This is a genomic window from Mucilaginibacter sediminis, assembly GCF_051903035.1.
Taxonomy (GTDB): domain Bacteria; phylum Bacteroidota; class Bacteroidia; order Sphingobacteriales; family Sphingobacteriaceae; genus Mucilaginibacter.
Map to the genome: position 1 here is coordinate 5,072,164 of NZ_CP170602.1, position 461,373 is coordinate 5,533,536.

The 461,373-nt window shown below is 43.4% G+C and carries 416 protein-coding genes and 3 tRNA genes (1 of these 419 only partly in view); 230 read left to right on the forward strand and 189 right to left on the reverse strand.

Annotated elements, in window-relative coordinates; translation table 11 throughout:
- Together ACFGVS_RS20845 and ACFGVS_RS20850 are read left to right on the forward strand one after the other, a co-directional pair.
- Positions 1–88 carry the 3' portion of a hypothetical protein gene (locus tag ACFGVS_RS20845; RefSeq protein ID WP_090651455.1) on the forward strand. It extends 134 nt beyond the left edge of the window, so 88 of the gene's 222 nt are visible here — the last part of the coding sequence; its start codon lies off the left edge, out of view; its stop codon occupies positions 86–88.
- A gap of 165 nt (positions 89–253) precedes the next feature.
- Positions 254–598, forward strand: a complete 345-nt coding sequence (locus tag ACFGVS_RS20850; protein ID WP_439695451.1) for a hypothetical protein — start codon at positions 254–256, stop codon at positions 596–598.
- Between the two features lie 39 nt (positions 599–637).
- Here the strand turns inward: ACFGVS_RS20850 and ACFGVS_RS20855 are convergent, their stop codons facing one another.
- The gene (locus ACFGVS_RS20855) at positions 638–1,552 is read right to left on the reverse strand and encodes an AraC family transcriptional regulator (RefSeq protein ID WP_439695452.1); all 915 of its coding nucleotides are present in this window, start codon (positions 1,550–1,552) and stop codon (positions 638–640) included.
- A gap of 93 nt (positions 1,553–1,645) precedes the next feature.
- On the opposite strand from ACFGVS_RS20855, the gene ACFGVS_RS20860 reads away from it, so the two are divergent.
- Positions 1,646–2,011 (forward strand): SnoaL-like domain-containing protein, encoded by a 366-nt coding sequence (locus ACFGVS_RS20860; protein ID WP_439695453.1) that lies wholly within the window; start codon positions 1,646–1,648, stop codon positions 2,009–2,011.
- A 189-nt stretch (positions 2,012–2,200) separates the two neighbouring features.
- Here the strand turns inward: ACFGVS_RS20860 and ACFGVS_RS20865 are convergent, their stop codons facing one another.
- Positions 2,201–2,953 carry a hypothetical protein gene (locus ACFGVS_RS20865; protein ID WP_439695454.1) on the reverse strand — a complete coding sequence of 251 codons (753 nt, stop codon included), beginning with the start codon at positions 2,951–2,953 and terminating at the stop codon, positions 2,201–2,203.
- Positions 2,954–3,282: 329 nt separating this feature from the next.
- Between ACFGVS_RS20865 and ACFGVS_RS20870 the strand changes: the two genes are divergently transcribed.
- The 5 genes from ACFGVS_RS20870 to ACFGVS_RS20890 all read left to right on the forward strand — a co-directional run bounded on the left by ACFGVS_RS20870 (position 3,283) and on the right by ACFGVS_RS20890 (position 10,193).
- Positions 3,283–5,400, forward strand: coding sequence for a prolyl oligopeptidase family serine peptidase (locus ACFGVS_RS20870; RefSeq protein ID WP_439695455.1), 2,118 nt, complete (start codon positions 3,283–3,285; stop codon positions 5,398–5,400).
- 65 nt (positions 5,401–5,465) lie between these two features.
- On the forward strand, positions 5,466–6,242 hold the full coding sequence (locus tag ACFGVS_RS20875) for a GDSL-type esterase/lipase family protein (RefSeq protein ID WP_439695456.1): 777 nt from the start codon (positions 5,466–5,468) through the stop codon (positions 6,240–6,242).
- A gap of 2 nt (positions 6,243–6,244) precedes the next feature.
- Positions 6,245–6,838, forward strand: a complete 594-nt coding sequence (locus tag ACFGVS_RS20880) for a hypothetical protein (RefSeq protein ID WP_439695457.1) — start codon at positions 6,245–6,247, stop codon at positions 6,836–6,838.
- A gap of 42 nt (positions 6,839–6,880) precedes the next feature.
- Entirely contained in the window at positions 6,881–7,726 is an 846-nt protein-coding gene (locus ACFGVS_RS20885) for a hypothetical protein (protein WP_439695458.1), read from the forward strand.
- A gap of 181 nt (positions 7,727–7,907) precedes the next feature.
- The gene (locus ACFGVS_RS20890; RefSeq protein WP_439695459.1) at positions 7,908–10,193 is read left to right on the forward strand and encodes a Tex family protein; all 2,286 of its coding nucleotides are present in this window, start codon (positions 7,908–7,910) and stop codon (positions 10,191–10,193) included.
- Between the two features lie 142 nt (positions 10,194–10,335).
- Here the strand turns inward: ACFGVS_RS20890 and ACFGVS_RS20895 are convergent, their stop codons facing one another.
- Both ACFGVS_RS20895 and ACFGVS_RS20900 read right to left on the reverse strand, forming a co-directional pair.
- Positions 10,336–12,426, reverse strand: coding sequence for a PAS domain S-box protein (locus ACFGVS_RS20895; protein ID WP_439695460.1), 2,091 nt, complete (start codon positions 12,424–12,426; stop codon positions 10,336–10,338).
- 58 nt (positions 12,427–12,484) lie between these two features.
- The gene (locus ACFGVS_RS20900; protein WP_274210936.1) at positions 12,485–13,027 is read right to left on the reverse strand and encodes a 5' nucleotidase, NT5C type; all 543 of its coding nucleotides are present in this window, start codon (positions 13,025–13,027) and stop codon (positions 12,485–12,487) included.
- A gap of 222 nt (positions 13,028–13,249) precedes the next feature.
- Here ACFGVS_RS20900 and ACFGVS_RS20905 point away from each other — a divergent pair, with 222 nt between their 5' ends.
- From ACFGVS_RS20905 to rplS, 12 genes are all read left to right on the forward strand, one after another.
- Positions 13,250–13,759 carry a 30S ribosomal protein S16 gene (locus ACFGVS_RS20905; protein WP_090651464.1) on the forward strand — a complete coding sequence of 170 codons (510 nt, stop codon included), beginning with the start codon at positions 13,250–13,252 and terminating at the stop codon, positions 13,757–13,759.
- Between the two features lie 131 nt (positions 13,760–13,890).
- The gene (gene rimM, locus ACFGVS_RS20910) at positions 13,891–14,418 is read left to right on the forward strand and encodes a ribosome maturation factor RimM (RefSeq protein WP_274210938.1); all 528 of its coding nucleotides are present in this window, start codon (positions 13,891–13,893) and stop codon (positions 14,416–14,418) included.
- Positions 14,419–14,959: 541 nt separating this feature from the next.
- Complete coding sequence (locus tag ACFGVS_RS20915) at positions 14,960–15,379, forward strand: hypothetical protein (RefSeq protein ID WP_090651465.1); 420 nt, start codon at positions 14,960–14,962, stop codon at positions 15,377–15,379.
- A gap of 2 nt (positions 15,380–15,381) precedes the next feature.
- Positions 15,382–15,582 carry a helix-turn-helix transcriptional regulator gene (locus ACFGVS_RS20920; RefSeq protein WP_439695461.1) on the forward strand — a complete coding sequence of 67 codons (201 nt, stop codon included), beginning with the start codon at positions 15,382–15,384 and terminating at the stop codon, positions 15,580–15,582.
- A 12-nt stretch (positions 15,583–15,594) separates the two neighbouring features.
- The gene (locus tag ACFGVS_RS20925; protein WP_274210941.1) at positions 15,595–15,981 is read left to right on the forward strand and encodes a VOC family protein; all 387 of its coding nucleotides are present in this window, start codon (positions 15,595–15,597) and stop codon (positions 15,979–15,981) included.
- A gap of 65 nt (positions 15,982–16,046) precedes the next feature.
- Positions 16,047–16,418: a VOC family protein gene (locus ACFGVS_RS20930; protein ID WP_439695462.1), complete on the forward strand. Its 372-nt coding sequence runs from the start codon at positions 16,047–16,049 to the stop codon at positions 16,416–16,418.
- 104 nt (positions 16,419–16,522) lie between these two features.
- Positions 16,523–17,383, forward strand: a complete 861-nt coding sequence (locus tag ACFGVS_RS20935; protein WP_439695463.1) for a hypothetical protein — start codon at positions 16,523–16,525, stop codon at positions 17,381–17,383.
- Between the two features lie 65 nt (positions 17,384–17,448).
- Positions 17,449–18,123 carry a tRNA (guanosine(37)-N1)-methyltransferase TrmD gene (gene trmD / locus ACFGVS_RS20940; RefSeq protein ID WP_090651470.1) on the forward strand — a complete coding sequence of 225 codons (675 nt, stop codon included), beginning with the start codon at positions 17,449–17,451 and terminating at the stop codon, positions 18,121–18,123.
- Positions 18,124–18,313: 190 nt separating this feature from the next.
- The gene (locus tag ACFGVS_RS20945) at positions 18,314–18,877 is read left to right on the forward strand and encodes an RNA polymerase sigma factor (protein ID WP_439695464.1); all 564 of its coding nucleotides are present in this window, start codon (positions 18,314–18,316) and stop codon (positions 18,875–18,877) included.
- Positions 18,878–18,920: 43 nt separating this feature from the next.
- The gene (locus ACFGVS_RS20950) at positions 18,921–19,412 is read left to right on the forward strand and encodes a hypothetical protein (protein ID WP_439695465.1); all 492 of its coding nucleotides are present in this window, start codon (positions 18,921–18,923) and stop codon (positions 19,410–19,412) included.
- 4 nt (positions 19,413–19,416) lie between these two features.
- The gene (locus tag ACFGVS_RS20955) at positions 19,417–19,656 is read left to right on the forward strand and encodes a hypothetical protein (protein ID WP_439695466.1); all 240 of its coding nucleotides are present in this window, start codon (positions 19,417–19,419) and stop codon (positions 19,654–19,656) included.
- Positions 19,657–19,854: 198 nt separating this feature from the next.
- Positions 19,855–20,202 carry a 50S ribosomal protein L19 gene (gene rplS / locus ACFGVS_RS20960; RefSeq protein ID WP_090651474.1) on the forward strand — a complete coding sequence of 116 codons (348 nt, stop codon included), beginning with the start codon at positions 19,855–19,857 and terminating at the stop codon, positions 20,200–20,202.
- Between the two features lie 261 nt (positions 20,203–20,463).
- Here rplS and ACFGVS_RS20965 read toward each other — a convergent pair whose 3' ends face one another.
- The 7 genes from ACFGVS_RS20965 to ACFGVS_RS20995 form a co-directional block, all read right to left on the reverse strand.
- Positions 20,464–21,201, reverse strand: coding sequence for a metallophosphoesterase family protein (locus ACFGVS_RS20965; RefSeq protein WP_439695467.1), 738 nt, complete (start codon positions 21,199–21,201; stop codon positions 20,464–20,466).
- On the reverse strand, positions 21,201–22,286 hold the full coding sequence (gene arsB, locus ACFGVS_RS20970) for an ACR3 family arsenite efflux transporter (RefSeq protein ID WP_439695468.1): 1,086 nt from the start codon (positions 22,284–22,286) through the stop codon (positions 21,201–21,203). The genes ACFGVS_RS20965 and arsB overlap by 1 nt, the downstream gene beginning before the upstream one ends.
- Before the next feature lie 46 nt (positions 22,287–22,332).
- Complete coding sequence (locus tag ACFGVS_RS20975; RefSeq protein ID WP_439695469.1) at positions 22,333–22,749, reverse strand: arsenate reductase ArsC; 417 nt, start codon at positions 22,747–22,749, stop codon at positions 22,333–22,335.
- The gene (gene arsN2 / locus ACFGVS_RS20980; RefSeq protein ID WP_439695470.1) at positions 22,746–23,180 is read right to left on the reverse strand and encodes an arsenic resistance N-acetyltransferase ArsN2; all 435 of its coding nucleotides are present in this window, start codon (positions 23,178–23,180) and stop codon (positions 22,746–22,748) included. The genes ACFGVS_RS20975 and arsN2 overlap by 4 nt, the downstream gene beginning before the upstream one ends.
- Before the next feature lie 74 nt (positions 23,181–23,254).
- On the reverse strand, positions 23,255–23,824 hold the full coding sequence (locus ACFGVS_RS20985) for a DUF6428 family protein (RefSeq protein WP_439695471.1): 570 nt from the start codon (positions 23,822–23,824) through the stop codon (positions 23,255–23,257).
- A 50-nt stretch (positions 23,825–23,874) separates the two neighbouring features.
- Positions 23,875–24,201, reverse strand: a complete 327-nt coding sequence (locus ACFGVS_RS20990) for an ArsR/SmtB family transcription factor (RefSeq protein WP_090651479.1) — start codon at positions 24,199–24,201, stop codon at positions 23,875–23,877.
- A 163-nt stretch (positions 24,202–24,364) separates the two neighbouring features.
- On the reverse strand, positions 24,365–26,899 hold the full coding sequence (locus tag ACFGVS_RS20995) for an OstA-like protein (protein WP_439695472.1): 2,535 nt from the start codon (positions 26,897–26,899) through the stop codon (positions 24,365–24,367).
- Positions 26,900–26,950: 51 nt separating this feature from the next.
- Here ACFGVS_RS20995 and tilS point away from each other — a divergent pair, with 51 nt between their 5' ends.
- Both tilS and ACFGVS_RS21005 read left to right on the forward strand, forming a co-directional pair.
- On the forward strand, positions 26,951–28,288 hold the full coding sequence (gene tilS / locus ACFGVS_RS21000; RefSeq protein WP_439695473.1) for a tRNA lysidine(34) synthetase TilS: 1,338 nt from the start codon (positions 26,951–26,953) through the stop codon (positions 28,286–28,288).
- The gene (locus ACFGVS_RS21005) at positions 28,285–28,767 is read left to right on the forward strand and encodes a hypothetical protein (RefSeq protein WP_090651482.1); all 483 of its coding nucleotides are present in this window, start codon (positions 28,285–28,287) and stop codon (positions 28,765–28,767) included. The genes tilS and ACFGVS_RS21005 overlap by 4 nt, the downstream gene beginning before the upstream one ends.
- A gap of 121 nt (positions 28,768–28,888) precedes the next feature.
- Here ACFGVS_RS21005 and ACFGVS_RS21010 read toward each other — a convergent pair whose 3' ends face one another.
- Complete coding sequence (locus ACFGVS_RS21010; RefSeq protein WP_439695474.1) at positions 28,889–29,578, reverse strand: CPBP family intramembrane glutamic endopeptidase; 690 nt, start codon at positions 29,576–29,578, stop codon at positions 28,889–28,891.
- Between the two features lie 125 nt (positions 29,579–29,703).
- Between ACFGVS_RS21010 and ACFGVS_RS21015 the strand changes: the two genes are divergently transcribed.
- The 3 genes from ACFGVS_RS21015 to ACFGVS_RS21025 are packed head-to-tail and all read left to right on the forward strand — an operon-like array spanning position 29,704 to position 31,315.
- Positions 29,704–30,258: a hypothetical protein gene (locus ACFGVS_RS21015; RefSeq protein ID WP_439695475.1), complete on the forward strand. Its 555-nt coding sequence runs from the start codon at positions 29,704–29,706 to the stop codon at positions 30,256–30,258.
- A 2-nt stretch (positions 30,259–30,260) separates the two neighbouring features.
- The gene (locus ACFGVS_RS21020; RefSeq protein ID WP_439695476.1) at positions 30,261–31,175 is read left to right on the forward strand and encodes an IS3 family transposase; all 915 of its coding nucleotides are present in this window, start codon (positions 30,261–30,263) and stop codon (positions 31,173–31,175) included.
- Complete coding sequence (locus ACFGVS_RS21025; protein WP_439695477.1) at positions 31,139–31,315, forward strand: hypothetical protein; 177 nt, start codon at positions 31,139–31,141, stop codon at positions 31,313–31,315. The genes ACFGVS_RS21020 and ACFGVS_RS21025 overlap by 37 nt, the downstream gene beginning before the upstream one ends.
- 189 nt (positions 31,316–31,504) lie before the next feature.
- Here ACFGVS_RS21025 and ACFGVS_RS21030 read toward each other — a convergent pair whose 3' ends face one another.
- Positions 31,505–32,389 carry a LysR substrate-binding domain-containing protein gene (locus ACFGVS_RS21030; protein ID WP_090651484.1) on the reverse strand — a complete coding sequence of 295 codons (885 nt, stop codon included), beginning with the start codon at positions 32,387–32,389 and terminating at the stop codon, positions 31,505–31,507.
- Between the two features lie 143 nt (positions 32,390–32,532).
- On the opposite strand from ACFGVS_RS21030, the gene ACFGVS_RS21035 reads away from it, so the two are divergent.
- The gene (locus ACFGVS_RS21035; protein WP_439695478.1) at positions 32,533–33,771 is read left to right on the forward strand and encodes an MFS transporter; all 1,239 of its coding nucleotides are present in this window, start codon (positions 32,533–32,535) and stop codon (positions 33,769–33,771) included.
- Here the strand turns inward: ACFGVS_RS21035 and ACFGVS_RS21040 are convergent, their stop codons facing one another.
- The 3 genes from ACFGVS_RS21040 to ACFGVS_RS21050 form a co-directional block, all read right to left on the reverse strand.
- Entirely contained in the window at positions 33,772–34,149 is a 378-nt protein-coding gene (locus tag ACFGVS_RS21040) for a hypothetical protein (protein ID WP_439695479.1), read from the reverse strand.
- An 85-nt stretch (positions 34,150–34,234) separates the two neighbouring features.
- Positions 34,235–34,738 carry a hypothetical protein gene (locus tag ACFGVS_RS21045; RefSeq protein WP_439695480.1) on the reverse strand — a complete coding sequence of 168 codons (504 nt, stop codon included), beginning with the start codon at positions 34,736–34,738 and terminating at the stop codon, positions 34,235–34,237.
- Between the two features lie 171 nt (positions 34,739–34,909).
- Positions 34,910–35,872 carry an isopenicillin N synthase family dioxygenase gene (locus ACFGVS_RS21050; RefSeq protein WP_439695481.1) on the reverse strand — a complete coding sequence of 321 codons (963 nt, stop codon included), beginning with the start codon at positions 35,870–35,872 and terminating at the stop codon, positions 34,910–34,912.
- 484 nt (positions 35,873–36,356) lie between these two features.
- On the opposite strand from ACFGVS_RS21050, the gene ACFGVS_RS21055 reads away from it, so the two are divergent.
- From ACFGVS_RS21055 to ACFGVS_RS21075, 5 genes are all read left to right on the forward strand, one after another.
- Entirely contained in the window at positions 36,357–38,180 is a 1,824-nt protein-coding gene (locus tag ACFGVS_RS21055) for a DUF6600 domain-containing protein (RefSeq protein ID WP_439695482.1), read from the forward strand.
- A gap of 95 nt (positions 38,181–38,275) precedes the next feature.
- A complete protein-coding gene (locus tag ACFGVS_RS21060; RefSeq protein WP_439695483.1) occupies positions 38,276–38,734 on the forward strand; it encodes a thioredoxin family protein in 459 nt (152 codons plus the stop codon).
- A gap of 546 nt (positions 38,735–39,280) precedes the next feature.
- Positions 39,281–39,604: a hypothetical protein gene (locus tag ACFGVS_RS21065; RefSeq protein ID WP_439695484.1), complete on the forward strand. Its 324-nt coding sequence runs from the start codon at positions 39,281–39,283 to the stop codon at positions 39,602–39,604.
- A gap of 135 nt (positions 39,605–39,739) precedes the next feature.
- Positions 39,740–39,814, forward strand: a tRNA-Val gene (locus ACFGVS_RS21070).
- Positions 39,815–39,929: 115 nt separating this feature from the next.
- A complete protein-coding gene (locus ACFGVS_RS21075) occupies positions 39,930–40,388 on the forward strand; it encodes a hypothetical protein (RefSeq protein ID WP_439695485.1) in 459 nt (152 codons plus the stop codon).
- A gap of 399 nt (positions 40,389–40,787) precedes the next feature.
- On the opposite strand, the gene ACFGVS_RS21080 is transcribed toward ACFGVS_RS21075, so the two are convergent.
- On the reverse strand, positions 40,788–41,402 hold the full coding sequence (locus ACFGVS_RS21080; protein ID WP_274210963.1) for a hypothetical protein: 615 nt from the start codon (positions 41,400–41,402) through the stop codon (positions 40,788–40,790).
- A 112-nt stretch (positions 41,403–41,514) separates the two neighbouring features.
- Between ACFGVS_RS21080 and ACFGVS_RS21085 the strand changes: the two genes are divergently transcribed.
- The 3 genes from ACFGVS_RS21085 (at position 41,515) to ACFGVS_RS21095 (ending at position 43,461) form a co-directional block, all read left to right on the forward strand.
- Positions 41,515–42,102: a Crp/Fnr family transcriptional regulator gene (locus tag ACFGVS_RS21085; protein WP_090638334.1), complete on the forward strand. Its 588-nt coding sequence runs from the start codon at positions 41,515–41,517 to the stop codon at positions 42,100–42,102.
- A gap of 67 nt (positions 42,103–42,169) precedes the next feature.
- A complete protein-coding gene (locus ACFGVS_RS21090) occupies positions 42,170–42,865 on the forward strand; it encodes an alpha/beta fold hydrolase (RefSeq protein ID WP_274210964.1) in 696 nt (231 codons plus the stop codon).
- Positions 42,862–43,461 (forward strand): Crp/Fnr family transcriptional regulator, encoded by a 600-nt coding sequence (locus ACFGVS_RS21095; RefSeq protein WP_439695486.1) that lies wholly within the window; start codon positions 42,862–42,864, stop codon positions 43,459–43,461. The genes ACFGVS_RS21090 and ACFGVS_RS21095 overlap by 4 nt, the downstream gene beginning before the upstream one ends.
- Before the next feature lie 342 nt (positions 43,462–43,803).
- Here ACFGVS_RS21095 and ACFGVS_RS21100 read toward each other — a convergent pair.
- A tRNA-Asp gene (locus tag ACFGVS_RS21100) sits at positions 43,804–43,915 on the reverse strand.
- A gap of 151 nt (positions 43,916–44,066) precedes the next feature.
- Between ACFGVS_RS21100 and ACFGVS_RS21105 the strand changes: the two genes are divergently transcribed.
- Entirely contained in the window at positions 44,067–44,543 is a 477-nt protein-coding gene (locus ACFGVS_RS21105; protein ID WP_076373882.1) for an Lrp/AsnC ligand binding domain-containing protein, read from the forward strand.
- Positions 44,544–44,714: 171 nt separating this feature from the next.
- Here the strand turns inward: ACFGVS_RS21105 and ACFGVS_RS21110 are convergent, their stop codons facing one another.
- A complete protein-coding gene (locus ACFGVS_RS21110) occupies positions 44,715–45,431 on the reverse strand; it encodes a hypothetical protein (RefSeq protein ID WP_439695487.1) in 717 nt (238 codons plus the stop codon).
- Between the two features lie 56 nt (positions 45,432–45,487).
- Between ACFGVS_RS21110 and ACFGVS_RS21115 the strand changes: the two genes are divergently transcribed.
- Positions 45,488–46,198 carry an SAM-dependent methyltransferase gene (locus tag ACFGVS_RS21115; protein ID WP_090638345.1) on the forward strand — a complete coding sequence of 237 codons (711 nt, stop codon included), beginning with the start codon at positions 45,488–45,490 and terminating at the stop codon, positions 46,196–46,198.
- A 3-nt stretch (positions 46,199–46,201) separates the two neighbouring features.
- Complete coding sequence (locus tag ACFGVS_RS21120) at positions 46,202–47,803, forward strand: FAD-dependent monooxygenase (protein ID WP_439695488.1); 1,602 nt, start codon at positions 46,202–46,204, stop codon at positions 47,801–47,803.
- Positions 47,804–48,121: 318 nt separating this feature from the next.
- Here the strand turns inward: ACFGVS_RS21120 and ACFGVS_RS21125 are convergent, their stop codons facing one another.
- The 8 genes from ACFGVS_RS21125 to ACFGVS_RS21160 form a co-directional block, all read right to left on the reverse strand.
- Entirely contained in the window at positions 48,122–48,823 is a 702-nt protein-coding gene (locus ACFGVS_RS21125) for a LytR/AlgR family response regulator transcription factor (RefSeq protein ID WP_274210967.1), read from the reverse strand.
- Between the two features lie 22 nt (positions 48,824–48,845).
- Positions 48,846–49,445, reverse strand: coding sequence for a tRNA-(ms[2]io[6]A)-hydroxylase (locus ACFGVS_RS21130; RefSeq protein ID WP_274210968.1), 600 nt, complete (start codon positions 49,443–49,445; stop codon positions 48,846–48,848).
- A 31-nt stretch (positions 49,446–49,476) separates the two neighbouring features.
- Positions 49,477–49,788: a type II toxin-antitoxin system RelE/ParE family toxin gene (locus ACFGVS_RS21135; RefSeq protein ID WP_439695489.1), complete on the reverse strand. Its 312-nt coding sequence runs from the start codon at positions 49,786–49,788 to the stop codon at positions 49,477–49,479.
- Positions 49,776–49,958 (reverse strand): hypothetical protein, encoded by a 183-nt coding sequence (locus ACFGVS_RS21140; RefSeq protein WP_090638363.1) that lies wholly within the window; start codon positions 49,956–49,958, stop codon positions 49,776–49,778. Before ACFGVS_RS21140 ends, ACFGVS_RS21135 begins: the two co-directional genes overlap by 13 nt.
- A gap of 31 nt (positions 49,959–49,989) precedes the next feature.
- Entirely contained in the window at positions 49,990–50,562 is a 573-nt protein-coding gene (gene nadD, locus ACFGVS_RS21145) for a nicotinate (nicotinamide) nucleotide adenylyltransferase (protein ID WP_090638367.1), read from the reverse strand.
- Positions 50,563–50,592: 30 nt separating this feature from the next.
- Positions 50,593–51,054, reverse strand: coding sequence for a four helix bundle protein (locus ACFGVS_RS21150; RefSeq protein ID WP_439695490.1), 462 nt, complete (start codon positions 51,052–51,054; stop codon positions 50,593–50,595).
- The gene (gene gmk / locus ACFGVS_RS21155) at positions 51,012–51,581 is read right to left on the reverse strand and encodes a guanylate kinase (protein ID WP_439695491.1); all 570 of its coding nucleotides are present in this window, start codon (positions 51,579–51,581) and stop codon (positions 51,012–51,014) included. Before gmk ends, ACFGVS_RS21150 begins: the two co-directional genes overlap by 43 nt.
- 83 nt (positions 51,582–51,664) lie before the next feature.
- Positions 51,665–52,540, reverse strand: coding sequence for a YicC/YloC family endoribonuclease (locus ACFGVS_RS21160; RefSeq protein ID WP_255369739.1), 876 nt, complete (start codon positions 52,538–52,540; stop codon positions 51,665–51,667).
- Between the two features lie 196 nt (positions 52,541–52,736).
- Here ACFGVS_RS21160 and ACFGVS_RS21165 point away from each other — a divergent pair, with 196 nt between their 5' ends.
- Positions 52,737–53,513 (forward strand): hypothetical protein, encoded by a 777-nt coding sequence (locus tag ACFGVS_RS21165; protein ID WP_090638381.1) that lies wholly within the window; start codon positions 52,737–52,739, stop codon positions 53,511–53,513.
- A 130-nt stretch (positions 53,514–53,643) separates the two neighbouring features.
- Here the strand turns inward: ACFGVS_RS21165 and rnc are convergent, their stop codons facing one another.
- The 3 genes from rnc to ACFGVS_RS21180 are packed head-to-tail and all read right to left on the reverse strand — an operon-like array spanning position 53,644 to position 55,889.
- Positions 53,644–54,369 carry a ribonuclease III gene (gene rnc / locus ACFGVS_RS21170; RefSeq protein ID WP_090638385.1) on the reverse strand — a complete coding sequence of 242 codons (726 nt, stop codon included), beginning with the start codon at positions 54,367–54,369 and terminating at the stop codon, positions 53,644–53,646.
- A 10-nt stretch (positions 54,370–54,379) separates the two neighbouring features.
- Entirely contained in the window at positions 54,380–55,633 is a 1,254-nt protein-coding gene (fabF, locus tag ACFGVS_RS21175; protein WP_090638389.1) for a beta-ketoacyl-ACP synthase II, read from the reverse strand.
- A 19-nt stretch (positions 55,634–55,652) separates the two neighbouring features.
- Positions 55,653–55,889, reverse strand: a complete 237-nt coding sequence (locus ACFGVS_RS21180) for an acyl carrier protein (RefSeq protein ID WP_031266521.1) — start codon at positions 55,887–55,889, stop codon at positions 55,653–55,655.
- 147 nt (positions 55,890–56,036) lie between these two features.
- Between ACFGVS_RS21180 and ACFGVS_RS21185 the strand changes: the two genes are divergently transcribed.
- Both ACFGVS_RS21185 and pyk read left to right on the forward strand, forming a co-directional pair.
- Positions 56,037–56,462 (forward strand): IPExxxVDY family protein, encoded by a 426-nt coding sequence (locus ACFGVS_RS21185; protein WP_255369740.1) that lies wholly within the window; start codon positions 56,037–56,039, stop codon positions 56,460–56,462.
- A 66-nt stretch (positions 56,463–56,528) separates the two neighbouring features.
- Positions 56,529–57,965 (forward strand): pyruvate kinase, encoded by a 1,437-nt coding sequence (gene pyk, locus ACFGVS_RS21190; protein ID WP_439695492.1) that lies wholly within the window; start codon positions 56,529–56,531, stop codon positions 57,963–57,965.
- Positions 57,966–58,047: 82 nt separating this feature from the next.
- Here the strand turns inward: pyk and ACFGVS_RS21195 are convergent, their stop codons facing one another.
- Both ACFGVS_RS21195 and ACFGVS_RS21200 read right to left on the reverse strand, forming a co-directional pair.
- Positions 58,048–58,281: a hypothetical protein gene (locus tag ACFGVS_RS21195; protein WP_439695493.1), complete on the reverse strand. Its 234-nt coding sequence runs from the start codon at positions 58,279–58,281 to the stop codon at positions 58,048–58,050.
- A gap of 159 nt (positions 58,282–58,440) precedes the next feature.
- Positions 58,441–59,844, reverse strand: coding sequence for an MBL fold metallo-hydrolase RNA specificity domain-containing protein (locus tag ACFGVS_RS21200; protein ID WP_439695494.1), 1,404 nt, complete (start codon positions 59,842–59,844; stop codon positions 58,441–58,443).
- Positions 59,845–60,010: 166 nt separating this feature from the next.
- Here ACFGVS_RS21200 and ACFGVS_RS21205 point away from each other — a divergent pair, with 166 nt between their 5' ends.
- The 4 genes from ACFGVS_RS21205 (at position 60,011) to ACFGVS_RS21220 (ending at position 63,940) form a co-directional block, all read left to right on the forward strand.
- Positions 60,011–60,382: a BlaI/MecI/CopY family transcriptional regulator gene (locus ACFGVS_RS21205; protein ID WP_090638409.1), complete on the forward strand. Its 372-nt coding sequence runs from the start codon at positions 60,011–60,013 to the stop codon at positions 60,380–60,382.
- Positions 60,383–60,384: 2 nt separating this feature from the next.
- Entirely contained in the window at positions 60,385–62,346 is a 1,962-nt protein-coding gene (locus ACFGVS_RS21210; protein ID WP_439695495.1) for a TonB family protein, read from the forward strand.
- 222 nt (positions 62,347–62,568) lie between these two features.
- Positions 62,569–62,991, forward strand: a complete 423-nt coding sequence (locus tag ACFGVS_RS21215; RefSeq protein WP_439695496.1) for a VOC family protein — start codon at positions 62,569–62,571, stop codon at positions 62,989–62,991.
- A gap of 121 nt (positions 62,992–63,112) precedes the next feature.
- A complete protein-coding gene (locus tag ACFGVS_RS21220; protein WP_439695497.1) occupies positions 63,113–63,940 on the forward strand; it encodes an N-acetylmuramoyl-L-alanine amidase in 828 nt (275 codons plus the stop codon).
- A 104-nt stretch (positions 63,941–64,044) separates the two neighbouring features.
- Here the strand turns inward: ACFGVS_RS21220 and ACFGVS_RS21225 are convergent, their stop codons facing one another.
- From ACFGVS_RS21225 to ACFGVS_RS21250, 6 genes are all read right to left on the reverse strand, one after another.
- Positions 64,045–65,073, reverse strand: a complete 1,029-nt coding sequence (locus ACFGVS_RS21225) for a 2Fe-2S iron-sulfur cluster-binding protein (protein ID WP_439695498.1) — start codon at positions 65,071–65,073, stop codon at positions 64,045–64,047.
- Positions 65,074–65,138: 65 nt separating this feature from the next.
- Positions 65,139–65,750: a superoxide dismutase gene (locus tag ACFGVS_RS21230; protein ID WP_090641554.1), complete on the reverse strand. Its 612-nt coding sequence runs from the start codon at positions 65,748–65,750 to the stop codon at positions 65,139–65,141.
- A gap of 178 nt (positions 65,751–65,928) precedes the next feature.
- A complete protein-coding gene (locus ACFGVS_RS21235) occupies positions 65,929–66,399 on the reverse strand; it encodes a nucleoside deaminase (protein WP_439695499.1) in 471 nt (156 codons plus the stop codon).
- Entirely contained in the window at positions 66,400–66,735 is a 336-nt protein-coding gene (locus ACFGVS_RS21240) for a tRNA-binding protein (protein WP_439695500.1), read from the reverse strand. It lies immediately after the preceding gene.
- A gap of 143 nt (positions 66,736–66,878) precedes the next feature.
- Entirely contained in the window at positions 66,879–67,469 is a 591-nt protein-coding gene (locus tag ACFGVS_RS21245; RefSeq protein WP_090638435.1) for a porin family protein, read from the reverse strand.
- 204 nt (positions 67,470–67,673) lie between these two features.
- Positions 67,674–69,125: a PLP-dependent aminotransferase family protein gene (locus ACFGVS_RS21250; protein ID WP_439695501.1), complete on the reverse strand. Its 1,452-nt coding sequence runs from the start codon at positions 69,123–69,125 to the stop codon at positions 67,674–67,676.
- An 80-nt stretch (positions 69,126–69,205) separates the two neighbouring features.
- Between ACFGVS_RS21250 and ACFGVS_RS21255 the strand changes: the two genes are divergently transcribed.
- The 12 genes from ACFGVS_RS21255 (at position 69,206) to ACFGVS_RS21310 (ending at position 79,833) form a co-directional block, all read left to right on the forward strand.
- Entirely contained in the window at positions 69,206–69,841 is a 636-nt protein-coding gene (locus tag ACFGVS_RS21255) for a pyridoxamine 5'-phosphate oxidase family protein (RefSeq protein WP_439695502.1), read from the forward strand.
- 78 nt (positions 69,842–69,919) lie between these two features.
- Complete coding sequence (locus ACFGVS_RS21260) at positions 69,920–70,135, forward strand: hypothetical protein (protein ID WP_090638442.1); 216 nt, start codon at positions 69,920–69,922, stop codon at positions 70,133–70,135.
- 67 nt (positions 70,136–70,202) lie between these two features.
- The gene (locus ACFGVS_RS21265; RefSeq protein ID WP_439695503.1) at positions 70,203–71,948 is read left to right on the forward strand and encodes a S41 family peptidase; all 1,746 of its coding nucleotides are present in this window, start codon (positions 70,203–70,205) and stop codon (positions 71,946–71,948) included.
- A 125-nt stretch (positions 71,949–72,073) separates the two neighbouring features.
- Complete coding sequence (locus ACFGVS_RS21270; RefSeq protein WP_439695504.1) at positions 72,074–72,571, forward strand: hypothetical protein; 498 nt, start codon at positions 72,074–72,076, stop codon at positions 72,569–72,571.
- A gap of 201 nt (positions 72,572–72,772) precedes the next feature.
- Positions 72,773–73,381, forward strand: coding sequence for a hypothetical protein (locus tag ACFGVS_RS21275; protein WP_090638453.1), 609 nt, complete (start codon positions 72,773–72,775; stop codon positions 73,379–73,381).
- A 144-nt stretch (positions 73,382–73,525) separates the two neighbouring features.
- Positions 73,526–74,179, forward strand: a complete 654-nt coding sequence (locus tag ACFGVS_RS21280) for a metal-dependent transcriptional regulator (protein ID WP_274210987.1) — start codon at positions 73,526–73,528, stop codon at positions 74,177–74,179.
- A 333-nt stretch (positions 74,180–74,512) separates the two neighbouring features.
- Complete coding sequence (locus ACFGVS_RS21285) at positions 74,513–75,454, forward strand: FAD:protein FMN transferase (RefSeq protein ID WP_090638462.1); 942 nt, start codon at positions 74,513–74,515, stop codon at positions 75,452–75,454.
- Between the two features lie 189 nt (positions 75,455–75,643).
- Positions 75,644–75,982, forward strand: a complete 339-nt coding sequence (locus ACFGVS_RS21290; RefSeq protein ID WP_090638468.1) for a hypothetical protein — start codon at positions 75,644–75,646, stop codon at positions 75,980–75,982.
- 33 nt (positions 75,983–76,015) lie between these two features.
- Positions 76,016–76,888, forward strand: a complete 873-nt coding sequence (locus tag ACFGVS_RS21295; protein WP_439695505.1) for a hypothetical protein — start codon at positions 76,016–76,018, stop codon at positions 76,886–76,888.
- Positions 76,889–76,897: 9 nt separating this feature from the next.
- On the forward strand, positions 76,898–77,581 hold the full coding sequence (locus ACFGVS_RS21300; RefSeq protein WP_439695506.1) for a response regulator transcription factor: 684 nt from the start codon (positions 76,898–76,900) through the stop codon (positions 77,579–77,581).
- Between the two features lie 4 nt (positions 77,582–77,585).
- Positions 77,586–78,920: a sensor histidine kinase gene (locus tag ACFGVS_RS21305; protein WP_090638484.1), complete on the forward strand. Its 1,335-nt coding sequence runs from the start codon at positions 77,586–77,588 to the stop codon at positions 78,918–78,920.
- 232 nt (positions 78,921–79,152) lie between these two features.
- Positions 79,153–79,833: an OmpA family protein gene (locus tag ACFGVS_RS21310; protein WP_090638488.1), complete on the forward strand. Its 681-nt coding sequence runs from the start codon at positions 79,153–79,155 to the stop codon at positions 79,831–79,833.
- Positions 79,834–79,984: 151 nt separating this feature from the next.
- Here ACFGVS_RS21310 and ACFGVS_RS21315 read toward each other — a convergent pair whose 3' ends face one another.
- Positions 79,985–81,538, reverse strand: coding sequence for a bifunctional response regulator/alkaline phosphatase family protein (locus ACFGVS_RS21315; RefSeq protein ID WP_147054524.1), 1,554 nt, complete (start codon positions 81,536–81,538; stop codon positions 79,985–79,987).
- Positions 81,539–81,809: 271 nt separating this feature from the next.
- Here ACFGVS_RS21315 and ACFGVS_RS21320 point away from each other — a divergent pair, with 271 nt between their 5' ends.
- The 9 genes from ACFGVS_RS21320 (at position 81,810) to ypfJ (ending at position 91,225) form a co-directional block, all read left to right on the forward strand.
- Positions 81,810–83,036, forward strand: a complete 1,227-nt coding sequence (locus ACFGVS_RS21320; protein WP_439695507.1) for an HD domain-containing protein — start codon at positions 81,810–81,812, stop codon at positions 83,034–83,036.
- Positions 83,037–83,154: 118 nt separating this feature from the next.
- Positions 83,155–84,198: a UDP-3-O-(3-hydroxymyristoyl)glucosamine N-acyltransferase gene (lpxD, locus tag ACFGVS_RS21325; RefSeq protein ID WP_274210993.1), complete on the forward strand. Its 1,044-nt coding sequence runs from the start codon at positions 83,155–83,157 to the stop codon at positions 84,196–84,198.
- 128 nt (positions 84,199–84,326) lie between these two features.
- The gene (locus tag ACFGVS_RS21330; protein ID WP_090641564.1) at positions 84,327–85,733 is read left to right on the forward strand and encodes a bifunctional UDP-3-O-[3-hydroxymyristoyl] N-acetylglucosamine deacetylase/3-hydroxyacyl-ACP dehydratase; all 1,407 of its coding nucleotides are present in this window, start codon (positions 84,327–84,329) and stop codon (positions 85,731–85,733) included.
- Positions 85,730–86,515: an acyl-ACP--UDP-N-acetylglucosamine O-acyltransferase gene (gene lpxA, locus ACFGVS_RS21335; RefSeq protein WP_090638506.1), complete on the forward strand. Its 786-nt coding sequence runs from the start codon at positions 85,730–85,732 to the stop codon at positions 86,513–86,515. The genes ACFGVS_RS21330 and lpxA overlap by 4 nt, the downstream gene beginning before the upstream one ends.
- Before the next feature lie 106 nt (positions 86,516–86,621).
- Positions 86,622–87,242 (forward strand): ABC transporter ATP-binding protein, encoded by a 621-nt coding sequence (locus tag ACFGVS_RS21340; RefSeq protein ID WP_090638511.1) that lies wholly within the window; start codon positions 86,622–86,624, stop codon positions 87,240–87,242.
- A 196-nt stretch (positions 87,243–87,438) separates the two neighbouring features.
- On the forward strand, positions 87,439–88,482 hold the full coding sequence (locus tag ACFGVS_RS21345; protein ID WP_090638514.1) for an NAD(P)-dependent alcohol dehydrogenase: 1,044 nt from the start codon (positions 87,439–87,441) through the stop codon (positions 88,480–88,482).
- A 212-nt stretch (positions 88,483–88,694) separates the two neighbouring features.
- Positions 88,695–89,258, forward strand: a complete 564-nt coding sequence (gene efp, locus ACFGVS_RS21350; RefSeq protein WP_090638517.1) for an elongation factor P — start codon at positions 88,695–88,697, stop codon at positions 89,256–89,258.
- 205 nt (positions 89,259–89,463) lie between these two features.
- Positions 89,464–90,150, forward strand: a complete 687-nt coding sequence (locus ACFGVS_RS21355; RefSeq protein ID WP_439695508.1) for an SIMPL domain-containing protein — start codon at positions 89,464–89,466, stop codon at positions 90,148–90,150.
- 205 nt (positions 90,151–90,355) lie between these two features.
- The gene (ypfJ, locus tag ACFGVS_RS21360; RefSeq protein ID WP_439695509.1) at positions 90,356–91,225 is read left to right on the forward strand and encodes a KPN_02809 family neutral zinc metallopeptidase; all 870 of its coding nucleotides are present in this window, start codon (positions 90,356–90,358) and stop codon (positions 91,223–91,225) included.
- 88 nt (positions 91,226–91,313) lie between these two features.
- Here ypfJ and ACFGVS_RS21365 read toward each other — a convergent pair whose 3' ends face one another.
- On the reverse strand, positions 91,314–92,447 hold the full coding sequence (locus ACFGVS_RS21365; RefSeq protein ID WP_439695510.1) for an NAD(P)/FAD-dependent oxidoreductase: 1,134 nt from the start codon (positions 92,445–92,447) through the stop codon (positions 91,314–91,316).
- Between the two features lie 253 nt (positions 92,448–92,700).
- On the opposite strand from ACFGVS_RS21365, the gene ACFGVS_RS21370 reads away from it, so the two are divergent.
- The 5 genes from ACFGVS_RS21370 (at position 92,701) to ACFGVS_RS21390 (ending at position 97,382) form a co-directional block, all read left to right on the forward strand.
- On the forward strand, positions 92,701–93,429 hold the full coding sequence (locus ACFGVS_RS21370; RefSeq protein ID WP_090638537.1) for a zinc metallopeptidase: 729 nt from the start codon (positions 92,701–92,703) through the stop codon (positions 93,427–93,429).
- 202 nt (positions 93,430–93,631) lie between these two features.
- The gene (locus ACFGVS_RS21375; protein WP_090638544.1) at positions 93,632–94,213 is read left to right on the forward strand and encodes an RNA polymerase sigma factor; all 582 of its coding nucleotides are present in this window, start codon (positions 93,632–93,634) and stop codon (positions 94,211–94,213) included.
- Entirely contained in the window at positions 94,210–94,713 is a 504-nt protein-coding gene (locus ACFGVS_RS21380) for a hypothetical protein (RefSeq protein WP_439695511.1), read from the forward strand. The genes ACFGVS_RS21375 and ACFGVS_RS21380 overlap by 4 nt, the downstream gene beginning before the upstream one ends.
- A gap of 403 nt (positions 94,714–95,116) precedes the next feature.
- Positions 95,117–96,205, forward strand: a complete 1,089-nt coding sequence (locus tag ACFGVS_RS21385; protein ID WP_439695512.1) for a PAS domain-containing sensor histidine kinase — start codon at positions 95,117–95,119, stop codon at positions 96,203–96,205.
- Between the two features lie 289 nt (positions 96,206–96,494).
- Entirely contained in the window at positions 96,495–97,382 is an 888-nt protein-coding gene (locus ACFGVS_RS21390; protein WP_439695513.1) for a PfkB family carbohydrate kinase, read from the forward strand.
- 78 nt (positions 97,383–97,460) lie between these two features.
- On the opposite strand, the gene ruvX is transcribed toward ACFGVS_RS21390, so the two are convergent.
- A complete protein-coding gene (gene ruvX / locus ACFGVS_RS21395; RefSeq protein WP_090638562.1) occupies positions 97,461–97,871 on the reverse strand; it encodes a Holliday junction resolvase RuvX in 411 nt (136 codons plus the stop codon).
- Positions 97,872–98,111: 240 nt separating this feature from the next.
- The gene (locus ACFGVS_RS21400; RefSeq protein WP_439695514.1) at positions 98,112–99,647 is read right to left on the reverse strand and encodes an IS1182 family transposase; all 1,536 of its coding nucleotides are present in this window, start codon (positions 99,645–99,647) and stop codon (positions 98,112–98,114) included.
- A gap of 214 nt (positions 99,648–99,861) precedes the next feature.
- Between ACFGVS_RS21400 and ACFGVS_RS21405 the strand changes: the two genes are divergently transcribed.
- The 4 genes from ACFGVS_RS21405 (at position 99,862) to ACFGVS_RS21420 (ending at position 104,050) form a co-directional block, all read left to right on the forward strand.
- Entirely contained in the window at positions 99,862–100,743 is an 882-nt protein-coding gene (locus tag ACFGVS_RS21405) for a DUF2971 domain-containing protein (RefSeq protein ID WP_439695515.1), read from the forward strand.
- 124 nt (positions 100,744–100,867) lie between these two features.
- Positions 100,868–102,013: a DNA polymerase III subunit gene (locus ACFGVS_RS21410; RefSeq protein WP_274210999.1), complete on the forward strand. Its 1,146-nt coding sequence runs from the start codon at positions 100,868–100,870 to the stop codon at positions 102,011–102,013.
- Positions 102,014–102,138: 125 nt separating this feature from the next.
- Entirely contained in the window at positions 102,139–103,566 is a 1,428-nt protein-coding gene (gene ricT, locus ACFGVS_RS21415) for a regulatory iron-sulfur-containing complex subunit RicT (protein WP_439695516.1), read from the forward strand.
- Between the two features lies 1 nt (position 103,567).
- The gene (locus ACFGVS_RS21420) at positions 103,568–104,050 is read left to right on the forward strand and encodes a gliding motility lipoprotein GldH (RefSeq protein ID WP_090638577.1); all 483 of its coding nucleotides are present in this window, start codon (positions 103,568–103,570) and stop codon (positions 104,048–104,050) included.
- Between the two features lie 433 nt (positions 104,051–104,483).
- On the opposite strand, the gene ACFGVS_RS21425 is transcribed toward ACFGVS_RS21420, so the two are convergent.
- Positions 104,484–107,906 (reverse strand): ThuA domain-containing protein, encoded by a 3,423-nt coding sequence (locus tag ACFGVS_RS21425; RefSeq protein WP_439695517.1) that lies wholly within the window; start codon positions 107,904–107,906, stop codon positions 104,484–104,486.
- Between the two features lie 573 nt (positions 107,907–108,479).
- On the opposite strand from ACFGVS_RS21425, the gene ACFGVS_RS21430 reads away from it, so the two are divergent.
- The 4 genes from ACFGVS_RS21430 to ACFGVS_RS21445 all read left to right on the forward strand — a co-directional run bounded on the left by ACFGVS_RS21430 (position 108,480) and on the right by ACFGVS_RS21445 (position 112,945).
- Complete coding sequence (locus ACFGVS_RS21430; RefSeq protein WP_090652130.1) at positions 108,480–108,722, forward strand: helix-turn-helix domain-containing protein; 243 nt, start codon at positions 108,480–108,482, stop codon at positions 108,720–108,722.
- 87 nt (positions 108,723–108,809) lie between these two features.
- Positions 108,810–110,861: a M13 family metallopeptidase gene (locus tag ACFGVS_RS21435; RefSeq protein WP_439695518.1), complete on the forward strand. Its 2,052-nt coding sequence runs from the start codon at positions 108,810–108,812 to the stop codon at positions 110,859–110,861.
- Positions 110,862–111,299: 438 nt separating this feature from the next.
- Positions 111,300–112,043 carry a dioxygenase family protein gene (locus tag ACFGVS_RS21440; RefSeq protein WP_274211206.1) on the forward strand — a complete coding sequence of 248 codons (744 nt, stop codon included), beginning with the start codon at positions 111,300–111,302 and terminating at the stop codon, positions 112,041–112,043.
- Positions 112,044–112,255: 212 nt separating this feature from the next.
- A complete protein-coding gene (locus ACFGVS_RS21445) occupies positions 112,256–112,945 on the forward strand; it encodes a pirin family protein (protein WP_439695519.1) in 690 nt (229 codons plus the stop codon).
- 58 nt (positions 112,946–113,003) lie between these two features.
- Here the strand turns inward: ACFGVS_RS21445 and ACFGVS_RS21450 are convergent, their stop codons facing one another.
- The 5 genes from ACFGVS_RS21450 to ACFGVS_RS21470 all read right to left on the reverse strand — a co-directional run bounded on the left by ACFGVS_RS21450 (position 113,004) and on the right by ACFGVS_RS21470 (position 117,041).
- Entirely contained in the window at positions 113,004–113,435 is a 432-nt protein-coding gene (locus ACFGVS_RS21450) for a response regulator (protein ID WP_090652134.1), read from the reverse strand.
- A gap of 143 nt (positions 113,436–113,578) precedes the next feature.
- Positions 113,579–114,697 carry a Gfo/Idh/MocA family protein gene (locus ACFGVS_RS21455; RefSeq protein WP_439695520.1) on the reverse strand — a complete coding sequence of 373 codons (1,119 nt, stop codon included), beginning with the start codon at positions 114,695–114,697 and terminating at the stop codon, positions 113,579–113,581.
- A 158-nt stretch (positions 114,698–114,855) separates the two neighbouring features.
- Positions 114,856–115,500: a Crp/Fnr family transcriptional regulator gene (locus tag ACFGVS_RS21460; protein ID WP_439695521.1), complete on the reverse strand. Its 645-nt coding sequence runs from the start codon at positions 115,498–115,500 to the stop codon at positions 114,856–114,858.
- Between the two features lie 44 nt (positions 115,501–115,544).
- Entirely contained in the window at positions 115,545–116,000 is a 456-nt protein-coding gene (locus ACFGVS_RS21465; protein WP_439695522.1) for a DsrE family protein, read from the reverse strand.
- A 24-nt stretch (positions 116,001–116,024) separates the two neighbouring features.
- Entirely contained in the window at positions 116,025–117,041 is a 1,017-nt protein-coding gene (locus ACFGVS_RS21470; protein WP_439695523.1) for a c-type cytochrome, read from the reverse strand.
- 195 nt (positions 117,042–117,236) lie between these two features.
- Between ACFGVS_RS21470 and ACFGVS_RS21475 the strand changes: the two genes are divergently transcribed.
- Positions 117,237–117,575, forward strand: a complete 339-nt coding sequence (locus tag ACFGVS_RS21475; protein ID WP_439695524.1) for a hypothetical protein — start codon at positions 117,237–117,239, stop codon at positions 117,573–117,575.
- A 20-nt stretch (positions 117,576–117,595) separates the two neighbouring features.
- The gene (locus ACFGVS_RS21480) at positions 117,596–117,982 is read left to right on the forward strand and encodes a DUF4272 domain-containing protein (protein WP_439699257.1); all 387 of its coding nucleotides are present in this window, start codon (positions 117,596–117,598) and stop codon (positions 117,980–117,982) included.
- 70 nt (positions 117,983–118,052) lie between these two features.
- Here the strand turns inward: ACFGVS_RS21480 and ACFGVS_RS21485 are convergent, their stop codons facing one another.
- The gene (locus ACFGVS_RS21485; RefSeq protein ID WP_274211200.1) at positions 118,053–118,898 is read right to left on the reverse strand and encodes an N-acyl homoserine lactonase family protein; all 846 of its coding nucleotides are present in this window, start codon (positions 118,896–118,898) and stop codon (positions 118,053–118,055) included.
- A 248-nt stretch (positions 118,899–119,146) separates the two neighbouring features.
- Here ACFGVS_RS21485 and ACFGVS_RS21490 point away from each other — a divergent pair, with 248 nt between their 5' ends.
- The 4 genes from ACFGVS_RS21490 to ACFGVS_RS21505 all read left to right on the forward strand — a co-directional run bounded on the left by ACFGVS_RS21490 (position 119,147) and on the right by ACFGVS_RS21505 (position 121,622).
- Complete coding sequence (locus ACFGVS_RS21490; RefSeq protein ID WP_439695525.1) at positions 119,147–119,566, forward strand: hypothetical protein; 420 nt, start codon at positions 119,147–119,149, stop codon at positions 119,564–119,566.
- Between the two features lie 332 nt (positions 119,567–119,898).
- Positions 119,899–120,459, forward strand: a complete 561-nt coding sequence (locus ACFGVS_RS21495) for a helix-turn-helix domain-containing protein (RefSeq protein WP_439695526.1) — start codon at positions 119,899–119,901, stop codon at positions 120,457–120,459.
- Positions 120,460–120,545: 86 nt separating this feature from the next.
- Entirely contained in the window at positions 120,546–121,283 is a 738-nt protein-coding gene (locus ACFGVS_RS21500; RefSeq protein WP_439695527.1) for a heavy-metal-associated domain-containing protein, read from the forward strand.
- A 48-nt stretch (positions 121,284–121,331) separates the two neighbouring features.
- A complete protein-coding gene (locus ACFGVS_RS21505; protein ID WP_439695528.1) occupies positions 121,332–121,622 on the forward strand; it encodes a hypothetical protein in 291 nt (96 codons plus the stop codon).
- Between the two features lie 6 nt (positions 121,623–121,628).
- On the opposite strand, the gene ACFGVS_RS21510 is transcribed toward ACFGVS_RS21505, so the two are convergent.
- A complete protein-coding gene (locus ACFGVS_RS21510) occupies positions 121,629–121,898 on the reverse strand; it encodes a hypothetical protein (protein WP_255369906.1) in 270 nt (89 codons plus the stop codon).
- A gap of 91 nt (positions 121,899–121,989) precedes the next feature.
- Positions 121,990–122,367 carry a response regulator gene (locus ACFGVS_RS21515; RefSeq protein WP_090652237.1) on the reverse strand — a complete coding sequence of 126 codons (378 nt, stop codon included), beginning with the start codon at positions 122,365–122,367 and terminating at the stop codon, positions 121,990–121,992.
- A gap of 190 nt (positions 122,368–122,557) precedes the next feature.
- On the opposite strand from ACFGVS_RS21515, the gene ACFGVS_RS21520 reads away from it, so the two are divergent.
- Positions 122,558–123,571, forward strand: a complete 1,014-nt coding sequence (locus ACFGVS_RS21520; RefSeq protein ID WP_090652236.1) for a LacI family DNA-binding transcriptional regulator — start codon at positions 122,558–122,560, stop codon at positions 123,569–123,571.
- A gap of 126 nt (positions 123,572–123,697) precedes the next feature.
- Here ACFGVS_RS21520 and ACFGVS_RS21525 read toward each other — a convergent pair whose 3' ends face one another.
- Together ACFGVS_RS21525 and ACFGVS_RS21530 are read right to left on the reverse strand one after the other, a co-directional pair.
- A complete protein-coding gene (locus tag ACFGVS_RS21525) occupies positions 123,698–124,327 on the reverse strand; it encodes a nitroreductase family protein (protein WP_439695529.1) in 630 nt (209 codons plus the stop codon).
- 68 nt (positions 124,328–124,395) lie between these two features.
- The gene (locus tag ACFGVS_RS21530; protein ID WP_439695530.1) at positions 124,396–126,645 is read right to left on the reverse strand and encodes a transglycosylase domain-containing protein; all 2,250 of its coding nucleotides are present in this window, start codon (positions 126,643–126,645) and stop codon (positions 124,396–124,398) included.
- Between the two features lie 117 nt (positions 126,646–126,762).
- Here ACFGVS_RS21530 and ACFGVS_RS21535 point away from each other — a divergent pair, with 117 nt between their 5' ends.
- From ACFGVS_RS21535 to ACFGVS_RS21545, 3 genes are all read left to right on the forward strand, one after another.
- Positions 126,763–127,851: an Mrp/NBP35 family ATP-binding protein gene (locus tag ACFGVS_RS21535; RefSeq protein WP_439695531.1), complete on the forward strand. Its 1,089-nt coding sequence runs from the start codon at positions 126,763–126,765 to the stop codon at positions 127,849–127,851.
- 114 nt (positions 127,852–127,965) lie between these two features.
- The gene (locus ACFGVS_RS21540) at positions 127,966–128,244 is read left to right on the forward strand and encodes a NifU family protein (protein WP_090652233.1); all 279 of its coding nucleotides are present in this window, start codon (positions 127,966–127,968) and stop codon (positions 128,242–128,244) included.
- Between the two features lie 113 nt (positions 128,245–128,357).
- Entirely contained in the window at positions 128,358–128,984 is a 627-nt protein-coding gene (locus ACFGVS_RS21545) for a hypothetical protein (RefSeq protein ID WP_090652232.1), read from the forward strand.
- 155 nt (positions 128,985–129,139) lie between these two features.
- Here ACFGVS_RS21545 and def read toward each other — a convergent pair whose 3' ends face one another.
- Positions 129,140–129,712, reverse strand: a complete 573-nt coding sequence (gene def, locus ACFGVS_RS21550) for a peptide deformylase (RefSeq protein ID WP_439695532.1) — start codon at positions 129,710–129,712, stop codon at positions 129,140–129,142.
- 20 nt (positions 129,713–129,732) lie between these two features.
- Positions 129,733–130,959, reverse strand: coding sequence for a M16 family metallopeptidase (locus ACFGVS_RS21555; protein ID WP_439699258.1), 1,227 nt, complete (start codon positions 130,957–130,959; stop codon positions 129,733–129,735).
- A 154-nt stretch (positions 130,960–131,113) separates the two neighbouring features.
- On the opposite strand from ACFGVS_RS21555, the gene hpt reads away from it, so the two are divergent.
- A complete protein-coding gene (gene hpt / locus ACFGVS_RS21560; RefSeq protein ID WP_090652258.1) occupies positions 131,114–131,650 on the forward strand; it encodes a hypoxanthine phosphoribosyltransferase in 537 nt (178 codons plus the stop codon).
- A gap of 191 nt (positions 131,651–131,841) precedes the next feature.
- Here hpt and ACFGVS_RS21565 read toward each other — a convergent pair whose 3' ends face one another.
- From ACFGVS_RS21565 to ACFGVS_RS21575, 3 genes are all read right to left on the reverse strand, one after another.
- Positions 131,842–132,783 (reverse strand): glycoside hydrolase family 43 protein, encoded by a 942-nt coding sequence (locus ACFGVS_RS21565; RefSeq protein WP_439695533.1) that lies wholly within the window; start codon positions 132,781–132,783, stop codon positions 131,842–131,844.
- Between the two features lie 93 nt (positions 132,784–132,876).
- Complete coding sequence (locus ACFGVS_RS21570; protein WP_439695534.1) at positions 132,877–134,646, reverse strand: family 43 glycosylhydrolase; 1,770 nt, start codon at positions 134,644–134,646, stop codon at positions 132,877–132,879.
- 18 nt (positions 134,647–134,664) lie between these two features.
- Positions 134,665–136,173 carry a family 43 glycosylhydrolase gene (locus ACFGVS_RS21575; protein ID WP_439695535.1) on the reverse strand — a complete coding sequence of 503 codons (1,509 nt, stop codon included), beginning with the start codon at positions 136,171–136,173 and terminating at the stop codon, positions 134,665–134,667.
- Between the two features lie 410 nt (positions 136,174–136,583).
- Here ACFGVS_RS21575 and ACFGVS_RS21580 point away from each other — a divergent pair, with 410 nt between their 5' ends.
- The 3 genes from ACFGVS_RS21580 (at position 136,584) to ACFGVS_RS21590 (ending at position 139,031) form a co-directional block, all read left to right on the forward strand.
- On the forward strand, positions 136,584–137,153 hold the full coding sequence (locus ACFGVS_RS21580; protein ID WP_439695536.1) for a Crp/Fnr family transcriptional regulator: 570 nt from the start codon (positions 136,584–136,586) through the stop codon (positions 137,151–137,153).
- 62 nt (positions 137,154–137,215) lie between these two features.
- A complete protein-coding gene (locus ACFGVS_RS21585) occupies positions 137,216–138,397 on the forward strand; it encodes a serine hydrolase domain-containing protein (protein WP_439695537.1) in 1,182 nt (393 codons plus the stop codon).
- 217 nt (positions 138,398–138,614) lie between these two features.
- Positions 138,615–139,031, forward strand: coding sequence for an acyl-CoA thioesterase (locus ACFGVS_RS21590; RefSeq protein WP_439695538.1), 417 nt, complete (start codon positions 138,615–138,617; stop codon positions 139,029–139,031).
- A gap of 159 nt (positions 139,032–139,190) precedes the next feature.
- On the opposite strand, the gene ACFGVS_RS21595 is transcribed toward ACFGVS_RS21590, so the two are convergent.
- Complete coding sequence (locus ACFGVS_RS21595; protein WP_439695539.1) at positions 139,191–141,686, reverse strand: M14 metallopeptidase family protein; 2,496 nt, start codon at positions 141,684–141,686, stop codon at positions 139,191–139,193.
- A 333-nt stretch (positions 141,687–142,019) separates the two neighbouring features.
- Here ACFGVS_RS21595 and recQ point away from each other — a divergent pair, with 333 nt between their 5' ends.
- The 4 genes from recQ (at position 142,020) to ACFGVS_RS21615 (ending at position 148,338) form a co-directional block, all read left to right on the forward strand.
- Complete coding sequence (recQ, locus tag ACFGVS_RS21600) at positions 142,020–144,194, forward strand: DNA helicase RecQ (protein WP_439695540.1); 2,175 nt, start codon at positions 142,020–142,022, stop codon at positions 144,192–144,194.
- 844 nt (positions 144,195–145,038) lie between these two features.
- Complete coding sequence (locus ACFGVS_RS21605; protein ID WP_439695541.1) at positions 145,039–145,458, forward strand: putative quinol monooxygenase; 420 nt, start codon at positions 145,039–145,041, stop codon at positions 145,456–145,458.
- A 156-nt stretch (positions 145,459–145,614) separates the two neighbouring features.
- Entirely contained in the window at positions 145,615–146,997 is a 1,383-nt protein-coding gene (locus ACFGVS_RS21610) for a UDP-N-acetylmuramoyl-tripeptide--D-alanyl-D-alanine ligase (RefSeq protein ID WP_439695542.1), read from the forward strand.
- 1,182 nt (positions 146,998–148,179) lie between these two features.
- Positions 148,180–148,338: a hypothetical protein gene (locus ACFGVS_RS21615; RefSeq protein ID WP_439695543.1), complete on the forward strand. Its 159-nt coding sequence runs from the start codon at positions 148,180–148,182 to the stop codon at positions 148,336–148,338.
- On the opposite strand, the gene ACFGVS_RS21620 is transcribed toward ACFGVS_RS21615, so the two are convergent.
- The 3 genes from ACFGVS_RS21620 to ACFGVS_RS21630 form a co-directional block, all read right to left on the reverse strand.
- Positions 148,328–148,801 (reverse strand): hypothetical protein, encoded by a 474-nt coding sequence (locus ACFGVS_RS21620; RefSeq protein ID WP_439695544.1) that lies wholly within the window; start codon positions 148,799–148,801, stop codon positions 148,328–148,330. The genes ACFGVS_RS21615 and ACFGVS_RS21620 overlap by 11 nt on opposite strands.
- A gap of 362 nt (positions 148,802–149,163) precedes the next feature.
- On the reverse strand, positions 149,164–149,445 hold the full coding sequence (locus ACFGVS_RS21625; RefSeq protein ID WP_439695545.1) for a hypothetical protein: 282 nt from the start codon (positions 149,443–149,445) through the stop codon (positions 149,164–149,166).
- A gap of 6 nt (positions 149,446–149,451) precedes the next feature.
- A complete protein-coding gene (locus ACFGVS_RS21630; RefSeq protein ID WP_439695546.1) occupies positions 149,452–150,339 on the reverse strand; it encodes a hypothetical protein in 888 nt (295 codons plus the stop codon).
- Positions 150,340–150,568: 229 nt separating this feature from the next.
- Here ACFGVS_RS21630 and ACFGVS_RS21635 point away from each other — a divergent pair, with 229 nt between their 5' ends.
- Entirely contained in the window at positions 150,569–150,952 is a 384-nt protein-coding gene (locus ACFGVS_RS21635; RefSeq protein ID WP_439695547.1) for a (deoxy)nucleoside triphosphate pyrophosphohydrolase, read from the forward strand.
- A gap of 1 nt (position 150,953) precedes the next feature.
- Positions 150,954–154,100 carry a DUF3427 domain-containing protein gene (locus ACFGVS_RS21640; RefSeq protein WP_439695548.1) on the forward strand — a complete coding sequence of 1,049 codons (3,147 nt, stop codon included), beginning with the start codon at positions 150,954–150,956 and terminating at the stop codon, positions 154,098–154,100.
- A gap of 74 nt (positions 154,101–154,174) precedes the next feature.
- Here ACFGVS_RS21640 and ACFGVS_RS21645 read toward each other — a convergent pair whose 3' ends face one another.
- Entirely contained in the window at positions 154,175–154,417 is a 243-nt protein-coding gene (locus ACFGVS_RS21645; protein ID WP_439695549.1) for a hypothetical protein, read from the reverse strand.
- A 202-nt stretch (positions 154,418–154,619) separates the two neighbouring features.
- Here ACFGVS_RS21645 and ACFGVS_RS21650 point away from each other — a divergent pair, with 202 nt between their 5' ends.
- From ACFGVS_RS21650 to ACFGVS_RS21660, 3 genes are all read left to right on the forward strand, one after another.
- A complete protein-coding gene (locus tag ACFGVS_RS21650) occupies positions 154,620–154,919 on the forward strand; it encodes a hypothetical protein (RefSeq protein WP_439695550.1) in 300 nt (99 codons plus the stop codon).
- A gap of 794 nt (positions 154,920–155,713) precedes the next feature.
- Positions 155,714–156,319, forward strand: a complete 606-nt coding sequence (dinD, locus tag ACFGVS_RS21655; RefSeq protein ID WP_439695551.1) for a DNA damage-inducible protein D — start codon at positions 155,714–155,716, stop codon at positions 156,317–156,319.
- Between the two features lie 103 nt (positions 156,320–156,422).
- Entirely contained in the window at positions 156,423–156,881 is a 459-nt protein-coding gene (locus tag ACFGVS_RS21660) for a hypothetical protein (protein ID WP_439695552.1), read from the forward strand.
- Between the two features lie 490 nt (positions 156,882–157,371).
- On the opposite strand, the gene ACFGVS_RS21665 is transcribed toward ACFGVS_RS21660, so the two are convergent.
- Entirely contained in the window at positions 157,372–157,725 is a 354-nt protein-coding gene (locus ACFGVS_RS21665; protein ID WP_439695553.1) for a hypothetical protein, read from the reverse strand.
- A gap of 552 nt (positions 157,726–158,277) precedes the next feature.
- On the opposite strand from ACFGVS_RS21665, the gene ACFGVS_RS21670 reads away from it, so the two are divergent.
- The gene (locus ACFGVS_RS21670) at positions 158,278–158,517 is read left to right on the forward strand and encodes a YtxH domain-containing protein (protein ID WP_439695554.1); all 240 of its coding nucleotides are present in this window, start codon (positions 158,278–158,280) and stop codon (positions 158,515–158,517) included.
- Between the two features lie 226 nt (positions 158,518–158,743).
- On the opposite strand, the gene ACFGVS_RS21675 is transcribed toward ACFGVS_RS21670, so the two are convergent.
- Positions 158,744–160,312, reverse strand: a complete 1,569-nt coding sequence (locus ACFGVS_RS21675) for a M28 family metallopeptidase (RefSeq protein ID WP_439695555.1) — start codon at positions 160,310–160,312, stop codon at positions 158,744–158,746.
- Positions 160,313–160,427: 115 nt separating this feature from the next.
- On the opposite strand from ACFGVS_RS21675, the gene ACFGVS_RS21680 reads away from it, so the two are divergent.
- The 3 genes from ACFGVS_RS21680 to ACFGVS_RS21690 are packed head-to-tail and all read left to right on the forward strand — an operon-like array spanning position 160,428 to position 161,465.
- A complete protein-coding gene (locus ACFGVS_RS21680; RefSeq protein ID WP_439695556.1) occupies positions 160,428–160,640 on the forward strand; it encodes a hypothetical protein in 213 nt (70 codons plus the stop codon).
- Positions 160,633–161,085, forward strand: coding sequence for a DUF6036 family nucleotidyltransferase (locus tag ACFGVS_RS21685; protein WP_439695557.1), 453 nt, complete (start codon positions 160,633–160,635; stop codon positions 161,083–161,085). The genes ACFGVS_RS21680 and ACFGVS_RS21685 overlap by 8 nt, the downstream gene beginning before the upstream one ends.
- A gap of 23 nt (positions 161,086–161,108) precedes the next feature.
- Complete coding sequence (locus ACFGVS_RS21690; RefSeq protein WP_439695558.1) at positions 161,109–161,465, forward strand: bleomycin resistance protein; 357 nt, start codon at positions 161,109–161,111, stop codon at positions 161,463–161,465.
- Positions 161,466–161,478: 13 nt separating this feature from the next.
- Here the strand turns inward: ACFGVS_RS21690 and ACFGVS_RS21695 are convergent, their stop codons facing one another.
- Positions 161,479–162,321 (reverse strand): isoaspartyl peptidase/L-asparaginase, encoded by an 843-nt coding sequence (locus tag ACFGVS_RS21695; protein ID WP_439695559.1) that lies wholly within the window; start codon positions 162,319–162,321, stop codon positions 161,479–161,481.
- Positions 162,322–162,432: 111 nt separating this feature from the next.
- Positions 162,433–163,353, reverse strand: coding sequence for a cyanophycinase (locus ACFGVS_RS21700; protein ID WP_090652208.1), 921 nt, complete (start codon positions 163,351–163,353; stop codon positions 162,433–162,435).
- A gap of 255 nt (positions 163,354–163,608) precedes the next feature.
- On the opposite strand from ACFGVS_RS21700, the gene cphA reads away from it, so the two are divergent.
- Both cphA and ACFGVS_RS21710 read left to right on the forward strand, forming a co-directional pair.
- Positions 163,609–166,236 (forward strand): cyanophycin synthetase, encoded by a 2,628-nt coding sequence (gene cphA, locus ACFGVS_RS21705; protein ID WP_090652207.1) that lies wholly within the window; start codon positions 163,609–163,611, stop codon positions 166,234–166,236.
- A gap of 141 nt (positions 166,237–166,377) precedes the next feature.
- Positions 166,378–167,145 carry a Ku protein gene (locus ACFGVS_RS21710; RefSeq protein ID WP_439695560.1) on the forward strand — a complete coding sequence of 256 codons (768 nt, stop codon included), beginning with the start codon at positions 166,378–166,380 and terminating at the stop codon, positions 167,143–167,145.
- A 124-nt stretch (positions 167,146–167,269) separates the two neighbouring features.
- Here the strand turns inward: ACFGVS_RS21710 and pfkA are convergent, their stop codons facing one another.
- The 4 genes from pfkA to ACFGVS_RS21730 form a co-directional block, all read right to left on the reverse strand.
- A complete protein-coding gene (gene pfkA / locus ACFGVS_RS21715) occupies positions 167,270–168,247 on the reverse strand; it encodes a 6-phosphofructokinase (protein WP_274211162.1) in 978 nt (325 codons plus the stop codon).
- A gap of 143 nt (positions 168,248–168,390) precedes the next feature.
- Entirely contained in the window at positions 168,391–170,154 is a 1,764-nt protein-coding gene (locus ACFGVS_RS21720) for a protein-disulfide reductase DsbD family protein (protein ID WP_439695561.1), read from the reverse strand.
- A gap of 18 nt (positions 170,155–170,172) precedes the next feature.
- Complete coding sequence (locus ACFGVS_RS21725; protein WP_439695562.1) at positions 170,173–170,625, reverse strand: protein-disulfide reductase DsbD domain-containing protein; 453 nt, start codon at positions 170,623–170,625, stop codon at positions 170,173–170,175.
- 3 nt (positions 170,626–170,628) lie between these two features.
- Positions 170,629–171,402: a biotin--[acetyl-CoA-carboxylase] ligase gene (locus ACFGVS_RS21730; protein WP_439695563.1), complete on the reverse strand. Its 774-nt coding sequence runs from the start codon at positions 171,400–171,402 to the stop codon at positions 170,629–170,631.
- 47 nt (positions 171,403–171,449) lie between these two features.
- Between ACFGVS_RS21730 and rsfS the strand changes: the two genes are divergently transcribed.
- From rsfS to ACFGVS_RS21765, 7 genes are all read left to right on the forward strand, one after another.
- Positions 171,450–171,824: a ribosome silencing factor gene (rsfS, locus tag ACFGVS_RS21735; protein ID WP_147054016.1), complete on the forward strand. Its 375-nt coding sequence runs from the start codon at positions 171,450–171,452 to the stop codon at positions 171,822–171,824.
- Positions 171,825–171,914: 90 nt separating this feature from the next.
- Positions 171,915–174,011 carry an ATP-dependent zinc metalloprotease FtsH gene (ftsH, locus tag ACFGVS_RS21740; protein ID WP_439695564.1) on the forward strand — a complete coding sequence of 699 codons (2,097 nt, stop codon included), beginning with the start codon at positions 171,915–171,917 and terminating at the stop codon, positions 174,009–174,011.
- Positions 174,012–174,067: 56 nt separating this feature from the next.
- Positions 174,068–174,718, forward strand: coding sequence for a LutC/YkgG family protein (locus ACFGVS_RS21745; protein WP_090652200.1), 651 nt, complete (start codon positions 174,068–174,070; stop codon positions 174,716–174,718).
- 238 nt (positions 174,719–174,956) lie between these two features.
- On the forward strand, positions 174,957–175,313 hold the full coding sequence (locus tag ACFGVS_RS21750) for a hypothetical protein (RefSeq protein ID WP_439695565.1): 357 nt from the start codon (positions 174,957–174,959) through the stop codon (positions 175,311–175,313).
- 961 nt (positions 175,314–176,274) lie between these two features.
- Positions 176,275–177,108: a sensor histidine kinase gene (locus tag ACFGVS_RS21755; RefSeq protein ID WP_090652197.1), complete on the forward strand. Its 834-nt coding sequence runs from the start codon at positions 176,275–176,277 to the stop codon at positions 177,106–177,108.
- Positions 177,071–177,715 (forward strand): response regulator, encoded by a 645-nt coding sequence (locus ACFGVS_RS21760; RefSeq protein WP_090652196.1) that lies wholly within the window; start codon positions 177,071–177,073, stop codon positions 177,713–177,715. The genes ACFGVS_RS21755 and ACFGVS_RS21760 overlap by 38 nt, the downstream gene beginning before the upstream one ends.
- A gap of 29 nt (positions 177,716–177,744) precedes the next feature.
- Positions 177,745–178,815, forward strand: coding sequence for a PA0069 family radical SAM protein (locus tag ACFGVS_RS21765; RefSeq protein WP_090652195.1), 1,071 nt, complete (start codon positions 177,745–177,747; stop codon positions 178,813–178,815).
- 1 nt (position 178,816) lies between these two features.
- Here the strand turns inward: ACFGVS_RS21765 and ACFGVS_RS21770 are convergent, their stop codons facing one another.
- From ACFGVS_RS21770 to ACFGVS_RS21780, 3 genes are all read right to left on the reverse strand, one after another.
- Entirely contained in the window at positions 178,817–179,191 is a 375-nt protein-coding gene (locus ACFGVS_RS21770; RefSeq protein WP_439695566.1) for a DUF2809 domain-containing protein, read from the reverse strand.
- A gap of 67 nt (positions 179,192–179,258) precedes the next feature.
- Complete coding sequence (locus ACFGVS_RS21775; RefSeq protein WP_090652193.1) at positions 179,259–180,002, reverse strand: zinc ribbon domain-containing protein; 744 nt, start codon at positions 180,000–180,002, stop codon at positions 179,259–179,261.
- The gene (locus tag ACFGVS_RS21780) at positions 180,002–181,099 is read right to left on the reverse strand and encodes a Nif3-like dinuclear metal center hexameric protein (RefSeq protein ID WP_090652192.1); all 1,098 of its coding nucleotides are present in this window, start codon (positions 181,097–181,099) and stop codon (positions 180,002–180,004) included. Before ACFGVS_RS21780 ends, ACFGVS_RS21775 begins: the two co-directional genes overlap by 1 nt.
- 60 nt (positions 181,100–181,159) lie before the next feature.
- Between ACFGVS_RS21780 and ACFGVS_RS21785 the strand changes: the two genes are divergently transcribed.
- Positions 181,160–181,357, forward strand: a complete 198-nt coding sequence (locus ACFGVS_RS21785; protein WP_090652191.1) for a DUF2683 family protein — start codon at positions 181,160–181,162, stop codon at positions 181,355–181,357.
- Between the two features lie 23 nt (positions 181,358–181,380).
- Here ACFGVS_RS21785 and ACFGVS_RS21790 read toward each other — a convergent pair whose 3' ends face one another.
- Complete coding sequence (locus ACFGVS_RS21790; RefSeq protein ID WP_090652190.1) at positions 181,381–181,743, reverse strand: TM2 domain-containing protein; 363 nt, start codon at positions 181,741–181,743, stop codon at positions 181,381–181,383.
- A gap of 244 nt (positions 181,744–181,987) precedes the next feature.
- Here ACFGVS_RS21790 and ACFGVS_RS21795 point away from each other — a divergent pair, with 244 nt between their 5' ends.
- From ACFGVS_RS21795 to ACFGVS_RS21820, 6 genes are all read left to right on the forward strand, one after another.
- A complete protein-coding gene (locus ACFGVS_RS21795) occupies positions 181,988–183,646 on the forward strand; it encodes a glutamine--tRNA ligase/YqeY domain fusion protein (RefSeq protein WP_439695567.1) in 1,659 nt (552 codons plus the stop codon).
- Between the two features lie 130 nt (positions 183,647–183,776).
- A complete protein-coding gene (locus ACFGVS_RS21800) occupies positions 183,777–184,490 on the forward strand; it encodes a DUF4397 domain-containing protein (protein WP_274211150.1) in 714 nt (237 codons plus the stop codon).
- A gap of 516 nt (positions 184,491–185,006) precedes the next feature.
- Positions 185,007–185,492 (forward strand): YbhB/YbcL family Raf kinase inhibitor-like protein, encoded by a 486-nt coding sequence (locus tag ACFGVS_RS21805; protein WP_439695568.1) that lies wholly within the window; start codon positions 185,007–185,009, stop codon positions 185,490–185,492.
- Positions 185,493–185,503: 11 nt separating this feature from the next.
- Complete coding sequence (locus ACFGVS_RS21810) at positions 185,504–186,325, forward strand: helix-turn-helix domain-containing protein (RefSeq protein ID WP_090652186.1); 822 nt, start codon at positions 185,504–185,506, stop codon at positions 186,323–186,325.
- A gap of 5 nt (positions 186,326–186,330) precedes the next feature.
- A complete protein-coding gene (locus ACFGVS_RS21815) occupies positions 186,331–186,834 on the forward strand; it encodes a DinB family protein (RefSeq protein ID WP_439695569.1) in 504 nt (167 codons plus the stop codon).
- A gap of 447 nt (positions 186,835–187,281) precedes the next feature.
- Positions 187,282–188,385 (forward strand): WD40/YVTN/BNR-like repeat-containing protein, encoded by a 1,104-nt coding sequence (locus ACFGVS_RS21820; protein ID WP_439695570.1) that lies wholly within the window; start codon positions 187,282–187,284, stop codon positions 188,383–188,385.
- A gap of 156 nt (positions 188,386–188,541) precedes the next feature.
- Here the strand turns inward: ACFGVS_RS21820 and ACFGVS_RS21825 are convergent, their stop codons facing one another.
- Positions 188,542–190,944: an ABC transporter permease gene (locus ACFGVS_RS21825; RefSeq protein ID WP_439695571.1), complete on the reverse strand. Its 2,403-nt coding sequence runs from the start codon at positions 190,942–190,944 to the stop codon at positions 188,542–188,544.
- A gap of 386 nt (positions 190,945–191,330) precedes the next feature.
- Here ACFGVS_RS21825 and ACFGVS_RS21830 point away from each other — a divergent pair, with 386 nt between their 5' ends.
- Positions 191,331–191,777 carry a hypothetical protein gene (locus tag ACFGVS_RS21830; protein WP_439695572.1) on the forward strand — a complete coding sequence of 149 codons (447 nt, stop codon included), beginning with the start codon at positions 191,331–191,333 and terminating at the stop codon, positions 191,775–191,777.
- The gene (locus ACFGVS_RS21835; RefSeq protein WP_439695573.1) at positions 191,767–192,540 is read left to right on the forward strand and encodes a tRNA(His) guanylyltransferase Thg1 family protein; all 774 of its coding nucleotides are present in this window, start codon (positions 191,767–191,769) and stop codon (positions 192,538–192,540) included. The genes ACFGVS_RS21830 and ACFGVS_RS21835 overlap by 11 nt, the downstream gene beginning before the upstream one ends.
- Before the next feature lie 217 nt (positions 192,541–192,757).
- Here ACFGVS_RS21835 and ACFGVS_RS21840 read toward each other — a convergent pair whose 3' ends face one another.
- Positions 192,758–193,870 carry a DUF2911 domain-containing protein gene (locus ACFGVS_RS21840; protein ID WP_439695574.1) on the reverse strand — a complete coding sequence of 371 codons (1,113 nt, stop codon included), beginning with the start codon at positions 193,868–193,870 and terminating at the stop codon, positions 192,758–192,760.
- A gap of 217 nt (positions 193,871–194,087) precedes the next feature.
- On the opposite strand from ACFGVS_RS21840, the gene ACFGVS_RS21845 reads away from it, so the two are divergent.
- The 3 genes from ACFGVS_RS21845 to ACFGVS_RS21855 all read left to right on the forward strand — a co-directional run bounded on the left by ACFGVS_RS21845 (position 194,088) and on the right by ACFGVS_RS21855 (position 196,657).
- Positions 194,088–195,104, forward strand: a complete 1,017-nt coding sequence (locus ACFGVS_RS21845; RefSeq protein ID WP_439695575.1) for a sensor histidine kinase — start codon at positions 194,088–194,090, stop codon at positions 195,102–195,104.
- On the forward strand, positions 195,101–195,811 hold the full coding sequence (locus tag ACFGVS_RS21850) for a LytR/AlgR family response regulator transcription factor (RefSeq protein WP_090652178.1): 711 nt from the start codon (positions 195,101–195,103) through the stop codon (positions 195,809–195,811). The genes ACFGVS_RS21845 and ACFGVS_RS21850 overlap by 4 nt, the downstream gene beginning before the upstream one ends.
- Positions 195,812–195,877: 66 nt before the next feature.
- On the forward strand, positions 195,878–196,657 hold the full coding sequence (locus ACFGVS_RS21855) for an alpha/beta fold hydrolase (protein WP_439695576.1): 780 nt from the start codon (positions 195,878–195,880) through the stop codon (positions 196,655–196,657).
- Positions 196,658–196,907: 250 nt separating this feature from the next.
- Here ACFGVS_RS21855 and ACFGVS_RS21860 read toward each other — a convergent pair whose 3' ends face one another.
- Entirely contained in the window at positions 196,908–197,255 is a 348-nt protein-coding gene (locus tag ACFGVS_RS21860; RefSeq protein WP_090638594.1) for a hypothetical protein, read from the reverse strand.
- 210 nt (positions 197,256–197,465) lie between these two features.
- On the opposite strand from ACFGVS_RS21860, the gene ACFGVS_RS21865 reads away from it, so the two are divergent.
- Both ACFGVS_RS21865 and ACFGVS_RS21870 read left to right on the forward strand, forming a co-directional pair.
- A complete protein-coding gene (locus ACFGVS_RS21865; protein ID WP_439695577.1) occupies positions 197,466–197,831 on the forward strand; it encodes a hypothetical protein in 366 nt (121 codons plus the stop codon).
- 79 nt (positions 197,832–197,910) lie between these two features.
- On the forward strand, positions 197,911–200,421 hold the full coding sequence (locus ACFGVS_RS21870) for a TonB-dependent receptor (RefSeq protein ID WP_439695578.1): 2,511 nt from the start codon (positions 197,911–197,913) through the stop codon (positions 200,419–200,421).
- 106 nt (positions 200,422–200,527) lie between these two features.
- Here ACFGVS_RS21870 and ACFGVS_RS21875 read toward each other — a convergent pair whose 3' ends face one another.
- The 8 genes from ACFGVS_RS21875 to ACFGVS_RS21910 all read right to left on the reverse strand — a co-directional run bounded on the left by ACFGVS_RS21875 (position 200,528) and on the right by ACFGVS_RS21910 (position 208,217).
- Entirely contained in the window at positions 200,528–200,872 is a 345-nt protein-coding gene (locus ACFGVS_RS21875) for a four-helix bundle copper-binding protein (protein ID WP_274211136.1), read from the reverse strand.
- Positions 200,873–201,038: 166 nt separating this feature from the next.
- A complete protein-coding gene (locus ACFGVS_RS21880; protein ID WP_274211135.1) occupies positions 201,039–202,154 on the reverse strand; it encodes a DUF6515 family protein in 1,116 nt (371 codons plus the stop codon).
- 182 nt (positions 202,155–202,336) lie between these two features.
- A complete protein-coding gene (locus tag ACFGVS_RS21885; RefSeq protein WP_439695579.1) occupies positions 202,337–202,912 on the reverse strand; it encodes a thiamine diphosphokinase in 576 nt (191 codons plus the stop codon).
- Positions 202,913–203,009: 97 nt separating this feature from the next.
- The gene (msrB, locus tag ACFGVS_RS21890; protein WP_090638619.1) at positions 203,010–203,531 is read right to left on the reverse strand and encodes a peptide-methionine (R)-S-oxide reductase MsrB; all 522 of its coding nucleotides are present in this window, start codon (positions 203,529–203,531) and stop codon (positions 203,010–203,012) included.
- Positions 203,528–204,157 (reverse strand): peptide-methionine (S)-S-oxide reductase MsrA, encoded by a 630-nt coding sequence (gene msrA / locus ACFGVS_RS21895; RefSeq protein ID WP_090638623.1) that lies wholly within the window; start codon positions 204,155–204,157, stop codon positions 203,528–203,530. The genes msrB and msrA overlap by 4 nt, the downstream gene beginning before the upstream one ends.
- 339 nt (positions 204,158–204,496) lie before the next feature.
- Positions 204,497–205,795, reverse strand: coding sequence for a leucine-rich repeat-containing protein kinase family protein (locus tag ACFGVS_RS21900; RefSeq protein WP_439695580.1), 1,299 nt, complete (start codon positions 205,793–205,795; stop codon positions 204,497–204,499).
- Positions 205,796–205,807: 12 nt separating this feature from the next.
- Positions 205,808–206,770, reverse strand: a complete 963-nt coding sequence (locus ACFGVS_RS21905) for an AAA family ATPase (RefSeq protein WP_090638634.1) — start codon at positions 206,768–206,770, stop codon at positions 205,808–205,810.
- A 10-nt stretch (positions 206,771–206,780) separates the two neighbouring features.
- Positions 206,781–208,217 carry a peptidylprolyl isomerase gene (locus ACFGVS_RS21910; RefSeq protein ID WP_274211129.1) on the reverse strand — a complete coding sequence of 479 codons (1,437 nt, stop codon included), beginning with the start codon at positions 208,215–208,217 and terminating at the stop codon, positions 206,781–206,783.
- 274 nt (positions 208,218–208,491) lie between these two features.
- Between ACFGVS_RS21910 and ACFGVS_RS21915 the strand changes: the two genes are divergently transcribed.
- The 4 genes from ACFGVS_RS21915 to ACFGVS_RS21930 all read left to right on the forward strand — a co-directional run bounded on the left by ACFGVS_RS21915 (position 208,492) and on the right by ACFGVS_RS21930 (position 210,509).
- The gene (locus ACFGVS_RS21915) at positions 208,492–209,088 is read left to right on the forward strand and encodes a hypothetical protein (protein WP_439695581.1); all 597 of its coding nucleotides are present in this window, start codon (positions 208,492–208,494) and stop codon (positions 209,086–209,088) included.
- Between the two features lie 71 nt (positions 209,089–209,159).
- Positions 209,160–209,738 (forward strand): non-canonical purine NTP diphosphatase, encoded by a 579-nt coding sequence (locus ACFGVS_RS21920; RefSeq protein ID WP_439695582.1) that lies wholly within the window; start codon positions 209,160–209,162, stop codon positions 209,736–209,738.
- 75 nt (positions 209,739–209,813) lie between these two features.
- The gene (locus ACFGVS_RS21925) at positions 209,814–209,984 is read left to right on the forward strand and encodes a hypothetical protein (protein WP_274211126.1); all 171 of its coding nucleotides are present in this window, start codon (positions 209,814–209,816) and stop codon (positions 209,982–209,984) included.
- Between the two features lie 45 nt (positions 209,985–210,029).
- The gene (locus ACFGVS_RS21930; RefSeq protein WP_274211125.1) at positions 210,030–210,509 is read left to right on the forward strand and encodes a hypothetical protein; all 480 of its coding nucleotides are present in this window, start codon (positions 210,030–210,032) and stop codon (positions 210,507–210,509) included.
- A 139-nt stretch (positions 210,510–210,648) separates the two neighbouring features.
- On the opposite strand, the gene ACFGVS_RS21935 is transcribed toward ACFGVS_RS21930, so the two are convergent.
- The gene (locus ACFGVS_RS21935) at positions 210,649–211,779 is read right to left on the reverse strand and encodes a lactonase family protein (protein WP_274211124.1); all 1,131 of its coding nucleotides are present in this window, start codon (positions 211,777–211,779) and stop codon (positions 210,649–210,651) included.
- An 81-nt stretch (positions 211,780–211,860) separates the two neighbouring features.
- Positions 211,861–213,390: a pseudouridine synthase gene (locus tag ACFGVS_RS21940; protein ID WP_439695583.1), complete on the reverse strand. Its 1,530-nt coding sequence runs from the start codon at positions 213,388–213,390 to the stop codon at positions 211,861–211,863.
- A 230-nt stretch (positions 213,391–213,620) separates the two neighbouring features.
- Between ACFGVS_RS21940 and ACFGVS_RS21945 the strand changes: the two genes are divergently transcribed.
- From ACFGVS_RS21945 to ACFGVS_RS21955, 3 genes are all read left to right on the forward strand, one after another.
- Positions 213,621–214,403 carry a lytic transglycosylase domain-containing protein gene (locus ACFGVS_RS21945; RefSeq protein ID WP_255369742.1) on the forward strand — a complete coding sequence of 261 codons (783 nt, stop codon included), beginning with the start codon at positions 213,621–213,623 and terminating at the stop codon, positions 214,401–214,403.
- 404 nt (positions 214,404–214,807) lie between these two features.
- Positions 214,808–217,654 carry an excinuclease ABC subunit UvrA gene (gene uvrA, locus ACFGVS_RS21950; RefSeq protein WP_439695584.1) on the forward strand — a complete coding sequence of 949 codons (2,847 nt, stop codon included), beginning with the start codon at positions 214,808–214,810 and terminating at the stop codon, positions 217,652–217,654.
- A 36-nt stretch (positions 217,655–217,690) separates the two neighbouring features.
- Entirely contained in the window at positions 217,691–219,103 is a 1,413-nt protein-coding gene (locus ACFGVS_RS21955) for a Fic family protein (RefSeq protein WP_439695585.1), read from the forward strand.
- Between the two features lie 70 nt (positions 219,104–219,173).
- On the opposite strand, the gene ACFGVS_RS21960 is transcribed toward ACFGVS_RS21955, so the two are convergent.
- Positions 219,174–219,740: an RNA polymerase sigma-70 factor gene (locus ACFGVS_RS21960; protein WP_439695586.1), complete on the reverse strand. Its 567-nt coding sequence runs from the start codon at positions 219,738–219,740 to the stop codon at positions 219,174–219,176.
- Between the two features lie 246 nt (positions 219,741–219,986).
- Between ACFGVS_RS21960 and ACFGVS_RS21965 the strand changes: the two genes are divergently transcribed.
- The 4 genes from ACFGVS_RS21965 (at position 219,987) to ACFGVS_RS21980 (ending at position 227,813) form a co-directional block, all read left to right on the forward strand.
- Entirely contained in the window at positions 219,987–221,048 is a 1,062-nt protein-coding gene (locus tag ACFGVS_RS21965) for a FecR family protein (protein WP_439695587.1), read from the forward strand.
- A gap of 263 nt (positions 221,049–221,311) precedes the next feature.
- A complete protein-coding gene (locus ACFGVS_RS21970; RefSeq protein WP_439695588.1) occupies positions 221,312–224,773 on the forward strand; it encodes a TonB-dependent receptor in 3,462 nt (1,153 codons plus the stop codon).
- A 22-nt stretch (positions 224,774–224,795) separates the two neighbouring features.
- Entirely contained in the window at positions 224,796–226,577 is a 1,782-nt protein-coding gene (locus ACFGVS_RS21975; RefSeq protein WP_439695589.1) for a RagB/SusD family nutrient uptake outer membrane protein, read from the forward strand.
- Between the two features lie 105 nt (positions 226,578–226,682).
- Positions 226,683–227,813: an acyltransferase family protein gene (locus ACFGVS_RS21980; protein WP_439695590.1), complete on the forward strand. Its 1,131-nt coding sequence runs from the start codon at positions 226,683–226,685 to the stop codon at positions 227,811–227,813.
- A gap of 74 nt (positions 227,814–227,887) precedes the next feature.
- On the opposite strand, the gene ACFGVS_RS21985 is transcribed toward ACFGVS_RS21980, so the two are convergent.
- The 9 genes from ACFGVS_RS21985 to ACFGVS_RS22025 all read right to left on the reverse strand — a co-directional run bounded on the left by ACFGVS_RS21985 (position 227,888) and on the right by ACFGVS_RS22025 (position 235,680).
- The gene (locus tag ACFGVS_RS21985; RefSeq protein ID WP_090638689.1) at positions 227,888–228,388 is read right to left on the reverse strand and encodes a heavy-metal-associated domain-containing protein; all 501 of its coding nucleotides are present in this window, start codon (positions 228,386–228,388) and stop codon (positions 227,888–227,890) included.
- A gap of 140 nt (positions 228,389–228,528) precedes the next feature.
- Entirely contained in the window at positions 228,529–229,263 is a 735-nt protein-coding gene (locus ACFGVS_RS21990; protein ID WP_439695591.1) for a DUF4197 domain-containing protein, read from the reverse strand.
- 42 nt (positions 229,264–229,305) lie between these two features.
- The gene (locus tag ACFGVS_RS21995) at positions 229,306–230,316 is read right to left on the reverse strand and encodes an inorganic phosphate transporter (protein WP_090638699.1); all 1,011 of its coding nucleotides are present in this window, start codon (positions 230,314–230,316) and stop codon (positions 229,306–229,308) included.
- A gap of 20 nt (positions 230,317–230,336) precedes the next feature.
- Positions 230,337–230,987, reverse strand: coding sequence for a DUF47 domain-containing protein (locus ACFGVS_RS22000; protein WP_439695592.1), 651 nt, complete (start codon positions 230,985–230,987; stop codon positions 230,337–230,339).
- A 47-nt stretch (positions 230,988–231,034) separates the two neighbouring features.
- Positions 231,035–232,099 carry a sensor histidine kinase gene (locus tag ACFGVS_RS22005; protein ID WP_090638707.1) on the reverse strand — a complete coding sequence of 355 codons (1,065 nt, stop codon included), beginning with the start codon at positions 232,097–232,099 and terminating at the stop codon, positions 231,035–231,037.
- Positions 232,100–232,108: 9 nt separating this feature from the next.
- Complete coding sequence (locus tag ACFGVS_RS22010) at positions 232,109–232,807, reverse strand: methyltransferase domain-containing protein (protein WP_439695593.1); 699 nt, start codon at positions 232,805–232,807, stop codon at positions 232,109–232,111.
- 18 nt (positions 232,808–232,825) lie between these two features.
- Positions 232,826–233,950 carry an NAD(P)/FAD-dependent oxidoreductase gene (locus ACFGVS_RS22015; RefSeq protein WP_439695594.1) on the reverse strand — a complete coding sequence of 375 codons (1,125 nt, stop codon included), beginning with the start codon at positions 233,948–233,950 and terminating at the stop codon, positions 232,826–232,828.
- A gap of 7 nt (positions 233,951–233,957) precedes the next feature.
- Positions 233,958–235,067, reverse strand: a complete 1,110-nt coding sequence (locus ACFGVS_RS22020; RefSeq protein WP_439695595.1) for a type III polyketide synthase — start codon at positions 235,065–235,067, stop codon at positions 233,958–233,960.
- A gap of 82 nt (positions 235,068–235,149) precedes the next feature.
- Positions 235,150–235,680, reverse strand: coding sequence for a YceI family protein (locus ACFGVS_RS22025; protein WP_439695596.1), 531 nt, complete (start codon positions 235,678–235,680; stop codon positions 235,150–235,152).
- A gap of 142 nt (positions 235,681–235,822) precedes the next feature.
- Between ACFGVS_RS22025 and ACFGVS_RS22030 the strand changes: the two genes are divergently transcribed.
- Both ACFGVS_RS22030 and ACFGVS_RS22035 read left to right on the forward strand, forming a co-directional pair.
- Positions 235,823–236,707, forward strand: a complete 885-nt coding sequence (locus ACFGVS_RS22030) for a UbiA family prenyltransferase (RefSeq protein ID WP_439695597.1) — start codon at positions 235,823–235,825, stop codon at positions 236,705–236,707.
- Between the two features lie 11 nt (positions 236,708–236,718).
- Complete coding sequence (locus ACFGVS_RS22035; protein WP_439695598.1) at positions 236,719–237,201, forward strand: hypothetical protein; 483 nt, start codon at positions 236,719–236,721, stop codon at positions 237,199–237,201.
- On the opposite strand, the gene ACFGVS_RS22040 is transcribed toward ACFGVS_RS22035, so the two are convergent.
- The 3 genes from ACFGVS_RS22040 to ACFGVS_RS22050 are packed head-to-tail and all read right to left on the reverse strand — an operon-like array spanning position 237,198 to position 239,481.
- A complete protein-coding gene (locus tag ACFGVS_RS22040; RefSeq protein WP_439695599.1) occupies positions 237,198–238,508 on the reverse strand; it encodes a carbohydrate porin in 1,311 nt (436 codons plus the stop codon). The genes ACFGVS_RS22035 and ACFGVS_RS22040 overlap by 4 nt on opposite strands.
- 34 nt (positions 238,509–238,542) lie before the next feature.
- Positions 238,543–239,190 carry an HD domain-containing protein gene (locus ACFGVS_RS22045; protein WP_439695600.1) on the reverse strand — a complete coding sequence of 216 codons (648 nt, stop codon included), beginning with the start codon at positions 239,188–239,190 and terminating at the stop codon, positions 238,543–238,545.
- A gap of 51 nt (positions 239,191–239,241) precedes the next feature.
- Positions 239,242–239,481, reverse strand: a complete 240-nt coding sequence (locus tag ACFGVS_RS22050) for a helix-turn-helix domain-containing protein (protein ID WP_439695601.1) — start codon at positions 239,479–239,481, stop codon at positions 239,242–239,244.
- A 457-nt stretch (positions 239,482–239,938) separates the two neighbouring features.
- Between ACFGVS_RS22050 and ACFGVS_RS22055 the strand changes: the two genes are divergently transcribed.
- Positions 239,939–240,535 (forward strand): flavodoxin family protein, encoded by a 597-nt coding sequence (locus ACFGVS_RS22055; RefSeq protein ID WP_439695602.1) that lies wholly within the window; start codon positions 239,939–239,941, stop codon positions 240,533–240,535.
- A gap of 33 nt (positions 240,536–240,568) precedes the next feature.
- Here ACFGVS_RS22055 and ACFGVS_RS22060 read toward each other — a convergent pair whose 3' ends face one another.
- A complete protein-coding gene (locus ACFGVS_RS22060; protein ID WP_439695603.1) occupies positions 240,569–240,997 on the reverse strand; it encodes a PepSY-like domain-containing protein in 429 nt (142 codons plus the stop codon).
- A 98-nt stretch (positions 240,998–241,095) separates the two neighbouring features.
- Positions 241,096–242,196, reverse strand: coding sequence for a DUF4407 domain-containing protein (locus tag ACFGVS_RS22065; protein WP_439695604.1), 1,101 nt, complete (start codon positions 242,194–242,196; stop codon positions 241,096–241,098).
- Positions 242,197–242,405: 209 nt separating this feature from the next.
- Here ACFGVS_RS22065 and ACFGVS_RS22070 point away from each other — a divergent pair, with 209 nt between their 5' ends.
- The 3 genes from ACFGVS_RS22070 to ACFGVS_RS22080 are packed head-to-tail and all read left to right on the forward strand — an operon-like array spanning position 242,406 to position 243,826.
- Positions 242,406–242,720, forward strand: a complete 315-nt coding sequence (locus ACFGVS_RS22070; protein WP_090641589.1) for a rhodanese-like domain-containing protein — start codon at positions 242,406–242,408, stop codon at positions 242,718–242,720.
- 2 nt (positions 242,721–242,722) lie between these two features.
- Positions 242,723–242,911, forward strand: coding sequence for a DUF6358 family protein (locus tag ACFGVS_RS22075; RefSeq protein ID WP_439695605.1), 189 nt, complete (start codon positions 242,723–242,725; stop codon positions 242,909–242,911).
- Between the two features lie 9 nt (positions 242,912–242,920).
- Positions 242,921–243,826, forward strand: coding sequence for a prohibitin family protein (locus ACFGVS_RS22080; protein WP_439695606.1), 906 nt, complete (start codon positions 242,921–242,923; stop codon positions 243,824–243,826).
- Positions 243,827–244,047: 221 nt separating this feature from the next.
- Here the strand turns inward: ACFGVS_RS22080 and ACFGVS_RS22085 are convergent, their stop codons facing one another.
- From ACFGVS_RS22085 to ACFGVS_RS22135, 11 genes are all read right to left on the reverse strand, one after another.
- Positions 244,048–244,560, reverse strand: coding sequence for a lipocalin family protein (locus ACFGVS_RS22085; protein WP_439695607.1), 513 nt, complete (start codon positions 244,558–244,560; stop codon positions 244,048–244,050).
- A gap of 211 nt (positions 244,561–244,771) precedes the next feature.
- A complete protein-coding gene (gene pyrH, locus ACFGVS_RS22090; RefSeq protein ID WP_090638821.1) occupies positions 244,772–245,476 on the reverse strand; it encodes a UMP kinase in 705 nt (234 codons plus the stop codon).
- Positions 245,477–245,602: 126 nt separating this feature from the next.
- Complete coding sequence (gene nagA / locus ACFGVS_RS22095; RefSeq protein WP_439695608.1) at positions 245,603–246,724, reverse strand: N-acetylglucosamine-6-phosphate deacetylase; 1,122 nt, start codon at positions 246,722–246,724, stop codon at positions 245,603–245,605.
- Between the two features lie 255 nt (positions 246,725–246,979).
- The gene (gene tsf / locus ACFGVS_RS22100; protein WP_439695609.1) at positions 246,980–247,831 is read right to left on the reverse strand and encodes a translation elongation factor Ts; all 852 of its coding nucleotides are present in this window, start codon (positions 247,829–247,831) and stop codon (positions 246,980–246,982) included.
- A 222-nt stretch (positions 247,832–248,053) separates the two neighbouring features.
- Positions 248,054–248,917: a 30S ribosomal protein S2 gene (gene rpsB, locus ACFGVS_RS22105; RefSeq protein ID WP_147054487.1), complete on the reverse strand. Its 864-nt coding sequence runs from the start codon at positions 248,915–248,917 to the stop codon at positions 248,054–248,056.
- A gap of 18 nt (positions 248,918–248,935) precedes the next feature.
- Positions 248,936–249,322, reverse strand: coding sequence for a 30S ribosomal protein S9 (rpsI, locus tag ACFGVS_RS22110; RefSeq protein WP_090638861.1), 387 nt, complete (start codon positions 249,320–249,322; stop codon positions 248,936–248,938).
- A 26-nt stretch (positions 249,323–249,348) separates the two neighbouring features.
- A complete protein-coding gene (gene rplM / locus ACFGVS_RS22115; RefSeq protein ID WP_090638869.1) occupies positions 249,349–249,786 on the reverse strand; it encodes a 50S ribosomal protein L13 in 438 nt (145 codons plus the stop codon).
- 495 nt (positions 249,787–250,281) lie between these two features.
- A complete protein-coding gene (locus tag ACFGVS_RS22120) occupies positions 250,282–250,779 on the reverse strand; it encodes a hypothetical protein (protein ID WP_439695610.1) in 498 nt (165 codons plus the stop codon).
- A gap of 800 nt (positions 250,780–251,579) precedes the next feature.
- Positions 251,580–252,374: a DUF1295 domain-containing protein gene (locus ACFGVS_RS22125; protein WP_439695611.1), complete on the reverse strand. Its 795-nt coding sequence runs from the start codon at positions 252,372–252,374 to the stop codon at positions 251,580–251,582.
- A complete protein-coding gene (locus ACFGVS_RS22130; protein WP_439695612.1) occupies positions 252,367–252,702 on the reverse strand; it encodes a DUF1475 family protein in 336 nt (111 codons plus the stop codon). The genes ACFGVS_RS22125 and ACFGVS_RS22130 overlap by 8 nt, the downstream gene beginning before the upstream one ends.
- A gap of 9 nt (positions 252,703–252,711) precedes the next feature.
- Positions 252,712–253,260: a peroxiredoxin gene (locus ACFGVS_RS22135; RefSeq protein ID WP_439695613.1), complete on the reverse strand. Its 549-nt coding sequence runs from the start codon at positions 253,258–253,260 to the stop codon at positions 252,712–252,714.
- Between the two features lie 233 nt (positions 253,261–253,493).
- Between ACFGVS_RS22135 and ACFGVS_RS22140 the strand changes: the two genes are divergently transcribed.
- Together ACFGVS_RS22140 and ACFGVS_RS22145 are read left to right on the forward strand one after the other, a co-directional pair.
- Positions 253,494–253,736, forward strand: a complete 243-nt coding sequence (locus ACFGVS_RS22140) for a hypothetical protein (protein WP_439695614.1) — start codon at positions 253,494–253,496, stop codon at positions 253,734–253,736.
- Positions 253,736–254,377 (forward strand): zeta toxin family protein, encoded by a 642-nt coding sequence (locus ACFGVS_RS22145; RefSeq protein WP_439695615.1) that lies wholly within the window; start codon positions 253,736–253,738, stop codon positions 254,375–254,377. The genes ACFGVS_RS22140 and ACFGVS_RS22145 overlap by 1 nt, the downstream gene beginning before the upstream one ends.
- Before the next feature lie 48 nt (positions 254,378–254,425).
- Here the strand turns inward: ACFGVS_RS22145 and ACFGVS_RS22150 are convergent, their stop codons facing one another.
- A complete protein-coding gene (locus ACFGVS_RS22150; RefSeq protein ID WP_439695616.1) occupies positions 254,426–255,310 on the reverse strand; it encodes a sugar phosphate isomerase/epimerase family protein in 885 nt (294 codons plus the stop codon).
- A 185-nt stretch (positions 255,311–255,495) separates the two neighbouring features.
- Between ACFGVS_RS22150 and ACFGVS_RS22155 the strand changes: the two genes are divergently transcribed.
- From ACFGVS_RS22155 to cysM, 4 genes are all read left to right on the forward strand, one after another.
- Complete coding sequence (locus tag ACFGVS_RS22155; RefSeq protein ID WP_439695617.1) at positions 255,496–256,143, forward strand: hypothetical protein; 648 nt, start codon at positions 255,496–255,498, stop codon at positions 256,141–256,143.
- 127 nt (positions 256,144–256,270) lie between these two features.
- On the forward strand, positions 256,271–257,101 hold the full coding sequence (gene epsC / locus ACFGVS_RS22160) for a serine O-acetyltransferase EpsC (protein ID WP_439695618.1): 831 nt from the start codon (positions 256,271–256,273) through the stop codon (positions 257,099–257,101).
- A 203-nt stretch (positions 257,102–257,304) separates the two neighbouring features.
- On the forward strand, positions 257,305–258,363 hold the full coding sequence (locus ACFGVS_RS22165; protein ID WP_439695619.1) for a serine hydrolase domain-containing protein: 1,059 nt from the start codon (positions 257,305–257,307) through the stop codon (positions 258,361–258,363).
- 131 nt (positions 258,364–258,494) lie between these two features.
- The gene (gene cysM / locus ACFGVS_RS22170; RefSeq protein WP_090638993.1) at positions 258,495–259,367 is read left to right on the forward strand and encodes a cysteine synthase CysM; all 873 of its coding nucleotides are present in this window, start codon (positions 258,495–258,497) and stop codon (positions 259,365–259,367) included.
- 10 nt (positions 259,368–259,377) lie between these two features.
- Here cysM and ACFGVS_RS22175 read toward each other — a convergent pair whose 3' ends face one another.
- Both ACFGVS_RS22175 and ACFGVS_RS22180 read right to left on the reverse strand, forming a co-directional pair.
- Complete coding sequence (locus tag ACFGVS_RS22175; protein ID WP_143065340.1) at positions 259,378–259,875, reverse strand: hypothetical protein; 498 nt, start codon at positions 259,873–259,875, stop codon at positions 259,378–259,380.
- Positions 259,876–259,898: 23 nt separating this feature from the next.
- Positions 259,899–261,083, reverse strand: coding sequence for a THUMP domain-containing class I SAM-dependent RNA methyltransferase (locus tag ACFGVS_RS22180; RefSeq protein WP_439695620.1), 1,185 nt, complete (start codon positions 261,081–261,083; stop codon positions 259,899–259,901).
- 83 nt (positions 261,084–261,166) lie between these two features.
- Here ACFGVS_RS22180 and ACFGVS_RS22185 point away from each other — a divergent pair, with 83 nt between their 5' ends.
- The 5 genes from ACFGVS_RS22185 to ACFGVS_RS22205 all read left to right on the forward strand — a co-directional run bounded on the left by ACFGVS_RS22185 (position 261,167) and on the right by ACFGVS_RS22205 (position 267,707).
- On the forward strand, positions 261,167–261,532 hold the full coding sequence (locus ACFGVS_RS22185) for a DUF3127 domain-containing protein (RefSeq protein WP_090638972.1): 366 nt from the start codon (positions 261,167–261,169) through the stop codon (positions 261,530–261,532).
- Between the two features lie 187 nt (positions 261,533–261,719).
- Positions 261,720–263,540 (forward strand): sensor histidine kinase, encoded by a 1,821-nt coding sequence (locus ACFGVS_RS22190; RefSeq protein ID WP_439695621.1) that lies wholly within the window; start codon positions 261,720–261,722, stop codon positions 263,538–263,540.
- 209 nt (positions 263,541–263,749) lie between these two features.
- A complete protein-coding gene (locus ACFGVS_RS22195) occupies positions 263,750–264,442 on the forward strand; it encodes a response regulator transcription factor (RefSeq protein ID WP_090638958.1) in 693 nt (230 codons plus the stop codon).
- Between the two features lie 293 nt (positions 264,443–264,735).
- The gene (locus tag ACFGVS_RS22200) at positions 264,736–265,377 is read left to right on the forward strand and encodes a tetratricopeptide repeat protein (RefSeq protein WP_439695622.1); all 642 of its coding nucleotides are present in this window, start codon (positions 264,736–264,738) and stop codon (positions 265,375–265,377) included.
- 188 nt (positions 265,378–265,565) lie between these two features.
- Positions 265,566–267,707 carry a carboxy terminal-processing peptidase gene (locus ACFGVS_RS22205; protein ID WP_439695623.1) on the forward strand — a complete coding sequence of 714 codons (2,142 nt, stop codon included), beginning with the start codon at positions 265,566–265,568 and terminating at the stop codon, positions 267,705–267,707.
- A gap of 160 nt (positions 267,708–267,867) precedes the next feature.
- Here ACFGVS_RS22205 and ACFGVS_RS22210 read toward each other — a convergent pair whose 3' ends face one another.
- Positions 267,868–270,771, reverse strand: coding sequence for a DEAD/DEAH box helicase (locus ACFGVS_RS22210; RefSeq protein ID WP_439695624.1), 2,904 nt, complete (start codon positions 270,769–270,771; stop codon positions 267,868–267,870).
- A 544-nt stretch (positions 270,772–271,315) separates the two neighbouring features.
- Between ACFGVS_RS22210 and ACFGVS_RS22215 the strand changes: the two genes are divergently transcribed.
- The 4 genes from ACFGVS_RS22215 to ACFGVS_RS22230 all read left to right on the forward strand — a co-directional run bounded on the left by ACFGVS_RS22215 (position 271,316) and on the right by ACFGVS_RS22230 (position 276,080).
- Positions 271,316–273,304: a glycoside hydrolase family 97 protein gene (locus ACFGVS_RS22215; protein ID WP_439695625.1), complete on the forward strand. Its 1,989-nt coding sequence runs from the start codon at positions 271,316–271,318 to the stop codon at positions 273,302–273,304.
- Between the two features lie 128 nt (positions 273,305–273,432).
- The gene (locus tag ACFGVS_RS22220; protein WP_439695626.1) at positions 273,433–273,804 is read left to right on the forward strand and encodes a BlaI/MecI/CopY family transcriptional regulator; all 372 of its coding nucleotides are present in this window, start codon (positions 273,433–273,435) and stop codon (positions 273,802–273,804) included.
- On the forward strand, positions 273,801–275,366 hold the full coding sequence (locus ACFGVS_RS22225; RefSeq protein ID WP_439695627.1) for a M56 family metallopeptidase: 1,566 nt from the start codon (positions 273,801–273,803) through the stop codon (positions 275,364–275,366). The genes ACFGVS_RS22220 and ACFGVS_RS22225 overlap by 4 nt, the downstream gene beginning before the upstream one ends.
- Before the next feature lie 132 nt (positions 275,367–275,498).
- Positions 275,499–276,080, forward strand: a complete 582-nt coding sequence (locus ACFGVS_RS22230; protein ID WP_274211046.1) for an HPP family protein — start codon at positions 275,499–275,501, stop codon at positions 276,078–276,080.
- Positions 276,081–276,088: 8 nt separating this feature from the next.
- Here the strand turns inward: ACFGVS_RS22230 and ACFGVS_RS22235 are convergent, their stop codons facing one another.
- Together ACFGVS_RS22235 and ACFGVS_RS22240 are read right to left on the reverse strand one after the other, a co-directional pair.
- Positions 276,089–276,736 (reverse strand): Crp/Fnr family transcriptional regulator, encoded by a 648-nt coding sequence (locus ACFGVS_RS22235; RefSeq protein ID WP_274211045.1) that lies wholly within the window; start codon positions 276,734–276,736, stop codon positions 276,089–276,091.
- A 93-nt stretch (positions 276,737–276,829) separates the two neighbouring features.
- Positions 276,830–277,063, reverse strand: a complete 234-nt coding sequence (locus ACFGVS_RS22240; protein ID WP_090638907.1) for a hypothetical protein — start codon at positions 277,061–277,063, stop codon at positions 276,830–276,832.
- A gap of 166 nt (positions 277,064–277,229) precedes the next feature.
- Here ACFGVS_RS22240 and ACFGVS_RS22245 point away from each other — a divergent pair, with 166 nt between their 5' ends.
- On the forward strand, positions 277,230–279,107 hold the full coding sequence (locus ACFGVS_RS22245) for a chloride channel protein (protein WP_439695628.1): 1,878 nt from the start codon (positions 277,230–277,232) through the stop codon (positions 279,105–279,107).
- A gap of 52 nt (positions 279,108–279,159) precedes the next feature.
- Here the strand turns inward: ACFGVS_RS22245 and ACFGVS_RS22250 are convergent, their stop codons facing one another.
- The 6 genes from ACFGVS_RS22250 to ACFGVS_RS22275 form a co-directional block, all read right to left on the reverse strand.
- On the reverse strand, positions 279,160–281,952 hold the full coding sequence (locus tag ACFGVS_RS22250) for a bifunctional fucokinase/fucose-1-phosphate guanylyltransferase (RefSeq protein ID WP_439695629.1): 2,793 nt from the start codon (positions 281,950–281,952) through the stop codon (positions 279,160–279,162).
- Between the two features lie 364 nt (positions 281,953–282,316).
- Positions 282,317–283,366 carry a DUF4097 family beta strand repeat-containing protein gene (locus ACFGVS_RS22255; RefSeq protein WP_439695630.1) on the reverse strand — a complete coding sequence of 350 codons (1,050 nt, stop codon included), beginning with the start codon at positions 283,364–283,366 and terminating at the stop codon, positions 282,317–282,319.
- Between the two features lie 103 nt (positions 283,367–283,469).
- The gene (locus tag ACFGVS_RS22260) at positions 283,470–284,162 is read right to left on the reverse strand and encodes an SIMPL domain-containing protein (RefSeq protein ID WP_439695631.1); all 693 of its coding nucleotides are present in this window, start codon (positions 284,160–284,162) and stop codon (positions 283,470–283,472) included.
- Positions 284,163–284,606: 444 nt separating this feature from the next.
- Positions 284,607–285,698, reverse strand: coding sequence for a phosphatidylinositol-specific phospholipase C1-like protein (locus tag ACFGVS_RS22265; RefSeq protein ID WP_439695632.1), 1,092 nt, complete (start codon positions 285,696–285,698; stop codon positions 284,607–284,609).
- A gap of 82 nt (positions 285,699–285,780) precedes the next feature.
- Entirely contained in the window at positions 285,781–287,409 is a 1,629-nt protein-coding gene (locus ACFGVS_RS22270; protein ID WP_439695633.1) for a RagB/SusD family nutrient uptake outer membrane protein, read from the reverse strand.
- 22 nt (positions 287,410–287,431) lie between these two features.
- The gene (locus tag ACFGVS_RS22275) at positions 287,432–290,428 is read right to left on the reverse strand and encodes a SusC/RagA family TonB-linked outer membrane protein (protein ID WP_439695634.1); all 2,997 of its coding nucleotides are present in this window, start codon (positions 290,426–290,428) and stop codon (positions 287,432–287,434) included.
- 468 nt (positions 290,429–290,896) lie between these two features.
- On the opposite strand from ACFGVS_RS22275, the gene ACFGVS_RS22280 reads away from it, so the two are divergent.
- The gene (locus ACFGVS_RS22280) at positions 290,897–292,384 is read left to right on the forward strand and encodes a sensor histidine kinase (RefSeq protein ID WP_439695635.1); all 1,488 of its coding nucleotides are present in this window, start codon (positions 290,897–290,899) and stop codon (positions 292,382–292,384) included.
- Between the two features lie 113 nt (positions 292,385–292,497).
- Positions 292,498–293,184 carry a LytR/AlgR family response regulator transcription factor gene (locus tag ACFGVS_RS22285; protein ID WP_439695636.1) on the forward strand — a complete coding sequence of 229 codons (687 nt, stop codon included), beginning with the start codon at positions 292,498–292,500 and terminating at the stop codon, positions 293,182–293,184.
- 25 nt (positions 293,185–293,209) lie between these two features.
- On the opposite strand, the gene ACFGVS_RS22290 is transcribed toward ACFGVS_RS22285, so the two are convergent.
- From ACFGVS_RS22290 to ACFGVS_RS22315, 6 genes are all read right to left on the reverse strand, one after another.
- Positions 293,210–294,418 carry an acyltransferase family protein gene (locus ACFGVS_RS22290; RefSeq protein ID WP_218152477.1) on the reverse strand — a complete coding sequence of 403 codons (1,209 nt, stop codon included), beginning with the start codon at positions 294,416–294,418 and terminating at the stop codon, positions 293,210–293,212.
- 412 nt (positions 294,419–294,830) lie between these two features.
- Complete coding sequence (locus ACFGVS_RS22295) at positions 294,831–295,001, reverse strand: DUF1059 domain-containing protein (RefSeq protein ID WP_274211035.1); 171 nt, start codon at positions 294,999–295,001, stop codon at positions 294,831–294,833.
- A gap of 102 nt (positions 295,002–295,103) precedes the next feature.
- Positions 295,104–295,733, reverse strand: coding sequence for a Crp/Fnr family transcriptional regulator (locus ACFGVS_RS22300; protein WP_439695637.1), 630 nt, complete (start codon positions 295,731–295,733; stop codon positions 295,104–295,106).
- 65 nt (positions 295,734–295,798) lie between these two features.
- A complete protein-coding gene (locus tag ACFGVS_RS22305) occupies positions 295,799–296,767 on the reverse strand; it encodes a zinc-binding alcohol dehydrogenase family protein (RefSeq protein WP_439695638.1) in 969 nt (322 codons plus the stop codon).
- Between the two features lie 133 nt (positions 296,768–296,900).
- Positions 296,901–297,494, reverse strand: coding sequence for a Crp/Fnr family transcriptional regulator (locus ACFGVS_RS22310; RefSeq protein WP_439695639.1), 594 nt, complete (start codon positions 297,492–297,494; stop codon positions 296,901–296,903).
- 194 nt (positions 297,495–297,688) lie between these two features.
- Entirely contained in the window at positions 297,689–298,078 is a 390-nt protein-coding gene (locus ACFGVS_RS22315) for a hypothetical protein (protein ID WP_274211031.1), read from the reverse strand.
- Between the two features lie 256 nt (positions 298,079–298,334).
- Between ACFGVS_RS22315 and ACFGVS_RS22320 the strand changes: the two genes are divergently transcribed.
- The 5 genes from ACFGVS_RS22320 to ACFGVS_RS22340 all read left to right on the forward strand — a co-directional run bounded on the left by ACFGVS_RS22320 (position 298,335) and on the right by ACFGVS_RS22340 (position 307,460).
- Positions 298,335–299,522 carry a DUF2062 domain-containing protein gene (locus ACFGVS_RS22320; protein WP_274211030.1) on the forward strand — a complete coding sequence of 396 codons (1,188 nt, stop codon included), beginning with the start codon at positions 298,335–298,337 and terminating at the stop codon, positions 299,520–299,522.
- Positions 299,523–299,534: 12 nt separating this feature from the next.
- Positions 299,535–303,392, forward strand: a complete 3,858-nt coding sequence (locus ACFGVS_RS22325; protein ID WP_439695640.1) for a 1-acyl-sn-glycerol-3-phosphate acyltransferase — start codon at positions 299,535–299,537, stop codon at positions 303,390–303,392.
- Between the two features lie 4 nt (positions 303,393–303,396).
- Positions 303,397–304,905, forward strand: a complete 1,509-nt coding sequence (locus ACFGVS_RS22330; RefSeq protein WP_439695641.1) for a phytoene desaturase family protein — start codon at positions 303,397–303,399, stop codon at positions 304,903–304,905.
- Positions 304,906–305,109: 204 nt separating this feature from the next.
- Positions 305,110–305,577: an IS200/IS605 family transposase gene (tnpA, locus tag ACFGVS_RS22335; protein ID WP_439695642.1), complete on the forward strand. Its 468-nt coding sequence runs from the start codon at positions 305,110–305,112 to the stop codon at positions 305,575–305,577.
- Between the two features lie 284 nt (positions 305,578–305,861).
- On the forward strand, positions 305,862–307,460 hold the full coding sequence (locus ACFGVS_RS22340; RefSeq protein WP_439695643.1) for a C45 family autoproteolytic acyltransferase/hydolase: 1,599 nt from the start codon (positions 305,862–305,864) through the stop codon (positions 307,458–307,460).
- 96 nt (positions 307,461–307,556) lie between these two features.
- On the opposite strand, the gene ACFGVS_RS22345 is transcribed toward ACFGVS_RS22340, so the two are convergent.
- A complete protein-coding gene (locus ACFGVS_RS22345; protein ID WP_439695644.1) occupies positions 307,557–308,429 on the reverse strand; it encodes a hypothetical protein in 873 nt (290 codons plus the stop codon).
- Between the two features lie 321 nt (positions 308,430–308,750).
- On the opposite strand from ACFGVS_RS22345, the gene ACFGVS_RS22350 reads away from it, so the two are divergent.
- Entirely contained in the window at positions 308,751–309,437 is a 687-nt protein-coding gene (locus ACFGVS_RS22350; RefSeq protein WP_439695645.1) for a hypothetical protein, read from the forward strand.
- Between the two features lie 95 nt (positions 309,438–309,532).
- Here ACFGVS_RS22350 and cysS read toward each other — a convergent pair whose 3' ends face one another.
- From cysS to mutL, 6 genes are all read right to left on the reverse strand, one after another.
- Complete coding sequence (cysS, locus tag ACFGVS_RS22355; RefSeq protein WP_439695646.1) at positions 309,533–310,996, reverse strand: cysteine--tRNA ligase; 1,464 nt, start codon at positions 310,994–310,996, stop codon at positions 309,533–309,535.
- Between the two features lie 82 nt (positions 310,997–311,078).
- The gene (locus tag ACFGVS_RS22360; RefSeq protein ID WP_439695647.1) at positions 311,079–311,921 is read right to left on the reverse strand and encodes an NAD-dependent epimerase/dehydratase family protein; all 843 of its coding nucleotides are present in this window, start codon (positions 311,919–311,921) and stop codon (positions 311,079–311,081) included.
- 9 nt (positions 311,922–311,930) lie between these two features.
- Positions 311,931–313,046 carry an endonuclease/exonuclease/phosphatase family protein gene (locus tag ACFGVS_RS22365; protein ID WP_439695648.1) on the reverse strand — a complete coding sequence of 372 codons (1,116 nt, stop codon included), beginning with the start codon at positions 313,044–313,046 and terminating at the stop codon, positions 311,931–311,933.
- On the reverse strand, positions 313,036–313,914 hold the full coding sequence (locus ACFGVS_RS22370) for a rhomboid family intramembrane serine protease (protein ID WP_439695649.1): 879 nt from the start codon (positions 313,912–313,914) through the stop codon (positions 313,036–313,038). Before ACFGVS_RS22370 ends, ACFGVS_RS22365 begins: the two co-directional genes overlap by 11 nt.
- A 48-nt stretch (positions 313,915–313,962) precedes the next feature.
- Positions 313,963–314,553, reverse strand: a complete 591-nt coding sequence (locus ACFGVS_RS22375) for a rhomboid family intramembrane serine protease (RefSeq protein WP_255369905.1) — start codon at positions 314,551–314,553, stop codon at positions 313,963–313,965.
- 142 nt (positions 314,554–314,695) lie between these two features.
- The gene (gene mutL, locus ACFGVS_RS22380) at positions 314,696–316,561 is read right to left on the reverse strand and encodes a DNA mismatch repair endonuclease MutL (protein WP_090652159.1); all 1,866 of its coding nucleotides are present in this window, start codon (positions 316,559–316,561) and stop codon (positions 314,696–314,698) included.
- Between the two features lie 215 nt (positions 316,562–316,776).
- Between mutL and ACFGVS_RS22385 the strand changes: the two genes are divergently transcribed.
- The 4 genes from ACFGVS_RS22385 to ACFGVS_RS22400 all read left to right on the forward strand — a co-directional run bounded on the left by ACFGVS_RS22385 (position 316,777) and on the right by ACFGVS_RS22400 (position 322,250).
- Positions 316,777–318,411, forward strand: coding sequence for an amidohydrolase (locus ACFGVS_RS22385; protein WP_439695650.1), 1,635 nt, complete (start codon positions 316,777–316,779; stop codon positions 318,409–318,411).
- On the forward strand, positions 318,398–320,203 hold the full coding sequence (locus ACFGVS_RS22390; protein ID WP_439695651.1) for a serine hydrolase domain-containing protein: 1,806 nt from the start codon (positions 318,398–318,400) through the stop codon (positions 320,201–320,203). The genes ACFGVS_RS22385 and ACFGVS_RS22390 overlap by 14 nt, the downstream gene beginning before the upstream one ends.
- Positions 320,204–320,553: 350 nt before the next feature.
- Positions 320,554–320,937: a hypothetical protein gene (locus ACFGVS_RS22395; RefSeq protein WP_439695652.1), complete on the forward strand. Its 384-nt coding sequence runs from the start codon at positions 320,554–320,556 to the stop codon at positions 320,935–320,937.
- The gene (locus tag ACFGVS_RS22400; protein WP_439695653.1) at positions 320,934–322,250 is read left to right on the forward strand and encodes a hypothetical protein; all 1,317 of its coding nucleotides are present in this window, start codon (positions 320,934–320,936) and stop codon (positions 322,248–322,250) included. The genes ACFGVS_RS22395 and ACFGVS_RS22400 overlap by 4 nt, the downstream gene beginning before the upstream one ends.
- Before the next feature lie 126 nt (positions 322,251–322,376).
- Here the strand turns inward: ACFGVS_RS22400 and ACFGVS_RS22405 are convergent, their stop codons facing one another.
- A complete protein-coding gene (locus ACFGVS_RS22405; RefSeq protein ID WP_439695654.1) occupies positions 322,377–324,053 on the reverse strand; it encodes a hypothetical protein in 1,677 nt (558 codons plus the stop codon).
- Positions 324,054–324,664: 611 nt separating this feature from the next.
- Positions 324,665–325,663 carry a polysaccharide deacetylase family protein gene (locus ACFGVS_RS22410; protein WP_439695655.1) on the reverse strand — a complete coding sequence of 333 codons (999 nt, stop codon included), beginning with the start codon at positions 325,661–325,663 and terminating at the stop codon, positions 324,665–324,667.
- 333 nt (positions 325,664–325,996) lie between these two features.
- Here ACFGVS_RS22410 and ACFGVS_RS22415 point away from each other — a divergent pair, with 333 nt between their 5' ends.
- Positions 325,997–326,188, forward strand: a complete 192-nt coding sequence (locus ACFGVS_RS22415) for a hypothetical protein (protein WP_439695656.1) — start codon at positions 325,997–325,999, stop codon at positions 326,186–326,188.
- A 108-nt stretch (positions 326,189–326,296) separates the two neighbouring features.
- Positions 326,297–328,003 (forward strand): sodium:solute symporter, encoded by a 1,707-nt coding sequence (locus ACFGVS_RS22420; protein ID WP_439695657.1) that lies wholly within the window; start codon positions 326,297–326,299, stop codon positions 328,001–328,003.
- Positions 328,004–328,404: 401 nt separating this feature from the next.
- On the opposite strand, the gene ACFGVS_RS22425 is transcribed toward ACFGVS_RS22420, so the two are convergent.
- Positions 328,405–329,253, reverse strand: a complete 849-nt coding sequence (locus ACFGVS_RS22425; RefSeq protein WP_090652165.1) for a DUF2911 domain-containing protein — start codon at positions 329,251–329,253, stop codon at positions 328,405–328,407.
- Positions 329,254–329,549: 296 nt separating this feature from the next.
- Here ACFGVS_RS22425 and ACFGVS_RS22430 point away from each other — a divergent pair, with 296 nt between their 5' ends.
- Entirely contained in the window at positions 329,550–330,737 is a 1,188-nt protein-coding gene (locus ACFGVS_RS22430) for a class I SAM-dependent rRNA methyltransferase (protein WP_439695658.1), read from the forward strand.
- Between the two features lie 77 nt (positions 330,738–330,814).
- Here ACFGVS_RS22430 and ACFGVS_RS22435 read toward each other — a convergent pair whose 3' ends face one another.
- The 4 genes from ACFGVS_RS22435 to ACFGVS_RS22450 all read right to left on the reverse strand — a co-directional run bounded on the left by ACFGVS_RS22435 (position 330,815) and on the right by ACFGVS_RS22450 (position 334,216).
- On the reverse strand, positions 330,815–331,591 hold the full coding sequence (locus ACFGVS_RS22435; protein ID WP_090652167.1) for a TerC family protein: 777 nt from the start codon (positions 331,589–331,591) through the stop codon (positions 330,815–330,817).
- A gap of 84 nt (positions 331,592–331,675) precedes the next feature.
- Complete coding sequence (locus ACFGVS_RS22440) at positions 331,676–333,115, reverse strand: hypothetical protein (protein ID WP_439695659.1); 1,440 nt, start codon at positions 333,113–333,115, stop codon at positions 331,676–331,678.
- Entirely contained in the window at positions 333,096–333,659 is a 564-nt protein-coding gene (locus ACFGVS_RS22445) for a hypothetical protein (RefSeq protein WP_274211010.1), read from the reverse strand. Before ACFGVS_RS22445 ends, ACFGVS_RS22440 begins: the two co-directional genes overlap by 20 nt.
- Complete coding sequence (locus ACFGVS_RS22450) at positions 333,656–334,216, reverse strand: RNA polymerase sigma factor (RefSeq protein WP_090652170.1); 561 nt, start codon at positions 334,214–334,216, stop codon at positions 333,656–333,658. Before ACFGVS_RS22450 ends, ACFGVS_RS22445 begins: the two co-directional genes overlap by 4 nt.
- Before the next feature lie 801 nt (positions 334,217–335,017).
- Between ACFGVS_RS22450 and ACFGVS_RS22455 the strand changes: the two genes are divergently transcribed.
- From ACFGVS_RS22455 to ACFGVS_RS22485, 7 genes are all read left to right on the forward strand, one after another.
- Entirely contained in the window at positions 335,018–336,595 is a 1,578-nt protein-coding gene (locus ACFGVS_RS22455) for an alpha-amylase family glycosyl hydrolase (RefSeq protein ID WP_439695660.1), read from the forward strand.
- A gap of 78 nt (positions 336,596–336,673) precedes the next feature.
- Positions 336,674–337,798, forward strand: a complete 1,125-nt coding sequence (locus ACFGVS_RS22460) for a ligase-associated DNA damage response exonuclease (protein WP_439695661.1) — start codon at positions 336,674–336,676, stop codon at positions 337,796–337,798.
- The gene (locus ACFGVS_RS22465) at positions 337,795–339,411 is read left to right on the forward strand and encodes an ATP-dependent DNA ligase (protein WP_439695662.1); all 1,617 of its coding nucleotides are present in this window, start codon (positions 337,795–337,797) and stop codon (positions 339,409–339,411) included. The genes ACFGVS_RS22460 and ACFGVS_RS22465 overlap by 4 nt, the downstream gene beginning before the upstream one ends.
- 373 nt (positions 339,412–339,784) lie before the next feature.
- Complete coding sequence (locus ACFGVS_RS22470) at positions 339,785–340,246, forward strand: MaoC family dehydratase (RefSeq protein WP_439695663.1); 462 nt, start codon at positions 339,785–339,787, stop codon at positions 340,244–340,246.
- 279 nt (positions 340,247–340,525) lie between these two features.
- On the forward strand, positions 340,526–341,233 hold the full coding sequence (locus ACFGVS_RS22475) for a peptidylprolyl isomerase (RefSeq protein ID WP_274211004.1): 708 nt from the start codon (positions 340,526–340,528) through the stop codon (positions 341,231–341,233).
- A 142-nt stretch (positions 341,234–341,375) separates the two neighbouring features.
- Complete coding sequence (locus ACFGVS_RS22480; RefSeq protein ID WP_090638585.1) at positions 341,376–342,143, forward strand: exodeoxyribonuclease III; 768 nt, start codon at positions 341,376–341,378, stop codon at positions 342,141–342,143.
- Positions 342,144–342,391: 248 nt separating this feature from the next.
- Entirely contained in the window at positions 342,392–343,141 is a 750-nt protein-coding gene (locus ACFGVS_RS22485) for a UDP-2,3-diacylglucosamine diphosphatase (protein ID WP_439695664.1), read from the forward strand.
- Positions 343,142–343,292: 151 nt separating this feature from the next.
- On the opposite strand, the gene ACFGVS_RS22490 is transcribed toward ACFGVS_RS22485, so the two are convergent.
- On the reverse strand, positions 343,293–346,058 hold the full coding sequence (locus ACFGVS_RS22490) for a substrate-binding domain-containing protein (protein ID WP_439695665.1): 2,766 nt from the start codon (positions 346,056–346,058) through the stop codon (positions 343,293–343,295).
- Positions 346,059–346,401: 343 nt separating this feature from the next.
- Between ACFGVS_RS22490 and ACFGVS_RS22495 the strand changes: the two genes are divergently transcribed.
- The 5 genes from ACFGVS_RS22495 to ACFGVS_RS22515 all read left to right on the forward strand — a co-directional run bounded on the left by ACFGVS_RS22495 (position 346,402) and on the right by ACFGVS_RS22515 (position 355,178).
- Positions 346,402–347,727, forward strand: a complete 1,326-nt coding sequence (locus ACFGVS_RS22495; RefSeq protein WP_090652127.1) for a sugar porter family MFS transporter — start codon at positions 346,402–346,404, stop codon at positions 347,725–347,727.
- A gap of 14 nt (positions 347,728–347,741) precedes the next feature.
- Positions 347,742–348,650 (forward strand): carbohydrate kinase family protein, encoded by a 909-nt coding sequence (locus ACFGVS_RS22500; protein ID WP_439695666.1) that lies wholly within the window; start codon positions 347,742–347,744, stop codon positions 348,648–348,650.
- Between the two features lie 34 nt (positions 348,651–348,684).
- Entirely contained in the window at positions 348,685–351,825 is a 3,141-nt protein-coding gene (locus ACFGVS_RS22505) for a SusC/RagA family TonB-linked outer membrane protein (RefSeq protein WP_090652125.1), read from the forward strand.
- A gap of 18 nt (positions 351,826–351,843) precedes the next feature.
- Positions 351,844–353,550, forward strand: a complete 1,707-nt coding sequence (locus tag ACFGVS_RS22510; RefSeq protein ID WP_439695667.1) for a RagB/SusD family nutrient uptake outer membrane protein — start codon at positions 351,844–351,846, stop codon at positions 353,548–353,550.
- A gap of 98 nt (positions 353,551–353,648) precedes the next feature.
- Complete coding sequence (locus ACFGVS_RS22515; protein ID WP_439695668.1) at positions 353,649–355,178, forward strand: glycoside hydrolase family 32 protein; 1,530 nt, start codon at positions 353,649–353,651, stop codon at positions 355,176–355,178.
- Positions 355,179–355,267: 89 nt separating this feature from the next.
- Here the strand turns inward: ACFGVS_RS22515 and gcvP are convergent, their stop codons facing one another.
- Positions 355,268–358,177 carry an aminomethyl-transferring glycine dehydrogenase gene (gene gcvP / locus ACFGVS_RS22520; RefSeq protein ID WP_439695669.1) on the reverse strand — a complete coding sequence of 970 codons (2,910 nt, stop codon included), beginning with the start codon at positions 358,175–358,177 and terminating at the stop codon, positions 355,268–355,270.
- A gap of 126 nt (positions 358,178–358,303) precedes the next feature.
- Here gcvP and ACFGVS_RS22525 point away from each other — a divergent pair, with 126 nt between their 5' ends.
- Positions 358,304–361,792: a gliding motility-associated C-terminal domain-containing protein gene (locus ACFGVS_RS22525; protein WP_439695670.1), complete on the forward strand. Its 3,489-nt coding sequence runs from the start codon at positions 358,304–358,306 to the stop codon at positions 361,790–361,792.
- 49 nt (positions 361,793–361,841) lie between these two features.
- Positions 361,842–365,270 (forward strand): gliding motility-associated C-terminal domain-containing protein, encoded by a 3,429-nt coding sequence (locus tag ACFGVS_RS22530; protein WP_439695671.1) that lies wholly within the window; start codon positions 361,842–361,844, stop codon positions 365,268–365,270.
- Between the two features lie 97 nt (positions 365,271–365,367).
- Here ACFGVS_RS22530 and ACFGVS_RS22535 read toward each other — a convergent pair whose 3' ends face one another.
- Together ACFGVS_RS22535 and ACFGVS_RS22540 are read right to left on the reverse strand one after the other, a co-directional pair.
- Positions 365,368–366,084, reverse strand: coding sequence for a pyridoxine 5'-phosphate synthase (locus ACFGVS_RS22535; RefSeq protein WP_439695672.1), 717 nt, complete (start codon positions 366,082–366,084; stop codon positions 365,368–365,370).
- 148 nt (positions 366,085–366,232) lie between these two features.
- Positions 366,233–366,305, reverse strand: a tRNA-Met gene (locus ACFGVS_RS22540).
- Between the two features lie 144 nt (positions 366,306–366,449).
- Between ACFGVS_RS22540 and era the strand changes: the two genes are divergently transcribed.
- Together era and der are read left to right on the forward strand one after the other, a co-directional pair.
- Positions 366,450–367,328, forward strand: coding sequence for a GTPase Era (gene era, locus ACFGVS_RS22545; RefSeq protein ID WP_090652119.1), 879 nt, complete (start codon positions 366,450–366,452; stop codon positions 367,326–367,328).
- A 146-nt stretch (positions 367,329–367,474) separates the two neighbouring features.
- Complete coding sequence (gene der, locus ACFGVS_RS22550) at positions 367,475–368,776, forward strand: ribosome biogenesis GTPase Der (RefSeq protein WP_147054794.1); 1,302 nt, start codon at positions 367,475–367,477, stop codon at positions 368,774–368,776.
- A 115-nt stretch (positions 368,777–368,891) separates the two neighbouring features.
- Here der and ACFGVS_RS22555 read toward each other — a convergent pair whose 3' ends face one another.
- On the reverse strand, positions 368,892–370,475 hold the full coding sequence (locus ACFGVS_RS22555) for a S41 family peptidase (protein ID WP_439695673.1): 1,584 nt from the start codon (positions 370,473–370,475) through the stop codon (positions 368,892–368,894).
- Positions 370,476–370,576: 101 nt separating this feature from the next.
- Between ACFGVS_RS22555 and murQ the strand changes: the two genes are divergently transcribed.
- Positions 370,577–371,386 carry an N-acetylmuramic acid 6-phosphate etherase gene (gene murQ / locus ACFGVS_RS22560; RefSeq protein WP_439695674.1) on the forward strand — a complete coding sequence of 270 codons (810 nt, stop codon included), beginning with the start codon at positions 370,577–370,579 and terminating at the stop codon, positions 371,384–371,386.
- 96 nt (positions 371,387–371,482) lie between these two features.
- The gene (locus tag ACFGVS_RS22565) at positions 371,483–372,049 is read left to right on the forward strand and encodes a hypothetical protein (protein ID WP_090652114.1); all 567 of its coding nucleotides are present in this window, start codon (positions 371,483–371,485) and stop codon (positions 372,047–372,049) included.
- A 212-nt stretch (positions 372,050–372,261) separates the two neighbouring features.
- Here the strand turns inward: ACFGVS_RS22565 and ACFGVS_RS22570 are convergent, their stop codons facing one another.
- Complete coding sequence (locus tag ACFGVS_RS22570; RefSeq protein WP_439695675.1) at positions 372,262–373,587, reverse strand: D-alanyl-D-alanine carboxypeptidase; 1,326 nt, start codon at positions 373,585–373,587, stop codon at positions 372,262–372,264.
- Positions 373,588–373,646: 59 nt separating this feature from the next.
- On the opposite strand from ACFGVS_RS22570, the gene ACFGVS_RS22575 reads away from it, so the two are divergent.
- Together ACFGVS_RS22575 and ACFGVS_RS22580 are read left to right on the forward strand one after the other, a co-directional pair.
- Positions 373,647–374,894: an aspartyl protease family protein gene (locus ACFGVS_RS22575; protein ID WP_439695676.1), complete on the forward strand. Its 1,248-nt coding sequence runs from the start codon at positions 373,647–373,649 to the stop codon at positions 374,892–374,894.
- Between the two features lie 83 nt (positions 374,895–374,977).
- A complete protein-coding gene (locus ACFGVS_RS22580; protein ID WP_439695677.1) occupies positions 374,978–377,620 on the forward strand; it encodes a zinc-dependent metalloprotease in 2,643 nt (880 codons plus the stop codon).
- Between the two features lie 142 nt (positions 377,621–377,762).
- Here the strand turns inward: ACFGVS_RS22580 and ACFGVS_RS22585 are convergent, their stop codons facing one another.
- On the reverse strand, positions 377,763–378,035 hold the full coding sequence (locus tag ACFGVS_RS22585; RefSeq protein WP_274211114.1) for a hypothetical protein: 273 nt from the start codon (positions 378,033–378,035) through the stop codon (positions 377,763–377,765).
- A 205-nt stretch (positions 378,036–378,240) separates the two neighbouring features.
- Here ACFGVS_RS22585 and ACFGVS_RS22590 point away from each other — a divergent pair, with 205 nt between their 5' ends.
- Together ACFGVS_RS22590 and ACFGVS_RS22595 are read left to right on the forward strand one after the other, a co-directional pair.
- Entirely contained in the window at positions 378,241–379,146 is a 906-nt protein-coding gene (locus ACFGVS_RS22590; RefSeq protein ID WP_439695678.1) for a hypothetical protein, read from the forward strand.
- A gap of 215 nt (positions 379,147–379,361) precedes the next feature.
- Positions 379,362–382,301, forward strand: coding sequence for a TonB-dependent receptor (locus ACFGVS_RS22595; protein WP_439695679.1), 2,940 nt, complete (start codon positions 379,362–379,364; stop codon positions 382,299–382,301).
- Positions 382,302–382,378: 77 nt separating this feature from the next.
- On the opposite strand, the gene ACFGVS_RS22600 is transcribed toward ACFGVS_RS22595, so the two are convergent.
- Positions 382,379–382,750: a response regulator gene (locus tag ACFGVS_RS22600; protein WP_090652108.1), complete on the reverse strand. Its 372-nt coding sequence runs from the start codon at positions 382,748–382,750 to the stop codon at positions 382,379–382,381.
- A gap of 306 nt (positions 382,751–383,056) precedes the next feature.
- Between ACFGVS_RS22600 and ACFGVS_RS22605 the strand changes: the two genes are divergently transcribed.
- Together ACFGVS_RS22605 and ACFGVS_RS22610 are read left to right on the forward strand one after the other, a co-directional pair.
- Positions 383,057–384,469: a glycoside hydrolase family 30 protein gene (locus ACFGVS_RS22605; RefSeq protein ID WP_439695680.1), complete on the forward strand. Its 1,413-nt coding sequence runs from the start codon at positions 383,057–383,059 to the stop codon at positions 384,467–384,469.
- Positions 384,470–384,588: 119 nt separating this feature from the next.
- Complete coding sequence (locus ACFGVS_RS22610; RefSeq protein WP_439695681.1) at positions 384,589–386,367, forward strand: cellulase family glycosylhydrolase; 1,779 nt, start codon at positions 384,589–384,591, stop codon at positions 386,365–386,367.
- 144 nt (positions 386,368–386,511) lie between these two features.
- Here ACFGVS_RS22610 and ACFGVS_RS22615 read toward each other — a convergent pair whose 3' ends face one another.
- Positions 386,512–387,300, reverse strand: coding sequence for a hypothetical protein (locus tag ACFGVS_RS22615; protein ID WP_090652106.1), 789 nt, complete (start codon positions 387,298–387,300; stop codon positions 386,512–386,514).
- A 35-nt stretch (positions 387,301–387,335) separates the two neighbouring features.
- Positions 387,336–388,076 (reverse strand): hypothetical protein, encoded by a 741-nt coding sequence (locus ACFGVS_RS22620; RefSeq protein WP_439695682.1) that lies wholly within the window; start codon positions 388,074–388,076, stop codon positions 387,336–387,338.
- A gap of 409 nt (positions 388,077–388,485) precedes the next feature.
- On the opposite strand from ACFGVS_RS22620, the gene ACFGVS_RS22625 reads away from it, so the two are divergent.
- A complete protein-coding gene (locus ACFGVS_RS22625) occupies positions 388,486–388,701 on the forward strand; it encodes a hypothetical protein (protein WP_439695683.1) in 216 nt (71 codons plus the stop codon).
- A 142-nt stretch (positions 388,702–388,843) separates the two neighbouring features.
- The gene (locus ACFGVS_RS22630; RefSeq protein ID WP_439695684.1) at positions 388,844–390,517 is read left to right on the forward strand and encodes a tetratricopeptide repeat-containing sensor histidine kinase; all 1,674 of its coding nucleotides are present in this window, start codon (positions 388,844–388,846) and stop codon (positions 390,515–390,517) included.
- A gap of 110 nt (positions 390,518–390,627) precedes the next feature.
- On the opposite strand, the gene hemH is transcribed toward ACFGVS_RS22630, so the two are convergent.
- From hemH to ACFGVS_RS22645, 3 genes are all read right to left on the reverse strand, one after another.
- On the reverse strand, positions 390,628–391,659 hold the full coding sequence (gene hemH, locus ACFGVS_RS22635; protein ID WP_274211107.1) for a ferrochelatase: 1,032 nt from the start codon (positions 391,657–391,659) through the stop codon (positions 390,628–390,630).
- A 265-nt stretch (positions 391,660–391,924) separates the two neighbouring features.
- The gene (locus tag ACFGVS_RS22640) at positions 391,925–392,623 is read right to left on the reverse strand and encodes a fatty acid desaturase (protein WP_439695685.1); all 699 of its coding nucleotides are present in this window, start codon (positions 392,621–392,623) and stop codon (positions 391,925–391,927) included.
- A 30-nt stretch (positions 392,624–392,653) separates the two neighbouring features.
- Complete coding sequence (locus ACFGVS_RS22645; protein WP_439695686.1) at positions 392,654–393,505, reverse strand: 4-hydroxy-3-methylbut-2-enyl diphosphate reductase; 852 nt, start codon at positions 393,503–393,505, stop codon at positions 392,654–392,656.
- A 166-nt stretch (positions 393,506–393,671) separates the two neighbouring features.
- Between ACFGVS_RS22645 and ACFGVS_RS22650 the strand changes: the two genes are divergently transcribed.
- The gene (locus ACFGVS_RS22650; RefSeq protein WP_439695687.1) at positions 393,672–394,811 is read left to right on the forward strand and encodes an acyl-CoA dehydrogenase; all 1,140 of its coding nucleotides are present in this window, start codon (positions 393,672–393,674) and stop codon (positions 394,809–394,811) included.
- Between the two features lie 58 nt (positions 394,812–394,869).
- Positions 394,870–396,123, forward strand: coding sequence for a peroxiredoxin family protein (locus ACFGVS_RS22655; RefSeq protein ID WP_439695688.1), 1,254 nt, complete (start codon positions 394,870–394,872; stop codon positions 396,121–396,123).
- Between the two features lie 200 nt (positions 396,124–396,323).
- Here the strand turns inward: ACFGVS_RS22655 and ACFGVS_RS22660 are convergent, their stop codons facing one another.
- The 17 genes from ACFGVS_RS22660 to ACFGVS_RS22740 form a co-directional block, all read right to left on the reverse strand.
- Complete coding sequence (locus ACFGVS_RS22660; protein ID WP_439695689.1) at positions 396,324–397,079, reverse strand: ABC transporter ATP-binding protein; 756 nt, start codon at positions 397,077–397,079, stop codon at positions 396,324–396,326.
- A gap of 2 nt (positions 397,080–397,081) precedes the next feature.
- Entirely contained in the window at positions 397,082–398,557 is a 1,476-nt protein-coding gene (locus tag ACFGVS_RS22665; RefSeq protein ID WP_274211101.1) for a DUF5687 family protein, read from the reverse strand.
- Positions 398,558–398,650: 93 nt separating this feature from the next.
- A complete protein-coding gene (locus tag ACFGVS_RS22670; protein WP_439695690.1) occupies positions 398,651–399,931 on the reverse strand; it encodes a replication-associated recombination protein A in 1,281 nt (426 codons plus the stop codon).
- Positions 399,932–399,950: 19 nt separating this feature from the next.
- Positions 399,951–400,094, reverse strand: coding sequence for a hypothetical protein (locus ACFGVS_RS22675; protein WP_439695691.1), 144 nt, complete (start codon positions 400,092–400,094; stop codon positions 399,951–399,953).
- A gap of 171 nt (positions 400,095–400,265) precedes the next feature.
- Complete coding sequence (tatC, locus tag ACFGVS_RS22680; protein WP_090652094.1) at positions 400,266–401,132, reverse strand: twin-arginine translocase subunit TatC; 867 nt, start codon at positions 401,130–401,132, stop codon at positions 400,266–400,268.
- A 75-nt stretch (positions 401,133–401,207) separates the two neighbouring features.
- Positions 401,208–402,542 (reverse strand): acetyl-CoA carboxylase biotin carboxylase subunit, encoded by a 1,335-nt coding sequence (gene accC / locus ACFGVS_RS22685; RefSeq protein ID WP_274211099.1) that lies wholly within the window; start codon positions 402,540–402,542, stop codon positions 401,208–401,210.
- Between the two features lie 141 nt (positions 402,543–402,683).
- Complete coding sequence (accB, locus tag ACFGVS_RS22690; protein ID WP_439695692.1) at positions 402,684–403,157, reverse strand: acetyl-CoA carboxylase biotin carboxyl carrier protein; 474 nt, start codon at positions 403,155–403,157, stop codon at positions 402,684–402,686.
- Positions 403,158–403,444: 287 nt separating this feature from the next.
- Positions 403,445–404,434 (reverse strand): beta-ketoacyl-ACP synthase III, encoded by a 990-nt coding sequence (locus tag ACFGVS_RS22695; RefSeq protein ID WP_439695693.1) that lies wholly within the window; start codon positions 404,432–404,434, stop codon positions 403,445–403,447.
- A gap of 10 nt (positions 404,435–404,444) precedes the next feature.
- Positions 404,445–405,383 (reverse strand): phosphate acyltransferase PlsX, encoded by a 939-nt coding sequence (plsX, locus tag ACFGVS_RS22700; protein WP_274211097.1) that lies wholly within the window; start codon positions 405,381–405,383, stop codon positions 404,445–404,447.
- A gap of 15 nt (positions 405,384–405,398) precedes the next feature.
- Complete coding sequence (gene rpmF / locus ACFGVS_RS22705) at positions 405,399–405,590, reverse strand: 50S ribosomal protein L32 (protein ID WP_090652090.1); 192 nt, start codon at positions 405,588–405,590, stop codon at positions 405,399–405,401.
- Between the two features lie 15 nt (positions 405,591–405,605).
- On the reverse strand, positions 405,606–406,130 hold the full coding sequence (locus tag ACFGVS_RS22710; protein WP_274211096.1) for a YceD family protein: 525 nt from the start codon (positions 406,128–406,130) through the stop codon (positions 405,606–405,608).
- A 581-nt stretch (positions 406,131–406,711) separates the two neighbouring features.
- A complete protein-coding gene (locus tag ACFGVS_RS22715; protein ID WP_274211095.1) occupies positions 406,712–408,070 on the reverse strand; it encodes a glucoamylase family protein in 1,359 nt (452 codons plus the stop codon).
- 21 nt (positions 408,071–408,091) lie between these two features.
- Positions 408,092–409,765 carry a glucoamylase family protein gene (locus ACFGVS_RS22720; protein ID WP_439695694.1) on the reverse strand — a complete coding sequence of 558 codons (1,674 nt, stop codon included), beginning with the start codon at positions 409,763–409,765 and terminating at the stop codon, positions 408,092–408,094.
- A 70-nt stretch (positions 409,766–409,835) separates the two neighbouring features.
- Positions 409,836–410,711, reverse strand: coding sequence for a LamG-like jellyroll fold domain-containing protein (locus ACFGVS_RS22725; RefSeq protein ID WP_274211093.1), 876 nt, complete (start codon positions 410,709–410,711; stop codon positions 409,836–409,838).
- 18 nt (positions 410,712–410,729) lie between these two features.
- Positions 410,730–412,214, reverse strand: coding sequence for a RagB/SusD family nutrient uptake outer membrane protein (locus ACFGVS_RS22730; RefSeq protein ID WP_439695695.1), 1,485 nt, complete (start codon positions 412,212–412,214; stop codon positions 410,730–410,732).
- 11 nt (positions 412,215–412,225) lie between these two features.
- Entirely contained in the window at positions 412,226–415,252 is a 3,027-nt protein-coding gene (locus tag ACFGVS_RS22735; protein WP_439695696.1) for a SusC/RagA family TonB-linked outer membrane protein, read from the reverse strand.
- Between the two features lie 259 nt (positions 415,253–415,511).
- Positions 415,512–418,406 carry a ligand-binding sensor domain-containing protein gene (locus tag ACFGVS_RS22740; RefSeq protein ID WP_439695697.1) on the reverse strand — a complete coding sequence of 965 codons (2,895 nt, stop codon included), beginning with the start codon at positions 418,404–418,406 and terminating at the stop codon, positions 415,512–415,514.
- A gap of 185 nt (positions 418,407–418,591) precedes the next feature.
- On the opposite strand from ACFGVS_RS22740, the gene ACFGVS_RS22745 reads away from it, so the two are divergent.
- Positions 418,592–419,494 (forward strand): hypothetical protein, encoded by a 903-nt coding sequence (locus tag ACFGVS_RS22745; RefSeq protein ID WP_439695698.1) that lies wholly within the window; start codon positions 418,592–418,594, stop codon positions 419,492–419,494.
- 57 nt (positions 419,495–419,551) lie between these two features.
- Here ACFGVS_RS22745 and trhO read toward each other — a convergent pair whose 3' ends face one another.
- Positions 419,552–420,511: an oxygen-dependent tRNA uridine(34) hydroxylase TrhO gene (gene trhO, locus ACFGVS_RS22750; protein ID WP_439695699.1), complete on the reverse strand. Its 960-nt coding sequence runs from the start codon at positions 420,509–420,511 to the stop codon at positions 419,552–419,554.
- Positions 420,512–420,712: 201 nt separating this feature from the next.
- Positions 420,713–423,193 (reverse strand): DUF5686 family protein, encoded by a 2,481-nt coding sequence (locus ACFGVS_RS22755; protein ID WP_439695700.1) that lies wholly within the window; start codon positions 423,191–423,193, stop codon positions 420,713–420,715.
- Positions 423,194–423,325: 132 nt separating this feature from the next.
- Between ACFGVS_RS22755 and kbl the strand changes: the two genes are divergently transcribed.
- Genes kbl through ACFGVS_RS22785 form a run of 6 tightly spaced genes read left to right on the forward strand, consistent with a single transcriptional unit; the run spans position 423,326 to position 427,278 of the window.
- Positions 423,326–424,516 carry a glycine C-acetyltransferase gene (kbl, locus tag ACFGVS_RS22760; RefSeq protein ID WP_439695701.1) on the forward strand — a complete coding sequence of 397 codons (1,191 nt, stop codon included), beginning with the start codon at positions 423,326–423,328 and terminating at the stop codon, positions 424,514–424,516.
- A gap of 42 nt (positions 424,517–424,558) precedes the next feature.
- Positions 424,559–424,843 carry a DUF6364 family protein gene (locus tag ACFGVS_RS22765; RefSeq protein ID WP_274211085.1) on the forward strand — a complete coding sequence of 95 codons (285 nt, stop codon included), beginning with the start codon at positions 424,559–424,561 and terminating at the stop codon, positions 424,841–424,843.
- Positions 424,833–425,249 (forward strand): type II toxin-antitoxin system VapC family toxin, encoded by a 417-nt coding sequence (locus ACFGVS_RS22770; protein WP_274211084.1) that lies wholly within the window; start codon positions 424,833–424,835, stop codon positions 425,247–425,249. The genes ACFGVS_RS22765 and ACFGVS_RS22770 overlap by 11 nt, the downstream gene beginning before the upstream one ends.
- A complete protein-coding gene (gene pheS / locus ACFGVS_RS22775) occupies positions 425,249–426,283 on the forward strand; it encodes a phenylalanine--tRNA ligase subunit alpha (protein WP_439695702.1) in 1,035 nt (344 codons plus the stop codon). The genes ACFGVS_RS22770 and pheS overlap by 1 nt, the downstream gene beginning before the upstream one ends.
- A complete protein-coding gene (locus ACFGVS_RS22780) occupies positions 426,280–426,693 on the forward strand; it encodes a Rieske (2Fe-2S) protein (protein ID WP_274211082.1) in 414 nt (137 codons plus the stop codon). Before pheS ends, ACFGVS_RS22780 begins: the two co-directional genes overlap by 4 nt.
- Before the next feature lie 3 nt (positions 426,694–426,696).
- Complete coding sequence (locus tag ACFGVS_RS22785) at positions 426,697–427,278, forward strand: TetR/AcrR family transcriptional regulator (protein ID WP_090652075.1); 582 nt, start codon at positions 426,697–426,699, stop codon at positions 427,276–427,278.
- A gap of 6 nt (positions 427,279–427,284) precedes the next feature.
- On the opposite strand, the gene ACFGVS_RS22790 is transcribed toward ACFGVS_RS22785, so the two are convergent.
- Positions 427,285–427,671: a hypothetical protein gene (locus tag ACFGVS_RS22790; RefSeq protein WP_439695703.1), complete on the reverse strand. Its 387-nt coding sequence runs from the start codon at positions 427,669–427,671 to the stop codon at positions 427,285–427,287.
- Positions 427,672–427,864: 193 nt separating this feature from the next.
- On the opposite strand from ACFGVS_RS22790, the gene creD reads away from it, so the two are divergent.
- The 4 genes from creD to ACFGVS_RS22810 all read left to right on the forward strand — a co-directional run bounded on the left by creD (position 427,865) and on the right by ACFGVS_RS22810 (position 432,001).
- A complete protein-coding gene (creD, locus tag ACFGVS_RS22795; RefSeq protein ID WP_439695704.1) occupies positions 427,865–429,214 on the forward strand; it encodes a cell envelope integrity protein CreD in 1,350 nt (449 codons plus the stop codon).
- A 283-nt stretch (positions 429,215–429,497) separates the two neighbouring features.
- Positions 429,498–430,907 carry a 23S rRNA (uracil(1939)-C(5))-methyltransferase RlmD gene (gene rlmD, locus ACFGVS_RS22800; protein ID WP_439695705.1) on the forward strand — a complete coding sequence of 470 codons (1,410 nt, stop codon included), beginning with the start codon at positions 429,498–429,500 and terminating at the stop codon, positions 430,905–430,907.
- Positions 430,908–430,985: 78 nt separating this feature from the next.
- Positions 430,986–431,384, forward strand: coding sequence for a hypothetical protein (locus ACFGVS_RS22805; protein WP_439695706.1), 399 nt, complete (start codon positions 430,986–430,988; stop codon positions 431,382–431,384).
- 107 nt (positions 431,385–431,491) lie between these two features.
- Complete coding sequence (locus tag ACFGVS_RS22810) at positions 431,492–432,001, forward strand: phosphoribosyltransferase family protein (protein WP_090652071.1); 510 nt, start codon at positions 431,492–431,494, stop codon at positions 431,999–432,001.
- Between the two features lie 36 nt (positions 432,002–432,037).
- On the opposite strand, the gene ACFGVS_RS22815 is transcribed toward ACFGVS_RS22810, so the two are convergent.
- Both ACFGVS_RS22815 and ACFGVS_RS22820 read right to left on the reverse strand, forming a co-directional pair.
- The gene (locus ACFGVS_RS22815) at positions 432,038–433,201 is read right to left on the reverse strand and encodes a CapA family protein (protein ID WP_439695707.1); all 1,164 of its coding nucleotides are present in this window, start codon (positions 433,199–433,201) and stop codon (positions 432,038–432,040) included.
- A gap of 40 nt (positions 433,202–433,241) precedes the next feature.
- Positions 433,242–433,832, reverse strand: coding sequence for a C40 family peptidase (locus tag ACFGVS_RS22820; protein ID WP_090652069.1), 591 nt, complete (start codon positions 433,830–433,832; stop codon positions 433,242–433,244).
- Between the two features lie 504 nt (positions 433,833–434,336).
- Here ACFGVS_RS22820 and pdhA point away from each other — a divergent pair.
- Complete coding sequence (gene pdhA, locus ACFGVS_RS22825; RefSeq protein WP_090652067.1) at positions 434,337–435,332, forward strand: pyruvate dehydrogenase (acetyl-transferring) E1 component subunit alpha; 996 nt, start codon at positions 434,337–434,339, stop codon at positions 435,330–435,332.
- A gap of 112 nt (positions 435,333–435,444) precedes the next feature.
- Positions 435,445–437,100, forward strand: coding sequence for a pyruvate dehydrogenase complex dihydrolipoamide acetyltransferase (locus tag ACFGVS_RS22830; RefSeq protein WP_274211076.1), 1,656 nt, complete (start codon positions 435,445–435,447; stop codon positions 437,098–437,100).
- 145 nt (positions 437,101–437,245) lie between these two features.
- Here the strand turns inward: ACFGVS_RS22830 and ACFGVS_RS22835 are convergent, their stop codons facing one another.
- The 3 genes from ACFGVS_RS22835 to pepT all read right to left on the reverse strand — a co-directional run bounded on the left by ACFGVS_RS22835 (position 437,246) and on the right by pepT (position 439,764).
- Complete coding sequence (locus tag ACFGVS_RS22835) at positions 437,246–437,800, reverse strand: DinB family protein (RefSeq protein ID WP_274211075.1); 555 nt, start codon at positions 437,798–437,800, stop codon at positions 437,246–437,248.
- A gap of 127 nt (positions 437,801–437,927) precedes the next feature.
- Positions 437,928–438,422, reverse strand: a complete 495-nt coding sequence (locus ACFGVS_RS22840) for a GNAT family N-acetyltransferase (RefSeq protein ID WP_274211074.1) — start codon at positions 438,420–438,422, stop codon at positions 437,928–437,930.
- A gap of 91 nt (positions 438,423–438,513) precedes the next feature.
- Complete coding sequence (gene pepT / locus ACFGVS_RS22845) at positions 438,514–439,764, reverse strand: peptidase T (protein WP_439695708.1); 1,251 nt, start codon at positions 439,762–439,764, stop codon at positions 438,514–438,516.
- Positions 439,765–439,841: 77 nt separating this feature from the next.
- Between pepT and ACFGVS_RS22850 the strand changes: the two genes are divergently transcribed.
- From ACFGVS_RS22850 to ACFGVS_RS22865, 4 genes are all read left to right on the forward strand, one after another.
- Complete coding sequence (locus ACFGVS_RS22850) at positions 439,842–440,585, forward strand: hypothetical protein (RefSeq protein WP_274211072.1); 744 nt, start codon at positions 439,842–439,844, stop codon at positions 440,583–440,585.
- Between the two features lies 1 nt (position 440,586).
- Positions 440,587–440,943, forward strand: a complete 357-nt coding sequence (locus ACFGVS_RS22855; RefSeq protein WP_274211071.1) for an MmcQ/YjbR family DNA-binding protein — start codon at positions 440,587–440,589, stop codon at positions 440,941–440,943.
- Between the two features lie 124 nt (positions 440,944–441,067).
- Positions 441,068–442,813, forward strand: coding sequence for a M14 family zinc carboxypeptidase (locus tag ACFGVS_RS22860; protein WP_439695709.1), 1,746 nt, complete (start codon positions 441,068–441,070; stop codon positions 442,811–442,813).
- Complete coding sequence (locus ACFGVS_RS22865; protein ID WP_439695710.1) at positions 442,814–443,443, forward strand: rhomboid family intramembrane serine protease; 630 nt, start codon at positions 442,814–442,816, stop codon at positions 443,441–443,443.
- On the opposite strand, the gene ACFGVS_RS22870 is transcribed toward ACFGVS_RS22865, so the two are convergent.
- The gene (locus ACFGVS_RS22870) at positions 443,412–444,428 is read right to left on the reverse strand and encodes a hypothetical protein (RefSeq protein WP_439695711.1); all 1,017 of its coding nucleotides are present in this window, start codon (positions 444,426–444,428) and stop codon (positions 443,412–443,414) included. The two genes, ACFGVS_RS22865 and ACFGVS_RS22870, sit on opposite strands and share 32 nt — an antisense overlap.
- Positions 444,429–444,455: 27 nt before the next feature.
- Between ACFGVS_RS22870 and ACFGVS_RS22875 the strand changes: the two genes are divergently transcribed.
- From ACFGVS_RS22875 to ACFGVS_RS22910, 8 genes are all read left to right on the forward strand, one after another.
- Positions 444,456–445,475 (forward strand): dipeptide epimerase, encoded by a 1,020-nt coding sequence (locus tag ACFGVS_RS22875; RefSeq protein ID WP_439695712.1) that lies wholly within the window; start codon positions 444,456–444,458, stop codon positions 445,473–445,475.
- 178 nt (positions 445,476–445,653) lie between these two features.
- Positions 445,654–447,138 carry a 1-hydroxycarotenoid 3,4-desaturase CrtD gene (crtD, locus tag ACFGVS_RS22880; RefSeq protein WP_439695713.1) on the forward strand — a complete coding sequence of 495 codons (1,485 nt, stop codon included), beginning with the start codon at positions 445,654–445,656 and terminating at the stop codon, positions 447,136–447,138.
- Between the two features lie 185 nt (positions 447,139–447,323).
- Positions 447,324–448,727 (forward strand): aminopeptidase P family protein, encoded by a 1,404-nt coding sequence (locus ACFGVS_RS22885; RefSeq protein ID WP_439695714.1) that lies wholly within the window; start codon positions 447,324–447,326, stop codon positions 448,725–448,727.
- Between the two features lie 298 nt (positions 448,728–449,025).
- Positions 449,026–451,044 carry a M13 family metallopeptidase gene (locus ACFGVS_RS22890; protein WP_439695715.1) on the forward strand — a complete coding sequence of 673 codons (2,019 nt, stop codon included), beginning with the start codon at positions 449,026–449,028 and terminating at the stop codon, positions 451,042–451,044.
- Positions 451,045–451,893: 849 nt separating this feature from the next.
- Complete coding sequence (locus tag ACFGVS_RS22895; RefSeq protein ID WP_439695716.1) at positions 451,894–452,934, forward strand: hypothetical protein; 1,041 nt, start codon at positions 451,894–451,896, stop codon at positions 452,932–452,934.
- Between the two features lie 287 nt (positions 452,935–453,221).
- A complete protein-coding gene (locus ACFGVS_RS22900; protein ID WP_439695717.1) occupies positions 453,222–455,075 on the forward strand; it encodes an NACHT domain-containing protein in 1,854 nt (617 codons plus the stop codon).
- Positions 455,065–455,712, forward strand: coding sequence for a hypothetical protein (locus ACFGVS_RS22905; protein ID WP_439695718.1), 648 nt, complete (start codon positions 455,065–455,067; stop codon positions 455,710–455,712). Before ACFGVS_RS22900 ends, ACFGVS_RS22905 begins: the two co-directional genes overlap by 11 nt.
- Before the next feature lie 355 nt (positions 455,713–456,067).
- Positions 456,068–456,583 (forward strand): DUF2199 domain-containing protein, encoded by a 516-nt coding sequence (locus tag ACFGVS_RS22910; RefSeq protein WP_439695719.1) that lies wholly within the window; start codon positions 456,068–456,070, stop codon positions 456,581–456,583.
- A gap of 518 nt (positions 456,584–457,101) precedes the next feature.
- Here the strand turns inward: ACFGVS_RS22910 and ACFGVS_RS22915 are convergent.
- The 4 genes from ACFGVS_RS22915 to ACFGVS_RS22930 form a co-directional block, all read right to left on the reverse strand.
- Entirely contained in the window at positions 457,102–457,719 is a 618-nt protein-coding gene (locus ACFGVS_RS22915) for a DUF1579 family protein (RefSeq protein WP_439695720.1), read from the reverse strand.
- Between the two features lie 305 nt (positions 457,720–458,024).
- Positions 458,025–459,734 (reverse strand): FISUMP domain-containing protein, encoded by a 1,710-nt coding sequence (locus tag ACFGVS_RS22920; protein ID WP_439695721.1) that lies wholly within the window; start codon positions 459,732–459,734, stop codon positions 458,025–458,027.
- A 324-nt stretch (positions 459,735–460,058) separates the two neighbouring features.
- A complete protein-coding gene (locus ACFGVS_RS22925; protein ID WP_274211056.1) occupies positions 460,059–460,394 on the reverse strand; it encodes a type II toxin-antitoxin system VapC family toxin in 336 nt (111 codons plus the stop codon).
- Between the two features lie 38 nt (positions 460,395–460,432).
- A complete protein-coding gene (locus tag ACFGVS_RS22930) occupies positions 460,433–460,633 on the reverse strand; it encodes a hypothetical protein (RefSeq protein WP_274211055.1) in 201 nt (66 codons plus the stop codon).
- 271 nt (positions 460,634–460,904) lie between these two features.
- Here ACFGVS_RS22930 and ACFGVS_RS22935 point away from each other — a divergent pair, with 271 nt between their 5' ends.
- On the forward strand, positions 460,905–461,312 hold the full coding sequence (locus ACFGVS_RS22935) for an EthD family reductase (protein ID WP_439695722.1): 408 nt from the start codon (positions 460,905–460,907) through the stop codon (positions 461,310–461,312).
- Positions 461,313–461,373 lie beyond the last annotated feature (61 nt).

Below are 461,373 nucleotides of genomic sequence, written 5' to 3' on the forward strand. Positions count from 1 at the left end.
AGAAGCCGCCACCCGTGCATCCGAATCGGCATTTACCTTAAATGTAGAAGATGGCTTAACGCCCGACGTTGATGAGGACGAAGATTAGACACGAATATTAATACACACGAATACTTGCAGGGTGTTTAGCAATTGTATCGAATTTCACAAATTTTGATTTGGCCCTGTTTGTGAAATTAGTGTCCTTATAATTTTTTAAGTCGCCAGGCCGGTATTCGTGCTATTTCGAAACATTCGTGAAATTAGTGTCTATATGAAAAAACTGATATTAACCGCTTTGATGGCAACTGCTTTAGCAGGTTCGGCAAAGGCCCAAAATAAATTCAACGCTGCTGATTTTAAGGCAGGTCTGGGCAAAACCGGCACGTTATGCGATACCGTTTACTCGCTCAAAATAGTAAGCGATACACTTACCCTGCTTAACATGGGCGGTATCTATCCGCATCAAAAATACACCATCGCCATAAAGGGGAATAAGGTGACCTTAGACCTCCCTAATATTAAACGCAAAGCGATTTGTGTTACCGGCGTTTTCGAAATGTTTAAAGATCAACCCGAAGTAGTAGTTAGCCGCGCGGAACAATTTGAAGTGCATTAGTGCAAGAATCAAGAGTTAAAAAAAAGCATGCGGAAAAAATTACCGGTTAAGCTTATTTCTTCGGTAGGCTGCAGGCGTTTGCCCGGTTTTTAATTTAAATATACGGTTAAAGGGCGCTTCTGATTGATAACCCACGTTTGCCGCTATTTGGGCCACATTGTTCTTATCCATCAGTAACAACTTTTGAGCTTGCCTTATGCGCCAGTTGGTAAGGTAGCTTAGCGGCGTTTCGTACACTAATTTTTTAAATTGGTTAAAGAAAACGGACCGCGACATCCCCACCTCCTGTGCAAGAGAATCCAGCGTCCAATTGTTTTGAGGCGAGTCCTGCATTAGTGTCAGCGCCTTGCTGATCCTCGGGTTGTTTAATGCCGAAAGAAAACCACTTTGGGGCGCGTCCTGTTCTAAATACGCCCTGATGATATTCACGAACATAATTTCGGATAAGCACTTTAGCATTACCCTGCTCCCCGGTTTTTCGTTATTGAGTTCGTTCAGCATTAACTGTGCAACCTGCTTTACCAGCAGTTGATTTTCGGTTACATATTGCCTGATATGGATAACCGCCGGCAAATCTTTTAAAAAGGGATGTAGGGCCCGGTAATCAAATTCAAAATGGCCCGCTATTAGGGTGGTTACATCGCCCCCTGTATTAAAAACAGGTATACCCGCTCTGCGGGCCTTCACAAATTCCGGCGACGGGATACGCAAACTTGTAGGTTTATCGGCTATCCAATGGGCGCTGCCATGAGGCACAAATACAAGGTCGCCTTCGTCCATTTCTATGATACGGCCGTCGGGTGTGCCAATGCTGCAACTGCCGCTCACCAACCGCCAGAATTGCGAATTATCGTCTTTAACAATATCCAGCCCCCACGGGGCCGAAAGCGGGATTTTGCTGTAAACAACACTCCGCAGGCTCGTTGCATCTAATATTGTACTTAAAGCGTCCATTGTAAATTGATACGATTAAGCAAATATATAGCACCATTCAATGCTTTTAGTATGATGTGGCGGATTAATTTTGTATTATCAAAATCAAAAAAAATGACAACACAGGAATTAGCTGATAGCTACAATGAACTTTTTCAACAACGGAAAGTAACAGAGATTTACGAACAATTGTATAGTGCCGACATAGTTTGTACCGAACCGGAACATGCCCTGGCCATGGGCGTGCCCACCGTTACAAAGGGTATTGAGGCTGTTTTGGCAAAATCGAAAGCCAGGCAGGAACTTATAGCCGAAGTGCACAGCTTTTTTTGCAGCCAGCCGGTGGTAGGCGGCAACTATTTTAGTGTAGCCATGGGCCGGGATGTGACGCTGAAAAATGGCCAAAGGCTACAATTAGCAGAGATAGCCGTTTTTGGTGTAAAAGACGATAAGATAATAACCGAAACGTTTTTCTATTAACGCTTAGTTTCATCGCGCAAAGACGCCAGGCGCAAAGAAAAATTAAGAATTACTTCGCGTCCCGATGTCTTTGTATTGAAGCCGTAAATATCACGCTAAATAAAAAAGGGACGTTTCAAATTAATGAAACATCCCTTTTTTATTTTTTATTCTGTCTTGGTTCTTGACTCTTAATTCTTGGCTCTGTTTTTAAAACTCTTTATATAAACCAAAAATGGCCTGTCCCTCGGTCATAGCCTGGTTAGTAACCGTACGGCCAAGTACCAGCGTACGGTCGGTATAAGTGATTTTTGGCCCGGCGGAGTTAACATAATTAGCTTTCAGGAACAGGCCCCATCCTGCGCCGGTATTTAAGCGGATAGCCGCGCTGCCTCCGTAGGCAAAAGCAAATTTTGTTGAACTGTGTTGCAAAAACTCGCCGCTTTGCGCGTCAACACCCTGTATCTGCACAGCAACGGTAGGTGTGGCAAAGCTTTTGATGGCACCGGCTGATGCCCTGAAGTCGAACGAAAATGCATGCCATACAACGGTGTATTGTGGGCCTAATAATATGTTAAGGCTGCGGTAGCGTTTGTTGGCAGTAACTATCGATCCATCGGCTACGTAGCTATCTGTATAACCCTGCGAAATCTTTTGATCGTCATCATAAACAAGGTTACCCTGGTCCTGGTAAGTTACGGTATATCCCAATGCTGCGCGCTTGAAAAAGTAATGTGCACCATCTAAAGAATATACTAAACCCTTTTTTGCAAAACCCGATTTGTTGTTGCTGTAATCAGTTGATTTAAAATCGCCATAAGGCCTCGACTGGCCAAATCCCAGGCTTAAATAACTTTTAGATTTTTCGGAAACCGTTTCGTCATCCTGCACATCCTGCGCCTTTGATTTAAATGCCATCAGCATAAAAAAAGCTGCAGCCAATAATGTAAAAGTTTGTTTCATGTTGTAATAGTCCTAATAAAATAAATCTGGTTTGCCAAAACCCTGCTTATTTGGTTTAGCAAACGCCTAAAAAAATGCATTATTATCGCTAACGGCGCTTATGTTAAAAAAACAGGCCTCAGCAGATAATATACACGCCGTATCCGCGCAAACGCAGTTAAGGCAACAGCTACAGCCGCTTTTAGTTACAGGGCGCTAATATAGCTTGCCCCGGTCAATTAAACAGCAGCAAAGGGTAAAATTAACAACTTTTAACCTTTAATGGCCTAAATCATTTGTGCCCGTGTTGTGCAAATTACTATCTTTAGTTCCCTGTAATTTAAATGGAGATGAAAAGAACACCCTGCTTACTTGCATTAGCTGTTTTATTTTACAGCTATTCCCACGCGCAACAAATGACTATTAAAACACTGCCATACCCCAAAACAAAAAAGGTTGATACCGTTGATACATACTTTGGTACCCCGGTGCCCGACCCCTACCGCTGGCTGGAAAACGACCAGGCTCCGGATACAAAGGCCTGGGTAAAAGAAGAAAATAAAGTTACACAGGATTACCTGAAACAGATACCCTATCGTGAAGACATCCGCAAACGCCTCGAAACATTATGGAATTACGAGAAATACAGCGCTCCATTTAAAGAGGGACAGTACACTTATTTTTATAAAAACGACGGCCTGCAAAGCCAGGCGGTTTTATACAGGCAAATTGGCGATAGCGGCAAGCCCGAGGTGTTTTTAGATCCCAATAAATTTTCGGCCGATGGAACTACATCTTTACAGGGTATCGATTTTACCAAAGACGGCGACCTGGCGGCCTACCAGATCTCGGAAGGCGGATCAGACTGGCGCAAGGTTATTGTGATAAAAACCAGCGACAAAAGTGTGGTTGGCGATACCCTTATCGATGTAAAATTTAGCGGCCTTGCCTGGAAAGGTACCGATGGCTTTTATTACAGCAGCTATGATAAGCCTAAAGCCGGCAGCCAGCTGTCGGGCTTAACGCAGTACCATAAATTATTTTACCACAAACTGGGCACGCCGCAAAGTACCGATAAGCTGATATTTGGAGGCGAAAAAACCAAACGCCGTTACATTGGCGCTTACCTTACCGAAGACGAACGCTTTTTGGTGATAACCGCAGCCACATCAACCACCGGCAATGAGTTGTACATCCAGGATTTGAGTAAGGCCGGTAGCCCTATAGTTACCGTTGTTGATAATTTTGACAACCAGCACAGTGTATTGGACAATGTGGGCAGCAAGCTGTATATCCTAACCAACATTTATTCGCCAAATTTTAAAATAGTTACCGTTGATGCCGCAACGCCCGGCATAACCCATTGGAAAGATTTGATACCCGAAACCAAAAATGTGTTATCAGCCAGTACCGCCGGGGGCAAAATTTTTGCCGAATACCTTAAAGATGCCACCTCTTTTGTGCAACAGTACAGCATGGATGGCAAGCTGGAACGAACCATCACCCTCCCATCAGTTGGAACTGCGGGTGGCTTTGCCGCCAAAAAAGAAGAAAAGGAAACCTATTATACTTTTACCAGCTACATATACCCGCCAACTATTTTTAAGCTGGATATAGCCACCGGGCAATCAAGTATTTACAAAAAATCGGGCGTGCAGTTTGATCCCGAACAGTACGAATCGAAACAGGTGTTTTACGCGTCGAAGGATAAAACCAAAATCCCGATGATTATCACCTATAAAAAAGGTATGGTGCTAAATGGCCAGAACCCTTTAATGTTATATGCCTACGGCGGTTTCGGAGTGAGTTTAACACCGGCATTCAGCACATCGAACATTATACTTTTAGAACATGGCGGCATTTACGCTGTGCCAAATTTGCGCGGCGGCGGCGAGTACGGCGAAACCTGGCATAAAAAGGGTATCAAAATAAAAAAACAAAACGTTTTTGACGATTTTATTGCCGCTGCCGAATACCTTATAAAAAACAAATACACGTCTAAAGAGCACCTGGCGGTATCCGGCGGTTCAAATGGAGGCCTGCTCATCGGCGCAATGCTTACCCAGCGGCCTGATTTGTTTAAGGTAGCATTCCCGGCCGTAGGCGTTATGGATATGCTGCGTTACAATAAGTTTACAGCCGGAGCGGGCTGGAGCTATGATTATGGCACAGCAGAAGATTCGAAGGAAATGTTTGAATACCTGTACAAATACTCGCCATACCATGCCCTTACACCGCGTGAATACCCGGCAACAATGGTTACCACAGCCGACCATGACGACCGCGTTGTACCTGCTCATTCCTTTAAGTTTGGTTCGCGGCTACAGGAGTACCAAAAAGGCGCCGAGCCGGTACTTATTCGCATTGAAACCAACGCCGGTCATGGCGCAGGCCAATCCACCGCCCAGGTAATAAGCGGCCAGGTTGATAAATGGGCCTTTATGTTTTGGAATATGGGGGTTCATTAGTTCACTTGTTCATTGGTTTATTGGTGAAGAGTTTGATATGAAAAGCATTTTAGTTGTTGGGTAACATGAATAGATTTGGTTTAGCTTTTGTATTAATTTTAACAGGCATTACATGCGCGTTTGCGCAGGATAAAAAGCCCAACCTTAACATTATATTTATTGGTAACAGTATAACACAGGGCGTTCAGCTGGCTACGCCTGAAGATGCCCCGCCGGCAACAACTATTGCGTATCTGCGCCAACAAAAAAACTTTGGCACCGTTGAGTTTAGCAACCAGGGCCATAGCGGCTACACCACCCTTGATTTTTTACCTGGTACCAACACCTTCACCAAAGTGGAAGAAGCAGCCGGTGCATTTACTGATAAAAACGCGTTACTGATATTTTCGGTTAAGCTGGGTACTAATGATAGCGCCATCCAGGGGCCGCATGGTGCGCCTGTATCTGCGGGCGATTACATTCAGAATGTAAAAACCATTATCGATAAATTGCTTGCAGATTTCCCGGCAGCTGTTGTCATATTGCAACACCCTATCTGGTACAGCCCCAACACCCAAAACGGGGCAAAATACCTGCAGGAGGGCTTATCCCGATTGCAAAGTTATGCGCCTAAATTAGATAGCCTTACCCAAAGCCACGCCGCTATTAACCCTAAACACGTTTTTACCGGCGATAAAAAAGCATTCAAATATTTTAAAAAACATCACCTTACGTTGCTGATCCCCGAAAATGGGAAGCAAGGTATATTTTACCTGCATCCCAATAAAGCGGGAGCCATTGTTTTGGGCGAATTTTGGGGCAAGGCGATTGAAAAAGTAGTACGGAAAAACTTTGAGGAATAGGTATGATAAAAAAGGTTTCGCGGAAACGCTTTTTGAAAAACTATCCAAACTTTGCGGTGGCGAGCCCGTACCGCAATAAATATTTCTTCCCCGAAACGTACAACAGCTATATACTGTATGCTGAGAGCCGGTCGACCATAGGGGTATGCAAAAATATATCAGCAGGTGCTACTGCCTTAATCAAAGGCATGGGCTTTAATGAAATGTTTTTTTTAGGCGATACCACATCGCCATGGCTGCTCCGGGAGCATGACTATAAGCCGGTAAAACAAGCGCTTGAATATTTGGAGCAACACAAAATAAGCAAGAGTTTTAATGGCGCTATTGAGGTTGATGAACTTCACTTGCCCGTTTTTTTGATGTACCTGTTTTGGTTAGTGCGGTGCAATGGTGTAGTATTTACCCCGCATTTTAGCGATGCCGGATTCAATGTGATGATTAGCCTGTGTCAATATGGTAATATTCACTTTAGTACTTTAAACAAGCAAGCGGATGAATCCTTTAATGCTGCGGTTTTAAATACAGGGTTGAAATTTTTAAACGAAGAAAGGTGTAGCGGCTATAAAATTCCACGCCGGATGGCGGCTAATGTGTAACTTGCTGAAAATCTAATTAAATGGCTTTAAACCTATACGGCAATGAGGTGTTGTAAAAATGTCTTTTATATTGTTGCGATATGTTTGCCGGTTTTTGGGTGTAAGGCAAACCCGGCAGATAAAGCATTGTCGCCGGCCTTAAAGTCATCGGTTCCACAATCTAAAAACATCGCTTATACAAATCAGTCCTGCAAAGTAATTCATGTTTTTGTTGCGTTATGTGATAATAAATACCAAGGCATAGTACCCGTACCACCCAAAATAGGCAACGGGCAGGATCCTGAAACCAATTTATACTGGGGCTGCGATAACGGAGTACGCACCTATTTTAAACGAAGCAAAGATTGGCGGCTGGTTAAAAAACAAAAGGGCAAAAAGATGATCATGGAACGGCTGATATTTAAACACCGCACTCAGAACGTTTTCCTGGTTGCTGATGCCTGGGACGGGCAGGCCATTGAAAAAACAACAGAGGACTTTTTGTTTAGTTGTGCTGGGCAGTTAAAGGATACCATTCATTATAAAAAACAGGTGATAGGTATTGATGGCAACGCCCAATTACTGGCTTATATAGGGCACGATGGGCTGATGGATTTCGGGCTGCCCAATAAGTTTAAAAACGCCGATGGCAAAACCCGGGATTGTATTATATTGGCTTGCATCAGCAAAAAATACTTTAGCGGCTTTATTACGCAGGCCAAAGCTAACCCCCTGGTTTGGACAACCGGCCTGATGTGCCCCGAGGCATACACTTTACATGATGCTATTGCCGGTTACATTAAAAATGAACCAAATGAAGCAATCAGGACACGGGCGGTATCTGCCTACGTAAAATATCAAAAATGCAGCGTGAATGCCGCAACCAATTTATTGGTATCGGGCTGGTGATATTTTTGTTATTTCACAAGCCAGATCGCTATTTCAACACGAAGCTCTTTGCCGGGTTTATACTTTGAAGTTGTTGCATGCTGCCTTTTACCTTTCACCCTTAACCTTTCCCCTATTTGTTAACAATCTTTTTTTGAATTGTAAGGCTATTCTCTCAACTTCGCAGTCCGAAATTTGATGTATGATATCGCATTCTAAAAAAATAGCTTCAGAGCTTTCCATATCCGAAAAACAGGTAAGTGCAACAATGGCATTACTTGATGAAGGAGCAACAGTACCATTTATTTCCCGTTACCGCAAAGAGGTTACCGGCACGCTGGATGAAGTTCAGGTGGCCGAGATACGCGACCGCGCCCAACAACTGCGCGACCTGGATAAACGCCGCGAAGCGATCCTGAAATCGCTTACCGATATGGGCAAACTAACGCCCGAATTGGAAAAACAAATAAACGAAGCCGAAACCATGGTTTCGCTGGAGGATATTTACCTGCCCTATCGCCCCAAACGCAAAACCCGCGCTACCGCGGCCCGCGAGAAAGGTTTACAGCCCCTGGCCGGTTTGCTGCTGGAACAACGCAAAGCCGATGTGCAAACAGAGGCCGCTATTTTTATTGATGCCGAAAGAGGCGTTAGCAGCATTGAGGAAGCATTGGCGGGCGCAAGGGACATTATTGCCGAAACCATTAGCGAAAATGCTGAAGTACGTACCCGCATCCGCGAGCTTTTTATAGAGAAAGGCACTTTTCAATCAAAAGTGATTGATGGTAAAGAGGCGGAAGGCATTAAGTATAAAGATTATTTTGACTGGACAGAACCGGTAAAGTCGGCCCCATCGCACCGCATTTTGGCCATGCGTCGCGGCGAGAAGGAGGAAATTCTTTGGTTGGATATAAAACCGGCTGAAGAGGAAGCCATTGCCGCGCTGGAAGATAGCTTTGTGAAGGCTAACAATCCGTCTGCCGACCAGGTAAAGCAGGCCATTGCCGATGGCTACAAACGCCTGCTGAAGCCATCGATGGAAACAGAGGTACGCCTGTTTACTAAAAAGAAAGCCGATGAGGAGGCTATCCGCGTATTTGCTGAAAATGCCCGTCAGCTGCTTTTAAGCGCTCCGCTTGGCCAAAAGCGGGTTATGGCTATTGACCCTGGTTTCCGTACCGGCTGTAAGCTGGTTTGTTTGGATGAACAGGGTAAGTTATTGGAGAATACCGCCATTTACCCCCACACCGGGGCGGGGCAGGCGCGCGAGGCGGAAAAAACTGTTCAGCATTTATTTGATAGGTATAAAATTGAGGCCATTGCTATAGGCAACGGTACCGCCGGCCGCGAAACGGAGCTTTTTGTACGTAACCTTAACCTGCCCGGCGTAGCTATTGTAATGGTGAACGAAAGCGGAGCGTCTATCTACTCTGCATCTGATGTAGCCAGGGAAGAGTTTCCGGATAAAGATATTACCGTAAGGGGCGCCGTATCTATCGGACGACGTTTGATGGATCCATTGGCCGAGTTGGTGAAAATCGACCCAAAATCAATCGGTGTAGGCCAATACCAGCATGATGTGGACCAGAACAAGCTGCAAACCTCGTTAGACGATACCGTAATGAGTTGCGTAAACGCGGTGGGCGTGGAACTGAACACAGCATCAAAACAAATTTTAGCTTATGTATCGGGCCTTGGTCCGCAACTGGCGCAAAACATTGTAGATTACCGCGACCAGAACGGGGCTTTTAAACGCCGCGATCAGCTTAAAAAAGTGCCCCGCCTGGGCGAAAAAGCATTTGAACAAGCGGCCGGTTTCCTGCGCATCCACCATGCCGAGAATCCGCTGGATTCGAGCGCCGTGCACCCCGAGCGTTATAGCTTATTGGAGCAAATTGCTAAGGACATGAAGTGCACGGTGAAAGATTTGATGGGCGATGCCGCTATCCGCAGAAGCATTCCGCTGCAAAAGTACACATCAGAAACAGTAGGATTACCTACGCTGAACGATATCATGGCCGAGCTGGCCAAACCGGGCCGCGACCCGCGCGAACAGTTTGAAGCTTTTAGCTTTACCGATGGTGTAAATGCAATTGGTGACCTTAAAGTAGGGATGAAGCTGCCCGGCATTGTCACTAACATAACCAACTTTGGAGCCTTTGTTGATATCGGCGTTCACCAGGACGGGTTGGTACACCTGAGCCAGATTACCAACCGCTTTATTAAAGACCCTAACGAAGTATTGAAAGTTCACCAGAAGGTTGAGGTAACCGTAACCGAGGTTGATGTTAACCGCAGGCGGATTGCCTTGTCGATGAAAGAAAACGATAAAAGCGAGCCGACTACAGGTAGAAATAGTGACAGGAGGAATGATGACAGAAGGCCGGCCGGCGGCAACAACAAGCCCAATTTCAACAGGAAACCACAGGAAGCACCCGAGACAGACATCGCCATAAAACTGGCGGCGTTAAAAAACAAGTTTAAGTAAAGCAGTCCTCCCCCTTTTTGCTATTTCGCGACGGCAAAAAGGGTTGGTAAAGTAAAAGCCAGGAGAGGGGCTACCGCGAGTAACCATAAGGGAATTTGCCGCGTTTTATACAACCGGGGCCATTGTCCTTCAATTTAAGAACTTAGCCGTGGCTTGTAAAAGTACTATCCACAATTAGGCGGATAACATCATCAATTTCGGCGCTTACAGTGAATAGGTGCTGGATAATCTGTTCGTTTTCGGGGTTAAAAAAGTTTTCTTTATCCATGATGCTGATCAGGCCCATCATGCTGGCCACGGGCCGCCTTATTTCATGCGAGCTGAGCGAGGCGATATTCCGTAAGCGTTCGTTTTGATCAATCAGTTCCTGTTCAATTTTAAGGCGCCGGGTAATATCGCGGGCAAAACAACCAACGCCAATGATATCGCCCTGCTGCGTATAAATGGGGTTAAAGCTTACCTCAAAATATAGCGGCATTGTAGTTTCCCGGTCTATGCTTTCATTAGTGATGGTGTATTGTTCGCCAAGTAAGGCCCGCGAGTAATAATCAATCCACTTCTTGTGTATCTCTTCGCTATATCCTTTATTGAGGTATGAATGCTCCCCGGCCATAGGCTCAACGCCGGTTAAATGTGTTGTCTCCCTAATGTAGGCATCATTCATATATACATAGCGCATTTCCCTATCAACCGACCAAATGTGGTCATGCGTGTTGTTTATCAGGGCCTCCAGGCTTGTTTTTGTCCAATGGGCTTCTTCCTGGGCCCGGCGCTCATCACTAATATCTTTAATGTATATGGTAATGCCTTCAGCAGATGGGTAGGCCGATGTGCTTAGCCATCTGTCAATCGGTTCAAAATATTCGGTAAACTTTACGCTCTCGCGCTTTTCAATCATCTCATAATATGCCTTACCAAAGCCCGAATCCATAATTTCGGGATATACGTCCCAAATTACATTGCCCAACATTTCCTCCCGCGGGGTATTGGTCATTTTTTCAAATGCCGAGTTTACCTTAACAAACCGCCATTCATTATCAATAATAAAAAAAGAATCGGTTATACTTTCAATAAAAGCATCCAGCTTTTCAGCGGCTTCCTTTATTTCCTGTTCAATTTTAAGTTTGGAGGTAATATCCTGGCCTATTCCCTGCACTTCGCACACCTGGCCGCTATCGTTGGTAATAGATATAAACTCCCAATCGGTATCATGAACCCCGCCCCATACATCAGGTTTTTTGTGCAGTAATTTTACAATTTTGCCGGGGTTGCTCACACAGGTAACAAAGGCCTCTTCGCACAAGTGCAGTTCCTGGGGTATAGTGGTAATTGCAAAATGCTGCCCTATCAGTTCGTTTGCTTTGTAGCCAAAGGTTTTTAAAAACTGTTTGTTAACAAAACTAAAACGCCCTTTAATATCTATCCGTATCAAAAAATTAGTTTGCGAATCAATTAGCGAGCTTAAAAACTGCTCGCGGCGCCTGGCTTCATCCTGGTATTGCAGCTTGGAGGTAACATCGGTAGCAATTGATAAAATACAATTGCGCCCATTATATTTTATACCAAACCAGTTAACGTCGGCATAAATAATTTCGCCTTGTTTATTTGAATGCTTCCATATACCTGCGGGGTTGAAATCCCCGGCGCTTATCTCAAAATTCTCATTGTTACTTAAATATGTTTTTAAGCTCCCGATTTCGTCCGCCGGGCGGATATCACTTAGTGTCAATAATAAAAACTCATCTTCGGTGTAGCCGTAATGCACCGTAGCAGCATGGTTAACTTTTACAAAGCGTAGTGTTTGTATATCAACAATCCACACCGGGTTGGAGTTTTTGTAAAACAAATCGCTAAAAAGGCTATCTTCTGTGGCATCGCTGGTGGTAAGCTGCGTTTTTACGCTAATTGTGCTTACTAAAAATTTATGATTGGTAGCCTCGTCAACTACCAGGCTCTTTTTATCAATAATGGCCCTGGTTGTGTTTTGCGGTGTGTTTATAAGGTAATTTAGTTCAACATATTCATTTATACCCAGGCTGGCAACCGCAGTTTCCATGTCTTCTCGCTGCGTTTCGCTTATCATGTCCGGCCATACCCTGTTGTTGCCAAGCAGTTGGGAAGCGGTAATTCCTAAAATATTAATTATAGCGGGGCTAATGAAAAGGTATCTCTCTTCATCGGTATCAAAAATAATTATACAATCGGTTGTGGGAGCGGTGATGTTAATTGGCATGCTTGATTTGGTCCCGGCTTATTGTATAAAGTTAAAACATTTATATTAAAGTAATTAACTATCCATTCAATAATTTATCGGCAACATCCTGCCAGTTGTTTACCCTTTCAAAACCATCAACCAATACATTATGCGGCGATGTATACAACAGTTTGCGCCCTTTAAAAGTTACAAAGTTTTTAATGCGGTCGTCAATCATAATATCAACATCCAGTATTTTGTGTCCGCAAAAAATAATGTTCGTCCATGATATAAAAGGGAAGTGCTCCTCAAGCCAGGCCTGTTTATCCTCCAGCGAATACTTAAACTCCATAGCCGCCGATGCTATGTATACATCGTAATGTTCCATAAGTGCTTTTACTACCTGCTGGCTGCCGGGCATTACTTTAATGTCCCTGAAAAATCCGCGCTCGTTAACATATGCCCTTACCGTACTGCTCAGGTGCTGAGGTAAAGCCTGCCCAATTTCCATGCCGTGCATATCGGCCAATATTACTTCATGCTGGTGGCGTTGTTTATAAAGTTCAATAAATTTATCAATGGTATCTGCCAATACCTCGTCCATATCAATGGCGATGCGTGGTTTCCGGGTGATGCTCATGCCGGTAATTTGCAAATTTTAAAGTGTAAAATCAATTGTGCAATAATAATATTCTGCAGCCTAATGCCGCTGCCTGCATGTTGCTGATTGGCAGTAATTTGCCCTCATTCGTGTCATTCGAAATAATTCGTGCAATTCGTGTTTTTTTCTTCATAATAATTTATACCTTTGCATCCCCGCAGAAAGTACTCCGGGGACATGTTGAATACATAAAATAAAGAAATGGCAACTAAAATCAGACTGCAAAGACACGGTAAAAAAGGAAAACCTTTTTACTACATCGTAGTAGCAGATGCCCGCGCACCACGCGACGGTCGTTTTATTGAGCGTTTAGGTTCATACAACCCAAACACCAACCCTGCAACTATAGAAATTAATTTCGACAAAACTTTAGAGTGGGTTAACACAGGTGCCCAGCCTACCGATACTTGTCGTGCTATCCTTTCATACAAAGGTGTGCTGTACAAAAAACACTTAGAAGGTGGCGTTAAAAAAGGCGCTTTAACTGAAGAACAAGCTGCAGAAAAATTTGCGGCCTGGACTGATGCTAAAGAAGGAAAAATCACCGGTAAAAAAACCAGCTTAGTAGTTGCAAAAGACGAAGCCCGTAAATTGGCTTTGGCTGCAGAGGCTAAAAAGAAGGAAGAAAAAGCTGCTGCAATAGCTGCTAAAAATGCTCCTGTTGCCGAAGAAGTTGCTGCTGAAGAAGCTCCGGCTGAAGACGCAGAATAATTTTTTAAGCGAGAATCAAGAATTAAGAGTCAGGAATCAAGACAGCTGCAAAAGCTTCGATAATGATTTTGACCCGATGATCAACAATGGCGAAGCGAAAACTTCGCCATTGTTATTTAACACCGTTTTTTATGAAAACCGAAGATTGTTTTAGGGTTGGCAGTATACTGAAAACCAAAGGCCTTAAGGGCGAAATGCAGATATATGTAGATTTTGATAGCCTGGATGGTATTAAATTCGACGCCCTTTTTATTGATATGGCTGGCAAAATGATCCCTTATTTCGTACAATCTATCAAGTACCTGCAAAAAAGCAATGCCTATTTGTTTTTGGAGGATGTGGATACCATTGAAAAAGCAAGCCTACTTGTAAAACGCGACCTGTACCTACCCAACAAACTGAAGCCTAAAAAGAAAAAAGCCGAATTTACTCTGAACGATGTAGAAGGTTTTATGGCCATCGACGAAACCCACGGCGAGCTTGGCGAAATAATCCAGGTACAAGAGTATCCGCAGCAACTGATAGCCACCGTTATGTTTAAAGGTAAAGAGGTGCTTTTCCCGCTGAATGTGGAGATTATTAAAGGTATTGATATAGATGCCAGCGAAATTTATATCGATTTGCCCGAGGGATTGCTTGATGTTTATCTGGAGGGATAGGTTTTAAGTATCAAACTAAGGAATATAACGTTAAGCCTGCTTTATGCGGGCTTTTTTATTGAAATAAAATACCAGTTTTATTAGTGCCTATTTCGGGTGAGGTACATTTATTTGTCATTTTTAATGAATTTCACAACTGAAGCTCCAAAAGCAAAGCCGCCCATACTATAAAAGAAAGCCCTAAAGTGTACAGTCTTCACAATGAAGTCTAAATATAAAGCTATTGATGTAAAGAGTATACTTAATAATAGTAAAATCCATTTTGATTTGTTCATTGTGAGCGGTTTATGACACTAATATACAAAAACATTGTCTCCCAAATTCTTGAATCTCCGGACGTTTTCCACAATTATTCGATAAGAATATGTAAAAACGCAGACTTAAAAAGTTTTTCGAACAACCTGTCACTCCTCTTTTCAGCATTTCGCGAATTTTTGCGGCATAACTTTTCTCATGTATGTTCCGCATTCTTAAAAAAATGTCAAATTTATTTGACATTTGTAAAGTTTGTTTTACATTTGGTAAATCAAGCTTTACTACAATGAAACCTTTATTCTTATTTCCTTATTGGGGGCGCTACCTGGGCTATTTCCTGGTGGTTGTACATGTTCCTATTGTGTTATATAAAAAACAATTAATGGGAATGCATGGGGATGGCATGGCTGATGGTATTTTTAACGGCCGGCACCTGTTTTTTATGTCGACAACTTTACTGATGGCCATTGGCTTATTTATCGCGGCTTTCTCTAAAGAGAAAATTGAGGACGAGCAGATAGTGCGGCTCCGGCTCGATTCGTTACAATGGTCGGTTTATGTTAACTTTTTGTTTTTGATCGTCAGCCTTGTTTTTTCTACAGATACCGAGCATATTTTGTTTTTAAATTTACTGGTGCCCCTTGTATTCTTTATTATTCGTTTCAGGTGGAAAATTTTCCAGAATAACCGTTTAATTAAGGAATAGCTATGAAAAACAACATACGGGTGGAGCGCGCCATCAAAAATATAACCCAGGCCGATTTGGCCCAGGCTATCGGGGTATCGCGCCAAACTATTAATACCATCGAGAGCAACCGCTATGTGCCATCAACGGTGCTGGCCTTAAAAATAGCCCGCGTATTTGGCAAACCGGTTGAAGAGATTTTTACATTGGATGAAGAAGATTAAATAAGTCTAATTATGAAAGATAAACCCACTTTCGCCCCCGAACTGGCCATACCCAATGGTGTAAAAGACATTAGCTTTTATATTGAAGCTTTTGGTGCAGAAGAACTCCGGCGTTTCAGCAACGATGATGGAACTATACATGTGTCCGAATTATCCATTAACGGAGCCATGTTTCATCTCCACGAACAAACGCCACACTCAGGTTTGCACAGCCTGAATGGTGGCAGGCATTCTGTGGTTGTTGGATTATTTGTTGAGGATGTGCATGCCGTTATTGAGCAGGCCGTTACTGCCGGCGCAAAAATTACCTCGCCAGTGCAGGATTATGAGTATGGTTACAGGCAGGGCAGTATTGAAGATCCATTTGGGCACCGGTGGCAGATACAGAAGTCGATATAGCGTCTGGAAGTTAAAATCAAGAGTTAAGGCGAAAAACATAATCAGGATCTTAAAATTAAATAACCATGGCAAACCACCCAACTTTTGGTAATGGCAAAATCTGTTACATCGAGATCCCTGCGGATGATATCGCGGTATCAGCGGCTTTTTTTCAAAAGACATTTGGCTGGCACATCCGGCAGGACAACCGGGGGAATGCCTCTTTTGATGACGGTGTTGGCCAGGTAAGCGGCATGTGGGTAACCGGCCGCAAGCCCCAGGCAGAACCAGGCCTCATTATATCTATTATGGTTGATGATGCCGAAGGTACGGTGGCAACGATTGCAGCCAATGGCGGCAATATAGTACAACCAATAGGTAAAGACTTTCCGGAGATAACGGCCCTATTTACAGATCCGGCCGGTAATTTATGGAGCATTTATCAGCATAGGGGATAGAAAAGAGGCAAGAGATTAGAGTCAGGAATCAAGACAGAAAATGGTTGCTAATAAGATTTTTAAGTTTACATCGTTATTGTGATATCAGATTAAACCTAATCATCATGAAACCAACCTTATTGCTTCCACACTATTTTAAAATAATCGGGTTCATAACAGCGGCTACCGGGATTATTATAGGGGCATTGTTTGAATTTGATGACCGCTACCTGCCATTTTTAGATTACAATAGCGGGCATCAATCTCACACCGTGGTTGGCTTAGGCGGTGGCAACAACTTTACCGACGAGGTTGCAACCACATTGGCCATATTAGGTTTGATGTTGATCGGGTTTTCAAAATTCAAGTTAGAAAACCAGCAAACCGCAATACTTCGTCTCAAGGCATTGTATTGGGCTGTTTTGGTTAATGTCGGCTTAATTGCTATTTTAATGCTTAACGTAATTAACTTTTCCCACAGCACCGGTTTTGCTGTCGATGACAATTTGATTTCGCTTTTGTTAATATTTATTGGGCGTCTTTATTATCTAAGGTTGAAAAGAAAAAAACAAACCAGTGTTTTTTACCTGTCATACCTGCCATTTAACCTGGTTGGTAAAATAACAGCCATTATTTTCATAATAGGGCTATCTATAATAATAGGGTTTGATTTAAAAATTGGTCCGGAATACTTGCTTTATTTTATATTGCCCTGTATGTTACTTTGGATATGGTCAAAAGAAAAAAACGAAGATGCAGATGTTGAACTCATCAGGCTTAAGACCATGCGGTTAAGTGTTCTTATCAATTGCGTTATATTTGTCGTGCTAACGTGGACCATCTATGGGGTTGCCTATTTAACGGTTCAATTTGTAGCGTTAATTTCAGTTCAACTTGTGTTCGTCATCATTTTCTATGCCCTGATATATAAAGCATCCAAATCGGATGATAAGGGACCACCGATCACAGCCCCGGTTATGTCCTGACCTTCATCTGCACATTTGAAATCTGAAATCTGCACATCTGAAATCAATAATCCGCATATTTGCACATGCGTTTTGATATTATTTCTGTTTTGCCCGGTTTACTGGAAAGCCCTTTTGCACATTCTATTTTACAGCGTGCCCAAAAAAAGGGCATTGCCGAAATTCATGTGCATAACCTGCGCGATTACTCCACCCAAAAACAAAAAAGTGTCGATGACTATCCCTACGGCGGTGGCAGCGGTATGGTAATGACCATCGCTCCCTTCGCAGCCTGTATCGAAAAGCTGAAAGCCGAAAGAGAGTATGACGAGATTATCTTCATGTCGCCCGATGGCGAGCGGCTTAACCAGGCTATCGCCAACCAGCTATCTATTAAGGGCAACATCATTATTTTATGCGGACATTATAAAGGAATTGATCAGCGCATCCGCGATATTTATGTTACCCGCGAAATTAGCATAGGCGATTATGTACTATCAGGCGGCGAGTTACCTGCAGCAGTTTTGGTTGATGCCATTGTGCGCCTTATCCCTGGCGTACTCAGTGACGAAACCTCGGCCCTAAGCGACTCGTTCCAGGACGATATGCTGGATGCCCCTGTATACACCCGCCCCGCCGACTGGAATGGACACAAGGTGCCCGATATCCTCTTAAGCGGCAATACCCCCGAAATTGAAAAATGGCGGTTTGAGCAGGCGCTTGAACGTACAAAGCAGAGGAGGCCGGATTTGTTGGAGTGATGGGGTGGTGAGTGGTTGGATTGGGTTGATTAGGAGAGTAGTTAGATTACAAATCAATCGGCGTATCTACTCCCCTAAGCTTGTTTTCTTTCTAACCAATTCAACAACTCACCTAATCAACCACTCACTAAATTCCCTAAATTAGATTGCAACCAAACCATGCCTTTTGCATTACAGGTATGTTGTAATCATGAACCCCAGCCAGGAAGCCCAGCTTATTGAACAATGCCGAACGGATGCGGCTGCTTTTGGACAGGTGTTTGACGCGTGGTACAAACCTGTATTTGGCTATATTATGCGCCGCACAGGCGACTATGATTTATCGAAGGATATTGCAGCCGAGACTTTTTTAAAAGCTTTTTTAAAAATTGGCGGCTTTCAATGGCGAGGCATCCGCCTATCGTCATGGCTGTACCGCATAGCCACTAACGAGCTTAACCAATATTACCGAAGCAGTAAATACAAACCGCAATCGCTACAGCAACTGATGGAAAACCCACAGATGGAGAAGCTACTGCATGAAAACGCCGACGACGAACGGGAGGTGATGGAGCAGGAACTTAAAGCTTATGACGATTATAACCGGATACGCCAGAACCTACTGAAACTGGACATAAAATACCAGGAGATAATCTCGTTGCGCTATTTTGAGCAAAAAAGCAATGCCGAGATTAGCGAGATATTGGGTAAAAACGAAGGAACGATTAAGTCGCTGCTATCGCGCGGATTGGAGAAATTAAGAAACATGTTGTAGCAGTGCAACCAAAATGAGTTAACGCATTATAAGGGTAAGTAACATGAAAAATAACGATGAATTTTTAAAGCAAATGGAAAATTTAAAAGTACCGGATATAAACCCTTCGCAGCATCAGGATACGGTAAAAATGGCCATCATGAATGCCAGCCGCTCGGCCGCTCTTGGGGTTTGGCTTATAGCAGTGCCCTGCTATTTTTTATTATGTGTATTTATGTTTTATTTCTTCCATGCCCGTATGGGCTGGTTCGCCGCTATGTTTAGCTTATTGTCGGGCTTAGCAAAAGTTCCCTTTATTGATTTCCTGGGGCCGATAGTGTTGTTTGTGTTGCCTATTGTATGCATCGTCATTAATGTGCTTTCCATACTGCACGTAGGGGTAAAAAACATCGATCCCGACAGGCGTAAGGTGAAGGAGGTGAGCATCACCATTAAAGTAAAATTTTGGAACATTGTGCTCATCCTGGTCAGCCTGGCTATAGTGTTTGTTTTTATAAGTTATGTAATGACCGAAAGTATCTCCATTAAAAGTTAAGCTCATGAAATTAAACTGGTTTATCCGCAAAGGAATTATTTATTACCCGGTAGCCATAGCCGGGTGGCTGATATTCGCCCTGGCATTTGCCTATGCCGTTTACACATTTATCGATATCGACAAACGCTCGCACTCGATAAGCGATACGCTCATCAACTTTGTTTTTAATCTGCTCATCATCGGCCTGTTTTATACAGTGATAGCATATTTTACCGAGAAAAGGCCGGCGACAACAAACGATTAATTTCGGGGTACTTAAAGATTTGCAAAAAAGATAGCAACCACTCACATAATCAACCAAATCAACCATTCGCCACCCCCGGATTGTTAACAAATTACAAATTGTGGAAATTTTTAAAATAGGTTTTTATTTATCAAAAAAAAGCCCTATAATTGCAATCCGATTTTTACGGGCTAAAAATCGCTTTAAGAGCTAAAAATCATGGATTTAGTAAAATTTGTTGAAGAGCAATCAATAGAAAAAAGACAGTTTCCTTCCTTCAAGGCCGGTGATACTGTAAGTGTGCATTATAAAATCAGAGAAGGAAACAAAGAACGTATCCAGCTTTACCAGGGTGTTGTTATACAACGTAACAGCGCAGGTAACTCGGAAACATTCACTGTTCGTAAAGTTTCTAACGGTATAGGTGTTGAGCGTATCTTCCCTATTAACTCTCCAAACATTGATAAAATAGAGGTGAACAGCGTTGGTAAAGTGCGTCGCTCTAAATTATACTATCTGCGTGCCCTTACCGGTAAAGCAGCTCGTATCAAATCAAAAAGAGTTTAATTACCCAACCTCTTTTTTAAGAGGCATACACCAAAGCTTTCAAAAAAGGCCTTTTCTGATTCGTCGGGAAAGGCCTTTTTTATGGAAAAAATTAAGGGCGAAAATAAGTAAATTGTTGTCGCTGAATGTAATGACCGGTTTATCCGCCACGCATAGCCGGTAAAATTCGCCGGTCTTCCGGTTCCTTCCATGTGAGGACTGGCCTGTTTCTATAAGGCAGGTACTGAACGTTCTCCGGTCATAGTCCAGCGGTTGATTGCTTTAATAGGCTCTCCTCAACCTATCAGCAAATTCATCTGGCAGGGGGCTCTTTTCTATTGCAGCAGCCGCTTTTTCAACATCATACGGAACGCGGATAAATGCAGCCTCTATGCTGTTTTTATCCAACACGGTGCTTGCTTCATTCAGGGTTAATATCACATAGCAAGCATCAGGGTTTCCGTCTTTTGGTTTGCCTGCCGAGCCAATGTTAATAACGTGCTTGAATTTTTGATTACTGGTTGTTATAACGCGATGATACGGCTTATGCGAATGGCCTACGCAGAGTATATCTGCATTGGCTTCTTCCATCATTTCCAACACATAGTCTTCATCCAAATCTTCTAAAACATATTCGTCAACGCTGCGGGTGCTGCCATGGGCCAGTACCATATTTAACGGCCCGCCGGGCGGGTTAAATTCAAGGCGGATGTGTGCCGGAAGCGCTGCAAGGTATTTGCGGTTTTCATCATCAATCAAATGGTAGGCGTGGCTTTTTCCCGGTTCGGTTAGGCTTTGGGGAGTAGTAATTATTTTTTTAGGTTTCAGATCGTGGTTGCCTGCAAGCGTTGCAATACCCCGTTTGCGTATTTGCGCAATTACTTCATTTGGCCAAACGTTGTAGCCAACCAAATCGCCCAGGCAGTAAACCGCATCGGCCTGGCGTTTGTCTAAATCGGCCAGCAGGGCTTCAAACGCAGGCAGGTTGGCGTGTATATCTGAAAAAAGAGCAATCCTCATTACCGTACCGGTGCTATTATTTTTGCGGCATAATACTTTTTGCGGAAATAAAAGGCCAGGTTAACCAGGGCAATGAGTGCCGGCACTTCAACCAGCGGGCCTATAACCCCCGCAAACGCCTCGCCCGAATTGATGCCGAAAACACCAATGGCAACAGCTATGGCCAATTCAAAATTATTGCCGGTAGCGGTAAAGGCTATAGAGGTGCTGCGCGAGTAATCGGCGCCAAATGATTTGCCGATAAAAAAACTCAACACAAACATGATGGTAAAGTAAATAACCAATGGTATAGCTATACGGATAACATCAAAAGGAATTTGAACGATGAGGTTCCCTTTAAGGCTAAACATTACAACGATAGTAAACAACAAGGCTACCAGTGTTATTGGCGATATAAAGGGTACATATTTGGTTTGAAACCAGGCTTCGCCCTTAATTTTGATGAGCGTATAACGGCTGATGATGCCCGCTGCAAAGGGAATACCAAGATAAATACCCACGCTTTTAGCAATTTCGGGAATAGTAATATTTACAGCCAATCCTTTTAAGCCAAATAACGGCGGCAGTATGGTAATAAAAATATAAGCATATACGCTATAGAGCAATACCTGGAAAATACTGTTCAGTGCTATGAGTCCGGCCGCGTATTCGCGGTTGCCTTCAGCCAGTTCGTTCCAAACCACTACCATGGCAATGCAACGGGCCAGGCCTATCAGTATCAGCCCAACCATATAAGCCGGATGGTCGCGCAGCAAAGTTATAGCCAAAACAAACATCAGTATTGGCCCAATTATCCAGTTTAAAATTAGCGACGCGCTTAACACTTTAGCATCTTTAAATACTTCGCCCATGTTTTCGTACTTTACTTTGGCAAGGGGTGGGTACATCATCAGTATCAAACCTATAGCCAAAGGAATATTAGTAGTGCCGCTGGAAAATGAATTGATAAACCCAGAGGAGGAGGGAATAAAATAACCAGCCGCAACCCCAACGGCCATCGCCAGGAAGATCCACAGGGTAAGGTAACGGTCAAGGAAGCCTAATTTTTTACGTTCGGCCACAGGGGCGCAGTTATTTGCTGACATATTGATTTTATGGGATGACGGCGTTAAAAGAGGTTGTGTAAAGGGTTTATCCTATATGCTGTTTTACAAAATTGGCTGAGTAAGCTTTGATGATATCCCTTACGTTCCTAAACTCATTCAAAATTTCTTCGGGCGTTCCCTTTGCTTTTGCCGGATCGGGAAAGTTATGGTGAAAACGCTGCACATTGCCCGGGAAAAACGGGCAGGCCTCATTGGCATTATCGCAAACGGTTATTACATAATCAAACGGAATATTGACGTACTCATCCACATGGTTTGATGTGTGTTTTGAAATGTCTATATGGTCTTCGGCCATTACCTGTATGGCTTTAGGGTTAACGCCGTGGGTTTCTATCCCGGCGCTGTAAATGTTGGCTTTATCGCCTGCGAAAAAGCGCAGGTAACCTTCGGCCAATTGGCTGCGGCAGCTGTTGCCGGTACATAGTACTAAAATATTTTTCATGCTGTTTTTAGTGTTTTCTTCATTACAATAGCCGATTGCGGACAAACATGGCTAAACTCCGTTGATTGCTGAACCTCGGCCGGAACCTGGGCCCGGGTGATTTTTTGATATTCTTTTTTACTGAAATATTCCGGTGCTGTTTCTGTAAGCAAATAAATTTCCCGTAGCTGCCTGGCAGCTGCAAGCTTTTCTATGGTATCAAGCAGCCGGCTTGCTATACCCTTGCCGCGATAAGCAGCCGATACAGCTACAGAACGCAGCAAACAATAGCTGTCATAAATTTCGAGACCCGCTACACCTATTACATCTTCATCCTGTAAAGCAATTACAAAATTTTCGAGGGTTTGCGGCAAATCATCCGTAGGGAGTTTTTCAGCTGCCAGCAAGGCAATCACGTTTGCCCTGTAGGTTTCTGCTTTTTCTATTTGCATGGCTTATTAAATAAGTAATTATATCCAAACAGCGTTTTTGCTTTGCGCTTTATGCCTTCGTGCCTTTAGCTCAATTAGCAACAGCCGGAGCCTGGTGTACAGCATGCTGCAGCGTCAGCAACAAGGTTTTTTAATTGAATTTTTGGCTTTACTGTAGCAACAGGCTCGCAGCACTCTTTGCCTTTATCGTTGGTGCCGCAACTGCCGCCTCTTTCTATCGCTTTGCATTGCACCGCATCGGGCCTTAAGTCAACAACCAGGTTATCGCCATCTATCAATATTTCTTTAGGCAGCATTTGGCGGGTATCAAATTCCGAATTGCCAAATTCAATTTTCACCGTTCCGTTGGGGTTTAAAGGCAGCGCTTTTTCAACCAGGTTAACAATTGAAAGCGCTTTGCCAACTATCATGGCCTTGTCCTGTTGCCGGCCTTCGGGTTCCCATAGTTGTACAATAATTTCCGTCCAGGAATTCATTACGCCGCCACAATCTACTGATGTAATGGGCGCTTGTTTTATTTCGGTAATATGGTAGGCAGCATCTACCCATTGGTTTTCTGCATATTGAAACTGCAACGTTAAACCAGGGTGTTGTTCCAATGTGTCTTTGAATGTTTTCCAGGTTATAGCTTCTGTCTTGTTCATAACTTTTAATTTTATTATTGCAATATTGCGATTGATCCAGCCAAATTTTTTTAACAGCACTTCGGCGCTTCGTAAGCTGCAAAAAAGCCGCTTAGTTCCTTGCTCAGCATATCCCACACTATCGGATTAATGCAATAGCAAACGCTAACACCTTCAATAGTACCTTGTATCAACCCAGCCGTTTTTAATTCCTTTAAATGCTGCGAAATGGTAGGCTGGGCCAGGCCCAACTCGTCGGCCAGGTCGCCGCAGATACAGGCATTCGTTTTGATGATCTGCTGTAAAATAGCTATACGTGCCGGATGCGCCATTGCCTTTAACATAACAGCCAGCTTGTTTTGCTCATCAGTAAATATTTCGGTTTTTGTTAAGCCCATAATTTATATTGCAATATTACGATTAATGTAATTAAATACAAACATTAAATGAAAATAATCTGGCTCCACCAAAAGCTAATAAGAATTTTTAAAGACTGCCGGAAGGTGTCATGCTGAACAATGACAAACGGTTTCACGATATTATCGCTGGATTAATGTTAAACTAATTCGCTGCTGGAGTTTTGACAGTATCTTTAACCGGCGTAACCGGCTTAATTACCGTAGGCATTTTAATGCTATCTTTGCCTCTTGCCCTTGAGGTATCCGCCTTCAATAAGGTGTCCTTCCCTGTTGTCAATTGCCTTTTTAAGCTATCTGCAGGCGCGCCTTTAACAGGGGCCGCAGGCTTACCTTTTGTATTTGGCTTGCTCCCGCCCGGTTTTGCCGGTGTTTTACGGCGAGATGGAATAATGGACTCTTTAGATACCGGCCTGTCCTTCGGTTTCCAAATAAAGCCCTTCAATATTTTATCATCATCAACCACCTTTTTAAGTGGCAGGTATTTGTTTTCTGGCTTGGTAAGCAGGCGTATATTGGCAACCTTGCTGTTTTTAAATGATATCACCATGCGGCTGCTTAATGATCGTTCTATCCCTTCAACGGTATTGGTGGCGCTGTCGCGTTTAAAGTAAATACTTTCGGCATTTCCAACCGTGTATAATCTATCCAGCTTGTCGTTTTTAAAGAAACCACGCATTTTTTTGCCGCCCATCTGGTTAAAATGTAACGAATCGTCTTTTTCCAGGTTTACCACAAATGCCGAAGGGAACAGTTCCATATTATCCATCTTTTTGTTCCGCATCTGCACGTAAATGGTATCGCCCGATAGCTGCGAGCCTTGCGTCCAAAACATAGGCTGTACATAACAACGGATGGTTGAATCGGCATTGCTATAAAAAATCGAATCGGCCTTGCCCTGTAAATCCGATTTGAACAATTTGGCGTGGTGGTGGGCAATAACCATCCTCACGCGGGCGGTATCCTTCAAATTAATTTCGCGCTGGGCAAACACGGGGTCTCTCTTCAATTCCTCCCGGCGCACACTATCCTGTCTGGCTTTGCGAATGGCCGATAGCTTATCTTTTTTTATCTGTGCCGAATCGACCTTTATTTTAGGATGGCCGAAGAAATCGCTATGACGATAGGTAGTATCGCGCGGAATGGATAGCCGGCGGGCAACCAGTTTTTTATCATTTTTTTTATTTTCAATGATCTGTTTACGGGCAGCCGCTGATGTATCCCGAACATAGGAATAAGCCAGGCGTTGCTTTTCCTGGTATATCTTCATGTCTTTATAGGTCAATATCTGGGTTTCCAGCGTATCCGCAGTCATGAAAACCGAATCTACCTTCACCTTACCGGCTTTTGCAGTGTCTTTAGGCAACGTTAAGCCCTTTACGGCTTTACTGCCGGGTTTAATGGCAGCAGCTACCTGCGCAAGGTTGTTCAGCTGTTTTTTGGCATCGCCGGGATTAATATTTTTAACCTGTGCCGAGGCTTTCTTTATCACCGAATCTGCTTTAGCCGAATCTTTTTTTGTCAGGTTGGGTTTTATTTGCCCTGCCATGTTTACCAGGTCGCTAACATTCTTTATCTGATCTGGCGTAACCGTTTTATTGGGCACCGCCATTTTACGTACAGCGGAATCTAACCGGGCCGAGTCTTTTTTTGAAATCAAACCATTAGGTTTAATACTGCCGGCCAGGTTTTCCATGTTGGTTATCTTCATGGTGTTTGGCGGGGCCTTCATCACCTTGGCTTTGTTTTTGGCAACAGGCGCCGGCTGCGGCACCGAATCTGTTTTGGTGGTGTCCTTTTGTTCGGTAACCAAAACCATGTAAGCATTTTGGGTAACAATGGTACGTTCATCGGCCTTAAAATAAGTAGCCAAATCGCCCTTCATGGTTATTTTTTGCTCCCTATCGGTAAAGGTGATGTTTTTAACCGCGCGGCCATATCCTTTTAGCTTGTCATAAAATAAACTATCGCCCTTTAATGATTTGGTACCCTGTTTATAATGATTTTTTTTACCGAAAAAAGCCTGCTCGGTAACGGTATTATACAAGCCGTTTTCGGTGTACAAAGTATCTTTATCTTTTTTACCGTAAATATTGGTTGGCCCGTAAAAAAAAGCTGTACGGGTGCCCGTATTATATTTCATGGTATCGGTTTTAATAATGGCATCAACCGTAGTTAAAACCACATCATACCTGAAGTACGAATCGCGCGAGAGCGCAAAGTAATACCCGTTTTTACTGGTAAGTACGTTATCTTTATTAATCAGCTTGCCTCCATTGGTGTAGGTGCCAATGCGGGTTGCCGTATTGTATGTTAAATAATTGGTGGTAAGGGTAGCGTCCTTATCAACCATTTTAACATTATTGGTTAGGATGGCCAGTTTGGTGTTACCATTATAATTTAACTTATCTGAAAATATGTTGAGTGTATCGCCCTGGTTTATGTTAACATTATTAAAGGCGTCAAAGGCGTTATCCTGCGGGTAAAAATAAGCGCTATCTGATTTTAAGATAGAGTAATCTTGTTTAAAAACTCCTTTATAAACCCGGATAACATCGCGCCCGTTTATTTTTGTAAACGTGCTGCTTTCTGATTGTATCAGGTTTACAATTGATTTTTTTTGGCCCATAACGGTAGCCGCCATCATCAATAACAAAAAGCTTAAAACGTATTTTCTCACTGGGGCAAAATTAGTTTTTTGTTGGGGTTATTAAATTAATAATTTTGATGAATGCTTCCAGTTGCCCGGTTTGTTAATTTTATTGAACAAAATGCCCTGTTTGCGCCCGGCAATAAGGTTTTGGCTGCTGTAAGCGGTGGCACCGATTCTGTTTTAATGAGCCACCTGTTAAAGGCTGCCGGCATAAATTTCGGAATAGCCCATTGTAATTTCCAGTTACGGGGCAATGAAGCCCTGCGCGACCAGGAGTTTTGCCAAAACCTGGCACTAAAATTAAGGGTACCATTTCATACCATCAATTTTGATACCACGGTCTATGCCGCCGCCAACAAAATATCTATCCAGATGGCCGCCCGCGATTTACGTTACCAATGGTTTGATACCTTAAGCCGGCAGCATGGTTACCAGTCCATTGCGTTGGCACATCACCAAAACGATACTATCGAAACTATATTGTTAAACCTTACCCGCGGCACCGGCATTGCCGGCTTGCATGGTATACTGCCCAAAAACGGCATGCTGGCACGCCCGCTGTTGTTTTTAACCCGCGATGAAATAAATAAAACAGTAAGCGATGATAAACTTGATTTTGTTGAAGACAGTTCAAACGCATCGGCAAAATATGCGCGTAATAAAATCAGGCTCGAGGTAATACCACGGTTAAAAGAACTTAACCCATCGCTCGAAAAAACGTTTGAAAATAACCTGAAACATTTTCGCGACCTGGAACTGCTATTGGAAAACCAGGTTGCAGGGTTAAAAGAAACTATTCTACACCATGGCGCCGGTGAAATATTTTTGCTGGTTGCCGACGTTAAAAAATTAAACCCCGCACGTTTGCTGCTGTTTAAGTTATTGCAGGAATACGGATTTAACGAAACTACCGTTGATGATGTGCTATCGGTTTTGGATAAACACCCGGGCAGGGTATTTGAATCGACGGGGTATTTACTGGTGCTTGATCGCGATAAGCTGATCATCAAACAAAAAAAAGCAGGCGGGCCGCAAACGGCAACTATAACCAGCAATGAGCATGAAGCTTATTTTGGCGCGTACAAGCTGAATTTGCTGCATGACGATAGCCCGCTGATTGTAAAGGATAACGCTATGGCTGCATCGGTTGATGCTGGCTTGCTGGTTTATCCGCTTACGATACGCAACTGGCACCAGGGTGATTACTTTTTTCCGATGGGGATGAAAGGCCGTAAAAAGCTGAGCGATTATTTCATTAACCAGAAATTATCGCTGCATCAAAAACAGGATATACCCCTATTGGTGAACGGCAATGGCGACATTATTTGGGTGGGCGGATACCGCTTAGATGAAAGGTATAAAGTGAACAATAACACTAAAAAAGTTACTATCTTCGAATTGTACAAACTATCATGAACGAGAAAACTGTATTTGTAGAAAAGCAATACCTGGGCAGGGAGTTTATCCCCATTACTATACGCCTTGTTTTGGCCATGTTTTGCTTTGCCGCATACTTTTTTACCGACGAAAGCGAACATAACGGTAACCTGCTGGTGCTGGTAGGTTTTGCTATCATTATCATCTCTATCATTATGGGGTTTTTACTCCACTACAGTACAACCGTTGAAAATAAAAGCATCCGGCTGGCCGGTTTGTGGACTGCCCGCGTGGTAAAAATTGACCTTAATAGCATTGTAAAGGCCGAAAAGGGTTCATATAGCCGCTACCTGTTTAATAACCCCGTGTACAACCTGCACACCAAGGGTACTATTCGCTTTTACGCCGCCGGCAACGATGCGGTGCATTTAACCGATAGGGATGGTATGGTATACATCATAGGATCGCAGCATGTAAATGAATTTTTGCGGGCTATAAGGGAAGAGATGAAAAAATAGGCACACGAACAGGAACGAATTTATTCGAATTCCACGAATTTTAGTCAACCGAATTGACACAGATTGTATCGAATTTCACGAATTTTTTTAACGAATGATTCAGGATTGTTTTCTGCCTGTGCTAATGTTTGATAAAATCGGGTGTAAACATGGCGTTTAAATCTATCAGCAAATGGCAAATAATAAGGATGTTAATGTTGCGGTATTTGTAATAGTGATAGCCAAAAACCAAACCTATAAACAGGGGCACCAATATATTTATTGCAGTGCCATACCCCCAATGCCCTAACGCAAATATTGCCGATGATATAATTACAGGCCAGTGCCCACTTTTAAAAAACAGTTTTAAGCGGGGTATCATATAGCCCCTGAATATCAATTCTTCTAAAACGCCCGCGGTAATAATGCCCAACAACTTCACCGGGGCGCTCATATTTCGCATCAATGTAATAGCCGGGCTGAGTTTCAACAGGTCGAGTCGTTTTAGCGTGAGGCCTATAATGGCCGATCCAAATACGATAATTAGTAGTATTACAATTACAGATAAAATGTAATAACCGACCGGATAGGATTCATCGTCCCATAACAGGAGCCGCTGCCGCTCGGCTTTGCTAACATATACCAGGATAATTACAAAACACAGCCAAAAAAATAAGCGGGATATAACAAACCGGGTATCTAACGGCAAGCCAGGCCCGGCTAAAATTGAAAATACTTTTGACCCTACCGAGAAGCACAGAAATAAAACAGCTGTTAATATAAGACCATACATTATGGTAACACGCGGATTTTTCGTGGCGGGCTGTGTCATTTGGGGCGTTAGGCTTGTTGTACCAATTATACTAAAAATAATTGATAATTGGGGGGGCGGAATAGGCTTAAGATCAGGGCAAACGCTGACTCGTCCTGAAATAACTATACACTAAAAGAAAGTGTATGAAAGAAGAATCGGAACAAAAAGGGAGTCAGATTCGCGTTACTAAGCGATGTCACTTTGAAAGCAGCCTACGGGATGAGATCATAAAATCGATAGAATCAGGGACCCCGCGGAGCGTGATAGCCTATCAGTATGGCATGTCGCGGGCATCTCTGAGTAAATGGATGCGCGACCGCGGCTCGAAAGAGTACCAGGAAAAACAGCGGGGATATCATTTAAGCGACATAGAAAAAAGATCCGTCGTCCGCCAGGTTGAGCAAGGCATTCTGAAACCTTATGCAGCGAGGAAGTCATACGGACTAAGTGGAGAAACGTTAAATAAATGGCTTAAGGCCTCGTTGAAAGAAAATGCCGAACTTGCGGTTCATGAAAAGTTTGAGATGAAGGATAAAGCTGAAGGGCAGTCTGGTGTGCCGGACCCGGAAACGGAAGCTTTAAAAAAGGCTTTGGAATATGCACAGCTAAAGATCAGTGCCTTAAATACCCTTATTGATGTAGCAGAGGATCAGTTTAAGATCAAGATCAGAAAAAAAGCTGGGGCCAGGCAGTCATGATAATGAAGCAGGATTACGCGCATTTAAGCTGGGCGTTTCTATGCGGACTGTTTGGCAAAACCCGCCATGCGCACTATGATCACTTATGGAGAAACCAGGATGACTCTATCAAAGAGGAAATTATCCTGCAGCTTGTTCATGAAATAAGGAAGCCTTTACCCCGGTTAGGGACAAGAAAGATGCTTTATCTGCTTAAGCCGCAACTGGCTTCTCATCATATAGAAATCGGCAGGGACTACCTGTTTGACTTGCTTGACGCTCATAAGCTGCTGATCAGGCAGTGTAAACGAAAAGCAATCACCACCGATTCCCGGCACTGGATGCATAAGTACGCCAACCTGGTAAAGGAAATGCATATTATACGGCCGGAGGAACTTTGGGTAAGCGATATAACTTACATTCGGGTGCAAAACCAATGGGGCTACCTGTCACTGATAACAGATGCATTTTCACGTAAGATCATGGGTTATTGTTTCCGCCTGGATATGCTGGCGCTGGGGCCTATAGCGGCCTTACAGATGGCCCTGGATGTCCGCAGTTACAGCGGGCAAACCCTTACCCATCACTCTGACAGAGGGTCCCAATACTGCTCTAAGGATTATGTGGAATTGCTTGGGAACGAAACTATTTCCATCAGTATGACTGAACGGGGTGACCCGTATGAGAATGCACTGGCCGAACGAATGAATGGCATCATCAAGGGGGAGTTCGACCTGTACATCAGCCCGGTTAACTTTGAGCAGACTTATAAAAAGATCGATAGCAGTATTAAGGCATACAACGAATTGAGGCCCCATGGAAGCTGTGACTACCTGACGCCTTGCCAGGCGCATGAACAAGGTGATGTACTGAAAAAACGCTGGAAGGAATACCCGGGCAAATGGGAGAAGGAAAAGCCGCTGGCCATACCCGCCTGACAGATGAGTTATCAACAAAAAGAGGAGGTTCAGCAAAAAGAAAAAAAGAAGCAAAAAAAGAAAAACGTGTTGAAATATGGAAAACTGAAGGAGTTTCCCACATTCCAACACAACAAACAAACAAACAACAAGTTATTTAACTTTATCTTTAAAAAAAGAACCTGTATAGTGTTTACAGGATTAACTCACAAATCTGTATAGTTATTTCAGGACGGGTCACGCATCTAAATTGGGTTAACATAACTTAACACATTTCAGGAATTTAATTTATAATTAATTGATAATGAATGATTTGTGTTTTTGCATGGTCAACATCAATCAATGTACGGCTATCCCTCATTCCCCATAACCTCAACCAATTGCTCAATGAATAGTATTGCGGCTTTTTTGCGGTAAACGCCTTTTTGCCACAGGATGTATGATTGCCTTTTGATGCCTTTGGCGATGATAGGCACAGCGGCCACTTTATGCCAGCCTATTAAAGCTTTTTCGTTAAGTACCGTTGCCCAGTGGCCGTCCTGTATCAGCGATAGCAGCGAGTGTACGTCGTTCAGCTCGATCCTGATATTGGGAACTATCTTATTTTTGTAAAACAGGGCGTTGATAAAGTCGCGCGAGCTAAAGCCTTTGCCAGGCAATATCAATTCCTGCCGGGCCAGTTCTTCCAGGCTTATTTGTTCCAGTTTGGCCAGCGGGTTATTTTTGGCAACCACCATCACAATACTGCTGCTAAAAAGTACCTGCATCTCCAGATCTTCATCGTCAGATTGATTGTGGAAGGCCAGGATCATATCCAGCTCGGCCAGCCGCAGCTTTTTTTCCAGTTCCTCTGGGCTTCCATAGGTTATAAATATTTTGATGCCGGGATATTTATTGGAGAATGGAGCCAGGGCGGGCAGCAGCAACGATGTAAAGGCGTAAGAAACGCCCAGGTTAAGTTCGCCGGTGGCGGCATTATTGAGCTCGGTAATGGCCTGTTTCCCTTTTTGTACCTCGTTTAATATTTTGCTGGCGTGGGTTAAAAATATATGGCCGGCTTCGGTAATGCGCACGTGGCGGCCAATCCTGTCAAATAGCAGCATGCCCAACTCATCTTCCAGTTGCTTTATTTGTTGCGACAGCGTGCTCTGGGTAATAAATACGGCGGCGGCAGCTTCGGTAAAGTTCATCGTCTCGGCCGCTTTAACAAAATACTGTAATTGCCTAATCTCCATAATCAATCGTTTTTATCTATCAGATTCATTAAAACAATCTATTTTACAAATATATCATTAAGGCCGATATTTGCATCAGAAACAATTTCAATAGTCTTGCATTAAGATCTCCCCTGAACTTGCTTTGTTTTATGATTGAATAAATGAACATTTTCCGCTCCTTAAAATACCGTAATTTCAAGTTGTTTTTTTACGGTCAGTCCGTCTCCCTCATTGGTACCTGGATGCAAAAAACAGCCGTTAGCTGGCTGGTTTACAGGCTCACCGGGTCGGCATTGTTACTCGGGATAGTTAGTTTTGTTAGCCTTATCCCCTCATTAATATTGGCACCTTATGCCGGCAGTATTGTAGATAGGCATAACCGCTACCGCATATTGGTTATTACGCAGGTTGTATCCATGCTGCAGGCGGGCGCACTGGCATTTTTAATATTATTTAAGTTTTATAATATCCCGGCCATCATCGGCTTAAGCCTGGTGCAGGGTATTATTAATGCCTTTGATGTAACCTGCCGCCAATCTATCATGGTTGAGATGGTTGACAATAAGGCCGACCTGCCCAACGCCATTGCCTTAAACTCCACCATGACCAATTTTGCCCGCATAGCAGGACCGGCCATAGCGGGTATCATTTTAAGCACATTTGGCGAAGATGTTTGTTTCTTCGGTAACTTTTTAAGTTATATACCGGTGCTGGCCTGTTTGTTTATGATGAAGCTGAACACCGCCGTAATTGGCAAGCCACAAAAAGGTATCTGGCAGGAGTTGCAGGATGGGTTCAAATACGTATCCGGCGACCGCGACCTGAGCAGCCTGATATTGATGCTTACCGTAAGCAGCCTGTTTGTGATACCCTTTAATACCCTGATGCCTATTTTTGCCAAAGACATTTTTAACGGCGATGCTAAAACGTTTAGCTGGTTTGAGAGCGCGGCGGGCATAGGGTCGGTTATCAGCGCTGTTTACCTGGCCAATTTAAAAACAGATAAAAACCTGGTCAGGATAATTATAATAGCCGGCCTTATTTTTGGCGCAAGTGTACTAATGGTGGCCTATGCCGGCAAATTGCCCTTTGCATTAATATTCATGAGTTTTACCGGTTTGGGGATGATGGCACAAACATCGGCCATTAACACTTACATTCAAACACATGCTATACCTGCCATGCGTGCCAGGGCCATCAGCTATTATGTAATGGCATACCAGGGAATGATCCCCGTGGGCAGCCTGATGGTGGGCTGGCTGGCTAATGGACTTGGCCCAAGGCAAGCCGTTTTCATTGAAGGCGCTATCGGCCTGTTGGCAACCGGTGTTTTTGTGTTGTATAAAAGAAGGCAGGGAATTGAAGGGAATATTGGCGGAAAGGCTATGTTGGCGAAGTAACTATTTCAATTGCAGCAGGATGGTCATCAAATCAACATCGATGGTAACCCATTCAAAAGAATGCTCATCGGGCAAGCATCCTTTTAAGCTTTGGCCTTCGGCGCACCTGGAAAGTGACTCGAGGTCAAGCTTTATCGTCATATTATAAACGTCCTGGCCCGTAGCTCCTATCCAGGCCTTTGTTTCAATTTTTCTGCTTTGATTGATAAGTTCCCAGGTGAGTTCCCCTTCGTTCGATGGTTGCTCGACACCATCACACCAAAACCAACGTAGTTTACTATCACACGAATTGTTAAACGCGCGGCTCAGATGATATTCGAGCGACGAGCAAAAATCATCATTAAAAGATTCCCCACCGGAGCTTTTACGCGTACTCATTGTGATAACGCCTGTTTTAATTATTAAAGCCGCTCAATTTTTGGAGAGGCTTTGTTGATGAATTAAATGAATGATAAAGGGTTGCTTAAAGAATTTGATCTTCCACCATTTTATCATATAATTTCTTTACGCCGGTATCAACAGCTTCTGATAATCCAAATTGCGAGTATATTTCAAATACGCTTTTCCAGACAGTCTTCTTTGTTTCGCCATCGATGAGGCTAATTTCAAAAGTTCCACCGTCTACGTAGTTGTTGGTGATGTGTGATACGGTTTGCCTCATTACCAACAAAGCTTCCGGATTAAATTCAGTTATTTTTTTGTTGATATCGCCTTCGCTATCCAATGAAAGTTCGTCCCGGATGTACATTGTAGATTCTATTTTCTTTTCGGTAAGCTTAAGCTGTAAACTGCGGGTAAATTCTACAAAAAAATATTTAGAGGCTTTTGCTCCATTCAGCAGAATAAATATTTTCTTAGGCTTTTTGGTGTAGTCCGCCTGTTTGTTCGATGCTATCTTTGCAGTTACGCATGCCTGCAACAAAAACATTCCCGTAACTACCAGTGCTAATAGTAATTTTTTCTTCATACAATAATTGTGATTCGATTTAGTGTGTTGTAAATATATATAGAATTGATAATTAAAACAAAAGGGTAAGCCCGCTAAGTGCTTCCGATAAAAACTATCTAATGTATTCGATTGTGAAAAACAGCTTAGGTTGTTGAAACCCTTTCCGGGGCGGAAAGGGCTTTTCGTATTTTACATCTTCAATCCAATCTCTCTCAACCGCTCGTCCAGGTACTCCCCGGCAGTGATATCGGTATATAACTTGGGGTGATTGGCATCAATACACGATTCCAGGCTGGTTAAATCCATACCCGATTTTGGGTGAAGGAAAAAGGGCACCGAAAACCGGGAATACTTCATCAGTTCGCGCGGCGGGTTTACTACCCTATGCGTGGTAGATTTAAGCTTGTTATTGGTTAAGCGTTGCAGCATATCGCCTACATTTACCACTAAATCTTCGCCATGAGCCTTAACCGGGAACCAGGCGCCTTCGCGGGTAAGCAGTTCAAGGCCATCGGCACTGGCGCCTATTAAAAGGGTAATCAGGTTAATATCCTCATGCGCCCCGGCGCGTACCGCGTCGTCGGGAACAGAATCGGGGTCAGTTATCGGGAAATAATGCAGGGTACGCAATATCGAGTTGCCGTTGTGCACCTTATCGTCAAAATAATTTTCGGGCAGGTTTAAATACACCGCAATAGCCTGCAGCAGGTGCTTGCCGGCATCTTCCAGCTTTTTATATACTTCCAGGGTAGTAACGTTAAATGAGGGCAGCTCATCAACCGCTACGTTATCGGGGTAAATATCTTTGATAGGGTCCCCGTCTGTCACCGTTTGGCCTATCTGCCAAAACTCCTTTAAATCGGGAGTTTTAAAACCTTTGGCGGTTTCTTTACCCTTGCCGGTGTATCCGCGCTGGCCTGCCAGGCCAGGTATCTCGTATTTTTGTTTTATATCATCAGGTAGCGCAAAAAGAGCCTTAACCTGGGTATAAAGTTCATCTATCAACTGCTTGCTCAGGCCATGGTTGGTTATGGTAACAAAGCCTGTTTGGTTAAAAGCCTTGCCAATATTATCCGAAAATTGCTTGCGGTCGGCAGCCGTGCCGTTTATATAATCGTTAAGATCAAGTCGTGGAATGTTTACTGTGCTCATAGCTGTAGCGTAATGATAATAAAAGGTAAAACTATTTAATTTTTAACAGAGCATTTGCAATGTGTTGATAAAAAGTTGTTTGGAGCTGGCAGGTAGGCATAATCGTAAAATTTGTGAAATTTTGAAGGGGGGTGACGTATATCGCATGGTGGCGAAGACTCACCCGGCGAGGCTACGCCCGCCACCCTCTCTCTTTGGCTTCGCCGGAAAGAGGGGCTTGGAAATTCATTATTGGTTTTTTTATAAGATTTTGATATTCAACGTTCAACCCTCTCTTTCCACCGCAGGTGAAGAGAGGGTGGCCCAGCGCAGCGTTGGCCGGGTGAGTCTTAGCCGGCGTTCAACCGAATATTTGTGTAACCCCAAACACGTAGTGCTAAACAATCTAAACTGCTTAAAACAATTTTTATTTTAAACGTTTTATACTCTGCATTGTCATACATGTGTACATCAATGATAAATTGACTATCAAAACCTGATGAAAATGAAATATATCAATAGAATATGCGGAATAAGCTTAATAGCATTTTTGATGATGCTTGCCGCACCAAATATAAGCAAGGCCCAGGAGGGAGGCTATGTATCTGACCAGGAGTTTTACGACAATCTTGATCCTTACGGCACCTGGGTTGATGACCCGCAATACGGCAACGTTTGGATACCAGACGCCGAAGATGGTTTTAGGCCCTACGCAACACGCGGGCACTGGGTAGTTACCGATTATGGAAATACCTGGGTATCCGATTACCCATGGGGTTGGGCAACGTTTCACTACGGCCGCTGGCGCTATGATGATTATTATGGCTGGGAATGGATTCCGGGCCATGAATGGGCACCGGCATGGGTAAGTTGGCGCAGGGGTGGTGGCTATTATGGCTGGGCTCCGCTAACGCCGGGCATAAGCATTAGCCTCTCATTTGGAAATAGCTACAGAGTGCCGGATTCGTATTGGGTATGCGCGCCACAGGAATATATTAACAGCCCTAACGTTTATAATTATTATGCGCCACATACCCGGGTAGTAAATATTATAAACCGTACCACGGTTATTAACAATACCTACGTATATAACAACCGTACGTATGTAACTGGCCCAAGGGTTACCGAGATAAGGCGTGTTACGCACAATAACAATGTGCCGGTATACAGGGTGGGCAATGATAGCAGGCCAAATGGCGGCGGCCGGATTGTAAACAATACGGTGAACATTTACAGGCCCCAGATAAAAAAAGCACCTGATGCCAGGCCGGCAAGGGTTGTAAACGCAGCCGAATACCGCAGAGCAAACCCCAACCAGGGCATTGCCAACCGTGCCGGCGGCCAGGCAACGGTAAATCGCAACAACGCCGCAAGATTGGCTCAGGTTGCAAAAAGCAATGATGCCAAGTTTGTTAGGGTTAATAACAGTCGCCCTGCTGCACAACCAGGCCAACAACCAAACAACAGGCCTGCACAACAACCAAATGCAAGACCAAACGACCAGCAAAATAAACAGCAGGCAGCCGAACAGGCAAAACAGCAACGCACACGGCAGCAAAGCCAAGCTGGTCAGCAACGTGACGAGGCAGTTCAGCAACGGGAGCAGCAAGCTAAGCAGCAGCAGGTACAACAGCAACAACGCCAGCAGCGGGCAGTACAGGAGCGTCAGCAACAGCCGCAGGCTCAACAACAACGTGACCAGGCGGTTCAGCAACGAGAGCAGCAAACTAAGCAGCAGCAAGCACAACAGCAACAACGCCAGGATCGGGCAGTACAGGAGCGTCAGCAACAGCCACAGGCTCAACAACAACGAGACCAGGCGGTTCAGCAACGAGACCAGCAAGCTAAGCAACAGCAAGCGGCACAGGAACGTCAACAACAACAACAGGCCCAGCAGCAGCAACGCCAGCAGCAAGCGGCACAAGAGCGTCAGCAACAACAACAGGCCCAGCAACAGCAACGCCAGCAGCAGGCGGCACAGGAACGTCAGCAACAACAACAGGCCCAGCAACAGCAACGCCAGCAGCAGGCGGCACAAGAGCGTCAGCAACAACAGCAGGCCCAGCAACAACAACGCCAGCAGCAGGCAGCACAGGAACGTCAGCAACAACAACAGGCCCAGCAACAGCAACGCCAGCAGCAGGCAGCACAGGAACGTCAGCAACAACAACAGGCCCAGCAACAGCAACGCCAGCAGCAGGCAGCACAGGAACGTCAGCAACAACAGCAGGCCCAGCAACAACAACGCCAGCAACAAGCGGCGCAGCAGCGTCAGCAACAACAGCAGCAACGTCAGCAACAGCAACGCGACAAAAAGCCGGCAAATTAAACATCGGCTTTAACCATATTTTTAATAGCACATATAAACACCTTTTTTGGTTATATATGTGCTATTTTTATTGCAGCAACAACCCGTTATAAATTATGAAACACCTATCCAATCTGCCCCGTTTTATCGCCTCTTTACTCGTACTTGCCTTTTTTGGCTTTTCAGATGCCAAAGCACAGGGCTCCAAAAACTCCAGCAACTCCAGCCAGATAAATTTTATCGAAAACTCCCTGGGCGAGGCTATTAAACAGGCCTCCGCTAAAAATAAATATATTTTTGTTGATGCCTACGCCAGCTGGTGTGGCCCCTGCAAAATGTTGAAGGCAACCACTTTTAAAAACAACAAAGTAGCTGAGTTTTATAACAATAATTTTATTAATGTAGCCATTGATATGGAAAAAGGCGATGGCCCGCAACTCGCCGCAGCCTGGGGGTTGCGGGCTTATCCCACCCTTATTATACTCAATTCAAAAGGGAAAGCCGTTTATGGTACAGTAGGTTTCATAAAACCCGATGACCTGATTAAATTTGGTGTACAAGGCCTCAATAAATAACGAGAGATAAAAAAGCCGGACAGCTTTCTTGGTTGTCCGGCTTTTTACAATCCATATTTATCAACTTTATTTTACAATAAACAAGCCCGCCAACAGCACCAGGCCCACGCTTAATAGCTCATCGAATGATGCGGTTGCAACAGCATATTTGTAGAAAAAAGACGTTAAAATTTGTAGGGTGGTATAATCAATTGCGATTAAAATAACAGTAATAAGTTTGTTTTAAATAAAAAAGACCGAAAGAACTCTCGCAGTTTTTTCGGCCCTACATCTACCTATGAAAAACAACCCTTTGAGAAGGGTATTATATTGAATTCAAATGCAATGCCAAAACAAAAACGGCCCCCAAAACCAATAGAATATCGCTTTTTGTTTGACCACTTTCGCGCATTGTAGAAATACTTCCCCCAACTATGTAGACTTTTTACTCAACCAACTGGTAAATAAGCCGGTACCGTAAGTTAAAAACATAAAAGCCGGAATACCGCTTTTTAATATAAATGAACATTCCAGAAACCATAAACCTTAAACATTGTTAACCTTTTTATGGATCATAACGTTTACTTATTGGCAACCGACCCTAAAAACCCTTGCCGGGATATCATTCATTCGCGGGATACCCGTTTGAAAGTGAGGGTATTTTGCCTTGATGAAGAAAGCTTTAGTCCGGATGATAATGAAATTCAATTGTACGGGTATGCCAACAATAAACTATATGCTTTTGAAACCATAAATATAGCAGCAGATGACGCTCTTGACCTGATGGATGCCATACAATGGTATGCCGGATATATAGAATACCCAGATATGGAAATCTTGCCAGAAGACCCCAGGCCCGGGGCAACATACAGCGATGCAAAGTCAAATTAAGCACGTCTGAAAATATAACCACCTAAAGCATAGTATCTTAAAATAAAATGTAAAATATTTTTTGAAGAATAGATCAAAGCTTCTATATTTGCAGACCCAAACGCAAGGGGGTTAATCGAAAGATTAATACAAAAAGGGAGTTTAGCTCAGCTGGTTCAGAGCATCTGCCTTACAAGCAGAGGGTCACTGGTTCGAACCCAGTAACTCCCACATAGAAATCACACTGTGTTATAATAGTGTAAGAATTAATTAAAATGCAAAAAGCCTTCAGATTGTTCCCTGGAGGCTTTTTGCATTTTAGTTATATTTAGTATTTTTCATTTATATGAACGGTTTCATCACGTTAGAAAATGGCGGGAACTTTTCCATCAGATGGACCGGCTATGACGAAATTATTAGAATTGCGATAAAAGAACTGTCGCTTTTAGACAATAGTAATGAACTGTCGGTATGGCTGGATGCGCAAGTTCCAAATGAGAATGAAGATGACAGAAATTCCGTCCCCTTTTACAAGGAAAATGGCGAAATGATATCGAGAATTATTGATGTGAGGGGATTAACAGCAGCCAATAGGCGACTTTTTTGGACGGCACTTGAAAATGGAGAGGAAAAACTGTTAAGGTTGGGGAATGTCTATTCTGATTTAAATCCAATTGTGATAACCGACCTAATGAAAATGCATCTGACAATCCCTGATAATATTGAAATTTTTGAGGAAGACGCAGAATACATCGTAACGAATAATGACATTATAAAAAAAATTGGGCCTGGGTGGGCAAACTAATGTTTGATAGTTCGATAAATTATTCTGATGTAATAATCCTTGTACCTGTATAACCTCTACTTTTTGAACCTGAAAATTTATTGGTTCAAATCCGCGATTAAACGCAAATCAGAAAGGAAATGGTTCGATATATGTACAGGAGGGACCACCAAAACAAAAGCCTCTTAGGTATTCTCTAAGAGGCTTTTGTTGTCTTTAACTTTCTGTTAATCAGGGCGATATTCAACGCAATTTCATTGGCTCCGGCGGTTCGAACTTTCGAACCGTCAAAGGTCAACTTTTCCGGAAAAACTCTTTTTTTTCGTTGTGTTATTGTTTTTGTACCCATATAAGCCTTATGCAGGTTCGATAGATTCCGTCGAATTACTCATCCCGATACCGGTTTAGTAAATTAATTATTTAGTTCGCAGTAGGATTGGCCGTCCTTGACAGCCGATATGCCGCCAGCAGATAATAAAAAGCGCCAAAGGCGGCATAGCCAGCCAGGCTACCGATTCCTTTTGACGTGTCGTGCGCCAATAGGATAAACGAGACGCCACCGATCATGGACTGTCCGCCGCTGATAATCATCGGCCACTGACCGCCCAGCAGTTTCCTGCGGCGTAGGCCTAAGATCAACTGGATCAGGCCGGTACAGATCGCCCAGGCACCAAACACAACTAACGCTTCCGGAACTCCTTTTTGAATAGCAACAGCTACTGCAAAAGTGGTGATACCACTGATCACCAGATTTATATATTGCGGTATTTTTGACGGAACTGCCCTATTGGCACGAATATCTAAGATGGTGCCGATTACGTCCCAGGCAGGGTAAATGAGCAGCAAAATGGTAGCGAATATTGGTGATGTTTTAGCAAAAAGAGCGACTATGATCACCCAGGTAATAGAAAAGCCGGCCCGGATAAAATAAAGCTTACACAAGGAGCGGGCAATTGAAGGAGCTGTTTTCATGGTTTTGATTTTTAAATATTTGTTGTCGCAAAATTGCCCTGCATCATTTGGATAATTTTTCACTTAAGTGAAAATGCATTTAAAACTGACGCTGTTATTACATTGCCGGATTTTAACTTAAGTTAAAATCATGGGTTAAATTTTCACTTATATTTGATCAGCAAAACTGTTCGAGATGAAACATGATCTACCATATTGGTACGAGCCGCTTAAAAAGAAATACCCGGTAGTAACCGATGCGGAGTGGGCTTTGCTTAATCGCATCGCCTCCGTTAAACACATCCGGAAAGGCGATCCTTTTTTAAAATACGGCAAAGTAGCCCGTTACTCGGCTTTTGTCATCTCGGGTTTGTTTAAATTTTCAATCCAGGATGAAGAGAGCGATGAAAAGATCATCAGGTTCGGCTTCCCGACGGATTTTCTGGCCAACTGTGAGAGTTATAACAAGAAAGCACCTTCGGCGGTGAGTATTACCGCGCTGGAGGATGCTGTAATTTTAAAACTGAACATCAAAAAACTGCAGCCGCTTTACGACCTGCACATGAACCTGCTGCATGTTAACCTGGATCTATATCGGGAAATATCAGAACAGCAATCAGAACACCAGCATATCCTTTCGCTGAAAAGCCCGCTGGGACGTTACCGCTATTTGCTGGAGCGCCGGCCGGTGATCATTCAAAAAATTACGCTGACCAATATTGCGCGTTACTTGTACGTTAGCCGGGAGGCACTGAGCCGGGCCAGGTTATTGATTTCCAAATAGCCTGGCGTGTTTTGTGACCGAGATCACAAAATCGGAAATGCTGGAAAGATAGCTTTGTCAAAAAACGATGAAGCAAAGCATGATCCTGCTGCATGGCCTATTCGGCGGCTTAAGCAACTGGGCCGGTGTGGTCAAATATTTTGAGAACCGTTATGATATGTATATTCCCGAACTGCCTTTATACGAAAAACATGAGGGGGATACTGTAAGATACCTGGTTGATTTTTTGGCTACTATGATCGATGCTGCGAAATTAACTAAAGTGATATTAGTTGGCAATTCGCTGGGCGGCCATATCGCGATACGTTACAGCTACCAATATCCGCATAAGGTTGATAGATTAGTCCTGACCGGCAGTTCCGGCCTGTATGAAAACACCCAGGTGGGCAGTTACTTTAAGCGCGGTAATTACGGCTACATCCGGGAACGGGTGGCGGCAACATTTTATGATCCGGCGGTTGCTACCGATGATCTGGTTGCTGAAGTGCTGGAGGTTACCACTAATGCTTATAAATGCTTAAGCATTATTAAATGCGCTAAATCTACCCAAAGAGACCAGGTGCTCACGCTGCTTCCGGAAATCAGCAAACCGGTATTATTGATATGGGGTGAGGAAGATCGCATCACCCCTCCCGCAGTTGCACGGCAATTCCGGGAGAACCTGCCAGATGCAGCGTTAGTGATGCTACCGGAATGCGGGCATGCCCCCATGATGGAAAAACCAGCGGCGTTTAATGCCGCTTTACAAGAATTTATAAAATGACAGATAAAAACGATAAACTATCTGAACAGCTAAGGAATTTCGCGCAGCTGAGCGACAAAGATATTACCGACAGTCAGCTGTTTTGGAAAGCGCGAAAAATGCGCAAAGGGGATTTTTTTAATATGCAACAGATGGTGTGCAATGACCTCGGTTTGATCGCCAAAGGTATCTTCCGCATCTATTTTCGTCACCCGGATACCTCGGAAGATAAGAACAGTTTCTTTTTTTCGGAGGGTCAGTTCGTCGTTTCCTTCCGAAGTTTCGTCACCCGCAACCCTTGCTGGTACTTTATTGAAGCGATGGAGGATTCGGAAATTTTTTTTATCTCCCATAAGGATCTTCATGGTTTATATGAAAGCCATCCAAACTGGGGGAAATTCGGCAGGCTGCTTGCCGAATTGTTTTTTACCATTGCGCAAACGCGCACTGAAGAACTGCTCTTTTTTTCGCCCGAAGAGCGCTATACCAGGTTACTAAAGGCGCATCCGGCAATTATTGAACGCATCCCGGCCTATCATATCTCGTCGTACCTGGGTATTACCAACCCTTCGCTGAGCAGGATCCGAAAACGCATTGAGAATAAAAAACTAAAATAGCCAACTGAATATTTAGGATCAGGCAAAAATCTCGTGGGGCAATAAAAGTGCTTGATTTGTATTAGCAAGTCAAATACGTACGCTCTTGTCATCCTAATCTTTTTTATCCGAACGCCGAAAAAACCTATAAAAACAGCAAAGCCCCTGATGGGCAGGGGCCTTTACTAACCAATTATAAACCTAAATTATGAGAAGAGCTGTAGGAGAAGGAGTCGAACCTCCACGGAGTGGTTATTTTTATTGCTAAAAGTTTCCCAATTTCTCCGCCACCGCGACAAGGAGGTGTGTCTGCCAAAAATTTCACCATCCTACAGTATATAAATCCCGTCTTTCATGGATTTGCTGTTGGGGAAGGATTCGAACCTCCACAGAGTAGTTAGCCCGCTTCGGGTTTTCTATGATCTCCGCCACCGGGACAAGGAGGTGTGTCTGCCAAAAATTTCACCACCCAACATTGTTTTTTGTTTAAAGAACGATAGGCAATTGTCATTTGCTTGATACAAATTTAAGAGACCTGTCAATTCCTTGCAAATATTTCAACAAAAATATTTTATTTTTATTCAAATTTTAATTAAACTTGTATTTCAATATAGATATTCAAATTTATGTCCCACAGAAAAGCTCAAAATTTAGAAATTGATAATCTCGATATCCAGATTTTATCAATATTAATGAAAAATGCTACCACGCCATACACCGAGATAGCTAAAGAGTTAATAGTTTCTGGCGGAACCATACACGTGCGGATGAAAAAGCTGGAGGAGATGGGTGTAATTAAGGGTGCCAGTCTGGAGGTAGATCCGCAAAAATTAGGGTATGATATTACCGCTTTTTTGGGCATTTACCTGGAAAAGGGATCGCAATATAACGAAGCTGTAAAACAGTTAAAAACTATAAAAGAGATAGTTGAGCTGCATTATACTACCGGCGAATGGAGTATTTTTGCAAAAATTGTATGCCACGATACCACCCACCTGCGCGAGGTTTTAAACGAGCAGATACAGGGCGTAAAAGGCATTCAACGTACCGAAACCTTCATTTCGCTTGAAGAAAGCATAAGAAGGCAGATTACCTTAGAATAACCATTACCAAACGATTCGCGATTTTTTAAGAGAGGCTGTTATCTGGGCTTTGGCCCGGGGTAACGGTCTTTTTTATGATCAGAATTTGCAGGATTTAAGAATTAACAGAATAAAAAATGTACATTAACTGGCATTCTGAACATTCTAAAATTCCGTAAATTATGATTCAGATTACGCCGCATTCGATATATACTTCACCAAACTCCTTTTTGCCACCGGCAACAGCGTTTGCTCCAATGGGAACGTGATGTCGCTGTGTACATAATATACCGCCGGATTGGGCATAAATTTATTGCGGTTGATGAGCTTTAGCTTCATGGCCTCTGGGGTGTTCACGATGCTGTATTCGTAGTTTTCAAGAAAATTAATGTTAATGCCCCGGTATTTATCATCCTTGCCCTCAAAAATGGTGATCTGGTACTCGTAAATAAAGCAGGTATGTTCTTTGCCGTTACGTAGCGAGAAATAACCATGATAGGGCATCAGGGGCATAATGCCTATCGGGTTTATATTCAATCGACTCTCTACAAAGTCATAAATCTCCTTGCCTATTTGTATCGCGGGATTCATTTGGGCCATGGCATAGGCGATAATCTGCTCTATCTCCTGCATACTTTGATCGTCCTGGATGATTTTCTGATAGGTGAGCTTTACGGCATCAATATCGGCCTGGGTAAGGCGCAGCGGAAAGGCTTGCTGCATAAGCGATTTATTCTTCTTAAAATCTACCAGGTTATTGTAATGGAATATCAAATCGGCAAGGTTGGGATATAGCCGGCTTTTATCAAAGTGCCGGTTAATTTCCTGCAGATAACTTAATAATAGGTACTTTTTTTGTTCAAAGTCAATGTGTCCTTCAATAAACCAGTTAACGCTAAGTGGTTTCATCTTTTTCGGGCTCCTTTCAATAGCTTAAATTAAACAAAAAACACCAACTTTGCAATATGCCCTATGGAACCCTTTATTTAATACCCGTGCCCCTTGCCGAAGAAGCGGCCGCAAAATCATTCACCCCCTACCTGGTTAATACAATTAATAGTATTAAGGAATATATTGTTGAGAATGAAAAAACTGCCCGCAAGTTTTTAAAAGAAGCCGGTTTAAAAACCCCGCAAAGCGAGCTTACCATTCACGATTACAGCAAGCATAATCGCGATATGGGCAAAGCCGATTTTTTTAAGGGCTTACAAGCAGGTAACGATGTTGGCCTGATGAGCGAAGCCGGTTGCCCCGGCATAGCCGATCCTGGCGCCGAAATAGTGGACAAAGCCCACCGCATGGGGATTAAAGTGGTGCCCCTGGTTGGGCCAAGTTCTATTTTACTGGCGCTGATGGCATCCGGCTTTAACGGCCAAAGCTTTACCTTCAACGGCTACCTGCCTATTGATAAGCTGCTGCGCAGTAAAAAGATAAAAGAGCTGGAAGGCCTGGCAACCCGGCTTGACCAGACACAGATTTTTATTGAAACTCCTTTCCGCAATAACTCTTTATTAGAAGAGGTGCTAAAAACGGCATCGCCAAAAACAAAACTTTGTATAGCTACAGACCTTACCGCAGCTACCGAATTTGTGCAAACCAAAACCATTATGGATTGGCAAAAGAAAGTGCCTGAACTGCATAAACGCCCCACCATATTTTTACTCTTCCACGGATAAAGTATGCAGATTACGCAGCAACATACCCAGGTGTTGATAGTAGGCGCCGGTCCATCGGGATTAATGATGGCCGCCCAGCTATTACGTTATGGTGTGCAGCCCGTAATTATTGATAGTAAGCAAGGGCCTACCGATAAGTCGAAAGCGCTGGCTGTACAGGCGCGATCGATGGAAATTTTCAGGCAGATGGGCGTTATTGACCGGGTGATTGCCGGTAGCAGAGCAGTTGCCGGGGCTGTTATTAACCAGGAGGGCCTTGAAGTAGCATCCTTAGCCCTTGAAGGCATTGGCGCTGGGCAAACAGCCTTCCCATACATTTATATGTATCAGCAAAGCAAAACCGAGCGCATGCTGCTTGATTATTTAACACTTAACTGCTGCCCGGTTTATTGGAATACTACTTTACTAAGTGCGGAGCAGGATGCCTCAAAGGTCACCGTGCAACTGCAAACCGGTGCGGATACGCAAACACTTACCTGCGATTGGTTGATAGCCGCAGATGGTGCACGCAGCCCTATCCGCAAACACTTACAGCTAACTTTTAACGGCGATACTTACCAACACCAGTTTTATGTAGCCGATGTTAAAATAGAGGATGCTTTGGGCGATAAAGTGAGCCTATATCTATCAAAAAAGGGATTCGCGGCTTTTTTCCTGATGCCCGAGGAGCATTATTGCCGTATTGTTGGCAACCTGCCCAATGAGTTTGACAACCGCGAAGGGCTACAAATGGACGACGTAATACCTTACCTGGATACCATAACCGGAGCGGGCATTAAAATAGTCCATACCAACTGGTTTACTACCTATAAACTACACCACCGCATGGCTGGTAAATTCAGGGACCAGCGTTGTTTTTTAATAGGCGATGCCGCGCATATCCACTCGCCGGTTGGCGGGCAGGGTATGAATACGGGTTTGCAGGATGCCTATAACCTGGCCTGGAAATTAGCAGGTGTGGTTAATAACCAATTAAAAGAATCTATTTTAGATAGTTATGCCGCCGAACGTATGCCTGTGGCGCGTGAACTGCTAAACACTACCGACCGGATTTTTAAAATGATCCTGTTGCGTAACTGGTTTGTTGGGCTATTTAAAAAATGGCTGATGCCGGTATTGCTAAAAAGGGCATGGAGCAAACCCGCATCACGGCAGGCGTTTTTTAAGCGGGTATCTCAAACGGGCATCAGTTATCGCGATAGCCAGATTAGCCTGAACCTGAGCCATGCTACTCAAATAAAGGCCGGCGACAGATTACCCTATCTCAAAGTTTTCGATGAGAAGAAACAACAAGAAACCGACCTGCACGAATGGTGCAGCAAGCCAGGTTTTACCATCATAGCGCTTGGCAAGCTACAGGAAATAGACCTGTTTACCCTTGCCAAATGGATAACCCAGAAATACCCGGCCAACCTCAACTTTTTTTATCTGCCCCCATCAGCCAAAAACCAGCCTGTATTTGATGCTTTCGAGATCAAAGAAAGTCAAAAAAAGGCCATCATTGTTCGTCCGGATATGCACATTGGCTTTTTAAATGATGTGGTGGATATAGATATGATGGATAATTATTTACAGAATGTAGTGGGGTTTGTTGGTGGGCAGTAAGCGGTTTGTAGCGGGTAGTTTGCACTAATTGGAAACACGAGAATAAACCCTGTGGGTCCGGCCTTGTCCTAAAGTCGTGTAAAAAAGAAAGCGCCTGTGTGTCATAAACACAGACGCCTTATCGAAACTATTATGAAAAAAGGGTATGTTAAACCCAACTTTGCCCTGCAACGCCGTTGGGATAACGATGTAAAGATGCGATGGAATTGCTCCTTAACCAACCGTGTATCGGCGAATGGGCATTTTGTATAGATGAATAAATAAAATCCGGATTATTGAAGCGAAAAAACGGACTACAAGTATCCTTAGCGGGATCTCTTAACGTGATTTCATCCAGTTTCTGACAAAATCAAGATAACTCTCGCTCACAGGCAGTTCAATATCGGTGAGTTTAACTTTACGGTTTTGGATAGACCTGATCTTGTTCACCGGAACAATATAACTGCGGTGAATCCGCTGAAATTTATCTGCGGGCAGCTTTTCCAGTACTTTTTTTAATGGCATCAGTGTAAGCACCGTTTTGGCGTTGGTAACATGAATTTTGATATAATCTTCCATGCTTTCAATATATTCGATGGTGTTTAAGTCAACCTTCACCATCCGGTATTCCGAGTATACGTAAAGGCTTTCGTCGGCCTGTTCGGTGGCAGGCCTGGTTTTGTACTGGTGATAATCAACCGCTTTTTCAACGGCCTTTTCAAAACGTTTAAAATCGATAGGTTTCAGGATATAATCAATGGCCTCCAGTTCAAAGCCTTCAAATGCAAAGTTTTTATAGGCGGTGGTAAATATCACCATGGGCTTAACCTTGAGCGCGCGCACCAGGTCAATCCCTGTAATATCGGGCATATTGATGTCGATAAAAAGCAGGTCGATAGGTGTGTTTTTTAAAAACTCCGCGCCCGTAATGGCATCCTCAAAAGTATTCAGCAACTGCAAAAACGGAAAACGTGCAACATAGCCGGCAATGAGTTTTAATGCCAGGGGTTCGTCGTCAATTGCGATACATTTAAGCAGCATAGTTTTTATTTATAAAGAGGGGTTAACCGTGTATTGTCTCGCTTTTACCGTAGTTCTGAATCACTTTAGCTTCATAAGCCAAAAACTCCTTCCAGCGCATTTCCACATCTATCTCCACCGCATATTTTTTGGCCAGACGTATAAACATCGAATAGTGTGTGGCCTCGCTTATCATCAATTCATGGTAAAATTCAGATAGTTCCGCATCGTTAATGTTTTCAGATAGTACCTTAAAACGTTCGCAACTGCGTGCCTCAATCATGGCCGAAAACAATAAGCGATCTATCAATTGTGCCTCGCGGCCGCCGCCAATGATAATAAACTTACGCAGCTCATTCACATAATTGTCTTTACGTTCGCGGCCCAATAAAAAACCACGTGCTACAATTATATCATGTACCCGTTTAAAGTGGTCCATTTCTTCCTGTACCAACAGGGCCATTTCCTGCACCAGGTCGGATAAGTTTGGGTTTTGTACAATGAGGGTAATGGCATTACTGGCCGCCTTTTGTTCGCAAAAAGCGTGGTCGGTCAACAATTCTTCAATATTGCTTTCCACCACATTTTTAACCCAAAGCGGATCAGTAGGTAGTTGTAATTTAAGTATGGTTTTCTCGCTCACGAGGACAAATATAGTGGAAGTCGGTGAAAAGTTATTCTCCTGGCCCGAATGCCGGATTATTAGATATTAACCGGGAATGATGGTGGATGGAAAGAATATAAATTTTTTCGGAAGATACTATCTTATAAATTATCCTGTAATTTTGAAAAATTAGCTCTCTGTAATTCGGATCTTCCAATTCAGGAACAACCCGGCCAATTAATGGGTGCAAAACCAATCTGTTTATGGTGCCCTCAATTTTTATTCTTTCCAGCCGCGCATATTTTATAGAATCGCGCTTTATGTAATCTATAATGTCTTTTAAGTCTAATCTGACTGTTTTGGATAGTATTATTTTAACCACAGGTCCATCTCTTTTTTCATGTCCTCCCAGTCTATCCCCTCACCATCTTCAATTTCCTTTTCGCCATTTTCAATTTTCTGCAGTAAGATCACTTTATCCACCAGATCATCAACCGAAAAGGTTTCTGGCATGTGATCTATCAATTCCTTTACTTTATCTTTAGTAAGCATATCGAGCCCTCCTTTTTATAAATATACGGTTTTACTTATACAAACTCTTACTTTCGATAAATTTCAAAACAGGATCGGGCACAAAATATTGTACGTTCTTTTTTTCGGAGATGGATTTGCGGATGAAGGTTGCCGATAATTCCATCTGCGGTGTCATGGTAATGGTTACGGATGGATGGTCGGCCAATTCGGCGTTCTCATAGCCTGGGCGGGGGTACACGTAAATGCGGTAATCGCGCAGGATAAGTTTATAATTCTTCCACTTATGCAAGGTGCCCAGGTTATCTGAGCCCATGATAAGGGCAAATTCATGCTCAGGATATTTTTCTTTAAGGTGGGTTAGCGTATCTATAGTATAGGATGGTTGCGGTAGCCTCAACTCAACATCGCTTACAGCAATATTGGTAGCATTGTCGGTTGCCAGGCGGGCCATCTCCAACCTGTCATAGGTATTAATCAGGTCGCCGTATTTTTTGAGCGGATTTTGGGGCGATACTACCAGCCAAACCTTATCTAATGTGGTATGGTTGGCCATGTAGTTGGCAATAATAAGGTGCCCTATATGTATTGGATTAAATGAACCGAACAGTAAGCCTATTTTCATAGTTGGCAGTTTTCAGTTAGCAGGTTGCAGTTATTTGTTTGCATTTTCTCCGACCCCAAACTTTTCGGGGTTATTGATCATGTATTGCGTGATTCGCCCAATTTCGTCTGTTTGTGAAAGTAAGTTGTCATAAGTTTCTTTAGTAATATAGTTGCAGGCTAAAGAAAATTCAAGCCATCCTTGTGTTTCACTGTTCTCCATATCCACATCAGTTAGCTTACTCACAAAATAATTCGGAAACCTTCGCTTGCGGTAGGCTTCTATAGTGCAGATATTTACAGATCGAGACGATCTGGGGATTTGATCTGTTAATGAATAAGTCTCTTCTTTCGGAAACTGCTTTGTGACGGCATATATTTCCATGGCAAGGGAGAAGCTCTTTTTATATAATAACAGATCTTTATAACTCCCCATGTTAATCCTGCTAACTGCAAACAGAAAACTGCTAACTATTTGATAAAGTTCCTCACCAACTCCTGCGCTTCTTTGCAAGCCGTTTCAAGATCGTAATTTTTAAGGATAATATCAAACTGGGGCGCGTATTTTAGTTCTTTTTCTGCTTTGGCAAAGCGTTCTTTCAATTTCTCTTCACTATCAGTGCCGCGGCCGGTTAATCGCTCAATTAAAACCTCTAATGATGGGGGCTGAACGAAGATAGCCAACGCCTGGCCATCATATTTACGCTTCAGGTGTAGGCCGCCTTCTACATCGATATCAAAAATTACAGTTTTGCCTTTTGCCCAGATGCGCTCAATTTCGGCGCGTAATGTGCCGTAAAATGTGCCGGTGTAAACTTCTTCAAACTCAACAAATTGCTTTTTGGCAATACGGTGCGTAAACTCGGCCAGGCTAATAAAGTAATAGTCCTTGCCGTCTTGCTCATCGCCGCGCGCCTGGCGGGTAGTTGCCGAAATGGAAAACTCCAGCTCGGGCATTACACTCAACAGGTGATGTACTATTGTGGTTTTACCAGCGCCGGATGGGGCCGAAAATATGATGAGTTTACCGTTTTGGTTCATAGTTCATAGTTCATGGTTCATAGCAAGGTTGGTTATAGTTATGATACCTATGTTACCATGAACTATGAACCATCAACTATGAACTATAATACATTTAAAAGTTGTTCTTTAATTTTTTCTAATTCTTCTTTCATACCTACAACCAGTTTTTGGATGTTAGCATCGTTGGCTTTTGAGCCAAGGGTATTGATTTCCCGGCCTATCTCCTGCGAAATAAAACCAAGCTTTTTGCCATTGGCGTCAGCATTTTTAAGGGTTTCGATAAAGTATTCGCAGTGGGTTTTAAGGCGAATCTTTTCTTCGGTGATATCCAGCTTATCTATGTAATAAATAAGCTCCTGCTCAAACCGATTTTGATCAATGGCTTCACGATTGGTGGCTTCGGCCAGGAAAGTATTCAACCTTTCGCGAATCAGCGGTATCCGTTTAGGGTCTTCCAGTTCAACCAGTTCAAGGTTTTTAAGAATGATGCCAATGCGGTATTTTACATCATTCTCCAGCACATTGCCTTCATCGGCCCTGAATTGCTGAAAAGCAGCCATAGCCTGCTGAAAGGTTTTTTCAACCTGCTTCCACTCATCTTCAGATACCGTCTCCTCGTCGTATTTAACAACTTCGGGCAAGCCCAAGGCAAGTTGCATCAGGTTGGCGGCAGGTTCGTTAAGCTCGTCGCTTACATCCTTAAGCTGCTGATAATAGTGCTTAAGCAACACTTTGTCAATACCAGCAGCTTTTACAGAGGCATTAACCTGCTCTACATTGATAGATAAGTTTACCTTACCACGTTCAATCAGTTTACTGCAATCGTTACGCAGCTGAAATTCCTTTTCAGAGAAAATTTTAGGCAAACGAAGCGAAAGTTCAAGAAATTTACTGTTCAGGGATTTAATTTCAACGGTGTATTTAGTATTACCCGAATCAAAACTGGCAATTCCATACCCTGTCATGGATTTTATCATGTGCAAAGATAGGGTTTTAGTCGGAAAGTCCGAAAGCCGGGAAAGTCAGGAAGGCCAAAAGGTAAAAAATGCCTCACATGGCTCCTTCTTTCCGACTTTCCCGACTTTCGGACTTTCCGACTTCCCCACAACCTTTAACACTTTTTCACACTTGGTGTAAAATACTCTGTATATATTTACGTTCTTATTTGTACTAATGCGCATTCGTTTTACCCTGCAGTTACTCGTTTGCTTTTGCTTTGTTTTAAATGCATCAGCACAGGAATTTACCCTAAAAGGGGTGATATCTAAAAAAAGCACACCCGAGCGTGTTGGCCAGGTAATGATCAAGGATTTAAAATCCAACGTCACTATCATGAGCGACGACCTGGGTTGGTTTTCTATCAAGGTTTCTGTTGGAGATACGCTGCTTTTCTCGAAAGAAAAATTTACGCCGCAAAAAATAGAGGTACTAAATAACAGCGATATGCCTGTTTACCTGCAGCCCCAAATTGTATTGGCCGAAGTAAAAATTACCGGCCAAACCAAGCGGCAGGAGGTTAACGAAATTATGGGCGATTACCGCAAACAAGGCACTTTTTACGCCGGCAAACCACCTGTAACATCATTTATAACCAACCCGTTAACAGGAATTTATGAACTTTTTGGCCAAACGCCAAACAGGGCCAAACGCTTTGCGCAGTTCTCTAAAGGCGAAATTGAGCAGGCCGAGGTAAACAGGCGATATAATATCAATTTTGTAAAACAAGTTACCAAAGTAAAATCAGATACCGAGGCGCAGCGTTTCATGAATTATTATACGCCGACATTCGACGAATTGAAAGGCTGGAATGATTACGACCTGATAAGCCACATCCAAAAATCGTACGATTATTACAAAAACAGCGGGGAAAAAGAGAAACTGGAATTGCTGAATTCGCCAACGTTTATTAAGCCAGATTCTACCAAGCTATCAAAACCGGGGCAACACTAAAGAAAGATGTATTGTTAAGTCAACAGTATTAAGTCGCAAGCCTAAAGTTAAATTTTTTCTTTTTCGACTTAGAACCTAAGACTTTGGGCTAACGACAATCCGTCAATTTATCGTTGACACGACAGTATTGTTAAATGCCCAACGTTTCGCAGGCTTTTTCGGCGGCAAGCTTCTCGGCATTTTTTTTGCTGAATTCCTTGCCCGAGCCTGTTATTTCGCCATCAACCAGTGCCTGTACAGTAAACAGTTTTGTGTTTTCGCCATCCTGGTTGGTTACCAGTTCAAAAGTAATATCGCGGCCGTGACGCTGGCACCACTCAATTAATTTACTTTTAAAGTTGGTTTCGGTTTGCTCCAGTTTATGAATATCTATGTGCGATTTGATGATGTGGTTTATCAAAAAGCTTTTGGTAAAATCATATCCCTTATCCAAATAAACGGCGCCAATGAGCGCTTCAAAGGCATCGCCAAGTAATGAGCCTTGCCTGCTGGAGTTTAGCATGCGGCTATCGTATTCAATCAACTTATCAAAGCCAAGCTTACGGCCAAGGGCATTAAGGTTGTTACGGCTTACAATTTTTGACCGCAACTCAGTTAAGAAACCTTCGTCCTCATAGGGATATAGTTTAAAAAGCACTTCGGCCACAACGCTGCCTAAAACGGCATCGCCCAGGAACTCCAGGCGTTCATTACTATTCTTTACCCCCTTTTTTACGTTTTGGGCAACAGACTTATGCCTGAATGCTAACCGGTATAAAGACAAATTGCCCGGCACGAAACCGAGCAAATTATTTAAAACCTTAACATATTTTCTATTGGGCGATATATAAAGCTTGTATAACCGGCTGATAGGCATTAAACCACAATTAGTCTACGTATTTTTTAAATATCACAGAAGCATTATGGCCGCCGAAACCAAACCCATTGCTTTGAACTATATTAATATCTCTTTTTTGCGCGGCATTAAAGGTGAAATTAATTTTAGGGTCAAAAGAAGGATCATCGGTAAAATGGTTAATAGTAGGGGGTATTATACCATTCTGTAAAGCCAATATAGAGGCAATAGCTTCAACCGCACCGGCAGCACCTAAAAGGTGACCTGTCATTGATTTGGTTGAGCTGATATTTATACGGTAAATATCATCGCCAAACACATCCTGTATCGCTTTAATTTCCTGCGGATCGCCTATTGGGGTGGATGTTCCGTGAACATTCACATAGTCGATATCTGCAGGGGTTAAGTTCGCGTCTTCCAATGCCGACCGCATTACCAGTGCGGCTCCAAGCCCATCAGGGTGTGGGGCCGTCATGTGATAAGCATCGGCGCTCATGCCGCCGCCCATCATTTCGGCATAAATTTTAGCGCCGCGGGCCTTTGCATGCTCCAGCTCTTCTAAAATTATAGTACCTGCGCCTTCGCCGGCCACAAAACCATCCCTGTCCAAATCAAACGGGCGCGATGCCGTTGCCGGATCATCGTTACGGGTTGATAATGCGTGCATAGCGTTAAAGCCACCGATACCAGCTTCGTTAATGATTGCTTCAGAACCGCCGCTGATGAACATATTAGCTTTACCCAAACGGATATAGTTAAAAGAATCAATAAGCGAATTGTTTGATGAAGCGCAGGCGGAAACTGTTGAAAAGTTTGGACCGCGCAAACCATATTTGATCGAGATATGGCCGGGGGCTATATCCGCTATCATTTTAGGAATAAAAAATGGGTTAAAGCGTGGGGTGCCATCGCCTTTGGCAAAGTTTACAACTTCATCCAAAAACGTTTTTAAACCGCCAATGCCCGAACCCCAGATAACGCCTATACGGCTGGTATCCAGTTTCGAGAAATCTAAACCCGCATCCTTCACTGCCTCTTCTGTTGAGAAAAGCGCGTATTGAACAAACGGATCTAATTTACGGGCATCTTTACGACCCAAAAAACCATCCGCATCAAAGCCCTTTACTTCACATGCGAACTTAGTTTTGAAATGTGTGGTATCAAAACTTTTAATAAAGGCAGCGCCACTTACCCCATTGATTAAGCCATTCCAATACTCAGAAACGGTATTACCAATTGGAGTAAGTGCTCCAAGCCCGGTTACTACAACTCTTTTGAACTCCATTTAATCCAGTTAGGGAGTCTTATTTAACGTTTTTTTCAAGGTAAGCAACAGCCTGACCTACAGTACCGATAGTTTCAGCCTGATCGTCAGGAATAGCCACGTTAAATTCTTTTTCAAACTCCATGATTAATTCCACGGTGTCTAACGAGTCGGCACCAAGGTCATTGGTGAAACTCGCTTCTGGTGTAACTTCACTTTCGTCAACACCCAGTTTTTCTACGATAATAGCTTTTACTCTTGAAGCGATATCAGACATAGTCTTTATAGTTTAATGATTAATAAAAATTCAGTGCAAAGAAAAATAAATTCTGTCAATAATCAAATCTAAAACTTTTACAATATATTTCGATAACAAAATTTTATTGGAGCGGTTTGTATTTGTATTTTTGATGCGGTAAAAGTAATGATTTTGAACAGGAAATTTTTAAAGTTTGAGATCGATTTTGATTTTGTACTTATTGCGGTAACTTCTTCTTTAAAAGATTACCGCGTATGTTATCTTATCAACAAATTTTTAAATTTTAATTTTATTAAAACTGAGGATTTGTCTGTTGATATCCACCCCGGAAGCGAACCCGTTTTATTCTCGAAGTACTATTATAGCTGGGAAACCACCGAAACAGATTTTTATTTTATAGGTAATAAAGGCTCTGAAGGCTATTTAGTGCCCGAAATGAAGAGCGCCGATTATTTTTTGATGGTACGTAATTACATTGATGATACCGACCTTGATAACCTGATATCAACCCTAAATAAAATACCTGAAATTGTTGCCGCAGTAAAGATTGATCCGAAAAAAATAAAATCACGGGAAAATCTGTTATTTTAGCGCAAAATTTTAAAAGTGTTGGTATCACACCTAATGTGAATACAGTGCCAGTTTAACCCGATTAATATGAAATTATACTATAACCGTACTAAGATTGTTGCCACCATGGGCCCGGCATCAGCTAAAAAAGAAGTTTTATTAGCGATGATAAAGGCTGGTGTAAACGTTTGCCGCCTTAACTTTTCGCATGGACGCCCGGAAGATCATAAAGGCGTTATTGATACCATTAGAGAAATTAATGCCGAATACAAAACCAATGTTGGCATCCTTGCCGATTTGCAAGGCCCAAAAATCCGAATTGGTTTGGTAAAAGATGGCGGTATCCACTTAGTAAACGGTACCCAAATAAAAATTACTACGCAGGAATGTATTGGTAATGATGAGCAGATTTATATCACTTACGATACCTTCCCTCAGGATGTACAGGCTGATGAGATTATTTTATTAGACGATGGCAAGCTGCAATTAAGGGTAATTGAAACAAACAGACTTGATACTGTTATGTGCGAGGTAGTACACGGTGGTATATTAACATCACGTAAAGGCGTTAACCTGCCAAATACCAAAGTATCTATCCCCAGCTTAACCGAGGAGGATTTGATTAACCTGCAATTCGCGTTAAAATATGATGTAGAGTGGATTGGCTTATCATTTGTACGCACCGGACAGGATATTATTGAACTTAAAGAAATTATAGCCAAAAGCGGTAAAGCCGCTAAGGTTATTGCTAAAGTTGAGAAACCGGAAGCAATTGATAATATAGACGAAATTATTGCCGCTACCGATGGCGTAATGGTTGCCCGTGGCGATTTAGGTGTTGAAATGCCTTTAGAAGAAGTGCCACTGCTGCAAAAAATGATTGCCCGCAAATGCCGCGCGGCTTCAAAACCGGTAATTGTTGCTACCCAGATGCTGGAATCAATGATTACCACCCCGCGCCCAACACGCGCCGAAGTTAATGACGTAGCCAACTCGGTACTTGATGGTGCCGACGCGGTAATGCTAAGCGGCGAAACATCTGTTGGTGAGTTCCCGATTATTGTTATTGAAACCATGGCCAAAATTGTGCGTAATGTGGAAGAACTGGGCTATCCTTATAATACATCAAAACAAGGAAAAGTTGACCCTGCCGCTGTAAATTACCTGAGCAACGCGCTTTGCGAATCGGCAGTGCACCTGGCGCAACGTACCGATGCGGTAGGTATTGTATCCATGACAACATCTGGCTATACCGCGTTTGAAATATCAAGCCACCGGCCTAAGGCAAGCACCTACATATTTACGTCGAACAAGCAATTGCTTAATGCGCTTAGCCTGGTTTGGGGCGTACGCTCTTTTTACTACGATAAATTGGAAAGTACAGATGATACCATTAGCGATGTAAATAATATACTTAAAACTGCAGACCTTATACAAGCTGGAGATGTGGTAATAAACACTGCAGCAGTACCAATTATTAAACAAGGCAAAACCAATATGCTTAAAGTAAGCGTTATTGAATAGATAATTAAGGCTCAGCCTAATATGAACGGCGGGTAATGTTTATGCATTACCCGCTTTTGTTTTTAACGCAGTGTAAATGCTATCAATTGGCCATGTCAATCTGTTGCCCTATGGCTTCCAGTTCGTGTTGGCAGAAGGCTCTGGTATATGAAAGCGTTTTATATTGCTTCATACTTGTTTTATAAATATTGGCCACCCAAACTCCATGCATATAAAGCGAATAATAAACACCTTTGATGACGGCATCGGTTTTGGTGCGGATATTTAAATTAAACTGTTTGTCTTTTACGGCGTACTGTATGTCGAATTTTTTCATAGATGTAAGTGATTGATGATTTAAACATTCAAAGCTGGTACTTTGTTTGTTTAAGTCATTGGTTTGTAGGCGACTTTAAAAACTAAATTAAGGAAAAAAAAATAAAAAAGCAACCACCGTGCACAATTGCAAGTGGTTGCATGATTTTAATGCATGAACTTACCTCAATTCTATCCGCTGATGCTGATAAGGAATTTCAACCCGGTCAAAACCTTTTTCCTTTAACTTCACGCTAAAATGTTGCTGAACATCATATTCGCCGTGAACCAAAAAAATCTCCTTTACCTTTGCCGGATCCTGACAAGCCAAAAAATGTAGCAGGTCTTCATAGTCGCCATGGGCGCTCATTGATCTTATCGAGCGCACTTCGGCATTAACCTGGTACGTTTCGCCAAAAATATGTACTTCACTGTCGCCGGCAAGCAAGTGGCCGCCAAGGGAATTGGGTTCGCAATAACCTACCATTAAAATGGTATTTTTATTATTGTTAATGTTGTTCTTAATATGATGTTTCACCCGTCCAGCCTCGGCCATGCCCGATGAGGAGATGATAACACATGGCCGCGGATCGTTATTCAGCGCCTTTGATTCCTCGGTTGATTGGATAAAACGCAATCCTTTAAAACCAAAAGGATTGGCATCGGTTTTTAATACTTGCTTTACCTGTTTATTATAAACCTCCGGGTGGTTCATTAAAACTTCGGTGGCTTTTTCAGATAACGGGCTATCTACGTAATAACGCAAATCAGGAAGTGTCCCTTTCAGCTCCAAAGCATTTAATGCGTATAGCAGTTCCTGTGTACGCCCGACACTAAAAGCCGGAATAATTACCTTGCCCCCTTTTACCTCGCAGGTTTGTTTAATAATTTCCAGTAAAGCTTCCTCTATCGGGCCCTGGTCTTTGTGCAATGAATCGCCATAGGTAGATTCCAGCAAAATATAGTCGGCCTGGGCAAACGGTTGCGGGTCGTTCAGCAGCATGTCGTCATAACGGCCAACATCGCCGCTAAAAGTGATGTTGGTAAGTTTGGCATCCTCGGTAATTGCCAGATGTACCGATGCACTGCCTAAAATATGGCCGGCATCTGTGAACTTTAACTTCACCTGGGGGGTTATTTCAAATTCTTCATTGTATTCCACAATCTTAAATAACCTTAGCGCATCCATGGCCTCTTTATCCGTGTAAAGTGGCTCAATCAAGGGTAACCCTTTGCGTGCGCGGTGTTTGTTGCTATACTCCGCGTCCTGCATCTGGATATGTGCCGAATCCATCAGGAGAATGCGGGTAAGATCCATAGTGGCCGGTGTGCAATAGATCGGGCCATTATAACCCTCGGCAACCAACCGGGGTATCAATCCGCAATGATCTATATGCGCGTGCGACAGTACCATATAATCAACCTTTTCAGGATTGAAACCGAAATGCTCGTTCAGGTTGTCAGACTGATCGCCCATACCCTGGAACATGCCGCAATCTAATAAAATTGCGGTTTCGTCTTTTAAGCGGATAAGGTGTTTGCTGCCGGTAACGTTACGTGCAGCGCCATGAAAGGTTATATTCATTTATAATAGGGTATAAAGTATACATAACGAAGATGGCGATTTAATGTTTAATAAAACAAAACTAAGTTTTTAGTTGTTATTTTGGTTTATAGTTTATAACTTAGATTAACCAATTGGACAAGCCACTGCGATTTTAAATAAGCATTGGCATTTTTACACAAAGCACATGGAAATTAAAGAGTTAACCCGCGCCGAAGAACAATTAATGCAGGTATTATGGCAACTGGAAAAAGCATATGTAAAAGATGTGATTGACATGTTGCCCGAACCTAAGCCTGCATATAACACGGTATCAACCATTATCAGGATACTGGAAACAAAGGGCTTTGTAGGGCATACGGCGTTTGGCAAAAGCCACCAATACCACCCGATAGTAAGTAAAGATCAATACCAGGATTTTGCATCTGATAAATTATTGAGCGGATATTTTGATAATTCGGTTAACCGCATGCTTTCCTTTTTTGTAAAAAAAGAGAAGATTGACCTTAAAGAGGCTGACGAGATCATGAAACTGATTGAAAAACTTAAAGACAAATAGCGATGAGCTGGTGGCAATATTTATTACTGGTAAACATTTACCTGGTTTTGTTTTACGTGTTTTATGTTTTGTTGCTGCGTAAGGAAACCTTTTTTCAGTTAAACAGAATTTATCTTGTCACGGCGGCATTGCTGTCATTTTTTATACCCGTTATACAGGCCGATTGGGTGCAAAACCTTTTTATAACCCAACAGGTAAAATATACTATATATAGCATTCCCGTAATTCAATACCAGTTTAGTGCAACAGAAAACAGCCATCTTAAAATGGGCGAAATTTTGGCATTTTTGTATTTAACGGGCATTTTAATTTTATCGGCCAGGCTTACCTGGCAGTTGTTTAAACTACGCCGCGTTATGCGGATGCCCAAAGCCGAAGTGCCTTATTCTTTTTTTAAAACGGTAAAGCTAAGTGAAGATAGCCCGGATAATGCCGTTATTGAAGCGCATGAGCAAGTGCATGCGCAGCAATGGCATTCGGCCGATGTGCTGCTTGTAGAAATGGTGATGATCATTAACTGGTTTAACCCGGTAGTTTACCTGTACCGTATTGCTATTAAACATATTCACGAGTATATTGCCGACAGGCAGGCCGTACAAGCCGGCGCCAGCAAAGCCGACTATGCATTGCTACTGTTGAGCCAAACATTTAACAGCCCGGTACACTGGCTGGTAAATCCTTTTTTTAATCATAGTTTGTTGAAACAACGCATTATGATGCTGCAAAAAAACAAATCGCAACGCATTTCGCTCATAAAATATGGCCTTTCGGCGCCCCTGTTTATATTAATGCTGGTTTTATCTTCGGCCACCATTAATAACAGCAAAACAGTTACTGCAATCAACAATAAGGCCAGGGAAATATTTATAATGCCGGCATCGCAGGTAGGCCTGGCCTCCATGATGCCTGATGACAGGCAGCCGTTTGCAAACGCCCGAAAAAGCACCGAAGCAGATACGAGTAAAGTATTTTCGTCGGTTGAGCAATTGCCCGAGTTTCCGGGCGGCGTTCCCGGATTTATGAAATTCATAAGTATGAATATCAGGTATCCGCAAGATGCAAGGGAGAAAAAAATACAGGGCAGAGAGTTTTGTTCATTTATTATCGAAGAAGATGGATCACTATCGCACATAAAAACGTTACGTGGAATTGATCCTTCGTTAGATGCCGAGTCTATCCGGGTGCTTACACTCTCGCCCAGGTGGAAGCCCGGGATGCAAAACGGAAAACCTGTACGAACTCAATACTCCGTTCCGATAAGTTTTGCACTGGAACATGATAACCAAGTTAATAAAGCAGAAGCTCAACCAGTAGCCGCCCCTGCCGACGTTTACAATACGGTATCTGATTTGCCTGCTTTTCCGGGCGGCTTTGAGGCATTAAGCAAATTTTTGGCCACCAATATAAAGTATCCAAAAGATGCCCGGGAAAAAGGAATAGAAGGGCGGGTAATATGTACGTTTGTGATAGAAACCGATGGTACATTATCAAACATCAAGGTTTCCAGGAGCGTTAGTCCTGATGTGGATGAGGAAGCAATGAGGGTACTTAAACTATCGCCCAATTGGATACCAGGCAAGCAAGCCGGTAAAACGGTGCGCGTACAATACAGCATACCTATCAGCTTTAAACTGAACGATGATAAGCACCCTATTAAATCTACCGGAACTAAAACGGGCAAAGTAATATCAGTAAATGATAACACGCCGTTTTACACAGGCGTTGAAACTCCAGGCGATACAATTAAAGATAATGCATCGCACCAATTACGCTTAACCGGGAAGGCCGATTATAAATATCAACCGCTTTATGTAGTGAATGGAGAAATATCCTCTGCAACGGCAGTTAACCTGCTTGACGTTGATAAAATAGAATCAATAACCGTTTTGAAAGACAAAAGCGCGATAACCCTCTGGGGCGACAAGGGAAAAAATGGCGTTGTGGTGGTAAAAATCAAGAAATAGGTGTGGATGGTTATGAATGTGCAAATTTCAAGTATGCTGATGGGTGGATTATACGCTCAGGTTATACTATTCAAAAAACACTATCATCGATTAATACCAGCAATATTTTAGTTTAATGCCCCCGGCAATTTGAATTGCACCTGGTTAGAGTTATTTACCGGTTAAATCTTTTTAATTTAGCTTAGCACCGTTATAAACCCTGAAAGCAAAATACCTCTTGCCATGAACAACGCCGTCAATTTAACAATCAACGCTATACAACACATTGGTATTCCTGTTACCGATGTAACTGCCTCCCAATTATTTTACAGCCGGCTTGGGTTTAACAAGGTAATGGAGGCACCTTTTACCGACAATGGCGGCACCGGTACCTGCGTAATGATGCAACGAGGCAATATGATAATGGAACTGTACCAGCTACCCGGGGCAGGCTTGTCAGAAATCCGGGCAAGAGGTAACGGCCATATCGACCATGTGGCCTTTGACGTGTCCGATATCGATGAAGCTTTCAACGTAATATCTGAAGCCGGGTTTAATGTGATAGAGCCCGAACCGGTGTTTCTTCAGTTTTGGAAAAATGGGTGTAAATATTTTAATATTACCGGGCCAGACGGCGAACGACTGGAGTTTAACCAGAGACTTTAATGGCTATATGGTGCTCCACATAGGAAACTTTCTTGAAACATGTTTGGCAATTGTGGGCCACAACTGAACATCTTAGGGGCTTAAGCGTTATTTGCTTACTTTAGCATTAAGCTTACCGTACATGAAAAATACCACATACTTTTTACTGGCCCTGGCTGCAGCAGCCAGCCTTGCATCCTGCTCACCTAAGGGCCCCTACGCCCTTACCAACAAGGTATACAAACACCAAACAGACTCAGTACTTGAAGTGATATCCCGTGAACAGCCGGCCATGCTACAGGATAGCCTGGGTGTCCAGATCCCCAGCGAATGGATTGGTACCGTGAACTTTAACGCCCGGAAGCCTAATTATGTGATCATCCATTTTACAGCCCAGGATTCGGCCAAACAAACCCTCAAAACCTTTACACTGGTAAAGCCGCAGGTGAGCGCCCATTACGTGGTAGCCAAGGATGGCAAGGTATACCACATGCTAAACGATTACCTGCGTGCCTGGCAGGCCGGCATCAGCAAGTGGGGCAGCATTACCGATATGAACAGCTGCTCGATAGGTATCGAAATTGATAACAACGGACACGAGCCTTTTAATGATGTACAGGTGAAAAGCCTGCTGGCGCTGCTGGCACAGCTTAAAAAAACTTATAACATTCCAACAGCCAACTTCATTGGCCACCAGGATATTGCGCCGGCCCGCAAGCCCGATCCGGGGCCACTGTTCCCCTGGAAGTTACTGGCAACCAAAGGCTTCGGATTCTGGAGCGATGAGCTGCTTGAACTTCCGCCCGACAACTTTGACTATGCTACCGCGCTGCGCCTGATAGGTTACGATACCAGTAACCTGTCCGCCGCCATAACCGCCTTTAAACGCCACTTTGTACAGGTAGAGGACAGCCCGGTTATGAGTCAGCTTGATTTGAATGTATTATACAATGTTTACAGGAAATATTAAAAGAAAGACAAGGCCTGGGAGCTCGATCCGGAGAATGAGATTTCTTATCTAACTTTATTTATTATCCCTGCTCTTTTGTTTTTCCACTTTTGCCCTTCAATAAACTACTCATCAAAGAATATCTCCACATTGTTGCTTACCGGATGGCCGGTGCAGGTGAGTACCAGGCCAGCGGCTATATCGGTATCGGTGAGCACATCGTTTTTGGCCATCTCCACCTCGCCGCTAACGCGTCTGGCGATGCAAGTAGAGCATACACCATTACGGCAGCTATAGGGCAGGGGCAAATTGTTTTGCAGGGCGGCCTGTAAAATAGATTGGTTTTCGCCCACGGGCAAATCATGCAACTCGCCTTTGAATCTGATCCTGATGTTACGGGGAGGGAAATTGGTGGTGGAACCGGTTACCGCTACGGTCTCTAAAACAAAATTTTCCTTCCGGATCTGGCCGGGTTCAATCCCCATATATATCAACGCAAAGCGGATCATCCGCATGTACGGGAATGGGCCGCAGAGGTAAAATTCGGCATTTTTAAGTTTTGCAGGTACTATTTGCCGGGTTAAGGTTTCAACCCTATCGGCATTTAGCCGATTGGCTTCGCTGCTTAGAAGGTGGATAACAGCAAACCTATTGGCATACCGTATGGCCAGTTGATTAAGCTCGTTTTTAAACAGTATGGCGCTGGCATCCTGACTGCTGTAAATAATTGTAAGCCGGCTTTTGCCTGCCCGGTTCAGGATATATTTTACCTGCGAAAATATAGGGGCAATGCCACTGCCGCCTGCAAAAAATAATATAGATTTATCTTGTTCATAACCACTCACTATAAACCTGCCCGCCGGCGCCAGGGCATTGAGCATATCGCCAACCTTTATTTTAGTAAGCATAAAGCGCGAAATTTCGCCGTTGCTGATACGCTTTACGGTGATGGAAAGCAGTGGCTCGTCTGGCGATGAACTTAGGGAATACGACCTGCGGATTTCCTCGCTCCGGTGGTTAAATATCAGTGTCAGAAATTGCCCGGCTTTATAACGCAAAGGCGGGCCCGACGAATTGGACAGGTAAAAGGTGGCCGTATCCGGAGTTTCCCACTTAATTTGCTCAACTTTAAGTTTTAGTATATCGATGGTCATATGTTAAAAAAACGGCCCCGTTGCGTTGTACGGGGCCGTTTCTGTTTTTAAATACCTGCTTACAATTAAGCTATTGCTTTTGCATAAAGCTCGGCAACATGTGCCCAGTTGATTACGCTCCAGATGCCCGCCAGATAATCAGGACGGCGATTTTGATATTTAAGGTAATAAGCATGTTCCCAAACATCGATACCTAAAATAGGGGTGCCTTTTACTTCGGCAATATCCATTAAAGGGTTATCCTGGTTTGGAGTTGAGCAAACGGCCAGTTTTTTATCAGCAGTAACAATTAACCATGCCCAGCCCGAGCCAAAACGGGTTGCACCGGCTTCGTTAACTTTAGTTTTTAAATCGGCAATTGAACCAAAAGTGCTGGTAATTGCAGCAGCTAAGGCACCTGTAGGTTCGCCGCCGCCATTTGGTGAAAGCAAAGTCCAGAACAGGGTGTGGTTGTAATGACCACCGCCATTGTTGCGTACAGCAGGCGCGAATTTTGAAATGTTTTTGATGATATCCTCAATGCTGCTATCAGCTTCTGGCTTACCTTCAAGGGCTTTATTTAAATTAGTAACGTAAGCCTGGTGATGTTTACCATGGTGAATTTCCATAGTAAGTTTATCAATGTGCGGTTCCAATGCATCGGTAGCGTAGGATAACGCCGGTAGTGTAAATGCCATAATTACAATTTTAAAGTTTAATGATTGTTGTGTAACAAATATAAGAGTAGATTTTACTTTTTGTTCTAATTTATTGTCATGTTTTCTTTAAGTCCATGGTCAATAGACCATAGTCCATAGCAACGCTGATATAATTATTTTGGCCATGGATTATGGTCTATTGACCATGAACTGCTTCCTACTTCCTCTTCCCCCTGAAAAAATTCTTCACCAGCTCCGAGCATTCGTTTTCGCGGATGCCGCCGGTGATTACGGTTTTAGGGTGCGTTATTTTTTGGTTAAGCCTGCCAAAACCCAGTTTAACATCGTAGGCCCCAAAAACTATCCGCGCCACCTGGAACCAGTAGGATGCCCCGGCACACATTACACAGGGCTCCATAGTAACATACAAGGTGCATCCTTGTAAATATTTACCCCCCATTGAATTTGCAGCTGCGGTAAGCGCCTGCATTTCGGCATGGGCCGATACATCGTTAAGGCGTTCGGTAAGGTTATGGCCGCGGCCAATGATTTTGCCGCCATATGTTACTATAGCGCCAATCGGTATCTCATCTTCCTCAAGTGCGTAGCGTGCCTCTTTTAAAGCCTCGCCCATAAAAAAATCGTCGGGAGATACGGCGGGTTCGTCTTCGAAATTTATATACCTCATTTAAATCAGTTTACTGCCGTTGGGCACGGCTTTATCAACGGCTGCCAGCACAATGTCGCCATTTTCATCGGCAAAGCCGGTCACCAAAAATTCCGACATGAATTTGCCAATTTGCTTTTTAGGGAAATTGATCACCCCCAAAATCTGCCTGCCAATAAGGGTGTCCTTTGTATAGTGTTTAGTAATTTGTGCGCTCGACCATTTGATGCCAAATTCGCCAAAATCAACCCTCACCTTGTAGGCAGGCCTGCGTGCCTCCGGGAAATCAAGGACCTCTAATATGGTTCCTGTCCGCAGTTCCACTTGCTCAAAATTTTGCCAGGTGATGGTTTCCATAGGGGCAAAGGTAAAAACATGTGGAATAGAATCAAGGGGCATTTGCTAACTTGTAACAGCTATAACACAACAAACCCCGATATGCCATTGGTTCAGCATATCGGGGTTTGTTTATTATTTGTTATTGTTGGTTGGCTGTCGGCCTATAAAATCTTAAAACCAACGCTTAAAGCCCAAAGGTTTTGGCGCTGACCATAGTTAGAGTTTACTTTGGATAAGCCACCCTCGTAACGCAGATCGGCAGTTATTGCGCCGATATCAACGCCGGCACCAGCCTGGAAACCTAATGTGCTTTTGTTGTAGTTACCAAAATCCTGGTAAGCGCCGTTTACGTTATCGCTAAAACTTTGATTTTTATCAAGAGCATAGCTATAAACAGGGCCTGCCATAACTCTGAAATTCAGGTTTTTGGCCCCAAATGACTTGCCCAAAAGCAATGGTACATTCAACGTAGTAAATTTAACTTTACCCTCTGTTGTTACAGTGGTACCATCAGTTGCCTGAAAATCAAACTTTCCTCCCTTACTGGCTAAATAAAGTTCTGGTTGTAAATACAAGCCGCTACCAACCCGGGCAAATAAGCCGGCCTGGTAACCAGTTACAGAAGACTCGCCAACGGCGGAAGTATTGATTTTAGAAAAATTGACACCACCTTTAACACCTAAAGAAAACTGTGCCTGCGCGCTGATGCTCACTGCTATCAGTAATGCGGCACTTAATAAATACTTTTTCATAAATTTTAATTTTTAGCGGGGCGAAGCTATAATTTTTTCGAATAATTATAACCAAACCCCTTGTTTACATAGTTAGTTTACAAACTGGCTGTGTTGATAGCCTGTTTTATTGCCTATCAATTGACGCGCCAAAGTTTTAAACGTTGCTTTCGCCCGTTTTTTATAATCCGGCCAAAATAATTTTAACAGGGCTAACGCTTGAGGCTATTTTGCCAGTAATTTTTCCAGTATATCTACACATTGCTCCAGCTCTGCCGGGGTCGAGGAGGCAAAGCCCAGCCTGGTAAAATTTGGTGTCAGCAGGCTATTCCCGCCCTGGAAATACAGTCCTTTTTTTAAGGCATTTTGGGCAAGCCTGTTCAAATCTATCGACGAATCAAAATAAGTCCACACGGCCATCCCCCCTTCGGGCACTTTAAATTGTACGTGATTTTTTAGGCGATTATTCAATAATCCGCAAAAAACATCACGCCGCTGTTGGTATACCCGTAATGATTTACGGAGATGGCGTTGTATTACACCATTTTGCAATAGCTCGGCCATGGCATTCTCCAGCATAGTATCGCCCTGGCGGTCAATGGTGCGCCGTAATTGGGCCAAATGTTCAATCACGTTTTCGGGGCCAACCAAATACCCCACCCTTATGGCCGGCGAAATACTTTTGGAAAAAGCGCCACAATACAACACCATCCCCGCATCATCGGCGCTGGCCAATGGCATCAGCGGTTTGTTTTGGTAATGAAAATCGTAATCATAATCATCTTCAAAAATTATGAAGCCATGCTTTCGGGCCAGCTCAAGCAAGTGCACCCTCCTATCGGGCCGCAAGGCTACCGTTGTGGGGTAATGATGGTGCGACGTTACGTACACCAGGCGCACGGTTTGCCTGCTGCAAAGTTCATCAAGCCTATCTACATCCAATCCATGTTCATCAACCGGCACTTTTAACAGGTTTGCCCCGGCCTGTAAAAAATTGGCTTCGGCACCCGCCCAGCCCGGTTCGGCGGTAACTACGGTGTCGTCGGCTTGCAGCAGTCCGGTGCAGGCTAAATAAAGCCCCATAACAGTGCCCCGTACTATCAGGATATTGGCCGGCGTAACCCGCAGGCCGCGGGTAATATTTAAATAAGTAGCCAACTCCGTACGCAACCACGCTGACCCTTTCGGGTCGGCGTAACCCAAACGGGTATAAGGGTTGCCTGTTAAAAGCTGTGTGCGGTAAGCTCTCGAAAGTTCGGTTACCGGTGCCATGCGGGTGTCTGGGAAACCATCGTCAAGGTGCAGATCAATGTTTAAATCGACGATCCCGCGCTGCAGGTGCGGCGCTTCCTTTATGCTAAAGCCGGCTACTTTAGCTACATCGGGACTATTATTTAACAACTGCCGGGGCTTTGTTACCGGTAAATGGCCGGCCACAAAAGTTCCGCTGCCCGCATGGCTTTGCAGCCAGCCCTGGGCCAGCAATTCGTCATAAGCCCTTATCACTGTTTTACGGTGCAGGTTTAGTAAAGTGGCCAGCTGCCGGGTACTGGGCAACCGGTGGCCGGGCTGTAACGTACCCCCTTTTACCATCGCCATAAGTTGGTTGGCCAGCTGAATATAAACCGGCAACGGTACCTTTTTATCAATTATTAAGCTTGATGAATATATCTGCATGAAATTGGACTACCTGTTTTGTGTTATCTGGAGCATTGTCGCCATCCAATAAACGCATAATTTTATCAAAAAACAAAATCATGGCAAATCCACCGGCACATCTTATCCCCAGCAGGGCAGCAAAAAGGGCAAATTACGAGCCCGAAACTATCAACAGTATCCTGGATGAAGCGTTATATTGCACCATCAGCTATTCGGCAGATAACAAACCTTACGCTATCCCCACCGCGTTTGTGCGGTACGGCAGCCGCATTTATGTACATGGCTCGGTAGGCAGCCATTTGATGCGCGAACTGGAAAAAGGCATCCCGGTTTGCATTACCGTTGCCCTGATGGATGAATTGGTGGTAGCCAAATCGGCATTTCACCACTCGGTAAATTACCGGTCGGTAGTGATATTTGCGCAGGCAGAAAAAATTGAAAGCGTAGCCGATAAAACCGAGGCTTTTAAATGGCTTACCGAAAAGATTGTACCCGGCAGCTGGGATTATCTGCGCCCTATAACCGACAGGGAAGTGCTTAAAACCACCGCCCTTGCATTTAAAATTGATGAGGCATCGGCTAAGTTGCGCACAGGCATGCCGGTTGATGACGACGACGACCTGGAACTGCCCATTTGGTCGGGCCTTATCCCCCTGCAAACCAAACGACTGACGCCCATTCCCGATAAACTGAGTGAAGGATTGCCAGTGCCGCCTCATCTTGCTGTAATTTAATGTTAAAAAGGGCGTGCAACCTCATTTTTAATTCAGCCAACGTGTATTTTTTATATTTTTGCTTAAAATAATTTAACAATGGCCGAAATCAGTATCTCTAATAAAGATTGGGAACGTGTAAAAATTAAAGTTCAACGCAAATACAACAACCTGAGCGATGAGCAATTAAAATATACCGAAGGACAGGAGGAAGCCCTGATAACCAAACTTATGGAGCTTGTAAACCGTAACAGGGAATATGTGGTGTTCACCCTGAAAAAAGCTTTGGTGAATATTGACAATAACAGGCTGTAAATAAGCGTTCAATTGTAAAAATCGATAAGCTTTTCGTATTTTTATATGCTTTAATGTTGTACCGGGTATGGTGATCTCAAAAAAATACAAAAAGATAGGCTTGTTTGCTGGCATTGTAACGCTGGCTGTTGGTGTTGCGGCTTTTGACGATGACCTTTTCCAGATCTCGAAAAACCTGGATGTTTTTGCATCAGTTTATAAAGAAGTTAATATTAACTACGTTGATAACGTTAACTCGGCCAAACTGGTAAAAACCGGCGTAGATGCTATGCTGGATGGTTTGGATCCCTATACCGAATTTGTACCCGAGTCGGAAATTGAAGATTATAAGCTGCACTATGTAAGTACCCAATACGGCGGCATTGGCGCAAGCATTTTTACCCGCAACGGCAAAGTATACGTATCTGATGTATTTGAAGGTTTCCCGGCGCAAAAGGGCGATATACACCCTGGCGACCAGGTGCTAAAAATAAACGACATTGATCTTAACGGAAAAAACAACGACCAGGTAAGCCTTTTACTTAAAGGATCAAAAGGGGCGGCCATCAAGCTCTTTATTAAACGCGATAATGTTCCTCAGCCTTTTGAAAAAAACCTGTTGCGCGATGAAATAAAACAGCCAAACGTATCCTACTTTGGTATGGTGCAGGGTAATATGGGCTATATTAAGCTGGATAAGTTTTTAGAAAACTCGGCAGCCGAAGTAACCAACGCCCTGGTAACCCTAAAAAAGAATAACCCTAATGGCATTATCCTCGATCTTCGTTCAAACGGCGGCGGTATTTTGCAGGAGGCTGTAAAAATCGTAAACCTTTTTGTACAGAAGGATGTAGAAGTGGTATCGCAAAAAGGAAAAATAAAAGAAAAGAATTTTACTTACAGTACCGTAAGCGCGCCGCTTGAGCCAAACCTGCCGTTGGTAGTATTGGTTAACAGTCATTCGGCATCAGCGTCAGAAATTGTTGCCGGCTCGTTACAAGACCTTGACCGGGCTATTATTATTGGGCAACGCAGCTATGGCAAAGGCCTGGTACAGCAAACTTTTAACCTGCCGTATAACAGCCTGGTTAAAATTACCATAGCCAAATACTATATCCCATCGGGCCGTTGCATCCAGGAGTTGGACTACACACATCGTAAGGACGATGGCAGCGTGGTTAAAGTTGCCGATTCATTAATCCACGAGTTTAAAACTAAAAATGGCCGCTCGGTTTATGACGGGAGCGCCATTTACCCCGATATTTTTATTAAACAGGAAAAATTTGCCAATGTAACCCAGGCGCTGGTGGGTAAGCTGCTGATATTTGATTACGCCACCGTTTACCGCGATAAGCATGCTAAAATAGCCGATACAAAATCGTTCGTGTTATCTGATGGCGAATACGGTGATTTTGTGAAATACCTGGCCGATAAAAACTACAACTACACCACCTCATCAGAAAAGGTACTGAACAGCCTGAAGACCGAAGCCACCAAAGAAAAACAGTTTACCGACATACAGGCGGAGTACGATGTGTTGAAAGCCAAGCTGATGGCTACCAAAAAGAACGACCTTCAGCTACATAAGGACGAGATTAAGCAGATACTTGAAAACGAAATAGCCTCCCGCTATTACTACGAAAAGGGCCGCTACGAAGTAAACTTTAAATACGATAAAGAACTGGCCCAGGCCGTAAAAACCATGCAGGACAAAACCCAGCTGGCATCCATCCTTAAAGGCGAAGGCAATTACAAAGTAATTGGTAAACCGATGCTGGCCATGGCAGGTAAAAAGGTTGCGGCCGAGAAAGACACCGACGACGACAATAACTAAACTCCGCAACTGACAATTAGCCCCTCTGAAATTATTGTAACTGATTAGTTACTCCTCCGGCCTATGCTTTAAACTAAACTTTTTCTGTCGGTTATTGTCATACATCGAAACAAAACAATAACACTATGAAAAAGATAATTTTAACAGCCGCTATTTTTTTAGGCTGTTTAGCAATAAAGCCCGCAAGCGCCCAGATTAGTTTAAGTATTAATATTGGCAGCCAGCCCGAATGGGGGCCAACCGGTTATGACAGGGCCGATTATTACTATATGCCCGACATTGATTCATATTATGATGTAAACGCGCATCAGTATGTTTATTTTAACAATAATGTATGGGTGCACTCGGTTGCGTTACCGCCCCGTTACAGCAATTACGATGTTTACCATAGCTACAAAGTGGTAGTTAATGAGCGTGCACCATGGGTGCATAACACGGTTTACCGTACCAAATACGCAAACTATAGGGGTAGACATGATCAAACTATTATCCGCGACAGCCGCGAGGTTAAATACAAAAACCATTGGACAGGTAATGGCCGGGGCAACTCGCGCAAGGTAATTATACACAAAGAAGTACGCAAAACCAGCCATGGCAATAAAGGGCATGGTCACAAAGATTAATTTTTGATTGCTAATTTTTAAATACAAAACAGGTTTCCGATAAAATGGGGGGCTGTTTTTTGTGTATTGAACATGCGTCTCGCATGGAGGTTTGATTTATATTAAACTTTTTTGATTTAATATTGTCATACATCCAAACAATGCTACCGGTTGGCAATCTATTGATGGTTAACAAGGGGCACTACTTAAAAAACAAAACAAATGAAAAAGATCATCCTGTCGGCAGCTATATTATTAAGCTGCTTCGTTATTAAAACAGCCAGTGCCCAGGTAAGCGTAAGTTTAGGGGTAAACATAGGCAGCCAACCGGCCTGGGGTCCCGTTGGATATGATTACGCCAACTATTATTACATGCCCGATATTGATACTTACTATGATGTGCCAACACATCAATATGTATACTTTGATAATAATGTGTGGGTGCACCGCGCCTATTTACCGGTACGTTATCGTAACTATGACTTATACCACAGTTATAAAGTGGTAATTAATGAGCGCTCCCCATGGGTAAGAAACGATGTTTACAGAACAAGGTATGCCAGCTACAGGGGCCGTCATGACCAGGTTGTTATACGCAACAGCCGCGATGTCAGGTATGCCAATTACTGGAGAGGCAATCATGACCGTAGGGTAGCGTACACCCGTGGTAATGGCCACTTCGATAATGGAAACCATGGTGGCCGCGGGCCGCAGTTTCATGGCAACGGCGGCGGTCATTTTGGTGGCGATCATGGCAACCATGGTGGCGGCGGTGGTCGTGGCAATCATGGTGGAGGTGGAGAACATGGCGGTGGTCATGGTCATCACTAATAACCAAATAAAAACAGCAAAACAGGCCTCCGGTAACATGGGGGCCTGTTTTGTTTAAAACGGGTTGGCAATATTTAGGCATCCCTAACTATTACAAACCGGCTGGTTTTTATTTATGTTTGTACGTTCCCAGTTCAACAACGGATGTATACATTATCAGAAGAAAATTATCTAAAGGCCATTTACCGTATCGCACAGCAAAAGGATGTTAAAATAACGCCAACTGCTATAGCCGAAGCGCTGGGTAATAATCCCGCCTCGGTAGTTGATATGATCAGGAAGCTTACCGAAAAGGAGCTGATTGCCTATGATAAAAAGGTGGGCGTAAAGCTTACCCCACAAGGTTTAAAAGATGCCATACTAATTGTACGCAGGCACCGCCTTTGGGAGGTGTTTCTGTTAGAAAAACTGGGCTATCATTGGGACGAGATCCACGATATTGCCGAAGAACTTGAGCATATAAGTGATGCAACTTTGGCCGATAGGCTTGACAAGTTCCTGGGCTTCCCTGAATATGATCCTCACGGCGATCCCATTCCAAAAGCCAACGGAAAGGTGCCTAAATCATTTTCGGTAACGTTAACCGATCTTAAACCTGGTGCGGCATGTCGCGTGGCTGCCGTGCGCGATACCAGCAATTCGTTTTTGCAATACCTTATCAAGCTTAATATTGGTATAGGTACCCACATCCTGCTAATTGAAAAAATACCTTTTGACGACTCGCTGGTAATCAGTATCAATGGTAAGGAAAACACTACCGTGTCGCAAAAATTTGGCGAGAATATTTTGATTGATTGAGAGGCGGATTTTTTTCAAGCGAAGGCACTAAGGAGCAAAGAAAGACAAACAAATACTTTGCGCCTTGACTTCTTTGCGTATTTGCGCGAAATAAATAGCCCTTCTGACTATTTGAAAAAAGTGTCATTTTTTTGTCTTTATTCCTTGCTATTTGCTCCAATTTATAGCCAAATCCCTGATTTACGTTATTCGCAATCTTGTTTTCATCTTATTTTCATATAAGCAATCTACCTTAGTTGTTGTAGAGGTGAGAGGTAACATTTTTGTTATAAACAAAATCATCCTACGGCGGGATTAGAGTAGTTTGATTTTTGACGATAAAAAATTTATTTTATGCTGGCAGTAAAAACTTTAGGTAACAATTTAACCACCTACAAACGTAATGTACACGCTATGGGTGATAAATTTGAGATTAGTGTGGTTGGAAGTGATCCTTTATTGGCCAATGAACAAATAGAAATCGCTATCGACGAGATCAACCGGGTCGAAAAACTGCTTTCGGCTTTTGGCGACCACAGCAATATTAAACAAATTAACCGCGAAGCCGGTGTGGCCCCGGTAAAAGCCAATGGCGAAATTTTCAGGTTAATTAGCCGTGCTTTACAGATATCTGAACTTACACACGGTGCTTTTGATATTACCTATTTCACCGGTAATACCGGCAACGATACAACTTCGGTTGAAAACGTGACTGTTAAAACGGCCCCATACTCGGTAATGCAAACCAACTATCAAAATGTTGTACTTGATGCCGGCAAACAAACTATTTTTTTAAAGGAAAAAGGTATGCGCATTGGCTTTGGAGCCAACAGTAAGGGATACGCCGCCGACAGGGCAAAATTTATTTTGCAAATGAATGGCGTAAGCAGCGGCGTTATTAATTCAGGTGGCGATTTGCTAACCTGGGGCACACAGCCTAATAACAAACCATGGACGGTAGGCACTGCTGATCCGGAACAACGGAAACAACCATTTGCCCACCTTAACATTAGCAATATGGCGTTTGCCACATCGGTAAATGCCGAAAAATATGCAAGCATCAGCAAGAAAAAATTTCAAAGTATTGCCAGTGCCAATAAAGGTTTCCCGGTAAGCGAAATTAAAAGCGTAAGCGTGCTTAGCCCAACCGCCGAATTGGCCGATGCCATGGCATCTCCTATGATTAGCATTGGCATTAACGCCGGCATGTATTTAATTAACCAGCTAAATCAAATTGCCTGTGTTATTATTGACGACCAGGACCGCGTTTATATGTCAAAAGGCATCAGCATATAACACCTTTAATCTTATTTATTTTAAACCAATCATAATTATTCCGGCAAGCGTGTAATCACTTGTTTGTCTAAGCATTTTCCCTTGCTTAAATAAACAGGTGATAATTGTTATCAACAGTACCCCCAATTTGGGTATTACTGTTTATATTGACCGATATTTGAATATAATTTTAAGTTTTTCTTCCTCTCAATGGTAAAGTGGTTTGCGTATATTGTACTGTTATTGATATTTACGCCACATTTATCTGATGCCGGTACTACAAACAGCCCATCAAATCCTGTTGAATACCATTATACGGTTACGTTGCAGCATCATAATTTACCGGCCGATACTACGTTATCAAAAAGTAAAAAAGAGCAGGAAGAAAAAAATAAAATTAAAGAGGTAGCTAAAGCAAAACGGCAGGCCAAGCCCGCAAAGGTGAATGAAAACACTCTACCTGTGGCGCCCAAACCTAAGCCGAAAAGACAGCGCCGGCCCGAAGGGCTGGAGCGTCCGCCGGAAATACCTCGACGAAATGGCGATTAAACAGGTGGTTAACAAACAATTTACCAATTTTTGATGAAGTACCTTTGCTTATTTTTTTTTATTGCCGGCAGTAATGCCTTATATGCCACAGGTATTAACAACCGGTTTTTGACCGGTGGCAACATCCATATTGTGGCCGATACAGATACCATCATCAGGAAAAAATCTGTTTCGGTGGGGGTGAATTATGGCAGCGACGCCCTCTTTTTCGGACGTACCAGCCCTGTTAAATATCCCTTTGTTACCGGCGATGTTATTTATAACAGCAAACAAGGTTTTTTTGCGTATGGTTCGGTATTAAAGGTTTTGGGGTATGCGCCGGTTGATGAAGTTGATGTTGGCGGCGGATACTTTTACAAACTGTCTAAAAAGTTTTCGGGCACGGTAAGCTATACCCGGTTTATTTTTAATAAGCAAGCCAACGTAATCAAATCGGCTTCGTCAAATGATATTAACCTGAAAAACGCATATGATTGGAAGTTTTTGAAAACCAGCGTTATTGCGGACTACCTTTTTGGCAAATCAAACGATTTTTTTGTTACCGTTACAAACTCCAAATACATTGAAACAAGCTGGAGCATTTTTGATGATCAGGATTACCTTTCATTTAATCCATCATTCAATTTTATAACGGGAACCCAAAATTTTGTGCAGCGATACTCTGTAGACCATCGTTTTAAACAGGATATTGACAACATATATGTGTACGATGATGCAAACTCCGCACGGTATAACCGCAAGTTTAAAATGCTTAACTACAGCTTTAAGGTGCCCATTGCTTATAACAGGCCCCATTACACCCTTGAGGCTTCATGGCGTTATTCTATTCCGGTTAACGTAGAGGGGATGCTCGAAAACCATAAAGAATCGTTTTTTAACTTTACATTCTTCTACTTGTTTTATTAATACCAGCGCATGAATGTTTTAATTATTGAAGACGAAAAAGCGCTTGCACATGAGCTGGAAATATTCCTGACCAATTATAATTACATCTGTGAGGTTTGTTATAATGGTACTTCGGCGTCAGAAAAAATTGCCACCAATTTATATGATTTTATACTGATAGATTTGGGTTTGCCTGATTACGATGGGCTCGATTTGTTAAAAGAGGTAAAAAAACAGGGTTTGGATGCGGCCTGTATCATATTAACCGCCCGCGCCGAAATCAACGACCGCATTAAAGGGCTTGACCTGGGTGCCGATGATTACCTGCCCAAACCATTTTCATTGCTTGAGCTGCAAAGCCGGATGCAAGCTATTATTCGCCGCAAGTTTGGGGTTAAAAATAATATTATAGACCTGGATGGTTTCCTGATTGATTTAACCAACCGCACCATATCATACGGTACAAGCATGGTTAATACCATCACCAAAAAAGAATTCGACCTGATTGCTTACCTCATCCTGCATAAAAACCGCACACTTACCAGGATGCAGTTAAGTGAACATATTTGGGGCAGTGTGGTTAACAACGATTACGACTCCAATTATATAGATGCGCACATTAAAAACATCAGGAAAAAATTAAATGCATTTGCATCGCCCGATTGGTTGGAAACTGTGCGGGGGCTTGGATATAAAATAAAGATAAACGCTTAATTATTTGAAATTAAGAACAAAACTTACACTTTTTAATGCCATATCAAAACTGGTGATTGTGATACTTTTTGTATTGCTTGTGCCCGTATTGATTAAAAATATAAGTAGCAGTTACGTTGATAGTAAGCTGATAAAACAAAAAAACAAACTGCTGCAAATTGTTAAAAGCCAGGGCATTGAAACTTATATAGTAAACGGCGAAGGCTATGGAAGTTACCTCCCGCTTAAAGATGAATACATAAGCCTTGATGAGGTTGACCCAAAGTATTTTTTAGATACCATTCAACGTGGTAAACGTCTTTTTAGCGAGGGCGACACGCTTGAGTACCGGATATTGAGCCATACTTTTAAGGTAAAAAACAAAAATTACCTCCTGGAAATTGGCAAAAGCGTTGATACTCTTGATGAAACCAGCATCCCCCTGCAAAACCTGGCTTTCCAGGTATTATTAGGCATGATATTGCTCACCGTACTTGCCGACCAGGTTTACTCCAATTATGTGCTTAAACCATTACGCATCATTATTAAAACCAAGCTTGTAGGCCAAAGGTTCCCAAATTTCCAGTCGTACCGAAAGGTGCGCACCACTACATCGGATTTTGAGCATCTTGACCTGAGCATCCACAATATGATTGAGACTATTGCCGATAAATTTCATAAAGAACGCGAATTTATCTCCAACGCATCGCATGAACTGATGACCCCGATATCTATCCTTCAGTCGAAAATTGAAAACATGTTTGAGGAGGAAGATATAAATGACGAGTTAAAAGTACGTTTGCTGGAGATGCAAAAAATTCTTAACCGGCTCAAAAGCATCACTAAAACCCTGCTCCTGATATCGCAAATTGAGAATGAGCAATTTTTAAAAGAAGATAGAGTTTCAGTAAGTGAGTTGTTGCAGGATGTTTATGACGAAATCTCCATTCGCCTGCAGGATAAAAACATAAGCTATGAAGTTTCGGTGCCCGATAACTGGTATATGGTAAACATTAATAAGTTCCTGCTTTTTAACCTGTTTTTTAACCTGATTAACAATGCTATAAAATATAACCGCGAGGATGGCAGCATCAGGGTTGCGGCAGTGGCCGTACATGATAAATTTATAATAAGCATAACCGATACCGGGATAGGAATAGATGCCGAAGCGCTGCCTCTGATATTTAACCGCTTTAAAAAATTCCGCCAATCGCTGCAGCAGGATAGCTTTGGCCTGGGCCTGCCCATAGTAAAATCTATAGCCGGCTTCCACAATATCGAAGTTGACGTAGTATCCGAAAAAGATGTAGGTAGTACTTTTAAGCTCATTTTTCCGGCTACATTGATAATTGTTGGTTGATCTGCTCTTCGCATTCCTCTTGTTGTATCGGGAATTTTACATTTATGTACTAAAAATTAGTCAGCCTATTAGATTAAGGCTAAACAATAATCATTTTTCAAATCGCTACTTTCGTAATTGTTAATAAAATAAAGCAGTAGTGTGTATTTGTCTTTATTGGCAGCCAATTTATGCCAATTTTGCTTTTGGCACCTGCTTTGCAAACGGAAGTATATATATACATATTATTATTATGAAATCTCTAAAAATTAAGGTAGCAACTTTCAGTTTAGCATTAGCTACGGTTGGAATATTAGGCTCGGGCTGTAATTCATTAACCAAAACACAAAAAGGGGCTGCTATTGGCGCTGGTGCCGGTGGTACTGTAGGCGCTTTTATTGGTAAGGCTGCGGGTAACACTGCTTTAGGTGCTATTATTGGTGGCGCCGTTGGTGGTACCGCAGGCGCATTTATTGGCCGAAATATGGATAGGCAAGCTGCAGAAATTAAACAAACAGTTCCCGGCGCTACCGTAACCCGCGAAGGCGAAGGTATCCTGGTGAAATTTGACTCGGGCATTTTATTTGATACCGACAAATCGGCTTTAAAAGCCGAAGCGCAAAGCAATTTGCAAAAACTGGCTGTATCGCTTCAAAATAACCCCGAAACTAATATTTTAATTGTTGGCCATACAGATAATACAGGAAGCGACGCGCATAATATGGATTTATCCATTCAAAGGGCTCAAGCTGTAAAATCGTACATCGCGGCCCAAAATGTTCCTGCATCACGCTTACAAACTTCGGGCAAAGGTGAAACAGAGCCAATTGCCGATAACACAACAGTTGATGGACGTTCAAAAAACCGCAGGGTGGAAATTGTAATTGTTGCCAACTCAACAATGAAAAACCAAGCCAAACAATCGGCTCAATAATATAATAGTTAAGATAGAGTTAAAAAGAAAAACCTGGCCTTTGCGACCAGGTTTTTCTTTTTTGGTACGCCCGGCACGGGCGCAAACTATAGGGTGAATACCTCTCCAATGCAAGGGTTAACCAAAGGCACTGGGGGGAGTAGCTGACTTCCTACTTCGGCCCGTAAGTTACTATCGGAATGATCATCTCTTCCAACGAAATTCCCCCGTGCTGGAAGGTTTCGTTATAAAAGTTAACAAAATGATTGTAGTTGTTCGGGTACACAAAATAACTATCCTCCTTGGCAAATACAAAGCTCGAGCTTAAGTGCAGCTTGGGCAACATAGCATCGTGCGGATTGCGGATGTGGAACACTTCTTTGGCGTTATAGTTCAGGTTTTTGCCTTGTTTGTAACGTAAATTGGTATTGGTATTCCTGTCGCCAACAATTTTGCTTGGGTTTTTTACGCGGATGGTACCGTGGTCTGTAGTAATAATCACCCTAACCTGTTTCTGGGCCAAAAACTTCAACAGATCAAACAGGGGCGAATGCTCAAACCACGAGAGTGTTAATGACCGGTAGGCCGCATCATCACTTGCCAGCTCGCGTATCATCTGCATATCGGTACGGGCGTGCGATAGCATATCAACAAAGTTGTAAACAACCACATTCAGTTCGTTGTTCATCAGGTTGCTAACCGACTCATTCAGCGCACGGCCTTCGTCGATATTCAAAATTTTATGGTACGAGTATTTGCAGTCGCGGCGTAACACACGTTTCAAATGATCGGCAACAAATTCCGATTCGTAAAGGTTTTTGCCCCCTTCGTCCTCGTCGTTTTGCCACATTTGCGGGTAACGTTTTTCCATATCTAAAGGCATAAGGCCGCTAAAAATAGAATTACGGGCGTATTGGGTTGCTGTAGGTAAAATACTGTAGTAAGTATCCTCTTCCTCCATCCTGAAATATTCGGAGATGATAGGGTTGATGATCTTAAACTGATCGTAACGAAGGTTATCTATCAATATAAAAAACAGCGGCCCTTTGCCATCCATTTTGGGGAACACTTTCTTTTTAAACAACTGCGGCGAACTTGTAGGTGCCGAATCGGGGTTTTTTATCCAGTTTAAATAATTACGCTCAATAAACTTGCAAAACTGCATGTTGGCTTCGGCCTTTTGCATGGTCAAAATCTCGTGCATGCCTGCATCTTCCAGTTTTTCCAGTTCCAGCTCCCAATAAATGAGTTTTTTATAAACGTCAACCCATTCCTGATGGCTCAGGTTATCGTTCAGCGTCATGCCCAGCGTGCGGAAGTCCATTTGATAGGCCATAGTAGTTTTTTCGGTTACCAGGCGTTTATTTTCCGTTAGCTTTTTAATGGTAAGCAGTATTTGTTTGGGGTGAACCGGCTTAATCAGGTAATCATCTATTTTTGAGCCGATGGCATCTTCCATCAAATATTCTTCTTCGTTTTTGGTTATCAGTACAATAGGCACATCATTATTGATGTTTTTTATTTGCTGCAGTGTTTCCAGCCCGGTAAGGCCCGGCATATTCTCGTCTAAAAAAACAAGGTCGAAATAGCCGCTTTTGAAAGTATCAACAGCATCGTTGCCATTGGTTACGGTGGTAACTTTATAGCCTTTTTCGCTTAAGAACAATATGTGTGGTCGTAACAGGTCAATTTCGTCATCAGCCCATAAAATGGTGGTATCTTGCATAGTATCTGGATTAAAATATTCTGAATCAGAATTTTCAGGCTTTGAGAATTTTCAGAATTATTGAATTTGGCGAATAAGATTAAGTTAAGCCAAATATCCTGTTTTTAATCAGTTATATTCTGTTACTTCTTAAATTCTGGCAATTCTGATTCAGACAGTAAACCCCAAAGAGACGCTTTTGTTGTTGATTAGTAAAGGTATTAACAAAATTTAACAAACATCACCGGCTTATTTTACCTTTGTTTTACATTTTTGCACTTTACTTAATCCATTGAACAAAAAGAAAATAATAAACGATCCGGTTTACGGTTTTATCAGCATTCCAACCGAACTGATATTCGACCTGATTGAACACCCTTACTTTCAGCGGTTAAGGTACATTAAGCAATTGGGGATGACGCATCTGGTTTATCCCGGCGCGCTGCACACCCGTTTTCATCATGCCTTGGGCGCCATGTACCTGATGGACACCGCTATAGAAACCCTGCGCAACAAAGGCCACAATATAAGCGACGAAGAAGAAGAGGCGGTTACCATTGCTATATTGCTGCACGATATTGGCCATGGTCCATTCTCGCACGCCCTGGAGCGTACCATTATTGAGGGGATTGATCATGAGGATATCTCATCTATGCTGATGAACAAACTCAACCAGCAGTTTAATGGCCGTTTAACCATGGCTATAAGTATATTTAACAATACTTTCCCCCGTAAATTTCTGCATCAGCTGGTATCAAGCCAGTTGGATATGGACAGGTTGGATTATCTTAACCGCGATAGCTTTTTTACCGGTGTATCCGAAGGGGTGATCAGCTCCGAACGGATCATCAAAATGTTGAATGTTAAGGACGATCATATTGTAGTTGATGCGAAGGGCATTTACTCGATAGAAAAATTTTTAATTGCCCGCAGGTTGATGTACTGGCAGGTTTACCTGCACAAAACCGTAATTGCCGGCGAAGAGTTGTTGGTGAAGATATTTAAACGCTGCCGCGAGCTTACCCTGAAAGGCGACGACCTGTTTGCAACACCCGCGTTAAAACATTTTATAAAAGGAGGTATCAGCAGAGATACTTTCATGAACCAGGACCATCACCTGGAAACTTTTGCCTGTTTGGATGATACCGATATTATGGCAGCAGTAAAAGTTTGGGCGGGGCATAACGATTTTATACTATCAACCCTGGCGCAAAACCTGGTGCAGCGTAAGTTGTATCATGTAGATATAAGCAATAAGCGCCCCGATAAGGAGTTTGTAAACTCCCTTATAAAAAAGGCGATGAAAAAATACAGCATAAGCGAGCAGGATGCCGGATACTTTGTTTTTACTACATCCATACGTAATAATGCCTATACCGCCGGCGATGGCAACATAGGCATATTGATGAAAGATGGCCATGTACATGACATTACAACGGCCAGCGACAACTCTAATTTAGAGGCATTAGCAAAAACCGTAAAAAAATACATACTTTGCTATAGTAAGGAACTGATTTAGTGAGTGGAGAGCGGTGAGTAGTGAATGGTTGACAATGATTTTCCTAACCATTCACTACTCACCGCTCACCACTCACAATTAATATTTGCTGCTTTAATTATAACATTTAAATTTGTCGATGCAATTTACTGCCCAGGATATAAGTTTTCTGCTTAACGGAACGGTGGAAGGTGACCCTTCGGTTACCGTTAGTCAGTTAGCTAAAATAGAAGAAGGGGCCGCCGGCAGCCTTTCTTTTTTGGCCAACCCCAAATATGAGCAGTATTTATATACTACCAATGCCTCTGTAGTTATTGTCAATAACGATTTACAACTTACCGGCCCGGTAACGGCCACGCTTATCCGGGTTGAGAATGCCTACAGCGCGTTTTCGGTATTGTTGGAGAAGTACAACACGTTTAAGCTTAACAAAAAAGGTATCGAGCAACCTTGCTTTATACATCCAACAGCCCAGATTGGCGCCGAGCCTTACATAGGGGCATTTGCCTACATCGGCCTTAACGCAAAAATTGGCGATAACTGCAAAATTTATCCCAATGTTAACATATCTGATAATGTAACCATTGGTAACAACGTTACCTTATTTTCGGGCGTTACGGTTTATTTTGATTGTGTGATAGGCGATAATGTTATTGTACACTCCGGTGCCGTTATTGGAAGCGATGGTTTTGGTTTTGCCCCTAATCCTGATGGCACTTATACTAAAGTAGCCCAGATAGGTAACGTTATCCTGGAAGACGATGTTGAGGTTGGTTCAAATACCACTATCGACAGAGCAACCATGGGATCGACAGTGATACGCAAAGGCGTAAAATTGGATAACCTGATACAGATAGCCCATAATGTAGAGATAGGTGCAAATACCGTAATTGCCGCGCAAGCGGGCATTTCGGGAAGCACTAAAATCGGCGAGAATGTGATTATGGGCGGCCAGGTTGGTTTGGTTGGTCACATCAGCATTGCAAACCGTTCGCAGTTCCAGGCACAGTCGGGTGTTAGCAGAACTATTGCCGAGGAAGGAAAAAAATGGGCCGGTACGCCGGCTACGCTATACAGCGCAAACATGCGTTCAAACGTGGTCATAAGCCGCCTTCCCGAATTGGAGAAAAGAATAAACGAATTAGAAAAAATAATAGCAGAATTAAAGAGGGACAGTCATTAGTTCAGTAACCGTTCATTGGTTCATTAGTTCACTGGTTCATTGGTCTTTTGTGCAGGCAAATAATGAACTTAACTAATAAACTATTCACCAATGAACAAATGAACCAGTGAACCAATGAACTAAAAGAAATGAATGTAAAACAAAGAACCATTAAATCACCTGTATCGGTTTCGGGTACCGGCCTGCATACCGGCCAAAGGGTAACCATGACCTTTAACCCGGCACCAGAGAACCACGGCTATAAATTCAGGAGGATTGATATACCAGGCTCGCCAATAATTGATGCCGACGTTGATAATGTAACTGACACATCGCGTGGCACTACCATTTCTCAAAATGGGGCTACCGTGAATACTGTCGAGCACGTATTGGCTGCTTTGGTAGGTATGGAGATAGATAATGTGCTGATTGATATGGATGGCCCGGAAACGCCTATAATGGATGGCAGTTCTATCCAGTTTGTCGACATCATAACCGAAACAGGTTTTACCGAGCAGGAAGCAGACCGCGAATATTACCACATACCTTACAATATCCATTACTCCGAGCCTGATCGTAAGGTAGAAATGGTTGCCATGCCTTTAGACGATTACCGCTTTACCTGTATGGTTGATTACAACTCACAGGTATTGGGTAGCCAGCATGCCAGTATCTCGAGCATTACCGAGTTTAAAAAAGAAATTGCATCGTGCCGTACCTTTTGCTTTTTGCACGAGCTTGAAATGCTGTTAAAGCATGACCTGATAAAAGGCGGCGATTTAAACAACGCTATCGTGGTTGTTGATAAAGAAGTTGACGAAGAAGAACTTGCCCACCTGGCCAAGCTGTTTAACCGTAAAGATATCAGCGTAGCCCCGCAAGGTATTTTAAACAATGCCGAATTACGCCACCAAAACGAACCTGCAAGGCACAAACTGCTGGATATGATTGGTGATTTGGCCTTGGTTGGCGTGCCGCTTAAAGGCCATATTATGGCTGCCCGCCCCGGTCATGCTGCTAACGTAGCCTTTGCTAAAAAAATTAAGACCCTGATTAAAAAAGAAAAAAGCCGTAAACAGGTTAAAGTTTACGATGCCAATGCTAAACCGGTGTATGATACCGTTGAGATTATGGGCTTGTTGCCGCATAGGCAGCCTTTTTTAATGATTGATAAAATATTGGAACTGACCAAAAACCATGTGGTAGGGGCTAAAAACGTAACCATTAACGAGGAGTTTTTTAAAGGTCACTTCCCGGGCGCACCAATATTCCCAGGCGTATTGCAAATTGAAGGTATGGTACAAACGGGCGGTATATTGGTGTTAAACACCGTACCCGACCCGGAAAATTACCTGACCCTGTTTTTAAAGATCGAGAACGCGCGCTTTAAAAGTAAAGTAGTGCCGGGCGACACCATTATTTACATTTGCGATCTGCTGGCGCCAATCCGCCGTGGTATTGCAACCATGAAGGGTGTTGGTATGGTAGGTAACCGGGTTGTTGTTGAGGCCGAGTTAATGGCACAAATTGTAAAAGTAAAAGGAAACGAAGCATGATCCAGCCTTTAGCATATATACACCCACAGGCAAAAATTGCCGATAACGTGGTGATTGAACCCTTTGTTACCATCCACAAGGATGTTGAAATTGGCGAGGGTACCTGGATCGGTTCCAACTCCGTAATCATGGATGGAGCCCGGATAGGCAAAAACTGCCGTATTTTTCCCGGTGCCGTAGTCTCTGCACCGCCACAGGATTTAAAGTACAAGGGCGAGCAAAGTACGGTATCTATTGGTGATAATACCACTATCCGCGAATGCGTAACCCTTAATCGTGGTACCGCTTTAGATAAAAATACCACCACCATAGGCAGCAATTGCCTGCTGATGGCGTATGTACACGTAGCACACGATTGTGTTATTGGCGATAACGTAATTATTGCCAATGCGGTGCAGCTGGCAGGCCACATTAATGTGTATGATTATGCTTTCATCGGCGGTTCATCGGCCGTTCACCAGTTTGTAGAGATTGGCGCACATAGCATGATCTCGGGCGGATCGTTGGTACGTAAGGATGTACCCCCGTTCACCAAGGCAGGCCGCGAGCCATTATCTTATGTGGGTATTAACTCCGTAGGCTTACGCCGCAGGGGATTTTCGGCTGCTACCATAGCCGAAATCCAGGAGATTTACCGTATCCTGTTCCTTAAAAAATATAACGTAAGCAAAGCCCTTGACATCATTGAAGCAGAGTTTACACCAAGTGTTGAACGCGATGAGATCATCAACTTCCTGCAAAACTCGCAAAGAGGTATCATGAAGGGGTTTGGGAATTCTTAAGAAAGTCCATGGTCTATAGTCGATAGTCTATGGTTCTTTTTTCTTTTCTACATATGATAATTCAACTATCGACCATCGACTATGGTCTATGGACAAAACCTTCCAAATGACCATCACCCTCAACAACATTGGCCGCCGCTTTAACCGCGACTGGATTTTCAGGGGGGTTGATCATACGTTCACTCCCGGCGAATCATACGCTATTCTTGGTCCTAATGGGTCGGGTAAATCTACCTTGCTACAGGTTTTAAACGGGAGCCTGTCGCCGTCCATCGGCACAATAAATTATACTTTCCAGGATAAACCTATCGAGATTTCGCAGGTGTTTAACTACCTGAGCCTGGCCGCACCATATTTGGAGGTTATTGAGGAGTTTACGCTGAGTGAAATGGTCGATTTCCATTTCAAATTTAAAAACTACAAAAACGGGCTTGATAAAAAGCAGCTGATCGAATTATTGAATCTGCCAAAAAGTGAGCATAAGCTTATTCGTTACTTTTCATCGGGCATGAAACAACGCCTTAAACTGATCCTTGCCTTTTGCTCCGATACGCCAATGCTGATGCTTGATGAACCCACATCAAATCTGGATGCCCAGGGCGTTGACTGGTATTTAAGCCTGGTTGAGCGTTTTGCAACTGGCCGGCTCACCATCATTTGCTCCAACCAGGAGCACGAGTATGGCTTTTGCAAGCATAGGCTGAGTATATCGGATTATAAAAATTAGATTTGAGATGTTTGATATGAGATTTTAGAAAGAGGCGGAATCGTTCTTGTCGAAAATCTCTCTTAGGAATACATCGATTTTTGTCTCGACACATTATTGTCATAATTCGGTTCTTCCGCGGCAAAATCTCAAATCTCATATCAAACATCTCAATTCTATTCCCGTACCTTTAGGTAATCAAAAATAACAACTACTTATGATACCAGTTAAAGGATACGCGGCGCAATCGCCAACTACCAATCTTGCCCCATGGGATTTTGAGCGCCGGGAGGTTGGGCCTCATGATGTGCAATTTGATATTTTATTTTGCGGTGTTTGCCACAGCGACCTGCACCAGATTAAGAATGATTGGTTCCCGGGTATTTTCCCGATGGTACCAGGTCATGAAATTGTTGGCAGGGTTGTCAAAGTTGGCGACCATGTAAAAAAATTCAAAGTTGGCGATTTAGCCGGAACAGGTTGCATGGTTGACTCATGCCGGGTTTGCGAAAATTGTAAACAGGATTTGGAGCAATATTGCTTAAACGGCAGCTCGCAAACTTATAACGGCCTGGAGCAAGACCATAAAACACCAACTTACGGCGGTTATTCCAACAGTATTGTGGTTAACGAAGATTTTGTGCTGCATATTTCTGACAAACTTGACCTTGCCGCCACAGCGCCGCTACTGTGCGCCGGCATAACTACTTACTCGCCGTTAAGGCATTGGAAAGTTGGTAAAGGCCATAAACTTGCTGTTTTAGGTTTGGGCGGCTTGGGCCATATGGGCGTTAAATTTGGTGTTGCTTTTGGTGCCGAAGTTACTGTTTTGAGCACATCACCAGGCAAAGAGGCTGATGCAAAAGCATTAGGTGCGCATCATTTTGTGGTAACCAGCGACCCAAAACAAATTGAAGCTGCCAAAAACTCTTTTGATTTTATTTTGGATACCGTATCGGCACCGCATGATTTTAACATGTACCTGTCGTTGCTGCGCACCAATGGCGTACATATTTGCGTAGGTGTACCACCAGAGCCTGCCAGTGTGCAGGCGTTTAGCCTGTTGGGTGGCCGTAAAAGCCTTGCCGGATCGGGCATTGGCGGAATTGCCGAAACCCAGGAAATGCTTGATTTTTGTGCCGAACACGGAATTGTTTCAGATATTGAAATGATAGACATCAAAGATATTGATACTGCGTACGCCCGCATGGAAAAGGGTGATGTGAGGTATCGTTTCGTGATTGATATAGCTACGTTGTAAGATTTGAGCTATTAGATGTGAGATTTGAGACAGCTGCGGGTTTGGCAGTTATTTCAAATCTCATTTTTTAGGATTGCAAGGTGGGACCTTCGTCCAAAAAGTGCCTAAATTTTTCGCATGCTCCAAAAATCTCAAATCTCACGTCTAATATCTCACATCTACTTTTCCACATCTCAAATCAAATTTCTAATTTTGCGCCTCAATATTATTTTATGGCCAAAGCATCAGATGTTAAAAATGGAAATGTGCTTCGCTTTAACGGCGAGTTAGTGCAGGTAGAAGAGTTTTTGCACCGTACACCAGGTAACTTGCGCGCATTTTACCAGGCCCGTATGCGTAACGTAAAATCCGGAAAATTAGTTGAATACCGTTTTCGTACCGACGAGGAGGTTGATATAGCCCGTGTTGAAACCAACGATTATCAATATTTATATGAGGATGGCGATTCATTAGTAGTAATGGATAACGCCACTTACGATCAGCATAACGTGCCCAAAGCTTTATTTGGCCCGGCGGTTAAGTTCTTAAAAGAGGGAATGAACGTTATTGTTGCCTTTGAAAGCGATGAGCCAATCATGGGTTCAATCCCGGGATCAGCCGAGTTGGAAATTACCTATACCGAGCCTGCCGTTAAAGGTGATACCTCGAGTGGTGCCCAAAAGAATGCCACGGTAGAAACCGGTGCCGAGATTCGTGTGCCTCTTTTCATTAACATTGGCGATAAGGTAAAAGTTGATACCGCTACCGGAACGTATGTGGAGCGCGTGAAAGCGTAGCCCACCCGTCCCATGAATGGGATCTTTCTATTTTGTATCTTATTATAAAATATATTTTTAACAACAAAGCCCGTATCGAAAGACCGGGCTTTGTTGTTTTTTAACCGGGCGTGCTAACATTTAAATAGCCCGGGCTGTTACATATTAAACTATTTGCCCGTCATTACAGTCATACAAACAAAAATAACCATATACACATTACACCATGAAGAAGCTATTCATCATTGCTACCCTGCTAACATTTACTTACGGAGCCTTTGCGCAGGCTGTTGATTTGCGCCGAAAAATTGAAGTTACCGGCCTGGCCGAGCAGGAAGTTACCCCTGATATTATCAACGTTACGATATCGCTGCAGGAATATATGGATGGTAAAAAACACATCCAGATCTCGGACCTTGAAGATCAGCTTGAAAAAGCGGTTAAGGATGCGGGCATACCGGCGGCCGATTTTACCGTCAACAATGTTTCGGCCTGGAATAACGCCGTCCAAAAAAAGAGACAGCCCGATTTTTTAGCCGGCAAACAATATGGACTGCGGATAAAAGACCTGAACAAGTTTAACCAGATTGTATCTAAAATAGATCCCAAAGGAATTCAATCAACCAACATCGATAGCTACGATTATTCAAAAATAAACGGGCTGAAAAACGAGCTGAAGCTTAAAGCCCTGCTCTCCGCCCGGGATAAGGCGTCCTTTTTACTCAGCGGACTCGGCAACAAACTGGGCGACGTGCTCAATATTATCGAAACCGATAACAGCAGTTTCCCTCAGCCACGCCAATACAACACTATGATGTATAAAGCTGCCGTTGCCGATGCCCCCCAATCCGACATCGACTTTAAAAAGATCAAGATCAGCCTGCAGATAAATGCGGTGTTTGAGATAAAGTAAGCCCCCGGTGCCCCTGAAAGGGAGTTTTTTGAACAAATAAAAGGTCGTCCTAAGTTTTAAGGATGGCCTTTTATTTTGAAACTGGTTTCACGAAAATGAAGCCATTAAAGGGATGGGGTCAGAAGATTAATGATTTGTTGTAAATACAACGCACGCAAACATTATCCCGCAATAAAATGTTACCCCTAAAAAAAATCACAAAATTATGCAATGGTTTGGCAGGGGCGAAAGCGATAATGTAGAAGATCAGCGTGGCAGCGGCGGCGGTCGCGGTATAGCAATTGGCGGCGGGATCCTGGGCCTGATAGGGGCTGTAATTTATATGTTTACCGGGATTAACCCATCGCAGCTGCTTAACCAGAGCGGCGGCGACCAGCAACAGCAAACCGAACAATCGCAAAACCCAAATGCACCTGAAGACAACGGTAAAAAATTTGTACGCGTGGTACTTAAGGATACTGAAGATATCTGGGGCAAACTATTTAACGATATGGGCCGGCAGTACCAGGATCCTAAACTGGTTTTATTTACCGATTATGTGCAATCGGCCTGCGGTAACGCCAGCTCGGCAACAGGGCCGTTTTACTGCCCCGGCGATGCCAAAGTATATATCGATTTAAGTTTTTACGATGAACTTAAAACGCGTTTTGGCGCCGGTGGCGACTTTGCCAATGCCTACGTGATAGCGCACGAAGTGGGGCACCATGTGCAAAACCTGCTGGGTGTAAGTGCAAAAATGGACCAGGCCCGCAGCCGGATGAGCCAACGTGAATACAATAAACTGTCGGTAAAGCTGGAGCTGCAGGCCGATTTTTATGCGGGTGTTTGGGCCCATTATGAGCAAAGCATCAACAAAGTAATTAACGAAAAAGATATAGAAGATGCCCTGAACGCCGCTAACGCCATTGGCGACGACCGCTTGCAAAAACAAAGCCAGGGACATGTGGAACCCGATAGCTTTACCCACGGAACCAGCGCCCAGCGTGTGTACTGGTTTAAAAAAGGCTATGAAACAGGCGATGTAAAACAAGGCAACACATTTGCCGATGACAGGTACGCTTTTCTGGCTAATTAGTCACTTCGCTGCGCGGTCATTTGCTGCGCGTCATTGGTCATTGGTGCAGATCCCAATTTGATTGAATTTGAACTTGTGGTTACAAGCCTTAAATATCGCGTAACACCAGTTCTGCTACTTCCTCGCCTACCAAACTTCCCATAGCTACGCCCATACCGTTACAACGTACGGCGCAGAAAACATGGGGTTGTATCGCTTTCACTATAGGGCTTAATTGCTCGCCGAAGCCCATGATGCCGCTCCACCAGTAATCAACCTCGGTTTTTTGATCGGGGAGGATAACTTCGGCCAAATAGGAAAAGAGTTTTTCCTTAACCTCATCTGTATGCCCAAACTCCCAGGTTTCTTCGGCCTTATAATTCAGGTTGCGGCCACCGCCAAACAGCACACGGTTATCAATGTTCCTGAAATAATAGTACCCTTCATTAAAATGATAAGTGCCCTTCAGTTTTAATCCATCTACAGGTTTTGTAACCAATACCTGGCCCCTGCCGGGCACTACATCCAATTCCGGATACAGTTGGCTGGCAAATGCATTTGTTGCCAGTATTACCTTGCCTGCTTTAAAGCTACCCTGTGTAGTTTGCAGCCTAACGCAAGCGGCCTCGTGCTCAATTGCCAATACCTGTACGTTATTTAAAACCAGCACTCCCAACTCATACACTTTATACAATAACGTCCGCATCATTTTACCGGTGTCAATCTGGCCTTCAAAGTGGTTATAAATTATGTTGGCCACATTATTGAAGCCAAAATCTGCAATTTTTTCATTCGCAACTGCATAAATGTCAGTTGTTCCGATAATTGGCTGCAATAATTTATTGAGATGATCAACCTTATCCAAAGCTATGTTTGCGGCCTGGGGTTCATCAACCATAAACAGCTCGTGCCCGCCGTGTTGATGGTAGTCGATATTCTTATCGCCAAGGTTTTGCCGCAGGCGCTGCAGGCCTCGCCATTTGTAATCAACCAAATGCATAGCTTCTGCTTCTGACGAGCGGTTTATTACCTCAATTTGCTCGCTAACTGTACCAAAACAGGCAAAGCCAGCGTTTTTAGTACTGGCCCCGCTTGGTAAAAAGCCGCGCTCAAGCACCAGTACTTTAAGCAATGGCTGTTGTTTTTTTAAATGCAGGGCGGCACTTAAACCCACCAGGCCGCTGCCGATAATAATTATATCGGCGTTATCAATAAAAGAAGTTCGCTCCCAGTAGGAAAACATTTTTTTTAATTCAAAAGTAAAAATTGCGCAGCACTCTTGAACACCATAAAAAAAATAAACACATTGTGAAAAATTCAAAAATCAAAACCTATCTCTGTGGGCATTACTTTTTAACATGCGTATTTGGTACGGAATGGTTTTTGAATGTGATAAGTTATAAATGCATGTGAAAGTACGTATACACATTAAGCTTAAGCGGCCTACCGCATGCCAATCATTTTTGAATTTTGACTTTTTAATTTTGACTTAACAAATGAATCACTTATCGTTTATAACAGCCTATATTGGATATAACTCTGCCTGGTTCCTGATGATCCTGGTTGCCATTGTTAGCTTTATAGTACAGTGGCGTTTTAAGAGTAAATTTAAACACTACTCAGAAGTTGGTTTGCTATCCGGCCTGTCGGGCCAAGAGGTAGCGGTTAAAATGCTGCGCGCCCACGGCATATTTGATGTACAGGTAATATGCGTTGAAGGCCAGCTTACCGATCATTATAACCCCGAAACCAAAACCGTTAACCTGAGCCAGGATGTTTTTTACAGCCGCAGCGTTGCCGCGGCTGCCGTTGCCGCCCACGAGTGTGGCCACGCGGTACAACATGCCCAGGCTTATGCGTGGCTTAGTTTCCGGTCGGCTATGGTACCGGTTATTAACATTGCATCAACGCTAACACAATGGACACTGCTTATTGGTGTAATGCTGCTCATTTTTTCGCACAATCCATTTGTATTGGCCATAGGTGTGGCCGCACTGGCATTGGTTACTTTTTTTAGCTTTATAACCCTGCCGGTAGAGTTTGATGCCAGCCGCCGCGCACTGGCCTGGCTTAACAATAACTATAGTATTGTACAAACTACAGAGGAGCATGAACAGGCTAAAGACGCCCTTTGGTGGGCGGCCATGACCTACGTTGTAGCCGCGCTTAGCTCGCTGGCAACATTGCTTTATTACGCTTCGTTTTTGTTTAACAGGCGGAATTAAAGGCCCGAAGGGCCTTGATGTGCAGATATGCAGATTTCAGATATGCAGATGATGAAAGCAAAAGAGGCCTTCCATACATGGAGGGCCTTTTGCTTGGCGCCCTTTTTAGCGAATCTGAAATCTGCACATCTGGAATCTGCACATTTTTTCCTACCTTACTGTAACCTAAGTAAAAGTCTTGTTGTCAGAGAGGTTGTAACACATGCAAAGCAAGCTTTCAGATATCGATCTTATTGAACAAACACTGGCGGGTAACCAATCGGCATATGCCGACCTGGTGAAGCGGCACCAGCGGTTTGTTTTTACACTTGCTTTGCGTTTTTCAAAAAATCGCGAGGATGCTGAAGAGATTGCGCAGGACTGTTTTATAAAGGCGTACCGCGCGCTGGCAACATACGGCGGCCAATCAAAATTCAGTACATGGCTGTACACTATTGTGTATAATACAGCTATGACATTTTTACGAAAGAAAAGAGTAGCAACCGATTCGATAGATGATGAGGCTACCTTTATACAGGTTGAAAACAACGAGTCGGCTTATGATGTATACAACGTAGAGAATAAATCGAGATCGTTTTACCTTAATCAGGCCATAGCGCAGTTACTGCCCGATGATGCTACCATTATAACCTTGTTTTATAAAGGCGAGCAATCACTGGAAGAAATAGCCCAAACTTTGGGTATGGAAGCCAATACGGTTAAGGTAAAACTATTCAGGGCGCGCCAGCGTTTGAAAGATAAGCTGGAGCGTAATTTAAAACATGAGGTTAAAGAACTGATATGAATACCATAGAAGAAGAACTCTGGAACTACATTGACGGCAACTGCACGCCGGCCGGGCAGGATGCCATTGCCCGCCTTATTGAGCAGGATGAGGCCTATAACAAAAAATACCAGGAACTGATGCAGCTAAACCTGGAATTTGCAGCCATGGAGCTTGACGAACCATCAATGGCATTTACGTATAACGTGATGGAAACCATCCGTACCGAAAACGCGCGACAGCCACTTAAAGCGGCTATTGATAAACGTATTATTATGGGCATAGCTGTTTTCTTTATTTTTACCATATTGGCTTTGCTGGTGTTCGCTTTTGCCAACACTCATTCGCAGCTTTCGGCTTTTGATGTTAAAGTTAAACTGCCGGCTGCTATAAAACTGCCAAATGCCGCCAATATTTTTACCAGCCCGGTATTTAAATGGTTTATCATGTTTGACGTTGTATTGGCCTTATTTTTATCAGACAGTTATTTGCGTAGAAAAAAACCGACAAAACAGGCCTAAAGTGTTTACCATGTAGTACGCAAAAGTTTACAATTAACTAATACCGGCTTTTTTTTAATTGATATTTATTTTTTAACCACCGTTTTTAACTCGTATAGGCATATAATGCCAACTTGCTAAAAAAATTTACGAAGTTTTAATTTTTGGTATAGTAATTGTACAGGTATATATGAACTGGTAATCCTTACCGGTTTAATTGTGATAAGGTTTAGGTTGAAAGTCGCCCGACGCAAGGTCTGGGCGGCTTTTATTTTTTTAAGAGATTTCTCAATCTTGAAATATCAGCCTGAAAACCAACTGAAAATTCTTCATATTCCAAAACAAACTATTTCATTCTCCTTACCGTATAACCAAAACACAATAATAGCTGCCCCCCTTGACAGCTATGCCAATTGTATACTACATGATAAATCGTTTTGAGATAAATACCGGGGCCGATTTTAATTTTGAACGTTTTTTCGAGTTGTCGGCTGATCTTTTCTGCATTGCCGGTTATGATGGCTACTTTAAAAGAATTAATGCGGCGGTTTCAAAAACATTGGGGTATACCAATGAGGAGCTTTTGTCAAGACCTATAAACTTTTTTGTTCATCCTGACGATCAAACTATAACTGAAAAAAAGCGCGATAACATCAGGCATGACATCCCACTTTTAAATTTCGAAAACCGCTACATAACCAAAAGCGGAGAGGTTGTCTGGCTCGCCTGGACGTCGATGCCTGTTGACAGCGAACAACTTGTTTTTGCTATAGCCAAAAACATTACCGAAAAGAAAAGACAGGAGGCTGAACGCAACAATTTGATAACCAGCCTGACTCAAATAAACGATGACCTTAAACAGCTTACCTACACTACATCGCATGATCTCCGGTCACCGGTAAGTAACCTGTTATCTGTTTTTAATTTTATTGATGTTTCAAAAATACATGACGCAGAGACCGTTGAACTTATTGGCATGCTCAGATCGGCTTCAGAAAGCCTGAAAGAGACGCTTAATAATTATGTAGACGTTTTGAGCCAGAAAGACAGCCTGAATGTTCACCTGGAGAATATCAATGTTAACAACTCGTTAAATACCGTTCTGCGTTCGGTTAGTTCGTTGATACAAGATTCTGGCGTTACCATCAACTATAGCATTGCCGGCGATTGTACTATCAATTTCAACAAGGCTTACCTCGAAAGTGTTTTTTTAAACCTGATTACCAATTCCATTAAATACGCGCGCCCTGAAGTTGCCCCGGTTATCGATATCAGCTTTAGAATTTATAAGGGTTTAAAGCAAATAATATTTGCCGATAATGGTTTAGGATTCGACATGGATCGCGTGAAGGATAAAATATTTGGATTTCACCAAACGTTTCATCACCATCATGATAGCAAGGGTATAGGGCTATATTTGGTTTATAACCATATTACCAGCCTTGGCGGACAAATTACCATCGAAAGCAAACCTAACGAAGGGGCTACCTTTATCATATCGTTTAAAGATTAACATGGCCAGTTGGGAACCGCTGATGCCGTATTAAGTCGAAAGTTCTAAGTCTTGAGTCAAAAGTTGAATTCATTTTGACTTAGACCTCTGACTAACGACTATCCGTCATTACCTGACTAATATAATGTAGTTATTTCTGTCAAAACCATTCATAGCACACAAACAAATGGGCAATTACAGGCTTTATATCCAAGGGTAATGAAAACCTTACATTAATTAAACATTGATATTACATACCTTTGCGGCTCAATCCTGACTGGTGGGGTATTGACAATAATAAATTAACAGCATGTACGATATTTGTTGCGTTGGGCATATAACGTTGGATAAGGTGGTAACACCGCGTGTAACTGCCCACATGGCCGGTGGCACTTCTTTTTACTTTTCAAATGCCATCCGCAATATGGATGTTAGCTATACGCTGGTAACAACACTTGCCGAAAGCGAAATGGTTGTTGTTGAAAAACTGCGCGCCAAGGGTATTACCGTAAATGCCTGCGCCTGCGGCCTCTCCGTTTATTTTGAAAATATATACTCCGAAAACCAAGACCACCGTACCCAGCGTGTATTGCAAAAAGCCAATCCTTTTACTGTTGAGCAATTACAGGAAATTGATGCTCAAATTTTCCATTTAGGCCCGCTGCTTGCCGATGACATGCCGGTTGAGCTGATTAAGGAGCTAAATAGCCGCGGCAAAGTATCGCTGGATGTGCAGGGCTACCTGCGTAAGGTTGAAGATAAAAACGTTGTGCCAATAGATTGGGCCGATAAGCGCGAAGCCTTGCAATACATCGATATACTGAAAGCCAACGAACACGAGACTGAAGTGCTCACCGGGAGTAAAGACATTCACGAGGGTGCCCGCATTTTGGCCGACTGGGGTGTTAAAGAAGTTGTACTTACCCTGGGCAGTATGGGATCTGTAATTTACACGGGTGGCGTTTTTTACAATATCCCTGCCTACAAACCATCTGCCGTTGTAGATGCTACAGGCTGTGGCGATACCTATATGGCCGGTTACCTATACCAGCGCATAAAAGGCGCATCTTTTCAACAAGCCGGTGAGTTTGCCGCAGCAATGGCAAGTTTTAAAATTGAATCATCCGGTCCGTTTACCGGCACCGAGGATGATGTTTTAAACCTGATTGCCCGTGGCGAAAAAACTTACGCTTACTAACAATGTGTCTGTAACACTATGTTTGCCAAAAAAGGTGCAGCGGTCTTGATACTAAATACTTACTACTTGATACTGTTTCTAATAAGCCTTTGACATCCAGCTTTGTAATAATATTACGGCCGATATGGTATCTACCAGCTCCTTATTTTGGCGGCCTTTTTTATTCATACCGCTTTGGGCGATGGTAGCCGATGCCATTTTGGAGGTAAAACGCTCATCCAGCATTTCGATAGGGATGTCGGGAAAAGTTTTTTTAAGCAACCCCACAAAACCTTTAACATGTATGGCCGACTGCGATGGTGTATTATCCATCTGCTTGGGCTCACCCACAATAAAACGCTCCACCTGCTCGGTTTTTAAATACGTTTTCAGGTAATCAACAATATACATCGGGTGCACGGTATCCAGCCCGGTGGCTATAATCTGCAAAGGATCAGTAACCGCTATACCAATGCGCTTGGTACCATAATCGAAAGCCATTACTCTCATTATAGATGTGAGATATGAGATGTGAGATATGAGATATGCATTGGATGTAAAGATGTAAGATTTTGAGAGAAAATATAGTTACAATTTTTTATATTTACTTGTGCCAAGCCAAGAGGCCGTATCATAAATCAAATGATGCGGCCTCTGTATTTAATGCCTAATACGCCACTGCTGGATTTTGTATTGATTTGAGATTTTAACAAACGCTTTTTTATGAGGATTTGGTCAAAAAGAAGCCTTTTAGGCAGCTTTTTTTCTTAGGTTTTGTGCAATTGCGATTAAACCCCATTCTATCTCGACTTTTGCTATACCACGAAGCATAAACCTCCTGAACCCGTGGTTTTGTTTAATGTTTCCAAAAGTTGGCTCTACATCAAAACAGCGTTTTTTTCGCCGCTCTATGCCTTCTTCACTGTTCAGGAGCCCGTGTGCTTTTTGTTTCTGCCGGTTCAGGTTTTCATTGACCTCAATGATGCGGTTTACTTTTGATTTATGGCAGGCACCGTTCAGCGGGCAATTGACACAATTCCCCGCCTGGTACTTTTTAACCGTTTGTTCAAACCCGTTGCTGGTTTTCCTGGTACTTGTACCGATGTAGTTCATCTGCTGGCCCATCGGGCAGATATAACAATCTTTCTCCTGGTAATAAAAAAGCTTGTTTGGAGCAAAAGGGTGCTTGCTGTTGTAGTTTTCGTTTTGTTCCTTATCAAACATGCCATACTTTACAAAGGCAACGGTCCCCTTTTGTTCGAGCAGGGTGTAGTTTTCTTCGGAGCCGTACCCCGCATCGGCAACAAGCACTTCAGGCGCTTTGCCAAAGCTGGCTTCGTGCTGCGCTAAATGAGCACTTAATGTATTCGTGTCTGTAGTATTAGAATGAATGGTATAATTGACGATGAACTGCTTGGAAGTAGATATCTGGACATTATAACCCGGCTTTAGCTGCCCGTTTTTCATATGGTCGTCTTTCATGCGCATGAAAGTAGCATCCGGGTCTGTTTTACTATAACTGTTCCTTTCTTTCAAAATGGCTTCCTGCTGTTCATATTTAGCGATGTTTACCGGATAGTGCTTGGTGACGTACTTCAGCTTGTCTTTGATCTTCTTGTCGATGTTCTCTTTACCGGCCAGCTTTTCATTAAGCTGCTCTACGGTTGCTTTTACCTTACCGCTATCGATAGAAGTGAAATCAGGCGGATCGGGCATCTTATCCTCATCTGCGGCTAACCGCTGGGCATATTGCCAGATCTCGGACAACTGCCTGGCCATTTTCTCTTTATTAGTTGCAATAGCTTTCTTCCAGACAAAGGTGTATTTGTTCGCATTGGCTTCGATCTTAGTGCCATCGGTATTGACCTCTTCGATACTAAGCAGCCCTTCCTCTGCCAAAAGCTTAACCACATCTTCAAATACACTGCGAAGCGCACTTTTAAGGCGCACGCCCCTAAAACGGTTGATCGTATTATGGTCAGGGTAACTCATCGAACTCAACCACATGAAATAAACGCTTTCCTTACAGGCAGCCGCCAGTTTACGGCTGGAGTAAGTATTGGTGACATAGCCGTAAACTACCACTTTAAGCAGCATCTGCGGATGGTAACTTGAGCTGCCCCTGATGTTATATGCTTCTAATAAAGGTTCGATATTGAGCTTGTCAATCACCTCATTTACAACACGGACAGGATGTGCCGTTGGAATGAGCTCTTCCAGCGTAGGGGGGATTGCCAGTACTTGCTGTTGGTTATAGGGCTTGAAAACAGGTCGCTTTAGTGCCATCTTTCATCTTTTTATAATATAAATATATGAAAATCAGATGATTAAACAAAATTACTCACAAGTAAATTCGCGCCGCTTTGTCAAAAATAAAAGAGGCTGCACCATGATTTATGATACAGCCTCTTTTTATCAATTTTTCTCGCTAAAAGTTTAGGACATCTTTTGGTCAAACTTTTTGTTCAAACAAAATACTTTAACCTTTAAACATAGAACTATGCTTTTATATAAATATAAGCCGTGGAACAAGTTTACTGAAGATATAATTGTTAATAATCGAATATTTCTGCCAAACAAGAGACAGTTAAATGATCCAGCAGAATTAACACATCCAATTAGTTTTGCGAATAATTTCTGGGATAGCTCGATTCAGGATGCTAAAGATAGGCTTGGAACAAAGTATTACCCATACCTGTTTAAATTTGGAGGTATTTGTCGCAGCGAAGAATTTCGAAGGAATTATAACCTGCACCCCGGAGAAATAAACGAAGTATATAAAAAATACATGCATTTAGGCGACCATGCCGTTATGGGCTATGAGTACGTTTATGACGAAATGGAAGACACTTTTGAAGCACTAGTTACTTATGCTATGTGCCAGGCTGAAGATTACTCTTTACTATACGCAAGAGAGAAAACAATTGGACGATTAAATAATAAATTAGAAAATTTAGGGGTTTTGTCTCTATCCCAAAATAACAAATCATTGGTTATGTGGGCAAACTATGCAGATAATCACAAAGGTGTGATGTTGATCTTTGACTGTTCCGTCGACCCGTTGTTATCCAAGTTTAAAAAGGTTGTATATGTTGAGGAACGTCCGAAAATAATTGTGAATAATATCGATAGCGCCATTTTAACAAAACATGAGGACTGGCAATATGAAAAAGAATATCGGGTTGTTACAAAAATAGGCTCAAGACTATTTAATATACAGCCATCAGCGTTAAAAGGTATTATCTTAGGTGAAAGAATGACAATGCGAGCCCGGAAGTATATTATTAAATTACTACAGAATCAAAAAAAGGAAATTAAATTATATCAAGCGAAAACATCTCTTTCCTCATACGTTGCCGACTATTTTGAAATTCAGTTTTAACGTTATTGCCTCATAAAAATTTCGAAGTGCTTTTTTATTCGCTCCCCTGTCACTTTTAACGTCACATCTAAAATCTGATCCCGTCACATCTCATATCTCAAATCTAATTCTTATTTTGCACCAAATGCAGTTTAAGGAAATAGTTGGACAAGCGGCAACAAAGCAAAGGTTGCTTAACTCGGTGGCAGAGAACCGGGTAAGTCATGCGCAATTGTTTTTAGGCCCCGAAGGATCGGGCAGCCTGGCGCTTGCCGTGGCCTATGCCCAATACCTGAGTTGCGAAGATAAGCAGCCCGATGATTCCTGCGGCATATGCTCGTCATGCCGCAAGTACAATAAACTGATGCACCCCGACCTCCATTTTTCGTATCCATTCTTCGCTAAACATAAAGACGATACTGCCCTTACGTTTATTGAGCAGTGGCGCGAGGCTTTTGGTGCTAACCCCTATTTAAACCTGGATGCCTGGCGTGGCTACCTGGATGCCGAAAACAAACAGGCTAATATTAATATAGCCGAGTGCCACCAGATTATTAAAAAGCTCAGCTTTAAACCGTTTGAATCGGCCTATAAGATCCTGATCCTTTGGCTGCCCGAATATTTGGACAAAGAGGGCAACGCCTTGCTTAAAATCATCGAAGAGCCGCAGCCCAATACGCTGTTTATATTGGTGGCCCAAAACCAGGACCAGATATTGAATACCATCCTGAGCCGCACGCAGCTCATCAAAATACCCTGCCTGCATTCGGCAGAAGTAAAAGAATACCTTATAGCCGAGCACCACCAAACCGAAGATGCCGCCGGCGAAATTGCATACCTAACTAATGGCAACTTAACCGAGGCGCTTACCATGCTGCAGCAGGATACCAAGAGCTATCACGAACTTTTTGTACAATGGCTGCGCCTGTGTTTCAGCAACAAGGGGCTGGAGGTTTTAACTTTTGTAGATAGCTTTGCCAAGATGGGGCGCGAAAACCAGAAGAATTTTTTACGCTACGGCATAAGTTTTATCCGCGAGTGCTGCCTGTTGATGGCCGGTGCCGGCAACCTGGTGCACCTGCCGGCAAAAGAGCTGGAAACCGCCCAAAAAATGACCAACGTCCTTGATATTAACAAGGCTCAATATATAAGTACCGAGCTTGAAAAAGCACACTACCACGTAGAGAGAAATGCAAACCCTAAAATTTTATTTTTAGATGTATCTTTACAGATTATAAAAATATTAAATTTAAAAACCATCCCCTCGGGGAGTCAATATATACCAAGTTAATTATGGGATGTGGAAGTTGCTCAACAGGGGGCGGATGCTCACCTGCGGGCTGCAAAAGTAATGGCTCATGCCTTACCAACGGTTGCAGCAAATTAGATGTTTACGATTGGCTATCCCACATGGATATGCCAACAAATTATAAACCTTTTCCTGTTATCGAAGTAAAATTTAAAGGTTCGCGCAAGGAATTTTACCTCAATAACGATAATATTTACCTGGAAGCAGGTGATTTGGTTGCCGTGGAAGCTACCACCGGCGGCTATGATATTGGCCACGTATCTATCACCGGCGAACTGGTGCGCATGCAAATGACCAAGCGCCATGTAAAAGAGGCTGATGTGGTTAAAAAAATCTATCGCCGTGCTACCGTTGCGGATGTGGATAAATGGAAAATGGCCAAGGATCTGGAGTGGGAAACCATGCACAAATCGCGCAAGCTGGCCCTTGATTTAAACCTGAACATGAAGCTGAGCGACGTGGATTACCAGGGCGATAAAACCAAAGCTACTTTTTATTACACTGCCGAAGGTCGTGTGGATTTCAGGGAGCTGATCAAGAAAATGGCCGAAACCTTTCGCATCCGTATCGAGATGCGCCAGATAGGTATGCGCCAGGAAGCAAGCCGTTTAGGCGGTATTGGCTCCTGCGGCCGCGAACTTTGCTGCTCAACCTGGTTAACCGATTTTAAAACGGTATCAACCTCGGCAGCCCGTTACCAAAACCTGTCGTTAAATACCCTGAAACTGGCAGGCCAGTGCGGTAAGCTTAAGTGCTGTTTAAATTACGAGCTGGATACCTATATGGATGCGCTAAAGCACATCCCCGATAATGTAAACGTGCTTAAAACCGAAAAAGGCGATGCCCGTTTGCAAAAAACCGACATATTTAAAAAGATCATGTGGTTTAGCTACCCGCGCGAGGAAGCGTGGATACCGATGCCCATAGCCAAGGTTAAAGAAATTCAGCAGCAAAACCGTGAAGGTATTATACCTGCCGACCTGGGCGAGCTGGAGATGGAAGAAACGGAGGTAATAAAAGCCCTTGACTACGAAAACGTAGTTGGGCAAGACAGCCTTACCCGTTTAGACGACCGTAACCGCGCTAAAAACCAAAAGAAAAACAACAACAGTAAAAACCGTAACCAGCAGCAAAAACCTGGTGGTGCCGATGGCAGGCCTGCAAACCAGCCACGCCCGCAAGGCGCAACGCCGGTAGCCGAGCGCCCAGCGGGTGCTCCTGAAGGTAACCGCCCGCCAAAGGGAAACCGGCCTCCGCAGCAAGGCAACAAACCGCCTCAAAGCCAGGGCAACCGTACACCACAGCAACAGGGGCAAAAACCCCAACAACAGCATGGCCCGCAGCAAGGGCCCAGGCCACAGCAGCAACACGGCCCGCAGCAAGGGCCAAAGCCACAGCAACAAGGTAATCGCCCGCCGCAGGAAGGCGGCAGCAGGCCCGAAGGTGGCGGCAACAACAGGCGCCACAGGCCAAACCGCCCCAATAATCAAAGCCGGAATAACAATAACCCGCCACAGGATAATACGCCCCAATAAAATGAAACGGTTTATCAAAATACTTTACCCGGCAACATGTGTACTAATCACCATGCTGTTGGGTAGTTGTACCGATCCCGGCGCAATTGTTGACACTAATACCCAAATTGCCGATCATAACTGGTCGTACGTAAACCGGGCTAAGTTTGATTGTAAGATAGATGACGAAAAAGCGGCCTACAACCTGTACTTTAACCTGCGGGTAACCGATGCCTACAAATACTCCAACCTGTTTGTACTTATCCATCAAAAAAATCCAAACGGCTACATTAAAACCACCCGTTACGAATTGAAGCTGGCCAGTAAAGATGGCCAGTGGCTGGGCAAAGGGTCGGGCAATTTATATAGCTACCAGGTTCCTTTTCAAAGCGGTTTCAAATTTCCGGTTAAGGGCACATACCATTTTGAGATTGAGCAAAACATGCGCGACAACCCCCTGCACGAGGTGAGCGATGTTGGGATACGGGTGGAGAAGGTGAAGTAATTGCTTCATTACCTGCAAGGTCTGCAACGGACAGGCTGCACAATCGGTCGGTTACGTTCAAAATCTATTCTACGCTATGTATGACAGCTTGCAAGGTTTGCGAGCATATGCCTTGTACCATTACATATCCAATTTTCCTGTCATTCTTAGGTACGAAGGATCTACCAGTTGTGCAGACCGATAGAAAAGTCCGCGAATAGATCCTTCGTAACTCCTCATGACAGAAAATGAAACTTGTCATGGGTAACGGAGTGAAGAATCTGTTAACCGACATGCATAGCCGACGGAAAAGTTCGTGAATAGATCCTTCACTACGTTGGATGACAGTGTCGCGAAATTTCAAACCTCGAACGATTAAACAAGAAATCTCGGCAAGTTTAACTACCGGGATTTCTTGTTTTTTAGCCTCTGTCAAAAGCTGGCAGCGTAGCTGTTATTTCGCGCTAAATATCAAGCCCGTAACACCGGCCGTTAAGGCACCCGGTTTTACCGGTTTATAAATAAAGAACAGCTTGTGCATTTTACCATCAGTTACAGGGGTAACCGTTACATGCGCCATGCCCCCCTTTTGGTCTTTTGCCGGCGTTGGCATGCCGCCTTTGCCAATAAGTTTACCATCCGGCGCATCGGCATGAAGTTCAAAATTGAAACCGTATGTTGGTGCAGCCTGCCAGAATGTAGTGAGGTTTACTGATTTTACACCGGTAAGATCAATATCGTCAACCTCAAACCAACCTTCACCTGGCGGAATGATCATCAAATTCATGCCGTTGTACTTAAACCCGGTGAAGCCGTTTGTCTTTTCGGCACCCGTGAACAGGTAGTTACTGCTATTTAATGTAGCTATGCCCGTACCTGTTAAGGCTTTAATAGCATCGGTGCCATCGTCGGTATACTTAGCTGTTAATACCAAAGTGGCCGATGGTGTTTTGCCAGGATCAGGCATGATAGTGCCCGTTGGTGGCAAGGATTTCTTTTGACTATCTTTTCCTAACGACATTACCCAACCAATAATCTGCTCCAGATCGCCCTTTTTGATACTTGGATGGGCCGACATGGCCGTTTCGCCCCAAACGCCAGCGCCGCCTTTAATAACCTTCTGGCTTAGCTTATTCATAGCATCAGGATCTTTCTGGTACTTGTTGCTTACATCAATAAACGCAGGGCCTATTGATTTGCCAACCTCTTTATGACAGCTTTTACAATCCATACTTAGCATAAGCGTTTTACCGGTATTTTCGGGCGCTGTTTGCTCCAACTGGGATGCTTCAACAGGCTTTTTATAGCCATCAATATAATCAACGTTAACTATAATACGTTTTGCATCAACCTTACTGGTTGCCGCGCCATCGGTAACGGTAACCGCATAGCTAAGCGGAACACCAGGCAGGTAGAATGATTTATTGCCACCAGTTAGTTTTACCAAAACAACGGGCTGCTCGTTACCGGCATAAACATTAACAGGGCTGCCCTTGCTTGCCGCGCCTTCTGCATCTTTGGCTTCAACACTTATTTTATAATCGCCGGCCTTGGTGTAAGTATAGCTAAGTTGCGGGGCATCGGTTTCTTTGGTAGTACCGTCGCCCATTTTCCAGCTATAGGTTATTTTATCTCCTTCGGGGTCTTTGGCCTGGGCCGTTAATTTTACGGTGAAAGGCAACAAACCTGTTGTTTTATCAACCTTTACACTGCTTATTACCGGTGGCCTGTTCCCTTTAATATAATCTATCCGGAATAAACCCGCATCGGGGTTATGCGTAAACCAACCGCTGCCATATTCCAGGCCATACAGCCTGCCATCGGGGCCGACTTCCATATCAATCATCGAGTTTGATTTAAGGCTCGGGAAAAATGGCTCCATTTTATCAAAATCACCTTCAGGAGTAAGGCTTACGGCTTTTATCCAGCCGCGCATCCATTCATAAGCCAAAAACTTTCCGTTATAATAATCGGGCAAACGGGTTTCTGCCGGGAACATATCGGTATAATAAACCGGGCCTGCCATGGCGTTACGCCCGCCCGTGCCGACCTGCGGAAAATCGGCCGATGCACCATAAGGGTACCATATAAATGCCGGCTGAGCCGGTGGCAAATCGGTTAACCCTGTATTGTTACGCGAATTATTTACCGGGTGCTTAGGGTCAAATAGCGGGCCCGATTTGCCTGTGGCGTAATCATAAATATGATATGGTTTGTTATCGCCCACAAAGTATGGCCAGCCAAAATTACCCGCGTGGCGTGCCTGGTTTATTTCGTCATATCCCATTGGACCGCGGGTGTCCAGGCTATCGTTATGCGCATCCGGGCCAACTTCGCCCCAATATAAATTACCGTTTTTTTGATCGACAGAGATCCTGTAGGGGTTCCTGTCGCCCATTACATAAATTTCGGGGCGGGTTTTTGGCGTGCCTTTAGGGAAAAGGTTGCCTTCGGGGATATCGTAAGTACCATCGTCCTTAATTTTGATACGCATAATTTTACCGCGTAAATCGTTGGTATTCCCTGCCGACCGGCGGGCATCAAATTGCAGGTGACCAGGCCTGTCATCCAAAGGCGCATATCCGCTGGTCACATATTTTTGTCCTTTTTCATCAAAAGGGGTTGAGTTATCACCTGCCGAGAAGAACAGGATTTTATCAGGCCCCGGCCCAAAGGCTATTGAACCACCGGTATGACAGCAAATTTCGCGCTGGGCTTTTACTTCCAATATCACTTTCTCCGTCTTTTTATCCAGCGTATCGTTCTTAAACGTAAAACGCGACAAGCGGTTAACCGAACTATCGGCCGGGCTGTAGTAAATGTACACCCAGTTGTTATTGGCAAAATCGGGGTCTTTGGCCAGGCCAAGCATGCCTTCTTCGGCATTTGTGCCCGGGGTGTGCAGTGTTTTCCAGTATACATCAAAAAAGCCTACCTGTTTTACTTTTTGGGTAGCGTGATCATACCGCATAATCTCGCCCCGGCGCTGTATCACCAGGATATCCAGGTTGGGTAGTACGGTCATTTCGGTTGGCTCAAAAAATTCACCGGTCGAAAGCTGAGTTTTCACAAACCTGTCCTCTTCGGGCGGTGTTTGGGTTTTAGCTTTGGAGTAGTCCAGTTCTTTATTTCCGCCAATGGCATATTTAATGCCGGCGGTCAGCATTTTAAGGTAATTATCGTCTTTATAGGTTTCTTCGGTATGGCCCATGGCGGTATAAAAAGCGCGGCCTCCGTCAAAATCATGATACCAGGTAGCAGGGTGCAGCCCCATACGTTTACCACCTTTATAGGTGCTTTCGTCAAGGGTAATTAAAACATGCACATCAGCTGCCAATGCCTTTTTGAAGCTGTAAAACTCATCTGTACGTTTCCAAACTTTGGGCAGGTGCCTGGTGGCGTCGTTATCGGCATCAACCACGTTGTAGGTACCGGGCTGTACGTTAGGGTTTTTATCGTGAATACCGGGGTGGTCATAAAACCAATCGCCCATGAGACGGCCATACCATCCCCAATCATACTCTGTATCGGCCGCGGCATGGATGCCTACGTAACCGCCGCCTGCCTGGATATAGCGCTCAAAAGCAGCTTCCTGGCGATAATCGAGCACATCGCCGGTGGTGCTCAGAAATATAACTGTAGCGTATTTTTGAAGGGTTGTGTCATTAAACATCGCCGAGTTTTTGGTGGTATCTACGTCAAACCCGTTTTGCTCTCCCAGTTTTTGAATTGCGGCTATCCCTGCATCTATAGATGCATGATGAAAGCCCATGGTTTTTGAAAATACAAGCACGCGCGGCTTTCCGGGCCTGGCTTTGTTACATGATAAGTAGGTGCAGCTAAGCGCTACAAGAACCAACAGGGCGATTTTTTTCATATCGACTATTATGAATTTGGGTTAAACTGGTGTTTAGAGCTTGGTTTCAGGAGCTATTGCAACAAAATGATACAATCTATAGCTACTTATCAAATTTATAATTAAATATCGAAGTGTCAATACCTATTGTGTAACAATGACACAATATTTAACATGAATGGCGGGTAATAAAATCCTGGGTTGTTTGTTTGTAAATGCGTACAACTTCGGATCGGTTGGGAATTTGTAAAACAAAAAAAGAGAGCCTTTTTGGAAGCTCCCTTTCCCCTAATTAATTTAAACTATTGATTAAACCCAAAACAAAGAACAAAAAATCTCAACTTGGGCGTCTGAGAATTCAAAAAAAGTTTTTCACAGGTAGGTGATTTAATTTTTTTTCACAGATTATATGCAGGGCGAGTTGTTCAAAACAAATTTATTGCCAGTATTTATTATTTCTATAATCATTGGCAATAAATAATAGTTGCGTTACAATTATTTAATCCAATATTTTTTACGAACTTTAATAATCAAACGCCAATTTATTTTTTGAGCCCCCTGCAAAAAATCAATTTTTAAATTAATTCAAATTTTATGCTACTTACTGATTTTGAGTACCTTACCAATTCTGACGAAGCTTTTAAAAAGAAAATAGCCCTTCAGATTAAGAATTTGAGGCGGCAAAATCAGGTTACACAGGAAAAATTCTTTACCGAAACCAATATTAATATTGCCCGGCTCGAGTCGGGAAAAATTGATATCAGGTTGGATACGCTCCGAAAAGTTTGTTATTATTTTGATGTTTCGCTGGCTGGTTTTTTTCAGGGCATATATTAAAAGCTGTCTTTTTTAATAAAACCGTTGTCCTAAATTCTATTATTCAATACAATTGCTGTATTTTTTTACATACACCGCAACAAATTCATGATCAAAAAAGTCACCTCCGCCGTGCTCTTAAGTGGGCTTACCACAATTACCCTGCTTCAGGCCTGTAAAGACAACACAAAAACCTATGCCGATAATGACCCGGTGATCAAAAACGTGGATACCAGTGTGAAACCCGGCGACGACTTTTTTAAATACGCCAACGGAACCTGGCTTAAAAAGAATCCGATACCCGGCGCGTATGCAGCCTGGGGCATAGGTAACGTGGTTCAGGAAGAACTGCGTAACCGGATGAAAAAGATTAATGAAGATGCCCTTAAGGCCAATGCACCAAAAGGCAGCAGTACACAAAAAATAGGTGATTTTTACTTTAGCGGGATGGATACCGCTGATATTGAAAAGCGGGGCATTGAACCGCTTAACGATGAACTGAAAAAGATTGATAACATTAAAGATATTAAAGGCCTTATTGAGGAATTTGCCCACCTGGATGGCATAGGGGTAACTACGCCATTAGGCACTTATGCCGGGCAGGATAGCAAAAATAGCGATAAAATAATGCTGCAATTAGGCCAATCTGGTATTGGGTTGCCAAACCGCGATTATTACTTTAATACTGATGCACATAGTGTTGCTATCCGTACTGATTATAAGCTGAAGCATTTGCCAACCATCTTTAGATTGAGTGGCTTGCCTATAGATGCGGCAAACGCTGCCACCAAACAAACCTATGCTTTAGAAACTGCCCTGGCCGGCAGCAGCCGTAAACTTGAAGACCTGCGCGACCCCTACCATAACTATAACAAAATGACCTTGGCTGGCTTAAGCGAACTGGCGCCTGATATCGATTGGAAAACCACTTTCAAAAAAATGGATTATAAAGATGTAGATACCGTGATTGTTGGCCAACCCGAATATTACCGCGCCCTTAACAAAGCTTTGCATGATTATAGCATTGCCGATTGGAAAAACTACCTGCGCAAAAACCTGATTGTTGCGTTTGGATCATACCTGAGTAAACCGTTTGATCAGGAACTGTTTCGTTTTTATGAAATGGTGCTTTATGGCAGCAAGGAACAATTACCACGCTGGAAAAGAATTCTCGACCTGGAAAACGGGGTAATGGGCGAAGTGTTAGGGCAGATATTTGTAAAAGAGTACTTTCCCGAAAAAACAAAAGAACGCTATGTAAAACTGGTAGAAACTATGCGTGAAACTTTTAAGGAGCATATTGAAAAGCTGGACTGGATGAGTGCGCAAACCAAAGCAAAGGCCTACTATAAGCTAAGTAAAGTAATGCCAAAGGTTGGTTACCCGGATAAATGGAAAGATTTTTCGGCCCTGGAGATTGATCGCGGGCCGCTTGCGTTGAACATGATGCGCGCCAACAACTGGCAGCATAAGTTCAACGCATCTAAACTGGGCAAGCCTGTTGACCGTACCGAATGGGGAATGACACCACAAACCTATAACGCTTATTACAACCCTTCCAATAACGAGATTGTGCTGCCTGCGGGTATTTTTGCTATTCCGGGTTTTAAAGATGAGAATATTGACGATGCCGTCATTTACGGCTACGCCGCTGCGTCCACCATCGGCCACGAAATGACCCACGGCTTCGATGACGAAGGCAGGCAGTTTGATGCCAGGGGAAACTTAAAAGCCTGGTGGCTACCGCAAGATTCGGTTAAGTTTACCCAACGTGCGCAAATGCTGATAAACCAGTTTAACGGTTATACTATTTACGGGCTGCACGTAAACGGCAAAGCTACCCAGGGCGAAAACATTGCCGATTTGGGCGGTATAGTAATTGGCCTGGATGCCTTTAAAAAAACCGACCAATATAAAGAAGGCAAACCCATCAACGGTTTCACCCCGCTGCAACGCTACTTTTTAGGTTATGCCCTTGGCTGGTTGGGGCAAGACAGGCAGGAAGCCCTATCGAGCCAGATATTAACCAACGAACATGCCCCTGGCTTTATGCGCGTAAATGGCCCATTTACAGATGTGCCAGAGTTTTATGAAGCTTTTGGCATAAAAAAGGGCGATAAGATGTGGCTGGATCCCGATAAAAGGGTTAAGATTTGGTAGATTACCCGAAAAGGAAACCCGATTCATACTACGAGCGTAAGGTTTTGTGAAACTCAGGAAAGCCTATGACTTATATCGCATGATGGCAAGCGTTCACCCGTCGAGGCTGTGCCTACACTTCTGCTGCGCAGGAAGGTGTGGTTGAAAAGCGCCGGCGACGGCTATACTTTCTAACGAAGTTGCAGAGCGGTTTCCCAAAACCTCGCCGGGCGGGATGGATATTAACCGCAGTGCAAAGCTGATGCTTATATAAACCGAGATCCTTATTTCAGGACACCATACAAATGATAGCCCACATGGCATTCGGTTCACACAACGGCGTCCCTCATTTTTTATATTCGTCGACAGATATCGATAATTGGACGATACATTTCAGCCAGAGCCCAGGGTTATAAATACTTTCAGCTAATAATCACGCTCAAAGAATCAATTAACACCATGGAAAGAAAAACTTTTTTAACCAGCGGGCTTGCAGCATTAGGCTTTGCCGCTATCGCACCACTTGCCAATTCCTGCAAAAAGGAAAGCACAACAACTACTACCGACACAACAACTACCACTACAACCACGGGCGGAACCAGCAGTAGTACCTGTACCACCGGGGCTTCTGAAACAGCCGGCCCTTACCCAACTATTACGCCATCAAGTTACGTGAGAAGTAATATTGTTGATGGCCAATCAGGCGTACCTTTAACCATTAAGCTTACATTCACCAATACCAACAGTAGCTGCGCGGCGCTAACCGGCGCCCTGGTAGATATTTGGCATTGTACCTCACTGGGTTACTATTCTGAATATACCGATACTCCTGGCGGTGGTTATGCCACCATTGATTATACTTCGTCTCATTTTTTACGTGGAAGGCAAACTACCGACAGTAATGGCCTGGTAACGTTTACCAGTATTTTCCCGGGTTGGTATTCTCCAAGGGCTCCGCATATCCATGTGCATGTATATAATTCGTCGGGCACTTCGTTATTAATTACGCAGATTGCATTTCCTACAGATGTTTGCAATACCGTTTATACCACAGCAACTGACTATAAGGCTCGCGGGGTTCAGGATACCGCAAATACCGCGGATATGGTGTTCAGCGATTCTCTTGCCACCGAGCTATCAACCGTTACAGGAAGTGTTTCGGCCGGATATGTGCTTACGATAAGCATTGGCGTTGCGGCCTAACTTTAAAACAGGCTATCCTGTTACGCTCCCAGAAAACGATTGTGTGATGTTAGTAGGTTGAGGAACTAAACCCTGTTCAAATATGGAACACCGTACGTTATTTGTACATCTGTTTTTTCTTTACGTAACAGCATTGGGCAATCGTTTAAGGGTGCCGGCTTATATACCAAAAGCTCTTTTTATATGCCATTAAACTTCGTTATAAAATTTACATGATACCGCAATCCAAAGGAAAAATGTTTTTATCAGATGAACGTGGACTAACCCAACAGGATTGGTACCGCAGTTATCAAACATTTAATTTCGGCAATTATTATAACAACCATAAGCAGCCGTTCAGCGATTTACATGTTTTAAATGATGATACCCTGGCCGCGGCGCAAAGCATCAGAATGAGCGTGCAGGAACAAACGGCTGTTCTACTTATTCCAATTGTTGGCGCCATAGGCTGCCGTGATCACAACGGCGATCACACCATGATCGAACCAGGTATGGTACAACTACTGGCGCTTCCGGCCCGTTCGGGTTTCCAGGTTAATAACCCATATAAAGCAGAAGCAGACCTGGTCAACTTTTTGCAGCTCTGGGTCAAAACAAAAAACGCGGCAAACCAGTTGTTCAATTTCGATCTTCCTGCCAACCGCAACCAACTCACCGAAATTTTCCGGCTTGGAAATACAATTGGTTACATGGGGCAGTTTGATGGTCGGGCAGAAGCTACGCTTCGGGTTTCGAAACCGGGAAACGCCTTGTTTGCCTATGTTATTGAGGGCGCGTTTGAAGTTCAATATCGCCTGATGCATGCCAGGGATGGGTTGGTTTTATGGGATTTGGATGAAACTGAACTGGAAGCGCTATCAAACAATGCCATCATCATGCTGATTGAAATTGCCCCTCGGTGAGTAAGGCACGGCACATGGCGGCTTTAGTTAACTGCAGTTGTTAACCACTGCGGGCCCATCATTTACCAAAATAAGTAATGTTTTTATCGGTCATCGCAGCTTTAACAACCTGCTCCAATGCCGTTTTATTAACCGGTTTAATGATAAAACCCGAAACCAATTCGAGCGCGGATGCACGGTGATGATCATGAGGGTCCAGGGAAGCGCTTACTAAATAAATTACAACTTTTCGGGATAGGTCTGGTGCCAGCCGTGCAAAGCGTTCAATAAACCTCCATCCGTTAAGTACAGGCATATCAATATCCAGCAGTATGAATTCTGGTAGCATGTCGGGTTTATCTTTAAATAATTTAAAGTAGTCGAGTGCGGCCTTCCCGTTTTCGAAAGTGATCGTTTTTTTTGATATCTTATAATTAAAGATCATAATCTCCGACATCAGGCGGGCTATACTATCATCATCAATTACACAAGCCAGGTTAAAATCATACATATGATTGTACAATTCAAAAAACGAACCAGCTTAAACATGTGCTTTTTTAAGCCGAATTTTGCCGACAACGCACTTAAATGCCGGGATTATTGGGTAAATATTTACCCGATAATTGTAACTAATTTTTGAGTTTTTGCAGGGCATTAAAGCCTAATTTCAACTTTTTTGCCGGTTTTAGCCGCCAGGTATATTGCATCAATTATTTTCAGGTCTTTTACCGCTTCTTCGCCATCTATGGGTACAACAGGCTGTTTGTTGTGAAAGATAATGGCTGCCATTTCATCCATTTGCACGGTTTGATGAACGGTAACGGGCTGGTTTAATTCGCCCTTATTTGTGCGGCCCATAATAGGCCCGTAGCCGGTTGATGGCTGTAACTCTGCAAATCCTTTTTCTCCGTTCAGGAAAAAACGGTCCAGGTTATTCATCGTATAAGTCGATAAACAGGATGCAGCAGCGCCGCTTGGAAAACCAAACTGAAATTGTATAGTTTCATCAACGCCTTCCTTGAATTTTACCGGGTCTGTTTTAGTTTCCTGTGCAGTAACCCAAACAGGCTCCTCGCCAGTCATATAACGGGCGCCGTTAATGGCATAAATACCAATGTCCATTATAGAGCCTCCGCCGGCCAGTTGCTTATTTAAACGCCACTGTGTGGGATCGCCAATTGTAAACCCGCATAATCCCTGAAAGAATAATATTTTCCCTAAATCACCGGCCTTTCGCATCCTGATCACCTCCAGCGTTTTAGGTTCAAAATGCATCCGGTAGCCCACCAGCAACTTTACGTTTGCTTTTTTACAGGCATCAACCATTTCTTGTCCTTCCATGGCATTTACCGCCATTGGCTTTTCGCAAATTGCGTGTTTGCCTGCTTTTGCTACCCTTATTACCTGGTCATGATGCAAGCCGTTTGGTGTTATAACATAAACCGCGTCTATGTCGGGATTGCTTTTTATATCATCAAAATTGTTATAGTTATAACAATTCTTCTCTGGTATGCTGTACTTAGTTTGCCACTCTTTAATTTTTGAAGGCGTACCGCTAATTACGCCAACCAGTTTGGCTTTTGTGCAGGCTTGCATGGCTTCGGCAACGCGGGTTCCGTAGCTCCCAAGGCCCATTATGGCCACACGCAATACCGGCCCGTCATAGGCCTGGTTATCATGATCTTTGGTGTTTGCCCATCCCGAAACCGGGGCCAAATGCAAGGCTAAGGCCGAGATACCTAATTTTTGTAAAAAGTCGCGACGTGAATTCATAACCAGGTTTGTTTTGCTTGTTTTAGAGATCACAAATTACTCATTTCACCACATAATTCAACAGCCTGGATACCTTAATGTTTCTGACGCTATTATCTTTTTACAATCCGCAAAAAATGAGCCGGAGGTTTGTACAGCAAATGCACAGCCATTTTTTCTTATTTTTTCCACTCAATAAAATTACGGGTCAGTACAATATCTCCGCGCTGTTCCATTTTTTTTAACAGGCGGGAAATCACCTCGCGCGACGAGTTCAAATCGGCGGCAATCTGGCCGTGGGTTATCTTTAGTTCGCGCATTTTTAGTTTTTGATATTGATTTTGCAGGTAATAGTATAACCGTTCGTCCATACCTTTAAAGGCTATATGGTCAATCACTATCAGCAGCTCTTCGTACCTGGAGCGGTAGGTTTCCAATACAAAATAGTACCATGTTTTGTAGGTGACCATCATTTGGTCCATCAACGCTATCGGCACAGCCAAAATAGTGGTATCCTCAATAGCTTTGCCCATTACTTCGCTGGTTTCCTGTTTGGTAGCGCATATCATGGTTAGGGCACAGGCATTGCCCGGTTCCAGGTAGTACATGAAAAACTCGCCCCCGTCGTCGCCTTCGCGGTATAGCTTAACCCGGCCACTTAAAATCATCATGGTTGATTTGATGTATTGGCCGGTGCGCAACGCAACCTCGCCGGCGGGGATATGAATGACCGAAGTGTTTTGAACTAAAAAAGCCTTTAACCCGGGCTCAAATTGAGGGAACAGGTGGTCTAAATAGTCCTGGATAACGGATTGTTCTTTCATAATAAAGCGTGAAAATAAGGACGATATTTTGCTTAACTAAAGCCTTAGGGATGAATAGTTGCCCATCCATCGGCCTGGCGGATAATAATTTCGCCATTTCCGCTGGGCACGTAGCTTATAAATGAAAAAAGCGTAGCCTTATCAATGTGGCGCTCCCTTACAGTATTGCTGCATTGCGCCAGTATCACTCCTTTTTGCAGCAGTTTTTGCAGTTCGGCTTCGTATGGGCCCGTTTTATCGTAAACGGCAACACCATCGGCAAAAGCAATAAGCTCCATTTCCACCTTGCCTTTTAGCCTGGTGTCCTCCAGTGCGTTGTCCATATTACGCAGGGTTTGTTTAATTTTCTTTGGGTCCGATTCGTCAAGGTAATAAAGCGCTTTATAGTGGGCCTGTGTGGCTTCGGCACCTTTAAATTCCGATGCGGCTGTTTGAGCGAAAGCAGGTTTAATAAAAAGCAACCCGGCAAGCACGAAGAGTAAGGAAAAACGATTTTTCATGGCTATAGATTTAAAGAGGTTAATTTATGCTTTTTTATGATGGAATTGCTGAATGGGGCCAAATGGTCCATATTTATGCTGGCGGGCGGTAAAGCCATCGGCATACGGCCCAAAGGGTAAATCTATGGGCTTTTGCCTTAAGTCGGGATAATCTTTGTGTTGATCTTTGTGCGGCCGGGGCTGCGAATTGATGTACGCTGCTACATCCCAGCACTCTTTATCGGTTAACTGCGGGCTTTTGTAGGTAGCACCAAAAGGCATATTGGCTTTTACAAAACCAGCCAAATTGCCTATCCTGTACATGCCCGCGCCGTCGTTATAACTGTTTGCCCCCCATAAGGGCGGGTAGGAATATGATTGTTTATCTGCCGCCGGCAATCCCTCGCCGTTTGCGCCGTGGCAACTGCGGCACTTCTGGATGAAAACAGCCCTCCCGCTCAACGGATTGGCTGCGTTATCCATAAATTTTAAACGTGGTGTAGTATTACCGAACAGCGCCTGGCCTTTTTTTGCGTTTTTGCCCAGCCACTGCATATAAGCCATTATTGCCTTAATTTCTTTAGTGCCAGTGTCTGGCATAGCGCCATTCAGGCTGCGCTCAAAACACTCCGAAATCCGCATAGATGCCGATATAACCATGCCGCTGCGGACGCTTTTTTTAGGATAGGAGGCCGCAAACCCGGCAAAGTTGTTAGCAAATAACCGGGTGCCCGCATCCAGGTGGCAGTTTTGGCAGTTCATGCCATTGCTGATGTGGGCAACAGACCCCTTAGGGCCAAAATATAAAGCCGTTGAAGCAATTAGCTGGCGGCCATACCGTATTAAATCGCCCTTTTTACCTGCGGGTATATTTCGTGTTTGTAGTTGTAGCCCGGCATCAGCAATATTTTCTTGATTTTGGGCAGCTTTAAAAGCAGTATTAACTGCCGAACCTTTATAATCATCCTTTTTTACCGGCCTGCTGCATGCCGAAACAAGCAAAACTGTAGCGGCAACCAGTAATAATGAAACCGATATGGGGTCATGTGAAACTTTAGTCATGGCTTTTATGGTTTTTATCGATGTTCATATGTGCGCCGCCGCAAAACTGCACAATTTACAAAAACATGTTGGTGATTTAAGTCACCAAAAACAGCGTATTGCACAGAAATAAATCGACCATTTTTTTTGATCTCTATTTTCTTTACATTAGGCCGGCTATTTATTTGGCCGCCAGATAACTGCTAATTTCATAATATGATAAGAAGGCTTACCATTGTTGCTTCGATGCTGTTTTTGTCGTGCAACAACCATAGGGGCGTTGCGATCACAAAACAGGTAGAAAAGATAAAACCAACTAAGGATCAAGCCGAACGCCGCCGCCAATCTGAAGCTTATTGCAAAACACATTACATACCCGTTTATAGTAATCCCAACGCTTTATTTGTAGACCCGGAATTGCAGGCAACTATACGTACAAAAGATGAAGTGACAGACAGAGCTCTGGCATTGCTATATGTAGGTTTAAAAAGCGAAGGGATAGGCCAAAAGGACTTACACGAAATAAATAAAACCTGGATGCGCTATCAAAATTAACTCCGGCCGAAAGGGCTTATATTACAAATTCCCGGCCAACAAAGCAACAAACCACCGACGCCAACTGGCGCTACGAAGATTTACACGTGATGCTTTGGGCATTAGGTTTTATTGACTCGCTGACTTACCCCAACCAATTGTGCAATGTCGCCCAGGATGCAAAATTATTTCGGGGCCTAACCGGCAGGCAGTTTAAACAGCGGGCCCGGTTGCGAACCAAAAAAGAGATTCTCGACCAGGCCGATCTGATGCTGCGGCTGGACTGGGCTTGTGTAGATGCCCGCACCAAAAAGCAGCCGGCTCCCGGAAAGCTTGATAGTGGCGTAGTTTATGAAAGGCACTACGCTTTAAACTGGCTGATAAACTACATGAACCAAGGCTGGGATGATATAACGACAGATACGTAACAACATTAGCGTACAATGAGCTTACATTAACATGTATTTATTGAAAATGCCAAACGGCCTTACGGAGTGCTTACTTAATTTCTACCACGCCGGCGGCCACGGCCGGGAACTTAGAAAACACCTGTGCATCATGTCCCGGAATGATGTACTTAACATTGCCTACCATGGCCTTCATCCTTTGCATGGCTTTTACATAACCTGCCGGATCAAGCGTACCACCGTCAGAAGCCGGCACCATATGGTCAAGGCTGTAGTATATCCAAATATTATCCGACGCCAGTACAACTTTGTTATTTCCGGTATTCACCAGCACGTATTCTGAATTAAACGTATGCCGCGACCCGGTGAATACTTTGATGCCCGGAATAACTTCTTTATTGTCGCCGTCTACCAGCGTTACTTTTCCGGCTAAATTTAAATCAACCATCATGCGCACATCCCTTTTGTTAAATCCACCGCTGCCTTCCCCTTTTTGCCATGCCGCGCCTACGAAATAATTAAAATCGTCTTTTTGGATCCAAACGCGGGCATTCGAAAACAATCTCACACCATCTATATGATCCCAGTGGGGGTGCGATAAGATAATATCTGTGACATCGCCGGCCCTTAAACCCAGCATGGATAGTGCACTATCCGGGCGGATGTAATCAATTACCTTAAATTCCTTAGCATCATCAATATCATTTAAAAACCCTGCATCAACCAGGATGTTGCGACCGTTACCCTTAATAAGCCAAACCATAAAATTAAACTTAATGCTATCGGTTTGTGGCGCTCCTTTTGCCCAATCGGCAGCCGAAAAAGGTAAGGCCGAACCAGCAAATTTTATGGCATAAACTTTATAAGCTGTGGTTTGTGCGTGTACAAACAGCACACCGGACAATATCATTACAAAGAGCAGGGCAAGCTTTTTCATCCTGTAAAGGTAGTCTCCGTAGCGGGAAGTTAAAAGAGGAGACCGACAATAAAAGGTGCAAAAAATGCGGGCCGGCCTGGAACGCCTGCTTGTGATACCGCCCGGCAATCGCTTATTGCTCTTATGTAAACAACGTGCCTTTGGGCAAACATACCAGCTAAACCTATACGCATATTATTGCGTACAAATAAAACAATGACGGCTTTTTAACAAACTGTCTTATGCGTTAACAAAATGTGTTTATTTCAATGAGTTTTTTAACCGATCCGCTGTTCAAGGCTTTATTTTTTACGGATACACCCCGGATAATCTTAAAAGCAGATGCGCCAAACTTTACCATATTAACCTACAATGATGCTTACATGAAGGCAACTTATACCCATTACAGGAATATAATTGGCTGGTATCTGTGGGAGGCTTTTGACCCCAGGAAAGCGGGCAACGACGGGGATAAATTTTTGCTTGATACACTTACCCGTGCCGTTGTAAATAATGAAACCATCATAACACCTCCCTTTAATTATAATATCCCCTCGGCCAATCCGGAAGTGATGGTTGAAAGCTGGTGGCAACTGGATATTATACCCATTGCAGGTAAAAGTAAAAAGCCAGCATATTTATTATTAACCACCACCAACATTACTGGCAGTGTTCAGTCGGTAAGGTAAAACCATCACTGAATACTTGCTATAAGGCCGGGGCATCTGCTATCCGTCGATAGAATCGGGCGGTTCATCGATTCTTGTCTTTTATTTGGTGATGGTTGTTGTAAGTTAGCAATGCAAATCGGGGCGAACGCCCTATTGTGATAAGGTTTAGGTAAAAGCCTCTGAGCTGCGAGAGCGAAGAGGCTTTTTTTGCGCTCATTTTTTCTCTTCAAAACAAACCGGTCATAGTATCTCAACATTATATAAACCGGAGCATTGCACCATGTTGTAAACTAACAAACCCATATATTCAGGGTGGTTTGTTTTTCGGTTAATAGCGTAATTTTACCGCCATGAAGCTATATATTAAAAATATGGTTTGCAGCCGCTGCAAAATGGTTGTAAAAAGCGAGCTTGAAAAAGTTGGTTTACAAGTGCTTAATGTTGAGCTTGGCGAGGTGGAAATTAAAACCCCGCCAACAAACCAACAGCAAATGGAACTGACAGCCTCATTAAGCCAATTGGGGTTTGAGCTGATTGACGATCAGAAAAGCCGCCTGATTGAACAAATTAAAACAATCATCATTGAGCAGGTACATTATACTGATGCCCCGGCGCCTTTAAAACTCTCGGCGGTGCTGGCAGACAGGCTCAATTACGATTATGGCTATCTCAGTAACCTTTTTTCGGCAGTTGAGGGCTCTACTATCGAAAAATATTACATCACCCAAAGGATAGAAAAAGTTAAGGAACTGCTGGTTTACAATGAGCTCAGCCTTTCCCAAATTGCTTACCAACTGGGTTACAGCAGCGTGGCATATTTATCAAGCCAGTTTAAACAGGTTACCGGGATGACCACATCTGCATTTAAAAATCTGCAAGGCAGCAAGCGCAAAAATATTGAAGACCTGTAAATGTTATAAAGTATAGCCATAATCCTGTAACAGCCCAGGGCATAAGCCGCAGTAAATTTGTGTCAGTTAATTAAAAATCAATTATCATGACACATACCTATAACATTACCGGAATGACCTGTACCGGTTGCCTGGCCAAAGTTCAAAGCCTGTTATCGCAGGTAAACCACGTTCAAAAAGTAGATATTTCCCTTGCCGAAGGAACGGCTGATATTACCATGAACCGGCACATTGGCACAGCCGATTTGCAGAAAGCACTTGCCGCGTATCCAAAATATCAGTTAACTGATGCTAAGCCTCATCACCCGAATATAGTAGACAATGTTGACGATACCGGGAATAAAACCTGGCTGCAAACATATAAACCTATCCTGCTCATCTTCGGCTATATTACCGTGGCTGCCATCATAGCGGGCTATAATGCAAAAAGTTTTGATCTGATGGTGGCCATGCGCATTTTTATGAGCGGCTTTTTCCTCGTTTTTTCATTTTTTAAGATGCTGGATATCCGGGGCTTTGCTGATAGTTATGCCATGTATGATGTTGTTGCCCGCGCCTGGCGCGGATGGGGGTATCTGTATTTTTTTATCGAACTTGGTTTAGGCCTGTCATTTGCAGTTAACCTTGCGCCATTCATCATTAATATCGTTACTATCGTCGTAATGTCGGTAAGTTTAATCGGCGTGTTAAAAAGCGTGCTCAGCAAACAACAAATCCGTTGTGCATGCCTTGGGGCCGTATTTAACCTGCCTATGAGCACTGTTACCATTATTGAAGATGGGTTGATGATAGTAATGGGCATAGCGATGCTTTCCCTGTTGTAATTTAAGGCAATAGGTTGGATGTTTTTTTGAAAAACATCACCTTGAGTTATGAATATCGGCGAGATAACCTGCGGTAATTTTCTGCTCCATAATTACTTTCGGATCACGGGCCGGGGGCTTGCAGTCGCAGGAAAAATTACAGGTGGTTCCATAGCCGCCGGTAATTTTATTTCAGTCTGCCAGGTACTTGTAAAAATTAAAAGTATAGAATTTGTGAGGGTGCCGGGAGGGGAACTTACCGGCTTAATATTGGATATAGCCGAAGGTAACGGGATAGAAACCCAACTTGATAAACTAAAAGGACAAACCCTTTCGATAATAACCGACGAAGTAAGCTAATTGCACTTACATCCTAAACCTCAACGAAACTGATCTTCCCAAAGCTTGCGCCAGTTCGGGATCAATCAGCGGGCCGTTACCTTGCTGTATCCATACACTGCGTTCATCTTTTTGAAGAGTGATTGTTTCGCCGTTCAGCAAAATTTCAAGTTCGCTGGTAGTCTTGTTTATTGGCGATGTGTTAACCTGGTAAACAAGGTCGGTATCGTTGTACGTTATTCTTAGTGGCAGTCCCATCTGTGTCTTCTCTCCGGGTAAATATACAAATCCAGGCATCTAAAAAAGCAAAAAGAAACTACAATTACACTATATTATATACAAACACCTAATTGCCAGTGAATTAAAAACCATGCACAGGAATATGCCATTAGGCCGCCAACTGGTATTCTACCTTTTCAATAAGGTTGTTGATACCAAACGGCTTGTGAAGCACATCATCAGGGGCACCACTTTGGTTTAAAAATTTGCCAATATCATCCGCGGCCGAGCAAATGATAACCGGCAGGTTTTTGGTGTCGCGGTTAAGTTTTATCAGCTTGTAAATATCACGACCATCCATACCTGGTAAAAGCACGTCGAGGATTATCAAATCGGGGTGTGTGGCTTTAATATCATTGAAAATATTACCGGCGTCACTAAACGATACCACGTCATATCCGCTGGCTGTTAAAATATAGGTCATTACCTCTATCATCAGCTCATCATTATCAAGTATCAATATTTTCTTTGCCATGCTCTTTTCCATCCCTTCATGTTTAGGTGTGCAAAGCGCATGCCATTGATTAACTTGCAGTTAAACTATATTTTACCGTAGTGAAAGGTGTACACATTATGATATGATTTTAACATATTTAGCATTAATTGCCCCCGTTTTTTCGGTAGTTAATAGATGAGTTTTGTTACATTTGACTGGATAAAAGATTTACGAGATAATAATGGATATTGTTAATATAAAGAAACTGGCGAAGGAGCTCAATATTTCTACGTCAACTATTTCGAGGGCTTTTAACGGCAACCCTGATATTAATAAAGATACCAAAGAACGCATCCTGGCTTTTGCCAAAGAGCATAACTTTTTACCCAACCATTACGCCAGTAACCTTCGGGATAAAAAAACCAAAACGCTGGCTGTTATTATACCCGAAATAGCCAACGACTTTTTTTCGCAGGCCATAAACGGCATTGAAGAGGTTGCCCGTAAAAAGGGTTTTTATATTTTGCTGTATAGAACCGATGATGTTTTTGAAAAGGAAGTTTCATTTGTAAATTACCTGAACAACGGAAAGGTTGACGGTATCATCATGTCGGTATCGGGCGAGGCCAACGACCATAATTACCTGCGCCAGCTGGAATCAAAAAATGTTCCTGTTGTGTTTTTCGACAGGGTATATGAAGATATTGATGCAGCTAAGGTAACCACCAATGATTATGATAGTAGCTTTGATGCCACAGAGCATCTGCTGCAAACAGGTTGCCGCAGAATAGCCTACCTGGTAGTAAACAAAAGTATTTCTATTGGACAGGTGCGTATGCAGGGTTATATGGATGCCCTTAAAAAGCATAAGGTAGCCTTTGACGATGAACTGGTGATTGATTGTAGTAACGATGAAAAGGTAAACTACAAGATATTGGCCAAGGTATTGCAGGAAATAAAACCCGATGGGATTTTTAGCTCGGTTGAGCGTTTGGCATTTGCCACTTATTATGTTTGTAACGATTTGGGAATACAAATTCCCAAACAATTGAAAATAGTTAGTTTTTCCAGTTTGGGAATAGCTCCCTTGTTAAGCCCTGCCCTATCAACAATTACCCAGCCTGCTTACGAAATGGGGATCAAAGCCGCTAACCTCCTTTTTGAAGCACTGGAGCATAAAACGGCATCAAACCACAAACGGCACGTGGTTTTAAAATCTAAATTGTTTATCAGAAGGAGTTCTTTGGGTGAGTAGAGAGTGGTTGATTGAGTTGAATTAGGTTGATTGGGTTAGATTAAGTTGATTGAGTCCTAAACTTCATCAAGCTTTCCAAACCCTATCAACCACTTAACCCAATCAACTTAATTAACCACCCACCAATTACACGTGTATAAACAGCTCGCTTTTTGGCCTGCGCACTTTAAGCATTTTGCTGTAAACGTCATCGTCGGCACGGTAGCCAACGGCGGCAATAACAGAGGTGGTTAAGCCTAATTCCTTTAAACCCAGTATCTCATCAAATTGGGCGGCATCAAAACCTTCCATTGGCGCTGCGTCAATACCTAATTCAGCAGCTTCGGATACCAATACACCCAAAGCAATGTAAGTTTGCTTATGAGACCAGGCTAATTTTTGCTCATCTGTATGGCTGCTTAATCTGCCTAAAATCATTTGTTCGTACCCGGCAAGGCTTTCACGTTCTACGCTACGAATATCGGCAACCAGGTCGATAAATTTTTTGCCAAAAGCTTCGTCCAACGAAGTTAGAGAGGCAAAAACGAATAATGCCGATGAATCTGTGATTTGAGGTTGGTTATAACCTGCTGCACGTAACTTTTGTCGTGTTTCGGCATCCTGAACTACAATCACTTTGAATGATTGTAGGCCATATGACGATGGAGCCAGTTGTATGGCGCTTAGCAATTGATCTAACTGCCCGGCGTTTATTTTTTTAGAAGGGTCGAATTTTTTTACAGCGGCCCTTTTTTGTAATTGATCTATTAGTGACATGACGATTTCTAATTTTGTTGAGACAAAAATAGATGTTTAAACATTTAAATTCGTCATGTCACCGTAAACTATAAATTGGCTTTAGCTTTCAGTTCGTCTTCTTTATCGCTTTCTTCTTTTTTAAGCCGTCGTTTTTCCTGGCGAATGTCTTTCCGGGTTTTGCCGGCTGTATCAATATTATCAATCCGGTTTTTATAATCCAACTTAAGGGCTTCAATCTGCTCTTTAAGCTTTTCTTTGGCCGTTTTTTCTTTTTGCTTTTCTACCTGTTCTTTCTTTTGCTCTACGCTATCTTTTTTACCAAAAAGGCGCTGAAAAAAGGTTGGCTTTTTTACAGGTTCTTCAATAACGGGTAAGGTTTCATTGTCATCGTTTCCACCCTGTTTCATCAGGCTATCAGCTTTTGCGGTATCAATAGGCGCAATTCTTTCCCTTAAACCTTCCCTTAACCTAACGTTATAAAATCCGTAGGCGCTGGTATCGCGTGGTGTAAGGCCCTTTTCGGCCATCAACTTGCCTATCAGGTTAAAGTAGCCATGCAAGCCGGGCCTCAGGCTGCCATCGGGCTGAAACGCGTATAAGCCCCCTTTAGGGTACGGAACAATGCTGGCCAGGTAAATACTCTCGCCGAGGGTAAGCTCTGACGGCGATTTGCCAAAATAAAAATGCGATGCCTCATTAATACCGTATATGTTGCGGCCCCATTCAATGATGTTCAGGTAAACCTCCAACATCCGGTTTTTGGTCATGATGCGGTTGTTTTCGATGATCCAAACAATCAATATCTCTTCAATTTTACGCGCCAGGTTTTTATCGCGGTTTAAAAAAGAGTTTTTAACCAACTGCATCGATATGCCGCTGGCGCCGCGCTTAAACTTTTTGGTTTTAAAATCGGTTGCCAATGATTTGCGGAATGCTTCTTCTACAAAGCCGTGGTTGGTATAAAATGAAGGATCTTCGGCAGTCATAACCGCGTTGCGCAGATTGGGGGCTATTTGTTCCAGCGGCGTAAATTCGGGGTTGTCCGGACCAATGAGGTGTGGTGCCAACGGCTTTCCTTTTTCATATGGTGTGTAAACAAACGGGCTATTTAACTTACCCAGGTCTGTTTTGCCATACTTAATTATCCGGAAGCCATCCTTATCCAAACGAGAATCAAATTGCAGGTCGTCTATCTTAGTTGCATTCATAAAAAAATGCATGCTATATTTCAGCTTTCCGGCAACCTTAATGCCATCCAGGGCATCAAACATTCCCTGTGGAAAGGAGTCAAAAACGTCGGTGGCATTAAGCCAGTCGGTATTCATTTTAAGCTCATATATTTTGGTTGGATTGAGCGTGTATTTTACATACGGCCTGGCTACCAGGTTTTTTATATGAATTGTTGACGAACTATCAATAGACACGTAATTACTACCCACAAACAAATTGGCATCAATGGATGCCTTAGGAAAAACAATATCGCCGGGCGATAAGCCGGGATGATTGATGAGCAGGTTGCTTACCCCCCATGATCCGTAAATCCGGGTTTCGCCCCCACTATGTTCAACCTTGGTTAATTTGGTTGATATGGTATCAGCATTTATTTTCAGGTGAAGTTTTTCCTGTATAATGGGCAATTCTATCTTTTTGCCATCGGCATAAAGTTTTATATCGATGTTTTTATCAGATGGGTGCATTTTACCCATAAAATGCCAGGTAGATTCGCCGTTATCAACATCAATGGTTGAGGTAAGGTTACCATCTTTTATCTGCGCTGTTTTTGCAAGTAGTTTTAATTGTGTGCTATCATCCTTAAAACTTACCACAAAATTGCTCAATGTAAGGTTATCGGGTATTTTATACAGCACCTCGTTAACCAGGTTGTTGGCCAGTACAGATAGATCGGCTTTGGTTGTTGACGTGGTATCGCGTTTCTTTTTAAACAAAAAATCAAAGTTTTTAACCCCCTTGATATTCGTAAGGTTGATAAAGCCATCCTGTAATAAAACATCCGATAATTTAATGTTACCAACTATAAGCGGTAACAGCTTAACACTCACTACAAAGTTTTTGATGCGTAACAGGCTGTCACGCTGCTCGGGCACTATCGTAACATCCGAAAAAGAAACTGTTGCGGCGCCGGTAAAATGGGCCGAGCCGATTTTTACATCCAAATTATAATCGTGCTTTGCTTTTGCAGTAGCTTTGACGATAGCTTTTTGGAGCAGGGCCTCGCGTTTTGAATAGGCAATATAACCGCCTATTAACAATATGAGGAACAGCGGGATAAGGACAAATGCGGCTATGCGTATATATTTAGGGTTAAGGCGCTTCATAAGTAAATTTTTCCAAAACTAAACTAATTCTTATCCCCTGCAAACGGTTGTTTCTGTAATTTGTTTCCTGCTTAAACACAAATCAACCACTCGTTTTCATAAATTTGCCATAATATTATGATAATCACTAAAGAACAAGTTTTACAAGCACTGGGCAATGTTGAAGAGCCAGACCTGAAAAAAGACCTGGTTACCCTCAACATGATACAGGATATACATATTGATGGCAACAAGCTTAGCTTTTCGGTTATACTAACCACACCGGCTTGCCCGTTAAAGGCTATGATTGAAAATGCCTGCCGCAATGCCATCAGCTACTTTATCAGCAAAGATGTTGTGGTAGATGTTAACATGACATCGCGCGTTACCACGCAGAAAAACACAGGTGTACCGGGGGTTAAAAATATCATCGCGGTAGCATCGGGTAAAGGTGGCGTTGGTAAATCAACCGTTGCTGCTAACCTGGCATTGGGCCTGGCAAAATCGGGCGCCAAGGTGGGATTGATTGATGCAGATATTTACGGCCCATCTGTACCCATTATGTTTGGGCTGGAAGGTGCACGCCCGCAGGCAAGCTCGGTTGACGGCAAAACCCGTATTGAACCGATTGAAAAATATGGCATAAAGTTATTGTCGATAGGCTTTTTTACCGATCCAAACCAACCGGTTCCATGGCGCGGGCCAATGGTATCAACAGCTGTAAAACAACTGTTTAATGATGCCGATTGGGGCGAGCTGGATTACCTGGTGGTAGATTTGCCCCCAGGCACAGGCGATATCCATATTACTATTACGCAAACCTTCCCGGTTACCGGGGCGGTTATAGTAACTACGCCGCAAAACGTGGCTTTAGCCGATGCCCGCAAAGGAGTAGGTATGTTTATGATGCCGGCCATCAATGTGCCGATACTGGGCGTGGTTGAAAACATGTCGTATTTTACGCCGGCCGAACTGCCAGACAACAAGTATTATATCTTTGGCAATGGCGGCGGGCAGAAACTGGCTGAACAACTGGATGTGCCCTTTTTAGGCGAAATCCCCCTGGTAAAAAGCATCAGCGACTCGGGCGACGCAGGTACCCCGGCAATTTTGGACGCTGATGGTGTAATGACCAAAGCCTTTATTGACATGGCCCAGCGCGTAGCGCAGCAGGTAGCTATATCAAACGCGAAAGCATTTGAAGCGAGCCTTGAGTCAGAAGTCTAAAGTTCTAAGTCTTGAGTCGTAGGTCTCAGAACTTAAGACTTTGGACTAACCACTTTAAGTATAAAATATATTGCAAATTATTGATAACTTTACTTTAGTTATAAATTAGTAAAAATGAGTTTATTAAGTCAGGTTGAAGCAGCTTTAGATACCATTCGTCCGTATCTGGAAGCTGATGGCGGGAATGTTTCAGTTGAAGAGATTACGCCCGAGGGTGTTGTTAAATTAAAACTATTGGGTTCGTGCGGTTCATGCCCTATGAGCATCATGACCCTTAAGGCCGGCATTGAGCAAGCCATAAAAAAAGCAGTGCCCGAAATTACCAGTGTTGAAGCATTAAACCTTACCGACATTGATGATCCGAATGCGGTGCTGCCAGAAAATTTAAGATAGTGTTAAGTATTGTTAAATCCTGTTTGTAATTTACTGTATTAATTATTTTTGAGCAACTTTTTGAAACTATTTGGCGTTATTAAGGTAACTACAGCAAATAGGTGTTTAAGTATATGAAGTACCTGGTTATTATATTTTTATTGTTTGCATCGGTTGCGGCGTTTGCACAAAAACACGATGACAGGCCACTTGTTCAATTTACAGGTGTAGTACATAATGCCGATAGTACGGATGTCATTGTGCCTTATGTATCAATTACCAATACATCTTTTCATAACCAGGTTTACTTAAGTAATTATAAAGGCTATTTTTCATTTGTGGCACATGAGCAGGATACCCTGCGCTTTACCTGCGTTGGTTACGGGCAAATACTGGTGGTTATACCATCAAACCTGAATACCAAAAGCTATACTTTGCAGGTAAACCTTAAGCCACAAATTATTAACCTGCCTACATTTCACGTATTTCCGTGGGCTACTACAGACGAGTTTAAGAAAGATTTTTTAGCTATAAAACTTGCTGATGATGACCTCGAAATTGCGCGTAAAAACATTAGCAAAGCATCATTATCAGCCTTGTATAATACCTTGCCCAGGGATGCACAGGAAATACAATCGGCAAACGCGCAATCAATGCACAACACCATCCTCAACACGCATTCACTTACGCCCAACCCGCTACTTAACCCCCTGGCCTGGGGCAGCCTGATCAAGCAGATATCGGATGCGGATAGTAAGTAATTATCTGTGGCCTGTTGTGTGAGGTCTGTGGCCTGTACGGAAAGAAGGATTTGTAGTATATATCACCATTGGGTAGCATACCTTTTCTGATCATATCTCTCAAATATCAGACTTCTAATCACCGACCACACACCTCAGAACCCAGTCCTCAGAAACTATCTCCCCTTTTTTACAGCCGGAAATTTCATCTTATATTCAACATTCACAGCGCCTTTTGAAATATCGTTCAATTTTTTTTCGATAAGGCGTTTGCGTAGCGGGCTCAGTTTATCGGTAAATAGTTTACCTTCAATGTGGTCATATTCGTGCTGGATAATACGGGCGGCCATGCCTTTAAAGGTCTCTTCGTAGTGTTTCCAGTTTTCGTCGTAGTAGGATATCCTAATTACCGGTTTACGGTAAACATCTTCGCGTATATCCGGGATACTCAGGCAGCCTTCGTTAAAGCCCCATTCTTCGCCGGTTTCGTCTATAATGGTAGCGTTTATAAATGCTTTCTTAAAGTCTTGAAGTTCGGGTTCATCATCATCAAACGGGGTGGCATCAACCACAAACAAACGCATAGACATGCCTACCTGCGGGGCTGCCAGGCCAACGCCACGGGCACCGTACATAGTTTCAAACATGTTATTAACTAATTCTTTAATATGTGGATATTCATCCGGCTCAATGGCTGTTGCTTTCTTTCTTAAAACAGGGTCTCCGTAAGCGATGATAGGGTACTTCATTTTGCAAAAATACAGGTTTATTACTTAGGCTCAAACTTCAATGTAATAAGCCTGTCATTATCAAATATTTCGTTGCCTATTTCCAGCAATTGTTCGGCGGTAACGGCATTTATTTTGTCGAAAATATCTTCCAGCGTATCAATATGATTAAAATCCAGCAGGCTTTTGGCCATTGATATAATCAGGCTCATGCGGTTCTCTTCGGCAAGAGCTATTTGCCCAATAAACTTTTGCTTGGCCTGGTGCAACTGCAGGGTGCCCAGCTTTTGATCGCGTAGCTTCTTCAGTTCCTTGTGTACCAGGCGCGATGCCTTTTCGGCCTTTTCGTTATCCGTGCCAAAGTAAACAGAGAAAATACCGGTATCGCTAAACGGGGTATAGTTTGATTCGATGGTGTAAGCGATGCCATACTTTTCGCGGATCTCGAGATTTAAGCGGCTGCTCATCCCCATGCCGCCCAACAAGTTATTAAGCAGTAATAACCCGTATTTATGCCGATGAGATGATGGGTAAGCCTGCCCGCCAATAATGCAATGCGTTTGCGATATTGGCTTTTTAACAATTACAATGCCGCTGTTATTTGCCTTTGGTGCAATCCTGCTTTTTTTGGGGTGATGAGCCTCTATCCCGCCGAAATATTTTTCGCACAGCTTTACTACCTTCTTAAAATCGTAGTTGCCATGTACAGCAAATATCATTTCGGATGTGCTGTAATTGGCTTTAATAAAGGCCCGCATATCATCGCTGTTCATGCGGCCAACGGTTTCAGGTGTACCCAAAATGTTTTTACCAAAAGGATGGTCCTTAAACAGCAATTCCTCAAAGTCGTCTTGTATGGCTTCTTCGGGCTGATCGAGGTATGAGGCTATCTCGTCAAGTATTACGCCGCGTTCCTTTTCCTGTTCATCTTCGGGGAAGGTAGAATGGAACAGAATATCCTCAAACAAATCAATAGCCCGTTCCAGGTGCTGATTAAGCAATGAGGCGTGGATGCAGGTATATTCTTTGGTAGTATAAGCGTTTAAATCGGCGCCAACAAGTTCCAGCCGGTTCAGGATCTGGTTGGTATTGCGCCGTTCTGTTTCTTTAAACAAAAGGTGCTCAATAAAATGGGCAAGGCCTTCCTGCCGGTTGGCTTCATCGCGCGAGCCTGCGTTTACAATAAAGCAGCAATGCGTTATTGTAAATGGCGATTGTTTGTACAAAATACGGATGCCATTGGCTAAGGTGTGGGCCTGGTAGTCGATCATATAAGAGTGCAAAGATAACGTTATATATGTTACAATTATTTTACGTGCAATTTGCGAGCGATTTTACTATTTTAGGAGATTAAAATTGTAATGGCCGAGGCATTAACAGTAATACGATAGATCATCGGCAATACCCCGTAAAAACAAATCAATGAAAATCAAAATCGCAGACCTTGAGTTTGAGCCTCTTATTAATGCCGAAACGATTGAAGAACGTGTAAAAGCTATCGGCCTACAGTTAAATGAAGATTTCAAACAGAGTATTCCGGTATTTGTGGGAGTACTTAACGGAAGCTTCTTATTTATAGCCGACCTGATAAAGCAAATTTCTATCCCCTGCGAAATCTCGTTTACAAAGCTGGCCTCCTATTATGGCGGCACTACCAGTAAACTGAAAATCCGCGACGATATTGATTTAATTGTGGATATAAAAGGCCGCGACGTGCTGATTATTGAGGATATTGTTGATACCGGAAACACCGTACATTACCTGATAGACAAATTGAAACAACGTGGTCCGGCTTCTATTAAAGTATGTTCATTGTTGTTAAAGCCTGCTGCCTTGCAAAAGAAAATCGACGAGCTAAAATATGTTGGTTTTGAAATCGAAAATGAATTTGTAGTGGGCTATGGGCTGGATTATAAAGAAATGGGCAGGAATTTGGATGCTATTTATAAGAAGGTATAGATTGATTTTCGAGGTGGAATTTTAAAATCGGGCTTAATTATTTTCCGATATCTAACATACCATCAAAATGCCCCTGAAAAAATTCAGAGGCATTTTGTTAGTCTCTATATATAAAATCGGATGTTATCTGTTTAAATCATTTACAGCTAACCTGTCCCGGTTAGGGATGAACACCAACAAGGGCGAATAATTTATTCGTTCAATAGTTTAAGGGCTGTTTGTTTAGAAATTTCGATAACCGTTCCGTGCGCCATTTTAAGATCAGTTGGTTGGCGTTTCCAAGTGTTCAGATCTTTCGAGGTAAATATGTAGGCAAAATCGCTCTCGAAGGGATCTGTAAACATGCAATAGTTTGAACCTATTTTTACTATCGACGGGCCTTCATCACCTGTTGATGGGGTCACCGGCCCATGTTCATCGCCCCAGGGTCCTTCCGGGCTTTGGCTGGCCCGATAATAAATATTAGGAATATGGGTGTTATCGTCCTTTTTATAAAATAAAACATAGCGTTTGTTATCCTTATAAATAAAAGCATCTATCGGCCCCTGGTTGCCGGCTGCACCGCCCGCCGGCGATCCGTTGCGGAAAAGAACAGCGGGCTTGCTAAATACCTTGAAATCCTTTGTAGTTACAAAATATATCCTGCCTTCTCCTCCTTTTTTCCACGGACCGATATTTGACGACCAATAGATCATGTAGTTTTTCTTTTGAGGGTTAAAAAATATTTCGGGTGCCCAGCAATTGTTGGTACTATCTATACCTGAACCTACAGGAATGGCTTTTTCATCTCCCCATTTTGCCGGATCTTTGGATTCGGCATAGCCAATGTTTTTACCTTTCCACCCTGTGGTCCATACCATCCGGAAAATTCCATCTGCTCCCAGGTTGATGCTGGGGTCCCTGATCAACTTTTCGCCCACCTGTGGTGTTGCTACAACCTTTCCGTGGTTAACGGGCAGCCAATTGATACCATTTGTGCTTATAGCAAGGTTAACACCGGCGTCCTGCTCAACAAAATACGAAAAAAGGAAAAATTGCTTTGCATTGGTATCAAGCTTTGTTTGCGCATTAGCTACGCCGGCGCGCACTGTCAGCAAGGCGATCAGTTGAATAAGTACCGTTTTTTTTATCATTTTTATTGTTGGTTAAAATCTGTCAATGCAGTTATTTTGTATTATTACCCGGCGGCAATATCGTTCAGGATAAATCCATTTTCGCCGGTGGTGTCATTTAATGAATACGACGTGACCGCTTTTGACGATGCCGTTTTCGTTAAAACGCTCCACGGTAAAGTAATAGCTTTGTTTGCTATTTAAATTTCCGATTTCGGCGCCGTTTTTTCCATTTACCTGGTAGTTCTGATACAATTTGCCGGGTGCTATGCCATACTTGATATTATAGCCTGCTGAAGATTGAGCGGCAGGCCATTTTAAACGAATACGGCACCTGTCGGCACTATCCCTCACTGCAGTAAAAGTAATTTTTTCTTTGGGCAGTTGCTGTAATGGCTTCCCAAATATCCGCAGTCCCCATAATGCGAAAGTGCCGCCGGGAACGCTTACGTTCCTGATACGCACATACCTTGCAATTACAGGTTTAGCCAATTCAATATAGGGGTGTGGGTTATCCAGCGCTGTTAACCAGGTATTGTTTATTTGTGTCCAATGGGCATTATCGGCCGATACTTCCAGTAAATAATCGTAAGCAGCTTTGGGCTTCCGGCCGTATATCCCGGCATGATAATCGGCAAAGTTAATTTGTATCGCATTAATTCTGCTTCTGGCTTTCAAATCCATACTTATCCATTCCCTATCACTGCCGGTTGCAGCGCTCCAATATGTCCTGACATCCTCATCCGTCGCCAATGAAGCCTCATGCCCCTTAATTTGGGACGAAACCGAAACCGGCTTGTTGTAAGACAACAACGCCCATCCTGTAGCCAGATCAGGGGGGCCGCTTATCCGGCTATCAGGTACAAAAAAAGGATAGTCGCCATAACCGGTGTAAGTATAAGCGTCATCCGGGGACCGGAAGAAAGCCGGAAAAATCCCCAACCGGCGCTCATATCGGTGATGTACCGATATGGTCATTGTCGAGATTCTCCAATAATTACCGTATTTGTCCTGGAAGGTACTGCTATGGCCCGCGCTGCCTATAAAGCCTCCCTGCCTGGCAGAAAACGGATTATTCGGGGCCAGGTGGAAAGGGCCTACCGGCGAATCGCCTGTGTAAAGCCCATCCGAATAGCTTTTAAATTCTGTTTCGGGACAAGCATATTGCAGGTAATATTTTCCTTTAACTTTTGTCATCCACGCCCCCTCAATCCATGGCCGTGTGGGCAGTTCGTTATGCTCGCCCGAGCGTTCCCAGCCATTAACAGAACGATCGCTATTGATAAGCGAAACAGCCGGCGCTTTGGGCATCAGGGTTTTCATGTCGAGCTCTACAACAAAAATGGGATTGATATTTGAGCAGCCATAATAAAGATAAAGCCGGTTATCATCATCAAGAAACAAGTCCGGGTCAACCAGGCTGATCGGAAACGCCGGATTGGCAACTGTCCACTTTCCGCTTTGCGGATTACCCGTTTTGTAAATCTTACCTCCATCCTTTCCGGTAGAGGCCATAAACAAAACCGTATCTCCTATTACCACGGCGGTTGGCGCATAATCTTCCAACGGCAAATCATTCGTTTTTATAAGTTTCCATTGCTTCAGGTCGGGCGAGTGCCAATATCCTCCCGATTTGGAAGCAAAAAGGTAGTATTCGCCTTTAAAAACGATGACGGCAGGGTCGGCAGCCTCCCTGCGCGATGGCGTATCAAGGCAAAATCTGTAGTCAAGGTCCAGCGGGTTACATATGGTGTATCGTGCTTTTTGCCGGTTCTGTGCACGCAAGTTGCCGCATCCCCAAAATACAGTTAATAGTACCAGGCTGGAAACGAGGGCAACGGCCCTGAACATTTGTAAAATATAATCTTTTATATGTTGGTTCATCTTTTCGGTATGATGGCATTAATATAGCTTCATTTCCCATAGGCCCAGCGCACCGGATAGTATGGTTACCCTAACATACCTCGCCAATCCTATTTTAGCGGCAACCTCCGGCGACCGCACTACAGTTTCGGTGTTTATTTTAACCGTTAGCCATTTTTTTCCGTCGGTTGATTTCTCCAGCCTCCAGGTATGCCCTAAGGTGGAGGCCACAAAATACAACTCGCACCTGTTAATCTTTTTAGGCGATCCCAGGTCGGCTTCAAGCCAGGGCTGGGTATCTTTACCGGATGCCATCCAGAAAGTCCCGTTGTTGCCATCCACCGCATTTTCGGGCTTACCATTCATGATACGCTGAACGGCAACAACGCCTTCGCCCTTATCGCGGGGAGCAATGCCTGCAATACCGGATATCGCGGTGTCGATAATAGACTTGATTAAAGAATCAGGCTTGAAGCCCGATGCCTTAACAGCCACTGGCTTTATGGCCGCGGGGTAGCTGTTTTTTAACAATGAGCCTATGCCGGCGCGGTTTACCTTCACGGGTTTAATGGTTCCATCAGCATTAAAATCCAGTTTATTGGCAAAAACCTGTCGGGTTGTATAACCATTACCATATTCCAGGTAAAAGAAAACGTATTGCCCGGTGCCCGGCATTTCAAATACGTTGCCATGCCCCGGCCCCCAAACATTGGCAGCGATATCTGACTGTAGTATAATATCGGCACCGGAAGGGGCCGAATACGGCCCCAGGGGGCCGGTTTTGCTCATCATATAAGCATACACATAGTTGGAGCCGCCACTTAGTGTATAAACATAATAATAAATCCCTTTGCGCTTAAACAGGAAAGGGCCTTCAGAGTAGCCGGACCGCGAGGTTTGTATAAGTATTTTATCTCCTGACAGGGTTTTCCAGTCGGGGCTAAGTTTCGATATATTTCTTTTCCTCCACACCAGGTAGGCCGACCCGTCATCGTCAACAAACGGGTCGCCGTCAATATCATTCGCTACGGGTTTAGTCTCTTGGCCGGCTTTTTCGGGTTCGTTAAAGTAAACACCCGTGCCATTAGTAAAATGAAATGGCCCCTCGGGTATCGCGGCTGCCAGCAGGTAGGTACCCACTTGCCCGTCGGGTTTAACAATGGTAGCAAACATTTGGTATGCACCATCCTTTTTAAATACCTTCCCTGGCGCCCAAAAACGGAAGTAACCGGTTTTATCTGTGCCATTCCGGTCTTTGTAAGTATAAGGCTTACTCCAGTCAATAACCGGTAATATATTCCCGTTGTAGCTCCAATTAATCAGGTCGGGCGATTTCCATACCACTGGCGGGCCCATCCTGTCAAGCTTCTGGTCAATGTCTGATGTTCCGTAAAGATAATACACGCCATTGAACGTAACTACCGAGGGATCTGCGGAGTAATCCGGAATAACCGGATTAAATCCCGGCTGCTGGGCATAACATATACCGTTCAGGGCTGCCAATAACAGTGCGATGAAGAAATTTTTACTCAATATATAGTTACACATATTTATAGGTTGCTTTGTTGTGGTTTATTGGTTGCAGCCTGTTATAACATCCAGGTTGCGATATGGCAAAGATGCCGGCTCAAATGTTTCCTATTTGAAGTTCAAATATGAAACATTTTAATGATTGCCAAAGGGGGTAAATCGCTCAAACACCGGGGAAAATGATATTCGGCCTAACTTAATACCTATTATGTGCAGGTTTATCGTGGCAACTTTGAATGGCAGGCTCCATAATTTTCCTGCCGGGGCCGGCGTCCCTAAAAGCCGGCGAGTAGCCGCCTTCTCTTTTTAAACTTCAACGGATTTGTCAATAAGCTGCAGTATCGACCAAAAGCTAACGTCGGAATTTAGTCCTCGTGATTAATTTATTAAGTTTGTATACTGCCTATAGCAGGCTACACCTTCAACCTATGCATCAGTTCAGAACTTATTTTGAAAAATATTTTCCAATTGCCGATAACGACTGGGAAATATTCTCAAAAAAACTGACCCGGAAAGAGTTACCCAAAAGAAGCCTCCTGTTAAAGGAAGGACAGGTTGAAAACCGCATTTCATTTATTGAAAAAGGTATTGTAAGGTTTTTTATCAGGCAATCGCTTGATAAAGAAATTACCTTTGCCATCATATTTGAAAACGAACTTATGTGCTGTTACGATTCTTTTTTGACGCGCCAGCCTGCTGAATATAATGCAGAAACAATTACCGAAACCATCATCTGGAGTTTTTCTTATGATGATTTACAGCAGCTTTATGCTACCATGCCGGTTTCAAATGTTCTTGGACGAATTTTGAGCGAAGAGATATACCTGATTAAGGCTAAAAGAGAGTTATCTGCATTAAAATACCAGGCAAAAGAACGATACCTTAATTTATTTAAAGAAAAGCCCCGGCTGGTTAAAGAGATCCCGCTAAAATTCCTTGCATCCTACATTGGTATAACGCCCCAGGCGCTCAGCCGCATCAGGAAGCAAATTTATTAACATAGGTTCATTTTTCCTTTTTTTATAATTCGCCAGTTTTGCTTCAATCAAAACATGGCATTATGAAATCAATCAGGTATATCCCCATTAGTTTATTTGCGCCGATAATAGCTTTATGCACGTTTACCGGCTGTAAAACCAGCCATTACCGCCCGGCTGTTTATTCATATTTAAAGCCGCCACTATTAAATGACGGTATTGTTGTGGACAACCTGGATACACTCAAATCAGATTCCTCTAAAATCATCCAACTCACAAAACTGATACTTGCGGATAGTTTCCCTAACATTCACAGTTTATTGATCATGAAGGATAATAAACTTATATATGAACATTACTTTGCGGGGTACGATCAAAACAACGGGAAAAATTTGGGATACATCGATCACGGGGCTGGCGACCTTCATGACTGCCGCAGCATTACCAAAAGCGTTGTATCAGCCTGTATTGGTATCGCTATTAAACATAAGTTCATCGGTAGTATTGATGAACCAGTTTTTAACTACTTCCCGGAGTATGCCCGGTATAACGATTCTATAAAATCAAAAATCACCATCCGCCATCTGCTTACCATGACCAGTGGCTTAAGCTGGAACGAGTACATTTCTTATTCAAATCCGCTAAACAGCGAGGTTAGGATGAACCTTACTGTTGATCCGATTGGGTTTATATTAAACAGGGATACCAAGTATAAGCCCGGCAGCTATTGGGTTTACAGTGGCGGCAGCACGCAAATACTGGCCGAGATCATCGAAAAAAACAGTGGGATGCCGATAGATAAATTTGCCGAAAAGTATTTATTCGCCCCGCTGGGTATCAAAAAATTTGAATGGAACGGGCTCTTCTTTAAAAAATCCATGCCATCTGCTGCCTCGGGCCTGCGCTTAACATCAAGAGATATGCTAAAGATAGGCATGCTCTATATGAATGATGGCAATTGGAATAAACAACATGTTTTAACCAAAGCATGGGCCAATTCTTCTTTGAGTACTCATGTAGCCCGTAACGAGTTAAAGCTGATAAAAAAAGGAGGCTATGGTTACCAATTTTGGACATACCAGGAAACCATCAACAAACAAACCTATGATATTACCGAGGCCAAAGGCAATGGCGGCAACGCTATATTTTTTTGCAAATCGCTGCGGCTTGTGGTTGTAGTTACTGCGGGTAATTACAACAACTGGAAAATAAAAAACAATACTTATGCTGCCTTTTGTAATTATATACTGCCGGCATTCCTTTGATTGATGTATTGCAGGAATCCTCTTTTGTCTCCCTGGCCTTGATAGCGCCTGGCGCAATTCTTCATTTTTGGCAGATATCATATAACAGATTGCCATATATTTGCGGGCTAACTGTTAAGTCTTGAATTAAAAGGCATGACTCAAAAGTTAATTTTTTCATTTTAACTCAGACCTCAAGACCTTCGACCAAAGACTAAACGATTAACATAACACCACCATGGAATACACAAAAACTTACGTTGCAAAGGACGAGCACATAGATGTGCAGCAAATTATGGATGGCTTATACTATCCGTTTTATATGGAATACTGCCGCCATGACTATATCAGGGAAGTGCTGGGTTTCGATTTTGAAACCGAGGCCAAAAATGGCGTTCATATGGTGCTATCAAACTACAGCATCAGTTTTTTACGGTCGTTAAAAAAAGGCGATGAATTTACGGTTACCTGCACCTTATACACCGATAAAGCAGGCCTGCCCAAACTGCATTTTAAACAATCTATCATTTTTAATAACAAGGTAATGACCAAAGCAGTATTCACCGGCACCTGCGTACCCGCAACCGGCGGACGGCCTTATCTGCCAACATCAATACTCGGGAAAATTAAAGATGCCCCTGTTGGTGAGTGGTGAGTAGTGAATGGTGAAATAATTGTTAGGGCAGGATAATGATGAGTATTTTTAGGACTGCCATAAACATCCGATTAGCTAAAACGCCCACCTGTTTAACAGGCGGGCGTTTTAGCTAATCAAAAGCTCCCCCTTCAGGGGGCTGGGGACTCGGCTTGGGGCCTACTGCCCCACCATAAACACGGCATTGCTAAACAGCAGTTTACCGTTTTCCCAGAAACTGCGGAACAGCGGATCGTCAACCATATATACAACCGAGCCGCGGCCCATGGGCTGAACGCCAAGCAATAAACCGTTATTAATTTTTTGTTTGGCTGTTGCACCTGCAAAGCCCGATACATAGCTGTCTTTTTTTATAGTACCTACATTCCAGCCGTCTTCGCCGCCAAATAGCTCATAGATATCATCATTCATTTTTAATGAATAGTAATAGTCGGGCAGGCCGAAACCAAGCGGATGGGTATTATCCAGGTTTAATTTAAAAATAGCCCCGGGAATCATGCCGCGGATAGCATCCCGGTCGCGGTCGCCATAAATTTTAACGGTCTTATCTTTATCCTTATCGTCTTTTTTATCTTCTTTCTTTTTCAGCAGGATGCCTTTTTTATCAACCAGCGATGCCACAGCATTATCAATAGCAATTAAACGGCCGCCATCACGCACCCAGTTTTGCAACTTATCGGATGGGAAATCATCGTAGCGTCCGTCAGGGAAAATAGCTACATCAAAATCGGCCAGGCGTGTGCGGGGAATATCCTGGTACCTGATCAGCGTAATAGGGTAGCCCAATTGCGCTTCAAACAAGTGCCATACTTCGCCCATGGCTTCGGAGTTTACGCCATCGCCGGCAACCAGCATTACCTTAGGCTGGCGGATGTAACGTACCGCATCTGACCCCAGATCCGATCCTTTATCCACAAAGCCCGACGAAAGCGGCGTAACCTCCTGGTTAAGTTCGGCAGCGGTTTGGGTAACCACCTGGTCAAAATCGGCACGGTCATTGCCCGCGCGGGTTATTAATAATGAGCCCGGTGCAAAAGTTTTGCCGGCAGCATCGAATGATTTTTCGGCATAACGCACTTTTATTTTCTTTTTAAACAAAGCCGCCAGGAATTTTACATCCGCCACCGAAGACCATGATGATACATAGGCATAAGCATGAGTGTTTACCAGGGGCTTCGGCGCGGCAATGCTCCACTCGGCACTTGCCGGTTTTAATGATTCTTTTATACCATAAGCCTTCAACCCAAATGCATACGGGAGCGACCACGCCGTAATATCATACGTATTTGAATCGGGGATAATAGTTTTGGGCTCCAGCAGCACATGCAGCAATACCGCTTTAGGCTGATAGGCATTTACCACCAAGTCGTTAGGACCTACGGTATAGGCTTCGGTTTTGCCGTTCATATAATCATACCCGGTTACCGATTTATTGGCCAAACCAAAACCATACTGAATACCGTTGCGGGCAAGCAGTTTGGCCATGGCATTTATTTTATTGTTGTTATCGTTTTTGATAACATAGGTTTTGTACTCGCCCGGCGGGTTGGTGCGGCTATTGTCATAAAACTTTTTAAACTCATCTTTAAATTTTTGCGCATTGGCCGATGCCGTTTCAACCGTACTTAAACCGGTAGAGTGGTGGTGCGCCACCCGTTGTACCAAAGTAAGTGTATCGCCGCTACGGTTAACTACGGCCAGGCCTGCGCCAATACCGCCCTGCTCATAAGTCATCCCGATTGAGCCGTTGTATAATGGATAGGTATCGCCATAAGATGGGTACAGCAGGTCGAACTCGTATTTGGTAAAGTACATCCAGCCATTTTGGTCAAAGTATTTGGCGTTGTTTTTACCAATGAGTACCTGGGCATCGCGCTGCCATTGGGTAAGGTCTTTATGGTAAGGCTCGGCAGCCGGGGCAAAGTAATATGGAGCGTTAGGGCCCTGCTCGTGGTAGTCAACATGTATTTGTGGCAGCCACTGGTTATACAAACCAACGCGGGCCTGGGTTTCCTTTTGCTGCTGCCATGCCCAATCGCGGTTAAGGTCAAAGTAGTAGTGGTTTACCCTGCCGCCCGGCCATGGCTCGGCATGCTCGCGCGAGGTTGGGTAAGCATCCGGCGACAAACCGTGTACCGAATTATAAAAATTAACATACCTGTCGCGTCCGTCCGGATTCAGGCAAGGGTCGATAACTACCAGCGTGTTTTTAAGCCAGCCCTGGGTTTGGGCGTTTGATGGGTCGACTAAATCATATAAAGTCCACATGGCGGCTTCGCTTGATGCGGGCTCGTTGCCATGTACGTTATAGCTTAACCAGGTAATTACGGGTACATTGGTAATAACAGGTCCGCTTTCTACACCGGCCACCCGCAGGTTATTATGGCGGATCTCTTCCAAACGGCCAATATTTTCATCCGATGCAACGAACATGGCCAGCAAGGGACGGCCCTCGTTAGTACTGCCAAACTGCTGTAATTTTACATTTTTTGAAGCCTGGGCAACATATTTAAAATACTCCACAATGCGGTAGTGCGGGGTAAACTGGGTACCCAGTTTATAACCCAGGAATTCATCCGGCGATTGTATTTTTTGGGCGAAAGATACCGTTGCCGAAACAACAGCCAATAACACAACAAGTAGCTTTTTTATCATAAAACTGATATAGATGGTAGTAAAAGCTAAATATGGTGAAAATATGTGCAGATGTGCAAATTTCAGATGTGCAGATGTGGAGATTGTTACATTAGGTAGATGTGCAGATTTCAAATTACAGATGTGCAGATGACCTGTCTGCACCAGGATTCCTTCCGCTATGGGAACCTGAAAATCAAAATCCCAATAATCCGAAAAATCCGCTTAATCCGGGTTCAGACAAAATCCACTCATAAAAAATCTAAAATTTTTAGCAATCTCCCTGATAATTTGTATTTTGCCCCTGAAAAAACAAAAAATAATCTGCACATCTGTAATCTGCACATCTAAATCATGACTCCGTTATCGGCCTTGCAAAAATATTTTGGTTATAGCGCTTTCAGGCACCAGCAGGAAGCCATTATCCAACATATATTAAATGGGCAGGATGTAATGGCGCTAATGCCAACCGGCGGCGGCAAATCATTATGTTACCAGCTGCCCGCGGTATTGCTTAACGGGCTAACCATCGTTATCTCGCCGCTTATTGCCCTGATGAAAGACCAGGTAGATAGCCTGAACGTAAGCGGTATCCCGGCAGCTTTCCTAAACTCGGCACAAAACCCCGAGGAGCAGCGCCAACTGGTAGAAAAATTAAGAAGCAACCAAATCCGCCTGCTATACCTTGCGCCCGAGCGTTTGTTTGGCGCCGAGAACAAACTGGTTCCGTTTTTAAAAACGCTGAATGTTGTACAGATAGCTATCGACGAAGCCCACTGCATCTCGTCATGGGGGCACGATTTCCGCCCCGAGTATTTGATGCTGGCCCAGTTGAAAACCGAGTTCCCGAATGTGCCTGTCATCGCGCTTACTGCCACTGCCGATAAGCTTACACAAAAGGATATCCTCGAGAAACTTAATCTTAACAAACCCAAAGTATTTGTATCCTCCTTCAACCGGGCCAATATTACGTACCGGGTTATCCCCAAAAAGAACAGCTTTCAACAGCTGGTTAACTTTTTGAATGAGCGGAAGGATGAATCGGGCATTATCTACTGCCTCTCCCGTAAATCAACCGAAGACCTGGCCGACGACCTGAAAGCCGCCGGCTTTGCTGCCGAAGCCTACAACGCCGGTCTCAGCAACGAAACCAAAGTGCGCAACCAGGAAGCCTTTTTACGCGACGAAGTGAAGATCATTGTGGCCACCATAGCCTTTGGCATGGGCATCAATAAATCAAACGTGCGCTACGTGGTGCACATCGATCTGCCTAAAAACATCGAGGGCTATTACCAGGAAACCGGCCGTGCAGGGCGCGATGGGCTGGCATCCGAGGCATTGCTTCTGTATTCGCCGGGCGATGCGGGTAAGCTGCAGCACTTTGCACGCATAGAGGGCAACGAGGCCCAAAGCCGCATTATGCTGAACAAGCTGAACGATATGGTGCGCTACTGCCAGCTGCAAAGCTGCCGCCGCCAGTATCTGATGAACTATTTTGACGAGGCTTTCCCGCCCAATTGCGGCTCATGCGATGTTTGCCTTACCGAGTTTAAACGTTTTGATGGTACGTTGATAGCCCAAAAAGCCCTCTCGGCCGTGGCCCGGCTCAACGAGCGTTTCGGCATTAACTATGTGATTGATTTTTTACGCGGATCGAAATCCGAGAAGATCCGCGACGAACATAAACACCTTAAAACCTATGGCATCGGTGCCGATATCAGTAAGCCCGACTGGCAGCGCTACATTCGCGAGCTGCTTACCATGGGCTACCTGCAAATGGGCGGCGACGAATACCCCATTGTAAAACTAACCGACCAAAGCGCCGCCGTACTCAAAGGCCTGCAAAAGGTTGAATTTATTGAAAGCGAAACCGTTGAAGAAACCCACACCCACGTACAGGCGCCACCGCACGAAGCCGAACTGCTGAGCCGCATTAAGCGCGTACGTAACGATATTGCCCAACATGAAAACGTACCGGCCTACATCATTGTATCTGATGCTACCCTGGTGGAGATGGCTACCTACCTGCCGCAAAGCCTCGACGAGCTGCGCCTCATCTCGGGCTTTGGCGATGTAAAACTGGCCCGCTACGGCCGCGAGCTGTTGCAGCCCGTGAAAGATTACGCCAAAGAAAAAGGCCTCGAATCAAAAATTGCCTATAAATCGCCCAAGAAAGAACGCAAGGCGGCGTCCGTCCGTCCGGCGCAACCCGTTAAGGCCCGCAAAACAAACGATACCCGTACCGAGTCGCTCAGGCTTTACCAAACCGGCAAAACCGTTGCCGAAATTGCCGCCGAGCGCAGCCTCTCGCCCATGACCATCGAAAGCCACCTCTGCTTTTTTGTACAATCGGGCCAGCTGGAGGTAGAAGCCCTGGTACCCGCCCAAAAAATCCCCGCCATTAAAGATGCCGTTGAAAGCTACGGCTCCCAAATGCTCTCGCCCCTCAAACAAATCCTCGGCGATAACTACAGCTACGGCGAAATTAAAGCGGTGATAAGTTGGATGAACAGGGGGAATGACATATAAAAATAAACGGCTGTCATCCTAAGTTGTAAAATTTCGCGAAATTCAAAAGGGTAAATGAAATACAAAAATAAAACACTGTCATGCTGAGGAACGAAGCATCTATTCGCAAACTTTTCTGTCGGTCATGCACAGCTGATAGATCCTTCGTTCCTCAGGATGACAGGAAAATTGGATATGTCATGGGTAGTGGCAAAATTGCGCGGAACATTGAAAGGTAAATGACATACAAAAATAAAACACTGTCATGCTGAGGAACGAAGTATCTATTCGCAAACTTTTCTGTCGGTCATGCACAGCTGATAGATCCTTCGTACCTCAGGATGACAGGAAAATTGGATATGTCATGGGTTCCGAAGCAGAAACGGCGTATATCGCATGGCGGCGAAGACTCACCCGGCGAGGCTTCGCCCGCCACCCTCTCTTCACCTGCGGTGTAAAGAGGGGCTTGAACGCTGTTTATCAATACATAAATTAAAAAACAAATAATAAACCTTCAAGCTCCTCTTTCCGGCGAAGCCGGGTGAGTCTTCACCTGCGGCATAAGGAGGGACTTGAACGCTATACATCAATATATTAAATTAAAAAACAAATAACAAACTTCCAAACCCCTCTTTCCGGCGAAGCCGAAGAGAGGGTGGCGGGCGAAGCCTCGCCGGGTGAGTCTTCACCCGCTTTCAAAGCCAACGTTTGTGTAAAATGGAATACCCCCTGCACCTTACCCATTCCCGTCCGTTCGAAACAACAAATAGCTTTCATTCCGCGACAATCCCCAAACATTACAATATAATCCTCACCCAACATAAATTTATCCTAAATTTAACTCCCCTCTTAAACCACCAATAACATGAAAGTATTTAAAACAAACCCGGGCCCGGTTAGTGCGTTGCTGCTGTTGGCCATTTGCACTATACTCACCTTTGGTATAAATAACAAAGCTATGGCACAGCAAAAAAATCAAATGGTAAGGCTGGCAAAAATCCAGATCGACCCGGCGCAGTTAGATCAATACAATGCCGCCCTCAAACAGCAAATGACCACCGCCGTGAGCGTCGAGCCTGGTGTGTTAACTTATTATGCCGTGGCCGATAAAACCAATCCCGCGCACATCACCATCCTGGAGATATACGCCGATACCGCCGCCTACCAGGCACATATCCAAACCCCGCACTTTAAAAAATATAAAGAAACCGTTCAGCACATGGTAAAGGCACTGGAGTTGGTTGATGTCAACATGATAGGCTTTGCCAAAAAACCGGATATGTAGCTTCAGCCAAATCCTCCCCGGTAGGGAGGACTTAAAAAAACAACGCCGCTTCAAAAAAAGTCTCCCCTTCCGGGGGAGATTATTCATGTGTTTGTTTTTATTGAATTCATGATTGCTTTCGCAATTTAAAGGGGGCTTATTACCTTTACATCACGTATGATTACTACCCAGCAACTTTACCAGCTATACCTGCAGCACCCTGTTATCAGTACCGATACCCGCAAAATTGCGGCCGGCAGCCTGTTTTTTGCCCTTAAGGGCGATAAGTTTGATGCCAACACCTTTGCCCAACAGGCCATTGCCGCAGGCGCAGCGTATGCCGTAATTGATAATCCCGAGTACCAGCTGGGCGACGAGTATTTGCTGGTGGCCGATGTGCTTACCGCCCTGCAGGATCTGGCCCGCCACCACCGCCGCCAGTTAAGCATCCCTGTTATCGGCCTTACCGGCACCAACGGCAAAACCACTACTAAGGAGCTCATCAACGCCGTACTTTCCCAACACTTTAAAACCCAGGCCACCCAGGGCAATTTAAACAACCATATAGGCGTACCCCTCACTATTTTAACCATCGACGCCAGCCACCAGGTGGCCGTTATCGAAATGGGGGCCAATCACCAAAAAGAAATCGAGCTGCTTTGCACCATCGCCCAGCCATCGCACGGTTTAATTACCAACGTAGGCAAAGCGCACCTGGAAGGCTTTGGCGGGGTAGAGGGCGTGAAGAAAGGCAAAGGGGAGTTGTATGATTATTTGGCAAAGTCCGGAAGTCCGGAAGTCGGGAAGTCCGCAAGTTTGGCAGGCCAACAGGTAGCAAACTCGGTTTTTATTAATAGCGACGACCAAACATTGCTTGATATGGCTGCCGCCCGTAAGCTGGGCAACGTGGTGTATTACGGCACCAATACTATCGACGATTTGGTGAGTGGCCAACTGGTCGAAAACTCGCCCCTGCTTGCTTTGGAGTACACCAACAATAAAACCGGGCAAAGTTACACCGTAAAAACCCAGCTCACTGGCGCTTATAACCTGCATAATATTTTGGCAGCCATAGCCATCGGCAGCTATTTTAATATCCCTGCCGAGCAGATAAACGCCGGTATCGAAGGCTATCAGCCCAAAAACAACCGCTCGCAAATTGTGAAAACGGAAAGCAATACCCTTATTTGCGATTACTACAACGCCAACCCCAGCAGCATGTTTGTAGCTATTGAAAACATTGGCAAACTGCAGGCCCCACGCAAAGTACTCATCCTGGGCGACATGTTCGAGATGGGCCCCGAGTCGGCGGCCGAGCATGCCTCCGTGATCCAAAAAGCGCTGGAAACCCCGGTTGACGAACGCATTTTTATCGGGAAAGATTTTGCCGCAGCTGCGCAGTCCATCGACTATGGACTATGGACCATGGGCCAAAACACCTGTTACGCCACTGCCGAAGATGCCATTGCGGCATTAAAAGCCAGCCCCATCACCCATTCAACCATCCTCATCAAAGGATCGCGCGGCATGGCCCTGGAGCGGCTGGTAGAGTTGTTTTAACAAGGGCGATTATCATATTTAAGTACAATAACCTTTCAAAAAAAGGGCTGTCATGGTGAGCCTGTCGAACCATAGCAGGCAAAGGCCTCTCCGCGCGACCCTTCGACAGGCTCAGGATGACAGGCCTACGCACCTCGAAAGTAAAAATAACTGTCATCCTGAATTGTAAAAATTTCGCGAATGACCTCGTAAAAAGGGCTGTCATGGTGAGCCTGTCGAACCATAGCGGGCAAAGGCCTCTCCGCGCGACCCTTCGACAGGCTCAGGATGACAGGCCTACGCACCTCGAAAGTAAAAATAACTGTCATCCTGAATTGTAAAAATTTCGCGAATGACCTCGTAAAAAGGGCTGTCATGGTGAGCCCGTCGAACCATAGCGGGCAAAGGCCTCTCCGCGCGACCCTTCGACAGGCTCAGGATGACAGGCCTACGCACCTCGAAAGTAAAAATAACTGTCATCCTGAATTGTAAAAATTTCGCGAATGACCTCGTAAAACGGGCTGTCATGGTGAGCCCGTCGAACCATAGCGGGCAAAGGCCTCTCCGCGCGACCCTTCGACAGGCTCAGGGTGACAGGCCTACGCACTTCGAAAGTAAAAATAACTGTCATCCTGAATTGCAAAAATTTCGCGAATGACCTCGTAAAAAGGGCTGTCATGGTGAGCCTGTCGAACCATTGCGGGCAAAGGCCTCTCCGCGCGACCCTTCGACAGGCTCAGGGTGACAGGCCCACGCACTTCGAAAGTAAAACAACTATCATCCTGAGTTGTAAAGTTTCGCGAATGACCTCGTAAAAAGGGCTGTCATGGTGAGCCCGTCGAACCATAGCGGGCAAAGGCCTCTCCGCGCGACCCTTCGACAGGCTCAGGGTGACAGGCCCACGCACTTCGAAAGTAAAACAACTATCATCCTGAGTTGTAAAGTTTCGCGAATGACCTCGTAAAAAGGGCTGTCATGGTGAGCCTGTCGAACCATTGCGGGCAAAGGCCTCTCCGCGCGACCCTTCGACAAGCTCAGGGTGACAGGCCCACGTAGCTCGAAGAGAAAACATGTCATCCTAAGGTACGAAGGATCTATTCGCAAACTTTTGTATCGGTCATGCACAGCTGATAGGAAAATTGGATATGTTATTGCGAATTTATTTCAGCAACCCCAATCCATCCCCCCCCCCATCCAAAAATCTTGATACTTGATACTAACTACTTACTACTAAAAGAGCGTTCGCCGCTGGTAGAAGCGTCGCCGGGCTTTACATTCATACGCCTGCAAGGCCTTATTCACGGGCCGGTATCCATTTCAATCCCTAACGCGAAAGCTGCGGAACGCCATCTTAATTCTTAATTCTGCTCTTTTGATTCTTCTTTTCCACCGTTTGTACGGCAATAAAATACTTCACCGTGAATTTACTTTTATTGCTGCCTAAATGGCCATAGCCCCTGGCATCCCCATCGTCGTACACGCCAATAACATCCAAAAGCAAATAGGTGTTCCAATAATTATCGTGTACATTTTTAAATTGACTTGTAAACTCCTGTCGCATTTCCACGCTATCGGGTATTTCTAATGCGGCTTTTATTGCATTACATTTTTTATCGGGCACAAGGCTCCAATACTCATCTGTACCCCTATAAATAAAGCGGGTGTAAACCAACTCTTTTTTATGAGCCGGCAGCTCGCAGGCGCTCATAAAGTTGGGATAGTGCATATCCAGTACCGGGGGCGGGAAAATTATCTCCTTCCCTTTTTTCTGGCAAAAAGCAAGCGTGCAAAAAAAAGTTAGTGCAAGTGTTAATATGATTTTCATTGAAATTGGTTTGACTAATAACGGAACATTGCTAACTTAAGCTGGGAAGATCGGCAACAGGCATTGGGATTGATTTAGGATGGTAATTTAATAAATAGCCACGTGGCTGAATGCAAAAATATCGAATCCAATTCAGGCGCATCGCTCTGCGGGTAGAGTCCAACGCATTCCTATCACCACCTTGACTGTAGGCGCGGATCGACATCCATTTCAATCATGGGGTCAGAATTGTAATTTAGCTACAAATTAAACTCAAAAACGGTCTCATCCATAACTAATCGATTTGCCGGCAATACTTTCCTGACGCGAAATCCGTCTCTGTTAAATAGCACATCGAAACGCAGACATTTGTTGCTATATTATCATATATCCAGAAAGCCAAACAATTTAGAATATAGGCTTTTTGAGGGCTTTGAAACCTCCATCTTTTCAACTATTTGTTTTTCAATGATTTTAAGCTTATTAAAATCATCGCTATCAAAGCAATATAGCGTTGCTTTAGGTAAACTTAGCTCAATTTGAGTGTTTTCTTTTGCCGTTCTTCCTTTGGTGGGAATAACTCTTTTATAAACGATAGAATGGTCCCTTGCATCGAGAACTTCAAATCCAACTGAAGTATCGAAGCGTTGATTTTGTTTACTCACGTTGATTTAAAGTTTAATTTGATTCCGGTCTGATATAAGATCATAAATGCCGTCTGCTACGCCTTCTAATATCGCAAAATCATATTTTGTTTTAAAAGCCTCCTGTTTATCACTATCAATACAGATAAAGCCATGACAATTGATGTTCTTATTATCTACATTTATAATGGGAACAATCGGATGAACCAATTCGCTTTTATATGGTAGCACCCCATTGTTACATGCCTTACTTGAATTATCATAATTCGGGGAAGAACTAACATCGTCGTTTACGTAAAATCGTTCTTTTTTGTTGTGCAAAACCTTGTTAAATGAACTTGAAAATGCAGTGTTCCCAATCAAAGTGTGTATCGTGTCCATGTATTCCTTCGTGTCTCTATTTTTGTGTTCGATATTTCTACACAAATTAACTAAAACAGTCTTTTCATCCACTTTAATATCTTTTAAAGGAACCTTTATAGATACGCAACAATTACTATCGGTAATTTTATCAAATATAATTTTCAAATTATTACAAAACTGTATCATTGCGCTCATAAACTCAGTATCCTGATGCCCCGGCGTTTTTCTATACAAATGGGCATGAGCAAAGCTATCTTTTAATATTATAATTGCTTCTCCATAGAGAGAGTTACGATACTTTTCATGAAAATATTTAATACTGTTTTTACCTAATAGTAAAATAAATCTCAAAAAATACAATATTAAAAGGGCGATTACAGCGAAAATAACAGATCGTTGAACTTCAAACTTGAAAAAATCTTTTCCAATTTTCAGAATTCCCAAAATGGTCCCTAAGCTTCCTGTAACTAACCATTTCCAGATTTTCCATTGGAACGCTTCTTTTAAGCTTTTTAGAACAACGCTAAAAAACTCTTCATAATTGAGAGTCATTAAAATCAGTTATAGTAATTGGGACGCTCAAAGCTAACATATAATAACACTACTTCTAATTAATATTCGTTTTATATTTATAAACTAAATAACATTAAGCATTTTCCTTTAGGAACACATATTTCAAAATTATTTCCATTAAAAAAATGATGCCTTTTGGGATTAATTATTAATATCGATTTGAACTCTATATATAAACGAGTACTTTCCCATCATAAGATAGCCAACTATGCTCCAAGTAACCTGCGCCCTACTGACAAACGCTCAAAACCAAATCCTGGCCGCCCAACGCAACCAAGCTATGAGCCTGCCTTTAAAATGGGAGTTCCCCGGCGGTAAAATTGAGCCGGGAGAAACCGCTGAAGATTGCTTGATGAGGGAAATTAAAGAAGAATTAAATATCGAAATCAGCATTATAAAAGCCCTGCCATCCAACACCCATACCTACCCTAAAATAACCATCGAGCTGATCCCCTTTATTTGCGAACATACCAGCGGCGAAATAATATTAAAGGAACATGCGCAATATAGGTGGCTGCATAAAAATGAATTGTTAGCTTTGGATTGGGCAGATGCCGATGTGCCCATTGTAAAACATTACTTAAACCTTTAAAATGCCAGCAGTTGAATTAGGCTTATACGAGCAATTGATTAATAAACTGATTGCCAACAAGCTAAACCTGTTGAGTAACGAAGCCTTTTTTATTAAAAGCACCCAACTGGATAAAGAGGAAGCGGCAAGGTATTTAAGTTTGTATTTATCCGAGACCATTAAATTCGCCTTAAATGAAATTAAGGACGAGCATAAAACGCTTAAACAAATTGAGCTCTCCAATAAAATCATTCAGCTTTTAATAACAGAATTGCCCGGCGTTAGCCTTTCGGATAACTTGATTGATAATGAAGGCAAAATATTGGATGCGGTTTTCTCTAAACTCGATTCGCCCTTTGCCGATTTTAATAACCGGATAAAAGAAATTACACCTTACACCCGGCTAAGCCAAAGCGAATTATTTACGGGCAATAACGTAGGTATTTCGTTAGAGAGCGAGATTAAAAAAGAGATCCTTTCCTCGGATGAAATTTGTTGGCTGGTATCTTTTATTAAATATTCGGGCATTCGCATCTTTAAGGAGGAATTGGAAGAGTTTACCAACAGCGGTAAAAGGTTGCGCATCATCACCACATCGTACATGGGTGCCACCGATGTAAAAGCGATTGAGTTTTTATCTAACCTAAAAAATACCGAGATTAAGGTATCCTATAATTCGGACCATGAACGCTTGCATGCCAAAGCGTATTTATTTGTCAGGAATACGGGCTTTACTACGGGCTATATTGGTTCGTCGAACATTTCCCGCTCGGCTTTAACCAATGGCTTGGAGTGGAACTTGAAAGTAACCTCCAAAGAGATTAACCACATTATTGATAAGTTTAAAAAGACTTTTGAAACCTACTGGGTTGATAAGGATTTTGAGCCTTATGAGTTTGGCCGGGACAAACAGAAATTAAGTGCTGCGCTAAAGCAACAAAAATCGTACGATAAACAAAGCATTACCAGCTTTTTTGATTTAAAACCTTTTCCGTATCAGGACGAGATTTTAGAGAAATTACAATCGGAAAGGATTGTTCACAACCGTTATAAAAACTTAGTTGTAGCAGCTACCGGCACAGGCAAAACGGTAATATCTGCTTTTGATTACCGCAACTTTAAAAACAATAACCCACGGGCAAGGCTGTTATTTGTAGCGCATCGTAAAGAGATTTTGGAGCAAGCCCAAAACACGTTTCAGCACATATTAAAAAACGCCAACTTTGGCGAGTTGTGGGTGGATGGGCAGGAGCCGGACAATTACGAGTTTGTATTTGCATCGGTACAAACCCTGGCCAACCAGATCAGCAAACTGGCGCTATCACCCGGCTTTTATGATTTTATTATTATTGACGAGGTACACCACATAGCGGCATCAAGCTATCGCCCCATTTTGGCGCAGTTTGATCCACAAGTTTTACTGGGGCTAACGGCCACACCCGAGCGTGGCGACGGCGAAGATATTTTGAAAGACTTTTGCGGCGTAATAGCTGCCGAAATACGATTGCCCGAAGCACTCAACAGAAAACTGCTATCGCCATTTCAATATTTTGCCTTATCGGATAATGTTGATTTATCAAAACTATCCTGGAAAAATGGCAGGTATGAAATTAATGAGTTAACCAAACTTTATACCGAAAGCGACCGTAGGGTGGGCGACATTTTAGCCAACTGCGATAAATACCTTACCGACGTGCACGATGTGCGGGCTTTGGGTTTTTGCGTAAGCATGGAACATGCCCGATACATGGCCGAGAAGTTTAACATGGAGGGGCTTAAAGCGGATTACCTGACAAGCGAAAACTCGGCAAACAGGGAAACCATCAGGGAACGGCTTCGGAATAAAGAGATCAACTACCTTTTTGTACGCGATATTTTTAACGAGGGTGTCGACATTCCCGAAATTGATACCGTATTGTTTTTACGGCCGACCGAAAGCTTAACCATATTTCTGCAACAGTTAGGTCGTGGTTTACGCCTTGCCCCCAATAAAGACTGTTTGACCGTTTTAGACTTTGTAGGCAACGCCCGGCCGGAGTACGACTTTGAACACAAATTTAGGGCGCTGGTGGGCAAAACCCAAACTTCGATAATTAAGGAGATTGAAGATGAATTTCCGCATTTACCTTTGGGCTGTTCTATCGTATTGGAGAAGAAAGCCAAGGAGGTGATCCTGAAAAATATCAGGGCCGCCATTGGCTTTAACCGCAGACAGCTGGTAATTAAAATTCAAAACTTTAAACATCAATCCACGCTATCACTCTCCCTGAAAAACTTCATCGAGTTTCAGCATATCGAACTACAACTCATCTACAAAAAAGATAACTGGAAGCGGCTATGTGTAGAGGCAGGTGTATTACCAAATTTCATCGAACCAAACGAAACCGAAATTACAGGCTGTATTAAACGCTTGTTGAGGTGTAACTCTATCAGCTACCTTAAGTTTCTGCGCGAACTAATTGAAAGCGGATTTAACGTAGACAATTTATCGGCCGAGCAGGATTTGATGTTGTTAATGTTTCATTACGATGTTTGGCAAAAGGCCGGACCGCAATTGGGTTTTAAGTCGATACAAGAGAGCGTTAAACAGGTTGCCAAAAATCCGGTGATGGTATCAGAATTATTGGAGGTGGTTAATTATCTGATCTCGAAAGTCGACTTTATCGAAAAAGATATCGACCTGAACTTTCCGTTGCCGCTTAAAGTGCACAGCAGGTACAATCGAAGCGAAATATTGGTTGCAACCGGTTTGCACCAGTTTGACAAAGCGTCATCAAACCGGGAGGGCGTAGCAGCCAATAAGGAGTTGAATATCGAATCGCTATTCGTCACCCTCAAAAAATCGGAGAAAGAATATTCGCCATCTACCTTGTATGACGATTATGCCATCAATGAAACGCTGTTTCATTGGCAATCGCAAAACGCAACCACACCCGAATCGGCCAAGGGTTTATCCTACATCAACCATAATTCGCAGCACAAAAGAATTTTGCTATTTGTTCGCGAGCAAAACGATGACGAATTTGGTTTTACAATGCCCTACGTTTTCTTAGGCGAAGCCGACTATATCAAATCGAGCGGAGCCAAACCCATGAACATTGAATGGCAATTGCACGAGCCTATGCCAGCCTATATTTGGAAAGAAAGCGGGAAGTTAGCGATTGGGTAAGTAGTTGCCAAACCGGTATTATTGTTTCCACACTCTGCTTATAACTAAACTCGAATCTTTGTAGCGATCATCTACTACCAAAAGTTGCTCGGCCGCCTAGGACTCAGGCTAACTTGACGTGATGGCCTATCACTGATCTTAGCTAATTCTGCCGCTAAGTAAGTCTCTTTAATAGACTTTCCTGAACTGTCAACCCAGCGGCAGGTTACTTCATTGTAGGTCTCGTCTCGGCCAATTACGATCATTTTTAATCGACTGTTACTTAAGTGAAAAACTTCATCACCATCTAAAAATTCATTTACTGTATATTTTTTCATTTCCTTATTTTATTACGTCCAATATACAGCTAATTTTATTAGCATGCAATAAAATACAAAACAAAATACTAACATTTTTCGCAAAATATGTTTAGAACTAAATTCTCGTTCAAGCACAATAATTTAACCGGCAACTAAACCAACAGTTTAAAGTTCACTTATCTCCGATTGCCCAATCCAAACCATCCGCCTAAATTGCCGTATGGCAAACATCCAATTCAACTACCTGTACCGCGATGGCGGCAACTATAAAAAATACGGTTCGGCGGTGTTTGCCAACCCGGGCAATGTGGGGGTTCAGGAACTCGCCGCCCTCATCCAATCCAAACTGATTGATCAAACCTGGTTTTACCACCACCACTGGCACCTGCCCGATTTGCGCCCCCCAACGTTCGATACCACCATCGACCCCACCTGGCACGAGTTCGAAAATGTGGCCTGCACCAGCCAGCCGGCGGATATGGCCGTTACGCTGGTCGGTTTTATGGATTTGTTGGGGTAGGGTTGTTAGCTGTTCGGAAAACTTTTTTAATTCCCTCACCACGGGCTACCGTGTGTACATATCTTTTGGAAACGTATCAATAATAAAAAAAATGTCATTTCGAACGAACTGGGGCGGGCATTGAGCGTTAGCGTGAGGAGAAATCCTATACGTCATGCTTGCAAATTTGCGTGGTGCGATGCAAATCGTATAGGATTTCTCTTTCGCTCTCCCGCACAATCCCACACATGCTCTATCGAAATGACAATTTTCTTTACTTAGAGAGATGTGTACACACGGTAGCACCACGGGAGGGGTGCGGCTGGCAATGTGCGCAAAAGCAGGGAGGGGCTTCACCGCGCTACTAAAACTTGCACCTGAACGCCTGATTTAACCCCTACCTCCCCCTTCCCCAAGGAAGGAATCGCACATTCCCCGCTTTTTTATTTCTTCCGAACACCTATGGGGTAGGCTTGTTAGGTGGTAGGGTAGTGTTTGCATATTGCACCTCCTTCGCAGCCTGCGCCATAGGCGCTACCCGTTTGTAGCCCCCGATAACAAAAATGATTTGTGCGCCGTAGGTGCTACCTATGCCATTCTGCAGGTTACCCGTATGTTGGAAGGTAGCCCGCTACGGGGCAAAAAACGTGGTGGGTGTTGTTGCTACAAACGGGTAGCACCGATGGTGCATAAAAAAAGGGGTTCCGGCCCCAGGTTCCCTTTTCAAGGACACCCCGAGGGCACAAAAAATTTGTTGGGCGTAATAATATGATTGGGCATTACTAATTGAGTATATTGCTTTTTTACAATGGACGATGAAGAAAGAGGTTATATTAGAACTGTTTGGAAAGTTTGAGCAGGCTTGCTATAGTTATCAAAATATAGAATATTGGAGTGCCCGCGATCTGCAACTCATATTGGGATATTTACGATGGGAAAACTTTTTTAATGTTACAAATAAAGCTAAGAAAGCTTGCGAAACTGCCGGCTCTGATATTGACGATCATTTTCGTGATACCACGAAAATGATAACGATAGCGAAAGGCGGTCAGCGTGAAGTCGATGACATCGCTTTAACCCGCTATGCCTGTTATCTTATCGCCCAAAATGGCGATCCGGCAAAACCGGCAATCGCTTTTGCACAAACCTATTTCGCTGTGCAAACCCGCAAACAGGAAATTATTGAACAACGGCTGATAGATGTTGAACGTGTTACAGCCCGCGAAAAACTAACAAAGTCTGAAAAGAAACTGTCGGGAATACTATACGAACGCGGTGTGGATAGTGCCGGATTTGCCATCATCAGGTCGAAAGGAGACCAGGCCCTGTTTGGAGGGTTCAGCACAAACGATATGAAAAAGAAATTGGGTGTACCCCCCGCCAAGCCCCCGGGCAGATTTTCTTCCTACGTTAACCATTAAAGCCAAAGATTTTGCGAATGAGTTCACGAGTCATAACGTTATCGAGAAAGATTTAAATAATAATACGCAGATCTCCAGGGAGCATGTGGATAATAATAAAGCTGTGCGTGATATACTTTTGCAAAGAGGGGTGAAACCCGAATCGCTGCCTGCCGCCGAAGATGTTAAAAAGCTGGAACGCAGATTAGAAAGCGACGAAAAGAAAGTCTCAAAAACCGGGGAAAGCCAAAGAAGTAATTTATGTGCCCACCAAAATTGCAGCATGGCCAACATCCAATTCAACTACCTGTACCGCGATGGCGGCAACTATAAAAAATACGGCTCGGTAGTGTTTGCCAACCCTGGCAATGTGGGGGTTCAGGAGCTCGCCACCCTCATCCAATCCAAACTGATTGACCAAACCTGGTTTTACCACCACCACTGGCACCTGCCCGATTTGCGCCCCCCAACGTTTGATACCACCATAGACCCCACCTGGCACGAGTTCGAAAATGTGGCCTGCACCAGCCAGCCGGCGGATATGGCCATCACGCTGGCCGGTTTTATGGCTTTGCTGGGGTAGGGTTGTTAGCTGTTCGGAACACTTTTTTAATTCCCTCACCACGGGCTACCGTGTGTATACATCTTTAAAACAAAAGAAAATGTCATTTCGAACGAGGTACGAGGAGAAATCTTTAACGCCTTGCATCCCCAAAAGCCTATCGAATTGCAGGGCGTTTAAGATTTCTCCTCACGCCAACACTCAAAGTCCACCCGAGTTCGTTCGAAATGACATTTTTCTATTTATTGATAAGTTTCCAAAAGATGTGTACACACAGTAGCACCACGGGAGTGGTGCGGCTGGCAATGTGCGCAAAAGCAGGGAGGGGTTTCACCGCGCTACTAAAACTTGCACCTGAACGCCTGATTTAACCCCTACCTCCCCCTTCCCCAAGGAAGGAATCGCACATTCCCCGCTTTTTTATTTCTTCCGAACACCTATGGGGTAGGCTTGTTAGGTGGTAGGGTAGTGTTTGCATATTGCACCTCCTTCGCAGCCTGCGCCATAGGCGCTACCCGTTTGTAGCCCCCGATAACAAAAATGATTTGTGCGCCGTAGGTGCTACCTGTACCCTTCTGTAGATTACCCGCATGTTGGAAGGTAGCCCGCTACGGGGCAAAAAAACGTGGTGGTATGTTGTTGCTACAAACGGGTAGCGCCGATGGTGCATAAAAACCGGGATTTCGGGCGGGCAGATCATATTGCCGGTGCCTGTAATTGATGGCGGTAACAATTGAACCACCCGGCGCTGCCCCGGGCTGCTAAAACATTTTAGCAAAAAGCGCCTGAAAATTGCTCCGGGGGAACACAAGCCGGTTGGCAGGGCGGGCTTCGGTGCGGCGCCCATCAGAAACCCGGATACCATATCCAAACAATACCCTTACCCTCCCATTTTTTAGGAGCCCGTAAGGGTACAGAAAGTAACCGGCGGTATTCGGAGCGGGGGCTGACAAGGGTTCGCAGCGCAAAAGTAAGCGTCGACAGGTAGTATCCCTGGTGGCACACACCTGTACTTTTTTTCAAAAACCGACCTTTTTTTAAAACTTTATCGAATATAAATTGATGGTTTGTTATCATTTGCCTGCAAATAATTGCTGTGTTTTTGTCGGCGGGTATAACGCAAGTCCCGGCCCTGGTTGGGATTACCGCGCTGTTACATTTTGGTGTTAGCCACCATATAACAATTGTTATAGGTAAGGGGGGGCAAAGTCACCACGGTTTGGGCTTTGGGGCTGTGCCGCTAATTGGCTTTTGATTTTGAGGGGTTGTCGTTTGGGTTAATTTTCTAATAAATAATTATGTTTTTTATACCCGTTTCTATAAAAAAACAGCGAAATGGCCTTGCTTTTTAATTAAAAATAAAACATTCAGCGCTGCGTATTGTTGCCAACACATAAACCATACCGGATAAAATGCTATGAAAAACCCATTCAAAACCCCAAAAAATAATGTGCTGGTCCCTGTAGTTATCGGATTAGCCGCAGCCGGAGCCATTGTCTACCTGCTGCTTGCCGATGATACCGCCGATTTGCGTGGCAAAATAACCGACAACCTGGACAAAAGCTGGCGAACCGTCAAAGAAAAAGTACCCGCAGGCACCAAAGCCGTTACCGACCTGAAAGACAAAGTGGTAGAAAAGGTTACCAACCTAACCTAAAGCGCCCCACTACCCGCACCAAACCATGTTCGCCACACCATACACCCCGAACACCTAAAAAGAGTTAAGTTGCTGATAATGAGCTAATGTAATTTTTAGCGCTTATTACATCCGAACACCTAACGTCCTGAAAAACAAAACATTAAACTAAAAGCCCCGAACACCCCATCCATCCCCTGCCAAAACCGAACACCAGTGCCGGGGCTTTTATAAAAATAAATATCTGCTAAAATCCTCTTGCCGGTTGCGGCTTAGGGAGTTCTTTGCGTGGTATCATTTCCTGCCGCTGGCTGGTGTTGTACACAAATGATGCTATGATGGTAGCGGCTTGTTTCAGGTCATCTTCAATCAGGCGGTCGTAAGTATCCTGGTTGCTGTGGTGGGTACGCGAGCCGTAGTCAATAGCATCCTGTATAAACTGAAAGCCCGGAATACCCACCGCATCAAACGACTGGTGATCGGTACCGCCTGTGTTGCCAACGGTAACTGTAGTGGCGCCCAGGTCTTTAAACGGCTCCAGGTATGCCTTGAATATGGGCCCGGCGGCTGAGTCGCCCTGTAGATAGATGCCGCGTATTTTGCCTGTACCGTTATCAAGGTTGTAATAGGCCGATAGTTTGGCCTGCTCCGGCTTCAGTTCCATGGTTTTAGGATCGCCAAAGTGGTTAAGCACATATCCCCGTGAGCCAAACAGCCCCTGCTCCTCCGAACTCCATAAGGCTATACGGATGGTGCGTTTTGGCTTAAAGCCGATGGCTTTTAATATCCGCATGGCTTCCAGCATTACTGCGCTGCCTGCCGCATTATCTGTTGCGCCGGTACCGGCGTGCCATGAATCCAGGTGGCCTCCTATCATTACTACCTGGTCTTTTAATTTTTTGTCGGTACCAGGTATCTCGCCAACTACGTCGTAACCTTGCAGGTCATCGGTAAAAAACTGGGTTTTAATATCAGCTTCAAGCTGTACCGGCTTGCCTGCGTTTACAAGGCGCAAAATACGTTGAAAATCCTCGCTGCTGGTTTCCAATTCGGGCGCAACGGCCTTTGCAGTATCTGCATATGATGCGCCGTTGGTGGTAAATACCGTACCATCGGTACCACGGGCCTGGCTAAGTACCAGGGCAACTTTCTCGGCCTGCAAAAATGTCCCTAACATGGTCCTGAACGCCCGCTGTTTACGCATTGCTGCAAACTGCGGCGAGTTTGGATCAAATGCCGTACGCTGGCGGGTGGGCGCCATGGTAGCTTTTTCCATTTTATCAAGTTCCTCATCGGTGTAACGGGCAGCATCTGATTTAAATGTACGTTCGGTAAGTGGTTTGGTGTCAAATATCACAATTTTACCGGCCAGCTTGCCTTTGTATTTTTCCAGCTCGGCGGCCGAATCTGCCTTTACTACCATTATATCGCCTTTTATCAAACCTCCCGTACCTGGTGTCCAGGCTTTAGGGATGGCTATAATGGCATGATAGTAGGGAACTGTAATAGCTGCATAGTTTTTTTGAACTTCCCAGCCTTTACCAAATTTACCCCATGATTCCAATTTGGCGTTGGCTATACCCCAGGTTTTCAACTGTTCAACAGCCCAGTTCTGAGCCCTTTTTAAACCTGGCGAACCCGACAGGCGCGGACCGGAGACATCTGTTAAGTAAAAGGCGGTTTCCATTACTTTAGAATGGTTAAGACCCTCTTCGCGGATTTTTTGAACCATTACAGGGTCAACGGTTTCCTGCGCGGACAGCTGTGCGCCTATGCCCGCAGAAAGCAGGCATGAAAAAAGTAGTTTTAGTTTCATAGTTAATAATTAATAAGATCAGTTAATAACAAACCTATTTATTAATCAACAAAAAAACGCAGCCACGCTTTAACAAAGTTGTTACATGTAAAAGTTTTTGAGGTATATTTGAGTTATGAGCGATTTTAAGTTAGATCGAACCGCGTTTAAAGCCCAAACAGCTATAGAAGCGGCTGACCAAACGGGTTATTATAAACACCTTACCTGGCAGGAAAGGTTGCGTATAGCGAACTATCTGAACAGCATTGCTTATAATTATCCTGAAAACGAGCCGCCCAGAATGGACAAAACAGTTTTCAGTGTAAGGACCAGGAAAAGTAATGGGTAATATTTTCAATCAGGACTTCAGAGACTTTATACTTGAACTTAACAAACATGATGTTAAGTATATCCTTATTGGCGGCTACTCTGTTATTTTACACGGGCATCCCCGCACCACAGGTGATATGGACATTTGGGTAGATAGAACCATTGAAAACTACAAGAAAATAGTACGTGCATTCTTTAGCTTTGGAATGTCTGTTTTTAATATGACTGAAGAACGGTTTTTAGATAAGGATATAGAAGTTTTCACTTTTGGCAGACCTCCCACATCTATTGACATAATGACTGTTGCATTAGGCCTGAATTTTAACGATTGTTATGAGAGCGCTATCTATTTTGAAGAAGATGGGCTGATGATTAGAACAATCCATAGAAATGACCTGATTAACGCTAAAAAAGCATCAGGCAGATACAAAGATTTGGATGACTTAGATAATTTATTGAAGTAAATAAAACCCTTATTTATATTGCCATGTTACAAAAAGCCATACCTATATTAGCTTCACTTAATGCAGAAGAAACCATTCAATTTTATACCGAAAAACTGGGTTTCACACTGGGATCTAATTGGGACGGATATGTTATTCTTAGCCGCGATGATATTACCATCCACCTTTGGCCTACTGATGATCCCGAGGTTCCTAAAAACACCGGCTGCTATATCAATGTAACTGAGGTTGACAAGTTATATGCCGAATACACCCCCAAAGGAGTGGTACATCCCAACGGCAAGCTTAAAAACATGCCCTGGAAAAGGCGTCAGTTCAGCATTTTGGATAATAATGGCAATATCATCCACTTTGGAGAAGATATTTCGGGTGAAGTATAAAACGGCCGGAACGCTAATCAAAAACCTCCACATCGTCGTCACGCAGCGCCCAAACCATATAGGGATGGGTATCAGCGTGGTAGATATGGCCATCTGCCGAAATGCCGATAATGCCGGCAAAACCATCGTAGGGCTTCATTTCATCTAACGTTTTCTCGGCAGCAACCGAAATTGGCAAACCATCGGTAACCCGCGTAACAATCTTTGAGGCTACCGAGCCACTCACAATGTCTTCGCCAACACCTGTGCAGGATACTGCTGCAAAACCATTGGCGTAATTGCCCGCTGTAGTAGCCGAATCGCTCACCCGGCCGGGCATTTCAAAGCCTTTGCCCCCTGTTGATGTTGCCGCCGCAAGGTTGCCATAAAGGTCGAGCGCTACGCAGCCAACAGTCCCCAACCTGATGGAGTCGCTCAGCTTTTTCTCATACTCATGCCTGCGCTGTGGTGTTTCGGGATTGTAATAAGTTACGCCATTATTGGTGGCAAACTCCTTGGCACCTTTGCCGCTCAAAACACGATCATCAAAAGCCATTAATTTTTCGGCTATGCAAATGGGGTTTTTTACATCTTCGATATTAATAACGCCCGAAAATTTCTGCGTTTTCCCATCCATTAATGATGCACTTAAACGGATTTTGCCATCGCTCTGAATCTGCGATCCGGTACCGGCGTTAAACAAATCGCAATCTTCCAGCAGTCTAACGGTATACACAACGGTTTCCAACGCGGTATGGCTTAACAGGTATTTATGACCGGCCTGCACAATATCTTTTAACGCCTGTTGTTTGGCCTGCTTTACTTCCTGGTTAGTTTGCGATTCACTAAAAAAACCGCCATGGATAATGATCTTCATTTTGAATAATTTAGTTGATTCAAAAATTGGTATATTATAAACGCTTTGGGATAGGTTTATTTTAAACAACCCTATTAAAACTCTCTCCTCTGAAGAGAGTTGAGCGAGGCTTTATTGCAAAAGATCGCTATCGGGCGCGTTTATGAACACGCCCTCTTCAACCTTAACTGTCTTTTTTATCATTAAACGATGCGCTGCCAAATCATATTTATCGTATATAGACATAACATGTACCTTTAAATTTTCGATAGAAACCGGTGAGCCAATTTCTACATCATAAATATTGGTTGCTACAATATTCCTGCCATCAACCAAAATAATCAGCCCCGAACCGATGGCCTCCATTACACTGCCTTCGGTTATCAGCAAGCCGGCATCTTCGCCCAGGCCGATACCCAAAATGCCGGGGTTTGTTGCTACGGCATACATTAACCTACCAATGCGGCCACGTTGCACAAAGTGTGTATCAACAATAACAGAATCAACAAAACCCAATCCCGCTGTTATCTGTACCTCTCCCTTAATGAGCGCTTCGTTACTTTGACCACGGTAAATCATGTGGGTTGATGCAGCCGCCGCGCCGGCCGAGGTACCTGCTATTACAAAATCTTCAAACTGATATCTCTTTTTCAGGATCTGTAAAAACTCAGTACCGCCAAAAATGGCCGTCAGCCTTAATTGGTCGCCCCCGCTAAACATAACTACATCTGCTTTGCGGATGCGGTCTAAATATTCTTTTTTTGCGGCATCTTCGCGGCTTTTAATGTGCAATACATTAACATGGGTAACATTAAGCTGCCCAAATGCTTTAACATATTCTTCGCCCACCAACTCCGGAATTTGCGATGCAGTGGTAATCACTTCAATTAATGAGCCATTGTGCTTTGCCGATTCGGTAATGATCCGCTTTAAAATGCCCTGTTCAAAAAATTTAATATAATCAGGCTGTAAAATGTGTTCCTGTATGGTTACGTTACTACCCATATCAACCGCGCCGCCTATAATAATTAGTTTTCCTTTCGGGACAATCATTTCTTTTAAGTTTTGCGTTGATTGGGTTGGATTAGGTTGATTAGTTTAGTTTGCCCAAAAACAAAAGCAACCACTCTCTCAATCAACCTAATCCAACCCAATCAACTAATAAAACCACAAATTACGATAAAATGAACCAAAAACTCAGTCTGTTATAAACAAATAATGCCTTTTTAGCCTTAAATGTTTTATTTACACTATTAAGTTTTATAGTTTTAAAGAAATTAAGCCCTTAAAGAATTTTGTAACAAGCCTATGAAGATTGAGAATATACAAGTGTTGCGCGGCCCGAACATCTGGAGCATAAACCGCAAAAAGTTAATACAGATGCGGCTTGACCTGCAGGAAATGGAACATAAGCCAACTAACGAGATTGATGGCTTTTATGAGCGTTTAGAAAAACTACTTCCCTCGTTATACGCACACCGCTGTTCGCCCGGAGTACCCGGCGGCTTTTTTCAGCGGGTTATTGCCGGCACCTGGATGGGGCACGTTATTGAGCATATAGCTCTTGAAATACAAACCCTTGCCGGTATGGACACGGGCTTTGGCCGTACCCGTGAAACTAAAACCAAAGGCGTTTACAATGTTGTTTTTGCTTATATTGAAGAGAAGGTGGGCGCCTTTGCGGCAGAATCGGCCGTGCGGATTGCTGAGGCCCTGATAAAAGGCGAAGACTATAACCTGGAAGCCGATATACAGGAGATGCGCGAAATCCGCGAGAATACCCGTTTAGGACCAAGTACAGGATCAATTGTGGAAGAGGCCATTGCAAGGGATATCCCCTGGATCAGGCTTAACAATCAATCGCTGGTACAGTTAGGTTATGGCAAAAACCAGGTGCGTTTCCGCGCTACCATGACCGAGAAAACCAGCAGCATAGCTGTTGATATTGCCAGCAATAAGGATGAAACCAAGCGCATGCTGCAGGAGCAGGCTATCCCGGTTGCCAAAGGTATCACTATATCATCTGTTGCAGGCGTAGCCGAAGCCATTCGCAAGGTTGGCTTCCCATTGGTATTTAAACCGCTGGATGGTAACCACGGCCGGGGCATTTCTATCAATATCCGTACAGAAGAAGAAGCTATTGCCGCCTATGAGCATGCCGCCAAAATATCGCGAAGGGTTATTGTGGAACGCTTTATTACCGGTTATGATTTCCGTGTACTGGTAATTGATAATAAAATGGTTGCCGCCGCCCTGCGCGATCCGGCTCATGTCATGGGCGATGGTGTATCAACCATACAACAACTGATAGACAAGGAAAATGCCGATCCCCGCCGTGGCTACGGGCACGAGAATGTATTGACACTGATCTCAATTGATCGCGACACCATCGACCTGCTTGAAAAAAAGGGCTATACTCTTGATACAGTACCGGCTAAAGACGAAAAAGTATTTGTAAAATCCACCGCCAACTTAAGTACCGGCGGTACATCTGTCGACGTTACCGACCACGTACACCCCCAAAACGTTTTCATCTGCGAACGAATCTCTAAAATAATCGGCCTTGATATTTGCGGCATTGATATTATGGCCGAAAACCTGCACGAGCCACTTACCGAAAATGGCGGTGTAATACTGGAGGTTAACGCAGCGCCGGGCTTCCGGATGCACATTGCACCAAGCGAAGGGCTGCCACGTAACGTAGCCGGCCATGTATTGGATATGCTTTACCCTCCGGGCAAATCGGCACGCATTCCTATTATTGCCATCACCGGTACCAATGGGAAAACCACCACCACCCGCCTGATAGCGCATATTGTAAGGAATAACGGGCACCGGGTGGGCTTTACCACATCTGATGGTATTTATGTGCAAAACACCATGATGCTGAAAGGCGATACTACCGGACCGGTAAGTTCGGAGTTTATCCTGAAAGATCCTACCGTTGATTTTGCCGTATTGGAAACCGCCCGCGGCGGCATCCTGCGCTCGGGGCTGGGATTTGGCTTTTGCGATATTGGCGTAATTACCAACATCCAGGCAGATCACCTTGGCCTGGCCGATATCCATACGCTGGATGACCTGGCAAGGGTAAAAGGCACGGTGTTAAACTCGGTAAAAAAAGATGGCTGGGGTGTATTAAATGCCGATAATGAATATTGTGTGCGTTTAGGAAACAAGGCCGATTGTAACATAGCCTATTTTAGCCGCAATGAAAACAATCCCATCATCAAAGCACATTGCCGCAAAGGTGGGATAGCTGCCATTTGCGAGAACGGCTTTATCACCATTCAAAAAGGCGATTGGAAAATCCGCGTGCAGCGTACTATCCTTATCCCGTTAACGTTTGGTGGCACTGTGCCGTTTATGATTGAGAATGTGCTGGCGGCCACACTGGCTACTTTCCTATGGGGCTTCAAAACCGAGGATATCAAAATGTCTCTTGAAACCTTTATTCCATCGGCAGCGCAAACTCCTGGCCGCATGAATATTTTTGATTTCAAGGATTTCCGCTTTATGATTGATTTTGCCCATAACCCAGATGGCTTTAACGGCATCAAGGAATTTTTAAGGCATATCGATTCGCCATTGAAAATCGGTATCATTGCCGGCACGGGCGACAGGCGCGACGATGACATCCGCGAGGTTGGCAAAATAGCCGCCGAAATGTTTGATTACATTATCCTGCGGCAGGAAAAACACCTGCGCGGCCGTACCGAAGAAAATATATTAAACCTGCTTAAAGAAGGTATTTTTTCTGTCGACCCTAATAAACCTTGCGAAGTAGTATCAAAAGAGATTGACGCCATTAAACACGCCATGAGCCTGGCCAAGCCTGGCAGCTTTATTACTGCCCTTAGCGATGTTGTTGACAATGCCATAGAAACGGTTCAAAACTACCAGGAGCAGGAACGGAACGGGCTGTTTAATGCCTAACCCTTTGTCCCCTGAAAGAGAAAAAACTTTCGTTTGGCGTTAATTTAAAGGCATAATGTTGGAAATGTTTGGGCGGAAAGCGGAATCTGCCGTCCAAACATTTTGACTGCCTTTTAAGTTATACAGGTAAACGCTTTGGCTATGAGATCTATCTGGAAAGGTTCAATTGGTTTTGGATTGGTTAGCATCCCGGTTAAACTATATTCGGCAGTGCAAACAAGTTCTCTTGATTTGGATATGCTGGATAGTCGGGATCATTCGCGCATCAGGTATCAGCGGGTAAACGAGAAAACGCATAAGGAAGTACCCTACGATAAAATTGTGAAAGGCTACAAGCTGGCCAACGACGATTATGTGATTGTAGAAGACCAGGATTTTGAGGATGCCGCCCCCGAAAAAAGTAAAATAATCGAGATTGAAAGCTTTGTGGATATTGCCGACGTAAACCCTATGTTTTACGAAACATCCTACTATACCGAGCCTGATACTAAAAGCAACAAGGCCTATGCTCTTTTGCTGAAGGCCCTTATCCAGTCAAAAAAAGCGGGGCTGGCGCGCTTTGTACTACGCAGTACCGAAAGCCTTTGTATTGTACACCCTGTTGATCATGTGCTGGTAGTTACCAGAATTCGTTTTGCACAGGAAATTCGCAGTACCGATGATCTGGATATCGCCAGTGATGTAACCGTAAGTAAAAAAGAACTTGACGTTGGCCTGGCCCTCATTAACCAATACGCCGAAGATTTTGACGTATCCAAATTCAAAGATGAATACAATGACGAACTGCTGAAAATTATCAAGGCAAAATCAAAAGGAAAAAGGGCTACGGTTAAGAAACTTAAACCACGTGAAACCGATAGCGACGACCTCTACGATCAATTGATGAGCAGTTTGAAAAAGAAAGCCTGACAAATTTTTAAGGGATACAAAGCAGAAACGCGCTTTGCTACAATGACCAGGTTTTGCGGCTTTTAGATATATAGAGACACAACAATTTGTGCCTCTATATATATTATGTTTGTTTTAGTGGAAATTACATCGATAAAATCTCAACCAGTTTCAACAGGTTGGGATTAATCTCTACATGATGTTTAATGGCGTGCTCAAACGGAGTATAGGCAATTTCGTTGTGGATGATACCAATCATCTCGTTACGGTGGCCATCCCTTAACGCTTCAACAGCGGCTGCGCCTACCCGGCTGGCCAATACCCTATCCATACAGCTTGGGGCGCCACCACGTTGGATGTGGCCCAATATAGATATACGGGTATCATAATTAGGGAAACGCTCCTGTACCAGGCGCCCAACCTCAAATGCGCCACCGGCTTCCTCGCCTTCGGCAACAATTACAATACGCGATGTTTTATCTTTACGGCCATGCTCAAGGCGGTTAAATAAGCCTTCCATGCCACCTTTGTGTTCGGGGATAAGTATAGCTTCGGCTCCTGCGGCAATGCCCGTACGCAAAGCGATCAGGCCCGAGTCGCGGCCCATTACCTCAACTATAAACAAGCGGTCATGTGATTCTGCTGTATCACGAATTTTATCCACAGCCTCAACAACCGTATTAATGGCGGTATCATAACCTATGGTAAAATCGGTACCCATTAAATCGTTATCAATAGTACCTGGCAGGCCAATGATAGGCATATCATATTCGGCACCAAAAACCTTGGCCCCGGTAAATGTGCCATCGCCGCCAATACCTACAAGTGCATCAATATTATTTTTTTTAAGATGGTCATAAGCTTGCTGACGACCTTCGGGCGTGCGGAAGTTGTCGCAGCGTGCGGTTTTTAGTATGGTACCGCCGCGTTGAATAATGTTTGAAACCGATTTGCGGTTCATGGGTACAAAATCGCCCTTGGTCATGCCGTCATAACCACGGCGAATGCCCATCACCTCGATACCATAATATATAGCCGTACGTACAACCGCCCTGATGGCAGCGTTCATGCCCGGCGAATCTCCGCCCGAAGTATAAAGTCCTATTTTTTTAATCTGCGTCATTTTTTATCCTGATAAGGCCTTTTAAACCCTACCTTAAAAAATTGAATAATTTAATTAGTGGCTTTTAAACAACCCCGTAACCAAAAAACGCGGCAAACTTTTAAAAGTTGCCGCGAATTTACACTTAATTTGTTAACGCTGTATCACTTTTTATAAGCGGCTATACCACTATCTAAAAATTTGATGTAACGGTCAATATGGTAGTCGGCATTATAGTGTGGCAAAATGGTTCCGTTTTTATCGGTCATTTCCTTGCCATCGCTATCAAGCATCACATATAATGGCTGCGAATTTGAGTTGAAGCGGCTTGCTTCCAATTCGCTCCACTTATCGCCAATGTTAGTTATCTTTTTAAAACTGTAGGTTGATGTGTACTGATCTTTAATATCTAAGGCCGCTTTATCATCTACAACAAGTTGTAAAAGTACAAAGTCGTTCTGTAGTTTACTAAATACTACCGGATCCGACCATACGTTGGCTTCCATGTTTCGGCAGTTAACGCAGGCAAAGCCTGTAAAATCAATCAATATTGGTTTATGCAGTTCTTTTGAAACCTGCAAAGCCTGGTCGTAATCAAACCAGGGGGCCAGGCCTTTTATGGTAAGGGCCGAATAATTTGCAGCATATTTTCGCTCTCTGCCATCTTGTTTTGCTGTTGTGGCAGTAGCGCCTCCCGGTACCGGCGAAAGGTCAAAGTCCTGTGTGCCTATTGGTGGCAAAAAGGCACCGATAGATTTGAGCGGAGCGCCCCACAAGCCCGGAATCATATAAACTACAAATGCAAATACAATTATCGACAAAAACACCCTTGGGATAGATAGATATGGCGCGTCGCTATCATGTGAAAATTTAATTTTGCCTAACAGGTACAGCCCTACCATTATACCAATGGCTATCCAAAGCGATAAAAACACTTCCCTGTCAAACCAATGCCAATGATAGGCCAGGTCAACATTCGATAGGAACTTCAGGGCGAAAGCCAATTCGAGGAAGCCCAAAACAACCTTCACACTGTTGAGCCATCCTCCCGATTTTGGTAAGCTTTTTAAGGCAGAAGGGAACAAAGCAAAAATAGTAAACGGCAATGCCAGCGCTAAAGAAAAGCCAAACATGCCCATTGCCGGCCCAAGCCTGTCGCCTTTTGAGGCGGCATCTACCAGCAGTGTGCCTATAATTGGACCGGTACATGAAAATGAAACAACCACCAGGGTAGATGCCATGAAAAAGATGCCTGCAAGGCCACCCTTGTCGGCATTTTCGTCCAGCTTGTTGGCTAATGAACTTGGTAATGTAATTTCAAAGGCTCCCAGGAATGATATACCAAAAACAATAAGCAGCAGGAAGAAAAACATATTGAATATGCCATTTGTAGCTAGCTGATTAAGCGCACTTGAGCCGAAAATTATAGAGATTAATAATCCAAGCGTTACATAAATTACAATGATAGATACTCCATAAATAGAGGATTGCATAATTGCCTTACTGCGGCTGCCGCTCTTTTTGGTAAAAAAGCTAACAGTTAATGGCAATAACGGGTAAATACACGGGAGTATCACCGCGGTAAAGCCCCCAATGAGGCCCTCTATAAATATTTGCCAAAGCGTTTTTGGCACCTCGGGTTTTGAATGAGCCGCTTGTTTGGCCGCAACTACCGATTGTTTTGCAGCCACTGCCGCTTGTTGCGAAAGCTTTTCTGCATCCTGCATTGCAGCCTTTTTACGAATGGCAATACTATCGGCCGCCGTAGGGATACTGGTAAACTGTATATCGGCAGGAGCAGCTGTTGTATCTTTGCCGCCTTTTTGAGCCGCGTAAACCGGTTTTGGCGCGTTTAAGCCAAATATAATAAGCAGGGTTACTACAGCTATTGACGTTGGTAACCAGTTGATCTTTTTAAATAGGTTCATCTTATTATTCCCTGGTAATTATTTGCCTAAAGGAATGGCGAAATCTACATCATCTGGTGGAAGACATTTTTTATCGTTACAGGTCATGTAAGTAAGTTTACCTGTTACACTACCGGCCGTTGCCGACTTTAAGCTTATTTTTTGCGAAAAAACAACCTCTTTTTCAAAATAAGTAACATTCATTTTGAATGATTCCTCGTATTTAGATAGTGGTTTTGGCTCCGTGGTTTTGCCAACCGGTGCATAATCTTTCGATTTTGAAAATACAAACGAAGTAGCTATCGGGCCGCCATCACCAACATTAAGCGAGTAAATGTGCCAGCCGGGTTGTATGGTTGCTTTTAAATATACAACGGCCTCTTTACTGTTCAGTTTTTTTGCCGCGTATGCCCAGCGTACCGGTGTTTCAATTTGTGCATAGGCCCCGGCGCAAATAACCAGCGCCACCATTAATAACAACAACTTTTTCATGTATTATTTATTTAAAAATTCAATTTGTTTTAAGCTAAACTCGCGGGTGCCAAAATTATTATGTTCAACCAAAAGTAACCCTTCATCTTTCACCCCAACAATGGTCCCCCTAAACGTTTCACCATCTGACCGGAAATCCCTTACTTCGTTTAACCAGTATAGTCGGTTTAAATAAGCGTTCCTTACAAACAAAAATTTACCGGCCTTAAGCTTAAGATAGTATCCTTCAATATGCCCGCAAATTTCTAATAATAAAGCTCGTAAATCATAATCCTTTTGTAATATCTGCTTTACAGAAACGGCATTGCCGGCGCCCGCCTCAAAGTGCTCCTGGTTTATATTAAGGCCTATACCAATAATGGCATCTTTTATCCTGTCGCCCTGCAGGTGTGTTTCAATCAAAATACCGCCAAGTTTGTGGTCGTCATAATAAATGTCGTTTGGCCATTTTATTTTTAAGCGGTCGCCCAGCAGCGGATCAAGGGCCTCAATTACACCCAGGCTTATCGCCCGTGTCAGATCAAACTGTTGCAAAACAGGTAAAAATGAGGGCGTTAGCAAAATGCTGAAAGTTAAGTTTTTGCCAGGTTCGCTATGCCATTTGTTTTGTTGCTGGCCCCGGCCGGCAAACTGGCTATCTGCCATAATGGCTGTACCTTCGGGCACTGGCTTGGAATTTGACAGTAATGTTTTAAGGTAAGTGTTGGTTGAATCAACTTCTTTAATTGTTACTAAATTTTGACCAACAAATAATGCCGAAAATATGTTATTTTGCAAAGTGTAATAATTTTTAACCAAAAAACGTTCAAAACTAATTCTTTTTGATGGTAAAAAATAAAAAGGTAGGGCAATCAACCTATATTTCTGAACTTGCGATACATGGTATTCAGGAAAAAAAAGGTAATGAAATTGTAAGGTTAGACCTTCGTAACCTAAATAGTTCGGTAACAGATTACTTTGTAGTTTGCCATGCCGATTCAAGCACGCAGGTAAAAGCGATAGCCAACAGCATTGAAGATGAAATTTTTAAAGCAACCCAAACCGAGCCCTGGCGCAAAGAAGGTTTGGAATATGGCGAGTGGATACTACTTGATTATGTGGATGTTGTGATCCACGTTTTCCGTACAGACAAGCGTGAATTTTATGGTGTAGAAGAATTATGGGGTGATGCCGAAATAAAATATTACAAAAGCGCTTAAGCCATAGTCACATAAAGGCTTGCAATAGCGTCATGGTAATAACCTTGTTTTTTAAATTATAGATAGTAAGTTTGAGCTCGTAACAAAGAGATGAAAGATAACGATAATAAATCAGAAAGTCCAAAACCGATCAGGAAGATCCTGAATAAAAAAACGCCGCCTAAGCCACCAAAGTTTAATATTATGTGGATTTATGGCATCATTGTTTTAGCGTTCCTGCTTGCAACAACCTTGTTAAGCAACGATACGGGTAAACGGATAACCTACCAGGACTTTGAAACCAAGATGCTTAAACAGCATGATGTTGAAAAAATTATAGCTTATAAAAGCGGCGATTTGATCATTGGGGAAGTATATATTAAAAAACAAAGCCTTGATACCAAGCCAGAATATTCTGCCCTTGGTAAAGAGCAGCACATGTTTGCAGGAAGCAGCGGGCCCCAGTATACTTTTACCGACGACTCTTTTGAGAGCCTTAAAAAATCAATTGCTGCAGCACAAGCTGCCGACCCGTCTTTAAGTGATGTTTCGCTTGAATTGCAACAGGGCCGCGAAAGCTTTTTATCAAACTGGCTTGTACAGGGCGTAATTATGGTGATATTATTTGCGGCAGTGTGGATATTTATCATGCGCCGTATGAGTGGTGGTTCGGGCGGTGGCCCAGGCGGCCAGATATTCAATATCGGCAAATCAAAAGCAACCTTGTTTGATAAAGAGGCACAGGTAACCGTTACATTTAATGATGTTGCCGGTTTAGAAGAAGCCAAGCAGGAGGTGATGGAAATTGTTGATTTCCTGAAAAATCCTAAAAAATACACCAACCTGGGTGGTAAAATTCCTAAAGGCGCATTGCTTGTAGGCTCGCCGGGTACAGGTAAAACCTTATTGGCAAAAGCCGTTGCCGGCGAAGCCCACGTTCCGTTCTTCTCCCTTTCAGGATCTGATTTTGTGGAAATGTTTGTGGGCGTAGGTGCATCACGTGTGCGCGACTTGTTCCGCCAGGCAAAAGATAAAGCGCCATGTATTATATTCATTGACGAGATTGACGCCATTGGACGTGCCCGTGGTAAAAACAATATTGTTGGCGGTAATGATGAGCGCGAAAATACATTGAACCAGCTGTTGGTAGAGATGGATGGTTTTGGTACCGATTCGGGTATCATCATTCTTGCTGCAACTAACCGCCCCGATGTATTGGATTCGGCTTTATTACGTCCCGGACGTTTTGACAGGCAGGTATCTATTGATAAACCCGATTTGAATGGCCGCGAGCAGATCTTTAAAGTTCACTTAAAACCGCTTAAATTATCTGATGATGTTGATGCCAAAAAATTATCGGCACAAACACCAGGTTTTGCAGGCGCCGAAATTGCCAACGTTTGTAACGAAGCGGCCCTTATAGCTGCCCGTAAAAACAAAGAGGCGGTTGACATGTCGGATTTTCAGGATGCCGTTGACCGTGTGATTGGTGGTTTAGAGAAAAAGAACACCTTGATTTCGCCTGAAGAAAAACGCGTGGTAGCTTACCACGAAGCTGGCCATGCTATAGCCGGATGGTTTTTAGAGCATACCGATCCGCTGGTTAAAGTTTCTATCGTACCGCGTGGCGTTGCCGCTTTAGGATATGCCCAGTACCTGCCAAACGAAAGGTTCCTGGTTGCCAAAGAAGAGTTGATTGATGATATGATATTATCAATGGGCGGCCGTGTTGCCGAAGATATTACTTTCGGTAAAATCACCACAGGTGCCTTGAGTGATTTGGAACGCATTACCCGCCTGGCTTATGGCATGGTAAAAATATACGGCATGAATGGTAAAGTTGGTAACGTATCGTTTTACGATCCGCAGGGCGAAAACCAGTTTAGCAAACCATACTCTGACGTTACCGCAAACCTCATCGACTCGGAAGTTAGAAGCCTGGTTGAAGACGTGTATGCCAAAACAAAAGAGTTACTGATTAAACACCGCGACGGATTAGAAAAAGTTGCGAAAAAACTTTTGGAGAAAGAAGTATTGTTTCAGGCCGACCTGGAAGAGCTTTTGGGCAAACGCCCTTTTGAGCACCGTACCGCTTATGATAAGTTTGTAAACGGCGAACCAACTTTAGTACCTGATAACAATGCGATACCCGAGAATGTGATCAATCCTGAGTTATCAAGGATGGATGAGCCCGATCCAAAGTTTTAGTTAAATACATTATTAAAAAAGCCATCAGCTTAGCTGGTGGCTTTCCTTTTTATACTATGAGGGATATTACCACATCAAAAGAAAAACTGCTAAAGAAGATCCGCAAGGCACTATTGGAGAAAAGGGACAATCCATATCCCCAACTGGAAGACCTGCCGCTTTACGCAACTGATGATGAAATACCTGAAGTTGTTTTTGCCGAGCAATTTACTGCCGTTAACGGCCAGTTTATTTTTTGCGAAGACGAGGTGCAATTTATAGAAACCCTGCTTACCCTGGCCGAAGAACGCAACTGGCACAAAATATACTGCTGGGAGCCTGGTCTGCAGGAAGTACTTGCCCGCTTTGAATACCCCTTTTACGAAACCGATAAAGACTTTGACCTGGCCGAGGTTGGCTTTACCCTGTGTGAGGCTTTAATAGCCCGCAATGGCAGTATTTTGTTATCCAACGGTAATATGGCCGGCCGGCGCTTAAGCATCTATCCGCCGGTACACATTGTGTTGGCTTATACATCGCAAATGGTGATGGATATTAAAGATGGTTTTAAACTGTTGAAAAACAAATACGGCAACCGCCTGCCATCCATGATCACCAATGTAACGGGCCCCAGCCGAACCGCCGATATTGAGAAAACCCTGGTGCTTGGCGCCCACGGCCCCAAAGAGCTTTTCGTTTTTTTATTGGATGACTCGCACGAGGCCTAATATCTCAGATATTTTTGAATTCATATTCCAGCCACACCCTGCAGCGCCGCCTGCATTTATTGTTGGGTGTTAGCTAACGCCTCCCACACATTTTGGCTGCGAATTACCGTAAAAGGTTAAAAAAATATTATTAAAATATCGCTGACTGCCGAATTATAATTAAAATAAATTATACTTGTTTCTATTAACTCAATGCAGTTTAAACACGTATAACCCTAACTAAAAACCCCTTATTAACATGAAGAAAATTGATTTAACCGAAGCAAAAAAAATGGTAGACCACTACCATGCCACCCGTAAAAACGTTATCGACAAAACACATGGTATTAATGATACCAAATCGGTTTGGTTTGATATCGACGCATTTAAAGATTTTGTAAACAAGCTACCGGCACATGCTACAGGCGTGCGGGTGCATTTGGCTGCCCATGATGAAAAGCATCCAACCACACCGGGACAAACGACGGTGATGCTTGCTGGCACCGTTAATAAGGACAGCGGCCATGCTGACGCGTTATCGGATACTAGTTTGCTGGCGGATGGGCTGGACCCGGTGAATGATGGAAAGGCTTGCCCTCCATTCTGCCCGAGTTAAACGGCCCTTTTTAATTAGCATCCGATAAATAGTATTTTAACAACCTTGGAGTAGTTTGTTTCGTATTTATCGGGTGTTAAAAAACGTCGTTTATTATTAACATAAATTAAATCTATTAAGCAATGTTTACATGATCTTATGCTATATCACGTTTACTATATTTCATTATTTATAACCTTTTTTTTCTGCATATACGCATATAAGTCGCTTGCTCCCAATTTCAAATGGCTTTTACCTTACTTTGCCTTTTGTATAGTATACGAAACCGCTAACGAGCTAGACTGGCTTATGGTCAATCATACTAATTTATGGGCCAGTAATCTCGAAGAAATGTTAGAATGTTGCTTATGCACTTATTTTATGGTTTCGCTTTCGGATAGTTTTTCATATAAACGAAAAGTGTATGTGTTTTTAGGCTTAATAATGTTTATATCAGTTATTGATATGGCATTTATACAAGGTTTTTGGAAACAGAATACTATCGCTATCGTCCTACAGTTTTTATTCATATTAACCTTAATTAGTATTTATTATTACAGAACGCTCGATAAAGCTGAGGAAGGCCTAGAACTCCTTAATCACCCTCCATTTTTAGTTGTTACCGGATTACTTTTTTACTTTCTTTCAAAATTCTTTTTTTATGTGTGCTTTAGCTACATGGCATATAAAAACAATTATAACTTCTACATTCTTGCGGCCACTATCCCTGGCCTTGCTAATCTTTTCCTCAATTTTATATTGATATACACGTTTTTATGCGCACGAAAAGAGAAAAAGAGGTTGGTACTGTAAAAGCACAATCAATAAAACTTACCAGCTATAGCTGGTAAGTTTTATTTCCTTTTGGCATAGTTTTGAGTATTACATCGTATGAAAATAGCGGCTATTTTCTTATCCTTGCAATTGAGCAGTCGGGTATTTCAAAACCATTGCTCAATCCTCCTTTAACTACAACCTTTTTATGCTTTTCAAAGACGAAGAAGTTATCCTTATAATTATAGCCGGTACTGCGTTACTGCTTTTGCTGGGATTTTTTATGGTCGGTTTTTTATTGATGTTTCAAAAAAAACAAAATAAAAATGCCATGGAGAAGGCCGAGCTGAAATCGTCGTTTAAACAGGAGTTGTTAAAAACCCGGATAGAAATACAGGAAGAAACCCTGAACTACGTAAGCCGCGAGATGCATGATAACATTACACAGGTATTATCGTTTGTAAAACTCAATATGGGCCTGTTGGCCAACAAACTCGGCGGCGAGGAAAAGGTAAAGTTGAATGATAGCCGCGAACTTATAGCGCAAACCATTACAGATTTGCGTAACCTGTCAAAAAGTTTAAGTTTTGAACACATCAACTCATTAGGCCTGGTGAAAACGCTGGAGCTGGAAGCGATAAGGGTGAACAAAAGCGGCCTTATTAATATGGATTTAAACGTTGAGGGCGAAATGTATTCCCTTGGCGAGCAGCGCGAACTGGTATTGTTCAGGATATTCCAGGAGGCGCTTAATAATGCGTTGAAACATGCGGATGCAGCAAACATTAAAATCGGTTTGTATTATAATGCACAAATGTTTAATTTGACCATCGAAGATGATGGCGCAGGTTTCCAACCCGAATTGCTGACCGACAAAAGCGGATCGGGATTGCGTAACATGAAAAATAGGGCGGGTTTGATTGGGGCAGAGGCTGTTATAACCAGTTCGCTCAAACAAGGCTGTACTATTAAGTTATCACTTAACCCCCTGGTTGAAGAAAATTATGCTAACGAAACCCATTCAAATAGCCCTGGTAGATGATCATCGCCTTTTCAGGAGTGGCATTGCAGCGCTCATTGATAGCTTTGGCGGCTATAATATACTATTTGAAGCCGCGCACGGGCAGGAATTAATACGAAGTATCGATTCTGGCATGGTTCCCGATATTATTTTGCTTGATATTAATATGCCTGTGATGGACGGCATATCTACCGCTCAGTGGCTCCGCAAATATCATCCGTCTATCCGCATCATTATCCTATCCATGTTTGAAGATGCCGAGAAAGTACTATTAATGGTAAGGGCTGGCGTAAAAGGATATTTGCTAAAAGATGCCGAACCGGATGAATTTGAACGCGCGCTGATTAAAGTAAGCGAAGGCGACTTGTTTTACCCGGATTTTGTTACCCGCCACCTGTTAAATAATTTCAATATTGATAAGGAAGCCCAGGTACAGCTAAACCCCCGCGAAATTGAATTTCTGCGCCTTACAAGCACCGAACTTACCTATAAGGAGATTGCCGACACCATGAATATCAGCGTGCGTACGGTTGATAGTTTCCGCGATCATCTTTTTGAAAAACTACAGATAAAAAGCCGGGTGGGACTGGTTTTATACAGCATTAAAAACAAGCTGATAGATTTGTAATTTGCTAATTTATTTAGCAAATTTGCCTTATGGCGCATGAGGATAACCCCATTTTTTTTAAGGGCAGAGGGGCACAGGTTAATACCCACAACAAATTTTTGAAAAGCAAATATGTGGCCGAGCATGTGGAAGGGCTTGACGAGCCATTGCTTGAAAATAGCGCCACGCAGCTTTTTGAAGAAACCCCCAAAAAGATTGTAAGCGAATCAAATAGTCCCGATTTAAGCCACATGTACTCCATAAACCCCTACCAGGGCTGCGAACATGGTTGTATTTACTGTTATGCCCGTAACACGCATGAGTACTACGGCTTTAGCGCGGGTCTTGATTTTGAACGTAAGATTATAGTAAAGCGCAACGCTCCTGAATTGCTTGAGCAATATTTTAATAAAAAGAATTATAAGCCCGTATGCATACTGCTATCGGGCAATACCGATTGTTATCAGCCCATTGAACGCGATTTGAAAATTACCCGGAGGTTGCTGGAGGTTTTCCTGAAATACAAAAACCCGGTAGCCATCATCACCAAAAACAACCTGGTACTGCGCGATCTGGATATTTTAACCGAACTGGCAGCCATGAACCTGGTTCATGTTAACGTATCAATTACTTCCCTTGACGAACAGCTTCGCCAAAAACTGGAACCAAGAACGGTTACCGCGACCGGTAGGCTGGCCGTTGTTCAAAAGCTCTCAGAAAAAGGCATTCCGGTAAGGGTAATGGCAGCGCCTATTATTCCGGGGCTGAATAGTAACGAAGTCCCTAACATTATCAAGGCTGCAGCCGATAGGGGCGCTTTGGCTGCCGGATTTACAATAGTGCGCCTTAACGGGAGTATTGCCGATTTATTTAGCGACTGGATCTATAAAGCTTTCCCTAATCGTGCCGAAAAGGTGTTGAACATGATTCGCTCCTGCCACGACGGCAACCTGAACGATAGCGACTTTGGCCGGCGAATGAGCGGCGAGGGAAAGGTAGCCGAATCCATCCACCAGATGTTCAGGATGGCCTGTAACCGCTTTTTGGATGGCCGGGAGATGCCGGAGTATGACTATACCTTATTTGTGCCGAGGAAGGGCAAGCAGACGAGTATGTTTTAAGCTATTTTGGAGTTTTTTCAAGTATGTAAAAGTCAAAAATACAGCCTATCCCCACACCAACTACATAACACAGCAAATCGCTCCATAAAAAGCCTGCGCCTAAAACAAGCTTACCAAACAGCGTATGCCTCAAATCATTTATCCAGGGCGCTTTATAAAGCTGGCTGAACTCTATAGCGAAGCAAAACAACAGGCTGGCAATAACCACTACTTTTATAGGATTATTGATAAACAGGAAGCTCACGATAAAATAAACCATTAGCGCCCAAAGGATATCGCCAATAAACAGCGGGATGCTTTTAAAATGCCGGGAAAGCAGGCCAATAATTATTGTAGCTATAATGAGTATAAAATAAAGCAGCCTTGATCTTCTCATAAAAATTCAGTTAACAAAAAAAGGCACCCATAAGATGCCTTTTATATTAATTTTATAAGTGGTTTGCTTATACAGTTTCGGCTTCTAAGGCCATCTGCTCATCAACCAGGATACGTCCGCAATGTTCGCAAACGATGATCTTTTTGCGCTGACGGATATCCGACTGGCGCTGAGGCGGGATTTGGTTAAAACAACCAGAACATGAATCGCGCTGAATGGTTACTACCGCTAAACCATTTTTTGCATTTTGGCGCAAGCGGGTATAAGCTGTAAATAAACGCTCTTCAATATTCGGGATAGCCTTTTCTGCCTGGGCAACAAGATCGTTCTCTTCTTTCTCAGTTTCGGCGGTAATAACACCTAACTCATCTTTCTTGGCATCAAGATCGTTCTTGCGTGCTTCCAGATCGGCAAGGGCTTTTTCGTATACCTGGGTTTTTGAAGTTATCTCGAAACCATACTCCCTTATCTTCTTCTCACTTACCTGTATATCTAATCCTTGTATCTCAATTTCTTTTGATATCGCATCATACTCACGGTTGTTCTTAACTTCGTTAAGTTGCGCTTCGTATTTTTTGATGTTAGCCTGAGCATCTTTGATCAGGTTTTTGCGGGTTACAATCTCATCCTCTACATCATCCAGCTCATATTTGATTTTCTGTATGCGGGTTTCAAGGCCTGCAACATCATCTTCCAGATCGGCAACTTCCATTGGCAGCTCGCCACGTACCTGGCGTATTCTGTCAATTTTGGTGTGGATGGTTTGGAGTTCGTATAAAGCTTTAAGCTTCTGTTCTACGGTTTGTTCCATTAAATAAAATATTTGACGGGGTTTGTATTTACTTCTGTTAAACGGACGGCAAAGATAGGGAATTTTTTTCTAATTATTTCATACAATAATTGCACCGTAAATTGTTCACTCTCAAAGTGTCCGATATCGGCAATCACTATCTTTCCTTCGGCGTCAAAAAACTCGTGATACTTGTAGTCAGAGGTGATGAAAATGTCGGCTCCGGCGGCTATGGCATGCTTCAGTAAAAAGCCTCCCGAGCCCCCGCAAACAGCCACTTTTTTGATGGGTTTGTGGGTAAAAGCGGTATGCCTTATTACGTGCGTGCGCATCTTATCTTTTACATGAAACAAAAAGGATTCCTGGTTGGTGGGCACTTCCAGCTCGCCAATCATACCTGAACCTACCTGTTGGTTTTGGTTGGTTAAGCTGTACAGGTCATAAGCCACCTCTTCGTAGGGGTGGGCCAATATCAGCGCCATGATTATTTTACTTTCCAGGTTGGCGGGGTAAACGGTTTGAATGCACACCTCGCTTTCGCGGTGACGTTTGCCCGGCTCGCCTACATGAGGCACCGTTAATTCATTCCCTTTAAATGTGCCTGTTCCCTCGGCGTTAAAGCTAACTTCGCTGTAATTGCCAATATTACCGGCCCCGGCTGCAAATAAGGCTTCGCGCACGGCATCGGCATGGCTGTGGGGTACAAAGGTAACCAGCTTTTTAATCAGGTTATGCTTGGGTAGCAATATACGGCAGTTTTTAAGGCCAAGGGTATCGCATATGCGGCTGTTAACCCCGTGCATTACATTATCAAGGTTGGTATGAATAGCATACAGGGCTATACCCTTGCGAATGGCTTTTTCAACAACACGCTCTACGTATGTTTTACTGTTAAATTTCTTTAATCCCCTGAAAACTATGGGGTGATGGGATATAATTAGCTGGCAGCCTGTAGCAATAGCTTCGTCAACAACCGCTTCAGTACAATCTAAAGATAGCAGCGCCTGGGATATTTCCTGGTCGGGATGGCCTATAATAAGGCCTGCATTATCATAATCCTCCTGGTAAACGAGCGGCGCAAGGCTTTCAAGGTAGGTGGTTAGAGCGGATAGTTTCATATAAATTGATATGCTAATATATCAAATATTCATTCTTAAAATAAAATAGTAAATTGGGTTATGGGAATTTTAATTGCACATCCGGAAAACAAAGAGAAATTAGCAGCACTAAAAGCCTTTATGAAGGCATTAAAGATCCGCTTTGAAGAAGGCGAATCTCCGTATGATCCGGAATTTGTAGAGAAAATTAACCGTAGCAGGGATAATTTTAAGGCCGGTAAATTTAAAGCTATAAAAACCGACGATCTATGGAAATAATATATTGATGCCTCATTTATTATTTACGGCGTCATTAACGCCATCCGGTGGCTGTCATAAGCGGCATCCTTATTATACTTCAATACCAGCGATTTATTGTTTATCAAATCCATAATGGTGCCAACCCAACATAGGCCAAAGGTTAGCAAATAAGCAATACCCATACCAACCTGACCTAAAACAAAGCGGTGTATTCCTCCAAAGCCAACAAATCCCAACAGCGTAAACAACATAATTTCCTGTGCCGATTTCCTTTTGCTGCTGTAAACCATGTAAAAATAATTGGTTTGGCTTTCGTTGAGGTTTGCTGTAGCTTGTTGTAAAAAGGCCATCTCCTCGGGCGTCATATCCTGAAAGTTCATGTAATTGCCTTGTTGCATATTCATTGGGGCGTAGGGTTTGATGTTAGCGGTTTTTCAAATTTAATGTTTTTCCGCTAAAAACAATAGACTGCCCTGTTTTCTGCGGGCGATTTAATATCGAACACCGAATATCCAATGCCGGATAATGAAGGAAAATTTCGGTGTTGGATATTCTAAATTCATTATTCGATATTTCCTTCCATCCGTATTTTATTTAAGTTCACCCATTAAGGGGGCGGAGGGGGCTTTTTTTTATTATTTTTGCCCTATGAGCGAAGAAAAATCACTGAACTTTATAGAAGAAATTGTTGAAGAAGATATAGCCAACGGCAAGCACGGCGGCAGGGTATTAACCCGTTTCCCGCCCGAGCCTAATGGTTACCTGCATATTGGCCACGCCAAATCTATTTGCCTTAACTTTGGTTTGGCCCAAAAATACAATGGCAAAACCAACCTGCGTTTTGATGATACCAACCCTGTTAAAGAGGATGTGGAATACGTTGACAGCATTAAGGAAGATGTTAAATGGCTGGGCTTTAACTGGGCCGAAGAGCTGTACGCTTCCGACTACTTCGACCAGCTATATGAGTTTGCGGTAACGCTTATTAAAGCCAACCTGGCCTATGTTGACGACAGCACAGCCGAAGAAATTGCCCATCAAAAAGGCACCCCTACCGAGCCCGGCGTACCCAACCAGTACCGCAGCCGCTCTGTTGAGGAAAATTTGGAGCTGTTTGCCGATATGAAAGCCGGCAAATACCCCGATGGAGCCAAGGTGCTGCGCGCCAAGGTTGACCTTGCCGCACCCAACATGCACCTGCGCGACCCTTTGATGTACCGCATTAAACACGCCCATCACCACCGTACCGGCGATGCCTGGTGCATATACCCCATGTACGATTTTGCCCACGGCCAATCAGATGCTATTGAGCAGATAACCCACTCTATTTGTACGCTTGAGTTTATCCCTCACCGTGCTTTATATGATTGGTTTATCGAAAAGCTAAGCATCTTCCCATCTAAACAATACGAGTTTGCCCGCCTTAACCTCAACTATACCGTAATGAGCAAGCGCAAGCTGCTGCAACTGGTGGTTGAAAAGCATGTTGACGGCTGGGACGACCCACGCATGCCTACCATTAGCGGCCTGCGCCGCCGGGGGTATACGCCTGCCAGTATCCGCGAGTTTTGCGAACGCATCGGCGTAGCCAAACGCGAAAATATGATTGATGTTGGCCTGCTGGAATTCTGTATCCGCGAAGACCTGAACAAAACCGCATGGCGCCGTATGGCCGTGCTCGACCCTATAAAATGTATCCTGACCAACTACCCCGAAGGCGAGGTGGAGATTATGCATGGCGAAAACAACCCCGAAGCCGAAGATGGCGACGGCAGCCGCGAGTTTCCATTCAGCCGCGAACTTTGGATTGAGCGGGAAGACTTTATGGAAGTGCCGCCCAAGAAATTCTTCCGCCTGGGTGTGGGATTGATGGTGAGGCTAAAAAATGCTTACATCATCCGTTGCGACGACTTTGTGAAGGATGCAGACGGCAACATAACCGAAATTCATTGCAGCTACCTGCCCGAGTCAAAATCGGGTAACGATACCAGCGGCATCAACGTGAAGGGCACCATCCATTGGGTGAGCGTACCACACGCCAAAACCGCCGAAGTAAGGCTGTACGACCGCCTTTTCCAGGTAGAGAACCCACAAAGCGAGGAAGGCGACTTTAAGGATTACATTAACCCAAACAGCCTGCACATTATCCCAACCGCCTATATTGAACCCGACCTGGCCAACGCCACACCCGGCACCGCCGTACAGTTCATGCGCAAAGGATATTTCACACTGGATAAATACTCAACCAGTGATAAACTGGTATTTAACAGAACGGTTACTCTAAAAGATGGCTGGGTGAAGAAATAAAGACAACGGAAAGGTTAAAGATGGCCGAAGCCATCTTTTGCCTTTCCGCTTTAACCTCAAATCTATACCGCTTGTAGCGTTTGCAAAAAAACATCCGTAATGGTTTTATATATATTTACTAACCATTACTATGAAGCAAATTTTTACACAAAGGGCAGGCATGATCGGGATGATATGTTTGCTTGCGGTTTCTTTAACATCGTGCCTTAAAAACGACGACAATCACCAATACATCGCGCCTAAAGTGGCTTTGGTTTCGGCAATCAACGCTTCGCCCGATGCCCAGCCGGTTGATTTTTTCCTTGACCAAAACCGGGCCAACAATTTTTACATCAAAAGCGGCGAGAGCCTCGATTATATTAACGCCTATACCGGCAAACGTACCATCACATTTTATGTAGGCGCCAGCAATCAGAAAATAATCAGCGATACCGCCACTTTCAAGGCCAATAAACTTTACTCGGTATTTCTGGCCAACGTAGTAAGTACCCCCAATATATTGGTTATCCCCGATTCGGTAGGCGTACCGGATGAAGGCAAGGCCGGCGTGCGCTTTGTTAATCTGAGCCCCGATAACCAGGCGCTCGACCTGGTTGTTAAAGCAGGCGCTACCCTGGCTTCGGCAAAAAGCTACAAACAGTACAGCCCTTTTGTTACCGTTAACGGCGGCAATACCTACACCTTCGAAATCCATAAGGCAGGTACAGCTACGGTGTTGTATACCCTAACCGATGTGCAAATCAAAAACAAAACGCTCAACACCATCTGGGTGCAGGGCCTCTCGGCGGCTACCGATTCAAAAAAGCTGACCGCTCATGCGCAGGAGAATGTGTATTATTATTAGGGATTAGGTGAGTGAGTGGTTGAATAGGTTAAAGAGACGTTAATAACCGGTTGATTGAGTGAATGGTTGATTGGGTTAACAGGCGTTAAAGAATAAGCCTCGCTTTTCAACTTAATCAACCACTCACCCAATCCAACCACTCACCAAACAAGGGCGTTGCCCCATTGATAGAAATGGGGCCGGGCTGTACGCTCATACGCCTGCAGGCATTACGCTCATGGGCCTGTATCCGCTGCCATCCCTAACGCGAACGCCGGGTAAGCTATTGGTGAAAATAAAAATCGTTTTAGCATAACGTTTACCTGCTGGCGGGGGTATTGTGAGGCCATTGATACATTTGCTAATCCGTTTTAGCATGTCGTTCATCTGCCAGCTTGGTACACCCTACGCGCACGGACAATCTGGGAAAAAATACGAATAAAATTGAACGTTTAACGATACTTTTTGAACGTTTCCCTCTGAGATTACTTGTAGCTACCGCCTACCTTTGACTTATCAGATAAAAGGATTCAAGCAATGGCAACATTTACATTAAAGAGCAAAGAGCTGGGCGGGCAATTAAACATCAAACAATACGCAGATAGTATGGGTTTTACCGGGCAAAACCGATCGCCGCAGCTTTATTGGGAGAACGCGCCCAAAGAAACAAGGGCTTTCGCACTGACCATATACGACCAGGACGCGCCAACAGGCAGTGGCTTCTGGCATTGGATTGTTTTTAATATCCCTGCCGGGGTAACTGAATTGCCGGCGAATGCAGGCGACATCAGTAAAAACCTATTACCCAAAGGCACCATACAAAGCAACACCGATATGGGTTTTGCTGGTTATGCCGGTGCTGCACCGCCCGAAGGACCGGCGCACCGTTACCTGATTACCGTTTATGTACTGGGGCAAAAACTGCAATTAGATCAAAACGCTACGCCAGCGTACGTGGGATTCAACCTACATTATGCAACGCTTGCCAAAGCTTCGCTGCTGGTTTATGGACAAAAGCATTAAATTAGCCTGGAATGAAACAAGCAGAACCGATCAGGATTTTTAGTTACCAGGCCGAGGGGGCCAGTATCAGGAACAGGATCACGCTGCAACAAAATCTTTTTAGCTTCCTGTTGGAAGGCGAAAAGACTGTTCATTATGCAGGCAAAATAGTGAGCATTATACCCGGGCAGTTTTTGCTGCTTGCTGCCGGCAATTGCCTGATGAGCGAAAAAATAGTTGCGCCGGGCGGCAATTACCGAAGTATCCTGATCGCTTTTGATAATCGCGTACTGGCTGATTTTTTTATCCGGCACCAGGAACTGCTAAGGGCGACCGCCAGTCAACTACAGGAGGAGCCTATCCTGCGCTTCCAACAGGATGCCTTTATCCAAAACTTCATTAGTTCTTTGGGGCATATGCTTGCTGAAAATCAAGCCATCTCGCCAAATATGCAGCAACTAAAACTGTATGAGCTACTGCTTTACCTGGGCGAAAGTTATCCTGGAATTCTACAAAAGCTGCGTGGCATGAGCCATGAAGCAGCCGACGATATCGTCATCAGGCAGGCGGTAAATGCCCATATCGATCAGCCGGTGAGTGTAGAAGAACTGGCCTTTTTATGCAACGCAAGTTTATCAACCTTTAAGCGGCGCTTCGCCAGGCTTTACGGCACCTCGCCCAGCAAATGGCTGCTGGAAAAAAGAATGGAGAAAGCCGCCCGGCTACTTAAGCAGGGCGGACACAAAGCCAGTGATATCTATTATGAACTGGGTTATGAGAACCTATCCAGCTTTATACAATCTTTTAAACAGGTACACGGCATAACGCCCAAACAGTACCAACTAAATAATTAAAAAAAATGACCAAGCAATATTTTACGGCCTTAGCTGCTTATAACAGTTGGGCGAATGATAAAGCTATGGCCTGGCTTAGCCAGGTTAGCGATGAACAATGGGAACAAACGCTTATAAGCAGTTTTGGTAGTGTAAGGCAAACGGCAGTACATATTGCCAGCGCTGAAAAGATTTGGATAGATTTCTGGATAAAAGCGCCAGCGCCCACCTACCTTACATCCCATTTTGAGGGCCCAAAAAACGAACTGATTGATATTTGGAAAACTGCTTCCGCCGGGATGCACAATTTTATAAAAAACTGGCCGGAAGAAAATTATACCGATGCCGTCACCTTTGTTTATCCCAGGGGAGGATCAGGGCAATTGCCTTACTGGCAAACATTTGCGCATAGCATCAACCATTCAACCTACCATCGCGGGCAATTGGTAACACTATTAAGGCAGGCAGGTTTTGACAAACTCTCATCACTCGACCAGGCTACTTATTACCTTACCCATGTAAATAGTTAAGTGTAATTTATTGCGATAGCGAATTTTTTTATTAACAGCGGGCAGTGACTTTTGTAGGGTTGAGAATGAAAAAAATCTTACCATTAATATACTAAATAGTTGGTAAATAAGGACAAGTTATCTATCTCTCATAATAACATTATGCTTCTGTTGGAGTAAGCTTTTAGAAATGTGTTTTGCATTACTATTTGGCGCCGGTGATGCTGAATGCCGCGCAGACTACAGATATAAGTGAGAGTAATATAAATCCACACAGATATTTGCTCTTCTGGGTGAGGAGATTTCGGGTATCAAGCATAGTTTCAGGTTTTTATTTACAAAGTTTACACTTTTATTTACAATCCAAATTCCCCGCGCCGAAATATATCAAAGTAATTTTGCTGCATCAATTCTGATAGGATCATAAAATAGATGATGAAACATTTGTTTTACTTAAAATTTTAAAAAATGAAAAGATTAATTGTATTTGTTCCGGCTATCTTCCTGGTATTATTTCTACTAAATTCTTTTGTGCTAAAAGAAAAGGTAGCAAAAAAGAAATCAATAAAAGAAGGCAAATCATCGACTATTGTCAACATCATTTTTAAATCTGCCGATGGCGGACAAACATGGCAGGACATTAGCGAAGGGCTGCCTGAAAATTTGCAGAGAGAAGGTGTATGGAGAGATGGTTTATTTGCAAATGACCGTGGGCTATACTTACGTGCCGGAAATGGGGTTTACCACAGTGAACCAAATTCCACAACTCCTTTTTGGACAAAAGAAATTTTCCCGGGTACACAACGTAACATTGCCCCTGGCAATAATGGGATACTTGCGTATGATTTCAGGGGGCAATTTCTACAAAAAATAAACGGAACGAATAAATGGTCGCCCATATACACGAATTTTCAAGAGCAAGCCGTACGCATTAACAAAACGATAGATTGGATGTACAAGAATTATAAAGAGAAGCAAGTATGCAGCGTTTTTGAAACTAAGGGAGGCACAGTTTTCATCGGCTCCAACAACGCACTTTTTAAATCCACTAATAGTGGAAAGACCTGGAAAAATGTGCATGTTGCAGGCTGGGTAATGAAAATGACAGAGTCAAACGGTGTACTCCTGGCTGCCAGCACACAGGGAATATTAATATCGACCGATGATGGTGAAAACTGGGATCGTGTGATTAGTGAAGGGGGTGCTGGGATCGCTGTAGAACCTATTGATGGAGGATTTGCTGCTATAGTAAACAATACAATAACCCAGACAAACAGCCTAAACATTTCACTGGATAGTGGAAAAACCTGGAATGCCATATGCGAAGACCTTCAACCTTCCTGGAGCAGTTTATTAATGAAAAAAATAGGCTTACTTAAATCTTCATCAGATATTTTATCAATTAAACAAATGGGTAAATATTTAATATGCGGCCGCTCAGATGGTATATTCCGGTCAGCTGACATGGGCAAAACATGGAAAAAACTGTTACTTCCTGTTATAGAAAATTATGGTTTCAATTTATCAGTTTCGGGCAACGTGATTTATGCCGTACCAAATAAAGGATGTTAAAAAAATCCAAACTCAAAATAATGTGTGTTGCTGATTTAAATCATTTGGTAATTCTTGGAATTCCTTGGTGTTTGATTGTTATTCGGGCTGATTCATTTTAAGTATTAAAGCCTTGCCGGCTGCAAAACCGGCAAGGCCGAAAATCCTGACTTAAACTTACTCCGATCTCAAACTCTTTACCGGGTTCGCCAATGCGGCTTTTATGGCAGTGTAGCCTACCGTGAGCCAGGCTATAATCAGTGAGCCCCCTATAGTTGCGGCAAAAAACCACACACCTATCATTATCCGGTAGGCGTAGTGCTGCAGCCATTGGTTCATAAAATACCAGGCTACAGGGGTTGCAATTAAAAATGCGATGGCGATAAGCATGGTGAACTCTTTTGATAGCATCACCAAAATATCTTTTACAGGCGCACCCAGCACCTTGCGGATACCGATCTCCTTTTTACGCTGCACAGCCATAAATGAAATAAGGCCGTATAAACCCAGGCAGGAAATAAAAATTGCTATGCCCGAAAATATTTTATAAAGCAGCGAAAGCTGGTTTTCCTGCTGATAAGTTGCAGCAATGGACTGATCTAAAAAGTTGTATCCAAATATGTAATCCGGGAAATACTGGCTCCATAACTTTTCCATCGCCGGGATAATGGTTGTTGTATGGCCAAGGTTTATTTTGAGGCTCACCATGCCATATCCTTTTTTCATCGTAGTCATTACCACCGGCACCATGGGATCCCGCAGAGAGTTAACATGAAAATCCTTTAAAACGCCTACGATTGGTAATATTTTCCCGGAAACACTTATCTTTTTTCCAATAGCGGCTTGCGCATTTGGTAAGCCAAGCCTTCGCACAACAGTTTCGTTCACCACAAACTCGCGCATAGTATCCGCAGCATGATAAATGCGGCCCGCTGCAAGCTGTAAATGGTATAAGTTAAAAAATGAGGTATCCGCTGCATTCATGTTCGTAATCAGATTGGGTTCGGTAGCGTGATTTTCGGGTGTTCGCAAATCGGTATAATATCCGCCGCCCGCCGGCGATGCCATGCTCAGGCTAAAATCACGTATGCCTGGCAGTTTTAGCAAGTCATTGCGTAGCACTTCCATTTTCCTCGCGCCAAGACTATCGTTCGGGAAACCGGCGTTAATAACGGCATCTTTGTTAAATCCTAAATCGGCCATGCGGAAGTAATCCATTTGCGATGTAACGATCAATGTTGCAATGATGAGCGTTTGCGCAATTACAAATTGAAATACAACCAAACACCGGCGAAGGGAAATTCCTTTTTGACGCTCAGCCCCGGAAGATGATCCTTTTAGTACGGTAACTGAATTAAAGTCCGATAATACCAGCGCCGGGTAAAAGCCAGAAAAGGCGGTTACCAGTACCAATGCCAGCAGCATAAATAAAAGCACATTGCTGCTATATAATATAGTTGTGGCAATGTGAATGCTAAGCAGGTTATTGATATAAGGAATGCAAAACAAGGTTATGCCGGTTGCTACTATTAGCGCAAGTAAACAGGTTATGCCTGTTTCGCCAAAAAACTGCATCATTAACTGCGGGCGGCTGCCACCCAGCACTTTCCGAACGCCCACCTCTTTACCCCGGTTCATGGCCTGCGCGGTAGTAAGGTTAATAAAATTTACACAGGCAATAACCAACAGGAAAATGCCTATTGCACCTAAAGCGTAGGTCAGATCTTTACTGAAGGTATGCCCGTTATAATTATTAAACCGCGAATCGGAATGTATTTGGTTCAATGACTGCAAAACAAGATCGTATCCGGCATTACCAGGCGTGGTATGTTTGCCCATAAATCCGTTCAGTAAATGGTCGAAATGTTCTTTAGTCTCGTTCGGAGCCAGCTGTACAAAACAATAGTCTGCATCATTTATACTTCCCCAGCTATTAAAATCGGCATACTTACGCATGGTTTCGTAGGACAATACACCTTTTATAGGAAAATCCGTATTCGGCGGAATATCATTAAGGATACCGGTGACCTTAATGTCCTGGCCATCCATTTTTAATGTTTTGCCTACGGCTGCTTTCCAGTCGCCAAAATATTTATTGGCTAATTCTTTAGTGAAAAGGGCGGTGTTTGGCTCAGTAAGCGCGTCTTTTATATTGCCTATAGCAAGGCTAAAATCAAACATCTTAAAAAACTGCGGCTCGGTAAAAAACAACCCGTTTCCCTCATTAAACTTTTTGGCAACTGATCCATTAGCCGATGGTACTAAAACCTGCACGTTATAGTCGGCCGCGATAGCCGCAACATTAGATAATTGCGGAAAATCAGACCGCAAGGCAAAGGTAGTAGGCACAGTTACCCCCGTCCGGTAAGCGTCGTCGGCCCGGTTTTTGGCAGCGCGCACTACCCTGTAAATGCTGTTCTTTTTTGTGTGAAAAGTATCGAAGCTTTGCTCATATTGGATTACCAGGAATATCAGCAGGAAAGCCGCGAAACCAACGGCCAGGCCGGAAATATTGACAAATGAGTTAGCTTTCCGTCGGCCCAGGTTTCTGAGCGCAGTTTTAAGATAGTTTTTTATCATGCCTTTTTGTTCATTTCATTAGTGTCTGAATCAGGAAGCAAGCAGATTAATTTGTCAGTTCTTAAATCCTGACTCATGTAAAATATTCTCCAAGAAAATGCCAAACAGTTAAATTTCTGTATATCAATAATTTAAGTAATGGCCATGCTGCTTGTTCGTCCGGTTTTGATACACCGTATGTTCGTTTATGGGTTTGCCTGTTCTCACACATCAAAGGATCGTCGGAGTTATCACTGCACCCGCTAAAGTTTGTAGTTTACTATGCTTTAGTTGCAAACCCAATATAATACAGGGGCTTACCTGAGCCAACCGAATTCAATGTAATTTGGGATAGGACTTATTTTAATATAGATTTGTTTACCACGCTTTAATGAGCCCTTATAAAAATGGAAGCAGTAATATTTTGCGGTATTCAGGCAACAGGAAAAAGTACCTTTTTTAAAGAGAGGTTTTTTAACACGCATATGCGTATTTCTTTAGATCAGCTAAACACAAGGAATAAAGAACTCAGGTTTATTGAAACTTGTATTCTCACATTTCAGCCTTTTGTGATAGACAACACCAATCCTTCTCCGGAAGAAAGGGCAAAATATATCGCCATTGCAAAAGCAAATAGGTTTAAAGTGATTGGATATTATTTTCAATCTAAAGTGGCTGTTGCATTAGCGCGGAATAACCAACGGACGGGTAAAGAAAAGATTCCTGAAATTGGTATAAAAGGAACTTACAAACGGCTGAATCTGCCACAGATGGATGAAGGATTCGACGAACTATATTATGTAACAGCCGAGAATAATATGTTCACGGTAAATGAATGGTCAGATGAAATTTGATGATCTGGATGTTAAAATGAGGGTTTATGAAACCTCTCAGGACCGCTGCGTTTTGCCCGGTATGTACATGGTAGCCAGAATTGACGGACGAGGCTTCACCCGGCTGACTAAGGAAGTGCACCGTTTTGAGGCGCCTTTTGACGAAAAATTTCGCAACTTAATGGTCGAAACGGTAAAACATTTGATGAATTGCGGTTTTAATGTAATTTACGGTTATACAGAAAGTGATGAAATATCACTGCTCTTTCATCCTAATGAAAGCCTTTTTGGGCGAAAGACCAGAAAATACATTTCCATACTGGCGGGCGAAGCGAGTGCTAAATTTTCCGCTCTCCTGGGAAACGTAGGTGCCTTTGACTGTCGTCTATCAGAACTTCCCAACATACACTTAGTTGGAGATTATTTCAGATGGCGTAATGAAGATGCCCACAGAAATGCGTTAAATGCGCACTGCTACTGGCGTTTAAGGCAGGATAACTTTAATGCGCGGGAAGCTACTTCTAAAATCGAAGGGATGAGTATTGCTGCCAAGAACGAATTACTGTTTCAATACGGTATTAATTTCAATAATGTTCCTGCATGGCAAAAAAGAGGAATAGGCATTTATTGGAAAGATGTGAAAAAGGAAGGGTTTAACCCAAAAAACAACGAGCATGTGTTGGTTGACAGGCGAACGCTGTATACCGATTTTACGCTGCCCATGCGGGATGAATATGACGTATTTATACATGAACTGGTAAACAAGTACGATAACCAAAGCTAAGTTGGAGACAACGCTATGGGCGCTCGGAAGAAATAAAAAAGCGGAGCAGCGTGCGATTCTTCCATGGTAAAGGAATCGCACAGTGTCCCCTTTTTTATTTCTTCCAAACACCTATGGGAAAATTCCAATAATAGCACAGAATTTATTGACGATATCACCGGAACCCACTACCTCATTCTGCCAATTCTCAAATTCTGAAAATTCTGATTCTGACAGCCTACTTCCCCGCCTGCAACGTGGCTACCATTTTATCAATAGTATCTTTATTTATTTTGCCAACTACCTGTTTTTGGGCTTTCAGGGCGTAGGGCAGAGCTTTTTTGTTATCGCCTACGGCCATGTACCCGCGGGCCATGCCGGTGTTGGTTAAAAACTCGTCGGGGTGTTTTTGGTAATCCAGCTTAAATACCTCAAGTGCTTCCTGGCCTTTGTTTTCGGCAATAAGGCTTTTGCCGTAAAAATATAGGTCGTTAACATCGGCAAATGGCAGGGCAGTTTTCATGGTGGCCGTTGCTTCGGCGCTTCGGCCCAAATTACTCAATATTGCCGCTTTGGTTTTCCAGGTTTGGAATACCTGGTTGCCGCCAAAATTTACGCTGGTTGCGGTATCGGCCCATAGCAGGCCTTCTTCCAGGTTGGTTTTATTTTGGGCGCAAAAGGCAGCGGCCTGTTCCCAGCTTTCCCAGTTAAACCCTTTGTTGGTACGCAGTTCTTTCCTGAACACGGCAAGCTGTGTGGCGGGCAAATCAACATCAACCTTAAACGGAATTACTAATTTTTCCCATTGTAACTGAATTACGGCGCTGGTTGGGGTTTGGTCGGCAAACTCGTATTTAAGCCACTCCACACTGGCGGCCGCCGGTACTGGTTTTACTTTTACGCGCAACACATCCTCGGCCTGGTTATAAAAGAAACTGCCCCATGAAGTGGCGTTTTTTGAAAATATCAGCGTACTCTCATCGGCGCCGTAGGCAATAAAAAAACCATACTTACCGGCGGCTAAGGGCTGGCCTTCCACCTTTACATCGGTAGAAAATTCGATGGTGGTGTTTTCGTTGGCACCGGCCCGCCACGGTGCTGCTTTTGATGTGCCAAAACCCAGGTCGGCATAGCCGTTGTAAACAAGCTCGCCCCAAATATGTCCGTCGCGCTTGTTCACATGCGGGCGGCTGTAGTTAATCGTTACATCGGTAATGCCTATCATTTCGGTAACGGACGCTTTTTTATTTCCGCCGCTTGGTGTCGAGGTAAGCAACTGCGCGTGGACAAGGCCGATAAAGGCAAATTGGGTAACAACCGCCATAAGGGCGGCAATCAGTAGTTTTTTCATTGTATAAGCTTTAAAGGTGCGGTTGAAAAATTGAATAATTAAAGCTTGGTTTTATTAACAACAAGGGCAAATGATTTCAACCCTTGCCCCGTTATTTTTAATGCTTGCCCCTATTATCTCAACTGCCGCAACATGGGCACACAAGTAATTGGTTGAATATTGAGCCCTTTTGGTTGAAAATCATCTGCCCAAAACAAAAAGCTTTGTACATTTAAAAATGAATTTCATTAAAAACATGCCCACGCTTACACGCCTGCAATGGGTGATATGGATAGCGGTGTTTTTTATCATCTTTTTTTCGATACTGCCGGTTGATGGGTTTAACCATGCCAGCGTTTTTACGGTGATTAGTGTGGCGTTTTACCTGCTGGTTATTTATGGCAACATTAAGTTTCTGTATCCCCGCTTTTATGAAAAAGGGCACCGCGTGCAGTATGTAATTTATGTGGTGCTGTTACTGGTTATTGGCGGTGTGGCGCGTGGCTTTTTAATCATGTACTCGTACAACACGTTTTTTGCCAGCCGCCCCGAAAAGATGACTTTTAGCATGATGCTTAATTTTGTGGTGGCCGGGTTCATGACCTATTTGCTCAGTTTTATTTTCAGGATAGCGCTGGCTTACTTCGAAATTAAACAACAATCAGAAAAAATACTGGTGCAAAAAAGCCAGGCCGAGCTAAACTTGCTTAAATCGCAGGTGCAGCCGCATTTCCTGTTCAATACCCTCAATAATATTTATTACGAGGCTTATGTCGATTCGCCCCGCACGGCCAAACTGGTAGAGCAGCTATCAAACATTATGCGCTATTTTGTGGATGAAAGCCCTAAAGACGAAGTGTCTATCAATACCGAGATCCAGTTTTTGGAGAATTACATCGCGCTGGAAAAAATCAGGATCAGGCATGAGATAGACATCAGTTTTATACAGGATTGCAGCCCGCACCTGCAAATACCACCCATGCTGCTCATGACCTTTGTCGAAAATATTTTCAAACACGGCATTGATAAAGCCAGTATCGACAATAAAATTGAACTGGCGCTGGTACAGCAAGGCCGCTACCTTACATTTGAAACCAAAAACCGTATTTTTAATCAAAAAGCCGATGCCGCCGGCGGTTTCGGGATCCAGAATTTGCGCAAACGGCTTGAGCTGTTATACGGCAATAAATTTGAACTCACCATCAGCAATGGCGAAGAAATGTTCACAGCCTTTTTAAAAATTCCATTAGCATGAATTTAAGCTGCATAATTATCGACGATGAGCCAAACGCAGTTAAGCTGCTGGAAATAATGGTTGGCCAGTACACCAAATGGGGGCTGCTGGCCAAATGCTACGATGCTTTGGAAGCTATGGCTTTTTTAAAGGAACAAAAGGCCGATTTTATTTTCCTGGATATCAACATGCCGCAGCTTACCGGAATGGAGCTGGCCGGCCTGCTATCAAAAGACACCAAAATTGTTTTCACCACCGCCTATTCACAGTACGCTGCCGAAAGCTATACTTTCCAAACCATCGATTATTTATTGAAGCCCATAACGCTTGAACGTTTTTTGGCCGCGCAGTTAAAAATTGAGGCCTATTTTACAAAAAACCAAGGCAACGAAAAAGCACCACCCGCCGTTGGCAACGAATACTTTTTTGTAAAATCGGGCAAGGAGCTGCGCAAAATTCTGCTGGATGATATCCAGTATTTTGAAGGGCAAAAGGAGTACGTACGCCTGGTAACCAGTACCGAACAGCTGCTTATATACCGCCGCATAAAAGATATTGACGAACAGCTATCGCCGCCATTTGTACGCGTTCACAACTCCTACATTGTAAACACCCGCCAGCTTAACAAAATAATGGACAACCACATTTATATAGCCGGCAAGCAGATACCCATCAGCGAGAAATTTAAAGATGCTTTTATGGGGGTGATACAGCAGCGGATATTTTAAAATGCGGGCTGCGTCAAAACCCCTTTATCATCACAAACCATCCCTAAAAACCGTTGTTAAAAGTACATGAAAGCATTTGATCATCAGTCGGGCCAATACCTGGCTATAGGCGATGCCCGGATATACTACGAAGTGGCAGGCACCAGCGGTAAACCTATATTACTGGTGATGCATGGCGGTTTTGGCACACTGGAAGATATGAGTGCCATTTACCCGGAACTTTACCGGGCGTTTACCCTTGTTGGCATAGATAGCCGCGGGCACGGCAAATCAACCCTGGGTACACAAGAACTTACGTACGAGCGCCTGCAAAAAGATGCCGAACTGGTTTTGCAGCATTTAAATATAGAAATCTTAAGCATTTTGGGCTTTAGCGATGGCGGTATTGCGGCTTACCGGCTGGCTGCTTTCAGCAACCTTAAAATTCAAAAACTGGTTACTATAGGCTCAAGCTGGCATAATAAAAACAGGGAGTCCAACAGGCCGCTATATGAACGATTGACCGCCAAAAGCTGGGCCGATAAATTCCCGGCCACAGTGCAGCTTTATAATAAACTGAACCCAGAAGCCGATTTTGAAAAGCTGGCCAGTGCCGTAAAAAAAATGTGGCTTGATAACACATCATCGGGCCATCCCAACGAGCATATTAGTAAATATACCGGTCCGCTATTGATAAGCCGGGGCGATAAAGACCACCTGACCAAACTAACCGATGTTGCCGAACTGGAGGGGATTGTAAAAAACGCATCGGTATTTATTATCCCGATGGCCGCGCACGATGCCTTTAACCAGCAGCCTGATTTAGTATCAGCCGGGATAAGACAATTTTTAAAAGCGGATTCCTGACAATTATTATCTACCGTTTTTAGAAAAAACTTGTAGCTTATTGGATTTTGCAGCGTGCTTCCCGCTGCATTTATTGATCGACGCATTTAAAAAATGAGGAAACGCAAAAGGCACAATCGCCGCGTTAGTGTATTAAAAATCAATTAGTTACAATAAATAACCAAAACGAACGATTGCTGAAATGATGCAAAAGGGCGTTGGAAAGATGTGCCAACGGTAAGTGACAGGGACAACGTTTAAAACCAGCAACTTATATTACCCCCAGCTCTTCAAAATAAGTAATGATTAATGATTTTATGAGCATTTCCTGCTCCAGCATGGTATAATTAGGAATAACTTTAACAAGTTTCCAGTGCGGCCAGCCATCCTGGTCAAGGCCTTCCAGTTCGTAAAAACCCATCATGCTCATGAGCTTACAGTTGGCGATATGCATCAGTTCTTCTTTCTGACGTTTGCTGAATTTGCGCGGCCCCTGGCCAAGTTCCTGAACGCCAATTAAAAACAATAGTACTTTTATATCGGGTTTCTCGTTATCAAAATCTTCGGCAATACGGTTTTGCAACGCACCCCACTTTATATTAATTTCTGCCGGTTTCATATCAGCAAAGATAGCTTAGTTCATGGTTGATGGTTCATTGATCATGGCAAAATGTTATCAACGTAATAGACTCCGGATCGCCAAATGGCTTTTTGTTTGATCAAACGCAGATATGAGGAACAGGCAACAGGCGAAGCGGCCATGATCTATGGACCATCAACCACGAACTTATCACAATTGTTACAATGTTGCATTAAATTGCCCGTTTAAATGCTTACTTTTGCTATATCCTGCAAAAAGGGTGTTGACGTGAAGAAAAACAAGGTAAATATAATTTACTCGTGGCTGTTACTGGTTTGCTTTATTGCAGGGCAGTATATGGTTTATACACACCAGCACCATTTGTTAAAAGGCATTTCAAAATCGGTATCTGTATCCAATACCCATCCACAACAAACGGTTAAAGAAAAATGCGATATGTGCGATGCCATGCACCACAACTTCGCGGTAGTTTATAATGCTTTATATGCAACGCACCAAACAGCGGTGATGCATGTTTTTAAGGCTTGCGACTATGATTTTGTAAACTTTTCGCTGGTACTGGCTGCCGGTCGTGCCCCGCCGGTGCTTTCGTAACAATTCCATCCTGTTATCATTTTTTACGAAGAAAGCCGTTTTATAAACGGTATTTATTGATTTACACTCCATTCTTGTTATGAAATTAAAGCTGATTAGCTTCTATATATTATTATTTTTAGGTTTTGGTGCACAGGCACATATTGCCCCCCATATTCTTAAAAACTTGCCCGAAGATGTTGTCGGAACATTATCCGGCACCATTACCGATAAGGCGGACGGCAAACCCATTATTGGTGCCACTATTACCATCCCCGATTTACGTAAAGGCGCAGTTACCGGTGCAGATGGCAAGTATACGTTTAACAATATCCCTAAAGGCATTTACCTGGTACAGGTAAGTTATATTGGTTACCTAACCATCAACCAACGAGTTGATTTTTCGAAAACAAAGGTGTACGATGTAAAAATGCAAACATCATCTGTTGAAGCCGGCGAGGTTGTTATAACCGGCGTAAGCAAGGCCACCGAAATAAAGCGCAGCCCCGTGCCAATGCTGGCTGTTGGTAAGGCCTATTTAGAGCAGCGTGCGGCATCGGGCAATATTATTGACCAGATAGCTACGCTGCCGGGTGTAAGTGCCGTTACAACAGGGCCAAACGTATCTAAACCCTTTATTCATGGCCTGGGGTATAACCGGGTAATTACGCTGATGGATGGCATACGCCAGGAAGGCCAGCAATGGGGCGATGAGCATGGTATTGAGGTTGACCAAAACTCGGTTGACCGTGTGGAGGTAATAAAAGGCCCGGCCAGTTTAACCTACGGTTCGGATGCCATTGGCGGGGTGGTGAATTTGATTTCGCCGTCACCAGTTCCCGAAGGCACTATAGCCGGTTCGGTGCAAGGGATTTATGGCACCAACCAGGGCTTGTTGAACGGATCGTTCCGTTTGCAGGGCAATCAAAATGGCCTTGTATGGGGAACTGTTGTATCGGCCAAAGAGGGCAAAAATTACCAGAATCAGCACGATGGCCGGGTTTATGGTACCAACTATAAAGAAAAGGACGCTCGCGTAATGGTGGGCTTAAATAAATCATGGGGTACGTCGTACCTGAACGCTTTGGTATTTGACGACGAGCAATCCATCCCCGACGGCAGCCGCGATTCATTAACCCGCCAGTTTACCCGCCAGATAACCGAGGATGATGCCTTCCGGCCCATAGTACCCCAATCTGTGCTAAATAGTTATACGATTCCTACCCTGCACCAGCATGTGCAGCTTTATCGAATATACAACAACAGCAACTTCAGGCTTGGAGATGGTAACCTGGTTGTAAACCTGGGCTACCAATACAGCCACAGGCGTGAGTATACCCACCCCCAGGCTGGTGATATTGCAGGGCTTAACCTGCATTTAACTACTTATACCTATGATGTTAAATACAACTTTAACCTGGGGAACGATTATGAAACTACGTTGGGCATCAATGGGCAATATCAAAATAATACTATTGGCGATGCTACCGATTTCCCTATCCCGGCATATCACCAGTTTGACATAGGGCCGTTTTTTGTAGTAAAGAAAAGCTATGGCAAGCTTGATCTGTCGGCGGGCGCAAGGTTTGATAACCGGTCATTTAGCAGCAGCGCCGCTTATGTGGATACTCTGGGTGCAAATGGTTTTCCGCAGTTATATACCGGCGCAAACCCAACATCTACACCAAATGTAAAAACACAGTTTGATGCTTTCAATAAAACTTTCCGGGGTTTTTCGGGCAGTTTTGGCGCTACTTACAATGTATCTGACGCATTTTTAGTAAAGGCGAATATTTCGCGTGGTTTCAGGGCGCCAAGTATTGCAGAGATATCGGCCAACGGGCCAGATCCGGGCTCGCAGATTTACCATATCGGCGATAAAAACTTTAAGCCGGAGTTTAGCTTACAGGAAGATATAGGCACGTTCTTAACGCTGCCCAATGTAACAGCCAGTATTGAATTGTTTAATAACGATATCTCCAATTACATTTACCAGCAACAGATCTTAAATCCGGATGGCAGCCCGGTATACACCCAGGGTTATACAACTTTTACCTATGTACAAAGCAAGGCCCGTATTTATGGCGGCGAGGTAAATGTAGATCTGCACCCTATTTCGTGGCTGCATTTTGAAAATGCTATGAGCCTGACCTATGGCGAAAACAAGGGTAACGGAGGCCCCGTTGCAGATAGTTTGAAATACCTGCCATTTATACCGCCACTGCACACTCATTCTGAACTGCGGGGCACCCTCAACGGCGGTTTTGGCGATTTCAAGAACCTATACGTATTTGTTGGTTTCGACCACTACAGCGCCCAAAGCCGTTTCTTTTCGGCTTATGGAACAGAAACCTATACGCCGGGCTATAACTTGCTAAGCGCCGGTTTTGGTGGCAATATTGTGAACAAGACAGGTCAACCGATAATTAAATTATTTATTGAAGGTAACAACCTGGCCAACGTTAATTACCAATCAAACATGAGCAGGCTAAAGTATTTTGATAATCCAACCGTACCACAGGGCGTTCGTCCTGGTATTTTTAACATGGGGCGTAACATCAGCTTTAAAGTGGTAGTTCCGTTTGGGTTTAATGCCGGGAAGAAATCTTAAACTCGTTTTAACCCCAAAGTCCATTTACAAAACAAAGGCGCACTATGCAGGTAAATCCTGGTAGTTCGCCTTTGTTGTTTTAATTGAATTGATGTGGTAGCAACTATTAATCCTGCGTAACTGGCTGATGGTGTTCATGACAAGCTTCGGCACAAACCAGGCAGGCCTGGGCACATTGTCGACAATGATCGTGGTTATGTTTACCGCATTCGGCTGCGCAAAGGCGGCAAATTTCTTCGCATAACACCAGGTACTGATGAGCTATTACCGAATCCCGCTGTAACAGGCGTGCGGCCAGGGCGCAAATATCGGCGCAGTCTCGGTCCAGCCTGATGCAGTCTGTCATCATTTGTACATCGTCTTCACTTAAACACGCTGTTGCACAGTTTTCGCATGCTGCTACGCAATTCAACAACTTTTGAATGATTGCACTATGATCGTGATTTTCCATATCTGTATTGGTTATCGTGTTTAATAAAAATACCGGTAGGCCGATAAATGTTTTGAAGTATTTCAATTGCGCGGAAAACCCATGCTCAAATTAAATCCCTCAAAACAAAACAGGCCCCTTCGTTTACCGGAGGGGCCTGTTTTTATAATATTTGAATTTTTATTTATTATTGCTGATCTGGCTCGTCAGATGGGGTGCCAACAATTTTGTAAATGGTATCGCCATTGTTGTTTTGGCTTTCCTGGTAGTAATAACCGTCAGGAGAGACAAATAATTTTTCGCCATTGATTTTGATCTTGCGGCAGTCGTCTGGCAACTGAGTAACAATATCGCCAATTTGCGGGCCTTGCTGTACATCGCCGTTACCACCATTATCGGTATTCAACTCTCCATCTTTACCGGCTATTACGTATACCTGGGTGCCATCATCTTTTGTATAGGGCTGATAGTATACACCATTTGATTCATAATACTGCTCGCCGTTAATCATAATAGATTTTGCATCCGATGGTAAGTTTTTAACTTCGGCACCAACAGGTGGCTCAACCACAGTATACTGATCATTATATTGACGGTAGTATAAACCATCGCTATAAAAGTATTGGTAATCGCCATACCAGAATGGATAGTATCCGTAAGGCAGGAAACCTATGCTAAAGCCTATACGAGGGTAATAGTACGAGTAATAGTAATTGTGGTATGGGTAATAAACATGGCTGCCAAAGTAACCACCACGGCCACCATAGCGATAAGCGCTACCGGTATAAACCCTTCGTCCATAACCGCCCGAGCCGTTATAATAATTGCCGCGGCCACCATTATAAGCACGCCTGTCAATACTATTATAACTGCGGGTACCGCTGTATACACGTTGGCCGCCACCGTTAATGCTGCTGCGCTGAGGCGCAATAGCCACATTGTTTGATCTGTTACCATAGCCATAATTGCCACGTTGGGGCGCAATTGCCTGGCTGCCACGGTTAATGTTGCCGTTGCCGCTAAAACCACGTGAAGGAGGGGCTACCGAAACTCCCTGATTGCCGCCGCCATTGAATGACGGGCGTGCAACACCAATGCTGCCACCCCCCGATGGACGTGACACACCGACACTGCCGCCACCACCGCCGCCGGATGACCGGGAACCGCCGCCACCGCCACCGCCGCCAGATCTTTGGCCGCCGCCACCGCCACCACCTCGCTGTGCGTTTGCGGTAAACGCTAAAGACAAACTCAATAAGCCGGCTAAAGCGAATGAAAATAAATTTTTATATGTCCTTTTCATGATTGAAAGATTTTTAACTGTTCGGCAGGTTTCCCCGCCTTGTATAGAGATATAGACTAAAAAATGTTTAAACGGTTTAATTGATGTTTAATAATAATTTATATAATAATGCAAAAAACGAACCAATAAAAAAATTATCTATACAACAACCTCAAAATCGCCTTTTTATTGCTTTGTGCTTACTAATTTAAAGTCTCGGCAATTAATAAAAACGGTTCATCAAAGTTCAAGGTAAAAAAACCATCCACAGTTGTTTGGTACCTGTTTTGGCCTTTATCCAGCAAGCCGATGTATTTAAGTGCCCTTGTTGGCGACAATAATTCAATTTGCTCATCTGCCGGTTTCCACTTGCTGAAACCCGACGTTACCGGATAAATTTTTTGCTGGGCGTTAAAAATAACCAGGTTAATTTTATCGGCATAAGGCAAAAAATCACTCAGCTCCAGGTCGTCGGTTATCACGTTAACAGCGGGATAGTTATTAATCGTAAGGAACTTTAGCGCTGCCTGTGTTATATTGCTGTTTCCGGCAGCGATCAACCTCACATCAGACTGGGTGAAAACCGCTCCGTCATCATCAGTAATAATCCAATCTATTTTAATACCAAAACTGTTCAGCTTTTCGGCGGTGTCTGGGGTTGTTATCACCGTCGGACTCCACTCCAGTAATTGCCCCAGCAGTTCCTCCTCAAAATTATCTATCCCCAATACAAGTAAAGCAGGCTCCTGTTTCTCGCGAACGATATGATGCGACGACATTTGATAAAGTTAAGGCGAATAAATGAATATTGGATGAAAAGAAACCGGCCTGAAATGTTAAATTATCACATTTAACATTTCAGGCCGGGTAAACAGGTTATTTGCCCAAGCCATCGGGCTGAAAATCCAGCGATATCGAGTTCATACAAAAGCGCTTGCCAGTAGGTGGTGGCCCGTCGTCAAAAATATGGCCCAGGTGCGAATCGCAGCGCGCGCAAATAACCTCGGTACGCTGCATGCCCAGGGAGTTATCTTCTTTATAAATCACGCTGTTTTTACGCACTGCCTGGTAAAAGCTGGGCCAGCCACAATTGCTGGCAAACTTGGCATCCGACCGAAAAAGTTCGTTACCGCAAACGGCGCAAAAGTAGGTACCCCTGGCATTTTTGTCCCAATATCGGCCCGTAAATGGCCTTTCTGTAGCCTGTTCACGTGCAGTGGCATATAAAGCAGGCGACAGGATCTTTTTCCACTCGGCATCACTCACAGCTAAATGTTTGGTATCGGTATTGGAGTAATAGGGGTTGTTCTCGTGCCCTTTGTTTGATTTTAGATGTTGGGCATTGGCGCCACATGCTGTGCCGATTAAAATGGCAAATATTATTAGTGCTAATCTCATTTTTTTAATTTCCCTTTAAATACACTCCTGAATTTTTCCAGTTCGGGCTGTATCACATATTTGCAATAAGGCTGCTCGCCATTTTGGTTAAAATAGTTTTGATGATAATCTTCGGCTTTGTAAAATACGGTATAAGGATTTACCTGGGTAACTATTTTGTTGGGATAAACCTTTTCGGCATTCAGCTTATTAATGTAGTATTCGGCTTTTTGTTTTTGGGCCGCGTTGTGATAAAATATGGCCGAGCGGTATTGCGTACCTACATCATTACCCTGGCGGTTAAGCTGTGTTGGGTCATGCGCTACAAAAAACGCTGCTAACAGTGCATCATAAGTTACTTTAGCCGGGTTATAAATAATGTTGCAGGTTTCTGCATGGCCGGTTGTGCCGGTGCAAACCAGCTTATAACTGGGGTTGGCCACGTGGCCGCCTGCAAAACCAGATACAACTTTTACAACACCCTCTATCTGTTGAAACTTGGCCTCGGTACACCAGAAACAGCCGGTGGCGAAAGTGGCGGTATCAAGTTTGAGCGCGTTTAATTTGTTGGGTTTAATGATAGGCCGGGCAAACACCGATGCCCCGGTAATGATGAATAGTAGGAATTGAAATGTTATTTTTTTCATGTTTTAATTGATCGGTGCAGCTTTTGTTTCTGCTGCTAATGTTACTAACGTAAAAACCTGATGCTTGGTAACTATGTAGTCGGGAATTCGGGGATATCCTTACAGATTTTTACTCAAAGGTGATAATTTGTTAACAAAGCCAGATACAGATGCAAATTTAAAATGACGCAGTAAGGGCGTCTTTAATTTCTCAGCTTTTAAATCGATGCGCCCTCGTTTACTATAAAAAATAAGGTAATTTATTTGCAACCATTATTTCAGTAAAAAGCACTTCGCGGTGTACTTATGAAGGAGTGCACGGTTTTAATCTGAGATCCACGATTATCCCGGATTGGCAAGTTATAACTTTAACAACTCGTCATTTAAATAGCGAAAATCCGGCCTCAATAAAACATCACCTACCATACATGCATCCCTGATAGTGCCGAGTTTTGACAGGGTTCCATTGCTTGGTTCGTTACTTAAACTAAGCAAATCGTCAAGCAAACATCCAAACGCCCTTACCTCAAGCCGCTCAAGTGTCGGCGCTAAGTCGGTGTGGTTTTTGTCATAAAAACAAGCGGCTCCAAAATCGCCAAACAGCGTGTTTGCATCATTATCAATGAGGGTGTTGTGGGCGTACATATCGCTGTGCATAATACCCCTGTCATGTAGCTGTAGGGCAACGGATGCTATTGTACCAGCAATTTTGACTATTTGCCGGGTTGTGAGTGAAAGGGTTTCCCTAAAAACATCGCGGGTGCAGGTTTGTAAACTCGGAGGCAGGCCGAGGTTATAAAACGATGGAGGGATTAACCCCATTACCAGGCCTTTTTTACCTTCGGGGTGCCCTTTTATTTGCCCCAACAGTTGTACCAGCCCGGGGTGAACATCAGCGGCTATGCAAGCATCCATTTCATCGTCGGGCGAGCCATCGCTGGTAACAGCACCTTTAAAAATTTTTATGGCTACCTCTTGCATTGCTGTCGCGCTGCGCCAGGTAGCTTTGTGTATAACGCCAGATGCGCCTTCGCCAAGATGCCCTTTCAAATCCAGGTCATCCCAATGGATAAGATCAAGGGGTTGTACAGCAGGAATGGTACAAAAAGGATTCCCGGAAAATGCCAGCCATGAAAGCCTGGGCATACGTAAAAGCCATTGGGGCAATTCACTTAGCTTATTAGCAGAAATTCGGAGCAATTCCAGGTTGCTGCAGTTACTAAGCTCCCTTGGTAATGTGTTCAGTTGATTGCCGGCAAGCATCAGCTTTTGCATCCTTTTGCAGTTGCCAATAGCGGCAGGCAAATCTGCAATCCTGTTGTTGGTAAGTATAAGCCAGCGCAGGTTGGCATTGAGTGATTTTGCAGAAACAGCAGCTATTTGGTTTGATTTAAAGCCTGCAATATCCAGCAGGGGGCAGTCGGCCAAAACTTCGGGTAAAATGGTAAACCGATTTTCTGAACAAAAAAAGATTTTCAACTTTTTCAGCCTCCCAAAATCCGCAGGTAGTGCGCTGATGTTGTTATGCGATAGGTCAAGCCTTTCTAAAGTATCTGCCAGGTCGAATATTTCTTCCGGGAAATGCGACAGTCCTTCTGTAAGCGTAAGTGAAGTGGCACCTTTTAGTTCGCCGTTTTGTAACTGTAATAAAGTTTGCATGACAGGGTTTCCTTAAAACAGCCCCTCAATGATATTGGCGGCAGATAGGCCCTCCGCTTCGGCGTGGTAACTGCGCACAATACGGTGGGTTAAAATAGGTTTGGCAACGGCTTGTACATCCTCAATATCGGGTGAATATTTTCCGTTGATAACGGCATGGCATTTGGCGCCAAGTATCAAAAATTGTGATGCCCTTGGGCCGGCGCCCCATGTTAATAAACGGTTTACCTGCGGCGTGGCAAACTGGGTATTGGGGCGGGTTTTTGATACCAGCTTTACAGCATATTCCATCACATTATCGGTAACCGGAATGTTGCGTACCAGTTGCTGAAAATAAATGATCTGCTCGGCGTTCAATATTTTTTTAACATCGGCCTTTAAGGTGCTGGTGGTGTTTTTAACAACCTGCAATTCCTCTTGAAACGAGGGATAGTTTAATGCCACATTAAACATAAACCTATCCAGTTGCGCTTCGGGCAGGGGATAGGTACCTTCCTGTTCAATGGGGTTTTGGGTGGCTAATACAAAAAATGGCTGGGCCAGTTTATGGGTGATACCGGCGGCTGTAACCGCTTTTTCCTGCATGGCCTCTAATAAAGCGGCCTGCGTTTTGGGTGGGGTACGGTTTATCTCATCGGCCAGGATAATATTGCTAAAAACTGGGCCTGGTATAAATTTAAAATTACGGTCTTCGCCTAAAATTTCAGACCCTATGATGTCAGACGGCATCAGGTCGGGCGTAAACTGGATGCGTTTAAAATCGAGGTCTAATACCTGCGATACCGTTTGTACCAATAGCGTTTTGGCCAAACCGGGTACGCCTACCAGTAAACAATGGCCGTTACTAAAAATAGATATCAGCACAAACTTTACCACCTCGTCCTGCCCGATTATTACTTTGCCAATTTCGGCACGTATTTGCTGGTAGGCCAGCTTTAAAGCATCTGCGGCTTCTACATCAGAGCGGTGTGGCATAGGTTATATATTATTTAGCTTGGGCAGTTGTTGTTACAGGAGGTGTTAACCACTTTTTCAATATGTCGCAAGTTTGATATTCAGGGTCAATTTTGATGAACGTTTGTTTACGGCGTTTATCAAACCATTGGTTTACTACCCTTGTGTTTTTATCCTGGTAAGCAAAATCTTTCAGCTTAGGAAAATCCTGCGCAAGGTTGGCTTTGTGTGCATCGGTTGCTGATTTAAGGTATAGTATTTTATAGCTCTTTTTACCATCGGCGCCGGTAAATATATCGGGTTTAGATATACTGCCAACTTTCATGGTATCAACAACCAGGGCAACTTTAGGGTCAAGCTTATCAGTAGGAATAAAGGTTGTGCGGGTTTGTACGTTTTCGGCGTTCAGCATCATACCGCCGTTAAATTTGGTTTCTTTGTCGTCCGAATAAAAATTCGCGGCAGCAGAAAAATCAAGATCTTTTTTATGCGCCATCATCAGCGTATAAATACTATCGGCTTTTGCTTTGGCCCTATCCAAGCTGGCCTGGGTAGTAGCCGGCGATATCAGGATGTGCCTTACGTGTACCTGCTCGCCACGGCGCTCAATAACCTGTAAAAAGTGAAAACCAAAGTCGGTTTCAAACACGGGCGAAATCTCTCCGGCTTTAAGCTTAAAGGCATTGGCAGTAAATTCTTTTACAAATGTAGTACGATCGGCAAAACCAAGGTCGCCACCTTCAACTGCCGATTGCGGATCTTGCGAGTACAAACGTGCTAAAGTTCCAAAATCTTCGCCTTTTTTTACGCGGGCAAGTAGTTCTTCGGCTTTTTCTTTATATAGTTGTTTTTCTTCTTTACTTAGTTTGGGCTGAAAAACAATTTCGCCAACCTCAACCTCTTTGTTGAATGAAGGCAAGCTATCCTTGGGCATTTTGTTAAAATAATCTTTAACATCCTGTGGGGTAACATTTAGCTTTTCGGTTATTTTTTGCTGCATTTTTTGAGCAATCATTTGCTCTTTCATGTCGGGGCGAATCTCGTCCTTGTACTGAATTATTGATCGACCTAAAAAGGCTTCCAGTTTATCCTGGCCACCTGCACGCTGCATCATTTCGCGCATACGGCGGTCAACACTGGCGTCAATATCATCATCTTTTACATCGATACTATCAATAACGGCCTGTTGTGCCAATAGCTTTTGTGTTAATAACGATTGCAATATCTGGCATTTTACAGCCGGATTTGGCTGCATACCTTCAACAAGGTAACGGGCGTATGATAGTTCAATATCCGACAATAAAATAGGGCTGTTACCAACAATTGCGGCAATTTTATCTAATGTTTTCCCTGGTGTTCTGGCCGTGTTGGTATCTGGTTTAGCTGCTGTGGCATCTAATGTAACTTGTGCCTTTGCAACTGATATTATGGATATAAACCCTAAAACTAATAACCCTAACTTTCTCATGTAATGCTTTATGTACTAAATAAAACGGAAATAACAATTCCGTTAAAACTTCAAATTTCGGTAAAATTTATTAATTATAGCGGCACAATTAAACTGAATAAAAAACAGTGATTTAAGCCGGTAGTGTTTAGTTTAAAGTCAGAGGTCGAAACACGTCTTTTTTTTTACTTAAAACTTAGTACTTCGGGCTTCAGGCTAAGGCCATGCTATAATTGTGCTAATATGGTTATAATGCTTCAAACGGTTTAACTACTTTTGGTTAAAATTTGTTAAAGTGAAAGTTGAAAACCCGGTTGCCCTACGCTTTATTTTACAGGATGAGCTTTATTTGCTAAAAACAGATAAGGCCATGTATGAAAACGTTGCAATGCCCCAACCCGAAATTGAAAGTATTGCTCCCGCTGTAATCGTTGCTGCATCGCCCTTGCCAATAACCAAACAACCGGAACCAACAGTTCAATCACCTGCACCAGAAGTTAAAACGCCTGTAATAAGTTTTAATTATTTAGGTAAAAACTTAAAACGCTTTTTGGTACTGGTACACTATCCCGAATTGGAATTTATTGATGATGCCCACTTAGCCGCACTTACCAATATTATTAAGCGGAAGGATTTAAGTATAGACGATGTTGCAATTTTAAACCTGGCCAGGCATGCCACTGTGCAATATAATGAACTGGTTAATTTTTTTAAACCAGCCAGGCTGTTGGTGCTGGGTAAAAATGCAATGCCGCAAGGCATAGCCCCTCTGGCGTTAAATGCTCCCAGTACCTTGGGAGATATTGCAGGCTTATATAGCTTTAGCTTTGGCGAAATGATGGATAACGTAGAGCATAAGAAAGCTTTTTGGGAACAAATGAAAACGCTATAATTTGACGATTTGAAAATGGGGTATCGTAAAAACATCATCTTCAAATTCTCAATTTTTCAAATTGATTCAATATGACGGAATTAGTATTCGCTACCAACAATCGCCACAAACTCGAAGAAGTAGAAGCAAAACTTCAGGGTAAAATTAAGCTGCTTACGCTTAACGATATTGGCTGCTATGATGATATTGAAGAAATCGGTACTACTTTTAAAGTAAACGCTTCTATTAAAAGCCAATACATTTATAATAAGTATAAACTGAATTGTTTTGGCGATGACAGCGGACTTGAAATAGATGCCCTGAATGGCGAACCGGGCGTTTATTCGGCCAGGTACGCTGGCGAACATGGGAATCATGCCGCCAATATTAAACAGGTACTGGATAAATTAAAGGACGAAACTAACCGAAAGGCAAGGTTCCGTACTGTGATATCATTAATGTGGGCTGATGAAGAATATTTTTTTGAGGGAACAGTTGAAGGAACTATCCGGACGGCACCCAGCGGAACAGACGGCTTTGGATACGACCCAATATTTGAACCAGAAGGTTACGCTATAACCTTTGCCGAAATGACTATGGACGAAAAAAACCAGATAAGCCACCGGGCGAAAGCCATGGAAAAACTCATTGGTTTTTTAAGCATTGCTTAAAATAAATATTCTCAGTTAACTTTCGTAACCTTAATGGCCTGTTATCCGTAAAATGGTGTTATAAGGAATACATCTATGAATCTTATTTATAAAATCAGCCACTCGTTATTCTCAAAAGATACCGACCACCGTTTTGCCAAAAGCCTTAAGAACGTTAAAGAGGCAGATATGTTAGTTGCATCCATTAACCAGCGTTTATTCGAAATAGATAAGCAGCTTAAATCAAACACGGTTAAGTATAGTTAAGCTTTTGGCAGGGTTTATGCTTATATGCATTAAATAACTTTTGTCATGAAAAATGTACTAAAAACACCGATAGCGATCCTATCCCTTATCTTTTTATTTGCGGCTTGTTCAACCCCTCAAACTGCAACTACAACTAACGTATCCCGGGGTAAATTCACCGGCACCTGGACATTGAACAACGTAAGTTACCAGGGCCTTGTACAAGGCGCTGTTCAAAACGTGTTTGACCAGGCGGCTCCCGAAGCATTTGTTGGCAGTACCTGGAAATTAACCAATAGCGGCAATGGTGTTTATACCATGAGCAACGGTACTTCGCAAACTATATACTGGTCAGTTTATAACGGAGGCACCACAGGTACGCAATTCCAATTTAAGAAAATTTACCAGGGCGATAAGCCTAAAAACGTAGCAGAAGGCTATCGATTGGATATTGCCAGTAACGATGGCAAGTCGATGGTTCTAAAATCGGCTGTTGATGTAGGCGGAACCAACGGGTATATCATTTATTCATTCACTAAAAATTAGGCGAAAGGATAAAGGTAAAAGGCGAAAGGTTGCCTTTACGAAAAAGGGGGCAAGCACAATTTACAATGTGCTTACCCCCTTTTGTTTTTTTAACTAATTGGCTGCTTTTGCCTTTTGCCTTTACCCTTTCACCTCAAAATTATTCTGCCGACGTAAACTTCAAACAAACGGGATTGCCGATATCTATTTTAATACCTGTTTGGGTTAGCTTACCTGTATTTTGGTCTATTTTAAATACAAACATACTATCACTGCCCTGGTTGGCTACAACCATATAGTTACCCGATGGGGCGATGGCAAAATCGCGCGGATTTTTACCGTATGTTGATTGGCGCGATACAAAGGTAAGTCCGCCGGTTTCCTGGTTAACCGCATAGCAAATAATTTCGTTAGTCTCTAAACGGTTTGATACATACAGAAAGCGGCCATCAGGCGATAGGTGGATAGCTGCGGCAGCTGTTTTGCCCGTAAAGCCATCAGGTAGTAAAGTTATCACCTGCTTCTGTTTAAACTTGCCGTTGTCATAATCAAACACAAATACATTCGATCCCATTTCGGTTGCCAGGTAAACATGCTTTTTATCTAAAGAATATTCCAGGTGACGGGGGCCTTCGCCGGGAGTAACGCTTACAAAAGTTGGATCGGTTAATGGAGATTCCTTACCCGGGCGGTAACGATAGATGTTTATCCTATCGGTACCCAAATCATTATAAAACAGGTATTTTTCGTCGGGCGACAATATGCTCATATGGGCATGCGGGCCTTCCTGCCGTTCTTTGTTGGGGCCTTTGCCGTCTTCGTTACGTACAGTTTCAATGCCGTTGCCAAGTGAACCGTCCTTATTAACAGGCAATACAGCAACCTGCCCGCTTGAATAATTGGCTACAAACACATTTTTTTGCGCTTTGTCCACAGCTATGTAACATGGGTCGGCACCTAACGAGGACTGTTTGTTAATAAAATCTATTTTACCTGTTTTGGCGTCAAATGAAAATGCGCTTACCTCGCCTTTGGTAACTTCGTTTACGGCGTAAATAAATTTATTGTTTTTGCTGATGGTGAGGTACGATGGGTTGGTAACGCCATCTATCTGGCTTAAATAAGCCAGTTTGCCGCTTTGGGTATAAAAGCGGTAAACCATAATACCCTTACTGGTACCAGTTGTATACGTACCTACAACCAGGTCAAATGATTTGGGAATTGGCTTTTTGTCCTGGGCGTAATTAAACAAAGGCGATAGCATCGCTATGATCAAAAGAACTTTTTTCATGTGGGTACAAATTGATTATGGAGCGCAAGTTAACAAAATAGACAAAAAAAACGCCCCGATGTTTAGCGGGGCGTTTTATAATTATTTTATCAGGTGTTTAAGCTGGATAATCTCGCTTTCTTCCAAATGGCGGTAGCGGCCGCGTGGAAGGTCTTTTTTGGTGAGATTGGCATAAACCACCCTGTCAAGCTTTACAACCTCGTAACCAAGGCTTTCAAAAATGCGGCGTACCACACGGTTTTTACCGCTGTGGATTTGGATGCCTACTTCGCGCTTTGATGCACCGGCAACGTACGATACCGAATCGGGTTTAATTAAACCATCTTCCAGCTCGATACCATAGGTGATCTTATTCAAATCACCTTGAGATAAAGCTTTACTTAACTCAACCTGGTATAGTTTGCTGATGTTGCTGCGAGGGTGCGATAATTTGTCGGCAAGGTCGCCATCGTTGGTCATTAATAATAACCCGGTGGTATTCCTGTCTAAACGGCCAATTGGGTAAATGCGCTCTTTGGTTGCTTTTTCAACCAGGTGCATTACAGTACGGCGTTCTTGTGGGTCTTCGGTAGTAGTAATGTAATCCTTTGGTTTATTTAACAATACATAAACCATTTTTTCACGACGCAGGGTTTCGCCGTTATATTTGATCTCATCCTTACGCGGATCAATTTTGGCACCCAGTTCATCAACAACCACACCGTTTACCGATACCACACCGGCAATGATCAGCTCGTCGGCCTTACGACGAGAACAGATGCCTGCATTTGATATATAGCGGTTAAGGCGGATAAGGCCGTCATCCTTAGTTTTGGTCTCCGCTGGTTTTTTACGGCCGCGCATGGTCCTTTCGGGCGCGCTGGTATCTTTGGTTATCTTATCGTAAGTAGGCTTACGTTGTGGCTTGTCGGCATTGTAAGCCGGCTTATCTTTTGAAAAACTCCCTTCGCGTTTCTTAAATCCGCCTTCGGGCCTTTCACCAAATTTTTTATCTGTCGATCTTTCTGCACCTGCGCCAAAACTTCTTTTGGGCTTATCGCCAAAATCGGTATTGGATGTACGGGTGCGTGGTGATGAGTATGGTTTCTTTTCGCCGGCACTGCTGCCGCCAAAGTTTCTTTTGGGTCTTTCTTCACCTTCGCCAGAGGTTGGACGGCCAGAGTAGGGCTTTCTTTCGCCGCTGGCGGATGAGCCTGCACCGAAGCTTCTTTTTGGCCTGTCTTCAAAATCGCCGCCTGTTGGCCTGCCAGAGTATGGCTTGCTGCGTGGCGAAAAGCTTTTTTTATCGCCGGATGAAGCACCCTCTCTAAAGTTACTTTTAGGTCTGTCGTCACCTGCCGCAGGTCTGCCTGAATATGGCTTTGATCTGCCCGACGATTTTTTGTCGCCAGATGATGCGTTGTCCCTAAAATTGCTTTTGGGCTTATCGTCGCTGAACCTGTTGCTTTGGAATGGTTTATCCGGTCTGGATAGTTTTTTCTTTTCTCCGTCCGGAGTGGCTTTACCTTTTGCGGTTGCCGGTCTTTTTGGCTTATCGTCGCCTCTTGAGCTTCTGCCAGTTGATTTTCCTGGCCTGTCATCGCGACTACCTGTTGGTCTCTTAAATACCATATTTTTTTGTTTAGCGCTTTCGCAGCGTGAGGGTCAAAGTTACGCTTTTTTGGCACACTTTAATTAAAAAAATCAAAAAAATGTCAGCAAACAAAATCACGGTTTAAACGGTTTTAAACACAGTTTTTGAACCGAAAACCCATGCTAAAAAAGTTGGCAAAATCCTAAGTATTTGATTATGTGATTTGTATGACATACCTTTGCAGCACATTTTACCTAATGTATAGTTAATGATAAAAAAAGAAATGATTAAAAAACACTTACTTACGTGCTCCGTAATCCTGGTGCTGGCCCTCATTTCAAAGCTTAATATCTACAGCACAACAATTGCTGAAACGGTTGCAAAACCGGCCAAATTAAGCCATCGGACCTCGAAATTTATTTTTATTAAAAGCACTGCGGCTACCTATAGTTTTGCCGATGAAGCTTTACCTGTTAACGATGCCAGGGTTACCAAAAAACTCAATAAATCGCTTAGCCAACATTCGTTTAAAAGTGTTCAGTCAACCTTGCTGCACCGCAAGGCCGAAGCGCTGTTCCCTATTATTGAGCCCATTTTAAAGTTTTATGGCATTCCTGATGATTTTAAATACATCCCGTTGGTTGAATCGGGCCTTAAAAGCGGCACTTCATCAAAAGGGGCATCTGGCTTATGGCAGTTTATGGCGGGTACCGCGCGTACTTATGGCCTAAAGGTTGGTCATGGTGTTGATGAACGCCAAAATGTGCGCAAATCAACAATAGCAGCCTGCAAGTACATCAAAGAACTGTATGGTGAATTTAACAGCTGGACGCTGGCTGCCGCCGCTTACAACAATGGCTCCATTAAAATGGAACGCGCCATTAATAAGCAAAACGAGGATAATTACTTTCGCTTAAGCCTCAACCGCGAAACCGGTTCATACATCTATAAGCTTATTGCCATGAAAGCAATTATCGAACAGCCAAAAAAGTTTGGGTACAAGGATTACATTGTTATCCCACCCACAACACAACTGTTAGCATTTAATTAGTGAATTGGTGGGTTAGTGAATTGGCGATTGAAGTAATCTTTTTTAAATCAATAATTCAAACACTCAATAATTCAATAATTAAAATTTACGGAGCACTTGAAAGCCGATCTTCCTGGATGGAGGATCGGCTTTTTTATGTTTTGCTATTCAATAATATACTTGCTCAATATCATAGTAAATTGATCATTGAGTCTGCTGCTTTAGGCTTTCTGCCTTAAGCTCTCTATAAAAACAAGTTTAAAAAACAGCGGTTACATTAGGGCTGTTATTTTTAGGTCAAATAACGTTTTGGGTTGTTGCATATCTTATAAAGCATCAGCTTTTTACATATATTTGCGAAAAATATTAGTATAGTTGGCGGGCATTTTTAAACCGGCTAAACGGTATTGTTTTTAAAAATACATATGATTGAAAAAACCATCGACCTGGGCGAACAAAGTGAAGTTGAAGTTTACGGGGCCAGGGTACATAATTTAAAAAATATTGATGTTTCTTTTCCGCGCAACCAGCTGGTGGTAATTACCGGCTTAAGTGGCAGCGGTAAGTCGTCATTAGCATTTGACACCATTTATGCCGAAGGGCAGCGCCGTTATATGGAAACATTTTCGGCTTACTCGCGCCAGTTTATGGGTGGTATGGAGCGACCGGATGTAGATAAAGTATCGGGCTTAAGCCCGGTTATTGCTATTGAGCAAAAAACAACCAGCAAAAATCCACGATCAACAGTGGGGACAATTACCGAGATTTACGATTTTATGCGTTTGCTTTTCGCCCGTACCGGGGATGCCTATTCCTACACAACCGGCGAGAAAATGGAACGGATGAGCGAAGATCAGATCCTGAAAACCATTACCGAAAAATTCGACGGTCAGCCCGTGAACATCCTGGCACCAGTTGTAAAAGCCCGCAAGGGGCATTACCGCGAGCTTTTTGAATCTATCCGTAAGCAGGGCTACCTTAAAGTATGGATTGATGGCGCCATGGCCGACGTAGAGCCAAAAATGCAGGTAGACAGGTACAAGATCCATGATATTGATATTGTGGTTGACAGACTGGTGGTGACCGAAAAAGACAGCAAACGTTTATACACCTCGGTACAAACGGCGCTTAAAATTGCCAAAGGGATTATCCGCGTGGGTGATAAGGACGGCAATGTGGCCTATTATAGTAAGTATTTGATGGACCCGGTTTCGGGTATCTCATACGATGAACCGCAGCCAAATACATTCTCGTTCAATTCTCCTTATGGCGCCTGCGAAAAATGTAATGGCCTGGGGTATATTTTTGAGGTTGATGAAGCATCGGTGATCCCCAATCCTAAGTTGACCATCATGAACGGTGGCCTGGCACCGATAGGAGAATACCGCGAAACCTGGATTTTCCAGGTGCTGAAGGCGCTGGCTAAAAAGTATGAGTTTTCATTAACTACCCCGATAGAAAAGTTAAGCCGCGATCATTTAGATATTATCCTTAACGGAGCACCCGATACCATCAGCGTTTCTGTAGAGTACAATAAATGGAATGTTCAAAGCTATACCATTACTTTTGATGGTATTGTGCGTATGCTGGAAGAGCAGCAGGAGCGCCGGAATGATGAGGGTATGGACGATATGGAAAATTATCGTGTACTGAAAACCTGCCCGGTTTGTGATGGCGCAAGGCTGAAAAAAGAATCGCTGCATTTTAAGGTAGATAACAAGAATATATTTGAGTTGGCCTGCATGGATATCAACCATCTGCAGGAGTGGTTTAACGGTTTGGAAGACAGGCTGAGCGAACGCCAGAATGTTATTGCCAAAGAGATACTGAAAGAGATCCGCGCACGTATCGTGTTCCTGCTGGATGTTGGCTTGAGTTATTTAACGCTTGATCGTACGGCCAAAACCCTATCAGGCGGCGAAGCGCAACGAATCCGTTTGGCTACACAGATAGGCTCGCAGCTGATGAATGTAATGTACATTTTAGATGAGCCGAGCATCGGCCTGCACCAACGCGACAACGAGCGCCTGATAAACGCCCTCAAAAACCTGCGCGATCTGGGCAATACGGTTTTGGTAGTTGAGCACGATAAAGATATGATACTGGAAGCCGACCATGTTATTGACATGGGCCCCGCTGCAGGCGTACACGGGGGGCAGATTGTTGCGCAGGGAACACCCGCACAATTAATGAAAGAACATACGCTTACAACATCCTATATCAATGGCGAACGTTCTATCGCCATTCCCGAAAAAAGGAGAGAGGGTAACGGAAAAACACTAAGCCTTAAAAAGGCAACCGGCCATAATTTAAAAAAGGTTTCTGTTGATTTTCCGTTAGGTAAATTAATTGGTGTTGCAGGGGTGTCCGGTAGCGGTAAATCAAGCTTAATTACCGAAACGTTATATCCGATATTAAACCATCATTTTTTCAGGGCCAAAAAGCATCCGCTGCCATATGAAAAAATTGAGGGGTTGGAGAACATCGATAAAGTGATCGAGATAGATCAAACACCAATCGGTCGTACACCGCGGTCAAACCCTGCTACCTATACCGGTGTATTTTCGGATATCCGGAACCTGTATGTTGCATTGCCCGAATCAAGGATCAGGGGATACAAGCCCGGCCGTTTCTCATTCAACGTAAAAGGCGGCCGCTGCGAAACCTGCCAGGGCGCCGGCATGAAAGTTATCGAGATGAACTTTTTACCTGATGTGCAGGTACCTTGCGAAGAATGTGGCGGCCGCCGGTACAACCGCGAAACGCTGGAAGTACGCTATCGCGGTAAATCCATCAGCGATGTGCTGGATATGAGTATTGAAGATGCTACGCCATTTTTTGAGCATATCCCATCCATATACCGTAAGGTAAAAACCCTGAATGATGTTGGTTTAGGTTACATTACTTTGGGCCAGGCCTCAACTACCCTATCAGGTGGCGAGGCGCAACGTGTTAAGCTGGCTACCGAGCTATCAAAAAAAGATACAGGTAACACCTTTTACATTTTAGATGAACCTACCACCGGTTTGCATTTTGAAGATATTAACGTGCTGTTAGGCGTGCTTTATCAACTGGTTGATAAAGGCAATACGGTTTTGGTAATTGAGCATAACCTGGATGTAATCAAAGTTGTTGATCATGTTATCGATCTTGGCCCCGAAGGCGGTTCTGGCGGCGGTAAAATTCTTTTTAGCGGCACACCCGAAGGGTTGTGTAAGGTGAAGGAAAGTTTTACAGGTCAGTTTTTGAAAAAGGAAATGGGGATAAAATAATAAAATCCGATATTACCTTTACTAAAATAACAACGAATGAGTTTTATAGAGAAATTACAGGAAATTGATAGTCTTCAGGCTGCTATACAGGAGCGTGGGCCTATTCCTGTGAGTTTACTCAATAAGATTAACTATAAGCTGCGGTTGGAGTGGAACTACACTTCTAACAGCATGGAAGGAAACTCACTAACTAAGCGCGAAACGCGTACGGTGATGGTCAATAACTTAGAAGTTAATGGCAAACCGATAAAGGATGTAATGGAAATCCGGAGTCATGACAAAGTAATCACTACGATTATGAAAATGGGCAAGGGCGAACTCAATATATCTGAAAGCAGGATAAAAGAGATCCATAAAGGCATCATGTACGAAGAAGACGCGGAAAAATTAAAATATGTTGGTCAGTGGAAAAGCACTGATAATTACATGCTTAATTTTGATGGTGAACGCTATGATTTTACACCGCATGCCGAAGTCCCTGAACGGATGCATGAATTAGTTAATTGGATAAATAGCGAAAAGGAAAAAATTGAAAGGTCAAAAAAAGATGCTGCTCACCCGGCACTATTGGCGTTTAAATTTCAAATAGATTATCTCACTATTCATCCATTTTATGATGGCAATGGCCGTACAGCCAGGATTTTATCTAACCTGATATTGATTTCTTATGGATTTCCCCCGCTTTATATTAAGGAGAATGAGAAGCAAAATTACTACCGGTATTTAACCGATATTCAAGGCGGCGGTGGGGAGCCGGATTTGTTTTATGAGTTTATGGCGGGGCTGCTATTGAGGTCGTTGCAAATTACAATTGATACTTTGGATGGGAAGGATGTTGAGGAGACTGATGACTTTGTAAAAGAGATACAATTGCTGAAGGCAAAGGCTAAAAGTAAAGGAATACCCAAATCGCCAAAAATCATTTACGATGCTTTTAAAATAGTTGAAAGTGAGATATGGAGGAATGTTAAAGCTACTTTAAAGGAATTTGACGATCTTTTCAATGAGACAAAAACTACTATTAGTGTCAATGACAAACTTGTCCAATTGGCTAATAGTAATCAAAATTGGGGTGTTGCTGAAATGTTGAAAGCAATCGATATTTTGCAAAAATCAATAAAAGACGAGAAAAGGAAGATCTTTGATTTGGATGTTTATGAAAATAATATAGAAACGGTTACTTGGGAGCACAAGATGTTTGCTTTAAATGGCGCAGAGATTCCAACTAATTTTGATTTTTTCTTGCGTGTAAATTTCAACGCATATAAATATAAAATACGTTTAACGTTAGCTGACGCAAGTAAAAAGACTTTGATAAGGTCAATATACGAAATCGATAAATCATACGGGAATCCTTTTTTACCTGAAGAACTGGCAGATATAAGTTCGAATTTAAAAAAGCAATTTATTGACGAGATTAAATTGAGAATAGACGATTCTTTAGAATAGTGCCTATTAATTCAATAGTTGAGGCAGCTATTGAATTAGCTTATAACTTGACTTTAACACGTTCTTCCCCTCAAAACATCAACAAATAACTCACATGCTTCAGCGTTTGCCTTAACTTTTCTAAGGCTATACTCACCTGGCGTTCAACCGTTTTGGGCGAAAGGTTGAGCTTACTGGCAATTTCCTTATACTTCATATCGCTAAAGCGGCTCAATACAAAAATTTCGCGGCATTTTTCGGGGAGGGTGTTTATGGCTGCTTTTATCTGGTGGGCCAGCTCTTTTTCTTCGTACCCGTTTTCAACAGCGCTGCGTACTTCATCAAGCAGGTTGTTTTTTTGCAGGTAATCAACGTAAAGGTTTTCTATTTTTTGGTGCTTCAAATAATTGAGGCTACGGTTTTGCGCCATTTTATACAGGTATGAACTTACCGATGTTGAAAAGGTAACTTCATGCCCCTTTTCCCATAAATCGGTAAATATTTCGGCAACAATCTCTTCGGCCACCGGCAAATCATTCACAAAACGATTGGCGAAAAGCGTAAGGCTGGTATAGTGAAGTTTAAATAAAACTTCAAACGCGTCGGCATCGCCTTGTGTGAGTTTTGTTATTGGTGTGTTGGCTTTTGAGGTAATCATTTATTCATAGGAAAGGCAAAAAACGAATTACTTTTTAAAAAACTTTAACAAGTTAACGATTAAATTTTGAAAGCATCAAATTTAATATGGAAATATTGACAAATCCGCCTGCGAATATTTTGCATAGTGGGCATAATTCGCAATTAGCTGGGTAAAACTTTGCCTTTATCCGAATTTAATAAAGAAATATTTTAATTCCGTTTGAGGGTACTGCTCTTTTCAGTTGTCTTGCTAATAAGAACACGAATGGACAACGAGGAAATAAAACTGTTACTGGTAAAATACATAACCCGCGAAGCCGATGAAAAAGAAGTAGAGCAGGTAAAAGAATGGGTTAATGCGCACCCCGAGAATGAGCAGTACTTTGCCCAGCTATATGAAACCTGGCAAAACATGCTGTACCTGGAGCCCGATGTTATTAATGAGGAGAAAGCATTCGCCAAATTTTCGGCGGCAACTATCCCGCATGAGCCAAAATACCGCGTGCTTGCTATATGGAGTAAAGTAGCTGCAACCGTGGCCCTGTTTGGTTTGCTAACAGCTTTGCTTGTAAACCATTATTCAAAAAATGTGCAGAACACGAGGCTCGTATCTGTTAATAATGGGGGCATAAAAAAAATAGTTTTAAGCGATGGCACACTTGTTTGGCTAAATGCAGGCAGCAAGCTTAAATACAATACTGATTTTAATAAAACAAACCGGACTGTTTACCTGGAGGGTGAGGCCTTTTTCGACATCGCCCCCGGCGGCAAAACTATTCCGTTTTTGGTTAACACTAAAAATTATACCATCAGGGATATCGGCACAAAATTTAACCTGAAGGCTTACGCCAACGACTCTTTTTTTGAAACCACGGTTGTAAAAGGCGAGGTAGCGGTTGAGGGTAACATAGATAACAACACCCGCGAGATGAATCGCATCTACGTTAAGCCGCACCAGGTGCTCAGAATATATTATCCCAGTGCCGAAAAATACGCTGTAAAGCAGGATGATAAAGAATTGAAAAACCTTAACGAGATACAAGTATCGGAGGTTGATTCGGCAAAAATGGACCGCTACGATGGCTGGAAGGACGATTTGCTGGTATTTGATGGTAACACCCTCGGCGAGATTGCCAAAGTATTGGAGCGCAGGTATAATGTAAAAATTATTATGGACGATGCCGGGCTGCAAAACATCCGCTATTCGGGCAGTTTCAAAAGCATATCCAGTATAGATAAAGTTTTGGACCTGATAAAGGGCAATACAGCAATCAACTATTCTATTACGGGCAACACAATAAACATCATAAAAAACAATAAAAACTAATCTGTTAACCCTTTAAAAACAAAATAACTTATGGCGAAAAACTAACGCTCTCTCTTTCAAAATAAAAAACCCGGTGTGCGCTAACACTCCGGGCTTCAATAAAATCAATAGCTAATACCCTACGCTTGGGGAAGCATCGTATTAACTGATTAACAAACAAATTTATGATAAATTTTGACAGAAAATCTGTAATGGCTGCGCGCGCGTGGCAAAAAACGATTAAAATTATGAAGCTTGTAACTGTTTTACTCTTAACGGGAATAATGCAAATACACGCAGCTGCTTTTTCGCAAAACGTTTACAACTTTAATGTAAACAATATATCTGTTAAACAGATGTTTAAGCAGATTGAAAAAAACAGCAAATACACGGTTTTTTACCGGCTGGACCAGGTTAACATTGATAAAAAGATTGATGTTGAACTGCAAAACGCCAGTATTGAAACGGTAATGAAAGATGTACTTAAAAATCAGCAACTCACCTTCCAGGTGGTTGATAACATCATTATTATTAAACCGGCTGATGGAAAAACAATAGCAACCGTTACGGTTACCGGTACTGTTACAGATGCCGCGGGGCTGCCGCTACCTGGAGTCAGCATAAAACTTAAAGGAAGCACATTAGGAACAGTAACCAATATCGACGGGAAATATAGCCTTACATTGCCCGATGGTACAGGCACGCTCCTTTTTAACTTTTTGGGCTTTACACCACAGGAAGTACCCATTGCCGGCCAAACCGTAGTAAACGTAAAGCTTGTTGAGGAATCAAAAGCCCTGAACGAGGTTGTAGTGGTTGGTTATACCACTCAAAAAAAGAAAGACCTTACCGGCGCCGTAGCCGTAGTTAATGTTAAGGATTTGAATAAACAAGCATCATCATCGGTAAACAGCCAGTTACAGGGGCAGGCATCTGGCGTTACAGTAACCGGATCGGGCCAGCCGGGTGAAGAGCCCCAGGTACACATCCGGGGTTTTAACACGTTTGGCGATAACACCCCATTGTATGTGGTTGATGGTATGGAAACCTATGACGTGAGCACTATTAACCCAAATGATGTCGAATCGTTACAGGTGTTAAAGGATGCAAGCTCCGCGTCAATATATGGGGCCAGGGCTGCAAACGGGGTTATCATCATTACCACCAAAAGGGGCAAGGGCAAAGTGAGCATTCAGTACGATGCGTATTATGGTTCGCAGGTGCCTAAAGGAGGCAACGTTTGGCATACATTAAACCCGCAGCAAGCGGCCAACTTACAGCTAATGGCCGAAAAAAATTCCGGGATTACCGATTTTACAGACCCGTTATATAACCCAACAGGGGCCAACTCCACTTTTACATTGCCCGATTATATTACACCTGCCGGTGCAAAAGCCGGCGATCCTTCGGTAAATCCCTCAAAATATTACGTTAACCCTAACTATACCTCGCCTGATGATTTTAATAGCTTTTATCGGATAACAAAGGCAAATAAAGCAGGCACCGATTGGTATCATGAACTATTCAAATCGGCTCCTATAACCAGCCATAATTTAACCTTAAGCGGCAGCAGCGATCAGGCAAGCTACCTGTTCTCGCTCAATTATTTTAATCAGCAGGGAACATTGATTGATACTTACCTAAAACGGTACACCCTGCGCTCAAATACCACTTTTAATATTACCAAACATATCAGGATTGGTGAAAACCTGGCTTATTCTATCACCAAAACGCCCCAGGTAGCTGCCGCTAACCATGCGCAAATAAGTGCCAACAATCCCGATGGCGTTATTGCTATGGGTTTAAGAGAGCAGTCAATTATACCTGTTTATGATATAATGGGCAATTATGCCGGCACTTATGGTACTGGTTTGGGCGATTCTAATAACCCTGTAGCTATACAGCAGCGAACAAAGGTAAATGGCGCTATAGCTTACCGGCTGCTGGGCAACATGTTTGCCGAAGCGGATATTTTTAAGGGCCTTACCCTGCGGACCAGTTTTGGCGGCGATATTACAAACAGTAATGACCACGCGTTTACCTATCCAACATACGAAAACGTTGAAAACTCCCAAACAAACAGCTACAACGAAAATTCGGCCAATAGCTATAGCTACAACTGGACAAATACGCTTACTTATCTGAAAACTTTTGGTAAGCATAATTTGAACGTGGTTATAGGTACCGAGGCTGTTGAAACTTATGATAAAAGCCTGGGTGGTAGTATACAGGGCTTTTATAATTTTGATCCTGATTATGTAAGCCTTTCAACCGGTACAGCAAATAAAAACACCTACAGCAGTAAAAGCTCAACGTCGCTATTATCTGAATTTGCCCGCCTGGATTATGTTTTTGATAATAAGTACCTGTTTAACGCTACAATCCGCCGCGATGGTTCTTCAAAATTCCCGGTAACCCAGCGTTATGGCTACTTCCCGGCTTTTAGCGCCGGCTGGCGTGTTTCGCAGGAGAGTTTTTTAAAAGAAGTAAAATGGCTTACCGATCTTAAAGTACGTGGCGGCTGGGGTATCATGGGTAACCAGATCAATATGGGAGCAAAAGATGCTTACACTACTTTTGGTACCAATATTGGCCAGTCATATTATCCTTTGGATGGTAACTCCGCGTTGTTACCGGGCTTCTATCAGGATCAGATAGCTAACCCCAACGCTTTGTGGGAAAAAGATATCAACTCCAACTTTGGGTTTGATGCTACCCTCCTTAACGGCAAAGTGGCCATAACGGCCGATTATTATCGTAAAGATATTAAGGACCTTTTATACGCGGCCAGGCAGTTAGGAACCGCCGGTAATGGTAACGTGCCTGCACAAAATGTGGGCAAAATGAAAACCGATGGACTGGATATATCTGTAACAAGCAATATAACTGTAAATAAGGACCTGAGTTTTAACGCCACAGGAACTTTAACAACTTATAATAACAAAATATTAAAAGTATCTGACGATAGGGACTATTTTGTTGGCGATGCCACAAGCCGCTTTGATGGCCCTATAACCAGGAGCGCCGTTGGCCATTCGCTGGGCGAATTTTATGGCTATCAAATAGCCGGTTTTTGGAATAGCCAGGCACAAATAAATGCGGCAGATGCAAGTGCCCAAAAAGTAACTAACGACCCTAATGCCGTTTATCAATCAGATACTAAAGTGGGGCGTTTCAGATATAAAGACGTAAACGGAGATGGTGTAATAACCGATGCCGACCGTACATTTATCGGCAACCCTAATCCGAAATTTACTGCTGGCTTAAACCTGGCTGTAAACTATAAAAACTTTGATGCCAGCGTATTCCTTTATGGCTCATTTGGTAACAAATTATGGAACAGCGTTAAATACTGGCGAGACTTTTACGCTTCATTCGGAACAGCCAAAAGCTATACTGCGCTTAATGATTCATGGACGCCAACGCATCAAAATGCAAAAGCCCCTATCCAGGAGTTGGATGCATCTACCAGCAGCGGCGCAACACCAAACTCGTACTTTGTTGAAAACGGAACATATGTACGTATGCGCAATGCTCAAATTGGTTACACCTTTAAAGTCGCCGGCTTAAAAAAGGCAGGCATTCAGAAGCTGCGCGTATATGTATCGGCAACCAACTTGTTTACTTTAACAGGCTATAGCGGTGTCGATCCGGAACTGAGCGGTAACACCAAAGATTTTGGCATTGACGAAGGTAGCTATGCCAGCCCGCGCACATTCTTATTCGGAGTTAATTTTTCATTATAACAACAGTATTAAAAGTATTACAATGAAAGCAAAAAAATATTTCAGTATAGTGTTGCTAAGCGTTTTTGCGCTTGGTGCATGTAAAAAAACGTTTCTTGATAAGTCTATCAACGGGGCGCTGGAGCCTAAATTTTTAGAAACCGAAGCCGGCGCAAACGAATTGCTGGTGGGCGCTTACGCAGCATTAGACGGCCAACAGGGCGGCGACGCCGCCTTTGGAGGAGGCAGTTCATGGGAGGCATCGCCCGATAACTGGATTTATGGCGGTGTTGCCGGTGGCGACGCTTCAAAAGGTAGCATAGCCGGCGATCAGCAACCCATTGAGCCAATCATGAAGTATAACCCGGACGCCAGCAACGGCTTTTTTGACAGCAAATGGCGGGCCGACTATGAAGGTGTTTCGCGTACTAATAACACCATTATAATTACAAATAAGGTGCCTGGTATTACTGCTGCAGCCAAGACCAACATCATAGCACAGGCCAGGTTTTTACGCGCCCATTATTACTTCGACCTGAAAAAGATGTTTAATAATGTGCCTTACCTTGACGAAACCACTACAGATATAAATCAGCCAAATACAACGGATATATGGCCCAAAATTGAAGCAGACTTTTTGTATGCCTATAATAACCTGCCCAATACCCAGGCTAATGTGGGCCGGGCCAACAAGTGGGCCGCAGGTGCCTACCTTGCAAAAACATATTTGTATGAGCATAAGTACACTGAGGCAAAGGCAGTTTTTGATGCTGTTGTTGCACAAGGGGTAACAGCATTAGGGTTGAAATATGCATTGAATGAAAAGTTCAATGATAATTTCAGGACAGCTACCAACAACAGCGCCGAATCTGTATTCGCCGTGCAGGCAGCCGCCAATACCGATCCTAACGGCCCGTCAAACGCCAACGATGGCGATATGTTGAACTTTCCGTATGGCAATAGCAGTCCGTTTAGCTGTTGTGGTTTTTATCAGCCATCAATTGAGCTGGCCAATCATTACCGTACCAATCCGGCTACCGGCCTGCCTTATTTGGATGATTACAACAGCCACGCTTTAAAAACAGATATGGGGGTAGCGGCGGGGGCCAATTTTACGCCTGACGCCGGAACTATCGACCCGCGGTTGGATTGGACCGTTGGCCGCCGTGGTATACCGTATCTCGATTGGGGTTTGCATCCCGGCGTTGATTGGATACGCGATCAGCAGTATGGAGGTCCGTACTCGCCTATTAAAAATGTATATGGCCAGGCCGAGCAAAGCACTAATGGCGATAATACTTCATGGGCTCCGGGATCGGGCATTAACGTTAACCTCATCCGCTATGCGGATGTGCTATTGATGGCCGCCGAGGCTGAAGCTCAGTTGGGTAATTTTGATAAAGCTGAAAGTTATGTAAACATGGTACGCAACAGGGCTGCCAATACATCGGGATGGGTGCATGCTTATAAAAACGATGACACCCCTACAGCTGGCTTTACCAATACACCCGCTGCCAATTACAAAGTCAGTCCATACCAGTCAGGGGCGTTTTTAAGTAAAGACTTCGCCCTCAAAGCCATTTATTTCGAGCGCAAAATTGAATTGGCTATGGAAGGCCATCGCTTTTTTGACCTGGTGAGGTGGGGTATTGCTGATACCGAGCTTAACGCCTATGTGGCTTATCAAAGCACTCTCACCAATGATGTTAAGGGAGGCAAGTTTTTAAAAGGTAAAAACGAATACTACCCTATCCCACTTACAGAAATTGATTTGAGCGCGAAAGGCGGCACCCCCGTACTTAAACAAAACCCGGGCTACCATTAATAAATTATAATTATATCTGCCGGGGTTTTCAAATCCCGGCAGATTTTCTCAAATTGCTGCGTATTACCCCCTGCTGTAAACCGGCCAACAACTATAAACCAGAATATGAACACATCATCGACACGATTTTTATCGCTGGATGTATTTAGAGGGATGACTTTATGTTTTATGATCATCGTAAATACACCAGGGAGCGGGGCCGAAGCCTTTGCGCCCCTACAGCATGCGGCCTGGCATGGTTTCACCCCAACCGACCTGGTATTTCCGTCGTTTTTATTTGCGGTGGGCAACGCCATGAGCTTTTCGATGAAGCGCTATATCGAGATGGGCAATGCCGCCGTGCTTATCAAGATATTTAAACGCACACTGCTGATATTTCTAATAGGATACCTGATGTATTGGTTCCCCTTCTTCAATTTTGACAAAGGGCATTTTGAGTTTTCGCCGATAAGCCACACCCGTATTTTTGGAGTTTTGCAACGTATTGCTTTGTGTTACTGTTTTGCGTCGCTGATGATTCATTTTTTATCAAAGCAATCGGTTATTATTTTGTCCATCCTGTTCCTAATAAGTTATTGGATTATCCTGCTTGTCTTCGGCGATCCGCTAAACCCATTAAGCATGACAGGAAACGCGGGTTATTACCTGGATAAGCTTGTGCTTGGCGCCGATCATATGTACCATGGCGAAGGAAAAGCATTTGATCCTGAAGGTATTCTGAGCACCTTGCCGGCCATTGTAAATGTGGTTGTTGGCTACTACGCCGGTAAATTCATCCAGCAAAAAGGCAAAGGGTACGATGTGATATCAAAAATGCTGCTCATGGGCTGCCTGTTCATTTTTATCGCCCTGTGCTGGAACATGGTATTCCCAATTAACAAAAAGCTGTGGAGCAGTCCGTTTGTACTGGTAACCACCGGGCTCGATCTGGTGATCCTGTCATTCCTGGTGTATGCCCTGGAGATTAACGATTGGAACAAAGGCAACTGGACAAGGTTTTTTACCATTATGGGTAAAAACCCGCTGCCGCTTTATGTATTATCAGAAACTTTGGTCATCTTCTTTTACATGTTTAGCGTAAAAGGGGTTAGTTTATATAATTGGATAAATACAAACATTTACCAGGCTATAATACCCGGGGCAATTGGCTCATTGCTGTTTGCCATCAGCTATATGCTTGTTTGCTGGTTGGTAGGTTACCTGCTGGATAAAAAGAAAATTTATATCCGTGTTTAAGAACCTGGATATAAACAAAAAGCGCGGCCCAATACAGCCGCGCTTTTTGTTTAATAGGAAAACTTTGTGGATAGCTATATGGCTAAATGGTAAATACGGCCAGATGCAGGTGCTGTATCGATAACTTGCCCAAGGTATTTTTTTGATACCGATTTTGGAGCAAAGCCCTGATCAACAACGGTAACATTTACCGCGCCGCTTGTTGGTTTATTAGCAGGGTTGAGCAACCTGTAGGTATCGCCCCCATAGCTGAAATTGTTATCAGTCACCTTGGTATTATCAAAATTATAAGTGGCTTTGAGGCTGCTTACTGAAAAGCCGGATGCCTGCACCTTTTTGCCGATCTGTTCGAAATTTACCAGCACCTCTTCTTTAAAGGTGATGAGATAGGTGTTACGGATCAAGTCGGTTTTAATATCGCCTACAAATGGCAATGCACGTAAAGCTTTTTCGGTTGATTTTGCGCAAAGGGCGCAGGTAAGTCCGCTAACCTGCAACTCGGCTTTGGTAAACTGAGCTTTGGCGACCGTAGCAGAAAGAGAGAACACGATAATGAATATTTTAAGCGTTTTCATACCCCAGCTTTTTTTGCAGATAACAAAAATAGATGATTAACCCGTTGATTACAAATTGTTTTTATGCTACTGTAATATCCGTAAACCCCGGCAAGGTAAGCAAAATCAAAACGCGTTCCTTCCTTCAAGGGGAAGCTTCTCTATTTCTTTTGTTGCTTATCAGCAAAAGAGAATACCTTTTGAAGCAACGGCGTAGTACGCGCGCCTAAATTCTGTCGAATATTCAGTTCCTCTTTGGCAATTTCAACAAATAAGCCAGCAATAGCTTTCTGGGTTACATAATCGGTAATGTCCGGATTTATTTTTGATACAAAAGGCACCTTGTTATAAGCCTGCGCGGCATCGGTATAATATTTTGTAGCACCAACTTTGTTTAAGCTTGCCTGTATCACGGGTTTAAACTGACCGGCCAATTGTAAAGTAGTGGTTTTTTTGAAGTATTGAGTGGCCGCATCCTGGCTGCCAAGCAAAATGTTGGTAACATCCTGCAGGGTCATTTGCTTTATGGCACCAATAAATATGGGTTTGGCTTTTACAGCGGCATCTTCGGCGGCATGGTTAATGGAAGTTATAACGTTGTCGCAAAGGCTGCCAAGGCCTATGCTGCGAAGCGTTTTCTCGGCTTTTTGCGCTTCGGGCGGAAAAAGTATTTTAACCTCGGCGTTTTTTAAAAAGCCATCAACAACCGATAACTTATCAGTGCTTTTGCCGGTACCTATTTCAAGGGCTTGCTTAAGGCCGTTACCTATCTCAAACGTGGTAGGTGTTCCTTGTGTACTGGTGGTTGCAGCTTGTGCAACCTGGTTTAGTGTATCGCAGCTGCTTAAGGTTATAAAAAACAGTAAAGCTGTTATAGAAAATATTTGTTTTTTCATAGTGCCTAAAATTAGCAAAAATGAAGCCAACTTATGTGCAAATTATCCCCACACTTTTAACAGAGCAAATACGCCTGCCGCAATTAAAGCAGAAATTGGAATGGTGATAATCCAGGCCCAGATAAGGTTAATGGTTACACCCCAGCGTACGGCAGATACACGTTTAGTTAAACCAACCCCAATGATAGAGCCTGTGATGGTGTGTGTAGTAGAAACCGGGATACCAAACCTTTCGGTAATAAACAGGGTGATGGCACCTGCGGTTTCGGCACTTACACCTTCCAGCGGGGTTACCTTGGTTATTTTTGAGCCCATGGTTTTAACAATTTTCCAACCGCCGCTCATGGTACCCGCCGCGATAGCTGTATAACAGGCCAACGGGATCCATTCGGGCATAGGCGCGCCGGCGTGAATTACCTTGCCCGCAATTAAGGTTACATATAATATACCCATTACCTTTTGGGCGTCGTTACCACCGTGTGCAAAGCTTAATGCCGCTGCCGATATCAGCTGCAGCCTCTTAAACCAACGTTCGGCAGTAGCAGGCTTTGCGCGTTTACAAATGTTTAATATCAGGATGGTTACAACGTAGGCTATAAGTAAACCTATAAACGGAGCCAAAACAATATAAGCGATGATTTTAAGCACATACTGCATTTCAATAGCGTGTAGTGCATTTGCGCCCATATAAATAGCATTGGTCATCCCGGCACCCGCAAAACCGCCAATTAGCGTATGCGATGAACTTGAGGGGATACCAAACCACCAGGTAATTAAATTCCAGGATATAGCAGCCACCAGTCCGGCCAATATTACATGCAGGGTAACATAATGTTCCAATACAATTTTTGATACTGTATTGGCTACCTTATGGTCTTTTATAAAAAAGTAGGCGGCAAAGTTAAATACAGCAGCTAATAGTACAGCCTGAAAGGGGGTAAGCACTTTGGTTGATACAATGGTGGCAATTGAGTTGGCAGCATCATGAAAACCGTTAGTGTAATCAAAAACGAGTGCAAGTAAAACTATAACAACAAGTAGTGAGGTAACCATTTAGTGATGATTAGGTATGCTTAAGCGTTTTTAACTAAAATAGATTCCATAACGTTGGCTGCGTCTTCGCACATATCGGTAGCGGTTTCAAGAGCGGCAAGGATTTCTTTATATTTTATCAGGCGGATAGCGTCTTTTTCATAAAGAAACAAATCGGCCACGGCGCGGTCAAAAACATAATCGGCCTGGTTTTCTACGCTATTTATCCTGATGCATGAATCGGCAATGTTACGCACGTTGCGCAGGTCTTTCAACTCGCGTACTGCTTTTTCCAGGTCGATGCTTGCCTGGAGTATCAGGTCAGATAGTTTGCGGATGTGTTCGTTAAAATCGTCTATCCGGTAAAGGCTCATGCGGTTGGCAGCGCCCTGGATGTAATCGGCAACATCATCAATAGCTGTAGCTAACGCATGGATGTCCTCCCTGTCAAAAGGGGTAATAAAGTTTTTGCCCAGTTCCAGGTATATCTGGTGGGTAAATTCATCGCCTTTATTTTCAAGCTTGTCAATTTGTTTAAACAGCTCTTCGCGGGTGGTAGAGTTATTGGAGTTAACAGCCTCTACCAAAATAGTGGCCATTGCTACTACGTTGTTTGCTGCCTGCTCAAATAAAGGAAAAAATATTTTTTTGTCCTTAGGTACAAAGTATTGGAAAATGCTGTTTAATGACATGATGCTTAAAATTGGTGTAAAGGTACGGTTGCTATGTTAAATTAATGTTAACTTTTTAACACTGGTATATTGGGGAAAGGTAAAGTTTGTTTTGCTCTTTGCAAAGTAAAGCCAAAAGTTGATCCCAAACCCTCGGTACTGCGCACATTAATGGTTTGCTGGTGCGCCTCAATAATGTGTTTTACAATGGCCAGCCCCAATCCAGAGCCCCCAATTTGGCGCGACCGGCTGGTATCTGTGCGGTAAAAGCGCTCAAACAGGCGTGGCAAAAACTTTTCTTCGATGCCAATGCCATCATCGGTAACCTCCACCAAAACCTGGTCGTCAAGTACAAAAAGGCTTAATGATGTGCTTCCTTCTTCTTTACCATACTTAAATGAGTTATCAATCAGGTTTACCAACACCTGCCTTATTTTTTCCCTGTCGGCATATACAATGATCCCTTCATCATATTTCTGTTTAAATATCAGCTTTATTTTATACTGCTTGCCTTTTATCTCGAGCGATTCAAAAACTTCTTTAATCAGGTCGTTAATTTTAAACTTGCTGTAATTAATTGGTATCTCGCCCGATTCCAGCTTCGAGATCTCGTCCAGGTCCTTAATCAGGTAGCTTAGCCTATCCACATTCTTGGAGGCTTTTTCCAGGAACTGCCGCGCCATCTCGCGGTCTTCCATATCGTCATCCTGCAACGCTTCAATGTATCCCTGTATGGCAAAAAGCGGGGTTTTAAACTCATGCGAGATATTGGATAAAAAATCGCGGCGGAATTTTTCCTGCTTGCGCAGGTCGTCAATCTCTGATTTTTTTTGTTTTGCCCATTCTTTTACTTCCTGCTCCACATCATCAATAGGGTTGGCGGTTACATGTTCGCCCAGGGCATCGCGCAAATCGCGGCCAAGCTTTAAATTGTGGATTAGTTTATAAATAAGTTTAATGCGCGAGTAAATATACTTTTCTATCAGGTAGTAAAATACAAAGTAACTTACCGCTATGGTAATGGTGAAAGTAACCATTACATCATACCATTTATGCTGAAAATAAAAGTTAACCGCCGATAGGGTAATGGCAACCCCTGTGGCTGTAATTAAAACCAGTACACGCAAATTCATAGCGTAAAGCTACGATTTATAGATTACTAAAGCCCAGCGGAATGGCCACTTCCATGTTAATTTAAAGTTATCAATTTGTGCTTTTTTTAGCAATGTTAATAATTCCCCCTTTTTAAAACCCCGCTTTACCGATAGCGGCCCATCATAACGTACCATTTTATTACGGGTTAAAACATGTGTAATGAAAATAACCGCATAATACAGCACCCAATGGCGGTGCAAATCGGTAATGATTATTCCTTTTTGGGCCGATGCATACATGTTTTTAATCATCTTGATCCATTGTTCGTCGTCAAAGTGATGCGTAAACAAGCTGCTGATAATGATATCGTGCCTGCCTAAAAGGTGCGTATCGTTTATCACATCGGCCTGCACATAGTAAATATTGGCAAACGCTTTTGATGCATTGAGCGCATAGTTTATTGCGGCCGGGGCTGCATCAATGCCGGTAAGCTTTACGGCTATCTGTTGTTGCGTTGCCCATTTAGTAATGGCAATCAGTGTATCGCCGCCACCACAGCCCCAATCGCATATAGCATATCCTTGCTTTACCGGGAAGTTTTTTAAGGCTCCTATTACTTCCTTATGCCCGCCAAACCATGAATTTATTTTGCCCAGGCCTTCCAACACAGGGGCTATATCACTGTCGGGCAAGTTTAGGTCGTCCATTATCTCGGCATCAAAGGCGCGGTGTTTTAAATTGGGCATGGTATCAATGCAATAACCTTATGAAAATGGTTTTCCGTGAGTTTTACTGATCAGGTACCGGGATAATGGCGGCAAGCCGTTTAACAGGCGAAGCGTAAGTGCGGTTGTGTTGTTATTGCCAAACAGGCGCTGCAATTGCCGGCCTACCCAAAGCCGTTGTGCAAATTGCCGGTTCCAGGCATCAGTATAATCGGCCTCTAAAGCTACACGGTTATCTTCATGAAATTTGCCGGTTTTATAATGACTGATAATTTTTTCTGACAGGATTTTGGCCGAGTGGATAGCCATGGTCATGCCGTTACCGCATAATGGCGCTATCATCCCGGCGGTATCGCCGCTCATTAAAATATGGTTATCAACCGGTGCTTTCTTTTCAAACGATATCTCGTTAATTACCTCGGGCTTATCCAGTAAAAATTCGGCATTGGCAAAAATATTGTCGAGATATGGGTTTTTGCGGATAACGTTTTCTTCCAATCCTTGCAGGCTGCCATATTTGCGCAGGTCATCCCGGTGCGCCATGTAGCACATACAATACCTGTCGCCATCGGTTTTGCTCACGCCGCAATAGCCATCTTTATAGTTATTGAGCTGGATAAGATCCTGCGGCAAATCCATTTTTATATGAAATTTTACAGCCAGGTAGGGGCTGCGTTTATAAAAAAAGGGCCGCTTCAGTTTTTGATCGAGGTTTGACCGCTTGCCGAATGAGCCGATTACCAGCGGCGCCGTTAACACTTCGCCGGGCGTAACCACCTCAAACTGATTGCCGGTGAAGCGCACATCTTCAACCCTTGTACCTGTCAAGAAATTTACGCCTTCTGTTGTCGCTTTGTGGTATAAAAAATTATCAAAGGTGTACCTGCTTAAACCAAAGCCGCCCAGATCGAGCTTTTGGGTAAATTTAACGCCCGAGGCGGCGGTAACTTCCACCCGGTTAATGCTGGCAACATTCAGCTGATCGAGGTTGATATCTAAAGTATTTAAAAACGGGATTACTTCGTTGGAGATGTATTCGCCACATACCCGGTGCATGGGGTATGTTTTTTTTTCGATGAGGGTAACGTTTAAGCCGGCGCGGTTTAATAGTATCGCGTTAAATAATCCCGCAAGGCCACCGCCAACTATAATTACATCGTTCATAGATTTATCAATGCATTTCCAATATCATACCCTCAACCGTTAACCCCGGCCCAAAGGCAAAACTCATAATCTTTTGATCAATCAAATTTTCGGCCTTTAGCATCTTTTGCAGTACAAATAAAATGGTAGCTGATGACATATTACCATACTGCCGCAGCGTTTCATAGGCAAATGCATTGCTTTCTTCGGGCAGCTCCAGCGCATCCTCTACAGCTTCCAGTATTTTACGGCCGCCGGGATGTACTGCATAAGCGGTTATTTCGTCTGTATTGAGCCTGGCTTTTTGCAAAAATCTGCCGGTTAATGCTTTGATGTTTTTTTTGATTTGTTTTGATACCCGCGAGGTTAACTTCATCTCAAAGCCTGTATTACCTACATACCAGCCCATATCGTCGCGGGCCTCGGTCACAAATTCCGAGTAAAAGTTTTTTAAGATGAGGTTGGTGCCAGCCCTCATGCGTTGCAAAGAGTTCTCGACCAATACTGCAGCGGCCCCGTCTGAAAACAGGGAATTGGCCACCCAGTTGTCTAATGTATTATCTTTTTGAAAATGGAGCGTGCACAACTCCACACTTACTACCAAAACCTTGGCTTCGGGGTTGGCACGGCAAATATAATCGGCCACTTTAAGGCCGTTTATGGCGCCATAGCAACCCATAAAATTAATACAGGTACGTTCGGTATCGCGGTTAAGCCCCAGTTTCTCTACCAGTTCAATATCAATACCGGGGGCGTGCATGCCCGTGCAGCTTATGGTAACCAAATGGGTAATTTGTTTTAAAGCATCGGCCCCGAAACCCGCAAGGCAATTTTTAACCGCATTTATGGCAATAGCTATAGCCTCGTCCTGGTAAAGCTTTAAGCGTTTGCGGGTATCCGGAAAAGGATTAAAACTCCCGGATGGATCAAAAAAAGTATAATTGGAAGGGTCGCTTTCGCCAAAATCCGGGATCACCGAATAGCGATAATCGATGCCGGAATTATCGTAAATGCTTTTTAGGCGCGCCGCGTTAGTTGCATCCAACCCAAAGGCATTCACCATAAAATGGTAAATATCCTGCTGGGCTATCCGGTTATGGGGATTTGCTATCCCGATGGCACTGATGCAACTCTCCATTAATATTAGCTTTATTTAAGTCGATAGTCTTTAGTCTGAAGTCGTAAGTCTCTTTCGGCTTCAGACTAAAGACTTAGCGACTTTATTTAGTGATCTCCGTTTCTATCGAAACATTGGCCTCGTTGGATAAAATCACGTTTTTACCGCCAACGCCAAAATCTGTCCTTAAAACCTGGAAGTCTCCTTTAAACGTGACACTGCTACCTGCTTCAACATACGTAAAAGGTATTTCTATCAGTTTTGTTTTGTCTCTGATAGTTACGTTAAAACTGCCTGTATAGTTGTTTCCGCTTTTATGTTTAAATGAAACTGACTTTAAAATGATCTTGGGGTATTTTACCACATCAAAGTAGTCTTCGCTCCTCAGGTGGTTATCGCGGCTTTCATTATCGGTATTAACCGTGTTTGATGCCACAGAAGCTTCGATTGAACTTGTCGCGAGGCTGGCTGGCTTAAAATTAATGTCGGCGTTAAAGCCCCCAAAAGAGCCTTCTACATTAAAGCCCAGATTTTTGATTTTGAAAGTAACTGCGGATTTGGTTACTTTATTTTGCGCAAACGTGTTTGCTGCTAAAAAGAATAAAATTGCAATGGTAAATAGTTTCCTGCTCATACTGCTGCTAAGGTGATTTTCAAACATAATAATTTATCTGTAACTAATTTTTACATTAGTAAGATTAAGCAACCTGCTGCAGGTTTAATACGTTTCAACAAATAGTATTGGTTGCTTTACCTATAGATATAAATATGCCCGCATGAAATTGAAACAATTAATCCCCACACCATCGGCCTGGGCACACATGCGTTTTGTTTTTTCCGTTTTTTTGTTGCCTGTTTACCTGTTTGCGTTTAGCCAGGCTACTTTTGTACAACCAGGGCAGGCGGTGCTTATATTTTTTATCTGGCATTTTTTGGCGTTCCCGGCAAGTAACGGGTATAACAGTTATTTTGACAAGGACGAGGATAGCATTGGCCTGTTAGAAAAACCGCCCGAAGTTGATATTAGCCTGTACTATTTTTCTATCCTGCTGGAAGCGCTTGCCTTCGGCCTGGGTTTTTTAATTAGCTGGGAATTTGCGGTGGCTGTACTTATTTACGGTATTATGTCTAAATTGTATAGCCATTCTGCTACACGATTAAAAAAGTACGCCATCATCAGTTTTTTAACGGTATTTATTTTCCAGGGCTGCTTTATTTATTATGTCACCTATTCGGCGTTAAGCGGGCTCAGCCTGTTTAGGCACTGGGATACCGGGTTTATAGTTGCCGGGGCAATTTGCTCGTGTCTTATTGGTGCTTCGTACCCGCTCACCCAGGTTTACCAGCACGATGAAGACAGCCGCCGTGGCGACAAAACAATTAGTTTATTATTGGGCTACAAGGGATCTTTCATTTTCTCGGGCGCTATGTTTGCGCTGGGCATAGCTTGCTCATTTTACTATTGGCATTTGGAGGGCAAAATGGCCAACTTTTACTTTTTCCTGGTATGCGCGCTGCCCATATTTTTATTTTTCAACTACTGGTTTTACAAAGTAGGCAAATCGACAGCTAACGCCGATTTTAAAAATGCCATGCGCATGAACTTTTTAAGCTCGGGCTGTATGCTGGTTTACTTTGGCACCCTGGCACTGATGAGTTAAAAGGTTGAAATATGGATGGCATGCGAATTTATAAATACAATCCATACTTCATTTTGCCTATAATACTATCTGTGCTTTTACTGGGGCAACCGGTGTATTCGATTTTTAATAAGCTTTTGAATTATAAAGATTACTCAAGCGCGATAATATTGGTGCTGGTTATCGATTATTTTCTGATGTTTTTTATCCGGCACATTTATTATGTGCTGCGGGGCACCCCGGCTATTATAATTACCCGCGAATTTATTTTTATCGAGAAAAATGGTTATACGATTGCCTGGCGGGATATTGAAAGTATAGATAAGGTACAGGGGCTAAGAATGTCGCTTAGAACAACCTGGTGTAACTGGCCCCAAATAAAAAACCCCATAGTGAGAATTTACTATGGGTATATAGCCAGCGGAATTTCGATACCCGGTATTTTAATTGCCGGCGATACCGAGCAAATGAGCATCACCATCAGGGATTATTATTTTAAGTATAGGTATGATTAAAACTCCACATGCACCCTTAACGAAAACACGTTCACCGGCCCCCGGTCTTTATTATACGCCGGATTTACAATAAACTGGTAATCGGGCGAAAGCCAGAATTTTTTTTGATAGGCGTTAATTTTATAGTACAGCTCGGCAATCAGCTCATTACTGTAATTTAACTTGCCATCGCCGATAATAAAGCCGTAACCGCCTGCGGCCAGGTAATCGCGGTGCGGGCCTGATAGGCCGTTTGCCACAAATGCCAGCCCAAGTTCGTCGTCGCTGCGTTTCCAGGAGTTGCCTTTTAATACGCCGCCGAAGCTTAACGAGCGGTCTATCTCGGTAAAATACCAGGTTTCGGTGTGCCCGTCATTATAGCTCAGTTTGGCAAATACGCCAAAATCTTTGCTCAGGTATTGGTCGGCGCTAATGCCGAAGCCATACTTGTGTTTGCCATAAACCAAATTGGTATCAACTACGGGGTTAACAGCGCTTATGGCAAGGGCATCGCGGTATTTGCCCATTTTGCCGTTATTACGGAACCCTAAAATGCGCACTGTTCCTTTATTGCCGTTAATAGTATAGCGCCTTTCATACTCCATTGTTTGGGTGTTGGCTTTGCCAACTTTGGCATCCCAGATAGCTCCGTTGGCAGTAGTTGTCGACATGGTAAAGGCGAATCTCAGCGTCCAGTTGGGCATACCCAATTCGGTATGGATACCCATGGCATAGCCGCGGGTGTTGGCTGGATAGTCCCAGGCGCCGTTATCCATCAGCGACCAGTTCATGAACTGTGAGCGGGGATCGTGGCTAAATTCGTTGCCGTCGTAAAAATCGGCCATGCCAAATTTACCTGCAGTTACCGAAAAATAGCGTTTGCTTTTTAAGCCGGCAAGCTGGTTATTATCATCCTGCAGGGTATCCTTTTCTTTTCCCCATTCAAAGTTTTGGGTAAAGTATAGGCGGGCTATATAAATTTTTGGCTCCGAGCCGCCAACGCGAAAAGTTTCGCCATTGGGGAAGCCTGCAACACCCAGTGTTTTACTTAAGCCCGAGCCGCCGGATAGTTCGGGGTTAAAAAAAGCCGAGGCTCCTTTCCAAAGCCTGGCCCCGCCAAACAATGTGGTTGTGATGGAACTTTGAGTTTCTGATTTGGTGAGCAAACTATTATCGCCGGTATAATCGGCCCCGAACGATGGCTTATATTGGGTAATAACCGTTTGCTGAAAATGAAAATTGAACCGTTGTTGTTTAAGGGTATCCTGGGCCTTTGCTGTAAGTATAGTACACAACAGCGGCATTATAAAAAATAAAGTTTTTTTCATGTGTAAAAGTTGATCCTGAAACGATTATCGGGGCTTATGGTTTGCACTCCAGGTAAAATTGCTGCAAATAAGCCACCATAAACTGATGACGCTGCTCGGCCAGCTGGCGACCGGTTGGGGTGTTCATCTTATCTTTCAGTAGTAATAATTTTTCGTAAAAGTGGTTGATGGAAGGGGCTGGCGAATTTTTATACTCGTCTTTACTCATGTTTAAATTAGGCTCAATTTCGGGATTGTAAATCTCACGTCCTTTAAAACCGCCATAGTTAAAGGCCCGCGCTATGCCTATGGCGCCAATGGCATCAAGCCTGTCGGCATCCTGTACAATAGCCAACTCGGGCGAGTGGAAGGTTGGTTTATCAAAGCTTGATTTGAACGACATATGCCGTATAATTTGCTGCACATGTTCAATAACAGCTACATCAACATCCTGGCTCAGCAAGTAGTTGCCGGCAGTACGCGGCCCTATTTCTTCATCGCCGTTATGAAATTTACTATCGGCAATATCATGAAGCAACGCGGCAAGTTCAACAATAAGAGGATCGACTTTTTCGGTTTGGGCTATCAGTTTGGCGTTGGTCCAAACGCGGTGTATGTGCCACCAATCATGGCCGCCTTCGGCATTTTTTAACGTTTCACGTACAAATTGCACGGTGTTATCGATTAGTTTTCCTGTTTCCATCCGGCTGCAAATATACATTACCCGGCGAAAAAGGCACCTAATTAATGCAGATTACGCCGCGACCGTTTTTTCGGTGGCTATTAGCTCATGTACATCAACCTCCAATATGGCGGCTATCTGGAAAAGTCTTTCGACCGTTATTTTGGTATAACCAAGCTCGATTTTACTATAAGCATTTTGCGATATCTTCAGCTTCGCAGCAAGGTATTCCTGGGTATAATTTAACATTTCCCTTGTTCGCCTGATATTTGCCGCAATCGCTTTAACTTTGTTATTCAACGTCTCTTTCATTATTACTAATAATATGTTAACTATTTACTAACGATATTAATAGATCTTTGGATTTTTTGTTTTTTATTTTTTTTTCTAATTACCTCAAAAAGAGGGCTTAAAACCCATTTTCGACAACAAAACAAGCTATTATAAGCGCCATTTTAACCAATAGCTTAAAGTTTATTTAACCTATACGAAATCAATTGTAGCGTTTAAGCAGGCTCCATTTAAACATGATCTTTTAAATTCAACGTAAAAACAGGATTCCGGCAGTTCCTTCTTAGAAAATACCGCCAGGGGCGTAAGCCAGTATTAACCCATAGTTAGACGATTTTTCGAAGATTGTTAGTGCGGTGCCATGTTTTGAAAATTTTCTTTAAAAAAAACTGAGCGCCATTCCATTTGATTTTATAATTCCCGAATCGGTTAAGATAATACGGTTTAAACATTACAGGCTTTGCATAGTTATCAATGCATGAAAGCATTGGTATTAAATTGCACACTAAAACAATCGCCTTTGCCGTCAAATACCGAAGCGCTGGCCAGGGAGGTTGTGCACGCGATGGAAAAACTTGGCGCCAAAACAAAAATGATCCGCGTGGCAGATTATGACGTAAAAACAGGCACAAAATCTGATATGGGCGAAGGCGATGGCTGGCCGGCAATACTGAAAGAACTATTAGCCGCCGATATATTAATTATGGCTACGCCAACATGGATGGGCACGCTATCAAGTATAGCCATGCGGGTTATGGAGCGCATAAACGGCTTATACCCGGTTAAAGATGATGAGGGCAGGCCTGTTACTTACAATAAAGTGGCCGGCTTTGTAGTTACCGGCGAAGAAGATGGCGCCAGGCATGTAGTTACCGAAATAGCGGGCGGACTAATGGACGTTGGCTTTACCATAGCCCCACAATCATATACTTACTGGAACAATGGCCCGGGCCCGGGCAAGGCTTATCTCGATTCGGATTTCAGGAAAGACTGGTCAAAGCAAACTGCCAAATTGGTGGCAACTAACGTGGTTGCGGTGGCCAGGGCATTAAAAAAAACGCCCATTCCGGCGTAGGAACAGGCGTATATGGGGTTAGCAGGGAGCCAATCAGTCTTTTTTTACAAAGTTTCCTGTTTCATCAAAAATCAGGTCGCCTGCCTTTATTTCGGCCTCATAAAAGGTTTTGCCGGCGGCATCGGTAACTTTTCCGGCCTCCTTTATCTTTGCACCTTTATAATGTGCTGCAACATAAGGGGCAATGCTTTGAGGCAGCGCGCTTATTTTTATGGCATTTACAATTTCAACAAAATTACCGGCCGGGGTAAACACCGCAGAGTTATCCTCGCCCGATTTGCCGCCCCAATTAGCCTCGTAGTTGCCTTTTTCCTTTTCCCAGGTTACCTTGGTTGCAGCAGGGTATTTGGTGGCTAATGCCGATTTTACTGCGGCCGGAATATCTTTCAATTTAACATCCTGTGCCGTAACAACGCCCGAAGCAAGGCCGAGCGCCATTAAAAATGATAGTTTCTTCTTCATGATAAATTTAATTTACACAAGGATAAATTATCAATCTGGAGAAATGCTGGCCGCTTTTTGTAGAAAATTTGGATAATGAAATGATCGTCAGTTAATTACTAAAACTCATATTTCGACTCTGAGGAGATTACCCGTTTCCGGCGTTCTACATCGGTTTCCAGGCTGTGATCGTACGTGTTATCGGTAACCGTAATATTCAAATCCTTATCCCTGTCGGCCATGTACATATTGGCCTCGGCTATTTTGGCTACGGCCACATCATATGGTCCCTTGGGCGACATTAGTTTAACAAATACCGGTAAACATTCAAATAAGATGAACAGGTAGCCAATAAATGAGATGGCCATATAGGTATCCAGATCGCGCGTGCCATTTTCATTGTATGATAGCTGGCCCAACGCCCAGTTCCGGTCAGAAAAACCGGCAACATTGGCCAGGCTATCCAGCTGATGATCGGTAAACAGCCGGGTACTGTTTAGCCCTTCATAATCTTTTCGGTGGCCCAGGTATTCGTCAAGCTGGCCCAGGTTGTCGGTAACGGTTTTCAGGCGGGCTTCTTTTTCTTCCAGTACAGCTTGTTTTTGCTTGGCGTAGGTGCCGTAGCCGGTTATGCCCGATGTTTGGTTGGTTTTATCGCCAAAAACCTCCTGGTTAAGCAGGAAACGGCTCCGGTTAATATCTTTTTCGAGTGAATCTTTTTCCTTTTTCAGATCGCTGGTTTTACCCATCTCCATAGCATACTTTTGATTGTACGTTTTTTCGAGGGTGTCAATTTTACGGTGCTGGCCTTTTAGGTAGGACAGTTTTAATTTCTGGCGGATCTCTTTGTCAAATATCTTCAGTTCCAACGGGCGCGATATTACTACCCCAATCATTATGGCCAATAATATCCGCGGTGATGCCTGCAGTATCTGCTGGTTGGTTGTTCCTTCTTTATTAATGCTGGATACGATATAACGGTCCATATTAAAAATGGCCGTTCCCCATAGCAAACCAAACAGTATTGCAAAGCCAACGGCAAAGGCATCGCCGTTAAAAACAAAGTACATTGCGTATCCGCCGGATAGCGAGGCAAATAATGCTGTGAAAAATATAGTAGCCCCAATACCCACATACTTATTATGCTCGATGGGGTATTTTTTAAGTGTATCTATATGCGCTCCTGAACAAAACCAGAAAAAGCGGGTAATTTTTTTCATGTTTGTAGTTTTTTAAAATAGATGCCGGTTAATATTTATGTCAAATTATCAATCAGGCTATCCGCTATTTGCCGGGCAAAGATGGTTAAAAAAGCATATTGTGCAGCAAATCATATAATAAACGCTCTTAGGCATTGATTGTTACAAAAATTGCGTGTAATTATTTGCATTGGAAAAAAAGCTACCTTTGGATTATAATTTTATTGATCATGAACGAGATAACCGTACAGGAATTAAAAGAAAAAAAAGAAAAAGGCGAAGATTTTCAACTGATTGACGTTAGGGAAGATTTTGAATATGAAACATCAAACCTTGGTGGATTATCTATCCCCCTTGGCGGCATTTTAATTGAGAGCGAAAAAGTATCTAAAGATAAACCGGTAGTGGTAATGTGCCGCAGCGGCAAACGCAGCGCAGCAGCTATTATGCAACTGGAACAAAGGGGTTTTACCAACCTGTATAACCTGCGGGGCGGAATTTTAGCATGGGCGGCCGAGATTGATCCTGACTTAAGCGTTTATTAATCATGGCTTTTAAATTAATACTTAACGTGCTATATACCATTGGTTTGGTATTGTGCGCGTTTGTGGCTTACCAGTATTTTATGGCCAAAAGCTACCCGGTTATGGCTGCTGCGATAGCTGTGGGGCTGGTGGTAGTTTTCCTGAAAATAAGACTGTTAAAAGACGTAAGGAACTCGCAAAAAAAGGTGTAACTTCATTGCATGTTTATAGCAATATTAGGAGTTATCGTGCTCGTGGTGGGCATCGTACTCAAACGCTCGCCCGAACCGGCCAGCCATTTTAGTAGTACCATAAGTATAGTTGGCGGGGCAATGGTGGTAATTGGCCTCCTGCTATCCAGCTTCAAGGTTATTGAGCCGGGAAAAGTTGGTGTACAAGTACTTTTTGGCAAGGTACAGGACCATATATTAGAAAGCGGCCTGCATATAGTAAACCCCGTTGTCGAGATCACGACCTTTGATGTGCGCTTACAAACCTATACCATGAGCGCCGTTCATGACGAGGGCTCAAAGGAAGGTGACGATGCAATCCGTGTACTGTCGTCTGATGGTCTTGAGGTGGCTATTGATCTTTCTGTTCAGTACAAGGTGAATGCCGATAAAGCGCCTTTTATTATGCAAAACATTGGGGAAGACTATTTAGAGAAAATAGTGCGCCCGGTTTCAAGAACAGCAATCCGCGATAATGCCGTGAATTATGCAGCTGTCGATCTTTATTCAACCAAACGGCAGGAATTCCAGGATAGGATAAACAGGTTTATTACGGCCAACTTTGCCAAACGGGGCCTGGAACTGCAACAGATCCTTGTGCGTAATATCACCTTGCCGGCTTCGGTAAGGGCCAGCATCGAGTCAAAAATAAACGCAGAGCAGGACGCCCAAAAAATGCAATTTGTATTGCAAAAAGAAAAGCAGGAAGCCGAACGTAAACGTGTCGAGGCCCAGGGTATTGCCGACTATCAAAAAATCCTTTCAACTGGTTTGTCGGATAAACAATTACAATATGAGGCCATTAAAGCCCAGATTGCTATAGCCACTTCGCCAAACGCCAAAGTGATCATCATGGGCGGCGGCAAAGGGAACCCGATAATGTTGAGTGATAAGTAATATACACGAACTTTGCACACGAATTTTTTCTAATTGGATCGAATTTAATACACACGAATAATCACGAATCGAATTTCACGAATTCTGAATGATGTAAAAAATAAAAGGCCGCTCAATCCGGGCGGCCTTTATCGTTTTCAGAGAGGTAATAAAAATGTCGTTGAGTTTAGCAAATCAATAATTCGTAGAATTCGAATAAATTCGTCCGCATTAGTGTGAAATTATTCATTTGCCCGGTGATGCTGCGATACCAGCTTATCAACCGGGTAGCCCATCGCTTTGCATTTTGCCACAATTCGGCTGAATTCATCAGGCGGCATGGTTGGCTTGCGGCTCATGATAAACAGGAATTTATAATCGGGATGACCAACAACCGCGTAGGAGTAATCGTCGGCAATATCAATAACCCAGTAATCAACTTTAATTGGCCATATAAACTGGGCTTTCATTTGGGCCGCATTATCATTCTTATCGGGGAAGAGCTTCGATTTATAGGTTTTTACCTCGTTGTCCTCTCCTTTTTTAGCAATTGTTACTACATTATAGTAGCCATCCTTATTCAGGGTATAATTGGTAGTAGTTTCTTTGGTATCCTTATCAAACATAGTTGGTATTGATGACAATGAATACCATTTACCCGAAAACTTGTTCAGATCCACTTTAACTACCGGTTTATTAACCGGGCCAGCCATACTGATCATAAATAATAGGAGTGCCGCGCAAATTGCTTTCATAAACTAAAAAAAAATAACGCCCCGTTTATTCCAATTACGGAATAACGGGGCGTTAAGATTTTATTAGTGTATAGCGGCAGGTTGTGAAGTGACTTCGCATTACACAACTGTCATGCTGAGGAAAGGAGCATCTGTTCACGAACTTTTCAATCGGTCATGCACAGTTGATAGATCCTTCGTTCCTCAGGATGACAGGGAAAAAGAAAGGCTCTTATTTCACCAGCGTACCAATGGCTTCGCCTTTGGCTATTTTCATGAAGTTGCCTTCTTTGTTCATATCAAATACAATAATAGGCAGCTTGTTTTCCTGGCATAGGGTAATGGCTGTCATATCCATTACGTTTAAGCCTTTATCATATACCTCCTGGAAGCTGATCTCGTCGTAACGGGTAGCTGTTGGGTCTTTCTCCGGGTCGGCGGTGTAAATACCATCAACGCGGGTACCTTTTAATACCACATCGGCTTTAATTTCAATGGCGCGTAATGATGCGGCAGTATCGGTAGTAAAATAAGGGTTACCGGTACCGGCACCAAAAATCACAATTTTACCAACCTCTAAATGGTGCATAGCGCGGCGGCGAATGTATGGTTCGCAAATTTGCTCCATTTTAATAGCCGATTGCAGGCGGGTTTCAACACCTATACTTTCTAATGCATTTTGCAGTGCCATGCAGTTAATAACGGTCGCAAGCATGCCCATATAATCGGCCTGTGCACGTTCCATGCCCGATTTTTCGGCACTCAGGCCCCTAAAAATATTACCGCCGCCAACTACTATCGCAATTTCCATTCCTGTGTCGTAAACACTTTTGATATCCTGGGCATATTGCAAAACCTGCGCATTATCAATGCCATATTGCCGGGTACCCATAAGCGATTCGCCCGAAAGCTTCAGTAAAATTCTTTTGTACTTCATTTGGTGTGATTTGTTATTAACAGAAATAAAGGGAACTTGCTTTTGTAGATATCATGAATTGATAAAGCGTTGTTCATATGAGGTGTCGTTCCGCAAAAATAGCGAATAAAAATTAGTGTTAAAATTTTATGTTGTCTTTGTTAATAAAACGCCGTTGAGGTAAGTTGCTTCTACCTCAAAATCAGCATTAAAAACAACCATATCGGCAATAAAGTTTTTCTCAATTTTGCCTTTTTTACCCTGTTTTGCCAATTCGGCCGGGTATAATGAAGCCATGTTAACAGCTTCGGCCAACTCAATGCCTACTTGTTTCACACAGTTTTCTACCGCTTTTACCATGGTAAGCGACGAGCCAGACAGCGTGCCGTCGGGCATTACATATTTATTGCCAGCCAGCCGGTGCTGGTAAGCGCCCTCGTTAGTTGAGGTAACGGCATCCGTAATCAAAAACAGTTTATCACCCAGCTCACGCTTGGCCAGGCGTATCATTGCCCAATCAACATGGTTACCATCGGCTACAATGCTGGTATACGGCCGTTCTTCAAAAATAGCGGGGATGTAGCCTGGTTCGCGGTGGTGCATTTGCGGCATGGCGTTAAACAGGTGCGTTACCGCAGGGATGGGCTTATTTAAAAATGCTTTCCCCTCGGCATAAGTAGCATTGCTATGCCCCGATGATATGATAACACCCGCAGTGTGCAGGTAATCAATCACCTCCTGGTCCTGCAGTTCGGGCGCTATGGTAATCATTTTTATTTCGCCTTCGGCGCGTTCCACCCATCCTTTTACCTCGGCAAGGGTAGCTTTTTTGATATATTTTTCGGGATGCGCGCCTTTTTTGGCCGGGTTTAAATACGGCCCCTCCAAATGCAGACCCCAGAAAGCACCCTTCGCTTGTTTGCGATAGGCTTTAGCTGCATCAATTCCCGCTTCAACAATTTCATTGGTATTAGTGCCAATGGTCGCAAAAACGCCGGTGGTACCCTGGTTAAGCAAATCGCTTTCCAGCCGCTCCAAAGCATCTACCGTTGGCGTGCCGGCGAATAATAAGCCGCCGCTGCCATAAATCTGTAAATCAATAAAGCCGGGAGCAAGGTATGAGCCTTTTAAATCATGCTTATCGGCATCAACGGGAATGGCGGTATCATCAATAACATCGATAATGGTGTTGCCTGAAATTAAAACGGCTTTGCCATGGGTTATTTGCCCATTGGAAATGAGTTGGAGATTGTGGAGTGCTGTTATCATGATACCTGAAGTTTTACCTACATGTCATTGCGATGAACTACGGAGACGACTCACCCCGACATCGCTTCGCTCGTCTGCCCCTCTCTCCGGCTGTGCCGCATAGAGGGGCGGAAAAGTTTTTTCTTACTAAACCCTCTTTGCGCGAAGCGGAGAGAGGGTGGTCGGGCGTAGCCTCGACCGGGTGAGTCATCGCCGACTTACCAAACAATATTGCAAAAAAAATCCCCCTCGCTAAAAACGAGGGGGATAATATAATTAAGCTCCTAAAGCCACCCGCTTAAATGCGGTTACTGTGAGGCCTTTTTCAACGGTGGCCAGGAACTGGGCAACGTTTTTAGATGAATCTTTTACAAACTCCTGGTTTAACAGGGTTGAGTCTTTGTAAAACTTGTTCAGTTTACCTAAGCTGATTTTTTCAACCATTTCTTCTGGTTTACCTTCAGCGCGGATCACGTCTTTGGCAATTTCCAGTTCACGCTCAATAACAGAGGCATCAACGCCATCTTTATCAACCGCAATTGGGTTCATAGCTGCAATTTGCATAGCAACATCTTTACCAGCTTCGTCGGCACCTTCAGGGTTTGAGTTTAAAGCAACCAATACACCTAAACGGAAGTTACCGTGTACGTAAGCGATAACTTTTTCGCCGGTGATGATCTCTAATTTAGAAACACCAATTTTTTCGCCGATTTTGCCGGTTTTATCAATAACAGCTTCACCAATAGTAGTAGTGGTGTTTTCTGTATCGATAGAAAGCGCGTAAAGTTCTTCGATGCTTTTTGGCTGGCTTTCAACTGCTTTGTTAGCAATTTCGTTAGCGAAAGCGATGAACTCAGCGTTTTTAGCTACGAAATCAGTTTCGCAGTTAAGCTCGATGATAACACCTGTTTTGCCATCGGCGCTTGTGCGCGATATAACAACACCTTCGTTTGATTCCCTGTCCTGACGGCTTGCTGCAACTTTAGCACCTTTTTTTCTTAAAAAATCGATAGCTGCTTCAAAATCACCGTTAGTTTCGGTTAATGCTTTTTTGCAATCCATCATACCGGCACCAGTTTGCTGGCGCAGTTTATTTACGTCGGCTGCAGATATTTGTACTGTAGACATCTTTTTTTGTTTTAAGTGGTATGTTATGAGTTATAGGCTACCGGCAAATTTAATATGCCCCTGTAACCTGCAACTGTATTTAGTATTAAAAAATACAGGTTGTAAAGTATCGGTATATCTACCTTAATTCTACAACCTATATGAAAAAGTCGTAAGTATTAAGCCCAAAGCCTCAGAGTATAATTCCAGACTTAGTACTTAGTACTTACGACTAAAATATAATTACTCTTCTGTTTCGGCAGGTGCTTCAGTGTCAGCGTCGGCTACAACGTCTGCAACTTCGGCAGTTTTCCTGGTTCTTTTACCGCCTTCGTTTTCGCTGCGGTCTTTTACTTCAGGAGCATCAGCTTTTGCTTTAGCAGCAACTGCTTCTTTTTCTGCTTCGTCTTCTTTATCGCGTTTGCGTTCTTCCAAACCTTCTTCAATCGCTTTGATGATAATGCTGGTAATCAATGAAATTGATTTGGTAGCATCGTCATTCGCAGGGATAGGGAAATCGATGTTTGAAGGATCAGAGTTGGTATCAACCATAGCAAATGTAGGGATGTTCAACTTCAAAGCCTCAGATACTGCAATATGCTCTTTCTTAACGTCGATAAGGAATAATGCTGCAGGTAAACGGTTCAAATCAGCAATACCACCTAAAAGGGTTTCTAATTTGATACGCTCACGTTGTATCATCAGTCTTTCTTTTTTAGAAAGGTTGCTGTAAGTACCATCTTTAGTCAATTTATCGATGTTTGACATCTTTTTGATCGACTTACGTACGGTAGCAAAGTTAGTTAACATACCACCCAACCAACGCTCGGTGATGTAGGGCATGTTTACACTTTTTGCATAATCAGCAACAATATCTTTCGCTTGTTTCTTTGTAGCTACGAATAATACCTTACGGCCTGATTTTACTATTTGTTTGATAGCTGCAGCAGCTTCTTCAACCTTAGTTAAGGTTTTATTTAAATCGATAATGTGGATACCGTTACGCTCCATGAAAATGTACTGTGACATTTTCGGATCCCATTTGCGGGTAAGGTGACCAAAGTGTACACCTGCATCCAGTAAATCCTGATATGTTGTTCTTGCCATTGTGTTGTCCTCCTGTGATTAACGTTTACTGAATTGGAATCTCTTACGTGCTTTCTTACGACCTGGTTTCTTACGCTCAACCATACGGTCATCGCGGGTCATAATACCTTTAGCGCGTAATGCTGGTTTCTTTTCAGGATCCAGTTCAACAATGGCTTTAGCGATAGCTAAACGAACAGCTTCTGCCTGTCCTTTTACACCACCACCTGCAACATTTACTTTAACATCAAATTTTCCGGTGCTACCAGAAACCTCAGTGCTCTGAGTTACGATGTACTGTAATGGCAATGTTGGGAAGTACTCTTTGTAATCTTTACCGTTAACGATGATCGCACCATTTCCTTCTGAAAGGTAGATGCGGGCAACGGCTGTTTTTCTTCTGCCTGAAGTGTTAGTTGTTGGCATTTTTTTTCTCCTTTGAAATTAAAAAGTTAAATGGTTGTTGGGTTTTGTGCTGCATGTGGATGCTCGCCACCTGCATATACATACAGGTTACCAAATAATGCTTTACCCAAACGACTTTTAGGTAACATACCACGAACGGCTTTTTCAATTACGCGTTCAGGATGTTTTGCCATTAACTCCTTAGGAGAAATGAAACGCTGACCACCTGGATAACCAGTGTAAGAAACATACTGCTTTGCGCTGAATTTGTTTCCGGTCAACTTTACCTTGTCTGCATTGATAACTATTACATTATCACCGCAGTCTACGTTCGGGGTGAAATCTGGCTTGGTTTTACCACGAATGATCATTGCGATCTTAGTGGACAAGCGCCCCAAAATCTCGCCTTGTGCGTCAACAACAACCCATTGTTTGTTAACGGTTTTTTTGTTGGCTGAGACAGTTTTGTAACTTAACGTATTCACTTGCTTTAAATTAAATTGTTTAAACGTTTATTATACCCCGCATTTTCGGGACTGCAAAGATACAGCTTATTATGTTATTAACAAATAGTTTTGCACTAATTTTTAAGCCATTATTCATCCTGCTGTTCAGGCAATTAAAACCAAGGGCTTTTGTTAACAAGTTAGTTGCGGGTGTAAATGTTTATAGGTATTTGTCTCGCAAAGACGCTAAGACGCAAAGAGACCAAATCGCGTTGCCACAAGGTGCTCCCCAATGATATTGAGTTTTTTCGCGCAAAGACGCAGAGCCGCAAAGTGATTTGCCCGCACTTTGTTGGAGTTCTATAGTGGTCCGTTACTATCTCGCAATAGCCAAAGCCACCTGTATTCTGCTGTTATGGTTGCCAATCGGCAAGTCATTGTTTAAAAGGAATTGGTTTACGGCTTACGTTTTAACGACTGTGCCACTGGGAACGAAGCGAAAACGTTTGAATTAGCAGAAAAGATCCGAAGAACCTACTTGTTTTTTATAGAATCAATTTCCACTATCGAATAATAGTAATAATGATATAAAGAATTACCATTACAAACTAAAACATCACTGTGGAGATCTTTGTCTATAGCACTTTTTTCAGTTATCATCGGTTTAATTAGATGATAATTGATTTTTACAGATGGAATAATATGAACTTTTAGGTTTGATTCTTTTTCCAAGTCACCCTCAAAACTTTTGTAGGTAGTTAATTCAGTTATTACTTTACTATTAAAAATTAAAAATTTGATTCCTGGCAAGTATTTCAATTTTAAAAGTTTCCCGATTTCTTTGTGAGCAGTATCGGCCTCATTCTCGTATGGCAAAAATACCGCAGTAATTTCTCGACCGGTTTCTGGGTAACTAAAATAGAGCATTCCATATTTATTTTTGAAAAAGTCGTACGATGGAGGTTGGTGAGGCTGCGTGCAGGCAAACGTCAGTAGGCAGCTTAATAAAATAACACAAGTTGGCAATTTCATAGGCATGGGATAATTATTTAGGAATTCCACTATCTTTCACTCTCAAATTCAAAATAAGACCATTGGACGCTTTGTCTACTCCTCCGCTGCCACAAGTGTCCTCACTTGTGGCCCGCATGCTAAGTATGCGCCGTGCCTTTAGGGCAACCAACTATGTTTCTCGTCAACCTCAATTCTTTCTCTTTGCAAATTGAGATTCCGTTTAAAGATATAAAATCCGGGATGAAACAAACATCCGGGATTTATATATTCATTACTACCCATGACATGTTTTCTTTTCGAGGTGCGTGGGCCTGTCACCCTGAGCCTGTCGAAGGGTCGCGCGGAGAGGCCTTTGCCCACTATGGTTCGACAAGCTCACCATGACAGCCCTTTTTACGATGTCATTCCCCCTTCAGAACTTCGCGAAATTTTACTACTTAGCATGACATGTTTGGTTTTACATGAACATTGGCTTTGAACGCTGGCTACGACTCACCCCGGCTACGCTACGCTGGCCGACCCTCTCCGGCTTGCGCCGCAAAGAGGGTGGTCGCTCATTTTTCTATTTTATTAACCCCTCTATGCGACGCAGTCGGAGAGAGGGGTGACGGGCGGAGCCTCGTCGGGGTGAGTCGACTCGCCGCCATGCGATATACGTCATTTCCCTTTCAGAATTTCACGAAATTTTACTACTTAGCATGACGTTTACCTATCAGCAGCCACACAAGGCTGGAGGCGACAGCAACGGTAGCAAATCACTTTGCGTCTTAACGCCTTTGCGCGACATTTTCATCTTTGATTGGCCCGTCACTATAACCCTACCTCTTTTTAAACCAGGGCACAAACACGCTGGTACTCGCCTGGTATTCTTTAAAAGCCTCGCCTTTGGAGCGCAGGGATTGTTCTTCGGTGGCGGGGATGCCGGTAACTTTTAATAGCAGGTATAAAATAATGGCCGGGCTAATAATGGCCAAAATGCCCCAGGGCGATCCTAAAGCAAATACAAAATAGGAAACCCACATGAGCCACTCAAAAAAATAATTGGGATGGCGCGAGTAGTTCCAAAGGCCTATTTGGCAAATCTTACCTTTATTGGCCGGATTGCTTTTAAAGGTAGCCAGCTGCCTGTCGGCAATGGTTTCGCCGGTTACGCTGATAAACCAAAGGATAAAACCGGCATACTCCAGCGGCGATAATACAGTTTTGGTGTTAAGGCAGGAGATAAAAAAGGGAATGGCCAAAAGCACATTTGATATAGCCTGGAACTGGAAGAAAAAGAAAAACTTCTTTTCGGCATTGGGTGCCCACTCTTTACGCAATTGCTGGTAACGGCCTTCCTCCTCATCCAAATGCCTGGTAATACGGGTAGCCAGGTGTGTACCTAAGCGCACGCCGGCTATTATTACCATGGCACATATCAATACCTTGCGGTCGTGATAACCGGGGGCTAAAAAAAACAGGATAATGGCAATAACCGGGAAGTTGTACGACCAAAAAATATCAACCACGCCAGCATTTTTAATTTGATGTGCCCAAAGCCATACCAGCACCATAATGCCGCAACAGGCCAAAAGGCTGTAAATTACCAAACACAAAAGCGAGCTGTTATCCATTTTTCTTCCCGAATAATTCTTTTACCCCCTCGCCCGGTTTAAGCCGGAAAAGCTGGATGAGCACAAAAGCACAGCTGGCAATACTGCCCAGCGCAAATAATAAAATGAGCCAGGTGATTTTAACAAGCAGGTACTTCTCTTTATAGCATACCCAAACAAATATAACCAAAACATTGGCGTAAAAATCCCATAGTGTAGCCCGCATCCAGGGGATAGAACCCAGGTAATCCCAATTGGTAAACAGGTTGCTGTTCAGGCTGGTTGTTATCACTACATAACACATCCACACCAAAACAACACTAAACAGAACTTTTAAGGCATTGATCATGGCCTATGCTTATTTGGTTTTTGCAGCCTTGATAAATGCAAGCGCATCATCCGAGTGTTCTTTACCCTGCATCATGGCTTCGTGGGTGTAAACTATTTTGCCCTTCAAATCAACAATAAAAGTTTCGCGGCCGGTCATAAAAAACTTTTTGTGGATGCCAAACTTATTATAAACCTTGTTGTCGGGGTCGCTTAGTAAAGTAAACGGCAGTTTGTAGTGGTCGGCAAAGCCTTTGTGGCTGGCAACCGTGCCGCCGTTTATGCCTATCACCATAGCGCCGGCTTTGGTAAACTGGTCAAAACTATCCCTAAAGGCGCAGGCCTCTTTGGTACAAACCATGCTTTCATCTTTCGGATAAAAATAAATAACCAAAACCTTTTTGCCCACGTAGTCGGCAGTTTTAAACTCCCTGCCATTTTGGTCAAGCAGCGAAAATGACGGCATGGCGTCGCCGGTTAATAATTCTTTACCTGTTTGGGCCTGTGCCGCACAGGTAAACAGGAAGGAGGCTCCTAATATAATAAGCAAATATTTTAGCATGGTGGTGTTTATTTCCATAACCTACGAAATTTTTGAGCACAAGCGATTTAATTATCGTAAAAAAAAAGGCCGTCACTTTGTTTTATGGTGACGGCCTGTATTTTATGCTTGTAACAAAGATTTTATGGTTGGCACTTCGTGCCAAAAAATATTTACGTTTTTTTTGATCACAGCAACTCAATAATCCATAATTGTTAAGAAACCACTTTCATTTTTTATATTTGAATAAACACAAGTATTAGTAAAAAATTATGGACACTATTCACGTAGTCGACCGTCTTTTAAAAAACATGGACAATATGCACGAACTTGGCCGTCAGCGGGCTTTTGAATTGGGCAATCCATTCTATGCCCAATTTTCAGAAGATGGCGGTTACTGGCGCAAGGAACTTCCGACAGGAGAAAAATTCCTGGTAACTATTGAAGTTATCACCGATGAAAATGACATGCCTATCCGCATTGATGACCATATTATTAAACAGTTAGATAATTGATGAATGTACCGGAACTGATTTTTGTTTCAGGTTGTAACGCGGCCGGAAAGTCAACTTTCATTCGTACTCGACTTAACGAACTTTCGGGGTTTGAAATTATTATGACTGATGTTTATAAAGCCCGGACAAGAGATGTTTTTAAACGGGCAGTAAAACAAAAAAAAAGCATTATACTGGAGACTGTATTTAACGACGCATCATTTAAAGATCTTGTAGACGAATGTCGGGATGCGGGATATTCATCTTCGTTGGTGGCGCTTTTTTTAGATAACCCAAAGCAATCAAAAGACAGGGTAGCCGTGCGTGGAATGCAACAGAGTGGAATAACGATATCAGGTAGTAATGTTGATATCAACTTTAATGAAAGTTTCAAAAACCTTGCTGCCTATTTTTTCTATTTCGACCGAAGCTATTTCGTTTACACCGGAATCGACGGAAAAAATCAACAAATTATGAGTTTTGAAAAAAGCAAACTCCTGGAATATCAGGCCAACAACCTAAAATATCCTCAGCTCTTCGCTCAATATAGCTTTGGCAAACAGCGTCTCAGTGAAGAAGCTTATGAATTAATAAAAGCCAATAACGACTATCAAAACAATACAGCCTCGCCTCCAAACGGGTTAACAAAGTTCGATTTATAGCGATTATTTAAACAAAAAGCCAGGCAAAATGTCTGGCTTTTTGAATTGTTATACCAAATTCTTTTTGATATAGCTGATACTTTTGGCAATACTATCAAACGGATCGCCGGGGCATACATCCTGTTCAACAAAGAAATATTTTACGCCTGCCTTTTTTGATTGGGCCAGGATTTTTTTAAAGTCGATAACACCGTTACCTACTTCGGTAAATTTCTTTTCGGGGGTGTTATCCATATCTTTCATGTGTAACAGCGGGAAACGGCCCGGGTATTTGTTAAAAAAGGCAATGGGGTCTTGTCCGGCTTTAGTCATCCAGTACAAATCCATTTCCATTTTTACGTTGTCATGGTCGGTAGATGTTAGCAGTATTTCGTAAGGATATTGTCCGTTATCCTGTATAAATTCAAAATCATGGTTGTGGTAGCATAACTGGATTCCGGCATTTTTACAGGTTTGCCCTGCAATATCAAGCAAGCCTGCAATTTTTTTGTACTGCTCCAGGTCGCCCCTTTCAGTTTGCGATAAGTAAGCGCAAACCATATATTTTGCACCTACCGCCGCTGCATCATCAACGGCCTTTTTCCAGTCATTAAGTATAGTTCCCATTTGTGACGCGCCGTTAACCTGCTCCTGGCCAAGGCGGTAATGCGCGCTTGGCATGGCAAGGCCTTGCTGCGCCAATAAGCTGGCAAACCCTTTGGCATTCATGCCATAAAATAATTCGGTGCCGGTGTAGGTAGCGCCTTCAACGGTGGTATACCCCAGCTTAGCTACTTTAGCTAATGCGGCAGCCGGGTCTTTTGCCATGGCGTCGCGAATGGTATATAATTGCAGGCCTATCTGTTTTTTGTCGTAAGCAAACAAACGGGGTGCCGCCAAAAGTCCGGCGGTAAGCACAGCCGATGTCTTGATAAATGAACGTCTGGTAGTCATAATTATATTTTATAATTAGTGAAGATTGGTGATGTTTATGATTGGTGATGTAAATATACTGTATAAACAATACTAAAAGCAAAGACTTGTTTTTATTTGAATAGTTTAATTAAACCAAACTATTAAAAGGCCGTCATATCACAAACAACCTTACTCCATTTGCTTTTACCTATCACAATAAAATTATGAAACTACCTGCAGGTTTGATTTTAGTGTTTTTGTTATGCTACACCCTAACGGCGCAAGCACAATCAAGCGGTTTGCTATTAAGGATTGGCACTATGCAGCCAACAGCCAATTTGCCAGACAGTAATTTAAGCAAAGGCTCGTTCCGGGTTAATATCGGTTACGGAAAAGTTTTCGCCGGTGGCCACTCCGGGTTTGACATAACCGGTTTTGCCGATGTAATGAATTATAATTTTTATTTTGACGATGATTATAAGCGCTTTGAAGGCAAAACCCTGTATACAGGTATAGCTATAACACCACACTATTGTATCAATCCCGAAAGTGACGTTCAGGTTGCTGTCGCGCTATCAATAAAAGGGGGGTACAATGTTGGTTACGGCGATGTATATCGTTACAGCGAACCACGTGATGATTACACCGAAAAGCTGGAGGGCAAATCAACAAACGCCGGCTATATGTTTGCTTATTCGCCCATGATAACTTTCTCCATCCCCGGCGAATTTGGCAGCGTTGGGCTGGAACTGGGTTATGATAGTTCAAATTACGGAGCAGGCATCAACCGGTTACGGTCAAAATATTATGCCCCTTTAAAATATAATTCGGGGTACTTATTCATCGGCGTATTTTTCAGGCTGCACCATTAGCATTTTTTTAAATACAAAAATTATTACACCCATCAATTAAGTAGCCATTTTTACATATAAACAACATTCTTTTCCCTAAACTTGCAGTACAAAACGATTGTTGCCCCTCAACAACGTATTATAAAACATGAGTGAAGAATTTTATGGGCAAATTTTCATCAAGCAGCAAAAGCTTGAGTATGTGCCGTCTAACAGGGAAATTACCAGGTGGGCGCTGCGCGTTATTCATTTGCTATACCCGGAACAAACCGCAAAAACCTTTTCGACGGTTGACGAGCTGAAGTCTGAATTTGTGCTGCTGGAAGCCGAGCTTTACCATATTATGGAGGCCACAAGTGCATGCGCCGATTGTGACAACAAAAAACGTGCTGCCGGTTTTTTTGAATCCCTGCCCCTGCTTTACCAGGTTTTAAATACCGATATACAGGCTATATTTAACGGCGACCCAGCTGCGCGCAGCGAATTTGAGGTGATACGTACCTATCCCGGTTTTTTTGCTATCTCGCTTTACAGATTGGCTCATGCCTTATACACCCGTGATGTTCCCTTGATTCCGAGGATCCTGACCGAATATGCCCATTCTAAAACCGGTATCGATATCCACCCGGCAGCGGTTATAGGCGATTATTTTTACATTGATCATGGCACCGGCATTGTAATTGGCGAAAGCTGCACTATTGGCGCTCACGTTAAATTATACCAGGGGGTTACCCTTGGTGCTTTAAGCGTTGATAAAAGTATGGCTTTTACCAAACGCCATCCAACGGTAGAAGACAATGTGGTTATATACTCCGGCGCTACTATATTAGGCGGCGAAACTGTGATAGGCAGCAACAGCGTTGTTGGAGGCAATGTGTGGCTAACCAAAAGCCTGCCGCCAAATTCAAGGGTGTATCATACACCAAGCATCCGTATCCTGAAAAAATTAACCCGGCGTATTTTTGGCGAGCAAAAATAATTGACCGGCAATTATTACCCTTTTACCGAAATTTTCTCCCTGCTTGCCAGTTTACATGGCTAAGTAGGTTCGTTTTTTCTTGATTTTGCGGTTATATCCTTCAAAAAATACCATCTGCAAAAATGAAATCACTTAGCCAGTTCGCAATTGTCTGCCTGTGTTTTGTCGGCTTAAATGCAACCGCCCAAAATAAAAAATCTTTATTGAGTGATAATCAGCTCAAAACCAAACTCGATTCGGCAGTTGATAAAGGCGTGCGCATTTATATGGATACGCCAAATACCGTTGGCATATCTATCGGAATTTATAAAGACGGCAAAGCCCATACATACAATTATGGTGAAGTAAAAAAGGGAACGGGCAAACTCCCCACAGCCGATAATTTCTATAACCTTGGCTCGGTAGCCAAAACTTTTGCGACTACCATGCTGGCCGAGGCTGTTATTGAAAAAAAAGCCAGCCTTAATGATGATATCAGGAAATACCTGCCCGGCATCTACCCAAACCTTCAGTATAATGGCCAGCCTATCAGGCTCGTTAATTTGGCCAACCATACATCTGGCTTACCTGGGCAAGCGCACCCGTTTCCTAAAGCGATAAAAGACAGTTTAAGAAAACTGACCTTGCCAGAACAACTTCACTTTTATGATGTATATAGGGCCGATAGCCTGCTGAAAGATCTGCACAGCTTAAATCCGGATACCATTCCAGGCACAAAATTCAGGTACAATGGTAATGGTATGATGGTTTTGATATTATTGCTGGAACGTATTTATCATGAGCCGTATGAGCAATTGGTAACACATTATTTAAAAACTCATTTAAATATGGCCGATACCAAAACGCAAATTGACATACATTCTGATAGGTTGGCCCAAGGGTATAACAGCAACAATCAGCCCCAGCCATTTTTAAATTTAACCGATTATTACAACGGCCCAAGCATGAACTCGACTATAAACGATATGCTTAAATATATCAAAGCCAATTTGGCAGAACAAGACCCTGCAATAAAACTAAGCCACCAGCTCACCTGGAAAAACCCCGATAATACCGGCGTTGGTTTAGGGTGGATGATGGATGTTGATTATAAGGGCGCCCCTATTATTTATCATGACGGGCATACCGGTATCGGCTTTAATACCATGTGCCTTTTTTATCCGGGTAAAAACCTTGGGTATATTGTTATTGTGAACGACAATATCGATCAGCAGCGCCTTACCGATCTGCAAACAAACATTCAAAAGGTACTTGATAAATAATAAAGTAGTTTTAAAGTCAATTCAGGTGTTTTTGCACTGCTGTTTTTGGCCCCTATTTAAATATTACTGCTAATTTTGTTTTTGGTAACCAGGAGCAACCCTGTTTTACATCTATCCAAAACAAAACAACAATGGCTACACTCATTGATTTAATAGGCAATACGCCTATGGTTGAAATTAAAAAGCTAAACCCAAACCCCAACGTACAGATATTTGCCAAGCTGGAAGGTAACAATCCCGGCGGAAGCGTTAAAGACCGCGCATCGCTCAACATGATCCGTAGTGCCATTGAGCGGGGCGATATTAAACCCGGCACTAAACTAATTGAGGCAACCAGCGGCAATACAGGTATAGCACTGGCTATGATTGCGCGGTTGTTTGATTTGGAAATTGAATTGGTAATGCCCTCAAACTCCACCCGCGAACGTACCCTTACCATGGAAGCTTTCGGGGCCAAAGTAACTTTATTAGAAGGCATTGAACTTTGTCGCGATTATGCCGAAGAAAAGGCCGCCACCGGTGAGTTTTACCTGGTAAACCAGTTTGCCAACCCGGATAATTTTGGCGCACATATTAAAACCACCGGCCCCGAAATCTGGCGCGATACGGAAGGCAAAATAACCCATTTTGTAAGCGCCATGGGCACAACCGGCACTATAATGGGTTGCTCCATGTACCTTAAGCAGCAAAATAATGATATCCAGATAGTGGGCTGCCAACCTACCGAAGGTTCATCCATCCCCGGCATCCGCAGGTGGCCTGCGGCCTATTTGCCTAAAATATTTGATGCATCAAGGGTAGATAGGGTGATGGATATTTCAGAAGAAGAAGCTACCCAAAGGGCACGCGAACTGGCCAAAGTTGAAGGCGTATTTGCGGGCATGAGCAGTGGCGGCGCATTATCTGCAGCTATAAAATTAGCCTCCGAATTAAAAGAAGGCGTAATCGTATTTATTTGCTGCGACCGTGGCGACAGGTATTTAAGCAGCGAGTTATTTGGATAGCTTTTGATTTTTACTGCCCCAACTGATAGCTAATAACCACCGTTGGCAATAAGGTAGCGTTATCAAGCGGAATTTGATTGTCTGTAATTATCGGCTTACGCTGAGCATAAAAATCAAACATGTGCTTCTCTAAACTCTTACCCGGTACAGCCGGCGGAATGAAGCCAACAGAGAAAGGCAGCACAAAATCATGAACCTTTTCATGATCGGGGATAATCCATTTATGGTTTGATTTTTTTAACGCTTCAATAATAGGCGCTGTTAAAACATAATCATCAGCATAATAAATCACTATTCGTGTTATGGTTCCCTTTGTATCAGCAGTAAATTTAAAAACTGCTGTTCCTGCGGCCCTTTTCTTAATTATCTCGGGCGATACAACAACACTATCTTTAAAAAAGGAACTCATTACCGGGGCGCCTCCCTGGAAAGGGAAAGCAAGTTGTGTTTGCGCCATGGCGCAAACTGATGATAAAACTACTACGGCTAATAATATGGTCTTTCTCATTAATGTATTCTTATGTTAACTGCTTACTTGGGCTGCGGGCGTTCACTTGGGTCGCGCTTGCTGCCGTCATATAACTCATACTCAAATAAACGGCAATCCAGCTTGCCATTATAAAACTCTATTCTGCGCGATGGGCGTAAGCCAATCTTTTTTGCAAGGTCGGGGTTTCCCGTAAAAACATATCCCCTGTATCCAAGGCATTTCTTTTTCAAAAAGTCGCCCATTCTTTTATAGGTAATCTCCAGTTTGCTGTGTACACCTAAGCGCTCACCATATTCCGGGTTAAACATTACCACACCCGGTTGTTCGGGTACTTCGGTATCTTCAAAGTCACAAACAGCAAAATCAATTAAATGTTCTACTCCTGCGGTTTTAGCATTTTTCTGGGCAATATCGATAGCGTCTTCAGATATATCTGTTGCGATGATTTTAAAGCCTGTTTCTTTCTTAGCTTTATCTTTCAACTTACGGCGCTCTACAAAAAATACATTTTCATCGTACCCCATGATGTGCATAAAACCATAATTCATCCTGAATAACCCGGGATGCTTATCGGTAGCCAACAGAGCTGCCTCAATAGCCAAAGTACCCGATCCGCACATCGGGTTAATAAATGTACTCTTCCTGTCCCAGTTGGTAGCCATAATGGTTGATGTGGCCAAAGCTTCCAGCATGGGTGCCTTACCGGGTATTTTGCGATAGCTATGTTTGGCCAATGTCTCGCCCGAAGTATCCATAAATATATCGGCCTCATCATCCTGCCAGTACAAGTGCACCAGGGTTTTATTTGCGTCGGCGCCTGAGTTAGGGCGAATGCCTTTAACCTCCTTAATCCTGTCAACAATGGCATCTTTCACCTTTACATTGGCAAACAAGGGCGTAAGTATATGCTCGTTGTTAACGTTCGAGGTTACAGAAAAGTACCCGCTAAAGTCTATCAGTTTCTCCCATTCAATGGTAACTAACTCGTCGTACAACTCTTTCGGGTCGGCGGCCTTAAAACTCTTTATCAAATAAAGCACCTGGCTTGCGCAGCGCAGGTTTAGGTTTAACGCTATGGTATCTGTAACTGTGCCCTTAAGCTCCACCCCGGTTTGAAAAACGCGGACCGGTGTGTAGCCCAAAGCCTCTACCTCCTGTTGAAGATAGCCTGACAATCTTTTATTGCAGGTAATTATTATTTTACTTTCGTTGTGGAAAACTTGCATGATATTTTGCGAAATTAAGCATTAAAAACGCCCTATTTTAATTTCTTATCTATTAACTTTACATTTTAAATTATTTGAAGATTATGGAAGTTAAAGGTAAAGTACATGAAGTGTCGCCAACACAACAGGTAACCGACTCACTAAAGAAGCGCGAATTGATATTAGAATATATTGAAAACCCTCAATATCCTGAATATTTGAAGTTCGAAGCTATACAAGATCGCTGTGCTTTGATTGATAATGTAAAGATAGGCGATGACGTTGAAGTTTTCTTTAACCTGCGTGGCCGTCCATGGACTGATAAAACAGGCAAAAAAAGCTATTTCAACTCGTTACAGCTATGGAAAATTAACGTTCTTGCAGGTGCAGGCGCCGCATCTGCGCCAGAATATGCAGCACCGGCCGCAGACATCAGCTCATCAAGCGATGACGACGATTTGCCATTTTAATTGGTATATCATTTGCGTTAAATATAAAAAAAGGGCTCAAATGAGCCCTTTTTTTATTGATTCCCTTCCCTCGTTTAAACGCCGGCAATAGGTTATATTTCAAAGCGTTATTATTAATTGACAATTGTTAAATTTTGTTAAATAGCCCCTTTGTTGGGTTATTTAAAATATTTTTGTTTGTTAACAAATGAAGAAACGTAGTATCGGTTTGATTATTGGCTTAATGGGGCTTGCACTTTTGGGTGTAATGGGTATGCAATTGTATTTTTTAAGACAATCGTACCAAATGCAATCCGAACTTTTTGACCGTTCTGTTAACGAGGCACTTAACAACGTGGTATCAAAAGTAACCAAACAGGATGCCAACAACTTTTTAAATTCAAAAGCCCAGGTTAGAGCGGCCGAAATAGATGATGCGGGAATAAAAGTGGTAAAAAGCACCGATAATAAACCCTTTATTCCTAAAACAGGCAAGCGGCAAACCCTGAGGCAAAAAAAAGTTGCCCTGCTGCGTGATAGCCTGGAACGTATGATCAAACATCAAAAACTTGATGATGAACTAAGCGATTTACTACAGCAGGAGGGCACCGTGGATATTAAAGTTACCATGGCACAATATACCGACGATGCGGGTATTGTGCATGCCAGCTACAAACAACAGGTAATTGGTACACACATTACCCACACTGTAAAAACACCTCATAAACTGCGCAAATATGATACGCTACGTTACGAATACCCCGACCCGCAGTTTGGCAAGCAATTAATTCTGATACCGCGCATTAACCCCCTTTGGCAGCGCGAACAAGTGCGCAAGCAAAAGGAAAGGCAGGTTGCACAGATCAAAAGAATGCTTGAAACCGATTCGATCCAAAACGTAAGCGTAAACACAAACCCTGGCAAGGCAAATGTTATAGCCAACCTGGCCGAAGAATACAGCAGATCGGACCAGCCGCTCACTAAACGATTAAACCTGCTTTGGATAGATACACTTTTGCGTTTTGAACTGCATAACAAGGGAATATCGTTGCCATTTAGCTACGAAGTAAGTACAGCCAACAGTGATTCACTCATATTTTCGAACGCCAGTGACCTGGAGGGTAACAAGCCGGTATTTATCCCGGCCAATACCTATCAAACTGCTATTTTTAGCCGCGATGTGATCAACGATCCGGGGAAGATCAAACTATCTTTTCCGCAAAAAAACTCACTCATCTTAAGTAAGATGACTGCCACCATGGGTACTACCGGCGGTTTGCTTATCGTTTTGATATTTTGTTTTGGATATACCATTTTCTCTATACTGAAGCAAAAAAAGGTATCGGAAATGAAAATAGACTTCATCAACAACATGACCCACGAGTTTAAAACCCCGGTGTCAACTATCATGATAGCAAGCGAGGCTTTAAAGGACAGGGAAATTACTAACGACCAAAACAGGGTAGCGCGGCTGGCCAATATAATTTTTGAAGAAAACGAACGTTTAGGTAGCCATATAGAGCGGGTATTAAATATTGCCCGCATTGAAAAAAATGACTTTAAGCTTGATAAAAAACCGCTTGATGTAAACGACATGATAACGGTTGTTTTAGATAGCATGGCGCTTAAGCTGCATAAATGCAATGCTAAAACCACTCTTGAACTGGACGCGGAAAACGCGGTAATTGTGGCCGACGAGCTTCATTTTTCAAATGTGTTGTATAACCTTATCGATAACGCAATAAAGTATAGTAATGAAAACCCCGAGATAACGATCAGCACTTTTAACAAAAACGGGCAGGTGGTTATTAAGGTGGCCGATAAAGGCATAGGCATGAGCCGCGATCAACAAACAAAAATATTTGAACAGTTTTACCGTATCCCTACCGGTAACCTGCACGATGTTAAAGGTTTTGGATTGGGACTAAGCTATGTAAATACAATTGTAAAACGATTGAACGGCAGTATCAGCGTAAAATCTGAAAAAGAAAAAGGATCGGAGTTTGAACTGAAATTCGCGGTGGCGTAGTTAGTCGGGGAGTCCGGAAAGTCCGAAAGTCCGGAAGATGTTGTGTTGTGAACGATGCTAACTATTTAAATAAAAAAACCGTCGGACTTGCTGACATCTAAACTTAAAAATAAAATCTTCCGGACTTTCGGACTTTTCCGACTTCCGGACTAAAAAACAAAAAAACTTTCGGACTTATCGGACTTTCCGACTTCCGAACTAAACATAACATGAAGAAAATACTACTGGTTGAGGATGATGCCAATTTGGGTTTACTGCTACAGGATTATCTGCAGCTGAAAGGGAAATTTGATGTTATTTTATGTAAAGATGGCGAAGAAGGACTGCGTACCTTTACCAAACATGTATTTGACTTGCTGATACTGGATGTAATGATGCCCAAAAAAGACGGCTTTACCCTGGGCAAAGACATCAGGAAAATAAATCCCAACGTGCCCATCATTTTTGCCACCGCCAAGGGCATGATCGAAGATAAAACACAAGCCTTTAACCTCGGCGGTGATGATTACATTACCAAGCCCTTCCGGATAGAAGAGTTGCTGCTGCGCATAAACGCCTTGCTAAAACGATCCAGTGGCACCGAAAAAACCGAAGAGGAAAAGCAAACCAGCTTTAAAATTGGCCGCTATACCTTTGATTATACCTCGCAAATCATCACCATAGGCGAGGCTCTTCAAAAGCTATCTACCAAAGAGGCCGAACTTTTACGCCTGCTATGTATGCGCAAAAACGAAGTACTTACCCGCGAAGAAGCACTGCTGAATATTTGGCACGATGACAATTACTTTAACGGCCGCAGCATGGATGTATTTTTAAGCAAAATCCGTAAGTATTTAAAAGATGACCCCAATGTCGAGATCATCAATGTACATGGCCGGGGGTACAAATTACTAATCAATTAACGGGGTTTTGGGTGTGTTTATTAAGATGCTATAAAATCTCAGTAAGATCGTAGCCGCTCTGTCTGTATTTTTAATTAAAATTTTAATTCGCAAAGAAAATTTTATTCTGCCTTATTATCAACCGATTAGCAGAAGCATTATTAATTGGACATAACATTATAGCTCCGCGCTCCGTTAAATCCTCTTATCAAACAAACAAGGCTGGTATTTCTACATTTTAGGGTATTGATTAACTGGACTTTATAATTATATTTGTTTACTGATTAATTTATTAAACTCAGACAAAAGGCTCAATGAGATATCTTTTACTAATTATCTTATGCTCTGTAAGTATATCCGCATCGGCACAATGGTGGGTAAAACCGGCTAAAAGCATTGGTAATGTATTTAAAAAACACGAACGCTTTCCGCTGATTGCTGATGTAAAAGATCACTCCATTGGCAGGTTGCCCGCAGCCCAGTTAGCTAAACATAAAATTACGGCTGTTAGCCTGGAGCTTGCATCTTATTCCCTTTATCTGCATGAAATGGCGGTAATGAAAACGGCCCAGCATAACATGAGGTTCAGGGTTTACAATGCTGCAAGCTACAATTTTAGCGATCTGGCGCAAATGTACCTGAAGCAAAATCGCCTGTCCGAAGCTAAATGGTATTGGCTGCAAAGTCTGCAGATATCGCGCCAGCAAAACGACGACAAACATACCATTACCAGCCTAATGGGGCTGGCAACCTGCAAAGCAGGCTATGGCGATTTTACCCAGGCCATGCAGGATTTGAGCGAGGCCCGCGATATGGCCAATAGCCATGGGTTTACAGCCGATGTTACCAACATTAATAAACAGATGCGCTACCTGCAAGATAATAAAGATAACCCAAGGGCAGAGATTCGCTATGCGGAAACCGCTGATCAGGAACCTAAAAAGGTAATTAAATAATTTTTTTATGTAACAATAGCGTAAAATGCTATTGCGTGTATACTACAAGTAAAACATTATCGTATAATTGTTATTGTTATTAGGAGACAGCATTTTGACTGTCTCTTTTTTTTACATTAGCAATAATTTATTATTAGGCACAAGTATTGATGTTTTACACCACTCCCGATTTAACTACAGTAAAAAATATGTTTAAGAAAGTATATTTATTAGTATTACTGGCTGCTGCACTTGCATGTAAGGCATCGCCATCAAAACCAATTAAAGTTGCAGCATCAGACCTGGATCCAGATGAGCAACAGAGTGTTGTCTGCAAAAAAATTGCCGAACTGATTACCAATTACAACTATAAAAAAGTTGAACTAAACGATTCAATATCAGCAATTGTATACGATCGGTATATCAAATCATTAGATGAAAACCATAGTTACTTTTTAGCCTCGGATATTAAGGACTTTGAAAAGTACAAAACAGTGCTTGATGATGACATTAAAGCAGGTAACCTTAATGATGCTTTTTATATTTTCAACGTGTTTCAGAAAAGGTACATCGAGCATGTAAACTACTCGTTAGCCAGATTAAACAAAAGCTTTGATTTTGATAAAAAAGAATCGTTTGTGTATGATCGTGATAAACTGCCATGGCCTGCCAATCAAACCGAAATGGATGACATGTGGGGGCAGCGCGTTAAATACGACTTGCTGAACCTGAAAATAGCCAGCCCGGATATGGCAAAAAATAAAGAAGTACTGAAAAAACGTTACGAAAACTTATTGTCGCAAGCAAATAAGCTATCCAACCAGGACGTTTTTCAATATTTCATGGATGCCTTTACCGAGGCTATCGATCCGCATACTAACTATTTTAACCCTTCAAACGCAGCTAATTTCAATATCGAAATGTCTCGCCAGTTAGAAGGTATCGGTGCCTCACTGTTAGTTGAAAACGAATACGTAACTATTAAATCAATAGTACCGGGTGGCCCTGCCGACAAAAGCAAGCAGATATCCATCGACGATCGCATTGTTGGTGTTGCACAAGGCAAAGAAGGCGAATTTCAGAACGTAGTTGGTTGGAGGGTTGAAAATGCTATCGCCCTGATTCGCGGCACCAAAGGCACTACGGTAAAGCTTGAGATTTTACCGACAGGCGCAGGTGCCGGCAGTAAGCCTAAAGTAGTAGAAATGGTACGCGAAAAAATCATTTTAAAAGATCAATCGGCAAAAAAAGAGATCCGCAATTATAACAGTAATGGTAAAGCTGTTAAAATAGGCGTAATATCTATTCCCGCATTTTACATCGATTATAACGATTACAAGGCAGGTAATCCAAACTATAAGAGTACTACCCACGATGTTAAATTATTGCTCGATAGCCTGAAACAGGAAAATGTTGATGGTGTAGTTATCGACTTACGCGAAAATGGAGGTGGCTCATTAATGGAGGCTATTGAACTTACCGGCTTATTCATCAAATCGGGCCCGGTAGTACAGGTTCGTGATACTAAAGACCAGGTGGATGTAGAGAAAGATGAAGACCCATCGGTTACTTATTCAGGTCCGTTGGGAGTACTTGTTGATCGTTTTAGCGCTTCAGCGTCAGAAATTTTCTCCGGCGCAATACAGGACTACGGCCGCGGATTAATTTTGGGCACACAAACCTATGGTAAAGGCTCGGTACAAAACGCCATTGACCTCGATAGGATACTGGGTTCGCCAATACGTGATAAGATAAAAGATTTAGCTGGAAATGTTGCCGGAACAAAAAAGATGAAAGTATCAACCGGCAGCCAGAGTACTTATGGCCAGTTAAATTTAACTATAGCCAAATTTTACCGTATTAGTGGCAATTCAACCCAGCATAAAGGTGTTATGCCCGATATCCAGTTTCCATCATTAATTCCTTTGGATAAATATGGCGAGGATACCGAGCCATCGGCTATGCCTTTTGATGTTATCGAGAAAAGCGATTTTACCAAAGCAGGCGATTTTACCGCAGTATTGCCACAGCTTAAAAAAATGCATGAGCAACGCATGGCAACAAGCGATAGCTACAAGTATATGCTTGAAGATATCGCCGACTTTAAAAAACACAATACCGAAGGCAGTGTAACCTTAAATGAAGCCGACCTGAAAAAACAACGTGATGCTGATGAGCAAAAAGCACTGGAACGCAACAACCTGCGCCGTGTAGCCTTGGGCCTTCCCGCACTTAAAAAAGGGGATAAAAGACCTAAAGATGAAGACCTTGACTTTGTAAAACGCGAGGTTGGCCAAATCATGACTGATTACATCAGCTTAGGATCGAAGTTTACAAGTGTAAAACCGTAGTGAATATGCAGATGTGCAGATGAATGAAAAAGAAAATGGCCTTTCAACAATTGAGAGGCCATTTTTTTATGCTTTATCCAGATCAAATAATCTGAAATATACATATCCAAAATCTTCCATCTGCACATCTGAAATCTGCACACTTGCACATCTGGGGTTCCTACCCCAATATCTCCTTTATATCATCCGCAGTAAGCGATTTAATAAAACTTTCCTCGGTGGTAATTAAAGCGCGGCTGAGGCTTAATTTGCGCTGCTGCAGGGCAAGTATCTTCTCTTCAACAGAATCCTTGGTGATGAATTTATAGATGAACACATTTTTGGTTTGCCCGATGCGGTGGGTACGATCAATGGCCTGTTGTTCAACAGCAGGGTTCCACCAGGGGTCAAGTATAAACACATAGTCGGCCTCCGTTAGGTTAAGGCCTACCCCGCCTGCCTTTATCGAGATCAGGAAAACCCTTGTCTTTTTATCCTCCTGGAATTGTTTAACCACATCACCGCGGTTTTGAGTACCGCCATCAAGGTAAACATATGATATTCCTTCGCGTTCCAGGTGTTCGCGATAAATGGCAAGCTGCTTTACAAACTGCGAGAATATCAACACCTTGTGCCCGCCATCCAACACGCTGGCCAGGGTGTGTACTACGTTTTCAAATTTTCCGCTATCGCCCTCGTAATCCTTATCAATCATGATGGGGTGGTTGGCTATCTGCCTCAGCTTAATCAGCCCCTGCAATACCTGTATCTGGGTTTTGGCAAAGGTGCCATCCTCCAGGCTTTTCAGCAATTCGTTGCGGTATTCTGATTTTATTTTTTCATATACCGATCCCTGCTCCTCACTCATCTCGCAATAAAGCAAGGTTTCCGTTTTCGGTGGCAGCTCGGTTGCCACCTGTTCTTTGGTACGGCGCAGCACAAAAGGTTTAATAAGCGCCTGCAGCTTGCGGGCCTTATCCTCATCCTTTTTCTTTTCTATAGGCGTTACAAACTCATTTTGGAAAAACTGCTGATTACCTAACAGGCCTGGGTTAATAAATGACATCTGCGTCCATAAGTCATTTACCGAATTTTCAACCGGGGTACCGCTTAATATCAGTTTAAAGCGCGATTTAAGTTGCTTAACTGCCTGGAATGACTTTGACGACGGATTTTTGATGTTCTGGCTTTCATCAAGTATCACATAATCAAAAAAGTAATCCTTAAACATTTCAATATCTATCCGGCTGATGCCATAGGTGGTGATAACCACGTCATAGTTGGCAAACACATCTGCCGACCGATACCTTAATGTGCCGGTATGAACCATCAGCCTTAATTGCGGCGTGAATTTTTTTGCCTCGTTAAGCCAGTTGTAGATCAACGATGTTGGCATAATAACCAGCGATGTGCTCTTGCTACCTTCCGATTCGGTAAACTCTTTATGTTTTTGCAATAGGGCCAGGGTTTGTATCGTTTTACCAAGGCCCATATCATCGGCAAGGCAGCCGCCAAAATGGTATTGCTTTAAAAAGTGAAACCAGTTATAACCTGCCTGTTGGTATGGTCGCAGGTTACCCTGGAAGTTTACAGGCATGTTTACTTCTTCCAATTCTTCAAAATTGGTCAGCTTCTGTAGCTTGCGGGTCATGGTAACGTTGGCCATCTCGCCTTCGGCCAGGTCATTAACCAGGCCTATATGGTGGCGGCGCAGCCTCAAGTCATTGCCTCCTTCGGTAAAATGCAACAGGTTACCATATTGCGAAAACCATTTTTCGGGGATAACAGCAATCTCGCCCGACGGCAAAATAAATTCCTTTTTATGGTTGAGGATATGATTCTTTAGCTGGATAAACGGAATGCGGTATGGCCCAAACCAAACAATGGCGTTAATATCAAACCAATCGTTATTTTCAGATACTTCAAGGTCTATTTTACTGTTTCCAAAAACGTACCGCTTTTGACCGTCAGGTTGCTCTATTTCAAAACCCTGCTCTATTAGCTGGTTATGATGCTGATTAAGCCATTCAAATACCGAGAAGGAATGATCGGCATCCTCATCATGCTTATTATCAACCTCGAGGTTTTGAAACAAGCTGGATACGGTTTTAAGGCCCAATTGTTCCAACTGGGCCATTTTACCCTTTTCCCAGGTAGCCGAGCGCTTAATGCGATGGAACAGGTAATCGTCGCCATTTTTCTCCATCCTTACCGATACCGTACGTCCATCGCCGTAAGGAAAAATATAGCCCGCATATTTAAAATACAATTGCAGCTGCGATGTGCCTCCCTCTACATAAATAGGTTTTACAATTGGCTGCGCATCGTATTTTTCGGTGTTTATCGTAAACCCTTCGGCATATACATTGTGCTTCTCAATCAGCGGCGCAACAAACTTTTCAAAGTAAGATTGCTCTGACGACCTGGGGATGGCGATAAAACGCTTATTCAGGAAGGGCACCAGTTTTTTACCTTCTATCTCTTTATCAAAGTAATACAGTGTATCGTCAAGGAGCATCCAGGCCGGGTGGTTACAAATGATCTCGGCATTTTTAAACATGAATTCGATGCGCATTCCCTGGTATTTAATCGTAGGGAAATATCGTATCTCCTCCTCATTTCGCCTGAAATGGAACAGCACGCTGGCCGGTTCAGTTGCTATCTGCAGCTTTCGTTCTCCGGGATAGCCCTCTTTACTCATCTGGTAAACCTTTTTGCCGGTTTGCATCAGCAGGTTCAGCGCTTCTGCCATCCGTTTCTCCAGCTTAGGGCGAATGGTATCAAATAATGTTTCGTTAAATATCTTGGCAAAAAATTCAAACGGGCGGATGGGCTTTTTGTAAAAGCGCTTAATTACATTGCCCTGCTCCATCTCCTCCAAAATCTTGATAAGCTTAATATCAACCTCATCAATATATTGCATAAACTCCTTTGCCGTATTGGAAAACAAGCGCTGGTAGGTTAATGAAAATTCGCCGTTGGGGTTAAGCTGAACGATATGTGGCTCAATTACATAGCCAAGGTAATCATGCTTTGCAATGGCATAAATAATCTGGCATGGTTTTGTACTGTCGACTCGTAGCATTAACTTTTGATAAAAAATTAATAGAAGCTACATCAACAAAAAATTCAAACGTAATCAGAATTTGGGGGAAATGAAAGGATTTTTTGTTTTTTAATTCAGAAAACGAATTTGGGGGCCAATGCTGTGTCGTTGTTAACGGCCTGCGTAGCGATAAAAACTCAAGCACGAATATCTGCTGGCAGAATTACAATTTAATCGAATCTCACGAATTTTAGGATTGATCGGCCAGGGCAAACGCAAGTAAAGAGGGTTAACATAACTTAACACATTTCAGCCGCATAAGCCAATAAACACTTGATTATAAGTATTTTAAATTTCAAGATGGTTAACACCAACTTAATACTTTCCACCTATTAAACGCAGCGCAATGTCTCCAAACCAAAAATAAAGAGTACGACCAGGGCTACGAGTAGCCTCATTAACCCCAGCTAACCCTGCTGTTTTTTTCTCATCACAATTTGTCGGGAATGCATTATGCCGTAAGTATATTTATACTTAGTTTCGGATTGCATAAACCGCCATTTTTAACCATAACACCTTTGTGATGAACGCTAAACTTTTACTCCTGCTTTGCCTATGCCTTCCTGCTACCACACTCCTTGCCCAATCGGCAAAAAGCTACCATATAAAATCGCCGAATGGCGAAATCGATTTAGCTATAACCACCGGCACCGCTATCAGCTGGCAGGTAAAACATGAGGATACCGAAGTTATTAGCCCTTCAACTATATCGATGACTTTAGCCGGCGGCGAGGTATTGGGCAAAAACGCGGTTGTAAAATCGGCCAAAACATCATCGGCTGATACCTGGTTTAACACGCCTATTTATAAAAAGGACAAGGTTCATGACCAATACAACCAACTAATCATCAATTTTAAAGGCGATTACGCGGTTGTATTCCGTGCCTATGACGATGGGGTGGCCTACCGCTTCACCACGCAAAAAAAGGGTGAAATTACCGTTGTTGACGAGGAAGCCAACTTCAATTTTAAGGATGATGATAAAGCTTATCTGCCTTTTGTGAATGATTTTAGGAACAAGGATAAATGGACAACCTCTTTTGAGGCACTTTATGATAACATCAACATCTCTGCCGTAAAAAAAGATACACTGGCATTTTTGCCCGTGTTGGTTGATGTTGGCACTCCGAAAAAAGCAGCCATTTTAGAGGCAGACCTCAACAACTACCCCGGCATGTACTTAACCGGCGATGGCTCGGGAAGCAAAAACCTGAAAGGGGCATTTGCCCAATATCCTACAGTGGAACATACCGGCGGCTATGCCAATATGAACTACGTGGTGAACGGCCGGGCTGATTATATTGCCAAAACTACGGGTGCCCACAGCTTCCCGTGGCGGGTGGTGATTATCAGCACCGATGACAAGCAGCTGGCCAATAGCGACATGGTGCAAAAGCTTGCAGAGCCATCAAGGCTAACCGATCTTTCCTGGATAAAACCGGGCAAAGTAGCCTGGGATTGGTGGAACGACTGGAACATCAGCCACGTTGATTTTAAGGCCGGCATTAATAACCCAACCTATAAATACTATATCGATTTTGCATCGGCCAATAAAATAGAATATGTGGTGCTGGATGAGGGCTGGTCGAGCATTGTAGACCTCACCCAGATCTCGCCCGAGATTAACCTGCAGGAACTGCTTGATTATGCTAAACAAAAAAACGTGGGCCTCATTTTGTGGACCAGCTGGTATGCCCTTACCCGCCAAACCGATTTAGCTTTTGACAAATTCACCAAAATGGGCGTTAAAGGCTTCAAGATAGATTTTATTGACCGCGACGACCAGAAGATGGTATCATCGCTATATGACATAGCCCAAAAGGCTGCCGACCATCACCTGATTGTTGATTATCACGGCATGTACAAACCCGGCGGCATCCAGCGCACTTTTCCTAATATTGTGAATTTTGAGGGGGTAAAAGGGCTGGAGAATGTAAAATGGGGTGTAACCAATCACCCGGGTTATGATGTAAGTATCCCGTTCATCCGCATGCTATCCGGCCCGATGGATTATACCCCAGGGGCTATGCGCAATGCCACAAAAGCAAACTTTCGCCCGGTAAACGGCAACCCCATGAGCCAGGGAACACGCTGCCACCAACTGGCCATGTATACCATATTTGAAGCCCCGCTGCAAATGATGGCTGATAACCCAACCATTTATACCAAAGAGCAGGAAAGTACCGATTTTATAGCTGCGGTGCCTACCACCTTTAACGAAACCGTTGCCCTTGATGGCAAGGTGGGCGAATATGTAGCTATTGCACGCCGCAAAGGCACCACCTGGTATACCGGCGCCATGAGCAACTGGGATGCAAGGGATTTAAATATCGATTTAGCATTTTTGGGCGATGGCAATTATAAGGCCATTGTATTTGAGGATGGCGTAAATGCCGATAAGGATGCTAGCGATTATAAACGCACCGTTATTAATGTTACCGCGAAAGACAAGCTATCTGTAAAACTGGTACCTGGCGGTGGCTGGGCTGCGCGGTTTGAGCGCGTAAATTAATATAACCAAGATGCTTTAATCATCTTTTCGGGTCTTTAGTAAATACCCGCGAAAAAAATAATCGCGGGTATTTGCATTTATGATTTATTTACTCTACAATTGTAGAGTAAATTCTAATATCGTAGAACATGAAACTAACCAACACCGAAGAGCAATTAATGGAACTGATTTGGGCAGGCCAGGAAGTTTTCCTGAAAGACCTGATAGATAGTTACCCGGAACCCAAACCCGCAGTAACTACTATTGCCACTTTATTGAAACGCATGCAGGATAAAGGCTTTGTAGCCTATAACCTGATGGGTAATTCCAGGCAGTATTATGCGCTGGTCAAAAAGTCCGATTACTTTGCAACCCACGTGAACGGGCTAATCAAAAACTTTTTTGGCAATTCGGCCATGCAGTTTGCTTCGTTTTTTACAACCGAAACCCACCTTACTGACGCCGAATTACAAGACTTAAAGAAAATTATAGACCAACAATTAAACAAGAAAAAACCATGACAGCCTACCTGCTAAACTTTACGCTTTGCAGCGCCTTGTTGCTGCTTGCTTATGTTGTGTTGCTTAAAAATAAAACAATGTATACCTTCAACAGGTTTTACCTTTTGTTCGGTATTGTATTTTCGCTCACGGTACCGTTAATCAGCATACAGCAACGTGCTGCGCCAGATGTTGAACAACCTTATTTTAAGGCAGAAATACTGGATGCACCGGCAACTCCCTCAACATTAACACCGGCAGCTACAATAGCGGATCCAGAACATATCAACTATCTGTTTTACTTGTTGCCCTGCATTTATATTTTAATTACCGGCTTGCTTTTATTGCGGTTTATCAAAAATCTATATAGCATCAAACAAACTATAGATAAAAACTATAGCGCCCCGTATGAAAATGCAAAACTGGTGCTAATCGACCAAAAACAAACGCCGCATACCTTTTTAAAGTACATGTTTTTAAACCGTGACGACTATCAAAACGGACAAATTGACGACGGCATTTTGCATCATGAACTTGCACACGCCCGCCAGTTACACTCCATTGATATTATATTTACCGAGTTTGTACAGGCCATTTGCTGGTTTAACCCCTTCATTTTAATATACCGCCGTTATATTAAACTAAACCACGAATTTTTGGCCGATGCCGCGGTATTAAATACGCATTACGATACTGCCAACTATCAAAACCTGCTTATTCACAGTTTATCTGGCCTTAACGGCTTAGGTATAACCAGCCAATTCAACTACGCTATCACCAAAAAACGATTGATCATGATGACTAAAACCACCACCACCTTTAACGCCTGGCTAAGCCGGCTGGCCGTTATGCCTTTCGCCATTGCGGCATTTTTGTTATTCACCACCAAAACCGAAGCGCAGCAACCAAAATTTGCAGTGCCAGCGGCTAAAGGAAAAGCCGACCAGCTTCAACCAAAACCATCGCCGGAAAATAGCCCGGCGGGCAAAGTACACCGCGACTTTATTTTTGCCGAGCTCAATTATAAGCATACTGCAAATGGTGTATCGCCCGAGTTATTGGCCGAGTATAAAACCATCGCTGATAAATATGAACCTTATTTTTCGGCGGCATTAAGCAGCCACGGCAAAAACAAAATCTCGCCGGATGGAAAGATCATGAAAGTTTCGGATGAGGATAAAGCCCGGCTTAAAGAAATATATGGACAGATGAGTAAAGACCAGCAGGCTCAACAAATGGTAGGTTTTATGATGGGTAACGGGCTTATAATACCTCGTGCCTTCCCAACGGCGAAGCAATTGAGCGTTTTTACGGATGTACACACCTATGGCATCTGGATTAACGGAAAAAGAGCAGCCAACTCCGAGCTTGAAAAATACAAGTCGGCTGATTTTGCACAGGTATTTATCAGCAAACTATATGCAGGCGCTGCCAAAGATAAAACCTATAAATACCAGGTTGATTTGATGACCGTTGATTATTACGACAACTACCGCAAGAAAACGCTGGCACAAACAAAAATAGCGCGTATGTATTGCCGAACACCTTTTGGTGCAAAGCAAACAGGATTAATGATGCTTTAATAACAAAGGGCCCCGGATTTAAAAAGCCCGGGGCCTTTTGTTACCTCTAAATATTTTACCCTCCATTCCCGATTTTAAATTATCCCTTGTGTCATAATGTAAAGTATCTACTTTTGCGCAGGCTTATAAATTATGATAAGAAGGATACATCGCCACGCTCGCACCGCCCGTTATATTGTTTATAAAGAAACGCTGGTTGATTATAAAGAGCATTTCTGGACGTTTATAGGCTCGTTCCTGGGCATAGGCTTAATTGGGTTTTTTAGCAACCGATACTTTAGCCCCTCAGATAATTTATTCCTTATTGGTTCTTTTGGTGCTTCATCGGTATTAATTTATGGCATCGTAAACAGCCCTCTCGCCCAGCCCCGAAACTTAATTGGCGGCCATGTAATCTGCGCTATCGTAGGGGTAACAATGCATAAGCTTATCCCGCACGAGGTTTGGCTGTCATCTGCCCTGGCTGTATCAGTTGCCATTGTATTGATGCAAATTACCAAAACGCTGCATCCGCCGGGTGGAGCCACAGCGCTGATTGCTAACATTGGCTCGGCCAAAATACAGGCATTGGGATATTTATACGTATTAAGCCCGGTATTATCCGGCGCAATAGTATTGCTGCTGGTAGCTTTGCTGGTAAACAATGTAAGCGGCCATCGCAAATATCCCAACAATAAAAAGTGGTTTATGGTATGGCGCAGGTATCAGCGTTAAGTTACCGCCTACACGCCTGTTTCTTCTGTCAGTTTAAGCAATAAGCCCTCGTTTTTAATAAATATGCTTTTGCCGGCTATTTCAATGATCTTTTCCTCAACCAGATCATTAATGGTGCGAAACAGTGATTCGTATGCGGCACCGGTAAATGCGGCCAGGTCCTGCCGACTCAGGTCGATGTCAATAAACCCATCGGCATTGATACCGAATTTATTTTTGAGGGAGATGAGCGCCTGCGCAACCCGCCCTTTAACGGGCATATGCGCAAGGTTCCGCATTCGCTTTTCAGATTCCTGCAACTCATTAGCAAAAAAGCGCATAAGCTTTATTACAAAGCTATTGTTAACGTTCAGCGTCGATTCCAGGAAATCCATGCTGATATAACAAATTATGCCGGCCTCAATAGCCGTAGCCGATACAGGATAATAACCTGTATCGCCAAGCCCCAGGTGGCCAACAATATCGCCTTTTTTGGCAAAACGCAATATCAACTCTTTTTCGGCATCCCATTTCTTGTGCACTTTTACTTTGCCCTCGTAAACAAAATAAATTCCTGTAACCGGGTCGCCTTCTTTAAATATTGCCTCGCCTTTTTTTACAACATAGTTTTTTCGCTGGGCCGCAATAGCCGGAATCCAATCTTTTAAGCAGTGCATGCACAAAAAGCAGCTTTTTAAATCACAAACGTTTTTACTTTTTGCCATGTATGAATGCCCCGTTTATATTGGCAAATTGCCTGTGCGAAATTATTAAAAGTACCGGCCTTTTGGCTGCTCCCAGGTAGCCATGTTAAAAATAATTCCTAATATGGCAATTACCGAGCCGCCAAACACAGGCCATGGGAATGATTTTGCGCCATTAATGTAAATTGTCCAGTTGTGTGAATCAACCGCGTTAACTGTTTTTAAATTGGTAAAGGTTAAAAAACCAATAATAATGATGATAACCCCTATCGCCATTAATGCATAACTGAATTTTTTCATGTTACTATCCTTGTAATGTTTTTAATAAATTCCGCCACAAACTTTACAATAAAATATTGCATGTGCAATGTTTTATTGTAAAGTTTTTTCATAAAAAATCTATTTTATATTACTTTTGCAATAAAATAGACGCCCATTTATAATTATGCGGGCTGTAATATTCATCATGAAACAAAAAGAAACAGGCATTCCCATCTCGCCTTCCTTAAACGCCATTAATAGTCATCAGGATAAATTAACCTTAAGCCGTACTACAAAAAACAGGCTCTTATATATTTCGGCATTATCTGTTACGGTGGCAATAGCCATCAGCATTATAGCCAAGGGCCTTATATACCTCATTAATATTGTAACCAACATATCTTTTTACGGTTTGCTTGATGTGCATTTCCATAGCCCTGCCGCTAACCACCTGGGCCTGTGGGTTATTATTGTGCCGGCCATTGGCGGGATAATTGTGGGGCTAATGGCCTTATATGGTTCAAAAGCCATCAGGGGGCATGGTATCCCCGAAGCCATGGAACAAATACTAACTAACCAAAGCAAAATAAAACCTTCTATTACTTTTCTAAAGCCCATATCATCGGCAATTGCCATTGGCACCGGTGGGCCCTTCGGTGCTGAAGGGCCAATAATTGCAACCGGTGGGGCATTAGGATCAACCCTTGGCCAATTATTAAAAATTACCGCCAATGAGCGTAAGGTTATCCTTGCTGCCGGTGCAACCGCAGGCATGTCGGCCATATTCGGCACCCCTATAGCGGCGGTGTTATTGGCTATCGAGTTGCTTTTATTTGAGTTTTCGCCCAAATCTATTTTACCGGTCGCCCTGGCTTGTATAACGGGGGCTGCAGGTCACCACCTGTTATTTGAACCGGGCCCGGTTTTTCCTATGCCCAATTTAGCGGTGCCATCTAATGGGGCATTAGCCATTTATAGTGGTATCGGCCTGTTTATCGGATTTTTATCATTAGGGATTACCAAAATCGTTTATTTAATTGAAGATTGGTTTGATAAACTCCCCATTCACTGGATGTGGTGGCCTGCCTTAGGCGGCCTTGGTGTTGGTTTAATTGGATATTTTGCCCCTCATACGTTGGGTGTGGGCTATGATAATATCATCAGCATTTTATCGGGTACCATTCCGTTACTGCTTATTTTGCGTTTATGCTTTTTTAAATTTCTGTCGTGGGCAATTGCACTGGGTAGCGGCACATCCGGCGGCACGCTTGCTCCCTTGTTAACCATTGGCGGCGCGGCGGGGGCTATCACCGGCGCAGTTATTTTAATGTTTTTTCCCAATTCGGGCATAACCATACCAATGGCTGCGTTGCTGGGCATGTCATCTATGTTTGCCGGTGCCTCACGGGCGTATTTAACCAGCATTACCTTTGCGCTCGAATCTACCATGCAATCAAACGCCTTACTCCCTTTGCTTGGCGCTTGCACAGCATCGTACCTGGTATCGTTTTTTTTAATGGAGAATACCATCATGACCGAAAAAATTGCCCGCAGAGGGGTAGTCACTCCTGTTTCATTTGAGCCCGATGTGCTGAGTAAATTATCTGTAGTTGATGTTATGAACAAAAGCTTTGTTATACTAAACGCCCAAAACACGGTTAGTGAAGTAAAAGCCACGCTGCTGGCCCACAGCACAAACACCCATGATTTTATTGTGGTTGATAAAAAAGGCAATTACACAGGTACAGCCAATTTAGCCGATATTTATAATGATACACTGGCCGACAAACTAACCCTCGCTAATATAGTTCACCCATCAACATTAACGATAAACAGCAACACATCATTACGCCAGGCGGCCGAATTAATGGCAAAGCATAGTGCAGAACTGGTAGCGGTTACATCGGCAGAAAATACAATCATCGGCAGCCTATCCTGCAAAGAAATTATAGCTGCATATGGACTCCATAATAATGAGGCCGATGAAACAGCACAGCCGATATCCCTAAAAAGGCAACGGTTAAAAGTGTTGAGCAAAGGGCGAAGGCTGATGAATAGCAATACAAAAGAGCCGGGCAATTAAATTAATGGGGTTTTGGCGGGGTGCGAGTGTGCCCCCCTTGCTAACCCTTACATTAACTCCTTGATGTCTTAAATCCATCCCGCGAAATAGACCAATCAACAAACCTCGCCCTGTTATTAAGCGGGTTGGCGTTCAGAGCGCCACGCACCTTTGCCGCTGCGGCCACATCCTTTGCAAATATTAGCATGTATCCACCGCCACCCGCGCCCAGTAATTTACAGCTAATGATATAATCGCTGATGCGATCAATAATAGCCTGAGTTTCCGGAGTATTGGTACCGCCATCCAACCGCTGGTTAAGCTCCCAGCTAATGCCTGTAGCCTCGGCCACTTGCTGCAGGTTGCCGTATTGGAAAGCTTCGTAGGTTTTAAGGGCGTGATGGTTCATTTCTTCCAGGATGCTTAAATAGCTATTGCCGTTAAGAAACATTCCCTTCACAATTTCGGCCAGGATATTTTTAGCTATCCGGGTAATTCCGGTATAATATAACAACACAGATGCTGCAGAAGCATCGGTAAAAATAAACTCAGGCGCCCACCGTACTGTGGGCTTTTGAAAAATACCCGGGTTGCTTTCCAATAGCTTAATTCCACCAAAAACACCGCCATACTGATCCTGCCAGCCGCCGCCGGTTGTTAACATTTGCTCCAAAACCAGTGTTCGCGAGCAGATGGCATATTTATCCCATTTCAAATCGCAAAAATCGCTTAAGGTGCCCAATACCGTACTTGCCAGGATTGAACTTGTGCCTAAGCCCGATCCCTTGGGTATAGCAGCCAACAACGTTACCTCGATGCCCATACCAAAGTCTTTCAATTGCTCTATCAGCGAACCGTACCTGTTTGCCGAAAATTCCGGAACAAAACCAGCCAGGCAAAGCGCCGCTTTGGGAATACAAAATGCCGAACCGACTGAATTATTATAATCATTTAATTGCTGATAAGTGGTTATATCCTCCCTTACACCCAAATCAATAGATCGCAGCGTGATAACATATTCGGCAGACGGTTTTATGAATACCTGCAGCGGAGGTTGGCCATTAAGCTCAACAGCCAGGTTTAGTACCTTCCCGCCGTTTATGAGGCAGTTTGGAGGCGTGTCTGTCCAACCACCAGCCAGGTCGAGCCTGATTGGGCTGCGGCCCCAAACTATCTGGTCGGACATTACATCCAACCGCGGCGCCGCAAGTTCAGCTTTGGCCGTATCAACAATAGTTTCGGCAAGCAATCCAAATGCTTTTGCCTCGTAGGCGGCAGCGGATGGATCGTTTGAACCTAACACCTCGCTCCTGAACATCTGGTCGTGCAGGCGCGTTAACAGCGGGGCGTCATCCGGTAAAGCAGGCGGTAATGTTAGCTTTGCATTTTTAAATATCCCGGCAGCATTCTTCAAATCAAGCTGATAAAAAACAGATTGTTTCCAGTTAGCTGCCATACTTTGCAGGTTACTTTCTAAAAAAGTTTCACGCTGGGCGTACTGGCGGTAAAGGTTTATTTCATCGGCAACATCAGCGGCGGCAATTAACCGTTTTCCCTTTGCCTTGTAATTACATGGGTTATCAATCAGGTCCTGTATCACCTCACTGTTCAAATCTGCCGCATCAAATACAGGGTAAACAGGCTCGTTAAACCAGTCGGCAGCCGAATAACCGTTATTTGCATTTATTCCCCGTTTGGGTAATTGGGGGTTGTAAAAACCATAAACCCTTACACACCATTCATCGTTATTACCAATGGGTATAAAATCAAGACATGTTTCCTCGGGCAGGTTAAGCGTCCAATCATTTGCAGGTGCTCCTGTAATAACATGTTTACTACTCAATTTCCAGGTGCGGGCAATATCACTATTCTCAATCCAAATCGAATTGTTTGCGCGGGTAAAGTCAATCCTGGTGATCGCGTTTTGAGTAAACAGGTCGGCGCTGGGTTTTATTTTATTATGCCATATCTCTTCCTGGTTTTTCACCAGGTTTTGCAGCTTATCGGTCGATTCTATCAGCTCGGCGCTGGTTCCAAAATGGTAAAATTCGCCTTTAGGGAGCGGCACAATTGCTACTTTTAACTGATTGATGGCATCGTCCTTCAACGTTGGGTTTTTGCCCAGGGCCTGCCCAAACTCTGTGTACATATCATAAAACGAGGGAATGCCGCCAGCAAACGAGTTACTATCTTTATCCCACCCGCTACGCTCAAACATCAATTCCATGGCTTTAGGGCTAAACAGCCAAACGCCGATATCGATAAAAAACAGGTAGTTAGGTTGCAACTCCTGCAATTTTTGAGCTGTGGGTTTTTGCAACGCAAAGGCCAGCTGTTTGGGCGAGCTTTTGTGTGCAAAAAAAACACCAAAATTAGATGCTTTCTCGGGCCGCTCCCACAGGCCGAAGCAAACAATATCCGCATCCGGAATTTCGGGCAATACGCCCCCTGCACGAATAAGCACATCGCCACTGGCTACCAGGTGATTGAGGCTTTTGGGGGCTTTGTTCAATATTTCTTCATACAGCGGTAATTGCAGGTCAATCAGCGTTTGGCCTATGCGCTGTCCTCTTTTCCAGCTAAAGATGGGCATGGGTGTAAACACTTTGCCTACGGCCGCATAGGCCGGCAAACGCCGGCTTTGGCCCCCTGCATGGATAATCAGCCGCTTCTCTTTGCGTAACCAATTATTTATCGGGCCTATAGCATTCTCCTCTTTACTGGCTTCATACAATAAATTAACTGTTCCGCCACCCGAGCCAACTTTGCCCTCTTTAGGGTCCGAGCTGAAGTAATAGTTTTCTTTGGCAAAATGGTGGTCGCCAAATTGTTTAAAGGCCGGAGGAATGCTTATCAGTTTTCTCATTTATGCTGGTTGAAGTCGGGGCGTATGAAGATACACCTAATCAGTAAAAATCGTAACTAATAGCTTAAATGGATTCAACTATTTGAGCATATTATTCATTGTTTATTGCTTCAATATCCCTGAATCCTTAAGCCACAAGTATTTGTTTTAAAAGTAAAAACCCTATCTCAACAACCTAAAAAAATAGCATTTAAATACCTAACCATCAATACCATACACAGCAATCATCCACCATCTAAAGCAACACAATTGCTCATGCATTTTTTTTGAAAACCGGAGTAAAGCTGTTATTTTTCACTAAACACAAAAAGCCCCTGATCTTCCGACCCGGAGCTTCCTGTATATGGTTGATTGGTTTGTTTGCTTAGTTAAACTTAACGCTTACGTTACCGCTCGACGCTTCGGCTGTCACCGGCGCACCTCCTCCGTTCACCGTGCCTTTAATATGTTCATTGTCCCACTGCCCGGTAAAGCCACTTATTTTTGATGGGTGCTGGTTAATACCGTCGCCACGAATATCGAGGTTTAGGCCCTGGTTTGCCGGCAGCTGTAAATCAATATTACCCGAGCTTACGTCCAGTTTCAGGAACTTACCCACTTTAACCATTTGTGCACGCAGGCTTCCGGCGCTTGTAGATGCGTCGAGGCTGCAGTTCATGCCTTTAAGGTCGATGCCGCCGCCAGAGGTGCTGGTTACCAGTTCCCCTTCAATATTGTTACCTTCAACACCGCCGCCGCTGGTATGGGCATTTACGGTACCTTTTAAATTTTCGAGGCGTAAGCCGCCGCCCGATGTTTCCAAGCTGATTTTTCCGGTAAGGTTTTTGGCCTCGATGCCACCGCCGCTGGTTTGCAGGTTAATGTTATCACCGCTGTTGGTAACTCGTATTCCGCCACCAGATGTTGTACCTTTAATTGTGCCGTAAAGCCTGTCGACTTCCAATCCTCCGCCGCTGGTAGTAAATGTTTCATTACCTTTTAAGTTATCTAAACGGATACCTCCGCCACTGGTTTTCAGATTGGTAGCAACCTGTTGCGGAACCAATATTTTAAACGAGATACTGATTGATTTTTTCCAGTTGAAGCTTTGGTTTTCGTGCTTGTTTTTGGCAATGGCCCGTACTTCGTGACCGGTTACGGTTACACTCAGGTCGTAATCCTCGTCCAGGCGTTTTTTGATTTCTTCTTTTGACAGATCACGGCCGTTATTGCCCCTGATGTACACTTCAACCCTTGGAGCCTGCCCGGCGCGTCCGCTTACTTCTATACCGCCGGCCGATGTATTTACCACAACGCTGTTGATGGCATCACTTGCCAGGGATTTTGTCATGTATGGCGTTTTGCCATCGTTATCCTGCGCTATAGCCGCCATGGTTTGGCAGGCCAGCAATGCCGAGAGAATATATGCTTTCATGTTGTTTTGATTTATGTAGATAAGACTGAGGCACGGCCTGATTCGTTGCAGGAATGGATAATTATTTGCAGCCGCCTTGACGCCTGCCTGTTTTAATCCGGTTTTACTTTATCTCGAAAACAGCCTGCACCTGGAAGCTTACTTTTATCTTTTTATAGTTGATGTCAGATTCGGCCGGTGCCGCTTTGTTGAACATGATAGTGTTGGTGTACTGCGGGACCGATGAACTGAAATAGCTGGTTGCAGGATCGGTTTCATTTATGGTGATGGGGCGGCCTAATTTTTCGCCCAGGGCATCAAGCATATAAGTTGCTTTATCGCGGGCAGCAAGAAGGGCCTTAATCTTAAGCTCCCGCTTTAGTTCGATTATTTTAGAGTATTCGGAACTTTGTACCTCGGTAGCAGAAATGCCTTTGGGGTTTATAGCGGCCAGTATCTTGTTGTATTTATCAAGGTTGTGCACCAGGATATGGTATTGCTTGCCGGCCATAAAATCGGGAGCTCTTTTCTTTTGATAATAATTGTTCCAGGCCGAAACATCGTCGATAGTGAAATCCTCTTTAGGGATACCGGCATCTTTAACCGCTTTTTCAAGCTGAGCCTCCAACTCATAAATAGGCACGCGTTTTTTGCCATCCATAAATTCCTGTAGTGCGATAGATACGATGATATTATCGGGTGTAACTTCGGTTTCGGCAGTACCGGTAACTACAATGGTACGGCGCTGATCGGTTGATTGTGCGAATACGGGAGCAACAAGCGCGAACAGGATGACAAGGGTAAGTAGTTTTTTCATGTTGTGTAAAGTTTGATGGTTAGTTTTAATTACTACGATAACGTAAGGTAGGGACATTTTGTGCAGAGACGGAGAAATATTTTGCTTTCGATGATAAAGCAGCCGAAGACTTAAAAAAATTTTAAACGGTATAGCCATCAACAATTTGTTGAAAAAAAACAGCATTAATTAAACTTCTCAAATCTGGAATTATTAAACCAGGAAAGCCCCGGACTATCAAAGAGGGCACTGAAAAAGTCCTTTAAAATCAAAGGGGCACTTTTACAGATAAAATGGAGGCGCTGAGAATCGTCTGTACGAAATCACTCTCCACCACCTACCCGAATACGCCAACGAAAAAGAGGTTGTTTTCAATTTTGAAAACAACCTCTTTTGATAAATAGCCACTTTTTCAGTGCCCTCTTTGATAGTCCGGGGCTTTCCTTCGCAACTTTAAATGGCTTATTATTTTGCACCAACAGCCGCCGTCGCCTTAAACAATGGGTCAACTTTAAAGTAGGTGCCATCAGCAAAACTGATTACGTAATCTGATTTAAAGTGTGTGCTTTTTTTGTAGTAGTCGGTACTGATAATTTGAGCGCCCGATTTTTGCGCGGCGGCAAATGAGCTTTTATCATTATTGCGGGCTTCCTCGGTGTCCGAATCAGCACGGGTGCGGATGATATAGCCTTTTTTTACCAGTGCTTTTATTGCAACAAGGTCTTTTTTTGCGTTGTTCATGATATGGATGGCAGCTTCGGGCGTGCCGGGCATAGCATCGGCAAACAGCACCCTGCCTTTTAACGATGGGTGGCCGGCTATATAGGCGGCCCTTTTTTTGCCTTTTTCATCAAGGATAAATATAAACTTCCCTTTAGCTGCTTTTAGCGTTGGCCAGTTGTTATGTAATACTGCTGTTTCAAGGGTTTTATATTTGCCCCGTACATCGTCGGGGGTTATTACGTATTGTTTGCCCAGGTTATCCAAAATCTCTTTATCCAAAGCGTTAAATGTGGCCGATGTGAATTTTTCGGGGATGGTAAAGCGCGGCTTCTTCATCGGCTCGTCCTTGGCATTCATAGTAATAAAAACAGGGTTATGGCCTGGATGCGTGTCGCTCCATTTTTTTAGCTCCTGCAGGCAAAGTTTAAAGGTTTGACAATTGCTGCGGTAGTCGATATCCTGTATATGAAAAACCTTAAAGCCGGGCGCTTTCATTACGCCATCGGTATCAAAAGCAGGTTGGCCGGGTGCCCAGTCCAATCCTTTTGGGTGGGCGTATTTACCGCCTTTGGCATCAGCGTAAACATCTATTTCCAGGGCGCCCAAACCTAAATTAAGCTGATCTGACAGATCGACGTGTTCGTAATCAATTTTGCTCATGCCCACAGAATCGCGCTGCTGCAAAAATTTAAACAATTTGGGGTCGATGGCCCGCTTATAGCTATTGTGCGATCCGATTACCTGGATCTTGTTGATGGTAATATCATCGGTATCGTTTTTTAAAACCGTGAGTGGGAATAAAAGGCTGATGAGTAAGCCGCTAATGAGTTTCATGGTATTATATTATTTAGCTATCAAATTAAAACGAAATAAGCGCAAGAGACGTGTCCTTGCGCTTATTATCTGTCAAAAAATATTAATAACCAGGATTTTGCACCAGGTTAGGGTTTGTTTTTAATTCGGTTGATGGAATTGGGTATAACCTGCGGGTAGGATCGGTATTCATTTTCAAATCGTCTGTTTTACCACCGGCAACCGGCAGCGGATACTCTTTTTCAAACAACCCATAACGGATCAGGTCATTACGGCGCCATGCTTCCCATGAAAGTTCACGTGCGCGCTCATCCAGCAAGCCATCCAAATCAATGGATGAGGCCAGCTGCGCGTGAGCGCGGGTACGAAGTTTGTTTACTAATGTAAGCGGGATTTGCACTTCGCCGTTTATGGCTGTTGGTGTCGCCCCGCGCAATATAGCTTCTGCTTTCATCAGGTACACATCGGCCAAACGGAATACCGGTACATCATTACTGTTTAACCGGGTTGCCTGGATGATGTTAACATCCGGATAATATTTTAGTGAACGCACGCCTTCTGATTGTGAAGTAAGCACATCGTTGCCCAAATCCATTGGCTTTAACCCGGTTAAGGTTAACGTAGGAATAATGTTTATTTGTGTGTTTGGCGGAACACCTGCGGCTCCCACAGGATAGTAAACCGGCTGATTAGTAAAGCCGCCATTCCCATCTGGATAATATTGCGGTCCAGCCAGCCATGTTTTGGTACGGTCGTCGCCCGGAATATTAAAACGATTGTAAAACTCGGGCGTAGTACTCATGGCAATACTTAAACCCACGTTAAAGCCGTATGCATTAGCCAGGTAGTAAAAGAAACCGAAACGGGTAAACTGGTTGCCCGGTATTTGCTGATCGTAAGGTACTGCAAAAATGGTTTCATTAATTGCCGGGCCATTGGTTGGCAAAAATATGTCCCTGTATCTGGCATCCAGGAAGTAGTTGGCGTTGGCCTGCACGCTATCGCACATGGTAACGGTTTCCTGGTAACGGGTGGTACCGGTATACACGCCGGAGTTGAGGTACATTTTTGCAAGCAAGGCAAACACCATACCTTTTGTTGGGCGGCCATACTGCGATACGTTTGTTGCTGCATTGGCGCTTTTAGCGGGCAATAAAGGTAAAACGGCTTTAAGCTCGCTTTCAATAAACGCGTATACCTTGGCACGCGGCTGGTTGGCAGGTTGTACAGTTACCGGAAAATCGGTAATGATAGGTACGTTGCCATACAGGTCCATCATGAAATAAAGGTACAGGGCGCGCATTGCTTTAACTTCGGCAATAGAGGCTGCCTTTTTTGTGGCCGATGATGATGAAGCGTTAATTACGCTGATGATACGGTTACAGGTGTTGATACCCCCAAAACCCCATTGCCAAACACCTATTACGTTAGGGTGGTCAAACGTCCAGGTGTGGTAGTGTAATTGCCTGTACTGGCCGCCGTCGTCAAAGTTGCCATCACGGGCGGGCAATATGGCCTCATCTGTAGACATGTCCTGCATGCGCCAGTAAGGCACCGCGTAGCTTGCCGATAGGTTTGAATAAATAGTGCCCAGCAATGCGGTATAATCGGCATCGGTAACCGGGAAATTTGTTTTTACGTATTGTGATTCAACAGGTACATCTAATTTTGTACATGAATATGTGCTCATGATCACAGCAATTGCGGCACATATTATAATTATCTTTTTCATCTTTTTATCTCCTTCTGATTTTTTAGAATTGTGCCGTTATGCCTAAGCTAAACGTGCGTGTTTTAGGATAGAAATCCTTATTATCGATACCCGGTGTCAGGCCGCCGATATTAATTTCGGGATCAACACCACGGTATTTGGTGATGATAAAAATGTTATTTCCGGATGCATAAAAACGAAGGCTTTTAAAGGCCTGGATATGTGGCTTGATGGTGTAACCCAGTGTAGCGTTATCTAAACGCAGGTATGAACCACTTTCAAGGAAACGATCAGATACGAGGTAAGCATTGATATCTTTAAATGATTCGCCTAAGGTAAACGTTGGGATATTCTGCAGCTTTGAATCGGCAGGGTTGTTTAATGAGGCAAGGGTTGCATTCAATACCTTGTTGCCATACACGCCACGTACCAGGAAGTTAAGGTCGAAGTTTTTATAGAAGAAACTGTTGCTCCAGCCGTAAATCAGTTTCGGTTGGGCATCGTACTTTATAAACTGATCGGAGGTAAGCGGTTGGGTAGCCGTTGTTGATCCGTCGGCCTTTTGATAGGTACTTACGCCGTTGGCATTTTTACCTAAGTAATGCCACAGGTCAAACGTGCCGATAGCATAGCCAGGCTGAATGATCTGGCTGTAGTTGCCTGATTGACCTTTACCGCCCAACTGTGCTGTTTGAATAAAGTTAAGGCCAAACTGGCTGTTTGACAGGCTTTGTACAACGTTTTTATTATGCGAAACATTGAATGAAGTACGCCAGGTAAAATCGCGTGTTTTTACAGGTACCGCGTTGATAACAACCTCGATACCGCTGTTTTTAATTTTACCTACGTTAGCAGTATAAAATGGATAAAAATACAATGTTGTTGACACCGGGTAAGTGTATATCAGATCGGACGTTTTCTTGATATAGTAATCTACCGAGCCGGTTAAACGGTTATTAAACAAACCAAAATCCAAACCAACGTTGGTGGTTGCGGTACTCTCCCATTTCAAATCGGGGTTATCGTTACGTACAGGGCCAATAGGGTTAACAATGTTGCCATTGCTTAAAAATTTACCGCCGCCCGGAGGAACGCCGTAAATTAACCTTGCGGTAAAGGCATCGAAGCCCAAACTGTTACCTGATACACCATAGCCTGCCCTTAATTTCAGGTCGCTGATAACCGGAATGGATTTCATAAACTCTTCGTTAGTGATCTTCCATCCTGCAGAAACAGCCGGGAAATAACCATGGCGCTGGTTAATACCAAATGCCGAAGAACCGTCTTCCCTCAATGAAGCCTGTAATAGGTATTTGTCTGAAAACTCATACTGAGCACGTGCATAAAACGATACAAACCTTAATGTTGAAATATAGGCCGGGTTAAATACTATTTGCGAAAGCTGGGTAGGATTTGATAACGCAAGATAGTTGTAAGTTAAGGCATCGTTTGAGAAGTTTTGTGTTTGCACACCAAAACCGTCATTGTTACGATCCTGCTGATAAGAGTATCCACCCAATAATTTCAACGAGTGCTTTCCAAAAACACGGTCATAATTAAAATAAGCTTCAACAACATTGCTGGTATTAGTATAGGCACTGCGTACAGCAACGCCGTTTTGGTTAACATAGATACCCGACTGGCTTGTAGAGTATGTGTTTACATTGTTCTGCTCTTTTTGGGTTGACCCAGATATGGTAAACTTTAAACCTTTTAATATGTCGACAGAAGCAAAACCATTGATGAGCGTTTTGTTATTTTCTGTTTTGGTGAAGTTGTTGTTAATTAAACTTAACGGGTTTAAAGGGCCGCTACCTGTACGGGAGTAGTTTTCTTTATAGGTGCCATCAGGGTTAAAGGGGCTAACCGTTGGCAGGTAGAATAAAATACCCGATAACACCTGGCTTTGAAATATATCGTTGTTTTTGGTAACGCTGTTGGTAAGGGTGATACCCAATTTTAAACGATCATTGAAAAAGCGCTGGTTGATATAACCTTTGTAAATAGTACGCTCAAGGCTGGTATTTCTTAGTATACCATTGTTTTTCATATAGTTTACACTTGCACCATACTCCGAATTGGTACCGGCGCCGCCGTATGAAAGGTTATGGTTTTGAGAATAACCGGTTCTTTCGGCAAGCTTTTGCCAATTGGTATTGGAGCCGTCATCATCAGTTGGCTGGGCCAATGCTTTTACACCGTTGTCGGCCAGGTATTGACGCAGCTGATCGCCGGTAAGTACGTCGATGTTTTTTGATACCTTCTCAACAGCACCATAAGCGCTGTAAGTTAGCCTTGTTTGCCCCGCTTTGGCCTTGCGGGTAGTAACTATAATTACACCGTTTGCGGCACGCGAACCGTAAATAGCTGTTGACGATGCATCTTTTAACACATCAATGCTTTCAATGTCAGCCGGCGCAAGCAGATCGATAGAAGCGCCTGGAACACCGTCAATCACATAAAACGGCTGTTGTGCAGCACCCTCGCGCAGGGTTGATGGCCCCCTTAAAATAGTTGCAGGCTGTTTGTTAGGGTCGCCGCTTTTGGTAATGTTTAAGCCGGCTACCTTACCTTGTAAAAGTTCGGCGGGAGTGGTTAAAACACCTGCGTTAAAGTCTTCGGCCTTTACCGAGGTAATGGCTCCGGTTACATCCTTACGGCTTGCTGTACCATAACCAATAACCACAACATCCTTAAGCTGTTTGGTATCGGTTACCAAAGTAATATTTACAACGGTTTTGCCGCCTACGGTTACTTCTTTAGGTACCGAACCTAAAAATGTAAATTTCAAAACATCAGCAGCACCGCTAACCGTAACCTGGTAAACACCGTTACTGTTGGTGGTGGTAGCTTTGCCCGTGCTTTTAACCGTTACCACAACACCGGGCAGGGGGGAATTGGTTTCGTCGGTAACGGTACCTTTAATTTGGGTGCTTTGCGCAAATGCGCTTGCGGAGGCTATCAGCATAAAAAGCAGCAGCATGGCTGCTTGCCTTGCGTGGTAAAATAGCCTTAAAATGAATCTGTAGTTTTTTTTCATAGTTCTTGATTTAATTTATACCCTTTTTGATGTAAGATGATTGCCGACCCAAAGAATATTGGCCGACGATATTTTTGTGCAAAAAAACGCTAATGTTGTTAGCATGAGATAAAATAGATGTTAACTTATCGGCAAATGGGAGCCGGGCAGATAATTGGTTGTACAAACAAAATAAATCAATTTAGCGCTGATTTTTATATAAATTCAAAAAATACAAGCATTTTGCAAATACCAGATATTAACTAATGATTAACAGTGCTTTAAGAGATTTTTAACAAGTGTAAATGTTACACTAAATGAGCCGGGGAAGGCGGTGGGGAGAGTAATATAACGGGGCGGTAACTTCAAAGCCGGTCAGGCAACGTCGTTCGTCACATTTTTTGGATGGTTCATCACATTTTAATAATTGGGCAAAATAGCTTTTGTACCATTGTACCGGAAAACACATACACCTTAATCACAAACGCAATGTTTAAGCAAATAACCTTTAAGTTTAAAAACGACGTAACCCGGATTGAGTTTTGGGTAGTAACAGGCTGCATTATAGCGGCGTTGATACTTTCGATATTTGATATTATACGCAATAATCAGATAGCAGCCAATAACATGATCCAGGCGGGCCAGCAAGCGGTTACCCCCGCACTATTGAGCGCTACGCTGATGCCCATTCTGTTTAGTTATCTGGTAACATTTATCATCTATCTTTTGCTTTGCTTTTACCTGACACCTGCTTTTGAAGGTGATGGCGGTACGGCATTAAACGGCTCGCTGCTAATATTTATTTTCATCGCACTCAGTTATTTAGTGGGTATTATCAGCATCTATTTCGCGGCATTGCTGGCGCTAAAAATTCTGTTCATTTACTTTAACCGTAACCGCCAAAACGGCGAAAGCGCTCTGTATTATGAAGCTTCTTTGCTTACTGCATCGTGGATACTAATTACCATTGGGTTGCTTTATGTATCCACCCCGGTTATGCTGCATTTTTATATTTTGTATGATGTAGCCGCAGCAATGGTTTTATACCTATACGCCGTACATGTGCTATTGCCAAACGAGAAATTAAAAAACAAGAATATCATTTATTATTTCTTCCGGATGTTCCTGCTTGCGGCACTATCGTCTCTTGCGGTGTATCTCATCTGCTTATCCTTTAAAGGCGGAAGCGGATTAAGCAGGCCGGCTGCCATATTTGTGCTGGTTATTGATATTGGCGACGCAGAAAACATCGCATGGTTGGTTTTTCTCAACTTTTTAACGCAATTGTTTATTGTAATGCCGCTGGCCCGCACTACCTACAAAAGGCGCAACGCTAAAAAAGACGAAGAAATTAAAACCCTTAAAACCGAGTTAGGCCAATCAGACGCTAACCTTAACTTTTTAAAATCGCAAATTAACCCACACTTCTTATTCAACGCGCTAAATACGCTGTATGGCACCGCCCTGCAGGAAAATGCCGAGCGCACCGGCGAGGGCATTCAAAAACTGGGCGATATGATGCGTTTTATGCTGGAAGAAAACGTGCGCGACAGGATCCTGCTATCGCGGGATATTGATTATCTTAAAAATTATATCCTGCTGCAAAAGTTACGTACATCTGCTTCATCATCTATCATTATTGAAACCCAGATTGAAGATTACCAGGGCGCCCTCATGATAACACCGATGCTGCTGATCCCTTTTGTAGAGAATGCCTTTAAACATGGCATAAGCCTGCAAAACCCATCGCATATAAAGGTTACCCTGCAAACCGATGGCAACACGCTTTACTTTGATGTGCACAACAGCATCCACATTCGCCATGATAACGACCCCGAAAAAGGGCAAAGCGGCATTGGGCTTGATAATGTGAAACAAAGGATAGCACTACTTTACCCCAACCGGCACGATTTAGTTATCCGCGAAAACGCCAAAGAGTTTTTTATACACCTAACGGTGCAGCTGGATATTATATAGAATTTACTAATTAATCTTACTTTAATCCTTTTATCAAACAGAAAATCAATATATTAGCTTTAGTCTTTGTGCATTCTGCTTTTTAGCTTCCATATAATAATTAATTTTAAAGAATGATAGCCATTGCCATTGATGATGAACCCATAGCGCTTGATGTAGTAAAATCGCATGCAGCCAAAGTGCCGTTTATTGAGTTGGCAGAAACATTTACCAACGCATTTGACGCGCTGACCTACCTGCAAAAAAATAAAACAGATTTAATATTCCTTGATATTAAAATGCCCGATATCAGCGGAATTGATTTTTTGAGCAGCATCACCAGCCCACCGATGGTTGTTTTTACAACGGCTTACTCGGAACATGCGGTAAAAAGTTTTGAGTTGGATGCTATTGATTACCTGCTAAAACCTTTTTCGCTGCCTCGCTTTTTAAAGGCCTGCAATAAAGCCCATGAGCTGTATGAGTTGCGCAGCAAGCCCGGCAGCACCGACGAGGTGACATCTCTATTTATAAAAGACGGTTATGAACAAATTAAAGTTAAAATGAATGAAATCCTGTTTATTGAGGCCGCGGGCAACTATACCAAAATATACCTGCATGGCGGTAGTTCATTAAGCACCCGGATTACCATTACAGATATGTTGCTGATGCTACCCGCCAAAAAGTTTATCCGCACGCACCGGGCTTTTATAGTTGCCCGCGATAAAATCAGCCGGTTTGACAGGGCCCAAATTAATATCAATGAGCACAGCATTCCCATTGGGGCTACTTACGCACAGTGCATGCAGGAGTTTTATTAACACAGCCACCTGCCGAAATCCTGCCTTAAATTTTAATGAATATTTTTTTACGATACATCCAAAACAGGATAAGCCATTGTATTGCCAGCACAAGCGCGCCTTTAATGAGTGTACTGTAAGCATCGCCAAAAATCATATCATAGTTACGGCCCAGGTGGATGTATAAACTCTCGCGGATAAAGGAGCCAAAACCATCGGCCAGCACGTAGGCTGCTATGGAGTTTGTGCCTATCATTACCAGCAACAGCGGCCATTTTTTATGCCCCGCCGCATCAATAACACCGTAAAAAAAGGATAGCAATAAAAAGCAGCATCCGCCGCTAAACAATACCCAGCCGGGTGTCCAGATGCGCTTTACAATGGGAGCGATACCTGTAAAATGTAATAAGGCCGCAATGGCTATAAAACCAATCCCGGTTAACACAAAGCGGCGCACCAAAACAAACGGAGCGGTTCCTTTACGCAGTTGGTTGCCGGCCAGCAAGCCAATAATCATGGTGCCAAGGGTTGGTATAAAGCTTAGGGTGGCATAGCCCCCATTATTGTGAGTAAAGACGGACTCGCGAGGGAACAGGTTTAAAAACCAGCGATCAAAGGCCCAGGCCAGGTTGGTGTTTTTGTTCCAGTGGGCGGCAAAGCCTGTAAAATTATGTTCCCAGTTTGGGGGTACACCTGCCGCCGCGTAATCAAAACCACCGCCCGGCAAAGGGTATGCTGCAAAAGCCGCCCAATACCCTACAAGAATTACAACGAGCGCAATAATTTGTATCCGCTGCCTGCAAAATCCCAGTAAAAAAAGGAAGGTGTATCCCAGGCCTATCTGGGTCAGGGTATCTTCGAAAGTAAAATACGTTTGTTTAGACCACATGGAACGCAAAAAAATGCCCAGGGCAATAAGTATAACCGAGCGCAGCAAAGCATGCTTTAACAATTCGGAGAACTTATCGCCTTTAGCCATGCGGCCGGCTATTGAAAAAGGCAAAGCAAGGCCAACCAAAAATGAAAACGACGGCTGGATCATATCATGCAGCGAACAACCGGCCCAGGCAACGTGATCCTGGTTAAAGGCCAGAACACTCCAAAACGTACTTCCGGGCAGCTTGCTATAAACTTCCTTAAATGATAGCGCCTCGCCCATCATCAGCAACATCACAAAGCCACGGTAGGCATCAACCGAAATTAGCCGGCTGCCGCCGATTTTCGCAGTTTCTGTTGCCGCAGGAGAGTTTTTCATTTGCCCAGGGGTTTTATTTACATGCAATATCGATAATTGCTTGATTTTTAAGCGCCCGGCGCAAAAAAAATAATACCCCGAACGCGCTACCGTGTGTACACATCTCTAAAACAAAAAAAATGTCATTTCGAACGAGGTACGAGGAGAAATCTTATACGCCCTGCATCACAACAAGCCCATCGGAATGCAGGGCGTATAAGATTTCTCCTCACCCCGCCCGCGCAACCCATTGCAGGTTCGTTCGAAATGACATTTTTTTTATTATTGGTACGTTTCCAAAAGATGTGTACACACAGTAGCCGAAAGGGGAGGCAACTGCGCTACATATGACAGATATTGCATGGCGGCGAAGACTCACCCTGCCCCGATGCATCGGGGCAGGGTGAGTCTTCGCCTTCGTTCAACGGAACGATTAAGCCTCTTTGATGAGTGTTTTTATCTGCTCGGCCATTTCGGGTGTAACCTCGGTACCGTGAACAGTGCGGGCATGCTCGGCAGCAATGGTTAATACTTCTTCTTCCGTGTTTGCGGTTACAACAGCATCGCAGGTAAAGCCGGCATCGGCACAGTGTAGCGTTTTCATAATTTTGATTGTTTTAAAGAGTGATTATTTATTATAAACCAAAACTACAAGCGCCCGGCCCCTCAAAACGGTATCAAAAGATACACAGGCAAAAATTTATTTTTAAAGCACATCTATTCGGCCACGGTACAGTTTTATTTTTTGCTGCCGTTCAAAATCCTTTAATATCCGCGATATTACCACCCTGGTTGTACCCAGTTCATCAGCCAGTTGCCGGTGCGAAAAATGAACCGAATTGCTGCCTTCATTTCGCGCCCGGTTTTTTAAGTATTCCATCACCCGCACATCAATATGCTCAAACACGGTCACCTCAAAATTGCTGATCAATTCATCATACCGCTTCCTGAAAATATTCATCACGTACCTGTTCCATGACGGATATTTAAGCTGCCACTGATCTATCAAACCGGCCGGGAATATGAGCACCTCCGTTGGTTCGGTAACTACTCCGTGCGATGTGCTTTTGTTATTAAAATAGGCTGCGGCAAGCGACATGGTGCAGGTTTCTTCGGCCTTCACATAATAAAGTAGAAATTCCCTGTCGTCCTTTTGCTGAAATACCCTGATTGCGCCTTTAATAACAATAGGCAAAAACTTTACATACTGCCCATCGCGCACAATAACATCGCCCTTATTAAAGCTTACCACTTTGGCATGCTCCATCAACTCCGCCTTAAATTCAGGCTCGTAAAAAAACGGGATTTTGGCAAGGAAATCGCTGGTGTTACTCATAAAGCTTCAGGTTAAAACATACCACCTAATTTACAATTATCAGCCTGCTTTACAGCCATATCGCTTTAAATTTCTACCACAATTTTCCCTTTTGCCTGATTGCTTTCCATATAGGTGTGCGCTTCGGCAACCTGGTTAAGCTTAAACACTTTATCAACGTTGAGTTTAATTTTTCCGCCGGCTACCGCATCTATAAATTCCTGTAAGTGGTCTTTATGCAGGTTGGCGGCATCGCCCATATAAACTGTGAGACGGCCGAGTGACGGTATATCGCCCATCGGGGTAAATTCATTCATCGTCCAGCTGCCGCCCAGTATCCCGGTCATGCAAACTATGCCTTTGGGCCTGATGCATTTCAGCGAGTCTTTAAGGCTGGCAATACCAACCAGCTCCAACACCTTATCAACGCCCTGCGGATATATTTGCCGGAGTTTTGAATTAACGTCGCCATCGTCGATGATGACATGATCGGCGCCGTTGTCTTTAAGGTGGACAACTTTAGCTTCATCCCTGGTAGTTGAAACCACCGTCAGTCCCATGCTTTTCGCCAGCTGGCAGGCCAGCATGCCAATTGAGGACGTACCTCCCCGAATAAGCAGTGTTTCGCCTGTTTTTATTTCCAATGCTTCATTCAACGAACCCGATACGGTCTGGAACATTTCGGGGATGGCACCAAGCACTGCCCAGGGCATATCGCTTTCAAACGGGAAAACGATGGTTTGGGGAACAAGGGTGTATTCGGCATACCCTCCATCAAATTCGCGGCCCATGCCGCCCATGATGGCTGCTACTTTCTGGCCTTTCTGGTATGTACCCGATGGATCATTCTCCACCTCGCCCACGCATTCAATACCCTGTACGCGCGGGAACATAACACCCGGCGAGTGGCCCTGCCGTGTAAACAACTCCGACCGGTTTAAGCCGAAAGCTTTTATTTTAATTAATACCCAGCCTTCTTTTGCCGCCGGTATAGGTAAGTCCTGTATCTGGATAACTCCGGGCATGCCGGGTTGTGGGGTTACTGCTGCTTTCATGTTGCTGTTAGTTTTTAGGGGCGTTTAAATGCCAATACTTGTCCTGGTAACTTCGTTGCTTTTGTTGCACAAAGGTGGCGGTATAAGCGGGGAATTGCCTATAAAGTAGTTTAAGAAATACCCTTAATGTAGTTTAAGGATGTAGCTGTTTTTTTGCGATGTCTTTACGCACCTTGCTCAAAAACTCGGGGGTAATGCCCAGGTACGATGCTATCTGCGTGCCTGGCAGGCGCTGGTATAAATGGGGGTATTGTTTAATGAACGACAGGTAGCGCTCTTCGGCTGTTGAGCTGATGGTTTGCAGGATGCGGTTTTCCTGCTCAACAAAACGATCCTCTACAATTACCCTGAAATTTCTGTCGAATTTGGGGTTGTTGGTGAACAGGTAAAACAGGTTGGCCTTGTTTAACTGGTAAATAACAGCCGGCTCAATGGCCTCAATATAAACGCGGCTTGGTTTTTCAAAATAAAAACTATCAATCTCCATTAGCCAATCGCCTTCAGCAGCAAACTGCAGGTTATGCTCAGTCCCTTTTTTATCAACCTGGAATTTTTTAAAACAGCCTTCGGCAACAAAGGTGTAATGTCTGCAAATGTCGTTTTCCTGCAGAATGAATTGGCGACGTTTAATTTTCCGTTCGGTCACCCGTTGGGCAAGGTCGGCCTTTTCTTCCGCATTAAGGGGCAGGTATTTATCGAAACAGGAAAGAAGTTTGTTGATAGACACTATATTGTATTACGAGGCACTAATATACAGAATGATATTAACAAGAAGCCATTCCGGGTGGTAAAGCGTATCATGATGTTTCCCCAGAATATCGAATATTTTCGGGCAAACACATGTGATGCGTGTCTACAAAAAACGGGGCTTCTGTTCCCCGGAATGCCCCGGGCTGCCTCCTTAAATCCCAGCCGATAAAATTACTTTGGGTACTCTTCTTCGGTAGTTAACACCACCCGGGTAGGCATATCTGATGATGTTGGGAAAAAACAGGCCGTTTCAACAACGTCCTTATCGCCCGGGTTTAATACCAAATCGGCTTCGCCTTTTGATTTGGCTACTACATGCCCCATGGCATTATAATAGGTAGCACATACATAAACATTTCTAAATACTTGTTTACCAGTTGTTTTTATAGTGGCGTGCACATAATACAGGCCCTCGGTAACATCATATTTATCACTGGTTTCTACAATTTCAACTCCGTTTAACCCGCCGGTTGTTTCAATATCTACAGGTGGGTTCCCGCTTTCGTTTTGGCAACCGCTTAACAGGGCGCTCAATGATATCATGGTTAAAAGAATTTTCATTTTGCTTATTATTAAGTATTCATAATATATGACACAAGCGTCGTGCCGAAAAAAATATAATTATATAATGCCGATTTTAGCTGTACATCATATATGTTTCTGAATATTAATCAGCGCGTATGTAGCGGGCTTATATGTTAATAAAAAGTTCCGGTTTCATTAATTTGAAAGTATTTAATTGGTTTGTCAGCATTAACACTAATTTTGTTATGTATAAAAATGTTGTGTTGAATTTATTATAGATCAGGGGCAATTAATGGAATTTGAGGGTATCAATAAACGGTTTGAAGAGTTGCGGGTATGTGTCATCATCCCTACGTATAATAACCACCTTACCCTGGCCAGTGTAATTACCGATGTGGCCGCCTACAGCAACCACATCGTCGTAGTTAACGATGGCTCTACAGATAATACCGAAGATATTGTAAAATCATTCCCGCAGGTTCAGCTCATCAGCTATCCACAAAATGTGGGTAAAGGCTGGGCATTACGCCAGGCATTTGCTTACGCGATGGAAAAGGGTTACCAATATGCCCTAACCATCGACTCGGACGGGCAGCACTTTGCCAAAGATATCCCCACCTTTTTAAATAAACTGGAAGATGTACGCGATGCCATTATCATAGGCTCCCGCAATATGGACCAGGCGGCCGTGCCGGGTAAAAGCAGCTTCGGCCACAAGTTCTCCAACTTTTGGTTTTGGGTAGAAACCGGCATTCATTGCCCCGATACGCAATCGGGTTTCAGGCTGTACCCCTTATATCTGCTGGAAGGCATGAAGTTTTACACCGTTAAATACGAGTTTGAGATAGAAGTGATTGTTCGGGCCGTTTGGCGGGGCGTTCATATGGATTCGGTACCGGTTACGGTTTACTATGCCCCTAAAGAAACCCGGGTATCACACTTCCGTCCCTTTACCGATTTTTCGCGGGTGGGCGTGTTGAATGCCTTTTTGGTAGTCATAGCCTTTGCCTGGATTAAGCCGCGCAACTTCTTCCGCGATTTATTTAAAAAAAAAGGCCGTAAAAAAATATTAGCCACCCTGTACAATCCCAACGATTCGGACGAAACCAAAGCCCTCTCTATCGGCTTTGGCATTTTTATGGGGATAGTGCCCATCTGGGGCTTTCAACTTGCAGTGGCCATATTCCTTTCTATTATATTTAAACTAAACAAGGCGCTGGTGGTGTTCTCGGCACATATCAGTATCCCGCCCATGATCCCGGTCGTCCTGTTTTTAAGCTATAAGGCGGGTGAGTATTGGATGGGCGACAAGGTTGCCAATATCGCCTTCAGTTCGGATATCTCTTTTAAATCTATCAGCGCGCATTTAGAGCAGTATATTTATGGCAGTTTAACGCTTGCCGTAGTAGCTTCGCTTACAGTGGGGCTGGTAACTTATGCCCTGTTAAAACTGCTAAAAAAATCACCTGCTGCATTATAGTCGCCCATTTAAATGGAAAAAGGCCTGATCCTGATATATCATTACTTTGCCAAACACAAGCTTGTTTTTTATACAGTATTTGCTGCCTGCTTTTTGGTGATGGGATATTTTGCGTCGCGGGTAAGGTTTGAGGAAGATATCAGTAAGGTTATCCCAAAAGATAAAAAGATAGCCAAGCTGAACGAGGTTTTTCAAAACTCCAAGTTCCTGGATAAGCTGGTGATCATGGTATCGCTTAAAGATAGCACTGCCACAGCCAACCCCGATAGCCTGGTTGCTTACGCCGATGAATTTGCCGCCGCAGTGGGGCCAAAATTTAAAGATTATATAGGCAAGGCCAATTTTAAGGTAGATGATGATGTGGTGATGAAATTGTTTGGTACCATCAGCCAGCGTTTACCTGTTTATTTAACGGAAAAGGACTATAAAACCATTGATACACTCATCACCCCGGCAAAAATTAAGCAAACACTGGCTTATGATTACCGCACGCTTACATCACCGGCGGGCATAGCGCTCAAAAGCATTATTAGTAACGACCCGGTAGGCATCTCCTTTATCGGCCTTAAAAAACTGCAGCAGCTACAGTACGATAAGAATTTTGAACTGTACGATAATTACGTGGTAACCAAGGATCATAAAAATCTGTTGATGTTTATCACCCCGGCTTACCCGCCAAATAATACAGGCAAAAACTCGGTGCTGATAAAGGGCTTAGATAAACTAATTGACAGCCTGGGCAACAGGCCAAAACGCATCGCGACTGCAACCTACTTTGGATCGGCGGCGGTGTATTATGGTAACGCACAGCAGCTAAGGCGCGATACAGCACTTACACAAGGTGCTACCGTTGTTGTACTCATTTTGTTTTTAGGCTTGTACTTTCGCAAAAAAAGGGCGCCCATCATTATCCTCATCCCGGTACTATTTGGCTCGCTATTCTCCCTCACCGCTATTTACTTTTTAAAGGGAAGTATCTCTGTTATTGCATTGGGCACGGGTTCGGTGGTGTTGGGTATCGCCATCAATTATTCGCTGCATGTGTTTAACCACTACCGCCATACCAAAAGTGTGGAGCAGGTAATTAAAGACCTGGTGATGCCGCTTACCGTGGGCAGTTTTACCACCATCGGCGGTTTCCTGTGCCTGGAGTTTGTGGAATCGGAAATGTTGAAAGATCTGGGTTTATTCGCGGCCTTTAGTTTGATAGGCGCATCCATTTGTTCGCTGGTATTTTTGCCGCAATTTATATCCACAAAAAAAGAGCAGGAAAACCACACTTTTACTCAGCTATCGTGGATTGATAAGCTGGCCTCCTTTAACCCCGAGTATAACAAGTACATTGTTATCGGCATCATCCTGCTTACAGGCGTGTTTTTTTACAAAGCCAACGATGTAACCTTTGAGTTTGATGTAGCTAAAATGAACTACATGCCGCCCGCGTTGCAGCAATCGCAAAACAAGCTCAATAAAATTAACCAGTACGCGCTGCAATCGGTTTACCTGGTATCTGAAGGAAAAACATTGGATAGGGCGCTTATCAATAACGAAAAGCTGGCCGGGCAGATTGAAAAACTGAAGGCGCAGGGCATCGTCAAAAAATCGTCAGATGTATCCTCCTTCATCATTTCCGATTCGCTACAGAAAGAACGCGTTAACCGCTGGAATACTTACTGGACAACTGAAAAGAAACAACAACTCTTTGCTACCCTCGAAAGCGAAGGCAAGCTAAAAGGGTTTAGCGTATCGGCGTTTGAAAAGTTTAAAGCCTTGTTGAACAAAAATTTTTCGCATACTAACGATGAGGATGTAGCCGAGATCAGGAAAAGCTTCCTGGATAATTTCATCAATGAATATCCAAGCCACTCCACAGTAGTAACACTAATACAAACATCGCCCGATAAAAAAGCAGCCATATACAAAGCTTTTGAAAACGACCGGAATGTTACCGTTATTGATAAACAATACCTTACCAATAAACTGGTAGAAATCATCAATGCCGATTTTACCAAAATAGCAGTCATGTCGTCACTATTGGTATTTGTGGTGTTGCTGCTTACCTATGGCCGCATGGAGCTGGCGCTGGTTTCCTTTATCCCCATGGCTATCTCCTGGATCTGGATTTTGGGCTTGATGGGCATCTTCGGTATCGGATTTAATATCGTGAACATTATTATTTCGGCACTGATATTTGGCCTGGGCGACGACTACAGCCTGTACATTATGGATGGCCTGCTCCAGGAGTATAAAACCGGTAAAAAGGTATTATCATCCTACAAATCGTCTATCTTTTTATCGGCTATAACCACCATAACCGGGCTTGGGGTTTTGATTTTTGCCAGGCACCCGGCATTACGGTCGATAGCGGCCATATCTATTATCGGGATTGTTTGCGTGGTGATCATGTCGCAGATATTGATTCCCTTCCTGTTCAATATCCTCATTAAAAACCGTGCCGCTAAGAAACGTTTTCCCTGGACTATCAGCGGGTTCGTGATCAGTATTTTTGCATTCACCTATTTTGTTACCGGCTGTTTAATCTTATCAGCATTGGGCTTTATATTCCGGCTGAATCCATTTAGCAAAGAAAAAGGCAAATTAGTTTATCATGCTATACTGGCGAGGTTTTCCTGGTCGATGATTTACATTATGGGGAATGTAAAAAAGGAGATCATCAATAAGCAACTTGCCGATTTTAAAAACCCAGCGGTTATTATCGCCAACCACCAGTCGTTTTTAGATATTTTGATTTTGGTAATGCTGAACCCGAGGCTCATTTTATTTACCAATAATTGGGTATGGAACTCGCCTGTATTTGGCGCTGTAGTGCGTATGGCCGATTACTTCCCGGTAGCGCAAGGTACGGAAGAAAGTATTGATGTATTGGCCGACAGGGTTAAAAAAGGCTATTCCATCGTAATATTTCCCGAAGGCACCCGGTCGGTAGATGGCGAGATCAAGCGTTTTCACAAAGGGGCCTTTTACCTGGCCGAAGCTTTAAAAATGGACATTCAGCCTATACTCCTCCACGGCACAGGCTATTGCATGACCAAAGGCGATTTCCTGCTGAAGAACGGTAAGATCACCCTGAAATACCTGCCCCGCATAAAACCTTCCGATACCAATTTTGGAACCGGCTACGCCGAACGGGCCAAAACCATCAGTAAATATTTTAAGGCTGAGTTTAAGCAACTCAGCGCAGAGATACAACAGCCACGATACTATCGAGAGCAATTGATTTACAACTACCTGTACAAAGGGCCGGTACTGGAATGGTACATGAAAGTAAAAGTACGTTTAGAGAAAAACTACCAGCAGTTTCATGATCTGCTGCCGGCTAAAGGGAAAATGCTTGATATTGGGTGTGGTTATGGTTTTATGCCTTATATGCTGCACTTTGCCGCTCCGCAGCGCGAGTTTACCGGAATTGATTATGACGAAGATAAAATAGAAGCAGCCAATAACAACTTTAGTAAGGATACACAGATTAAATTTGAGCATGCCGACGTACTAAGCTTTGAATTTGAAAAATACGATGCCATTATAATAGCCGACATGTTGCATTACATGCAGCCCGACGAGCAAAAGCTGATCATTGAACGATGCATACACAGTTTAAATGAAGGGGGCAAACTGATCATCCGCGATGGCAATAAAGATTTGAAAGAAAAGCACCGCGGCACCGAGCTTACCGAGTTCTTCTCGACTAAGTTTATCAAATTTAATAAAGCCAGCCGGGGCTTGTCGTTTTTATCTGCGCAACTGGTAGAGGATATTGCAGCGGCTAACAGCATGAGTTGCAAAATAATAGATGAGACAAAGTTCACATCAAATATTATTTTTGTAATTGAATATAAAAACAGGGATTAGATAAATGGAGATTTTTGATGCCGTAATTATCGGCAGCGGTATGGGGGGATTAGTGAGCGCCGATTTATTAGGCAGGGAAGGATTTAAAGTTTGCGTCATCGAAAAAAACCAGCAGATAGGAGGTTCGTTGCAAACTTATGTGCGCGATAAAGTGATCTTCGACTCTGGCGTGCACTACCTTGGCGGGTTGGATGAGGGGCAAAACCTGTATCAGATATTCAAATACATCGACATTATAGATAAGCTGAAGCTTCAAAAGCAGGATGTTGTTTTTGATAAGATAGGCATCCACGGCGAAAACATTGAGTATGAATACGCCCAGGGCTACGATAATTTCATCGCCCATATATTGAAACATTTCCCCGGCGAAGAGGCTGCGCTAAACGCCTACTGCGATAAGATCAAAGAAGTTTGCAGCAAATTTTCGTTGTACAACCTGAAAAGCGGTGATGATTTTAACGAGAAATCTGCCGTGCTTGAAATAGATACCAAAGGTTTTATTGAATCGATAACCGACAACCCGCGTTTACAGGCGGTGCTTGCAGGCAATAACGCCCTTTACGCCGGCCAGGCCGATAAAACACCGTTTTACGTACACGCGCTCATCCTGAACAGCTACATTGAAAGCTCTTATAAATGCATAGATGGCGGTTCGCAGATTGCCAAGTACATTGCCAAAAATATCCGTGCGCGCGGTGGCGTCATTAAACGTAATTGCGAGGTGAAACGCATTGTAGTAGAAGATGGCAGGGTATCGCACGTGGAGATAGCCGGTGGTGGTAAAATTTACGGCAAGCAGTTTATAAGTAACATACACCCGGTGCAAACGCTGGAGATGACGGATAGCGACATTATCAAACTGGCCTACCGTAACCGGTTGAAAGGCCTGGAAAACTCCGTATCGTCGTTTACCTTAAATGTGGTTTTTAAAAAGGATAGCTTCCCATATTTTAACACCAACTATTACGTGGGCAAAGAAGGCCACGTTTGGGATATTGCGGAGTATACCGAGGAGAACTGGCCCCTGGGTTTTGCTTACTTCATGGCACCATCATCTAAATCACCAGAATATGCCGATGGCGCATCTATCCTTACTTATATGCGCTTTGAGGAGATGAAGCCATGGGAGGATACATTTAACACGGTATCAAACGTTAATGAACGGGGTGAAACATATGAGGAGTTTAAGATCCGCAAAAGCGAGAAACTGCTGGACATGGTGGAAGAGAAATTCCCCGGTTTCAGGAGCCATGTTAAATCTTACTACTCGGCAACGCCGCTTAGCTACCGCGATTATATTGGTAATGGCGATGGTTCGCTTTACGGCATTGTAAAAGATTATAAGCACACCTTAAAAACATTTATATCGCCGCGCACCAAAATACCAAACCTGTACTTTACCGGGCAAAACCTTAACCTGCATGGTATTTTAGGCACGGCCATGAGCGCTATTGTTACCTGCACCACATTACTTGGCGACGATGCCATTATAGGAAAAATACGGAATGCTTAAAAGAGATGCAATTATTGCCGATGTGTATTGAATAAACAACTTTACAGCATGTGGCAGATGTAAAACGTAGGTTGTTTCCTGAATTTAAAACTACCCCTTATTCTCCCTTACCCCATTTGGGGTAAATCATTTGTAGAAAAAAATGAAAAATTATTTGTGCCCCTTGGGGGCGCTTCATTAAATTTATGCCTGACTTTAAATCCTATGCCAAATACCTATACTCAATTGTACATTCACTGTGTGTTTGCTGTAAAATACCGGCAGGCAATGATACAGGCCGAATGGGAAGACCGGCTTCAAATGTATATTACAGGCATTTTGCAAAACAATAAACATAAATTATTGGCAATAAACAGCATGCCAGATCATTTACACTTTTTTGTTGGCCTAAGTCCGGATCAATCCATTTCAGATATGCTGCGACTCGTAAAAACCGGCAGTTCGGTATTTATCAATAATGAGGGCTTTACCAAAAGGAAGTTTCATTGGCAGGATGGTTACGGCGCCTTTAGCAACAGCCGGTCACAAATTGATGGGGTTGTAAAGTATATCCTGAATCAAAAACATCATCATTCAAAAATGACGTTTAGGGAAGAATACTTGGAAATACTAAAAGATTACGCCATAGAATACGACGAAAAGTATATTTTTCACGAATTGTTGGACGAATGATGAAGCGCCCTTACAGGGCACAAACGAATACAGGTTAGGTGCTACAAATGAATTGCCCCTACCGGGGCAGGCCTTAATATTCAAAAACGGCGGTGAAAAGCTCGGCCCAAAAATTGCAGGTTGAATATTCTAACAGTAACTTTGTCCTGGCATTGACGTATCAAACATTTATATAAACCCTAAATAATTTCAAACTGAAAAATCACAAAAAATTTAGCTGGAAAAAGTTTGGTAAAAGGACGTTATATGCATTCCTTGGCTTTGTGGGGCTTATTATTATCGGCATGGTGTACCTGTACATTGTTGCCATTGATTACCCGCCCGAGCCTAAAGACCAAAGCAGCCTTAACCTCAAACGGGAGCAGCCATCAAAAGGGTTTTATACCATTAATAACAGCTGGTTCCGCAAAAGTAAAAGCGGCCTGTTCGAGATGTATGTGGAAGGAAAACCCTTTGAGCGCGGCGTTATTAACGGCAAACTGAGCCAGGAATTAGTTGTAGCTCAAGAAGATCATTTTGTGGAGCAGATAAGCCGCATTGTACCATCCAACTTTTACCGTCACTTTTTGAAATACTTTATAGCCTGGTTTAACCGCAACCTGGATAAAAATGTTACCGAAGAATATAAAGAAGAGATTTATGGTATCTCAAAATCCGCGTCGGATAAATACCAATACATCGGCTCTAATTATCAGCGCATTTTAAACTATCACGCAGCCCATGATATTGGCCACGCCTTGCAAAGTATGGCTTTGGTGGGCTGCACCTCTTTTGGTACCTGGGGTGTAAAAAGCGAGGACAGCACCATGATCATCGGTCGTAATTTTGATTTTTACGTGGGCGATAAATTTGCGCAGGATAAAATAGTGGCCTTCTTCGCTCCATCCGATGGGTATAAATTCATGACGGTTACCTGGGGTGGTTTTATTGGTGCGGTAAGCGGTATGAATGAGAAAGGTGTAAGCGTTACCATTAATGCCGATAAAACCAATATCCCAACCAGCGCGGCAACCCCGGTATCGTTGGTAGCACGCGAAATTTTGCAATATGCCAAAAATACGCAGGAGGCTTATGCCATTGCCAAAAAACGCAAAATGTTTGTATCCGAGGCTTTCCTGGTAGCATCGGCTGCCGATAACAAAGCTGTAGTGATTGAGAAAACACCAGATACGCTGGATATATACGACCCGCACCAGGATTACATTGTATGCGCCAACCACTTTCAAAGCAAAGGACTTAGCCAATCTAAAGAAAATAAAGTTCAGATGGCCGAGAGCGCCTCGCCGTACCGTTATAACCGTTTGATGGAATTGTTAAATACCAATGGCAAAAACACCGTACAAAAAACCATAGCCATCCTGCGCGATCAGAAAGGCTTGCACGGCGAAAATATCGGCATGGGCAACGAGAAGGCCATTAACCAGCTGATGAGCCACCACAGCATTGTATTTGAGCCTAAAAAGCTATTGGTGTGGGTAAGTACCTCGCCATGGCAGCTTGGCGAATACGTATGCTATGATCTAAAAAAAGTTTTCGACTTGCGGGGCATGAAGCAGGACCAGGAAATAAATGAGCAAAACCTTACTGTGCCTGCAGATACTTTTCTTTCTACAGTGCAATACCGCGATTTTGTGAACTTTCGAAAAATGCGCCAGCGCGTGTTAGATGGTGAAACTATAAATACCGACAGCTTGGTAGCTACAAATCCACAATATTACTTTGCCTATGTTATAGCCGGCGATTATACTTTTAAACTGAAGAATTATAAAAAAGCTTTGGGGTATTATCAAACCGCGCTAAGCAAAGTAATAGCTACAAAAAAGGAAGAGGAGCATATTAGGATACAGATTAAGAAGTGTAACGAGAAACTAAAAAACAGCTAACAGAATAATCGATCTGGTTTTACAAGATGGTGCCCAAAACAAAAACAGCGATGAGTATTCCCCCATCGCTGTCTTTGTTTTGAAAATTTTTACTACTTATTCGTTTTCAATAGCCGAAAAAACTTCCAGTAAAATATTCCACTTTTTGTTTTGGTCTATTTCCCAAATGCGTACATAGTTATAATTACCCACAACATTGCCTTTGGTTATCCTTGCATGGCCATAGCTATAGGCTAAATCGTTACTTACAGACCTGCCTGCGTCGGTGGTTTCGGCGGTTATGCTTATCGCTTCGTTGTTGATAAACTTCATGATAACATCAGGCCCTGTCATTGGCTCAAAGCCTGGGAAATAATAGCGGCCTTCGGAGCTTAAAAACTCCTTATAACTGGCCATGGTTGATATGGTAAGCGAGTGGTTAAATATTTTATCGGTATTTACAATAACGCTTTTGGCAGTAAAGGGGTCCTTGCTTGGGGCCGATTTTGTGGTGGCATCCGGTTCTTTAAAATCGGTAACTATTTCTCCTTCGGGTTCGGGGTGTTGTATGCCCAAATCTATCAGTAGTTTTAATTTATTGTTATCGTCAGCATCAGCACGCCAGATGGATACATAGTCACCAAAAACTTTGTCGTCATCAGTTTTGCCATTTTGGTAAACGTAGGGGCCGGCGGTGAAGGCAAGATCGCCATTGGCAGATATCCGTGCAAATTTTGGCTGCCAGCTTAATTTACCGGCCTGTTTATCAATATTGCTATAAAAATCAACAATTTTAACGGCATCAGGTTTAAACACAATGCCGTCGGGCGCTGCAACAGCCAAAAAGCCATCTTTTATTCCTTTACGTTCAACTAATTTATTAAATGCTTCTTCGGCACTTACAACTTTATTTACTTTAACCGGTGCTGACTGTGCTAAGGCCAAAATGCTATAGCCCATAAATGTGGCGGCTAATAATACTTTCTTCATGTTTTTGATGGAATGTTGGGTAGGCAATTTAGTAATAAATTTTAAGTCGGTTATGCAATTACAAATTGCTTTAAATAACCATAGCTATATACTATTTGCAATTTATCTGCCTAAAGTGAAACGAAAACCGCTATATTTAATTGTGGCCGAGACCTGTTTATATATATAAAAATTTATTACGGGCATATTAATTATTGTATCAGTTAACAAGCTTTAAAAATCAGCGCTATTGCATAAGCACAAAAACAAACAACCCAATAATATGCATAATGTTTCGTTAAAAAGTCATGTTACGTCTTTAGCTTATAAATTTACGCAATTATGAAAATACGTTCTTTCACCTTGATTGTGGCCGGTTTTATGTGTTACGGAACAATATGCAGCGCACAAAATCAAATCCTGAACGACAACCAGGGCAAGCCCGTTATGGAACAAAGCTACATAGATGTGGAGGGCAGCCCCCACCTGGCGGCAAACTGGCTGCCGGGCACCGTGGCTTTTGCAAATGGTAAAACAATAGCTGCAAAGCTGAAATATGATGTTGTAAAAGACGAGCCAATATTTCAAAGCCCGAGGGATTCTATGGCCCTTGCCTTTGTTGCACCAGTTAAAAGTTTCCGGTTTGATATTGGCTCCATAGATGAAAGTTCTCTTGCTCCGCTCATATTTAGCAACGGTTACCCGGCTATTGATGAACAATCAGAAAACTCGTTTTACCAGGTAATTGCCGATGGAAAAGCAAAACTGCTAAAGCGGTATAAAAAAGTGATTCATTCCAACCAGGCCTTCAATTCGGCAACCACTACCAAAACATTTGCTATGCGCGATGCTGTTTATTACTTGTTTGCAGATAATAAAATAAGCCGGGTTAAACTAAATCCAAAAACAATCGCAGTCGCCCTGGCCGATAAAGCAGACCAGGTACAAACCTTCATAAAAACCAACAAAATTGATTTTAAAAGCGACCGCGACCTGGCCAAACTGTTCACGTATTATAACTCGCTTTAAGGATTGTATAGGAACAGGCACAAATGGAGGTTTTTGTTCCTGTTTCCCCGTTCCAAAGTCTTGATACCTGATACTAACTACTTAATACTTCCTCTTTAACTTTTACTCCAGAGCGTCCCTTCTTTGCTATCCTTTAGCTGAAATCCTACTTTTGACAGGCCTTCACGTATTTTATCGCTGGTAGCATAATCTTTATTTGCCTTTGCTTCGTTACGCAGTTCAACTATCAGGTTAAGTATTTTAGGCAAGTCATCATTGTCCGCCTGTTCGTCTTTAAGCCCTAAAACATCCTGCACAAATGTTTTCATGAGGTTTTTAAGCAAGCCAAGGTTAACTTCGTTAATCTTCATTTTGCCGTCATGTACCGAGTTGATGATACGCGATGCTTCAAACAGTTCGGCAATCAATACCGGGCTGTTAAAATCATCATTCATCGCGGCGTAGCAACGCTCCAGCAGGGGCTCTATTTCAATTTCGGTACTGCCTGATACCTTTAAACCATCCAGTAAGGCATAGGCGTTCATCAATCGCTTAAACCCCTTTTCAGAGGCCTCCATGGCATCGTTGCCAAAATCAAGCGTACTACGGTAATGTGCCTGCAGCATAAAAAAACGTACAGTCATGGGGCTGTAACCCTTATTCAGGATAGAGTTTTCGCCGCTGAAAAGTTCATGGGGCAAAAAGCTGTTCCCTAATGATTTCGACATTTTCTGGCCGTTCACCGTAAGCATATTGGTATGCACCCAGTAATTGGCCGGGTTTTTACCGCAGCAGGCCACATGCTGGGCTATCTCATTGGTATGGTGGGTTGGCACAAGATCCAGTCCGCCGCCGTGAATATCAAACTGATCGCCCAAATATTTCTGACTCATGGCCGAGCATTCCAGGTGCCAGCCTGGGAAGCCCACGCCCCATGGCGATGGCCATTTCATCAGGTGCTCTGGCTTGGCTTTTATCCACAGGGCAAAATCAAGCTTGCCGTGTTTTTCCTGCTGGCCGCCCAGCGTGCGGGTGTTATTCAGCAAATCTTCCAGGTTGCGGCCGCTCAGCACGCCGTAATCTTTGGTTTTGTTATATTTTTCAACATCAAAATAAACCGATCCGTCTACCTCATAAGCATATCCTTTTTCAAGAATAACCTTTACCATTTCTATCTGTTCAATGATATGGCCGGTAGCCGTTGGTTCAATACTTGGCGGCAGCGTGTTCAGTATCTGCATTACGTCATGAAAACCTACGGTATACTTTTGTACAATTTCCATGGGCTCCAGTTGGGCCAATTTTGCTTTTTTTGAAATTTTGTCTTCGCCTTCGTCGCCGGCATCGCCTTCCAAATGGCCGGCATCAGTTACGTTACGTACATAGCGTACTTTGTACCCTAAATGGTTAAGGTATCGAAACATCAGATCGAAAGATATATAGGTACGGCAGTTACCCAAATGCACATCGCTGTAAACAGTTGGGCCACATACGTACATGCCCACATGTGGGGCATTAAGGGCCTTAAATTCTTCTTTTTTGCGCGATAAAGTATTGTAAACAAACATTTTTTGTTTCATGAGGGCAAACTTACGATTTTTTCAATTTTTAGCTAATGCAGGCAGCCCGATTATTAAAGCTTACACCCAAGTGATACTTTTTTTATTGATGCAATAAATACTCGAAAGTATATTGGGGCTGATAACCCAAAACATTTTTTGCCTTATCGCAAACATAGACGCGATCAATACTTTCAGGAAAAAACCAATTTTTAAGCCGATAAATATCTTTGGCTTCGGGGAAATATTTAAGAATGACTTCTTCGGGCTTGTGTTTAAGTTGTACAAGATCGTCATTACCAAATGGCGATCCGCTGGATATATTGAAAATTTCAAAATCAGCAAATTTCATACACAATGCCAGCCGTAATGCCTCGGCGCCATCCCGCTCATCCAGCCCCCTATAAATCCGGTGGTTTATTTTTAAGTTATCCTCCTCGGGCAAAAATCGCCCAACCCGGTAGACTGATGTTTGCAGGCCTTCTTTATAAAAAAAATCTTTGCAAAGCTGCTCGGTAGTTTGCTTGGTAATATCATAAATATCGCGTGGTTTTTCGGGCAGGTTTTCATCCACCCAAACTGCCTTTTCATGGTCAATTAAAGCACTGCCATAAATGGATGTTGTGCTGATATACAAAAACCTGTTTACACCATGTTTAACACAGGCATTAAGTAAATTAAGCGTACCTATAATATTTGTTTGTATAAAAGCTTCCCTTGGGTAATTAAGCTCATAATGTTTGCCATGTACGGCTGCAGTATGAATAATGGCATCAAACCCACGGCAAAGGTTTTCGGTCTCGCTTTTGTTTTTTATGTCGATGATATCATCCGTGGTAGCTGCGGGTATTACATCGACGCCGGTAATATGGTGGCCAAACGCCTTTAAATGTTTTACGGTGGCCGAACCTAACTGACCGGATGAACCTGTGACCAGAATTTTCATGCCCGATATTTAATTCAACATCAAATCGCTCCGCAGCGGAAAGTGATCAGAAAGCTTTTTTTCGATGATTAGGTACGATGCCACATCAAACTGCGGGCTCACCATAATGTAATCTATCTGGTAATTGGGGAAGTCGCCATTATAGGTGCGCCCAAAACCGGCCCCTTTTTCGCGGAATGCATTTTTAAGCCCTTTTGCCATTTGGTTAACCGCAAAGGATGTAGGTGTATCGTTAAAATCGCCGGATATGACATAGGGGTATGGACATTGCGCGGCATGTGCCTTTATTTTGAAAACCTGTTCGCTCCGCTTTATAAATGCTGTTTTTAGTTTGCCGCCAAGTCTTTTAGTTGCTTGCATATCCGTTTTCCCTTTTTTTGATACGCTATCCAGGTATTTATAATCCTCGGGGTTAAATCTTATCGATTGCAAATGAAGGCTGTAAACCCTGAATGTTTTTTCGCCTTTTTTTACATCGATGTACAAACACTGGTTTGCCGATGACCTGTCGGCAGCCAGCTGGATTAAGCCCTTGGCAACAATGGGATACTTTGAGAAAATGGCCATCCCTATTGCTTCTGAGCTATTGAAGTTAAGCGGCTCGAAATAATAGTTATTGGCTCCCATTATTTTTACGATGGAGTCGCGCATATCATACTCGCCTTTGTAGCGGGTATAAAACTCCTGGAAACCGATAATATCGGGCTTTTGATCATTAATAAGTTCCAGGATCTCGTGCTTGGTAGATACATCGTTTTTTGACCCAAAGCGTTTAAAGTTATGTACGTTGTAGGTAATCAACCGTATCGAATTTATACCCGGCGCCGGCGAAAATGTTGATGCTGCGCGCAAACCAATATTGTTATTGAGTACGCCCCAGCCAATCAAAATAGTGATCATAGAAAGCAACGCCGGCCAGCGCCAGCGCAATAGCCAAACCAGCATCATGATTACATTAAGCAAAAGTATTGGCGGGTAGGCAAGGCCAAAAAAGGCAATCAGCCAAAAAGTTTTGGGGTTAACCGAGGGGGCAAGATAACTAAGCAATAAAGCAACGCAAAGCAGCAGGTTTATCCATAAAAATACTTTATCAATAAAACCTAAACCACTTTTTTTATTTTTCATTCTTGCTTGCGCGGGCTAATGTCTCTTTCTCCTGTCTGCTCAGGCTATCAACACCCGTTTGTGATATTTTATCTAATATACGATCAATTTCGTCCTGGCGCGGATACTCCGTGCTGTTTTTACCGGTATTGCTGTATACAACCTTCAATTTTGACTTTGATTTGAAGATGTTAGCAATGCCTGTTATCCAATCATGACCACGCTGTAGCTGTTTAATATATATAAAGCCGAACAGCGCACCTCCCAAATGTGCTATTTCGCCACCGGCATTGGGGCCAACGATACTCAAAAAGTCAATTACCAGGATCACAAAAACAAGCCATTTTAGTTTAACCGGGCCAATCAATATTAACGAAATAGTATAATTTGGCAGTAGCGTAGCGGTAGCAACAACAATAGCCATAACACTTGCCGATGCTCCGACAACCGGCACAGCCAACAGGGTCGGATTTTGAGAAAAGGCCGGGAAAAGATTAAAACAAGTTATAAACAACAAAGCGCCGGAAAGCCCCCCCATAATGTAAAGGCCAATGGTGCGTTTGTTGCCCAGGTACTCCTCAAATATCTGGCCCATCCAGTACAGCCAAAGCATGTTGAACAGGATATGAAATATGCCGTCATGCATAAACATGTAGGTGAATGGGGTCCAAAAACGGGTAAGTAATTTGGGCAGGTGAGCAGTAGTTGCTAAATAATCAAACGCGTAAAATTCAATTGTACTTGGCCTGCTAAAACTTGTAATCATATGTTCAAGCACGGCCGGGACGTTTATCGCCAAAAAAACAATCACATTAATACCAATAAGCAGGTTGAGCTTATTGCCCGACCGTAACATTTTGTAGTGGATATTTTGCCAAAGGGTGCTCATAATAAAGCCGTTGTTAATTTGATAACTCCTGTTTGTTGTTAAAAATTGTTAGTTGTGCTGTAATCTCCAAATTTTTACCATAATATAACCAATTAATGCGCCGCCAAGATGGGCAAAATGGGCAACCGGATCCCATGAAAATTTTTCATATCCCATAAATAGCTCTATAACAATATATATTGGTATAATATATTTTGCCTTGATGGGCACGGGTATAAACATGATCATTAATTCAAGGTTCGGATACAACATGCCAAAGGCTACCAGCAAGCCAAATATTGCACCGGATGCTCCTACCGTTGGTACATAGTAAATAGCAGCAAGCTTTTCGCCTCCTCCAAGATATTGATCAAATGTTGACTGAAGCTCTGGATGCGATAAGGTAAATGCGCCGGTAATGGCATGTACTTCATAGGCCTGAACTGCAAAATTACAAAGAACTCCACCTATTCCGCATAAAAAATACAGATTGAAAAATTTTTTTGATCCCATGGCATACTCCAGGATAGGGCCAAAAGAAAACAGCGCGAACATATTGAAAAAGATGTGCGTAAAGCCACCGTGCATAAACATGTAGGTGATTATTTCCCAAGGCCTAAAAAATGGAGAATTAAAATAATAAACAGGTAAAACCTGCATTATCTTAGGAATATATTTCCCGATGGTGAGATCTCCTATAAAAAACAAAATATTTATAATCAGCAGGTTTTTTACTACCGGTGTGATATTGGCAAAAGGCGATTGATTGTATCCGTTCATAGTATAATTAAAGCCCCGGGGGCTATTTTTCAAAGCGTTCCATTAATTCGGCCAGCGTAAATGTACTGATTACGGGCTTACCGTTCAATGCCTGGTTGGGCGACTGACAGGCAAAAAGCTGGTCGATAAGCTGGTTCATTTCTTCCAATGATAATTTGGTGCCGGTTTTAAGCGCAGCATTACGGGCTAATGACCTGGCCAGGTTATCCCGCTTATCTACTTTTAAAATGGCCATATTGTTTTTAAACCCTTCAAGTAAATGTTCTAAAAGTTCGTGTTCGTCAACATTGCTCAAATCGGCCGGTATGCCATCAACAACCACGGTATTTTTACCAAACTCGCGAATGTCAAAGCCCAGTGCCTTAATATCGGGCAAAAGCTCCCTCAATAACTCAAAATCGCTGCCGTTTAGTGTTACCGATTGCGGAAATAAACTTTGCTGGCTCACGCCCGAGTGATGTTGCAGTTGTTGTAAAAAGCGTTCGTACAAAATGCGCTCATGCGCAGCCTGCTGCCCTATCAGCATAAAGCCCGATTTAATTTGCGATAAAATAAACCGGTTATGAATTTGGAACAATTGCCGCTCGCTGGGTTTGCTTACCTCCTGCTCATCAACAGCAATGCTTTTTTCGTTGTGCATCTGCTGCTGCAGGTTGGTTTCTTTTTTGCTGATCTCGTACAGTGTATCCCAGTTATTGGGTATAGGGGTGTTGCGGTAATCGTTGTTATCCCTCAAAAAAGGATGCTGCTCGCGTGTTCCTGATGATTTTTTCTCGGCAGCAAAGGGGTTAAAGTCGGGGTTAAAGGAAATTGTCGGGGCAATAATCTCCTCAAAAGGTTTAGGGGTTATCAGGTGCTCAATGCTGTTTTCCTGGTCAAAATCCAAACTTGGAGTAATGTTATACCTGCCTAAAGACCGTTTTACTGCCGACCGGATAATGGCATAAATCGCCTTCTCATCCTGGTACTTTATCTCGGTTTTGGTAGGATGCACGTTAATATCAATTTTTGATGGGTCGATATCTATAAACAGCACATAAAACGGGTAACAATCATCGGGCAACAATTCCTCAAAGGCTGTAAGTACAGCGTGGTTCAAATAGGCATCGCGAATAAAGCGGTAGTTTACAAAAAAGAATTGCTCGCCCCGTGTTTTACGGGCAAACTCGGGCTTGCCAACAAAACCACGCAGGTTAATAATGGTAGTATCTTCCTCAACCGGCACCAGGCGCTGGTTATAATTATTACCAAACAGGTGCACTATGCGTTGCTTTAAGGCAGCGCCGGGCAAATGGTAAACTTCCTGCCCATCATGGTGCAGGGTAAAAAATATTTGTGGATTGGCCAGCGCTACCCGTTGAAATTCGTCGATAATATGGCGCATTTCTACCGGGTTACTTTTTAAAAAGTTACGCCGGGCGGGGGTATTGTAAAATAAGTTTTTGATGGATATAGATGTACCGGTATTAGCCGAACATGCCTCCTGGCTAATCACTTCCGATCCTTCGATAAAAATACAGGTACCCAGCTCATCCTCATGGCGGCGGGTTTTCAGTTCCACCTGCGCAATCGCGGCTATCGATGCCATGGCCTCGCCCCTGAAACCCATGGTGCGGATGGCAAACAGATCTTCGGCCTTGCGAATTTTGGAGGTGGCATGCCGCTCAAAGCACATGCGGGCATCGGTAAGGCTCATGCCGCAGCCATCATCAATAACCTGTATCAATGATTTTCCGGCATCTTTAATAATGAGCTGTATTTTACCCGCCCCGGCATCAATCGCGTTCTCCACCAATTCTTTTACCGCCGATGCCGGTCGTTGTACCACCTCGCCCGCGGCAATCTGGTTGGCAACGGCATCTGGTAAAAGCTGAATTATATCTGACATTTAAAAAAATTCCCTTCAATTTCGTTTTCGATGCTAAATTAAATATTTGAAGGCATAACTTTATGATTTTGTAGTATCAAGTAGTAAGTAGCAAGTATCCAGATTTGGCTGAGAATACATTAGTTTTGTAATTGATCAGTATCTACAGGTAATTTGCAAACTATTCAACATTGCGAGCGTTCTTGATACTTGATACTTACTACTTTTAAAAGCTTATGAAGAAATTATTGCCGGCGCTGCTGCTCCTGGCTGCAGCCTGCAAACAAAAAGAGTATAATGCCGATTTGCTAATAAAAAATGCGGTTGTTTATACCGTTGATAGCGCTTTTACTACAGCCAACGCATTTGTGGTAAGCAAAGGTAAAATTGTAGCCGTTGGCAACGCCGATACGTTAGAGCAAAAATACCTGGCCCATGAAGTGGTTGATGCCAAAGGCGCTGCCGTTTATCCTGGCTTTATTGACGCCCACGCCCATTTTTATGAATATGGATTAGGCCTGCAGGAAGTAAACCTGGATGGCACCAAAAGCTGGGGCGAGGTGGTTGATTCTGTTCAGGCTTACGCTACCCGCAACCCCGATGGCTGGATTATTGGCCGGGGGTGGGACCAAAACGACTGGGCTAAAAAACAGTTTCCGGACAAGGCCAAACTGGATAGCCTGTTCCCGGTACGCCCGGTAATATTGAGCCGGGTTGACGGGCATGCTATTATTGCCAACCAGGCTGCTTTAAACATTGCAGGCGTAAAACCCGGGCAAACTATAACCGGTGGTGAGATAGAAACCATTAACGGGAAGCTCACCGGCATCATGGTTGATAACGCCGTAGGCATTGTTACCCGCAAAGTGCCCGAGCCAACGGCTCCTGTTGTGGAGAATGCCCTGCTATCGGCACAAAAAAACTGTTTCGCCGTTGGCTTAACTACGGTTGATGATTGCGGGCTGCCTTATACCATGATTAATACCATTGCCGATTTGCAGCATAAAGGATCATTAAAAATGCGCATGTTTGTTATGCTATCAGACAGGCCTGAGAATTACGATTACCTGTTTAAACGTGGCGCGTTTAAAACGCCGGGCCTAAATGTTCGCGCGTTTAAGGTTTATGCCGATGGTGCTTTGGGCTCCCGCGGGGCCTGTTTACTAAAGCCTTATGCCGACCTGCCAAAATGGAGTGGTTTCTTATTGAGCAGCCAGGCCCATTTTGAGGAGGTAGCAAAGAAAATTGCAGCCAAAGGCTTCCAGATGTGCACCCATGCCATCGGCGATTCGGCCAACCGGGTAATGTTAAAAATATATGCATCTGTTTTAAAAGGTAAAAACGATCGCCGCTGGAGGATAGAGCACTCACAAATTGTGGCGCCCGAAGATGTTGCCCTTTTTGGCGATAACAGCATCATCCCATCGGTACAGCCTACACATGCTACATCAGATATGTACTGGGCGGGCAAGCGCCTGGGTGATAAAAGACTGAAATCATCGGCATACATTTATAAAACGCTGTTACAACAAAACGGATGGATTCCGCTGGGAACAGATTTCCCGGTAGAAAACATTAACCCGATGTATACGTTTTATGCAGCGGTAGAGCGACAAGACCTGAAGGGTTTTCCTGAACACGGTTTCCAGAAGGAAAACGCGTTAAGCCGTACCGAAGCGTTAAGAGGGATAACCATATGGGCCGCAAAAGCCAACTTTGAAGAAAAAGAAAAAGGCAGTATTGAACCGGGCAAGTATGCCGACTTTGTAATACTGGATAAGGATATCATGAAAGTAAAAGGCGCCGAATTACCAACTACCAAAGTAACCCAAACCTATATAAACGGAGTTAAAGTATATGATAAAAAATAAATGGGGCTGTGTCTCTGTAGTACTGTTAGGGTTTGCATTATTTAATACCGCCTGCGCTCAAAATCCACCTTTTACCGGGCGCGCCTATGTTGCCGAAGAACGATTGGTTCAAAACTCAACCGTTTTGCTCAACAACGCTCAATATACTATCCCGCTGCAAAAGCTGGAAGATTTAAAAATTGCCAGCGTACATTTTACCAGCCAGTACGCCAGCGTTTTTGATAGCCTGCTTAATAAATACTGTAAAGTGCAGGTGTTTGATGGCAATGGTAAAAATCTGAATACGCTTGCTGCCGATTTAAAGTGGTACAACACTATTGTTTTACAGGTAAATGATGCCGATCTGAGTAACCCGCAAGTACTGGATTTTATCAGCACCAATCAAAAACTAAAGAGTGTGGTTATTGCCGCATTTGGAAATGGCGCACTATTAAGCAAGCTAAATAATGTAACAGTACCGGTGATCTGGTCAGAAAGGGTATCGCCGGTATCGGCTTCGTATGCGGCCCAGGCCATATTTGGAGGGGTGGCCATTACACAAAAACTGGCCAAAACCTATTCGCCAGTTTATAGTAGCGGAATGGGGTTTGTTACCCAGCAAACCAGGCTGCAATACAGCGTACCCGAAGATGTAGGCATCAACTCCAATAACTTACAGGAGATTGACCAGATAGCCCGTGAGGCCATTACCCAACACGCCACTCCGGGCTGCGTAGTGCTGGTGGCAAAAGATGGCAAGGTGATATTTAATAAAGCCTATGGCTACCACACCTATGATAACGCTATGCCCGATAAGCTGACCGATATTTTCGACCTGGCATCCATGACCAAAATATCGGCTACCACGGTAGAGGCCATGCAACTGGTTGACCAGGGCAAACTAAGTGTTGAAAACACCTTAGGCGATTACCTGCCACTGGCCCGCACCAGCAATAAAAACGATGTAAAGCTGCGCGAAATATTATTGCACCAGGCAGGATTTATTCCGGATATCCAATCGTTCGAAAAGGTAAAACCATCTGACCATAGTACCGATTCCTCGGCCGCCTACCCTACCAGGGTATCTGAACATTACTTTTTGCGGAAGGATTATTTTAAAGACGTAATGTTGCCTGATATGCTCAATTCGCCACTGAAAACCCGCGGACAGTACGTGTACAGTGATGTAAGCATGTTATTTATGCAGGAGGTAGTAGAAACCATCACCGCCACCCCGGAGAATGTGTACGTGCAACAGCAGTTTTATACCCCCCTCGGTATGCAAACTGCCGGCTTTTTACCGCTGCACAGGTTTGGCCAGGCACAAATTATCCCTACCGAAAACGACCAGGAATACCGCATGAGTTTATTAGATGGCTACGTGCATGACCCAACCGCTGCACTTAAAGGTGGTGTGGCTGGCCATGCAGGCCTGTTTGCCAGCGCCAATGATGTAGCTATACTGTATCAAATGCTGCTGAACAAAGGCAGCTATGGCGGCGTACAATACTTTAAGCCCGAGGTGGTAGAACTGTTTACCTCCAAACAATCTCCGGTAAGCAGGCGAGGGTTAGGGTTTGACCGGTGGGATCCTATTGCCGACAGGCACTACCCATCAAAACTGGCTTCCGACCAAACTTTCGGCCACACCGGTTTTACAGGCACCTGCGTATGGGTTGATCCTAAATATAACCTGGTGTATATTTTCCTGAGTAACCGGGTGAACCCTAATGTGGGCAGTAAGCTGGGCAGCCTCAACATTAGGCCGAGGATACAGGATGTGGTGTATGAAGCCATCAACAAAGGTATGTAGTAACCACATGTTCGGTTTTGACACCCCTTTTGTGTTTATTGAAATATCACAACGCTTAATTAATTGATATTCAGAATGTTAAATACTCGGCTTGGTTTTGAATCTAAATAAACACCTGTTGATAATCAGCCACTTAGTTATTTAAAGGTGTACGGGCCATAGGTTACCCGAACAGCATTTTTTTTGAAAAATCCGAACATTGCCATGCCCATTTTTAGGCCCTTTAGCGCGGGTGAAATAAGCCCATTTTTATCGGCGATGAAAACACCAACAAAGTGGTGGATATAAACCTTTTTTAATTGTTCAGGAAATATTTGCTACATTGGTACAACTTAAAACCTCTTATCGTTATGGCATCCAACTACATCCCTAAAGAGATTGATATCACGATAGCTATTAATTCCAATTATTACCTGCACGTATTGATAGGTAACGGGCAGGCAGGCGCAACAACATTTAAAAATTTTGAAGGCCAGATTTATAAACCGGAGGTATTTAACGCTGTTATTGGCAAAGGCAACGATATTAAGGGCAAAAGTACCGATGTCATTTCAAACGTACTGGAAATTAACCCCGATACCGATTCTGTGATAATCACCTATTATGTTACCGATAAAACACTTGGTACAACGGATGACCTTACAGACGATATGAAAGCAGGCGATTCTGCAGCTGCACCAGGGGCCAACAAAAGCCTGATTTTTGATACAACCCTTACATTTTCAGAAGCATGAAACGAAAAATTTTAGCGCTTTTAGTTTTAATATTTGTCTTCGGCCGGTTGTTTGCCCAGGAGCAGGATGTTTCTTCTATAGTACCCTCGTCGGCACCGGCATTTACCATTTTGGGTACAAACCCCACCGAAATATCAAAGCCTAATACCTGGAGCGCACTCCAGGCTGCTGCCTACCAAAGTTTAAGTTCTGGTGATGGCTCTACTGGTTTGCTCAAAAATTTTGCATTGGAATTTAAGCCATACTGGCTTTCCAATCACCCTAAATTTACCTATAAAGATTATCTTAATCAGAGCGGCTTCAGTCTTCGTAACCTTTCGGTGTCCTTCGCGTCGGCAAAAGCGCCTTACGGTAAGGATTCGGCACAAAGCATGGGGTTTGGTTTTCGGATACCCATACTCACAGGACTAAAAAAGAGGAATAAGGTACAGGCAGAATTGAAAGCTTACCTTTCTGCCATTCAAAATAACCTGCTGGCATTTCAAAATGATTTCACTTTTTATATCCTTACAAATAAGGCCGCAACGGTTGATGACCTGCTGAACAACATCCTGGACAGCTTAAAAACACCACCGCCGGGAATATGGAAAACCCAAGCGCCGCAAATACTGAAAATCATGTCAGACACTTTGCAACAATCACTCAAGGGCATGAGCGGCCAAAGCCTGGCATCAAAAAAAGCGGATATTGGTAAAGTACTGGCAGCTTATTTTACCATAGTGAACAAACCCATAGGCAAAGCAGCTACAGACTCCATAACATCTGCCCTGCGGCAATCCAGCAACTGGGAGGTAAGCGGCGCTTTGTCAATTGCATTCCCTACCAATAAATTCAATTATTCAAGATACTCAAACGTGGCTATATGGTCAGATTATTCTTTCGATATTGTTAAAAGCTGGCACCTTGACGGTACGGCAGCCTTGCGTTACGTCCGCACGTTTAAAACCGATTCTGTAAGTGCAGCCAATAATTTCGATGGGATTTTCAGGGTCAACTATGCGACAGATGCCCTGCAAAAATTTACCGTCTCATTATGGGGAGTGTTGCGGCGAAGTTCAAACAACCTGCCCCAACTGGTGGTGAATGGGGTAACGTATACCGCGGCCAAAAAAGCATGGGACAATAAATATGGGTTTGAACTTACCTACAAAATCACAGATCAAATTGCAGCATCTTATTCGGTAGGTAAAAACTTTAAAAACGACCAATTGTTCAACATAAAAAACGGCAATCAACTTATTAACGTTTTGAGTTTGTTTTATTCATTGAATACCAAGCAGGATGCCAAAACCAATAGTTTTAAAACGTTTTAGGCGCTTGTACCTTTAAGGCGCAAAGTATTTCTACAATGATCTATATGAAATACAGAAGTAACATCGGCCCGGCAATATCAATATCCCGAACACCTGCTTTACAAAACGCGGGTGCTCCCCCATCAACTATGAGTATACCTGCTCTTTAATATAACTTATTAGCTTATTAGGTATAAAATATCGCGACTTCTCGGAGTTTTTAATCACCATTTTTAAATAGTCTGCTGTGTAATGCTTTGAAATCAGCTGATACAATTCAGGGAAGTAGCCTGTATCTTTTTCGCTCTTTTTGCCCCAGCCAGAATCGTCATGTTTACGGATTATAGCCTCCATGAGCCGGTTTTTGTCGGTAAGCGCCATTGGTTCAAAGTATTCTAATATGAAGTTGTATGGCGTGTCGTGCTCAATATAGTCAATCATTTTACGGTATGCTTTATCGGCATCAGCCAGCTTAAAATAAAATACCATCGCGTTTTTTTTATAGGGAGCCGATATGCTCCGCGCCCTGGTTAACATTTTGGTGCGCCATTTTTTTCGTTCTTCTTCGGGCAGCCTTTTCGAAATGAACAAATAATCATCAAAGTTGAACGAAAAAGGGAAAAGCAATGCCAATATTTTAGCCAAATTTTCCTCGTCATTTTCAATTAAATACAACTCTCTTAAAAAAGTCCAGTATAGTACGTTGTATTCGTCCCTGAAATTGTATTTAATTTGTTCAAGGCAGTATTCTTTTGCCAGTGTTAACTCCTTGTGTTCAATTAACAACTCCAGAAGCTCCCGGTTATATTCATTATCAAAACGGATTGGTTTAAACATACGGCCATACCTGGCAAACAGGTCATGCTCATTTACCATCGCAAAAATAAACTTGCTATACAAGGTGCCATTCATCAGGGTATCCGGGGTGCATTTTTCAAATTGCCGGGCCAGCCAATCAATTATCTTTAATTGCCGCTCCCGGCTGCTTAGTTTCATGATATTTTGCAGGTGCACCAGGTAATGCATCCTGACCCTATTTACGCCATCCGGGACGTGATTTATGAAAAAGCCAACCGCTTTATCCCAGGTTTCTTCAACCTGTAGCATGGTAACAGGCTCCACAGACTTTAGTAAACACTCCTCAATAAATTTGGAGATTTTATTACTGCCCGATTCAACCTTAAACCCGAAATCGATACAGCCCTCCAATAAGGCGTGAAAGTTCAGGAACGATTTTTCATCAGTAACGTTGTCCTGGTAGTGCTTCACTACCGGGGTTAGCATGTCAGCCCAAAGCTCAACAAGCTTTTTTAATTGCGTCGCATCTATCGTCCTTTTGCCACCGACAACAGCCTTCACCGCGTCGTTAACTATTTTCTGTACCTCGGCTTGCGTTGGCTGCTCTTTAACCGAAAAATAATGCACAAACGAAAGTTCCAGGTCCTTGTTTTTGGCAATAACACTCCTTACCCAGTCTTTCAGCCTATCGGGTTCGGCGTGAATCAGCAGCTCTTCTGCCTTGTTTTGCTTTTTACCAACCTTAACAACAACCTCTTTTGCTTTTTTTCCGTTGGCAATGTGCGTTATTAAAGCCGCCTTGTGCCTGCAAAAACCCGCCGTGCTTTTGCATTCGCAGGTGTGCCGGGTAATTTCGTTGCCTGCCTTTAATGTTACCGAAACATCAAAACTGTCGCCCCCGTCATCCACATAGGCTACAAAGTGACCTTTTTCTGTTTCATCACATTCGCGTACTGTATTTTTCTTCGCCTGCTGTAGTAGCTCTGCCGGTACCGTGGTTGCGTAGTTTTTAAGCGTTAATGCCATGTGTTGTTATTAGTGCAATAAAATTAACAGGTATTATTTAAACATACGGCAAAAAATATGCAGGAGAGGGAATCGCTTTTGAAATTCCCCGGCCCGCCCAGGCGTTTTTCTGCTGCCCCAATAATTTTCGCTGTCATCGACATGCAAAGTAACATATGTGCGAGCCTCCTGTGCTTACCAAAATTTTAATGAAAGTTGGTTGCACTATTTCATAATCTTTGTTAAACTTGAAACACATTATACGCAAAAAAACATCTACTCATGTAAAAATCATTCTAAGAATATATAACTGAGTTTAAAAACCTGCCCGAATTAACCGATGTAATTCCCCCTTTCGCTGCCGCAAGGCTCCAGCCTTGTGGCCCGCTGATAGGTAAACGCCATGCTAAGTAATGAATATGCAAATCCCGGAAGAAACGAGCATCCGGGATTTTGTATTTTTAAACAGAGCAAAAGAGTAATACAAGAACTTAAGGTTAACAACAAACATTGTTGATTTTCCTAAAGGCATGGCGTAAACTTAGCATGTGGGCCACAAGGCTGAAGTCTTGCGGCAGCGGGCATTCCCACATTGCCCGTCGAGTATGACCAGATCCAGACGAACCGACAAGCTATTTTTGAGTGTCCTCAAATTCCTCATCCACACTCTCGCGAAGATCATAAAGCAGCCATTGTTTGTTAGCAATAGCGCGACTTTTTACTTGCAGCAACTTTATAAAATCATTTACCCCGGTTGGTTCATTGCCGTTACCATGTATAAGTACAATACTGCCGGCCTGCGGTTGCTGTCCTTTGGCCAGCCAGGCATCCGTACCAACAGGAATCAACCCAAAACCGGTTATTTTGTATACCAATTGCTGATCAGACACCAGGCCAGGGAACCGGAAAAACGCTGATGGCAGCAGTCCATTTTTGAGCATGTCCTTTTCTGTTTCCAGCACTTCGTAGCTGATATCGGTGCCGGGTTCCAATAAAAAGTTTTCTTTAAGGGGGGCTTTCAGGCTTACACGATGGTTAAAGGAGTGGTTTATCCAGGTGATATAAATTTCATGTTTGGCCTGCATTTGCTTAAGCCATTCCAAATCCTGCGGATGCTGGCGCATCCAGATACCGGTTATTGATAAAGCAACCGGTACCGGCCGCTCCACCTTGTTGAACCCGTTAAAAATATCTGTAAAAATGCGCTTATCCAATGCCCGGTGAGAAGGGCAAAGATCAGCCGTTAAACTAATTCCTTTCTCTTTGGGAATGCCGCTTTCAATTCCTGCGTCCTGAATGGTTACCGATTGTTTTTCGGCCTTGCGCAAAGCCTTCATATATGGTGTTTTATTAAAAAATGAGCGCGCGTCATGTATGCTCATTGGCTTTACCTGGTAAAAATTGGGTTCTTCAATTTTAGTCTCCAACGTTTGTGGATTTACCAACAGGTAATAGTTTTTTCCCTCGTTTTCAAATGACCGGATAATCATCCAATCCTGTGGAAAGCGGTGCGCCCAGCCGTAAAAAACTTTATAGTTTGCTATGTTGCGATAATTGGCCTGCGCAAATAAGGTTAATGGTACTGTTGCTGATAATAAAACAAACAGCAGTGACCGGATAAATAGTTTCATAATTATTGCAAATAAATCAACCCCAAAATTGTTTCGGATGTTTTAAGTTATGGTAGTATGTTGGTTGTAAAAATGTAAACAGAGCCAAAGGCTGTTTTATCTATCAATATTGCCTTTGTAAGTGGTCGTGCCTTAGTCTATCACTGCGGGCGTCGCATTTACAGATAATAACGGGCGAAGTTATCAATAAGAAAGTTTTATTATTCAAAGCGCGGATAAACCAATAGATTAATCTTTTTTACACCTTGCTTTAACGCCTTAATGTATATCAAAATAAACTGTTGCTAAAATTCAATTAATCACCTATTTTTGTGGGGTTATATCAAAGCAAATATGAAACACCAAGAAGAAGTTAAAGACAATCTGGATTATATATACTACCTGATAGCGCTGGTATCGGGCGCGTTTGTTGGGGCAATAATTGAAAAAGGTTTCACCTGGATTGTTGTAGGTGGGGTATTGGGTTTATTAACTGCTGCTTTCTTCCTGAATGTTTTGGTTAGGGGCCGTGGCGAAAAAATCTGATCCGGATTTACCATCGTTTATAAGTAATTGGAACCAGTTTTACGGCATCGTAGCCGCATGGCTGGTTTTTTTAGTTTTTGTATTTTGGCTCATTACAAAATATTTTGAATGAGCTTACCCGACTGGATTGTTTTAGCCCTTACTCTTTTTGGCATAGTTGCCTACGGCATCTGGAAAAGCGGCAATAATAAAAATATCGACCAGTTTTTAATGGGCAACCGCTCGTTGCCCTGGTATCATGTTGGTTTTTCGGTTATGGCCACGCAGGCCAGCGCAATTACTTTTCTTTCGGCCCCCGGCCAGGCTTACTCTGATGGGATGCGTTTTGTACAGTTCTATTTTGGGCTACCGCTGGCCATGATCGTGCTCTGCGTTACGTTTGTGCCCATGTTTAGCCGGCTGAAGGTTTATACAGCTTATGAATTCCTGGAACAGCGTTTTGATTTGAAGACAAGGGCGCTAACATCGTTCTTGTTTTTGGTATTGAGGAGTTTATCAACCGGGGTGGCTATTTACGCGCCGGCTATTATATTATCAACCATATTAAACATCAATACCGTTTATACCACACTGTTTATAGGTGGCCTGGTTATATTTTACACGGTTTACGGCGGCAGTAAAGCGGTATCATATACCCAGCTACTGCAGATGAGTATCATTTTCGCGGGCATGTTTTTAGCCGGAATTTTAGTGGTAAGCCTGCTGCCACAAGGCGTTGGCTTTACGCACGCCCTAAAAATGGCGGGCAAACTTGGCCGCATGAACGTTATTGACTGGAAGTTTGACTGGGATAACCGCTACAACGTTTGGAGCGGACTTATAGGGGGCTTCTTTTTACAACTATCATACTTTGGTACCGACCAAAGCCAGGTTGGCCGCTACCTTACAGGTAGTTCTATTGGGCAAAGCCGCCTGGGGTTGATTATGAACGGGTTGATCAAAATCCCTATGCAGTTTTTGATCCTGCTGATTGGCGTGCTGGTTTTTGCTTTTTACCAGTTTAACCGCCCGCCCATGTTTTTTAACAATTACGAAGTGGATAACGTGCGTAAAGGCAGCTACGCGGCGGCATACAACCAGCTCGATCAGCAATATACCGAGGCCTTTGAACAGCGAAAAGCCAAAACCAACGACCTGATTAAGGCATTTGACAGTAAAGACGCCAACCGGGTAAGCCAGGCACAGGCCGCCCTTAAAAATGCCGACAAGCAAGCCAAAGACATCAGGAAGCAAGCCATTGATGTGATGAAGAAAAGCAACGCCGGCGCCGATGATAACGATACCAACTACGTGTTCCTCACGTTTGTAAAGCAATACCTGCCGCGCGGATTGGTGGGTTTGTTAATAGCCATTATATTCCTGGCTTCTATGGGCTCTACCGCCAGCGCGTTAAACTCGCTGGCATCTACCACGGTGGTTGATATTTATAAACGCACAATAAACAAGGACGCATCTGACCGAAACTACCTGAACGCTTCGCGCCTGGCAACGGTATTTTGGGGCGTAGTTTGTGTAATTATGGCCTTATATGCCAGCAAGCTGGGCAACCTGCTCGAAGCGGTAAACCAGTTGGGATCATACATATATGGTACCGTGCTGGGCGTATTTGTGGTAGCTTTTTACATGAAGCGCATAAACGGCAATGCTGTATTTATTGCCGCTATCATCAGCGAAGCTACCATTATATATTTAGGCCTAACCAAAACTGTGGCTTACCTGTGGCTTAACCCGATTGGTTGTTTCCTGGTAATGATTTTAGGACTTGTGTTGAATAGGGCGGTTGGGGAAAAAAGGGTTGTTGCTGAGACTACCTAAATCTGCTACCTGGAACGCGGAACACACCCCTGCTTACGTGCTATGCCGTCGCCCGCCTCTCGAGAACTACTGTGTGTACACATCTTTTTAGAATCGTAGCACTAAACAAAACTGATGTCGAACGAACGAATCAGAGGTGGATTTAAGTGGTGGGGGTGAGGAGAAATCTTTAACGTCCTACATTCCGATAGGCTTTTTGGGATGTAAATCGTATAAGATTTCTCTTTCGCCCCCTCACTCTTGCCCCACTGCTCTATCGAAATGACAATTTTCTTTACTTAAAAAGATGTGTACACACAGTAGCTCTCGAGAGGGAATAGAAAAAGGCTCTTTGCATCAAGCAAAAAGCCTTTTATATGTGCTATTTAAAGCCGTCCTTTGGAGAGGGTTGGGTGAGGCTCTTAATCCTTCGCGTGATCCAGAGCTTCTTTATTTAAACGTTCGTATTCATCATCTTTACTGGCTTTAGATAGGGCTATACCCGCTTCGGCGGCGGCAATAGCGCCTGCTTTATCGCCTTTGCGTAATAGCAATCGCGATTCCCATAGTTTATACCAGGGGCCTTTAGGCTCAATTTTTTCGGCCTCGTAAACCCAGCCTAAAGCTTTATCAACATCTTTGTTGTTTTCGTAGTAATATTGGATGGCGTTAAAATAGTAAGGCTTCCGGTCGCCTTTCATCAGCTCGTCAATATTGGCGGTTATTTTAGCATCATCATCTGTTTGTAAATGAATCATAACCGAAGTGTGGTCCCAAACCAGGTACAGGTCAGATGATTTGGTGGTCGAATTGGCAAAGGCCATAGTAAAGGTTTCGCGTTTTTCGCTTACCCGCATGGGTTTCACGGTAAAGCGTAAAAAATCTTCTGATTGTTTATAGCTATAAGCGCCCCACTGTTTAACCACCTTGTTTAATATAATAGTCCACTCATTTTTTTCGGGGATACTGAAAAGCGAATAACTGCCTGCGGGCACACTATTGCCCTCAATCAAAACCTTTTCAGAAAAAGTAATTACAGTGGCCGCATTGGCGCCGGTTCGCCAAACTTCGCCCCAGGGGATGATGCCACCAAAAATTTTACGGTCTTTAACATTTGGGCGCGAGTAGGTAATAGTTATTTTGCCCAGGCCAAAATCCTGGATAATGGTTTGCGTAGAACTGGCCTCAGGAATGCGGGGCACCTGGGCATAGCTTTTATAGCTACAACATGCCAATAGCACGGTAGCTACCAATAGGTAAATTTTTCTCATGTTTATGTTTCGGATACTAAGATACCAAATGTTTTTAATTGGAAAATATTGTATTGGAGTAATAAAAAAGGGAATGGTTTAATGGAGTGAGTGGTTGATTGAGTTTGATTAGGTTGGATTAAGTTGATTGGGTTGGATTGAGTTGGATTGAGTTGATTAGGTTAGCTTGAATTGATTGGGTTGGATAGATAGGCAGGAGGTTTATTTTTGGAGAACCGATAGACCTGGCAACTACTTCTCTTACTCAACTTAATCCAACCTAATCAACCACTCACTAATTTACTACCTTTGCACCCATGATTGACGTTGTTTTAAGTAAAGGCAAAGAGAAAGCTGTTGTACAAAGGCACCCCTGGGTATTTTCGGGGGCTATTGATAAAGTAAAAGGTAAGCCGGCCAACGGCGATGTGGTACGCCTGCTTAATGCCAAAGGCGAATTTATGGCCTATGGTTTTTATAACGATCAATCGAGGGTTGCCCTGCGCCTGTTGGAATGGGACGAGGCGGTTGAAATTAATGACGACTGGTTTCGCAGCAAATTGACAATGGCTGTTAAAAGCCGCGCCAACGTATTGGAAAATGGCACCAATACCTGCCGCCTGGTTTTTAGCGAATCGGATTACCTGCCGGGCCTTATAGTTGATAAATACGCCGGACATTTGGCAGTGCAGGTACTTACATCGGGTATGGAGCGCATGATGCCGGTAATTATTGACCAATTGCAAAAGCTGCTGAATCCCGAAAGTATCTCGGATAAAAGCGATGCAGCATCCCGTGCACATGAGGGTATGGGCGAAACCGAGAATAAAGTTTTAGCAGGCAACCCGCCACCCGAAATTGTGGAGGTGCTGGAAAACAATGTGGTTTATGGCATCAATATCACCGAAGGGCAGAAATCCGGGTTTTATTGCGATCAGCGGGATAACCGCCACGTAGTTGCCACTTATGCAAAAAATAAAAAGGTACTGGATTGCTTTTGCTATACCGGCGGCTTTACCTTAAACAGCCTTAAAAATGGCGCTGCATCCGTAACCAGCGTAGATAGCTCGGCCCTGGCCATTGAAACCTTAAAAGAAAACATCCTGCTTAACAAGCTGGATGCAGAAAAACATAACGCCATCAAATCAGATGTAAACACCCAATTGCGCAAATTCCGGGACGATGGCGAAAAGTTTGACATCATCGTGCTCGATCCGCCTAAATACGCGCCATCCCGCTCGGCGCTAACCAGAGCTTCACGCGCTTACAAAGACCTGAACCGATTGGGCATGCTGTTACTGAACGAAGGCGGCCTGCTGGCCACTTATTCCTGCTCGGGTGCTATGGATATGGAAACCTTTAAGCAGGTAATAGCCTGGGCTGCTTTAGATGCCGGCAAACAGGTGCAATTCATATACCAGTTTCATCAGCCGGAAGATCATCCCGTAAGGGCTTCTTTTCCGGAAGGGGAGTATTTGAAGGGGCTGCTTTGCCGGGTGTTTTGAGGGAGAATCAAGAGTTAAGAGTCAGGAATCAAGACAAAGAAAATTTGTTTTGTGATACCTTGAAGATGAACACATATCTATTTCTTGATTCTTGACTCTTGGTTCTTGACTCTATTCCCCTTCATTTTTAAATTCAATAACTCCACCAAAACTGAGAATGCCATCGCGAAGTAAATGTACCCTTTGGGGATATGCTGCTCAAAGGCTTCGGCTAACAGCGATACGCCTATCAGCAGTAAAAAAGATAGTGCCAGCATTTTAACCGTAGGGTGTTTGTTTACAAAGCCCGATACACTGTTTGATGCCCACATCATGATGCCTACGGCTATGATAACCGCCAGGATCATGATCTCGACGTGGCTGGCCATACCTACGGCGGTTATTACAGAATCTAAAGAGAAAACGATATCAAGCAACATGATCTGGATAATGGTAGCCACAAAGCCTTGCGGTTTTACTGTCTCGCTGTTTTCTTCTTCACCTTCAATTTTATGGTGAATTTCGGCAGTACTTTTATAGATCAGGAACAGGCCGCCTATGATCAAGATCAGATCGCGGCCGGATATGGCCAGTTTTTCGGCCCAATCAGGGTCGGTAATATTAAACAAATGGCTCAGGTTAAACAGGGGCGCGGTAAGCGTCATCACCCAGCTAATAGATAGCAACAACAAAACCCGGGTAATCATGGCCATGCCTAAACCAACCCGGCGGCCTTTGCTTTGCTGTTTTGCAGGCAGTTTATCTGATAATATCGAGATGAAAACAATGTTATCTATACCTAAAACAATCTCTAAAACGGTAAGTGTAAGCAGGGAGATCCAGGTTTCGGCCTGGGCAAATATTGATAAATCCATAGGTGCGCGATGTGGTTAAGCCCAAAAATAACAAAACCCCTGCTTTTTAGGGCAAGGGCTTGCGTAAAAGGATGAATTTATCGCTTAATCAAAGTTCACACTTCCAAAGGTTGAATTAATGGTGATGGTTTTATCCGAGCCGCCTTTTCCAAAATGACCTTTATAGTTTTTGGTGGGGTTAAAGCCGTGCTCACCATCGGCAGGGCTTTTGCTGGTAAGGCTTACATCGTGGTTGCCATAGTTAAAGCTGCCGTAACGTACGGTTACATCAAAATCGGCGCTTTGGCTGTCGCCCAGGCCAAGTTTTATGCTGGAGTATGACGACCGTACCGAAAGATCTTTCAGATTTTTGTCTACATCTTCAATACTGATACCGCCGCCAAACTTAACATTGATGTTACCAGATGTTTTGATGCGGCCAATTTTTGCCGAACTGTAGCTTAGGTTGGCATTAAGCTTATCGCAATCGCCCAGGCTTAAGCTGCCGTAAGCAACGTCGAGGTCGCTGCCGCTTAGGTTTCCAATAGTAGCATTACCGTATTTTACCCTTATTTGGTTACCGTTGTTGCTTAATGCCTTAGCCACCAGGCTGCCATATGAGTTGCTGATGATGAGTTTGCCGCCAAGATCGGGCAAATCGGTAGCGCCGTACTTATTACTGATGGTAAGCGGATTTTTGGCAGGCATGTAAACCGTATAGTTTATTTCCATTGACCGTACCGAATTACCACTTCTGAATATGCCACCCCACGAGCTGTTGTTATCGTTATTGGAGTTTATCGAGGTTTTAAAGTAAACCCCGTTGCCATCCTTACTATCCTGTATATTTACGTTATCCAGCATTTTTTGCGCTTTATCGGCATCATTGGTGGTCACTTTTATCTGTACGTCAACCTTTACCTCGTTTTTTGCCCAGGTGTTTACGGTTATTTTGCCAAATTTATTGTCAATATTAATTATATCGTTGGCATCAACACTGTAGCTTTTGCTGTAGCTTTTTGTTTTTACAACTTCGTCGCCGGTCTGTACTTTGATATCATCGTCAGCATCTATGTTGTAGTTAAAATTGAAGTTTTTATCAAAATCCTTAAAGCCATAGGCTATCATGGGGGCTATATGCGTATCAAATTTATAAGCAAAGTTTAGCATGCTGTCGTTAAACTTATAGGCAAAACCTTTTAAGCTGTCAAACTTGAAAGTTTTATCATACCCCTTAAAGATTTTGCTAAAATGCTTCATGTTCTGCTTCATGGTTTTGTTGAACTTTTGCCTGCTAAGCGCGTTCATTTTTGCCTGCAGATCATGCATTTTTGCCTGCAGGTCTTTCATTTTTTGCTGATAATCCTTCGAATCCATATCCGAATCGTCGTCGTCATCATCAGCCGTTTGGGCTGGCTTGGTTGCCGGGGCCGGTTTGGCAGGCTTAGCGGGTTTAGCTGGCTTTTGTTGCGCAAAACCGATGTTGCCTATGGTCAATAAAACCATCAGCATAAACAGGAAAGGTTTAAATATTTTTGATTTCATCTTTTTGATCTTTATTAGTCTCGTTATACTGCTCTATTACATTTAATTGCTGACTAAGCACATCGGTTTGTATTTGCAAGTTCCGGATCATTGCACGTAAAACACGTTCCTGGTTAGGGCTTGTGGCTAAGTCGCTATTTAGTTTTTTATAGGTCGAATCCATTTTGGCAATCTCGGCAGTAAACTCTTTAAACAACTGCGGGTCGCCTTTTGATGCTGTTTTAAGCTGGCTAAGCTGTGTTTTAACCAATGATGCATAATGCACCTGTTGTTTGGCATATTCGGGGTTAATAGCAGCCAGGTCAACGCTTTTTGCGCCTTTCTGGCTTTGGAGATATGCCCCGAAACCTATACCCATCACCACGATGATGGATGCGGCCATTTTTAGCACGAACGTGAGCGAGAAAGTTTTGGCTTCGCGCTTTTTTGGCGCATCCAGCGTATCTAAACGTGCCTCTATTTTACTCCACAGATCTGCCGATGGCTCAATCTCGTCAAATTCATCGTGATTATTTTTCATGAAATCTTCAAATCGCTTGCTCATGACACTTTTCCTCTTCCTTTTAAAATTTCCATTAATTTTCTTTTAGCTCTCAAAAACTGCGTTCTTGATGTGTTTTCAGATATATTCAATATTTGTCCTATTTCTTCGTGATCGTAACCTTCCAGCAGGTAAAGGGATAACACAAGCCGGTAACCATCCGGTAATTGTTTCATAGTCTCTTTAACCAGTGCTACCTGGTATTGTACGTCGTCTTCATCCTCAGGCTCTTCATCGGGGATGTTTTCCAGATGATCTCCCTCTATTTCAATAAGCTCCAGCTTTCGTTTGCGGAGCAAATTTATAGACCGGTTTACCACTATTTGTTTGAGCCAAAGCCCAAAGGTGGTTTCCTGCCTAAAATCCTTCAGCTTGTTAAAAGCATCCAGGAAGGCTTCCTGCAAAACATCCTCGGCCTCGCCAATATTGCCCACTATCCTAAAGGCGACGTTCAACATCGCTTTGGCATACAGGCGATAGAGCTCATAGGAAGCTTTTTTGCTTCCCTGCTTGCACTCCAGTACCAGGCTGTAATGTTTATCTACAAATATTGCTTCCAATTGCGTTAAGCTTCAGGTTAATAGACGCAGGCTATTTTACAACGTTGCACCGGGGCACAAAATAATTTATTGATGTGCAGATTTCAGATGTGAAGATAATTTTATTATTGATTGCAGTGTTTGTGTATTAAATAAATTGTAGCTATTCGGGACTTTAAAACGGGGATTAGTTAACTATGCCTTTGGAACCACCAAAAGCTGCTAATAAAAGAAGTAAAGGCTCGGGGAGTCTGAAATTTCCTGCTTTCGTTATTTTAATCTTTAAGTCGCATTAGATAAACAAAAAAATCCGTTCCCCGGTATTATAGGATGAGTGTTATAAAATGAGTGGCATAATAGATTTAAAAAATTCCCCCTAAAATAAAAGTCCCCTTGCACTCGCTGCTTGGGGACTTTAAACCTAAACCTTATCACTATTTGCAGGCAAGAACGCCCGCAAAGTAGATTAACGTTTAAATTATCAAAAATCGTATGCAGGCAGTAGCCTAATTGACATAAAAATGATAATTTTCATTAATTTATTTTACAATAAATTAAATATCAGTTATTTACGTTTCGCTGTTTTTTTGAAGCCAATTTTGGGGATGATTATAGCCACCAGGCAGGACTTTTGCGCAGCGGGAAGATCAAAGCTCCTGTACAATATTTAATAATGGCTTATATTATCCTTGTGTAAAATATAGGCGAGTCGTATAGGCAATTAATGCAATTTTTTACAGATAAAATGTGCCATTTTAAATGCTATTTATTCATTGTATATTGGTACTTGTTTCTGTTGTTTTGCATGCCAGTTATAACACCATGAAAATAAAAATAGCTATCGCTTTCGCCGGCTTGATATGTCTTACCTTATCCTCATTTGCGTTTCCGGCCAGGCAAAAGGGCGACGATGACGAAATCATTTATCACATTTTTGAGCGCAGTTTTTTCGACAGCAATGGCGATAATCATGGCGACCTGAATGGCATCCGTCAAAAGCTGGATTATTTGCAGGAGTTGGGTGTAACATCCATTTTATGTACGCCGCTTTATGAATCCATTTATTATCACAATTACTTCGCTATCGATTTTAAAAAGATCGACCCCAGGTATGGCACACTACAGGATTACCTGGCCCTGATAAGGGAGTTGCACAAACGGGGTATGAAGTTTTACATGGATATGGAAACCCAGTATGTTACCGAAGATTCTGAATGGTGGAAAGACGCTTTCGGGAACCCCAAATCGCCGTTTTCTGATTATATTTTGTGGGACGATAAGGAAAATAAAAAGCCATCAACCATCGTGTACAACCTTACCGAACTAAAGGGCTATGATGGCGTAACCCATAAAATTACCACGGCCAATTTAAATAGCCCAAAATCAAAAGAATATAATTACCAGCTTTTTAGTTATTGGCTCGATCCGGACAAGGATGGCAAATTTGATGATGGTGTTGATGGTTTCCGGTTAGATCATATGATGGATAACCTGGATAACAAAGGGACCTTGCCCCACTTGTTCGATACTTTCTGGAACCCGCTGCTAACCAAACTGCGGGCTATTAACCCCAAAATAAAAATTGTGGCCGAGCAGGCCAACTGGTTTGGTTTAGGATTGGATTACCTGCAAAAAGGCGGGGTTGACCGCGTGTTTGGCTTACGGCTGGCATTTGCCATCCGCCTGTTCCGGAAAGATTTATTGATGGCCAACGCCGATTCGACCCTGGCCATGCTGCCACCGGGTAAAGAGCAGGTAGTTTTTGTTGAGAACCATGACGTACCGCGCTTTGCATCCGAAGTAAAAGGCAACCTTGCTAAACTAAAAGTGGGCTGCGCCCTTAACCTGCTGATGGGCGGCGTACCGGCCATCTATTACGGGCAGGAGCTGGGCATGACCGGCACCAGCGCCAAATTTGGCGCCATCGATGCCAACGAAATTCCCGAGCGGCAAGCCTTTGAATGGTATGCATCAGGCCAGGGCAAAGGCATGGCTTATTGGTATAAACAAACCGGCCCTTATAAAGATGAGTTTAACGATGATAAACCTAACGATGGCATCTCGCTGGAAGAAGAACGGAAAGATCCCAACTCATTGTTTAACTATTACAAAGCGATAATTCGCCTGCGTAAATCAAACAGGACAATTACCAAAGGCAGCTATAAAACATTAATAAACAATAACGACCAGGTGTTTTCCTTTATCAGGCAGGATGGCGATAAGGCGGTAATTGTGGTGGTCAACTTGTCTGATAAAGATCAGGCGGCAGCAGTAGATGCGCCTTACGCCCAGAGTAAAAAGATAGGCCAATTTACAGGGAAAGAGATTCCAACAATTAATGAGGGAAAGATGGTGGTAAATCTCCCTGCATATGGCATTGCCGCCTGGACAATAGAATAGCATGAGCCGTACGCCGGCACCATTCATCAAGCTTGCCGGTGACAAACTAATTTTGGCCACAACGGTTTACTATGTACCATGGCGAAAAAGCAACTCCTTGAATTTACAGATAGCGGCATTTACTGCGCACAGGGCCGTTTTTATATTGATCCATGGAAACCGGTTGACGATGCTGTAATAACCCACGCCCATGCCGACCATGCTTACGTGGGCCATAAGCATTACCTGGCCCACCATTTATCCCGCGAGGTGTTGTTTTACAGGCTTGGCGAAATTCAACTACAAACTGTGGAGTATGGCGAAACCGTTATGAAAAACGGCGTTGCCATATCGCTATATCCCGCAGGGCACGTCATCGGTTCGGCGCAGATCAGGGTAGAGTACAAAGGCGAAGTCTGGGTGGTTTCGGGCGATTACAAGGTTGAAGATGATGGCATCTCTACACCCTTTGAGCCGGTGCAGTGCCACCACTTTATATCCGAATGCACATTTGGAATGCCTGTATACACCTGGAAACCGCAGGCGCAGATTTTTAACGACATTAACAATTGGTGGCGCGGCAACCTGCATAACGGCGTTGCTACAGTTTTGGTAGGATACTCCCTTGGCAAAGCTCAGCGCATACTGCAAAACCTCGATTTATTTAACGGCACGGTTTATACCCACGGCGTAATTGAAAACACCAACGAAGCCCTTCGGCGCAATGGTGTAATTTTAAACCCCACAGAACGCATCACCGCCGATTCGGTGAAAGAGGAGGTACGTAAAGGCATCATCATTGCCCCGCCATCATCGGTAGGTACGCCGTGGATGCGTAAATTCCAACCTTATAGTTTTGGGTATTGCTCGGGATGGATGGCCATTCGCGGTGCAAAACGCCGCCGCGCCGCCGACCGCGGATTTGTTCTGTCGGACCATGCCGATTGGAATGGCCTCATCAGTGCCATCGATGCCACAGGCTGCGAAAGCGTTTATTTAACCCACGGCTACACCGCCACCTTTGCAAGGTATTTAAACGGGATAGGATTTGATGCGCATGAGGTACATACCTTATATGGAGGGGAAGAAGAAGCCTCAGCCCAGCCCTCGCTAAAGGAGAGCGAGCTTGAAAATCAAGATAAGGGAAATAATATTGAACCTGCGAATAAAGTCCTCTCCTTTGGAGAGGATTTAGGTGAGGCTTTTGGAGGGCTTAACCCATGAAAGCATTTGCCCAACTCTTCCTTTCGTTAGATGAAACCAATAAAACCGGCGAGAAGGTTAAGGTTTTAAAAGAATATTTTACTGCTGTGCCCGATACCGACAAAATGCACATGCTGGCGCTTTTTACAGGCCGGAAACCTAAACGGCAAATTAACTCCACCCTGGTACGCAACTGGGCTATTGAAGCATCGAACATCCCCGCCTGGCTGTTTGAAGAAAGCTACCACGTAGTTGGCGACCTTGCCGAAACAATGGCCCTGCTGATGCCTCAAAGTAACCAAAGCAGCAGCAAAACGCTTACAGAATGGATAGCCGAGATAAACTCGCTTGGCAATAAAACCGAAGAACAGAAAAAGGAGTGGCTGCTAAATTCCTGGGCTATGCTGGATAGCCAGGAGCGTTTTGTGTTTAACAAGTTGCTAACCGGCAGTTTTAGGATTGGCGTATCGCAAAATTTGGTTATCAAGGCGCTGGCCGATATCTCGGGCCTGGAAGCCGCCGTACTTACCCACCGTATTATGGGTAGCTGGATGCCCGAAACATTACAGTTTGCCCAGTTGATGGAAGAACAGGACGCAGCGGCCAACATTTCCAGGCCCTACCCTTTTTTCCTGGCCTACCCCATACAGGAGACCTCCGAAAAACAAAAAACACCTGATGAGGTGGGTGCCTCGCTTGGCCAGGCCGGTGACTGGCAGGCCGAGTGGAAATGGGATGGCATCCGTGCGCAGTTGATAAAACGGGGCGGCGAAATTTTTATCTGGAGCCGCGGTGAAGACCTGGCGACCGAAAAATTTCCCGAGCTGCACCCCTTTTTAAATGCCCTGCCCGATGGCACGGTAATAGATGGCGAGATACTGAGCTTTCAGAACGGTTTGCCCATGCCATTTAACGTGCTGCAAACCCGCATAGGACGTAAAAACCTGAGCAAAAAAATATTGGAAGAGAGCCCCGTAGCGGTTATTGCTTATGATTGCCTGGAATATAATGGCGAGGACATCCGCCCGAAAACGCAAAGCGAAAGGCGGGTGATTTTAGAAACATTGCAGGCTGCAACACCCTTTGCCGAATTGTTCCGGATTTCGGAGCTGATCAATTTTGCCAGCTGGGAGCAGCTGGGCACATTAAGGGAACAATCGCGCGCCATGATAGCCGAGGGCGTAATGCTGAAACGCAAAAGCGCCGCCTACCAGGTTGGCCGCCGTCGCGGCGACTGGTGGAAATGGAAAATTGATCCGCTATCGGTAGATGCCGTGATGATTTATGCCCAAAAAGGACATGGCAGGCGGGCCGATTTATATACCGATTATACCTTCGCCGTTTGGGATGGCGATAAGCTGGTACCCTTTGCAAAAGCCTATTCGGGGCTTACCGATGCCGAGATTAATAAGGTTGATTATTTTATTAAACGCAACACCATCGAAAAATTTGGCCCCGTACGTACGGTAAAGCCCGAGCTGGTGTTCGAAATAGGATTTGAAGGCATCAACAAATCAACCCGTCATAAATCAGGGATCGCACTGCGTTTTCCGCGGATACTGCGCTGGCGGCATGATAAGCCGAAAGAAGAAGCCGATACGCTGGAAAGTTTGAAAGCATTGCTGGGCGACTGAGGCCCCTGTGACGCGCTTACACCCGGAACAAACGCATCTAAATAGCTATGGAATGGGCAATATAAGCACCAAACGACATCTTGTTTTTATTGGCTGATCGTGGTTAAATGATCCGGCTGCCGAAGGGACTTTCTATTGGCCAACAACAGGCACAACTATTTGGATGCACCTATATTGCGCGATAAGTTCAGTGTTAACCATGATAAAATATAAAATATTGATTGTCAAATGCTTGAAAATATTTTATCTGAAATGTGTTAAGTTATGTTAACCCAATTAGATGCATTTGTCCTGTTTTACTCCCGAGATATAGAAATCGAGATTGTTAAATTTTTGTAACTTCGCCAACTTTTAATCAATAAACTGATCATCAATGTTAACCATCAATAACTTCGCTGAATTTGAAGCGCAAATAGGGAACGAGCTTGGCGTTTCGTCATGGTACAAAATTACCCAGGAACAGATCAACAAATTTGCCGATGCTACATTAGACCACCAATGGATCCACGCCGATCCGGAACGGGCTAAAACCGAAAGCCAGTTTGGTGCAACTATTGCGCATGGCTACCTTACCCTATCGCTTGTGCCTTATTTATGGAAAGAGATTGTGAAAGTTGAGAACCTGAAGATGGAGATTAACTACGGCATTGAAAACTTCCGTTTTGGACAGGCTGTACTGGTTGATTCGGAAGTGCGCTTAAAAGTAAAGCTTGGCGGCCTGGTAAACCTGCGCGGACCAATTAAAGCCACCATGATAACCACCCTGGAAATTAAAGATCAAAAGAAACCAGCCTTTACCGGCGAGATAGTTTTTGTGTACCACTTTAACGCGTAAATCAAGTTGATTTGTATAGGCACGTTTAGGCTATCCAAATAAATGAATTGTTACCCTGAGTGGTAAAATTTGGAATGTTTCTAAAGGCCGGAGTGACGTTCAAAAATCAAACACTGTCATCATGAATGCCATGAAGAATCTATTTGCAAACTTTTCAGTAGGTAATGTGTGCCGGTTGATAGAATTTTTCACTTCGTTCAAGAATGACTAAGAGAGGCCTGTGTGTAATTTATTGCTGCAAATTCCTAAATTCGGGTTCTTGCCGATTCCAGATAATATATGAAAAAAATCCTTTCCTTAACCTTACTGTTATTTATCACTGCCATTGCCTTTGCAAAACCTCCCAAAAACCAGTACGTACGCATCAGTACTACCTACGGGAACGTGATCATCAGACTATATAACGAGACCCCTTTACACCGCGATAATTTTATCAAATTGGCAAAAAAGGGTTTTTACAATGGTGTATTGTTTCACCGGGTGATCCAGAATTTTATGATCCAGGGGGGCGACCCGGATTCTAAAAACCCGGCCAAAGCCAAACCCGGTGCCGAATTGGGCAATGGCGATGTGGGCTACACCATCCCTGCCGAATTCAGGGATAGCTTGTTTCACAAACGCGGGGTACTGGCTGCCGCCCGCGATGATAACCCCCAAAAAGCATCAAGCGGGTGCCAGTTTTATATTGTGGAGGGCAAACGCCTTAGCGATGCCAAAATGGATTCGCTGGAAAACGGACGGCTAAAAGGTCATAAAATACCTGCCTGGCAACGCGAATATTATAAAACAGTTGGCGGTACAGCCCAACTTGATCATAGTTACACCGTTTACGGCGAGGTTGTGACCGGCTTTGATATGGTTGACCATATTGCCGCAGTAAAAAAAGACGACAGGGACCGGCCGCTTACCGATATCCCGATGAAGGTAGACGTACTAAGTAAAAAAGAGTGTAAGCAACTGGATAAGTTACTGAGCCAAGGGTCTTGATTTCGGATTTGGAATGTTCGATTTCGGATTTTTATTTTTTGAATTATCATTTGATGTGAACGATTGATAAAATAAAAAATCTAAAATTGTACACTTTACTAATCTTAATTTTAAATCCGAAATCGAACATCCCAAATCCGACATGAAAATAATCACTTATAACGTTAACGGTATCCGGTCGGCAATAAGCAAAAACTGGCTGGCCTGGCTACAGGCTACTGATGCCGATGTAGTTTGCCTTCAGGAAATTAAGGCTACGCCTGATGTACTTACAGACTTGGGGCTGGTTGACCAGATGGGCTACCAGCACTACTGGTTTCCGGCCGAAAAAAAAGGATACAGTGGTACCGCTATATTTACAAAACAACTGCCAAAGCATGTTGAATACGGATGTGGCATCCCCGATTTTGACCGCGAGGGGCGCTGTATCCGCGTTGATTTTGACGAGGTATCGGTCATGAGCGCTTACTTCCCATCCGGCTCAAGCGGCGATGAACGGCAGGTTTTTAAATACCGTTTCCTGGATGAATTTGGCCGGTATTTAACGCTCTTAAAATCAGAGATCCCTAACCTGGTGGTTTGCGGCGATTATAACATTTGCCATCGACCTATTGATATCCACAATCCAAAATCAAATGCCAACTCATCAGGCTTTTTGCCCGAAGAGCGCGAATGGATGGAGAAATTTATCGAAGGTGGTTTTATAGATACCTTCCGCCACGTGAATAAAGAGCCCCATAACTATACCTGGTGGAGTTTCAGAGCAGGGGCACGCGGCAAAAACTTGGGCTGGCGCATTGACTACGCCATGGCCAGTACAGAACTGGAAGCCAATATCAAACGGGCCGCCATTTTACCCGAAGCCAAACACTCCGATCATTGCCCGGTTTTGTTGGAGCTGGAGTTTTAGGATCTGTGCTTTCATCCTTTTGTTAAGTTGTAAAGTCCGCTGATCCGGAATGGGGAATATGCTTCGTTCATCATAATTACAGGCTTATGAGCGACAGATTTTCAACGCTATGTTTTTGAGCAATTTATGCCATTTTCCTCTTCAAATTGCCGCGACACTTTAGTATCTGAGCTTCCTCTGTATTGTTCTTTAACATGGTATGCTTCCCCATTTTTTCCTTTCGCCCAATAACCGTATTTTTGCCGCCTATGCCATCCCGTAACAAACTTTATTTTGCTTCCGATTTCCATCTGGGCGCCGGGGCTCTTGGCAGCAGCCGCGCTCGTGAAGACAGGATAATACGCTGGCTGGATAGTATTAAAGCCGATGCGGCCGAACTTTTTTTAATGGGCGATGTGTTTGACTTTTGGTTTGAATACAAAACCGTTGTCCCTAAAGGATATATCCGTTTTTTGGGCAAACTGGCCGAACTTACCGATGCCGGAGTAAAGCTTTACCTGTTTAAAGGCAACCACGATATGTGGATGTTTGATTACTTTGAAAAGGAACTTGGAGCCACCATCGTTAGCAATGAATTGAAAATAGAGCGCGGCGGCAAAAAATTCTTCCTGCATCATGGCGATGGACTTGGGCCTGGCGATAGGTTTTATAAGCTGCTAAAAAACTTTTTCCGCAGCGGGTTTTGCCAGTGGCTGTTTGCCCGCTTGCACCCCAACTTTGGTGTTGGCATAGCCAATTATTGGTCGACTAAAAGCCGCATCAGCAACGACAAAAAGGACAGTAAACCCGGTGAGCAGGAATGGCTGGTTGTATTTTGTCGTGAAGAATTGAAAACCAACTTTTACGATTATCTTATTTTTGGCCACCGCCATAAACCCTTAGATATACAGATAACACCCGACAGCCGCTACATTAACCTTGGCGAGTGGGTTAACTACAATACGTACGCTGTATTTGACGGATTGGAGCTTAAGCTGGAGTATTTTGAGAAGCTGTGATGGAGAACCGATGATTAAACTGTCAAATCCTGAGTGGTAAAATCCGCGGATTTTACCACTCAGAGTGGCAAAGGGTTATTTTAATTTGTACCCTTCAGTAGCTTGATGATAAGTTGCTACAAGCGCAACTAATTATTCAAACTCCTCACGATCACAATGCCTGTTTCCTTTTAAACTCGCTCGGGGTGCAATTGTACTGTGCTTTAAACACCGTTGAAAAATAATTGGGGCTCGCAAAGCCTACCATGTAGGTTATCTCGGAAATGGAATAACCTTCGTGGGTGAGCAGGTACCTTGCTTTTTTTAGCCTTCGGGTTAAAATATAATCGGTAATGCTACAGCCCAACAGCGCTTTTACTTTACGATACAGTTGTACCCGCGATATGCCAATGGTTTTGCAAATATCATCTACATTAAAGTTTTCATTGGCCAGGTTTTGCTCGACTATGCCTGCAAAATCGTTAAGGAATTTTTTATCGAGCGATTTTGATGCCGGTATTTTGCCGTGGCTTACATCACTGGTAAAATGTTCTTTAAGTATTACCCTGTTTTTGATGAGGTTTTTTACCGTTGCCAGTAACTGGTCATAATTAAAAGGCTTCACCATATAAACATCGGCCATGCTGCCAATGCCATCAATTTGATGCTCAATACTGGCCTGCGCGGTAAGTAGAATAACCGGGATGTGCGATGTACGGATGTCTGTTTTAAGATTTTCGGTAATTGCTTTGCCCGACATACCCGGCAGTACTACATCTGATATAATAAGGTCGGGCACTTTTTCAAATGCTTCAGTCAAACCCTGTACGCCGTTATCTGCTGTAAAAACCTCATAATCGATGCCCAGTTTATCGGAAAGGTAGGTCAGCAAATCGGCATTATCCTCAATTATAAGAATGGATTGCTCCTTAGGGCTGCTAAGAGGGGTGGTATCGGTTTTTATTTCACCTTGTTCAAGATCGGTGGTATAAATGCGCGAGCGCTCATCAATGGCAGCGGTATTAACAACCTTGCCCGGCTGGTCTGTACTGTAATTGTAAGGGTTGCCCAGTGGCAGTGTAATGGTAAAAATAGTTCCCTGCCATTTTTTGCTACTTACTTTAATATTGCCATGATGTAGCAAAACAATCTCTTTAGATAAGGAAAGCCCCAGCCCCGAACCTTTGGCATTGCCGTTATCTGCCTGGTAAAATTGGTCAAAAACGTGCTCGGCCTCTCCCGGCTCCATGCCTATGCCATTGTCCTGGATGGCTATTTCAACATTTTCTATATTTTGTGTAAATGTTACCTGGATGCGGCCATTGTCTTTAGTAAACTTAAGGGCATTAGATAGCAGGTTAAAGAAAACTTTATCCAGCATGTTGGCATCAAACCACGCCGTTATTTTTTTTTCTGCCGAAGTTAAGCTCAGGCTGATGTTCCGTTTGCGGGCATTGTGCTGAAAGCTATCCATAATATCGGTAACAAAAGTTACCAGGTTACCGGGCGCAGCATTAATTTGTTGTTTGTCGTATTCAATTTTGCGATAATCTATGAGCTGGTTAACCAACCTTAGCAGCCTGAACGTATTTTTATGGATTAGTTTTAAGTTTTTGCCTGCTATAATATTGAGTTTCTCGTTTTTCATCATATCCTCAACCGGCGACAGGATGAGGGTTAATGGGGTACGAAACTCGTGCGAGATATTGGTAAAAAAGTTAAGTTTGGCTTCGGTAGCAACCTCGGCCCGGGCCGACATTTCCATCAGCTGGTTGCGCTGCAGCAAAATTTCGTTGTTTTTTACTTCAAGGCTTTTATTTATCTTTCGGTTCTCCATCAGCCAGTAAAACGCAAGCCCTCCAAAAATAATAGCCAGCACCAGGGTTATTACTATAATATTTAAAACTAACTCCTGGCTATTGTAAACCTGTCGCTGCTCTTTCAGTAACGATTGTTGCCGTTCAATATCCTTTTGCTGGCTGTTAATTTTGTTCCACTGCATTTTCATAAGCTGCACATTGGTTGAATCGATAACCAGCGATTGCAGGATGGTTTCTTTGGCAAAAGCTTCTTTATTCAGGATCCTGAATGCGGTGGTAATGGCCTCTTTGCCGCCGGTGGGGTATACCAAACTGGCATCAATAGTTCTTGATGCCACCATTTGCAGGCCTCCGCCGGCGCCGGGCATAGCGTCGACCCCTAATACTTTAACGTGATGGTTTAAATGCAGGTTGTTTAGCACCTCCCTGGATGCGCCTGCCATTACATCGTTATGGGCAAACAGGGCATCGGCATTTTTTAAATCAGGCTGCACCTGGTAAAGTTGTTTTTGAGCATGGTCCTTTAGCCAATCGCCATATACCTGGGCTTTAATATGTATGTTATTAAATTTAGCCAACGCATCGCTAAAGCCCCTGTGCCTTTCAATTGCGGGCGAAGAACCGGGGAGGCCCATCACCTCTACAATGTTGCCGGTGCCCTTTAAATTACTGCCAACGTATTCGCCGGCCATTTTACCAATCTGGTAATTATCGGCACCCACATAGGCTGTGTAAAGGTCTGATGATGTTTTGCGGTCAATTACAATTACCGGGATGCCTTTATTATAGGTTTGCTCAACTATACCGGTTAAAGGTTGTGCTTCGTTTGGCGATATGATGAGCAAATCGATGCCTTCATTCAGCATTTGCTTCACCTGTTCAATTTGTTTTTTGCTGCTGTTATCGGCATCGGCATAAATAAAACGGGCATCGGGATGTAATGAGAGCTCCATTTTCATTTCGTCCAGCATATTGCGCCGCCACAAGTCAGAGCCTACACATTGCGAAAAGCCTATTGTATACTGTGATGTCTTGTCGGCTTTTTTACAGCCGGTAAGCACCATTAGTATACATATGGTTGGCAATAACAGGTTGCGCAATTGATGAAGCAAAGCCATTAAAAAATATTAAGTAAACGTTTAAGCACGGTTTTATTGGTTAATACAATCCTTTTTGGGAGGCATGTATACAAAAGTATCGATAAATGTTTTTACAATACAAATAACGGCCCGCTGCCACAGGCCATCCCTTGTATCATAATGTATCAAAACTGGAAATACCGTGTATCAAAATCAAACATCCGGGTAGTACAGGATTGAAATTAAATTTTATTGCTCTGATAATCAGTTAATTGATTCCGTTTTAATTTTTGTACTGTTTTGGAATAAAATCAATAACTGCCGCCTTACATATCGCCCTACTTTGCAATCGTAAATCCAATTAACACCTTTTATAATTATTATGAGAAAACATTCCGTCCTGGCCTGGTCCATGGTCGTGGCCCTTGGTGGCTTCCTTTTCGGGTTTGATACCGCTGTGATATCGGGCGCCGAAAAATCTATCCAGCAATTCTGGCACCTGTCTGTAATGGAGCATGGGCTTACCATATCTATCGCGCTTATCGGTACCGTAATTGGCTCATTGTTCGGTGCAAGGCCATCAGATATCTTCGGGCGTAAAAATACTTTATACTTTGTAGCCGCAGCCTACCTGCTATCATCAATAGGTACCGCCCTTGCCGATAACTGGTACCTGTTTTTGGTATTCAGGCTATTAGGAGGCCTGGGCGTAGGCATATCATCGGTAACGGCCCCCATTTATATTTCAGAAGTTTCGCCCGCGGATAGGCGAGGGCGCCTGGTTGGTTTGTTCCAGTTTAATGTGGTATTGGGGATCCTGATCTCATACCTGTCCAACTATCTCATTAGCCAGGGCGGCGAGGCTTCATGGCGTTGGATGCTGGGCGTGCAAGCCTTCCCTTCTGCTTTGTTTTTAGCGCTCATTTATTTTATACCCGAAAGCCCCCGCTGGCTCATCCTCAAAAAAGGCGAAACAGGCAGGGCGCTTGAAATATTGCGTGTAATCAATCCGCTCAATTGCGAACAGGAGCTGGCTGCTATCAAAAATTCTACCCTTCATGACACTGCTTCAAGCGGCAATCTTTTCTCGGGCCAATACAAAACACCGGTAATATTAGCGGTGCTCTTCGCTTTTTTTAACCAGGTATCGGGCATCAATGCTATTATATACTACGCGCCCCGCATATTTGAAATGGCCGGGCTTGGCGCGCACTCGTCGCTGCTATCCACAGTTGGTATAGGGCTAATCAATTTCATATTCACCCTGTTGGGTATTAATATTATTGATAAGGTAGGGCGCCGTACGTTAATGCTGGTTGGCTCAATCGGGTTAATCGCGTCGCTGTTCATGGTGGCGTTCACGTTTTACTCGGGCCACATGAGCGGGTTTGCAATCCCGGTTTATATGATGATGTTCATCGCTTTCTTCGCTTTTTCGCAGGGGGCGGTTATCTGGGTTTTTATATCCGAAATTTTTCCCAACCAGGTACGTGCCAAAGGTCAAACATTGGGTAGCTCAACACATTGGGTTATGGCCGCTATAATAGCTTTTTGTTTCCCCTACCTGGCCGAGTCATTAGGCGGCGCGGTCACCTTTTCCTTTTTCTGCGTGATGATGGTATGCCAGCTCATTTTCGTCTGGAAGTTTATGCCCGAAACCAAAGGCCGTTCATTGGAGCAGATTGAAACTAACATGGTAATGCATTAATAATTGAAATGACGATGACCCCGCAAACAAACATAACAACCCCGGCCATTTGCTACGGCGAAATCCTTTGGGATGTATTGCCCGATGGCCCGCAGCCCGGCGGCGCATTGCTTAATGTGGCGTATCACCTGAATAAACTGGGCATGCCCACCAGCCTGGTGAGCAAAATAGGCAACGATGCCAACGGCCACAAGCTGGAAAACTTGATGGACGGCTGGGGAATACCCAAACATTTACTGCAAACCGATACGGAGCACCCAACCAGCCAGGTAATTGCCAAAATGAACAATGGCAACGAGGTATCATACGAGATAGTTTTCCCCGTGGCCTGGGATTTTATAAGCGATAGCGAGCATATCATCAGCCAGTTGCAGCCATCAACCTACCTGGTGTATGGCAGCCTGGCATCGCGTAACAGCGTATCGCGCAATACCCTGTTTGAATTGTTGGCCAGCGATGCTATTAAAGTATTTGATATTAACCTGCGCCCGCCTTTTTTCAGCCGCGATTTGCTGGAAGAGCTTTTGCGCAAAGCAGATATTGTAAAATTTAACCAGGCCGAACTGGAAATGGTGCAGGGCCTTTTCAGGGGATCGTTCGGCAAAGAATCGGAACAGATCAGGTTTATACAAGACCATTTTAACATCCCCGAGATTGTAGTTACCAAGGGGGAGTTTGGGGCATCGTACTACAAGCAGGATAAGGCATACCATGTTGCCGGCCGCGAAGTAAAAGTTACAGACACCATTGGCAGCGGCGATTCTTTTTTGGCCGCGTTTATTGCCAACCATTATAACGGCGTACCGCCGGAAACCTTATTAAAAAACGCAATAGCGATGGGTGGCTTTATTGCAACAAAGAAAGGAGGTTGTCCCGATTATAAAATAACAGATTATCAAGACTTTAAAAGCCAATTATTTTAAATAAACCATACCTAATAAACTTAATTAAAAACCAATGAGAAAATTATTACTTATTTGTTCCCTGCTTATGCTGCTCATAAGTAAGGGATACGCGCAATCCCGCGTCATTACCGGGACTGTGCTGGATAACGCATCAAAACCAATGGATGGCGTTACCATCGTGGTTGTTGAAACCCAAAAATCAACGCTATCAGATGCCAGCGGAAAATTCAGCATCACGGCAGCAACCGGGCAATCTATCAGGTTTTCATATGTGGGCACCAAACCGATACTTGTAACAGTTGCCGCCGATACCAAAGTACTTGATGTGGTATTTAAAGATGCCGCAACCACCTTGAATGAGGTAGTAGTAACCGGTTACACATCCGAAAGGAAGAAAGACCTGACGGGCGCCGTGGCCGTTGTTGATTTAGCACCGGTAAAAAACAACAGCTCGGGTAATACCATGCAGGCTTTACAGGGCAGGGTTGCCGGTTTGTACATCGAAAAAGATGGATCGGCCAACGGTTCAACCAGCAGGATCCTGATCAGAGGGGCAAATACTTTGGGCAATAACAACCCTTTATATGTTATTGATGGTATACCCACCACCAGGCCCGAAGTTTTTCAAAATTTATCACCTTCAAACATCGCATCGGTACAGGTACTTAAGGATGCTTCGTCTGAGTCGATTTACGGGTCAAGAGCATCCAATGGCGTTATCATTGTTACCACAAAAAACGGCGGCAATACCCAGGGCAAAGTCCTGTTCCAGTTTAATAACAGTACATCTGTCCAGTCAGAAAAATCGTTGCGGTTTAAAATGCTGAATTCGACAGACAGAGGTAAGGCGCTATGGCAGGCATCTGTAAACGATGGCCAGGACCCGGCTGCCGGTTATGGCGATATATACACTTTTAACTGGAACGGTAATTATAACAACCCGGTTTTAAACAGTGTTACCCCCAAACAATTTGTAGGTGGCGACCCTAATACCCCTGCCGGCAATACCGATTGGCAAAGTGTATTGTATAAAACAGCCATGGTTTATAACAATGATTTCACAGCATCGGTAGGCAACAAAAACGCATCACTTGAAATTAACTTTGGCAACATCAAAAACACCGGCCTTGTTAGGTTTACAAAATACAACCGTACTACAGGTAGCATTAACGGTGTGGTACGCGCCTTTGACAACAAAGCTACTTTTGGCGTAAACTTAAAAATAACCAACTCAAACGAGACGCTTACTACCACAGATTTGGGCGGCGCGGCAACCACCTTTTTGGCGGTAACACTGGCCCCTACTATACCAGTATACCAAAAAGATGGTGTTACTTATGCAGGCGAATCTGGCGCGGGATACTCTGACAGGAATAACCCGCTGCACATGCAGGATTTAGCCAAGTGGAACAATGCTAACCGGGTAAATACATTTGGTAATGTTTTTTTAGAAATACAACCCATTAAAAACCTGTATTTCAAATCGAATTTTGGTGCCGATAATTCAAATTACCTGAATAAGGTGATAACACCAACTTTCCAGGAAGGTGCCCTGGCGCGTACAACCAATAGCTTGTTTTTTGACCAGAACCATTACCTGAGCACTACTTTTTCAAACACGTTAAGGTATAACTACGATTTAACCACCAACAACCATTTTAAATTATTGGTTGGTACCGAGTATATTAAAACCTTTACCGATTTTCAGACCACCCTTAAACAAGGCTACGCCATACAAACCGAAGATTATTTTACCTTAGATGCCGGTACAGGCAATACTATAGTTACCGGCCGCTCTACCGGGAATAGCTTGTTTTCGCAGTTTTCGCGGTTAGATTATAATTATGCCGGTAAATACTTAGCCTCGGTAACCATACGCCGCGACGGTTCATCAAGGTTTGGTTCAAACAACCAATATGGTATTTTCCCGTCAGCTTCCTTCGGTTGGAAAATTGACCAGGAAAGCTTCATGAAAAACAACACTATCTTTTCGGAATTAAAACTAAGGGCAGGTGTGGGCCGTGTAGGTAACCAGGAAATTGGCGATCAATCGCGCTTCGCGCTTTATGATACCCGCTATGGTACCACTCAAAATCAGTTAACCCCGGGCTTTTGGGAGCAGTACATGAATGTTGGTACTGCTTACTCACTTTCTGGTGCCAATACAGGATCGTTACCTTCGGGCTTTGTGCAAACCCAGGCTGCCAATCCAGGCCTAAAATGGGAATCTACCGAAGAGCTAAATGCCGGGCTTGACTTTGCCATCCTAAACGATAAGATCTCGGGATCATTTGACTATTTTACCCGCAGAACCACAGGAATCCTGATTACACCACCAATTGCATCGGCATTGGGCGAAGGGCAATCAAAAACAGTTAACGGAGCCTCAAAAAGCAATAAAGGCTGGGAGTTTTTAGTAACCTATCATGGCCAACAATCAGGCGATTTTAATTACAATGTAACTTTAAACTTTTCGCACTTCAGAGACAAAATCACTGATTTGCCTGAGAATGTTAGGCCGGCCTATCCGGGTAACATAGCCAATACCATTATAGGACATTCGCAGTTTGACATATTTGGATATAAAACTGCCGGTCTTTTCCAATCGCAGGCCGAAGTGGATGCTGCCCCAACACAAATTGGCGCAGGGCCGGGCAGAATAAAGTATGTTGATGTAAACCACGACGGAAAAATTGATGCCAACGATCAAACCTGGATAGGAACTACGCTACCCGCTTTGGAGTATGGTGCACGGATTGATTTAACCTACAAAAAATTCGACCTGTCTATATTTGGTTCGGGTGTTGCCGGCCGCAAAGGGTTTGATGTATATACCCTGTACAATAACCTGATGCATAGCCGCGAAAATGTTGGCCCCGGTGTATTTGGCGGATGGACACCACAGCATACCAATACCAATGTACCTGCATTAACACTCAAAGATAATAACAACGAAGGCCGCACTTCTGATTACTTTATTGTAAACACATCTTACTTTAAACTCCGCAACATTCAAATTGGGTACACTATTGTGCCTAAAGCGGTATTTACCAGGCTAAGAGTGTTTGCGATGGCCGAAAACGTGTTTACGTTGAAAAGCAAAAGCTATTTAAGCCCCGATCCTGAAAGGATTGACCTTGGTCCGGTTCCAATTCCTAAAGTTTTCAGTTTTGGTATCAACGCATCATTTTAACGATATAAACTATTCAGTATGAAAGCAAAAATATTTTTCACAGCTGTTTTATCCGGACTGATCATCTTCAGTTCATGTAAAAAGGCGTTAGACTATACACCAAAGGGTGTGTTGTCTTCATCAGATTTAAAAACACCAACCGCTATTGAAGGTTTGGTAACCGCAGCCTATGCCGCTATTGGCAACGGCGACATGATAGGCCCCATATACAGCGATTGGGCTTACGGCAGCGTTCGCTCAGATGACGCCTATAAAGGCGGCGGCGGTACCGGTGATGTTGGCGAAGTTGACGCGCTGGAGCATTACAACCTGGTAACCCCATCAATGGATGCCTTTGTTTCACGTACCTGGAAAAATTTGTTCAAATCTATTTCAAGGGCAAATGTGGCGCTAAGGGCAGTTAATTCGCTCTCTGATGCAGATTACCCTAATAAGAAAACACGTTTGGCCGAGTTGAGATTTTTACGTGCCCACAGCTATTTTACCATGAAACTGTTGTATAAAAATATTCCAATTTTTGATGAAAACGCGACGGCGGATGATATCCTGAAAGTTTCAAACACGTTATCAAATGAGGATGCATGGAATAAAATTGCAGCCGATTTTCAATACGCTATTGATAATTTGCCGGTTACTCAGCCCGAACTGGCGAGGGCAAATAAATTAAACGCCCAGGCTTATTTAGCGAAACTGAGGTTATACCAGGCTTATGAACAGGACGATAAGCATCATGTAACCAATATCAATAAAACAAGGTTACAGCAGGTGGTTGATCTTACACAGGCTGTAATCGCTTCGGGCAAATATTCATTAAGCAGCGATATTGCTGATAATTTTTTACCGGAAACTGAAAACGGCCCCGAGTCGGTATTCGCGATCCAGTTTACCATTAATGACGGAACTACCGCCGGCCGTATGAATTTTGAGGATGGTTTAAATTATCCGCATGGCGCCCCCCAGTACGGCTGCTGCGGTTTTCATGCTGCAAGTCAGAACCTGGTGAACGCGTATACCACCGATGTTAATGGTTTGCCTAACTTTGATACATTTAACACCACTATAGCCGATTTAACAAAAGTGACCGTTGACCCCAGGTTAGACCATACCGTTGGTATTGACGGCCATCCGTATAAGTACGACAACACAAAGCCATTTAGCAACAGCTGGGTGCGTGATCCTGGTGTTTACGGAAACTTCCACACCATGCGTAACCAGCAATTGGCTACCAGTTCATCATACTTCAAGCTTGGTCCGTTCATGGGGTCGGCAAAAAATTATGATATCATCAGGTACGATGACGTATTGCTCATGCAGGCCGAAGCTTATATTGAGTTGGGGCAACAGGCAAGCGCTTTGCCACTCATTAATCAAATAAGAAACCGCGCGGCGGCAAGCACCGGTCGGCTTAAAAAAATAGATGGCACCTTTCCATCCAACTATAACGTTAAAGCTTATAGTATTGCTAATTGGACACAGGATTATGCCCGCAAAGCGCTGCAATGGGAAAGACGACTGGAGTTTGCCACAGAAGGAGCACGTTTTTTTGATTTAGTAAGATGGGGTATTGCCGAAAAAACCTTGAACGACTATATCAATATTGAAAAGGGGAGGAGAACATTCCTGGCTACCGCTAAATTTACGGCAGGCCGGGACGAGTACCTGCCTATACCACAATCAGAAATTACATTTACCAACGGGTTGTACAAACAAAACCCGGGGTATTAAATTTGTTAAGATATATTGGGGCCCCGGTTTTATAATTATGCCGGGGCGCCTTTAATACGCACTAAAGTTCATCTGCCTAAATTAAAAGAACTTCAATTATGAAAACAAAAACCGGCGTCAGGTTACTGACGGCCTTTATGATGATTACCATGGTTAGTAAAGCGCAGGATAAATCGGGAATAAGCCGCCAGGAACCCCACCGCCCACAGGTGCATTTTTCGCCGGAGCAGCATTGGGTAAATGATCCTAACGGGATGGTTTACTTTAACCATACTTATCATTTGTTTTTCCAATATTATCCAAACGATATTATTTGGGGACCAATGCATTGGGGGCACGCGGTAAGTAAGGACCTGGTACATTGGAAAGAACTGCCTATCGCTTTATATCCGGATAGCCTGGGGTATATTTTCTCGGGCAGCGCCGTAGTTGACTCTAATAATACTTCGGGTTTTGGCAAAAAAGGAAAAATTCCGATGGTAGCCATCTTTACCCACCATGATCCGAAGGGAGAAAAAGCAGGAACGGAAGTTTTTCAGAACCAAAGCATTGCATACAGCCTGGATGAAGGGACCACCTGGACAAAATATGCCGGCAACCCGGTACTTAAAAATCCGGGGATCAAAGATTTCAGAGATCCTAAAGTGATGTGGTACGCCAAACAAAAAAAATGGGTAATGACCCTGGCCACTAAAGATCATATTACCTTTTACTCGGCACCTGATTTAAAAACCTGGAAAAAGGAGAGTGAGTTTGGTTTAAGAGAGGGAGCGCACGGCGGGGTATGGGAGTGCCCCGACCTGTTCCCTTTAAAGCTGAACGGCAAAACATACTGGATACTGGTGGTAAACCTCAACCCCGGAGGTCCTAACGGGGGCTCGGCCACGCAATATTTTGTGGGGGACTTTAATGGACACCAGTTTACGCCAATGGATACCCAAACCCGCTGGCTGGATTATGGCCCTGATGAGTATGCAGGCATTACCTGGAGCAATACCGGCAGCCGTAAAATTTTCCTGGGCTGGATGAGCAACTGGGAATATGCAAACCAGGTACCCACTCAAAAATGGCGCAACGCCATGACCATTCCGCGCGATTTGCGTTTAAAGCAAAGTAAACAAGGCATCGTCATCGCGTCGGCGCCGGTTCCTGAGTTAGTTAATATAAGTGCCAATACAGCTGTATCAAAAAACGTAGCAGTTAATAAAACACTTGAGTTAACCGACAAGGTGAATAAGTTAAAAAGCCAATACATTTTAAAGTTAGCCCTTGCTCAGTTAAAAGGCTACACCATTAAGCTATCCAACAAAAAAGGAGAGGAAGTGTTAATTGGGTATGATGATGTTAAGGGACAGTATTTTATCGACAGGACAAAATCAGGTAAGGTGGATTTTCAAAAAGAGTTTTCGGGCCGGTTTACAGCCCCAAGATTGAGTACATCAAAAAGCGTCGACCTGACCATTGTAGTTGATAAAGCATCCGTTGAGCTTTTTGCTGATGGAGGCTTAACCACCATGACTGCTGTTTATTTCCCGAATGAAGATTTCACAGGCCTGGCTATAAATGTAGGTGGAAAGTTGAAATTAAATACGCTTTCCATTACAGGTTTGAAGTCGATTTGGAAGTAGAATATTCCACAAATCTAAAGTAAATGAAAAGACCGCCACTTTTGATGACGGTCTTTTTCTTTTATAGCATCCGGTTTTTAACGCCGATCTCAGGTTCCGTATTCCGGGGTGGTCACTTCGCTTTCTTCAAACTCGTAATCGGTTAACGGCGGGCATGAGCAAATGAGCGTTCTATCGCCATAAGTATCATTAACCCTGCCTACTGATGGCCAGAATTTAAAGGCCGCAACGTAAGGCAGCGGGAATGCCGCTTTTTGGCGGGTGTACGGATGTTCCCATTCATTGCCGGTAATTACGGCTACCGTGTGCGGCGCATTTTTTAACGGGTTGTCTGTTTTATCTAACACGCCACTGGCAACATCGGCAATTTCATGGCGGATAGCTATCATGGCATCACAGAAACGGTCGAGCTCATGTTTAGGTTCCGATTCGGTTGGCTCAACCATCACCGTACCCGCAACCGGGAACGATACAGTTGGCGCGTGGAAACCGTAATCCATTAAGCGTTTGGCAATATCTGTAACCTCGATACCGAACGGTTTAAACGAGCGGCAATCCAGGATCATTTCGTGTGCGCAACGGCCATTGGCACCGGTATATAATACCGGGAAATGGCTTTCTAAACGGGTTTTAATATAGTTGGCATTCAGGATAGCGTAGCGGGTTGCATTAGTTAACCCTTCGCTGCCCATCATGGCTATGTAAGCATGAGAGATGATCAGTATAGATGCCGAACCCCATGGTGCTGCAGATACCGCGTGGATAGATTTACCCCTGTCGATATCAACTACAGCGTGACCTGGTAAATAAGGCACCAGGTGTTTAGCTACGCCGATAGGGCCCATACCGGGGCCACCGCCACCGTGAGGGATACAGAAAGTTTTATGCAGGTTTAAATGGCAAACATCGGCACCGATATTGGCCGGGCTGGTTAAGCCTACCTGTGCGTTCATGTTGGCGCCATCCATATAAACCTGGCCTCCATTTTCATGGATGATCTGGCAGATCTCGATGATCGATTCCTCAAATACTCCATGGGTAGATGGGTAGGTAACCATTAAGCACGATAGCTCGTTTTTATATTGCTCGGCTTTGGCACGCATATCGGCCACGTCAATGTTACCATTATCATCACATTTAACAACCACTATCTTCATACCTGCCATAGCTGCAGATGCAGGGTTGGTGCCGTGTGCCGATGATGGAATTAAAGCGATATTACGGTGGGTATCGCCCCTGTCATGATGATAGGCGCGGATAACCATCAGGCCGGCGTATTCGCCTTGTGCTCCTGCGTTTGGCTGTAAGCTCATGGCCGCGAAGCCGGTGATCTCACTCAGCCAGTTGTTAATCTCGTCAAACAGTTGCATATAGCCGCCAACCTGGTCGGTTGGTGCAAAAGGGTGAATTTTGCTGAAATGGTTCCAGGTAACCGGGATCATTTCGGTAGTAGCATTTAGTTTCATGGTACATGAACCCAAAGCGATCATGGAATGGCAAAGCGAAAGATCCTTAGCTTCCAATGATTTGATATAACGCAGCATTTCATGTTCTGAATGGTGCGAGTTGAACAGGCCGTGGGTTAAGTAAGCTGATGTGCGCTGTAATTCAGTCGGGATTACAGTTTCCAAATCAGCCTTTAATCCGTCAAAATCAATATCGTTAATGGTTTTGCCCAATACTTTGGCAAAGAACCGTACAATGGTTTTGATATCTTCGGGCGATGTGGTTTCATCAACAGAAATGGTAACGATAGAACCTTCGTAGTTCAGGTTCATCTCGTTGTTCAAAGCTTCAGAGTGGATAGGACCGGCTAAATGGGCTACGTCGAACTTCAGGGTATCAAAGTAACTTTCGTTCAGTTGTTTGTAACCTAATTCGCCAAGTGCTTTAGCTAACAGGATGGTTAAGCCATGAATTCTTTCGGCAATAAGTTCAACACCTTTAGGGCCATGGTATACGGCATACATACCGGCCATAATAGCCAATAATGCCTGCGCGGTACAAATGTTTGAAGTGGCTTTATCCCTGCGGATGTGCTGTTCGCGGGTTTGCAAGGCCATGCGCAAAGCATAGTTGCCGGCACTATCGATGGTTACACCGATGATACGACCAGGGATAGAGCGCTTGTATTCTTCTTTAGTAGCAAAAAAAGCGGCATGGGGGCCGCCAAAACCCATTGGTACACCAAAGCGTTGTGTGCTGCCAACAACAATATCGGCACCCCATTCACCCGGAGGGGTTAGCAATACCAGGCTCATGATATCGGCAACAACGGTTAGTTTAATGCCTTTTTCGTGACCGGCAACAGCAAAATCCTTGTAATTATACACCGCGCCTTTACCGGCAGGGTATTGTACAATGGCGCCAAACATATTGTCGGTTAATTCAACCGTGCGGTGGTCGCCTATTTGCAGTTCAATGCCGTAAGGCTCCGAGCGGGTTTTTAAAATATCAATAGTTTGCGGGAACAGTTCTTCGGATACAAAGAACACATTGGCAGCATTGTTTTTACGCAGGCTGTACTGCATAAACATAGCCTCGGCAGCGGCTGTGCCTTCATCCAATAGGGAAGCATTGGCAATTTCCATCCCGGTAAGGTCAATAACCATGGTTTGGAAATTTAACAAAGCCTGTAAACGGCCCTGCGCAATCTCGGCCTGGTACGGAGTGTATTGGGTATACCATCCGGGATTTTCGAGGATGTTACGCTGAATAACACCAGGCACAATTACATCATAATAACCTTTGCCGATGAACGACTTAAATACCTTGTTTTTTAACGATGTTTGTTTAAGTGTAGTGAGGTAGTCAAACTCGCTTTTCGCAGGTGGCAAATCAAGCGGTTTTTTAAGCCTGATCTGGTCCGGAATGGTTTGCGCTATCAGTTCATCCAGTGAGCTAACACCGATGGTTTTTAACATTTTTGCCGTGTCGGCCTCATTTGGAGCAATATGCCTTGACTGGAATTGTTCCTGGTAATCTGCGTTAAGCTTCATGAAATAGTCGTCCCCTTAAATTTACCGCAAAGGTACGATTTTACAATATGAGTAACAATTGCGTAATATGATATTGACAAAGCATTTACAGAGAAATTTTATATCTTTAACAGACTTATACTTATCATGTTTGCTAAGAAATTTTTACTATTAGTAGCTATACTGTTTTTATTAAGCAATTTTAATTTTGCAGCCACCATCGTGGTAGCCAGTAATGCCGATACAGGGCCCGGTACGCTTCGCGAAGCACTTGCGGTAGCAGCAGGCAACGGCACCGCTACTCCCGATATCATCCGGTTTAATTTACCCGGTAGTTTGGTATCCGATCGTACCATCAGGTTAAAAAGCCAGTTGCCGTTTATTACCTCCAACGTTACTATCGACGGTACTACGCAACCGGGTATTGCATTCGGGGTATCAAACGCCAAGGTGATTATTGAGCCCGAAACCTCTCCTGTTTATTTTAATGCTTTAAATATTAATGGCGAGGTAAATGCAGGTGGCGCACCAGCCACAAAAATTGCCATATACGGATTGTACATTCGCAACTTTGCTAAAATTAACAGTTTGGCCACTGCCGACCTTAGCCAGGGCTCGGGCTTAATGATGGAAGGAGATGTAAGCGGGATTATTATAGGGGCGCCTGGCAAAGGAAATGTTTTTTGCGGCAACATTAACGGGATTTATAACACCTCCTATTATTATGCCGTAGGCGCTTCAGATATCCAAATTCAAAGTAACATAATTGGTTTACTTGATGATGGCTTTACCGCTGCCAGTAATTATACCGGCATTAACCTTACTTTAGATAAAGATGGTTTGATAGGTGGCACGGATGCCGGTATGGGTAATGTGATAGCGGCCAATGTTACCGGTATTAATATAGCGCGGGCTTATTATTACGGGGTAGCCAATACCATAACCATACAAAACAACAAAATAGGCACCGATTATACCGGCAAAGCCGATTTTAAAAATATCCCGCTTTTGCAACAAAGCGCGTTTATTAAAGCTTATGGCATTAACGTTAACTCGTCAAATACAACGCTAAACGTTACTTCCAACTTAATATCGGGCCAGCGCTATTGCGGCATTTATATCGAGAACGCCACGTTTAAAATAACGGGCAACAAAATAGGAACAGATATTACCGGAACCAAAGGCCTTGGCAATGGTGAGGGTATTCATGCCGGTACAAGTTCGTCTGGTACCATAGGCGGCACTGCCGCCGATATTAATTATATAGGCTATAACTTTTATGGCATCGAAGCTTTAAACAGCACGCATACACTAATTACGCACAACAGCATTTTTTGCAACAGCGATTATGGCATAAGCGTTTTAACCAATAATTATCAGGTTCCGTTTGTGCAGGTACTTAATTTTAGCGGCACTGCTGTATCGGGTATTGCAACGCCAAATTGCAAAATCGAATTGTTTTTGTCGGACGATTGCGGCAATATATGCCAGGGTAAAACCTACATAACCACGGTGACATCAAGCGCAAGCGGGGCATGGAGTTATTCGGGTGCTTTTGGCAAGGCTGTTATTGCCACAGCTACGGATGCCAATAATAATACTTCGCCATTTTCGTCATTGGTGATACAGGATAATGATGTGGTTGTAAAAAATTATACCTGTGCTTACCAGGGGAGTGTAACCATACAGCAACCCCGTACCGGACTATTATTCCACTGGGATAAAAAAGAAACCAATGGATCATTAACGCCAATAGGCGACGCTCAGAATATAAAAAACCTGTTGCCCGGTACTTACCAGTTAACCGTTCAATATCCGGGTGGCTGTCAAAAAACAACACAACTGTTTGAAATAAAAGACCTGCGGATAAAAATACAGAATGTAATTGTGCCTACGCCCCAGTGTCGGCAAAAGTCGTTCCCGTTTGATGTCAATTTTACGGGTGGTACAGGTAACGTAACCTTTGCCTGGAAAGATAAGGCGGGCCTGATAAAATCGACAGATAAGGCCGCCAATTTACCCGAGGGCACTTATACCGTTACTATTTATGACGAGGCCGGTTGTGCGGTTACCTCATCGCCGGCTGTCACTATTAAAGCCAAACCGGGTCCGGACTATGATCTTTCGACTATGCAGGTTGCCCCCGCGCGGTGCGGCATTGCCGATGGCGGTATCAGCAATATAACAACAACAGTAGGCATAGGCACATTAACCTATAAATGGACAAATGATGCCGGGGTAGTGGTGGCTACTACCAAAAACCTGGTAAAAGTTAAAGGGGGCTACTACACCCTCACGCTGTATGACCAAAGCGAATGCAGCCCGTATTCAACGCCTCCTATTTTTATCCAGGAAACCAATTCTGTAAATATTAGCGGAGGTTCTATTACTCCGGCCAAATGTGGCGCCAATAATGGTGCAATAACAAGTGTATATGTTCAAAATGCCGACCTGTATCAATGGTACGATCCACAAGGAAACCCAATTACCACCAATCAAAGCAATTTAGATATTTTTAACCTCGCCGATGGTACTTATCGTCTCAACGCGGTTAACACGGTAACCAAATGTAGCAATGATGGATATTTTACCGTTAACAGGCTAACGCCGGAAGTATTTACCATTAAGAGCCTGGCGAGTGTTGCCACCACCTGCGGATTAGATAACGGGGCAATTAACCTGGAGATTGAAGGAAAAGTAATCCCGGTATCATACCAGTGGATAAAGCAGGATGGTACTTTGATTAGTAATTCGCCAAGTATAAGTGGTTTAGCGGCGGGTTTTTATACACTTAATGTAACCGATAAATATGGTTGCCCAAGTGTACTGGTAAACAATTTAGAAGTAAAAGTAACGCCGCTTTTACAGTTTTCGTCGCTAAACAATCCCATTTCCAATCCTGATCAGTGCGATCAGCTATTTGGGAGCATTACCGGTGTTGATGTAACAGGCGGCGTGCCTCCTTACAAATATACCTGGACCAATACTGTTAACAATGCCGTTGTTGGCACGGATAAAGACCTGAAAAGTGTAGGAGAGGGAAATTACTCGCTGGTTGTTACGGATAATACGGCATGCGCCATCCCGCTTACCGTAGATCGTGCAGTTAGTAATAATAAGTTTACGCCCGATCCGCCCGTTGTTAATAATCAACGGATCTGCGATCCGGAAACAGTTACCATCAGCGTACAAAACCCGGTTGCGGGTACTTATAAATTGTATGCAGATGCTACATCTACTCTGCCGCTTTCAACTAACACAACGGGTAAATTCACTTTATCTATTACTGAAACCAGTGATTTTTACATCAACTATAGCATTGGCAGCTGCGAAAGCAACCGGACACAAACCCATATTGAGGTAGTGCACGTAGATGTTAAAAAACCAAACTCATTTAGCCCCAATGGCGATGGTATAAATGACTACTGGAACATAGAAAGTCTTGAGAAATTTCCAGGCTCGCTGGTACAGGTGTTTAACCGCTACGGTCAAAAGGTATTCGAATCCAAAGAGTATGCAACCGTTTTTGCCGGGAAATTCAACAATCAGCTATTGCCGCCGGGCGTGTATTATTATATTATCAATTTAAATACCCCATGCAGCCTGCTCTCGGGCAGTTTAACTATTGTCAGGTAGGATGATTATTGGATGTGTGAAGGTGGTAAAATCCTAAAGACTAATAACAATGCGTTGCAAGTGTCTGTTTATTATGTTGTTTACATTGCTTTGCCGGCAGGCAACTGCGGCCGTATTTGTAGTTACCAGCAATGCCGATAGCGGGCCGGGAACTTTGCGTGAGGCATTAACTAAAGCTGCAGCCAACGGCAGCGCAGAGAAGGATTTTATTAATTTTAATTTGCCCGGTACTACTATTGTCGCCAGAACTATTACCATAAATAACGCGCTGCCTTATGTTAGCTCGAATATGGTTATAGACGACAGTACGCAGCCGGGTGCAAAGTTTGGCGTTAGCGAAGCGAAAGTTAAGATAGTAAATATTGATCAGCAATATCCCTCCATTGGTTATGATTTATGTGTGTTTAAATGTGATAATGTACATGATGTAATCATCAATGGCTTTTATCTTGCAAGTACCAATTTTTATCGCAATAGCGTCGGTTATATCCTGGTATCAAATAGCAGCAATATAGGCGTGTATCACTGCCTGATGGAAAGCGGTATTTTTACGGCAGAAAACACTCAAAAAATCACCTTGCAATCGTCAATATTGGGTTTGTTTCCGGATGGTTACCAATGTTCAACAGGCAGTGTGGACATCCTGAATTGTAATGATATCACAATTGGCGGGGATGAAACGCAGGGAAACGTAATTGAGGGATTTGTAAGGTTGTATAACGATAAAATTTCTACCGGTTGGAATTACTCTATTGGGAGCAATAAAATGGGGGTTGATTTTACAGGGACTAAAACAAGCATGCACATGTACTCCTACAAAGGCCGAATACAGGTAATTGAGGGTTTTGTTGGGCATTTACCTGTAGTTTCCACCGGCAAAATTTATAATAATATGCTTGCTAATTATTACAGCATAGGCATCAATGTGCAGGGGCGGGGAAATGTAACTATAACCGGCAATATGCTTAATACTGATAAAACCGGCACCGCAAACTTTTGGGTAGATCAAACCGAGTTGCCACCAAGACAGCCTAATGGAATAGTGCTTGATCGGGTTACCAGTGCCATTGTAGGTGGACCAAATCCTGGTGACCCCAATATTATCGGCAATATGTTTTACGGGGGTATACAGGAAGGGTCCGAAAAAGGCGTATTGATTTCACAAAACAGCATTTTTTGTATTTACATAGATGGGCAGCACGGCTATGATACACAGAGTGATTTAGACGCTGCCGGTGTGCCAAAACATCCATCTGTAAAAATGACGAAAATAACACCTGGGTTAATTGTAGGAACGGCTACACCGGGTGCAAAAATAGAGTTATTTTATGATGATATTAGTACCTGCGGATGCGACCCCCGCCATTATTTTGCTTCAACCAATGCGGATGCACAAGGCAATTGGACGTACGCCGGCAATACGCCAACACAAATGATAGTTGCCTCATCTATTTATAATAATAATACCTCGCTTTTTACCCAGCCAGAAATTAACCTCGATCATTTAAAGATAACGCCACCAGATTGCGGAAAAAATAATGGAAGTATTGAGGGTATTGAATTTTACAATGCCGCTGGCGTTACCTGGATAAATGACAAGGGTGTTGAGATATCGCACAATTTAGATATTAAAGATTTGCCGCCTGGGAATTATAAATTAAAAATAGGATCCGGCAATTGTTCCAGGCAATCAAATTGGATAACTGTTATTGACCCCAATCCCAAAATAGACGACTCCGGTATAAAAACTACAATGCCGGTATGTAATACCAATGGTTCAATTTTGGGCTTACAGGCATCCGTAAGCACCGGGGAAGATCTTGGGTTTGTCTGGATAAATAAAGCAGGGACCAAAATAGGCGATAAAATAGACATCGATAACTTACCGCCAGATGAATATACCCTGGTTATTACCGGTGTAAAAAATCATTGCCAATTAATTTACGGCCCAATTGTTCTTAAAAAGACAACCGGACCAACTATCGACGATTCAAAACCAATTATAATAAACACTAATTGCGGCCAAACCATAGGTTCTATAAAAAACATAATAATTACCGGCGGCACCGGCACCCGGCATTTTACCTGGAAAAACGAGCAGCAGCAAGAGGTAGCCACCACGCAAGATCTAACTGGACAACCAGCTGGCAAATATACTTTGCAAGTAACGGATGATAGCCAATGCGCCCCTGTTTTTAGCAAAGCCATAGAAATTTTAGAAATTAATGGCATAACCGTTACCGAATCGCCCAATCCTACAACGCCCGCAAGTTGCGGTAAGGCAAACGGCGCGGTGATCGGAGTTACAGCAACAGGCGGAACTAAATATGAATGGCGAGACACCAATGGAAACTTGGTGGGCAGCAGCCCCGATTTAAAAAACGTACCGGCTGGTGCTTACCAGTTAACGGTATCCAACGCTTTTTGCCAAAAACAATCAAAGGTTTACCAGGTGGCCGAGCAGTCAGGTACCGTATTTCCCTCAACCTATAGCGTTAACCATATTGATGCCTGCTACGGTGCAGCCAACGGCGCGTTGCAGATAAACCAGGATATCCTGATAAAGGCCGTTAGGTGGGTTAACGCCGCCGGGGTTGACGTTGCCATGCACCACGGAGCAACAGGTTTGCCCGCCGGCAACTATAAGCTTTACTTAACCGATCAAAACGGGTGCGAAAGTTATTATAACACCTACCAGGTAAATCAGCTGCCCGAGCTAAAAGTTACTGATAACGGGCAAACAGGCAACGAACAATGTGGATTGAAAAGCGGTTACGTAAGTAACGTAACGGTTGCCGGGGGCTTACCACCTTATACTTACACCTGGCTCAATGCCAACGGTGTATCAATAGGCACAACAAGCAGCATTTCAAATCTGGCAGAGGGTTCATATACATTAAATATTGCGGATAGTAGATGCGGAAGCATAAATGTTAACTACCAAATTCAAAACATTACGCAGGATTTGGCAGCGCCATTGGTAAGTGATATTCAGGTTTGCAGTCCGGGGGATGCCATTCTTTTTGTAAACAATGCCGGGGCCGACGTAGTTTACCGTTTGTACGACCAGGCTAATAGTGCATCGCCATTAACCGAACAAACCGGCGGGCGTTTTAAAGTATCTGCAATCGCAAATCGCAGCTTTTTTGTGAGTGCTGTAAACGGCACTTGCGAAAGCCCAAAAACAGAAGTAAAAGTTTCAGTAGGTTTATCTCCGCTTAGCATCGCCAATTCCTTTACTCCCAATGGCGATGGCCATAACGATTACTGGAAGATCAGCAATATCGAAAGCTATCCTGCCGCTGTAGTACAGGTATTTAACCGCAACGGCCAAAAGCTGTTTGAATCAAAAGGATATTCAACACCGTTTAACGGTACCTATAATGGTAAAGCGCTGCCGGTTGGCACCTACTATTATATTATCAACCTGAATAAAAACTGTAACCTGTTATCAGGAAGCTTAACTATTTTGAGGTAAATCTGAGGTCAGGAGCCTGAGGCCGGAGGTCGGAGGTCTGAGAGGAAGAAACGTTGCGCATTTCAATCCTCAGGCCACAGATTACGCACCACAGATCTCAAACCAACTGCCTTAAATACATCTGGATGGTATTTTCTAATCCATAATATAACGCATCGCAAATAAGGGCATGGCCAATGCTCACTTCATCCAAAGCAGGTATGTTTTCTGCAAAGTATTTTAAATTATGCAGATCGAGATCATGTCCGGCGTTAATGCCCAGTCCGGCTTCGTGTGCTACCTTCGCGGCTTCAATATAGGGTGCTATAGCCAGTTCTTTGCCCTGGTGGTAATGGGTAGCATAACCTTCGGTGTAAAGCTCAATCCGGTCGGTGCCGGTTTTTGCGGCCCCTTCAACCATTTTGGCAATCGGGTCAACAAAAATAGATACGCGAATGCCGGCTTCTTTAAAAACGGCTATCATATCTGTTAAGTAATGATAGTTGGTAATGGTATCCCAGCCATGGTTAGATGTTATTTGCCCTAATACATCAGGTACCAGCGTAACCTGCTCCGGTTTGTTGGCCAATACAAGGTCAATAAACTTTTGTTCCTGGCAGTTGCCTTCAATATTAAACTCGGTGGTAACTATTTTTTTAAGGTCGAAAACGTCCTGGTAGCGAATGTGCCTTTCATCCGGGCGGGGGTGTACGGTAATACCTTGCGCTCCAAAAAGTTCGCAATCTTTTGCAACCTGTACCAAATCGGGGTTGTTTCCGCCGCGTGAATTACGCAGGGTGGCTATTTTATTGATATTGACAGATAAACGGGTCATGGGCTATGTTTACTTTTACAATGGCAAATATCACCATTTACTTAAAACACCCGAAACAATTTTATTTGCAAATTAATTATGAAGGATTGAGAGTTCGGCCCAGCAAAAAAGCCTCAAATCTTCCAACTTGAGGCTTTCGATTTAAATGTAGCGGGAGCAGGACTCGAACCTACGACCTTCGGGTTATGAGCCCGACGAGCTACCAACTGCTCCATCCCGCACTGTATTGGTATATGTTGCATTCCGTCATAACCTCGGAAAGGTGCTTCCAATTGTCAAAATGCAATTTTGCACTCCGTTTTAATTGGACTGCAAAGATATAATTCGTTTCTTTGCAGTCCAAATATATTTTTAATTATTTTTATATGAGTCACCAGGCAGGTTTTGTAAGTATAATTGGTAAGCCCAATGCCGGGAAATCAACCCTTATGAACGCCCTTGTTGGCGAAAAAATGTCAATTATCACCCCAAAAGCGCAAACCACCAGGCACCGTATTTTGGGAATTGTTAACGATGATAACTACCAGATTGTGTTTTCGGACACGCCAGGGGTTATCAAACCACATTATGCATTGCACGAAAGTATGATGCACCAGGTAGACGGATCAATTGTTGATGCCGACCTGATTTTGCTGGTTACCGATATTTACGAGGAGTTTGACGAAACCGACGTGTTAAAAAAACTGGAAGGTTCGCTGGCGCCAATTGCTGTATTGATCAACAAGATTGACCAAAGCGATGAGGAAACCGTAAAAAAGAAAGTGGAGTTTTGGCAGGAGAAATTAAACCCCAAAGCCATTTTCGCCATATCGGCTTTGTTGGGCCACAATATCAAAGCCATTATGGATTTTGTGATCGGCAATTTGCCAGAGCACCCGGCTTATTATGAAAAAGATCAGCTTACGGATAGGAACGACCGCTTTTTTGCGTCGGAGATGATCCGGGCGCAATTACTTAAACAGTACAAAAAAGAGATTCCTTACAGCGCCGAAGTAATAGTCACCGCATTTGTTGAAGGCGAAAAACTGCACCGCATCAGCGCCGAAATTATTGTAGAGCGCGATTCGCAAAAGAATATCATTATTGGCCAGGGGGGCAGTATGCTTAAAATAGTTGGCACTTACGCCCGCCGCGATATGGAAGAGTTTTTTCAGAAGAAAATTTTCCTGGAGATGTTTGTAAAAGTGATACCCGACTGGCGCAGCAAAAAAAATTACCTTAAAAAATTCGGATACGAATCATAGACCGAAAGAATCAAGAGTCAAGAATCAGGATTTTGTCTTGACCCTTTAATAAAATTTCATTTATATATAGAACAGGAATTTTAAGATAGATAGATTTGCATAAATCTTGACTCTTGGTTCTTGATTCTTGACTCTAATTTAAAAGCATGAGTAACATAGTAGCCATTGTTGGCCGCCCTAACGTAGGCAAATCAACTCTATATAATCGCTTAACCGAAACCCGCAAAGCCATTGTTGACGATTTTAGCGGTGTAACCCGCGACAGGCACTACGGTGTATCTGAATGGACCGACCACCAGTTTACCGTAATTGATACAGGCGGCTATGTAGCCAACTCTGCTGATATTTTTGAGGCTGCCATTCGTGAGCAGGTAGAAATAGCAATTGAAGAAGCATCGGTTATTTTGTTTATGGTTGATGTTACAACAGGCATTACCGATCTTGACGATGAAATTGCCACCATGCTGCGCAAAAGCAAAAAGCCGGTTTTTGTGGTAGTAAACAAACTGGATAACAACGCGCTATTATCTGATGCTACCGAGTTTTATAGCCTTGGCCTGGGCGAGATTTACAGTATCTCATCCATGACAGGTTCTGGTACAGGCGAGTTGCTTGACGAAGTTGTAAAGCATTTTGACGACGAGGTGCTTGAAGAAAATACCCGCCCTAAATACGCCATCGTTGGCCGTCCAAACGTGGGTAAATCATCTATCATCAACTCGCTTATAGGTAAAGACCGCAACATAGTTACCCCTATTGCCGGTACCACCCGCGATTCTATCCACATCCATTACAACCAGTACGGGCACGATTTTATGCTGATTGATACTGCCGGGATGCGTAAAAAAACCAAGGTTAAAGAAAACATCGAGTTTTACTCGGTAATGCGTACTATAAAGGCTTTGGAAGAAGCCGACGTAATTATTTTGATGATTGATGCAGTTGAAGGCATCGAATCACAAGATATCAATATCTTCCACCTGGCCGAAAAGAATAAAAAAGGCATTATGGTTGTGGTGAATAAGTGGGATTTAATCGAAAAAAATAACAAAACCGTTAAGGTTTTTGAAGAGATGATCCGCGAGAAGATTGCACCGTTTACGGATGTACCTATCGTATTTACATCCGTTACCGAAAAGCAACGGGTGTTAAAGGTAATTGATGTTGCCAACCAGGTTTACCAAAACCGCGCCCGCAAAATAGCTACCTCCAAACTGAACGAGGTAATGCTGCCCATTATCGAAAACTATCCGCCGCCATCCATCAAAGGCAAATACGTAAAAATTAAATACATCACCCAAATTGCAGGCTCATCGCCCATGTTTGCGTTCTTCTGTAACTTGCCGCAGTATGTTAAAGAGCCTTACTATCGCTTTATTGAAAACAAACTAAGGGAAAACTTTGATTTCAGCGGAGCGCCGGTACAGGTGTGGTTCAGGCAGAAATAAGCGCTTGATGTGCAGATTTTAAATGTGCAGATATGCAGATGATTTTTGATTGTGCAATCGGACAATTTTGCTGTGCCTAATTTCATCTGCACATTTGGAATCTGCACATCCATCCCTACTGTTCCAACGCCTTTTTATAAGCCACATCATTGGTGTTCATCACTTCCTGGAAAGCGTTATCGCCCCATTTAAGCCGGGCTGCGCTTGCTTTTAGGATGTTTTTGATATAATCTTTTGATTGCAGCAATTCGCGCGAATCCATTTCCTTTAGGGTTTGAGATGAGTATAGGATAAAACCACGAAAATCATCATCACTGATGTTATAATGTTTTATAAAGTCTTCGCCATTGGCATACTTGCCCAGTAAGGGTTGCATTTTATCAATCACATAAGCCGAAAATAGCTGTTGTTCGCCAAGGTTTTGCACAACTTGTGTGTTTTGGGTAGTATCAACAGGTACAAAAACGTCGGGCATAATGCCGCCGCCGCTGTAAACTTTGCGGCCACCTGTGGTGTGGTATGATGATCCTTTAAAAACGGAATCACTGCGGTTGCTTTGTTCAGAAAACAATTCGCCTTTTTGCATGCGCTGGGCCAGCTCATTGCGGTAACTGCTAATGCCGCCTTTATATGATTTTTGGATCGATCTGCCGGATGGGGTATAATACCTTGCCACCGTTAAATTAATAGCCGAGCCATCGCCAAACGGAAACTGCTGTTGCACCAACCCCTTGCCAAAAGATCGGCGGCCAACAATGGTAGCCCTATCCAAATCCTGTAAAGCGCCGGCCAATATTTCACTTGCCGATGCCGAATATTCATCTATCAATACGGTTACTTTACCTTGTTGAAAAGTGCCCGAATCCGTGGCAAAATAATCGGTGCGGGGCTCATGGATGCCTTTGGTGTATACAATTAGTTTCCCCTTGCCCAAAAATTCGTCGGCCATTGATGTAGCTGCACTTAGATACCCGCCGCCATTGCCCCGAAGATCAAGTACCAGTTTATTCATGCCATCAACCTTTAGCCGGTTAAGTGCCGTCCTGAAATCAACATCAGTAGTAGCAGCAAACTTGCTTATTTTGATGTAGCCTGTATTGGCCGTGGCCATGTAAGCCGCGTTTATGCTGCTGATATCAACCCGGCCGCGTTTCATGACAAATGCTTTGGTGCCTTTGCCATTAGGGTTTATCACATCCATCACAATGGTGGCATCTTTTTCGCCCCGGAAAATATCATTCACTTTATCGGCCGTTAGTTTTGTGCCCGAGAATTTTTTATGATCAACATTAACAACTTTACTCCCTACAGGTAAGCCCGCTTTATCGGCAGGCCCTCCGGCATATACCTGGGTAATTACCAGTGTATCGCGTAGTAACACGTATTCAATGCCGATGCCGTTAAAGCCCCCCTCTAAGCGTTCGTTGATGTTTTGCGCCTGTTGCGGAGGCAGGTATAGCGAATGTGGGTCGAGGTTTTGCAGCAACTCGTTAATTGATGCGCCTTCAATGCTGTCAACGTTTACGCTATCCACATAATTTTCACCAACCAGGGTTAGCACTTTAGATAGTTTATCATCCCCAGAAAACGAAAAGCCAAGGTTACGGTCGCCATTATTCCTACTAATGTATAATCCAATAGTAATGCCCACCAGCAACAGGATCAGCGTCCTGAAAATTACACCCGCAGTCTTTTTCATATTCAGCAAACAAAGTTAATCAATGCGTTGCCAATAATTTTTATCGGCAGCCTTGCATTTGATGTTTTTTAACGAATTTTGTTATAAATTATTAAAAATTAATGGAACGTACCACCGAAAGGGAATCGCATTATAAAAATCTGGAGCTGCAATCGGTAAAAGAAATCCTGGAAAACATTAACCGGGAAGACCAAACTGTACCGCTTGCGGTGGCCAAAGCATTGCCGCAGATTGAGGCGCTGGCCACCATAACTGCCGAAAGGATGAAGCACGGCGGCCGTCTTTTTTACATAGGTGCCGGTACCAGTGGCCGCCTTGGCGTAGTTGACGCATCAGAGTGCCCGCCAACATTTGGTGTCCCGTTTGATATGGTAGTTGGGCTGATAGCCGGTGGGGACGGAGCAATCAGAAAAGCGGTTGAATTTGCCGAGGACAATACCGAACTTGCCTGGCACAACCTATTGGAGTATAATGTGACAGAAAAAGACGTAGTGGTGGGTATTGCCGCATCGGGCACTACACCCTATGTAATTGGCGGCCTTAAAGCGGCCAACAGCCATAATATGGTTACCGGCTGTATAGTTTGCAATAGCGGCAGTCCGGTTGCGGCCGTTGCACAATACCCCGTTGAAGTAGTTACCGGCCCCGAGTTTTTAACCGGATCGACCCGGATGAAGGCAGGCACGGCCCAAAAGCTGGTTTTAAATATGCTGAGCACCAGTGTAATGATTCAGCTGGGCAAGGTAAAAGGGAATAAAATGGTTGATATGCAGTTAAGTAATGATAAACTGATTGACCGCGGTACCCACATGGTAATGGACGAAACCGGCCTTGCCGAAGCCGAAGCCGCCACCCTGCTAAAAAAATACGGCAGTGTAAGAGCTGCTGTTGATAATTATAAAACTGCTTGATATGCAGATTTCAGATGTCCAAATGATGTTATTAACTTTAACATCTGCACATCTGAAATTTGAAATCTGCACATTTGAAATTTGCACATCTGAACAATGCACGAGATAGAACCATATTACCGCTGGAGGGATGATTACATAGCAGCCGAAGACGAATATTCGCCTTTTTATGCTACGGAGTATAGTGAGTTTGAGTTTGATAAGCAGGTATACAACTATCTGCTGCATCCGCAATGGGATTCGTTCGGCTCCAACACGTTATACATGAAGGTGCTGTATGCCGATTATGAAAAAGGCTATACCATTATTGAGTTTATAGGCGAGTGGAATGATGCCATTAACAACGATATCATGATGCTGAAACGCGAGATACTGGAGTTGATGATTGATAACGGTATCAATCATTTTATACTGATAGGCGAAAATATTCTCAACTTCCACTCTTCAGATGACTGTTATTACGAAGAGTGGTTTCAGGATGTTGAAGACGGGTGGATAGCCGGCGTCAACTTCCGCGAGCATGTGATTGACGAATTTAAGCGTAATAATATTGATTACTACATCAACTTTGGTGGCCAGTTAGATGATCTGGGCTGGCGCAGCCTTAAGCCCATCCAGGTGTTTAAAAAAGTAGAAGAACAGATGGTGAGGAGGCTGAATTAGCCCCCTGTAAATCTCCCCAATGCTATTAAGTCAAGGAATTAAGGCCAATTTAATATCGAACACTGAATATCCAATTTCGAATAATGAATGAAAAACTTCGGTGTTGGATATTCGAACTTCAGTGTTCGATATTATTTTTTCACTTCTGTATCTCTTAACTTAATAGCATTGTAAGTCTCCCCTACCGGGAAGGATTTAGAGGGGGCTGCCGCTCAATACGTTTCATGTATCCATGTCATCACCCTCACCATTTCGCCCCTGATATCTTTAGCGGGCCGGGTAAAATTGTTATTCATGAAAGCGAAGGCCAGGTGCTTGCCCTTACGAGTTACCAGGTAACCGCTTTGATTATGATTATTGGATAACGATCCGGTTTTAGCCCAAACAAAAGCCTTCCCGTTATCTGTTTTATAGGCATTTTTAATGGTACCGGTTAGTCCCCCCGCAGGCATCAGGCTGTGCAGCAGTGTATCACTTTTAACTTCGCCGGCAATTTTGCACAGTAATTTTACCATGCTTCGGGGGGTAAACAGATTGTAACGTGACAGGCCCGATCCGTCTACCCATTGCGGCTCATCGGGTAAATCATTTAAAAAGTGCTTTTTCGAGTAATTGATTACCGAATCGGCGTTCAGCATATTAAACTTTACCGACGAGCAAACCAGCAGCAATTGTTCGGCAATAAAATTATCGCTGGGCTGCAGCATTCGTCGGTACACAGAATCGGCGTTGGTGTTATAAATTGTTTTAGCTGAGTTGCTGATGGGCAAGTATGTTAGGTAAACAGGTTTTTTTAAGGTATCTTCTAACAATTCCTTTGTAAGCATATCGCTTGTTTTCCAGGGTACCAACTGGTTGAATTTTTTAGGAACGTCTGTTTGCGGATATGCAAACCGGTTAGTTAACAGGTCGCGTTGTACTTTAAATCCGGCAGGCTTAAAATCGGGGTCGCGGGTTAAAAATCTTTTAAAGTATTGCGGTTTTACCTGCAGGTTTCCATCGGCATCGCCATATAAAAACACTTCGTTATCTTCTATCGGGAAAACGCTTAGCTCCTGCTGGTAATCGTCATTGTAATCATCCCATCCCCATCCGGGGCCAAAAATTTTACCCGTATAACCGGTGGCCGACCAATACAGGTTTTTACTACTGTTCTTTAAAAAATTAAAACCGTTAACTCCCTTTAGGTCGCTGTGTAAAAAGGATGGGTCGCCGGTGCCCCAAAATACCAGTGAATCATGGCGCACTTCGTACTTTAATGCCGGTATCGAATCGCCCAGCATTTTAAGGCAGGTATAAAAAGTAAACAGTTTGGTATTTGATGCAGGGGTAAAATATTTATCAGAATTTAACTCAAATACCATCTTTTTTTGGTCCATATCGTACAAAGCAAAACCGGTAAAATGATCATTGGACACCTGCGATTGCTCAAACTGCTTTTTAATATTCCGTTTATTAATGGAATGGCTTTGAATACTGCAACTCCCCAATAATAAACCGTAAATTGTTATCAGAAACGTAAATGTTGTGCCCCGCATAAATATTTATTTATTTAACCAATTAATGTTGTAAATTTAATATTACCAATTATACCAAATTGTTACTTAAGCTATTTCATAAACTAAAGCATTTCCGGTCGTTGTGGCTCTTGTGCCTGCTGGCATGTTGTTTCACAACAGCCCGTGCACAGTACTTTGATTTAGATGCCCGCAAAAAAAAAGTAACCATACCTTTTAGGCTGGTGCGTAACCTTATGGTTATTAAATTAAGCATCAACAACAGGGGGCCGTTTAATTTTATTTTAGACACCGGCGTTGGCCTTATGATTATAACCGACCCTAAGTTAGCCGATTCTATCAGCATACCTAATAAACGCACCTTAAAGATACCCGGACTTGGCGAAGGTGCCGATGCCGAAGCGTATGTAACTTCGGCCTTAAAAATAGATATTCCGGGCCTGGTAAGTTACGATGTGGCGGCGGCTATATTAAAAAAAGATCTTTTCAGCTTATCGGGTTATGCAGGCATGCCTATACACGGGCTTATAGGATACGAGTTTTTCAACAACCTTGCCGTTAAAATAGATTTTCAGGATAGCACAGTTACTGTTACGCGGCCAAAAGACCTTAAAGTTTTCAGGAAGGGTACGCAGATACCCATAACTATTGAAGATAGAAAGCCTTATGTAGTAAGTAATGTGGTGTTGCAGGGGGGGCGTGTTGTAAAAAGCAAACTAATTATTGATCTTGGAGCCGGGCACCCGATATCGCTTGAAAAGATTATACCATTATATGGGTTGCCACAAAAATTTATCGCGTCGGCCAACCTCGGGATTGGTTTAAACGGGCCTATTAATGGGTTCATTGCCCGTTTGGAATCGCTCGAGATAGGCAAGTTTAAAATTAAAGGCATTATATCATCCTTTCCCGACGACGGCAATAACCAAACCCGGCTTTCGGTACCCAGGGATGGTAACCTGGGCATTGGTGTGCTTAAGCGGTTCTCGGTTATCTTCGATTATACAGGTAATTCTATGTATCTGAAACCCAATGCCAATTTTAAACAGCCCTTTGAACATGATATGAGCGGCATTGAATACTATGCCGCGGGCGCCAATTTGGATAGGGTAATTATTAACCGCGTGGAGCCCGGCTCGGCCGGCGACGAAATAGGACTGGAGCGGGATGACGAGATAGTTGCCATTAACTTTAAGCCGGTTTCTAAAATGAGCCTTGAAGAAATTGACGAATTATTCCGCTCGAGAAATGACAGGAGCCTTTTGTTGGATGTTTTTCATGATAAAAGGCTGGATAAGGTAGTGCTTACCTTAAAACGCAGAATTTGATGGCCTCTTTTTATTTAATTAAGCCCCTGTTTTATAAAAAACGGTAAACTTTGCATAAGTTTACGTTTTAAGTAGACTAATTAATGAAGAAAAACCCTGTGGCAGGCCAGTTTATCCGCGGCACTGCGTTAATTTTAACCGTTTTGGCTGCCTCCTGCGCCACAAAAAAGCAAACGGCAAATCAAACTTTAACCCTTAAAACAACAGCCGGCCCCGGTGGTACAACTGCTACCGCTACCGTTGGCGCCCCTAAAAAAGAGGGCATCAAGAAATTCAGCGACCTGATTACGGGTAAAATGAAAGCTGATAGCGGATTGTTTAATACCTATAAGGTTGATGGCAAGTATTACTGTGAAATTCCAGATTCATTGCTAAGCCGCGAAATGCTTGTTGTAACCCGCTACGTAAAAACTCCGGCCGGTTTAAGAACATTTGGTCAGCAATACGGCGGCGAACAGCTTAACGAGCAGGTTTGGAAATGGGAGCGCCATGATAAACAGGTTTTTATTCGTGTACCCAGTTATAGTGTAAGGGCCGATAGTACATCTGATATGTATCAGTCGGTTAAAAACTCAAACCTTGATGCCGTTTTGGCTTCTTTTGATATCAAGGCTTTTAATAAAGATACAACCGGTGTTTTAATTGATGTAACAGATTTTTACAACGGCGATATTGCAGCGATAGGTTTATCTGATGATGTAAAAAAAGCCTATAAAATTTCGGGGGTTGATGGCGCACGGTCATACATCGATACCATTAAAAGCTTCCCCATTAACCTGGAGGCCCGTACATTAAAAACCTATCGTTCTGGCGAGTCGCCGACGGATAACTCAAACGGTGCGGTAACGTTCGAATTAAATACCTCAATGGTATTATTGCCAAAAACACCAATGAAACCACGCATCAGCGATGCAAGGGTCGGTTTTTTTGGCCAGCGCCAAACTGATTATGGTACCGATAAGCAAAAATCGGAGGTTACAGCCTATATACACCGCTGGAAACTGGAACCAAAAGACCCGGCAGCTTATGCCAAAGGACAACTGGTTGAACCTAAAAAGCAAATTATTTACTACATTGACCCTGCCACACCAAAAAAATGGGTGCCATACTTAATTGCCGGTATAAACGACTGGAATAAGGCGTTCGAAGCCGCGGGCTTTAAAAATGCCATTGTAGGGAAAGAAGCGCCAACAAAAAAGCAGGATCCTGAATTTAGTACCGAAGATGCCCGCTACAGTGTTATCCGCTACTTTGCGTCTGATGTCGAAAATGCTTACGGCCCGCACGTATCCGACCCACGAAGCGGCGAAATATTAGAAAGCCATGTTGGCTGGTACCATAATGTAATGAATCTGCTGCGCGATTGGTACCTGATACAAACTGCAGCTGTTAATCCTGCCGCACGCAAAGCCCAGTTTACCGATGAGCAAATGGGCGAGCTGATTCGTTTTGTATCATCTCATGAAATTGGCCACACGCTCGGTTTGCCGCACAATTTTGGTTCAAGCTATGCTTATGCTGTCGATTCGTTACGCTCAAAATCGTTTACGGATAAGCACGGTACCGCGCCATCAATTATGGATTATGCCCGTTTTAACTATATAGCCCAGCCTGGCGATAATGTAACGCACCTTTACCCGCAAATAGGCGAGTACGACCTTTGGGCTGTAAAATGGGGCTATAGCTGGTTCCCCGGCAATAAAACTGCCGATGAGGAAAAAGATATACTGGCCGATTGGACAAATAAAAAAGCAGGTAACCCCTTGTACTATTTTGGCCGCCAGGGCACATCAATTGATCCGCGCCTACAAAATGAAGATTTAGGCGATAATGCGATGAAGGCGAGTACGTATGGTATTGCCAACCTGAAGCGTATTTTACCAAACCTTGAAAAATGGACCTATCAAAAAAATGAAGACTATAGTGATGTAAGCGAGCTCTACAACGAGGTTTTGGGTCAGTATTACCGTTATATGGGCCATGTAACCACCAACATTGGCGGGATGAACGAAAACTTTAAAACGTATGATCAAAAAGGCCCGGTTTATGATTTTATAGGTAAAGCCTTGCAACATGATGCGGTGGTTTTTTTAAATAAACAAATATTTACCACGCCTTATTGGCTTATTGATAAAGCCGAGCTGGGCAAGTTTGATAATGGCGTAATGTACAACCGCATTAAAGGGATGCAGGTAGCTGTGCTTGGCAATGTACTAAGCCAATCAAGGCTGGCTCGTATGTATGATAATGAAGCCAAAAACGGCACCGCCGCTTATACCGTAGCCAATTTGCTGGATGACCTGCGCCCAGGTATTTTTTCAACCGGCAAACCAGATGCATTTAAACGCAACCTGCAGCGCGGATACGTGGAAAACCTAAGGAGTTTATTGACTGATGATTTCAGGGGCTTCCCGGGCTTCCCGCCGCAGGTATTAGCCTCATTTGGGTTAACACCAATCAATATGGCTTTATCGGATATCAGGCCTATGGTACGTGCCGAATTAAAGATAATTGATGCCAGCCTGCCAAAAGGAGGCGATGCATTAACTGCTGCACATTATGCTGATTTAAAGCTGCGCATAAAAGAAGCGTTAAACCCAACGAGGCCAATAGTTAATCTACCCGGTGCTGGTGTGATACGTGGCATCAATAGCGAAGAAATATTGAAAGAATATACAGGCAAGGGGTACCTTAATTGCTGGCCAAAAACAAATGTGGATAACTAATTTGTCTTTTAGGTAAAGATAGCCGAATAAAAAGCCTGCTTAAGTAAATTATTAAGCAGGCTTTTTTTTATGATTTTGGCATGCATTGATGCCTGGGAAAAATTCTTTTACTATTGAACAATTAGCAGCAATAAAACAGGCATTATTTAAGCTGACTTATGTTTTCAAAAAATGCAACCTGTATATCGAGCAGTGATTTTACATTTATTTTTTCGCCGTAGGCATCAAAGCAAAGAAATTGGGTGCTTTCTGGATGATTTCTCCTGGCTTTCTCAAAAAAATTGAAAGTTTCAAAAAAATAATGATTGATTGTAACATTATTTTTACCATTAGTTTGCGAGGCATTGAGCCTAAAGCCGATCGCATCCATCCAATTATGGACCTTTGCGTGTAAATTGTTGCTGATCTTGTTCATAGGTTAAATGTTTTTTAAGTATAACGAAATTGCTTGGAGTTTTGTTGCACCGTCTTTTAGACATTTGTTTAATAACTATGTGGATAATCATCACGGCTAAAATTTTAATTAATAATAAAAATAACGTTTTCTGCCGCTGTTTCGTGTAACTAATTATCCACACATCCGTACTAAAGCATACTATATACTACTAAAAATATTTGTTATGGGAAAACTACGACTTTTACTACCCGTTTTATTGCTTTGCATGATTAGCATAAATTCATGCAAAAGGGATAAAACACCCGGCCCAACCGGGGCTACAGGTGCTGATGGGGCACAGGGGCCAAAAGGAGATACAGGTGCAACAGGGCCGCAGGGGCCGCAAGGCGCAACAACGGGTATACCTGGCCCAACAGGAGCAACCGGAGCTACGGGAGCCACAGGTGCTACCGGCCCTATTGGCCCGCAAGGGCCGGCAGGGGCAACAGGTGCTACCGGGGCAACCGGAGCTACTGGCCCTATTGGGCCACAAGGACCGACAGGTCCAATTGGTGCTACGGGAGCAACCGGCGCTACGGGAGCAACCGGCGCTACGGGAGCTACAGGTGCAACCGGCGCTACAGGTGCAGTTGGGCCAAGAGGTCCTGCAGGACCAACTGGGGCAACCGGAGCTACAGGCGCTACAGGAGCAACCGGAGCTACGGGTGCAACTGGTGCTACCGGCCCACAAGGACCGGCGGGGCCACAGGGGCCGGCAGGCGCTGATGGAACTACTAACATCAAAAGTTATATAATAACCAATCAAAATGTGAGTTCGGCTGCGGCAACCAGGCTTAATGTACCGGCAATTACTCAGGAAATTGTTAATAGCGGGCTTGTTTTAGTGTATTTAAGGGTAACTGGTACATCAAGCTTTTACGCTTTACCTTTCATCAGGATTACCAATGCCATATACCAATCGGATGTGGGCTTAGGCTTTGTAAATGTAATAGCTAATTTCAACTCGCCCGGCTATGATTTTAAAGTTGTGGTGATTCCTGGTGGCAGTGTAACTACTTTACAGGTTACCCACCCCGGCCTCAACTTTAAAAACTATAACGAAGTTGCATCGGCATTGCACTTGAATTAATTTAAAACTGACTGATCTTATAATAACACCCAAGCCCGGCAATGCCGGGCTTTTTTTTGCTCATATATGTAACAATAATATGATTGATAGGCCTTTAATAGCCGAATGTGTAACAATTATATGTTTATTATTTAATATGCCCTTTATATGTTGAACATTTGCACTTTAACCGTGTCTTTAACACAAATAAATACACTTGTAGCTCAGCATATATCATGAAACCCCTAATTTTAATTTTAAGTATTTTTTTGTTAAGCGCCTTTGGCGCATATGCCCAAACTGCACGCGATATCAGTGGTACCATTGCCGATACCGCCAAACTTAGCTTGCCCGGCAGTAGTGTAAAACTGGTTAACGATGCCGGCGATAGTTCATTAACCGTTGCCGATGCTAATGGTAAATTCAGGTTCCCTGGCGTTAAAGGCAGTAAAATAACGCTTACGATATCGTCAATTGGGTTTACAGCCATAAAAAAACACTTTGCATTGGAGGATAATACCAAGCCGGTAGATTTAGGTTTGATATTATTAAAGGCCGAAACAAATTTGCTTGGCCAGGTAAACATTGTAGGAGCCGCCAACCCCATTACCCTTAAAGAGGATACGGTAATATACAACGCTGCTGCTTACAAAGTACGCGCGAACGCGCCCACCGAAGATTTGATAAAAAAGCTTCCTGGTGTGGATGTGGATGTAAACGGCAATATTACCACGCAGGGCAAGCAGGTTACCAAAGTGCGGATAAACGGCAAGGATTATATGGGCGGCGATGTGCAGAGCGCTACCAAAAACCTGCCTGCTGATATCATCGAGAACATACAGATGATTGATGATTACGGCGATCAGGCCAATCTTACAGGTATTAAAACCGGCGACCCTACCAAAGTAATGAACATTACCATTAGGAAAGATAAAAACTATGGCTATACAGCCCAGGCTACTGCAGGCGATGGTCGCGATGCCTTGCCACAAGACCAGGGGGTACCCAATAAAAACCGCTACATAGGATCATTAAATATTTTCAATTTCCACGGCGATCAGCAAATTGCGGTGCAGGGAAGTATCAATAACACCAATGTTAACACCTTTTCGTTCGGCACTACAGGTGGCGGCGGCGGTGGTGGTTTTGGCGGTGGTGGTGGCCGTGGCAATGCGGGCCGTGGCGGTGGTGGCGGCGGAAGTCTTATTACCGCTCAAAATGGCTTAACCGATGCAAAATCAATAGGCGTAAACTTTCGCGATCAGTGGGGCAAAAATCTTGCTGTATATGGTAGTTATAGCTTTGCAGATAATACCACAAGCACCAATAACAATATTTTTCAGCAAAACACCTCGGCAGCCAACCCAAGCGAGCAGCACCAGTTAAGCCTCGAAAAAGATCAGAATATAAATCACCGGTTTAACTGGAACATGGAGTATAAGCCGGATACTGTTAATTACTTAAAGGTGGTGCCATCTTTTTCATACGGCAGCACCAATACCAATGAATCGGATAGTGTAAACCTTACCAGGAAAGGAACCCTTGCTTCGGCATACACCTCTACTACCAATGGCGATTCGCAATCGCCTAATTACGGTATTACAGCATTGTATAACCATAGATTTCCGCACCGCCGTAACCTGAGTATTTTTGCATCGGCAAGCTCGGCGCCAACCACATCATATCAAAACCCTATTTATAATTTTGTTCCGGGTACACAGCAAACCGCTCCCGAAAACCAGATTATTAATACGTATAGCCGTACCAATAGCGTTGGCGTAAACCTATCGTACCTTGAGCCATTGGGCGCACGTTCATATTTAGAGCTTAATTACGCCTTAAACCATTCGGCAACGGTAAATAATAAGGAAACAGACACGCTAAGCAACGCCCAAACGTGGAATGTGTACGATTTGCTGTCGAACAAATTTGATTATACGTTTACCACCAATAAGGTTGGCTTAAACTATCGGTTCATCGAGAAAAAGTATAACTATACTTTAGGCTTAGCCGTGCAGCCCTCAACGTTAGATGGCCACTCCGTATCAAACGATAACATCCCGGATACGCATAAAAACACCTTTAATATTATACCTACTGCCCGCTATATTTATAATTTTTCGCGCAGCAAAACATTCGCGGTTAACTATAACGGCTCAAACGCGGCACCAAGCTTTACGCAGTTGCAGCCAGTTATCGATTTTTCAAATGCGCTATACCCGGTTCAGGGCAACCCATACCTGAAACCAGCGTTTACCAACAATATATCTATCAGGTACAACAACTTTAGTTTTACAACAGGTAATGTGTTTTTTGCAAACTTTACTTATCAAAACATATCCAACCAAATTGTAACCAATGCTATTTCGTCAACCACGTCAAGTCGCATTTTTACCCAATATTTAAATGCCGATGGATTTTACAACTTTACAGGCCGTGTAACCTATTCAAAACCATGGGCCGAGCGTAAATACTCGCTTACGCTGAATGGCACTGCCCAATACAATAACAACGTAGGTTATTTAACCACAGTTACCGGCGACCCGCTTGCGGCCACTGCTGAAGAAATAGCTTCTGCACAACAAAAAAACATTGCTAAAAACCTGGTATTTACACCCGAAATTCGCTTCAGGGTAGATTTACCAAATATCATCGACGCGCAAATTTTAACCAACTATGCTATCAACCGTACAAACAACTCGATAAAAAACCCGGTTAACGATGGTTTAACTAATATCAGGACCTGGAACATTGGCCTTAACGGCAAAAACTATTTTGGCGATTGGGTATTTAGCTACGATTATACCAAGGCAACCAACTATGGTTATACTTCAAACATCCAGATAACCAATCCTAATATTTTAAACGTGTATGTTGAGCGCCGTTTTCTGAAAAACAAAGTGGCTACGTTACGCCTCTCCGGATTTGATTTGTTTAATCAAAATACCGGTTTTTCATCAACAACAACTACCAGTTCAATTACGCAATCGAGCGTAAACAGGTTAGCGCGTTATTACTTGCTTACCTTTACCCTGCGGCTGCAAAAATTTGCCGGTAAAGCGCCAACCCAGGACATCAGGGGCGACAGGCCGCGCGGCGAACGTGGCGGCCGCGGCGATGGCGGTGGGCCAGGCGGTGGCGGTCCTGGTGGCGGCGGCCCGGGCGGTCCGCAATAAAAGGCATAAACTAACAAGGCCCTATCCTGAGCAGATGGGGCCTTGTTATATACTGTAGAATAAAAATTTAATGATTATTAACTAATCAGCACCTTGCTGATTACCTTTTCCAATTCTTCCAGGTCAAACGGTTTGGCAAGATAAGTTTGGGCACCGGCATTGCTGGCCAGGATCTGGATATCGCTATTGGCCGAAAAGTAAATTACCGGGATGTTTTTTAATGCTTCCGATTTCTTTAACGTTTGGGTGGCAATAATGCCGCCAGCATCTGGAATCCAGTTATCCATAAGTATAACATCCGGTAAAACACCAGATACTTTTTCCGTTATATTATTGCAATCAGTGAAGGTAAAAACTTCCCAGCCTTGCTCTTCTAAAATATAACTACATATAGAAAGGATGTCTTCGTCATCATCAAAAATGATGATCTTTTTATTCGGGTCTCTCATGCGGATAGTGCAAGTGAAAATATAGCTTATTTTTAATAAAAGCAAATAAATTTAGGTTCTAATTAAATGGTGCTTTTCCGGGTCTTTAACTCGCCCTTTCAAATACACGTTTCTTGTCAGATTAACAGTTCAGACCTTTGTATCCGTGTTCTCTGAAGTCTTTGTGTACCAAATACACGTAAATTGTTGGTTACTTAATAATTTAGGCCTTTATATACCAAAAACAATAATAAATTTACTCAACCAATTGCCTTCCGGCCTTTTTTCCTGTTTTGGATTATGTATAACCCGTTAAATATTTGTTTGATGAATAAACATGTCATTTCGTTTTTATCGGCGGCAGCGCTGATGTGTACCGCTACCATAGCATCAGCTCAAAAAACAACAGCGGCCAGTGTTTGGCTTACTAAAGCCGATAGGTCGGCATTGTTTGCCAGGCAAAAAGAAACGCAGGAGTTTAAAACAGGGGGCAAGCCCAATGAAATTACCATTACGGTGAATGATAAGCAAACTTACCAGCCCATTGATGGTTTTGGCTTCGCGCTTACCGGCGGCAGCGCCATGCACATCATCCGCATGAATGCCGATAGCCGCGCCGCGCTGTTAAAAAACTTGTTTGCCTTTAATGACAACAACATTGGCGTAAGCTATTTGCGGTTGAGCATAGGCGCATCTGATTTAAATGAAAAAGTTTTCTCGTACGATGACATGCCCGCCGGCCAAACCGACCCCACATTAAAACATTTTGACCTTGGCCCCGATAAACAGGACGTAATACCGGTGATGAAACAAATACTGGCCATTAACCCCTCAATAAAAATATTGGGTTCGCCATGGTCGCCCCCGGCATGGATGAAAACCAACAACGATACCCGCGGCGGCAGGTTAAAGCCCGAATATTGGGGTACCTATGCTAAATACCTGGTAAAATATATACAGGGGATGAAGGCACAGGGCATAAACATAGATGCCATTACCGTACAAAACGAGCCTTTACATCCCGGCAACAATCCCAGCTTACTGCTGGTTGCCCCTGATGAAGGTGCTTTTATTAAAAACAACTTAGGCCCTGCCTTTAAGGCAGCAGGCATCAAAACAAAAATTATTTTGTACGATCATAACTGCGACCGGCCCGACTACCCAATTTCGATATTAAACGACAAAGCGGCAGCAAAATATATTAATGGCTCGGGTTTTCACTTATATGGCGGCGATATCAGCGCCCTAAGCACCGTTCACTACGCCCACCCGGAAAAGAATGTTTACTTTACGGAGCAGATGGTGGTTGAGCCCGAAAACGAATCGACCATTGATATGAGGTGGCCGCTAAAGCACCTGATTATTGGCGCAACCCGCAACTGGAGCCGCAACGTACTGGAATGGAACCTGGCCGCCGACCAGGATTATAAACCTTATACCGATAGGGGCGGATGCCCATCGTGCCAGGGCGCGGTTACCATCAACAAAAATGAGGTGAAAAAAAACGTGGCTTATTATACCATTGCGCATGCATCAAAATTTGTGAGGCCCGGTTCGGTGCGCATAGCATCAAACAACCTGGATAAATTGCCAAACGTGGCTTTTAAAACTCCCGATGGCAAAAAGGTTTTAATTGTGGCCAATACCAGCGACGCCGCACAGGATTTTGATATCAGCTACGCCGGCAAAACACTTGCCGCACATTTAGATAAAGGATCTGTTGGTACTTATACATGGTAGAATTAGAATCAAGAATTAAGACATGACAAAGAAAAAAACAGGTAACAGCCTTTTGCGCTTATCTTGATTCTTGACTCTTGGCTCTCTTAAAATAAACGTTTATAATAATCGCTAATAACATGTTAACAAAATCTGTTAAAAATATATTTTCTTTTAAGAGCCTGTTGGTATTGGCCGCGGCCTCTTTTATATCGGTACAAAGCCAGGCACAACAGGGTTTTTTAAAGACTGACGGTAAAAAGATAACCGACGAAAAAGGCAAAAATGTGCTGCTGCGCGGCATGGGTCTTGGCGGCTGGATGCTGCAGGAGGGTTACATGCTGCATGTAACCAAAGATAGCCGCCAATACCGCATCCGCGAGCGGCTGGAGGAGCTGATGGGCCCGGTAGAAACCAAAGAGTTTTACGATACCTGGCTGGCCAACAACACCCGCAAAATTGATGTGGATTCGATGCATCGATGGGGCTTTAACTCGGTTAGGCTGCCCATGCATTATAACCTGTATACGCTCCCTATAGAAAAAGAACCCGTTGCCGGAAAAAATACCTGGATAGACAAAGGCTTTAAAATGACCGACGACCTGCTGGCCTGGTGTAAGGCCAATCATATGTATCTGATACTTGATTTGCATGCCACACCGGGCGGCCAGGGCAATGATCTGAACATATCCGACAGGAATACCGATAACCCCTCGTTGTGGGATAGCGAGGCTAACAAGCAAAAAATGATTGCCCTTTGGCATAAACTTGCCGACAGGTATAAAAACGAGCCCAACATAGCCGGTTATGACATTATTAACGAACCCAACTTTGGCTTTGATGACCCGGCGAATGATAAAAATGGCCTGAAGGAAAAAACCAATGCTCCGCTAAGAAAATTGATGGTTGATATTACAACGGCGATACGCCAGGTTGATAAAAAGCACATTATTATTATTGAAGGTAATGGCTGGGGCAACAACTACAACGGCATTTTGCCGGCCTGGGATAAAAACATGGTGCTTAGCTTTCACAAATACTGGAACTATAACGACCAAAAATCGGTAGAACATATTGTAAAAACCCGCGACCAGTACAACATTCCCGTATGGCTTGGCGAAACCGGCGAAAACTCCAACGTGTGGCTAACCGAAGCTATTGGCCTGTTAGAGAAAAATAATATTGGCTGGGCGCTTTGGCCGTTGAAAAAGATGGGTAATAATAACCCCATCGAGATACCATCGAACCCGAATTATGACGATGTTACCAACTACCTGAATACCGGCCGGAACAAGCCCAAGGAAAGCAATGTTTACAGCGGTACTTTAGAAATGGCCACTTATGCCCAACTGGAAAACGCCATTATTCACCATGATGTGATAGATGCTATTTTCAGGCAGCCCCACACCACAGCAACCAAACCGTTTAAGGCCAATAAGATTACCAATGGCACTATCATCAACGCGGTAGATTATGACCTGGGCCGCAACGGCTACGCCTATTTTGATACCGATACTGCCGACTATCACGTATCAACCGGTAAATACGGCAAAGGCAACAATGGGCACATGTATCGTAACGATGGGGTAGATATCGCTAAAGATTCTGCCGCCTACAATAGTTATTATGTAACCGATATTGAAAAAGGCGAATGGCTGCAATACACACTGAAAACCACGGCATCCGGCAGCTACACCGTAAAGCTTAAAGTAGCGGCAGCAGCCGATGATGGCAAAATAACCCTAAATGTTAATGGAGCCACTCAAGCTATCAATGTACCCGCCACAGGCGGCTTTAAAAAATGGCAGGTTATTGAGCTGAAAAATATCCGATTAAAAGCCGGTATTAATAAAGTTAGAATTTATGTGGATATGGGAGGCTTTAACCTGCATTGGATGAAGTTTGATAAGGAGAAATAATAGAGTATCAGCTTAAAATCCGGGCCAATTCTTTAATAAGAGTTGGCCCGGAACTTTTTACAAGGCAGGTAATGGCCACACTTGACAGGACATAACTGAAAAGAATAAGCACTAAAAATTTGGCGTACATACATATTGATACTTTTACTTTTTAACACTCACCTCGGTAATGGCCGTTCTGCGGGTGGCAGTATAAACAACACCGTTTACCATTTCGTACCCGGTAGAAACACTTTGCGAATAGCGTTTTAAAATAATGCCGGTGAGGTTGTCTATCAATATTGATCCGTTAATGCGGCTATTTAAATTGCCGCCTAAAACAGATGTTTTATAGGTTATTGTGGTAGTACGCCCGCTTACAGCGTAAATAGTATAACTGGTTTCGGCAGCTTTGGTGGCGTCTGTCCACGTGTAACCTTTTTTTAGTGCTGGGTTTACAGGGAAGTCGACCATAAACTGCAGGGTGCTGCCGGGTAATAACCGCTCGGGCTGGATGCCGGTGAACGACAACAGCGTATCATCTACCGATACAGGGCGTTTTAAATTCAATACTTCGCCTTTATGATTTACCGTAACCATTGGCCGGGTATTTACCATTTTTTGCAAACCTGCATGGATAATAGAATTTGGATCGCCTGGCCTGGCCGAATTATATACCAGGTTTTGATCCATCGCATTTACGGTATCAATCAACTTATCGGTTATGATGGTAACGGAGGCGTTCTTTTCGGTTGCATCTATTACTTTGTAGGTTTTTACAATGTTTGAAATCGAACCGACACGTAGCGTTTGACCGCCCCGTTGTAAAACACAATTTGATTTGGTGATAACCTGCCGTTGAAATTCATCGCCTATTTTAAATCTAATCTGCGCACAGGTAACACTGCCAATAAATGTTAGTGTTATAATTAATATATGTTTTAAATATACCATGATTGCTATCTGGCCTATTACTAAGCCAGCCTGTTTTATTTTTTAACTGATTTAGATTTAACTTTTTTTGCGCCTTTTATACTACCTGTTCTGCCTTCTTTTACGGTCACGGTAATCAGCTTGAAATTGGCATTTTCAGGAATCCCCGGGCTGGGCCAAGGTTCTAATCCGCCCCCGTTTGCCGGCGGGTTAGGCATGGCGGGGGTAAGTACCTCAGGCATAGCAGGCATTAATACGTTTGCAGGCGCGGGTTGGCCCGATGGAGCCGGCTCGGCAGGCAAAGCGGGCAATTCGGGCGATGCAGGTATCGGCAGCTCGGGAATTGATGTTACCGGTAAATCACGCAGGGATTGTTTTGGCAACCCGGGAGTTTCGGGCGCTCCGGGCATAGGAATTTCGGGCAGGTTGGCCTCAATACCCAATATAGTTGGCTGATCGGGCGTATTTACCACCGGCGACACCATTGAAACGGCGGCCAAAACCGGCATTTGCACAGGGGGCGCCGGCGGTAACGAAACCGGAGGAATATCGCTCAGGCTAAGCGCAACGGGTTTATCTAACTGAGGCTTGCCATTGTTGCCCCCTTTTGCCTGGGTGCCGGGATGCAAGGGCGGCGGCACAGGTGGCGGCACGTTCCAATCGGACTGATTGTTCCTGCTTTGGGCTACTACCTTGTTCAGGCAGCCAATAGTTATAACAGCAAAAACAAGGGCGATCAGCATTTTTTTGCCACGCACTCTTATTTTTCTTGTTTTTTTGATCAGGTATGTTTCCATTAAATGTCTATCTTTTTTATAAAAGCTGTTAGCTTGTTATAAAATGATTGATTATGTTTTGCTGAAATATATAATGTAAGTTGTTGATCTTTTTATTGGTTTGCTCCCAGCGTAGGCAATCCATATTAAAGTTAGCGTTTTTTAACTTATTAGCACTCAAAATCAGCAGTAACAAACGTTTCCGGCGTTGCGCCCGGCAAGCGGCCTTTTCTGTTTTCCTTTTCATCGTACTAATTATTGTAAATCTACACTTTATTAGCCCTCCCAAAAATACCAATTGCTTTGTATTGTGTGCCTTTTTTATACTCCATAAAATTGTGGTATGCAAAACTCAATAAATATTACCGGTGGGTGCTGGCTGTATTTATAGGTTGCTTAAACCAATTTGTTTCACCTAAAATTAAAGGATATGATAACCATTTTAGAATATTTAGCTTATTGTACCCCGGTTGTTTTTGTGGTATTATCGCGCGTTTACAAACTAAAATTCAATAGGTTACAGGGTACCGGTAAAATCCCTGATATCCAGGACGCTAAGCAACGTCAAACATTGTTTTCGGTATTGGCCATATTATCGGCATTACTGATAGTTGTTATACAATCGGAGTTTTTTTTTCAAAGCTGATAAATTACTATCTTTAACTGGGGTCATACACCCGGATATGAAATACTTGTTTTTGTTTTTGTTTCTTTCAATTATCCTTCCGTGTTCCGGTCAGAATATTGATAGCTTAAAAAAAATAGTGGTTGGTAATTCACCGGTCCCAATGCGCTTAACCGCCGCCGAAAAAACTGTGGCTTATCTGACCGCAAAAAATACAGAAGAAGTTTTGCCTGTTGCCCGGATAGGGCTAAACCTTGCTATGAGGCTTCATGATAAAAAAGTAACCGGTTTAATGCTAAGAAGCATAGCTGCAATTTATTTTTTTAAAGGCAATTATGATTCTACAGCCCATTATTGCGATAAGGCGGCGAATGTGTTGGCGGCCATAAACCAGCAGCATGTTTTGGCCAATGACTATATGCGGTTGGCAGAGGTGTATGCCAGGCAAAAAAATTACGATAAGGCCATTAGTCTTTACAACGCGGCGATAGACCTGGCACCCAAAACAGGCACTCGCCAAACGCTGATGTTTGCCTTAAGCGGCCTTGGCCGGCTGTATGAAGCCAGGCAAAATTACCAGGAGGCGCTAAATTATTACAAGCAATCTTTTGACATCGGCGATTCGATTGATTTTGTAAAAAAAGCGAAGGCAAATACCTCTGAAGCTTACAGCCATAGTTTTATGGGCGATGTTTTGGGGAGCATGAAACAAAAAAACATCCAGGTGCCCGACATTTTAAAAACGATAGAAACTAAAAAAGCATTAAGTGATACCCTTGCGCTTACCATTAATTATTTTAACCTGGGCCAGTTATATAAAAGCAAAAAGATGTATCCTCAGGCGCTGGATGCTTTGCAAAATTGTTTGCAATACGCAACACAGATAAATTATACCGACATGCAAAACAGTGCTGTTAACGAGATAGCCGATTTGTATGGGCAAATGGGCAATTACAAACAATCGCTTTTTTATTTAAAAAAGCATGCCGCATTAAGTACTACAAAAAACTCAAAAACCATTGATGAACTACAAACCAGGTACGAAATAACACAGCGGGAAGACCAGCTGCTGAAACAGCAGTTTGAAATAACCAAACGCAATTACTGGATGGTAGGCATCATTGTTTTTGTATTGCTGATACTTTTGATAGTTTTTATTTTTTATAAGCAAGCGCAGCTAAAGCAACGCAACGCGGCTATGCAGGCTATTATTGAAACTGAAGAAAGCGAGCGCAGGCGAATTGCGCAGGATTTGCACGATAGCGTAAGCCAAACCATGTCGGCAGCAAAAATTAACTTAACGGTTATTGGCGGCGAGCTGCCTTTTGTAAATGAAGATCAGCGAAAGCGATTTGAAAAGGCGATAAACCTGGTTGATTATGGCTTTAGGGAAGTACGAACAATATCGCACAATATGATGCCCTGGGCGCTTCATAAAACAGGCCTTGCACAGGTTGTTAAACAGTTTATTGAGAATATTGAAAACAATACTATAGCCATAAATTTTTACAGCAAAGGCTTTGATGCCCCGTTTGATGATACCATCGAAATTATTTTGTACCGGGTTTTACAGGAAAGTGTGAACAATGTAATGAAGCACGCCAATGCAAGCCGGCTTGATATTTCGTTGATAAGGGATGAGACAAATATCAGCCTTACTATTGAAGATAACGGCCTGGGCTTTGATGCTGCCAGCTCCGAAACCCCGGGTGGAATGGGGCTGAACAACCTGCGGTCGCGAATTAATTTTTTGAAGGGTAAAGTCGAACTTGATTCACAGGTAGGCAGGGGTACGCTGGTATCGGTATATGTACCGGTTACAGGTAAGCCGTTATAAGTTTACCTGGATGCTGCCACCTTAAATGCAGTTAGCCCCGGGGCAATAGTCTAAAAAAGTTCTAAACCGGCGGAAAAAGTGCTGTACTACAGAAACTGTTGATTAAGTAGCTATGCCGATATATGGTTATCCCTAACCATCTTTTCCAGTGCCGAAATCCATGTTGGTGAATCGTTCAGGCTTTCTACCAGCTGTACGCGTTCGCCGCCAAGGGCTTTAAACTCGTCGCCATACTCGGTGGTTACTTCATAAACGGTTTCCAGGCAATCGGCCACAAAGGCTGGGCAAAACACCAGCAGGCTTTTTTTGCCGGCTTTGGCCAGGTTGGCTACAATTTCGCTGGTGTATGGTTGTACCCATGGGTCGTTACCCAGGCGCGATTGAAAACAGACGGTATATTTTTCTGTGGGGATATTCAGTTTTTCGGCAATCAGTTTTGCCGTATGGTACGATTGGGCCGAATAGCAAAATTTATTGGCATCGGTAATTGTTTCGCAACATTTATCGACTTTTAGGCAGTGTTTGTGGGTATGGTCGGCTTTAATCAATTGCCTTTGCGGTAGGCCGTGAAAACTGAACAGCACATGGTCAAACTTTTCGGGTTCGTATTTGGCGCCGTTTTCGGCAAAGGTGGCAATCATCAGTTCATTGTCATGAAACGAGTTCACAAATGATATGGTAGGTTTGGTTGGCCACAGCATCAGCAATTCCATCACCTTATCATAAACAGATCCTGTACTGGCCGACGCATATTGAGGGAAAAGGGCTATCACCTGGATATCATCAACCAATGCATCCTTCAGCCTGTTCAAAGCCGATTCGATAGTTGGGTTTTGGTAACGCATTGCCAACTCAACAACATACTCGTCGCCCAGGCGTTGCTTTAAAGCTTCCTGTTGTAAAATACTGTAGTGCATCAGCGGCGACCCGGTAGTGTCGCTCCAGATAGCCCGGTATAACTTGGCTGATTTTGGCGCGCGGAACGGAACAATTATCCCACGAACCAGTAAGGTACGTAGCACAGGGTTAATATCAATAACCCGCGGATCCATCAAAAATTCATTGAGGTAGGTACGCACATCAGCTGTCGACGCGCTGTTTGGTGTACCTAAGTTGACTAATAAAACACCTTTTTTGCCCATAATTTTCAGTGTGCGAAATTAAGAATTTTTGGCCCGGCAAAGGGGTATGGGATAAATAAATTACAAAAGGGTAACAGGAAGAGAATCAAGAATCAAGAGTTACGACCGGCTACTGTTTGGCGGCGAAGCAAAAAAGGATTTAGAACTAACAACCAAGAGTCAAGGCACCTTTAGTTTTGGTGGCGAAACAAAGAAGACGTTTAAGAGCCAAGACACCTGAAAGCCTGACGCAGGGCTTGCTGGTATCAACAACATACAAGTGCAGCTATTTTGATTCTTGATTCTTAACTCCTGGCTTTACCTTCCACATCATCCACCACGGCGTTCCCGGTGAGTGATGATGCTCATAATGATAGCCAAAAAAATAGCAGCTAAAAAAGGCCAGTACGTGGTTTTTCTTTTGGCTTCGGGCAAAATATATATTATCATGTTCGCCTTTGTGGGGTTGGTAGGTGCCAAAATAGAATAACTGCAATGTGCTCATCAACGATGGCGCTACCCAAAAAAACAGCAGGTTTTGTTGGGGAATCCAAATTTTTAATAAGTTGAATAATATTGCCATTGCCACAATTTGCCATATAGAAAGATAGTTGCGGATAAACCTCACATACCAGTTCCAGAAATGGCCATTGTGGTAATCAGGATCATGATTTGTATGTACGTGGTTGTGATGCAAGTGATGCTTGGCATACAACTGTGGGTACCAGAATGCCGCGTATAAAAAAGTGCACAGGTAGCCAATTAAGTTGTTGATGCCCCGATTGGGTGATATGGTGCCATGCATGGCATCGTGCGCAGTAATAAACAAGCCGGTATATAAATGCATTTGCACCAGTACCAGGATGTAAACCAGTGGATTAGTAAAACTAAAATGCCATTGCATTAATAAAATAGCGGAAGTGGTCCAGCAACCTATTACCACCAGGGCAACCAGCAAACCAATATTGGATGGGCTTTTTTGCATGCGGATTATACAACAGCAAAAAGCGTGCTGCTAAATACTTTCAATAGCTTCTTTTACTTGTTGCATCAGCCACATAGGGGTTGATGTAGCGCCGGCAATGCCCACGGTATCATTTGGAGAAAACATGGATGGTTCTAATTCGTCTGCCGACGAAATGAAATAAGTATTGGGATTATGCTTGCGGCAAACTTCAAATAGTACTTTACCGTTTGAAGATTTTTTGCCCGATACAAAAACTATCTTATCAAAACGGGCGGCAAACTTTGGCAAATCCTTATCCCGGTTTGATACCTGGCGGCAAATGGTATCATTGGCTTTAAGGTTATATCCACGGGCTATCAACTCATCCTTTACATGGTAAAACTTTTCCATGCTTTTGGTGGTCTGGCTGTACAACGTAATATTTTGCGGTAACTCCATATTGTCCAGTTCGGCAATATCCTGAAAAACCAGGGCTTCATTGTTAGTTTGCCCTTGCAGGCCAACAACCTCGGCATGGCCGTGCTTGCCAAAGATCAGGATCTTCTCGTTCGAATCATATGATGTTTTGATACGGTTTTGCAGCTTTAATACCACCGGGCACGATGCATCTATCAGGGTTATGTTGTTCTCCAAAGCGATGCGATAAGTATCCGGGGCTTCACCGTGGGCGCGGATAAGTACTTTCTCGTTACGCAGGTTTTTCAGTTCGGCGTGCTCAATAATACGCAGGCCCTGTGCTGTCAGGCGCTCAACTTCTTCGTCGTTATGTACAATGTCGCCAAGGCAGTATAGGTAGCCATCTTCGGCCAGTATCTCTTCGGCCATATCAATGGCATAAACTACTCCGAAGCAAAAGCCCGAATCCTGATCAATAGTAACCTTTAAGTTATATGCTCCCATGGTGTTGCAAATATACCATTGATTTTGCTGATTATTTAACCGGATTTTAAAGATTAGGTTTGATTGACAGGCATGTGGTTTTGGTGATGAACAGAACCCGGGTACCTGCGGGTTAACATATGGACAATTACATACGTAATTACTATATTTAGCTTTTTATCATACTATGCAATTTGAATTTACAGAAGAGCAACTGATGATTAAACAGGCAGCCCGTGACTTTGCCCAAACCGAATTAAAACCCGGCGTTATTGAACGGGACGAACACCAGAAATTTCCGGCCGAACAAATTAAAAAACTGGGCGAGCTTGGTTTTTTAGGAATGATGGTTGCCCCGCAATATGGCGGCAGCGGCATGGATGCTATATCATACGTGCTGGCAATTGAAGAGATCTCGAAAGTTGATGCTTCTACGGCAGTCATCCTTTCGGTAAACAACTCGTTGGTTTGCAATGGGCTCGAAAAATTTGGCAACGAATTTCAGAAAGAAAAATATTTGGTCCCTTTGGCCAAAGGCGAAAAGATAGGTGCTTTTTGCCTGTCGGAGCCGGAAGCTGGCTCGGATGCTACATCGCAGCAAACCACTGCCATTGATATGGGCGACTACTATTTACTCAACGGCACCAAAAACTGGATAACTAACGGCAGTACCGCATCTACCTACCTGGTAATGGCGCAAACTAATGCCGCCAAACGGCACAATGGCATTAACGCGCTTATTGTTGAAAAAGGCATGGAGGGTTTTACCATTGGCCCAAAAGAAAATAAAATGGGTGTGCGCGGTTCAGACACCCATTCTATCATGTTCAACGATGTTAAAGTACCTAAGGAAAACCGCATCGGCGACGAGGGCTTCGGATTTAAATTTGCCATGAAATTATTGGAGGGCGGCCGCATAGGTATAGCTGCGCAGGCGCTGGGGATAGCGTCTGGTGCTTACGAACTTGCTTTGCAATATTCAAAACAGCGGAAGGCCTTTGGCAAGCCCCTGGCCGACTTACAGGGCATTCAATTTAAACTTGCCGATATGGCTACCGAAATTGAAGCAGCCCGCCTGCTTTGCCTGAGAGCTGCCTGGTTAAAAGATCATAACCATCCGTACGCGCAGGCCAGTTCAATGGCAAAACTTTTTGCATCGGATATGGCCATGCGTACCACCGTTGAGGCTGTTCAAATTCATGGCGGATATGGCTTTGTAAAAGAGTACCATGTAGAGCGCATGATGCGGGATGCCAAGATAACCCAGATTTATGAAGGCACATCAGAAATTCAGCGAATTGTAATTTCGCGCGGAATATTGAAATAATCACCTGAATTTTATACTTTTGATAGTATACCAATTTGGTAGACTATTTTACATCAACATGAAAATAAAATCCATCATAGTAGCTTTATCATCTGCCCTGATTGTGCTGACAGCAACGGCACAAACCAAACTTAAAACAGGTATATGGCGCGGGGCGCTAACAACCAAGTCGGGAAACGAAATTCCGTTCAATTTTGATGTTAAGGATACGGCGGGCAAACAACAGCTGGCTATTATTAACGGTGCCGAAAGGTTTAAGGTTACCGATGTTGCTACAGCGGGCGATTCTGTTTTTATACATATGCCGCTTTTTAATTCAGAATTTAAACTGAAGCTGGATGGCGATAAGCTAACCGGCAACTGGATAAAGCACCTGGCGAGCCAGGATGTGTTAACGCCGTTTGCGGCTACACCCAATACTGCATGGCGTTTTTTGAAATCGCCCGAAAAGCCGGATTATAACGTAGGCGGTCGCTGGTCGGCCATTATCGGCGAGGGCGAAGGGGCCGATACTACAGTAGGCGAATTTAAGCAGGTTGGCGCCAAACTAACCGGCACGTTTTTAACCACCACCGGCGATTACCGCTACCTGGAAGGTATTGTGGCCGGCAATAAATTGTTCCTGTCTTGCTTTGATGGTGGCCATGCCTACACGTTTACAGCCACTATTCAGGATGATAAAACCCTTACAGATGGTAAATTTTACGCGGGCTACTCGGGTATGCAAACCTGGGCTGCTATAAAGAATGGTAATGCAAAACTCCCCGATGCATACTCATTAACCGCGCTGAAGCCAGGCTTTAAGAAAATAGATTTCGCTTTTAAAGACCTGGAAGGAAAAACAGTTTCGTTGCAGGACAACCGATATAAAAACAAGGTGGTTATTGTACAGATATTAGGCTCATGGTGCCCCAACTGTATGGACGAGACCGCCTATATGGTTAACTACTACAAAAAATATCAGCCCAAAGGAGTGGAGGTGGTAGGTTTGGCCTATGAGCGCAGCAGCGATTTTGCCAAGTCGCAAAAGGCATTGCTACAGGTAAAAAATCGTTTTAATGTTCCTTACGAGTTATTGATAACCGGCTATACCAGCGATAAGGCCGAAACATCCAAAAGCTTGCCCATGCTATCAAAAGTAGTAGGTTTCCCAACAACCATAATCATTGATAAAGCCGGCGATGTACGTAAAATCCACACAGGTTTTAGTGGCCCCGGCACAGGAGAGTATTATAAAGAGTTTATCAATGAATTTGAAAAGCTGACTGACGATTTGCTGGCGGAGGCCCCGGAACTCGTAAAGGGAAAGTAGCAGCGAAACAGGGCAAAAAAACTATCATGCTGAGGTACGAAGCATCTATTCGCGAACTTTTCTATCGGTCATGCACAGCTGATAGATCCTTCGTTCCTCAAGGATGACAGGAAAATTGGAGATACCGAATATCCATCAGGGAACCTGAAACATAATGCCCGGATAGATTGACAATGGTGTGTGTGGCGATAATGTTTACGCTAATGATTCTCCTCCTCATCAATCTTATCGATAACCGAAATTGCCGCATCTTCAGTCACCCCAACTCCAAAATAGTCTTCCAGCTCTTTTAACGTTGATGAGTTGGTGGCAATATCTTTAATAATCACACCTTTTTCCATCAGCAGGATACGGTCGCATATATCGGTGATGTGGTTAAGATCATGGCTGGATACGATAGTGGTTATACGGTGAGCCTTATTTAGCTCCTTCAGCATATTTTTTAGCCGGAATTGTGTGCTGGGGTCGATGTTGGCAAAAGGTTCGTCCAACATAAGTAATTGCGGGTTTTGCAGCACGCAGGATGCAACACCTACTTTACATTGGTTGCCTTTGGATAAATCGCGGATGTACTTGCCTTTTTTGAGAATCTCGCCGTTAAAAAAATCAGATAGTTTTAGCAGGGTTTCATCAACAGTGGCTTTGCTTTGCTGGTGCAAACCACCTATAAAGTACAGGTATTCCTCGGGGGTAAGATAATCTATCAGGAAGCCTTCATCAAGATATGATGCGGTGTAGTTTTTCCAGTTTTCATGCCCGGCTACAACTTCCCCGTTAGATAATACTTCGCCGGTTTCGGGCCGGATGAGATCCAGTATCATCCGGAACAGCGTGGTTTTGCCGGCGCCGTTATTACCTACCAGGCCAACACTTTCGCCTTTGCTGATTACCAGGTGCGGCACGTCAACTACGGTTACACCGTTATATATTTTTTTCAGGTTTTTTATTTCAATCATGGTTATTTATTTCTGAAGCCTTCGGCTATGGTATACCTTTTTTGTACAAAATCCTCTTCCAGTTTTTTGATCCAGAAGTTGCGGGTTAAAATGAATATCGCGCCTATAGCACCCAACACAGCCAGGCCCACGTTGGCGTGTTTAAACAGCGCAAAGGGCAGATAAATAATATAGGGCGTTAAAATGAGCGGGAACGATAACAACATCTGGGTTGCCCCAACCCCTTCCCAGTTAAACGAGGCACCTTTTGACAAATCAATTCGCTTGGCGTTACGGTTAGCAAAAAACAATACGATGGTTGTGTTAACACCAATGTTCCACAAATACATCACAAAATGCACCAGTAATATAGTCCACCCGAAGTAAACGTACGGCGTCGTCAGAAAAAAAGCCACGGTTGATACCAGGGTAAAAAGTAAATACTTGGCCTTCAAAAAATCGGTAAAGTTAATTTTGCTCACCAATATACCATCAAAATGCGATGCCTGCCAGCTAAACATAAACTGGCCATAATTAATGATAAAAATACCCGTCATAAACATGCCGACAAACAAGTACCAGTTTTCGCCATAATGTTTGTTGGTGTAAAAAATGAGCCCGTAAAACATAAAAAACAAGCCCATGATAAGGGCCGACCGTGGGCGTTTGTTGCGGAGGATAAGCTTTATTTCGTTGGCAGCCAAATCCCCAACCCGGCCAAAGCGCGAAAGGAACGGAATATCGGTACTGCTTTTGTATGATACCTTTTTGTGAGCGGTTAGTTCTTCCAGGTAAAGATTTTGTTTAAGATAGTGGAAGTTTAAATAATACATCACTACGGCCAGCACAAAAGGCAGCAAAGCCAGTACCGGCATGGTAATCAGGTGACCGAAGAAGGCATAGGAGATATCCCTGGTAGAGAACAGATGCCACCTGAAATCGCAGGTAATTATCAATATTAAAACGGCTGCAGCAATCAAAAACACCCAGCCGTTAAGGTTCGATTTCCGCTTGATGTACAGCGCAAGGTAATTGTTAAACACGGTAAGCCCGGCAATAGCAACAACAAAGGCAGAGCTTACCAATGCACCCGAATCGGGGCCTACTACTTTAAATACAAAAGGTAAAAACAGCACAAAAGGCCATAAATTAAAAACTGACAAAGCCGCGGTTAAGGCCAGGTAGCGCACCAGCGCGTTCCTTTTTATCGGCAGGTGTAAATAAGGCTGCACCCGTAAAGTTGGCAACTCCTGCAACTGCAGCCGCATGAGCAAATCAAACAGGAAGTAAATAAGAATGATACCGCAGAAGGCTTTAACAAGATCTTCATCCGGGAACATGCCCTCCAGCATCTTATCTAAAAGTATGCCCACTACAAGCACGTTCAAAAACAGGTAAAGGATTAAAAGCCCCATTACCACCCGGATGGCAATACTTTTCCCCGTATTTTTTGATCGCCAGAAAGCTTTTAATTCATGACCGATAAAAGTAGATACCATGTTGTGTGTTATAAGTTGTGAGTTATAATACTTAAGTCGGAAATATACGGCATTCATTCTTAAGACTCAAGACTGACAGCTTAAGACTAAAAACTAATACTTATACCTATCGCCCCAAAGTTTTTTCAACTTTTCTTTTGATTCGTTTTCGCGGGCGTTGTTACCCGGCTCATAAATTTTTGTACCCCGGATGGCATCAGGTAAAAAATCAAGGTCGGTAAAATTGCCTTCGTAACTGTGAGCGTATTTATAATCTTTACCATAGCCAATGTTTTTCATGAATTTGGTGGGTGCGTTACGCAGGTGCAGGGGTACGGGCAAATCGCCAGTTTGCTTTACCAAAGCCATAGCAGCACCGATAGCCGTTGTGGCCGAATTGCTTTTGGGCGATGTGGCCAGGTAAATTGCCGTTTGTGATAATATCAGCTGCGATTCGGGCATGCCTATTTTGTTCACCGCTTCAAAACAGCTTTGGGCCAATAACAGGGCATTAGGGTTGGCATTGCCAATATCCTCTGATGACAGGATGAGCATACGGCGGGCGATGAACAAAGGATCTTCCCCTCCTGCAATCATTCGCGCCAGCCAGTACACTGCACCGTTAGGGTCACTGCCGCGCATGGATTTAATAAAGGCCGAAATGATATCATAATGCTGCTCGCCGGTTTTATCATACAGAGCCATGTTTTGCTGTACATGCTCCAGCACAATCTCGTCGGTTAAAACTATATCAGGACTGTCAAAAGCGTTTACCAGCAGTTCGAAAATATTGAGCAGTTTGCGCGCGTCGCCGCCAGAAAGGCGCATAATAGCCTCGTGATCTTGTATGGTAATGTGCTTTTCTTTCAATACCACATCTTCCTGCATCGATTTCTCCAGCAGGTTTAGTAAATCTTCTTCGGCAAGGGGCTGTAAGATATAAACCTGGCATCGTGACAGCAAAGCCGAGATAACCTCGAAGGATGGATTCTCGGTAGTGGCGCCAATAAGCGTAACTACACCTCGCTCAACAGCGCCCAGCAATGAGTCCTGCTGCGATTTGGAAAAGCGGTGAATCTCGTCAATAAACAATATCGGCAGCGTTTGACCGCCTTGCTTTAGTAGGGATGCTTTTTCAATAACCTCCCGAACATCCTTCACACCCGAGTTAATGGCACTGAGCGCAAAAAAAGGGCGATTTAAGGATTGTGATATGATATAAGCCAAAGTAGTTTTACCTACCCCTGGCGGCCCCCAAAACAACATGGACGGCAATGCCCCTGATTCGATGGCTTTACGCAACACCGCCCCCGGCCCAACCAGATGTTTCTGCCCCACATAATCATCAAGCGATTTTGGGCGCATCCGTTCGGCTAATGGTGGGAGGTTGGTCATACTTTTGGATGTGCAAATTTCAGATTTCAGATGTGCAGATGATGAGCTGCAAATGTTTTTGAGGATGATTATTCAAATGTGCAAAATGCTCCTGAATAAACAAAGCCCCGCCGTTCATAAACGACAGGGCTTTCATAAAGTTTTTATCTGAACCGGGATTCATCAGATTAATGGATTACCTCGATTACAGAAACGCAAGAAAATCAAAATCCGATAACCCTGACTAATCTGTTTAATCAGAGTTCAGTCAAAATCATTTTCAAATCCTCAAATTTTCAAATCCTCAAATAATTCGCTCATCTGCACATCTGAAATCTGCACATCCGGCCTTAATCTACGCTAATCCGTCTTCCTGTGCGCGTTTTAGTTTCCGTTTTTCAACTACTGCTGATACCAGGATGCCAACTTCGTACAAAGCAAACAATGGGATACTTACCACGGTCATAGTCATCATATCCGGTGTTGGCGTAACTATGGCCGCAATAACCATGATGATAACTATAGCATAGCGCCTGGTTTCGCGCATAAACTTAGCAGTCAGGATACCCAGGTTTGACAGGATATATACCAAAATTGGCAGCTCAAACACAATACCTGTTGCCAAAGTTAAGGTGGATACAGACGATAGGTACGAATCGATATCAAATAAATTCTTGATAGTTGCACTTACCGTGTAGCCCGAAAGAAAGTTAATCGACTCGGGCGTAATAACGTAGTAGCCAAATAATACACCAATGATGAATAAAGCTGTTGCATAAAACACAAAACCCGATGCAGCTTTACGCTCCTTCTCGTGCAAGGCCGGGCGGACAAAACGCCATACTTCAAACAATAAGTACGGAAAACCCAGCGTAAGGCCAATAATTAATGACGAGTTGATTTGCAGGGTAAACTGCCCGGCCATCTCTGTATTTATTAATTGGATATTTATTTTATCGATGCAAAAACCCGGGCGGTGCAAAAGGTCGCCTAATGCGCAAAGCATCCGGTACGTCCAGAAAGTTGGCTTGCTTGGCCCCATGATAATGGTGTCAAAAATCCAATCGTAAAAATAAAACACAACGCTGGTAATTACTACAATGGCTAAAGCCGATCGTATCAAATGCCATCTTAAAGCTTCCAGGTGGTCGAAGAAGGACATTTCGGCCTCCATCGTTTTACCTTTATCTTTTATGGCTTTAATTAATTTATTGTCGCTCATTGTATGTTAAATACCGCTGTATAAACGCTATTGTGCTAAGTACGTTTTATTGAATGAAGATAGTTTGAATTTAATTTACATTTCAAACGTTTCCATAAACTTGGTGGTAAAATTACCGGCCCTGAAATTTGGATCTTTTAACAATTTTAAATGGAACGGGATGGTTGTTTTTACCCCTTCAATCACAAACTCGCTTAGGGCACGTTCCATGGTACTCAAAGCTTCGTCGCGGGTTTGGGCGCAGCAAATTACTTTGGCAATCATCGAATCGTAGTTTGGCGGGATAACATAACCGGTGTATACATGGGTATCTATACGCACACCATGACCACCCGGCGAGTGAAAGTTGGTGATTTTGCCCGGTGAGGGGCGGAAGTTATTGTAAGGATCTTCGGCGTTGATACGGCACTCAATGGCATGCATGGTTGGCTCGTAATTTTTACCCGAAATTGGGATGCCTGCAGCAACTTTAATTTGCTCTTTAATCAAATCAAAGTTAATTACCTCTTCGGTAACCGGGTGCTCTACCTGTATGCGGGTATTCATCTCCATAAAGTAAAAGTTGCGGTCTTTATCAACCAAAAACTCTACGGTACCGGCACCTTCATATTTAACGGCTTTGGCTCCTTTTATAGCGGCCTCGCCCATTTTTTTACGCAGTTTCTCGGTCATGAAAGGCGAGGGCGATTCCTCAACCAGTTTCTGGTGACGGCGCTGGATAGAGCAATCGCGTTCAGACAGGTGGCAAACTTTGCCATACTGGTCGCCTACTACCTGTATTTCGATATGGCGTGGGTCCTGAACATATTTTTCAAGGTATAAGCCATCGTTACCAAAAGCAGCGCCAGATTCGGCACGGGCCGAATCCCAGGCATTTTCAAATTCTTCGTCTTTCCAAACAATGCGCATACCGCGGCCACCGCCACCGGCAGTTGCTTTTAATATTACAGGGTAACCTATTTTATTAGCTATCGCGATGCCTGACTTAATATCAGATAACAAACCATCGGAGCCCGGCACAATAGGTACGCCTGCCTTTTTCATGGTTTCTTTAGCCGAAGCTTTATCGCCCATGGAATTGATCTGATCGGCCGTAGCACCAATAAATTTGATGCCATATTCGGCGCAGATGGCCGAAAACTTGGCGTTTTCCGAAAGGAAACCATAGCCAGGATGTATCGCATCGGCATTGGTTAATTCGGCAGCCGAAATAATGTTTGGAATATTTAAATACGAATCGCGGCTTGGTGGTGGGCCTATGCAAACTGCTTCATCAGCAAAACGTACGTGAAGGCTATCGCGGTCGGCAGTTGAATATACAGCTATGGTTTTAATACCCATCTCTTTACAGGTACGGATAATTCGCAGGGCGATCTCGCCCCGGTTAGCTATTAATATTTTTTTAAACATGGTTTCTTTGATGTGCAAATTACAAATGTGCAAATATGCAGATGAAAAATATTAATGATTGATGTTAAGTTGTGTAAACTACAAATGTGCAAATGAATTAAAAATCATCTGCACATCTGGAATCCGCACATCTGCACATCGTTATATAGGTTCTACTAAAAATAAAGGCTGGTCGTATTCTACAGGTGATGCGTTATCAACAAGTACTTTAACAATACGGCCGGATATTTCTGACTCGATTTCGTTGAAAAGCTTCATGGCTTCAATGATACAAACCACGCTACCTGTTTTAATTTCGTCGCCAACGTTTACAAATAATGGCTTATCGGGGCTTGACGAACGGTAAAAAGTACCAATCATTGGCGATTTGATTGTCAGATACTTCGATGTATCCGGGCCTGCAGCCGGTGCTGCCGGGGCAACGGGTTCAATTGCAACCGGTGCGGGGGGCAATGCAGCAGGGGCTGTTTGCGCCGGTATGCTGGCATGAATAACCTGCGGCTGTGTTTCGTTGGTTTTTATCGTAATCTTAAAATCCTTTTGCTCAATTGACACTTCGTTTACGCCAGATTTCGACACAAAGCGAATAAGGTCCTGAATTTGTTTAATATCCATAGTTGGGATTAATTGGTTGGGGACAAATTTTATATCTAAAGTTATACAAATGTGCAGATTTCAGATGTGCAAATATGCGGTTTTGATGTGCAGATATGCAAATTCAAGATGTGCAGATTCTTATTTACTATTATTTATCTTATGGTAAAATTAACGTTTATTATCAGATAGATGTTTTAATTTTTTCGACTTGCTATTTCGTCGCCTACACCGTTAAAACCGGCAATTCGTTTTTTCATCTGCACATCTGAAATCTGCATATCTGCACATTTCTTTCATCTGCAAATCTAATACGCCCATCTTAAATAAATGCTACCCCATGTAAAGCCGCCGCCGAAGGCTGCCAATATCAGGGTATCACCTTTTTTAAATTTACTTTCCCATTCCCATAAGCATAGTGGGATGGTGCCGTTTGTTGTATTGCCGTAACGTTCAATGTTAATAATCACTTTATCATCGCTTAAGCCTGTGCGTCTTGCGGTAGCGTCGATAATACGCTTGTTGGCCTGGTGTGGTACAAGCCAGGCAACGTCCTCGCCGGTAAGGCCATTGCGTTCCATTACCTCGTGGGCTACATCGGCCATGTTGGTAACAGCAAATTTAAAAACAGCCTGCCCTTCCTGGTATGCAAAATGCTCGCGGGCGTCAACTGTTTCATGCGATGCGGGCTTTACAGATCCGCCTGCCTTTTGGTGTAGGTAGGTAACTCCCGAGCCATCACTTCTTAATATCGAATCCATGATACCGTTACCTTCATCGTTTGGCTCAAGCAATACGGCGCCGCAGCCATCGCCAAAAATAATACAGGTAGCACGATCCTGGTAATTGGTTATTGACGACATTTTATCGCCGCCAACCACTAATACCTTTTTGTGTTTACCACTTTCGATAAACTGTGAGCCGGTAGCCAGGCCAAAAATAAAGCCCGAGCAAGCGGCAGAAAGATCATATCCCCAGGCATTTTTTGCACCTATTTTATTAGCTAAAATATTTGCCGTAGCCGGGAAAACATAGTCAGGTGTAGTAGTACAAAAAATGATCAGGTCGAGTTCCTCGGCACCTATGCCGCGTTTTTTTAGGAGTGCCTGTACCGCCGGAACGGCCATATCAGATGTACCCAAACCTTCGCCTTTTAATATACGGCGCTCTTTAATGCCGGTACGGCTTACAATCCACTCGTCATTTGTATCAACCAATGTTTCCAGTTCCTGGTTGGTTAATACATAGTCGGGTACGTAACCATGTACAGCAGTAATAGCGGCATGAATTTTACTCATCTTTATATTTTTACTGAAAAGCTTGTTTAATTTTATCAACCAGGCCGCTCTCAACCATGTTTTTTGATAACAGCACCATGTTTTTTATAGCCTCGGGGCTTGAAATGCCATGGCCAACAACAACCGGGGCATTTACACCCAAAATGGGGCTGCCGCCATATTGCTCATAGTTAAACCTATCAAAAAACTCATCTTTAAACTGCTTTTTACGGGTAATAACATAAAACGTCTCGGCAAGCTTTAATATTACATTACCTGTAAAACCATCGCATACAAAAACATCGGCCCCTTCGCTAAACAGGTCGCGGCCTTCAACATTACCAACAAAATTAAACAGCTTGGTTTCCTTCATTAAAGGATAGGTAGCCTGGCAAAGTATATTGCCTTTCTCTTCCTCTTCGCCTATGTTCATGAGGGCTACCCTTGGATTTTCGATAGCATATACCGATTGGGCAAATAAGCTGCCCAGTACCCCAAATTGAAGCAATACCTCGGGTTTGCAATCGGCATTGGCGCCTACATCCAACAAAATACCCAAACCTCCTTTAAGTTTGGGTACAATGGTAGTCATGGCGGGGCGCACAACGCCCGGAATAGTTTTTACACTAAACATAGAACCTACCAGCATGGCGCCGGTGTTTCCTGCCGATGAAAATGCCTGAATTTTATCTTCCTTAAGCAACTGAAAGCCAACCGAAATACTCGAATTTGGTTTTTGTACAATTGCTTTGGTAGGATGTTCGCCCATGCCAATCACCTCGGTTGTGTGCACAAACTCGAAATGATCGGGGCTAACATTATTTTCCTGAAGAATAGTAACCGCGGTGTCTTTATCTCCTATAAGTACCAGTTTTTGGTCGGCAGATAAAGCCTTATAAGCTTCGATTGCTCCTAAAACAGTTGCTTTGGGAGCATAATCACCGCCCATAATATCTAAGCCAATCTTCATTTTCAGAAAATAAACTTAGGCTACTGCTGCTTTCTCAATAAGTACTTTACCGTTATAGTAAACGTTACCATCAACAGTATAAGCCCTGTGCGGCAAGTGTATGGCACCGGTAGTTTGGCACGTGGTTAAAGTTGGAGCTTCAGCTTTGTAATGAGTTCTGCGCTTATCTCTTCTTGATTTGGATATTTTACGTTTTGGATGTGGCATGATCCTGCTATTTTATTATTTATTTATTTTTTTGAGTACATCCCACCGTGGGTCTGTATCCTCAGTTTGTTCTTCGTTTCCTGCCAGGCTGTTTAGCCTGTCAAGCATTTCTTTATCGCAATATGAGGTGTTACCCTCGTCGTTACATACCGATATAAATGGCATGGCAACGTTAATATATTCATATATCAGCCCGGCAATATTAATCTCATGATCATTTTTGCTCAGGGTAATAATTTCGTCATCTTCATCAATCGGCTCCTCGCTAAACTTGGCAATTTGCTGTTCGGTTATATCCAGCGTTTGCGGATATTGGGCCAAACATCTATCGCAGCTTGCATCAACGGTGCCTTTAATGTCAAAGTTCAGGATAATCATTGTCTCCTGTTTATCCAGCTCAACAACGCACTGCAAGTTAGCCTTTTTAACCAGCGAATATTCAAATTCGTCAAAAAAAGCATCATCAACAGTAAAATCAAACCGGTGTTTCCCCAGTTTTAATCCCGTAAAAGGAATCGAATATGTTCTAAGCGATTTCAATGAGCAACAATTAGCCCGCAAATGTATGGAAAAATACCATAACTGGAAAGTGTTTTTGAAAAAAGGCTAAAGGCTAATGATGAAAGGTAAAGGGCCGGTAATATAATACCGAACGCCGGGTATTAACATGGATTGATGAATGGCAATGAAGCTGTAAAAATGGCCGGTCAAATTGGTCCGCCGAAAGCTTTTGATTGCGACCCCGTTATTGTTTTGGCCTCTTTGAGGGCTTCGCCATTTAAAAACTTCGGAAGTCCGGAATTTTCCAGCCTTTTCATGGGTACAAATAAAAAGGGGAATGACGTTATAAAGATGGCCGTTATGCTGAGTGGTAAAATCTCGCGATATTCTGAAGGGAGAATGAGGTACCGGCGAAAGACTTACGAAGTTTTCAAAACTTCGTAAGTCTGGGATTCTACAACATGTCATAGGTAGCTCGTCGAAGCATTGCGGGCAAAGGCTTCTCCACGCGAGTCTTCGGCAGGCTCAGATTGATAGGCCGGCCCACTTGAAAATGTAACAGGTTATAGGTAATTTATGAGTATACCACGTTAAAAATCCTGTTAATCCTGCAAAATCCTTTAATCGTGTTTTGTTATTGCCGGGCTTTCAAAACCAAGCTTTGTTAAGCCGTGTTGCACATCGGGATTGCTCATGAATAGTTTCCAGAGCAGGCCGGTACGATAGTTTTCAATCATCACCACAATAGGGCCCTGGTCAATGGCCAGGTATGATTTGCCGTACCAGTTATGCTGTTCGCTGAAGGCGTCGGTAAAGCCATATTCGCCCCAGATCTTATCGCCCAGGTCATAATAAAAATGGCGCAGGGCCTTCATGGATTGTTCCGGTGTGTACGGAAATGCGGATAGTGCCGCGGTTGGCGTTATCACCCCCAAATCGTTTGTTGGCGAGTGGGCGTTATAGCCTTCAAAATTATCGCTGGCGGTAAGTCCCCAGCAGTCGGGGCCATAGCCTTTGAATTTTTTTGGGTTATCTACGCAGTAGGCATAATTTATTAGCGTATGGTTTTTATTTTGCTCCCAATAATCGGCATACTGATCTTTTAGACCTTTAGGATTTAAACCCATAAAGGAGTATTGCGAAAAGAAAAGCGGGCCGCCGTAATCAAAACCCAAAGGCAGTTTATAACCATAAAAAGTTTTTCCGTTTTTAAAAAAATCGCTTTGCGCCCAGCCCTGGGTGTATACGTTTGCACCTACAGGGTAGCGTTGTGCCGATGCCGCCAATACGTACGTTATAAGGCACTCATTAAAGCCATGGATGGCAAAGTTCATGGCCCAGCCGTTATTGGGGCTCCAGTGCCAGTAAAGGGCGTCACGGCCATCCCGGGTATACCAGTCCCACTCCATTTCGCCCCACATCCAGCTAATCACATCGCGGATGCGCTGCTCTTTCGGGGTATTGGCAGTAAAGTATTGTTTAGCGCAAATCAGCCCCTGGAAAAGGTAAGCCGATTCCACAATGTCGCCGCCGTCATCTTTACGCCCAAAAGGTATCACCTTGCCTGTTTCGCCGTTCATCCAATGCGGAAACGCGCCGTGGAAGGAGTTGGCCTTAAACAGGAAGTTTACAATCTTCACCATCCGGTCAACAGCCTGTTCATGGCTTATCCATTTGCGGCTATCGGCCACAATAAGGGCCATTACCCCAAAACCCGAGCCGCCAGTGGTTACCACTTCGTCGCCGTAATCAAATGATTTGTTGCTGCGCTCGCGGGCGAGGCCGCTTACAGGGTGGCCAAAATCCCAAAAGTAACGGAATGTTTGGCGTTGCACCACATCAAGCAATGCGCTATCGCTTAGGTTTTTGATAATGCCTATAGGTTTAATGCCATCTTCGCCGGTTTTTTTTGCCTGTTTTTGAGCCAAAGAGCATAGGGTAAGCAGTAACAATAAAGGGGTTAATATAAATTTATTCATGTAAAATGGTATTAATCAGGGTTAAAGGTTAGGGCTGCTGAACCCTAAGTTTTTCATGCCCGCTTTTACTTCGGGCGCACTCATAAACAAATTCCACAGCAGGCCGGTGCGGTAATTTTCGGTCATTACCACAATAGGCCCCTGGTCAATGGCCAGGTACGAGCTGGCAAACCATGGGTTAGTTAAATTAAACGCATCATAAAAACCATACTGGCCCCATAATTTATCGCCCAGGGTATAGTAAAAAAACCTTAGCGCCGCCATAGATTGGGTTGGCGTATAAGGCAGCGATGCAATGGCTGCGGTAGGCGCGATAACACCAACATCATTTGTAGGCGAACTTGCTGTATAGCCGTTTTCAATATCGCTTGCGGTTAGTCCCCAGCAATCTGCGCTGTAGCCGTTGTTGCCCAACGGATTGGCCACACAATATTTATAATTGATGGTGGCATGTGCCTCATTTTGCGTTTGGTAATTGGCATAGGCATCGCTTAGGCCTTTGGGGTTGATGCCCATGAAAGAGTATTGCGCAAAAAATAACGGACCGCCCCTGTCAGGGCCAAGTGGCAGGATAACGCCGTAAAAAGTATTGCCATTTTTAATGGCACCGTTTTTTGCCCAGCCCTGGTCATAAACAGTTTTGGGGATACTATGCGTTGTGGATGAAGCGCCTAAAACATAAACTATCAAGGCCTCGTCCCAGCCGGTAATTTTCATGTTGATGGCCCAGCCCAAATCGGGGCTCCAGTGCCAGTACAACACGTTTTGATCGCCCTGCCTGAACCAGTCCCATTCTACACCATTCCATAAGGTATTGATATCTGCGCGTAATTGGGTTTCGTTGGTGTTGGATGCATTAAAATATTGGCGGGCAGTAATGAGGCCCTGCATCAGGTACGATGTCTCTACCAGATCGGCCCCGTCATCCTGTGCACTGAAGGGTACAACAGCGCCGGTAGCGCCATTCATCCAATGGGGGAAAGCACCGTGAAACTTTTGCGCTTTGGTATTTAAAAAGCTCACCATTTTTTGCATCCGGGTCAATCCATCGGCATGGCTTATGAAACCGCGGCTAACGCCTGCTATGATTGCCATAATGCCAAAACCCGAGCCGCCGGTGGTCACCACGTCGCCAGATGTATTACGCTCGCGTGCCAGCCCGCTGGTTGGATGGCCAAAATCATAAAAATATTTCAGGGTTTGCCGCTCAACCAGGTCAAGCAGCTGATCGTCAGATATGGTGCTGAACTTTGGGGTACTGTCAATAGCTGTGATCAGTTGTACGGATAAGGGCGATTGCAAACTGCCATTCTTGGCAGATTTTAAACCGGTAGTAACGTTAAGCGTATATTGGGTAATGGGCGATAAGCCCGTTGGGGTAATCACTACAGTACTATCGCCATTTTGATATGTGGTGCTAAAAGCTGCCACGGTTCCGGATTTGCTGTTCAGGCTGACGCTTGTTGCTATGGAGTTACGGTTAAGCGGGGTTGAAAACGTAATAGCGATAGCCGGTTTGCTATTTATATTGCTATAGCTAAAACCGCTTGTTTTACCATTCACCTTAAGCGCACTAAAAGTAAACGACGAAGGAGTTGGCGTAACTGGTGTGGACTTATTATTTGAACTTTTACCACAGGAAAAAAGCAATACTACAAATCCCAGCGCCAAACAATAATCTTTGATATTCCTCATTCCCGCCTTTTTTAAAAAGGTTGCCCGCCTTAAACGGCAAGGCAACCCCCAAATCAATCAAACCCAATTATTATCTTTTAGCTTTTTCAAGGTTATACAAAGCCAGTACTTGCGTGGCTGTCAAGGCTTTACTGTAAAACCTGATGTTATCCATGGTTCCTGTAACATAGCCGGCCCAATCCTGCGCGCCGGTATTGGCCGTAAGGGAAGGAGTGGTTTGAAACTGTAATGTACCAAATACCATTTTACCGGCTTTGCTCCAATCCATAGGCGCAAAACCAGCCGCCGCGTTTTTACCTACCTGTGTTCCGTTGTAGTATACGTAAATGGTTGATACTGTTTCATCAAAAGTAACCGTAACGTTTATCCATGTGTTCCATGGGTTGGCAACGGCATAGCCACCTTCCCAGCCATCTACCCCGGTTGACATGCCGGCCTTGTTAAACGCATGCACTTTAAGCACCCCCGATGATGCGGAACCACCGTTATCAAAAAATATGGCCAGGCTACCCCAGAAACCCGCACCGCCTGTTTGGTTGTTCTGGATATCCATTAAACCCACTGCCGAAGTATTTTGAGGCATTTTTACCCAAATACTGGTAGTAAAACTGGTTAGCGCTTTAATGCCGGCAGGGGTATCATAAAGCACGTATGATTTATCGGCGCCCTGTAGGCCTTTGCCGTTTAATCCGGTGGCAAAACTGGTTCCTGTTGCTACCCCGGTTGTTCCGGAAACACTATCGGCCAGGCCATTGGTGAACGGAAAATAGGCAACCAGGCTGGCCGGTTCAATGTCCTTACTGCTGCTGTAACCACCGTATGAAGGTAGCGGTTTAGATGGCGCGTATGATTTTGGATCAAAGCCTTTATGGCAGGCTGTTATGGTTAAGCTTACAGCTACACCCATTAACAGCGCAGCTTTAAGTGTATTTTTAAATGTTTTCATCGTTGCTGAATTGATAAATTAATAACCTGGATTTTGTGTTAAAGCTCCACCACTTATGTCGATCTCGTTTTGCGGTATTGGCCACACCTCGTTTTTGCCTGCTTTCCAGCCGCGCGATCCAAATACGGCCGTACCACGCCCCTGGCGTATAACATCAAAATAACGGTCAAACTCCATAGCAAATTCAACCCTGCGTTCGTTGTAAATCGCGATGCGCAAAGCACCCTGATCTGTAGTAGTAACTTTAGGCAGTATAGCGGCATTATTACCCCTTGCCCTGGCACGTACCTGTTCAAGCGGGCCTAACGCGGCAGCCGAATTCCCAAGTTCATTATTAGCTTCGGCATTCATCAGCAATACATCAGCATAGCGTATTACAATTTTATTTTGCTGGCAACCCTCGTTAAAACCAGATACATAAAGGCTAAAAGGCACATATGATTTTTGGTTGTACCGTGGGTTATCGCCATCGGCAGGTATCACATCACCTTCGGGCGTTGTTTCGCCCCTGAAAATGATGGTTGCATCGCGTCGTGGGTCGCCTGTTTCATAAGCTGCTGCCAGGTCGGCAGTTGGTACGTTAAATCCCCAGCCGCCACCGGTTGAACCGCGTACACCCTGCACCTGCGAATATTGCGAGTTTGATGCATCGGGGTTATTTGGGATAAGGTTACACTGGATCTCGAAGATAGACTCCTGGTTGTTTTTGTGTGTAGTCCTGAACATTTGCTCATAATCAGGGTATAAGGAATAGCCCATACCCATTACCTGTGTGGTATAGGTCACCACATCGGTCCATTTTTTAAGGTACAAGGCTACTTTAGCATGTAAAGATAATGCTGCACCTTTGGTAATGCGGCCAATATCTGCCGAACCATAAGTTTGCGGTAAAGCCGTAGCCGCATCCGTTAAATCAGTTTCAATTGCTGCCCAAACCTGTGCTTTTGGTGTACGTGGCAGGTTATACTCGGTAGCATTTTTGGGTAGGGTTAACCGCAATGGAACATCGCCATAAGCCCTTACCAGCCTGAAATAACAATACGCCCTGATGAATTTTGCTTCGGCCAGGTACCTGGTTTTCAATGCATCGTCCATAGTAATACCAGGCACGTTGGTTATTACCTGGTTTGCAAGATTAATGGTAGCATATTGTCCTTTCCAAAACCCTTGCAGCTGACCTTCACCAGCGGTAACGGTAAAGTTATGGTAGCTGTTCATGAAGGTAGCATCGGTAGCGCTGCTGCCTTTTTCCGCATCGTCAGATCCCATGCTTTCGATAGCGATTGGCGGGAACGCGATGTTATTATACTCATGCATGTTGGCATACATGGCACTTACCGCCTTTGTGGCGTCATCCTGTGTTTTAAAAAATTGTGTTGCCGCGGTATTTTGGGCAGGATCGACATTCAGAAAGCTTTTTTTACAGCCTTGGAATGCTATAGCAAGTGCAATAAAACCTAATATAAAGGCTTTTTGCAATAAAGTTTTTTTACTGTTCTTCATCTTTATATTGATTAAAAAGTAACGTTAACACCAAAATTATAAGTTGCATATAAAGGATATACGCTGGCGTCGATACCCATACTGCCTACGCTGCCGCCAACCTCGGGCGTAAATCCTTTATAGCCGAAAAAGTTGAGCGCGTTTTGCGCATTGGCATACAACCGTATTTTGGAGAGCCCCCATTTTTTTGACAATATAGATGGCAGGGTATAGCCCAACTGCGCGTTACGCATCCTAAAATAGGCGCCGCTTTCAACATAAAAAGAGTTTGGCGCGGCATTGGCGGTTGAGCCCACGTTTACCGATGGATAGGTATTTGAGGTACCTGCCCCATGCCAGCGATGGTCATAAAAGTCTTTGGTAAAGTTTTCGTTACCAAATCGGTAAGCAATATTGGCATTGTAAACACTGACATCGGCTACGCCCTGGAAATCTAAAGCCAGGTCGAAACTTTTGTAGGTAAATGAGGTGTTAATGCCGTAGTTGTATTTAGGCAGCGGGCTTCCTAACACTACGCGGTCGCGGCTGTCAAGTATACCGTCTTTATTGGTATCCTGGTAAATAAAGTCGCCTGGTTGGGCACTGGTTTGTTTTGATGCAGCTACTTCGGCAGGTGTCTGGAAAATTCCGGTCACTTTGTACCCGTAAAACTCGCCAATAGGCTCGCCTACCACGGTACGGGTTGCCAAAGCGCCATTGGCAATGCCTGCGCCACCATCATAAATTGGGTTGGCACCGCTTAGTACACTTAGTACTTTGTTGTTATTGATACCAAGGTTTGCGCTGATGCTATACGAGAAATCTTTTGTAGCCTGATCTTTCCAGCTTATTAAAAATTCCGTACCACGGTTGCGGATACTGGCCTGGTTACCAATCAAACTGCTGTTATTGGTACCCAATGAACCTGCAATCGGTATAGCAAATATGGCGTCCTGGGTTTCGCGATTATAATAATCGGCTTCAAATGTTAATCTATTATCTAAAAAACCACCTTCTAAACCAAAGTCGGTAGCAACGGCTTTTTCCCAAACAATGGTTGGTGGTACAAGGCTGTTAATGCTTGCCCCCGGATATGCTGTTTGCGGATTACCGAAAATGGCGGTAAGGTAGGGATCTGAAGATACAACCTGGATAGATGGGTTAATGGGTACAACTGAGTTACCAACTTTACCCCAGCTTCCGCGAAGTTTCAGATTGCTAAACAACTTCTGGTCTTTCATAAAGCCTTCGTTGGTAATTACCCATCCTGCGCCTACCGATGGGAAGTAGCCAAAAGTATGGTCGCCATAAAACTGCGAAGCACCATCCCTACGGATTGAAGCATTTAACAGGTATTTGTCTTTAAACGAGTAATTAGCTCTTGCAAATTGCGATAAGGCCCTTGTGTGCACCTGTGACCCCGGAGTTGCATAGTAAGTAACCTTTGCAGTATCGGGGAACGAGTTGTGTTGGTTACCGCTGCTGGCATAAGGTACGCCCTGCGCGTGGGCATCCAGCTGTTTATCGCGGTTGTTTTGCGCGCTGTAACCCAACAGAGCTGTAATTTTATGATCTTTTATTTTAACATCGTAGGTTAACGTATTTTCCCAAATCCAGTTGCGGGTTTCAGTATGGTTTACGTCGAGGTTTGATACCAGGCTTTTTTGCGCAAGAGTAGCCTGGTAAATTGGGGTATATCCCCTTGATTCGGCCTGACCAATATCTCCACCAAAGCTTGTTCTGAATTTAAAGTTTTTCAGAAAATTAACCTCACCGTAGCCATTGTATGTGAAGCGCAGGTTTTTTGACCTTTGATTGGTAAAGTCAAGGGTGGCTTGAGGGTTATAATTGTTGCCATCGCCAGTGTGGTAATCATTAGGATCGCCGTAGTTACCATCAGCGTATCGCACCGGCAAAGTTGGCGCTGCGCCAAATAACTGGTGGAAAATGCTGCCGTTAACGTCTTTTGATTTGCCTAACAGGCCGTTTGCTGTATAACCAAATTTTAAAGCTTTAGTAGGCTTAAAATCGTTTGAGAGTTTTACGTTAAAGCGCTGGTAGTTGTTAGTTTTTGCAATACCATCCTGATCCAGATAACCGAACGAATAGTTGTAGGTATATTTATCTGTACCGCCGCTTAATGAAACCTGGTGGCTTGTTACAAAGGCATCGCGCAATACCAGTCCGTACCAATCTGTCCCTTTTCCGTAGCTTGAAGGGTTGCTGAATATTAATGGCGATTGGTTATTAGAAGTATAAAGTTCATTGATTGCGGTAGCATACTCGGTAGCATTGGCCATTTTTACCTGGTTGGTAACAGATTGCCAGCCAGCATAACCATTATAGTTAATAACCGGCTTGCCTTTTACACCTCTTTTAGTGCCAATTAAAATAACGCCGTTTGCAGCACGGATACCGTAAATGGCTGTACTTGATGCATCTTTAAGGATACTTACGCTTTCTATATCCTGCGGATTTAAAAAGCTGATATCGCTGTACCAAACGCCATCAACAACATATAGCGGGCTAACATTTCCATACACTGTACCCAAACCACGAATGGTGATAGATGGCGAAGCTCCCGGCGAACCTCCGTTGGTAACCTGTACGCCTGCTACTTTACCTTGTAAGCCGCTAAGCGCGTTGGTTGATGCCTGTTTAGATATCTCTGCACCTTTAACGGTTGCTACCGACCCCGTAACATCAAGCTTGCGCTGAGTACCATAGCCCACTACAACTACCTGGGCCAACTCATTAGCCTGAGCCTTTAATGCTATGTTGATAGTGGTTTGGCTGCCTACCAATACAGCCTGGGGGGCGTAACCTATATAAGCAAATGTTAAAGTTGCTGTACCGGTAGCGTTAATAGTAAATGTACCATTAACGTCTGTTTGGGTGCCTGTATTGGTTCCCTTTACTTGCACCGATACACCTATCAGGCTTTCGCCGGTGGTGGCATCAGTAACTTTTCCTTTAACTGTAACGTTTTGTGCAAACGCGGCGTCTATGGACAAAAGAAACAATAGCATCAACCCTGAAATAGTAAAAATTCTTTTCATAGTGGTTAATAAATAAAAACGGATTAGAAATAATTGGTTTATTAGTTTACAAAGCTGTATAGATAATGCCAGTTAGTCAAAAAAATTAACTCAACATTAATACATCAACCTTAACATACTTTCACAAAGTTTGTGTGGTGGTATTTTATTTATTTGATAATCAGACTATTAAACCGAGGTTTCGTATAGCATACATACTACAATCGGGGTGTGTAGTAAATCGGTTTTATAAATGGTTATGAGAGGTAATGATGTAGTATTATAGTTCGATGAGAAACTCCACCAGGTTTTTATCATGCTCCAGGTTGAGCTTTTTACGCAGGCGGTAGCGCCTTATTTCGACGCCACGTAGCGAGATGTTTAAAAGGGAAGCCATTTCCTTACTACTCATATTCATGCGCAGGTAGGCGCAAAGTTTAAGGTCGTTTGGCACCAGGTCGGGGTGGTCTGATTTTAGTTTTTTGAAAAAGTTTTCGTGGGCTTCGTTAAAACTTTTTTCAAAAATGTTCCAGTCGCGCTCGTCATTCATTCCTTCGTCGATAACCTTTTGAATGCGCCGCAGCTGGTCGTCGGCCAGTTTTTTGCCATAGCTATCTTTAAGGTGTAGTATTTCTTCGCTGATTTTTTGCAGCAATTCGTTTTTGTAAACCAGGTTCATGGCCGAATTGGCCAACTCCCGGCTTTTGCTTGCCAGATCTGCCTGTAGCTGTTCGTTTTTTATGCTGATGATATGCTGCTCGTTCGCAATGGCCTCTTGTTTTAAAAACTCTTCCTTTTCGCGTTGCAACTTTTCGTGAATGTGCAACTGGTGGCGTTTTAGTTTCAGGCGGTAATAGTACCTCACCAGGTAATAAAACAATAACAGCAACAAAGCATAAAACAGCATGGCAGGTTTGCCGGCATACCACGGCGGCAAAATAATGAAGGTTAATGAGGTGATTGAAGATACGTTTTGATCGTTTATTTTAGCGCGTACCTTAAAATGGTAGGTGCCCTGATCAAGGTTGGTAAACTCTTTTTGGCTCTGCTGTGTCCAGTCGCTCCATTGGCGCGAGTAGCCTTCCAGGTAATATTGAAATTTTATTTTAGCCTGTTTATAATACGGTAGTGAGTAGGAAATGCGAATGTTGTTTTGGGCATAAGGTATTTCTATGTCGTTAAGGCTACTGCCACCTTCGCTTATTACATAAACCTTGTCGGTAATATTCTCAACCTGCCGTATGAGTACCTGCGGAATGCTGATTTTATTGGGGAGTAAAGCATCCTCATCATTAAGAATCACGAAACCATCATCAATACTAATAAGGTAAGTTGATGCATTAATACGGTTAATAGTTTCATAGTGCTGCACCATTTGCCCGTTAAGAATGCTGAAACGGTTGGTATCAATACTCAGCTTGCCCGGCACCGAAAAGTCGGCCAGGGCTACACGGCCCTGGTTTATAAACCAGTATTTTTTGCCTATGGCTTTGATGATTTTGCTTGAGGTGGCAAATGTGCCCAGCTTTTTATTAAGTTGCGTGTATTTAAAAAAACGGTCGGTAATATCATCATAAACATAAAAGCCCGAATCGGAAGTAAACACAACCCGGTTATCAAGGTCAAACACATTTACATTGTAGCTGCCGGGCAGGCCATACCGGCTATCGTAATATACCTTTGAAGTTACCTTTTTCAGGTCGGCGCTTAAGGTTAGTTTATAAATGCCTTTGTAAGCATGGCTTACCCAAATTTGTCCTTTGCTATCCTGTTCAACATACCGCGATGGTTCGCCAAAATCTTCTACTTTATGGTCAAATATCCAGTTGCCCAATACATCTTTTCTCAAAATTGCCAGGCCTGTATAGTTTCCCTGGATGAGTTTATCAGCGCCAAATTTTTTGGTTGTCCAGCCGCCGGTTATAGTGGATATTTTGGTTATGGTACTGCCGTTTACCTGGTAGGTGCCATCGTTATGGCCGCAAAGCAGGCGCCCATCCTGCAGTGTAAGTTCCCAAACCTGGCCTTGCGAGCCGGGGATAAGTTTAAAATCAAACGACTGGAAAAGCTTGTTGTTGTTTTCGGGAACCCAATCACTGTAAAAAAGCCCCTGGTTTGTACCCAGGTAAATTTTATTATCAAAAATGATACTGGAGTAAACGGTGCCAAATTTGCCTGTTTTATCAAAGTAAAAGTATAATGGCGAGTTAACCTCGATGCGATCGATGCCGTTGTCGAGACCCGCCCAAAGGTTTTGTTCGCTGTCGGTATATAAACTTAAAACGGTATTGTTTTGCAAGCCACTTGCCTTGTTAATATGCTGAATAAGGTTGCCTGCGGTATCAATAACCACTACACCATTTAATATGGTACCGTAGGCTACATATTTACCGGCTATGAGCGCGCCGTTATTAAGCTGGTATGTTTTTAAAAAATCGTTGGCCTGGTTTGCCCAGGGTTTTATGGTTTGCCCGTCGTAAATGAACAAACCATTTTGGGCAGTGCCAATGATGAATTTGTTTTTTTGGAACGGCAACATTGATAACACGCCGCTTGGTCCCAATATATTGCTTCCGGGTACAAAAACCAGCTTGTTATCCTTAAGCTCAAACAGCCCAACCGAAACCTGTTCGATAAAAAAACGATTAGCAGCCTTAAACATAAACAGGTAAGGGCTGGGTGTTTTTATGACGTTGATTTTTCCTTTGGAATAAATGTATATTGACCCAAACGACTGGAAAATAATGCGCCCGCCATCAATATATATCTTCCAGATCTCTTCATTTATGGGTTTATACTTTGCCGGGACCAGGTTTACCAGCGAGTTGTATTTTAAAATTCCCTTGTTATCGTCGGCCCAGTAACCAAATTCGCCATAAGCCCCAACATAAATTTTGCCTTTGCCATCGGCCGATACCGAACGAACGATTAAGCCGTTGGGCATATGATGTTGCTGCCAGTATTTACCATCAAAGGCAAGTAAACCCTGGGCATTGCCAAAATACATAATGCCATGTTCATCACGCGTAATGCTCCAGTTTTGATTGCCAGACTGGTACATCGTCTTGGTGTAATTTTGTACATAAGGCACACCTACGCTTTTGATATCCACCGCGCGCGCAAGTAGGGGAGCAACACAAAACAACAGGAAAGTAATCAGTAACGATTTACGCATGGGTTATGAAATGGCATTCGCCTGCAAAGCAAACCAATTTTACGAAATTAAGGTTTGAGTTTGGATATAAAAAATGAGCTGAAGCGGATGGTTTAAGGAGAGACCTTTACTGCAAGAGGTAGAAGATTAAGAAAAGTAAAATATGATTTTAAAGTTATTACTTTAGTTTTTGGATATCCATTTAAATGAAACGTAACGACGATATACTTTGGAAGGGCGCCCTGGAAGACCTTTTTGATGACTTCCTTCGGTTTTTTTATGCTGATGCAGAAGAATTATTTGATTTTGAAAAGGGTTTTCAGTACCTGGATAAGGAACTTGATCAGCTGTTTCCACCCGAAGGAGGCAATTATGCACCACGGTATGTAGATAAGTTGGTCAGGTTATTTACAAGAGGTGGAACCGAAGAGTGGGTGCTCATTCATGTAGAGGTTCAAGGTTATACAGATCATGATTTTGCAAAACGGATGTTTCAGTATTATTACCGGATCCTTGATCAGTACGATAAGCCCATTACTGCTTTCGCCATTTTTGCTGATACAGGGATAAAATTCCATCCGCGATTTTATGAGCGGGAGTTTTTAGGAACCAGGGTGTTTTATAAATACAATACATTTAAGATTATTGATCAGGACAATGATGTACTTGAAGCCAGCAATAATCCTTTTGCCATGGCGTTATTATCAGCTAAATTAGCAATATCGCGAAATTTATTTAACGACCAACAGCTTTTTGACCTAGCCTATGATTTGGCTAAACGATTGTTGGGTAAAAAGATGCCTAAAGATAAGATACGTAAGGTAATGAGCTTTTTACGGTATTACTTGCGTTTTGAAAATCCGGAAATGTTTGTTAAATTTGAAGAGGAGATGGCTGTTTTAACCCAAAAAAACATTACAATGGGCATAGAAGAACTTTTATTGGATAGGGCCGAAAAGCAAGGTATTGAAAAGGGCCGTGAAGAGGAACAAACTAAAGTTGTAACAAACCTTATTGTGCAATTAGGGTTATCTGGTGAACAGATTTCGGCAATTGCTGAAGTACCTGTAGATTTTGTTAAGGCAATAAGAAGAGGATTGAAGAAATAAGAAAGATTTAAATGATAAACAAAAAAAGCTTACCAATGAGGTAAGCTTTTTTTGTTATTAATCCGCCAGTTGCAGGTTATTCCTTTTATTGGTATTTACCGGTTGCGGTACCTTTACATAGTAGCCAGTACCATCATAAACCCTTTTGCGTGGATGGCTTTGGCAGGCATCGCTGCAGCAACCTTCCATTTTGGTGCCGCATTCATCGCACTGGGTAAAATGTTCGTTGCACTCGGGGTTGGCACAATTGATCATTTTTGGGGTGATTGTACCACAATTGCGGCAGGTTGATATTACTACCGGGTTCACGCTGTTTACATCAACTGAAAGGCGGTTATCAAATACATAGCATTTGCCCTCAAAATCCTGGCCGCCAGCTTCTTTACCATATTTAATTATACCCCCATGTAGCTGGTAAACTTCGGGGAAGCCTTCGTGCAGCAACAGTGCCGATGCTTTTTCGCATTTGATGCCGCCGGTGCAATAGGTCAGGATCTTTTTATCTTTGTATTTGGCCAGTTCGTTAATCATGGCCGGGAAATCCCTGAAATTTTCGATATCAAGAGTTACCGCGTTTTTGAACTTGCCTAATGAATGTTCGTAGTTTGACCGTACATCCAAAACAACCACGTCATCACGGTCTTTCATCGCCATAAATTCTTTTGGCTCCAGGTGCTTACCTGTTTGTTGTTGTGGGTTGATAACGTTAGGGTCGCGCAGGCCCGAGTAAACGATCTCGGCTTTGTAGCGGCAGTGCATTTTTACAAATGAGGGCTCAGTAACTTCATCAATCTTAAAATCGATGCCCGCAAAACGCTCATCTGCGTGTACGGTATCCATATAGGTTTTGCAAGCTTCGGCGGTGCCGGATACAGTACCGTTAAGCCCTTCTTCGGCTACAATGATTCGGCCGGTTAACCCCAGGCTTTTACAAAATTTTAAATGATCGGCAGCAAATTGCTCCGCATCGGCTATCGTTGAATAACAATAGTACAGTAGTGTATTATATATTGCCATAATCCATTGATACTGCTGTAAACAGTGTTAAATGAGGTGCAAAGATAGACTTTTGAGGCGAAAGGTAAAAGGATAGAGGCGAAAGGTTTAGTCGCGGTTAGCAAATATAAATTCCGCACCAAAAAAATAAAAGGTTGATAAACATTGATTCCTTTTCCAAAGGCCTTTTATCTTTTGCCTTTATCCTTTTACCTCAAAAAACTATCTTATCCCATAAAAGATCCTGAAACCCTGGATGTATTTTTTGTTGCCCATGTAGGATACACCATAATCAACCCTGAAAATAAGCCGTTGTACGCCGACGTAAAATTCTGTGTAATCGCGATTGGCTTTTGTGGTAAGGTAGTTGGCGCCGATAATTTCTTCCAGCTTGGCCTTCCTGAGCAGTGGGATCTTATCGAAGATTGAACCGGCAAAATTGTGCTGGAAGTGGGCTTCAAGGAAAGCTCCGTTGGTACTGTAGGTATAAAAAGGCAAAAAGTGAAAGCTGCCTACATAAGTAGGATCGAAGGTAGTTCCCTGGTTACCTAAAAAGTGGTTGTAATCCATGTAGTACAGGGTTTTATCATTAAAAAAACCGCCTGCAGTTAATTTAAAAGAAGAAAAGCCTGTTAGTCCCACCCGTATCTTATACTGCGATACATCAACGGATGTAAAATCATAATTAACATCGGAGCCTAATAAATTATTTATACCCTTGCGGTAGTTTAACGTTAAAGTAGGATATTTTGATGGCAGGTTAAACTTGCCGGTTGGCCTGGTTACATACTCCTGGTCAAATGTGAAAGTGGCCGAAGTCGCAAAGGTCAAAGCCTGGTTTTCAGGAAATAAAAAAGAATGATCATCGGCTGGTGCGCCCGCTGGGGCCAGCGGATTATTTGATGTAAACTCCCTGTTTTTAACATCTTTTATATGTGAGTACGATGTGTTGTAAAGCTGGCTACGGCTGGCGTATGATAAGCTGCCCGATAGTAATACACCATTGGTCACCTCTCGCTGGTAGCCGAACAATCCGTAATGAGTGCGATAATATTTTACATAGTTATTCTCGCTCAGTAAGGTGCTTAATGTATTGAAGTACAGCGATCGTGTCCCTACGTTATTCAGGTCCAGCACATCGCTGCCAAAGCCGGTAAAGAATTTAGCGTTATGGAACGGGTCATTTTTATAATCGGAATAAATATTGGCGCTAAAAACTTTGTTTGAAAAGCCATAGCGCAGGGCAGGCGTTATACTAAAGGAATGGAAATCGTCAATTTTTTTGGTATACCTAACCTTGGCGTTTATGCCAAAACCCTCTACTGTGTTGTAATAAAATGTTTGTATAAACGGATATACCCACAGCGAGTCTTTATTATTGCGGCTGCTTGCATAATATCCAAATATCAAATAACCGGGGTAGTTAATATGGTTTTTGGTATGTTGCAACGTATCCAGGTATTGTTTGGTTTGCTTATGTGCTGCTATACTATCTTTTTTCTGATAATCCCGCGCTTCCCTTGGTGTTAACGGAACCGGTCGCACAGATGCCCAGTATTCGGCATTTTTAGCATTTGCAACAGTATCCACATTTAGCACTTCGCCGGTAAAAAAGTGATCAGGAAAGGTGGGGTTAACTTTATAGTTGTTGTATATCGCCTCATAATAACCGCCAAACTTAAAACCAAACACCTGCCCTTTAAAATTATATTGTACCGCCGCCGGCATCCAGATACTATCGGTTATAGCTACATATTGCTGGGTAATTTTTAAGGTATCTACCAGGTTAAGGTTATTTACGCCTTTTGTCAGGTACAAATCGGCACTATACAACCGCCATTCGCCATCTACTATATAAATATCACCCTGAAAATACTGGCCGTGGGCGCGGCGCGGAATAACCTGAATTTTATTTATCACCCGGCCATTTTCGTTAGATACACCAAGCAACTTATACCTGTAAAAGGTTAAAGCGTTGGATGCCAGGGGCGATACAAAGCCACGGGCGCTTAAGCCATTAATGCTGAATACGTTTTTGTAAAAATTTACCTGTAAATCAGATGCCTTATTGTAGCTGAAAGCTGTGTTTATACCCGCTATTCTGTTGGCAATGGTAACTTCCCTGATTTTATCGGGCGATTGAGAGTTATAGTTGGATAGTGACTCCTGCTGGTAAAGAATTCCGCGGCCCATCGAATCGAGATCGAGCGTACGGATAACCTCTTTTGATAATAATGATTTTGGGGCGCTCAATAGTTTTTGAACTCCTTTAATATAAACTGCACAGGAATATGAAGTAGCTTCATCCAGGTAATATTTTCGTTTTTTGATAACCTGTTTCATGATGGTATCGGCAACATCGTGATTTTTGCGGTATATGGCAGCTACCCGTTCGGTACCGAAAACCTCATCGTCTAATTGTACGTTTAGGGTTTCGTCATGATCGGCTATGGTTACGCTAATCGTCTTTTCGTTAAATCCAACAAAGCGATAAGTTAAATTATAGATGCCGGGAGCAAGCTTAAACTCATATAATCCGTTTTCATTGGCTGTGGTGCCATAAGTAGAGTTGCGGATATACACCGATGTAAAAGGAATTACTTCGCTTTTGGAGTTGGTGATCCTGCCCGACAAAACATACTGCTGTGCCGACGCTGTAACGGCACATAAAACAGTAAAAATCAATAGTAAGTGTATTCTCATAGTCTATCAACAATCAAATACCGTTAACCGTTGAAATGTTTTGTTTTACACTTAATAAATAATTAAAACCGATGTTGGCCCCGTCAAATGACTGTTATTGCTTAATTTTGCAGCCTTTAACCATCAACTACTATGTACAATACATTACAACCGGTTTTACAGCAGGAATTGGAAGCTATTGAAAATGCAGGCTTATATAAAAAAGAACGGATTATTACATCGCCGCAGGGTGCGGATATTACCGTACAGGGCGGGCAGGAAGTAATAAACTTTTGTGCCAACAATTATCTTGGTTTATCCGGTAACGCTAAAGTTATCCAGGCGGCTAAGGATGCAATGGATACACATGGTTACGGTTTATCATCTGTACGGTTTATTTGCGGCACGCAGGATATTCATAAAGAACTTGAAAAAAAGATAGCCGAATTTTTAGGCACCGAAGATACCATCTTATATGCCGCAGCTTTTGACGCCAACGGCGGTGTTTTTGAACCATTGTTTAATGAGCAGGATGCTATTATATCCGACGAATTGAACCATGCATCTATCATCGATGGTGTCCGCCTTTGCAAGGCCCAGCGCCAGCGTTATAAGCATGACCACATGGCCGACCTGGAAGAAAAACTTAAAGCCACCGAAAGCTGCCGTCATCGTATTATTGTAACCGATGGTGCTTTTAGTATGGATGGTACAATTGCACAGCTTGATAAAATTTGCGCCCTGGCCGAACAATATAATGCTTTGGTAATGATTGACGAGAGCCATTGCAGCGGTTTTATGGGAAAAACCGGTCGCGGTACGCATGAGCACCACCATGTAATGGGTAAAATAGATATTATTACGGGTACTTTGGGTAAAGCCCTGGGCGGTGCATCCGGCGGTTTTACATCGGGCCGTAAAGAGATTATTGATATGTTGCGCCAGCGTTCGCGCCCATATCTGTTTTCAAATACATTGGCGCCTGCTATTACCGGCGCTTCAATAGCGGTTTTGGATATGTTGAGCGAAACTACCCAGCTGCGCGACAAGCTGGAAAACAACACCCAATACTTCCGCCAAAAAATGACCGAAGCCGGTTTTGATATTAAACCCGGTGTGCACCCCATTGTACCAGTTATGCTTTATGAAGCTAAGTTGGCACAGGAGTTTGCCGCCAAAATGCTGGAAGAGGGCATTTACGTGATAGGTTTTTATTACCCGGTGGTTCCGCAAGGCAAGGCTCGTATCCGGGTGCAGATTTCGGCCGCGCATGATACGCATCATTTGGATAAGGCAATCGCTGCGTTTACCAAAGTGGGTAAGGAATTGGGGGTGATTAAATAATACGTGCAGTTTTTTTATATTTGTACGTATAAATGGCTTGTTATGGAAAGTACAAAGCTAACCTTGAGTGTTAAATCAGATTCTGTGCCCCGCATAAAAGAATATGCGAAACGCAAGCATACAAGTGTTTCTAAGTTGGTGCAGGAATATTTTGATAAAATAGAGGAACAAGAAAAAAAAGAAGACCCTTTAATAGAAAAATACAAAAACACAGAAATCCCCGAGTGGATTCAAAGTTTAACGGGTATTTTAAAAGGAAAATATCCCGAGGACATGGATTACAAGGATATGAAGTACGAATATTTTAAAGAAAAATATGATCTATAAACGCCTATTCTTAGATAGTGATGTTTTATTGGATATGTTTTTAAAAAGGGAGTCGTTTTTCTTTTACACTCAAATTTTGTTAATTGAGAGTGAAAAAAGAAAACTCGAATTGAAAACATCGTCGTTGGTAATTGCAAACATAAATTATATATTAAGAAAGCAGATAGGCATATCTACAACTAAAGAAAGCATAAAGAAATTAGCCGGATCAATCGATATATTGCCATTTGAAAAAGATGCTATAGATTTTGCTTTAGCAAGTAACATTGTCGATTTTGAAGACGCGATTCAATGTTTTATTGCTAAGAAGAGTAACTGTGATTTAATTATCACCCGTAATATAAAAGACTATAAGAACTCCTTGATCCCGGTTTTAACAGCCGACCAATTTTTAAGAACACTATAATGCAAAATAAAATAGACCAATACGCCGCCGAAATTAAAGCCTTTGCTTCTGCCAAGGCCGATGAACTGGAGGCGTTCCGCATAAAATTTTTAGGTACCAAGGGAATTATCAAAGATCTTTTTGAAGAATTTAAAACCGTTGGCCCCGAAGAGAAACGCACTTTTGGTAAAGTGCTTAACGAGTTTAAACAGCTGGCGGAAGCTAAATACAACGAATTAAAGGAAACTCACAACTCACAACTCACAACTCACAACTCAGATATTGATTTAACGTTGCCTGGCGATGGCTTTACCGTCGGCTCACGTCATCCGTTGTCGTTAGTACGTAACGAGATCATTGATATTTTTAAACGCCTTGGCTTTGTTGTTGCCGAGGGACCCGAGATTGAAGATGACTGGCATAACTTTTCAGCGTTAAACTTTCCCGAAGAACACCCGGCCCGCGATATGCAGGACACCTTTTTTATTAAAAAGAACAGTGGCAAAGATGATATCGCTTTGCGTACCCATACATCATCGGTACAGGTTAGGATGATGGAGCACGGCAAGCCGCCGTTCCGCGCTATAATGCCGGGTCGCGTTTACCGTAACGAAGCAATATCTGCCCGTGCGCATTGCTTTTTTCACCAGGTAGAGGGGTTATATGTTGATGAAAACGTATCATTTGCCGATTTAAAGCAAACACTTTATCACTTTGTACAGGAGCTTTACGGCGAGGGTACCCAGGTAAGGTTCCGGCCATCATACTTCCCGTTCACCGAGCCATCTGCCGAAATGGATATATCCTGTACCATATGCAAAGGATCTGGCTGTAATATGTGTAAATACAGTGGTTGGGTAGAGATTTTGGGCTGCGGTATGGTTGACCCTAATGTTTTGGAAAATTGCGGTATTGATAGTAAGAAATTTACCGGTTTTGCGTTTGGTATGGGCATGGAACGAATTGCCAACCTCAAATATGTTATCCGCGATCTGCGTTTATTTTCTGAAAATGATGTGCGCTTTCTGAAACAGTTCACTACCGAGATGCTATGAGGAAACTGCTGGCGATAATGCTTATTGGTTTGTGCTGTTTTTCATGTGGCAAAGCAACAGACAATATACCCAGTGTACCGGTAAACTTTTCGGCACCCATAAATGATCCGCGCCTGGCGCCGCTTACCAGTGGCGGCGGTGTGGTTTTTATAAATGGTTATGGTGTTGCCGGGCTTATCATATACCGTACCGGGACTGGCCAATATGTAGCTTATGACCGTTGCAGCAGCTATCAGCCCGAAAAAAAATGCGCGGTTACTTTGGATGCTTCGGGCTTTTCGGTAACCGATCCCTGTAGTGGTTCCAAGTTTTCTTTGGCCGATGGTACGCCGGTAAAAGCGCCTGCCACCAAATCATTAAGAGCATATAGTGTGAGTGTCTATAATTTTCAGATATTTGTATCCAATTGATACATGGAAGCCGATAAAATTAAAGACAGCATAAAGCGGGCAGCGCAAGATTTATTCCGCAAATTCGGTTACCATAAAACCAGCGTTAACGAAATAGCCAAAAAAGCAAGGATCGCAAAAGCCACTATCTACAAGTATTTTGATAGTAAGGAGGCGGTATTGCATATTTTGCTGATGGACTATATTAAAGCCAGCGTTGATGACCTGGTACAGAGCAATACCCCTGATATGGACGAGGAGGCCCACCTCAATAACCTTATCATGAAAACCTGCCGCCTGTCATACACCGTTTGCAACGAATTTATCGGCTGGGATTTTATCCGCGAATCAACCAACTCCCAGGACTTTTTAAAAAACCTGAGCAACGAGCTGGAAGAAATGCTGATGGCATCATTTATTCAACTGCCCGGCATCCGCAAACACGAAACCTATCACCAGCGTTTACGCTTCCTGATCAAATGCAGCAAAAGCATCGTGTTCAGTTTTGCGTTTACCTCGGTAAGCGATTCGGATGTGCGCAAAAACTTTGTTTCTTTTCAAAAAGAGATATTACCTTATTTGGTAAAGGCCGCTATTACGGTGTAGGTTAGCCTATTTTAAATTGAACGTTATCGATCCGCTTTCTTCAACATCCCAGATGGTTGATTCATCAACGTTGATGGCATTTAAATTTAAAAAACTATCTGCTTGCTGTAAATAATCATCGTCGGTATCGCCAAGCCGGGGTATTGCTATAATCTGTGGATCAATGTTAATCCTGCGGATTCTGTCGGTCAGCAGTACCAACGTGGCTTCCGAATAGGTTGATGATGCATCCTTGTTTAATTCACCATTCCCGTCAAAAAGAAAGTAGTCTGTCATTAAAATCGAAAAGAATTGCTTGTCGCGTTTATCATAATAAAACACTTCTGAGAATTTTACCGGTGATTGCTGCAGACCGGTTATTAGCCAATTATATATTTGTTCCTGGGTGGTCATCGCTTAAAGATACGGACTTAAAAATAATTGAAGTATTTTAATAATATACTTTGAAATGCAAAGTTCTTTTATTTAATTTGCTTGCAGAAATAAAGGCCGTGGAAAAGGCCTATCTTTTTACGCTTTTACTTTGAAATACAAAGTGCTTCAATTAAATAAAATGGTACAACAAGAACCAAAAACGCGCGGAATAATGGACTGGCTCAAGGAGTCGGTTACAGTTAAATTACTTTTTATCGGAGTGCTGATTATAGTATTGCTCATCCCCTCATCGCTGATTAATAACCTGATAAGCGAGCGCGCGCAGCGGCAGGACGAGATGATAAATGATGTATCAGACAAATGGTCGGGAGGGCAGTTGGTAGCGGGGCCGGTATTGGTGATTCCTTACAGAAAACATATCCAGAAAACAGATACAGCCAACAAAGTAACCAGGCAGGACGCTATGGAAAACCTTTATATCCTGCCCGATAATTTAAATATTAAGGCAGTCCTTAATACACAGATATTGCATAGGGGCATTTTTGATGTAGCGGTTTACAACTCGCTGGTTAAAGTATCCGGAAACTTTTCAAAGGCCAGCCTGGCCGGTCTTTCTTTAACCGCCGATCAGCTTGTATTGGATAAGGCGCGCCTGATTTTTAGTATTACCGATTTAAAAGGTTTAAAAAACAATCCGGTGATAAAAGCAGCCGGCCAAACCTTAACTGCCGAGCCTGTATTTAATAGCACATTGTTACCGGGCGATGGACTACAGGCGGCCATCGATTTATCAGGAACAAAGGATGGCGAATTTACCTTTGATTATAACCTGGACATGAAGGGCAGCCAGGAACTTAGCTTTTTACACCTGGGCAAAACTACTGATGTACAAGCCGGCGGCAGTTGGGCCAGCCCAAGTTTTGACGGCCGTTATTTGCCAGACGAACGCACGGTAGATAGCGGTGGTTTTAAATCGCACTGGAAAATATTGTATTATAACCGGCCCTTCCCGCAGCAATGGGTTGACGATAACGGCTTGCTAAACAACGAGAAAAAGCAAGCCGACGCTACGTTTGGAATTAAACTTCGTTTACCGGTTGATCAGTATCAAAAAACAACGCGCACCAGCAAGTATGCCATTTTAATTGTGCTGCTTACTTTTATCTCCCTGTTTTTAACCGAGGTTATCCGCAAGCAAAGCATCCACATTTTCAATTATGTTCTGATAGCCGCTGCCATGATCATTTACTACCTGCTATTGCTATCCTTCTCTGAACAAATTGGTTTTAACTTTGCTTACCTTGTGGCCTCCGTTGCAACCATTGGCCTCATAGCAACCTTCATAGCCTCCATATTAAAAAACAGGATGGCGGCGGTGTTATTTGCTTTTATCCTATCGGTATTTTACACATTTATTTTCGTGATCATCCAACTGGAAGACCTGGCGTTGATGGTAGGGAGTATAGCCCTGTTCATTATTGTAGGTGTGCTGATGTATTTCTCGCGGAAGATTAACTGGGATAAGCAGGAAACAATAAAAGCGGATGCGGCCCATAGCTAAACATCTTATTTCATAACAACCTAAACCTTATATTTATATACCATATACCGTTTTGGTATATGGTATAATATTTATTATGTTTGCATAGTAAATTTAAATACTATGAGCCGTGAACTAACAGATTTTTCAAAACAGGTAGACGAGCAGTTCGATATTGAGTTTAATCCATTAACAGATATTGTAAGCTATTTAATGGGTTTATTCCTCTAAGGCTGCTATTGCTTTTTTCGTCTTTTATTCTTGATTCTAACTTCTTGATTCTGATTGTTACCTTTGCAGCCTGATGAATAAAGTTGCAAAACAGAAGTTTTTTGAAGACGTTCGGATAATAGATATTGCCGAAGAAGGAAAAGGCGTGGGCAAAACCGACGACTTTGTGCTTTTTGTTGATAAAGCCATACCCGGCGATGTTGTAGATGTACAGGTTTACAAAAGCAAAAAGAATTTTGGCGAAGGCAAAATTTTTAACCTGAAACAAGCATCGGAATACCGTACCACACCATTCTGTGAGCACTTTGGTACCTGCGGCGGCTGCAAATGGCAGCACATGACCTATGAGGCGCAGCTTAAATTCAAACAAAAATCTGTTGCCGATGCCCTTGGCCGGATAGCCAAAATTGACGTAGATGGCATCATGGACATCATCCCATCACCGGCCGACCGTTACTACCGCAACAAGCTGGAATATACCTTTAGCGATAAACGCTGGTTATATGATGGCGAGAATAAAGAAGATGAAGCACTTAACATGAACGCCCTTGGCTTTCATATCCCCGGCCGGTTTGATAAAATTTTGGATGTAAAGCACTGCTACCTGCAGGCCGAACCCTCAAATGATCTGCGAAATAGTATCCGCGATTTTGTGATTGAGCAGGGGTATTCATTTTATAACCTGCGTAACCACGAAGGAGCATTACGAAACCTGATTGTGCGTACATCGTCAATCGGCGAGATCATGGTTATAGTAGTGTTTGCCTATGTTGAGCAGGAGGATATTGATAAGCTGATGAACTTTATTGATGCCGGTTTCCCCGAAATAACGTCATTGTTATATATCATCAACCAAAAAAAGAACGACACCATTTTTGACCAGGATGTAATAGCCTTTAAAGGCCCAGAATACATTCATGAGGAAATGAACGGCATTAAATTCCGCATCGGCCCAAAATCGTTTTACCAAACTAACAGCATCCAGGCCCTACGCCTTTACGAGATAACCCGCGATTTTGCAGGCTTTAGCGGTAACGAGCTGGTTTATGACTTGTATACCGGCGCCGGTACCATAGCCAATTTTATAGCGGGCAGCGTAAAAGAAGTGGTAGGGGTAGAATATGTGCCCACTGCCATTGAGGATGCCAAAGTAAACTCAGCAATTAATGATATCACCAACACTAAATTTTATGCGGGTGATATGAAGGATGTACTGGTGGCTGATTTTGTGGCCGAACATGGCAAACCTGACGTGATCATCACCGACCCGCCGCGTGCAGGTATGCACCCCGATGTGGTTGCCCGTTTGATGGAAATTGAGGCGCCTAAAATTGTTTATGTAAGCTGTAACGCTGCTACCCAGGCCCGCGATTTGCTGGTACTTAAAGAAAAATACGATACCGTAAAAATACAACCTGTAGATATGTTTCCGCATACGCAGCACGTGGAAAATGTGGTGTTATTGGTGTTAAGAAGTTCATAGTTGATGGGGCATGGTTCATGGCAGAACAACGAAACATTATTGAAATTAACGAAATAAAAACAACAGTTCAAGAAATATATGCAACCCGAAGATCTGTTAAACGAAGGTAATAAAGAGAACCTTGAGCCGGCCAAAAATAGTCCGTTGCTGAGTTTAGAGCGCGATCTTAAATTTTTTAAAGATTCGATACATGAGGTAGCCATCGAAATTATGGTGGAGGGGCTATCATCATATCCAATTTTTATAGCTCATCAACACGAGCTAAAATTGGGCGAATTGATACTGGACAGGCACGATTTGAATTCGGACTGGAGCATTCACGCTTCAACCCTTGAAGAATTTACTGAACGCGGCGTAATTAAACCGGAATTGAAAGAGCGCTTTATCGGCAGCTACAAAAATCCCAATGAATATATGTGCGTGTTTGTAGTAGTACCCGAAGGAGCGAACTTTGTTTATGTGCCGTATAAAAAATAGATTGTGCGGCGTTTAAACTTGAAACCTTAAAACGGACTTGTATATTTACCGCGTATAAAACCAACATTATAACGGTTCTCCGTTAAAACTTACAAAGCTTTCTTCCCATGCCCGAAAAGAAACTCCTGATATTAAACCGGCAGCAGATACAGCAAAAGCTGGACCGTATGGCTTACCAGATACTGGAAGATAATTTTGACGAGGAAGAGATACTTATAGCCGGCATATTGCCCCGTGGCAACCACATAGCCGGTCGCCTGAAAGCCATTTTGGATAACATCGCTCCATTTAGCAGCAAACTATTATCTATTGAATTGGATAAGCAAAGCAGCAGCCTGCAGGCCAATATAGATTTTGACGTAAATGCCTGTAGCAACAAAGTAGTGATACTGGTTGATGATGTATTAAACAGCGGCAAAACCCTTGCTTATGGCTTCGGGGTTTTCCTTGATGTACCCTTGAAAAAACTACGGACGGCTGTTTTAATAGATCGTAATCACAAAAGCTTCCCGATAACTACTGATTTTGCCGGCATGGCTTTATCAACTGTTATAAAAGAACATGTAGATGTTGTGATGGACGAAGAGGGTGAAGAGGACGCGGTTTATTTGAGATAGGAAGGTTAACTAAGTTAGTGCCTCGCTGCCCGTTTATTAGTTGCTGCTCAGTTCTTCCTGGGGCACTACAACCTCACCGCGATCTGAAATATGAAGGCCTCCCCCTGCAAAGTCGCTGTCGCTCAACATCCTGATCCTGGTGGCTGCACTATTTAGGGTATCGCGTTTAAGGCCGCTGTCATGCGTCTGCCTGAATGAAATGATATTACCTTTTAAAAACTCGCCCTTTTTATTAACGTATACTTTCAATAGCGGAGCAAAGCCGCAAACACCGGCAACGCTCACGCTGCGGTAAGTGCAAAAATTGCCCAGGCTGTAAGCGATAAGCCTGTTTTTATACAACTCCATGGCGCGGTTAACATGCGGGCCGTTCCCAAAAATGAGGTCGGCGCCGGCATCAATAGCATTATGGGCAAAGGCATATACATCGCCACGCTTTTCATTAATATAGCTTTCCATTTTACGGGGCACATGCTCATAATCAACACCCTCGCCGCCACCATGAAAAGATACAATCACCACATCACATCGTTGCTTTAATTCGCTGATGATGCTGGCAGCGCCCTTCAAATCAAGTATTGGAACTGTGTTGGCGTTGGGTGCAAATGAACAAAAGCCATATTTGATGCCATTTACTTCAAAAACGGTTGATGGCTTTATCAGCAGCCCTGCATAATGAATACCGAGGCTATCCAATGTTTGTGTGGTGCTGTTGCGACCTTTAATATCAAAATCGCCGATATGGTTATTGGCAAGGCTAAGCACGTTAAATCCGGCGCTCTTTAAAACTGAAGCATATTTTGTAGGCATCCTGAACAGGAAGGCTTTGCTTTTTTGATGCAATTTGTAATGCGCCGGATCGCCGGAATCTAACAGAGATCCTTCAAGGTTACCGAATATCACGTTTGCACCTTTCAGATCGGGCTTTACTGCATTAAAACTGTTTATGGCGCTATCTGGCGGCAGGGTAGCATTATTAGGATAGGAAGTGCCCAGCATAATATCGCCCATGGCGGCAATACAAAGCGAATCGGGTACAATGGGTTGGGGTTTTGGAGGTGTCGGTTTGGGAACTGCAGCCTTTTGTTGCTTAACAGCAACGTGTTTTGGTGGCGGTGTTTGGCAAGCCTGCAAAAGTATAACCAGGCAGGTTACAACAGGCAGTGAACAAGGTTTGGTATAAAAAAAAAGTCCCTTCATGTTTATGACGGGACTAAATTAAGTATTTTATTGAATTTCTTTAGTTGCTATTATCGTCGTCGGTATTTGTTGCAACGTTGCTGTTGGTTAGCTGATCTTTAAATGAGGCTAACAAACGACCGCCTTTATAAAAGTAACGACTGTAATAATTATCGTCGAGGCTGCTTATCGCTACGCCTCTTGATGAGGCATGGGCAAACTTTCCATCGCCCAGGTAAATGCCTACATGGGAAATGCGGCGGCTGTGAATTTTAAAGAAAACAAGGTCGCCTTCTTTTAATTCGTCTTTACCAACAGGGTTAACCATGCTGAAAATATCGCGTGAGCTTCTTTTAATATCCAGGTTAAAAACCTCGCTATATAACTCTTTGGTGAATGCCGAGCAATCGATGCCTTTTCTTGATTCTCCGCCAAAATGGTAAGGGGTACCAATCCAATCATAAACAAAGTGAAAAAGTTTCATGTTTGAGGTTGCTGACAAGGCAACACCCATAATTTGGGATAAGTACGTTTTCGCTAAACCTTCCTGCTCGTCGGTTTTATCCTCAGTTACAGTTGGAGTGGTTTTTGTTTGAGCTTGCGAAGCTAAAACAGTGAACATTAGGGCAATAGCCAGGGCAAATTTCTTCATTTAATCCGTTAAAATTGTTGTTAGGGCCAACAAATTGTTTATTAAATCAGACACTTTGTCTATCGTTGAATACAAAACTATCCATATTTTTTAAAATTGCAAATAAAACGTGCTTTTTTTTCAAAAAATATAAATATAAGGGCTTTACTAAAAATGTTATTAATATAAAGCTAATCCTATTACGAAGGATGAATATTTATAGTTACCCTTTTTGACCACGAATCATAATTTATTTCAAAATTGAGCAAAAAAGAATCTAAAAAACAGGACAATTACCGTTTTTTAACAGTTCAAACACAGAAAGTTAGCAGAAATCCTTTGGCGAAAATTAAAATCAGCCTTATAAAGTTTGGCAAATCAAACAAAATGCTGCCGATATTGCTTACCAAATGCACGCTATAAGAAATAAAAAATAAAACTGCATAACATTTGGTTCCGGTTTCGGTAATTTAAAGGATATAATTAGATTTGCGCTTTACTCCAAGAAATTGACTGTTTAAATACATGAGTTCAATCGAAATAACTAAGGACACTTACCTGATGTGGTACGAACAAATGCTGTTGATGCGTAAGTTCGAAGAAAAGACAGGACAACTATACGGACAACAAAAAATCAGGGGCTTTTGTCACCTGTACATTGGGCAGGAGGCCGTATTGGCCGGTGCCATGTCTGTAATGAAACAGGAAGACAGCATGATAACCGCATACCGCGATCACGCCCATGCTTTGGCCAAAGGCGTTGAGCCTAAAGCTATCATGGCCGAAATGTATGGTAAAGCAACCGGATGCTCAAAAGGCAAAGGGGGATCAATGCACATGTTTGATAAAAGCAAACACTTTTATGGCGGTCACGGTATAGTAGGCGGCCAGGTGCCACTTGGTGCAGGTGTTGCTTTTGCCGAAAAATATAAAGGTACCGAGTTTGTGAACATCACCTACATGGGCGATGGTGCTGTACGCCAGGGCGCACTTACCGAAACCTTTAATATGGCCGCGCTTTGGAAACTACCTGTAATTTTTATTTGCGAAAATAACGGTTACGCCATGGGTACTTCTGTTGAGCGTACAACTATCCAAACTGATATTTATAAATTAGGCTTACCTTATGGTATCCCTTCATCGGCTGTTGATGGTATGGACCCTGCCGCAGTACACGTTGCGATGGACGAAGCTATTTCGCGTGCCCGTGCAGGTGAAGGCCCAACCTTTTTAGAGATGCGTACTTACCGCTTTAAAGGTCACTCTATGTCAGATCCGCAGAAATATCGTACCAAAGAAGAATTGGAAAGCTACAAGGCAAAAGATCCGATTGAAATGACTAAACAAACGATTGTTGAAAAGCAGTATGCCGACGATAAATGGTTTGAGGAAATTGACGCAAAAATTAAAGCTATTGTTGATGAAGCGGTTCAATTTGCCGAAGAATCGCCATGGCCAGAGGCTTCTGAACTATATACCGACGTATACGTTCAGGAAGATTATCCATACATTAGAGATTAATTAAGTCGAAAGTCTTAAGCTCTAAGTCTTAAGTTTTTTGACTTAGAACTTAAGACTCCAGACTTAGGACCTAAAAAGTTATTACTAAAATTATAACACATATAAAAAGTATATGGCCGAAGTAGTTAAGATGCCTAAAATGAGCGATACCATGACCGAAGGGGTATTGGCTAAATGGCATAAAAAAGTTGGCGATAAAGTAAAATCAGGCGATGTATTGGCCGAGGTTGAAACTGATAAAGCTACCATGGATTTTGAATCGTACCAGGATGGCACCTTGTTATTTATAGGTGTTGAAGAAGGTGCAGCTGTTCCGGTTGATGCGGTTATTGCCGTAATTGGTAAGGAAGGCGAAGATTACAAAACCGCGCTGGCAGATAGTGGTAGCGAACCTGCCGCGAAGAAAGAAGAGAAAGCGGCTGAACCAGCACCTGTTGCCGATAAAAAACCTGTAGCTACAGCTGCACCAAAGGTTGATTTATCAAGCATACCGGCTACGGTTATACGCATGCCGCTTTTAAGCGATACCATGACCGAGGGTACCATTGAAAAATGGAACTTTAAGGTAGGTGATAAGGTAAAGGCTGATGATTCATTGGCCGATGTGGCAACTGATAAGGCTACTATGGAAGTTGTTGGTTACGAAGCCGGCACTTTATTGTACATTGGTGTAAAAGAAGGCGAATCGGTACCAGTTAACGGCATTATTGCCATTGTGGGTAAAGAGGGAACCGATATTACGCCTTTATTACAAGACGCTGGTTCGGAATCTGCCGCGCCTGCTGCTGAACAAGCCGCTCCGGAAGCAAAAACCGAAAGTGCTGATGCAGCTCCTGCCGCTTCATCAGCTGCTGATGACAGCCGCGTTAAAGCATCGCCGCTTGCACGTAAAATAGCAAAAGATAAAGGCATCAACCTTAATGATGTAAAAGGCAGTGCCGAAGGCGGCCGCATTATTAAAAAAGATGTTGAAGAATATACACCAGCTGCTAAACCGGCTGCTGAGCCAACACCGGCTGCTGCTCCTGCATCGGCACCTGCTGCTCCTGCAAAAGCACCTGTTGTATTGCCAACCTATACCGGCGAAGAGAAATTTACCGAAAGGGCGGTTACGCAAATGCGTAAGGCTATTAGCCGTCGCTTAAGCGAAAGCTTATTTACCGCTCCGCATTTCTACGTAACCATGAGCATTGATATGGATCAGGCTATTGCAGCCCGTACCCGCATTAATGATGTGGCTCCGGTTAAAATATCGTTTAATGATTTTGTGTTAAAAGCCTGCGCGGTTGCCTTAAAACAACACCCTGCTATTAATTCATCATTCCTGGGCGATAAAATACGCACTAACGAGCATATTCATATTGGTGTTGCCGTTGCTGTTGATGAAGGCCTGCTGGTACCGGTAATTAAATTTGCCGATGGTAAATCGTTAAGCCATATCTCGGTTGAGGTAAAAGAGTTTGCCGGTAAAGCAAAATCTAAAAAATTACAACCTGCCGAAATGGAAGGCTCAACCTTCACCATATCAAACCTTGGTATGTTTGGTGTTGATGAATTTACCGCTATTATTAACACACCAAACGCGTGCATACTTGCAGTAAGCGGCATCCAGGCTGTTCCGGTTGTTAAAAACGGCGCTGTGGTGCCAGGTAATATCATGAAAGTTACCCTGAGCGCAGATCACCGCGTGGTTGACGGCGCTACTGCCGCAGCCTTCCTGCAAACGCTAAAATCGTTACTGGAAGAACCGGTTAGATTGTTGATATAATTTCGATTTCGGATTTCGGAATTTCGATTTCGGATTTTTAAATATAAAAGAGCGATGGGGATACCTCGTCGCTCTTTTATATTTAAAAATAACGCTGTTGCGGGCTATAGCTGCCGCGGGCTTACAGCCCGTTGCAACTATGGTGTCAGCTTCCAGCTAACGTCGTAAAGTCTTGTACAAGGGCATTCAGCTTATGCACATGCCTGTAAGCATGGTAAATAGCAACGGCTGCCCATTCCAACCGGGTAAGTAAGCCTATTCCGGTAAATTCGGGTGCAAGGCAAGTCCCTGTCAGGTCCTGGTTTAGTACAATTTCTTTAAGCTTCTCAGAAACGGACGAAAGTTCATCGTTCAGCAGGGTTTTATCATAATCCTTATCATCGGGTATTAATGTAGGGGCTGCAGGGTATTTGGCATCAAAATCTAAAAATATGCCTTTTATTACATCAACATATTGATCGGGGCTGCGTGGCGTAACTTTTACCGGGCCGTTTAAAGTTGAAACTGCGCCCTGCAATGAAAGTCGCAGATGCTCCAGGTGCTGCGCCGGTGTCCATGATCCTGGTTGTGGTAAACGATTGAAATCGGCGGGTTTAATTGATGCTATAACCTGCAGCAATTCATTAATAGTCGAATCAAGCGAAATAGTTAAAGGCTCTGGTAAATTGTTGCCGGGTGCGTTTATTGTCTGCTTCTCCATAATACTTTGTTGATTGATAATCAAATATCGGCAGGCATAATGTTATTTGGCCGGGGTAATATGGACATTTAAAGGGCGATTTGCGACATGTTTTACTCCTTACTGTCGGCAGAAACAGAGTCGTTCCTTACAATTCTTTTCGCATCACATAATCGTTCATCCAGTAAGGGCCTATGGCGATGTCTTCTTCATAAGCAATTACAAAGCCCATTTTTTCATAAAATGATTTGGCCTGGTTATACCGGTTTACGTTAAGTTCGAGAACTTTTTTTCCTGCCTCCCCGGTCTTTTCCGCTACTTCGTTTATCAATATTTTGCCGTAGCCTTTACCTTGCGTTTGGGGCAGGCAGTATAATTTATGCAGCTTGTAGATGTCGGGGTTTTCATCGCGCGGCGAGTATGCAGCAAAAGCTACAGGTGTGCCCTCTTCTTCCAGTAGCAAGTAGGTTTGCAGGTTATCGCTTACCTGCTTTTCTATTTTTTCTGCCGAATAAATCTCGGCCAGCATAAATTCAATTTGCTCTCGCTCCAATATAGCCGAGTAGGTTGCCCACCAGGTGGTATCAGCTATTTGCAGTATGGTATCAATATCGTTAACTGTTGCCTTTCTTATAATATACATAATCTGTAGTCGGTTTTCTGTTGTCTGTGGACGGTTTTCTGTAGTCGGTTTTCTGCGGTCTGTCCTCAGGCCACCGGCCTCCGTCTCCGGTTCACGCTTTTTCTTCCCATATCATACAAAGATGCAAAATGGTTTCTACCGCCTTTTGCATATCCTGTACCGATACCCACTCCTGCTTGCTGTGAAACGCGTGTTCGCCGGCAAAAATGTTGGGGCAGGGCAGGCCCATGAACGATAGCCTGGAACCATCGGTGCCGCCCCGTATACTGCATAATTTGGCGGTTAAGCCCGTACGGTTTATGGCTTCCATGGCGTTGGCAACAATTTCGGGATGCTGCTCCAGCACATTTTTCATATTACGGTACTGCTGGCTGATGGTTAAGGTATAGGCAGAATTTGGGTATCGCTTTAAAACTTTATTGGCCGTTTTTCGAATTACCTCCGCATGGCTTTTCAAATTATCCTCGTCAAAATCGCGGATTATAAAATCAATACCAGCCGTTTCAATATGGCCTTCTATGCTCACGGGATGCACAAAGCCCTGCATGGCTTCCGTATGCTCGGGCGATAGTTCATCCGGCAAAGCCGCTATAATTTCGCCGGCTATCTTTATAGCGCTTTCCATTTTACCCTTTGCAAAGCCGGGGTGGGCGCTTACACCTTGTATGATCAGCCGGGCGCCATCGGCGCTAAAGGTTTCATTTTCCATATTGCCGGCGCTTTCGCCATCAATGGTATAGGCAGCATAAGCACCAAGTTTGGCAATATCAACATGATCTACCCCGTGCCCTACTTCTTCATCAGGGGTAAATAATATCCTGATATCGCCATGCTTTATTTCGGGATGATTGATTAGCTGGTAACAGGCATCCATAATTTCGGCAACACCGGCCTTGTTATCAGCGCCCAACAGGGTTGTGCCGCTGGCTGTTATTACATCATGTCCAAATTGATTTTTAAGATCGGGATGCTCTGCCAGTTTAATAACCTGGGTGTTATCATCAGGAAGTATAATATCCTGGCCCTGGTAGTTTTTATGTACAATGGGTTTTACATTGGCGCCGCTGCAATCGGGCGCTGTATCCACGTGCGAGCAAAAGCAAATTACAGGCACTTGCTTGTTTGTATTTGATGGAATAGTGGCGTATACGTAACCAAATTCATCCAGGTGGGCGTCATGTACACCCATGGCCAGCAACTCATCAACCAACAGGCGGCTTAAATTTTTTTGCTTTTCTGTTGATGGAAACGTAACCGAAGTGGGGTCTGATTGCGTATCAATGGCAACATACCGTAAAAAGCGGTCGGTCACTGTAAAACTTAGCGGGGAATTAAAACTCATAAGCTATATTAGTAAAAATTTTAAAGCCATTTGTAAAAAACAACAGGTGCTTTTGTAAATATTGATAAAAATTAACATTGAAAAAATATATTCTGTTTTTTGTTTTAGGCTTCACGGTTGCAACAGTTAAAGCGCAAAGTGGGTTTAACTATTACGAGTTTGGTGCAGGTTTTAGCGCAAGCTACGGCAAAGCCGAAGCAGATTTAAAAAAGCAGGACTACCACCCGGCATTTAGTTTAAATTTTGTTTACAATTTTAGCCCCTATTTTCCCATTACGGCCGAATTGCAAAAAGGCACTTTCTCTGGCGGAGGTACAACTCCCGCTGTAGATGCCTCTGGCCGGTATTTTACGAATTCATACCTTTCTTTTAATATCCATGGCGACGTGCAGGCAGGCGAGATAATGGATTATGATGGTAGCTGGATTTTAGACCGTATTAAGGGCTTCTATTTAGGGACCGGTTTGGGTGTTATTCATAACAACATGACCAGGATTCAACGTTATAACCAATATCCGCTAAACGCGGCCATAGGCGATACTGAAGGTTTTAGGGGCGCTGATAACAGCGTGAATATTATTATTCCGATCAGGTTTGGTTACGAATTTAAAATTTATGATGATTATGATCAGCCGCGGTACGGCATTGATTTAGGGATTCAACATTATTTTGCTCCCGGAGAAGGACTTGATGGCTATAACGACCCAACGGCGAAATACAAAAATAACGCCACGGATCAGTACACTTTTGTAACCATTGGTTTTAAATATAACTTTGGTAATACTACTTCTTACACCAAACTTGTCAGAAAATTCCAGTAAATTGAACGTAGAGGAATTGCGCGATTATTGCCTGCAAAAACCAGGTACCACCGAAGGCCTGCCCTTTGGCGAGGAAACCCTTGTGTTTAAAGTTGCCGAAAAGATATTCCTGTTGATTGGCCTTACAGAAGGCAACCGCTTTAACGTGAAATGCGACCCCGAACTTGCCATTGAACTGCGCGAGCGTTATCCGGAGGTAATCCCCGGCTATCATATGAATAAAAAATTATGGAACACGGTTTATATGGATGGCTCTTTAACCCGCAGGCAGCTTTGCGAAATGATTGACCACTCTTATGAGCAGGTGGTAAAAAGTTTATCAAAAAAACTGCAGGCAGAGCTCTCGGATTTAACATAGCAGCGAATGTTTTGCAGCTGTCTTTGAATCTCGATTCTTTTCTCCCCCATTTGTAACGGAATTATTCCACATCTTAAACCTTGAATCTTCACGCTTGATTCTATCTTTGGCCAAAAGTAATTTCATGAGATCATTTTTATCGGCTATACTTCTTTTTTTTGTTTGTATCAGTGCTAATGCCCAGTTAACGCCGTTTGAGCTCAGCAAGGATAAAAACTATACGGCTACCTATGCCGAGGTAATTAGTTACTATCAAAAGGTAAATAAACTGTATCCGCAGCAAATGAAAATGATTAATTACGGTACAACCGATGTGGGTAAACCGTTAACATTGATTGTGCTATCAAAAAATGGTGTTTTCGATCCCGCGCTGATAAAAAAACAGGATAAACGCGTATTGCTTATCAACAACGGTATTCACCCCGGCGAGCCGGAAGGGATTGATGCCAGCATGATGTTGGTGCGCGATCTGCTTAAAAAGAACCAGTTGCCAAAAGATGTTGTGATTTGTTTAATTGCGCTTTATAACATCGATGGCAACCTTAACCGCGGCCAAAGTCGTGTAAGCCAAAACGGACCGGTAGCCTATGGCTTCCGTGGCAACTACCGCAACCTTGATTTAAACCGTGACTTTATTAAAGCTGATAGCCGCAACGCGCTTGCTTTTACACAGATATTAACCACCTGGAAACCGGAAGTGTTTTTAGATAACCACACCAGTGATGGGGCCGACTATCAGTATGTGATGACACTGATAGAAACCCAGAAAGACAAGCAAAACCCGATACTGGCCGATTATACTGCCAAAACAATGACGCCATACCTGTATACCCACATGAAAAAAAGCGGTTATGAGATGATCCCTTATGGCGCAGGTGAAGAAGGCCTGCCAGACTCGGGTATCGTGAGCTTTTTGGAAACGCCCCGGTTTGCAACCGGCTTTACTGCCCAGCATAACATCATCAGCTATATTACTGAAACCCATATGTTAAAAACCTTTGACAAAAGGGTTTATGCAACGTATGATTTTATGCAGCATTTGATTGACATAAATCAGCGTGATGCTAAACTGATTGGCGACCTGAAGAAAAAAGCCGATGCGGCCGTTATCAGCCAAAAAACATTCCCCTTAAAATGGGAGGTGGATATGAAAACGGTGGATACCATCACCTTTAAAGGGTACGAGGCCGGCTACAAAACCAGCGATGTAAGCGGGCTAAAACGCTTGTATTATGACAGGAGTAAGCCTTACACCAAAGTTATTAAATTTTACAATACCTATAAAACAACCGCGACAGCTGATAAGCCCCTGGCTTACATAATACCACAGGCATGGGGCAAAGTGATAGATTTGTTTAAGCTGAACGGCGTAAAAATGCAGCAACTGGCACATGATACCACGTTAAACCTGCAGATGTATTACTTTGGCGATATTAAAACACCAACACGCCCGTTTGAAGGCCATTACCTGCATAGCAGTGTGCAATTAAACCCCGTTGATATGGCCGTGAAATTTTATGCAGGCGATTACGTTGTATATACCAACCAGGCCATTAACCGGTATATTATAGAAACATTGGAACCACAGGGTGTTGATTCATTTTTTGCCTGGAACTTTTTTGATTCGATGCTGGGCGAAAAGGAATACTTTTCGGACTATGTTTTTGAAGATAAAGCCACCGACCTGCTAAAGAAAGATCCCGCCCTGAAACAAAAGCTGGATGATGCCAAAACAAAAGACCCGCAACTGGCCAACAGCGCGCAGGCGCAGCTGTTTTTTGTATATAAAAATTCGCCTTACTTTGAAAAAACATACATGCGCTACCCGGTAGGCCGCATTTTAAATGATACCAAACTCGACCTTAAATAAATGGAATACCTTATCGCAACACCTGTAGCATCTTTAATATTTGCTATAACGCTTATTGTTTCCGTAATGGCGTTTTACAATCAAAACCTGTATGGTAAACTCATGTTGCATCCGTATAATGTATCGCGCGGACATTATGTTTATACCATTATTACCAGCGGTTTTATCCATAAGGATATCATGCACCTGGCATTTAATATGATATCGTTTTATTATTTTGCTTTCGCACTTGAAGCACAAATAGGGCATTGGCAATTTGCACTCCTATATATGGTAAGCCTGGTTTTGAGCGATATGCCATCGGTACTAAAACACCGGGAAAATTATAGTTACTACAGTCTTGGGGCGTCCGGCGCAATCAGCGCCGTAGTATTTGGAGCAATACTGTACTACCCCACAGCCAGGATGGGAATAATACTATTACCGGTTCAAATCCCCGCCTATATATTTGGCATTTTATACCTGGTTTATTGCAGCTATGCGTCCAAATACAGCAGGGATAATATCAATCATGATGCACACCTTTACGGTGCATTAAGTGGTTTGCTGATTACAATTTTGCTAAACCCGCCTGTTCTTCCGTCGTTTATTCAACAAATCAGCGCGGCAATTCAATCAATTGGGCATTAACAAAATCGCCATTGGCATTAAACAGGAAGCTCATGGGTGCATTTGGGTTTTTGATGATCTCTAACAGCAGAAACCCCCAGTTTTTCCAAAAGCTTTCCAGTACCTGGCCATAGGTTTTGTTCATCCAATCATCAAACAAGGGTTTGCTGCTGGTGCCGCGTAAGGGAGCGGCTTCTATGTAAATAGTATCGCCAACGGGCATCACCTCATACTCGGGCAGGCGGTTAAACAGGTAGGCCGAGTAAAAGAAGCGCGCGTTCACCTCCTCAAACTGAATGGGGTGTAAGGGCTGATCGGCAATTTTATCCAGCATTTCCTGGTGATAGCGGCCATTTGAACCATTATCCTGCAGGCATATTACCAGGCCAAAGTCTTTTATCCGCAGCGAGAATGTAAGCGTGTTGATCTCATCGCGATAGCCAAAAACGCTGTCGGCATTGTCAACCTTAAACAAAGCGATGCTGTAAGGTTTAAACCCATCCAGTTCAATAGGCAGGTTAAGCGTTTGCAGCATCAGGTGCAGGTTGCTAAACCGGTGAATAATAGCCTGCGAAATATTAAACTCTTCGCCCTGCGCATGTTGCTGGCGGATGCCGGCCTGTATTTCGTTAAAAATTATTCCGTATAGTAATTTGCCGGCCCATTGAAAAAGTTTAAAATCATCAAGTTGTTTTACAGCCTCATAGCCCGTTTCAAAGGCGGCGGCTATTTCGGCTTCCAGCGGTTCCAAATATTGTTCGTTGATGGCGGCGCTGCAAGGCAGTTTTAGGTCCTTGTAATTGGCCATACTTTCGTCGAGCAATTTAAAGGGCTGGTCTTCCAGGTTATAACGGCTCATGAGCCATTGCGGAAAAACCTGTATCTTTTCTTCTTCAGAATTTAAAGTCTCGCCCGTGAGGAAACATTTGCTGTTGCTGAAATTAAAACGCTGAAACGGTGAATAAATTTGTGCCGGCATGGCCGCAAAGATAAGCACGAAATTCATTCTAAACTTTTAGCTTTGGTTTTTAACATGGAACTGACATATCAACTCTTCGAATTACAACTTAAACACGCTTTTACCATAGCCAAATTTTCGCGCACCACCACGCCGGTTACGCTGGTGCAGGTAAAACATGAAGGCTTTACCGGTTACGGGGAAGCATCAATGGTGCCTTACATGGGCGAAAGCCACCAAAGCGCCACCGAGTTTTTAAGTAAAGTTGATATAGGCCGGTTTAGTTATCCATTTGATTTTGGGTCGATAATCAGTTACTTAGATAGTATTGCGCCCGGTAATCCTGCGGTAAAGGCGGCGATTGACATTGCCCTGCATGACCTGGATGGCAAAATTAAAGGGCAGCCCTGCTGGCAGCTTTTTGGCAGCAACCCGGCCCTGATGCCCGTAACCAGTTTCACTATCGGCATTGATACGCCCGAGATGATCATCAAAAAAGTAAAGGAAGCCGAAGATTTTAAAGTGATTAAGGTAAAGCTTGGCCGCGATACCGATAAAGAACTCATAAGCACCATTCGTTCGGTTACAGACGTGCCATTATACGTAGATGCCAACCAGGGCTGGACAGATTTGCAGCAAAGCCTGGATATGACTTACTGGCTGCAGGAGCAGGGTGTACAACTGATAGAGCAACCCATGCTTAAAACCGACCCGGATAGCAATGCCTGGCTCACAGAGCGCAGCCCTATTCCTATTATTGGTGATGAGGCCGTGCAACGCTTTGAGGACGTAGAGAAAGCCAAAGGCGTATACTCGGGCATCAATATCAAACTCATGAAATCGGGCGGGATGTATGAAGCTAAACGAATGATAAACAAAGCACGCGAACTGGGCCTGCAAATTATGATTGGTTGCATGACCGAAACCAGTTGCGCCGCATTGGCCGGTTTAGCCCTCGCCCCCCAATGCGATTGGGTTGACCTGGACGGCCCCTTCCTGGTAAGCAACAACCCCTACCAGATGCCCGGTTTTGCCGATGGCAAGTATATCTTAAATAACGACCCCGGATTGGGGATTCACACCAATTTTAATTAACACGAATTTCACGAAGTAAAGCGAATTTTCTCAAATCTGCCTGGTAAGATAAATTCAAATAATTTGCCCGATATATAACATTCGTGGAATTCGATTCAATTGGTGAAATTCGTGTCTCATAAATTCGTGTCTGTTTAAGATTCGTGTAATTCGCCTAAATTCGTGACATTCGTGTGAAATGAAAGCATTAATCATCGGTTCGGGCATAGCGGGCATCGCGACAGCGATAAGGCTTGCGGTGCAAGGGCACCAGGTTGAGGTTTTTGAGGCGAACAGCTATCCTGGCGGTAAACTATCTGAATTTGAACAGGATGGTTTTCGCTTTGATGCCGGGCCAAGCCTGTTTACCATGCCGCAGTACGTGGATGAGCTTTTTACCCTTGCAGGTAAAAACCCTAAAGATTTTTTTTGCTACCAGAAGCTGGATAAAGTTTGCCGGTACTTTTATGAAGACGGCACCCAATTAAACGCTTATGCTGATACTGAGCAATTTGCCGCCGAGGTAAGTAATGTTACCGGCGAACCTGTTGCATCAGTAAAAAAATACCTGGCCAACAGTGCAACTATCTACAATATAACCAATCACGTTTTCCTGGAACAATCGCTGCACAGGCTTAAAACATTTTTGAGCCGGGATACTGCAAAGTCGGTTTTGGGGCTACCGGGAATAGATGCCTTCCGGACAATGCACAAGGCCAACGCGGGCTATTTTAAAGATGACCGCCTGGTGCAGTTTTATGACAGGTATGCCACTTACAATGGATCAAACCCGTATGCAGCCCCGGCTACCCTGAACGTGATACCGCATTTAGAGCAGCATTACGGCGCTTATTTTCCTGTTGGTGGTATGTTTAGCATCACCAGCAGTTTGGTTAAACTGGCCGAATCATTGGGTGTTATATTTCATTACAACTCAAAAGCAGATGAGATTCTTTTAGATGACCTCAAAGCTACCGGCCTTAAGGTAGCAGGTAACGTAATCAACGGAGATGTCATCATATCCAACATGGATGTTTGGTTTACCTATCAAAGGCTGCTCAAGTCGTATCCCGGGTTGTTTCCTAAGAGAATCCTTGGCCAGGAGCGTAGCAGCTCGGCGCTGATATTTTACTGGGGTATCAGCAGGCGGTTTCCAGAACTTGATTTGCATAACATCTTTTTCAGCACCGATTACAAAGCCGAGTTTGACCATATCTGGAAGGATAAAAACATCTTTCATGATCCTACTATCTATCTCAATATCAGCTGTAAATACAAGCCGGATGATGCCCCCGGCCGCTGCGAAAACTGGTTTACCATGATCAACGTACCGGCCAATGTGGGGCAGGAATGGGATACACTGATTGCCACCGCCCGCGAAAACATCCTCAAGAAACTCACCCGTATTTTGGGCGACGATATCGAAAGCCTCATTGTTTCCGAAACCATGCTCGACCCGCGGCGTATCCAAACCAAAACTTCATCGTACCAGGGCTCGTTGTATGGCACCAGCAGCAACAGCCGGTTTGCGGCATTTTTGCGGCATGCCAATAAATCGTCCAAAATTGAAAACCTGTATTTTTGCGGCGGGAGTGTCCATCCGGGCGGTGGGATTCCGCTCTGTTTACTCTCGGCAAAAATCGTAAGCGGGTGGATTGCCGATGATTTTTCTCCAACTTCTTAAAGTACGTTTTTTGTTCAAAAAAGCGTGCTTTTATAGCAAAAAACACACACAAACCTGCTATTATTTCAATAAAAAAATTACAAAAATTAACACTTTTTATCACTTTAAAAAGTACGCCTATTTTTGTTAAAAATTTTCCCCCCAAAGTTCCCCCTTCAGGGGGTTAGGGGGCTTATATTTGCGGCATGGATCTTCAACTATTCGATAAGCAGGTTTATGCCGGTAGGCGGCAAGTGTTAACTCAAGGCATGGCCAATGATGGCCTCATCGTGTTGCTGGGCAACGAGGAAAGCAGCATGAACTATAAGGATAACCATTTCAGCTACCGCCAGGATAGCAGTTTTCTGTATTACTTCGGGCTGGATGTTGCCGGGCTGGCCGCAGTGATAGATACCGACACCGGCGAGGCCCTGATCTTCGGCAACGAGTTGAGCATCGACGACATTATCTGGACAGGCGTACTGCCCACCGTGAGCGAAATGGCCGCCCTGGTTGGCGTTACACAAACCCGCCCGTACAACGATATTATCCACTACATCCACAAAGCGCAAACCACCGGGCGCAAGGTGCACATACTGCCGCCCTACCGCCCCGAAAATAAAATTAAACTGGCCGCCTGGCTCAATGTAAGCCTGCAGGATGTGGCCGATCATGTATCGGTAAAACTCATCAAAGCCGTAATTGCCCAGCGGGTGATTAAAACCCCACTGGAGATTGCCGAAATGGAAAAAGCGGTATCCATTAGTGTAGATATGCAGCTGGCCGTTATTAAAAATACCCGCCCCGGCATTAAGGGCTACGAGTTGGTGGCCAAAGCCAACGAGGTAGCCATTGCGGCCAACTCGCGCCTGGGTTACCCGGCCATTATTACGCCCCGCGGCGAAACCCTGCACACCCATTACTACGGCCATACCCTGCAGGAAGGCCAGATGCTGCTTTGCGATATAGGCGCCGAAAATGCCATGCACTATGGCGGCGACCTTACCCGCACCGTGCCCGTTGGCGAACGGTTTACTACCCGCCAGGCCGAACTATACGAGGTGGTGCTTAACTCCATGGACCACGCCATCAGCATGCTGAAACCGGGCGTACGATACAAAGATATTCACCTGGCCGCCTGCCAGAAACTGGTAGAAGGGCTGAGCCAGGCCGGCATCATGAAAGGCGACCCTGCTGAAGCCGTTGCAGCCGGCGCGCATACCATGTTTTTTCAATGCGGACTGGGCCACATGCTGGGCATGGATACCCACGATATGGAGGACCTGGGCGAACACTACGTAGGCTACACCGACACCCTGAAAAAAGAAACCACCGTTTTCGGCCTCAAATCCCTGCGCCTGGGCCGCGAGCTGGAAGCCGGCTACGTGCTCACCATCGAACCCGGCATCTACATCATCCCCGAACTCATCGACCGCTGGCAGGCCGAACACAAATACGTCGATTTTATCAACTACGACGTGCTAAACACCTACCGAGATTTCGGCGGGATTAGGATAGAGGATAACTTTTTGATAACCGATACCGGCAGCCATTTGCTGGGTAAGTACTTACCCAAGAGTTTGAAGGAGATAGAGGGGTTGAAGGGGTAGATGCGCAGATTCCAGATTTCAGATGTGCAGATGGTTTTTTGATTTAGCAATATAAAAACTACCGTCATTGAGAGGCACGAAGCAATTGCCGGTAGTGCAAACGCCTCCTGAAGCTCTGAGCCCCGGCCCATGTGCGATTCCCCTCTCGAGAGGGGAACAAAAAGTAAGGGGTTTTAAAAAGACAAAAGCCCCCTATGCAATTCCCTTTTGAGAGTGGACGTAGAACGACGCTCCCCCTTTTTTAATTTCATTCCCCAACATATTCCTAAATTATTACCTTTAAACAAATTGACTGTTTATGAATAAAGTATTTTACCTGTGTGTAGCGTTAGTTGTTTTGGGTGCCTGGAAATACCAGGACGATCACAAAAAAGGTTTTGTTGATGTTGCCGGCATCGACTCCCTGACAAAACCCGGCGATAATTTCTTTCGCTTTGTTAACGGACGCTGGTACGATACCGCAAAAATTGCTTCCGATCAATCGGGCGTGGGGTCGTACAGCTTCATGAACATCCCGCAAAAATTGCTGCTGCAAAACATCCTGGATAGCGTTTCAAAAGCCCGGAACCCCATGGGCAGTATCGACCAGAAGGTGGGCGATTTTTACGCCTCCGGTATGGATACCGCAACCATTAACCAGCGCGGGTACCAGCCCATTAAACCGGTACTGGCACAAATTGATGCCATTGCCAACGTGCCCTCACTCATCAAATTTGTAGCCGCGCAGCTAAAAGCCGGGAACGGCCTCATTATCGACTTTGGTATTTATCCCGATAACAAAAACAGCAGCATCAATATTGCCCATGCATCGCAAACCGGCATTGGTTTGCCAGAAAGGGATTATTATTTTAAAACAGATTCATCTACGCTTGGCATTCAGCAGGCCTACAAAAAATACATAAGCACCCTGTTCCGGTTAACCGGGAGCAGCCCTGCCGCCGCCTCAAAAAATGCAGCTATTGCTTACGGGATCGAGCAGCAAAATGCGGCATCGCATAAAACCAATATCCAATTAAGGGATGTTAACGCCAATTACCATAAGGTAGCGGTTGCCGCCATCAGCAAAACACAGGCTAACATAGGCTGGCCAACATTACTTGCCGAACTGGGTGCCAAAACCGACTCGCTGGACATGGGCCAGCCAGCTTATTACGATAAGTTGAACGGACTGTTGAAATCGGTGCCCATCACCGACTGGAAAATTTATTTAAAAGCTGCCACCCTCCAAAACTACGCCGAAATATTGAGCAAGCCCTTTGTAGATGCCTCGTTTGAGTTTAACAAAGTATTAAATGGGCAGGCCGTACAAAAAACCCGCAGGCAAATCATGACGCAAAACGTCGACAATTACCTGGGGCAGGCTTTGGGGCAGTTGTACGTAAAACGATATTTTAACGACGATGCCAAAAAACGGGTGCTGGTATTGGTAAACAACCTGCAAAAATCGTTCGAAAACAGGATCAACCACCTGGACTGGATGAGCGACAGCACCAAACAAAAAGCAAAAGAAAAACTATACGCCATCACCAAAAAATTAGGCTACCCCGATAAATGGCGCAATTACGATAAGGTACAAATTAACCGCACCAAATACTTTGAAAACATCCTGTGGCTTAAACAAAACGACTACCAGTTTCAATTGGCCAAACTGAACAAGCCGGTTGATAAAACAGAATGGGGCACAACGCCATCTACGGTTACCGCTTATTACAACCCCTCGTTTAACGAGGTTGTTTTCCCGGCGGGCATCCTGCAATTTCCTTATTTCGACTTTGCGGCAGACGATGCTATCAATTATGGCGGCATAGGCATGGTAATTGGCCACGAAATGACCCACGCCTTTGACGACCAGGGCGCGCAGTTTGATAAAGACGGCAACGTAAAAAACTGGTGGACAAAAGAGGATTACGAAAAGTTTAGGGCTAAAACAAAACAGCTGGCCAATTTATATGGCTCGTTTACTGTTTTAGATACCGTACACATCAAAGGCGCGCTCACCCTGGGCGAAAACACCGCCGACAACGGCGGCATAGCCATAGCCTACGACGCCTTTAAAATGACCGAACAAGGCAAAGGCAACACCAAAATTGACGGCTTTACGCCCGACCAGCGCTTCTTCCTGTCCATAGCCCGCATCTGGCGCGTAAAAACCCGCGATGCCTTCCTGCGCACCTACGTAAACACCAACCCCCACTCGCCCGCCATGTGGCGTGTAAATGGCCCATTAATGAATTTCGCCCCGTTTTATAAGGCATTTAATGTGCAGCCGGGCGATAAAAATTACAAGGCGGAGGAGCAGAGGGTTAAGATTTGGTAGGAAGATAGCAATTGCTGTCCGGAAGAAAATAAAAGCGCAGGGAATGTGCGATTCCTTCCTTGGGGAAGGGGAGGTAGGGCTTAAATCAGGCGTTTGATCCCTACCTCCCCTCGCTTGTAGAAACCCTCAACCAAACTAATTTCATGGGCGTTCCCGTTGGTAGAAACGGGCCGTGCTTTCCCCTCATACGCGCACAAGGCATTAGGCGCGAGGCCGGTATCCGGTTCAATCACTAACGCGAAAACCGTTAAACAAAAAATCCCGACCACAGGCTGAAACATGGTTAACATAACTTAACACATTTTATATAAATTAATTATAAATATTTGATAATCAGTTGTTTGTAATTTATCATGGTTAACATTGAATTGATGCTTTCCGCAGTTTGGGAGCTTGTAAGATGTTTTGTGTTTGTTGGTGCCAGGAGGCAACAGAGGGTATGGGCTTAACCGGGAGATCAGAGGGTTAAGATTGTTAGGGAGGATAACCTATATAAAATCGCATTACCCTTTTAGCCCTGCCTAATAATACAAAATCCCGATGCAGTTAAGCATCTGGGATTTGCATATTCAATACTTAGCATGCGGACCACAAGGGGGACCCTTGCGGTAGCGGGGCACGGCGACTTTGGTAGGCCTACTACCATCTTTTATACAACATTCTTTTACCTTACGGCAATCAATTCACGGCACAACTTGCGGCAGCGGGGGGCTTTGCATTGACACGCCTGCAGGCATTATGCGCTAGGTTCCGATAAAAGTTTACAATAAAACTAATTTGTATTCATGCTGCTAATCAGACCAGTAACTGCCTTATCTTTACCTATCTGAACAACTTACAAACTAAAAGATGGCTATATTGAAAGAACCGGCTTTGATTGGCCGGAAGCTGCACGAATTAGTATTACAGAATTCACACGACTTCAGTCCTCATTTTCAAAGTAGGGAAAAAGAATTTCTAGATTGGTTCCATCAATATAATGGTTTAAAAACGGAAATTCGAGTTAAAGCAGATAGTAAAAATCAATACGAACTGATTAAGCTGTCAGTGCTACTTGCTGATTTTACCTCAATTTATCCCTATCATCCTAAACATTTTCTATACACATTTCATCCAGAAAAAATGGGACAAAATGTCACAGGAGATCAGGAATATCTCGAACTCTTAAAAAAGCAGTTACCAGAGAGTAACCTTTTTGGCGGCTACGGAAGTATTTCAGAGGATCTGTTGGAAGATACATTTAATGAATTGTCTCCCTTAATCGAAGCTGGTAAGATTATGATCAGGCCGGAAAAAATTATTTTTATTATGAATGACAAAAACCAGGTCTTAATCCATCCTGCCGATGCAAACGGAACACATGAAGAATGGCGAGCAATGGTCGATAAGCATGATCAAGCTTCTTATCCCATTTTTGATCGAAAAAGTAGTGTTAACCAGCATCGGGAGGTTGCAGATATATTATTACCATTCCTTTCTGGGACAAGTATTAGTGATTTTGCACAAATAATTGAGGATGAAGAGGACATTTTAGCATCTTTCAGAGGACAGATAAAAAGCTATATGAAAATGTTGGGCGCGGGAGAGGTCACTGCTGCAGAATTTAGGTATGATACTATACAGCCAAAACTTGATCAAATCAGCAGAAAGTTTAATCATATAGCAAATATGCATAAATTGAAAGTCGCTGGGGCAACTGTTGGTGCAGTGGGGCTTGGTTTGATATCCCTTGCACAAACCGGTCTTGCAGCATCGATGTCGCAGTTCATTTCATTTGGATTAGGAACGGTTGGTTTCATAAAAAATGAAACCGAATATCAAAGTTCTATTGAGCAGTTAAAGGATATTCCGGAGTACTTGCTTTGGCGTTTAAGTAAATCCAAAAGATAAAAGCAAGATTACATTACTCCAAGCCGGCGCGTGTGACATGTAATTTTAGCTTTTGGTTGACATATCACCGCGCCAGTCAAAACTTGTATCGATTGCCTTTTTAGTTGTAAACTTATCAATACGTGGATTCGGTAATTTAAACAAAAAGAGTAGCGGTAATCACGCAGATGACCGCCGGAAAAAATTCATTTTTTTTTATTTGACACTATTTCATTCTAATCTATTATAGCACAGTCTTTTTATCAAATAATAAATCTAAATTTATAACCTAGGCCTTAAATATAATTATGGAATATAACTCTCTACAAAAGGATTTCGAATACGTCAAAAATAGATTTAATAATAAAGACAGGAGCGTTAAATGTGTTTTTTCGGAGTTTGAGGAAAATTTTAAAAATTACAATGAGAATATAGCTGAATGGTCAACTCAAATATCTTTTAACGGGCTGAAGGAAGCAAAGAACTTATCCAAAACATATATTGATTTGGACTTATATCTTACTCCAGCTAGTTTACACATAGACTTTACTGAAAAGAGCAAAAAAAAATCCATGTTAGATACATTTCAAAGAATTCAAAGCAATATAATTGTTTTGGGACAACCAGGTGCTGGAAAAACCACCTCTATGAAACGTATTTTTCAGCAATTTAATAACGAGGAATTTAGTTCAAAGTTTTCGTTTCCATTATTAGTAAAATTAAGAGAACTAAAAGACTATCAATATTCAATATTTAACTTCCTATCTAAGAAGCTAAATCTTTTTTTTGAGATGCATGAGGATTCAAATGTAGTTTCGGGTGAACTGCAATTGCGAGCTTCTGTCAAAACTATTAAAGCGAATTACAAAGATGAATTTGATTATTACAGCAACTTTTTTTCGCTATTCTTTAACACAACGAAAGCCTTATTAATCATCGATGGATATGATGAAGTACCGAGAGATTCCCTAGACTATCTAAACCGTGAACTAAAAGACTTATCACAAAAATTAAAAACTTCTAAATTTGTATTAACGTCAAGAAGTAGTGATTATCATATAAATTTGCAAAACACAGACGTATTCGAAATATGTCCATTGGATCAGCATCAACTTAAGGAATTTGCATACCAATGGCTTCCAAATGTGAAAACGGCTGACGACTTTCTTCTTCAAATAAAAAAATCACCTTACTTCGATACTCTTATAAGGCCTCTAACATTATCTCATTTATGTGCAATTTATGAAAGGATAGGCAAAATTCCCGAAAAACCAAAAACGGTTCACCGAAAAGTTGTTAGTTTATTGATTGAAGAGTGGGATGAACAGCGGCAAATTGCTCGTAATTCCAAATATCAAAATTTCGAACAAGACAGAAAGTTTGAGTTTTTGGCAAATTTCGCCTTTTTATTGACGACAAAATTTGAGAAAACTATATTTTCCAAAGAACAATTATCAAATATTTACACAGCGATATATCAAAATTTCGGATTGCCAAAAGATGATCTCAAAGATGTTATAAAAGAAATTGAATCACACACAGGCATTATTTTGTGTGTTGGTCAAGACGAATATGAATTCACTCATAAATCTACTCAAGAATACTTAACAGCTGAATATCTCGTAAGACTTCCGAATATCCCAACGAATTTAAGGCTCTTGGTCAAATTACCAAACGAATTGGCATTAGCTATTTCCTTATCTTCTTCTTCAATGTTATATTTACAATCGCTGTTGTTTGATCGTTTTTATCCTCCAATAAAAAAATTCTTTGACTCCGGTCTTTCAACTAATTCCCTCAGCAAAAGCAACATATCGCAGAAATTTGATATATCACTATACGAGCTTACTGGTTTTTTAGATGTGTTTTGTAATCGGATAGTTATAGAAAAACCAGATTTACCCATCACTCCTATTACAACCATTTGCATTTTAATTATCAACTCGCTTGTAATTGCTTATAATGCAAAAATGGTCCCAAACTCTCTGGTTAGAAAATATTGCTCTTTGAACATACTAAAAAATTACTATGATTTATCTGGTGGATCAAATTCAATTACTTATTTCAAAAAAAATGCTAATGCGATAACATCAAGTTATGACCTGCCTTCAGAACTTTTATTAACAGATGCTCAATACAATTATTTAAAAAATGGAAAGTGAGATTTTTTTTCTTTTAAGAAGCTTGGGAATTATCACTATAGGGAGTTTTAGCATTGTTGCTGTCATCGGCTATTTAGTAAAATCTTTGTATGAAAAATTTTTGCAAAACGATTTTGAGGTTTATAAGCATAAACTTCAAATAGAAACGGAAAAAGTAAAAATCAACCTGGATATCCAAAAAGCTAAAAGCATGATAATTTTTTCTAAATTGTATGAAGAACGTGCACTAATTATCAAAGAACTATATGATAATATAACATCAATTAATGCGATTTATTTAGAAATTATTAAACAGAAACAATTATTTCCTGAAAAAAGCACTTTGATATCCGTTGAAATAGGAAGGGCAAAAGAGTTTCTAAGAATTAAACAATTATTTCTTTCTATATCAACAAGTAAAAGTTGTTTTGATGTATTAATACTATTCGAAAAAGTTTTAGTATTGATAGAAGAAGAATTTAACTATAGTAAAAAAATAGAATTTGCTTTACATTCACCTATGAATACTGAGTTTAAAGATCCTGATTTCTTAATCGAACTAGATAGCAATAAGAACTTACTACTGATGGAGATAAACGCCGTTTTGGTTAATTTAGAAACCCAATTCAAATGTGTTATCGGAATTGATGAGCAATAATATTCTAGGCGCCCGCTGACAGGTAAACCCCACTCCCGCTCCCGCAAGCACTTTTTTGCGCTCCGTCCCCCCCGCTCCCGCAAGAACTTTTTGCGCTGCCGCAAGCCTCCAGGCTTGTGTGCCCGCTGACAGGTAAACGCCATGCTAAGTATACGCCACGCAAATCCCGGATGTTATAATATATCCGGGATTTTTATTTTAAGCGGGGCGAAAGAGTAATATTAAAAAATTGAGGTTAACAAGTTGTGTAGTTGATTATCCTAAAGGCATGGCGTATACTTGGCATGCTGGAGCATGTGGGAGGATCAATGTGACTTTTGTTAATCTACAAACCAAATCGTATTTTAGAATTTCTATGTTAGGATCTACTCAATTTACATGTTCATGCTGCGGCAAGGTGTACAGTGAAATTCCATTGTGCTTTGATAGCGACTATCCCGCATATTATTTCAACGTGCCCGAAAATGAAGTAAAGGAACGAGTTGAGATGGCGGAGAACCTTTGTGTTATTGATAATTACTATTTCCACAAGGGTGAATTGATGATCCCTATAAATGATCATCCCAAAGATTTAATATTTAACGTTTGGCTAACCATCACCAAAGAAAATTTTGAAATCCGAAATACACTTTGGAATGATCCTGAAAGATTAAAACAAGAACCTTATTTTGGATTTTTGCATAATATAGTGCCTACCTATGATAATACCTTAGGCATTAAGGCTCTGGCCTGCGAAAACAATGTGGGTTTCACTCCGGATATCGTGGTGGTTGAAGAAAATCATCCCTTGCGGATAGATCAGCTAAATGGGATAACGTTACATGAAGCGGTTGAAAAAGTGCAGGCTATTTTGAAAGATTGGCAGCATTAACATCTTAGCCCAGTGTTGTGCGGCTGCTCGCGGGCGGATCACGTGTGATTTGGTACACCCCCTCGTCCGCAATAGGGATAGAAGTGGCACCGGCCCTCGCGCTTAATGCCTGCAGGCGTATGAACGCATAGCCCGGACCGCAGGTATTGCCCCGGGAAAAGAATCAAGAGGCAATAATCAAGATTAGCCTCCGCCAGGTGTTATCACCGCACCAGCAAAAGCTTGTATTTACATATGCTTTAGTTGCAAATCGATATAATACCGGGCTTCCGTAGAGCCAACTGGAAGTGGTGCGGTGATAACAGGCTGACCACAAGCTGAAAGCAACAATCAAATTCAATTTTTAAGTACATGTCTTGTGCTGGGGCAGGTACCGTAGCTGACCTTTGCGTGCAATTTGCATGGCTTACAAAAGTCACAAGTGATCCTCCCGCATGCAGCCGCACAACACTTGCGCCAAGGATTGTTTAATCACATTGCTTCAGGGCTTAAAAATTCAGGTAATCCATGGCATTCGATTATTGACCGGCAGTTTTAGTATAATCCAGTTCCCTTACCTTAACAAAATCATTGCCATGCATTTCATAGAACTCTTCTTTATAGTGATTAGCATCTATGATGGTTAAAACCCGGCGGTTTTTTTGAGCCTGTCCAGGAATCAGTTCGTCCTCCCAATCGTAAGTAAAGGCCTGCTTAGCCGCATCAAAAGTTCCCGTTTGCATTTGAATGTCGCTGCCGATATGGTTGTTGATAGAGGTGGTAATATATTTCTTTTGTGGATTGTCAAAACCTTCAATTTGCATGCTTTGATAAAAATCTTCTTTCATTTTGCCATCTGCAACCGGTAGCGGCAATTTTCCCCCCGTCATTTCAACGCTGTAAAATCGCCCGTTGTAAATAACTTTGCGCACAAGGGTACCTTTTACAAAAGCCAGCTTGGCGTCCTGGAACAACCAGGTGCCTGCCAGTTTTTCTAATTGCGCATGGGCATTTCCCGGCCGCGAATAATCAAGCAATTGGGTCATGGTGTCCGGCTGTTTCGGTGCCTGGGCATAAGTCGCGAAATTAACAGTTGTATAAATAAGAGTGGCCAGGCATATTCTGATGGCCGTGCTTGGCCTAATTGTTTTTTTCATAGGATTTTATATGTTGATAAGTACACCTCAAAAAAAGGCAATTATTAACCGGTTTGCCTTACGCATGCGTTGCAAATACTTTAGTATTTGTTGCATTAGCAAAACTTGAAGCCGGATGTTGAACCAGCCCCTGGCGCAAGTGCTGTGCGGCTGGCCGCGGGAAGGATCACTTGTGATTTTTGTAAACAGATCACATCTTAAGCACAGGTCGGCTACCGCTCCTGTCCTGGCATATATGCGCTAAAAACGGGTTTTACTCCGCCGGTTAAATGCAGCATGTGCGCCGGGCGGAGTAATCATATTTATTAGTCTTTTATGCACCTAACCGAGTAGCCATAGTACTTAAGGTTTTCGTGGCGTTCAAAGTAGCCTTTTACATACAGGGCCATATATACCGCGTTGGCGGTGGTAGTGGGGGTTATGCTCCACCATTTTCCGTAGTAGCCTATACTTGTAAAAACACCCTGGAATGCATCAAAATCACGGGCGCCACCGGGCAGGCCGGTAAACAGGGTGCTGTTGGTGGCGCCGGTATTGGCTATCCAGTGGGTTGTGCCTTGTTCCTGTATTTTGCTGCCATCTTCGCGGGTTCCGCCAATATAAGTGTATAGGGTGTTCCACTCCGCATCGGTAGGGATGTGCCAGCCGGCAGGGGCAAGCTTATGCAGGTTGGTTACGGCATACCAGTTATATAGCTTACCGTAAATTTTACCGATGGCTGCGTCATTTTTATAATTGCAATATGCCCCGGTTGATAGTCCTTTCCAGGTGTTGTCGTCGGTTACATTTGGTATCGGGGTACCATCATTGTAATGTGTTACTTTAAGGTTTTCTATCATCCAGGTTTGTGTACCAATTTTTATGGTGCTATAAACGTTGCCGTCAACATCGGTAACGGTACCCGTAGCGGGGCGGTCGGTAACGGTTAATACCGCGCTGATGCTTCCTGCCGTGTAATTACCATTAGTTGCCTGCATGGCGGTTATGGTAGTTTGCCCTTTAGCCTTAATAGTAACCGTATTGCCCGATACGGTAGCTACGGCTGTATTACTGCTGGTATAAGTAAATGTACCGGCACTGTTGCTATTGGGCTTTATTAGCGTAAAAGCTGCTTCGCCAAGGTACTTACCCGGCACCGTAAAGTTTGAAAGTGTTGGAGCTATTGCTTTGGCAAGCACAATCAGCGTTGCCTGTACCGAATCGGCTTTATAAGTGCCCGTTGCCGCCTGCACGGCAGTTATATAGCTGTATCCTGCTCCTTTTATAGTTACAGTATTACCCGAGATTGTTGCCACCGCCGGATTGCTGCTTTTATAAGTAAACGCTCCCGTACTGTTGCTTGTGGGTTTAACAAGAGTGAAAGCCGGATCGCCCATTTTTTTGTTTGGTACTGTAAAGCCGGTGATAGTTGGCTTAATTAAGCCGGTTACCGTAAAAGTTGTTTGTATCGAGTCGGCCCTGAAGTTGGCGGTTGCAGCTTGTATAGCTACAATGGTGCAGGTGCCCGGCCCCTTAAGCACTATTTTATAGCTACTTATGGTAATAGCCACATTGGGGTTAAGGCTTTTGAAAGTGAATGCCCCCGTACTGTTGCTTTTTGGATAAGGAGGTAAAAAAGGTACGTCGGTTTCTTTTTTATTGGGAATAGTGAACGTTGTTAAAGTTGGCGCGGCAAGGCCTACCGTAAAATTGGCTTTCACCGAATCGGCGGTAAAGTTTTTGGTAGCGGCCTGTTTGGCTGTAATTACCGATAATCCGGTGCCCGTAATGGTAATAGTTTGACCGCTTATGGTAGCTACTTTTTTATTACTGCTGGTATAGGTTATAGCGCCATCGCTGGTGCTTTTTGGGGCGGTTATGGTAAAAGGCTTATCGGTAAACTCCTTTGCCGGCAGGGTAAAATTGCCAAAGGTTGGTGCTACCGGTTGGGTAATGTTTGCATTTTGGGCGCTTTTGGAGCAGCCGGCCAGTACGGCAATTAATAAGATAAGGCAGGTTTTTAATAAAAGTTTCATTAACAATATTTTGCACGAAGATAAAGATATTGCTTGTGTATGTAATTTTTTTCTTTGAACTATTGTTAGCCCTCACCGCAAGAACTTTTTGTGCTGCTGCAAGCCTCCAGGCTTGTGTGCCCGCTGGCAGGTAAACGCTATGCTAGGTATACGCCACGCAAATCCCGGATGTTATAATATATCCGTGATTTTTATTTTAAAGCGGGGCGAAAGAGTAATATTAAAAGATTGAGGTTGACAAGTTGTGTAGTTGACTGTCCTAATGGCATGGCGTATACTTAGCAGGCGGGCGCACAAGCCAGGAGGCTTGCGGCAGCGAAGGCTTTAATTTATAGTGTTGGGATTGATATACTTCAACGCGGTAACCTTTAAAAAATCTTTATCATTATCGGCTATCAAGGTTAAATCACGGGTAATTGCGGTGGCGGCTATAATAGCATCGGGCAATTTAAGTTGATGGTACTTTCTAATCCGTATGGCTTCGGCAATTATCTCGGCATCAATACCTACAATATCGGCCTGGGTAACAAAAAGGCTATAAATTTCCAGATCTTCCTCATTGGACGGATTCCAAACCTGTAGCTCAATTTCAGAAATGAAGGATAATTGTGATTCGTCGTCAATAACCTCATCTATAAATTTTAAACCGCCGGCAGGCAATGATTCGTTAAGGTATTTGATTACAGCCGATGTGTCAATCAGATAGGTCTTTGCCGTTCGTCGCGCAGATTATGGAGTTGCTTATCAATATCCTCATTGCTCATTTTGGTTTGTATTTTTTGACGCAACGACGATAGCCGGGCAGGCTTCTTTATTACCTTGATAAGGTTAAGCTCTTCCAGGTCTTTCAGAATTTTGTAAGCCTTTTGATTGGTAAGTTCTATAGTAACCGTTTCCATATACACGTTTTAGGTAACAGTAAAAGTCTATCTGCATTATAAAGTTAGTGATAATCATTTTGTTGAAGGACATTAATTTGAGGAAAACCGCTCATTGTAAGTAGAGCCCTTTCAATACACCCCGGTATTCGCAGTTATTTGAAAACACACCAGGGGCAAAGAACAAGGGTGTAAGAACCTTAAATTTTAACCGGCATAACGTTTTGTGAATAAATACAATATGTTAATATTTGTATATTAAATTGAGCACCTTCAGTTAAATAAACCAATTATGAAATTAAGGCTAATTTTATCATTCCTGCTTTTAACCATTTCTTTTACCGTGTTTAGCCAGGAAAAGCAAAACGTAACTATTGTTGAAAAGGGCTTAATTAAAGTATCAGTGATGTACCCTTATGCCGAAGGTAAAACCTTTAATATGGAGTATTATGAAACTAAGCATATGCCAATGGTAGCGCGGTTTTTAGGATCGAATTTGGTTAAATACACCATCGAAAAAGGGATGGCCAGTGGTATCCCAAACCAACCGCTGCCCTTTATGGCTATTGGCACATTTTATATCAAAAGCCTAAGCGACTATCAGGCTGCTATCGCGCCAAACAGAGATGCCATTCGTGCCGATTTTCCAAATTATACCAATATCACTCCCGTTATTTTGGTAAGTGAGGTGATAAAGTAAACATAACATTTAGCTTCCGGCCGGTGTTATCACCACAACAGCCAAAGCTTGAGTTTTACAT

What these genes read in the sequence shown, in the direction of transcription:
- ACFGVS_RS20850 (WP_439695451.1), top strand. Translation starts at nt 254, where the DNA reads ATGAAAAAACTGATATTAACCGCTTTGATGGCAACTGCTTTAGCAGGT.
- ACFGVS_RS20855 (WP_439695452.1), bottom strand. Translation starts at nt 1,552, where the DNA reads ATGGACGCTTTAAGTACAATATTAGATGCAACGAGCCTGCGGAGTGTT.
- ACFGVS_RS20860 (WP_439695453.1), top strand. Translation starts at nt 1,646, where the DNA reads ATGACAACACAGGAATTAGCTGATAGCTACAATGAACTTTTTCAACAA.
- ACFGVS_RS20865 (WP_439695454.1), bottom strand. Translation starts at nt 2,953, where the DNA reads ATGAAACAAACTTTTACATTATTGGCTGCAGCTTTTTTTATGCTGATG.
- ACFGVS_RS20870 (WP_439695455.1), top strand. Translation starts at nt 3,283, where the DNA reads ATGAAAAGAACACCCTGCTTACTTGCATTAGCTGTTTTATTTTACAGC.
- ACFGVS_RS20875 (WP_439695456.1), top strand. Translation starts at nt 5,466, where the DNA reads ATGAATAGATTTGGTTTAGCTTTTGTATTAATTTTAACAGGCATTACA.
- ACFGVS_RS20880 (WP_439695457.1), top strand. Translation starts at nt 6,245, where the DNA reads ATGATAAAAAAGGTTTCGCGGAAACGCTTTTTGAAAAACTATCCAAAC.
- ACFGVS_RS20885 (WP_439695458.1), top strand. Translation starts at nt 6,881, where the DNA reads ATGAGGTGTTGTAAAAATGTCTTTTATATTGTTGCGATATGTTTGCCG.
- ACFGVS_RS20890 (WP_439695459.1), top strand. Translation starts at nt 7,908, where the DNA reads ATGATATCGCATTCTAAAAAAATAGCTTCAGAGCTTTCCATATCCGAA.
- ACFGVS_RS20895 (WP_439695460.1), bottom strand. Translation starts at nt 12,426, where the DNA reads ATGCCAATTAACATCACCGCTCCCACAACCGATTGTATAATTATTTTT.
- ACFGVS_RS20900 (WP_274210936.1), bottom strand. Translation starts at nt 13,027, where the DNA reads ATGAGCATCACCCGGAAACCACGCATCGCCATTGATATGGACGAGGTA.
- ACFGVS_RS20905 (WP_090651464.1), top strand. Translation starts at nt 13,250, where the DNA reads ATGGCAACTAAAATCAGACTGCAAAGACACGGTAAAAAAGGAAAACCT.
- rimM (WP_274210938.1), top strand. Translation starts at nt 13,891, where the DNA reads ATGAAAACCGAAGATTGTTTTAGGGTTGGCAGTATACTGAAAACCAAA.
- ACFGVS_RS20915 (WP_090651465.1), top strand. Translation starts at nt 14,960, where the DNA reads ATGAAACCTTTATTCTTATTTCCTTATTGGGGGCGCTACCTGGGCTAT.
- ACFGVS_RS20920 (WP_439695461.1), top strand. Translation starts at nt 15,382, where the DNA reads ATGAAAAACAACATACGGGTGGAGCGCGCCATCAAAAATATAACCCAG.
- ACFGVS_RS20925 (WP_274210941.1), top strand. Translation starts at nt 15,595, where the DNA reads ATGAAAGATAAACCCACTTTCGCCCCCGAACTGGCCATACCCAATGGT.
- ACFGVS_RS20930 (WP_439695462.1), top strand. Translation starts at nt 16,047, where the DNA reads ATGGCAAACCACCCAACTTTTGGTAATGGCAAAATCTGTTACATCGAG.
- ACFGVS_RS20935 (WP_439695463.1), top strand. Translation starts at nt 16,523, where the DNA reads ATGAAACCAACCTTATTGCTTCCACACTATTTTAAAATAATCGGGTTC.
- trmD (WP_090651470.1), top strand. Translation starts at nt 17,449, where the DNA reads ATGCGTTTTGATATTATTTCTGTTTTGCCCGGTTTACTGGAAAGCCCT.
- ACFGVS_RS20945 (WP_439695464.1), top strand. Translation starts at nt 18,314, where the DNA reads ATGAACCCCAGCCAGGAAGCCCAGCTTATTGAACAATGCCGAACGGAT.
- ACFGVS_RS20950 (WP_439695465.1), top strand. Translation starts at nt 18,921, where the DNA reads ATGAAAAATAACGATGAATTTTTAAAGCAAATGGAAAATTTAAAAGTA.
- ACFGVS_RS20955 (WP_439695466.1), top strand. Translation starts at nt 19,417, where the DNA reads ATGAAATTAAACTGGTTTATCCGCAAAGGAATTATTTATTACCCGGTA.
- rplS (WP_090651474.1), top strand. Translation starts at nt 19,855, where the DNA reads ATGGATTTAGTAAAATTTGTTGAAGAGCAATCAATAGAAAAAAGACAG.
- ACFGVS_RS20965 (WP_439695467.1), bottom strand. Translation starts at nt 21,201, where the DNA reads ATGAGGATTGCTCTTTTTTCAGATATACACGCCAACCTGCCTGCGTTT.
- arsB (WP_439695468.1), bottom strand. Translation starts at nt 22,286, where the DNA reads ATGTCAGCAAATAACTGCGCCCCTGTGGCCGAACGTAAAAAATTAGGC.
- ACFGVS_RS20975 (WP_439695469.1), bottom strand. Translation starts at nt 22,749, where the DNA reads ATGAAAAATATTTTAGTACTATGTACCGGCAACAGCTGCCGCAGCCAA.
- arsN2 (WP_439695470.1), bottom strand. Translation starts at nt 23,180, where the DNA reads ATGCAAATAGAAAAAGCAGAAACCTACAGGGCAAACGTGATTGCCTTG.
- ACFGVS_RS20985 (WP_439695471.1), bottom strand. Translation starts at nt 23,824, where the DNA reads ATGAACAAGACAGAAGCTATAACCTGGAAAACATTCAAAGACACATTG.
- ACFGVS_RS20990 (WP_090651479.1), bottom strand. Translation starts at nt 24,201, where the DNA reads ATGGGCTTAACAAAAACCGAAATATTTACTGATGAGCAAAACAAGCTG.
- tilS (WP_439695473.1), top strand. Translation starts at nt 26,951, where the DNA reads ATGCTTCCAGTTGCCCGGTTTGTTAATTTTATTGAACAAAATGCCCTG.
- ACFGVS_RS21005 (WP_090651482.1), top strand. Translation starts at nt 28,285, where the DNA reads ATGAACGAGAAAACTGTATTTGTAGAAAAGCAATACCTGGGCAGGGAG.
- ACFGVS_RS21010 (WP_439695474.1), bottom strand. Translation starts at nt 29,578, where the DNA reads ATGACACAGCCCGCCACGAAAAATCCGCGTGTTACCATAATGTATGGT.
- ACFGVS_RS21015 (WP_439695475.1), top strand. Translation starts at nt 29,704, where the DNA reads ATGAAAGAAGAATCGGAACAAAAAGGGAGTCAGATTCGCGTTACTAAG.
- ACFGVS_RS21020 (WP_439695476.1), top strand. Translation starts at nt 30,261, where the DNA reads ATGAAGCAGGATTACGCGCATTTAAGCTGGGCGTTTCTATGCGGACTG.
- ACFGVS_RS21025 (WP_439695477.1), top strand. Translation starts at nt 31,139, where the DNA reads ATGGGAGAAGGAAAAGCCGCTGGCCATACCCGCCTGACAGATGAGTTA.
- ACFGVS_RS21030 (WP_090651484.1), bottom strand. Translation starts at nt 32,389, where the DNA reads ATGGAGATTAGGCAATTACAGTATTTTGTTAAAGCGGCCGAGACGATG.
- ACFGVS_RS21035 (WP_439695478.1), top strand. Translation starts at nt 32,533, where the DNA reads ATGAACATTTTCCGCTCCTTAAAATACCGTAATTTCAAGTTGTTTTTT.
- ACFGVS_RS21040 (WP_439695479.1), bottom strand. Translation starts at nt 34,149, where the DNA reads ATGAGTACGCGTAAAAGCTCCGGTGGGGAATCTTTTAATGATGATTTT.
- ACFGVS_RS21045 (WP_439695480.1), bottom strand. Translation starts at nt 34,738, where the DNA reads ATGAAGAAAAAATTACTATTAGCACTGGTAGTTACGGGAATGTTTTTG.
- ACFGVS_RS21050 (WP_439695481.1), bottom strand. Translation starts at nt 35,872, where the DNA reads ATGAGCACAGTAAACATTCCACGACTTGATCTTAACGATTATATAAAC.
- ACFGVS_RS21055 (WP_439695482.1), top strand. Translation starts at nt 36,357, where the DNA reads ATGAAATATATCAATAGAATATGCGGAATAAGCTTAATAGCATTTTTG.
- ACFGVS_RS21060 (WP_439695483.1), top strand. Translation starts at nt 38,276, where the DNA reads ATGAAACACCTATCCAATCTGCCCCGTTTTATCGCCTCTTTACTCGTA.
- ACFGVS_RS21065 (WP_439695484.1), top strand. Translation starts at nt 39,281, where the DNA reads ATGGATCATAACGTTTACTTATTGGCAACCGACCCTAAAAACCCTTGC.
- ACFGVS_RS21075 (WP_439695485.1), top strand. Translation starts at nt 39,930, where the DNA reads ATGAACGGTTTCATCACGTTAGAAAATGGCGGGAACTTTTCCATCAGA.
- ACFGVS_RS21085 (WP_090638334.1), top strand. Translation starts at nt 41,515, where the DNA reads ATGAAACATGATCTACCATATTGGTACGAGCCGCTTAAAAAGAAATAC.
- ACFGVS_RS21090 (WP_274210964.1), top strand. Translation starts at nt 42,170, where the DNA reads ATGAAGCAAAGCATGATCCTGCTGCATGGCCTATTCGGCGGCTTAAGC.
- ACFGVS_RS21095 (WP_439695486.1), top strand. Translation starts at nt 42,862, where the DNA reads ATGACAGATAAAAACGATAAACTATCTGAACAGCTAAGGAATTTCGCG.
- ACFGVS_RS21105 (WP_076373882.1), top strand. Translation starts at nt 44,067, where the DNA reads ATGTCCCACAGAAAAGCTCAAAATTTAGAAATTGATAATCTCGATATC.
- ACFGVS_RS21110 (WP_439695487.1), bottom strand. Translation starts at nt 45,431, where the DNA reads ATGAAACCACTTAGCGTTAACTGGTTTATTGAAGGACACATTGACTTT.
- ACFGVS_RS21115 (WP_090638345.1), top strand. Translation starts at nt 45,488, where the DNA reads ATGCCCTATGGAACCCTTTATTTAATACCCGTGCCCCTTGCCGAAGAA.
- ACFGVS_RS21120 (WP_439695488.1), top strand. Translation starts at nt 46,202, where the DNA reads ATGCAGATTACGCAGCAACATACCCAGGTGTTGATAGTAGGCGCCGGT.
- ACFGVS_RS21125 (WP_274210967.1), bottom strand. Translation starts at nt 48,823, where the DNA reads ATGCTGCTTAAATGTATCGCAATTGACGACGAACCCCTGGCATTAAAA.
- ACFGVS_RS21140 (WP_090638363.1), bottom strand. Translation starts at nt 49,958, where the DNA reads ATGCTTACTAAAGATAAAGTAAAGGAATTGATAGATCACATGCCAGAA.
- nadD (WP_090638367.1), bottom strand. Translation starts at nt 50,562, where the DNA reads ATGAAAATAGGCTTACTGTTCGGTTCATTTAATCCAATACATATAGGG.
- gmk (WP_439695491.1), bottom strand. Translation starts at nt 51,581, where the DNA reads ATGAACCAAAACGGTAAACTCATCATATTTTCGGCCCCATCCGGCGCT.
- ACFGVS_RS21160 (WP_255369739.1), bottom strand. Translation starts at nt 52,540, where the DNA reads ATGATAAAATCCATGACAGGGTATGGAATTGCCAGTTTTGATTCGGGT.
- ACFGVS_RS21165 (WP_090638381.1), top strand. Translation starts at nt 52,737, where the DNA reads ATGCGCATTCGTTTTACCCTGCAGTTACTCGTTTGCTTTTGCTTTGTT.
- rnc (WP_090638385.1), bottom strand. Translation starts at nt 54,369, where the DNA reads ATGCCTATCAGCCGGTTATACAAGCTTTATATATCGCCCAATAGAAAA.
- fabF (WP_090638389.1), bottom strand. Translation starts at nt 55,633, where the DNA reads ATGGAGTTCAAAAGAGTTGTAGTAACCGGGCTTGGAGCACTTACTCCA.
- ACFGVS_RS21180 (WP_031266521.1), bottom strand. Translation starts at nt 55,889, where the DNA reads ATGTCTGATATCGCTTCAAGAGTAAAAGCTATTATCGTAGAAAAACTG.
- ACFGVS_RS21185 (WP_255369740.1), top strand. Translation starts at nt 56,037, where the DNA reads ATGATTTTGAACAGGAAATTTTTAAAGTTTGAGATCGATTTTGATTTT.
- pyk (WP_439695492.1), top strand. Translation starts at nt 56,529, where the DNA reads ATGAAATTATACTATAACCGTACTAAGATTGTTGCCACCATGGGCCCG.
- ACFGVS_RS21195 (WP_439695493.1), bottom strand. Translation starts at nt 58,281, where the DNA reads ATGAAAAAATTCGACATACAGTACGCCGTAAAAGACAAACAGTTTAAT.
- ACFGVS_RS21200 (WP_439695494.1), bottom strand. Translation starts at nt 59,844, where the DNA reads ATGAATATAACCTTTCATGGCGCTGCACGTAACGTTACCGGCAGCAAA.
- ACFGVS_RS21205 (WP_090638409.1), top strand. Translation starts at nt 60,011, where the DNA reads ATGGAAATTAAAGAGTTAACCCGCGCCGAAGAACAATTAATGCAGGTA.
- ACFGVS_RS21210 (WP_439695495.1), top strand. Translation starts at nt 60,385, where the DNA reads ATGAGCTGGTGGCAATATTTATTACTGGTAAACATTTACCTGGTTTTG.
- ACFGVS_RS21215 (WP_439695496.1), top strand. Translation starts at nt 62,569, where the DNA reads ATGAACAACGCCGTCAATTTAACAATCAACGCTATACAACACATTGGT.
- ACFGVS_RS21220 (WP_439695497.1), top strand. Translation starts at nt 63,113, where the DNA reads ATGAAAAATACCACATACTTTTTACTGGCCCTGGCTGCAGCAGCCAGC.
- ACFGVS_RS21225 (WP_439695498.1), bottom strand. Translation starts at nt 65,073, where the DNA reads ATGACCATCGATATACTAAAACTTAAAGTTGAGCAAATTAAGTGGGAA.
- ACFGVS_RS21230 (WP_090641554.1), bottom strand. Translation starts at nt 65,750, where the DNA reads ATGGCATTTACACTACCGGCGTTATCCTACGCTACCGATGCATTGGAA.
- ACFGVS_RS21235 (WP_439695499.1), bottom strand. Translation starts at nt 66,399, where the DNA reads ATGAGGTATATAAATTTCGAAGACGAACCCGCCGTATCTCCCGACGAT.
- ACFGVS_RS21240 (WP_439695500.1), bottom strand. Translation starts at nt 66,735, where the DNA reads ATGGAAACCATCACCTGGCAAAATTTTGAGCAAGTGGAACTGCGGACA.
- ACFGVS_RS21245 (WP_090638435.1), bottom strand. Translation starts at nt 67,469, where the DNA reads ATGAAAAAGTATTTATTAAGTGCCGCATTACTGATAGCAGTGAGCATC.
- ACFGVS_RS21250 (WP_439695501.1), bottom strand. Translation starts at nt 69,125, where the DNA reads ATGCAGATATATTCATCAAGCTTAATAATTGATAAAAAGGTACCGTTG.
- ACFGVS_RS21255 (WP_439695502.1), top strand. Translation starts at nt 69,206, where the DNA reads ATGGCAAATCCACCGGCACATCTTATCCCCAGCAGGGCAGCAAAAAGG.
- ACFGVS_RS21260 (WP_090638442.1), top strand. Translation starts at nt 69,920, where the DNA reads ATGGCCGAAATCAGTATCTCTAATAAAGATTGGGAACGTGTAAAAATT.
- ACFGVS_RS21265 (WP_439695503.1), top strand. Translation starts at nt 70,203, where the DNA reads ATGGTGATCTCAAAAAAATACAAAAAGATAGGCTTGTTTGCTGGCATT.
- ACFGVS_RS21270 (WP_439695504.1), top strand. Translation starts at nt 72,074, where the DNA reads ATGAAAAAGATAATTTTAACAGCCGCTATTTTTTTAGGCTGTTTAGCA.
- ACFGVS_RS21275 (WP_090638453.1), top strand. Translation starts at nt 72,773, where the DNA reads ATGAAAAAGATCATCCTGTCGGCAGCTATATTATTAAGCTGCTTCGTT.
- ACFGVS_RS21280 (WP_274210987.1), top strand. Translation starts at nt 73,526, where the DNA reads ATGTATACATTATCAGAAGAAAATTATCTAAAGGCCATTTACCGTATC.
- ACFGVS_RS21285 (WP_090638462.1), top strand. Translation starts at nt 74,513, where the DNA reads ATGCTGGCAGTAAAAACTTTAGGTAACAATTTAACCACCTACAAACGT.
- ACFGVS_RS21290 (WP_090638468.1), top strand. Translation starts at nt 75,644, where the DNA reads ATGGTAAAGTGGTTTGCGTATATTGTACTGTTATTGATATTTACGCCA.
- ACFGVS_RS21295 (WP_439695505.1), top strand. Translation starts at nt 76,016, where the DNA reads ATGAAGTACCTTTGCTTATTTTTTTTTATTGCCGGCAGTAATGCCTTA.
- ACFGVS_RS21300 (WP_439695506.1), top strand. Translation starts at nt 76,898, where the DNA reads ATGAATGTTTTAATTATTGAAGACGAAAAAGCGCTTGCACATGAGCTG.
- ACFGVS_RS21310 (WP_090638488.1), top strand. Translation starts at nt 79,153, where the DNA reads ATGAAATCTCTAAAAATTAAGGTAGCAACTTTCAGTTTAGCATTAGCT.
- ACFGVS_RS21315 (WP_147054524.1), bottom strand. Translation starts at nt 81,538, where the DNA reads ATGCAAGATACCACCATTTTATGGGCTGATGACGAAATTGACCTGTTA.
- lpxD (WP_274210993.1), top strand. Translation starts at nt 83,155, where the DNA reads ATGCAATTTACTGCCCAGGATATAAGTTTTCTGCTTAACGGAACGGTG.
- ACFGVS_RS21330 (WP_090641564.1), top strand. Translation starts at nt 84,327, where the DNA reads ATGAATGTAAAACAAAGAACCATTAAATCACCTGTATCGGTTTCGGGT.
- lpxA (WP_090638506.1), top strand. Translation starts at nt 85,730, where the DNA reads ATGATCCAGCCTTTAGCATATATACACCCACAGGCAAAAATTGCCGAT.
- ACFGVS_RS21340 (WP_090638511.1), top strand. Translation starts at nt 86,622, where the DNA reads ATGACCATCACCCTCAACAACATTGGCCGCCGCTTTAACCGCGACTGG.
- ACFGVS_RS21345 (WP_090638514.1), top strand. Translation starts at nt 87,439, where the DNA reads ATGATACCAGTTAAAGGATACGCGGCGCAATCGCCAACTACCAATCTT.
- efp (WP_090638517.1), top strand. Translation starts at nt 88,695, where the DNA reads ATGGCCAAAGCATCAGATGTTAAAAATGGAAATGTGCTTCGCTTTAAC.
- ACFGVS_RS21355 (WP_439695508.1), top strand. Translation starts at nt 89,464, where the DNA reads ATGAAGAAGCTATTCATCATTGCTACCCTGCTAACATTTACTTACGGA.
- ypfJ (WP_439695509.1), top strand. Translation starts at nt 90,356, where the DNA reads ATGCAATGGTTTGGCAGGGGCGAAAGCGATAATGTAGAAGATCAGCGT.
- ACFGVS_RS21365 (WP_439695510.1), bottom strand. Translation starts at nt 92,447, where the DNA reads ATGTTTTCCTACTGGGAGCGAACTTCTTTTATTGATAACGCCGATATA.
- ACFGVS_RS21370 (WP_090638537.1), top strand. Translation starts at nt 92,701, where the DNA reads ATGAATCACTTATCGTTTATAACAGCCTATATTGGATATAACTCTGCC.
- ACFGVS_RS21375 (WP_090638544.1), top strand. Translation starts at nt 93,632, where the DNA reads ATGCAAAGCAAGCTTTCAGATATCGATCTTATTGAACAAACACTGGCG.
- ACFGVS_RS21380 (WP_439695511.1), top strand. Translation starts at nt 94,210, where the DNA reads ATGAATACCATAGAAGAAGAACTCTGGAACTACATTGACGGCAACTGC.
- ACFGVS_RS21385 (WP_439695512.1), top strand. Translation starts at nt 95,117, where the DNA reads ATGATAAATCGTTTTGAGATAAATACCGGGGCCGATTTTAATTTTGAA.
- ACFGVS_RS21390 (WP_439695513.1), top strand. Translation starts at nt 96,495, where the DNA reads ATGTACGATATTTGTTGCGTTGGGCATATAACGTTGGATAAGGTGGTA.
- ruvX (WP_090638562.1), bottom strand. Translation starts at nt 97,871, where the DNA reads ATGAGAGTAATGGCTTTCGATTATGGTACCAAGCGCATTGGTATAGCG.
- ACFGVS_RS21400 (WP_439695514.1), bottom strand. Translation starts at nt 99,647, where the DNA reads ATGGCACTAAAGCGACCTGTTTTCAAGCCCTATAACCAACAGCAAGTA.
- ACFGVS_RS21405 (WP_439695515.1), top strand. Translation starts at nt 99,862, where the DNA reads ATGCTTTTATATAAATATAAGCCGTGGAACAAGTTTACTGAAGATATA.
- ACFGVS_RS21410 (WP_274210999.1), top strand. Translation starts at nt 100,868, where the DNA reads ATGCAGTTTAAGGAAATAGTTGGACAAGCGGCAACAAAGCAAAGGTTG.
- ricT (WP_439695516.1), top strand. Translation starts at nt 102,139, where the DNA reads ATGCCAACAAATTATAAACCTTTTCCTGTTATCGAAGTAAAATTTAAA.
- ACFGVS_RS21420 (WP_090638577.1), top strand. Translation starts at nt 103,568, where the DNA reads ATGAAACGGTTTATCAAAATACTTTACCCGGCAACATGTGTACTAATC.
- ACFGVS_RS21425 (WP_439695517.1), bottom strand. Translation starts at nt 107,906, where the DNA reads ATGAAAAAAATCGCCCTGTTGGTTCTTGTAGCGCTTAGCTGCACCTAC.
- ACFGVS_RS21430 (WP_090652130.1), top strand. Translation starts at nt 108,480, where the DNA reads ATGCTACTTACTGATTTTGAGTACCTTACCAATTCTGACGAAGCTTTT.
- ACFGVS_RS21435 (WP_439695518.1), top strand. Translation starts at nt 108,810, where the DNA reads ATGATCAAAAAAGTCACCTCCGCCGTGCTCTTAAGTGGGCTTACCACA.
- ACFGVS_RS21440 (WP_274211206.1), top strand. Translation starts at nt 111,300, where the DNA reads ATGGAAAGAAAAACTTTTTTAACCAGCGGGCTTGCAGCATTAGGCTTT.
- ACFGVS_RS21445 (WP_439695519.1), top strand. Translation starts at nt 112,256, where the DNA reads ATGATACCGCAATCCAAAGGAAAAATGTTTTTATCAGATGAACGTGGA.
- ACFGVS_RS21450 (WP_090652134.1), bottom strand. Translation starts at nt 113,435, where the DNA reads ATGTATGATTTTAACCTGGCTTGTGTAATTGATGATGATAGTATAGCC.
- ACFGVS_RS21455 (WP_439695520.1), bottom strand. Translation starts at nt 114,697, where the DNA reads ATGAATTCACGTCGCGACTTTTTACAAAAATTAGGTATCTCGGCCTTA.
- ACFGVS_RS21460 (WP_439695521.1), bottom strand. Translation starts at nt 115,500, where the DNA reads ATGAAAGAACAATCCGTTATCCAGGACTATTTAGACCACCTGTTCCCT.
- ACFGVS_RS21465 (WP_439695522.1), bottom strand. Translation starts at nt 116,000, where the DNA reads ATGAAAAATCGTTTTTCCTTACTCTTCGTGCTTGCCGGGTTGCTTTTT.
- ACFGVS_RS21470 (WP_439695523.1), bottom strand. Translation starts at nt 117,041, where the DNA reads ATGACTAAAGTTTCACATGACCCCATATCGGTTTCATTATTACTGGTT.
- ACFGVS_RS21475 (WP_439695524.1), top strand. Translation starts at nt 117,237, where the DNA reads ATGATAAGAAGGCTTACCATTGTTGCTTCGATGCTGTTTTTGTCGTGC.
- ACFGVS_RS21485 (WP_274211200.1), bottom strand. Translation starts at nt 118,898, where the DNA reads ATGAAAAAGCTTGCCCTGCTCTTTGTAATGATATTGTCCGGTGTGCTG.
- ACFGVS_RS21490 (WP_439695525.1), top strand. Translation starts at nt 119,147, where the DNA reads ATGAGTTTTTTAACCGATCCGCTGTTCAAGGCTTTATTTTTTACGGAT.
- ACFGVS_RS21495 (WP_439695526.1), top strand. Translation starts at nt 119,899, where the DNA reads ATGAAGCTATATATTAAAAATATGGTTTGCAGCCGCTGCAAAATGGTT.
- ACFGVS_RS21500 (WP_439695527.1), top strand. Translation starts at nt 120,546, where the DNA reads ATGACACATACCTATAACATTACCGGAATGACCTGTACCGGTTGCCTG.
- ACFGVS_RS21505 (WP_439695528.1), top strand. Translation starts at nt 121,332, where the DNA reads ATGAATATCGGCGAGATAACCTGCGGTAATTTTCTGCTCCATAATTAC.
- ACFGVS_RS21510 (WP_255369906.1), bottom strand. Translation starts at nt 121,898, where the DNA reads ATGCCTGGATTTGTATATTTACCCGGAGAGAAGACACAGATGGGACTG.
- ACFGVS_RS21515 (WP_090652237.1), bottom strand. Translation starts at nt 122,367, where the DNA reads ATGGAAAAGAGCATGGCAAAGAAAATATTGATACTTGATAATGATGAG.
- ACFGVS_RS21520 (WP_090652236.1), top strand. Translation starts at nt 122,558, where the DNA reads ATGGATATTGTTAATATAAAGAAACTGGCGAAGGAGCTCAATATTTCT.
- ACFGVS_RS21525 (WP_439695529.1), bottom strand. Translation starts at nt 124,327, where the DNA reads ATGTCACTAATAGATCAATTACAAAAAAGGGCCGCTGTAAAAAAATTC.
- ACFGVS_RS21530 (WP_439695530.1), bottom strand. Translation starts at nt 126,645, where the DNA reads ATGAAGCGCCTTAACCCTAAATATATACGCATAGCCGCATTTGTCCTT.
- ACFGVS_RS21535 (WP_439695531.1), top strand. Translation starts at nt 126,763, where the DNA reads ATGATAATCACTAAAGAACAAGTTTTACAAGCACTGGGCAATGTTGAA.
- ACFGVS_RS21540 (WP_090652233.1), top strand. Translation starts at nt 127,966, where the DNA reads ATGAGTTTATTAAGTCAGGTTGAAGCAGCTTTAGATACCATTCGTCCG.
- ACFGVS_RS21545 (WP_090652232.1), top strand. Translation starts at nt 128,358, where the DNA reads ATGAAGTACCTGGTTATTATATTTTTATTGTTTGCATCGGTTGCGGCG.
- def (WP_439695532.1), bottom strand. Translation starts at nt 129,712, where the DNA reads ATGAAGTACCCTATCATCGCTTACGGAGACCCTGTTTTAAGAAAGAAA.
- hpt (WP_090652258.1), top strand. Translation starts at nt 131,114, where the DNA reads ATGAAAATCAAAATCGCAGACCTTGAGTTTGAGCCTCTTATTAATGCC.
- ACFGVS_RS21565 (WP_439695533.1), bottom strand. Translation starts at nt 132,783, where the DNA reads ATGATAAAAAAAACGGTACTTATTCAACTGATCGCCTTGCTGACAGTG.
- ACFGVS_RS21570 (WP_439695534.1), bottom strand. Translation starts at nt 134,646, where the DNA reads ATGAACCAACATATAAAAGATTATATTTTACAAATGTTCAGGGCCGTT.
- ACFGVS_RS21575 (WP_439695535.1), bottom strand. Translation starts at nt 136,173, where the DNA reads ATGTGTAACTATATATTGAGTAAAAATTTCTTCATCGCACTGTTATTG.
- ACFGVS_RS21580 (WP_439695536.1), top strand. Translation starts at nt 136,584, where the DNA reads ATGCATCAGTTCAGAACTTATTTTGAAAAATATTTTCCAATTGCCGAT.
- ACFGVS_RS21585 (WP_439695537.1), top strand. Translation starts at nt 137,216, where the DNA reads ATGAAATCAATCAGGTATATCCCCATTAGTTTATTTGCGCCGATAATA.
- ACFGVS_RS21590 (WP_439695538.1), top strand. Translation starts at nt 138,615, where the DNA reads ATGGAATACACAAAAACTTACGTTGCAAAGGACGAGCACATAGATGTG.
- ACFGVS_RS21595 (WP_439695539.1), bottom strand. Translation starts at nt 141,686, where the DNA reads ATGATAAAAAAGCTACTTGTTGTGTTATTGGCTGTTGTTTCGGCAACG.
- recQ (WP_439695540.1), top strand. Translation starts at nt 142,020, where the DNA reads ATGACTCCGTTATCGGCCTTGCAAAAATATTTTGGTTATAGCGCTTTC.
- ACFGVS_RS21605 (WP_439695541.1), top strand. Translation starts at nt 145,039, where the DNA reads ATGAAAGTATTTAAAACAAACCCGGGCCCGGTTAGTGCGTTGCTGCTG.
- ACFGVS_RS21610 (WP_439695542.1), top strand. Translation starts at nt 145,615, where the DNA reads ATGATTACTACCCAGCAACTTTACCAGCTATACCTGCAGCACCCTGTT.
- ACFGVS_RS21620 (WP_439695544.1), bottom strand. Translation starts at nt 148,801, where the DNA reads ATGAAAATCATATTAACACTTGCACTAACTTTTTTTTGCACGCTTGCT.
- ACFGVS_RS21630 (WP_439695546.1), bottom strand. Translation starts at nt 150,339, where the DNA reads ATGACTCTCAATTATGAAGAGTTTTTTAGCGTTGTTCTAAAAAGCTTA.
- ACFGVS_RS21635 (WP_439695547.1), top strand. Translation starts at nt 150,569, where the DNA reads ATGCTCCAAGTAACCTGCGCCCTACTGACAAACGCTCAAAACCAAATC.
- ACFGVS_RS21640 (WP_439695548.1), top strand. Translation starts at nt 150,954, where the DNA reads ATGCCAGCAGTTGAATTAGGCTTATACGAGCAATTGATTAATAAACTG.
- ACFGVS_RS21645 (WP_439695549.1), bottom strand. Translation starts at nt 154,417, where the DNA reads ATGAAAAAATATACAGTAAATGAATTTTTAGATGGTGATGAAGTTTTT.
- ACFGVS_RS21650 (WP_439695550.1), top strand. Translation starts at nt 154,620, where the DNA reads ATGGCAAACATCCAATTCAACTACCTGTACCGCGATGGCGGCAACTAT.
- dinD (WP_439695551.1), top strand. Translation starts at nt 155,714, where the DNA reads ATGAAGAAAGAGGTTATATTAGAACTGTTTGGAAAGTTTGAGCAGGCT.
- ACFGVS_RS21665 (WP_439695553.1), bottom strand. Translation starts at nt 157,725, where the DNA reads ATGGTATCCGGGTTTCTGATGGGCGCCGCACCGAAGCCCGCCCTGCCA.
- ACFGVS_RS21670 (WP_439695554.1), top strand. Translation starts at nt 158,278, where the DNA reads ATGAAAAACCCATTCAAAACCCCAAAAAATAATGTGCTGGTCCCTGTA.
- ACFGVS_RS21675 (WP_439695555.1), bottom strand. Translation starts at nt 160,312, where the DNA reads ATGAAACTAAAACTACTTTTTTCATGCCTGCTTTCTGCGGGCATAGGC.
- ACFGVS_RS21680 (WP_439695556.1), top strand. Translation starts at nt 160,428, where the DNA reads ATGAGCGATTTTAAGTTAGATCGAACCGCGTTTAAAGCCCAAACAGCT.
- ACFGVS_RS21685 (WP_439695557.1), top strand. Translation starts at nt 160,633, where the DNA reads ATGGGTAATATTTTCAATCAGGACTTCAGAGACTTTATACTTGAACTT.
- ACFGVS_RS21690 (WP_439695558.1), top strand. Translation starts at nt 161,109, where the DNA reads ATGTTACAAAAAGCCATACCTATATTAGCTTCACTTAATGCAGAAGAA.
- ACFGVS_RS21695 (WP_439695559.1), bottom strand. Translation starts at nt 162,321, where the DNA reads ATGAAGATCATTATCCATGGCGGTTTTTTTAGTGAATCGCAAACTAAC.
- ACFGVS_RS21700 (WP_090652208.1), bottom strand. Translation starts at nt 163,353, where the DNA reads ATGATTGTCCCGAAAGGAAAACTAATTATTATAGGCGGCGCGGTTGAT.
- cphA (WP_090652207.1), top strand. Translation starts at nt 163,609, where the DNA reads ATGAAGATTGAGAATATACAAGTGTTGCGCGGCCCGAACATCTGGAGC.
- ACFGVS_RS21710 (WP_439695560.1), top strand. Translation starts at nt 166,378, where the DNA reads ATGAGATCTATCTGGAAAGGTTCAATTGGTTTTGGATTGGTTAGCATC.
- pfkA (WP_274211162.1), bottom strand. Translation starts at nt 168,247, where the DNA reads ATGACGCAGATTAAAAAAATAGGACTTTATACTTCGGGCGGAGATTCG.
- ACFGVS_RS21720 (WP_439695561.1), bottom strand. Translation starts at nt 170,154, where the DNA reads ATGAACCTATTTAAAAAGATCAACTGGTTACCAACGTCAATAGCTGTA.
- ACFGVS_RS21725 (WP_439695562.1), bottom strand. Translation starts at nt 170,625, where the DNA reads ATGAAAAAGTTGTTGTTATTAATGGTGGCGCTGGTTATTTGCGCCGGG.
- rsfS (WP_147054016.1), top strand. Translation starts at nt 171,450, where the DNA reads ATGGTAAAAAATAAAAAGGTAGGGCAATCAACCTATATTTCTGAACTT.
- ftsH (WP_439695564.1), top strand. Translation starts at nt 171,915, where the DNA reads ATGAAAGATAACGATAATAAATCAGAAAGTCCAAAACCGATCAGGAAG.
- ACFGVS_RS21745 (WP_090652200.1), top strand. Translation starts at nt 174,068, where the DNA reads ATGAGGGATATTACCACATCAAAAGAAAAACTGCTAAAGAAGATCCGC.
- ACFGVS_RS21750 (WP_439695565.1), top strand. Translation starts at nt 174,957, where the DNA reads ATGAAGAAAATTGATTTAACCGAAGCAAAAAAAATGGTAGACCACTAC.
- ACFGVS_RS21755 (WP_090652197.1), top strand. Translation starts at nt 176,275, where the DNA reads ATGCTTTTCAAAGACGAAGAAGTTATCCTTATAATTATAGCCGGTACT.
- ACFGVS_RS21760 (WP_090652196.1), top strand. Translation starts at nt 177,071, where the DNA reads ATGCTAACGAAACCCATTCAAATAGCCCTGGTAGATGATCATCGCCTT.
- ACFGVS_RS21765 (WP_090652195.1), top strand. Translation starts at nt 177,745, where the DNA reads ATGGCGCATGAGGATAACCCCATTTTTTTTAAGGGCAGAGGGGCACAG.
- ACFGVS_RS21770 (WP_439695566.1), bottom strand. Translation starts at nt 179,191, where the DNA reads ATGAGAAGATCAAGGCTGCTTTATTTTATACTCATTATAGCTACAATA.
- ACFGVS_RS21775 (WP_090652193.1), bottom strand. Translation starts at nt 180,002, where the DNA reads ATGGAACAAACCGTAGAACAGAAGCTTAAAGCTTTATACGAACTCCAA.
- ACFGVS_RS21780 (WP_090652192.1), bottom strand. Translation starts at nt 181,099, where the DNA reads ATGAAACTATCCGCTCTAACCACCTACCTTGAAAGCCTTGCGCCGCTC.
- ACFGVS_RS21785 (WP_090652191.1), top strand. Translation starts at nt 181,160, where the DNA reads ATGGGAATTTTAATTGCACATCCGGAAAACAAAGAGAAATTAGCAGCA.
- ACFGVS_RS21790 (WP_090652190.1), bottom strand. Translation starts at nt 181,743, where the DNA reads ATGAATATGCAACAAGGCAATTACATGAACTTTCAGGATATGACGCCC.
- ACFGVS_RS21795 (WP_439695567.1), top strand. Translation starts at nt 181,988, where the DNA reads ATGAGCGAAGAAAAATCACTGAACTTTATAGAAGAAATTGTTGAAGAA.
- ACFGVS_RS21800 (WP_274211150.1), top strand. Translation starts at nt 183,777, where the DNA reads ATGAAGCAAATTTTTACACAAAGGGCAGGCATGATCGGGATGATATGT.
- ACFGVS_RS21805 (WP_439695568.1), top strand. Translation starts at nt 185,007, where the DNA reads ATGGCAACATTTACATTAAAGAGCAAAGAGCTGGGCGGGCAATTAAAC.
- ACFGVS_RS21810 (WP_090652186.1), top strand. Translation starts at nt 185,504, where the DNA reads ATGAAACAAGCAGAACCGATCAGGATTTTTAGTTACCAGGCCGAGGGG.
- ACFGVS_RS21815 (WP_439695569.1), top strand. Translation starts at nt 186,331, where the DNA reads ATGACCAAGCAATATTTTACGGCCTTAGCTGCTTATAACAGTTGGGCG.
- ACFGVS_RS21820 (WP_439695570.1), top strand. Translation starts at nt 187,282, where the DNA reads ATGAAAAGATTAATTGTATTTGTTCCGGCTATCTTCCTGGTATTATTT.
- ACFGVS_RS21825 (WP_439695571.1), bottom strand. Translation starts at nt 190,944, where the DNA reads ATGATAAAAAACTATCTTAAAACTGCGCTCAGAAACCTGGGCCGACGG.
- ACFGVS_RS21830 (WP_439695572.1), top strand. Translation starts at nt 191,331, where the DNA reads ATGGAAGCAGTAATATTTTGCGGTATTCAGGCAACAGGAAAAAGTACC.
- ACFGVS_RS21835 (WP_439695573.1), top strand. Translation starts at nt 191,767, where the DNA reads ATGAAATTTGATGATCTGGATGTTAAAATGAGGGTTTATGAAACCTCT.
- ACFGVS_RS21840 (WP_439695574.1), bottom strand. Translation starts at nt 193,870, where the DNA reads ATGAAAAAACTACTGATTGCCGCCCTTATGGCGGTTGTTACCCAATTT.
- ACFGVS_RS21845 (WP_439695575.1), top strand. Translation starts at nt 194,088, where the DNA reads ATGAATTTCATTAAAAACATGCCCACGCTTACACGCCTGCAATGGGTG.
- ACFGVS_RS21850 (WP_090652178.1), top strand. Translation starts at nt 195,101, where the DNA reads ATGAATTTAAGCTGCATAATTATCGACGATGAGCCAAACGCAGTTAAG.
- ACFGVS_RS21855 (WP_439695576.1), top strand. Translation starts at nt 195,878, where the DNA reads ATGAAAGCATTTGATCATCAGTCGGGCCAATACCTGGCTATAGGCGAT.
- ACFGVS_RS21860 (WP_090638594.1), bottom strand. Translation starts at nt 197,255, where the DNA reads ATGAAACCGGCAGAAATTAATATAAAGTGGGGTGCGTTGCAAAACCGT.
- ACFGVS_RS21865 (WP_439695577.1), top strand. Translation starts at nt 197,466, where the DNA reads ATGCTTACTTTTGCTATATCCTGCAAAAAGGGTGTTGACGTGAAGAAA.
- ACFGVS_RS21870 (WP_439695578.1), top strand. Translation starts at nt 197,911, where the DNA reads ATGAAATTAAAGCTGATTAGCTTCTATATATTATTATTTTTAGGTTTT.
- ACFGVS_RS21875 (WP_274211136.1), bottom strand. Translation starts at nt 200,872, where the DNA reads ATGGAAAATCACGATCATAGTGCAATCATTCAAAAGTTGTTGAATTGC.
- ACFGVS_RS21880 (WP_274211135.1), bottom strand. Translation starts at nt 202,154, where the DNA reads ATGAAAAGGACATATAAAAATTTATTTTCATTCGCTTTAGCCGGCTTA.
- ACFGVS_RS21885 (WP_439695579.1), bottom strand. Translation starts at nt 202,912, where the DNA reads ATGTCGTCGCATCATATCGTTCGCGAGAAACAGGAGCCTGCTTTACTT.
- msrB (WP_090638619.1), bottom strand. Translation starts at nt 203,531, where the DNA reads ATGAGATTAGCACTAATAATATTTGCCATTTTAATCGGCACAGCATGT.
- msrA (WP_090638623.1), bottom strand. Translation starts at nt 204,157, where the DNA reads ATGAAAAAAATAACATTTCAATTCCTACTATTCATCATTACCGGGGCA.
- ACFGVS_RS21900 (WP_439695580.1), bottom strand. Translation starts at nt 205,795, where the DNA reads ATGCAAACTTTATTACAGTTACAAAACGGCGAACTAAAAGGTGCCACT.
- ACFGVS_RS21905 (WP_090638634.1), bottom strand. Translation starts at nt 206,770, where the DNA reads ATGCCACACCGCTCTGATGTAGAAGCCGCAGATGCTTTAAAGCTGGCC.
- ACFGVS_RS21910 (WP_274211129.1), bottom strand. Translation starts at nt 208,217, where the DNA reads ATGAGAAAGTTAGGGTTATTAGTTTTAGGGTTTATATCCATAATATCA.
- ACFGVS_RS21920 (WP_439695582.1), top strand. Translation starts at nt 209,160, where the DNA reads ATGACGGAATTAGTATTCGCTACCAACAATCGCCACAAACTCGAAGAA.
- ACFGVS_RS21925 (WP_274211126.1), top strand. Translation starts at nt 209,814, where the DNA reads ATGAATCTTATTTATAAAATCAGCCACTCGTTATTCTCAAAAGATACC.
- ACFGVS_RS21930 (WP_274211125.1), top strand. Translation starts at nt 210,030, where the DNA reads ATGAAAAATGTACTAAAAACACCGATAGCGATCCTATCCCTTATCTTT.
- ACFGVS_RS21935 (WP_274211124.1), bottom strand. Translation starts at nt 211,779, where the DNA reads ATGAAAAAAGTTCTTTTGATCATAGCGATGCTATCGCCTTTGTTTAAT.
- ACFGVS_RS21940 (WP_439695583.1), bottom strand. Translation starts at nt 213,390, where the DNA reads ATGGTATTTAAGAGACCAACAGGTAGTCGCGATGACAGGCCAGGAAAA.
- ACFGVS_RS21945 (WP_255369742.1), top strand. Translation starts at nt 213,621, where the DNA reads ATGATAAAAAAAGAAATGATTAAAAAACACTTACTTACGTGCTCCGTA.
- uvrA (WP_439695584.1), top strand. Translation starts at nt 214,808, where the DNA reads ATGATTGAAAAAACCATCGACCTGGGCGAACAAAGTGAAGTTGAAGTT.
- ACFGVS_RS21955 (WP_439695585.1), top strand. Translation starts at nt 217,691, where the DNA reads ATGAGTTTTATAGAGAAATTACAGGAAATTGATAGTCTTCAGGCTGCT.
- ACFGVS_RS21960 (WP_439695586.1), bottom strand. Translation starts at nt 219,740, where the DNA reads ATGATTACCTCAAAAGCCAACACACCAATAACAAAACTCACACAAGGC.
- ACFGVS_RS21965 (WP_439695587.1), top strand. Translation starts at nt 219,987, where the DNA reads ATGGACAACGAGGAAATAAAACTGTTACTGGTAAAATACATAACCCGC.
- ACFGVS_RS21970 (WP_439695588.1), top strand. Translation starts at nt 221,312, where the DNA reads ATGCAAATACACGCAGCTGCTTTTTCGCAAAACGTTTACAACTTTAAT.
- ACFGVS_RS21975 (WP_439695589.1), top strand. Translation starts at nt 224,796, where the DNA reads ATGAAAGCAAAAAAATATTTCAGTATAGTGTTGCTAAGCGTTTTTGCG.
- ACFGVS_RS21980 (WP_439695590.1), top strand. Translation starts at nt 226,683, where the DNA reads ATGAACACATCATCGACACGATTTTTATCGCTGGATGTATTTAGAGGG.
- ACFGVS_RS21985 (WP_090638689.1), bottom strand. Translation starts at nt 228,388, where the DNA reads ATGAAAACGCTTAAAATATTCATTATCGTGTTCTCTCTTTCTGCTACG.
- ACFGVS_RS21990 (WP_439695591.1), bottom strand. Translation starts at nt 229,263, where the DNA reads ATGAAAAAACAAATATTTTCTATAACAGCTTTACTGTTTTTTATAACC.
- ACFGVS_RS21995 (WP_090638699.1), bottom strand. Translation starts at nt 230,316, where the DNA reads ATGGTTACCTCACTACTTGTTGTTATAGTTTTACTTGCACTCGTTTTT.
- ACFGVS_RS22000 (WP_439695592.1), bottom strand. Translation starts at nt 230,987, where the DNA reads ATGTCATTAAACAGCATTTTCCAATACTTTGTACCTAAGGACAAAAAA.
- ACFGVS_RS22005 (WP_090638707.1), bottom strand. Translation starts at nt 232,099, where the DNA reads ATGAATTTGCGTGTACTGGTTTTAATTACAGCCACAGGGGTTGCCATT.
- ACFGVS_RS22010 (WP_439695593.1), bottom strand. Translation starts at nt 232,807, where the DNA reads ATGCCCAATTTAAAACACCGCGCCTTTGATGCCGAGATAATGGACGAC.
- ACFGVS_RS22015 (WP_439695594.1), bottom strand. Translation starts at nt 233,950, where the DNA reads ATGAACGATGTAATTATAGTTGGCGGTGGCCTTGCGGGATTATTTAAC.
- ACFGVS_RS22020 (WP_439695595.1), bottom strand. Translation starts at nt 235,067, where the DNA reads ATGGAGAGTTGCATCAGTGCCATCGGGATAGCAAATCCCCATAACCGG.
- ACFGVS_RS22025 (WP_439695596.1), bottom strand. Translation starts at nt 235,680, where the DNA reads ATGAGCAGGAAACTATTTACCATTGCAATTTTATTCTTTTTAGCAGCA.
- ACFGVS_RS22030 (WP_439695597.1), top strand. Translation starts at nt 235,823, where the DNA reads ATGAAATTGAAACAATTAATCCCCACACCATCGGCCTGGGCACACATG.
- ACFGVS_RS22035 (WP_439695598.1), top strand. Translation starts at nt 236,719, where the DNA reads ATGGATGGCATGCGAATTTATAAATACAATCCATACTTCATTTTGCCT.
- ACFGVS_RS22040 (WP_439695599.1), bottom strand. Translation starts at nt 238,508, where the DNA reads ATGAAAAAAACTTTATTTTTTATAATGCCGCTGTTGTGTACTATACTT.
- ACFGVS_RS22045 (WP_439695600.1), bottom strand. Translation starts at nt 239,190, where the DNA reads ATGGAAACAGGAAAACTAATCGATAACACCGTGCAATTTGTACGTGAA.
- ACFGVS_RS22050 (WP_439695601.1), bottom strand. Translation starts at nt 239,481, where the DNA reads ATGAAAGAGACGTTGAATAACAAAGTTAAAGCGATTGCGGCAAATATC.
- ACFGVS_RS22055 (WP_439695602.1), top strand. Translation starts at nt 239,939, where the DNA reads ATGAAAGCATTGGTATTAAATTGCACACTAAAACAATCGCCTTTGCCG.
- ACFGVS_RS22060 (WP_439695603.1), bottom strand. Translation starts at nt 240,997, where the DNA reads ATGAAGAAGAAACTATCATTTTTAATGGCGCTCGGCCTTGCTTCGGGC.
- ACFGVS_RS22065 (WP_439695604.1), bottom strand. Translation starts at nt 242,196, where the DNA reads ATGAAAAAAATTACCCGCTTTTTCTGGTTTTGTTCAGGAGCGCATATA.
- ACFGVS_RS22070 (WP_090641589.1), top strand. Translation starts at nt 242,406, where the DNA reads ATGAACGAGATAACCGTACAGGAATTAAAAGAAAAAAAAGAAAAAGGC.
- ACFGVS_RS22075 (WP_439695605.1), top strand. Translation starts at nt 242,723, where the DNA reads ATGGCTTTTAAATTAATACTTAACGTGCTATATACCATTGGTTTGGTA.
- ACFGVS_RS22080 (WP_439695606.1), top strand. Translation starts at nt 242,921, where the DNA reads ATGTTTATAGCAATATTAGGAGTTATCGTGCTCGTGGTGGGCATCGTA.
- ACFGVS_RS22085 (WP_439695607.1), bottom strand. Translation starts at nt 244,560, where the DNA reads ATGAAAGCAATTTGCGCGGCACTCCTATTATTTATGATCAGTATGGCT.
- pyrH (WP_090638821.1), bottom strand. Translation starts at nt 245,476, where the DNA reads ATGAAGTACAAAAGAATTTTACTGAAGCTTTCGGGCGAATCGCTTATG.
- nagA (WP_439695608.1), bottom strand. Translation starts at nt 246,724, where the DNA reads ATGATAACAGCACTCCACAATCTCCAACTCATTTCCAATGGGCAAATA.
- tsf (WP_439695609.1), bottom strand. Translation starts at nt 247,831, where the DNA reads ATGTCTACAGTACAAATATCTGCAGCCGACGTAAATAAACTGCGCCAG.
- rpsB (WP_147054487.1), bottom strand. Translation starts at nt 248,917, where the DNA reads ATGGCAAGAACAACATATCAGGATTTACTGGATGCAGGTGTACACTTT.
- rpsI (WP_090638861.1), bottom strand. Translation starts at nt 249,322, where the DNA reads ATGCCAACAACTAACACTTCAGGCAGAAGAAAAACAGCCGTTGCCCGC.
- ACFGVS_RS22120 (WP_439695610.1), bottom strand. Translation starts at nt 250,779, where the DNA reads ATGAAATTGCCAACTTGTGTTATTTTATTAAGCTGCCTACTGACGTTT.
- ACFGVS_RS22125 (WP_439695611.1), bottom strand. Translation starts at nt 252,374, where the DNA reads ATGGATAACAGCTCGCTTTTGTGTTTGGTAATTTACAGCCTTTTGGCC.
- ACFGVS_RS22130 (WP_439695612.1), bottom strand. Translation starts at nt 252,702, where the DNA reads ATGATCAATGCCTTAAAAGTTCTGTTTAGTGTTGTTTTGGTGTGGATG.
- ACFGVS_RS22135 (WP_439695613.1), bottom strand. Translation starts at nt 253,260, where the DNA reads ATGGAAATAAACACCACCATGCTAAAATATTTGCTTATTATATTAGGA.
- ACFGVS_RS22140 (WP_439695614.1), top strand. Translation starts at nt 253,494, where the DNA reads ATGGACACTATTCACGTAGTCGACCGTCTTTTAAAAAACATGGACAAT.
- ACFGVS_RS22145 (WP_439695615.1), top strand. Translation starts at nt 253,736, where the DNA reads ATGAATGTACCGGAACTGATTTTTGTTTCAGGTTGTAACGCGGCCGGA.
- ACFGVS_RS22150 (WP_439695616.1), bottom strand. Translation starts at nt 255,310, where the DNA reads ATGACTACCAGACGTTCATTTATCAAGACATCGGCTGTGCTTACCGCC.
- ACFGVS_RS22155 (WP_439695617.1), top strand. Translation starts at nt 255,496, where the DNA reads ATGAAACTACCTGCAGGTTTGATTTTAGTGTTTTTGTTATGCTACACC.
- epsC (WP_439695618.1), top strand. Translation starts at nt 256,271, where the DNA reads ATGAGTGAAGAATTTTATGGGCAAATTTTCATCAAGCAGCAAAAGCTT.
- cysM (WP_090638993.1), top strand. Translation starts at nt 258,495, where the DNA reads ATGGCTACACTCATTGATTTAATAGGCAATACGCCTATGGTTGAAATT.
- ACFGVS_RS22175 (WP_143065340.1), bottom strand. Translation starts at nt 259,875, where the DNA reads ATGAGAAAGACCATATTATTAGCCGTAGTAGTTTTATCATCAGTTTGC.
- ACFGVS_RS22180 (WP_439695620.1), bottom strand. Translation starts at nt 261,083, where the DNA reads ATGCAAGTTTTCCACAACGAAAGTAAAATAATAATTACCTGCAATAAA.
- ACFGVS_RS22185 (WP_090638972.1), top strand. Translation starts at nt 261,167, where the DNA reads ATGGAAGTTAAAGGTAAAGTACATGAAGTGTCGCCAACACAACAGGTA.
- ACFGVS_RS22190 (WP_439695621.1), top strand. Translation starts at nt 261,720, where the DNA reads ATGAAGAAACGTAGTATCGGTTTGATTATTGGCTTAATGGGGCTTGCA.
- ACFGVS_RS22195 (WP_090638958.1), top strand. Translation starts at nt 263,750, where the DNA reads ATGAAGAAAATACTACTGGTTGAGGATGATGCCAATTTGGGTTTACTG.
- ACFGVS_RS22200 (WP_439695622.1), top strand. Translation starts at nt 264,736, where the DNA reads ATGAGATATCTTTTACTAATTATCTTATGCTCTGTAAGTATATCCGCA.
- ACFGVS_RS22205 (WP_439695623.1), top strand. Translation starts at nt 265,566, where the DNA reads ATGTTTAAGAAAGTATATTTATTAGTATTACTGGCTGCTGCACTTGCA.
- ACFGVS_RS22210 (WP_439695624.1), bottom strand. Translation starts at nt 270,771, where the DNA reads ATGCTACGAGTCGACAGTACAAAACCATGCCAGATTATTTATGCCATT.
- ACFGVS_RS22215 (WP_439695625.1), top strand. Translation starts at nt 271,316, where the DNA reads ATGAACGCTAAACTTTTACTCCTGCTTTGCCTATGCCTTCCTGCTACC.
- ACFGVS_RS22220 (WP_439695626.1), top strand. Translation starts at nt 273,433, where the DNA reads ATGAAACTAACCAACACCGAAGAGCAATTAATGGAACTGATTTGGGCA.
- ACFGVS_RS22225 (WP_439695627.1), top strand. Translation starts at nt 273,801, where the DNA reads ATGACAGCCTACCTGCTAAACTTTACGCTTTGCAGCGCCTTGTTGCTG.
- ACFGVS_RS22230 (WP_274211046.1), top strand. Translation starts at nt 275,499, where the DNA reads ATGATAAGAAGGATACATCGCCACGCTCGCACCGCCCGTTATATTGTT.
- ACFGVS_RS22235 (WP_274211045.1), bottom strand. Translation starts at nt 276,736, where the DNA reads ATGCACTGCTTAAAAGATTGGATTCCGGCTATTGCGGCCCAGCGAAAA.
- ACFGVS_RS22240 (WP_090638907.1), bottom strand. Translation starts at nt 277,063, where the DNA reads ATGAAAAAATTCAGTTATGCATTAATGGCGATAGGGGTTATCATCATT.
- ACFGVS_RS22245 (WP_439695628.1), top strand. Translation starts at nt 277,230, where the DNA reads ATGAAACAAAAAGAAACAGGCATTCCCATCTCGCCTTCCTTAAACGCC.
- ACFGVS_RS22250 (WP_439695629.1), bottom strand. Translation starts at nt 281,952, where the DNA reads ATGAGAAAACTGATAAGCATTCCTCCGGCCTTTAAACAATTTGGCGAC.
- ACFGVS_RS22255 (WP_439695630.1), bottom strand. Translation starts at nt 283,366, where the DNA reads ATGAAAGCATATATTCTCTCGGCATTGCTGGCCTGCCAAACCATGGCG.
- ACFGVS_RS22260 (WP_439695631.1), bottom strand. Translation starts at nt 284,162, where the DNA reads ATGAAAAAACTACTTACCCTTGTCATCCTGTTCGCGCTTGTTGCTCCC.
- ACFGVS_RS22265 (WP_439695632.1), bottom strand. Translation starts at nt 285,698, where the DNA reads ATGAAACTCATTAGCGGCTTACTCATCAGCCTTTTATTCCCACTCACG.
- ACFGVS_RS22270 (WP_439695633.1), bottom strand. Translation starts at nt 287,409, where the DNA reads ATGAAAAAGATAATTATAATATGTGCCGCAATTGCTGTGATCATGAGC.
- ACFGVS_RS22275 (WP_439695634.1), bottom strand. Translation starts at nt 290,428, where the DNA reads ATGAAAAAAAACTACAGATTCATTTTAAGGCTATTTTACCACGCAAGG.
- ACFGVS_RS22280 (WP_439695635.1), top strand. Translation starts at nt 290,897, where the DNA reads ATGTTTAAGCAAATAACCTTTAAGTTTAAAAACGACGTAACCCGGATT.
- ACFGVS_RS22285 (WP_439695636.1), top strand. Translation starts at nt 292,498, where the DNA reads ATGATAGCCATTGCCATTGATGATGAACCCATAGCGCTTGATGTAGTA.
- ACFGVS_RS22290 (WP_218152477.1), bottom strand. Translation starts at nt 294,418, where the DNA reads ATGAAAAACTCTCCTGCGGCAACAGAAACTGCGAAAATCGGCGGCAGC.
- ACFGVS_RS22295 (WP_274211035.1), bottom strand. Translation starts at nt 295,001, where the DNA reads ATGAAAACGCTACACTGTGCCGATGCCGGCTTTACCTGCGATGCTGTT.
- ACFGVS_RS22300 (WP_439695637.1), bottom strand. Translation starts at nt 295,733, where the DNA reads ATGAGTAACACCAGCGATTTCCTTGCCAAAATCCCGTTTTTTTACGAG.
- ACFGVS_RS22305 (WP_439695638.1), bottom strand. Translation starts at nt 296,767, where the DNA reads ATGAAAGCAGCAGTAACCCCACAACCCGGCATGCCCGGAGTTATCCAG.
- ACFGVS_RS22315 (WP_274211031.1), bottom strand. Translation starts at nt 298,078, where the DNA reads ATGAAAATTCTTTTAACCATGATATCATTGAGCGCCCTGTTAAGCGGT.
- ACFGVS_RS22320 (WP_274211030.1), top strand. Translation starts at nt 298,335, where the DNA reads ATGGAATTTGAGGGTATCAATAAACGGTTTGAAGAGTTGCGGGTATGT.
- ACFGVS_RS22325 (WP_439695640.1), top strand. Translation starts at nt 299,535, where the DNA reads ATGGAAAAAGGCCTGATCCTGATATATCATTACTTTGCCAAACACAAG.
- ACFGVS_RS22330 (WP_439695641.1), top strand. Translation starts at nt 303,397, where the DNA reads ATGGAGATTTTTGATGCCGTAATTATCGGCAGCGGTATGGGGGGATTA.
- tnpA (WP_439695642.1), top strand. Translation starts at nt 305,110, where the DNA reads ATGCCAAATACCTATACTCAATTGTACATTCACTGTGTGTTTGCTGTA.
- ACFGVS_RS22340 (WP_439695643.1), top strand. Translation starts at nt 305,862, where the DNA reads ATGGTGTACCTGTACATTGTTGCCATTGATTACCCGCCCGAGCCTAAA.
- ACFGVS_RS22345 (WP_439695644.1), bottom strand. Translation starts at nt 308,429, where the DNA reads ATGAAGAAAGTATTATTAGCCGCCACATTTATGGGCTATAGCATTTTG.
- ACFGVS_RS22350 (WP_439695645.1), top strand. Translation starts at nt 308,751, where the DNA reads ATGAAAATACGTTCTTTCACCTTGATTGTGGCCGGTTTTATGTGTTAC.
- cysS (WP_439695646.1), bottom strand. Translation starts at nt 310,996, where the DNA reads ATGAAACAAAAAATGTTTGTTTACAATACTTTATCGCGCAAAAAAGAA.
- ACFGVS_RS22360 (WP_439695647.1), bottom strand. Translation starts at nt 311,921, where the DNA reads ATGAAAATTCTGGTCACAGGTTCATCCGGTCAGTTAGGTTCGGCCACC.
- ACFGVS_RS22365 (WP_439695648.1), bottom strand. Translation starts at nt 313,046, where the DNA reads ATGAAAAATAAAAAAAGTGGTTTAGGTTTTATTGATAAAGTATTTTTA.
- ACFGVS_RS22370 (WP_439695649.1), bottom strand. Translation starts at nt 313,914, where the DNA reads ATGAGCACCCTTTGGCAAAATATCCACTACAAAATGTTACGGTCGGGC.
- ACFGVS_RS22375 (WP_255369905.1), bottom strand. Translation starts at nt 314,553, where the DNA reads ATGCAGGTTTTACCTGTTTATTATTTTAATTCTCCATTTTTTAGGCCT.
- mutL (WP_090652159.1), bottom strand. Translation starts at nt 316,561, where the DNA reads ATGTCAGATATAATTCAGCTTTTACCAGATGCCGTTGCCAACCAGATT.
- ACFGVS_RS22385 (WP_439695650.1), top strand. Translation starts at nt 316,777, where the DNA reads ATGAAGAAATTATTGCCGGCGCTGCTGCTCCTGGCTGCAGCCTGCAAA.
- ACFGVS_RS22390 (WP_439695651.1), top strand. Translation starts at nt 318,398, where the DNA reads ATGATAAAAAATAAATGGGGCTGTGTCTCTGTAGTACTGTTAGGGTTT.
- ACFGVS_RS22395 (WP_439695652.1), top strand. Translation starts at nt 320,554, where the DNA reads ATGGCATCCAACTACATCCCTAAAGAGATTGATATCACGATAGCTATT.
- ACFGVS_RS22400 (WP_439695653.1), top strand. Translation starts at nt 320,934, where the DNA reads ATGAAACGAAAAATTTTAGCGCTTTTAGTTTTAATATTTGTCTTCGGC.
- ACFGVS_RS22405 (WP_439695654.1), bottom strand. Translation starts at nt 324,053, where the DNA reads ATGGCATTAACGCTTAAAAACTACGCAACCACGGTACCGGCAGAGCTA.
- ACFGVS_RS22410 (WP_439695655.1), bottom strand. Translation starts at nt 325,663, where the DNA reads ATGAAACTATTTATCCGGTCACTGCTGTTTGTTTTATTATCAGCAACA.
- ACFGVS_RS22415 (WP_439695656.1), top strand. Translation starts at nt 325,997, where the DNA reads ATGAAACACCAAGAAGAAGTTAAAGACAATCTGGATTATATATACTAC.
- ACFGVS_RS22420 (WP_439695657.1), top strand. Translation starts at nt 326,297, where the DNA reads ATGAGCTTACCCGACTGGATTGTTTTAGCCCTTACTCTTTTTGGCATA.
- ACFGVS_RS22425 (WP_090652165.1), bottom strand. Translation starts at nt 329,253, where the DNA reads ATGAGAAAAATTTACCTATTGGTAGCTACCGTGCTATTGGCATGTTGT.
- ACFGVS_RS22430 (WP_439695658.1), top strand. Translation starts at nt 329,550, where the DNA reads ATGATTGACGTTGTTTTAAGTAAAGGCAAAGAGAAAGCTGTTGTACAA.
- ACFGVS_RS22435 (WP_090652167.1), bottom strand. Translation starts at nt 331,591, where the DNA reads ATGGATTTATCAATATTTGCCCAGGCCGAAACCTGGATCTCCCTGCTT.
- ACFGVS_RS22440 (WP_439695659.1), bottom strand. Translation starts at nt 333,115, where the DNA reads ATGAAATCAAAAATATTTAAACCTTTCCTGTTTATGCTGATGGTTTTA.
- ACFGVS_RS22445 (WP_274211010.1), bottom strand. Translation starts at nt 333,659, where the DNA reads ATGAGCAAGCGATTTGAAGATTTCATGAAAAATAATCACGATGAATTT.
- ACFGVS_RS22455 (WP_439695660.1), top strand. Translation starts at nt 335,018, where the DNA reads ATGAAAATAAAAATAGCTATCGCTTTCGCCGGCTTGATATGTCTTACC.
- ACFGVS_RS22460 (WP_439695661.1), top strand. Translation starts at nt 336,674, where the DNA reads ATGGCGAAAAAGCAACTCCTTGAATTTACAGATAGCGGCATTTACTGC.
- ACFGVS_RS22465 (WP_439695662.1), top strand. Translation starts at nt 337,795, where the DNA reads ATGAAAGCATTTGCCCAACTCTTCCTTTCGTTAGATGAAACCAATAAA.
- ACFGVS_RS22470 (WP_439695663.1), top strand. Translation starts at nt 339,785, where the DNA reads ATGTTAACCATCAATAACTTCGCTGAATTTGAAGCGCAAATAGGGAAC.
- ACFGVS_RS22475 (WP_274211004.1), top strand. Translation starts at nt 340,526, where the DNA reads ATGAAAAAAATCCTTTCCTTAACCTTACTGTTATTTATCACTGCCATT.
- ACFGVS_RS22480 (WP_090638585.1), top strand. Translation starts at nt 341,376, where the DNA reads ATGAAAATAATCACTTATAACGTTAACGGTATCCGGTCGGCAATAAGC.
- ACFGVS_RS22485 (WP_439695664.1), top strand. Translation starts at nt 342,392, where the DNA reads ATGCCATCCCGTAACAAACTTTATTTTGCTTCCGATTTCCATCTGGGC.
- ACFGVS_RS22490 (WP_439695665.1), bottom strand. Translation starts at nt 346,058, where the DNA reads ATGGCTTTGCTTCATCAATTGCGCAACCTGTTATTGCCAACCATATGT.
- ACFGVS_RS22495 (WP_090652127.1), top strand. Translation starts at nt 346,402, where the DNA reads ATGAGAAAACATTCCGTCCTGGCCTGGTCCATGGTCGTGGCCCTTGGT.
- ACFGVS_RS22500 (WP_439695666.1), top strand. Translation starts at nt 347,742, where the DNA reads ATGACCCCGCAAACAAACATAACAACCCCGGCCATTTGCTACGGCGAA.
- ACFGVS_RS22505 (WP_090652125.1), top strand. Translation starts at nt 348,685, where the DNA reads ATGAGAAAATTATTACTTATTTGTTCCCTGCTTATGCTGCTCATAAGT.
- ACFGVS_RS22510 (WP_439695667.1), top strand. Translation starts at nt 351,844, where the DNA reads ATGAAAGCAAAAATATTTTTCACAGCTGTTTTATCCGGACTGATCATC.
- ACFGVS_RS22515 (WP_439695668.1), top strand. Translation starts at nt 353,649, where the DNA reads ATGAAAACAAAAACCGGCGTCAGGTTACTGACGGCCTTTATGATGATT.
- gcvP (WP_439695669.1), bottom strand. Translation starts at nt 358,177, where the DNA reads ATGAAGCTTAACGCAGATTACCAGGAACAATTCCAGTCAAGGCATATT.
- ACFGVS_RS22525 (WP_439695670.1), top strand. Translation starts at nt 358,304, where the DNA reads ATGTTTGCTAAGAAATTTTTACTATTAGTAGCTATACTGTTTTTATTA.
- ACFGVS_RS22530 (WP_439695671.1), top strand. Translation starts at nt 361,842, where the DNA reads ATGCGTTGCAAGTGTCTGTTTATTATGTTGTTTACATTGCTTTGCCGG.
- ACFGVS_RS22535 (WP_439695672.1), bottom strand. Translation starts at nt 366,084, where the DNA reads ATGACCCGTTTATCTGTCAATATCAATAAAATAGCCACCCTGCGTAAT.
- era (WP_090652119.1), top strand. Translation starts at nt 366,450, where the DNA reads ATGAGTCACCAGGCAGGTTTTGTAAGTATAATTGGTAAGCCCAATGCC.
- der (WP_147054794.1), top strand. Translation starts at nt 367,475, where the DNA reads ATGAGTAACATAGTAGCCATTGTTGGCCGCCCTAACGTAGGCAAATCA.
- ACFGVS_RS22555 (WP_439695673.1), bottom strand. Translation starts at nt 370,475, where the DNA reads ATGAAAAAGACTGCGGGTGTAATTTTCAGGACGCTGATCCTGTTGCTG.
- murQ (WP_439695674.1), top strand. Translation starts at nt 370,577, where the DNA reads ATGGAACGTACCACCGAAAGGGAATCGCATTATAAAAATCTGGAGCTG.
- ACFGVS_RS22565 (WP_090652114.1), top strand. Translation starts at nt 371,483, where the DNA reads ATGCACGAGATAGAACCATATTACCGCTGGAGGGATGATTACATAGCA.
- ACFGVS_RS22570 (WP_439695675.1), bottom strand. Translation starts at nt 373,587, where the DNA reads ATGCGGGGCACAACATTTACGTTTCTGATAACAATTTACGGTTTATTA.
- ACFGVS_RS22580 (WP_439695677.1), top strand. Translation starts at nt 374,978, where the DNA reads ATGAAGAAAAACCCTGTGGCAGGCCAGTTTATCCGCGGCACTGCGTTA.
- ACFGVS_RS22585 (WP_274211114.1), bottom strand. Translation starts at nt 378,035, where the DNA reads ATGAACAAGATCAGCAACAATTTACACGCAAAGGTCCATAATTGGATG.
- ACFGVS_RS22590 (WP_439695678.1), top strand. Translation starts at nt 378,241, where the DNA reads ATGGGAAAACTACGACTTTTACTACCCGTTTTATTGCTTTGCATGATT.
- ACFGVS_RS22595 (WP_439695679.1), top strand. Translation starts at nt 379,362, where the DNA reads ATGAAACCCCTAATTTTAATTTTAAGTATTTTTTTGTTAAGCGCCTTT.
- ACFGVS_RS22600 (WP_090652108.1), bottom strand. Translation starts at nt 382,750, where the DNA reads ATGAGAGACCCGAATAAAAAGATCATCATTTTTGATGATGACGAAGAC.
- ACFGVS_RS22605 (WP_439695680.1), top strand. Translation starts at nt 383,057, where the DNA reads ATGAATAAACATGTCATTTCGTTTTTATCGGCGGCAGCGCTGATGTGT.
- ACFGVS_RS22610 (WP_439695681.1), top strand. Translation starts at nt 384,589, where the DNA reads ATGTTAACAAAATCTGTTAAAAATATATTTTCTTTTAAGAGCCTGTTG.
- ACFGVS_RS22615 (WP_090652106.1), bottom strand. Translation starts at nt 387,300, where the DNA reads ATGGTATATTTAAAACATATATTAATTATAACACTAACATTTATTGGC.
- ACFGVS_RS22620 (WP_439695682.1), bottom strand. Translation starts at nt 388,076, where the DNA reads ATGGAAACATACCTGATCAAAAAAACAAGAAAAATAAGAGTGCGTGGC.
- ACFGVS_RS22625 (WP_439695683.1), top strand. Translation starts at nt 388,486, where the DNA reads ATGATAACCATTTTAGAATATTTAGCTTATTGTACCCCGGTTGTTTTT.
- ACFGVS_RS22630 (WP_439695684.1), top strand. Translation starts at nt 388,844, where the DNA reads ATGCGCTTAACCGCCGCCGAAAAAACTGTGGCTTATCTGACCGCAAAA.
- hemH (WP_274211107.1), bottom strand. Translation starts at nt 391,659, where the DNA reads ATGGGCAAAAAAGGTGTTTTATTAGTCAACTTAGGTACACCAAACAGC.
- ACFGVS_RS22640 (WP_439695685.1), bottom strand. Translation starts at nt 392,623, where the DNA reads ATGCAAAAAAGCCCATCCAATATTGGTTTGCTGGTTGCCCTGGTGGTA.
- ACFGVS_RS22645 (WP_439695686.1), bottom strand. Translation starts at nt 393,505, where the DNA reads ATGGGAGCATATAACTTAAAGGTTACTATTGATCAGGATTCGGGCTTT.
- ACFGVS_RS22650 (WP_439695687.1), top strand. Translation starts at nt 393,672, where the DNA reads ATGCAATTTGAATTTACAGAAGAGCAACTGATGATTAAACAGGCAGCC.
- ACFGVS_RS22655 (WP_439695688.1), top strand. Translation starts at nt 394,870, where the DNA reads ATGAAAATAAAATCCATCATAGTAGCTTTATCATCTGCCCTGATTGTG.
- ACFGVS_RS22660 (WP_439695689.1), bottom strand. Translation starts at nt 397,079, where the DNA reads ATGATTGAAATAAAAAACCTGAAAAAAATATATAACGGTGTAACCGTA.
- ACFGVS_RS22665 (WP_274211101.1), bottom strand. Translation starts at nt 398,557, where the DNA reads ATGGTATCTACTTTTATCGGTCATGAATTAAAAGCTTTCTGGCGATCA.
- ACFGVS_RS22670 (WP_439695690.1), bottom strand. Translation starts at nt 399,931, where the DNA reads ATGACCAACCTCCCACCATTAGCCGAACGGATGCGCCCAAAATCGCTT.
- ACFGVS_RS22675 (WP_439695691.1), bottom strand. Translation starts at nt 400,094, where the DNA reads ATGAATCCCGGTTCAGATAAAAACTTTATGAAAGCCCTGTCGTTTATG.
- tatC (WP_090652094.1), bottom strand. Translation starts at nt 401,132, where the DNA reads ATGAGCGACAATAAATTAATTAAAGCCATAAAAGATAAAGGTAAAACG.
- accC (WP_274211099.1), bottom strand. Translation starts at nt 402,542, where the DNA reads ATGTTTAAAAAAATATTAATAGCTAACCGGGGCGAGATCGCCCTGCGA.
- accB (WP_439695692.1), bottom strand. Translation starts at nt 403,157, where the DNA reads ATGGATATTAAACAAATTCAGGACCTTATTCGCTTTGTGTCGAAATCT.
- ACFGVS_RS22695 (WP_439695693.1), bottom strand. Translation starts at nt 404,434, where the DNA reads ATGAGTAAAATTCATGCCGCTATTACTGCTGTACATGGTTACGTACCC.
- plsX (WP_274211097.1), bottom strand. Translation starts at nt 405,383, where the DNA reads ATGAAGATTGGCTTAGATATTATGGGCGGTGATTATGCTCCCAAAGCA.
- rpmF (WP_090652090.1), bottom strand. Translation starts at nt 405,590, where the DNA reads ATGCCACATCCAAAACGTAAAATATCCAAATCAAGAAGAGATAAGCGC.
- ACFGVS_RS22715 (WP_274211095.1), bottom strand. Translation starts at nt 408,070, where the DNA reads ATGAATAAATTTATATTAACCCCTTTATTGTTACTGCTTACCCTATGC.
- ACFGVS_RS22720 (WP_439695694.1), bottom strand. Translation starts at nt 409,765, where the DNA reads ATGAGGAATATCAAAGATTATTGTTTGGCGCTGGGATTTGTAGTATTG.
- ACFGVS_RS22725 (WP_274211093.1), bottom strand. Translation starts at nt 410,711, where the DNA reads ATGAAAACATTTAAAAATACACTTAAAGCTGCGCTGTTAATGGGTGTA.
- ACFGVS_RS22730 (WP_439695695.1), bottom strand. Translation starts at nt 412,214, where the DNA reads ATGAAGAACAGTAAAAAAACTTTATTGCAAAAAGCCTTTATATTAGGT.
- ACFGVS_RS22735 (WP_439695696.1), bottom strand. Translation starts at nt 415,252, where the DNA reads ATGAAAAGAATTTTTACTATTTCAGGGTTGATGCTATTGTTTCTTTTG.
- ACFGVS_RS22740 (WP_439695697.1), bottom strand. Translation starts at nt 418,406, where the DNA reads ATGCGTAAATCGTTACTGATTACTTTCCTGTTGTTTTGTGTTGCTCCC.
- ACFGVS_RS22745 (WP_439695698.1), top strand. Translation starts at nt 418,592, where the DNA reads ATGAAACGTAACGACGATATACTTTGGAAGGGCGCCCTGGAAGACCTT.
- trhO (WP_439695699.1), bottom strand. Translation starts at nt 420,511, where the DNA reads ATGGCAATATATAATACACTACTGTACTATTGTTATTCAACGATAGCC.
- ACFGVS_RS22755 (WP_439695700.1), bottom strand. Translation starts at nt 423,193, where the DNA reads ATGAGAATACACTTACTATTGATTTTTACTGTTTTATGTGCCGTTACA.
- kbl (WP_439695701.1), top strand. Translation starts at nt 423,326, where the DNA reads ATGTACAATACATTACAACCGGTTTTACAGCAGGAATTGGAAGCTATT.
- ACFGVS_RS22765 (WP_274211085.1), top strand. Translation starts at nt 424,559, where the DNA reads ATGGAAAGTACAAAGCTAACCTTGAGTGTTAAATCAGATTCTGTGCCC.
- ACFGVS_RS22770 (WP_274211084.1), top strand. Translation starts at nt 424,833, where the DNA reads ATGATCTATAAACGCCTATTCTTAGATAGTGATGTTTTATTGGATATG.
- pheS (WP_439695702.1), top strand. Translation starts at nt 425,249, where the DNA reads ATGCAAAATAAAATAGACCAATACGCCGCCGAAATTAAAGCCTTTGCT.
- ACFGVS_RS22780 (WP_274211082.1), top strand. Translation starts at nt 426,280, where the DNA reads ATGAGGAAACTGCTGGCGATAATGCTTATTGGTTTGTGCTGTTTTTCA.
- ACFGVS_RS22785 (WP_090652075.1), top strand. Translation starts at nt 426,697, where the DNA reads ATGGAAGCCGATAAAATTAAAGACAGCATAAAGCGGGCAGCGCAAGAT.
- ACFGVS_RS22790 (WP_439695703.1), bottom strand. Translation starts at nt 427,671, where the DNA reads ATGACCACCCAGGAACAAATATATAATTGGCTAATAACCGGTCTGCAG.
- creD (WP_439695704.1), top strand. Translation starts at nt 427,865, where the DNA reads ATGGACTGGCTCAAGGAGTCGGTTACAGTTAAATTACTTTTTATCGGA.
- rlmD (WP_439695705.1), top strand. Translation starts at nt 429,498, where the DNA reads ATGAATAAAGTTGCAAAACAGAAGTTTTTTGAAGACGTTCGGATAATA.
- ACFGVS_RS22805 (WP_439695706.1), top strand. Translation starts at nt 430,986, where the DNA reads ATGCAACCCGAAGATCTGTTAAACGAAGGTAATAAAGAGAACCTTGAG.
- ACFGVS_RS22810 (WP_090652071.1), top strand. Translation starts at nt 431,492, where the DNA reads ATGCCCGAAAAGAAACTCCTGATATTAAACCGGCAGCAGATACAGCAA.
- ACFGVS_RS22815 (WP_439695707.1), bottom strand. Translation starts at nt 433,201, where the DNA reads ATGAAGGGACTTTTTTTTTATACCAAACCTTGTTCACTGCCTGTTGTA.
- ACFGVS_RS22820 (WP_090652069.1), bottom strand. Translation starts at nt 433,832, where the DNA reads ATGAAGAAATTTGCCCTGGCTATTGCCCTAATGTTCACTGTTTTAGCT.
- pdhA (WP_090652067.1), top strand. Translation starts at nt 434,337, where the DNA reads ATGAGTTCAATCGAAATAACTAAGGACACTTACCTGATGTGGTACGAA.
- ACFGVS_RS22830 (WP_274211076.1), top strand. Translation starts at nt 435,445, where the DNA reads ATGGCCGAAGTAGTTAAGATGCCTAAAATGAGCGATACCATGACCGAA.
- ACFGVS_RS22835 (WP_274211075.1), bottom strand. Translation starts at nt 437,800, where the DNA reads ATGGAGAAGCAGACAATAAACGCACCCGGCAACAATTTACCAGAGCCT.
- ACFGVS_RS22840 (WP_274211074.1), bottom strand. Translation starts at nt 438,422, where the DNA reads ATGTATATTATAAGAAAGGCAACAGTTAACGATATTGATACCATACTG.
- pepT (WP_439695708.1), bottom strand. Translation starts at nt 439,764, where the DNA reads ATGAGTTTTAATTCCCCGCTAAGTTTTACAGTGACCGACCGCTTTTTA.
- ACFGVS_RS22860 (WP_439695709.1), top strand. Translation starts at nt 441,068, where the DNA reads ATGAGATCATTTTTATCGGCTATACTTCTTTTTTTTGTTTGTATCAGT.
- ACFGVS_RS22865 (WP_439695710.1), top strand. Translation starts at nt 442,814, where the DNA reads ATGGAATACCTTATCGCAACACCTGTAGCATCTTTAATATTTGCTATA.
- ACFGVS_RS22870 (WP_439695711.1), bottom strand. Translation starts at nt 444,428, where the DNA reads ATGAATTTCGTGCTTATCTTTGCGGCCATGCCGGCACAAATTTATTCA.
- ACFGVS_RS22875 (WP_439695712.1), top strand. Translation starts at nt 444,456, where the DNA reads ATGGAACTGACATATCAACTCTTCGAATTACAACTTAAACACGCTTTT.
- crtD (WP_439695713.1), top strand. Translation starts at nt 445,654, where the DNA reads ATGAAAGCATTAATCATCGGTTCGGGCATAGCGGGCATCGCGACAGCG.
- ACFGVS_RS22885 (WP_439695714.1), top strand. Translation starts at nt 447,324, where the DNA reads ATGGATCTTCAACTATTCGATAAGCAGGTTTATGCCGGTAGGCGGCAA.
- ACFGVS_RS22890 (WP_439695715.1), top strand. Translation starts at nt 449,026, where the DNA reads ATGAATAAAGTATTTTACCTGTGTGTAGCGTTAGTTGTTTTGGGTGCC.
- ACFGVS_RS22895 (WP_439695716.1), top strand. Translation starts at nt 451,894, where the DNA reads ATGGCTATATTGAAAGAACCGGCTTTGATTGGCCGGAAGCTGCACGAA.
- ACFGVS_RS22900 (WP_439695717.1), top strand. Translation starts at nt 453,222, where the DNA reads ATGGAATATAACTCTCTACAAAAGGATTTCGAATACGTCAAAAATAGA.
- ACFGVS_RS22905 (WP_439695718.1), top strand. Translation starts at nt 455,065, where the DNA reads ATGGAAAGTGAGATTTTTTTTCTTTTAAGAAGCTTGGGAATTATCACT.
- ACFGVS_RS22910 (WP_439695719.1), top strand. Translation starts at nt 456,068, where the DNA reads ATGTTAGGATCTACTCAATTTACATGTTCATGCTGCGGCAAGGTGTAC.
- ACFGVS_RS22915 (WP_439695720.1), bottom strand. Translation starts at nt 457,719, where the DNA reads ATGAAAAAAACAATTAGGCCAAGCACGGCCATCAGAATATGCCTGGCC.
- ACFGVS_RS22920 (WP_439695721.1), bottom strand. Translation starts at nt 459,734, where the DNA reads ATGAAACTTTTATTAAAAACCTGCCTTATCTTATTAATTGCCGTACTG.
- ACFGVS_RS22930 (WP_274211055.1), bottom strand. Translation starts at nt 460,633, where the DNA reads ATGGAAACGGTTACTATAGAACTTACCAATCAAAAGGCTTACAAAATT.
- ACFGVS_RS22935 (WP_439695722.1), top strand. Translation starts at nt 460,905, where the DNA reads ATGAAATTAAGGCTAATTTTATCATTCCTGCTTTTAACCATTTCTTTT.